Below are 461373 nucleotides of genomic sequence, written 5' to 3'. Positions count from 1 at the left end.
GCGTGATTTGGTGGTGGCAACGCTGATCTCGTGGGTACTGGTGACGCTGGCGACCTGGCTTGCACAACGTTTTTGCGGACCATTGACGCCGCCGCCGGAAGAGAAGGAAGAAATAGCCGAAAGGGAGTCTGGCGGAACCTGAAGGTTGATATTCCGCATTTTGACCATAAATCCATGTAGGGCGCGTTACTTTTTCCATTTCGCGCCCGCCACTAAAATGGTAGCTTATAAGGCTGATTGCAGTGAGTTGAACACGCTTTATACGCTCGAACCACATAACGGGAAGTCATGTGAAATATTTACTCATTTTCTTACTTGTGTTGGCGATTTTTGTCATTTCAGTCACATTGGGCGCGCAAAACGATCAACAGGTAAGTTTTAACTATCTGCTGGCGCAGGGCGAGTACCGGGTGTCGAGCCTGCTGGCGGTGTTATTCGCGGCGGGTTTTATCATCGGCTGGCTTGTATGCGGCCTGTTCTGGCTTAAGGTTCGTGTTTCTCTTGTTCGCGCTGAACGTAAAATTAAACGACTTGAACATCAACTTACGCCTGCGTCTGACATTCCGGCGAGCTCTGGTGTGCCGGTAGTCAAGGAATAATCGAATATGCTGGAGTTGTTGTTTCTGCTTTTGCCTGTCGCCGCAGCCTATGGCTGGTATATGGGCCGCAGAAGCGCGCAACAAACAAAACAGGATGAAGCAAACCGACTCTCCCGTGACTACGTAGCGGGGGTGAACTTCCTGCTGAGCAATCAGCAGGACAAAGCGGTGGATCTGTTCCTCGACATGCTTAAAGAGGATACCGGCACCGTTGAGGCGCATCTCACCCTGGGAAACCTGTTCCGCTCGCGCGGAGAGGTTGACCGTGCCATTCGTATCCACCAGACCCTGATGGAAAGCGCTTCGTTGACCTATGAGCAACGGTTGCTGGCCGTGCAGCAACTTGGGCGGGATTACATGGCCGCGGGGCTTTACGATCGCGCCGAGGATATGTTCTCTCAGCTGGTGGATGAGACGGACTTCCGTATCGGTGCGCTTCAGCAGCTTCTGCAAATCTATCAGGCCACCAGCGACTGGCAAAAAGCGATTGATACCGCCGAACGCCTGGTCAAACTCGGTAAAGACAAACAACGCGTCGAAATTGCCCACTTCTATTGCGAGCTGGCTCTCCAGCAGATGGGTAGCGATGACATGGATAAAGCCATGGCATTGTTAAAGAAAGGCGCTGCGGCCGATCGCAACAGCGCACGCATCTCGATCATGATGGGGCGGGTCTTTATGGCTAACGGTGATTACGCCAAAGCCGTGGAGAGCCTGCTTCGCGTTATCGACCAGGACAAAGAGCTGGTCAGCGAAACGCTGGAAATGCTGCAAACCTGCTATCAGCAGTTAGGTAAGCAGGACGAGTGGGTTGCGTTTCTGCGTCGCTGCGTTGAAGAAAACACCGGCGCCACAGCCGAACTGATGCTGTCAGATGTCGTCGAAGAGCACGAAGGGAGTGATACCGCCCAGGTATACATTACCCGTCAGTTGCAGCGTCATCCTACCATGCGGGTATTCCATAAGCTGATGGATTACCACCTTAATGACGCAGAAGAAGGGCGCGCTAAAGAGAGCCTGATGGTGCTGCGAGACATGGTGGGTGAACAGGTGCGCAGCAAACCGCGCTATCGCTGCCAGAAATGCGGCTTCACCGCCTATTCGCTTTACTGGCATTGCCCTTCCTGCCGGGCGTGGTCCACCATTAAGCCAATCCGAGGTCTGGACGGGCAGTGATTTTTTAAAACGTCGCATTTTAGTTACAACATACTAATGGTTGCAGTGATTTCGTCAGCACCGTGCGGTCTGGGGTTCGGCAGGAAAATCATTCGATTCTGTTCATTTACCCCGAGGGCAGGTAGAATGCACGCCGTTTATCTGTTCCGCGCCGCTGCGCGCCCATAGACGAAAAGGGCTGGTCATGACGTCTGTTACATCCTCCACTTCCCGCGTAGTTACCGATTCTCCCGTAGTTGTCGCTCTGGATTACAATAACCGTGACGCCGCACTGGCCTTTGTTGATGGCATTGATCCCCGCGATTGCCGTCTGAAAGTAGGCAAAGAGATGTTTACGCTGTTCGGCCCGTCAATCGTCCGCGATCTGCACCAGCGTGGCTTCGACGTTTTCCTCGACCTGAAATTCCACGATATTCCAAATACCACTGCGCACGCCGTTGCTGCGGCGGCTGAACTGGGCGTGTGGATGGTTAACGTTCATGCATCCGGCGGGGCACGCATGATGACGGCTGCGCGCGAAGCGCTGGTGCCGTTTGGTAATGACGCTCCGCTTCTGATCGCCGTCACCGTGCTGACCAGTATGGATGAATCCGACCTGCGCGATCTGGGTGTGACGTTGTCACCTGCCGAACACGCGGAGCGTCTGGCGCGCCTCACGCAACAGAGTGGTCTCGATGGCGTGGTCTGTTCGGCTCAGGAGGCGGTTCGCTTCAAAGCTGAGCTAGGCCGCGACTTTAAACTGGTAACGCCGGGCATCCGTCCGGCAGGCACCGAGTCTGGGGATCAGCGACGCATCATGACGCCAGAGCAGGCGCTGAGCGCGGGTGTAGACTATATGGTGATTGGTCGCCCGGTGACGCAATCCGCTCATCCGGCAGAGACCCTGAAAGCGATTAATGCATCACTGAAAAAGGGGGCATAATGCGTGACGCCAACAGTCGTCTGGTCTATTCAACGGATACCGGGCGCATTGAAGAGCCAAAAGAGAAAGCTGAACGTCCAAAAGGCGATAGTATCGTGCGAATTCAGCGCCAGACCAGCGGCAGGAAAGGTAAAGGGGTTTGCCTTGTCACTGGCATTGATCTGGATGATGCAGACCTGGTAAAGCTCGCCGCTGAACTTAAAAAGAAGTGCGGATGCGGTGGGGCAGTAAAAGACGGCATTATTGAGATTCAGGGTGATAAACGGGATTTAATTAAAACGCTGCTGGAAGCCAAAGGAATGAAAGTTAAACTGGCGGGCGGCTAAAATAAATGAGCCACGGACATTGCCGTGGCTCTTTTTTTACGTGCGTAAGTCAGACCTGAAAATACAAAATATATTATTATACCGGTGAGAGCCGTTATGGTGATTATTTGCCCACCTGGTGACCGATAACACCACCTACGGCAGCACCACCTAATGTACCCAGCGTACTACCATCCGTTAATACTGCACCACCAAGCGCACCAGCACCGGCACCAATCGCGGTATTACGGTCACGTTTAGACCAGTTAGAGCAAGCGCTCAGGGACATTGCTACAGTGATTGCCAGAACAGCGGCGGCTAATTTTTTGCTGGTAAATGTCATAATACTTTCTCCTGAATTATCGATTCACGGAAAGGAATGCACTTTAAGTATAGACAATATCCATACTTAAATTCTGTTCCCGTGAAAGCTGGTCGCGCAGGCGTTTCATCATCACGCAGGTGATAGTCACTTCCTGTTATATCGCTAATATTAATTTTACGTGTTTAGAACGGTTTCAACAGGTAAAAACTCTTAAAGGCAGGGTCGGAATACTCTCAGAGAAAGGTTTAAGTGCGCCCATTATTCGGGCGCAGCAGGATAATCAGGCCGTTTTTTTCACAATATCGACAGTCAGGCCGTCTTGTTCTAATTGCTGGCGATATTCATCGCGCAAACGCTCATCCGTAATCACACGGCTGAAGCGTGAAGCCGGACCCATCGTATAAGGGTGTACGGCGCCAAACTTAGAGCTGTCGGTCAGCACTATCGCTTCACACTCTTTGGCGAGCACTGCGTTAACCACGTCTGAACGCATCATGTCGCGACCGGTAAAGCCGGTGTCGGGCTGCCAGCCGTCAATACCAATGAATGCTTTACTGAAGTGAACCTGCTGAACATATTGACGCGTTAATGGCCCCACCATGCTTTCGCTTTTCTTCTGGTAAATGCCGCCCAGCAGTATCACCTCGCACTGAGTTTCCTTCAACAGATGGGCGATATAGCTGCTTACGGTGATGATGGTAACGTCTTTTTGATCGGCGAGCGTGCGCGCCAGAAGAGCGTTACTGCTGCCATTTTCAATAAAGACGGTCTCACCGTTATTCACTAAGGATGCAGCAAACTCCGCCAGCTCCCGCTTGAGCGCATAATTGTTCATCATGCGGGTTTCGACGTCGTCGCTGTCCAGTGGAACGGCATATCCGTGTGCACGCCGCAGGTAGCTCTGTTTTTCCAGCAGATTCAGATCCTGACGAATGGTGACTTCAGAAACGCCGGTGGCTTTAGCGAGATCGACCACGCTTACGCGTCCCTGATCGATCACCATCTGCAAAATGATTTGTTGTCGGGAATTCATAGCATCCATTTAAAAGGCAAGGGCGGAAACGACGTGGCTACACTTCCCACGGGGCTTTAGGTTGAGTGGATTCTGGAGCGTTATCAGCGCCGTTCTCAGCCAGCAGTTCAGACTTGAGGATTTCAAGGTTACGGATAGCAGAGTGATAATCGCCTGCGACAAGAATATCCAGCACAGTATCAATACGCTGTGCCACGGCTTTTGCATCAATGTTAGACATAAGCTCACCCTGAAGCGAAAAGTTAATATTATCAATGATGCAGAAAATTGATTCAAAAGAGAAGGTAAAAAATGCAATAACCAAAGTTCATAAATGAAAGTGATAAATTTAACCCCCGTATGCTGCGGGTTGTAGGGGTGGATTAGTCTAAAACTGCGCGCAACGCGCTTTTTTATAAGAGGAATTCGACTATGACAGTTATCAACCAGACAACCTGCACATTGTTTACTGATGCTGAACGATTCACTCAACTGGCGGCTTATTATGAGGCCGAACGGCGTACGGTGTGGATGATGTTACGTGCCACGCCACGGCCTTGCTTCAATCATGCGCTGATCGAGGAGATCATGAATCTCTCCTGGCTGGTTCGACAGTCCGGATTTGTCGTTGATTTTTGGGTCACCGGATCGCTGGTCCCCGACATCTACAATACCGGCGGTGATTTACAGTTCTTCGTTGAGTGCATCAAAAACAATCGACGCGAAGCGTTACGCGCCTATGCCCGGGCCTGTGTGGACTGCGTTCATGCCGCCTCGCGAGGGTTTGATACCGGTGCTGTCACGCTGGCTATGGTGGAAGGAAGCGCGTTAGGGGGCGGGTTTGAAGCCGCGCTGGCGCATCATTTCATTCTGGCCCAGCGCGATGCCCGATTAGGCTTTCCGGAAATCGCGTTCAATCTGTTCCCGGGCATGGGCGGCTATTCACTGGTGGCGCGTCGTGCCGGAATGAAAATGGCGGAGGCGCTAATCTACAAAGGTGAGACGCATACGGCGGAATGGTATGAGCAGTATGGTCTTGTGGATCTCTTATTCGAGCCGTTACAGAGCTATGTTTCGGTGCGGACGTTTATCGACACGCTACAGCCGAAGCTCAACGGCGTAAGGGCCATGCTGCGTGCGCGTACGCGCGTGCTGCCACTTCCGCGAAGCGAGCTGATGGACATTACTGAGGATTGGGTTGATGCCGCCTTCTGCCTTGAACCGAAGGATATCGCCTACATGGAGCGGCTGGTTATGCTGCAAAATCGCCATCAGGCGACGGGCTTACGCAAAGCCAGCTAACGGACATTTCTGGCCTGATAGCGCTTTAGCCATCGCTCGAATGCGGCAGCGGGCATGGGCTTAGCAAAAAGATAACCCTGCCGTTCGTTGACGCCATTCTTCGTCAGAAAGGCGTCTTCTTTTGCACTTTCCACCCCTTCAGCAATGACCTGCAAATTTAACGCCTGCGCCACGGCGACTATCGCACGCACCAGCGACTGTGAAATGGACTGCTTATGGATGTCCCGCACGAAAGCCTGGTCAAGCTTAATGGCATCGATAGGGAAGCGCGCCAGCTGCGACAGGGAAGAGTACCCCGTACCAAAGTCATCCAGGTGAATTTGCGCTCCCAGGCGGCTAAATTGCTGGATCACTGACAGGGCCAGCTCTTCATTTTCAATGAGACAGCTTTCGGTCAATTCCACGTCAATCGGGCAGTATTCAAAACTCAGGTCTTTCAGCGCCTGCTTCAGGTCGCTGAAGATGGTCTGGTCCGCCAGCTGACGGGCGGAGACGTTGACCGCGACGCGAAGGTTGATCCCCTTGTCGCGCCATTTCGCCACCTGGCGCACCACATCAAGCATAACCCAGCGGCCCAGGGGCACAATCAGCCCTGACTCCTCAGCATAGGAGATAAACTCCATCGGCGGGATCAGGCCACGCTCTGGGGACTGCCAGCGCACCAGCGCCTCCAGACTTCTGACTTCGCCGCGCCAGGTTATTTTGGGCTGGTAGTGGATTAACAGCTGATCGTTATCCAGCGCTTTACGCAGGTTGGTATCCAGCCACAGGTATTCAAATACGCGCTGGTTCATCTCTGGCGAGAAGACGCAGAATTTGCCCCGGCCATTTTCTTTGGCGGTGTACATGGCGGTGTCGGCATTACGAATGACGCTTTCGCGATCGTTACCGTGCTGGGGCGCAAGCGCGATGCCCAGCGAGCAGCCGGTGTAAACCTCTATCAGCCCGATGCGGAAAGGCTGACGAAGTCGGGTCAGTATGCGCGATGCCATGGCTTCCAGCGCGCCCTGCGAGGTATCGGTGGCCAGCACGATAAACTCATCCCCACCCAGGCGCGCCAGGGTTTGTCCTTCGTCCAGGCAGCTCAGGATCGCCAGCGCAACGGCCTGTAGCAGCTGGTCGCCAAACATATGCCCATAGGCATCATTCACTTTTTTAAAGTTATCCAGATCGAGATAAACCACGCCTACCTGGGTGTCACCCCGAGCGGTGATGGCATCAGAGATCAGCTCATGGATGGCGTTTCGGTTAGGCAAACCGGTAATCGTATCCGTATTGGCGAGTACGCGCAGGCGCTCCTGGGCCCGACGCTCTTCGGTTATATCGGTACCTGAACAGATGAGGAAAATTTCATTTTTCCCGCTGCCGCTGTGAACAAATTTATTTCTGAAGAGAAACAGGCGCTGCCCTTTGCGGGTCTTGATCCAGCGTTCAACTTCGTACGAGCTGCCGTTACGAAAAAAACCGGTGATGTTGCGTTTGGAGGCCGCGGCTTCGCTACGGCTCATAAACAGTTTGAACACGTTTTGCCCGATAACTTCCTGTTCCTTCAGGCCCGTATATTCTTCACTTAAACGGTTGAAGCGCTGAATATTCCCGTTCTGGTCGAGGATCACAATCACGGAGTTAGCCTCGGACACTACCTGTTCGGCGAAGGAGAGCCCCTGCGCCAGGTCCCGCGCCACGGAAGGAGTATCGTTCCAGGCTGATGCCGTTCCTGCCCACTCATTTTTGTTAATTTTACGGCCGACAAGATGAACGGGAACGTCCACACCGTACAAGGGCAGGGTCATGGCAATGCTGGAGGTTATCACGGTGAGCTGGCGGATCAGCGCGGCCTGCTCATCATCCAGCGCCACCACCTGAATGATGTCAGCGCTTTCACTGGCAGCAAGATGCAGAGCATTGCTGTCTGCTGTCAGTCGCCACCAGGGGCTATGCGTACCCATGTAACGAAACAGCAAATTCTGCTCCAGATCGTCCATCACGTTTTCTCCCGCGGCTGCTGAGTAGCGCACAAATTATTCATTTGCAGTCGACAATGACGGCTCTCTTTTACTGTAGATAATTCTGGCGAAATGTGGCGATGGGAAACAGAAAAGTGTGAGAAAAAACGATGATTTTGCGGGAGATAATACAGAAGAGAACTCCCGGCCACCCCTTAACGGAACGGCCGGAAGTTTACGCGGTTATCAGGCGACAGGGCGCGCGATAATACTGCGGGTTTCCATGCGCACTTCAGCGATGGTGACATCAATCACGTCAGTGACCTTGTAAACCGTTTCGCCTTTAATTTGCACGGTCCCGTTTTCCTGGCTACAAACCAGTTCGTCGCGAACGGCATGCAGGAACGGGGCAGGAATAAAGGCAACGGCGCCATTATCCACCAGACGAACGCGCATACCGCCGCGGCTGATGTCAATGATTTCAGCCGGGAAACGGGTGTCAGTCCCTGCCTTATCATTCAGGAAGCGCGCGTATAACCAGTCGCCGACATCACGCTCCGCCATACGGTTGAGACGGCGACGTTCTGCCATCTGCAACGTCGTATCATCCTGTGGGCGGGCAACAGATTCCCCTTTGATGATCGCTTTCAGCAGACGATGGTTAACCATATCGCCGTACTTACGGATCGGGGAGGTCCAGGTCGCGTAAGCCTCAAGGCCAAGGCCGAAGTGCGGGCCTGGCTCGGTGCTGATTTCCGCAAAGGACTGGAAGCGGCGAATACGGCTGTCAAGGAACCCTGAAGGCTGCGCGTCCAGCTCGCGGCGCAGTTTGCAGAAACCTTGCAGGGTCAGCACTTCCTCAGGATCGACGTGTACGTCATGGGTTTTCAGCAGGGCAGCCAGCGCTTCGGTGTTCGCCGGATCAAACCCGGTGTGCACGTTGTAAATGCCAAAGCCTAATTTGTCGCGCAGCACGCGGGCGGCACAAATGTTGGCGGATATCATCGCTTCTTCAACGATGCGGTTGGCAATACGGCGCGGCTCAGCGACAATATTCAGCACTTCACCTTTTTCACCCAGCACAAAACGGTAGTCCGGACGATCTTTGAAGACCAGCGCGTGAGTTTGACGCCATTCGCTGCGGCTCAGGCAGACGCGGTGCAGCAGACGAATTTGTGCGGCAATGTTGTCGGACTCAGGTTTCCAGCTACCCGTGTTCTCCAGCCAGTCGGACACGTCGTCATAGGCCAGCTTGGCTTTGGATTCGATGGTGGCGGCGAAGAATTCAATATCTTCTTCAATGGTACCATCAGCCGCAATGGTCATCCGACAGGCCAGCACCGGACGCACTTCATGCGCACGCAGCGAGCAAAGATCGTCGGAGAGTTCACGCGGCAGCATCGGAATGTTAAAGCCCGGCAGGTAGTTGGTGAACGAGCGCACTTTGGCCATCTCGTCCAGCTTGCTGCCTTCGACAATCCATGCGGTAGGGTCGGCAATGGCGACGGTCAGATGCAGTTTGCCATCGGCTGTATCTTCGGCATACAACGCATCGTCCATATCCTCGGTGCTGGCGCTGTCAATGGTGACAAAGTCCAGCGCCGTCAGATCGCGACGTTCCAGACCTTCGTTCTGCATTTCAGTCGCCACGCCCTCAGGCGCTTCTTTTTCGAGGTTGTGGCGCGCCAGCGTCACCCACCATGGGACGAAATGGTCGTCGCCGAAGGTAATGTATTGAGTAAGCTCGGCGTAAAAACCGCGATCGCCTTTTAAAGGATGACGGCGCATCTCAGCAACCGCCCAGTCACCCTCAACAAAATCATGCTCAACGCCACGCGCGGCGCGGCACGGAATAGCATCTTTCAGGAGAGGATGGTCCGGCACGACAGAAAGACGATCGTCTTTTTTATGCACTTTCCCGACAAAGCGGGTCAGGAAAGGTTCGATCAGTGCTTCCGGCTCGGCAGACTCTCGTTCCTTTTCGGTATGAATAACGGCCGAAATGCGGTCGCCATGCATCACTTTCTTCATCTGAGGAGGCGGAATGAAGTAGCTCTTCTGCCCGTCAACTTCAAGAAAGCCAAAGCCCTTTTCCGTGGCTTTTACGACCCCTTCTGCACGCGGCGTCTGGGAATGCAGTTGCTGTTTAAGCTGCGCTAGCAGCGGGTTGTCCTGAAACATAATGTTCTATTTTCGTAGCCATTGAGCGGCTGACAGTTTTACGCGAATCTCACTGCTACAGCAAGCGCTCTTTAGGTAAAGAGTATGGTTATTCCTCTTTACCGAGCGCCACGCGCAGACGGTCCAGCCAGCCATAAAATGCATCTCGCGTAAGCAGGTTGATGGCCTTCTCTGGCGAGAGACCTGACCCGGTCAGGGGCGTTAACTGGGCGGCGCTAAAGCGATCCGGAGAGGCGACAAGCAGCGCACGAGCGGCTGAGAGCATCGAAGAGGCGGGACCTTCACTTCGCGGATGGTTAAGCAGAATTTCGCCCGTCAGATCAAGCAGCATCGGCTCATGGCACAGTACAGGGGTGAGCGCTTCAAGCGCCGGTTCCGCCTGCCAGCGTGAGAGCGCCTCAAGCTGAAGCGCACTGGCATATTTTAGCTCAACCACGGGTAGCGTGGCGGTCCATCTGCTGAAGCTGAGCGGCAGCGTATGGGGCTGAATGTGGTGCCCGGGCAGCCAGCGTACCGGATGGCCAAGCAATGCCTGAAATACCGCGACCACTCGCGCCTGAAAACCGACAAAGCCGATGATCTGGTTGATGAGCACAATGTCATACGTTGTGAGTCCAACCTCATCAAGCTGGTTTTGGGCTTTATCATCGATGACATCGGGTGAGCTGGCTAACTGGCGGGCATACTGGGTAATTTCTGCAAGGCGTCGATTGCTTTCCCGGGAGGAGTCCGGCCCTGGAAGAGGGGCGAGCAGAGCAGCGTAGTGGTTACAGAGCCGCTGAACGCCACACGCCTGGGCAACCGTTAATGCCGTGCTCAGCCTGTCGTAGGCGCTGAGCGTATGCAGACGGTTCACGGGAGTATCAAGTGGGAACAAAAGATGACAGAGGGTTCGGGCAGGCGTAAGCCAACCAGCACAGCTTGCGAGAATGTCATCGGGCAGGGCTAGATCGAGCAAAAAACGGTCGTCGACGTTAGCGGCTTCGGGCACCAGCGGCAGAACGTCCGTCTGCGAATGATTCGACTGGGTTTCATGATACCAGTGGCCTTTGCCGGAAAAACGGCGTTGTTCCATGGGCGTTCCTTGATCTCAAAATGGCGATCAATATCCTGGCGTAAGGCGGATGAGCGGAAAAATATTGTTAGGTGATAACAAATAGCTGAACGGAATAACGAGGGGCGGGGCGGGAGGAAACTCTCTTCCCTGGCGGGAAGAGAGTGACAAGCTTATTTGATTTCCAGCTCGTTCATTGCAGCGATGTTGAAGCCGCCGTCAACGTGAACCACTTCGCCGGAGATGCCCGCGGAAAGGTCAGAGCACAGGAATGCCGCAGAGTTACCCACATCTTCGATGGTAACGGTACGACGAATCGGGGTAACCGCTTCGCAGTGTGCCAGCATTTTACGGAAATCTTTGATACCGGAAGCGGCCAGGGTACGGATTGGACCCGCAGAAATAGCGTTAACACGCACGCCTTCAGGACCCATCGCGTTCGCCATGTAGCGCACGTTGGCTTCCAGAGACGCTTTCGCCAGACCCATAACGTTGTAGTTAGGGATAGCACGTTCTGCGCCGAGGTAGGACAGAGTCAGCAGGGCTGCGCCCGGGTTCAGCATCGCGCGGCAGGATTTTGCCATTGCAACGAAGCTGTAGGAGCTGATGTCGTGGGCGATTTTGAAGCCATCACGGGTAACCGCGTTCACGTAGTCGCCGTCCAGCTGGTCGCCAGGAGCGAAGCCGATGGAGTGAACAAAACCGTCGAATTTCGGCCATGCTTTTGCCAGTTCAGCAAACATGCCATCAATGCTTTCGTCTTGTGCAACGTCACATTCCAGAACAATGCTGGAACCCAGCTGCGCGGCAAATTCTTCAACACGGCCTTTCAGCTTGTCGTTCTGGTAGGTGAACGCCAGCTCAGCGCCTTCGCGATGCATTGCCTGTGCGATGCCGTATGCGATGGACAGTTTGCTGGCAACGCCAGTCACCAGAATGCGCTTACCGGAAAGAAAACCCATAGCTTTAATCCTTATATTCATTGCTTATTTTGCCTTGTAATTCATAGCGTTACAGGCAGTATTTCAAAATCATTCGAAATTAGCTCGAAATTATAGCCCACTCACAGCCCCTTGTGTCACGATATTTCTCGCTCCTGCGCCGTGAATGGGCTCACGGAAGAGGTTGAACTGACTCTTCATCAGGCTGTTTCGTGTGTATCCCAGCAGTATATCACCGCACGCGGGGTTCGCCTCATCCAACCAGCGGGCACCGTGACGCCGCCCTCATGCTGATGTGTCCAGCGCCTTTTGCGCAAAATGATCCGTTTAGCCCTTTAAACGCTTTAAAATTGCGCGAGGGTTGATAACGGCTATGCCATTTTGCGTCTTTATCTGTGTGCGGTAAGAAGGAAGATGAAAAATATTACGTTGGCCGAAAAACTGATCATGCTGTCAGGTGCGGTGCTTTTCGCACTAATGATCGCGGTGAACTCCTTTTGCGTGAATGATAATCCTGGTTTCAGGGTGCCTATGACCACCTATTTGATCGTCATGATTGCGCTGTTCTTTCTGGATACCATTATCTTTATTTTTATCCAGATGCTGTATGCCTCCGACCGAACGCGTTTTTCATTATTCATTCTGAGCCTGGCATTTCTTAGTGGGCTGGTTTATTTTATTGAGACGATCATTGTTATTCAGCTTCCGGAGCATGCTGGTTTTACCCAGGCGGCAAAAACCAACGATACGGCGGTATTCTATTTTTTCCGGCAGCTGAGCTTTATCGTATTACTGGCGCTGGCGGTCCGTGTGGAGAAAATCACGATACGATCTACGCTCAGATTCCGAAATAAGATCAGCATGACGTTAGCATTAATGATGTCACTGGTTATGTTTCCGATGCTGGCCCATTATCTCAGCAGCTACCATCCGGCCTGGACATTAACGATTGCAGCATACGAAGATGAACATCATCATCCTGTCTGGGATATCAGGTACGTAAACGTTCTGATCCTGCTCTGGTCGGTTTTACTTTGTTATATGATTTCAGTGACACGCCTGGCGTCCGGGATCTGGAACAGTATAATTGTGGTCTGCCTTTCCGCCATCGTTTACAATTTTTTCCTCTTACTGCTTGATACCTACAATCTGTCGCTCTGGTATATCAGCCGGGCAGTAGAGGTTCTCAGCAAATTATTTGTGATTTGTACCTTAATGTTCCACGTCTTTAACCTGTTGAAAATTTTCGGCGATCGGGTTGATCGCGATCCGCTTACTCAGATCTACAACCGTAAATATTTTTACGAGGCACTTCCGCGGGTCCGCTCGCTCAGGACAGAAAAGGGGGCCAGCATTATGATGCTGGACATCGACAACTTTAAGTCGATAAACGATAACTGGGGCCATCTTGTGGGGGATCGCGTGATTCTGGCGGTCGTGGATATTATCAAAGACAGCATTCGCGATAACGACATCTTTGCCCGACTGGGAGGCGAGGAGTTTGGTCTTCTGCTGCCGGATACCGACGGTAAGCAGGCTATTGCCGTCGCGGAGCGTATTCGCCAGAACGTTCAACAGCGCACCGGGCCGGGCTACCATTATGCTCTCCCTGAAAAGGTCACATTAAGTATCGGCGTGTGCTCAGCCATTCAGAATAACGTCAACAGCAATGATATTATGCGTGACGTGGACGAGGCGTTATATGAGGCTAAGCACAACGGTAAAAACAGAATCGTTATCAGACAGGCGGAATGCAGCTGAGGTCACAGGATGGGGATGAAAACATCAAAATCGACACGCTCATCGCTGTACGCATTAATTTTCATCAGGTAAATACCGTCACGCAACGTCAGGCGTTTATTTACCATCGCCTTAACGAAGCCAATCTTGTTAAACGCGCTGTAGCTTTCCCAGCTATCGCTAAAGGGCATTCTTGCGTATCTCCCACACACAGCGCAGAATTTTTTATTTTTCACCGTGTCGCTTTGTAAAGCGTACGATATTAATACCTCGACCAGATACGATCGGCTTTTGCCTAACTCGGGTCGGCGGGGCATCAGAATAATTCTATCGATATCATGGCGGTTTTCTGTCAGGAGCTTTTTGATTTTTTGAGTAATATCATGCACCGAGGTATCAAAAAGATGATCGTGCTCGATAATTTCATGTGTATAGACAAACGTTTCATTCAGATAGCAGACCTCTAGCTCAGGCGTTTCCAGTTCGCTTAATAAAAAAGAGGGCTGTAAGATGTCAAAATTCCACCCTCTGGCACATCTGTACTCAGAGGGTGTCAGCCCCATCATTTTTTTAAAGGCTCTGGAAAATCCCTGGCTGCTCTGGTAATGGAATAAATACGCAATATCCGTCACCGGAATCGACGTCATTCTCAGCATAATGGCGGCACGGCTTAACCTCCTTCGGAGAATATACTCACCTAAAGAGAGCCGATACTTCTCTTTAAACCATGTTTCGATGGTTCTTCTGCTGTATCCAATATCTGCAACCAAATCATCAATGTGTAAAATAGTAAAGTTATTTTCTTCTACCCAGGAGAGAATATAGTTACTGATGCTGTCTTTCATTTGTGCGTCAGTGATAGCTTAACGGTAAATCAGTTTGCAGCCTTATGTTAATTCGCGGGCGTAGGGATCCTGGCGATAACCTTAATTTCGAAATCAAAACCCGCAAGCCAGTTAACGCCTATTGCTGTCCAGTTTGGGTAAGGAGCGTGCGGAAATGCCAGTTTTTTCGCCTCCATGATAACGGGGAACTGGTTTTCAGGATCGGTATGAAACGTCGTGACATCAATCAGATCGTCAAAAGTACATCCCGCGGCTGCCAGGGTCGCCCGTAAATTATCGAACGCCAGCTGCACCTGAGCGGGGAAGTCGGGTTCAGGTGTGCCATCGCTGCGGCTGCCAACCTGACCGGAAACAAATAACAGATCGCCAGAGCGGATTGCAGCTGAATAGCCATGCTTTTCATAGAGGGCATGTCGGTTAGCCGGGAAGACGGGATCACGTGAAGGCATGGCTTTTCCTTTTCTGACAGAGGTATTGTTGTGCTTACGCGGTAGAAGTAACATACGCGATGTATGTCAAAAATGTAATTCACATACGCCGCGTATGTCAAATTAAAGTTATCGCTTAATTAAGGAAGTCCCATGGCTACAAAACGTCGCGCTGAAACGGCTCAGGAAAATCGCGAGAAAATGATTCAGGCGGCGCGGAAGGCATTTGCAGAAAAAGGCTATGCCGCAGCGTCAATGGATGAGCTCACGGCAAGCGTGGGGTTAACACGCGGAGCGCTATATCATAATTTCAACGACAAGAAGGGACTACTGGCGGAGGTGGTCGCGCAGATAGACAGCGAAATGGCAGCAAACGCAAAAGCGATGGCCGCCGCCGCCGAAGATGACTGGGAGCGACTGCTGGCTGAGGGCATCGCCTATATCAAAATGGCGCTCGTTCCGGAAGTTCAGCGTATCGTCCTCCTTGACGGCCCGGCTGTTCTGGGCGACCCGGCGCAATGGCCCAGCCAGAACAGCTGCCTTGAGTCGACCCGTCAGACCATCGAAAAAATGATGGAGTGCAACGTAATCAAAAAGATGGATGCCAGAGTCGCAGCCCATCTGCTGAATGGCGCCGCGCTGAATGCGGCTCTGCTGATTGCCGCGAGTGAAGAACCGCAGAAGACCCTCCCGCATGCCATAGAGGTGTTTACTCTGCTGGCAAGCGGGTTACGCAGCGGCTAACGATCTTTACGCCACGCGTCCGCCGTCAACGCTTCACCAAAGTGGCCGGCAATCAGGCGTTTTGTCAGATCGTGGAGCGGGGAGGCCAGCACGTCAGCGGTACTGCCGCGCTCAACAACTTCTCCCTGGTGCATTACCAGCACCTGATCGCTGATGTGCTTCATCATGCCCAGGTGCTGAGTCACGTAGATATACGAGATCCCCTGCTTTTCCTGTAACTCCAGCATCAGGTTAATGAGCTGCGAACGCATCGACATATCCAGCGACGCCAGCGCTTCGTCGGCGATGATGACCTTCGGGCGCAGGATCAGCGCGCGGGCCAGACCGAGACGCTGTTTTTGGCCCGGGGCCAGCATGTGTGGGTAATAGCTGACATGGTCGGGCAGGAGGCCTACCAGACGCAGGGTTTCGACAATCCGTTTGCGACGCGCTTCCGGCTCCAGGTCGGTATTCAACCGCAGCGGGAAATCCAGGATCTGGGAAATACGCTGGCGCGGGTTCAGGGACGTCGACGGATCCTGAAAAATCATCCGGATGCGCTGACTGCGAAAAGAGTAGTCCCCAAATTCCAGAGGATGATCGTCAATCAGTATTTCACCGCCGCTCGGCTCGACCATACCCGCGAGCATTTTTGCCAGGGTCGATTTGCCCGAGCCGTTTTCACCGATAATCGCCAGCGTCTGCTTTTCGCGCAGCGTAAAGCTCAGCGGTTTAACAGCCTCGACGGTCTGACGGTGAAACAGGCCGGTGCGATAGCGAAAGGTCTTACTCAGGTTACGTACTTCCAGTAAGGTTTCGACCATTTCACTCTCTCTCCATGTTCAGCGGGAAATGACAGGCAAACAGATGATTTTTCGGCCCTGTCAGGCGCGGTGTTTCGATGCATTTGCGCTGAGCATACGGGCAACGCGGACCCAGACGGCAGCCAATGGGCAGCGATTCCAGCAGCGGTATCGCGCCAGGCAGTGTATTCAGCCGGCTTTTGTGCGGCATCGCGCTGCCAAAGTCCGGGATCGCCCTGATCAGCGCCTGCGTGTAGGGATGATGCGGCGTCGTCACCAGGTCTTCGCTTGGCGCGGTTTCTACCGTCTGGCCGCAATACATTACATCAATTTTATCCGCCCATTTGCTCAGCATTTGCAGGTCGTGGCTGATCAGCAAAATGGTGGTGTTGTTATTCTGGTTCAGACGCGTGAGCAGGCGGAAAATCTGGGCCAGGGTGGTTGGCTCCATCGCGTTCGTTGGTTCGTCCGCAATCAGCAGACGCGGCTGATTCGCCAGGGCGATGGCAATCATCACTTTCTGGCATTCACCGTCGGTCAGTTCGTAGGGGAAACTGCGCATCGCGTCTTTATGGTCTTTGATCCCGACACGGTGCAACAGCTCAATGGCACGGCGTTTACGCCAGCCGAAACGCTGCCACCAGCGGCCTTTATAGGTCCACCCGGGGATGTTCTGCATCAGCTGTTTCCCGACGCGCTCGGACGGATCGAGACAGGATTGCGGCTCCTGGAAAATCATCGAGACGTTATGGCCCACCAGTTTACGGCGTTCGCGCGGGGAGAGACGCAACAAATCGATGTCGTCGAAGCGCATACGGTCGGCGGTCACCCGCCAGTTGTCCTTCGCCACGCCGCAAATGGCCTTGGCGATCAGACTTTTCCCCGAACCCGATTCGCCCACCAGCCCGCGGATTTCGCCCTCTGCAAGCGTAATACTGATGCGATCCACGGCCTTGACCCAGCCTTCGCCCGTTTTAATTTCTATCGTGAGGTTGCGGATATCGAGTAACGGCATTATTGCACCCCCGCATTGATTGCGCGGCGGATCCCGTCGCCCAGCAGGTTAACGAGCAGCACGCTCACCATGATGGCCGCGCCCGGCAGCATGACCGTCCACGGCGCAACGTAAATCAGCTCCAGCGCATCGCCAAGCATGGCGCCCCATTCCGGGGAGGGGAGCTGCGCGCCAAGGTCCAGGAAGCCCAGCGCTGCGATATCCAGAATCGCCATCGACAGGGCGCGGGTGATCTCCGTCACCAGCCCGGCAGCAATGTTAGGCAGCACGGCAAACCACAAAATATTAAACGTGGTGGCGCCATCCAGGCGGGCGGCAACGACATACTCTTTCTCCAGCTCGTCGTGAACCAGGCTGTAAACCGAGCGCACCATGCGCGGCAGAATGGCCAGCCAGACGGCGAACATCGCATGGGTGAGGTGCGGCCCCGCGAAGGCCACGACGATAATCGCCAGCAGCAGCGAAGGAATAGAGAGCAGGGTATCAAGAATATGGTTAAGCACGGCCGACCGCAGCCCGTGGGTTGAGCCGGCAAAAATGCCCAGCGCCAGGCCGCAGATCGCGGCAGCCAGGGTGACCACGAACGCGCCGCCCACCGTCGGTGCGGTGCCGCTCAGCAAACGACTTAGCACGTCGCGTCCGAGATCGTCAGTCCCCAGGAAGAACGAAACCTCCCCGTAACGCGACCACGACGGCGGTAAAAGCTGATAACCCAGGAACTGCTGATCGATGCCATACGGTGCAAACCACGAACCCAAAACGCACAGCAACACGAGGCCAATGCAGCCGTAAAAGCCGATCATCGCCGTGGTGTCGCCGTAAAAATTACGCCACACGGTGCGTAGCGCACCGGGCGTGCGCTTTTCGCTGTAGACGTTATCGTAAGGCATACCATTCCTTATGCTTCAATGGGTTGGCCATGGCACCCAAAATATCGGAAATAACGTTAACAATAATGACCAGCGAGCCAATCACCATCACGCCGGCGGAGATCGCCGCATAATCCTGCTGGCGAATGGCATTGATCATCCAGCGCCCAAGGCCCGGCCAGCTGAAAACCATCTCGGTGATCATCGCCAGCGTCAGCATGGTTGAGAATTGCAGCCCAAGACGTGGGATTACGGGGGGCAACGCATTGTGCAGCACATGGCGACGTAAAATCGTCAGGCGAGACAGTCCGCGCGTGGCGGCGGCTTTCACATAGTTTTGATCGAAGACGTCGATAGTGCTGATGCGCATCAGGCGGATCACCTCGGTCGTCGGCGCGACGGCCAGCGTAAGCACCGGCAGCACCATGTGGCGCAGCGCACTCACGATCATTTCGTCGCGCCAGACTGAATCAGAAAGCCAGGCGTCAACGATGGCGAAGCCGCTAACCGTTTGCACGTTATACAGCAGGTCAAAACGGCCAGATACCGGCAGCCAGCCTAACGTCAGTGAGAAGAAGAGGGTAAGCAGCAGCGCCAGCCAGAAAACAGGGATGGAAAAGCCAATTAAGGCAAGCGCGCTAATAAATTTATCCTGCCATTTATTACGATAAATTCCCGCCAGCATTCCCACCGGGATCCCCACCATGAGGGCAAAGCCAAAGGCGAGTATACACAGCTCCATGGTGGCCGGGAAAACCACTTTCAGCTGTTCGGAGATGAGCTGTCCGTTGATGCTGGACACGCCAAAATCCCAGTGCAGCAGGCCATTAAACCAGAACAGCCAGGCGTCCCAGAGAGATGAGCCCTGAAGCGGGGCGTGCGGCGTAAAGTAGCTCAGGCTAAAGCCGACAAAGGTCAGGAAGAACAGGGTCACCAGCAGTAACAGTAGCCGACGCAAGGTAAATATAATCATGGTTTCTTCACCTCTTGTTCTTTCTCACGGGTCACGCCCGCGAAGGAGGCGTTACCAAACGGGCTGAGTACCAGCCCTTTAATATCGTAACGGTAGGCCTGGAGGCGCAGGGAAGAGGCAAGCGGCAACACGGGAAGTTCTCTGGCCAGAATATTTTGCGCTTCATCGTAGGCCTCAATGCGTGAGGCAAGCTGTTGAGACGCCAGCGCTTTTTGCAGCACGGCATCAAATTCCCGGTTACACCAGTGGGCGTAGTTGGTCTGGGAGTTGATTGCCGCACAGCTCAGCAGCGGACGGAAGAAGCTGTCCGGGTCGTTACTGTCGGTGGACCAGCCAGCCAGCGTTAAGTCGTGATTCATGTCCATCAGACGCGCCTCCTGGAAACGGCCTTCGACAGGCACGATGATCACCTTAACGCCCACCTGCGCCATATCAGCCTGCAACAGCTCCGCCGTTTTTAGCGGGCTGGGGTTCCACGCCTGAGAGCTGGTGGGCACCCACAGCTGTAGCGTCAGGTTTTCTGCCCCCAGCGCTTTAAGCTGTTCTCGCGCTTTCGCCGGATTATATTCCGTAATCTTCGCCTCGCCGTCATAGGCCCAGGAGGCGCGCGGAAGAATAGAGGCGGCGGTTTCCGCGGTACCGTAGTAAATCGACTGCATCAGACGCTGGTTGTTGATCGCTAACGCCAGCGCATGGCGCACGGCCGGATTATTCAGCGGCGGCTTATCGGTGTTAAACGCCAGATAAGCGATGTTCATGCCCGGGCGCAGGGTCAGGCGCAGGCGTGGGTCGTCGCGCAAAATGGTCAACTGGCTGGCCGCAGGCCAGGCAAGCACATCGCACTCGCCGGTCAGCAGTTTGGAGAGTCGGCCTGTTCCACCTGAACCCAGATCAACAATAACCTGCGGCATCAGCGGCTTGCCGCGCCAGAAACGATCGTGGCGTTGCAGGCGAATGTATTGTCCGGCGCGGTACTCTGCTAACTGGAACGGACCGGTGCCTACAGGCTCACGATCGAGACGTTCCTGACGATCCTTTTTCGTCAGCTGATCCGCGTATTCGGCTGACATGACCGAGGCGTAGTGCGTCGCCAGATGCCAGAGGAAGGAGGCATCCGGGCGATTCAGACGAAACTCAACCGTACGGTTATCCAGTTTGCGAACGCTTTTGACCGAGTCCGCGAATTGCAGACTGTCGAAATAGGGGAAGTTCCCGCCATTAACGTTATGCCACGGATGATTGCGGTTGAATATGCGCTGGAAGGTGAAAACCACGTCATCCGCGTTGAGCTTACGGGTTGGGGTAAACCACGGGGTGTGCTGAAATGCGACATCATCGCGTAGACGAAAGCGGTATGTGGCGCCGTTATCAAGCACTTCCCAACTTTCAGCAAGCTCCGGAACCAGCCGATAGGTATAAGGATCGACGTCGAGCAGGCGATCGTAGAGCTGTGCGGCCAGCGTATCGACAATCAGGCCACTCCCCGCTTTTTGCGGATTAAAAATATCAACTTGACCGCTGACGCAGTAGACGAAACCACTATCACGGATATCAGGAGGCACAGCGCGATCGGGCGCAGCAAAGGCCAGATTGCTGAACAAACCGAGTGCAAACAGGGACGATAAAACCAGGCGCATAGTTTTTAAGGTTTTTAGATTCGATCTGCAAAGTGTATCGCACTTACGCCTGCTTCGTAAAAATGTCTGGGGGTAAGTGCTGATAATGTCAGCGCATTTGATGTTTTTTGAGCAATGCCCTTAACTGATGGTAGGTCAGGCCCAGCAGTTCAGCTGCCCGTTTCTGATTATATTTCGCCTCTTTCAGGCTCTGCTCAAGCAGCTGTTGCTCCTGCTGATGCTGGAACTGGCGTAAATCGAGCGGCAACGCCGGAGCCTGCTGGCGCGTCGCCGGAGCAGGGAGCTGTTTCTCCTCGCGCCGAAAAGGATCGAGAATAATGTTGTCCAGTTCGGTCTCGCTGCTGCCATGCCGGTAAACGGACCGTTCCACCACGTTTTTCAGTTCACGAATATTGCCCGGCCAGTGGTAACCGAGCAGGGTCCCGGTGGCCCGTTCGCTGAAGCCCGGAAAGAGAGGCAGACCCAGTTCCCGGCACATCTGAATGGCAAATTGATCGGCCAGCAGCATGATATCGCTGCGCCGCTCCCGCAGCGGCGGCAGCTGTACAACATCGAAAGCCAGCCTGTCCAGCAGGTCGGCGCGGAATTTGTCCTCAGCCACCATCGCGGGCAGGTCGGCGTTGGTGGCGCACACCAGGCGAACGTTGACCTGGAGTGGCTGACTGCCGCCAACGCGTTCCAGTTCACCGTACTCAATGACGCGCAGCAGCTTTTCCTGCACCAGCATCGGCGCGGTCGCCAGCTCGTCGAGAAAGAGCGTTCCGCCATCGGCGCGCTCAAAGCGTCCGGGATGGCGTTTTTGTGCGCCGGTGAAGGCGCCAGCTTCATGACCAAACAGCTCGGTGTCGAGCAGGTTTTCATTCAGCGCCGCGCAGTTAAGCGAAATAAAAGGGCCGTCCCAGCGGCCAGAAAGAAAGTGCAGGCGGTTAGCGATAAGTTCTTTACCCGTTCCGCGCTCACCGATAATCAGCACCGGTTTATTCAGCGGCGCGAGGCGCGATACCTGTTCAAGCACTTCCAGGAAGCTGTTGGCCTCGCCAAGCAAATTATCTTTATATTCAGCCATGATGAAATTAACCACTCCTTAGTGATATTCACCAGGTGAGAATAGCCGCTGGCTGGATAAATATCAATCACACTCAGTAAAATCAATAAGATAAAAAGTTGGCATGGGATTTGTATTAACTACTCAGCAGGGCATCGCCCGATAACAGAACTATGAGGATTGAATTATGGGTATTTTTTCTCGTTTTGCCGACATCGTGAACGCCAACATCAACTCGCTGCTGGAGAAAGCGGAAGATCCGCAGAAGCTGGTGCGCCTGATGATTCAGGAGATGGAAGACACGCTGGTTGAAGTACGCTCCACCTCCGCCCGCGCGCTGGCAGAGAAAAAGCAGTTAACGCGTCGTATCGAGCAGGCAACTGCCCAGCTTAACGAATGGCAGGAAAAAGCGGAACTGGCGCTGCGTAAAGATAAAGAAGATCTGGCTCGCGCTGCGCTGATTGAGAAGCAGAAGCTGACCGACATGGTTGCCACGCTGGAACACGAAGTGACGCTGGTGGATGATACTCTGGCGCGTATGAAGAAAGAGATTGGTGAGCTTGAAAACAAACTCAGCGAAACCCGGGCGCGTCAACAGGCGCTGGCGCTGCGCCACCAGGCTGCAAGCTCGTCCCGCGACGTGCGTCGCCAGCTGGACAGTGGCAAGCTGGATGAAGCAATGGCGCGTTTCGAATCGTTTGAACGCCGTATCGACCATATGGAAGCGGAAGCCGAAAGCCACAGCATCGGTAAACAGAAAACCCTCGATCAGCAGTTTGCTGACCTGAAGGCCGATGATGAAATTAGCGAGCAACTGGCTGCGCTGAAAGCCAAAATGAAACAAGACAACCAATAATAATTCCTGCGGCACCTGAGCGTGCCGCATCGTAAGACAAGGAGTACACATGAGCGCGCTTTTTCTGGCTATACCCCTGACCATTTTCGTGCTGTTTGTTCTGCCCATCTGGTTATGGCTGCACTACAGCAACCGCTGTTCACGCGGTGAGCTGTCGCAGAGTGAACAACAGCGGCTGGCGCAGCTCTCTGCCGAGGCAAATAAAATGCGCGAACGTATTCAGGCGCTGGAAGCGATCCTGGACGCGGAACACCCGAACTGGAGGGAACGGTAATGGCTGGACTGAATCTGAATAAAAAACTGTGGCGGATCCCACAGCAGGGCATGGTTCGGGGTGTTTGCGCCGGGCTGGCGCACTATCTGGATGTTCCGGTAAAACTGGTGCGTGTGGTCACGGTATTGTCGATTTTCTTCGGCCTGGCCTTTATTACACTGGTGGCATACATCATTCTGTCGTTTGTACTCGATCCTATGCCGGAAGGTGAGCTGGATGCGGAGAACACGCCAACCAGCAGCGATCTCCTGAACGCGGTGGATGAACAGCTGAGCGCAGGGGAGAAGCGATTGCGCGAGATGGAACGTTATGTCACCTCCGATACCTTTACGCTGAGAAGTCGTTTTCGTCAGCTTTAAGAGAGAACTTACATGAAACAAAACTGGCAACAGGCCGGTCAGAAGGTAAAACCCGGCCTGAAAATCGCAGGTAAACTGGTTCTGATGACGGCGTTACGTTATGGCCCGGCCGGTGTGGCGGGTTGGGCGATCAAGTCTGTTGCCCGCAAGCCGGTCAGAATGATGCTGGCGGTCGCTCTGGAGCCGCTGTTACAGAAGCTGGCAAAACGCGTTTCCCGGCGCTACCTGTCACGCTAGTTCCTCCCGCATACGCCCTTTCTCGCCCAGAGAAGGGGCATGACTTTCCCTTCTGCGTTTCTTCTGCTTTTCTGCTTTCTTTGCGGCAGCTCACAATAATGCGTTGCGCTGCGCTGAGATTGCCGCTTTCTGCCCCCGGGTCCGTTGACAGATATTTTACATGGGAGTAGATTGCCAATCCGTGGGACCGCTACCATGGAAAATAATGTGAACGCAAAAATTAAAAAACTTATCAATCATATTTACGGTGAATCATTTTCAGATGCACACCTTAACGTGTTATTAACTAAGCTTGAAAAGGCGGCGGTTAATATTACGGAAAAGCGTAAGTCAGGCTGGGATGAAAAAGACGTTGTGCTGATTACCTATGCCGATCAGTTCTCCGCGAAAGGGGAGAAAGCGTTGCCGGTATTTACCCGTTTCTATAATGAATGGCTTTCTCGCACGTTTTCTCATGTCCATCTGTTACCGTTTTATCCGTGGTCGTCGGATGATGGATTTTCCGTTATTGATTATCACGAAGTTGCACCTGAAACCGGAACCTGGCGAGATGTCGCGGAATTAAAACAGTCTGCCAGCTTAATGTTTGACTTCGTTTGCAACCATATGTCAGCGAAAAGCGAATGGTTTGCTAATTATCTGGCGCAGAAGCCGGGCTACGAAGATTTCTTTATTTCTGTCGATCCCGAAACCGATTTATCGGCGGTGACGCGTCCCCGCGCATTACCGCTGCTGACGCCGTTTACGCTTAATGATGGCAGCGTTCGTCATCTGTGGACCACATTCAGCGATGACCAGATCGATCTCAATTTCGCCTCGCCGCAGGTGCTGATTGCCATGGTTGACGTTCTGCTCCATTACCTTATGGAAGGGGCGCGTTATATCCGTCTGGATGCGGTCGGGTTTATGTGGAAGATCCCGGGAACCACCTGTATTCATCTGGAACAAACCCATTGCCTTATCCAGCTGTTCCGCACCATTACGGACGCCGTGGCGCCTGGAACGGTGATCATCACTGAGACAAATGTTCCCCACAAAGACAATATCTCTTACTTCGGTGATGGTGAAAATGAAGCCCAGATGGTCTATCAGTTTTCCTTACCACCGCTGGTGCTGCACGCCGTTCATCGTCAGGATGTTAAAGCCCTGTGCCGGTGGGCGGGCTCGCTGGCGCTGCCTTCAACTTACACCACCTGGTTTAATTTCCTGGCTTCACATGATGGTATCGGATTGAACCCGTTACGCGGCATCCTTCCGGAATCAGAGATCCTCTCGCTGGTCGAAAAGCTTCAGCAGGAAGGCGCGCTGGTCAACTGGAAAAATAATCCTGACGGAACGCGAAGCCCCTATGAAATTAATGTCACCTATCTTGATGCGTTGAGTTTGCGAGACAGCTCAGATGATGAGCGCATTGCGCGGTTCATCCTGGCGCATGCTGTGTTGTTAAGTTTTCCTGGCGTACCGGCTGTATATATTCAAAGCATTCTTGGTTCGCGTAACGATTATGAAGGTGTCGAACGTCTCGGATATAATCGCGCGATAAACAGGAAGAAATACACCGCAGGTCAGGTTGATCGGGAGCTTAATAATAATAAGAGTATTCGTTATCAAATTTATTCTCGTTTGAGTGAGCTTATTGCTATTCGTCGCGGCGAGCGTGCGTTCCATCCGGATAGTCAGGCTATTTTTGACGCAATCGGTGAACATATTCTTAAAATTGTTCGTGTTGCTGAAAATGGTGAGCGAATGACAGCATTATTTAATTTTAGCAATAAAATGCAGACCGTTTATGGACAAACGCTCTTTGGTAGGGAATTACTCTCAGGACAAGATATTAGCGGTACGGAACTGACCCTCAATCCATGGCAGGTAATGTGGATTAAAGAAAACTAAAAAGGACCCTAAAATGAAAATGCCCAAAATTGTGCTGTTATCAGCACTGGTTTCGTGCGCCCTGTTATCAGGCTGTAAGGACGATAAAGCATCTCAGGTCACCATTGAGTTTATGCACTCGTCGGTAGAACAGGAGCGTCAGGCAGTTATTACGAAACTGATCGAAAAATTCGAGAAAGAAAACCCGACTATTACGGTGAAACAGGTCCCCGTTGAGGAAGATGCCTATAACACCAAGGTCATTACGTTGGCCCGTACCGGCGCGCTGCCGGAAGTGATTGAAGTCAGCCATGACTACGCCAAAGTCATGGATAAAGAGCAACTGCTGGACCGTGACGCGATCGGCAACGCGATTAAAGCCGTCGGTGAAGCTACCTTTTACGACGGTATTTTACGCGTTGTTCGCACCGAAGACGGCAAGGCATGGACGGGGGTGCCGGTTAGCGCGTGGCTGTCCGGCGTCTGGTATCACAAAGACGCGCTCGGGGCAGCGGGAATCGAAGAACCGCACAACTGGGAGCAACTGCTGAAAGCCAGTCAGGCGCTCAACGATCCGGCGAAAAAACATTACGGTATCGCGCTTCCAACCGCAGAAAGCGTCATGACGGAGCAGGCCTTCTCGCAGTTTGCGTTGTCAGGCGGAGCCAACGTCTTTGATGCAAACGGCAACGTGAAAATCGATACCCCTGAAATGTCGAAAGCGCTGGCGTTTTATCGGGCACTGGCCGCGAACACCATGCCAGGCTCAAATGATGTCATGGAGATCAAAGACGCCTTCATGAACGGCTCTGCGCCGATGGCCGTTTACTCCACCTATATCCTGCCCGCGGTCTACAAAGATGGCAATCCGGCCAACCTGGGGTTCGTGGTCCCGACGGAAAAATCATCAGCCGTGTACGGCATGATCACCTCGTTGACGATCACGACCGGCCAGACCGAAGAGGAAACGCAGGCGGCAGAAAAATTTGTGACCTGGATGGAGCAGGCTCAAAACGCGTCTGACTGGGTGATGATGTCCCCTGGTGCGGCGCTGCCGGTAAACAAACTCGTGGTGGGCACTGAAAGCTGGAAAAACAACGACGTGATCAAAGCCTTTGGCCAACTGCCTTACGAGCTGATTGCCCAGTTCCCGAACGTCCAGGTATTTGGCGCCGTAGGCGACAAAAACTTTACCCGCATGGGAGACGTTACCGGCTCCGGCATTATCAGTTCCATGGTGCATAACGTGACGGTGGGACAAAAAGATCTCAATGCGACGTTAAGCAACAGCCAGAAGAAACTGACTGACCTGATAACACAACGATAGGAGCGCTTTGCGAAGGGAATTATGAAGACGTTGTTTTCTGGTCGTTCAGATATGCCTTTCGCCATGCTGCTGTTGGCCCCCAGCCTGATTTTGCTGGGGGGCCTGGTGGCCTGGCCAATGATTTCCAACATTGAAATCAGTTTTTTACGTTTACCGCTGAACCCGCGTATTGATGCGGTGTTTGTCGGCCTGGATAACTACATTCGCATTCTGGGCGATGCTGCGTTCTGGCACTCCCTGTGGATGACGTTCTGGTATACGGCGCTGGTCGTCCTCGGCAGCACCGGGTTGGGACTGGCCGTAGCGATCTTCTTTAACCGTGAATTCCGCATGCGGAAAACGGCACGTTCACTGGTGATCCTGTCCTACGTGACGCCGTCTATTTCACTGGTATTTGCCTGGAAATACATGTTCAACAACGGCTACGGGATTGTGAACTACCTGGGCGTGGATCTGCTGCATCTCTACGATCAGGCGCCGCTGTGGTTCGATAATCCTGGCAGCAGTTTTGTCCTGGTTGTGCTGTTCGCCATCTGGCGTTACTTCCCGTACGCCTTTATCTCGTTCCTCGCGATTTTGCAGACCATTGATAAATCGTTGTACGAAGCGGCAGAGATGGACGGAGCGAATTCCTGGCAGCGTTTTCGTATCGTGACGTTGCCCGCCATCATGCCGGTGCTGGCCACGGTGGTCACGCTGCGAACCATCTGGATGTTCTACATGTTTGCGGATGTGTATCTGCTCACCACCAAGGTCGACATTCTGGGCGTATATCTCTACAAAACCGCCTTTGCGTTCAATGACCTGGGTAAAGCAGCCGCCATTTCCGTTGTGCTGTTTGTGATCATCTTCGCTGTCATTCTGCTGACCAGAAAAAGGGTAAACCTCAATGGCAACAAATAAACGCGTTCTGGGCCGTATCAGTTTTTATCTGGGACTGGCGCTATTTCTGATTATCACGCTGTTTCCGTTTTTTGTGATGTTGATGACGTCGTTCAAAAGCGCGAAAGAGGCGATCTCGCTGCACCCGACCATTCTGCCGCAGGAGTGGACGCTACAGCACTACATCGACATCTTTAACCCGCTGATTTTCCCGTTTGTGGATTACTTCCGTAACAGCATGGTGGTGTCGCTGACCTCCTCGGTCATTGCGGTGTTTCTCGGCACGCTGGGCGCGTATGCGTTATCCAAACTGCGCTTTAAAGGGCGCACTACGATCAATGCGAGCTTCTACACCGTCTATATGTTCTCCGGGATCCTGCTGGTGGTGCCGCTGTTCAAAATCATCACCGCGCTCGGCATTTATGACACCGAACTGGCGCTGATCATCACCATGGTCACGCAGACGTTGCCTACCGCGGTCTTTATGCTGCGCAGCTATTTCGACACCATCCCGGACGAAATCGAAGAAGCCGCGATGATGGACGGCCTGAACCGCCTGCAAATCATCTTCCGCATCACCGTGCCGCTGGCGATCTCGGGTCTGGTGTCGGTCTTTGTCTACTGCTTCATGGTGGCGTGGAATGACTATCTGTTCGCCTCCATTTTCCTGTCCAGCGCCAGCAACTTTACGTTGCCGGTGGGGCTGAACACGCTCTTCAGTACGCCAGATTACATCTGGGGTCGCATGATGGCGGCATCGCTGGTCACGGCACTTCCGGTCGTCATTATGTATGCCCTGTCTGAACGTTTCATTAAAAGTGGTTTGACCGCCGGCGGCGTGAAGGGCTGAGGCGGCCGATTTTAACAAGGAGTCAGTCATGAAAAAATTAGTTGCGACAGCGCCTCGTGTAGCGGCGCTGGTGGAATACGAAGATCGTCCTGTTGCAGCACACGAGGTGAAGATTCGTGCCCGTTATGGCGCCCCGAAACACGGTACTGAAGTCGTGGATTTCCGCGCGGCAAGCCCGTTCATCGATGAAGAGTTCAACGCGGAGTGGCAGATGTTTACCCCGCGTGAAGAAGGTGCAGCGCGCGGCATCGAATTTGGTAAATTCCAGCTGGGGAACATGATCGTCGGCGACATCATCGAATGTGGTGCGGACGTGACGGAATACCAGATCGGCGACAGCGTCTGCTGCTACGGCCCGTTGCAGGAAACGGTCATTGTTAACGCGGTGAACAACTATAAGCTGCGCAAAATGCCGCAGGGCGCATCCTGGAAAAACGCCGTTTGCTACGATCCGGCGCAGTTCGCCATGAGCGGCGTGCGTGATGCTAACGTCCGCGTAGGGGATTTCGTCGTGGTTGTGGGGTTGGGCGCGATTGGTCAGATTGCGATTCAGCTGGCGAAAAAAGCCGGCGCGTCAGTGGTTATTGGTGTCGATCCTATCGAACATCGCTGTGAGATCGCCCGCCGTCACGGTGCAGACCACTGCCTGAACCCAATCGGTACCGATGTCGGTCTGGAAATTAAGAAACTGACCGGCAAGCAGGGCGCGGATGTAATCATCGAAACCAGCGGATTTGCAGATGCGCTGCAATCTGCGCTGCGCGGTCTCGCCTACGGCGGAACGATCTCCTACGTGGCCTTCGCCAAACCGTTTGCGGCGGGCTTCAACCTCGGTCGCGAGGCACACTTCAACAACGCCAAAATTGTCTTCTCCCGCGCATGCAGTGAACCCAACCCGGATTATCCGCGCTGGAGCCGCAAGCGTATTGAAGAGACCTGCTGGGAATTGCTGATGAACGGTTATCTCAATTGTGAAGATCTGATCGACCCGGTCGTCACCTTCACCACCAGCCCGGAAAGCTATATGAAGTATGTCGATCAGCACCCGGAACTCAGTATCAAAATGGGCGTCACTTTTTAAGCTAAGGACAGCAAATCATGAAAATCGCAACACAAAACCAGGCCTTTTTCCCGACAGCTATCATGGAAAAATTCGAATACATCAAAGCGATGGGATTTGATGGCTACGAAATTGATGGCCGGCTGCTGGTGGAAAACCTCGACGAAGTAAAAGCGGCTATCAAAGCCACCGGCCTGCCGGTCACGACGGCCTGTGGCGGATACGATGGCTGGATCGGGGATTTTATCGAAGAACGCCGCCTGAACGGTCTACAGCAGATTGAACGCATTCTTGAAGCGCTGGCAGAAGTGGGCGGCAAGGGGATTATTGTTCCGGCTGCGTGGGGGATGTTTACCTTCCGTCTGCCGCCAATGACTTCGCCACGTAGCCTGGACGGCGATCGCAAAGCGGTCAGCGCTTCCCTGCGCTGGCTGGATGCGGTGGCAGCGCGCACCGGTACTACCGTCTACCTGGAGCCGCTGAACCGCTATCAGGATCATATGATCAACACCCTGGCCGACGCGCGTCGTTATATCGAAGAGAACGGCCTGAAGCACGTGCAGATCATCGGTGATATCTACCACATGAATATTGAAGAAGACTCCCTGACGGAAGCGCTGCATCACAACCGCGACCTGCTGGGTCATGTGCACATTGCTGATAACCACCGCTATCAGCCGGGCAGCGGCAGCCTCGATTTCGCCAGCCTGTTCGATCAGCTGCGTGCCGATAACTATCAGGGTTATGTCGTGTACGAGTGCCGGGTGTGTGCCGACGATCCGGCTCAGGCCTATAAGGACTCTCTCACTTACTTGCGTGAATGCTAAGGATGACGAGCGTGATGAGTGCTTCTACACCTTTGCCTCTGCGCGTCGCCATCATTGGCGCCGGGCAGGTTGCAGACAAAGTGCATGCCTCGTATTACGCCACGCGCAGTGATGTTCAAATGGTGGCTGTCATGGACAGCCGCCTTGAGCAGGCACAGGCGTTTGCGGAACGTTATGCTATTCCATCGGCATGGCAGGACGCTCACGAGATGTTGCAGGAAGTAAAACCGGATGTGGTGAGCGTCTGTTCGCCTAACCGGTTCCATTTTGAACATGTGATGGCGGCTCTCGAAGCAGGCTGTCATGTGATGTGTGAAAAGCCGCCGGCGATGACGCCGCACCAGGCGGATGAGATGCGTCTCGCGGCGCGCAAGGCCGGAAAAGTCCTCGCGTACGATTTTCACCATCGCTTTGCCCTGGATACCCAGCTCCTGCGCGATGCGGTTATGAACGGAACGCTCGGTGAAATTTACTTCACCTCCGCGCAGGCGCTGCGTCGTTGCGGTGTGCCGGGGTGGGGCGTGTTCACCAATAAATCGCTTCAGGGCGGCGGGCCGCTGATCGATATCGGCATTCATATGCTGGATGCCGCGATGTATGTGCTGGGCTTCCCGGCCGTGAAGCGGGTAACCGCGCACAGCTTCCAGAGACTGGGGAACCGGAAACACACCGGCCAGTTTGGCGAATGGGATCCTGCGCAGTTTACCGTGGAAGATGCCCTGTTTGGCACGATTGAGTTCTGCAACGGTGGCATTCTGCGTCTGGACACCTCTTTTGCGCTTAATATCTGCGAGCAGTCGATCATGAACGTCTCTTTCTGCGGTGAGAAGGCGGGTGCAACGCTGTTCCCGGCACACATTTATAACGACGAAGCCGGTGTTTTGCAGACGCTGACCCAGCGTGAAGAAGCTGACGATCGGAGACATCTGCGCAGTATGGACGCGTTTGTTCGCCACGTAATGGGCGAGCCGGTCATGATTGCCGATGCGGAGCAGGGGCTGGTGATCCAGCAATTAGTCGCGGCGTTATATGAAGCCGCGGAAACAGGGGAAAGCGTGACGTTATGCTGAACCAGTCTGTATTAACCGATCCGGGCTTTTGCCCGCATAGCCTGAATAAGTACGCGTCCATTATGGCCTGCGGCAATGGCTACATGGGCATGCGCGCCACGCATGAAGAAGATTACACCCAGCAGACCAGAGGCATGTACCTCGCGGGGCTGTATCATCGCGCGGGACGCAACGAAACCACTGAGCTGATCAATCTGCCGGATGTCACCGGGATTGAAGTTGAGCTGGACGGCATCAATTTCACGCTCCTTTCAGGCGAAATTCTTGAGTGGCAACGCGAGCTGGCCTTTGCTAACGGCGAACTGCATCGTAATGTTGTCTGGCGTTCGCCGGACGGAAAACGCTATCGCCTCGAGAGCCGTCGTTTTGTTTCGCTGGACCAGTTGCCCTTAGTGGCAATGCAGCTCTCGATCACACCGCTTGACGGCGCCGCTCAGGCCGTGCTGAAAACCGGCATAGATGCGACACAAACGAACAGCGGCAGGCAGCATCTGGATGAAATCTCGGTAAGGGTCTTTGACCAGCACTACATGCAGGGTGTGTATGAAACGCAGGACCGGGCGTCTGAAGTTGTTGTTTCGGCGTTTTGTCAGCTCTCTGCTAAGAGCGATAGCTGTTTCACTGCCAAAAATCGTCGCCTCAGCGTTCATCATTCTCTGACTATCTCGCAAGGTGACACTGTCACGCTTGAAAAAATCGTCTGGCTGACGCATCGCTGCGATAAATCGCTCTCGCAGGAGTCTTTCGCCCGCAACGCGCTGGCCGATCTCAAAGTCTGCGCGGCAAGAGGCTACGATACGTTGCTTGAGAGCTCAGCGTACGCCTGGGAAGCGGTCTGGCGTGATGCTCGGGTGGAAGTGACTTGTGCAGAACAGCAGGATCAGCTGGCGCTGGATTACGCCGTCTGGCATCTGACGACAATGACGCCTGCTCATGATGAGCGAAGCAGTATTGCGGCTAAAGGGCTGACGGGTGAGGGGTATAAGGGACACGTCTTCTGGGATACCGAAATTTTCCTGCTGCCGTTCCATCTGTTTACCCGTCCACAGATTGCCCGCAGTCTGCTGCGCTATCGCTGGCTCAATCTTTCGGGCGCGCGTGAAAAAGCACGCCGTAACGGTTGGCCGGGCGCGTTGTTCCCGTGGGAAAGTGCCGCCAGCGGACAGGAAGAGACGCCAGAATTTGCGGCCATTAACATCCGCACCGGGGTTCGCCAGAAGGTCGCCTCCGCACTCGCTGAACACCACATCGTGGCTGATATTGCCTGGGCCGTTGTCGCTTACTGGCAGGCAACACACGACGATGCCTTTATGCGCAATGAGGGCCTGACGCTGCTGATGGAAACCGCTTCGTTCTGGATGGGACGCGCGGCGGAAATTAATGGTCGTCTTGAGATCCATGACGTAATCGGACCGGATGAATACACCGAGCATGTCAACAACAACGCCTACACCAACTATCTGGCCTGGCACAACGTTGCCTGCGCGCGTCAGTTTATGGCGATGTTTGGGCGTGAAGATGCGCGTTTTACGGAGAATGCCGGGAAGTTCCTGGCTCGCCTGTGGCTGCCAGAGGCCGATGCAGACGGTGTGATCCCGCAGGACGATACCTTCATGGCGAAACCTGCCATCGATCTGAGCCGCTATAAAGCCAAAGCGGGTAAGCAAACCATTCTGCTTGATTACTCTCGCGCGGAAGTGAACGAGATGCAGATCCTGAAGCAGGCCGACGTGGTGATGCTTAACTACCTGCTGCCGGAACGGTTTACGCCGCAGCAATGTGCCGCCAATCTGGCGTTCTACGAGCCACGCACGATCCATGATTCATCCCTGAGTAAAGCCATTCACGGCATTGTGCTCGCACGCTGCGGTGACACTGACGGGGCGTATGCCTTCTGGCGCGATGGTATCGCCATTGACCTGGGAGACGACCCGCACAGCAGTGATGATGGTATTCATGCCGCCGCCACCGGTGCGATCTGGTTGGGCGCCATTCAGGGATTTGCTGGCCTGCACATTAGCGAAGGGGAGCTGCATCTTGCGCCGAAGCTGCCTGCTCACTGGCAGAAACTCGCCTTCCCGCTGCGGTGGCGGGACGCAACGATGCACATTACCTGTGAAGATGACCAGTTAACCATTGAAACCACCGCACCTGTCACGTTGACGCTGTGGGGTAAAACGCTGCATGTATCAGGGCGAAAGGTCTGCGCGCGTAAGGACTTTCTTGCATCTGTTAATGGGACCGCTACCACGGAGGGGCGCCATGACGCTTAACGCTGTTGTATTCGATCTGGACGGGGTGATCACCGATACCGCGCATCTTCACTTTCTGGCCTGGCGCGCCGTGGCGGAGGAAATTGGTATCACCTTCGATGAAGTATTTAACGAACAGCTGAAGGGAATAAGCCGTATGGACTCCCTCCAGCGCATTCTGAAACATGGCGGGAAAGAGGGGATGTTCAGTGACGAGCAGCGCCTGGCGCTGGCGACGAAAAAAAACGCGCTTTACGTCCAGTCGCTGGCATCACTGACGCAGGACTCGCTGCTCCCGGGTATTCGCGAGGTGCTGGCGGATATTCGCGCCGCGAAGGTCAAAATTGGCCTGGCATCCGTATCGCTTAATGCTCCTGGGATTTTGCACGCGTTGGGTATTCATCAGGCTTTCGATTTTTGCGCCGATGCGTCGCGCATTTGCCGCTCAAAGCCGGACCCGGAAATCTTCCTTGCGGCCTGTAAAGGACTGAACGTGCGTCCTGAAGAGGCCATTGGTATCGAAGATGCCGCCGCAGGGGTAGATGCGATCAACGCCGCAGGCATGCTGTCGGTCGGGATTGGGCCTGGCCTGAACCATGCGGGATTACAACTTCATTCAACGCAGGAACTGACCTGGGAACGCCTGACGGCGTTCTGGGCATCCCGGGCGTATTGATAAGGAATTAATAATGGCTCAACTGTCTCTGAAACACATTCAGAAAATCTATGATAACCAGGTCCACGTGGTGAAGGATTTCAACCTCGAAATTGAAGACAAAGAATTTATTGTCTTCGTCGGTCCATCGGGCTGTGGGAAATCCACGACGCTGCGAATGATTGCCGGCCTTGAGGAGATCAGCGCGGGTGAACTGATTATTGACGGGGTTTGCATGAATGATGTTCCCGCCAAGTCCCGTGATATCGCGATGGTCTTCCAGAACTATGCGCTCTATCCGCATATGACGGTCTACGACAACATGGCGTTTGGCCTGAAAATGCAAAAAATTGCGCCCTCCGTCATTGAAGAACGCGTTACCTGGGCGGCACAGATCCTGGGCTTGCGCGACTATCTCCAGCGTAAACCTGGCGCGTTGTCCGGCGGTCAGCGCCAGCGCGTGGCGTTAGGCAGGGCGATAGTGCGCGAAGCGGGGGTCTTCCTGATGGATGAGCCTTTATCCAACCTCGATGCCAAACTTCGCGTGCAGATGCGCGCTGAAATCAGCAAGTTGCACCAGAAGCTTAATACCACCATGATTTACGTGACGCACGATCAGACGGAAGCCATGACGATGGCGACACGCATCGTGATTTTAAAGGACGGCATCATTCAGCAGGTGGGCGCGCCGAAGCAGGTATACAACGAGCCGGCGAATATGTTCGTTGCAGGGTTTATTGGCTCACCGGCGATGAACTTCATTCGTGGCGCGATCGACGGCCGCTACTTTGTGACCGAAACGCTGCATCTGGAGATCCCGGAGGACAAGCTGGCCGTGCTTAATGCGCAAGGTTACCAGCGTAAAGCGGTTGTCTTTGGGATCCGTCCGGAAGACATTCTCACCGTACAGCGAAGCGGTGAAAACATCACGGCGAAGATCAGCGTTGCTGAGCTGACCGGGGCTGAATTTATGCTTTATGCCTCCGTGGGTGGGCATGAACTGGTTGTCCGTGCGGGAGCGGCGGATGATTACGTTGCCGGAGAGAATATCGGCATCCAGTTCGATATGAATAAGTGCCATTTCTTCGATGCTGATACTGAAACAGCTATTAGATAAGAAAGGTATTCGCCGGAAATGAAAGTTTCCGGTTTTTTGTGTGTTAATTATAAAGGAATATTTTAATGAGTACTCTACTAAGAAGTGCTGCGCTCGTCCTGTGCGCAGGGGTGAGCTGCGCGCAAGCAACAGAATCAGCCAAACAGTGGGAATTTAATATTGGCGCCATGTATGAAATTGAAAACGTCGAAGGTCAGGCCGACGATAAAGATGGATTATATGAACCCTCCGTGTGGTTTAATGCCACATGGGATGCCTGGACCATTTCGATGGCTATGTATCAGGAAGGGCCGGTCGATTACAGTAGCATGACGCGCGGCACCTATTTCGATCGTCCTGAAGTAGAATTACGCTATCGTTTTATCGGCACCGATGATTTTACGTTCGGCCTGACCGGTGGCTTCCGTAATTATGGCTATCACTTTAAGGATGAGCATGGTGCTAAAGACGGTAGTGCTAATATGCAGCGCTATAAAGTTCAGCCTGACTGGGATATTAAACTAACCGACGACTGGCGTTTTGGCGGCTGGTTTGCCATGTATCAGTTTGCCAACGATCTGGAAAAAACCGGCTATTCTGACAGCCGCGTCGAGACCGAAACCGGTTTTACCTGGACAATTAACGAAACGGTCTCGGCAAAAGTTAATTACTATTTAGAGCGCGGTTTTAATATGGACGGTTCACGTAATAACGGTGAATTCTCCACTCAGGAAATTCGCGCCTATCTGCCGATTTCATTGGGTCAGACGACGCTAACGCCTTATACCCGTCTGGGACTCGATCGCTGGTCAAACTGGGACTGGCAAGACGATCCTGAGCGTGAAGGACATGATTTCAACCGTTTGGGTATGCTGTACGCCTATGATTTTAACAATGGTTTATCCATGACGCTGGAATATGCCTACGAATGGGAAAACCATGACGAAGGGGAAAGTGACCGCTTCCACTATGCCGGTATCGGCGTGAATTACGCGTTTTGATAACACTTCACCAGGGGCGTTTGCCCCTGGTTTTTAGCGTAATGAAGCCGCATCTGAAAAATGCGTTTCAACCAATATCTTATGCGGGGCAGGTTTACCCGCTATGCACCTGAACAACACATCGCAGCTCTCTTCGCCCAGCTTTCTGGTGGGGATATCAAAGCCGCCAGGCGCAGGGGTTAAAATGAGAGATAGCATTGGGTCGCTGTATCCTGCCATTGCGACCTGTTCGGGGATCGTCAGGTTTAGCGCATCCGCGGCACGATAAAGACTCAGCAATTTCATGCTGTCCGTCGCAAAAACCGCATCGGGCGGGTTGTCTGAAGAGAGTAGCTGACAGGCCGCCTGAAGCGCGCTTTCATGGGTATATCCGCCATCAATAACCCAGTCCGGGTTAACTGCAATACCCTGCTTCTCAAGACTCGATTTATAGCCCGCCAGGCGATCGATAGAAACGTGATAATCGAGCGGGGCATGCAGGCAGGCAATTTTAGTGCGACCATGTTTGATAAATGAGTCGGTTAATATGGCGCTGTCGCGGAAATTATCCGTGTCGACAGAATAGATATTCTGGTAATTACCTTCCACTTTACCAATAACGACCACGGGCACGCCATATTCGTCCAGCGTCGCGAAAAAAGACTCGTTCGCCGGCGAGCTTAGCATGATGATCCCCTTGATCATCTTCTGCTTTATTTTACCCACGCATTTTTGCAGATCATCTTCGCTGCTTTTGGACGTTTGTAAAATAACATCAAAACCCTCTTCTTCTGCTTTTGCCGTAATGGCATGCAGTACATCAGAGAAAAACGGATTGCCTGCGGTGGTTTTGGTTGAACGGGTCGAAATAACCATAATGGCGTCGAAGCCAGAAGAGGTGAGTGCGCGGGCAAGTTTATTCGGTTGATAATTTAATTCTTCTATCGCCTTCAACACCTTTTCGCGCGCTTCAGGAGAAATATTCGTTTGTTTATTCAGAACGCGCGACACGGTTGATTTCGAAACGCCAGCAACGCGGGCAATATCATAGATGGTGGGTGACATACACCTTACTCACTCCAGACGGACAGCAATTGCGCCCATCTTACTGGAGAGAAAACGGCAATAGCAATAATTAAGAATTGATAATCAACGATCTGCCCCAATTTACTGTATTCTGAAGTGACTTTTTTCAGGGTTCCAGGCAATGAAGGACGGCGATGAAGCGACTTAAAAACGAATTCAATTCTCTGGTGAACCGTGGCGTTGATCGCCATCTGCGTCTTGCCGTGACGGGGCTGAGCCGCAGCGGTAAGACAGCATTCATTACGGCGATGGTCAATCAGCTGTTGAACCTGCATGCAGGGGCGCGCCTGCCACTGCTTAGCGCAGTGCGCGAGGAGCGGTTGCTTGGGGTGAAACGCGTACCGCAACGTGATTTTGGCATACCCCGTTTCACCTATGATGAAGGTCTGGCGCAGTTATACGGGGAGCCTCCCGCCTGGCCCACCCCGACGCGTGGCGTGAGCGAAATCCGTCTTGCGCTTCGTTTCCGCTCGAATGAATCCCTGATGCGTCACTTCAAAGAAACGTCCACGCTCTATCTCGAAATTGTGGATTACCCGGGAGAATGGCTGCTCGATTTACCGATGCTGGCGCAGGATTACCTGAGCTGGTCCCGACAGATGACCGGTCTGTTGCAGGGGCAGCGGGCAGAGTGGTCGACCAAATGGCGCCAGCTTTGCGAAGGACTGGATCCGCTGGCACCGGCGGATGAAAACCGTCTGGCCGTCATAGCCGAAGCCTGGACGGATTACCTGCATCAGTGCAAGCAGGAGGGGTTGCATTTTATTCAGCCGGGCCGCTTTGTTCTGCCGGGTGATTTAGCCGGTGCTCCCGCGCTACAGTTTTTCCCGTGGCCGGACGTTGACAGCATCGGTGAATCGAAACTGGCGCAGGCGGACAAGACCACCAACACCGGTATGCTCCGCGAGCGATACAATTATTACTGTGAAAAGGTGGTTAAGGGCTTTTATAAAAATCACTTTTTACGCTTTGACCGCCAGATCGTACTGGTGGACTGCCTGCAACCGCTCAACAGCGGGCCGCAGGCGTTCAATGATATGCGGCTGGCGCTGACGCAGCTGATGCAAAGCTTTCATTATGGCCAGCGTACGCTGTTTCGCCGTTTGTTCTCGCCGGTCATCGACAAGCTGCTGTTTGCCGCCACAAAAGCTGACCATGTGACGGTCGATCAGCACGCCAACATGGTATCCCTGCTGCAACAGCTGGTGCAGGATGCCTGGCAGAATGCGGCCTTCGAAGGGATCAGCATGGATTGTCTGGGGCTAGCGTCCGTACAGGCTACGCAGAGTGGGTTGATTGACCTGAATGGCGAGAAAATTCCGGCCCTGCGGGGCAACCGTCTCAGCGACGGTGCGCCGCTCACGGTCTATCCGGGGGAAGTTCCGGCGCGTCTGCCGGGCCAGGCTTTCTGGCAAAGCCAGGGTTTTCAGTTCGAAGCCTTCCGTCCGCAGAGTATGAACGTTGACCAGCCATTGCCGCATATCCGTCTGGATGCCGCGCTGGAGTTTTTAATTGGAGATAAATTGCGATGACGGAACCGTTAAAACCACGCATTGATTTTACCGGCCAGCTTGAGCAGTCCCCGCATGAGGCGTTTAAAACGGCGCAAACCTTCAGCGGCCCGCAGGCCGACAACTTTGCTCCCGTGCTGGCAGACGAGCCGTTGGCTGAAGAGGGGCAAGCGGAAGCGGTGGTTGATGCGGCACTGCGCCCGAAACGCAGCCTGTGGCGCAAGATGGTGACCGCCGGGTTAGCCCTTTTTGGTGCGAGCGTAATCGGCCAGGGCGTGCAGTGGGGCGTCAATGCCTGGCAAACGCAGGACTGGGTGGCGCTGGGGGGATGCGCCGCCGGGGCGTTGATTGTTGGTGCGGGCGTTGGCTCAGTCGTCACCGAGTGGCGTCGCCTCTGGCGTTTGCGTCAGCGTGCCCACGAACGCGATGAAGCGCGGGATCTGCTGCACAGTCACGGCACAGGAAAAGGGCGTGCTTTTTGTGAAAAGCTTGCGGCTCAGGCCGGGATTGATCACTCTCACCCGGCGCTTCAGCGCTGGTATGCGGCGATCCACGAAACCCAGAATGACCAGGAAGTGGTCACGCTCTATGCCCACATTGTTCAGCCGGTGCTGGATGCGCAGGCTCGTCGTGAGATCAGCCGCTCGGCGGCGGAATCTACCCTGATGATCGCCGTCAGTCCGCTGGCGATGGTGGACATGGCCTTTATCGCCTGGCGCAACCTGCGTCTGATCAACCGCATCGCCAGACTGTATGGCATCGAGCTTGGCTATTACAGCCGGCTGCGCCTGTTCAAACTGGTATTGCTGAATATCGCCTTCGCCGGGGCAAGCGAACTGGTACGGGAGGTCGGGATGGACTGGATGTCGCAGGATCTTGCGGCCCGTCTCTCTGCCCGGGCGGCGCAGGGGATTGGTGCCGGTCTGCTGACGGCACGCCTGGGCATCAAAGCGATGGAGGTTTGTCGTCCACTCCCCTGGATCGATGGCGATAAGCCGCGGCTGGGGGATTTCCGTCGCGAATTGATTGGCCAGCTTAAAGAGACGCTCAATAAAAAACCTGCTCAGTGAGGTTTTGTTTACTAATCGTGCGGGCTGTCAATATTTGTTGACAGCCACCTTCCCGAATACCGTGATCTGACATATCATTTTACTGTTATTGGCTTAAACGGTGAATTTCCCATGCGTCTGGAAGTCTTTTGTGAGGACCGTCTCGGTCTGACCCGCGAGTTACTCGATCTTCTTGTTTTACGTAGCATTGATTTACGTGGCATAGAGATCGACCCTGTCGGGCGAATTTACCTCAATTTTGCCGAAATTGAATTTAATACCTTCAGTAGCCTGATGGCGGAAATCCGCCGTATCGCTGGCGTTACGGATGTACGCACCATCCCCTGGATGCCGTCCGAGCGGGAACATCTTGCGCTGAGCGCGCTGCTGGAAGCAATGCCGGAGCCGTTTCTCTCTCTCGATCTGAAAAATAAAGTCGAGCGCGTTAACCAGGCCAGCTGCCAGCTGTTTGCGCAGACTCAGGAAAAACTTATCGGGCACCACGCCACGCAACTGATTACCGGTTTTAATTTCCAGCGCTGGCTGGACAGCAACCCGCAAAATACCCATAGCGAGCATGTCGTTATCAACGGACAGAATTTCCTGATGGAGATCACGCCGGTCTACCTGAAAGGGGAAAATGCCGCGCGGGTGCTCACCGGCGCGGTAATCATGCTGCGCTCCACGGTGCGCATGGGACGCCAGTTACAGAATCTTTCCAGCCAGGACGTCGGCGCATTCAGCCAGATTATTGCGGTGAGCCCGAAGATGCGTCATGTAATCGACCAGGCGCGCAAGCTGGCAAATCTTACGGCGCCGCTGCTGATTACCGGGGATACTGGTACGGGGAAAGATCTGCTGGCGCATGCTGTGCACATGGCCAGCCCGCGTGCGGCAAAACCTTATCTGGCGCTGAACTGCGCGTCTATTCCTGAAGATGCGGTGGAAAGTGAACTGTTCGGGCATGCGCCGGAAGGCAAAAAAGGCTTCTTTGAACAGGCGAACGGCGGCTCGGTGCTGCTGGACGAGATTGGCGAAATGTCGCCACGCATGCAGGCGAAACTGCTGCGTTTTCTCAATGACGGCACGTTCCGCCGTGTGGGGGAAGATCATGAAGTGCACGTGGACGTGCGCGTCATCTGCGCCACCCAGAAAAATCTGGTGGAGCTGGTGCAGAAAGGGGTATTCCGCGAAGATCTCTACTATCGTCTCAACGTTCTGACGCTCAATATTCCGCCGCTGCGCGATTGCCCGCAGGACATCATGCCGTTGACAGAACTGTTCGTGGCCCGTTTTGCCGACGAGCAGGGCGTGCCGCGTCCGAAGCTCTCTGCCGACCTGGGCACCGTGCTGACGCGTTACGGCTGGCCGGGCAATATTCGTCAGCTTAAAAATGCGGTCTATCGCGCATTAACTCAGCTTGAAGGGTATGAACTGCGTCCTCAGGATATTCTGTTGCCGGATTACGATGCCGGGACGGTCTCGGTAGGCGAAGAGGCAATGGAAGGCTCGCTGGATGACATCACCAGCCGTTTCGAGCGTTCGGTGTTAACGCAGCTTTATCGCAGCTATCCGAGCACGCGCAAGCTGGCTAAACGTCTTGGGGTGTCTCATACCGCGATTGCGAATAAGCTGCGCGAGTATGGGTTAAATCAGAAGAAGGGTGACGAATAAATAAAAAAGCCTCTTCGCAGAGGCTTTTTTACGTTTAGGCTTTAAGCGCCTCAAGTGCAGCGGTGTAATCCGGTTCGGTAGTGATTTCGTTAACCAGCTCACTGAAAACAACGTTGTCGTTTTCGTCGATCACCAGCACCGCACGAGCAGCCAGACCTTTCAGCGCGCCTTCGGAAATGGCAACACCGTATTTTTCCAGGAAATCCGGGCTGCGCAGAGTGGAAAGGGTGATGACGTTGCTCAGGCCTTCAGCGCCGCAGAAGCGTGACTGGGCAAACGGCAGGTCAGCAGAAATGCACAGCACTACGGTGTTGTTCATTTCGGTCGCCAGCTGGTTGAATTTACGCACTGATGCAGCGCAAACGCCAGTATCGATGCTTGGGAAAATGTTCAGGACTTTACGTTTGCCAGCAAACTGGCTCAGCGTGACGTCAGACAGATCTTTAGCCACCAGAGTAAAAGGCTGTGCTTTGCTGCCAGACTGTGGGATGGAACCTGCAACAGCAACCGGGTTGCCCTGGAAATGAACGAGTTGTGACATAGATATCTTCCTGTTTACAAATAGTTAACGTCGTGGCTAGTGTATGTCATCCGCAGTTAGCACGGCAAACCAATTTTCTGCCTTTCCGGCCTGCAAGGAGTCAGTGATGAGAAGCGTTAAGGTCTATGAAGAAGCCTGGCCATTGCACACCCCGTTTGTGATCTCGCGTGGCAGCCGTAATGAGGCCTGTGTGGTCGTGGTTGAATGTGAAGAGGACGGCGTAAAAGGCGTCGGGGAATGTACCCCTTATCCTCGCTACGGAGAAAGCCTGGCGTCAGTCATGGCGCAAATTATGACGGTGGTGCCCGAGTTGCAGGCGGGTCTGACGCGCGAGGCTCTTCAGCTTCGGTTGCCGGCCGGCGCGGCACGCAACGCGATTGACTGCGCACTCTGGAGTCTGGAAGCGGCGAAACAACAAAAACCGCTGCCTGCGCTGCTGGACGTTACGCTGCCGCAATCGATCGTCACCGCGCAAACGGTGGTCATCGGTGAACCAGAGCAAATGGCCGCCAGCGCTCAGGCGTTGTATGCCACCGGTGCAACATTATTAAAGGTGAAGCTCGACGATCGTCTGATTAGCGAACGCATGGTCGCCATTCGTGCGGCGGTGCCTGATGCCACTCTTATCGTCGATGCGAACGAATCATGGCATAGCGAAGGGCTGGCAGCCCGTTGTCAGCTGCTTGCCGATCTGGGCGTTGCCATGCTGGAGCAACCCCTCCCGGCAGAAGACGATGCCGCCCTGGCGAATTTTATTCATCCGCTTCCCGTCTGTGCAGATGAAAGCTGTCATACCCGTGAGAGCCTGTCAGCTCTCGAGGGACGCTACGAAATGGTGAACATTAAGCTGGATAAAACAGGTGGATTAACCGAGGCCCTGGCACTGGCACAAGATGCGCAGGCGCAAGGCTTTGCTCTGATGCTGGGCTGCATGTTGTGCACGTCCAGAGCGATCGGCGCTGCGCTCCCGCTGGTGAACAGCGTGCGTTTTGCCGATCTTGACGGCCCAACCTGGCTGGCGGTTGACGTATCACCCGCCCTGAATTTTACCTCCGGTGTACTTCATCTTTAAGGCTGCCAGCGCAGGAGATCTGTCATCGCCCTCAGGTATTTTTCGCTCGCTTCATCCGAGGAGATGGGCGGAAACTCTGCGGTGATACAGTGAAGGCTGAGGTCTGCGCACCAGCTGCCAAACGACCCGGGTGTTTCATAGCCAACGCTGCTCACCAGAGGTAGAGCAAACGCATCCGCCAGCCACTGCCCGAGCGCCGTATTACGAGGATCTTCAATACAGGCGAGGGGATCGTGGAAAGAGACAACCCAGGCCGGGTGGATCTTATGAATAAGCTGGCACAATGCCTGAGTCTCCGGTTCGGAACCGGGTTTGTCTCCCGTGAGCAGGACAACATCTCGCTCCTGCGCCGAACTGTTCCAGCGATACACCGTTTCACCGGCGCGCCAGTTTGCCGCCGGGAAGTTCCTGTTCAGGTCAACGCCGCGTGCATTCGCCCGTAATCCAAGCTGACAACCGTCCGGATTGACGGTCAAAATCACATGATGACGTCGTAAATCGGGGGCCAGCGTACGTAGCGCGCACGAGAGCGTCACGACAGACGAGTTTTCATCGCCATGCGTGCCCGCAATGATTAAGCCGCTATTGCGATCGGCCTCGGGTGCCGGAAACCAGATCAGCGGCGCGCCTAAAAACGAGCGTCCATAATGTTCAGTCCCGGGCGGGAAGGCGCCGCGTTCCGTTCTTGGTCGGGTAGTTGCCATAGTAAACCCTGATCATAAAGTCACTTCTGGCAGTGTTGTGCAAAAGCCGCGCTTAATCAAATAGTTTCCGTGTGTGTGGAAAATTGCCTGACATCAACTTTCCGGAGGAAGCATTTGCATTTCTCCGTTTCGAAACAAATAATTACGCATCTGCCTGTTACCTGACATCATTAAGGGGATCGTATGAAGCATCCTGTTTCGCTTCTTTGTACTGCGCTGTGGCTGTGCGGGCTTTCTTCACTTTCATATGCCGCGGAGGTTCCCGAAGGAACGGTTCTGGCGCAAAAGCAGGAGCTGGTTCGACATATTAAAGATGAGCCCGCTTCGCTCGATCCGGCAAAAGCGGTGGGGTTGCCCGAGATACAGGTGATCCGCGACCTCTATGAAGGGCTGGTAAATCAGAACGAAAAAGGGGAGTTAGTTCCCGGCGTGGCGACGCGCTGGCAGAGCAATGACAACCGCGTCTGGACGTTCACGTTGCGGGATAACGCTAAGTGGTCTGACGGAACCCCGGTGACGGCACAAGATTTTGTCTATAGCTGGCGTCGTCTGGTTGATCCTAAAACAACGTCACCTTTCGCCTGGTTTGCGGCGCTGGCGGGCATTAACAATGCCCAGGCCATTATCGACGGCAAAGCTGCTCCGGATACCCTCGGCGTGACGGCGGTGGATGCTAAAACGTTGCGCGTGCAGCTGGACAAACCGCTGCCCTGGTTCAGCAATCTGACGGCTAACTTCGCGTTTTATCCTGTTCAAAAGGCCAATGTGGAAAGCGGTAAGGAATGGACGCGCCCTGGCGCGCTCATTGGCAACGGTGCGTATGTGCTGAAAGATCGCGTGGTGAATGAAAAACTGGTGGTTGAGCCAAATTCTCGTTACTGGGATAACGGCAGGACGGTGCTTAAAAAAGTCACCTTTGTGCCAATCAACCAGGAGTCCTCAGCGACCAAACGCTATCTGGCGGGCGATATCGATATTACAGAATCGTTTCCGAAAAACATGTACCAGAAGCTGCTTAAAGATATTCCGGGTCAGGTATATACACCGCCACAGCTTGGGACCTATTACTACGCGTTTAACACGCAAAAAGGCCCAACCGCGGATGCCCGCGTACGTCTCGCGCTCAGCATGACTATCGACAGACGTATTATGGCGGAGAAAGTCCTGGGGACCGGTGAGAAACCGGCCTGGCATTTTACTCCCGATGTCACTGCGGGTTTTACGCCGGAAGCCTCGCCATTTGAGCAGATGACGCAGCAGGAGCTGAATGCGCAGGCGAAAACGTTGTTGCAGGCGGCAGGCTATGGCCCTCAGCGGCCGCTAAAATTAACGCTGCTGTACAACACGTCTGAAAACCATCAGAAAATTGCGATTGCCGTCGCATCCATGTGGAAGAAAAATCTGGGTGTTGACGTTAAGTTGCAGAATCAGGAGTGGAAAACCTACATCGACAGCCGCAATACCGGGAATTTTGACGTCATCCGTGCATCGTGGGTAGGGGACTACAATGAGCCGTCGACATTCCTGTCGCTGCTGACCTCCTCCCACAGCGGGAATATCTCACGATTCAACGATCCTGCTTACGATAAGATTATTCATCAGGCGACGCTCGAAACCACTGAAAAAGCGCGTAATGCCGACTACAACATGGCCGAGAAGATCCTCACCGAGAAAGCACCGATTGCCCCTATTTATCAATACACCAATGGCCGTCTCATCAAGCCCTGGGTTAAAGGTTATCCGATAAATAACCCAGAGGATGTTGCATATAGCCGAACAATGTATATTGAAAAGCACTAAAAAAGAGGTCAGGGCGCTACGTGATTAAGGTAAACACCCATTAACCGCATAAGCGCCCGCTCTAAGGGTTGATAGTTTTACAGCCTGGTTATTACCGAATATCCCCTTCATATCAGCCCATCACTTATTGTCATGATGAATATCTTCAGAGAGATTTTTTCTCCCGTTTATCGAAAAATGCGTAGTCATTTATTCGCCATACCGTTCCGCTTGAGGAGCAGCTTCGTCTGCTTTCCATTTTACCTGCCGGGCAACCCCTGTCAGCAGCGCAGCTAAACCAGACCGAACAGCATCTTCAGCAGTTGATTGCCAGCTATGCCCTGCTGAAGCACCAAAAAGAATAATGAGACTGGCGAAAAACACGGAGTTGACATGTCAGCAAGAGAGCGTTTTTTTAAGAAAGTGCAACAGAATATCGGGGACAAACCAATCTATGTTAATACGGCTGAGGCCGAAGTCAGGACGTTTTGTGAGCGGATGGAGGATCTTGCGCAGCAAATCATTACATGGTTTGAAGGTTCTGGTATTGAAATAATTTTATCTAAAAAACATATCACCGATTTAAGTACGGTTGGCTACAGCCTCAGTAGCGGTATATGTCGTTATGCTATTACGACGATCATTTTGCAAAATGGGGATCGCAGCGTCACCATTATGCCAGAACAGGTGATCAGGGGGCCGGAGAAGGGGTGTGTGACGATGAGTATTAATGTCCCCGATAGTCTGTCGGGGGCGAGGATATTCCATTTAAGCATGGCGCCTGATACAGGCTGGTATATTCGTCTCGGGCATCAAAGTGCAAAAGAGAATATTCTCATGAATGAGGACTGCTTTTTCCAGACTATCGACTATCTGGCCTGAACGTAAGCCACTCTAACGGGAGGGGCGCGTATTAACTACGTTAACTTATTAAGCACCACTAAACAACGGCGCCCTACAGTACCCCTCCTTAAATATATAATTACCGTTATGGAAGGGGTATCAGCAACCCAACGACAAGCCAGATATTTAGCGTAAAACATGCTTTTTATCCGCCCTAAGTAAAACTGCGCAAATCAAACTGCAAAACAACAAACCAGCGACGAACGTGAGGACAAATTCGTATGGCAATGCTATAACCCTTAATGCCAACCAAAATATAATGTCCCAGGAAAACGTATGCTAAGAAATATTAGTGTCAGAACGTTCATTGTCTATTTCCTTTTATGTGTATTTTTGGTAAGTGATGGAGTTATAGCGCTATTTTCACGCAATTCTTCGCTTTTTATTGCAGTCATAATTGTACAATTCATCGCCTTATTTTTGCTTTGGGCATACATGACAAAATATCTTGTGACGCCGATCAATACTGTGAAAAAAAGTATTGAAGAAGTGACGTCAGGCAAACTTGGCGTGTCGATACCTGAATTTGGCAACAATTGTGCGGGACGACTGATCCCGGGGATTAATAGTCTCTCCAGCAACATTGCAACGCTGGTCCGTGAGATCCGCGCCTCCTCGCAAACCGCGATGACCCTGTCAGATCAACTCTCTTCACGCAGCGCGCAGCTTTCCGTCAAAACAGAACAGCAGTCAGCTTCGCTGGTGCAAACGGCAGCCAGCATGGAAGAGATGGCTGCAAGTACAAAAAATAATGCCGACAATACCCGTTTAGCCAGCGAGCAGGCGAATATCGCCACGTTGCAGGCGCGTAAAGGCGGGGAGTTAATGGGGCAGGTCGCGAACAATATGCAGTCCATTACCGACTGCGCCCAGCAAATGACAGAGATTATCTCGCTGATTGACGGTATCGCTTTTCAGACCAATATTCTGGCGCTTAACGCCGCCGTTGAAGCGGCAAGAGCGGGCGACCATGGTAAAGGGTTTTCTGTGGTCGCGGGTGAAGTGAGAAGCCTGGCGCATCGTAGCGCCGAAGCGGCAAAAAATATTAAGTCACTGATTGAAGTTACCAGCCATAACGTGACGCAGGGCGTTAACGTGGTCTCTGAAGCCGAAAAAAACATGCATGACATTGTTACCGGTTCGGGCAATGTGAGCAGACTGATGGATGAAATATCCGCCTCAACATCAGAACAAGAAAAAGGTATTTCACAAATTACGCAGGCATTGTCAGAGCTTGAACGCGTAACGCAGAGCAACGTGTCGATGGTTGAGGAACTCAATGGATCGTCAGATGTGCTGCGCAATCAGGTGATTGAGCTCCAGACACGAACACGTAATTTCCGTCTGGAAAATGAGTTCCAGACTGACAATGCGTTAAGAAGCCGCGAATGGGCGGTGAATTCCTGAACGTATTCAGGACGATGCCTCACATAATTATTGCTTAACCCTCGGCGAAAGCTAGACTGACACCGAAAGAGATAAAACGGTGGAGGCGCTGTGGAGAGCATTAAAGGGTCTGAGGTTAACGTACCTGACGCAGTTTTTGCATGGGTGTTTGATGGACGTGGCGGCGCAAGGCCGCTTGAAGATCAGGATCACATCGACAGCGAACATCCATGCTGGCTGCACCTCAACTACACGCACCCGGACAGCGCAGAGTGGCTCGCGTCCACGCCGCTACTGCCCAACAACGTTCGGGATGCGCTGGCGGGAGAAAGTCTCAGACCCCGCGTCAGCCGCATGGGTGAGGGGACGTTAATTACGCTGCGTTGTATAAACGGCAGTACGGATGAGCGTCCGGATCAGCTGGTGGCAATGCGTGTTTATATGGATGAACGGCTGATTGTTTCCACCCGCCAGAGAAAAGTGCTGGCGCTGGATGACGTCATTAACGATCTGAAAGAGGGCACCGGACCTACGGATTGCGGCAGCTGGCTGGTGGATGTATGTGATGCGCTGACCGATCATGCCAGCGAGTTTATAGAAGAACTTCACGATAAAATCATCGATCTGGAAGATAACCTGCTCGATCAGCAAATCCCTCCACGTGGTTTTCTGGCGTTGCTGCGTAAGCAGCTCATCGTGATGCGCCGCTATATGACCCCTCAGCGCGACGTTTATGCGCGGCTGGCCAGCGAACGCATGAGCTGGATGAACGACGATCAGCGCCGCAGAATGCAGGATATCGCTGACCGGCTCGGACGTGGACTGGACGAGATTGACTCATGTATTGCCAGAACGGCAGTCATGGCGGATGAGATAGCCCAGGTGATGCAGGAGTCGTTAGCCAGGAGAACGTACACCATGTCGCTGATGGCGATGGTCTTTTTACCGAGTACCTTCCTGACGGGGTTGTTTGGCGTAAACCTCGGAGGGATCCCCGGCGGTGAATATCACTATGGCTTCACCACGTTTTGCGTCATGTTAGTGGTTTTGATTGGGGGTGTTGCATGGTGGTTGCATCGTAGTAAATGGCTGTAAATTTACGCTTTTCTGAGGCAGAGTCGGCTTCAAAACGACATTTTAATTGAGCGAAGTCAATAAACTCCGACCATGTTCGGTGCAATATTACTCCCGCAGGTGAATGCAACGTCAAGCGATGGGCGTTGCGCTCCATATTGTCTTACTTCCTTTTTTTGAATTACTGCATAGCACAATTGATTCGTACGACGCCGACTTCATAGTCGGCTTTTTTTTTGCCTCCTGTTTATCTGCGTCTACCCTTTAGGGGTCAGCACCCTAATCTGGAGGAAAAGATGAGTATGCTACTTGCCCTGCAACGCCTCAACACCTGGCAGTCCGATCCGGTGCCCACCGATCCGACGCCGATACCCGATCCTGTCCCACGTCCGCAGCCGATGCCGGATCCGCCGCCCGATGAAGAACCGATTAAATTGTCGCATCGTTAGCGCAGATCTGCGAGGATACGCGCCATCTGACTGCAATCATTACCACGAGAGTATATTGTGACCGCTTTTTCCACGCTGAACGTTCTGCTTGAAGCCCAACTGACTAACCTGAATGAGTTGGGCTACCTCACTATGACCCCTGTCCAGGCCGCCGCGCTGCCGGCTATCCTTGAAGGCCGTGACGTGCGCGTGCAGGCGAAAACCGGCAGTGGAAAAACGGCTGCATTTGGGCTAGGCCTGTTACAACACATTGACGCAACCCTGTTTCAGACCCAGTCCCTGATACTCTGCCCGACGCGCGAGCTGGCCGATCAGGTCGCGGGTGAGCTGCGTCGTCTGGCGCGTTTTTTGCCTAACACTAAAATTTTAACGCTCTGCGGCGGGCAACCGTTCGGTGCGCAGCGCGATTCCCTTCAGCACGCGCCGCATATCATTGTGGCAACGCCGGGCCGTCTGCTCGATCACCTGCAAAAAGGCACCGTTTCACTCGATGCACTGCAAACGCTGGTGATGGATGAAGCTGACCGCATGCTGGATATGGGCTTCAGCGATGCGATTGACGAAGTGATCCGCTTTGCGCCAGCCACGCGTCAGACGCTGCTCTTTTCTGCCACCTGGCCCGAGGCGATTGCGGCGATCAGCGGGCGCGTGCAGAAGAACCCGCTGACCATTGAAATCGATGCTGTCGATGCGTTGCCAGCGATTGAGCAGCAGTTCTTCGAGACATCGCAGCACGGCAAGATTCTACTGCTACAAAAATTGCTGAGCCAACACCAGCCAGCGTCCTGCGTGGTGTTCTGTAATACCAAAAAAGATTGTCAGGCGGTGTGCGATGCTCTGAATGATGCCGGACAGAGCGCATTATCGCTGCATGGCGATCTGGAACAGCGCGATCGCGATCAGACGCTGGTGCGTTTCGCTAACGGCAGCGCACGCGTGCTGGTTGCAACGGATGTGGCGGCCCGTGGCCTGGATATTAAATCGCTTGAGCTGGTGGTGAATTTCGAACTGGCATGGGATCCGGAAGTGCATGTCCACCGCATCGGACGTACCGCGCGCGCAGGTAACAGTGGTCTCGCCATCAGCTTCTGCGCACCTGAAGAGGCGCAGCGCGCCAATATTCTTGCGGAAATGCTGCAACTGAAACTCAACTGGGTGAATACCCCTGGTAATATCAGCATCGCTCCGCTGGCGGCGGAAATGGCCACCCTGTGCATCGACGGCGGTAAAAAGGCCAAAATGCGTCCCGGTGACGTTCTGGGGGCGTTAACTGGGGATATCGGTCTCGACGGGGCAGATATTGGCAAGATCACGGTCCATCCTGCGCATGTCTACGTAGCGGTTCGCCAGTCGGTTGCGCATAAGGCCTGGAAACAGTTGCAGGGCGGGAAGATTAAAGGGAAGACCTGCCGCGTTCGACTGCTGAAATAAGCTTAAAACGCGTCTCAGAAACGATATCTGAGACGCTGCCAGGTTACTTGACTTCTACCACGTTCAGGCGCAGTTCATCGAATTGCGCATCCTCTTCCTCTGGCTGCCAGCCAGCAGGCTGCATCGGGATCTCTTCGCGGTCAAACGCCAGATCCCCGCCATTCACCACCTCAGAACCGTGGTTAATCCCTTTGAAATCGAACAGTTCAACGTCGGCGAGGTGCGAAGGCACCACGTTCTGCATGGCGCTGAACATGGTTTCGATGCGGCCCGGATAGCGTTTATCCCAGTCACGCAGCATGTCGCCAATGACCTGACGTTGCAGGTTCGGCTGTGAGCCGCACAGATTGCACGGAATGATAGGGAAGTCTTTGGCCTGGGAGAAACGCTCAATGTCTTTCTCGCGGCAGTAGGCGAGTGGGCGGATCACGATGTGTTTGCCGTCGTCGCTCATCAGCTTCGGTGGCATTCCCTTCATTTTGCCGCCATAGAACATATTCAGAAACAGCGTTTGCAGAATGTCGTCCCGGTGATGACCAAGCGCAATCTTGGTGGCGCCCAGTTCGGTTGCGGTGCGGTACAGAATGCCGCGACGCAAACGTGAGCAGAGCGAGCAGGTCGTTTTGCCCTCTGGGATCTTCTCTTTAACAATGCCGTAGGTATTCTCTTCTACGATTTTGTACTCAACGCCCAGGTTCTCAAGGTACTCCGGCAGGATATGCTCCGGGAAGCCCGGCTGTTTCTGATCGAGGTTAACCGCGACCAGGGAAAAGTTCACCGGTGCGCTTTGCTGTAGATTGCGCAGGATCTCCAGCATGGTGTAGCTGTCTTTACCGCCCGACAGGCAGACCATGATGCGATCGCCTTCTTCAATCATGTTGAAGTCTGCAATGGCTTCGCCCACGTTACGGCGCAGTCGCTTTTGCAGTTTATTCAGGTTGTACTGTTCTTTCTTGTTAATCTCTTGATTTTGTTGCATCTATTCGTTACTCAGATCTCAAATGGGGCACAGGGTGAGGAAAACGATTTCAAAGCGTCAGCTTCGTGTTCATCTCTTCTATCCATGTAGCATAGATTTCATACACCATCTGCGCATGTATGTGCCCCATCTGGTTAGCGATAAAAGACGGGTTTGCGGCTACCGGTAAAAACCAGCATGCGAAAGTGTGTCGTGTATGGTACGGATTGCAGCGCCGAATGCCAGCACGATTTACAAATGAGCTCCACAGGGGAAGTTTGGTTAAGGCTGAAGGGTTGTCTACACTTACAGCTTACGCAGTAAAAACGGAGGTGAAAATGACTGACCGTCCCGTTAATGGTGACCATCCTGATTATAATCCCAGCCCGGATAACCCGGACAAGGATGGAAAAAAACCGAAAGATGATCCTGGCTCAGCGCCTGAATCAGGCGATAAAGATCCAGAGTAATGACCTGCCGCCTTTTCGAAGGCGGTTTTAACACCCATTCGGCCTCTCTATGCGCACCGCTATTCATGTTGTCCTCTTCAACGTTGTCTGATAACCGCTCAGAACCCCTCCTGTTTTGCCTGGCGAACAGCTGAGATAAAGCACGGATCTCATTCCCGCGTACCAGCGCGTTTTACAGTTCTCCTGCTACGCTTTTGAGGGGGACAAGGGAGCGCTTCTATGAAAAATAAAGACGAGCAGACAGGATTAGTTGGGCTGGCGATTGGTGCCGCCGTTATCGGGCTGGTTTCATCCCAGAAGATCATCAACCGTGAAAGTATTGTCGCTGAGCTGGTAAGGCTCGGCAGGCAGAAGGGGGATGGTGTCGAAGATGAGGTCTTTTTAAAAGCGGCTGAGTTAGTGAGAAAAGGAGTATAACGATGGCTGACATTCGTCATGCACAGTGTCATTGTGGGGCGGTGAAATTTACGGTTGAGCTGTCGGACGGCCTGAATACCGCTCGTCGATGTAGCTGCTCGTTTTGCAGGATGCGTGGGGCGGTAGTGGTTTCAGCGCCTTTGACGGGCATTAAGGTGACGCAGGGCGCGGACACGCTCACAGAGTACCGTTTCAACACCGGCACGGCGCGCCATTTCTTCTGTTCGATTTGCGGTATTTACACGTTCCATCAACGACGTTCCAATCCCAATGAATATGGTGTGAATGTCGCCTGTCTGGAAAATGTCACGCCATTCGACTTCCCGGAAGTGGTGGTAATGGATGGAGTTAATCACCCTATGGATGGCGACAGCGGAGTATTTGGCTATCTCTCTTTCCGCAAAGAACAGGCGAAACAGCGATAAAAATTAGCCCGCAGATCGCTGCGGGCTAACGGGATTAGAACTGGTAAACCAGACCTAACGCTACAATGTCATCCGTACCGATGCCATTGTTTTTGTAGAACGAATCATCTTCATCCAGCAGGTTGATTTTATAATCAACATAGGTGGACATGTTTTTGTTGAAATAGTAGGTAGCACCGACGTCAGCGTATTTCACCAGATCTTTATCGTCCTGGCCATTGCCCAGGTCTTTACCTTTGGACTGTAAATAGGAAATAGCCGGACGCAGACCGAAATCGAACTGATATTGTGCGGTGACTTCGAAGTTCTGGGTTTTGTTTGCCACCGCATCTGCATTGTCGCCGTACGGCGTCATATTGCGGGTTTCGGAATACATTGCCGCCAGATAAATGTTGTTGGCATCGTATTTCAGACCTGCGGTCCATGCATCCGCAGTATCGCCGCCCGCAGTAGTGTAATTTACCTGATCGTTGGTACGGTCAGATGAAGTATATGCCGCACCTGCGCTGAAGCCCATGCCGAAATCGTAGGTTGCGGATATACCGTAACCGTCACCATTTTCATGACGTGTATCACGACCGTTGTTGGTCCCTTCATTGGTAGAGCAGAAATTCTCGTCGCAGTTATTACCTTCATTATTACCCTGATACTGCACCGCGAAGTTCAGACCCTGCACCAGACCAAAGAAGTCGGTGTTACGGTAGGTCGCCACGCCGTTTGCACGACCGGTCATAAAGTTATCGGCATAAGTATAAGAGTCGCCACCAAATTCTGGCAGCATATCGGTCCAGCCTTCAACGTCGTACAGGACGCCATAGTTACGGCCGTAATCGAAGGAGCCGTAATCGCCCACCTTCACACCCGCGAAGGCCAGACGCGTCCAGGACTGATTGTCAGAACCTTCGGTGTTGTTTGCCTGAATGTTGTATTCCCATTGTGCGAAGCCGGTCATCATGTCGTTGATTTGGGTTTCACCTTTGAAGCCCAGTCGCATATAGGTTTGATCGCCATCTTTAGACGCGTCGTCAGAGAAATAATGCAGACCATCTACTTTGCCATACAGATCCAGTTTATTGCCGTCTTTATTATAAATTTCAGCTGCGTGAGCGGCGCCAGCCATTAACAAAGCGGGGATCATCAGTGCCAGTACTTTTCTTTGCATTTTGATTATTCCTTTGCAGTTATTTTTTTATTACTTCGTAAACTTTCCGGGCTGGAAAGCTGTCCCATGCTAAATCACTCTGACGGCGGATGAATAAAATATAATTGTTACGGGTTAAGTAAAATCTAAACTAAATGATGCGGTAGAAATAACGATTGATGCCATGAATGAATTATTATAATCAATACAAAATAAAAATTATTAATTACGTGGAAAACAAGGTAACCTCCACGCCGTTATATGCCTTTAAGATTTTTTCATCCATAATTCACGTGAATATTGTTCAGAACATTGAGGCAATTTTCAGCGATCTTCTGGATTCGCCCGGTGCACGTGCATCGGGCTTTTTTTGGCAAAAAAATGCCCGGACAAGCCGGGCATAAAGTTATTCACTGGTCGATTTTTCGGCTTTCCCCGCCAGTTGCGCCAGGAAGTCATAACGCTTCTGTAGATCCGCTGCCGCATCCTTCCATAGCTGCTCTGCCACTTCTGGCTGTTGAGCGTTCAGCCTGCGGAAACGCTGCTCCTGAAGTAAGGTTTCGGCAAGGGCGTCTGACGGCGGACGCGAATCCAGCGCCAGCGGCAATTTCCCTTCATCGGCACGGCGCGGGTCGAAGCGGTACAGTGGCCAGAAGCCGGTTGCGGTGAGCTGACGCATCTGGTCGTGGCTGAGCGCCAGATCGTAGCCATGCTCCTCACACGGACTGTAGGCGATAATCAGCGACGGGCCTGGATACGCTTCCGCTTCCTGAATGGCTTTCACCGTCTGGTTGAGCTGCGCCCCCAGCGAAATCTGCGCGACGTAGACGTGTCCATACATCATCATGCTGACGCCCAAATCTTTACGCGCCTTGCGCTTGCCGTGCTCACCAAATTTCGTGACCGCTCCCAATGGCGTTGCTTTCGAGGCCTGTCCGCCGGTGTTGGAATAGCACTGAGTATCAAGCACCAGAATATTGACGTTTTCGGTCAGGCTCAGGACATGATCAAGACCGCCGAAACCAATATCGTAGGCCCACCCGTCGCCGCCGATCAGCCAGACAGATTTTTCAACCAGCGCGTCAGCATCAGTCAGGAGTTGTTCAGCCCCTTCAACACCCTGAAGCGCGTTGCGCAGTTCAGCAACCTGCGCGCGACGAACGTCAGGTGTGGCCTCCGCATGCAGGGCATCATTCAGTTCTGCCGGGATCTTATCGGCAAAGTGTGCCAGCAGACGCATTACGCGGGCGCGGTGCTGATCGACCGTCAGACGGAATCCCAGACCAAATTCTGCGTTGTCCTCAAAAAGCGAGTTTGCCCACGCCGGGCCGCGACCGTTCGCGTCGGTGGTGTATGGCGTAGACGGCAGGTTACCCCCATAGATTGACGAGCAGCCCGTCGCGTTGGCAATCAGCATTCGGTCACCGTAAAGCTGAGTGAGCAGTTTGATATACGGTGTTTCGCCGCAGCCGGAGCACGCCCCGGAGTACTCGAAGAGCGGGGTGATGAGCTGCGAGGTACGAATGTCAATGCGTTCCAGCTTGTTGCGATCGATTTCAGGCAGGTCGAGGAAGAAATCATAATTCACTTTCTCTTCTTCAACATGTTCAAGACGCGACATCATATTGATGGCTTTGATTGACGGGTCCTGACGATCTTTCGCAGGGCACACCTCGATGCACAGGTTACAGCCGGTACAGTCTTCCGGCGCCACCTGTAGGACATATTTCTGACCACGCATATCGCGGGATTTTACATCCAGCGCGTGCAGACTTTCCGGTGCGCCATCTAACGCTTCTGGCGACACCACTTTGGCGCGAATGGCGGAGTGCGGGCAGGCCGCCACGCAGTGGTTGCACTGGGTGCACAGCTCTTCTTTCCAGATAGGGATCGCTTCGGCAATGTTGCGTTTTTCCCAGCGGGTCGTACCCATCGGCCAGGTTCCGTCAGGCGGAAGCGCAGAGACGGGAAGGGTGTCGCCCAGTCCGGCAAGCATCGCCGCCGTGACGGTTTTGACGAAATCCGGGGCGGCGTCAGACACCACTGGCGGCCGGTTCGGACTGCTGGCATTGACCGGCTGCAACGGCACCGCGAACAGCGATTCGCGGGCCAGCGCCAGCGCCTGCCAGTTGCGCTCAACCAGTTCCTGACCTTTGCTGCTGTAGCTTTTGGCGATTGCACCCTGAAGCTCCATCAGCGCGCTGTCGCCCGGCAGAATATTGGTCAGGTGGAAGAACGCCATCTGCATAACCGTATTGATGCGCGCCGCCAGGCCGCATTCGCGGGCGATCTTCGCGGCGTTAATGACATACAGGCGCGCCTGTTTCTGGTTAAGCACCGCCTGCACTTCCTGGGGCAGGCGTGCCCAGACCTCGTCGGCGCTGTAAGGGGTGTTGATCAGGAAAATACCGCCGGGCTTCAGGCGCTCGGCCATCTGATATTTATCAATGAACTGGAGCTGGTGACAGCCAACAAAATCTGCCTGAGAAATCAGGTATGCCGAACGGATCGGGTGTTCGCTGACGCGCAGGTGGGAGACGGTCAGTCCGCCCGCTTTTTTGGAGTCGTAGACGAAATATCCTTGCGCATACCACGGCGTAGAGTTGCCGATAATTTTGATGTTGTTCTTGGTCGCCGAGACGCTGCCGTCGCTACCCAGACCGTAGAACAGCGCTTCCAGTTTCGCATTCGAGGGCAGGGTGTTTTCCGGCAAGGGCAGAGAAAGGTTAGTCACGTCATCATAAATGCCGACCGTAAAGCGCGGCTTCGGTTTTGCCTCGCGGAGTTCAGCAAATACCGCCAGGACGCACTCCGGTCCGAACTCTTTGGAAGACAATCCATAACGCCCGCCAATGACGCGCGGCAGCGTTTCGCGCTCACCGCGGTTAAACGCCTCAGCCAGAGCGGTCATCACATCCAGATAAAGTGGTTCAGCCTGTGCGCCAGGCTCTTTGGTGCGGTCCAGTACCGCCACTGCACGCGCGCTATCCGGCAGGGCTGCGAGCAGGTGTTTCGCTGAGAAGGGACGGTAGAGGCGAACTTTGAGCACGCCAACTTTTTCACCACGCGTCAATAGCTCATCAACCACCTCTTCACAGGTGCCAATGGCGGAGCCCATCAGGACGATCACGCGCTCGGCCTGCGGATGACCGTAATATTCAAACGGCTTATATTCGCGGCCCGTCGCAGCGGCAAAATCGTCCATCGCCTGTTCAACGTGCTCATAGACCGCGTTGTACCACGGGTTTGTCGCCTCGCGGGACTGGAAATAGGTATCCGGGTTCGCAGAGGTACCCCGGATCACCGGATGTTCCGGATTGAGGGCGCGAGCGCGATGCGCATCGATGTCAGCCTGCGGCAGCAGATTAAGAATGGTGTCGTCCGGCAGCGGAACGATTTTATTGATCTCGTGGGACGTGCGAAAACCATCGAAGAAATGAATAAATGGCACTCGGCTTTTCAGCGTGGCGATATGCGAAATCAGCGCGAAGTCCTGTGCTTCCTGCACGCTGCTGGCGCAGAGCATAGCGCAGCCGGTCTGACGCACGGCCATCACATCTGAGTGGTCGCCAAAAATAGAGAGAGCGTGAGTGGCTACGGTGCGTGCGGCAACGTGCAACACAAACGGCGTTAATTGCCCTGCCAGCTTGTAAAGCGTGGGGATCATCAACAGCAGCCCCTGAGACGACGTGAACGAGGTCGACAGGGCACCGGTCTGCAACGCACCATGCACGGTGGCAATGGCACCGGCTTCGGACTGCATCTCTACAACCCGCGGGACATCGCCCCAGACGTTTTTTATCCCATTACCAGCCCAGGCGTCAGCCTGTTCAGCCATCGTGGAGCTGGGAGTGATGGGGTAGATGGCGATCACTTCGCTGGTACGAAACGCAACAGACGCGACTGCACCATTGCCGTCAATAGTTTGCATAGGACAACACCCTTACATTGCGCAAAAAGAGGGGCCTGAAAAACGACGACAGACCCTGAATATTATCTGTGTATTTTAGCAAAGCTCAGGTTTTACGATTTTCGCTTTTGTGTCCTTGGTATGCGCTGTATCAATGACTCGATGGCTATTCGCGTTAAAAAATTGCGAGAAATTGTTACCAGGGCGCATAAATACGCACATCCGCTCTCGACGATGCGGCGCGTGATGCCTATTATGCATAGGTTTCGCGTTAATTATGGGGAGGAAGGTATGCGTTCAGCATTTTGGGTCGGATGTGTCGCGTTACTGTTGTCGGCATGCAGCAATGAACCTGTACAGCAGGCGACAGCGGCACACGTTACGCCGGGTATGCGAGCGGCGATGTCCAGTTCAGGTCAGGCTAACTGCGCAATGATCGGCGGTTCACTCTCCGTTGCCCGTCAGCTCGACGGCTCCGCCATCGGCATGTGCGCATTGCCAAATGGCAAACGCTGTAGTGAGCAGTCGCTTGCCGTAGGTTCGTGCGGAAGCTACTGAGTTATTCAACTCGCTTAAACATCAATGACTTATTGGCTGTCGCCAGGGTTAACTGGTCTTCGGTCAGGTCTACCTGTGCGCCTGTGCGTAGCATATCAGCGATGGTCTGATCCAGTTCATTTAGCTGCGGCTCGGTGCAGAGTTTCCGCGTCATTGCCAGCGTTTTGACCGTCAACTCTCCTTCGGACAGTTTCCCCTGGCCATTGAAGCCGTTGCACATTGTGCCGGAGACGACAATGTTGTTAATCAGGCTGATATTGGGTTGCGCACTGAAGCGAATTTCAGGCTGCGTTTTCCCGCCTTTAACCGCTTTGCCATCCACATTTTCTAGAACGAAACGATGATTCTCTAGCTGTTCGGTCTGAACGGAGGCTTTACCAGGATTAACGCATCCAGCCAGTGCGAGGCTGATTAAACTTACTGCCGCGAGCTTTTTCATTTTTTTTCTCAAACTATCAATACCGTAAATATTTTTTCAGTGTAACCATACCCTCCTGGGTGTTAATGGGGTTTATCTGAAAGTGCGGGAAGGGACCGGGCGGCGGCGCACCCGGTCAGTGAGTTAGTGCGATTTAAATCCGGCTGCGGCCATCAGCATTTTAAAGAGCATACTTACGCAGGCCAGCGCCAGAACGCTGCCGCCCCAGATGATGGCAAGCCACATCAAACGTTTCCATACAGGTTGTTGCATCAGTGATAACCCTCCCCATGCTGTACTTTTCCGCGAAAAACGTAATAACTCCAGAAGGTGTAGACCAGAATCACGGGAATGATCAACAGTGCACCCACTAACATAAAGCCCTGGCTTTGGACTGGCGCAGCGGCCTGCCACAGGGTAATGTCCGGCGGGATAATATGCGGCCAGATGCTGATCCCAAGCCCGCTAAAGCCAAGAAAAACCAGCCCTAATGTCATAATAAACGGCAGAGTATGGCTCGCAGGATCGTTCAGGCAGCGCCACTGGCACAGACTCAGGATCGCAACCAGCGCAGGAACGGGCAGCAGATAAAACAGATTCGGCAGCGTAAACCAGCGCGCAGCAATAGCTGGTTGGGCGAGAGGGGTCCAGATACTGATTACTGCAATGAATACCAGAAGCAGGAGCAGAAGCACTTTCGATACCTGACGCATCCGCTGTTGCAGGGCATTTTCGCTTTTCATTACCAGCCACGTTGAACCTAGCAGTGCGTAAGCCACTACAAGACCCGCACCGCAGAAAAAATTGAACGCGGTAAACCAGTCAAACGGACCACCGCTGTAAGCGCGACCAGTGACGCTGAACCCATGGATGACCGCGCCGACGGTGATGCCCTGGCTAAAGGTCGCCACAATTGATCCACCAATAAAGGCCTTATCCCAGAACGGGCGGTGCGCCGGAGTGGCCTTGAAGCGAAATTCGAAGGCGACGCCACGAAATATAAGCCCGATCAGCATTATTGTCAGTGGAATGGTTAGCGCGTCGATGATAACCGCATAGGCGAGAGGAAAGGCGCCAAACAGGGCCGCACCGCCAAGCACCAGCCAGGTTTCGTTGCCATCCCAGACGGGAGCCACGCTATTGACCATCACGTCGCGGTCTTCCGCATTCGGCGTTGCCGGAAACAGGATGCCTATCCCCAAATCAAAACCGTCCATCACGATATACATCAACGTGGCGAAAACGATAATCACGAACCAGATAATGGAAAGATCGATACCCATTACGGTTACTCCTTAAATTCAGTGGTGACGGCAGAAAGCGGACGAGCAGGGCGGCCATCGGATTCAGTCGCGAAGGATTCATGGGGCTGCGGCCCTTTTTTAATCAGACGCACCATATAGCTGTAACCCACGCCGAATACCGCGGTATAAACCACGAAGAAGGCCAGCAAACTGACGCTCATCTGCAGATCGCCATGCGCGGAAACCGCATCCTTTGTACGCTGTAGACCATAGACGACCCAGGGCTGGCGGCCGACCTCCGTTGTTACCCATCCGGCGAGGATCGCGATCAGCCCGGACGGCCCCATCAGCAGGGCAAACCACAGGAAGGAACGTGAGGTATAAAGGCGCTGTTTATAACGCAGCCAGATTGCCGTCACGCCCAGGAGCAGCATCAACATTCCCAGGCCGGCCATGATGCGGAAAGACCAGAAGACAATGGTGGCGTTCGGGCGATCTTCTTTTGGGAACTCCTTCAATGCCGGAACCTGTTTATCGAGACTGTGGGTCAGGATCAGGCTGCCGAGAGCGGGAATTTCCAGGCCAAAACGGGTCCGTTCCTGCTCCATATCCGGCCAGCCAAACAGCAGCAGTGGAGTAGGCTCACCCGGCGGATTCTCCCAGTGGCCTTCAATGGCGGCTATTTTCGCTGGCTGGTGTTTTAAGGTGTTAAGCCCGTGCATATCCCCCACCAGCGCCTGGACGGGGGCCACGATCAACGTCATCCACAACGCCATGGAGAACATGGTGCGAATAGCGGGCGTATTGTTTCCGCGCAGCAAATGCCAGGCCGCGGAGGCACCGACAAACAGCGCGCTGCTGAGAAATGCCGCTATCGACATGTGCAGAAGGCGGTAAGGGAAGGAGGGGTTAAACACCACGGCAAACCAGTCCACCGGAACGACCTGACCGTTGATGATTTCATACCCTTGCGGTGTCTGCATCCAGCTGTTTGACGAGAGGATCCAGAACGTAGACATGAGGGTCCCCAGTGCGACCATGCAGGTCGAAAAGAAGTGCAGCCCCGGCCCGACCTTATTCCAGCCAAACAACATTACTCCGAGAAACCCCGCCTCAAGGAAGAACGCGGTAAGCACTTCATAGGTCAACAGGGGGCCGGTAATACTGCCCGCGAACTGGGAAAACCCACTCCAGTTAGTGCCAAACTGATAAGCCATCACCAGGCCAGAGACCACGCCCATCCCAAAGTTGACGGCGAAGATCTTCGACCAGAAATGGTACAGCGAGCGCCAGACGGGATTTTTTGTTTTCAGCCACAGCCCTTCCAGCACGGCGAGATAGCTCGCCAGGCCAATGGTTATCGCCGGAAAAATAATATGAAAGGATACGGTAAAGGCGAACTGTATTCGCGCAAGATGAAACGCATCTAAACCAAACATGCACTGCCTCAATGTTAAACGGTGTACTGTTATGATAGAGAGGCGGCAAATGAGATATCAGAAGCAGAATTTGATAAATTTTCTATAACAGTTGTGGGAAAAGCTGAATTTTATCTGGCTGATATAGTTAACAAGGAAGAATAAAAAATTTCTTTTTATGATTTTTACGCATTAAACAGCTTGCTTTGTCGCCAGCAACATGCGTTAATGGATTTCTGGTTTTGAATCCAAATAAATATCTGACGTAGTTTTATAAAGCAGTTCTCATCACGTTGTGCCTCTCCGCAGCCTCTCTTGGGTCTTTATCTACATTCCGATTAGTTTTGTATCGAACCATTTTTTGCCTGATCGGCTCATGAGTAATTTACGTTTTTACGTTCAAAGGAGAATCCTATGACTTCTTATATCCATTTCCGCTGCCCATGCTGTCATGGCTCGCAGTACCGCACCTCAGCTTTTGATGTGTCTGACAAAAATCCGTTCGGCGCGAAATGCATTTTCTGCAAATCGTCGATGATCACGCTCGACCACCTGGCCGCAGCGCGTTCTGCTCAGAATCACATTACAGAGTACCGCAAGTAATCTGCCGCGTTTCCTATAACAGTTAGCAAAATCTTCTCTTTTTCTCCTGCTGATATACACTGTCAGCAATAAGGAGAATCTGATGAAAAAATACCAGCGTCTGGCGCAACAAATTATCTCGCAGATTGAGCTTGGCGTATGGTTGCCGGGCGATAAGCTGCCTTCTCTGCGAGAGCAGGTGGCAAGCAGCGGCATGAGTTTTATGACCGTGGGCCACGCGTATCAGATGCTGGAAAGTCAGGGGCGCATTGTTGCCAGACCGCAGTCAGGCTATTACGTTGCCGCCCGCCCGATCACACACCAGCCTGCACCGCCCGCGCAGGTGATGCGCGATGAAGTGGTCGACATCAACACCTATATTTTCGACGTGCTACAGGCCAGCCGCGACCCCTCCGTTGTCCCTTTTGCCTCGGCGTTTCCCGATCCGCGCCTTTTCCCGCTTCAGCAACTCAACCGATCGCTGGCTAACGTCAGCAAAACGGCTACCGCCATGAGCGTGATCGAAAACCTGCCGCCGGGTAACGTCGACTTACGTCATGCCATTGCCCGTCGCTACGCTCAGCAGGGAATGAATATCTCCCCGGATGAAATTGTGATCACCGCGGGCGCGCTTGAGGCGCTTAACCTCAGTTTGCAGGCTGTGACTGAACCAGGGGACTGGGTTATCGTTGAAAACCCCTGTTTTTATGGCGCACTCCAGGCGCTTGAACGTCTGAAACTGAAAGCGCTGTCGGTTGCCACTGATGTGCGTGAGGGCATCGATCTCAGTGCCCTTGAGCAGGCGTTAAATGATTATCCGGTGAAAGCCTGCTGGCTGATGACCAACAGTCAGAACCCGCTCGGCTTCACGCTGAGTGCAGAGAAGAAAGCTCAGCTGGTTGCCTTACTCACCCGGCATAACGTCACGCTGATTGAAGACGATGTTTACAGCGAACTCTACTTTGGCCGTGAAAAGCCGCTTCCGGCAAAGGCCTGGGATAAGCAGGATATGACGTTGCACTGCTCCTCATTCTCCAAGTGTCTGGTGGCCGGTTTCCGTATTGGCTGGGTGGCGGCGGGAAAACATGCGCGCCGTATTCAGCAGTTGCAGCTGATGAGTACGTTATCCACCAGCTCTCCCATGCAGCTGGCGCTGGTGGATTACCTGGCGACCAAACGTTACGACGCCCACCTTCGTCGCCTGCGACGCACGCTTGCTGAACGCAAACAGCAGGCCTGGCAATCGCTTTTGCGTCATATGCCTGCCGGCGTCAAAATCCATCATAACGACAGCGGCTACTTTTTATGGCTGGAACTGCCTGAACAGCTGGATGCGGGGCGGTTGAGTGAGAAGGCGTTAACCCATCAAATCAGCATTGCGCCCGGCAAGATGTTTTCCACCTCCAATATCTGGACACCGTTTTTCCGTTTCAATACCTCATGGGGCTGGGGCGAGCGGGAGGAGCAGGCGGTCGTCCAGCTGGCGGGGTTAATCCGCGAAATGATGCTGCACCCAGTCACACCTTGATGAAAATTCCTGAAGCGACATGACGCGCGGTCTACCTTTAGTAAGGGAGCGCGGATTGGTAACGTGACGTTGTCACGTTTCTGCCCGCCAGAACGTGTGCTGACAGCGAAAACAATGTCGATTTCAACAGGACGATGCTATGCAAAATCTATTGCTGATTAATGGTGAACTGGTGACCGGCGAAGGTGAGAAGCAGGCGGTTTATAATCCTGCCACGGGTGAAGTGCTGCTGGAGATTGCTGAAGCGTCGGCAGCACAGGTGGACGCTGCCGTCCAGGCTGCCGATCGCGCGTTCACAGAGTGGGGACAAACGACGCCGAAAACGCGCGCCGAATGTCTGTTGAAACTGGCTGATGTGATAGAAGCCAACGCTGACGCGTTCGCAAAAGTGGAGTTCCTTAACTGCGGGAAACCGCTGCACTGTGTTCAGGGAGATGAGATCCCGGCCGTGGTCGATGTGTTTCGCTTCTTTGCCGGGGCCGCCCGCTGCCTGAACGGGCTGGCTGCCGGAGAATACCTCGAAGGACATACCTCAATGATCCGCCGCGACCCGGTTGGCGTTGTCGCCTCGATTGCGCCCTGGAACTACCCTCTGATGATGGCGGCGTGGAAGCTGGCGCCCGCGCTGGCGGCGGGAAACTGTGTCGTCATCAAGCCGTCTGAAATTACCCCGTTGACGGCGCTGAAGCTGGCGGAACTGGCGAAAGATATCTTCCCGCCAGGCGTGCTGAACGTGCTGTTTGGTCGCGGAAAAACCGTAGGAGATCCGCTGACCGGCCACGAAAAAGTCCGTATGGTTTCTCTCACCGGCTCTATTGCTACCGGAGAACATATTATCGGGCATACCGCATCTTCAGTTAAACGTACCCATATGGAATTGGGCGGAAAAGCCCCGGTCATTGTCTTTGACGATGCAGATTTGGATGCCGTGGTTGAAGGCGTGCGTACGTTTGGTTTCTACAATGCTGGTCAGGATTGTACCGCAGCCTGTCGTATCTATGCCCAGAGGGGGATTTACCCCGCGCTGGTCGAAAAGCTGGGCGCAGCCGTTGCCAGCCTGAAAATGGGCGCGCCGGACGATGCGTCAACCGAGCTGGGACCGCTCAGCTCCGCAGCGCATCTTTCCCGCGTTTGTGCTGCCGTGGACGAAGCCAAAACCCTTGGACATATCCGCGTCGTCACCGGTGGCAGTAAAAGAGAGGGGGCAGGATATTACTTCCAGCCAACGCTGCTGGCCGGGGCGAAGCAGGAAGATGCGATCGTCCAGCGAGAAGTGTTTGGCCCGGTGGTCAGTGTGACAGAATTTGAGGATGAAGCGCAGGTGCTGAACTGGGCCAACGATTCGCAATACGGCCTGGCCTCGTCCGTCTGGACAAAAGACGTCGGACGCGCCCATCGCCTCAGCGCACGGTTGCAGTATGGCTGCACCTGGGTCAATACCCATTTTATGCTGGTGAGCGAAATGCCGCACGGCGGGATGAAGTTATCCGGTTATGGCAAAGATATGTCGGTCTACGGACTTGAGGATTACACGGTAGTCCGGCATGTAATGATCAAACACTAAACCCTCATGCCCGGCGCAGTGCCGGGCGATTCAGCTTACCAGCCACAGACCTCGTGTTCATTTTCCGTATCGTAGGCGCGAACGGTGTTCACCAGATCCTTCACGACATCTGCCGCGACGTCCGGGATCAACAGCTCCATTGGCGCTTCTGTTTCATAATCCACCGACACGCCGTTGCTGTTGTTGGTGACGGTCACGGTATAGGTAGCCTTACCCATTATTTACTCCTTATGCGTGTTGACCACTTTACCGATGCCCGCACCGCTGAGCGTGACGGCAGGATCCGCGAAAAAGTCGATATTAAAATAGGTGTCGTCGGTCAGTAGCTCAATGCGGTGCCATTTTTGGGGTGGGGAGATGCCAAAAGAACCGGCCTCAATGACCACTTCCAGATCGGGTTCGGTGGCGTCGCCATCGGCAAAGCCAAAGTAACGCACTGCACCCTGCATGACGGATAACCGACCGTACACGCCGGCTTTGGTGTTGTGATGGGTAAAAAGCGCTTTTGGGGCGGTCTCTTTATTCCAGAACGGCGTCGAGCGGGTATGAACAAAGTTTTCAGGAATACGTAACATCATAGTTTCCTTCATGTTGGCGGGCGCTTAAAGGGACTTAAGCACCTCAGGTTCAACAAAGAATTCAATATTGAACAGGGTGTCGTCGGTCATCACCTCAATGTGGTGCCATCTCTCTGGCGGGAAAACGCCGAAACGACCCGCTTCAATGACGAGCTCGCTGTCAGGCTCAGGTGTAAATTCATCAGCATAGCCCAGATAACGCACTGCGCCACGCATCACCGACAGGCGAGGGTAAACACCGGGCGCGTGCCCGTATCAAGGTGACGTTTAAAAATGCCGGCGGGGGCCGTTTCTTTGTTCCAGAAAGGCGTGGAACGGGTGTGAATGCAACTCTGCGGAATGCGTAGCATGTTTCCTCCCTTAAAAGCCTGCTGTTATTAAACTGCTTTCTGCGGGGATGAATTTATCAATAAGTGCATTTAATATGCATCTTATCAATAATAACCGTTTTGCTTTACCCGGCGTTGTTACACAAGGTACTCAGTTGTTATTATCCTTATTATTTAAGTGGTTATGATGTAACGAAAAAACTTGATCTGTGTCAACATATGACGCATATTGCGTGCGGTTATTTTTCGGCTCAGGTAAACAGAATGACGTTGTATCAAAAGATGTTGGTGTTCTACGCAATCATGGCCTCCATCTGCGCATTAATCACCTGGTTCCTGTCTAAAGATCGTAAACGTATTCGCCTGTTGAGCGCATTCCTGGTGGGTTCCACCTGGCCGATGAGCTTTCCTGTTGCCCTGTTGATCTCTCTTTTCTGAAGCACGCTTCCAGAATCGGCATCCAGACATAGCATTCCATACATTGAGGCTGTATAAATATACAGTCCGTCATACATGGAGTGCTTATGAACAGTTTCTATTCGCAGCAAGCAGGCTGCACTGTGCGCTGGCAGGATCTTCCCGGTTTCGGTGACCCGGTTGTGTTTATCCACGGGTTGGGCTGTGCATCGTCGTATGAATATCCTCGTATTGTCTGTGATACCCGTTTCGGGGGGCGCAGAGCCATTCTGATCGATCTTCCCGGTAGCGGTTACAGTGACAAACCTGACAACTACCGTTATCGCACGAGCGAACAGGCGCAGGTGGTGGTTGAACTGTTAAACCATCTCGCCCTGGATAGTCTCTGGCTGTATGGTCATAGCATGGGGGGGAGTATCGCGATCGAAACGGCAGCACTGTTAACGTCGCGCGTTAAGGGCCTGATAGTATCTGAACCCAATTTTCATGCGGGTGGCGGGATGTTCAGCCGAGCAATTGCGGCCCAAACGGAACAACATTTTCTGGCTCAGGGCTATGATGACATGCTGCGGGCGGAAACGTCGCCGTGGGCTGGAAGCCTTCAAAGCAATGCCCCCTGGGCCGTCTGGCGCGGCGCAACAAGCCTGGTCGAGGGCGTTAAACCTGACTGGGCACACCTGTTCTTGTCATTGAGCTGCCCGGTAATGTTAGTTTTTGGTGAGCGCTCCCTGCCTGATGACGATTTTATTCGCCTGCAACAAAACGGCGTTGCTGTAAAAATTATCCCTGATGCGGGCCATTCAATGTCCTGGGAAAACCCGTCAGCGTTGGCTCAGGCTTTGTCTGGCTTCATAAACGGCTCATGAAGGGGTAGCCCGCATTGCTGCGGGCTGCAATGATTAAGACAGCAAGGCAGACAAGGCTTTCCGCGCAGCAGGCTGAACGTCATACGGGCACTGATAATCCATGTTTTCAATCGCGCGGGTGTAGAGCGCAACCAGCCAGTCATAAACATAGGCTGTCGCCGCATGGACAGGCTGCTCGCCAAGTCGGGTAAGACGGGGAGAAGCGCTGCTCACAACTGGCGTCACAAAAATTGGCTGACCTTTGCGGATCCGGCTTGCAGGCCGTTCAGAAACGGGCGTCATTTCATAGCCAAGCCAGCTAATGAAATTGCCTGTCGCGGCATGCAGCTGCGCGGCACTGCTTTTATCTTTTTCTGCAATGCGTTGCAGTTGCAGCGGCAGATCCAGCCGGTAGCTGGTAACGATCAGCACATCCGCAATCTGCTGTAATACCTCTGCGTCCAGGCCCAGACGGGCAGCCGCCGCGTCGTTGCGACTCCACTGACGAAGATGGTTAACCCACACGTTATGGGCCAGCCGCGCCTTGTCTTTGGTCTGCAACGCGCCTGGATTTTCCTGCGTCTCTTCCGCAAACAGATCGATAACATCGTTAAACAGGCCGTTGACCTGTTCCTCACGAGGCTGGTGAACGGTCAGCAGCGTCTCAAACGCGTTTAACGGCGGCAGAAGCCCCTCAAGCAGTTCACCATGACGAGCGGCACTGCCTTGCAGCGTTCGGACCATTTTTTCGGCCTGTGCCCGCCCTGCGCCTGGCTCCTGAGTGAGAGGCGCGACATATGGGCGCATCAGCGTCGACACCGACTCTTGTAACAGCCTTTTTAGCGCGCGGAGACGCTTCTGGCGCTGTGCCGGCAGGGTAGCCTGCGACAGCCACTCAATCACCCGCTGCATGCTGTGGGTATCGAGCGCCTGGAGCGTGCCCCAGCGCAGGCCCGGCTGGCCCAGCAATTGCTGCACCGCTTCGTCCAGATTCTGCTTTGTGGTAAACCGCGCATCATGAGGGGTAATGGCCCAGACCAGCCCCGGCAACGCGGATTCTTCAACCGGCTGCGTCTCTTTGACCCAGTTTTGCAGGAGCCTTGCCGTTTTCGCGGTCTGCTGGTGGTGCGCCGTCGCATTGCAGATAACCAGGACATGCGGCTGAATGTGCTGACGATAATGCTCCAGCAACCACAGGCATTTTGCCTGCATCATCAGCGGCGTGTTTTCCTCAGAAATGGCAGGGATATCAATGACGTCAACGTTATCCAGCACGCAGTTCTCAACGGGCAGCACCACTTCGCGGGTCAGAGATGCCAGTACATCGACGGGCAGGCTAATGGCGTTAAGCAGCTCGCCGTTTTTTACCGGATGAAGCAGTGTTTCCTGTGCTTCCGGCAGGGTAAACGCCCCGTGCGTAAGGAAGCCTTCGCAGGGCAGACCAAAGCTGTCCACCAGCAGACTCAACGGCGCCGCAAGCGCGCTGGCATGGCTGGTTTGATGCAGCACCTGGGCGAATTTAAGCCACTGCTGGGTTAACTCCTGCTGCTCACCCCACAGCAGAGACCAGACGCTGGCGCGGGTGCTGAGATCAAGCGACGGAACCAGCAGGGCAAACTGGTGCCACAGGGCATCATCAATATGCTGCTTAGCGCCGGGTACTACGCTTTGCCAGAACCGGGCAATGGTCGCGACTTCCCGCGCCGTCATTCCCGGCACGCTCTGCGGTTGACGCAGCGCCCGCCACTTCTCAAGCCGGGCTTCAATCACCGATTTATCCACCGCGCGGATCTGCGGATCCAGCGTGGTGCGCGCGATAAACAGCTGTACCAGCTCGGCCTCCGTTACCAGGCGCAGGCGTAAGGGAAACGCGTCGTCTGCGACCTCGCGGGACGCTCTGCTGAAACGCACGGCCATGTTGGTCGGTGCATGCCCGGGGTTAATATGCGAGAAGTAATCAAACGTGCGTTGACCCGGCGTAACGTTCAGCCGTTCGTCCCCGCTGCCGCAAAGTGCAGCCAGCAGGTGCGCTTTCGCGGCCTGCGAGTGGCCATATAAGCCGATACTGCCCTGGCTGACAAGGGCGCGATCGAGCGCCTCTTCACGCGCGCTTACTGCGTTAAGGCGGGCAAGCAGGGCGTCGGCTTCGTTATCCAGCATCGGGGCGTGCTGTCGCGTCTCGTTGATCCACCCGATTAAGGCCTGAGTGGTGGCAGTCGTCGCAGTCATTTGAGGTATACGCTCCCGCTGTCGATCCAGTAGTGGCTGCCGCTGTGTCGGCGATCGGCCAGAGTATTCAGTTTAAAGGTCAGGGCATCCGGCGGCACTGGCGTGCCGTCCTGTAGCCAGGCATCACTCAGCTCGAAAGATTCCGGGCCTTCCTGCTTAGTGCCGCCACGCAGCTTCAGGCGCACGTTCAGTACGCCGTCGCCCGCAATGGCTTTCGCCAGCTCGGCTGAGTTGATGCTCAGGGTATAGAGCGGCGTCGCGGGCCAGCGGGCATTGGCCAACTGCCGGAAGCCGAGCGTAACGTTGCCGCGCAGCGGGAAGTGCAGACGGGCGTCCAGTTTCGCGCCGGGTTTATCGAGGTCGATATCGTGATACCAGACGTTCTCGTCCCGCAGGGTATTGATCGTGTTATCCAGCACGCCCAGATAGCGCACCGTAGAGTACGCGCCGATATCCGCTGCTTTAAAGTTAAATCGCGGCAGACGAAGATCCAGCGCCAGGCTACAGAGCATCGCTCCCACCGCAGCGGTGGATTTCGGGTTGCCGATCCGTCCCTGCTGGCTGAACGGATACCATTCATGAACCTGGTATTTATCCAGCCAGACGATGCGGTTGACGGGCACCGGTTGCAGGTGGCGAATCAAGGCCTGAACGCCCGGCAGACAGCCCGGCCGTCCCGTGATAAGCAGGATATCGCAGCTGTAATGAGAGATCGCCTCACATACCGCATGAAGCGGGGCGGCCAGCGTGAACTGACCCGCCAGCATGGCGTCCCGCATCTCCCGGAAGCTGACGTGCAGCGGTACGCTGAACAGATCAAAGTGTTCTGAGCCGGCAGGCAACGCATGGTCGATCGCCTGCTGGAGATAATTCATCACGTTGCGCGTCGGTTTTTGCGCAAGCAGATCGCCAAAGTTGGCATGCAGCCCGGCCAGCGGATCGTCAACATCGCTCGATTCCCACGCCGCCAGGATCGCGTGACCGATCGGCATAAAGAGCTGAAGCGCCGTCTGCTGGCGCAGGACCGCCTGGGTATCTATCCGCCCGGAGTCACCGAACAGGGATGCCATCAGCTGGGAGGCATCGGCTATGCCGGATTTCTGAAGCTGGGTTTGCAGGGCGGGCAGAACGTAGCGCTGGATCACGTCCAGCAGCGTGTCGTCGCCAGCGACCTTGAACCCTTCGCGGAACAGCAGCTGCGGGGTGATTTTGACGTTATTCCCGGAACCATCATCTAACTGATAGTGCGTGATGGCCATATCCGTCGTGCCGCCGCCGATATCAATCGAGGCCACGCGTAGCGCACGCCCCGGCTGGACGCCAGGCTCAGGCGCGCGATCCGGACGGGCGAGGGAGGCGAAAAAGGCCTCGGTCTGGCCACCAAAATGGGAAATGGCTTCGTTATACAGCCACACCAGCTGGCCGCAGCTGGCCTCGTCCCACTCCATCTGGATCTCAGGGACCGGCACCACGCTTTTTTCCTGCTGCTTGCGGCTGGCAAAATCTTCATCCTGCGGGTGCCAGCCCATCGCCTTCCAGACGATGGCGATGGCTTCGAACATGCGGCGACGGAAAATCTCGCGCTCCTGTTTCGGCATTGCCGAAGGCAGGGTGAGGATCAGCGTCCGCAGCTGGCGGGGAGAGGCCGGGAAGCCGAGCCGCAGGCGGGTGGCCACGCTGTTAATCTGGCCAAGCGCCTGAGCCAGCAGCTCGCAGAGCATGTGCGTCATCAGGGTGCTGCGGCTGTACTGCGGAGAGAACACCGGCAGGCGCTCATCCTGCGGCAGCGTAAAGAGCGGTTCCCCGTCGTCGTTCATCAGGTTCATCAGCGGAAACGCAGTTGCCAGCGGTTCGCGCTGGGTTTTGCTGTTCATCTGGCTAAAGCGCCAGTCCTGCACCACCGGCGTCTCGTCCCACAGATAGCGACGCGGGCTGGAGATGCCGCTGTTGCCTTCCGTGCCCAGACGCTGCATCGCCAGCTTACGCGCTTCATCACCCACGCGGACAATCGACGGCCAGACGAACGCATCCTCCCGGCCGCTTTCCACGGAGAAGTGCTGTTTGCCAAAACGCGCTTCAGAAAACTCAAGTCGGCTGGTAAACAGCGGCTCATTCAGGAACTGCGGCTCACTCAGAGATCGTACCTGAAGTTCAGCCGTCTGGCGCAGGCCGTCGTTGGCATCACCATGATCTTCAATAATCACGCCGCAGGTATGGGTGTTGCCTACGTCAAGGATCAAATCGACAGGAATAGCAGGGGTGCTCAGGGTATGGGTGACAAACTTCACTTCCGGCACGGTGAGTTGTTCACCGAGCATGGAGAGCAGGTTGAGCCAGTGCGCCTGATATTCAAAGCTGCGCATGGCCTGATGCAGCTCGCGCTCGGAGCGTTTTTCAACCCCGTCGGCAAACTGCGTGAAGGCTTCGCGCAGCCAGCCGTCAATCCAGGTCTGGTCGAGGAAACTCTCAACCTCACTGTCGCGCCAGGCGAGCGCGAAACGCGTGCCGTTCAGGATATCGTTTTCAACCGGCGACAGGGCAGACGTCGCATGCTCTGCAATCTGGCTGTCGAGCGCGACGGTGACCCGGTGCGTATTGCCAGCTGCGTCGGGCGTGGAAAGCTTTCGTACCTGGACGCGCGCCCAGTTATCCGGGCCTTCAACAAACGTCCGCGGCGGGTTAAAGCGCAGGAAAGGGATCGGCAGCCAGACGCCGTCCAGCACGGTCAGGGAGTCATGCAGTGGAATGGTGCTTTCAGGCTTGACCACTTCCGGCTGCCCGCCATCGGTGGCAGGGAGCGTGTACCGGCCGTTAACCAGGTCAAAATCCAGACGCAGCAGCGGGCCATTTGCTGTTTTACGCACGAAACGCCCGTTGCTGGCGGTGTCCTGCGGAGTCAGGCCAAAATCGAGAAACTGCACGCCGCTGTTAGCAATCAGCGTCACGCTCTGTTTATAGTCGCAAAGATTAACCAGCATAGGATCAGACACCTGCTTTCTTGAACGTCAGAGGAACGACGGTGTTGGCATCGTAACGTGCGGTGCATTCCGCCACATCGCTGGCACCTGCCTTACAGGTCACTTCCGGCATCGGATAGCGTGAACCGTCGGTGCAACGCGCGTTTCCGCGCGTTTTGATCAACAGCTCGCCGTTGCTGTGTAATCCGGAAAAGACGTCTACCCGGCAGACAATGTTGTCGCCATGCACGACCCGTGCGAAACCTTTATTGTTCTGGATCTGGTAGCGCAGCGACGGCGGTTTGCCGGTGAGCGGATCCTGCACATCGAGAAACGCGCGCCAGGTGCCGTTCAGGAAGCGCGTTAACCCCGCTTTGACCTGGTTTGCCTCCATCACCATCGCATCTTTCGGTATCGCGGTAATGACCACCGGTTCGGCTGCCGGGGCAGGCGTTTTCACCTTCGGCTCTACCACTTCGGCCTGGTGCAGCGGGAGTTTCAGTTCAAGCGGCTCAACCGTCTTTATGGGGGCCGGAGCAATGGCGACGGGTACTGGCGCTGGTGTGGCAACAGGCGCTGCGATCGGGGCCTGTTTTGGCCAGAGCAGCGGGGTGGCGATGGCTGCAATAATGACGGCGGCAACCGGCAGCAACCACAGGGGGGAGCGACGTTTTTTCTGTATGGCCGCCGGTGCGGGCTCTGGCGGCGCGGCGTTCATGCGCACCGGCTCTGGCGTATACAGTTCATCGTCGGTGATACGGACTGTAGTCACAGGCGTGATAAGCGGCGCGTCGGCCTGCTCAAAGGTCACCACCGGGGCCGGTTCTGGCTCCGGTTCAGGTTCAGGCTCGTTAATCACCACTGGCTCAGGTTCAGTGACCAACGATTCGCGCAGGCAGTCCAGCACGTCGTCGCGCGCGTTTTCGTTAAGGTTGACGAAACCCCAGAAGCAGAGCACCGGTTTGCCATCCACCAGGAAAACAAAGTTTTCACCGGGAAACTGAAAGGCTTTTGAGAGCAGAGAGCCAAACAGTTGCTGCGCCGTTTTCGGTGACTGAAGGCATTTTTTACTCAGCGACTCCACGCTGGTGAGCGTGTTTTCCAGATAGCGCAGGGCGCGATAACGATCATCTTCATCCGCCGCCTTCCAGCTGGAGACAGTTCCCTCAACCGGGGAGTACCAGTCAACGCGATCGCCGCCGTCGTTGACCTGGGGGATGGCCAGGCAATCAACGATAGCCTGTTGTTTGCGCAACCGAAGCGCTTCGCGGATTTGCAGCGCTGATTCAAAAACGGCCTGTCCGCCGCCGCCAACGGCCTGAAAATCATCCAGATTACCGCTGCGTAAAAGTGTTTTTGCCACGATTTGGTCCTGTAGACTTTTTCACGCCATTACTTTAGCGAATCAGGTAAGCAAGCAAACGGCTGAGGAGACGGCAAAAGGGACGATTTCTTGCGGCATTGATCGTGACGGTTGTGCTTGACGAATAATGGACCTTAAGGCAAATCGGTTTCTGCGGGATGATGCTAAAACCAGCGAAATGTACGGCTTTAGAATAACCTGATAGTGATTCGTTATTTGTCAGGCCAAAACGTCTGTGCTGTTATTACTGTTCACTATAATAAAACCGAAAGGGTAATAACCATGTCTACAGGGAAAACCGTGCTCGCCCTCGCGCTGAGCGCGCTGCTACCGGCAAGCGCCGCATGGGCGGCAAACAAAGACACCATTATCTACTGCTCCGAGGCGTCGCCGGAGTCGTTTAACCCGCAGATCGCCAGCTCTGGGCCCTCATTTGTCGCCAGCTCGCAAACGCTGTATAACCGTCTGATTAACTTCGACCCGGTAAAAAACACGCCGGTGCCTTCTCTGGCCGAGTCGTGGACCATTTCGCCAGACGGCAAAACATACACGTTTACCCTGCGTAAAGGGGTAAAGTTCAACAGCAATAAATACTTCAAACCGACCCGTGATTTTAACGCTGATGACGTTATTTTCTCCGTTATGCGTCAGAAAGACCCTAAGCATCCCTATCACAATGTTTCCCAGGGTAATTACGAGTACTTTAATGACGTGGGCCTCGACAAGCTCATTCAGGATGTGAAAAAGATCGACGATTATCATGTTCAGTTCACGCTGAGTGAACCCAACGCGGCGTTCCTGGCCGACTGGGGAATGGACTTCGCCTCGATCCTCTCTGCCGAGTACGCGGACGCGATGCTGAAAAAGGGTACGCCTGAAAATGTGGATACCTGGCCAATCGGCACCGGCCCGTATGTGCTTCAGCAGTACAAGGTGGATTCGCTGATCCGCTACGTCGCCAATCCGAACTACTGGGAGGGAGAGGTGCCGACCAAACACCTGATCTTCTCAATCACGCCAAATGTTGAGACGCGTCTGGCTAAGCTGCAAACGAACGAGTGTCAGATCATTCCTGCGCCGTCGCCGGTGCAGTTTGAAGCGATCAAGAAAAACAAAGACCTGACCCTGCACTCGGTGGATGCGCTGAACGTGGGGTACCTGGCGTTCAACACGGAGAAAAAACCGTTTGATAACGTGCTGGTGCGCCAGGCTCTGAATTACGCAACGGACAAAAAGGCCATTGTTAACGCGGTCTTTATGGGGTCTGGTACGGTCGCTAAATCGCCGATCCCGCCGAACATGCTCGGCTTTAACAAAGACCTGAAGGATTACGGCTACGATCCGGAAAAAGCGAAAGCGCTGCTGAAGCAGGCGGGTCTGGATAAGGGCGCGGAAGTGACCCTCTGGTCCATGCCGGTTCAGCGTCCGTACAACCCGAACTCGCGACGCATTGCGGAGATGATCCAGGCTGACTGGGCGAAAGTGGGCGTGAAGGCGAAAATCGTCTCATACGAGTGGGGGGAATATCTCTCCGGCATGCGTAAAGGCGAGCATGATTCCGCGCTGTTCGGCTGGATGTCTGATAACGGCGATCCGGACAACTTCGCCGATGTGCTGCTGGGTTGTAACAGCATCAAAACCGGATCTAACGCCGCGCGCTGGTGTGATAAGGGGTATGATGAGCTGGTGCAAAAGGCCAAACTGACCAGCAACCCGGACGAACGTGCGAAGCTGTATGGCCAGGCACAGGAGATTTTCTACCAGCAGGCACCGTGGATTGCGTTAGCTAACGGCAAAACGTTCTACGCGACCCGCAGCAACGTGACCGGGTACAGCGTGAGTCTGATGGGCAGTGACTTCTCGAAAGCGAAGCTGAACTGATCGTATTCTTGCCGGGTGGCGGCTATGCCTTACCCGGCCTACAGTTACCACCCGTAGGCCCGGTAAGCGTAGCGCCACCGGGCATTTGGAAAGGAGTGACAATGTCACATTTAAACGATGTTATCGCCCGCGTCGATGCCGCCATCGAAGAGAGCATAATTACCCACATGAACGAACTGCTGATCGAATTAAGCGACGATGCAGAGCTCAGCCGTGAAGATCGCTATACCCAGCAGCAGCGCCTGCGTACCGCGATTGCGCATCATGGTAAGCAGCATAAAGAAGAGGCGGAGGCGCGCCATGCCCACCTCACGCAGGGTGGGACTATCCTGTAAGGGTTAAAACTGGCGCCGTGCCACCAGCCAGGCGCCGACCACCAGCATCGCTGCGCCGCAGACCGGGCCTACCAGCGCGCGCAGGGGAACGCCGTTGCTCTTGAGGATGTCCATCACCAGGCCGCCAATCAGCTGGCTTGCTACCAGCACGGCAATGGTCGTTGCCGCGCCCACATTCTGATACCCGCTAATACTGGCAAAGACAAAAAATGACCCCAGCAGGCCGGGGATAAGCGTCCACCAGCGCACCGTCGACGCCAGTTCGCTAAACCCCGCCAGGCCATTTTTCACCAGCAAAAGGCTGACAAACAGCACAATCCCCACCAGCGAGTTCAGCAGCATGGCGATAAGAATAGTGGAAGAGGATTGCGTAATGCGCACCATCAGGGTGTTTTGTACCACCAGCCCAATCCCGGCGGCCACCAGAAACGCTAACGTCAACGATTGATTCATGGCAGAGCATCCGGATCGCTGCGCTCATCGAGCTGGAGTTGCATAAAGGTTAAATCCAGCCAGCGACCGAATTTGGTTCCCACCTGCGGCATATTTCCGGTGGTAATAAAGCCCAGGGTTTCATGCAGATGAATCGACGCCTGATTCTGCGCCTCAATACCGGCAACCATCACATGTTTACCAATCTGGCGGGCTTCCTTGATTAATTCCGTCATCAGCAGCCGACCGATGCCTTTGCCCTGATGATCGGGATGAACGTAAACCGAGTGCTCCACCGTATGGCGAAAACCGTCGAACGCTCGCCAGTCGCCAAATGAGGCGTATCCCGTCACAACACCTTCTTCTTCACTGACCAGCACCGGATAACCCAACAGCGTGCGCGCCTCAAACCATGCAATACGGTTATCGGTGTCGACAGTTGTATCGTTCCAGATGGCGGCGGTGTGCAGCACCGCATGGTTATAAATTTCACCGATAGCGGCACAATCTTCTTTGCAGGCATGACGAACGATCATGGTTAACCTCTGGCTGTGTTGTTTACTATAGTAGTACGATTCACTCACAATATTACACAGTTCTTGTGTTGCATCGCTACGACAAAATCCCTATTTTTTTGTCACCAAACTGCCCCGAAAAACCATCCGTACACTATAGTATGACGTCATGAACACAATGACAGACAATATGAATCAACGCATTAGCGCCCGCATACGCCTTGAACGCGAGTCGCGGGGCTGGTCATTAAGCGAACTGGCCGAACGGGCAGGTATTTCACGCGCCATGATCCATAAGATTGAACGGGGGGACAGTAGCCCAACGGCGACGCTACTTGCCCGGTTATCCGGTGCCTTCGGTATTAGCATGTCTACGCTCATTGCGCGCGCGGAAATGCAGGAGGGCAAACTGTTACGTCTGGCGAACCAGCCCGTCTGGCGCGATCCGCAAACCCACTATTTACGTCGTCATGTGTCGCCGCGCAGCGATATGCCTATTGACCTCGTCCAGGTGGAACTGCCCGCGGGCAGCGATGTGCCGATGCCCGCCTCCTCTTATGCGCTGGCGCGACAGCTGATTTGGTTGCAGGCAGGTGAACTGGTCTTTCTGGAGGGGGACACCCGCCATGAAATGAAGGCCGGAGATTGTCTGGAACTCGGGCCGCCGAACGACTGCCGGTTTATTAACGAAACGGATGAATCGTGCCTTTATCTGGTCGTGCGGCTTAATCAGTCCGGCTCATAATGCAAAGGCGATCCGCAGGATAACGTGCCAGACTTGAATGACATTTTCAGCTGTAAGGAGCGATGAATGAGTCAATCAACTACGCAAAACCGACGCTGGGTACTGGCTTCCCGTCCACACGGCGCACCGGTTGCCGAAAATTTCCGCCTGGAAGAGCAGCCGATCCCCACGCCCGCAGAGGGGCAGGTGTTATTACGCACCGTATGGCTCTCGCTTGATCCGTACATGCGTGGCCGTATGAGCGATGCGCCATCCTATTCACCTCCTGTCGAGATTGGCGCGGTGATGGTGGGCGGCACGGTAAGCCGCGTCGAGACCTCCCGCCATCCGGATTATAAAGAGGGCGAGTGGGTTCTGGGCTACAGCGGCTGGCAGGAGTATGAACTTTCCGACGGGAAAGGGCTGGTCAGGCTGGGCGAAAACCCGTCGCACCCTTCATGGGCACTCGGCGTGCTGGGAATGCCGGGCTTCACCGCGTATATGGGGCTGCTTGATATCGGCCAGCCTCAGGCGGGGGAAACGCTTGTCGTGGCGGCAGCCACGGGGCCGGTCGGCGCAACGGTGGGGCAGATCGGTAAAATCAAGGGGTGCCGGGTTATCGGCGTGGCCGGCGGGGAGGAGAAATGCCGCCATGCGGTCGACGTGCTCGGTTTCGACGCCTGTCTGGATCACCATGCGGATGATTTTTCCGAACAGCTGGCGAAAGCCTGCCCGCAGGGCATTGACGTGTATTATGAAAACGTCGGCGGTAAAGTCTTTGACGCCGTACTGCCGCTCCTGAATACCTCCGCGCGCGTACCTGTTTGCGGACTGGTAAGCGGCTACAACGCGACCAACCTGCCGGATGGTCCGGATCGCTTGCCGCTGCTGATGGGGACCATCCTCAAAAAACGCATCCGCATGCAGGGCTTTATCATCGCTCAGGACTATGGTCATCGTATCGACGAGTTCCAGCAGGAAATGGGACGCTGGGTGAAGGAAGGCAAAATTCACTATCGCGAGCAGGTCACCGAAGGGCTGGACGCGGCGCCGGAGGCGCTGATTGGGCTGCTGGAAGGGAAAAACTTCGGCAAGGTCGTGATCCGCGTGGCGGCGGACTAAACAGAGCATCGGTTATGGCGGGCAAAGTCCGCCATAATTATTTGTGAAGATACGATATATTGTCTTTAATTAATCCATAAGCATTGCGCGCCATCGGCCCAGCTGAGCCAGAAGTGGTAAACGTAATATTAATTGAACAATTTTTATTTTAACGCGCGCCCTTCATACCAGGCATGACGATACAGGATATATCAAACCGGCGATGTTTTTTTAAACAGTCGCTGAAAATGGCATTTTGTTTTGGCTACGGGAATTAAACATGCTTGATTTGGAAAACCTGGAAAAAGCACAAAGAATCAGTCTGACGATGCAAGTTGAGAACAGTTTAAAGGGAGCGTTAATTACGGGCTCATTAAAACCTGGGGCTCGACTCATCACGAAAGAGATTGCGGATAAATTAGGCACCAGCATCACACCGGTGCGCGAAGCCCTGCTGCGCCTGGTGTCGGCAGGCGCATTACAGGCCACGCCTGCTCAGGCGTTTTTGGTGCCAGAGGTTACGCTGGAGCGTTATAACGAAATTAACGCCATTCGAAAACAGCTTGAGCCGATGGCCGTTGCGGCGGCGTGTCAGAATATGACCGAGACCAAACTGGATGCATTACGCGCGCTGTCAGATAACTTCAGCACCGCCATGCATCAGGGCGATGTGCAGAAGGCGATCCATGCCAACCGCGTGTTCCGGTTTACGCTTTATCAGTATGCCGAAATGCCGACCCTGAACTCGCTGATTGAGCAGCTCTGGGTACGGATTGGTCCGTGTATCAACTACCTGCACGAAGAGATGAAAGATATCCCTGCAACGACTTACCATTATGCCGATCTGCTTTCTGCGCTTGAGCAAAGGGACGTGACGGCCAGTCGGGAAGCGATCGACCGAGCCATTGATGAAGCTAATATCCTCCTGCAACGGCAATACTACAGTTAAGGATCGCACTGGCGCACTTATTTTTTTATTCGTTTTAAACTTCCCTGAGTATATTCCCGGCGCTTAAGGCTACCGGGAATGATGTTATTTTTTTACCGGCAACGTGCGCTGCCGGAAAATGTTTTACTCAAAGCGATAAGAGACCGACAGGCCCACGCCATAGTTACGGCCAGGGGCGGGTTCGTAATAGCGATTGTAGCCGGCGTTTACAATCTCTGAACCGACGTACTCTTTATCAAACAGGTTATCGACGCGACCAAAGATGTCCATTCCCCATTTGCCGTAATTGAGTTTATACCCGGTATTCAGACCGACCACGGTATAAGAGGGCGCTTTGGCGGTATTGGTGTCGTTTGCCATCACGTCGCTCATGTAGCGGGCATCTGCCCCCGCGTACCAGCCTTCCTCAGGCTCCCAGCCAAACGACGCATACCCCATGTTACGGGCAATCCCCGGCATCCGGTTGCCGCTACAGTCTGCATTGTTACAGACGTTGGTACGGTAGGTCGCATCGAGATAGGTCCACGCCATTTTCAGCTTCCAGTTTTCGGCAAACTGCTGGTCGAGCGCAATTTCCACACCCTGACGACGCGTTTTCCCCGCATTTTTGTAGGTAGTGCGACCATCTTTGTTTTCGTCCACCACGATCTCGTTGTCGGTATCCGTGCGGAACAGCGCCGCCGTCAGGATGCCATTGCCGATGCGGGTTTTGCTGCCAATCTCATAGGTGTTGTTGGTTGACGGTTGCAGATTAATATTGAGGCCGCCTTTGCCATCAGAACGGTAGGAGAGTTCGTTGATGGTCGGGGTCTCAAATCCACGTCCCGCCGCGGCATAAAGGTTCCAGGCGTCGGTCACGGCGTATTTCACCGCACCAGCCGGGAGCCATTTATGGTAGCTGGCGTCACCGCTGTCATCGCCGTTTTGCGGGGTAATGTAATGATCGTTGGAGTCAAACCAGACGGAGCTGTAACGCACGCCCGCCTCAACGGACAGCTTTTGCGTGAGCTGCCACTGGGTTTGCAGGTAGGGATCAAGGTTCCACATCAGGTTACGTTCGTCACGGCGTTTGTTACCCTTCACGCCAAAATCCGGCACGCCGTTGTTCATCACGAAGTTTTCATACCCGCGGCGATTTTCACTCATATTTTCGTAGTTAAGGCCGGTGGTAAACGTTACCGGCACCAGCAGCTCGCCGCGGTGGGTCCAGCGGGTATCAATACCCTGATAATGGCGCTGCATATCAATTACGCCGCCCGAATGCGCTGGATTTTCAGTCTGCGTGGTATCCGGAATGGATTGGTACTGGGTCATTTCACGCTCACCGGCGTACATCATCACGCTGAGGTCGTCCTGTTCGCTCAGCTGACGGTCGTAGCGGATCCCAGCCTGGGTCTGCTTAATGGTTTTACGCGTATTGTACTGATCGCCACGGGGTGACTGGCGCGGGTTGTTCTGCCACTCCTGATAACTCAGTCCGCCCGGATCGTTGGCTTTCATGTCCACGCTGTTAAAAATCAGCGTTAGCTTGCTGACATCATCAATGCGCACGCCCAGTTTCGCGTTGGCGAGGTTTTTCCGTGCGCCGCTGTGGTCACGATAGCCATGTGTGGTGAAACGGGTGGTGGATACCGCATAGTCCACATCCCCCGCCTGAGTCCCGTCGCCCACCGCACCGGTGGCCTTCATGCCGTAACGCCAGGTGCCGTAGCTGCCGTAATAGCTGCTGGCTTCAATTGTGGCTGGCTGTTGTCCGGTCTGGGTGTTGATGTTAATCACGCCGCCGGAGGCATTGCCGTACAGGGCAGAGAATGGGCCGCGCAGCACGTCGACGCTCTCAATGCTGTTGAGGTCAATGTTTGACGTCTGCCCCTGGCCGTCGGGCATGGTTGCCGGAATGCCGTCCACGTACATGCGGATCCCGCGTACGCCGAAGGTCGAACGCGCGCCGAATCCGCGAACGGAAAGTTGCAGATCCTGAGCATAGTTCTGGCGGTTCTGGATTTGCAGGCCTGGTACGCTCCCAAGGGATTCAGAAAGGTTGATGCGCGGTGTGGCATGTCGCATATCCTCGCCGCTCACCACGCTGACTGCGGCCGGGGTGTCCAGTTCGGAGACGGTTTGCGGCGTGGCGCTGACGATCAGGGTCTGTTCTTCCGCGGCCATCGCACTCAGCGGGCCAAAAATGACGGGAACGAAGAGCAGTGGTAGTGATGCCTTACGGGCAGTAATAATTTTCATGGAGTAAACCGGTTAAGAAAAATTCGAACCAAATCAACTGGAACCTGTGTATATATGTTAAATCCTTTGTAAATGTTATGAAAACTATAACCGCACATTTCGTGAATGTAAGGTTTTGAAGGAAAGAAATACTCCACATTCAACTCATTAATGATTACTATTCTCATTAAAATAACGGCAAAGCGATGACTTTGCCCACCGGAAGTGATGTCAGCGGTAAATCTCCTCATTTAAAAAGGAATTGTTATGTCTTTACGTCATCTGTGCTCGCCGCGCCTGCGTGGGTCTCTGCTGTTGGGCTCTTTACTGTTTGCCGGTACGTTCCAGGTTCATGCCGCTGAAGAGATGCTGCGCAAAGCGGTCGGCAAGGGCGCGTATGAAATGGCCGTCAGCCAGCAGGAAAACGCGCTGTGGGTTGCGACGTCACAAAGCCGCAAAACCGATAAGGGCGGCGTGGTCTATCGTCTGGATCCGGTCACGCTGGAAGTGACGCAGGCGATTCATAACGATCTCAAGCCGTTTGGCGCCACGATCGATAACGCCACCCAGACGCTGTGGTTCGGTAACACCGTCAACAGCACCGTGACGGCGATTGACGCCAAAACGAGCGAGGTGAAAGGGCGCCTGGTGCTGGACGATCGCAAGCGTAGCGACACGGTGAAGCCGCTTCAGCCGCGCCAGCTGGTGGCCGATGACACGACCAATACGGTTTACATTACCGGTATCGGCAAGGAGAGCGTGATCTGGGTTGTTGATGGCGCAACGCTGAAGCTGAAGGACACCATCACCAACACCGGCACGTTCAGCACCGGTCTGGCGCTGGATGCGAAGGCAAAACGCCTGTATACCACCAATGCGGACGGCGAGCTGGTGACCATTGATACGGCAACCAACAAAATCCTCAGTCGTAAAAAAGTGCAGGATGACGGAAAAGAGCACTTCTACCTGAACCTGAGCCTGGACACTGCCGGCCAGCGTGCGTTTGTGACGGATTCAAAACAGCCAGAAGTGCTGGTGGTGAATCTGAAAGATGGCAGCGTGATGCAGAAAATCGCCGCGCCAGCATCGCTGGCCGTACTGTTTAACCCGGCGCGTAACGAAGCCTATGTGACGCACCGCGAGGCGGGCAAGGTGAGCGTGATTGACGCCAAAACCTACAAAGTGACCAGGACCTACGATACCCCGGTTTACCCGAACAGCCTGGCGCTGTCTGCGGACGGTAAAACGCTGTACGTAACGGTGAAACAGAAATCAACCCGTCAGCAGGAAGCGACCCAGCCTGACGATGTGATTCGTATCGCGCTGTGATGGTGGAATTGCCCGGTGGCGCTGCGCTTACCGGGCCTACAAAACCATGAGATGTAGGCCGGGTAAGGCGAAGCCGCCACCCGGCTTTTTTATTAACGCGAGGTTTCTTCTACCAGCGGTGCGTCGTGCTTTTCATCGTCGTGATGAAGCGGCGCGGTGCTGTGGATCTCGTGAACGCGCTTACGCACGCCGAACCAGCCAGCAATCAGCAGAACCGCCAGCAGTGGGATCGTCGCGATGGTGTAAGTACCGTTCGGGTAGTCGAAGGCCATCAGCACCAGCACGCTGAACAGGAACAGCAGGGTGAGCCAGGAGGTCACCGGTGCGCCCGGCATCTTGAAGCACACATCAGCCGCTTTGCCTTCTTTGATCGCTTTGCGCAGACGCATCTGGCAGACCACAATAAAGGCCCAGGAGGCGATAATCCCCAGTGCAGCCACGTTCAGAACGATCTCAAATACGCGGGACGGCACCAGATAGTTCAGGAACACGCCAAAGACGTAAACCACCAGCGTGGCCAGAATCCCCGCATAAGGAACCTGCTGCCTGCTCATCTTCGACATAAACTTCGGCGCAGAGCCTCCCATCGACATGGAGCGCAGGATACGGCCCGTCGAATAGAGCCCGGAGTTCAGGCTGGAGAGCGCGGCGGTCAGTACCACGATGTTCATGATGCTGCCCACGTACGGCACGCCCAGCTTAGAGAAGAAGGTTACAAACGGGCTTTGCCCCGCCTGGTATGCATTCCACGGCAGCAGCAGCACCAGCAGCACCACGGAACCCACATAGAACAGACCGATACGCCAGATCACGCTGTTGATGGCTTTTGGCACCATCGTCTGCGGATCTTTACATTCGCCTGCCGCCGTACCGACCAGTTCGATGGAAGCAAAGGCGAACACCACCCCCTGCACCAGCACCAGCGCAGGCAGCAGGCCGTGCGGGAAGAAACCACCGTTATCGGTAATCAGGTGGAAGCCGGTTGCGTTACCGTCCAGTGGTTTACCGGTACCGAGGAATACGGTTCCGACCACCAGGAAGATCACAATGGCCAGCACCTTCACCAGTGCGAACCAGAACTCCATCTCGGCGAACCATTTCACGCCGATCATGTTCATGGTCCCGACAATTGCCAGCGCCCCAAGGGCGAACACCCACTGCGGCACATCGCCAAACGCGCCCCAGTAGTGCATGTACAGCGCAACGGCGGTGATATCGACGATACCGGTCATCGCCCAGTTAACGAAGTACATCCAGCCCGCGACATACGCGGCTTTTTCACCAAGAAACTCGCGGGCGTAAGAGACAAAGCTGCCGCTGGAAGGGCGGTGGAGTACCAGTTCGCCGAGGGCGCGAAGGATGAAGAAAGAGAAGATCCCGCACACCAGATAGACCAGGGCGAGAGCGGGGCCAGCCATTTGCAGACGTGCGCCTGCACCTAAAAACAGACCTGTACCGATAGCGCCGCCGATGGCGATCATCTGCACCTGACGGTTGCCCATCGCCTTGTGATAGCCCTCTTCATGAGAGTTCAACCAGCGACGTTTCGCAGCATGATGATCGGCTGCGCTTTTATTGCTTGTTTTCATTGAGTTACCTGTTTGCCTGTCTGAACCATTAACGTGATAGTCCTGCCTGGCAGATGCCGAAACAAACGATTGCTTCTGCGCAGACACATGCCGCCTTTCCAGTCATTCTGTGTATGGATAAGGCAAAACATGGCGAGGCATCCTACCCGCAATTGTTAAGCGACGCAAAATATAACCGTGTCGAAAGTGATGCTCGTCGAAGGAAATCGTGTGGTCAGAGCAGACGGCGATCACAACGCGCTGAATCGTGACGTTTTTTTAGGCAAAAAGGTCTGCGAATGCTGATTTAATCATCAGGTTTACTTAATAGTTACTTATAGGTAGAGCTTATGAATGCCGCAGGGCTGCAATAAGTAATGCAAACGCGGTAGTGTGCTGGCGGCGGCTCGGATAGTACAGATGGTATCCCGTAAAAGCCGGGCACCAGGCTTCAAGCACACGCACTAACCGGCTCTCAGCAAGGGCGTCCTGAACCGCATCTTCCGGGACGTACGCCAGCCCCAGACCGTTTTCGGCGGCATCGATGCGTTGCGGCAGGCTGTTGAGGATCAGCTGGCCGTCAACCCGCACGCGCAGCTCACGTCCGTCCCGTTCAAATTCCCAGGCATATAATCCGCCGCGTGTGGGCAGGCGCATATTAATGCAGCGGTGCTGATCAAGCTGCTCCGGCGTTTCCGGTACGCCGAAACGTTGCAAATACTCTGCCGACCCGACGACCGCCATGCGCATGTCCGGCGCAATACGAACGGCAATCATATCTTTCGCCACCTGCTCACCCAGACGCACCCCCGCGTCAAAGCGGCCATCGACAATATCAGTCAGCCCATTGTCCACCGTGACTTCAACGTTGATATCAGGATACTGCGCCATAAAGGGTTTAAGCACAGGCCACAGCACCGCAGACATGGCGTGCTCCCCGGCGGTAAGGCGAATATTCCCGGCAGGTCTGTCGCGGGTATCACGCAGCGCGGTGAGTTCCTGCTCGATCTCCAGCAGATGGGGGCTTAAGCGCATGAAGAGTTGCTCGCCGGCCTCGGTAGGGGCCACGCTACGGGTGGTGCGGGTTAACAGACGGACTTCCAGCCTCGTTTCCAGATTGCGCATTGCGTGGCTGAGCGCCGACTGAGATACCCCAAGCTGCGCCGCGGCGCGGGTAAAGCTGCGCTCCCGGGCGACGACCATAAAGGAAAGCAGATCGTTGAAGTTGTCTTTTAACATGGTGGTTTACTCGATTTATGAAATGAATTCATGGTTCCTTTCTGATTATGCACTCTAATGCTCCCCATGGCTTTACGCTACTGTTAACGCAACAGCAAACGAGGAGTTAATCATGAAAATTATCCGTAGCGGTTCGTTACCTTCCGTTCAGGGGCCAGAGGCCTGGTTTACCGGCTGCGTGCGCATTGACGCGCCTTTCCAGGCGACTGAACCGGCAAAAGTCGGCGGCGCGACCGTCACCTTTGAACCCGGCGCACGTACCGCCTGGCATACGCATCCTCTTGGACAAACGCTGATCGTGACGCAGGGGCGCGGCTGGTTACAGGAGTGGGGGAAAGAGGCGGAACCGCTGAATCAGGGTGATATCGCCTGGATCCCACCCGGCGTGAAGCACTGGCACGGCGCAAGCGCGCAGACGGCCATGACCCATATCGCCATCGCAGAAGCTGTCGACGGGAGCCCGGTGGCATGGCTGGAGAAGGTCACCGACGAGCAGTATCCGAACGAGTAGTCTGGCGTTTCGTAAACAAATTATTAACGTTATGATTCGATCCGTTTTCTTCAGCATGTGCAGGCGGAACGGTGAAAATCAATATCATAGGCACCAGCGGAAGTGGGAAAAGCACGTTTGGCAGGCGAATCGCGGAGGCGCTGGCTATCCCTTACATTGAGATGGACAGGCTTTACTGGCGAGCGAACTGGCAGGGAACACCGGATGATGAGTTTCTTGCAACCCTGGAAAAAGCGCTCGCCGCCTCGCCTGACTGGGTCCTGGACGGGAATTACAACCGCACACGCGACGTTAAGTGGCGCGACGTCGATCTGGTGGTGTGGATAGATCGTGGGTTTATCCGCACGCTCTGGCAGGCGGTGACGCGGGCCTCCAGACGCGCCTGGCACAAACAGGAGCTCTGGCCCGGCACGGGGAACCGCGAAAGCTTTCGTCGGTCGTTCCTTAGCAAGGACTCTATTATCATCTGGACGATCAAAACCTGGCGCAGCAACCGCAAACGATATGAGGCGGATATACAAAACCCGCAGTACGCACACATTCGCTTTCTCCGCATTACCCGACGGCAGGATGCGGAAAGACTCATTACATCGCTCAAATCACGCCGATGACAGACTCTCTATTGCCGTTTTCCGGCAATCCAAATGTAAATTAATTGTTTCTCAGAGGTGAAATCCACCTTTAATAATGACGACATGTTAAGTCAAACGAGAACGCAACATGTCATGGCGAATCAGCATTCTGGATAAAAGCCCCGTCGCAGAACACGAAACAGCCGCCGATGCGCTGGCGCGAACCTTAGCACTGGCGCAACAGGCAGAAACGCTGGGTTATCACCGCTTCTGGATTGCCGAACACCACAATACCCCGCAGCTTGCCAGCCCCTCGCCGGAGCTGCTGATTGCCTGGATCCTCGGGCAAACAAAACGTATTCGCGTGGGCTCAGGCGGCGTCATGCTGCAACATTACAGCCCCTATAAAGTCGCCGAAAATTTTAACGTACTGGCCGCCATTGCGCCGGGCCGGGTTGATCTGGGCGTTGGCAAAGCGCCCGGCGGTCTGCCGCTCTCTACCCGCGCCTTGCAGCACGGCCTTAATCCGCAGGAAAAAGGCAGCTTTGCTGAACAACTGACGCAGCTCGATCGCTGGATCCGCCCTGAAAATCAGTCAGCGGAGGAGGACGTTCGCGCCACGCCGCTGCCGCCGGTGCCTGCCCGGGGGTTTCTGCTGGGCGCCAGCACAGAAAGCGCGCTGCTGGCGGCCTCCCTCGACTGGCATTTTGTCTTTGCCGCCCATCTGAACGGTGATCCTGAGCTGCTGCGCGAGGTCGTCACAGCCTGGCGTCAACACAGCGTCCGGGAGGTGATTGTGGCCGTGCAGGCCATTGTTGCCCCAACCCAGGCTGAGGCCGATGCGCTGGCGCAGAAGGTTGAAGTGTGGGGCGTGGAGCTGGCAAACGGACAGCGCGTCACCGTCGCCAGCGAAGAACAGGCCTACGCCTTTGCGCGGCAGGCGGGGAGTGAACCGGTGCGCATCGCGCGTCGGGCGCAGTCTCTGCTGGCCGGAACGGCGGCGTCGGTGCTTGAACAGCTCAACGCGTTGCATCAGCAGTGGGGGATTGACGAATTTATCATCGACACGCCGGTCGCTGATGGCGCAACGCGCGTGCAGTCCCTGCGACTGCTGGCCGAGGCGCGTCTTAACAGGGAGGTTACCGTATGAGCTTTAGCGAACAACTGATTGCCTGGCGCCGTGAGCTGCACCAGAACCCTGAACTCTCTGGTCAGGAGGTCGAAACAACGGCGCGCCTGCGCGAGTGGCTGACGGCAGCCGGGATTGCCCCGCTGCCTTACGATCTCCAGACCGGGCTGGTTGCGGAGATCGGCACGGGCAACGCACTGGTTGCGCTGCGCGCCGATATCGACGCGTTACCCATCGACGAGCGCAGCGGGGTGCCGTTTAGCTCCCGGCGTGCCGGGGTGATGCATGCCTGCGGACACGACATTCACACCAGCGTGATCCTCGGCGCCGCGCTAAAGCTGAAAGAGCGGGAAGCCTCGCTCAACGGTCGCGTGCGGATCCTGTTCCAGCCAGCGGAAGAGAATTTCGGCGGAGCAAAAAGCATGGTGCGGGCCGGGGCGTTACGCGACGTACGCGCGATTTTCGGGATGCATAACGAGCCGTCACTGCCGGTCGGCGAGTTTGCCACGCGCGGCGGCCCGTTCTATGCCAACGTTGATCGCTTCGTTATTCACGTGACCGGCAAAGGCGCGCATGCCGCACGTCCCCATGAAGGCAACGACGCCATCGTGCTGGCAAGTCAGCTGGTAACCGCGCTGCAAAGCGTAGCCAGCCGTAACGTCAACACGCTGGATTCGGTTGTTCTGAGCGTGACGCGCATCGCCGGGGGGAATACCTGGAACGTGCTGCCGGAAAGCGTTGAGCTGGAGGGCACGCTGCGCACGCACCGCACGGAAGTGCAGCAGAACGTGAAAGCGCGCGTCGGTGAAATCGCCGCCGGATTTGCCAGCGCCTTTAGCGCGCAAATCAACATCACCTGGTACGCCGGGCCCACCGCGCTGGTGAACGATGAGCACTGGGCCGGGTTTGCCACCTCGGTCGCGCGCGAAGCGGGATATGAAACCCGGCATGCGGAACTGCACATGGGCGGGGAGGATTTCGCGGTCTATCTGCAAAACATACCCGGCGCATTTGTCAGCATTGGCAGCAACAGTCCGTTTGGGTTACATCACCCGGCATTTAACCCGGACGAAGCATTAATCGAACCCGCTGCCCGCTATTTTGCTCAGCTCGCGGAAAAAGCCCTGCAACACGTTTAATTAATTTGAGGTGAATATGTCTGCACATCGTCAATTGCGGCTGGGGACCATTTTGCATGGTGCATCCGGAAATATGTCTGCCTGGCGCCATCCGGCGGCGGTCGCGGATGCCAGCATTAATTTTGATTTCGTTAAAGAAACGGCTTTAAAAGCAGAAGAGGGCAAGCTCGACTTTATATTTGTGGCCGACGGCCTTTATATTAACGAGAAATCCATTCCGCATTTTTTAAACCGCTTTGAGCCGCTGACAGTGTTGTCCGCGCTGGCGAGTATCACCTCGCGCCTGGGGCTGGTCGGCACGTTATCCACCTCCTACAGCGAGCCTTTCACCGTTGCACGCCAGTTCGCCAGCCTCGATCACCTGAGCAACGGACGCGCGGGCTGGAACGTGGTGACGTCACCGCTGGAAGGGTCAGTCAGGAACTTCTCCCGCGAAAAACACCCGGAGCATGCGCTGCGCTACCGCATTGCCGATGAGTATCTCGACGTGGTGAAGGGGCTGTGGGATTCCTGGGAAGGGGATGCCTTTATCCGCAATAAAGAGAGCGGACAGTTCTTTGATGCGTCGAAACTGCATACTCTTGATCACCACGGTGATTTCTTCCAGGTTTCCGGCCCGCTGAATATTGGCCGCACGCCGCAGGGACGTCCGATTGTCTTTCAGGCTGGTGCGTCCGACGACGGTAAAAAGCTGGCGGCAAAACACGCTGACGCCATCTTTACCCACCATGACACGCGGGAAGAAGCCCAGGCTTTTTACCGCGATGTTAAACAGCAGCTGGAAAGTCACGGCCGCCGCGCAGAGGATTTACATATATTCCAGGGCGTCAGCGTGATTGTTGGAAACGACGCCGATGACGTAGAAAACCAGTATCAAACTACGGCGGCACTGGTCTCCATTAATGATGCGCTGAATTACCTCGGACGTTATTTCGAGCATCACGACTTCAGCCAGTATCCCCTCGACGCGCCGTTCCCGGATATTGGCGATTTGGGCAAAAACAGCTTCCGCAGCACCACCGATGAAATCAAGCGTAACGCCCGTGAGCGCAACTTAACTCTGCGTCAGGTCGCGCTGGAAGCCGCATCGCCGCGCCCGCGTTTTTCCGGCACACCGGAGCAGGTGGCCGATGGTTTACAGGCCTGGTTCGAAGAGAAGGCGGCGGATGGCTTCATCATTCAGGGCGGCACGCCGGACACCTTCCCGCGCTTTGTCGACCAGGTGGTGCCCGTTTTACAGGCGCGCGGCCTGTTCCGCACCGACTATCCCGGCACCACGCTGCGCGAAAGTCTGGGCTTAGACGAGCCCAAAAATCAGTTCACACAACAATAAAAGAGAAAAATGCTATGCAGAAATCATCGCTTATTCTGGCGCTTGCGCTGGCCTTTACCCCTGCCGTCTGGGCAGAGAACGTCAATATTAACGGCACCGGCGTGAGCATTGAGGCCAATAAAACGCCGATCAATACCGCCAAAAACAGCGATGCGATCGCGCAACTGCCGAAAGACTATCGTTTTGCCGTGCCGGGGAAATTTACCGTGGCGGTGGCGGGACTGAATCAACCGCCACTGACGGTCTTTTCCGACGACAACAAAACTCTGCTGGGAAGTGAGGTCGACATTGCGCGTCTGGTGGCGGACAGCCTCGGACTGGAGCTGAACGTGGTGCCCACCTCCTGGGAGGACTGGCCGTTGGGGGTTGCCTCCGGGAAATACGACGCGGCTATCAGCAACATCACAGTCACTAAAGCGCGCAAAGAGAAGTTCGACTTCGCCACCTACCGCAAGGATTCACTTGGCTTCTACGTGAAATCCACCAGTCCGATCAACTCGCTTGTGAAGGCAGAGGATATCGCCGGGCTGCGCATCATCGTGGGTTCCGGCACCAACCAGGAGGCCATCCTGCTGGCATGGAACGAAGAGAACCTCAAAAAAGGGCTTAAACCCTTTACGCCGATCTACACCAAAGACGACGCGGCCCAAACGCTGGCGCTTCAGTCCGGACGCGCGGACGCCTACTTTGGCCCGAACGTGATCGGTGCCTGGAAAGCGGCGCTTAACGGTAAAACCAAACTGGTCGGCAGCGTCGACGGCGGCTGGCCGAAGGCGGCGCATATCGCGGTGACGCTGAAAAAAGGCAGCGGCCTGGTCGAACCGGTTCAAACCGCGCTGAACGGCGCGATCAAGAACGGAGATTACGACAAAGTGCTGAACCGCTGGGGGGAAGGTGTGGAGCGTATCCCCAGTTCCGAAGTTAACCCGGCGGGTCTGGGCGATTAAGGAGGCGCTATGCGCGAACAATTTCGTGACGTTTCGCCGGAAGATGCCGATCTTCAGCCCATTATCGAGGGGCTTTTCGGTGAGTACGCCGCTCGTTACGGCGACTACTTTTCAAAGGATGCGGAAGTCGAGCTGACAGAGTGGTACCTGGCGCCGCAGGGGCTCTTTATTGTCCTGGAGCGCGATGGCGAGATCATCGCCACCGGTGCGTACAAGCCCTTCGACGAACATACCGCAGAGATCAAACGCATCTGGACGAATAAAACGCTGCGCCAGCAGGGGCTGGCCGCGCGCGTGGTACAGGAGCTGGAGCGCCGGGCGGTGGTGGCGGGCTACAGCCACATCTACCTGACCACGGGGTTTCGCCAGCCGGAGGCAGTGCGGCTCTATCTCAGCCAGGGGTACCAGCCGCAGTTCGATCTTAACCGTGATCCGGAAGAGTATAGCCAGCCGCCGTTCGACGGTCGGCTGCGTTTCACCAAGACGCTGATCCGCGAAGCGCTCAGCAAAACCGCATAAGGAGCGACGATGAGCAACGTTGAAACCATAAAAGTGGTCCCGGCACGTTATCCGCTGCGCGCTGCTGGCGCCGTGGTGGCGCTGTTTGTGCTGGCGGTCGTGATCCAGTCCGTGGCCTTTAATCCGCGCTGGGAATGGGCGGTATTTGCCCGCTGGTTCTTCGACCCGGTGATCCTCGAAGGCGTCGGCCAGACGCTGCTGCTGACGTTGATAAGCACCGTACTGAGCGTGGTGATTGGCGGCATGCTGGCGCTGGCGAGGCTCTCGTCATCATGGCTGTTGAGCAGCCTGGCGTGGGGGTACATCTGGCTGTTCCGTTCCCTGCCGCTGATCGTGGTGCTGATTATCCTCTATAACTTCTCCTATCTCTACGACACGCTCTCTCTCGGCGTGCCTTTCACCGGCATTACCTGGGGCAGCTTTGAAACCATCAATGTTCTAGGGCAGTTTTCTACCGCCATCGTGGGGCTGACGCTGGTGCAGAGCGCCTATACTGCGGAGATCATTCGCGGGGGGTTCCTTGGGGTCGACCACGGTCAGTATGAGGCGGCCGCTGCGCTAGGTCTGCCGGCATGGCGTCGCACGGTGCGCATAATTCTCCCGCAGGCGCTGCGCACCATCCTGCCGTCCGGGTTTAACGAAATCATCAGCCTCGCCAAAGGGACGGCGATGGTTTACGTGCTGGCGATGCCGGAACTATTCTACACGATCCAGATGATCTACAACCGCACCCAGGAGGTGATCCCGCTGTTGATGGTGGGGGCCGTCTGGTATCTGGTGATCACCACCGTACTGTCTGCCATCCAGCATGTTATTGAGCGTGTACTCGCCCGCAGCGAGCGCCGCTCCGCCGTAAACCAGAACCGGGCGGCCAGTCGCGCGCGCTCCGTCACCACTTCGCCAGCACAGGAGCCTGTTCATGCAAGCCTCTCCTGAAGGACACATTTCCATTACCGGCGTCAGTAAGTTTTTTGGCCGACATAAAGCGCTCGATAAGGTCACGCTTGAGATCCCGCCGGGCTCCGTGACGGTGATCCTTGGCCCCTCTGGATCGGGAAAATCGACGCTGCTGCGCACCATTAACCATCTGGAGCGCGTAGACGAAGGCTTTATTCAGATTGACGGGGATTACATCGGCTATCGCCGTCAGGGTGACAAACTCTACGAGCTCAAAGAGAAAGAGATCCTCAAACAGCGCGTCAACGTTGGGTACGTGTTTCAGAACTTCAATCTTTTTCCGCATCTCACGGTGCTGGAAAACCTGATTGAAGCACCTATCGCGCATAAAAAATTCAGTAAAAAAGAGGCTGTTGAAAACGCCTACAGCCTTCTGGATGTGGTAGGTCTGCGCGATAAAGCCGATGCATGGTCGCGTCACCTCTCCGGCGGCCAGCAGCAGCGTATCGCCATTGCCCGCGCGCTGGCGCTGCGCCCGCGCGTGATGCTGTTTGATGAACCCACCTCGGCGCTGGATCCAGAACTGGTTGGCGAAGTGCTGGACGTGATTAAAAAGCTCGCCCGTTCCGGCACTACGCTGGTGGTGGTCACCCATGAGATCGGCTTTGCCCGGGAAGTGGCGGACCAGGTGGTATTTATGGTCGACGGTAAAATTGTGGAGCAGGGCAGCAGCGACGACGTGTTAAACCGACCGTCGCATCCGCGAACGCGCCAGTTCCTCTCAAAAGTGCTGTAAGGAGCGCAGATGAAATATGGACTCCTGGCGGGGCTGGTCTTCACGACGGCGAGCTACGCCAGCATTGATTTAAAGGCCAACGAACAGCCGCTGCCGGTGACGGTTGATCAACAGGCAGTGGCGAAAATCCCGGCGAACTATAAATTTGTTGAGCCGGGTACCCTCACGGTGGCGATTTCAGCCCTGAATTCTCCGCCGCTGGCGCTGCTGGCCAGTGATAACCGCACCCGTATTGGCAGCGACCCGGATATCGGCCGGTTGCTGGCGGGCAGTCTGGGGCTGAAGCTGAAGCTGGTGCCAACGGCGTGGGAAGACTGGCCGCTGGGGATCACTTCCGGGCGTTATGACGTGGCGTTGGTGAATATCGCCGTCACCGAGCAACGTAAGGCGAAGTTCGATTTTGCGACCTATCGCGTCGATTCCCTCGCCTTCTCGGTGAAATCCACCAGCAACGTACAGTCGATCACCCGTGCGAAAGATCTGGCCGGTAAAAAGGTGATTGTCGGGTCAGGCACCAATCAGGAGCGTATTCTGCTGGGCTGGAACGAAGAGAATAAAAAGGCCGGGCGTGAGCCTGCGTTGCCGGTTTATCTGACCGACGACGCCTCAGGCAATCTCTATATTCAGTCCGGCAGGGCGGATGTGTTTTTTGGACCGCAGTCCGTTTCTGCCTATAAAGCCGCGTTAACCGGCAAAACCCGCGTCGTGGGATTAGGGCCGAAGAAAGCCTATGTCGCCACCACAACCAAAAAAGGCAATGGGCTGGTGTATGCGTTGCAGGCTGCACTGGACGGTGCGATTAAGCGCGGGGAGTATCAAAAGGTGCTGGCGCGCTGGGGGGAGGCGGGCGAAGCGGTGACGTCTTCAGATGTTAATCCGCCCGGGATAACCTACTAATGGTGCTCTACACTTAGGGTTTTCATCCCTGAGGGGGCAACATGATCAAACTCTATGGCGTACCCGGCTGGGGATCGGCAATCAGTGAAGTGATGCTGACTCTGGCAGACATCCCGTATCAGTTCGTCAACGTGGACGGGTTTGACCAGCCCGGCCCGCAACGCGAATTGCTGTTAAAACTGAACCCGCTGTGCCAGGTGCCGACGCTGGAGCTGGAAAACGGGGCGATCGTGACGGAAACCGCGGCGATCGCCCTGATGGTGCTCGACAGACGTCCCGACCTCGCGCCGCCCGTAGGGCAGGCCGGGCGCCAGCAGTTTCAGCGCCTGCTCATCTGGTTTGTGGCGAACGTCTATCCCACCTTTACGTATGCAGATTACCCGGAACGCTGGGTGCCTGATGCCCCGGAACAGCTGAAGAAAAATTGCATTGAGTACCGAAAATCGCTCTATCTGTGGTTCGACAGCCAGCTCAGCGCCTCGCCGTTTGCGTTTGGCAAACAGCTGACGCTGCTTGACGTCTATATTGCCGTTGCGCGTACCTGGGGGCCACGTCATGAGTGGTTTGCCACTAACACGCCTAATATTACCGCCGTCGCGGATGCCGTCTGCGCGCTGCCGGAACTGCACAAGGTGCTAAAAGCTAACGATATAATCTGATAACGTGGAACGCTCACCTATAAAAGGAGCCCTGCCCATGCCACACGTTGATATCAAATGTTTTCCACGCGATCTGACTGACGAACAAAAAACGGCCCTGGCGGCGGATATCGCCGAAGCGATCGCCCGTCATCTGAACAGCAAAGATCGCTCAATCTCCGTGGCGCTTCAGGAGGTTCAGGAAGCTGACTGGAAGGCGCAGGTCTGGGATACCGAGATCGGCCCGAAACTGGATGAACTGATTAAGAAGCCCGGTTATACGATGTAACATGCCTGCCGGGTGGTGCAATATCACCCGGCGCTCCTCGCTTTTATTCCCTTTCGCAAAAATCGATAATAAAAACCATAACGATTCCGCTACAATTCATCCTTCCGAACAATATTCGTTAAATCAGCAGGTAAGCACTGCAACTGCACCAGATTAAGTACAAATTAGTAAAAGGATAATTTTTCCATGACAAAATTACCTCAGTTTTCACTCGCCTTTATTCATCCTCGTTACTGGCTCAGCTGGGCAGGCATTGCCGCGCTCTGGTGGACGGTTCAGCTTCCGTACCCGCTGCTGTTGAAAACAGGTCACGGGCTTGGGCGTCTGGCTATGCGCCTGCTTCCACGCCGCGTGGAGATCGCCAGACGAAATCTTGAGCTTTGCTTTCCTGATATGAAAGAGGACGAGCGCGAGCGTTTACTTGAGCGTAATTTTGAATCAGTTGGAATGGGCGTCATCGAAACCGGGATAGCGTGGTTCTGGCCAGACTGGCGCGTACGGAAACACTTCAGCGTGACCGGCTACGAACATATGGAACAGGCGCGGGCGCAAGGAAGGGGCGTGGTGCTCATTGGCATGCATTTTCTCACGCTGGAATTAGGCGCACGCATCTTTGGCATGCTCAACGCGGGTATTGGTGTGTATCGTCCCAACAATAATGCGTTGCTCGACTGGCTGCAAACGCGCGGTCGTCTGCGTTCCAATAAAACCATGCTTGACCGCTATGACCTGAAGGGCATGATCCGCGCGCTGAAGCAAAACGAGATCCTGTGGTATGCCCCGGACCACGATTATGGCAAAACGAATAGCGTGTTTGTGCCGTTTTTTGCCGTCCCGGACGCCGCGACAACTGCCGGGAGCTACATGCTGGTGAAAAGTGCCAGACCGGCCGTGATCCCGTTTGTACCGCGCAGAAAAGCAGACGGCACAGGGTATGAGCTGATTATTCTGGAAGATATTAGCGATACCTTGCAGGGAGGCGACAAAGTGTCGGTGGCCACGCAAATGAACAGAGCGATTGAGCGCGCCGTGATGATGGCGCCTGAGCAATATATGTGGCTGCATCGCCGGTTCAAAACCCGCCCTGAAGGCCAGCCGGACCGGTATAAACGCAAAAAACAGATCCCATCTTCTGCAAGAACCTTATCTGCCAGCGATATTTCGGACCGGTCGAGTATCCAGCAGTAGCCCGGCAGGGCGGATGCCGGTGCGCTCCGCCCTTTATAAATCCTGCCGCGCTGGATAGAATTACCGCATCCACATTGACGGGATGCCCAACATGACCGGAAGAGTCGATTATCATCTGGAAAAATACCTCCTCACCGAAGCCGGCGAGCCGGAACGTCTGACGCGCCAGTGGGCCGAGGTGATGCGCGAGTGTCATGACCAGAGATCCGGGGCAGAAGAGCGGCTGCGTCTCGCGCTGCTGAATGTGGATTATGTGACCAGCTTTGAGCTTCCCTTCCGGTTACTTCTTACCCGTGCACCGCAGCTGATTGATAGCATCAGAAATGAGTTTCAGCTCAGTCAAAAAAATGTCCTGTTCAACGGGAAGCGGTTTGGCTGCGTCTACAGCCTTAAACGGGATTTGAACGGCATTCCCGATGAATTTACCTACCACCTGAAGACCCGTATTCAGCGGATCGATGCGTCCGGCGGTTCGGAAGTGCCTTACCGGCAAATCGCTCAGCAGGTGAAAGCCCCCCGCGAGCGCCTCCAGCTGGCGCTGGAACAGGGGCTTGCGGTCACCGCGCTTGACGGGCTTTTCTGGTTTGGCCTCCAGCGCATAGCCGCCGACGTGCAGCGGTTAAGGAAGACCGGGATGAGAATAGTGACGTCCGATACGGAGGTGTTCGACACCCTTACCGGAACAACACGGCGGATTCCGGTTTATCGTCTTGAGGACGCTGCCGCTACTTAGCCTGGAGCAGGATCGCCAGCAGCCCAGGAAAACGGGCGTCCAGATCTTCTCTTCTCAGTGAGATCATATTCTCGCGCCCCTGCGGGCGCTGCCAGATCACACCGCTGTCGCGCAGCACGCGCCAGTGGTGAGTCATAGTGGATTTCACCACCTCTTCCGGGCGCAGTGCGTTACAGCTCAGTTCGCTGCCGTCGGCCAGCCTGCGGATAATCGCTAATCGCAGCGGATTGCCGAGGGCGAACAGCACATTTTCCAACACTATTTGTTCAGGTTCCGGGTGGTTTGGGATCATCGTTTTCCTGCGTCTCGCGTGAGATTGAGCTATATCAACAATAGGTCAACCGTTAAAAAATAGTTCGATAATACTCGTACAATGGGACTATTATAACAAACGAACGAACACGCGACCATCCCGGTCGTCACAAACCAGTCATGAAGACTTAAGGAAATAACATGCCCCGACCCATTCCACTCGAACGTTATCGCAACATCGGTATCTCCGCGCATATCGATGCGGGCAAAACAACCACCACTGAGCGCATCCTGTTTTACACCGGGATGAGCCACAAGATGGGTGAAGTACACGATGGCGCGGCAACCACCGACTGGATGGCGCAGGAGCAGGAGCGCGGGATCACCATTACGTCGGCGGCGGTAAGCTGTTTCTGGCCCGGTATGGACAGAGGCTTTGAACCGCACCGCATCAATATTATCGACACCCCCGGGCACGTGGATTTCACCATTGAGGTGGAACGTTCCATGCGTGTGCTCGACGGTGCGGTGATGGTCTATGACTCCGTCGGTGGCGTGCAGCCGCAGTCGGAGACCGTCTGGCGTCAGGCGAATAAATATCACGTCCCGCGCCTGGCATTCGTCAACAAAATGGACCGCCCGGGTGCGGATTTCTTCCGCGTGGTGCAGATGATGCAGGAGCGGCTGAAAGCCAATCCGGTCCCGATTGTGATCCCCGTGGGGGCAGAAGAACACTTCACCGGCGTGGTGGATCTCATCAAGATGCGCACCATTCTGTGGGATGATGCGACGCAGGGCATGGCGTTTAGCTATGCGCCAGTGCCTGACGATCTGCTGAGCACCGCCCAGGCGTGGCGAGAAAAAATGGTTTCGGCTGCGGCAGAAGCCAGCGATGAGCTTATGGATAAGTACCTTGAGACGGGCGGACTGGATGAAGCGGAAATCATCAAAGGGCTGCGGATCCGGACTATCTCCGGCGAAATACAGCCCATGCTGTGCGGCAGCGCCTTCAAGAACAAGGGCGTGCAGCGCATGCTCGACGCGGTGATTGAATTGATGCCGTCTCCACTGGACGTGCCCGCTATTGATGGGGTAGACGAAGACGGACAGCACGCCGAGCGCCACCCAAGCGATGATGAACCGTTCTCGGCGCTGGCCTTCAAGCTGATGAGCGATCCGTACGTCGGCCAGCTGACCTTTATCCGCGTCTATTCCGGCATACTGCGCAAAGGCGACGCGGTGTACAACCCGGTGAAGGGCAAGAAAGAACGTATCGGGCGCATCGTGCTGATGCATGCCAACGATCGCCATGAGGTGGACGAGCTGCGCGCAGGGGATATCGCAGCCTGTGTCGGGCTGAAAGACGTTACCACCGGTGACACGCTGACCGACCCGAATGCGGTGATCACCCTTGAACGGATGGAGTTCCCGGATCCGGTTATTTCGCTGGCGATTGAGCCGAAAACCAAGGCCGATCAGGAGAAAATGGGGATCGCCCTACAGCGCCTGGCTGCGGAGGATCCGTCGTTCCGCCTGCACACGGACGAAGAGTCCGGTCAGACCATCATCTCCGGGATGGGCGAGTTGCATCTGGAGATCATCGTTGACCGCATGAAGCGTGAGTTTGGCGTTGAGGCGAACATTGGTCGTCCGCAGGTCACCTACCGTGAAACCCTGCGTAAAGCGGTGAAGGATATTGAAGGTAAATTTGTCCGACAGTCCGGCGGGAAAGGGCAGTACGGTCATGTGGTTCTGAGCCTTGAGCCGTTAGCCGCCGGGAGTGGTTTTGTGTTTGAAGATGCCACCAAAGGCGGGGTGGTGCCGCGGGAGTACATCCCGTCGGTGGAAAAAGGCTTGCGAGAAGCCATGAATACGGGAGTGCTGGCGGGCTATCCGGTGGTGGATGTGAAAGCGACCCTGACGTTTGGTTCCTACCATGACGTTGACTCCTCGGAGATGGCCTTCCGCATGGCGGCGATCCTCGGCTTCAAAGAGGGCGCTAGGCGGGCGGATCCGGTTATTCTTGAGCCGGTGATGCACGTTGAGGTGGAAACGCCGGAAGAGTACGCCGGGAACATTATGGGCGATCTCTCCTCCCGTCGCGGCCTGGTGCAGGGAATGGCAGAACAGTACGGCAGCCAGATTATTCGCGCTGACGTCCCGCTGGCTGAGATGTTTGGCTACGCCACCACGCTGCGCTCGATGTCCCAGGGTCGCGCGACGTATACGATGGAATTCCATCATTTTGCGGAAGCTCCGCGGAATGTGGCGGATGAGATTATTGCGAAGCGTGTGAAGAGTTAATTAATTGCACATGGTAGTCATTTGGCTACCATGTGCCTTTATTATTACGACAGGGAGTTTATGCCTGTTACTTAATTAGCGTCGCCGATCGCACTTTCCATTTTCCTTGCTCTTCAACGAGACAATCTGCAATAACATGATCTTGCTTCTTACCAAATGCGACATAGACGTTTGTGCAAACGGCGTCAAAATCAGAATGTAAGACGGTTATCTGATTCCAGTCATCATCCCAGTCCTGCGCTTTGATAAACATATCCGCATCGGGCATATCTTTGTCGTTACTGTCGCCAGAGTACATTTCTTTAATTGCTGCAATGGTCCCTGAGGCTACGTACTCGTTCATAATGTCTGGATTGAGTACGGGTGGTTTGTTCTGATCTAACTGCGCTATATACCATTGATTGAATTTAAGCGCCACTAGCCCCGGTGCATAGGTGGTTTCCGCGCCCGCTAAGGAAGACAGGATGAAAAGTAAAAAGAAGAGTGGCTTCGATGACATAATGTGCCTAATTACCGATGCTTTTTGCTTGAGCATTTTATTTGGAATATAAAATTTCGCCATATCTATCCAGGACATTAATATTTCCTTAACGGGGAATTGCTAACTCAGCAACTCAAGAAATATCCTCCGTTCTACAACGCAGTGGTAAACATAAAATGCCATAGAAATTTTATATAATTCAGATGGGTATAATTAAAAAATCATTCCAGCGCCTTGACCATTTTCCCGCTCGCGACAAACGTACCCGCACCCAGATGATGCAGCGTATTCAGCTTATCCCCGTCAAACTGCCAGCGTCCGGCGACAAATGCGCGTTCATCCGCCGCGGCGGAAACCACTTCGCCAAACAGAGTGTCATATTTCTCGGCCGCAGAGGTTACAGGTAATAACCGGCACTCCATCCACGCCAGACATTTCTCTTCTATAACCGGCAGGCCAAGCTCAGGGCCATAAATAACCGGGATCCCGTAGCAGTTAAATTTATCCTCGTCGCGCCCGCTGACGCTGCCGACCGCCCAGGTCCAGTTGGCTGCCGCCACGCCGGGGATCACAATGCCGAATTTCCCGCTGCGTTCGATCAACTCCCGTGACCACGCGCTTTTGTCTACCACAATCGCGATACGCGGGGGCTCAAATTCCACCGGCATAGACCATGCGGCGGCCATGACGTTGCGACGATCGATGGTCTCATCCCGGCTGGTGATGAGCACGGTTGGACCGTGATTCAGAAGACGGCTGGCATGGCGTAATTCAACAGGGCGAAAGTGGTTCATAGGATCTCCTCATGTACACGATGAGTATGACGAAAAAGCACTTTTGCGCATATGCATAAGGGAAAATAGTTTATAAACAGGGGATATCACATCCTGGAGCAAATCATGTCCCCATTTCTGAGTGCTTATTTCGCCCGCACGGGCTGGCAGCAGCCCGTACAGGTTGATATCGATACCCTGCGGGGGCTGCATTTACACCATAACTGCGCAATCCCTTTCGAAAATATCGATGTTGTTTTGCCGCGTGAAATCCATCTGGACGACGGGTGTCTGGTGGATAAACTGGTCACCGCGCGGCGGGGGGGATATTGCTTTGAGCAAAACGGCCTGTTTGAGCGGGTGTTGCGCGAAGTCGGTTTTACGGTGCGCAGCGTGCTGGGGCGGGTTGTGCTGGCTAATCCGTCGCAGATGCCGCCGCGTACGCACCGGTTGCTGCTGGTTGAGCTGAACGGCGAGCGCTGGATCGCCGATGTGGGATTTGGCGGACAAACGCTGACGGCGCCGATTCGTTTGATCGCCAACGAGGAACAGGAAACCCCGCACGGGAGTTATCGTTTGCTGAGCGAGGGTAACGACTGGGTACTGCAATTCCGCCATCACGAGCACTGGCAGTCAATGTACCACTTCGACCTGGCGACCCAGTACTTCAACGATTACGTGATGGGAAACTTCTGGTCGGCGCACTGGCCGCAGTCCCATTTCCGCCATCACCTGCTGATGTGTCGCCACCTGCCGGACGGGGGCAAGCTGACGCTGACCAATTTTAATTTTACCCACTGGCAGAACGGGCATGTGGAGGAGCAGATCCATTTGCCGGATGCGGAGGCGCTGTATAAGCTGATGCAGGCGCGGTTTGGCCTGGGCGTTGATGACCCGAAGCACGGCTTTACCCTGGCCGAGCTGACGGCCGTGATGGCGGGGTTTGATACGCATCCACAGGCAGGGAAATAGCCCGGTGGCGGCTACGCCTTACCGGGCCTACAGCGGCTTGAAACGTAGGTCGGGTAAGGCGAAGCCGCCACCCGACAAAATCAACGGCGCGATCTCACTACCTGATAGCGACGGGTGAAGTACTCAAACGGCGCGCTCCACACGTGCACCAGACGGGTGAACGGGAAGATAAGGAAGATCGTCATCCCCAGCACCAGATGCACGCGGAAGATCGGTGCGACGCCGCTCAGCATTTCTGACGAGCCTCCCTTAAACGTCACGATCCCCTGCGCCCAGCCGACCAGCTTCATCATTTCGCTTCCGTCAGGATACTGGGCGGAGAAAGGAATGGTCGACAGCCCAAGGATGCACTGAAGCAGCAGGATACTCATGATGATAATATCCGGCGTGGTGGATGTGGCACGCACCCGCTGGTTGAACAAGCGGCGGATCAGCAGCATCGACCCGCCAACCAGCGTCAGCACCCCGCAAATACCCCCCGCAATCATGGCTAACTGCTGTTTAACCGCGATGGGTAAAAACCAGGCGTACATCCAGTGCGGAGTTAACATGCCGAACAAATGCCCGAAGAAGATCCCCAAAATCCCGATATGAAACAGGTTAGAGCCCCAGTTCATACCGCGCTTGCTGAGCATCTGGCTCGACGAGGCGCGCCAGGTGTACTGCCCGTAGTCGTAGCGCAACCAGCTGCCAAGGAAAAACACGGTGGCGCAGATGTACGGATAAATGTCATAGAAAAACACGTTCAGGTAATGTGTCATTTTGGGCCTCCGGCGCTGACGTCCACGTACTGCGGCGCGACGTCCTGGCTAAAGCGTCGTTGATATTGCTGCATCGGCGAGCTGTCGCACGATGTGGCGTTGTCTTCGATAAACTTCACCTGTTCCTCTTCCCACACGGCGTCCAGCGCCTGACGGGTATCATCCCGTTTTTCACCAGACACCTGCTTCGCCACGCTGTCGCTGGAAAGCCGTGTACCGGCCATCGTCAGCAGGGCGTCAAACAGCTGGTAATGTGCCACCTCGCGCTGTTTCAGCCGGCCGCCAATCAGCGCCAGGATCGGCGCGACGTTTTGCAGCCCTTCACGCGCCTCGTCATCGCTGACGATACTGAGATATTCCAGATAGAGCGGCAGATAGTCCGGCAGCTCGCGGCAGTCCAGCTGGAGCCCGGCTTTCTCATACTGGCTCATCAGGTCGACCATCGCCTGACCGCGATCGCGGGACTCGGCGTGAACGTGTTCGAACAGCAGTAGCGAGGTTGCGCGCCCGCGTTCAAACACTTCGCACCATTCGGCCTGCTTATCCAGCAGCGGGGCGCTCAGGTGCTGCTGCGCAAACGGCAGCAGCATGGGCGCGTCCTGTTCCACCAGGGAAAGCGCTTCGTCACGGTTTTCCCACAGCAACTCATCGGGATACTCAATGAGCAGCGCGATGATTTTGAGGATCTGCATTATTCTCCCTCCCCGTGTTCGCGCACTTCGGTGATGTTGATCGCGTCGATGCGGCTGCTGTTGAAGAGGTTGAATTTGGTGTCGGAACCGTGGCAGCCGTCGCCAAAGGTGAAGCCGCAGCCGTTTTTCTCCGGGAAGGCGTCGCGCGCCATTTCGCGGTGGCTGGTCGGGATCACGAAGCGGTCTTCGTAGTTGGCAATCGCCAGGTAGCGATACATCTCTTCTACTTGTTCTTCCGTCAGGCCGACCTCTTCGATGGCGCGGGTGTCGGTCACGCCTTCCACGGTCTGGGAACGCTTGTAGTGGCGCATCGCCATCATGCGCTTCAGGGCGCGCAGCACCGGACCGGTATCGCCCGCGCTGAGCATGTTTGCCAGGTACTGCACCGGAATGCGCAGGCTTTCGACCGCAGGCAGCACGCCGTCGCTCTGCGGCAGACCACCCGCGTCGGCGTAGGACTGAATCGGTGACAGTGGCGGCACATACCAGACCATTGGCAGGGTGCGGTATTCCGGATGCAGCGGCAGGGCAAGCTTCCAGTCCATCGCCATTTTGTAAACCGGGGAACGCTGTGCCGCGTCGATGACGTTCTGCGGAATACCCTGTTTCAGCGCTTCCTCAATCACCGCCGGATCGTTCGGGTTAAGGAACACGTCGCACTGGCGCTCGTACAGATCGGTTTCATGCTCGGTGCTGGCCGCCTCTTCAATGCGGTCCGCGTCATACAGCAGCACGCCAAGGTAGCGGATGCGCCCGACGCAGGTTTCCGAGCAGACGGTCGGCTGGCCGGACTCAATGCGCGGGTAGCAGAAGATGCACTTCTCTGACTTGCCGCTCTTCCAGTTGAAGTAGATTTTCTTGTACGGGCAGCCGCTGATGCACAGACGCCAGCCGCGGCATTTGTCCTGGTCAATCAGCACAATGCCGTCCTCTTCACGCTTGTAAATCGCACCGCTCGGGCAGGTGGCAACGCAACTGGGGTTCAGACAGTGCTCGCACAGGCGCGGCAGGTACATCATGAAGGTGTTTTCAAACTGGCCGTACATCTCCTTCTGGATCTTCTGGAAATTGCGGTCGCGGGCGCGTTTTTCGAACTCGCCGCCCAGCAGCTCTTCCCAGTTGGGCCCCCATTCGATTTTATCCATTCGCTTGCCGTCAATCAGCGAGCGCGGGCGGGCGGTAGGGAGGTGATCGCCCTCTGGCGCGCGGTGCAGATCCTGGTAATCGAAGGTGAAGGGTTCATAGTAATCGTCAATCTGCGGCAGGACGGGGTTAGCGAAAATCTTCGACAGCACGCCCATTTTGCCGCCGAGGCGCGGGGTCAGCTTGCCGTGAATACCGCGGATCCAGCCGCCTTGCCACTCATCCTGATCTTCCCAGTTTTTCGGATAGCCGATACCCGGTTTGGTTTCGACGTTATTAAACCACGCGTACTCCATCCCTTCGCGCCCGGTCCAGACGTTCTTACAGGTGACCGAGCAGGTGTGGCAGCCAATGCATTTATCGAGATTCAGAACCATGCCAACCTGTGAGCGTATTTTCATTTTTTCGCCTCCTGTACCTGATCCCGACCTTCGCCGTCCAGCCAGTTAATGTTTTTCATTTTGCGGATCATGATGAACTCGTCGCGGTTCGAGCCGACGGTGCCGTAATAGTTGAAGCTGTACGCCAGCTGCGCGTAGCCGCCGATCATGTGGGTCGGTTTCGGGCAGACACGGGTGACCGAGTTGTGGATCCCGCCGCGCCGTCCGGTTACTTCTGACCCCGGAATGTTCAGAATGCGCTCCTGAGCGTGGTACATCATGGTCATGCCCGGCGGCACGCGCTGGCTGACCACCGCGCGGGCGGTGAGGGCGCCGTTGGCGTTGAAGGCTTCGATCCAGTCGTTGTCCTCAATGCCCAGCTCGCGCGCGTCGGTTTCGCTGATCCAGACGATTGGCCCCCCGCGCGACAGGGTTTGCATCAGCAGGTTTTCGCTGTAGGTGGAGTGAATGCCCCATTTCTGGTGCGGCGTCAGGAAGTTAAGCGCTTTTTCCGGGAATCCGTTCGGCGGGATTTCGCGCATATGGGTAACGCTGCGGGTGTCAATCGGTGGACGATAGGCCACCAGACTCTCCCCGAAGGCGCGCATCCAGGCATGATCCTGATACAGCTGCTGGCGGCCCGAAATCGTGCGCCACGGGATCAGCTCGTGAACGTTGGTATAGCCTGCGTTATAGGAGACGTGCTCGCTCTCAAGGCCGGACCACGTCGGGCTGGAGATGATTTTACGCGGCTGCGCCTGAATATCGCGGAAGCGGATTTTCTCATCTTCTTTGTTCAGCGCCAGATGAGTGTGATCGCGCCCGGTCAGTTCGCCGAGGGCTTCCCAGGCTTTGACCGCGACCTGACCGTTGGTTTCCGGCGCAAGGGCGAGGATCACCTCTGAAGCGTCAATGGCGGTCTCGATGCGCGGACGACCTTTCGCCGGGCCGTCGAGCTTGACGTAGTTGAGCTTGCCGAGGAAATCGACCTCGTTCTGGGTGTTCCACGATATGCCTTTTCCGCCGTTGCCGAGCTTGTCCAACAGCGGCCCAAGGGCCGTGAAGCGCTCGTAGGTTTCCGGATAGTTGCGCTCGACGACTGCAATGTTTGGCGCGGTTTTGCCGGGGATCAGATCGCACTCGCCTTTGCGCCAGTCCAGAATATCAAAAGGCTGCGACAGCTCCCCCGGGGAGTCATGCTGAAGCGGCTGTAGCACCACGTCAGTTTCGGTGCCGAGATGTCCGACGCACACTTCAGAGAAGACTTTGGCGATGCCCTTGTAAATCTCCCAGTCGCTGCGGGACTCCCACGCCGGGTCAACGGCTGCGGAAAGCGGGTGAATAAACGGATGCATGTCCGAGGTATTCATATCGTCTTTTTCATACCAGGTGGCGGTGGGCAGGACGATATCCGAGAACAGGCAGGTGCTGGACATACGGAAATCGAGCGTCACCAGCAGATCCAGCTTGCCCTCAATGGCGGCGGTTTGCCATTCCACCTCTTCAGGTTTCACGTCGTCCGTTGAGCCTAAATCCTCACCCTGAATACCGCTCTCGGTGCCAAGCAGGTATTTCAGCATGTATTCATGGCCTTTCCCGGACGAGCCAAGCAGGTTAGAACGCCAGACAAACAGGTTGCGCGGGTGGTTCTTACCGTTATCCGGCTGTTCGCAGGCGAAGCGGATATCGCCCGATTTTAACGCCTGCACGGTGTAGTCCTGCGGCGACATCCCGGCGGCGTCCGCCCGGGCCTTAACGTGCAGCGGATTAAGGTTGAGCTGAGGGGCCGACGGCAGCCAGCCCATGCGCTCGGCGCGGACATTGAAATCAATCAGGTGTCCGGTGAATTTAGTCGCGTCTGCAAGGGGAGAAAGCAACTCCTGGGCGGTCAGCTTCTCATAGCGCCACTGGCTGGCGTGGTTGTAGAAGTAGGAGGTGCTGTTCATCTGGCGTGGCGGGCGGTTCCAGTCCAGCGCGAAGGCCAGCGGCAGCCAGCCGGTTTGCGGGCGCAGCTTTTCCTGGCCGACATAGTGCGACCAGCCGCCGCCGCTCTGCCCGACGCAGCCGCAGAAGACCAGCATGTTGATCATCCCGCGGTAGTTCATGTCCATGTGGTACCAGTGGTTCACACCGGCCCCGAGGATGATCATCGAACGACCGTGAGTTTTGTGCGCCGTGTCGGCAAATTCACGGGCGATTTTTTCTATCAGATAAGCGGGGACGCCGGTAATTTGTTCGCCCCAGGCCGGGGTGTAGGCTTTTATCTCGGCGTAGTTTGTCGCCGCGTTACTGTCTTCCAGACCGCGATCGAGGCCGTAGTTTGCCAGCACCAGATCGTACACGCTAACCACGCGTCTCTGGCTGCCGTCGGCCAGCGTCAGGGTTTTACTCGGTACGCGGCGCGTCAGCACCGGCTCCTGCTTCACGCTGCGGAAATGCGGATTCTCGTTGCCCCCGAAGTAAGGGAAGGCCACGTCTGCCACGCTGTCGTGGGTGATGAGCAGGGAAAGCGTCAGCTCGGTTTCCTGTCCCGCAGCCAGCGACTCCAGGTTCCATTTGCCTTTTTCACCCCAGCGGAAGCCGATGGAACCATTCGGCGCCACCAGATTTCCGGCCACGTCAAAGGCGATGGTTTTCCACTCCGGATTATTGGTTTCACCCAGCCCGTCGGCCAGATCCGACGCGCGCAGCATGCGGCCCGGCACCACGCGACCGTCAGCCTGTTCATCCAGCAGGACCAGCATCGGCATGTCGGTGTAGCGGCGGCAATAGTTGAGGAAGTACTCGCTCGGGTTATCGAGGTGGAACTCTTTAAGGATCACATGGCCCATCGCCATGGCAAGGGCGCTGTCGGTACCCTGTTTGGGGGCCAGCCACTGGTCGCTGAGCTTCGCCACCTCCGAGAAGTCCGGCGTAATGGCGACGGTCTTGGTGCCCTTGTAACGCACTTCGGTAAAGAAGTGGGCGTCCGGGGTGCGCGTCTGCGGCACGTTCGACCCCCAGGCAATGATATAGCTGGAGTTGTACCAGTCCGCGGATTCCGGCACGTCGGTCTGTTCGCCCCAGGTCATCGGCGACGCCGGTGGCAGATCGCAGTACCAGTCATAGAAGCTCAGGCAGGTGCCGCCGAGCAGGGAGAGATAGCGCGTACCGGCGGCATAAGAGACCATCGACATGGCCGGGATGGGGGAAAAACCGGCTACCCGATCCGGGCCGTAGTTTTTGATGGTCCAGACGTTGGCGGCAGCAATCAGCTGGTTAAGCTCTTTCCAGTTTGAGCGGATAAAACCGCCTTTTCCGCGCGCTTTCCTGTAGCTCTGCGCTTTCTGCGGATCGTTCTGGATGGCATCCCAGGCCAGCACCGGATCGGTATGCTGCGCCAGCGCCTCGCGCCAGAGTTCGATCAGCCTGCGGCGTACCAGCGGGTACTTGAGACGGTTGGCGCTGTAGAGATACCAGGAGTAGCTTGCGCCACGTGGGCAGCCGCGAGGTTCGTGGTTAGGCAGGTCAGGGCGGGTGCGCGGGTAGTCGGTCTGCTGGGTTTCCCAGGTCACCAGGCCATTTTTGACATAAATCTTCCAGCTACAGGAGCCGGTGCAGTTAACGCCGTGGGTGGATCGCACAATCTTGTCGAACTGCCAGCGCTGACGGTAGCTGTCCTCCCAGTCGCGGTTGGTGTGGTACACCTGCCCGTGCCCATCGGCGAAACTGTCGCCTTTTGTTTTGAAGTAACGGAAGCGGTCCAACAGTTTGCTCATGACATTTCTCCTGCTTCGATAGCATGGCCGGAGGGTGAGACATCACGCTCCGGCGAAGAGGTAGTTATTATTTTTGTGAGGATTTGCGGCCGTACACCAGCCAGGTGACGAGCACGCAGACGATGTAAAACACGAGGAAGACTTTCATGGCGCCCACCGGGGAACCAGTCATCGCCAGGGATGTGCCAAAGGCTTTGGGAATAAAGAACCCGCCTACCGCACCGATGGCAGAGATAAAGCCCAGCGCGGCAGCCGTTTCGGTCACCGCTTCATGCTGTGCCTGTTCGTCGCTCCCACCCTGTTTTTTCACGCGGTCGAGGGTGATTTTGCGAAAGATAATCGCGATCATCTGGAAGGTCGAGCCGCTGCCCAGCCCGGCGGTGAGGAACAGGCCCATAAAGACCAGATAGAAGGCGATAAAACTGCCTGAACCAGAGCCGGGCAGCGTCAGGAAAATCAGGGCGCTAAAGATGGCCATAAAGACGAAGTTGATCAGCGTCACCCGTACGCCGCCCAGCCTGTCCGAGATCATCCCGCCAGCCGAACGCGCCAGGGCGCCGATCAGCGGGCCAAAGAAGGCGAGGTGGAGGATATTTACGTCCGGAAACTGGGTTTTTGACAGCATAGCAAAGCCTGCCGAGAAACCGATAAACGAGCCGAAGGTTGCCAGATAAAGCAGGCTCAGCAGCCAGAGGTGAAAGCGCTTAAGCACCGGAAGCTGGCTGGCAATGGACGCTTTCGAGCTGGCGATGTCGTTCATGCCAAAAAACGCCGCAAGGGTAGCAAGAATCAGCAGCGGCGCCCAGATCCACGCCGCGTTCGCCAGCCACATCGTCGAGCCATCCTCCTGGGGGACGCCGTGAACGCCGAGGAAGGTAAACATCGGCAGAAAAATCACCAGCGGCGCAACCAGCTGCATCACGCTCACGCCCAGGTTACCCAGCCCGCCGTTAATGCCCAGCGCGCTGCCCTGTCTGGCTTTCGGGAAGAAGAAGCTGATGTTTCCCATGCTGGAAGCGAAGTTGGCGCCGGCAAAACCGCACAGCAGTGCGATGATGATAAAGACCCAGTAAGGCGTGGCGGTATTCTGGATGGCGATCCCAAGCCAGACACAGGGTACGACCAGGATAACGGTACTTAACACGGTCCAGTAACGTCCGCCAAATATCGGCACCATAAAAGAGTAGGGGACACGTAATATCGCGCCGGAAAGAGAAGGTAATGCCGTTAGCATAAAAAGCTGATCGGTGCTGAAATTAAATCCGACCTTATTAAGATTTACCGCAATAGCGCTAAACAACATCCATACACAAAACGCGAGAAGCAAACACGCCACGGAAATCCACAGGTTTCTACGTGCGATATGTTTCCCTTTATTCTCCCAAAATTGCGCGTTTTCCGGTTTCCAGTTACTCAACAGATGCTGATTACTCTTCTCGCTTTGATGTGACATATCACCCTCTTGCTTACCCAAATGGAGAGAAAAAAGAAGTGAAAACAGAAAGATACCTTTCGGCAGTTTGTAGAAATTTTTGGATGTTATGGGATACATCTGAAAGGATAGATAAAAAAGCGAATCCCTGAGTTTGGAATGGGAATCAGGGTTCGCTTTATGTGTTACTAATTGTAACTGTTTGCGAAAATTAATACCCCGATGGGAGTATTAAAACAATTCGAGGGAAATAAGCTTATCCAGATGCTTATTAAATGCCGCGTCGTCCATTTCAGGCATATTTAATACGTATATGCCATCCAGGCCACATACCAGACCAATTAAACGCCAGGCGATATTTTCCGGCTGGTCAGCAAGCGTAAAGGCGTTGGCCTCCGCCCCGGCGCGGATAATCGCGACCGTTTCCTGGTGCCACATCTCCATGGTCAAAACGTAGGCGCCTTTGATATCGCTATCCCGGCTGGCGAGAATTTGTGCCTCCCGCCACAGTCGAATGTAGGGCTCGAACCCGCCGTCATCGCTGCCGAGCATGGCATGCAGGCGCTCGCGCCAGCCGGCGTTTTCGCCAACGATTTCAGCATCCAGCAAATCGCGGATTAGCCGGACAAACGCCAGCGACTTAAGCTCGCCCGCCGACGCAAAGTGGTGATGCACCTGCCCGGTGGCGACGCCCGCTTCGGTGGCGATGCGGCGCACGGTCATCGCAGCGAATCCTTCGGTCAGCGCCACGCGCATCGCGGCCTGGAGGATCTCTTCCCGCCGCTCGTCCTTGCTCAGATAACGCATAATTTCTCACTCTCAATGGCAACGAAACGAGTGTAACAAAGAGCTGGACAAGTGTTCAACTTTACGTAGGATCGCATTCTGGACATGTGTCCAGTTTTTAACTGAAAAGGAAATTTATGTTTCGTCAGTGGTTAGCGTTAGTGATTATCGTGCTGGTGTATATCCCGGTGGCGATTGACGCGACGGTGCTGCACGTGGCGGCGCCAACATTGAGCATGACGCTGGGTGCCAGCGGCAACGAATTGCTGTGGATTATTGATATTTACTCGCTGGTGATGGCGGGAATGGTGCTGCCGATGGGCGCGCTGGGCGATCGCATAGGTTTTAAGCGCCTGCTGATGATCGGCAGCGTGCTGTTTGGCCTGTCATCGTTAGCGGCGGCTTTTGCGCCGTCCGCGGGCTGGCTGATTGCCGCCCGCGCGTCGCTGGCGATTGGCGCGGCGATGATCATTCCGGCTACGCTTGCAGGGATCCGCACCCTGTTTATTGACGTGCGGCACCGTAATATCGCCCTCGGCGTCTGGGCTGCCGTTGGGTCGGGCGGCGCGGCGTTTGGCCCGCTGATTGGCGGCATGCTGCTGGAGCACTTTTACTGGGGGTCGGTGTTCCTGATTAACGTGCCGATCGTGCTGATCGTGGTTTCGCTTGCTGCGCGCCTGGTGCCTGCTCAGCAGGGGCGGCCCGAGCAGCCGCTCAATATGAGCCATGCCATTATGCTGATTGTGGCGATTTTACTGCTGGTCTATAGCGCCAAAACCGCCCTGAAAGGGGTGCTGTCGCCGTGGATGGTGGCCTGTACGCTGCTTACCGGAGCGGTAATGCTGTTTATCTTCGTCCGTATCCAGCTACGCGCGCGCGTGCCGATGATCGACATGCGCCTGTTTTGCCATCGCATTATTTTAAGCGGCGTGGTCATGGCGATGACCGCCATGATTGCGCTGGTGGGCTTTGAACTGCTGATGGCGCAGGAGTTGCAGTTCGTGCATGGTTTTACGCCGTTTGAAGCAGGGATATTTATGCTGCCGGTGATGGTGGCGAGCGGATTTAGCGGGCCGATCGCGGGCGTGCTGGTCGGGCGTCTGGGGCTGCGCATTGTCGCGGCCGGAGGCATGGGGCTTAGCGCGGTCAGTTTTATCGGCCTGTCGACGCTCGATTTCAGCACCCAACAGTGGCAGGCGTGGAGCCTGATGGTGCTGTTGGGCTTCAGTGCCGCCAGCGCACTGCTGGCATCGACGTCAGCGATCATGGCTGCCGCGCCGAAAGAGAAAGCGGCCGCCGCAGGCGCGATCGAAACCATGTCCTACGAGCTGGGTGCTGGTCTGGGTATCGCCATTTTCGGTCTGCTGTTAACCCGCAGCTTTTCGGCGTCTATTGTACTGCCGCAGGGGCTGAGCGCGTCGCTGACCGATAAAGCCTCGTCGTCCATCGGTGAAGCGATGAAGGTGGCGCAGGAGCTGACGCCGTCGCTGGCCGAGCCGGTGATGACGGCGGCGAAAACCGCGTTCATCACCTCGCACAGCGTGGCCCTGGGCAGTGCGGGAGGCATGCTGCTGATTCTGGCGGTCGGGATCTGGTTTAGTCTGGCGAAGGTCGGAGGGCAGCAGTAATAAAAAAGGCCAGCCGCGAGGGCTGGCCTTTTGAACTAACAGATCTTAGAACTGGTAGGTCAGACCTACAGCTACGATGTTGTCGGTAGCCACTTTGGCATCTTTGGTGAACTGGCTGTCATCCACGAGGTTGATTTTGTAATCAACATAGGTGGACATGTTTTTGTTGAAGTAGTAGCTCGCGCCAACGTCAACGTATTCAACCAGGTCCTGGTCGCCATAAGAACCGATGTCTTTACCTTTGGATTTCAGGTAAGCGATGGACGGACGCAGACCGAAGTCGAACTGGTACTGAGCCACAACTTCGAAGTTCTGCGCTTTGTTGGCAACGTGACCGTTACCGAACGCCGTCATGTTGCGGGTTTCAGAGTAGGTGGTTGCCAGGTAGATGTTGTTCGCATCGTACTTCAGGCCAGCAGCCCAGACTTCTGCGTTTTCGCCACCGGCGTTCAGGTTGCTTGCAGCACGAACCTGACGGTCGGTACGGTCAGATTTCGCGTAGGTCGCACCCACACCGAAGCCGTCGAATTCATAGGTAGAAGACAGACCCCAGCCGTCACCGTTGGATTCGGTGATATCGTCACGGTCGTTTTTACCCTGGTACTGAGCAGCCACGTTCAGGCCGTCAACCAGACCAAAGAAGTCGGTGTTACGATAGGTTGCAACGCCAGTGGTACGGCCGGTCATGAAGCCGTCAGTCTGCGTCCAGGTATCGCCACCGAACTCTGGCAGAACGTCAGTCCATGCGCCGATGTCATAAGCCACACCGTAGTTACGACCGTAGTCGAAGGAACCGAATTCATCGAATTTCAGACCAGCGTACGCCAGACGGGTTTTGTTGCCGTCGGAACCTTGAGCTTCAGAGCGATTGCCCTTGAACTCATATTCCCACTGACCGTATCCGGTCAGCTGATCGTTGATCTGAGTTTCACCTTTGAAGCCCAGACGAACATACGTTTTGTCGCCGTCGCTACCAGCATCATCAGAAAAATAGTGCAGACCAGTAACTTTGCCGTACAGATCCAGTTTGTTACCGTCTTTGTTAAAAACTTCAGCCGCGTTAACAACGCCAGCTGCCAACATGGAAGTCACTGCCACTGCAACTAATTTAAGTTTCATCTTAAATAATCCTTATAATTTTATTTAGGTATTTCCTAAGCCACCTGAGCGATTTTTAAACGAGGCTTATCGTCAATGGCAGACTATTTTTAAAATTCCGTAGACTGCTTTCAATAATAAGTTTCAAAAAATTAAAGATAATTTCAATTAGTGTGATCCTGATCGGATAAATTGCCCTTAAATCGGCCAATCAGGTTAATATATAGACATAAAGTGATTATTAACCAATCAAGATAATATGGCTGTGAATAGTTGTCGGACGTTTTAGTTTTTTGGTGGGATTAAAAGGGTTTGGCAGGGAATGTCAAAGCATGTGGCAGGATAACCTTTTTTAAAACAGTTGATTATAAATTTCTCGGGAAACCAGAACCTGTTTTTTAAGAGAAATATTCAGAAATAAACTATTGCACTTTGTGCTATATAGCGCGGGAATATTGGCGCTGAATTAATTACCTGCGTTGTCAGTTTATGTCAATTTCCACAACAACTCTGGCTTTCTGACAGCACTCTATACAGAGATTTAATTACTCTCTAATGTTACGAATTATATTCGAGGGTGTGATCACATATTAAAATATTGTTAATATTTTGCCGGGCATATTCGGTACCCGGCAAAAATAAAAATGCTATTTGCGGGTGGCATACCAGCACAGTAACGATCCGGCGCACACCATCAATGCCCCTTGCCAGAATGAGAGTGAAAGCGGAGAACTCAGCAGAATAGCCGCCAGTGCGGCGGAAAGAACTGGCGTGAAATAAGAGACAGCCGCAAGCACCGTGACGTTACCGTGAAGAATACCGATATTCCAGGCGGCGTAGCCAAAGCCAAGCGCAACCCCACACATCAATAGCTTCACCACAACCGGGACGCTGAACACCATTTCGGGCTGATCGCTGACGGCATATTTGACCCACAGGCTCAAGGCGGTCAGCAGGACGAAAAGGGTAATGCCATTTTGCCCTTTGGCATACTTGCTGGTGACGGTGCAGTAGGCGGCCCAGATAAAAGCGCCAGCAAACGCCAGCCCATAACTTAGCGGACTGGAAACGACGTTCTGCATGATGTCATTCAGTTGCAGACCGTTTTCGCCACCTAAAACCCAGCACACACCCAACAGCGAGATGAGAAGCCCAGGGATCACCCACAGGGTGGTTTTTTGCCCGTTGAACAAAATCGCGAACGCAATCGTCAGGCTTGGCCACAGATAATTGACCATACCGACTTCAATCGCCTGTGAGCGCGTCGCGGCATACCCCAGCGACAGGGCCAGGCACATCTCATAGCTGACAAACAGGATGCTGCCCGCAATGAGATAGCGCGTGGAAAAACGCCGAAGATCGGGAAAACCCACCGTCACCAGACACAACAGCCCGCTGACGGTGTAAATCATCGCCGCGCCGCCCACCGGGCCCAGTCCTTCACTGACGCTGCGGATGAGACCCACCATGGTGCTCCACAACAATATGGCCGCCAGGCCTGTCAGCGTTGCTCTTTTTCTGTCCATTACCCTGCCAGTCTTCTAAATATCAAAGGGAAAACTTATAGCATCTATTTGCTACACCTGGCGAATTTTCAAAGAGCCTGTTAACCCGAAAGGATTAGCAAATCATACCGGCAGTGACTATTAAGGGGGCGAAGTCTGACGACCTTGATTTGACGCAAAAAAAACAGGGGCTTTGCTGTTAGTTTGCGGCGCGAAGTCTTATCAGATAACGAGGACAGCAATGGACGTCAGCCGCAGACAATTTTTTAAAATCTGCGCGGGCGGTATGGCCGGAACAACAGCCGCAATGCTGGGATTCGCTCCCAAAATGGCGCTGGCTCAGGCACGCAACTATAAACTGCTGCGCGCGAAAGAGATCCGTAACACCTGCACATACTGCTCCGTGGGTTGTGGGCTATTAATGTATAGCCTGGGTGATGGCGCAAAGAACGCCAAAGAAGCGATTTATCATATTGAAGGGGACCCGGACCATCCGGTGAGCCGCGGGGCGCTTTGCCCGAAAGGGGCGGGGCTGCTGGACTACGTCCACAGTGAAAACCGTCTGCGCTACCCGGAATATCGTGCGCCGGGCTCTGACAAATGGCAGCGTATCTCCTGGGACGACGCTTTCTCCCGAATTGCAAAACTGATGAAAGCGGATCGCGACGCCAACTTTATTGAGAAAAACGAGCAGGGCATCACGGTAAACCGCTGGACCTCCACCGGGATGCTGTGTGCCTCTGCGGCAAGTAATGAGACCGGCATGCTGACGCAAAAATTTGTGCGCTCCCTCGGCATGCTGGCGGTTGATAACCAGGCGCGCGTCTGACACGGACCAACGGTAGCAAGTCTTGCTCCAACATTTGGTCGCGGTGCGATGACCAACCACTGGGTTGATATCAAAAACGCTAACGTCGTGGTGGTAATGGGCGGTAACGCCGCTGAAGCCCATCCGGTGGGATTCCGCTGGGCGATGGAAGCGAAAAACAACAACGATGCGACGCTGATTGTCGTCGATCCACGCTTTACGCGTACGGCATCGGTGGCTGATATCTATGCGCCGATCCGCTCCGGTACGGACATCACGTTCCTGTCCGGCGTGCTGTCGTACCTGATCGAAAATAACAAAATTAACGCGGAATACGTTAAGCATTACACCAATGCCGGCCTGCTAGTAAGGGAAGATTTCGCCTTCGAAGATGGCCTCTTCAGCGGCTATGACGCCGGGAAACGTCAGTACGATAAATCATCCTGGAACTATCAGTTCGACGAAAACGGCTACGCGAAACGCGATGAGACCCTGAGCGATCCGCGCTGCGTGTGGAACTTGCTGAAACAGCACGTTTCCCGCTATACGCCGGACGTGGTGGAAAACATCTGCGGTACGCCGAAAGCGGACTTCCTGAAAGTATGTGAAGTGCTGGCTTCCACCAGTGCCGCCGACAGAACCACTACATTCCTGTACGCGCTGGGCTGGACGCAGCATACCGTGGGCGCGCAGAACATCCGTACCATGGCGATGATCCAGCTGCTGCTCGGCAACATGGGGATGGCCGGTGGCGGCGTGAACGCCCTGCGCGGGCACTCTAACATTCAGGGCTTAACCGACCTCGGCCTGCTGTCGACCAGCCTGCCGGGTTACCTGACCCTGCCGTCCGAGAAGCAGACCGACTGGCAAAGCTGGCTTGACGCCAACACGCCAAAAGCGACGCGTCCGGACCAGGTGAACTACTGGAGTAACTATCCGAAGTTTGCCGTCAGTCTGATGAAATCGTTCTACGGCGACGCGGCGCAGAAAGAGAATGACTGGGGCTTTGAGTGGTTGCCGAAATGGGACCAGGCTTACGATGTCATCAAGTATTTCAACATGATGGATAAGGGCGACGTCACGGGTTACATCTGCCAGGGCTTTAACCCGGTAGCGTCATTCCCGGATAAAAACAAAGTCGTTCGCAGCCTGAGCAAGCTGAAGTACATGGTGGTTATCGATCCGCTGGTCACCGAAACGTCTACGTTCTGGCAGAACCACGGTGAATCAAACGATGTCGATCCGGCAGCGATTCAGACCGAGGTGTTCCGCCTGCCGTCGACCTGCTTTGCGGAAGAGGACGGTTCAATTGCCAACTCTGGCCGCTGGCTACAGTGGCACTGGAAAGGTCAGGATGCGCCGGGCGAAGCGCGTAATGACGGCGAAATTCTGGCCGGGATTTACCATCGTCTGCGCGAGATGTACCGCGCAGAAGGCGGCAAAGGCGCTGAGCCGCTGCTGAAGATGAGCTGGAACTACAAGCAGCCGGATCATCCTGAGTCCGAAGAGGTGGCAAAAGAGAACAACGGCGTGGCGCTGGCCGACCTGTACGATGCCAACGGCAATCTGGTGGCGAAGAAAGGACAGCTGCTCAATAGCTTCGCGCTGTTGCGTGACGACGGTACCACGGCCTCTTCCTGCTGGATCTACACCGGCAGCTGGACGGAGCAGGGTAACCAGATGGCCAATCGCGATAACGCCGATCCGTCAGGCCTGGGCAATACCCTGGGCTGGGCATGGGCGTGGCCGTTGAACCGCCGCGTACTGTACAACCGTGCCTCCGCAGACGTGAACGGTAAGCCGTGGGATCCGAAACGCATGCTGATCGAGTGGAACGGCACGAAGTGGACGGGGAACGATATCCCGGACTTCAACACCGCCGCGCCGGGCAGCAACACCGGGCCGTTTATCATGCAGCCGGAAGGGCTGGGACGTCTGTTTGCTATCGACAAACTGGCGGAAGGGCCGTTCCCGGAACACTACGAGCCGATGGAAACGCCGCTCGGCACTAACCCGCTGCACCCGAATGTGGTCTCCAGTCCGGTGGTACGCATCTATGAAGACGACGTGCTGCGTTTAGGTAAAAAGGACAAGTTCCCTTATGTCGGCACCACCTACCGCCTGACCGAGCATTTCCATACCTGGACCAAGCACGCGCGGCTTAACGCCATCGCGCAGCCGGAACAGTTTGTGGAGATAAGCGAAACGCTGGCGAAGGCGAAAGGCATTGCCAACGGCGATCGCGTGAAGGTCAGCAGCAAGCGCGGCTTTATTCGCGCGGTGGCGGTGGTCACCCGTCGTCTGCAAACGCTGAACGTGCATGGCCAGCAGGTGGAAACCGTCGGTATACCACTGCACTGGGGCTTTGAAGGGGTAGCGCAGAAAGGCTACATCGCCAATACCCTGACGCCAAACGTCGGCGATTCCAACTCGCAAACGCCGGAGTATAAAGCGTTTCTGGTCAACATCGAGAAAGCGTAAGGAGCGATTAAATGGCGATGGAAACACAAGACATTATTAAACGCTCCGCGACCAACCCGATAACGCCCGCGCCTCGTGCGCGGGATTACAAGGCAGAAGTCGCCAAGCTGATCGATGTCTCCTCCTGCGTGGGCTGTAAGGCCTGCCAGGTGGCCTGCTCGGAGTGGAACGATATTCGCGACGAGGTGGGGCACTGCGTTGGTGTCTATGACAATCCTGCTGATCTGAGCGCCAAGTCCTGGACGGTGATGCGCTTTAGCGAAACCGACCAGAATGGCAAGCTGGAGTGGCTGATCCGTAAAGACGGCTGTATGCACTGTGAAGATCCGGGCTGCCTGAAGGCATGCCCGTCTGCCGGGGCAATCATTCAGTACGCCAACGGGATCGTCGACTTCCAGCAGGATAACTGCATCGGCTGCGGTTACTGTATTGCAGGTTGTCCGTTTAATATCCCGCGCCTCAATAAAGAGGATAACCGGGTCTATAAATGCACGCTGTGCGTCGATCGCGTCAGCGTCGGCCAGGAGCCTGCCTGCGTGAAGACCTGTCCTACCGGGGCGATCCACTTCGGTACCAAAAAAGAGATGCTGGAAGTGGCGCAGCAGCGGGTGGATAAGCTCAAAGCGCGCGGCTATGACAAGGCCGGGATTTATAACCCGCAGGGCGTGGGCGGTACGCACGTCATGTATGTTCTGCACCACAATGACCAGCCGGAGCTATATCACAATCTGCCGAAAGATCCGGCGATCGATACCTCGATCAACCTCTGGAAAGGGGCGCTTAAGCCGCTCTCAGCGGCGGGCTTTATCGCCACCTTTGCCGGGCTGATTTATCACTACATCGGTATCGGGCCGAATAAAGAGGTGGATGACGACGAGGAGGAGCATCATGAATAAGTCGAAAATGATAGTGCGCACAAAATTTGTCGATCGCGCCTGTCACTGGACGGTGGTCATCTGCTTCTTCCTGGTGGCGGTATCCGGCATTTCGTTCTTTTTCCCGACGCTACAGTGGCTCACGGAAACCTTCGGGACACCGCAGATGGGGCGCATTCTGCATCCGTTCTTCGGCGTGCTGATTTTCGTGGTGCTGATGTTTATGTTCGTGCGTTTCGTTCATCACAACATCCCTGACAAGCAGGATATTCCCTGGATTAAAGGGATTGTTGAGGTTCTGAAAGGCAACGAGCATAAAGTCGCGAAGGTGGGCAAATACAACGCCGGGCAGAAGATGATGTTCTGGACCATCATGAGCATGATTTTCGTGCTGCTGGTAACCGGAGTGATTATCTGGCGTCCGTATTTTGCCCAATATTTCCCGATCCAGGTGGTGCGCTACGCACTGCTGATCCACGCGACCTCGGCCATTATTCTGATCCACGCCATCCTGATCCATATGTATATGGCCTTCTGGGTGAAAGGATCGATTAAAGGCATGATTGAAGGGAAGGTGAGCCGCCGCTGGGCGCAAAAACACCATCCGCGCTGGTATCGGGACGTCGAGCGTCTTGAAGCGCAAAAAGAGAGTTCGGAAGGGTTGAAGTAAACCTCGCGCCGTCGGCATTGTCCGGCGGCGCTGCACTTGCGCGGCTCTGAGCTACGTATTGGTAATTAACGCATCAATTCCTGCAAGAACACTACTTCTTGCACTGCGCAGATTACATACATAATTCTTATTATTAAGTTTCTTTGTCTCCACGTGTGTGATGTTGGCTGTATTAAGAAAATATGTCTGGAATTCAATGTTCACCAGTGGCGTTGCAGCGTTTGAATGTCCTCTTAAATGATTGTGATAGCTTAACGGTACAATAAGTCTCGTTGATAAGTCGTCATAAAAATCGTGCTGAATAATCATAAAATAGGGCTGGTATTCACGCGTTCTGTCTGATGGGTTGCGATAAACGTCAAACTGAAAACACATCAAAGCCCTCCAAAATAAGGGTCATCCGATAATAGCCCTGCTTTGGCCGTTAATTCATTCATCGCTTTAATAAATCCCTGATCCTGTTGATGCTGTCGCTTGTGCTCTGCTGTTGTAGAGAGTGGGCGAGGCTTTTTCCCCGTAAAAGGCTTTGTTGTAACACATCTTTCTGTGCGGTTCGGTTTCATGTTTTCTCCTTTGTTGGTGCGGTCATTATCAACCGCAGCCAACAAAAAACAATACTGTTTCCCCTGGTAATCTACATTATGCGAGCCGTCTTCCAGTAATATCAAAATCGCTCTGCAATATAGCGGAAGGGATATTTTGTAGGCTTCACTTTGCCGATCTTGCGTTTCGGTAAATCCACCTTGTCTACGTGAATTTCTTTATAGGGGATCTGGGAAAGCAGATGCGAAATAATATTCAGCCGCACCCTTTTTTTATCTTCTGAGCGCGCCACAAACCACGGCGCCCAGGCGGTGTCGGTCGCTTTAAACATCGCGTCGCGGGCGAGGGTATATTCATCCCACAGATTGAAAGATTTAATATCCATTGGAGACAGCTTCCAGATCTTGCGACCATCATTGATGCGATCGCGCAGGCGTCGCTCCTGCTCTTTTGGCGTTACTTCAAGCCAGTATTTCAACAAAATGATCCCGGCATCGACCATCGCTTTTTCCATTACCGGCGTTCCATCAAGAAATTTTTCGGCCTGCTCTTCGGTACAGAAACCCATGACTCTTTCCACGCCCGCGCGGTTGTACCAGCTGCGGTCAAAAATAACGATTTCCCCGGCAGAGGGCAGATGGGGAACGTAACGCTGAAAATAGAGCTGACTTTTCTCTTTATCGGTGGGGGCCGGTAACGCAACAACGCGAAACACCCGAGGGCTGACGCGTTCGGTGATGGCTTTGATAGCGCCGCCTTTACCGGCGCCGTCTCGCCCTTCAAAAACAATACAGACCTTTAACCCTTTGGCGACCACCCATTGCTGGAGCTTAACCAGTTCAACATGGAGGCGGCGAAGCTCTTGCTCGTACGCTTTGGTTTTGAGCGGCGCGTTTTTAACGACATCATCAACAACATGGGTTTTCTTCTTACTGACCATGGTGGGTCTCCCTTTGTATCCGGTCGCGGGATCGAGGCCGTACTAAGAGTGTAATCGGCCTGAATGAATGGATTAATGTGTCAGAAATCTGATTTGAACTGGTTCACCATACAAGTTTAATCAATAATGCACGCTGCATATTTTTTAACAGTGGTCGCGGTATGAAAAAGACAATTTTTTCGTTAGCACTGGGTACCTTTGGCCTGGGGATGGCTGAGTTTGGCATTATGGGCGTGCTGACCGAGCTGGCTCATGATACGGGCATTTCGATTCCCTCCGCCGGAAATATGATTTCGTTTTACGCTTTTGGCGTGGTGATCGGCGCGCCGATTGTGGCGCTGTTCTCCAGCAAATTTTCGCTGAAAACAACGCTGCTGTTTCTGGTGGCGATGTGCGTCGTCGGTAACGCGCTCTTTACCTTCTCTGACTCCTACGTGGGGCTGGCGGCGGGGCGCTTAATCTCTGGTTTCCCGCATGGCGCGATTTTCGGAGTGGGGGCGATAATCCTGTCAAAAATCGCACCGCCGGGTAAAGTGACGGTCGCTGTGGCCGGGATGATTGCCGGGATGACCGTTGCCAACCTGCTTGGCGTGCCGCTCGGGACGTGGCTGGGACATGAATTTAACTGGCGTTACACCTTCTTTTTGATTGCGGTCTTTGACGCGCTGGTGATCCTGTCTGTTCTGCTGTGGGTGCCTGACATTCACGACACGACAACCACCCGGCTGGCAGAACAATTCCACTTCCTGAAGAAACCGGAACCGTGGCTGATTTTTGCCGCTACGATGTTTGGCAATGCCGGGGTGTTTGCCTGGTTTAGCTTCGTGAAGCCGTTTATGGTCAATGTGTCAGGCTTTTCCGAGGGCGTCATGACCGCGATCATGATGCTAATGGGGCTGGGCATGGTGCTGGGAAATGTCTTCAGCGGCAAGCTGTCGTCACGCTTTAGCCCGCTGCGCATTGCTGCCACCACCGACCTGGTGATTGTGGCTTCGCTGCTGGCGTTGTTTGCCTTTGGCGAGCTAAAAACAGCTTCACTGGTAATGGGATTTGTCTGCTGCGCCGGGCTGTTTGCGCTCTCTGCGCCGCTGCAAATTCTGCTGCTGCAAAATGCGAAAGGCGGCGAGATGCTGGGGGCCGCAGGCGGGCAAATGGCGTTTAACCTCGGCAGCGCAATTGGCGCCTATTTCGGTGGATTAATGATTACGCTCGGCTTTAGCTGGAGCTATGTCACGCTGCCGGCCGCGATTTTATCCTTCTCTGCGATGACCTCTCTGCTGATGTATGGTTATTTATGTGCCAAAAAGCGTCAGGCCAACGCAGGTGCGCTGGCCTGATTGCACACTTTGCCCGCTGGTCGCGGGCGCAGAAGGGGACTAAACGAATTTCGCCAGCGGGTCAGCGGCGGCAAAAGCGACCGCTTTGTCTGCTGCTGGTGGGTAAATCAGTTCGTTGGTGATGGCGACTTTGATCTTTTTGCCTTCCTCGCGCACGGATTTAACGCGCTGTTCCCAGCCCTCGGTGTATACCGCGCCCCAGCCACCTAAATCCAGACAGGTGACGTAGTTCACCTGACGGTAAGGGTACGGCTCCAGATTTAACAGGCTGGCCGCCGCGTTGTGTCCGGCGAATTTCCCAAGCTGGATCGCGTGCTGGCAGGTCATCAGCGCCGTGTTGCCCGCATCGTCCGTTTTGGCGTGCGCCATATCACCCGTCGCGTAAACCTCAGGATGCGCAGGAACCTGCAACGTGTCGGTGACGATCAGCCGTCCCTGAGTATCGCGTTCCCCGTCAATTTGCAGGCTGAGGAGGTTAGCTTCTACCCCTGCCGTCCACACTACAGTGGCGCTGGCAATGCGCTCTCCGTTTTTCAGCGTTACGCCGCTGGCATCGATGGCTTCAATTTCACTGTTTAAACGCCATTCAACGCCGAGCACGTTGCTTGCTTCTTCAATTGTGTTACGCAGCGCCTCGCTATAACGCCCGCCGATGGTCGCACCTCTTTCAACTACGATTACTTTAGTCTTTGTATCAGCGCCGAAGCGAGTACGGAGTCGGGCAGGGAGTTCCGTTGCCAGTTCGATGCCGGTAAAGCCGCCGCCACACACGACCACGGTATTACGCTCCGGGGTGGAGGGGCGCGAAACCAGCGAATCAAGATGCTGCTCGAATAATCTGGCGGAGTCGAGTTGGTCGATATCAAAGGCGTATTCAGCCAGACCGGCAACAGGAGGACGTTTAGTCTGGCTACCGGTTGCGAGGATCAGACGTTCCCAGGCGACGTCAGCAATCGCGCCGTTTGAATCGCGATACAAAACGGTTTTAGACGAGGTATCAATACGTTGTGCTTCGCCCGCAATAAAGGCGATACCCAGCTCAGCAAACAGTTCGGTCAGCGGCGCGACCATCGTCGACACGTTCTCTTCATAAAAGCGTGGGCGAACGCGTAGCTCCGCAACAGGGGCCAGCACGGCAATGCTGAGGCTATTGTTACCCGCCAGAGCAGAAAGGCGCGCGGCGCTGACCGCAGCCCACATACCGGAAAACCCACTACCCACAATTAAAATCTGCTTTTTCATACTCGATCCTTTAGTGCGTCAGGCTGTATGTCTGACATAACTGCCACTATACTTGTCGGAGTTAACTGCGACAACTTCTTTCTGAGTTAAAAATCGTTATAATGCAGCGAACAATGACCCGGAGTGAGCCATGGCGTTTTACAGTTCTGGTGTGGAATATGGCATTCATAGCCTGATGTGTATGGTGGATGCAAAAGGCAATGAACGTGAGATGAGCGTCCGGGAGATGGCGGCCTTGCAGGGCGTGCCGTACGACTATCTTGGAAAAATCTTCACCCGTTTATCACGCGCGGGGCTGGTCATCAGCACCGAAGGCAAAGGGGGAGGCTTCCGGCTGGCGCGTCCGGCGGAGCTGATCAGCGTGCTGGACGTGGCGCACGCCATCGACGGCGAGAAGAATATGTTTGAGTGTCGGGAAGTGCGTCAGCGCCTGGCGGTGTTTGATGAAACGCCACCTGCCTGGGTCTGTGACGGCCCGTGTGGGGTGCGCTCGGTCATGGACAGCGCGCAGCAGCGGATGGAAGAGGAGTTAGGGCGCCATACCATCCTGGATCTGGCGCGGAAGATGTATCGAAAAGCGCCGGACACGTTCCAGATCGAGGTTCAGGAATGGATTTCCGATCGCCGTTCGTCCACGTGAAAAGCCGGGCAGGGCAGAGCCGCTACCCGGCCACCGCGGTTAAGAACGTAAATCAATCACCATACGGCCACGGATCTGGCCCTGTTCCATTTCTTTGAAGATGGCGTTGATATCTTCCAGTGGGCGCATTGTAACTTTCGGTTTCACCTTACCTTCAGCCGCAAACTGGAAGGCTTCGAGCAGATCCTGACGGGTACCCACCAGGGAACCCACTACCTGAATCCCATCGAGGACCAGACGTGGAATATCCAGGCTCATCGCTTCCGGCGGCAGGCCAACAGCCACCACGCGGCCACCGGCGCGAACTGCGTCAACGGCAGAGTTGAAGGCCGCTTTCGCTACCGCCGTCACCACCGCCGCATGCGCACCGCCGGTTTTCTCCTGAATCACTTTTGCCGCATCTTCACTGCGGGAGTTCACGGTTAAGTCTGCGCCCATGCTGGCAGCGAGCTTCAGCTGCTCGTCATTCACGTCAATGGCGATAACCTTCGCATTGAAGACATTTTTGGCGTATTGCAGCGCGAGGTTGCCCAGACCGCCCAGGCCGTAGATCGCAATCCACTGGCCGGGTTTGATGTCAGAGACTTTTACCGCTTTGTAGGTGGTGACCCCGGCGCAGGTGATGCTGCTGGCCGCCGCAGAGTCCAGCCCGTCCGGGACTTTAACCGCGTAATCCGCGGTTACGATGCACTCTTCCGCCATGCCGCCGTCAACGGAGTAACCCGCGTTTTTCACGTCACGGCACAACGTTTCGTTGCCGGTATTACAATATTCACAGTGGCCACAGCCTTCGAAGAACCACGCCACGCTTGCACGATCGCCTACTTTTAGCGACGTGACGCCCGGACCAATCTCTTTGACGATACCAATCCCTTCGTGGCCGAGGATCACCCCGGTTTTGTCGCCAAAATCGCCATTCTTAACATGGAGATCGGTATGGCAAACGCCACAGCACTCCATCTTCAGCAGCGCTTCACCATGTTTGAGCGCGCGTAAGGTTTTTTCTGTGACATTAACCTGATGATCCTGAGTGACAACAGCAGCCTTCATGTGTTTCTCCTTTCATGATGAGTATCTGCATAGCAGGTCTGATTACCCATTAAGGATTAATACTTTGGCGCTGTAATGCAAGGCAACCGCAACATAATGTCATTATTTGATGCATTTTCGGATTAAGAAAAGGCTGTACCCCTCATAAATTGGGGTGAAAAACACTGGCCCGGCGACGCCACCGCCGGGCTCAGATTTACAGTTGCGCTTCTATCACCTTAATCTCTTTTCGCCATTGCGCCTGTAATTGCGGTTTTTGGTGTTTTGGCTTACGCGCCAAATCCTCTTCCAGCAGCGTTTCCAGGGCAACCAGGCGTTCGAGCAGATCGTCAGACGCTGAAGAGGGTGCCTTCAATGCGTTATTCGATGCCTCAGGTACAACCGGACCGGTGTCCTCACGCAGACGCTCAAACACAGCCTCCGCATCGTGCCATTCGCTCAGCCTGCCGTCCTCAATCAGCCAGAAGCGGTTACAGCTCTGGCTAATTAACTGACGATCGTGGCTCACCAGCAGCACTCCGCCTTCAAACTGTTGCAGCGTTTCCGCCAGCGCCTCTTTGCCTTCCATGTCCAGGTGGTTGGTCGGTTCATCCAGCATCAGCAGGCTATAACGGGCAAGCGTCAGGCCGACGAACAGCAGGCGCGAACGTTCCCCGCCGCTCAGCGTACTGACTTTTTGCCCGTGACGCGCCCACGGGAACCCGGCACTGATGAGCGCCATTTTACGGGTCTGCGGATCTGGCGCGAAAGGCTCCAGCGCATCAAGCAGCGCCGCATCATCTGGCAACTGGTGCAGCGTCTGGTCGTAGTAGCCGGGTGAGACGCGCGGATGACGCTTAAGCCGCTCGTCCGCGATCTCGTCGCGAAAATGTCGCCAGATAAGCTTCAGCAGCGACGATTTTCCGCAGCCGTTACGACCCACAATCGCCACGCGATCGCCGCTCTTCAGCCGCGCGCTGTCGAGAGTAAACAGGTCTGGCAGACCCGGCGCCGGGGGGACGCCGAGGTGAGTCATTTCCAGCAGGCGGTCGGCCCGAAGCGCGTCCCCGCGCAGGGTTAAGGTCCACGGGCTTCCCGCCGTCAGTTCCGTCTGGGTCTCTTTCAGGCGTTCGACCTGTTTTTCCATCTGCTTAGCCTTACGGGAGAGATCTTCGTTGTCATAGACCTTGCCCCAGTTCGCGAGACGCCGTGCGCTGGCCGTGACGCGGTCGATCTCTTTTTGCTCTGCCTTATGGCGCAACGCATCGCTTTCGTCTTTTGCGTCGAGCGCCAGACGGGCGGCAGTGCAGGGAAGGGCAAAGGCGTGCAGCGTTTTATCGCGCAGGATCCAGCTGCCGTTGGTTACCGCGTCCAGCAGTTGCCTGTCGTGTGAGACCAGCACAAAGCTGCCGGACCAGTTTTGTAGAAACTGCTCCAGCCACAGCAGGGTCGGCAGGTCAAGGTGGTTGCTCGGTTCGTCCAGAAGCAGCAGATCCGGATCGCTTATCAACGCTCGTGCCAGCAGCAACCGCGTATGCTGGCCGCCGCTCAGCGTGGCGGAGGTTAACGCCGTTTCCTGCGTCGTGAAGCCCATTCCGGCCAGCAGCGACTCGGCTTTCCAGCGCAAACTGTCGCGCTCACCGATCGGCAGCTGCGCCAGCACCGCATCCAGCATGGTCAGGGGATCAAGGGTCTCCGGCAGATGTTGTTCCACGCGCGCCAGCAGGCAATGTCCCGCCAGTGAAACGGTTCCGGCAGCAGGGGACTGCGTCCCGTCGAGGATTTTCAGCAGCGTACTTTTTCCGCAGCCGTTATCACCCAGCAGGCCGATGCGATCGCCTTTTTTTAACGTAAAGGAGAGAGAGTCGAAGAGCGTGCCGAAGGCCGTATCAACGCGTAAAGAATGTGCAGTGAGTAAAGTGCTCATTGTTGCTTACCCAGGAGTTACAGGCATGTTTATGCCTCGTCAAACATCGCTGACGATAACTCAGTAAGCCCGAGAGAAGGGATTTCAGGGGTTGGTGTCTTCGCTCAAGCGGAAGTTATCGCAGCACGATACCGATAACGCTTGAGCTGGTGCGATCACCAAATGTATGTGAAACATTGAAAATTTCACAGTACAGCATAATTGGCCTCCTTATATATTCAGTAGGTTAATGGATGAAGGGAGTGTAGCGGGGGAAAATGGGTTTGGCTAGTGGGAGGTGCCGTATATTCCCCTCACCCTAACCCTCTCCCCTTTGGGGAGAGGGCTGGGTGAGGGGCAATGCTTAAATAGAAGTACGACGATAGCTACGGTATTCCGGCATCCAGAAGTTATCGTCAATCGCCTGCTGCAACGCATCGGCAGAGGTTTTCACCGCGACGCCTTGCTGCTGCGCCATTTTGCCTACCGCGAAGGCAATTGCGCGGGACACTTTATGAATGTCTTTCAGCTCCGGCAGTACCAGGCCTTCACCGTTATTCACCAGCGGTGAGTGACCTGCCAGCGTTTCGCTCGCGGACATCAGCATTTCGTCGGTGATGCGTGACGCGCCGGAGGCGATAACCCCCAGACCAATACCCGGGAAGATATAGGAGTTATTGCACTGTGCGATGGGATAGAGTTTGTCCTTCCACAGCACCGGATCAAACGGGCTGCCGGTCGCGACCAGTGCCTTACCTTCTGTCCAGGCGATGATATCCTGCGGCGTTGCCTCCACGCGTGAAGTCGGGTTAGACAGCGGCATCACGATAGGGCGTTCGCAGTGCTTGTGCATCTCGCGAATAATCTCTTCCGTGAAGAGGCCGGTCTGCCCGGATACGCCGATCAGAATGTCCGGCTTCACGTTGCGCACCACGTCAAGAAGCGAGAGCACTTCGTTATCCGTATCCCAGTTTTTCAGGTTTTCACGCTTCTGCACCAGTTTGGTCTGGAACGGGAGCAGGTTTGGCATACCGTCGGTCAGCAGGCCAAAACGGTCCACCATAAAGACGCGGGAGCGAGCCAGCTCTTCGCTTAAGCCTTCGCGCTGGGTCTGGGCAATAATTTGCTCGGCGATGCCGCAGCCCGCGGAGCCTGCACCCAGGAAGACAATTTTCTGATAGCTGAGCTGGCTGCCTGCCGCACGGCTCGCGGCAATCAGCGTCCCCACGGTCACTGCCGCAGTGCCCTGAATGTCATCGTTGAACGAGCAGATCTCATCGCGGTAGCGGTTCAGCAGCGGCATGGCGTTTTTCTGTGCGAAGTCTTCGAACTGCAACAGCACGTCCGGCCAGCGGTGCTTCACGGCCTGGATGAAATCATCAACAAACTGATAGTACTCGTCGTCGGTAATGCGCGGGTGACGCCAGCCCATGTACAGCGGATCGTTCAGCAGTTGCTGGTTGTTGGTCCCCACGTCCAGCACAACCGGCAGGGTGTAGGCCGGGCTGATCCCGCCGCAGGCGGTATACAGCGAGAGCTTACCGATGGGGATCCCCATCCCACCAATGCCCTGGTCGCCAAGGCCCAGAATACGTTCGCCATCGGTTACCACGATCACCTTGATGTTGTGATTAGGCACGTTTTGCAGAATGTCGTCCATGTTGTGACGGTTCTGATAGGAGATGAACACGCCGCGGGAACGACGGTAGATCTCTGAGAAGCGTTCACACGCCGCGCCGACGGTTGGGGTGTAAATGACGGGCATCATCTCTTCGAGATGGTTCTGCACCAGGCGGTAGAAGAGGGTTTCGTTGGTGTCCTGGATATTACGCAGGTAGATGTGCTTATCGATTTCGGTTTTAAAGCCCTGATACTGGATCCAGGCGCGTTCCGCCTGTTCTTCAATGGTTTCAACCACTTCAGGCAGCAGACCCAGCAGGTTAAAGCTGCTGCGCTCTTCCATGCTAAAGGCGCTGCCTTTGTTCAGAAGGGGAAACTCCAGTAAAACCGGACCGGCGTAAGGAATATAAAGGGAACGATGTTTTTTCAGTTTGTTGTCCATGTCACTCACTCTTTTTAAGAAGATCCGTCCCTGACACTGCTGTTTGTCATCTTTCTGGCCTGTGCTACGGGGTGCGGTCGGGCGGTATTATAAAGGAGCTAAATATTAATTACCGCAACACATAAACAAAAACACCACCGGGGTAACCGATGGTGTTGTGGATTTCGTACTGGAACTTACTTGCCTGCCTGACGTTTCCTGCCGGTGGCGTGGGTCACTTGCGTTTCGCTCCCCTCTTCAATAACCACTTTGCGCTGGTTAGAGAGCTTGTAGTTCAGTCCCAGAATGTGGCGTGCCTGACGGTTCGATTTCATATTAACTCCTCAATCCCGTTGATAGTTTTAAGGACAAGTTTGCTCACGCAAACGAAATGTAACCCCTTAGGTTGCAGATCCAGCTTAGCAGGTTTTTACAAAGGTGCATTTTGCCCGCTGACCACATAGTTGATGGTTTGCTGGTAGATGTCACTGAGGATGTCATTGTCTGTGGCTTCCACCCACCTGGTCAGTTCCATCAAAATGTCATCTTCGGTAACAACACCGTGCTCCGCCTGGAGACCCTGCGCAATCGCGTTAACGAGTTCGGGTTGTGCTGCTGTGGTATGTGCCGGGTAATAAGTAAACATGCTGCCTCCGTGTCGTTGTCTGTTTAATGTTACGGCGTGCAAAATCGTAATTCGCATTCAGATTGGCAAATATTTTCGCCGTTGTGGTTCAGATTCGTCCTGGAAATAAAAATATCATCTCCCGTAGCACAGAAATAAAATTCAGGGTTTCCAGCGGCGTAAATTTGTCGTTTTTTCATAAGGCATGGGCGTTGGCCAGGAAATCAATTCTACAATGCTGCCCCAGGGGGTTTGCCCATAGCAGAAAGCATTACCTTCACCTTGCTCATCCGGAAACGTGAGCGGCTTTGGCGCGGTAAACATCTCCCCGCCAGCAGCGGTGAAAGCGGCTATCGCCTTATCAAAATCATCAACATAAACAGCAAAATGCTGGAGGCCAAAGTCGCTGGCGCGGGCGGGCATTCCCTGTTCAGGGCCATGCATTTCGAAAAGTTCTATGCCGGGTCCGTGGGGCATGACGAGCATGCGAATGGCGTGAATTTTTGTGCCGGGAAATAATTTTAAGGTGTGCTGCTGGGCGGGCTGATCAATATTATCGGTTTGCGCATCGACAGAATGATATAAAACCTGAGCGTCGAAAGCGCGTTCAAAAAATAGGGTGGCTTTTTCAATGTCGGGCACCGTAATACCAATATGGTCGATGCCCCTTACTGACGATGGCATAGTTAACTCCTGCTATAAAAAATTTAAATATAGCAGGAGATAATCAGGCTATTACCACTTCATTTCGCCGGTATTCACTTTTGCACTCAGTTCCAGCGAACTGGCTTCCGCCAGATTCGGCCACTGTTTTTTCATTGCGTTGATGACGCCGGTTGACGCTTTATCTGCCGTGAGGGCCTGTTCAAACTGCTGTAGATAGCGACGGGTAAAGTCGATAGCGCCGGTACCTGCTGGCGGTGTCCCCAGGTAGTGGCCCGGAATAACGTGTTCAGGCTTAAGGGCTGCCATGCTATCCAGCGTATGCTGCCACTGTTTGCGGCTTTCCGGCGTTTGGGTATCTGCCGTCCAGACGTGAATGCCCCATGAGACGCCCGTGCCGCCGAGGATGGTTTTTGCGGATGGGATCCAGACATACGCCGCATAGCTCTCAGGCTCTTCAATATTCACTCTTTCACCGTCAATCATAAAGGTGGTTGAGGCAAGCACTTGCGGCACGTAGAGCTGCGTCGGCGCGCCGTCTTTCATCTGTGGCCCCCAGAAGGCGAGCTTCGCGTCTTTTGTGGCCTTGATATGGTCCACCACCTGTTGCGTGGCGACAACTTTGGCATTAGGGAAGGCTTTCACCAGCGGTTGCAGGCCGAAATAGAAATCCGGATCGCCGGAGGTGATCACGATTTTGTTCAGCGTTTTACCGCTGTGGCGAATTTTTTCTACCAGCGCTTCGCCATCTTTCACGCTGAACTGGGCGTCAAACAGTACCGCCTCTTTCGGGCCAGACACCAGGGTGGAAGAAACGGCAAAAATGCCTTTTTCCTGCGGGTTGTACGTATCAACGGTCAACGGCGCGGCAAAGACGGCCGGAGTGAAAAGGGTTGTCAGCAAAGCAAGGCGGGCGATGGTCATGGTCATCTCTCTGTTCTTCAGGAAAGTCTCTATTGTACGGATCTCTTCATTTGCCAGAATTCCTGAAACAGGAGATGCTTAGTTTCATAAATCGAGCAAATGGAGGTCAAAATGGATCGCGTTATTGCCGCCCAGGTGTACAACCGCATCTGTGAGCTGGGGAGTTTAAGCGCGGCGGCGCGGGCGCTGGGGATCTCCCGTCCGATGGTGAGCCGTTATCTGGAGCAGATGGAGAAGTGGGCCGGGGCGCGGCTGGTGAACCGCTCCACCCGCAAGCTGACGCTGACGGCGGCGGGAGAGAAGGTCCTGCAAAAGACGCGTACGCTCTCGCAAATTTCTCAGGAAATTGAAGATCAGTCAGTGAAGGATTTACCCTCAGGCACGCTTCGCGTCGCCTGCGCGCATTTTACCGCGATGCAGATTATCGCTCCGGTGCTGCCCGATCTGTTGCAGCGTTACCCTCAGCTGCGCATTGAGCTGGATGTTAACAACCATCCGGTAAGCCTGGTGGGCGAGCGAATTGACGTGGCGATCCGCATCACCGATAACCCCGAACCGGGCATGATCGCCCGCCGACTGGGAGAGTGTCGGTCCGTACTTTGCGCTTCGCCGCACTACCTTGCCAGCCGGGGTGTTCCAGAGCAGCTGGAGGACTTAGCACGGCACAACTGCCTGCATTACAGCTTTTTTGCCGGTCAGTCGTGGCGTTTTTTGACGCCCGAAGGGGAGCCGATCACGACGGCGGTCAGCGGCAATCTCAGCGCCAGCATCTCGTCACTGCTGATGGAGGCGGCGATAAACCACTGTGGTATTGCCATGCTGCCCGAGCGCGAGGCCGACGCGGCGCTAAGGCAGGGCAGCCTGGTGCCGGTGCTCAGCGCCTTTACGCCAAAACCAATCGGTATTTTTGGTATTTATCAGTCGCGAGACTATCAGCCTGCGGCGCAGCGTGTGTTCCTCGACGCGCTGGCAAACCACCTTGCCACGCGCTCGGACTAATCTGTCTTCCCTGCAAAATGGATTATGCGTCCTATACTTATCCCTTTGTAAGCCAAAAGGAGAGCAAGAATGACGATTCATAAGCACGGTTCAGCACACTGGTCTGGCGACATCAAACGCGGCAAAGGGACGGTCTCAACAGAAAGTGGCGTCCTTAACCAGCAACCTTACGGCTTTAACACCCGCTTCGAGGGCGAAAAAGGGACCAACCCGGAAGAGCTGATTGGCGCAGCGCACGCGGCCTGTTTCTCTATGGCCCTGTCGCTAATGTTGGGCGAAGCGGGTTATACCGCCGACTCCATCGATACCACGGCGGATGTCTCGCTGGATAAAACCGACAGTGGTTTTGCCATCAGCAAAGTGGCGCTGCAAAGCAAGGTGACGGTACCGGGTATCGATCCGCAGCAGTTCGACGGCATTATTCAGAAAGCGAAGGCGGGTTGTCCGGTGTCGCAGCTGTTGAAAGCCGAAATCACGCTGGATTACAAACTGAACTGATATCTGGCCGGGCAAATGCCCGGCTAACCTTTCACCGCCGCAGGGAAGACCTCGGCAAGCCACGCAATAAACACTCTCAGGCGATGTGTTAAATGCCGACTCTGTGGATAGACCACGTGAAAAGGATACGCCTTAGGACGCCAGTCGCTCAGGATCTCTACCAGCGCGCCCGTTTCCAGATGCGCTCTCGCAGCATAGCCAAACGTCTGAATAATCCCTAAACCCGCCAGCGCCGCGGCCAGGTGTGCGTTGCTTTCATTGACTCCAAGATGGTGCGGAACGCTGATCTCCAGCGGTTCATCCCGATCGAGAAACCGAAACGGGAATGCGCGTCCGGTAACGGGGGAAAGGTAGCTAATCAGCTTATGGCCGTTGCGCAGCTCCTGCGGATAGGCAGGGATGCCGTGGGTCTTAAGATAGCCCGGCGTCGCGCAGGCTATCATCCGGGCGTCACCGATATGCCGGGCGATAAGCGAAGAGTCATCCAGCGGGCCGCCGCGGATCACGCAGTCTACGTTTCCACTGATTAAGTCTACCGGACGGTCGGCTACCCCCAGGTTGATGCGCAGGTCCGGGTAGCGCTGAAAAAAATCCGGCAGCAGGGGGATCAACACGTCCCGGGCGGTTGACCCCCCCACGTCGATACGCAAATGGCCTTTAGGCGTGCAGCACGATGCGCGAAAGGCGGTATCAATGTCCTCTATATCAATTAATACCCGCAGCGCTTTCTCGTAGTATTCCATGCCTTCTGCCGTCGTGACCACCCGGCGCGTAGTACGATGCAGCAGCCGTGTTTCCAGGTGCGCTTCAAGTGATTTTACCAGCTTACTCAGCGTAGCTATCGGCATGTTCAGGGAGTCTGCCGCTCGGGTAAAGCTTCCGGATTCAACCACCCGCGTAAAGGCGCGCATTGCCATTAGCTGATCCACACAGATCTCCTCTGATTATTTCCTGCTGTGAAAATTCATTTTCATTTTTGCCCGTTTATCACGAATCCCGCAAGATCTAAAGTCTGCCTGACGCGGGCAAACGCTCCTCTTTTACATCACAACAGAAGGTTATGAGTATGAATACAACGCTTGCAGGAAAAATCGCTCTGGTGACCGGCGGCAGCACCGGTATTGGTCTCGCAACGGCACAGGAGCTGGCGGCGCAGGGAGCGAAGGTCTATATCACCGGACGTCGTCAGGCCGAACTGGATGCTGCGCGGGCAGACATTGGCGCCGCGGCGGTAGCTATCCGCGCGGACGTCTCCAGAATGGCCGATCTGGATGCGGTTTACGCGCAGCTTGCTAAAGAAAAAGGACGGCTCGATATTCTGTTCGCCAACGCCGGGGGCGGCGACATGCTGCCGCTGGGCGCCATCACCGAGGAGCAGTTTGACCGGATTTTTGCCACCAACGTGCGCGGCGTGCTGTTTACCGTCCAGAAAGCGCTGCCGCTGCTCTCCTCTGGTTCATCCATTATCCTCACCGGATCGACGGTTTCAATTAAGGGGACGGCGAATTTTAGCGTCTACAGCGCCAGTAAAGCCGCCGTGCGTAACTTTGCCCGCTCCTGGGCGCTGGACTTACAGGGCCGCGGGATACGCGTCAACGTCGTCAGCCCTGGCCCCGTGAAAACGCCCGGTCTTGGCGATCTGGTTCCCGAAGAACAGCGTCAGGGATTATACGATGCGCTGGCGGCCCAGGTGCCGCTGGGTCGCCTGGGCGCGCCGGGCGAAGTCGGAAAAGCCGTGGCGTTTCTGGCGTCCGATGCCGCCAGCTTTATAAACGCCACGGAGCTGTTTGTCGATGGCGGGATGGCGCAAATCTAGCGGTTACGCCAGCAGCGTACGCTTCGGTCTCCGGCTGCGGGCTGAAGCGGCTGCGGCCGTTCGCATCCTTCAACTGCCAGCGGGCAGCGGTCGCGGAAGTAGCAGCCATCGGGCAGGCGGCGATTACCGGGGAGATCGGTTTTGCGTAATGCCAGATCTTCGTCCAGCGGTTCTCCGGTACGGGGAACGGAGTCAAGCAGCAGCTGCGTATACGGATGCCGTGGCTTGCCCAGCACCTGGTCCGCCGGACCCAGCTCCACGATCTGCCCCAGATACATTACCGCCACCCGGTCGCTCATGTGCCGGACCACCGAGACGTTGTGCGAGATCAGCACGTAGGTCAGATTTCGCTGCTGTTGCAGGGCAACCAGCAAATTGAGGATCTGCGCCTGGACGGAAATATCCAGCGCGCTGGTGGGTTCATCCAGCACGATGATGTCCGGATCCGAAGAGAGCGCCCGGGCAATAGCGATGCGCTGGCGCTGTCCACCCGAAAACGCATGCGGCAGGCGGTCAAGATATTCCGCCCGAATGCCCACCTGCTGCGCCAGCGTCTCAGCCAGCTGACGACGCTCCCGTTCGCTGCGGCGTTGCTGTATCCACACCGGCTCGGTAATGATGCGCCAGACGGGTAAACGCGGGTCGAGGGACGAGAGCGGGTCCTGAAATACCATCTGCATACCGCCTGCCGCATTCGCGCGCTGACAGGCACCGGTACTCGGTTTGAGCATGCCCATCAGCAGCTGCGCCAGCGTGCTCTTTCCACAGCCGGATTCCCCCACAACGCCCAGCGTTTCGCCGCGATGGATCCGGAGATCCATGCCGTTGAGGGCGTGTACCTGCTCCGTCACGCGCCCCAGCCAGTTTTTGCGCGCAGGAAAATTCACATGCACGCTATCCAGTTCCAGCAGTACCTCAGACATGGCGTCTCTCCTGTTGTGGGTACCAGCAGGCAGCCTGCTGGCCTTCTGCGCCCGTGGAAATTAAGCGCGGCGTTTCGCTGCATTTCGCCCCGGCAGCAAAACAGCGTTCGCGAAAGGCACATCCGCACGGGAGGTGGCTGAGGTTAGGCACCGTGCCGGGAATGGCCGGGAGGATCTCGCGCGGTTCACCATTTTCCGGGGCACACCGCAGCAGGCCAATCGAATAGGGGTGCACAGGATGGTGGATCAAGGTCTGCGTGCTGCCGCTTTCGATCACGCTGCCCGCGTACATAACGTACATCCGGTCACAAAGCTGCGATACCACCGCCATATCGTGACTGATAAACAGCACCGACGTCCCGCTGGCGCGCGCTTTGTGTTTCAGCAGACGCAGCACCTGACGCTGAACGGTCACGTCCAGCGCGGTGGTCGGCTCATCGGCAATGATCAGCTCCGGCTCGCAGGAGAAGGCAAGGGCGATCATCACCCGCTGGCGCATGCCGCCGGAAAGCTCAAACGGATAGCGATCCATCACCTGTGCCGCATCCGGGATTTGCATCTCGCCCAGCAGGGCGATCGCCTTCTGCTGCGCGTCGCGGCGGGAAAGCGACTGATGCTGGCGGATCACCTCCACCATCTGCCTGCCAATCCGGCGCGTGGGGTTGAGCGCCGTCATCGGCTCCTGAAAAATCATCGCCACCCTGGCGCCGCGCCACTGACGAAGCTGTTTTTCCGACGCGTTCAGGACATCTTCACCGAGCAGCCTGACCCGTCCATGGTGAATATGGTAACTGCCTTCCGGCAGCAGGCGCATCGCCAGCATCGCGGTAACCGATTTTCCCGAGCCGGATTCGCCCACCACGCCGACAATTTCACCCCGGCCAATCTCCAGCGAGACGTGGTTGAGCGCGTGGACGTCACCGCGAAAAATGGGGAAGCTCAGGTGCAAATCTTCAATTGATAATACGGAATCACTCATGACTGCTTCCCTCCTGATTTGGGATCCAGCAGGTCGCGAAGACCATCGCCAAACAGATTAAACCCAACTGCCGTGATCAGAATTGCCGCCCCCGGAAACGCGCAGTACCACCACTGGTCAAGCACGTAGTTACGCCCCACGGCCACCATCGCGCCCCATTCGGCGGTGGGTTGCTGCGCGCCTAATCCAATAAAGCCCAGCGTGGCGGCCATCAGAATGGCGCTGCCGATATCCAGCGATGCCTGAACGATCAGCGGCGGCAGGGCGTTACGCAGGATATGCCAGCTGATCAGGTGCCAGCGCGATGCGCCAAAGGTGCGGGCGGCCTGTACGTAGGTAAACTGGCGCACCACCAGCGTTTGCCCGCGTGCCAGCCGCACGTAAAACGGAATGCGTACAATCGCAATCGCCAGCATTGCGTTAAACAGGCTTGGGCCGAGCGCGGCGGCTAGCGCCATCGTCAGCACCAGCGAGGGGATGGAGAGCATAATGTCCATGATACGCATAATGATGGCGTCGCCGCGCCCGCCGAGTACGCCGGACAAACAGCCGAGCAGAGAACCGATGCCGCCCGCAATCACCACCACCGCCAGCCCCGCCGTGATGGACTGCTGGCTGCCTACCAGCACGCGACTGAACAGATCCCGGCCTACCTCATCGGTGCCAAACCAGTGCTGGGCTGAAGGCGCCTGCAATCGCGCGGTCAGATCCAGCGCGTTCGGATCGTGCGGGACTATCCACGGCGAGACCACCATCATCAGCAGCATCACGATCATAATCACCCCGCCGATCAGCGTGAGCGGGCTTTTGCGTAACATCCAGAACAGCTTTGCCCAGTTGATGCGCTGTTTGGCGGTGCTGACGGGGACGGGCGTTTCCTGAGTTAACATCATTCGGCACCTCCGCGCCCGATTCGCGGGTCGATCCACAGATACAGCAGATCCACCACCAGATTGACGAAGACATAGGCCAGCGATACCACGACCGCGAAGCCCATGACGGCAGGGAAGTCCAGCGCCTGAATGGAGGTCACCACCCAGGCACCCATTCCCGGCCAGGCAAACACGGTTTCGGTAAGGACTGCCCCATACAGCAGATCGCCCAGCGCCAGCCCGAGCACGGTAATGGAGGGGATCATGGCGTTGGGTAAGGCGTAGCGCAGCACGATGTACCAGCCCGGCAACCCGCTCGCGCGGGCGGTACGAATATAATCCTCGCTCAGTTGCTCCAGCATCGCGGAACGCACCTGACGCGCCACAATACCCAGATGCACAAAGGCCAGGGTCAGGGAGGGTAGAATCAGGTGCTGTAGGGCGTTGAAAAACACCTCGCCGTTGCCTTCCAGCAGGGCGTCCAGCAGATAAAAGCCGGTAACGTGGGCAGGCGGATCGAGCCAGTCGTCCAGCCTGCCGCCGCCGGGCAGAATTTGCAGTTGCCCGTAGAACAGAACGATTACCCCCAGTCCCAGCCAGAAGGCAGGCATCGAGATGCCCGTCATCGCCATCAGTCGCACCAGGTGATCCAGCCAGCGGTTACGGTACACCGCCGATAAAATGCCCAGCGGTACGCCAATCACCAGCGCCAGCAGCAAAGAGCAGAAGGCCAGTTCCAGCGTGGCGGGGAAAAAGGCTTTCAAATCTTCCGCAACGGGGCGACCGGTGCGAATGGAGGTGCCCAGATCGCCGTGCGCCAGCGCCTCTACATAGCGGCCAAACTGAATATAGAGCGGTTGATCCAGCCCCAACTGCTGGCGGATGCCGTGCACGATTTCATCGCTGGCGCGGTCACCGGCCAGCAGGCGGGCCGGATCGCCGGGGATCAGGTGTGAAATAATAAAAGTAATAATACAGACACCGGCCACCACCAGGATTAACCCCCAGCAGCGCTGGCGCACGATGCTCCAGAACGTCATACACTTCCCCCCGGCGTGGGCCGTTACTTACTCATGGTGGCGATGTTAAAGACCTGCTCAAGCATCGGATTAAAGGTGAAGCCTTTGACCTCTTTGTTCATCGCCAGCTGGTAGTTCTTCTGGAACAGATAAACGTAAGCCGCCTCGTCAATCACCACTTTCTGCGCCTGCTGGTAATCTTTGGTGCGTTCCGCCTGATCGGTGGTTTTCAGTGCCGCCTGCAACAATGCATCGACCTCTTTGTTCTCATAGAATGAGCGGTTACCCGGCAGCCCTTTTTTGTCCGATTCGAACCAGTAGTTCATGAACATGTACGGGTCAGCGAAGTCCGGGCTCCAGTTACCAATCGCAATGTCATAATCACCTTTGCCGACGCGGTCGCGCATGGTGGCGTTCGCCAGTTTCTCGAGCTTGACGTTAATCCCCAGCTTGCCCAGGCTCGCCTGCGTGGAGAGGGCGATAGGCTCCCAGTTCGGGTCGTTATCGGAGTAGAGGAACGTCAGGCTGGCCGGTTTATCGTTGACTTTCTCCAGCGCCGCTTTGGCCTTAGCCTCGTCAAAGCTGTACTGCATGGCGTTCGCATCGAAGCCCCACATGCCCTCCGGGATCGGGCCGCGCATCTGCTTGCCGTTCCCGCTGAGAATGCCTTTCACCATCCCCTGATAATCGGTGGCCCAGGAGACCGCGCGGCGCAAATCCACCTGATTCATCGGAGGCTTACTGTTGTTCAGATAGAGGTAGGTCACCCGCAGGGACGGGTATTCCGCCACGGCCACTTTGCCTTCCTGCTTCAGAGCGGCAAGCTGATCCACCGGCAGGGCATCGGCGATATCCAGATCGCCACGGGAAAGTTGCAGGCGACGCGAGGCGCTTTCACCGATAATCTTCACCGAGACGCGCTTGAAGTACGGCTTTTCACCCGGCCAGTGTGGGTTGGGCACCATCACCAGCTGCTGACCTTTCCGCCAGCTTTTCAGCATAAACGGTCCGGAACCCGCGGTGTTTTGCGCCAGGAAACCGCGCGCGTCGTCGGCGGCATTGGCTTTCAGCACCACCGGGTTGACGATCGACGCGCCGTCATTGGCCAGCGTGTAGAGGAACGGGGCGAACGGCTGGCTGAGGGTGAATTTCACCGTATGTTCATCCACCGCGTCCACTTTCAAATCTTTCGGGAACGCTTCGGAAGGTCCCTGATTAATTTTCAGCAGACGTTCAAACGACAGCTTGACCGCTTCGGCGGTCACCGGCGTGCCGTCGGAGAATTTTGCATTATCTGCCAGGGTGAACGTCCACTCTTTCTGGTCGTCAGACGCCTTCCAGCCCGTCGACAGATCGCCTTCCACCTCCGTGGTGCCAGGCTTGTATTTCACCAGACGTTGGTACGAGGGGTAGGTCACCGTCCAGTCGTTGTTATCGATAGTGACCGCCGGATCCAGCGTTTGCGGATCGGCAGCTTTCCCAATCACCAGCATATCTTTTGGCACCGCCGCCAGCGCGAGAGGGGCGCTCAGGGCGAGCGTAGCGGCAATCAGGGTTGTAAGCAGCGTAGTTTTCATGGCCGGGCTCCAGAATTAGAGTGAGTGTGTGGTCGGATAACAGGCGAACTGGTCATCTAACAGCGGGTAGCTGGCGGCGTTCGGCAGTTCGAAATGCCACCACTCGCTGCTGATGCCCACAAAACCGCCGCCGTACATCACGGCGTTCAGGAGCAGACGATTTCGCTGCGCCTCGGGCGGAACGGAAGGGTGCCAGGCATGAGAACGGTCGTGCATTTCGTCAAACCCGGCGCCCATATCCAGCACGTTGTCGTGTTCATCCATCAGCGTGACGTCAATGGCGGTGCCCCGGCTGTGGTTAGAGCCAATTGCGACATCCACCACGTATTCCGGATTGGGGCAGGCATCCCAGAGTTGCGCCTGCGCCTGCTGGGGGCGGTAGGCGTCGTAAACCACCAGCTTCAGACCGGCCAGCGCGGCGATGCTGATCGCTTTCGCCAGCGCGGTGGCGGCATCCGTATGCAGCAGGCACGCGGCGTGCTGGTAGATCGGGCGGCCGGTGATGTTATCGGCGGTCGCGTATTTCAGATCGATATGCAGCGTGGGAAAGGTTTTCGCCACATCAATCAGTTGACTCTCTTCAGGCATAGCTCCGCTCCTTTAGCGTTCAAATTGTCCAAACTCTTGTTGTAGTTGTCGGTTGATTGCCAGACGTTCCGGCAGCGCATCGCCCAGCGCCTCCACAACGCCCGACAGCAGCAGGTTGAAGAGACAGCTCACCGGCGCCAGCGAATCCCAGAAATGGCCGGTATCGGTTTTCACCTGGAGTAAATCAATCGGGTAATCCCGCGCCCACGGGCACCAGATATCGGTGATCAGCGCCATCGCCAGCCCTTTTTCGCTCGCCACGCGGCAGTACTGGCGGGCAATGGCGGAGTAGGCGCGGGTATCCGTCAGCACGATATACGGGTTCGCAAAGCCGGAGTTAAGCGACTCCACCCAGCTACCGGAGAGCCCTTCGGAATAGCTCACCCGCGGGCGCAGGTACTCCAGATGGCTGAAGAACGCATTGGCGATCCCGCGCGTGGACTGGATCCCCAGCACGAAGACGGCGTCGGCATGGGTAAGTTGCTGGACCACCTGCCTGAACGTTTCGCTTTGCGCCAGCTGGTAGACATGGGCAATGGCGTCCACCTCCAGCGACAGGGAGTGCTGAAGGCGATCCGACAGCGGCTGTTGCTGCTTCCAGGAGTCGAGACGCTCGTTAATGCCCCAGGGCTGGTGGGGATTGCGCAGGCTTTTTTTGGCGTCGTCCAGGTTGCGATAGCCCAGCTTGCGCAGAAAGCGTCCGACGGTGATCCCGCTGGTTGCCGTGGCCAGCGCCACGCTCTCTGCCGTTTCAAAGGGGATCTGCCCGACGTGCGCCAGCATCCAGCTTGCCACCCGTTTTTCGCTCGGGGTGAGCTGGCTAAAGGTCGCTTCGATACGGCTCAACACCTCAGGTTTGGTCGTCATACCGCCTCGCTGTTAACTGGCTGTCAAAGGCCGGGTTTCTGTTACCGGATTAACAATGCAGGACGCGTGCCATGTTCACATTGCGGCGAAAACGCGCTGTGCAGCAAAGTTAATGCAATATTTGTTTAACAGATGCTCAACATTTGTGCAGCGTAGTTCACTTTTGGTGCAGTGTCCGGCCTGAGCGGTATCTATTTGGTGAATACGTCAGCCTCTTCACATTTTTTGGTAAGATAAACGCTCTGTGGATAAGGGAGGGAGCCTAACATGGCGAATTTGCCCTGGCGGGTCAGCGTGCGCCTGATGGCTCTCGCAAAAAAAATAGCGATGGTCATCGGGATCATTGTGCTCGTGCTGCTGGCGGTGCGGGTTTATCTTTCGCAGCAGGGGCCGGCCTTGCATCACTGGCACACCTGGCGGGCTGACGAAATGTCCGTGCAGGAGATGGATAACGCGACCTTCGCAGCGTATGTCGCGCGGGAAAACGCCATCTTCACCGCTCTCGACGCTGAGGTGACGGCGAATGTCACACCCGCAGAGCGCACGCCGCTGAACCGTTATTACCGCCAGAGCCTGGTGTGGCCAGGACACTTTTCCCCGGATGCAAACCGGTCGTTCGTGCTGATGCCTGCCGGAAAGCCGCGCGGGGCGGTGGTATTGCTACACGGTCTGACGGATTCGCCCTACAGCGTCAGGCATCTGGCTGTGAATTATCAACAGCACGGCTTTGTGGCCGTAGTGCCTCGTTTGCCCGGACACGGCACGGCGCCGGGCGCGCTGACAGACGTTGACTGGGAGGCTTGGCTGGCCGCATCGCGCCTTGCGGTTCGTGAAGCGACACGCCTGACGGGGAACGATCTCCCCCTGCATCTGGTGGGCTACTCCAACGGCGGGGCGCTGGCGATGAAATACGCCCTCGACGCTCTTGATGCGCCTGAACTGCGTAAACCTCAGCAGATCGTTTTGCTCTCACCGATGATTGGCGTCACGGCGTTTGCGCGCTTTGCCGGATTCGCCGGGTTACCGGCCATGTTACCGGCGTTTGCCAAAGCCGCGTGGCTCAATATTTCGCCGGAATATAATCCTTATAAATACAATTCGTTCCCGGTGAATGCAGCACGTCAGTCCTGGCTGCTTACCCAGGCGCTGCATGAGCAGATAAACCGCGATGTTCATGATCACAAACTGGCGCAGCTTCCGCCGGTATTGGCGTTTCAGTCGGTCATGGATTCAACGGTCAGTACCCGCGCCGTGGTTAGCGGGCTGTTTGACCAGCTTCCGGCAAACGGCAGCGAACTGGTAGTTTTTGATATCAACCAGGCCGGGAGTTTCCGTCCACTGTTCAGGCCATCGTCCTGGACGGCGGTGGCTGACATGCTGCCCAAGGCAAAAAGACGTTACAGCGTCACAATTGTGACCAATGCCAGCCCCGACAGGTTTGATATGGTGGCAAAGACGACGCCAGCGGGTAGCACCCGGGAAACGGTGATGCCGCTGTCGGTCGCGTATCCGCAGGAGGTTTATTCCCTGTCGCATGTTGCTATTCCGTTCCCGCCTGATGACGATCTGTATGGCCGCCATCCTGAGGTGAAAAACCACTACGGTATCAGCCTGGGGACGATAGCCCTGTGGGGAGAAACATCGGTTCTGAGTGTCGGCAAAGATGCGCTGATGCGGGTGACGTCGAATCCGTTCTACGATTATATGCAGACGCGGATCGACAGCCGTATCGGGGAGAATTAAGCCCGACGTGGAATAGATTAGGTCACACCGGGGAACTGTGTTAAACAGTACCGTTCAGGCGTATACCCCATACCGGACCCCGTTTCTGTGCTGACAACTCTTATTTATCGAAGCCAGCTGAGCTTAACCTGCACCTCCGCAGCGTTAAGCGCGCTGGTCGAACAGGCCAGGATCCGTAATACGGAGCAGGGCATCTCAGGCATTCTTCTCTCCCGTGGACGTGACGTTCTGCAAATTCTCGAAGGCACGGAACAGCGCGTCGTCGCGCTTTTTAACACCATCCGTGCGGATGACCGGCATACCGGCGTGGTGGAGCTGATGCGCGATTACGGCCCGCGCAGACGTTTCGAAGACGTGGGAATGCTGCTGTTTGACCTGGACGTTCAGACCCCGAAAGCGGTTCTGGCGTCGGTTCTGCATTACAGCAAGCTGGAAAGCTATCTGACTTCTGAGGATCGGGTCTTCAAATTTATTCAGACCTTTATCACCGGCAAAACCGCTATCCCACCCGCTTCGGACTATGAGCCTGATAAATGGACGCTTTCGCGAGAGCGCGCGCCGTTTGGTAAAGGGTTAGGTCTGCTGGCGGGACAGCCCTGCCAGTTTGCGCTGCAACCCATTGTCGAGCCGTCCGAAGGCAAAATCAGTTCTCTCGAAGCGCTTATACGCGGAAACGACGGCGGCAGCCCGGAGCATTTCTTCCGTAGTCTCGATCGTGAACAGATTTACGAAGTCGACCTGCAAACCAAAGCCTGGACCTTTGCGCTGGCGCAAAAGCTCGGCATCGGCAGCCACAAACTGGCGGTGAACCTGCTGCCAATGTCGCTGGTTAACGTGCCGGGCGCGGTAGAGTTCCTGGTAACGCAGATCAAAAAGCACAATCTACAGCCAGAGCAGGTGATCATTGAAGTCACTGAGAACGAGATGATCTCTGGCTTCAACCAGTTTAACAGCGCCATTAAACAGCTGCGCGCGGAAGGGGTTGGGCTGGCGATAGATGATTTTGGTTCCGGCTATGCTGGTCTTTCACTGCTCACCCGGTTTCAGCCGGATAAGCTCAAAATCGACAGAGAGATCGTCAGCGATATCCACCTGAGCGGGCCCAAGCAGGCGATTGTGAAGTCGATAATCAGCTGCTGCACCGATCTGGAGATTACGCTGGTCGCAGAAGGCATTGAGAAGATAGAAGAGTGGTGCTGGCTTGAATCCGCCGGTATTCGCCGCTTCCAGGGCTTTTTGTTCGCCCGCCCGCAGCTCAATGGCGTGGGTGATATTCACTGGCCCCATCGGGTGGGTTAAGCAATTTTTCCCTCGCCATATTTCCCCGACACCCTGCCTGTGCTTAAATAGCTAAACCGGTTTAACATGATTTAGCTAAGAAGGTGATATGGAGACGATCTGGGTACTTGGCGATGCCGTGGTGGATCTGTTGCCCGACGGAGAGGGCAAACTGCTGCAATGTCCTGGCGGCGCACCGGCCAATGTCGCGGTAGGGGTTGCGCGTCTGGGCGGCAGAAGCGCCTTTATAGGCCGGGTGGGCGACGACCCCTTCGGGCGTTTTATGCAAAAAACGCTTGCGGATGAGCAGGTTAATACAGAATGGCTGCGCCTGGACCCGCAGCATCGCACCTCCACGGTGGTGGTGGATCTCGATAACGACGGTGAACGTTCCTTTACCTTTATGGTTCGCCCGAGCGCTGATTTATTCCTCGACTCTGCCGATCTCCCGCCATTCCGCGCCGGGGAGTGGCTGCACGTCTGCTCTATCGCGCTCAGCGCCGAACCCAGCCGTTCCGCGACGTTTCAGGCGATGTCCGCTATCAGACTGGCGGGGGGATTCGTCAGCTTTGACCCCAATATCCGCGCCGATCTCTGGCACGATGAAGTCGAGCTGCGTCAGTGCCTTGAGCGGGCATTAGCCTGTGCAGATGTGGTGAAAATCTCGGTGGAAGAACTGGCGTTCTTAACCGGAAATGCGCAGGTCCATGAGGGGCTGGCGGCGCTGATGCGCACCTGTCCGGCCAGGCTGGTGCTGGTGACACAGGGAAAAGAGGGCGTCACCGCCTGGCAGAAAGGCGCGTTGACGCACTATCCTGCATCACCCGTGGAATGCATTGATACCACCGGCGCGGGGGATGCTTTCGTCGCCGGGCTGCTGTTCGGTCTGGCTCGTGATGGCCAGGCCCGTCTTTCAGAGGTCATCACGCTGGCGCAGCGCTGTGGGGCGCTGGCGACAACCGCAAAAGGGGCAATGACCGCGCTGCCTTATCATCACGAACTGTAATTCACCTCTCCAGGCCTCCGGTCGGCGGCCTGAATTGTCGCCTCGATCACACTTACTAAAACGGTTTAGCAAAAAACGTTGCCGATCCAAAATTCAACGGTTTAGTATCATCAGCCTAAACCGGTTTAGCAATTTAGCACTTTCACCGATAGTTATTAGGGATGCGACAAAATGTATAAAAAACGCAGACTTGCCGTGATGATAGGCATGCTGGCCGGGAGTACCTCTGTTTTTGCCCAGACGGATATGACACGTATCGAAGCGCGCCTGGCGGCGCTGGAGCAGCGTTTGCAGGAGGCGGAAACCCGCGCGCAGGTTGCTGAAAAGCGCGCAACGGCAGCGGAACAGAAAACACAGCAGCTGGTGGCTGCGCAGCAGGAAGCGCAAACCTCCACACAGGCGGTGGCGCAACGTACCACGGTGCTGGAAGAAAAAGCCGACCGGACAGGCGGTTTTGAATTTCACGGTTACGCCCGTTCCGGCCTGCTGATGAACGACGCGGCCTCCAGCAGCAAAAGCGGCCCTTATCTGACGCCCGCCGGGGAAACGGGCGGGGCCATCGGGCGTCTGGGGAACGAAGCGGATACCTACGTTGAGCTGAATGTTGAGCACAAACAGACGCTGGAGAATGGTGCGACGACGCGCTTTAAGGCGATGCTGGCCGACGGCCAGAAAACCTATAACGACTGGTCGGCAGACAGCAGCGACCTGAACATTCGTCAGGCCTTTGCCGAGCTGGGCAATTTGCCTGACTTTACCGGTGCGCTGAAGGGCAGTACCTTCTGGGCGGGTAAGCGTTTTGACCGCGACAACTTCGACATTCACTGGCTGGATTCCGACGTGGTGTTTCTCGCCGGGACCGGCGGCGGCGTCTACGACGTGAAGTGGAACGATACGCTGCGCAGTAACTTCTCCCTTTATGGCCGTAACTTCGGCAGCGAAGAGGAGATCGACAACAACGTTCAGAACTACATCCTCAGCATGAATCACTTCGCCGGGCCGGTGCAGATGATGGTCAGCGGCTTACGGGCAAAAGATAATGACGACCGTAAGGACAGCAACGGCGATCCGATTAAAACCGACGCGGCCAATAACGGGGTACATGCGCTGGTTGGTCTGCATAACGAGAGCTTCTACGGCCTGCGGGAAGGTTCCGCCAAAACGGCGCTGCTTTACGGCCACGGTCTGGGCGCCGAGGTGAAAAGCATTGGTTCAGACGGCGCGCTGCTGTCAGAAGCCGATACCTGGCGTTTTGCAAGTTACGGTGTCACGCCGCTGGGCGGTGGCTGGCACATTGCGCCCGCCGTGCTGGCGCAAAGCAGTAAGGACCGCTACGTGAAGGGCGACAGCTATGAGTGGGTCACGCTCAATACGCGTCTGATCAAAGAGGTGACCCAGAATTTCGCCCTCGCGTTCGAAGGCAGCTATCAGTACATGGATTTAAGCCCGGAAGGCTACAAGGATCGCAATGCGGTTAACGGTAGCTTCTACAAGCTGACCTTCGCCCCGACGTTAAAGGCGGGCAAAATTGGCGATTTCTTCAGCCGTCCGGAGCTGCGCCTGTTCGCCACCTGGATGGACTGGAGCAGCAAGCTGGATAACTACGCCAGCGATGACGCCTTTGGCAGCAGCGGCTTCAACGCGGGCGGGGAATGGAACTTTGGGGTGCAGATGGAAACCTGGTTTTAACCCTTCACGCTCCCGCATCGCGGGGGCGTTTCGAACACCATAAAAAGAGGTCAGGAAGAGGTATCTATGGATTTTAATCATATTGCGCGCGAGCTTATTCCGCTGCTCGGTGGCAAAGAGAACATTGCCAGCGCGGCACATTGCGCCACGCGCCTTCGTCTGGTGCTGGTCGATGATGCGCTTGCCGACCAGCAGGCTATCGGCAAGGTTGAAGGCGTGAAAGGCTGTTTTCGAAACGCCGGGCAGATGCAGGTGATCTTCGGCACCGGGGTGGTGAATAAGGTTTACGCCGCGTTTATTCAGGCGGCAGGGATTAGCGAGTCCAGTAAATCGGAAGCGGCGGATATTGCGGCCCGCAAGCTGAACCCGTTCCAGCGTATCGCGCGTCTGCTCTCCAACATCTTCGTGCCGATTATCCCGGCGATCGTGGCCTCGGGTCTGCTGATGGGCCTGCTGGGGATGGTTAAAACCTACGGCTGGGTTAATCCGGATAACGCGCTCTATATCATGCTGGATATGTGCAGCTCGGCGGCGTTTATTATTCTGCCGATCCTGATTGGCTTCACCGCCGCGCGGGAGTTTGGCGGCAACCCGTATCTGGGGGCAACGCTCGGCGGCATCCTGACTCATCCGGCGCTGACCAACGCCTGGGGCGTAGCGTCCGGCTTCCACACCATGAACTTCTTCGGTCTTGAAATCGCCATGATTGGCTATCAGGGAACCGTCTTCCCGGTGCTGCTGGCGGTGTGGTTTATGAGCATTGTGGAAAAACAGCTGCGCCGGGCGATCCCGGATGCGTTAGATCTGATCCTGACGCCGTTCCTGACCGTCATTATCTCCGGCTTCATTGCGCTGTTGATTATTGGCCCGGCGGGACGCGCGCTGGGCGACGGGATCTCCTTCATTCTTAGCACCCTGATTGCCCACGCGGGCTGGCTGGCCGGGCTGCTGTTTGGTGGGCTCTATTCGGTGATTGTCATTACCGGCATTCACCACAGCTTCCACGCCATTGAGGCCGGGCTGCTGGGTAATCCGTCGATTGGCGTTAACTTCCTGCTGCCGATCTGGGCGATGGCGAACGTGGCGCAGGGCGGGGCGTGTCTGGCGGTGTGGTTCAAAACCCGCGATGCCAAAATCAAAGCCATTACCTTACCGTCGGCGTTTTCCGCGATGCTGGGCATCACCGAAGCGGCAATTTTTGGCATCAACCTGCGTTTTGTGAAGCCGTTTATCGCGGCGCTGATCGGTGGTGCGGCGGGCGGTGCCTGGGTGGTGTCGGTGCATGTCTACATGACCGCCGTTGGCCTGACGGCGCTTCCCGGCATGGCGATTGTCCAGGCCAGCTCGCTGCTCAACTATATAATCGGCATGGTGATTGCCTTTGGCGTGGCGTTCACCGTCTCTCTGCTGCTGAAATATAAAACGGACTCTGAATAATGACCTTATCTTCCCGCTGGCCTGCCGTGTTGCAGGCCGTTATGCAAGGCCAGCCGCGTGCGCTGGCGGACAGCCACTATCCGCAGTGGCATCCCGCACCGGTGACAGGGCTGATGAACGATCCGAACGGGTTTATCTGGTTTGCCGGGCGCTACCATCTGTTTTATCAGTGGAACCCGCTGGGCTGCGATCATCGCTACAAGTGTTGGGGGCACTGGAGCTCAGCAGATCTGGTGCACTGGCAGCACGAGCCAATGGCGCTGATGCCTGACGAAGAGTATGACCGCAATGGCTGTTACTCCGGCAGCGCCGTGGATAACAACGGCGTGCTGACCCTGTGCTATACCGGCAACGTTAAGTTTGACGATGGCGGCCGCACCGCCTGGCAGTGTCTGGCGGTGCAAAATGACGATGGCACGTTTGCCAAACTGGGACCGGTGTTGCCCCTGCCGGACGGGTACACCGGGCACGTCCGCGATCCGAAAGTATGGTGGCATGACGGGCAGTGGTACATGGTGCTCGGCGCGCAGGATCAGCATAAGCGCGGCAAGGTGCTGCTGTTTACGTCAGCCGATTTGCACACCTGGGCGTCCTGCGGCGAAATCGCCGGTCACGGCGTCAACGGACTCACGGACGCGGGCTATATGTGGGAGTGCCCGGATCTGTTTGTGCTCGATGGCACACACGTCTTGATCTGCTGCCCGCAGGGGCTGGCGCGCGAACCGCATCGCTATCTCAACACCTATCCGGCCGTCTGGATGAGCGGGGCATTTGATTATCAGACGCCTGCATTTGCGCACGGCGAGCTGCATGAGCTTGACGCCGGTTTCGAGTTTTACGCGCCGCAAACCACGGTGGCAGAAGACGGCCGCCGCATCCTCATCGGCTGGATGGGCGTGCCGGACGGCGAAGAGATGCTCCAGCCTACGCGGGCGCACGGCTGGATCCACCAGATGACCTGTCCTCGCGAGCTACGCTACCGCGACGGTAAGCTCTGGCAAACCCCGGTCCGTGAGCTGGAAACGCTGCGCGAGGATGAACATCTCTGGCAGGGACGCGCCAGCGATGCCCCGGTGCTGGCGGGAGCGCGTCTTGAGTTCGAACTGAGCGCATCGAGCGTGAACGTGGATTTTGCCGGCGCGTTGCGGCTGATTGTGGATGATGAGGGGATCCGTCTGGAACGCGCCAGTCTGAAAACCACAGACACGCTGACCCGCTACTGGCAGGGCAATGTTCATCATTTACGCGTGCTGTGCGACTGTTCCAGCGTCGAAATTTTCATCAATCACGGTGAAGGCGTCATGAGCAGCCGCTATTTTCCTGACCACCCGGCCCAGGTACGCTTCGAAGGTGCGTCCGATATCACATTACGCTACTGGTCGCTGCGCAGCTGCATGATAGAATAGAGGTTTTGGCAGCCGGATCTAAGTCGTTGTGAGAAAAACAAAACGCGTCACCATTAAAGATATCGCGGAGCTCGCGGGGGTATCAAAAGCCACCGCCAGCCTGGTTCTGAACGGCCGCAGCAAAGAGCTTCGGGTGGCGGAGGAGACACGCGAGCGTGTGCTGGCGATTGCCAAAGAACATCATTATCAGCCCAGCATTCACGCCCGTTCGCTGCGGGACAACCGCAGCCACACCATTGGTCTGGTGGTGCCGGAAATCACCAACTACGGGTTTGCCGTTTTTTCTCATGAGCTGGAGACCCTCTGCCGCGAGGCGGGTGTTCAGCTGCTGATCTCCTGTAGCGATGAAAATCCGGGCCAGGAGACGGTGGTGGTCAATAACATGGTGGCCCGCCAGGTGGACGGGCTGATTGTCGCCTCCAGCATGCTCAACGACGCGGACTATCAAAAGCTGAGCGAACAGTTGCCCGTTGTGCTCTTTGACCGCCATATGAACGACAGTTCTCTGCCGCTGGTTCTCACCGATTCAATTACCCCAACCGCCACGCTGGTGGCCGACATCGCGCGCCAGCATCCGGATGAGTTCTACTTCCTCGGCGGTCAGCCGCGGCTTTCCCCGACGCGTGACCGTCTTGAAGGGTTTAAGCAGGGGCTGCGTGACGCTGGCGTCGAGTTACGTCCGGAGTGGATCATTCATGGTAATTACCATCCGAGCTCCGGCTACGAAATGTTTGCCGAGCTTTGCGCACGCCTGGGCCGCCCGCCAAAAGCCCTTTTTACCGCCGCCTGCGGTCTGCTGGAAGGGGTGTTGCGCTATATGGGGCAACATAATCTGCTGCAAAGCGATATGCGTCTGGCCAGCTTTGACGATCACTATCTCTATGATTCTCTGACCATTCCTGTCGATACCGTTCGTCAGGATAACCGCCAGCTCGCCTGGCACTGCTTTGATCTGATTGGCAAACTGATTGAAGGGGAAACGCCGGAGCCGATCCAGCGTAAGCTGGATGCCACCCTGCAACGGCGATACAAGGCCGTAGAGTGACAGGGTAACGTCTGAGGGTGACATCAATAACTTTAATTAATTAAAGATTGGATTCAGCCGATAACCAAAGGGAAATTATATCCCTGAGGTGTGTTATGTCGTTGAAAAAATCATCCCTGATTATCCTGTTTTCCCTGCTTTTCTTCTTTGTGGCCAGCACTATCACCAGCGTTGGGCTCATCATTAAAAGTAATACTTCGCTGGATAATGTGAACAAAGAAATTCAGGTGGTTCTGTCCATTATTGATCCCATTAACCACAGCCGAACCCTGCGGGTCAGGGTTATGGAGTATGTGAAAATGGTGGAAGCGGGGGACGCTACCGATCTGTCTGCGAAACTGGCCTCGGTTAAAGAGGCGCTGACCAAAGCCGATAGTGCATTTTCGGCGTTTATGGCCTCGCCGCGTTTGCCGGACGAAGCCCCGCTTGTCACTGCCTACCAGGAGGCGTGGCAAAACTACCGTAACCAGGGACTGGCCCCTCTCATCGCCGCTGCCGCCGCTCACGATGTGTCGCGGTTCAACGCTCTTATTCCCGTGGTGTCTCAACTCGATCGCCAATATGAAATTGTGCTCGATCAGGTTCTCTCCGTTCACCAGAAGTACGCCAAAACGCTGAACGAGGATGCGAGCCATAATTTCGTGTCGGGTCTGGTTATTATCGCCTGCATTGCGGTGCTGTTCGTGGTGGTGATCTTCGCCGTCAGCCTGCTGATGAAACGCGTGGTCTTTGCGCCGGTGAACCTGGCGCGCGAGCACTGTCGCCAGATTGCGGCCGGGAAGCTGGACGTACCGGTACCGATCAAGCGTGATTCCGGGAATGAAATCAATCACCTGATGTCCTCGATGGAGCAGATGCGCCAGGCGCTGCTCTCCACCATTTCTCAGGTGCGCGATGCCAGCCACACTGTGACGCATGCGGCGCAGGAAATTGCCTCCGGCAATATCGACCTGGCCTCCCGTACCGAGCAACAGGCTTCGGCCCTGACCCAGACGGCCGCCAGCATGGAAGAGCTGAGCGCGACGGTGGCGAATAACACCGACAACGTTTTCCAGGCCGGTAAGCTGGTGCAGGATGCCGTGAAAAATGCCCATACCGGTGAAGCGGTAACCCGTGAAGTCATCGAAACGATGAATACTATCGCGTCCAATTCGAAGCGTATTGAGGACATCACCAGCGTCATCAACAGCATTGCTTTCCAGACTAATATTCTGGCGCTAAACGCGGCCGTTGAAGCGGCGCGTGCTGGCACGCAGGGGCGAGGATTTGCCGTGGTAGCAAGTGAAGTGCGCACCCTGGCACAAAAAAGCGCGGTGGCGGCGAAAGATATCGAAAGCCTTATCGCCCAGTCTGTTTCCAGCGTGAAAAACGGTGCACAACTGGTGAATCGTTCGGGAGAGGTGATTGATTCTATTATCAGCTCTGTGAATAAAGTGCATACGCTGATGGAACAGATTTCGGTTGCCTCAGAAGAGCAGAGCCGCGGGATTGGTCAGGTTGGGCAGGCCGTAACGGAGATGGACGGTGTGACCCAGCAGAACGCGGCGCTGGTGCAGCAATCCGCCGCCGCCGCCGCCTCGCTGGAGGAGCAGGCGCAGCAGCTGTCCCAGAGTATCTCGAGCTTTAGTTTGCCTGCTACGGCGTGATGTTCAGAGAGGCTCCTGAGGGAGCCTTTTTAATGTCTCCATGTAGCCGCTGCACAATCTCCTTCAGCCATTACTGTTATCCGTACAAAGCCGCTATCACATAAATTTTATCTTTCCCCGGCAATATTTCTGTTCCTCATCCGTCTACCTCATCAGAGACCATAATCATTCAACATAAACGAGGTACACATGAGAAATTTTGATATGCACGGAAAAGGTCACGGGCGTGGTTTGGGCCGCCATCGTATGGGTAAGGGCATCGTGATTGGCGCAGTCCTGTTCGTGGTGCTTGGCCTGCTGGTCATGTCCCTGTGGAACGCGTTGCTCCCGGCCATCCTGGGGGTTAAAGCCATTGGCTTCTGGCAGGCGCTGGGGATCCTGCTGCTGAGCCGCATTCTTTTCGGTGGGCTGGGTTTCCGTCCGGGCATGTTCGGTGCGCACCGCCGTATGCACGAACAATGGATGAATATGAGCCCCGAACAACGTGAGGCCTTCATTCAGCAGCGTCGGGCGGGATTTGGGCGCCACGGTCATTGCCGGTGGCACGATGGCCGGGATGAAAAGCGAGATGATAACGGTGCGAAAGCGCCGGAAGCCGAGTGAGCAATATGAAAGCCGGTGAGGTGGGGGAATCATTACTGATCTCGGCACTCAATGCCTGCCGCGCGCGGCTAAAAGCCTTCATTCGCGGACGGACTGCGGTTCGTGATGATGTCGATGATATTCTTCAGGAAGTGACCTGGCAGTTGATGAAAGTGGAACAACCGGTCGAGAACGTCGCCGCCTGGCTGTTTCGCGCCGCACGAAATGAGATGATCGACCGGGCGCGAAAAAAGCACGAGGTTTCACTGCCGGGGTACCTGACAGCAGATAACGAGGACTTTCCTGAGCAGGAGATTGCAGAAACGTTATTCGGCGTACCGCAAACGCCGGAGGAAGAGTATCTCAACATGCTGCTATGGGAAGAGTTGGGGCAAGCCCTGTCGGAACTGCCGCCACCTCAGCGCGAGGTGTTTGAAAAAACGGAATTTGAGGGCTACAGCATGAAGGTGCTGGCAGTGGAAACAGGCGACAGTGTGCAGGCGTTATTATCCCGCAAACACAAAGCCGTGCGATTTTTGCGTAGTCGCCTCAAGGATATTTATGAAGCGTTGACAGGGCAATAAACTTCGACCACTCTGAAAAACAATATTTTAGAGGGGTCGTTATGCTTCAACGGTTAGCAAAGAAAAAGGTGCTGTTACTCTCTGCTCTGATGGTTTCAGGGCTGGTCAGGGCAGAGGAGTCGCTTCCGGATGTGGTGAAGCACTTCAGTGAACAGCAGGACATCAAAATCATCAAGAAAATTGACGCCCCCGGCGGCGCGCCAGCGTGGCTGGGGAAATATCAGGACATGGGCGTGACGCTCTTTCTGACCCCTGACGGAAAGCACGTCGTGTCTGGTTATCTTTATGATGAGAAGGGAACCAACCTCAGCGAGGCCTTTTTCCAGAAAGAGATCTACGCCCCGATGGGCCGCGAGATGTGGAAAAAGCTCAATGCGGCGCATCCCCTGAAAGAGGGCGCGGAGAGTGCCCCGCGCAAAGTCTTCGTCTTTGCCGACCCGTTCTGCCCGTACTGCAAGCAGTTCTGGGCTGAAGCACAGCCGTGGGTGAAGGCTGGCAAGGTTCAGCTCAATACGCTGCTGGTTGCATTTCTTAACCCGAACAGCGGGCGTAACGCCTCCGCGATCCTGAATGCGAAAGATCCGGTGTCGGCCTGGAAAACGTACGAGCTGTCCGGCGGGAAAAAGCTGCCGAAACCTGAAGGAGCGGCGTCCCGGGAAACCGTTGAGATCCTGCAAAATCACCAGACGCTCATGGACAGTCTCGGCGCGAATGCCACACCGGCTATCTATTACCTGAATGAGCAAAACGAACTGCAACAGGTCGTGGGTATGCCAGACGCAAAACAGCTTGAGGCGATGTTCGGGCCGAAGCCGTAAAAAGAAAGGCAGAAACAGGACGTTTCTGCCTTTTTTCAGTCAACTACCCCAGCGTCCCCGGAGGTAATTAACTGCCTCCTGCGTCTGAGGCTGGTTAAGATAGTCTTCACGGAACAGGATGGTGCCCTTAACGTCTGGCAGTGAATCGTTGAGGTCGAGCTGTTTTTTCAGCTCCGGTACGCCGCCGTTCACCGTCCAGTCCGGTTCGTTTCTGGAAGGCGCGCCCACTTTGTAGAACGCGATCCCGATATACAGACGGGTGTGGGTCGGTTTCACCACGTCAGCCCACCATTTTGTCAGCACATCGTAACGTGCCGCGTCGCGGGCGAAGGGCCAGTAGATCTGCGGCGCAATGTAATCCAGTAAACCCTGCTGTACCCATTTGCGCGTGTCAGCGTAGGACTCATCATAGGCTGCGGCGCCGCGCGTGTCCGAGCCTGCCGGGTCGAAGGAGCGATTGCGCCAGACCCCCGCCGGGCTAACGCCAAATTCGACATCAGGTTTAGCCTGCTTGATCGCCCTGGAGACCTGTACAATCAACTGCTGCGTATTGTGTCGACGCCAGTCTGCTTTTGACGCAAATCCTTCGCCATAGCGCCTGAAGGTCCAGGCATCATTCAGGGGGGAGCCCGGCGTCTCGGTGTAAAAATAGTCATCGAACTGAACGCCGTCGACAGGGTAGTGATTTACCACTTCCATCACCACCTGGGTTATCCAGTCCCGCACGTCGGGAATGCCCGGGTCGAGAACAAAACGATCCCCCGAGGTGCGGATCCACTCCGGATGCTGGACGTACACGCTGGAAGGATGAAGCGACGAGGTGCGGTTAAGCGCGGCGATGGTCGACGGCTTCGTGTTGGTGGAAACGCGGTACGGGTTAAACCAGGCATGAACCTTCATCCCGCGCTTGTGCGCTTCATCCAGCATAAACTGAAGCGGATCGTAACCGGGATCTTCCCCGATAGTCCCCGTCAGGGTATCTGACCAGGGCAGTATTTTAGAGGCCCACAGCGCCGTACTGTCCGGTTTTACCTGAAAGAAGACGGTGTTGATCCCAAGTTTTTTCAGCTTATCGAGCTTGTCCGTCAGCGCCCGCTGTTGCTGGGCGATACGCTGGTCCGCGCTACGGCCATTCACCGATGACACGGGAGGCCAGTCGAGACGGGAGACGGTCGCCAGCCAGATCCCGCGCATGGGTTCGTTAGTCTGCTGTAGAGGTTTCGCCTGCGGCAGCGGGGTAACGAGTGATTTGGGTGGTTTGGAAGTGCAACTTACCAGTAAAAGCGCGCAGCCAAGCAGCGCGCCAGTCCGTTTTACGTGTCGCATCATTTGCGTGTTAGCTCCTGGGTGTCCGGCTATCCGTCCAGGGATTAAACGCCGGTTCGTCCTGTTCCCCGTTACCGTCATCGTGAAGAGAGTCGAGGTAGAGGGCTTCAACTTCCGCCCGCGCCCATGGGGTGCGGCGCAGGAACTTCAGACTCGATTTAACACTCGGGTCCTTGCGAAAACAGTTGATTTTGATTCGGTTGCCCAGTTCATTCCAGCCATATCGCGCAACCAGCGCGTTAACCTGCATTTCGAGCGTTACGCCATGCAAAGGATCGTTGGAAACATGTGCTGTCATAGGCGTCCGGTAGTCTCATTTTTTATGGGGATGTGATAAACGCTCAAAGGTTACAAGAAAGCAGGGGACGCGGCAATTTCAGCGTGAGGTTCTTCACCCGTGAAGGGTGAAGAAGATTTTCCGGTTAACGCTATTTTTTAAACAGTTCAGGCGCCCACGGCGTCGGGTCTACCTCCATAAAGGGCGCACGCTCAAAGCGGGACTTCAGCGCCCAGGGCACCGTACAGTCGAAAATCGTTTTGCAGGTGATCCCGTTGCCACGAATGGAGGGGCTGTAGTCCGGCGTCTGAGACGGATCGAGCTGGTGTCCGCGGATCCCCGGCAGATGGGTGATGCTGACATCGCCCTGCATACGGGTGGTCATCGCCCACAGGATGTCGTCGCTGTCGAAAATATCCACATCTTCGTCGACGAGAATAATGTTTTTAAGCTCGGAATAGGTGGCTAACGCAATGAGTGCCGCCTGACCCTGACGCCCTTCGTCAGAGGGCTGGCGTTTTTTCACCTGCAATACGCCAAGAAACTTGCCGCCGCCAGCGGTATGCGCATAGACGTTTTGCAGAAAACCGGGGATGGCTTCTTCGACCGCATTACGGATACTGGCCTCCGTTGGCAAACCGGCCAGCGTGGTGTGCTCCTCGCCCGGTCCTACCAGGGTTTGCAGGATCGCCTGATGACGCATCGTGACGGCCTTCACTTTGATTACCGGTAAGGAGGGGTTAGCCTCCCCGCAGTAGCCGGGAAATTCCGGCATCGCGTGCCCGGTGTGGGTATGCTGATCTTCTTCTACACGCACGCCCGGCAGCAGTTCGCCTTCGATGATAATTTCCGCACGCGCTATCGCTTTTTCATTTACGGCCACACCCTGCACCAGCTCGACGGGGGTCTGACGTAACGCGCCGGCGACACCCAGCTCGTTGTAGCCGAAGGGCGTGGTAGGGGCTTCGAAACAGGCGCCAATATAGATAGCGGGATCGAGACCCATATTGATCGTGACCGGCAACGGTTTGCCCGCCTCCTCGGCTTTCTTACGGAATACTTCAATATGGCGGCCCGCGGCAAGAAACATGGAGAGCTCATCGCGCTCCTGCACGCAGAGACGGTGAATAGTGACATCGGTCAGTGAGGCATCTTCCGGATCGCTTGCCAGCACCAGCCCCAGACAGAAGAACGGACCGGCATCTATCGGCGTGTTGGTCGGTGCCGGAAGCAATTTACGCAGATCGAAGTCCGGATCGTCGGCATAAAACACCTGTTCCTGACACGGCGCCTGTGCCGCCGGAACCACAACGGGAGCAATCGGGTTTTTCACGGCCTGGCCGACATGTTTTGCCAGTTCAGAGGGCTCGCAGCCCAACAGGAGCGCCGCCCGCTCGCGGCTGGCGTGCATTCCGACCAGAATACGCGAGTCGGGATATCCCTTAATAGCGTTAAACATCATCGCCGGGCCAATGCGCGTCGGACGTTTTACCGTGCCGCCAGCACCAATATGCCGGTACACACCCGCCAGCTCCGCGTCAGGATCGACCGGATGGCTGGTTTCAAGGTATTGACCTTCATGGCGTTTGAGCAGTTCGATAGCACTTCTGAGATCGTTGATGTGGTTTTTCATATTTCCCTCCTCGGATGAAGGCTTCCATTCTTAACCGGACGAAGAGGGCTATCAATTGCATCATTTATGCTATTTTAATATGAATTTTATTATCAATAATAAAGGCATGGTATGCAGTTTCGACTGATGCGCAATTTCATCGTGGTGGCGGAAGAGCTTCACATGCATCGGGCGGCGGAGCGCCTTAACATGGCGCAGCCAGCGCTGAGCCAGCAGATAAAAACGCTTGAAGATCGTCTTGGGGTCTTGCTCTTTAGCCGGGCGAATCGTCGCCTGACGCTGACGCCAGCCGGTGAGGCATTTCTCAGTAAAGCCAGAGTCGCGATTTTAATGACCGATCAGGCGATTCTGGATGCCAGACAGACGGCCAGAGGGGAACAGGGCGTGCTGAATCTCGGATGTGTTTCAAGTGCGATATTCGACAGTAAGCTACCCGCCGCGCTGCGGCTTTTACATGAGAAATGGCCCGCCATCAGCCTTTCCATGATGACGGGTAACGTGCAAACCCTTTATACCGGCGTGCAAAGCAACCAGCTGGATGTGGCCATTATTCGTGCCCCGTTACCGCTATTGCCTGACGATCTGCAAAGCCGTCCATTTACAACGGAAAAGGCCGTGCTGGCCTTACCTCGTCAACATAGCCTGGCGGGCTCCGCCGCGCTGACGCTTGCGTCGGTGAAAGAGGAGAAGTGGATCGCCCTGCGCGACCCGGAGGGGATGGGGCTGGAGCAATATTTCTATGATGCCTGCCACAGCGCGGGCATACAGCCTGACGTTGTGCAAAATGCCACCGATGTCCCCACAGTGATAAGTCTCGTCTCGGCAGGGTTTGGCATCGCCATGCTGCCGGCTTCAGCGAAGGCGATATGCGTACAAAACGTCGTCTTTGTGGATATTCTTGACCGACTCCGGGAGAGCGAGCTGACGCTGGTTTGCCACCGGATTATTCGCTCTGAGGTCCTGAAAAAATTGATGAGCATCCTCGATCATACCTGACGTCCGGCGGCCTGAAGAAGCTGTTCTCGCAGCCAGCGGTTAGCCGGATCCTGGCTGTTTTTCGGGTGCCAGTACATACCGATGACGATCGGCGGGAGATCCAGCGGCGGCGGAAAAATATCAAGCGTTTGCGTGAACCGTAGCAACATGCGTCTGGGTAGGGTGCAGAGCAAATCGGTACCGGCAACAATCGCAGGCGCCATCGCATAGCTTTGCGTCGACATCACCACGTTACGCTGGTGGCCAAGCCCCGCCAGATGCTGATCGACAAAGCCCGCGAACGGGTTGCCCTCGGATGAAACCACCAGGTGGGAAAGGCTGCAATAGCTTTCCAGATCCATCGGCCCCGTACCGCGCGGATGGCCTTTACGCTGGGCGGTGGCATATTCATCGTCAAACAGCTTGCGTCTGACCCATGCATCGTGCGCCCCCGCGTTAACGCCGACATAAATATCCACATCGCCATTTTCCATCTGCGCTGGCAGCAGCGGGGTTTCCGGGAGCGCAAAACGCAGGCGGATGCCTGGTGCTGCGCTGCTAATCTGATTCTGCAACTCTGCCCCCAGCATCAGCGCCGGGTTCTCGTGCAGGGCAATCACAAAGGTGCGGGTGCTGTTATGCGCGTTGAACGTGGTGGGTTCAAGCATCGCCGATATACCCTGCAAAACCGTCGCGACCTGCGGCCTTAGCGCCTCGGCGCGCGGCGTAGGTAACACCCCACGTCCGTGTGGGGAAGGGATAAACAGCGGCTCATTGAACAGGACGCGCAGGCGCGCAAGGCGGGCAGACATCGCCGGCTGGCTGATGCCCAGCCGCGCGGCCGCATGGGTGATATTCTGATCCCTGAGTAACGCATCCAGCGTCAGGATCAGGTCCATATCCATATCGGAGGAGGGCATCTTATTGTGCGTCATAGCTTGCTGCCGTTGTTCAACAGGGAAGGTTAGCCATTGCCAGAAAAGCAGTCACTGCATTACCTGGCTCCTGCATGCGGCTGATCATGACCAGATTTGCGGTCAGCGCCTGAGCATTCAGGTTGCGGTAAATCAGTCCGGGTATTTGCACCTGTTGCAGGGGGGCGGGAACCAGCGCCAGACCGAGCCCGGCTGCGGCAAATGCCAGAACGCTTAGCGTACTGTTTGAACGATGTGCCACGCAAAAACCATCCCCGAGCTGCTGCGCCAGCAGCACAGTCAGATTTTCATTGGCGTCATGCGCGTCGTACAGGACCAGGGGATGACCGGCGAGCATTTCAACGGAGAGGTGCGGATGGATGGCTAAGGGATGATCGTCACACATTGCGATTATCATCTCCCAGTTTCCGGTTTTCTGCACCCTGATCTGCGGATCGGCTGTCGTACTGTTATCCGGTGTATAACCGACATCAATATGCCCTGCGAGGATCGCAGCTACCTGTTTCTGGGGAGCGATTTCCTGAATGGTGACTTCTGCATCCGGATGGGTTTTACGGAAGCGACGTACATCGGTAATCATTTTGCCACTAAAAATGGCGTTCCCGGCAAAACCGACCCGTACACGCCCTGTTTCTCCCCGTATCGCACGCTGGACTGCCAGACGCGTGTGTTCCATTTGTTCCAGCATCAGTCTGGCTTCGCTGAGAAGAAGCGATCCGGCCTCAGTAAGTTCCACACGACGGCTGGTGCGGATAAACAGCGGACCGCCTAACTCAGTTTCAAGGGCTTTAATCTGCATGCTGAGCGCAGGCTGAACAATATTGAGTCGCTCAGCCGCGCGTCCAAAATGCTCTTCTTCTGCAACAGCCAAAAAATAGCGTAAGTGCCGGAGTTCCATTGCCACCCTGACTCATCATTAAAAATGATTGTTTAGTAAAATATATATATTTGAGTATAAACCGCTTCACGGCCAAACTGAACGCATCAACTCAAACAGGAATCAAACAATGCAAACTCACCAACTGCAAGACCGTCAGGATCTTAACGACCTCATGAATGGCTGGATGCACCGCGACCTGGGCGAATGGGAGCAGCTGCGTAATCTTTTTCATCCGGACGGCACAATCGAAATTACGTGGTTCGAAGGGCTCGCGAGCGATTTTGTCGAGGGTTCCATGCGTATGGGCGCTTCAGATTTGCGCACAAAACATATGATTGGCTCGCCCGTCGTCACTTTTAACGACCGCGGCGACAAAGCGATTCTTGAAACCAATGCGATGATCATCGCTGAAAATATAAAACTTAATATTGGATGCGAATGCCACAATCGTTTCTACGATCTGGCAGAAAAGAGAGAGGGCGTATGGAAGCTGTTCCATCGTCAGAGCATCTACGACATGGGTATTTTCACCTTTCCGCTGGGCCCGGTTGAGATTGATTCAAAAATTGCTGCCAACTATCCGCGGGAATATGCCGCGCTAGCTTATCTGCTGGAACAAAGCGGTTTCCCCCTCAGCCGCGTATTTGCCACGCGTGACAGTGAACTAGAAGCGAATATGAAAGCGAACGCAAAAAAATGGCTGGCTGTCTGACAGGTTGAGCGCAGGGCCGAACAGATTTCGCCGGCTGGTTAATACCCGGCCGCGGGGCCCTGGGCGTGAGATAGCGGTCCCAGGCTGAAATATTTAGCCTGGGACGCAGAGACTCTCTTATTGGGCGTCCCGGTTGGTATAGGTCACCGGAACCCACGCGTAGCCTTCCCGCTCACCTTTCTTCACATACCCGATCCCGGGGAAAGGCAGATGTGGCGCCGCAATCAGATCTTTGTTTTTCACAAACTCAGCGAACGCTGCGTTGCGTACCCGGGCGGCTCCGTCCTGATCCTCATCGTAAGCAATCGTCACGTTGGGCTGTGGGAACTGAACCGCGGCAACGTGAATGATGTCGCCGACAAAGGTAATTTTTTCACCTTTGCTCTCCAGCGTGTAGAACGCGGACCCTGGGGTGTGGCCCGGGTGAACCGTACCACTGATGCCCGGCAGAAGCTGTTCCGTCCCGGAGAAAGTCTTCACTTTTCCGGCGTCAAGATAGGGCTTTAAGGTCTTGCGCGCGACGTCGAAGTAGTTCTGGTCATAGCCGGACTTTTTCTGGTTCTCGTCGTTAAAGAAGAAATCGATATCCGGTTTGCCGACATAGACCTGCGCGCGGGTAAACACGCGCTGACCGTCTTTAACCAGGCCGCCAGCATGATCGGAGTGCGCATGGGTGATCAGGATATCGGTAATATCCTGCGGTTTAATGCCCTGCGTCGCCAGGCTTTCAATCAGCCGCCCGCCTTTGCCGGGGCCAAAGAGCTGACCGGAACCGGTATCCACCAGAATTTTGTGGCCGGGGATGGCGATATAGAACGCGTTAATCGACGCTTCCACCGGATTGGCCTGGAAGTTTTTAGCCAGTAACGCATCGGTATTTTCTGCCGTCGTCCGACGCAGTAAGGCGTGCAGATCCTGCGGCACGCTGCCGTCCGTAAAGGCGGTGACAATCGTATCGCCAACCTGAACGCTGTAGCCGCCAGCCTGCTGTTTCACCACATGCTGTGGAACGCTGGCCAACGCGTGGATCGCGGGAAAGAATAAAACCGAACCGGTCAACAGGGTTGATAACGCAAGTTTTTTCACAGTAAACATGATGGGCTCCTCAATAGTAAGTTCATCATAGTTCAACTGAGATTTTTGAGAACAGCAGGGAAGTGAATGTGACCTATCCATGAAATGGATAGGTCTGAGAGAATGCTTTACAGCACGCCGGTACCGCCGTCAGAGCACCATACTTGTCCGGAGGCGTATGAGCAGGTATCTGAGGCAAAAAGCACATACAGCGGTGCGATTTCAACCGGCTGGCCCGGTCGGCCCAGGGGCGTATCTTCCCCGAACTTTTGAACTTTGGACTGCGGCTGACCGCCGCTGGACTGAAGAGGCGTCCAGTATGGACCTGGCGCGACGGCATTCACCCGAATGCCACGCGGCCCCAGCTGCTGAGCCAGAGACTTGGTAAAGGCCACGTTACAGGCTTTGGTCTGCGCATAGTCCACCAGGATCGCGCTCGGTTTAAACGCCTGAACGGAAGTGGTGTTGATGATCACGGCGCCTTCCTGCAAATGGCGCAGCGCAGCTTTAGTGATCCAGAAGGGGGCATAGACGTTGGTTTTAAACGTCGCGTCGAAATCTGCCGTGGTGAGATCGTCGATCGATTCGCAGTACTGCTGGCGTCCAGCGTTGTTCACCAGGATATCCAGGCCACCCAGTTCCGCGACGGCTTTTTCCACCAGCGTATCGCAGAACGACTCCACGCGAATGTCGCCGGGAATGGCGACCGCTTTACGGCCTTCGGCCCGAATCAGCGCAATGACCGATGCCGCATCGGACTCCTCTTCCGGGAGATAGCCAATAGCCACATCTGCACCTTCACGGGCATAGGCGATCGCTACCGCGCGACCAATTCCGGAATCACCGCCAGTAATCAGCGCTTTTTTTCCTGCCAGTTTTCCTGACCCGATATAACTTGTTTCACCGTGATCCGGTATTGGCTTCATTTCCGATGCCAGCCCGGGGGCCCTTTGCGGTTGTTCAGCAAACGGTGGACGAGGGTAATGCAGCGTGTGATTATTTCCTGTAGACATACCGGCCTCCTTAATAGTGAATTCCAAGATTAGTCGTTAATTAAACGTAAGCGGGCAAAATTGACAAATTCAGACAAATCTATCTTCTGGTAGCGGATATAAAATATTTTCTCAAGCCAGCATGTAATACCAGAAAAGGGCGACCTCATCTTTTTCCGGCAGGGCGTTGTAAAGGTAGCGATCGTAACCGCCGAGAATAAACCCATAGTGACGATAGAACTGACAGGCAGAAACATTAACGTTCTGCGTCTCCAGCCGTAACCCGGGCGCATTGAGGCTTCGCGCCCAGACGTGGGTGGCGGACATCAGCTTGTGCGCCGCGCCCGTACGGCGTTTTGAACGCTCCACGGCAATGTAATCCACCGAAATAAATTTATTCCAGTTGCAGGACGCGGTAATAAAACCGGCGATTTCACCGTCATCCGTTTCGGCGATAAGAAATATTGAATCCGGATTAACGCAATGATTTTCCAGCGTCTGGAGATCAAGTTCATAGGTTTTAAGATAAGGTTCGGTCAGCGCCTCGATATGCAAATCACCATTGAGAAATGGCTCTCTGGCAATCTCATCAACCTTGAAAGAAAAATCACAACATTCAAGGCGGGCGAGGTCTGTACTTAATCCTTTTCGAATATGCATAGTATTCCTTAAGTGGGAGTTATAAATAGATAATAGACGAAGCGGCATCCCCTGCTGGCATAACACTCTGTAGATCCTGGTCTAAGCTTGTATTTCGTTCCGCGTAAAAGGTGGTCATTCGAGGACAATGAATGGAATTCAGAACATGTCGCAGGCACTGGGGTGCTGAGTTTATTTCCGATGACGTTGTACGTTTTCGCGTCTGGGCAGAAGGGCAGAAAGATCTCACATTGCGTTTAACCGATACCGACATTCCCATGGCGGCGGTGGGCGACGGCTGGTTTCAGATTGACGTGCCCGGCGTCAGGCACGGTACGACGTATCAGTTTGTTTTACAGGATGGAATGGCGGTGCCGGACCCGGCCTCGCGCGCGCAGCAGTCTGACGTCAACGGCCCGTCGGTGGTGATCGACCCGCGTCGCAGCCTGCCCACTCAGCGGGAATGGCAAGGACGACCGTGGGAAGAGACGGTGATCTACGAGCTGCATATCGGCACCTTCACCGGGGAAGGAACCTTCAGGGCGGCCATCGGCAAACTGCCTTATCTGGCCGAACTGGGTATTACGCAACTGGAAGTGATGCCCGTGTCCCAGTTCGGGGGCGCGCGCGGATGGGGGTATGACGGCGTGCTGCTGTATGCCCCGCACTCGGCTTATGGCACACCGGATGATTTTCATGCCTTCATCGATGCCGCCCACGCGCTCGGGCTTTCCGTGGTGCTGGATATCGTACTCAACCACTTTGGCCCGGAAGGGAACTACTTGCCGTTGCTCTCACCGGCGTTTTTCCATCAGGATCGTATGACCCCGTGGGGCAACGGTATTGCCTATGAGGTTGAGGCCGTCCGGCAATACATCGCCGAGGCGCCGTTATTCTGGCTCTCGGAGTATCATCTTGACGGTCTGCGCTTCGACGCCATCGACCAGATCCATGACGACGCTGAGACCCATATTCTTCCCGAGATAGCGCAACGGATCCGCGACGCATTTCCGGATCGGCATATCCATCTGACCACCGAAGACAGTCGCAACGTGATTTTCCTGCATCCGCGCGATGAGCATGGTCAGACGCCGCTTTTCACCGCCGAATGGAATGATGATTTTCACAACGCCGCGCATGTCTTCGCGACCGGGGAATCACACGCCTATTATCAGGATTTTGCCTTTGAGCCGGAGAAAAAACTGGCGCGGGCGCTGGCAGAGGGCTTTGTCTACCAGGGGGAAATCTCGCTTCAGACCGGAAAATCGCGCGGGGTAGAGTGTCGCGAGCAACCTCCGCAGTTTTTTGTCGATTTTATTCAGAATCACGACCAGGTCGGCAACCGTGCCCGGGGGGAGAGGCTTATCTCTCTGGCAGGCGCGGATAAAACGCGTGTGCTGTTCGCGGCGCTGCTCCTGTCGCCCCATATTCCGCTGCTGTTTATGGGCGAGGAGTATGGCGAAACGCATCCGTTCCTCTTTTTCACCGACTTCCACGGCGACCTGGCGAAAGCCGTGCGGGAAGGGCGCGCGAAAGAGTTCACCGGCCATGCCGGGCACGATGAAACCGTACCGGACCCCAATGACGTAAATACCTTTATGCGGTCGAAGCTTGACTGGAACAAGGCAGACACGCAGGAAGGCAGGGCGTGGCTGCACGCTACGCGCGAACTGATTGCGCTGCGTCAGCGCTTTATCGTCCCGCTACTGAAACAGCGGGGCGCCGTGGAGGGTAACGTCCTGCAAACGGCGCTCGGCATGGTTGCCGTGAGCTGGCGTTTCCCGTCCGGTACGCTGTCGCTGGCGCTGAATATCGGCAAAAAGCCGCTCGCCTTACCGAACCTGCCCGGAAAAACGATCTTTAGCTGGCCGGAGGCAGTCGATAACCTGCCGCCAAACAGCATTGTTGTTCGCTTAGCTGATGGAGAAGCAGCGCTATGATCCCTTCCTCTACTTACCGAATTCAGTTTCGCAACGGCATGACCTTCGATCGCGTGGTGGACCTGATTCCGTATATGAAAGACCTTGGAATTAGCCATCTTTACGCGTCGCCTGTTTTCACCGCAACCACGGATTCCACCCACGGCTATGACGTGACCGACCCCAACGAAATCGACCCGGCGATTGGCGGGCGGGAAGGGTTTGACCGCATGGCGGCAGCGCTGAAACAGGCGGGGATGGGGCTGATTCTGGATATCGTTCCTAACCATATGTCGACCTCGCTGGAAAACCGCTGGTGGCGCGATGTTATCGAACAAGGCAGGCAGAGCCGCTATGCGGCGTATTTTGATATCGACTGGTCCCGACCGCTGACGTTGCCGTTTCTTGGCGACACCTTTGTAGCCGAGCTAGAGCGGGGGGCTTTCACCTTAAAACGTGACAGTGTCACCAACAGCGCAGCGCTGGTTTACTATGATACCGCCTATCCGCTTAATCCCGGCACGTATGCCGAAGGCAAGAGCATCGCTGAGATCCACGAGGCGCAAAGCTGGCGGCTGATGTCCTGGCGGGAAGCGCCGAAACAGCTTTCATGGCGGCGCTTTTTTGAAATCACCGGGCTGGTCGGCGTGCGGGTAGAGGATGAGGCGGTCTTCGCAGACACGCACCGCCTGATCCTTGAGCTTGTTCACGCCGGGGTTGTCGACGGCCTGCGCATTGACCATGTGGACGGGCTTGCCGATCCGCTGGGCTATTTGCAACGCCTGCGTGCGGCGACCGGACCGGATTGCTACATCACGGTTGAGAAGATCCTCGCAAAAGGGGAACAGCTTCCTCCGGAGTGGCCGGTCTCGGGGACCACGGGCTATGAGTTCATCGCCTCGCTGGCGGAAGTGCTGGTGGACGATACCAACCTCTCGCGACTGGAGACGCTCTACGATGAGACGCTGGGTACGACCGTGGACAGGCAGGCGGAACTTCGCAAAGCCAAAGGGCTGATGACCGATCGTAATTTTGAAGGTGAATTTACCACGCTGCTCAAAATAGCCAGCGAGCTGGCCGGGCATAACGGCGCCGAAGTGGAGCATGAGGATATCCGCCATGCCCTGCGCGAGCTGCTTATCGCGTTTCCGGTGTATCGCACCTACGGCACCGGAGAGGGGCTGACGCCACCGGATGTGGCGCTGCTCAGTCGCGTGGTCGCCAGCGTCGACACCTCTGAACCCGCGCTCAGCCTGATCGTGCGTATTCTTACCGGCGATCTGCCGGAGGAGGACCACGCGCTGGCCTCGCTTTTCCGCACCCGTTTTCAGCAACTGACCGGGCCGCTGATGGCGAAATCGGTAGAGGATACGCTGTTCTTCCGCCATAACCTGGAGCTGGCTCTGAACGAAGTCGGCGCTGACCCGACGCCGCGCGCATTTTCACTTTCCCGTTTTCACCAGGAGATGCGCATTCGTCTTGCCCGCCAGCCCGATGCGCTGCTGGGAACCTCCACCCACGACACCAAACGCGGCGAGGATGCGCGAGCGCGACTATACACGCTGACGGAAGCGCCAGATCTGTGGGGGGAAAACCTGGCGCGCTGGCGGCAGATGAACCAGACGCAGGTCCGATTCCTCAACGACGGCACCGCGCCGAACGCCGCCGACACCTGGATGATCTTCCAGGCGCTGGCGGGCGTCTGGCCAGCCACGCTGTCGCCTGACGATCGAGATGGCCTTAAGTCACTGGAAGAGCGTTTTCTCGGCTTTATTGAGAAAGCCCTGCGCGAGGCCAAGCAGCGTACCGACTGGATCGACAGCAACGAAGGGTACGAGAGCGTGGTGCTGGACTACGTGCGCCATCTGCTCTCCCCGGATAACACCCTGTTCCTGCGTGATTTCAGTGCCGCACTCCAGCCGTTTATTCGGGCTGGGTTAATGAACAGCCTGAGCCAGACGGTGATCAAGCTGACTGCGCCAGGCGTACCGGACATCTACCAGGGCAGCGAAGGGCTTAACTTCAGCCTGGTCGACCCGGATAACCGCCGCGAACCGGATTTCACCGCGCTGGCGGAAAACCTCAGCGTAGCGGATGGAACCATTTTTAACGATGCGCAACGCTGGCGAGACGGCAGCGTGAAGCAGTACGTCACCGCCACGCTGTTACGGCTGCGGCCGCATTACCCCGCGCTTTTCCGCTACGGCGACTGGCTGCCGCTGAAGGTGACCGGCGAGCGGGAGGAGAATCTGATCGTTTATGCCCGCATAAAAGATGACGAGGCGCTGATCGTCGCCGTGCCGCGTCTGGTGTTTGACGTCACCGACAATGCGATGCTGTGGGCCAATACTACGGTGGCCATACCCCAGGAGCTGGCCGGGAAGTACTACCGGGATCTGTTTACCGGTGAGCGTCGCCTTCTGCCAGAGACGCTGGATTTAACGTCTGAAAAGGGATGTTTGTTGGTTCTGCTTACCTGCGAATAATCGAGGAGAACAAAAATGCCAAAGGATACAACGTTTGAAATTCGGGCCGGTCATGGCCAACAGTTGGGCGCAAATTATGACGGAAAAGGAGTGAACTTCGCTCTGTTTTCCGCCCATGCGGAGCGGGTAGAGCTGTGTCTGTTTGATCCTTCGGGAAAAACAGAAATAGCCCGCCTGGAACTGCCGGAATATACCCATGAGGTCTGGCACGGCTATGTGCCGGATCTGAAACCGGGGGCGCTGTATGGTTACCGTGTGTATGGCCCTTACGATCCGGAGAACGGTCACCGCTTCAATCCCAATAAGCTGCTTATTGACCCCTATGCCCGTGAACTGGTGGGTGACATTGAGTGGAACGATGCCCACTTCGGCTATGAGCTGGGACACGATGAGCTGGATCTCAGCTTTGATACGCGAGACAGCGCGCCGTTTACGCCCAAATGTAAGGTCATCGACCCCTATTCCGTCGACTGGCAAGACTCCCGCCGACCCGATATCCCGTGGCCGCATACCGTGGTTTATGAGAGCCACGTAAAAGGCTTTACCCAGCTTAACCCGGCTATTCCGCCTGAACTGCGCGGTACGTTTGAGGGGATGGGGCATAAAGCGTCGGTGGAGTACATCAAAAGCCTCGGGATTACCTCGGTCGAGCTGCTGCCGGTTCACTGGTTCCCTGACGATCAGCACCTGCTCGATCGCGGTCTGAAAAACTTCTGGGGCTATAACTCGCTCGGTTTCTTTGCGCCAGCGTCACGCTATTACGGCCCGGCGGGGATCCAGGGTTTCCGCGACATGGTGCGTGCCTATCATGACGCGGGCATCGAGGTGATCCTCGACGTGGTCTATAACCACACGGCGGAGGGCAACGAGCTGGGGCCAACCCTGTCGTTTAAGGGAATTGATAACTTCTGTTATTACCGCACCATGCCGGATCAGCACCGGTATTACATCAACGACACCGGCACCGGAAACACCGTTAATACTTCACACCCGCGCGTATTGCAGATGGTCATGGACTCCCTGCGTTACTGGGCAGAATCGATGCAGATTGACGGTTTCCGCTTTGACCTCGGGACCATTCTCGGACGTGAGCCGGAGGGGTTCGATCCGCGCGGCGGCTTCTTCGATGCCGTGACCCAGGATCCGGTGCTGTCGAAGCTGAAGCTCATCGGTGAGCCGTGGGATATCGGCCCCGGCGGGTATCAAGTGGGGGGCTTCCCGCCAGGCTGGGGTGAGTGGAACGACAAATACCGCGATACGGTACGTGAATACTGGAAGGGGGATAACGTCTCTAACGATTTTGCCGCCCGTCTGTTAGGGTCCGGTGATTTGTACGATCTGCGCGGGCGTCGTCCGTGGGCCAGCGTCAATTTTATTACCGCGCATGACGGCTTCACGCTGAACGACCTGGTGTCGTACAACGAGAAACATAACGCCGATAACGGGGAAGATAATAACGACGGACATAACGATAACCGGTCGTATAACTACGGTGAAGAGGGGCCGACGGAGAACCCGGATATCATCGCCACCCGCGAGCGGCAAAAGCGCAACTTCCTCACCACGCTCTTCTTCTCCCACGGCACGCCGATGCTGCTGGCAGGCGATGAGTTTGGCCGGACGCAAAAGGGCAATAATAACGGCTATTGTCAGGACAGCGAGATCTCCTGGGTAAACTGGGAAGGACTCACTGAAAACGACGAGAAGCTGCGCGACTTTACCCGTCGGTTGATTGCCCTGCGCGCGACGCAGCCGCTGCTGCGACGTGAAAACTGGCGCGACGGGCTGGAGATCCGCTGGTTTAACGCCGGTGGCGGACCGCAGCAGTCGGAACAATGGGACGAGGGTTCCACCCTTGGTCTTGCCATCAGCCGTCCCGATCTTGAGCAGGAAGAGGGCGTCTGGCACGACGTGCTGATGCTGTTTAACCCGTTTGAAGGCACGGTGCCATTCCAGATCCCCCAGTTTGGCGAAGGGGGTTGGGTGCTGGAGCTTTCGACGGCGGATGAGGCCCCCACAGGGGAAATCATCACGGAATCCGTCGATTATGAACTGGCCGGGCGGAGCATGTCGCTTTTCCGCCGTCCTTAAAGCGAGGCCGCCGCGCGTGCGGCGGTATCATACAGGGAGGAGATCGCGCGGAGTAACTGCGCGGTCTCGCCAATTGATGCTCCCGGAATGCCGCTTTCCGCATGAATGTTGATCAGGCAGGCCTCCCGCACCTCCCGGTACTTCATGCACAGCGCTTTTCCCTCCTCCGTGGTGGAGAAAAAAAGCTCTTTTCCGGCTTTCTCGCTGGTGACATATCCCGCCTTGACCAGCTTTTTCAGCGCATACGTTACCACGTGGGTATCTTCCACGTTCAGCACAAAGCAGATGTCGGCCAGCTTTTTCTTGCGGTTGCGGTGATTCACGTGGTGCAGAAGCGAAACGTCAAAGGCCCCCATATCCGGTTCACCCGCTGCGGTCATGCAGCGCACCATCCATTTGTTAAACGCATTGCTGGTCATGATCAGCGCATATTCCAGCTCTGATAATTCAGCACACCGCTCTGAGACGAGATGACGGGAGGAGACGATTCGCCCGTCCGCAATATCGTCGTGGTTTAACGCCGTCGTCTTTTTGTTTACTGTCATAACGATCCTTCCCCCGAAATGTAAACCCGTCGATAAAATAAGAACATTTTATTGATAAATTGTTTACATGTTTTTGACGTTCAGATATAGCTTTTTATTGCAGGTTCTGTGGAGCCTGACGCAAAACACAACATCGCGCGCCGTAATGCACCGGCTTCGCTCTGCTGCGAAGTATAAAAAATAGCCGTCGGCGCGCAACGCTCACTTTGGATAGGGTAACGTTTATGGACAGTTCTACACTGTTGCCACTTATCGGGATTCCGGTGGTGGTTATTGGTTTTGCACTGCGTTTCAACCCGCTGCTGGTTGTCGTGGTGGCGGGGCTGGCGACGGGCCTGCTGGTTGGCATGGATTTCGGTATGCTGCTGGAAACCTTTGGCGAAAAGTTCGTGAATAGCCGATCGCTTGCCACCTTCATTCTGATCCTGCCGGTGATTGGCCTGCTGGAGTACTACGGGCTGAAAGAGCGCGCCCAGGCCTGGGTCGCGAAGATCGCCAGCGCCACCTCGGCGCGTATCCTGATGCTTTACTTTGTTGCCCGCGAAGGGACGGCTGCGCTGGGCCTGATGTCCCTTGGCGGCCACGCGCAAACGGTGCGTCCGCTGCTGGCGCCGATGGCGGAAGGGGCGGCCCTGAATGAATACGGCGAACTGCCGCAGACTATCCGCGACAAAATCAAAGCCCATGCCGCCGCGTGTGACAATATCGCGGTTTTCTTTGGGGAAGATATCTTTATCGCCTTTGGCGCGGTACTGCTGATTGATGCGTTCCTGAAAGAGAACGGGATCGAGGGGATCGAACCGCTGCATATCGGCCTGTGGGCCATTCCGACCGCTATTGCGGCACTGATCATCCATATGACGCGTCTGCTGCGCCTCGACGCCAGCATTCGTCGCGACGTGATGGCCTGGAAAGCAGAGCAGGGTACGCAGGAGATCGCACCATGATGACCCTCATCACCATTAACCGCGTGTATTACCTGATCGGCTTCGTCGTGATGCTGCTGGTTGTGATGACCCTTCGCGACCGCGCTAACCCGAAACGCTATACCACGGCGCTGTTCTGGTTTCTGTTCGGCGGGATCTTCCTGTTTGGCGATCTGATGGTGCAGGAGCTGGGTAAGTCGCTGGCGTATCGCATTATTGGCGGCGCCGTTATCGTGATTGCGCTGCTGGCCGGTTTCGGGCTGGTCGGGAAGGGGCATTATAAAATGTCCACCGAGGAGGAGCGTGTTGCCTCGTCGAACCGGCTGAAAAACTGGCTGTTTTTACCGGCACTGATGATCCCCGTGGTAACGGTCATCGGGACGCTGTTTCTGAAAGGCGTGTCGATTGGCGGCGTTTATCTGCTCGACCAGAAACAGCTTACGCTGGCGGCGCTCTGCGTAGCCTGCGTGGCGGCTATCCTTACCGGCTGGTGGCTGACAAAAGGTACGCCGCTGCATGCGGTGCGTCAGTCTCGTCGGCTGGTCGATACCATTGGCTGGGCGGTGATCCTGCCGCAGATGCTCGCCATGCTCGGCGGGGTGTTTGTGGTGGCGAATACCGGCGAATCGGTACAAAAGGTGGTCAGCCTGTTTGTGAACCCGGACAGCCGCTTCATGCTGGTGGTCATTTACTGCGTGGGGATGGCGCTGTTTACCATGATCATGGGTAATGCCTTCGCAGCCTTCCCGGTGTTAAGCGCCGGTATCGCTCTGCCATTCCTGATTAACGTCCATCACGGTAACCCGGCGCCGCTGCTGGCTATCGGTATGTACGCAGGCTATTGCGGCACGCTGATGACGCCGATGGCCGCCAACTTCAACATTGTGCCCGCCGCGCTGCTGGAGCTAAAAGACAAATATCAGGTTATCAAGATCCAGATCCCGACCGCGTTAACCCTGCTGGTGGTGAACGTGTTCTTAATGTATTTCCTCGTGTTTCGCTAAGGAGCTGCAATGGAATTAACGCAACATCAGGCTGACGCCTTCGCCAGAATGCCGTTGACCTATTTACGTCAGGAATACCCGAACCACATTATGCATCTGCTCAACGATGACGGCGACGTTTTGCCGCCTCGCGAGCTGCACCCGATCTTTTACGGCTGTTTTGACTGGCACTCTGCGGTGCACGGCTACTGGCTGCTGCTGCGCTGCCTGCGTCTCTGGCCCGAACTGCCGTGCCGGGAAGAGATCATCACTCTGTTCGAAGAACACCTGATCGACGAGAAGGTGGCGAAGGAGCTGGCCTATTTTACCGCGCCGTTCCGCGCGTCGTTTGAGCGGCCTTATGGCTACGGCTGGCTGCTGGCGCTGGCGCAGGAGCTGAAACAGTCGTCACTGCCACAGGCGGAGCGCTGGTACCAGACGCTGCAACCGTTAACGCGGGATATTCGCCAGCGGCTGGTGGATTACCTCAGCAAGCTCACCTATCCCATCCGCGTCGGAACACATTACAACACGGCGTTTGCGCTCGCGCTGGGGCTGGATTATGCCCGGGCGGTGACGGATGACGGGCTTGAACAGGCTATCCTGGACGCGGCGACGCGCTTTTATCATACGGACACGCAATATCCGGCGCATTATGAGCCGGGCGGCGACGAGTATATCTCCGGGGCGCTGACCGAGGCGTTACTGATGAGTAAGGTGGTAGAGAATTTCCCGGCCTGGTTCGATGCGTTTCTGCCTGAAGTGGGTGCCGTTTCAGCGCTGATGAACCCGGCTGAGGTAAGCGACCGCACCGACCCGAAAATCGCACATCTGGACGGGCTTAACCTCAGCCGCGCGTGGTGTATGAAGCACATTGCCCGTGCTCTGCCGGAAAACCACCCGGCGCAACAGGCGTTACAGGATGCCGTTGCGCGCCATCTCTCGGCAAGCGTGGAGCATGTTGTCGGCAGTCACTACAGCGGCGGCCACTGGCTGGCGAGTTTTGCGCTGCTGGCGCTGGAGTAGCGATTAGTTATATTTTTGTGCTCATCCTGTTTCCGCAGGATGAGTGATTTTACGCAACCGGCTCGCGCTGACGACGACCGCTACCGCAGAAGCTGCGGCGGCGACCCACAGCGCAACATGAATTGACCTTTCATCTGCGGCCAGCAGAACGGCCACGGCGGCGGCGCCAAGACATTGCCCGAACGTGCGCATAATGGATAAAACACCGGATGCATAGCTCGCATGCTCACGAATAACGTTGGAAAGCATTTCCCGGTTATTGGGACTCTGAAAGCAGCCAAACCCCACTCCGCACACCAGACTCCGCAGGCAGATATCCCACACTGAAGGGCGGGCGGGTAATGTTGCCAGCAGGATCAAACCGACGACAAAAATCATCAGCCCCAGGGTGGATATCGCCGGGGCTGAAATCGTGTCTGCCCACCGGCCTGCATGCGGTGCAATCAGTACGATCCCTAGCGGCAACGGCGTAAACAGCAGGGCAGACAACACCGGGCTGTAGCCGTATTCGCTCTGAAACAGGAAGGGCAGCGCAATAAAGGTGATCCCCTGGCTGACAAAAGCAATCATCGACGTGAAGGCCGCGAGGGTAAAACGTTCATTTTTAAACATCATCGGCGGCAGTAAGGGGTTATCCGCGCGGCGGATCTGCCAGATAAACGCCATGCCGCTCAGCGCAGCGAGCATTGTCCAGCAAAGGCTACCGGGATGATAGTCCTGGAGGCTGTTCGCCGCCATGATCGTCGACCCCAACAGCAGCGCCGACAATATCGCGCCCGGGGTGTCGAAAGGCGCTTGCTTTCGAACCGCATCCCGCGGCAGCGCTTTGACCGCCAGCAGTAAGGCGAGGGTGCCGGGAACAACGTTTATCGCAAACAGCCATTGCCAGCTCAGGGTGTGAAGGATCGTCCCGCCCAATACCGGGCCGATAGCGGAGCTGGAGGCGATGAGCAGGGCGTGCAACCCCAGAATGCGGCCAAGCAATCGCCCGGGAAATACGGACCGCAGGATTGCGGGGGCAATACTCAGCGTCGCCGCGCCGCCGATCCCCTGAAGCACGCGCATACCGATAAGCACTTCGGGTGTATTCGCCAGCGCGCAACCCAGTGATGTCAGGGTAAAGGTCGTCAGACCTGCCAGAAATACGGGGCGATAACCCAGGCGGGCCGCAAGCGCCGCGAATATCGCCAGCGTCATCGCAGCCGCCAGCAGATACCCGTTGGCGAACCAGACGGCAATACTGGCAGGTACCCGCATCTCCTGAGCCATGGAGGGCAGGGCAATGTTGATCATGGTGCCATCAAACACGCCCATTAAGGTGGTGGTCATAATTGCGGCCATCACCCGTGCGCGCGCCGGGCCAGGCAGTCCTTCGTCGCCGGGTTGACTGGAAAAGAGCGTCATTATGTTGTCCTCTGAGAAGAGTGTATGGATGACAAAACTATAAAGATGGCTTTTACAGGGCGGAAGGCGCACCATTTACACTTTATCGTTGCACGAAACGCCTTATCTGAATGAACAGGAATGAGCGCTATGACCGATCCTGATTTTAATTTACTGATTGCACTCGACATATTGCTGAGCGAAGCGAGTGTCGCAGGTGCAGCACGTCGTCTGAACCTCAGCACCTCGGCCATGAGCCGGACATTAAGCAGGTTACGCGACGTTACAGGCGACCCGATCCTGGTGCGCGCAGGACGTAACATGGTACTAACCCCGTGGGCCGAAGCGACCCGGGATCGCGCCAGACGTGCAGTGCACGAGGCGAGGGCGGTATTGCAGCCCTCAACTGAAACGTTCAGTGCGCAAAGTCTGGCGCGCCTTTTTACCATCAGGGCAAACGATGGTTTTGTGGTGGCGTTTGGGCCTGCGCTTATAGCGGCTGTGGCCGATGCCGCGCCGGACGTCTGTATACGCTTCGCGCCTAAGCCGGAAAAAACGTCGCGCTATCTTCGGGAAGGGCTGGTTGATCTGGAGATTGGCGTCCAGAGCAATATGGGGCCTGAAATACGGCTGCAACGGTTGTTTGAGGATCGGTTTGTGGGCGTCGTGCGTAAGGGACACCCGCTGGCTAAGCAGGCAGAAATAGGCGTGAAGGATTATGTCGCCTGGGGCCATGTGGTAGCGTCACCCGAGGGCGCGTTGCACGGTTCCGTTGACGATGCGCTGGCCGAACTGGGGACAAAACGTAAAATCGCCAGCGTCGTACCGGGATTTCCGACGGCACTGTCCGTGGCGCTGGAATCGGATCTTATCGCCATGATACCCGCGCTCTATTTACTCAATCAGCAGGTAACGGACCAGGTACATCTGTTCGAGCTGCCGTTCAAAAGCCGTCGTATTACGGTATCGCAGATGTGGCACCCAAGAATGGAACGCGACCCTGGTCACCGCTGGCTGAGAGAGCAAATTCTTGCGATATGCGGTGTGGAGAGGTCAGACATAATTTCGGGCTCTGTATAGCGATTGCTATACACACCGCTTATGCTATGCTTGTAAAGCAATTGCTATACAAGAGGTATACCTATGAAATCAGATGTTCAACTCAATCTCAGAGCCAAAGAATCCCAGCGGGCGCTTATCGATGCCGCCGCAGAGATCCTCCATAAATCACGCACGGACTTCATTCTGGAGATGGCCTGTCAGGCAGCCGAGAATGTGATCCTCGATCGACGTGTATTCAATTTTAACGATGAACAGTACGCAGAGTTCATTGACATGCTCGATGCCCCGGTCGCGGACGATCCTGCCATAGAAAAACTGCTGGCAAGGAAACCGCAGTGGGACGTGTAACAGCACCAGAGCCCTTATCCAGCGTCCATCAACTGGCGGAGTTCGTCAGCGGAGAGGCCGTGCTTGACGAATGGCTAAAACAAAGAGGTCTGAAAAACCAGGCGCTCGGCGCAGCCCGAACATTTGTCGTTTGTAAAACGGGCACGAAGCAGGTCGCGGGATTTTACTCGCTGGCTACCGGCAGTGTTAACCATACGCAAGCGACGGGGAATCTGCGGCGTAACATGCCGGATCCCATTCCCGTGATTATACTTGCCCGTCTGGCTGTGGATGTCTCGTTACGCGGAAACGGGTTGGGAGCCGATTTACTCCACGATGCGGTTTTACGCTGTTATCGGGTAGCTGAGAATATCGGGGTGCGAGCGATCATGGTTCATGCACTCACTGAGGAAGCCAAAGCGTTTTATATCCACCATGGTTTCAAAGCATCGCAGACTCAGGAACGGACACTGTTTCTCAGGCTTCCTCAGTAGAGGCAAAGGGAGGAGGTGGGATGCGATGGGCTTATCTGACGAGGGATAGGCTCCATAATATCTTATTTAACATAATATACATTATGCGCACTAAGATTAATTAAGAACAAATCCAGCCGTTTCGGACCCGTCCTTGTTCTGCTCATTCAGCGCATTATGTCCATCGATTCTATGCCCTTAACGTTCATAACTGTCGTTACAGTCTTGCGTGTTCTCCACGGCAGTCACCTGCACATCCTTAAAGCGCAACCCATCCACACCGGAAATTTTCCCGAACTCTGACGCGTCAATCAAAATTCCGTCCAGTGTTAATCCGGTCACAGGACGCTCCGGATACCCCTCAATGAAAAATGCCCGCGAGAAATATTTGTTGTCTGAGCGACGCGCCGTCATATTTTTAATCGTCAGTCCGCTGACCGCAGTAAGACCGGCTTCGCCCTCGACGCCATCAGCCAGCTTGCGCCAGTGTTCAGGTTTATCAGATAAATTGCTCTGGTCGCCATAGCTGTACTGCGGAAACCAGTTCAGCTGGATCAGCACCGGAAAACGCACGTCCATAAGCCGTAAATTTTGGACGGTGATATCACGGATAAACCCGCCCCGGTTGCGGGCCGACTTAATGCGAAACCCGACGCCCGTACCGTTAAACGCGTTATCTTCTATCAGGACGCGTTCAATGCCGCCTGAGGTTTCGCTCCCCAGCGTGATCCCGGACCCCTTATTCAGCGTACATCCGCGGACCACTATATCCCTTGCAGTACGTGCTTTTTGCGCCGCTTCGCGTCCTCGTCCTGATTTTATGCAGATATTGTCGTCATTACAGGAAACAATGCAGCGTTCAACCCGCACCTGTTCACAGGAATCGATATCAATCCCGTCGGTGCTCGGCCCCGCAGAATTGCTGATTTGCACGCCCTCAACCGTGATATGGCGCGAATAACAAAGGTGCATGTTCCAGAATCCGGACTCCCGACTGGTAAAATCACGCAGCAGAATGCTCTGGCTTTCAAAGACCAGAATATTGCGCGGACGCTGACAGTCGTAATCAACCACCCAGCGCAATCCTCTGGCGCTGTAATCGCCGACCATGCCGCTGCGCTCGTCATCGCCCCAGAAGCGTCGCCACCAGATAACACCCTGCCCGTCTATCGTGCCTGTACCGGTAATACTGACGTTTTCACAATCGATGATATTAATAATGCCTGCCGGCCAGCGCATATCAATGCCCGCCACCCGGGTGTTTATCAATGGATAATCAGCCAGATCCTGGCTTCCAACGAGCTGTGCGCCAGCGTCCAGGCGAAGCGAAACACCGCTTTTCAGGAACAGTGCTCCGGTCAGAAAACGGCCTTGCGGAATAACAATGACATCGTTCTGTTGAGCGCTATTTATGGCCTGCTGAATGGCAGACGTTGACAGGCGTTGCGCGGTTGGGTCCGCGCCGCACGTCAGAATGGAGACCGCTTTCATGGCTTGTCCTTAAACAGATGAAAGCCTTAGTCTAGAAATCCGCGTGAAGGATAACCTTTGTCTGTTTGACAGCCACGCGGTCAGGCTGGCAAAAAAGCAGATATTTACTGGCTTGCGATCACCGCAACGCCCTTTTCTTTCAGAGCGCTCACCCAGCGTTCATCCGTTGTGTTTTCAACAACCAGCGTATTCACCAGCGACAGGTCGCCAATCACAAACGCCGAGGCCGTGTTGATCTTTTCCGGGGAGGCCAATACCACCGTTTCCGCCGCTCTGCCGGAAAATGCACGTTTGATGCACGCTTCTTCGTAATCTCCGGTGGTCAGCCCGGCCTCAGGATGGACGCCGGTGACCCCCATGAAGAACAGATCCGCATGAATATTATTGATGCCTTCAATAGCGGCCGCGCCGACCGTGACGATGGAGTGTTTATACAAACGACCACCAATCAGGATCACCTCTATGCATGGATGGTCGACCAGCCCCAAAGCGATACCCGGGCTGTGCGTCACCACGGTTATCCGTAAATCGGGTGGTAAGAACGTAATAAGTTCGGAGGTGGTCGTCCCGCCATCAATGATCACCACCTGCCCCGGTGAAATGAGCTGCGCGCCTCGCCGTGCCACGCGTTTTTTTGCATCCATTTTAACGGACTGACGCTCGGCAAAAGGCGCAATCGCTGACGATGCTGGCAGTGCGCCGCCGTGAACACGCTGCAAACGCCCTTCTGCCGCCAGTTCACGTAAATCCCGGCGGATAGTGTCCTCAGACACCGAGAAAAAGAGGCTGAGCGCAGTAGACTGGACCTGACCTTCCGCCTCCAGTTTTTCCAGAATCAACTGTTTACGCTGGCTTGTGAGCATGAATTATTCCTGTTGTTGCACGATATGCCTTGTATTTGCACGATAGTGCTGTTTATGATGCTTACTCTACGAGAGGAGAGCCAAACGTGCAATCAAAACGTGCAGATATACGCATCATCAACAGCGAAACGTTGTCCGACAACTGGTATAACCTGAAAAAATACACTTTTGACCTCAAGCGCAGCGATGGCGACTGGCAGCGACAAGAGCGTGAAGTGTATGACCGGGGGAATGGCGCGACGATCCTGCTCTATAATCGCGACAGCAAAACCGTCATTCTGACGCGTCAGTTCCGTTTCCCGGTGTTTATAAATGGTCACGAAGAGGATCTCATTGAGGCGGCCGCCGGGTTGCTCGATAACCTTGACCCGGAAAGCCGGATTAAGGCCGAAGCGGAAGAAGAAACCGGGTATAAGGTGACGCGCGTAGAGAAAATTTTTGAGGCCTATATGAGCCCGGGCTCGGTTACCGAGAAACTCTACTTCTATCTGGCGGAATATCACCCGCAGGATCGGACCAGCGCGGGCGGAGGCGTTAAAGCAGAGGGAGAAGATATCGACGTACTGGAAATGACGCTGGACGACGCGCTTCGGGGCATTGAAAATGGGCAGATTGTCGACGGAAAAACCATCATGCTGCTCTATCACCTGGCCCTCAAAGGCATTTTATAATCTCACCATTAGCCAGATACCTGCCCCGGCGCAGGTATTTACCTGTGCTATTCTTGCTGAACACCTCAACATGGAGATGCGAAAATGGCCGACTGGGATCCCTCTCTTTATCTACAGTACAGCGCAGAACGCACACGTCCCGCCGCTGAGTTACTCGCCCGGGTGCCGCTTGCTGACATAACCTCTGGCGTGGATTTGGGCTGCGGGCCAGGCAACAGCACCGCGCTGCTGAAACAGCGCTGGCCTTCTGCGCAGATCGCCGGCGTGGATAACTCCCCGGCCATGCTGGAGGAAGCCCGACAGGCCCTGCCAGACTGCCACTTTGTTGAGGCGGATATCCGGCACTACAAACCTGACCAGCCGCTCAGCCTGATCTACGCCAACGCCTCACTGCAATGGATCCCGGACCATTACCACCTTCTGCCACACCTGGTTTCACTGCTCCAGTTAAACGGCGTGCTGGCGGTGCAAATGCCTGACAACTGGCTTGAGCCGACGCACGCCCTTATGCGTGAAGTTGCCTGGGAACAGGGCTACCCCGATCGTGGCCGCGAGCCATTGCCGGGTATCCATGCCTACTACGATATTCTGACGGAAGCGGGATGCGACGTGGATATCTGGCGCACCACCTACTTCCATCAGATGAGCTCTCATCAGGCGATTATTGACTGGGTCAGCGCGACGGGGTTACGGCCGTGGTTACAGGAACTCAACGAAAGCGAGCAGAAAAACTATCTGAAACGCTACCTTGAGCTGCTGGAAGAGCAGTATCCGCTCCAGGAGAACGGGCAGATACTGCTGGCTTTTCCGCGCCTGTTTATGGTCGCTCAGCGGGTTCCGTAAGCCGGATCAGGAACGCGCTTCCTTGAGCAACTGCTGAATTACGGCCTCCTGCTTGTCGTAGTTCCCCTCGCCAAACGCGGTGTAACGCAGTTGCCCTTTCGCATCGAAATAGTAATGTGCTGGCCAGTACTGATTTCCGAACGCGCTCCAGATTTTGTAGTTATTATCCGTCACTACGCGGTACGGCAACTGCCATTTGTTGACCGCGTTTTTCACCGATGATAACGGCTTTTCCCAGGGGTATTCCGGGGTGTGGACGCCAATCACTACCAGACCTTCAGACTGATATTTCTTCGCCCAGTCACGCACATGCGGAAGCGTATGCTGGCAGTTGATACAGTCCCAGGTCCAGAAATCGATAAGCACAACTTTCCCCCGCAAGGCCTCAGACGTGACAGGGTCACCGTTTACCCAACCCGTTCCGCCGCTTAATGACGGTAGCTGGCTGCTCGGCGTCGCGTTAACGACCGGTTGCAGTTTCACTTGCGTGGAGGTAGGTTGCGCAAGGCTCAACAGGGCATTTTCCAACTGGTCGGCAACACCGTTGGCGCCTTTCAGGGCTGAGGTCATCCCGCTGGCGTTGAACGCAACGGCGGCTAACATCATCACTCCCGCTCCCTGACGCAAACGTGCCATCAATGCGGATTTGGCTCTCAGAGGGGTTATCAGCTTACGGCCCCCCGCGACAAGCAGCCCCAGCATCAACGCGCACCCACTGCCGTAAGCGGCTAACAGCGCTCCGGTTGCGATGGCCGAGTGGCCCGCAATATTAATGCTGAAGATCGCCCCGAGAATCGGTCCGGCACAGGGGGACCACAGCAGCCCAACGGCCAGCCCTGCCAGAAAAGCCGAAATCAGGCCGCGTCGCTGCATGCTGTGGGTGTTGAGAACGTTTCCCGCGCTGATCGCCGGGCGGGCTATGCGCTGAGCGAACTGCGGGAAGATCAGGGCCAGGGCGGCAATGCTCAGTACCAGCAGCGCAATCCAGCGACCGATAACGGTGGCGTCAGCGATCCACTCGCTGGCAACCGTTACTACCATCGCCACCAACATGAACATCACAATCATTCCCGCCAGAAGCGCCAGAATGTGTTTGCGCTGCCCCTGAAAGCCGGCGAACAGCAGAGGAATGACGGGAAGCGTGCACGGACTGAGCAGGCTAATCATGCCGCCTAAAAAAGCGATTATCATAAACATAACGACCTCACGATACGGTTGCTGCGAAGATGCAGTGAGGTCATTTCATCGTACGAATGTGTTCAGGCCGTGTGTGAAAAGCTGGATTTTGTCTGCCTGCGTATCGGCGCGGGGTGCAGATACACAGGCGTACAATTAACCGCGCGGAAGGATCACGCTTACGGCCAGCCCTCCCTCTGCCCGGTTTGCAAGATGCAATTTCCCGTCAAGCTGGGCGGTGAGCTGCGCGGCAATGGCGAGGCCTAACCCGGTGCCGCCCGTTTCCCGGTTGCGCGACGTTTCAACCCGGTAGAACGGCTGTAACACCGCCTCCAGTTCTGCCTCCGGGATGCCAGGGCCGTTATCCATAATGCGGATCGCTACCTGCCTTTCATTTTCATCAATCTCAATTACCGCGCTATCGCCAAACTTCAGCGCATTATCGAGCAGATTGGTCATTACCCTGCGCAATGCCTGGGGACGAGTGACGATCGGCAGACGCGCATTGCGTGCATGAAACTGCACGTTTTTACCAATGTCCTGATAATCACTGGCGATGCTGTTAACCCACGCGTTCAGTTCCAGCTTCAGCGTGGTCTCTTCCAGGGATTCTGATGACCGGGCATAGGCAATCCCTTCCCGTACAAGGCGCGACATATTATCCAGGTCGCTCAGCAGCTTATCGCGGAGTTCGGGCTGATCCGCCATTTCGATCCGCAGCTTCATGCGCGTGATGGGCGTCTGAAGATCGTGAGAAATGGACGCCAGAATCTGCGCGCGTTCACGCAGATACGTCTGTATCCGCGACTGCATCTCATTAAAAGCGTGCGCTGCCTGGCGCACCTCAACCGGACCTTTTTCAGTCATCGGAGAATGGGCCGCAGGATCGAGGGAATCAACCGCGCGCGTGAATTGCAGGAAGGGCCGGACAACCTGGCGCACGGCAACCCAGGAGCAGAGCGCGACAAGTAACAGCTGAAGAACCAGCACCACGGGTAACCAGCTGGCGACAGGCGGCATGCGCGGGATCAGATCGATGGTGAGCGGTGCGCCGTCGCGGAGCGTCAGATGGGCTTGAATATGGGAAATCGGCCCTGGCACCGCCGTAAACTGAAGCGGATATTGGGCTGAAAGCGTCTCTTTCAGGGTGCGAATCGCATCCCGCGAGCGCTTGTCCGTTGGCGCGGCGCCTGCCTCGCCGGGGCCAAGGATATAACGATAATTACCGCGACTGAGCCGTTCCAGCCACTCTGGCCGCTCTTTGGCCGGAAGCCGGTCGAGAATGGCCACGCTGGTCGCCACGTCGTTCTCAAGATTGCCCAGCATAACCGTACGCGCGCTGCGCATTCGCTCAACCATGACCAGCGTCAGGCTGAGCGCGTTAGCCAGCAAGAGCCCAAGCAGCACAATGATCAGCAGCCGGGCCAGTAAGGTGCGGGGCCATAGCGTCATTCATTGGCCTCGACGATGGTCACCGGCATGGTAAAAACGTAGCCTTCGCTGCGAACGGTTTTAATGTAGGCGGGCGTGCGGGCATCTTCATTCAGACGCTGTCGCACGCGGCTCACCAGGAGATCAATCGAACGCTCAAACAGCTCGGCATCACGTCCCTGCGTCAGGTTCAGCAGCTGGTCGCGGGTCAGCACCCGTTGAGGATGATCGAGGAATACGCGCAAAAGGCGATATTCCGCCCCGCTGAGCGCCACAACCATCCCCTCGTTATCAATCAGATGACGCGCCACGGTATCCAGCTGCCATTCCCCGAACACCACCAGGCGCCCTGCCTCGGTCACCTGAAGATTAGGCGGCATAGTACGAAAACGACGCAGGATAGCTTTGATACGCGCCAGCAGTTCGCGGGCCACAAACGGTTTCACCACGTAATCGTCGGCGCCCATCTCCAGCCCCAGGATGCGGTCCGTGTCCTCGTTGCGCGCGGTGAGCATCAGGATCGGCAGATCCTTATGCCTGCTGCTGCGCAGCTGTCGACACAGCGTCAGGCCATCATCGCCGTGCATCATCACGTCCAGCACCACCAGGTCGATATGCTGTTTGTCGAGCACCATGCGCATCTCTTTTCCGTTCGCCGCACCAGAGGCGTGATAGCCGGATTTCACGAGGTAATCGACAATCAGTTCACGAATATCCCTGTCGTCATCGACGACAAGGATGTGATCAATATGCTCCACCGCAGGCTCCTGATTAAGAGGTAACGGATTGAAAATAGCACATATCAGAGCTTATCCGCGTCGACAACTGCTTTAACAAAGTCCTGCGGATCTTCCTGCGGCGGGTTGTGGCCCACCGTTGCGCCGAAAGTACGGTGCTCATATTTTCCGGTAAATTTCCCGGCATAGGCCGCAGGTGCAGGGTGTGGCGCCCCGTTATTACCGCCTTCGATGGTGATGGTCGGCACCGTAATGTTCGGCAGCGTCGCCAGTTTTTGTTCATAGGCGTCATATTTAGGCTCCCCTTTTTCCAGACCCAGACGCCAGCGGTAATTACTGAGCGTGACGGCAACGTGGTCCGGGTTATCGAGGGATTTGGCGCTGGCATTGAAGGTGGCATCGCTGAATTTCCAGTCCGGCGAAGCCTGGGACCAGATCAGCCGGGCAAAATCGTGCGTATTTTTAGCATAGCCTTCCGCACCGCGCGGCGTGGCGAAATAGAACTGATACCACCACTGAACCTCTGCCTTCGGCGGTAATGGTTGTTTCCCAATCGCCTGACTACTGATCAGATAGCCACTCACCGAGACCAGCGATTTCGCCCGTTCCGGCCAGAGCGCCGCAACGATATCCGCGGTACGCGCCCCCCAGTCATAACCGGCAAACACCGCCTGTCTGATATTCAGGGCGTCCATCAGATTAACGATATCTTTCGCCATTGCCGAAGGCTGGCCGTTTCGCGGCGTTTTTTCAGAAATAAAGCGCGTGGTGCCGTACCCGCGCAGGGACGGCACAATGACACGATACCCCTTTGCGGCCAGCGCGGGGGCCACTTCTGCATAACTGTGAATGTCGTACGGCCAGCCATGCAGCAGGATCACCGGTTGCCCCTCTTTTGGCCCGATATCGACATAACCGACGTTAAGATCGCCAGCGTTAATCTGTTTTACCTGGTTGAAGGCCGACGCGTAATCCTTGCCCATCGCTTCCGCCTGACAGGACATCACGGTGCCAAGCGAAACGGTCAGGGCGACTGCTGAGTATGCGAGTTTGTTAAACATGATGTTATCTCCGGGTGAGTTCAGTTGACGGAGATATAACACCATGCGTTTGTATAAAGGATGTGTGCGGATGCGGCTTTATTGCATACCTGTGTATGTATCACAGACGCAGATACAGTGTGATACAAACCCGGTTAAGGGGTGATTCGGTACCGGACGTAATCGTCGGCTTCACCATAGTGGTCATACAGCTTACGCGCCGGATTGTGCATGCGGGTTACCCAGTAGAGTTTTGACCACCCTACCCGCTTACCCTCATCGATCAGGGCGTCGATAAGCGCTTTACCCGCCCCTGCGCCACGTTCGGCAGCGTCAACAAATAGATCTTCCAGATAGGGGTAAGTTTGGATATCGAAAATTATGTACGTTAAGGTTAATTTTTTGCCATCACGTCATTAGTATATTCACAAACAGACTCGCCATTATTGACTGTATGCTGGAGATTCAGCTCCGTTAAGTAGCCGTCTGCCAGATACAAAACCCGGTCTGCAGAGGCTATGGTTTCCGGGCGATGGGCTATCAGCAGAACAGGAAGCCCCAGTTGACGTAAGGTCTGGCTTATCCGGATTTCACTCTCAACATCAAGGTGGCTGGTCGCTTCATCCAGTAACAGGAATCCCGGTTTCTTGTACAACGCCCTTGCCAGCAGAATGCGTTGTTTTTGTCCTCCGGAAAGCCCTCCGCCGGTTTCACCAATCAGCGTCTGATACCCCATCGGCATTGCCATAACATCGCTGTCGATAAGTGCCAGTCTTGCGCACTGGATCATTCGTTCATAATTTCGGTCATCACTGAAAAAAATAATGTTATCTGCTACAGAACCTTTGAAAAGATGGTCATCCTGCAGTACGGTACCGATACGCTGACGAACCTGAAAATAATCCGGATGCGTATGCAATATGCCAAATGCCCTGATCCTGCCCTCATCAGGGATGTGGATCCCAAGGATAAGCTTCACCAGTGTCGTTTTCCCGCATCCGGATTTACCTGTAATGGCAACGACTTCTCCGGGATTGAGTGTCAGCGACACCCCGCCGATTATCGGATTTTCCCCTCCCTTGTGGCTGAAGATGATGTGCTCAAGTACTAGAGGAGCATGAGCATATTCATCCATCTCCCTGCGGGATACAGAAGGAATGTGCGAAGCGTTGTTATGCTCACGAAAAGGCTGTTGCTGAAGGCCTTCTGTCGGGGTCAGTACAATATCAGCCAGTCGTTCGTTGTAAACATCGAGCATACGCCAGGAAAAAAACTTATCAGTCAGGCTACTGATACTGGAAGAAAAACGCGTCTGATAGGATAAATAAGCAACCAGCATGCCGACGGTGAAGGTTCCATTCAATACCTCCCCGGCGCCTTTCCACAAAATGATTGCTGATACCACGCTGCCGGTAAGAGTGTGAGCAATGTCATAGCACATCAGCAGACGGCTCTGACGCAACTGCGTATTTCTGCGGGCAACGTTGAGATTCAGCCAGGCGGCCTCACGATGTGCCGTCACACCGTTAATTCTCAGGCTGAGGATCCCGTTGAGTGTTTCAAGAAAATGCCCGGACTCCTTGGCACCTGCATCCCAGGCATCTTCTGCCGACTGTCGAAGGGACGGATACCACAGTGCCCTCAACACACCATAGAAAATGGCTGCAAGTACGGCGATCAATGTCATTTCAGGACTGTACAGCAGCATCATGCAAAGCGCAGTCACCACGAGCAACACATCCAGAATACCTTCCAGCACTTGCGTAGTCAGCGCCTGCTGGATGGTATCTACCGCCTCAAAACGAGCATTAATACTCCCCTTACTGCGTGCATCAAACCAGGCCAGAGGAAGATGGACCAGATGATGGAAAACCCGTGCTGTCCACTGCATGTTAAAATTGACGGACAGTGTAATACTCGCCCACTGGCGGGCCAGTGACAGCAGCATCTGGGTCAGTGACATCAGCAGAAGCGCAATAATAATGACGGTCAACAAACTCTGGTCGGCAGCCACCAGGACTTCATCAATCACCAGCTGGTTGAGAAGCGGGCTTCCCAGTGTCAGGATTTCGAGTGCCACGGCAAAAACGATAATTCGCGACATTGCCGACAACAGACCCGGTGTTTTACCTGTCAGTTGGCGCAGATGGATTTTTTTCCTTTCATCCCGAGCGGTAAAATCACTGGCTGGCATCAGCTCCAGCGCGACGCCGGTGAAATGTTTTCCAGCATCCTGTAGGGAGAGCGTTACTTTTCCCTTTTCCGGATCATGAATAACCAGCCTGCTTCCGCGAACTTTATGTAGCACAACAAAATGATTCATGTTCCAGTGGAGAATACACGGGAGAGAAAGGGATCTTAGGTCCTCAAGCTCCAGCCGAACTGCCCGGCTGGATAATCCGATACCGGCCGCACATTCAGTCAGTCTCTGCAGGGTCATCCCTTGTGAGCTGATACTGAAACGTTCGCGCAGTGTGGGTAAGTCTGTTTGCAGACCATGCCAGCAGGCCATCATGACCAGGCATGCCAGACCACATTCCGCTGACTCTGTCTGTCGGGTGAGAGGAAGCTGTTTTCTCCCGGTCCATTTAAGTGTATCCATCACAGCTTTCCTTTCAGGCTCCAGAGCGGCTCAGTCAGCCACTCCCACAAATTGCGGGTATCCAGGCTGACATCCCCCTCAAGAACCATGCCGGGGCGCAGGGCTTCCTGTTTCCCATAAGCCAGAATAAAAGTATTTTCAGGTTCAACGATGACGCGGTAATGACCTTCATTCTCCTTCCAGGTCACAGGAGATACGGAGAGTAAATCAGAAGATGTCAGCGTTGTATGGCTTATTTCACGGATAGTCCCGTACTGCACACCAAACTTCTGATAGGGGAAGGCAGAGAACCGCAGGGCAACACGCTGCCCCGCCTGAATAAAGCCAGCATTCTGACTGGTAGCATAGAGTTCTATCTGCAAACGGGCATTGTCGGGAATGAGGGTCATGACAGGTTCAGATGCCCTGACAGACTGTCCCTGTCTGACCAGCACGGCAGCAACGGTTCCGGATACCGGTGAACTCAGCGTGAAATTTTCCTTACCTGCCAGTTCGTCCTGCTGTTGCCTGATCACCTGCAACTGCCTGTCCATTTCAGCCTTCCGGCTTTCACCCTGAACGATGAGATGGTCAAGGTCGTCTTTAGCAGCCTCCATCGCGGTGTGCAGTTGCAGAAGCCCCTGACGCTGATCCTCAACGTTTTGCTGTGACGTTGAAACGTCAATCTGCTTCTGCTGGTATTCGATATCTGATACGTAATGCGTATCAGCAAGTTTCTTATAGCGCTCCATAACAGACACGGCCAGCGCAGCCTGATGCACGGCAAGTGACAGACGCTTTTCTGCACTTTTAACCTGAGGTTTCAGGGAAACTATTCGCTGTTGTATGGCATGCTGCTGCTGACTGTTGTCACGCAATTCCAGGGTCTGTTGAGAAGTCAGCATTGTAAACTGAGTTTGTAGGGAAAGTCTTATAGCAGCGAGTGTACCTGCCCCCTGTTCGTTGAAATGTTCACCGCTGATATGATAAAGAGTCTCACCGGCAATAATGTGTTGACCTTCTGAGGCGGTCAATTTGGTTACGTAGCCAGCATATTGAGGAGTGATTTTTACCAGCCCGGATGAGGGCATAACGATTCCGGAAAGGTGAGCCTTACGTGTATAGCTACCATAAAGAATAAAGAGTATCAGGCACAGAAATATGAATAACGTTGTGAGTGCGCTTACTGATAAACCGAATGACGCAGGTAAAACAATCTCACCATAATCAGAATCTGTTTGATGATTTAAAGCCTCTTCCCTGAAGATATTCATATCCCAAATACTCTTCAAAAATTTAACGACAAAACAAAAGCATTCATGCACGAATGAATTATAATAGGATAAAAAAGCCCTCTGCTTCTTATTCTAACTATTAATAGCAATATTGACACCAAAAAAAGAATAGATTGATCTAAAATGTTATAATACTGTCCATGCATCAGACAAAAAGACAATGAAGTCAATATACATGGGATAATATACTTTTTATTAAAAATTGAGTGGAAAACACCGAAGATACAGCCCCTGTATATAATCTCCTCATAATATGGGACTACGAAGGTGGCTATTATAAATGCTATAAAACTAATATGGGAAGGTCCATAATGATATAAATTATCCCTGTAAAGATAAACATTATACTGAACCAGCAAAATGACAAACAACACAACAATAGAAAATTTTATTGAAGTTAAATCTCTACTTGGGAGTAATTTAAAACCATCCAACTTCCTTAAGTAAAAAATATACAAGAAAAATGCAATTGAAAATTCCGCAATAAACAATAAGAAAAATGACACATCGAGAGTAAGATAGCGGAGGGTTATGGATGGCGATAACGTAATTATTATTGAGATAACAGACGCAATAAAAAGAACAATTACGTTTTTCTTACTATAAATGAATGGATAGACATGCCTAAAGATTATCATGTTCAACCTATTATTAATTCATATTTTATATAAGAATCAACAAATATGGCTATGATATCGTAATCATTTTTTGATATCATGCACTTTAACTTCAGTGAACATTTGTAATGATTCCATTCTGCAACACAACAATTTTTATCGGAGTGTACTTTATTTACTTTTAAACCTATTCATCAAGTTAACGCCCCATCGAGTTACTGCTATTAATACAATCAACGCAATAAGAAACCTTGATATAATCCCTGGCCGTGATACTTCGTCAAACTCAAGAACTTCAGCGTATTTCAAAAGGGTAAATGCGATAATGAAAAAAAATAAGTAAATTAGGAAATTTAAAAATTGTTTCATGCTTAACCCGATACTTGTGATTACATTAACTTTATCAAAAATAATAGCTCATCATGACTACTTCGAATAATCATTAAATATCGAAACACCTAGAATAACATTCAGTTATAATGAGCTTTTAAATTATTATCACACACAACTCAAATTACTTACCAACGGCATTGTCCGGGGCCGTTGTAATTATTACTTTTATCTTTACTACCACGATCTGAAAAACTATCTTTTGTGCACTGACCAGCTATAGCTCCACCAATTACCCCAGCGGTCATACCCACTGGCCCCCCAGGAGAGCCGGCGATTAGACCACCGATGATTCCTGCGCCGCATGAGTCAACGCCCTTGTAAATAGAGCCATTGTTTCCTTTTGAATTACCAGGTTTAGAGCTGGTGTTACGACTACCGGCACCTTCATAATTACCGCTTCCATTGCCGCCACTTACTAATGCTATCTCATTAAGGCTTAATGCTCTTATATTCGACATAAATCATCTCCATTTAATTTAGTTTTGCATTTTGTGCTAAAAAAATATCTTACATTACTTAATGTAAAGAAAGTGTATTTATGTAAGCAAATGTAAATAAGCTATTGAACTTCGTAAACCGTAGCTCCATTTGGGAGCAGTTCAGCTCCTGCATGGGCAGGCCTATAACACGAAATCGACCTGGAGGTACGGTAATGTTCAGGCATCTTTTCTGACGTCCAGCGCGCAATCACTTCTGCGTCGTAACAGATTTTACAGCCATGGCGCATCGCTTCGTTACGGACGTGCCAGAGTGTTTCGGCTTCTTCGGGCCTGGCTTTTCTTGGCATTACATACTCCTTTATGGATAAATCTGAATAACAAAAGCACGACCAACTGGAATGTGATATTGATGAAATATCAGAACCCAAACAAATGATAACGCTCAAATATGGAGATCACCGGATGACGATACCCACGCTTACGACAGAACGCTTATTACTTAAACCCCTTGTTGCCGCCGATGCCGTCCAGATCCAGCAACGCTATCCGCGCTGGGAGATTGTCCGCTATATGGTGGCTTCAGTCCCCTGGCCCTACCCGGAAAACGGTGCAGAAAATTATGTCAACAACGTTGCACTGCCAGATATGGCCAAAGGGATTGCGTGGTTCTGGACGATTCGCCGTCGCGAAGCGCCTGACGAACTGATGGGGTTGATTTGCCTGTATGACGTGGAGGACAACAATCGGGGCTTCTGGCTCGCGCCGGAATTTCAGGGCCAGGGATATATGCGCGAGGCGAGTATTGCGGCCACGGATTACTGGTTCAATACGCTCAATAAATCGGTGTTGCGCGCGCCGAAAGCGGCGGCCAACAGCCGCTCCCGACGTATTTCAGACAGCAGCGGCATGCGGCTTATCAGGACGGAGAAGAAAGCCTACGTCAGCGGCATGCTGGACTCGGAACTGTGGGAAATCACCCGCGACGAGTGGAATGCCCGTCAGGTCAGCTGATAATGCTTATCCGGCATCAGTCTTTCAGGGATGTTCTCTTCATCGTTCATCTGCAACAGATCGCGCTCCATCATGTTGCAGATGGCGTCCAGCGGCAGATCGTTATCTTCCGTCCCAAAAGGATCTTCCAGCTCTTCCGCCAGCGTATCCAGCGAGATAAAAGTGTAGGAAATCAGCGCAGAGACAAAGGGCGTCATGTAATGCAGATCAACTACCAGCGCAAACGGCAGCATGATGCAGAACAGATACACCGTCCGGTGCAGGATCAGCGTATAGGCAAACGGGACTGGCGTATTGGCGATACGCTCACAGCCAGCCAGCACGATGGACATATCATTCAGGCGGTTGTTAAGGCTGTGAAACAGAATGTCTGAAAGGTGCCCGCTACGCCGCCGTACGGCCAGCCACTCCCCCATGATCAGCAGGATACGGTTCGCCGGCGAGTTGGCGTCCATCACTTTGCGTAAATCGTCAGGAGCCAGATAGCGGGACAGCTGATCGGCATTGGTTTCTCTGCGCAGGGTCATACGCAGACAGTTAGCAAACGCGATTTGCAGGCGGACAAACTCTCCAAGATGTTTATCATCCGGCAAGGTGTTTTTTACCTCGCGAAACAGCGAGCGCGCCGCTATCATCAACTGCCCCCAAAGCAGACGCGCCTCAACGTAGCGCGAATAACAGGCGTTATTGCGAAATCCCAGGAAGATGGCGATAGCCACGCCCAGAATGCTGAACGGCGCGACGGTAAACCGGATACCCAGCGAGGTGTACCACGGCAGCATGACAATCACGGCGATGGAAAGCAGGAAGTTAAGCAGCAGTCGGGTATAAATTTTGGGAAGTACCGAACCATGCCAGACAAAAATCAGTTGCAGCCAGTGCTGTTGAGGACGAACAATCATAATCAGCTTCAGAAAAGTAAAGAGCGCGGCTATTAAACGTGATCCCCCTCACGGTTGCAAGCATGTTAATAGTTCATTGCATTTTCTGACCTGTTAAGCCTCAACCGCACGGTGCTGCATGTGCTTTTTAAAAAAAGAACGTATAGTATGTTGTAACTAAACAGGGTCTTTAAAAAACCCGGCCAACGCCGGGCATTATGATTAGCAGAGCGGTTTTACCGCATCGCGCATGCCTTTGCTTAAAATTGCATCCAGATCCAGCGCAACCTGATCTACCAGTCCGTTCACCAGAGTGAGATCCTGTTCCCAGTGCTCGCTCACGCTTAACACTGACGATACCAGTTCACGGGTAGTGACCTGTTTGTCGTGATGTTGCGTCCACAACTGCTGGTAACGTTCAAGCCAGTGCGCATCGTCCTGCACCGGATAGCGCTCACCGTTGCGCTCGGCACGGTAAAATGCAATCAGCGCCGCCAGAGCAAAGGTCAGACGTGCTGGCAGTTTGCCGGTCGCCTTCTGCCCTGCCAGCAGTTGCGGCAGAATGCGGGTGCGGTACTTGGTCATCCCGTTCAGGGCAATCGACAGCAGCTGATGCTTAATGTACGGATTTCGGAAACGCCCCGTTACGGCACTGGCGAAGGAGTGCAGCTCGTCGCGCGGCAGATCCAGGACCGGAATAATCTCCTCATAAATAGCCTTCTCTACGAACGCGCAAATTTCCGCGTCGTTCATGGCTTCCCCTACCGTATCCAGGCCGGCCTGAAAAGCGACCGGAACCAGCGCCGTGTGCGCGCCGTTGAGGATCGCCACCTTACGCTCTTTATACGGTTTGATATCGTCAACAATCAGGACGTTGAGTGGGTATTTATCCAGGCGCAGTTCAGCTGCAAGTGATTTCGGCCCCTGAATAACAAACAGATAGAAATGTTCCGCCGTGTCGAGGAAGCTGTCGTGATAGCCCAGCCCGGCTTCCAGCTCTGCCACCTCATCACGCGGATAGCCGGTAACAATGCGGTCAACCAGCGTCGAACAGAAAGTGTTAGCATCATTCAGCCACGCAATGAATGCCGCCGGCAGCGCCCACTCCTGTGCATAGCGCAGCACCAGTTCACGCAGGGCATCGCCGTTGTAGTCGATGAGTTCGCAAGGAATGATAATCCAGCCTTTATCCGCTGCCCCGTTAAAGTGGGTAAAACGCTCGAACAGCAGACGCGTCAGTTTGGCCGGATAGCTGACAGCTGGCGCATCGTCAAACTTATCCCCCGCGTGATAGCTGATCCCCGCCTCCGTGGTATTGGAGAAGACAAACCGCATGTCCGGGTTATGGGCGAGCTTCAGAAATTCATCGTACTGGCTGTAGACGCTGATTTCACGATTCACGGAACGAATAAGACGCGCATCGCTTACCGCTTCCCCCTGCTCATTCAGACCGCGAATAATCGTGGTATACAGACCATCCTGGGTGCTCAGGGACGGCGGAAAATCGCTCTGGATCGGCCGCACAATCACCACACCGGCATTGAGATTGGTATGCTCGTTTAAGAGGTCGATTTGCCAGTCAACGAACGCGCGCAGGAAGTTACCTTCGCCAAACTGGATGATACGTTCAGGATAGCGCGCACCGGGGAAATCACGACGGTTGAGTGTGTTCACAATGGAGGTCCTTTATGATTAGTCATACAGCCTGATAAGATTGGTGTGATAACTTATCAAAACTTCAGGACCATAACCCCTGTCTGGATCAACTCAGGATGCGATGGTGAAAAATAATCACAGAAATTTATAGAACACCGAGGTCGCCGTCATGTCCCCGTTCGGCATCAGGGCGTAGCGTGGGATCTCCCCCGCCTTTTGCCAGCCTGCTCTCTGGTAAAACGTCTCCGCGCCGCTGCCGGTTGAGGTATCAAGCACCAGTACCGTAAGCGCTTTTTCACGTGCAACCGCCTCCAGGGCTTCCATCAGCGCCATTGCCGCCCCTTTACGGCGCGCTTTCTCATGAACCAGCAGTTTCGCGACATCTGCACGGTGCGGCTGGTTTTCAGGCTGATCGGTGATCAGCTGGACCGTGCCAACCAGCCCCTGCTCCGCATCAAAACAGCCCAGGACGGTACGCTCGTCGCGCCCGACGCTGTCTGCGACGCCGACCCAGAAGGTTTGGGCTTTCCCGGCAGAAAAAGGCAGCATAAAGCTGACGGAGGCGCCGCCGTTGACACAGTTGGCGAGAATATCGTTCAGGGCATCGATGTGGGTGAGGATGTCCTGCCGGGAGAGAGGTTTAATCAGCATGGGAGAGTTCATTGCGCGTCCTTAGGTTGAATCTCTCCACTTTGCTATTAACATTTTTGTAACGCAATAAGTGATGACATAGGATTTCGTTATGTCATTTTTCGACGTGGTGTTGCCGCTTCATGGCGTACATTTGCGCATCCGCGTGTTTTAACCATGCCTGCATATCGTTGCGGTGATGATCGAACTCGCTCAGCCCCCAGGAGAACTGTAACGACCAGGGATGCAGCTGACGCGCGTTATACTTTTCGGTTTGTTCGACGAGGTATTGCATGGCGATCCAGGCGCCAGGCTCATCGGTATCCGCAAACAGCACCGCGAACTCATCGCCCCCGAAACGTACCAGCAGATCGGCCTCGCGGAACGAGGAACGCATCAGGGCGGCCATCGCTTTCAGAGCCTTATCCCCCTCCTGATGCCCGAAGCGATCGTTAATGGTTTTGAAATGGTCCAGATCCAGCCAGCCAAGGGTTAACGGTTCTGCCCGACGCTGCGAAACCGACAGTGCAAACTGCGCAAACTGGTTAAACCCGCGACGGTTAAACAATCCCGTGAGTTCATCGGTCGTGGCCGCGCTAACGACCGCAAATTCATCCTCTGCCAGCGCGCTGAGATCGGCCAGTACGGCGGCATCCGCCGCGGTAAACTCACGCGGTGCGTAATCAATGAGACACAACGATCCCACGCACGCCCCGTCACGTAAACGCAGCGGGTAACCGGCATAAAAGCGCACGCCCGGATCTCCCGCCACCTGCGGATTATCCGCAAAGCGTTCGTCCAGCAGCGTGTCACTCACCACCAGCGGCGCGTCACCCAGGATCGTATGACCACAAAACGAGAGATCGCGAGGCTGGCTGGCGAGTGCCCGGCCGTCGGCAGACTTCACGATCGCGGCGTGGTCATCCACCAGCGTAATCATCGCCAGCGGCACCCTGAAAAAGCGTGTTGCCAGCCGCGTAAGACGATCAAACGCGGGATAATTGTCGATCTCAAGCAGACCGGACTCGCGCAGAGCATTCATGCGCTCCGCTTCATTCACGGGAATTTGAGGTGCCTTCATAACGTCTCCTGACGCTGAGCATTAGTAAAAGCGTAGCTTAAACAGAGACATTGTCAGTTCAGGAGGCACGATTTACCTCTATGACCAGCCAATGATGGATTACGTTGACGATATACTGTTGTTGCTGCGCACTCAGCGGCACGCCCTGCGGGATAGCGTGCCACTTAGCCAGACAGCCCCGACAGCAGGTTGCCGTGGCATGCTGGGCGATAAAAACCGGATGGCCGCGCATTGGCGTCTGCTTACCGTCATTCACCGGGTGTGCAGGCGCCAGCCGCGCGGCGACAAAATCGGCGGCATGCTTATCGATAGTCTCCGCGCCCTTATCCCAGCAGTATTGCCGCTCTTTCGTCCCTAAATGAAATCGTGAACGGAATGTGGAGCGAGCCAGGCGCGCGAACAGAGGATCTAACGTGGACATCAGTATACGGACCGTCCAAGGCGTTTGGTCAGCTGTTCCAGCGCCGCCACGCCCGCCAGTGAATTTCCGGTCTCGTCCAGTTCCGGGCTCCAGACGGCAATCGCCATCTCGTGAGGGACAATCGCCACGACCCCACCGCCAACGCCGGATTTAGCCGGCAGCCCCACGCGCCAGGCAAACTCCCCGGCATTCTGATACATTCCGCTGGTTGCCATTAAGGCGTTGATCTGCCGGGCCTGCATCGGGGAGACAACGTCCTCGCCCAGATGCGGGGCATGGCCCTGATGCGCCAGAAACAGAAAAGTCTGCGCCAGTTCGACACAGTTCATCTTCAGTGCGCAGTAATGAAAATAGTTTTGCAGAACCGTGGCGACATCATTATGAAAGTTGCCGAAGGACTTCATCAGCCAGGCGATGGCGGCGTTACGTGCAGAGTGTTCAAACTCAGAGCGCGCTACCACCGGATCGTAGGCGATGTCCTGCACGCCGGAAAGCTGCCGCACAATCTGGAGCATCCGCTGGCGCGGCGCGCTCAGCCGGCTTTGCAGCATATCGCACACCACCAGCGCCCCGGCGTTAATAAACGGGTTACGCGGCTTACCCTGTTCGATTTCCAGCTGGAGAAGGGAGTTGAACGGCTGACCGGACGGATCTTTGCCTACCCGCTGCCAGATCTCCTGCTCGTCATACTGGCGCATGGCGGCAACGAGGCTAAGCACTTTTGAGATCGACTGAATCGAAAAGCGCTCAAGCGCGTCTCCCGCCTGAAAACGCTGACCGTCGACAGTACAAATGGCGATACCGAGCTTATTACCGCTGATCGAGGCCAGCGCGGGAATGTAATCGGCAACCTTACCCTGCCCCAGTAACGGACGAACCTGCGCCAGAATCTCGTCCAGCATCTCATTATGGATGACCGCAGCCACACTTTGCTCCTTGCCCTCAGGCTAAAACGGGCTGCGAGTATAACAGAGGCTGATACGTCACGTCAGGCAGGGAGACGAAAACGCGAGACGGCCTGCAACAAAAGATCGGACTGTTGATGCAGGCGCTCAGAGGCATTTGACGCTTCGCTAACCAGCACATCTGTCCGACGCGATACCTGATTCAGCGCCTGAAGCTGACGGGTCATCTGATGAATGCTGTCCCCCTGATTCAGGGTGGCCAGCGAAATATCATTCAGCAGGCTGCTCAGATTCGCCACCAGCCCGGTGACCTGTTGCAAATTCTCTTCCAGACGGTTTACCACCTGAGAACCTTCTTCAATGCCCTGTAGCGAGTGGTTAATCAGCGCCTGGATGGTTTGCGTAGAGTGACTGCTTTTTCTGGCCAACAGCCCCACTTCCCGGGCAACCACAGCAAATCCGCGCCCCTGCTCTCCTGCATGGGCGGCTTCAATGGCAGCATTGAGGGCGAGAATGTTGGTCTGAAACGCCACGCTGTCGATCATCGCGACGATCCCGCGCATCTCTGAGGATCGGTCGACGATCGTCTGCATCGAGCCATTCACCGCTGACATCATTTGCTCCCCACCAGCGGCAGCCTGTCGGGCTTCATCCGCGCGCGAGCGGGCGAGTTTTGCATAACCCGTGTTCCCCTCAACGTGGGTTTCGAGATCGGCGATGTGTGCGGTCACCTCCTCCAGCTCTTTGGCCTGTCGCGTAGACTGCTGATAAAGCTTCTGATTCCCCTGCGCAAGCGATCCGATATTTTCAACCATGGAGGTAGTGGCCTCGCTGACCTGGGTCACCAGTTGCTGGAGCCCGCGCTGCATGGCGGTAATACTGCCGCTGAGCTGGCTGATTTCACGGTTAAAGCGCACAACGTCAGGCGGCGTGCCTGACAAATCCCCTGCCGCAAGCTGGTTAATCTGGATAATCAGACGGCGTAGCGGGGATATCACCCACTTCGCCATTCCGAACCAGACGGCTATGGCAATGGCCAGTAGCACCAGCGGCGCAAACAGGAACAGCCGTTGCAGACCTGAGAGTTGTTCCATGAGCGACTGACGCCCCTGTATCGTCTGCTTCTCACTCCGTTGCTGATAGCGTGCGAAATTGTCATTAAAATCGGTCTGAAACGCCTGGGCGGGTACGGCGAAAAAGAGGTCGATGCTGTTGGTTTTCACCAGCCCCTCCGCCTGCTCCCGGATGGCGTCGAAAAACAGCTGATAGCTGTTAACCAACCCCTCGTCTTTCGGCGGATTAAGCGCGAGCCAGGCCTGCCATGCCTGCTGTGACGCCGCCAGGGATTTTTGCGCCTCGTCCATCAGGCTATGCCAGCTCCCTTCCGAGCCGGTCTCCTTGTCCTGCATAAAGTACACGCCGGAGCGGTTGAGCAGATCGCTGGCCGCCAGCAGAGAAATACGGGCCTGATCCAGCCTGCTCTGCTGCTGCCAGGCCAGCTGATTGCGCTGTTCGTTACGCTGGGCTTCATTCAGGGAGGCGGTGAGCAGGAAGGAGGAAGAGAGTTGCAGGGCGGAGAAAAGGCCAATGATACAAAAGATGCCGGTCAGCAGGCCAAACTGACGAGGGATAAAGCGCGGCGCAAGACGACTAAAAATTTGCGTTAGGTTCATAATTTTCTTCTGTAACAATACGTTAGACGCGAGCGAGTCTACGAAACGAAAATGACAGAACCATTACGCAAAAATGACAGGAAACGTGAATTGCCGGGTAGCGGCCTGGCCTTACCCGGCAACAAGACTAGACGCGATCCTTCCACACCGTCTGCACATTACAGAACTCATGCAGGCCGAAATGAGAAAGCTCTCGCCCGAAGCCGCTCTTCTTCACCCCGCCAAACGCGACGCGCGCATCGCTGGCGCTGTAGCCGTTGATAAAGATCCCGCCGCACTCCAGCTCGCGCGCAAAGGTTTCAGCCAGCGCATCGTTCTCGGTAAAGACCGTCGCCGATAAGCCAAAATCGCTGTCGTTAGCCAGCTGCAATGCGTGCGCCGCATCGTTCGCGATGGTAATTGCCGCCACCGGACCAAACAGCTCCTGACGAAAGGCCGTCATCTGTGGGGTGACGCCGCCGAGTACGGTTGGGGCATAATAGTTACCGGTCCCGGACATCTTCTCCCCGCCCAGCAGCAGGGTCGCCCCTTCCGCCAGTGTAGCCTGCACCTGCTGATGCAGTTCATCGCGAAGATCAAATCGCGCCATCGGGCCAATATAGTTATCTTCCTCATCCGGTGCGCCCATCTTCAGCGCCTTGACCGCGTCAACAAAGCGTTGGGTAAAGGCGTCCGCCACGCCCGCTTCCACAATAAAGCGTTTTGCCGCCGCACAAACCTGCCCGGTATTCTGATAACGTCCGGCCACCGCCGCGTTGACGGCCAGATCCAGATCGGCATCGTTCAGAACGATAAACGGATCGGAACCGCCCAGCTCCAGCACGCATTTCTTCAGCGCCGCGCCCGCCTGCGCGCCAATTGCCGCACCAGCCCGAACGCTGCCGGTTACGGTCACCGCCGCGATACGACGATCGTTAATCGCCTGGCTGACGCTGTCATTCGTCGCGTTCACCCAGCCAAAGACCCCCTCCGGGAAACCGGCATCCGCGAATACCTTCCCGATCAGCTCCGCCGAGCCGAGCACATTAGGCGCATGTTTAAGCAGATAGCTGTTCCCTGCCAGCAGGATCGGCACCGCACCGCGCAGCACCTGCCAGAGCGGGAAGTTCCACGGCATCACCGCCAGAACGGGCCCAAGCGGACGGTACTCAATCACCGCATTTTCGACCTGGGTAGATTCCGGGTGCAGCATCGCCGGGCCGTGTTCAGCGTACCAGTCGCAAAGGCTGGCGGACTTAGCCACCTCCGCACGCGCCTGCATAATGGGCTTGCCCATCTCCCGGGAGATAGTCAGCGCCATCTCTTCCGCACGACTACGCAGCACCGCACCCAGATCGCGAAGTTTTTGCGCCCGGTGCGCCACGCTTTCGCGTCGCCACTGACGAAAACCGATATCCGCCTGCGCAATGGCACGCTCAACGTCACCGGACGTTGCCCACGGGTAAGCAGCCAGCGTTTCGCCGGTAGCCGGGTTGACAGAGTGGGCATGGGTAGAAGATGAATAGGTCATGATGTTCTCCACGTAATAACAGTTGATTGATTGTGGTCTACTCTGCTATTTCTTAAAAATGAATAATACTCACCACCTTATTCACGAATCGAGAACGGTATGGACTTAACACAGCTTGAGATGTTTAACGCCGTCGCACTGACCGGCAGCATTACCCAGGCGGCGCAGAAGGTACACCGGGTGCCGTCAAACCTCACCACCCGCATCCGACAGCTAGAAGCGGATCTCGGCGTGGAACTGTTTATTCGCGAGAATCAACGCCTGCGGCTTTCCCCCGCCGGGCACAATTTTTTGCGCTACAGCAAGCAGATCCTGGCGCTGGTTGACGAAGCGCGAATGGTCGTCGCCGGGGATGAACCGCAGGGATTATTCTCGCTCGGCGCGCTGGAAAGTACCGCCGCCGTACGCATTCCGGAAAGTCTGGCGCGGTTTAACCAGCGCTATCCGCGCATTCAGTTTGCGTTGTCCACCGGACCTTCCGGTACGATGATTGACGGCGTGCTTGAGGGGACGCTCAGCGCCGCCTTTGTCGACGGGCCGCTCTCGCACCCGGAACTGGAAGGGATGCCGGTTTACCGGGAAGAGATGATGCTGGTCACCCCTGCGGGTCACGCGGAAGTATCAAAAGCCACGCAGGTGAGCGGCAGCGACGTGTATGCCTTTCGCGCCAACTGTTCTTACCGGCGTCATCTGGAGAGCTGGTTCCATGCCGACCGCGTCACGCCGGGAAGGATCCATGAGATGGAGTCCTATCACGGGATGCTCGCCTGCGTGATTGCCGGGGCAGGCATTGCGCTGATGCCCCGCTCCATGCTGGAGAGCATGCCGGGCCATCATCAGGTGGCGGCGTGGCCGCTGGCGGAAAACTGGCGCTGGCTCACCACCTGGCTGGTGTGGCGACGCGGGGCGATGACCCGCCAGCTTGAGGCGTTTATCGCGCTGCTGAACGAGCGTCAGCCACCAGCGCCCAGTTGTTAATGATGAACGTAGTCCTGGAGTCGAAGGAAAATTTTTCCCTTCATATACAGCGTGGCCTGCCCGCCAATCAGCACGCGGTCGCCTTTCAGCTCGCAGCGCAGATCCCCGCCGCGCAAGGAGACCTGGCGGGCCGACATCTGCGTTTTACCAAGCTTTTCACTCCAGTACGGGATCAGCATGCTGTGAGCTGATCCCGTCACCGGATCTTCCGGCACCCCTTCCCCCGGGCAGAAGAAGCGGCTGACGAAATCATACTCATCCCCCGGCGCCGTAACGCAGACCATTTTCCCCAGCGGGAGCATAGCCGCGATATCCGGCGTCAGCGCTTCCACCTGCCGCTGGCTGTCGAGCACCACCATGTAGTCACGCCCCACACGCACCTCGTCTGCTGCGTTAATGCCCAGCGCGCTGAACAGCACTGCGGGTGGAGTATCAACAACCTCGGTTGACCACGCCGGGAAATTAAGCGTCAGCCAGTCGCCGCTGCGTTGTACCGTCAGATCGCCGACAAAGCGCGTGGTGAAGGTGATTTCCGTATGCGGATAATCCAGGTATTCGAAAATAACGTGAGAAGCCGCGAGGGTTGCGTGGCCGCAGAGGTTTATTTCATCCTGCGTCGTAAACCAGCGCAGTTCAAACCCGTTATCCGTTCGGACAAAGAACGCCGTCTCTGACTGATTATGCTGCTTCGCCATCTTCAGCAGCGTCTCATCCGGCAGCCACGCTTCCAGCGGACACACCGCCGCCGCATTGCCGCCGAACGCCCTGTCGCTGAAGGCATCTACCAGATAAAAATCAATTTCCTGCATCGTTGGTTCCTCTTAGATTTGTTCAGCGCAGAAATACTGTGCCCTTCAGATACAGTGCCGCCTGCCCGCCCATCCGCACGCGGTCGCCCTTGAGTTCGCAGCGTACGTCGCCACCACGGGCAGAAACCTGGCGGGCAAACATCTGTGTTATGCCAAGCCGTTCACTCCAGTACGGGATCAGCATGGTGTGCGCGGAGCCGGTGACAGGATCTTCCGGCACGGCCACGCCTGGCGAGAAGAAACGGCTGACAAAGTCGTATTCCCCCTCGTCCCGGGCAGTGACGGCCACTTTATGCTCGCCCGGCGTCATGGCGGAGAAATCCGGATTAATGGCTTCAACCTGCTCGCGGCTCTCCAGTACCAGCACCCAGGCGCGGCCTTTTCGCGCCTCGACGTAGTGGCTGATACCGAGTGCGGTGAGCATCTCCTGTGGCGGCGTCTGTGCCTGCGTCGGGCAGGCCGGGAAGTCCAGCGTCATCCAGTCACCGTCACGGCTGACGGTCAGGCGACCAGAGGCGGTGTCGAAATGAAGGCGTGAGTCCGGATAATCCAGTTCGTTAAACAGAACATACGCCGCGGCAAGCGTCGCGTGACCACAGAGATTAACCTCGGTGAGCGTGGTGAACCAGCGCAACTCAATCCCCCCTTTGGTACACACAAAAAACGCGGTTTCCGACTGGTTATGCTGTTGTGCCATCCGCAGTAACGTCTCATCCGGCAGCCACGCGTCGAGCGGGCACACCGCCGCCGGGTTGCCGCCAAAGGAGGACGCGCTGAACGCATCTACCAGATAAAAATCAATCTCCTGCATCGTGTTACCGCCTGTTTTTGTTGTGTTGTTCTTTATCTTCAATGAAAACAACCCCGTTCGCTACCGCTGCATGAAGGTAAATTTTGTGATTCACATCACATAACGGTTGAGTTTTCGCCGTTTAAGGCTTTAAGATCGTCTCCTCATCTTTCAGGCAACGAATCCCAGATATCCCTATGACAACACACACGGTTTCCCGCAGGGTCGCGTGGCTACGCGTGGTCACGCTCGCCATCGCAGCGTTTATTTTCAACACCACGGAATTTGTTCCGGTTGGGCTGCTGTCCGATATCGCCGCCAGCTTCCATATGGAAACGGCACAGGTTGGCATTATGTTGACCATCTATGCATGGGTGGTGGCGCTGATGTCGCTGCCGTTTATGCTGCTGACCAGCCAGATGGAACGCCGTAAGCTGCTGATTGGGCTGTTTGTGGTGTTCATTGCCAGCCATGTGCTGTCATTTATGGCATGGAACTTTACCGTGCTGGTCATCAGCCGCGTCGGCATCGCGTTTGCCCATGCCGTTTTCTGGTCGATCACCGCGTCGCTCGCCATTCGTCTGGCCCCGGCGGGAAAACGCGCCCAGGCGCTGAGCCTGATTGCCACCGGAACGGCGCTGGCGATGGTGTTAGGCCTGCCGATCGGACGCATTGTGGGACAATACTTCGGCTGGCGCACCACCTTCTTTGCCATCGGCATGGGGGCGCTGATCACCCTGGTGTGTCTGATCAAATTGCTGCCAAAACTGCCCAGCGAACACTCCGGCTCGCTGAAAAGTCTGCCGCTGCTGATGCGTCGACCGGCGCTGATGAGCATTTATCTGCTGACCGTGATTGTGGTGACCGCCCATTACACGGCCTACAGCTATATTGAGCCGTTTGTTCAGGTTGTGGCGGGCTTTAGCGCTAACTTCGCCACCGTTCTGCTGCTGATCCTGGGCGGCGCGGGGATTATCGGCAGCATCCTGTTCGGGAAGCTGGGCAATCAGCACGCGTCTGCGCTGGTAAGCAGTGCGATTGGTCTGCTGCTGGCATGCCTGCTGTTACTGATGCCTGCGGCAGGCAGCGAGAGTCATCTGGCGATCCTCAGTCTGTTCTGGGGCGTGGCAATCATGATTATTGGTCTGGGAATGCAGGTCAAAGTGCTGGCGCTGGCCCCGGACGCCACGGACGTAGCGATGTCGCTCTTCTCCGGGATTTTTAATCTGGGGATTGGCGCCGGTGCGCTGGTGGGCAATCAGATCAGCCTGCATGTATCAATGTCGGCCATTGGCTATCTCGGGGCGATTCCGGCGCTGATCGCGCTGATCTGGTCGGTGCTTATCTTCCGTAAATGGCCGGTCGCGATGGAAGAACAGACCAGCCACGGTTGACGTTTGTTATGCCGGGTGGCGGCTTCGCCTTACCCGGCCTACGAAGCATTAATATCCGTGTTCTTCATCACCGCCAAGATAACGGAATCTTTCATCTGTCATTTTGGTCTGACAATCATAGATACCGATTCTCGTTGCCAGAGGAGTGGTTGCAGAAGACGCATCGCTTTATATTCATAAGAATTATATCCATTGCGAGTAGGCCGGGTAAGGCGAAGCCGCCACCCGGCAACGTTCTCAATGATACGTCTTAACAATCTCCAGCACGCCGTTAATAATAAACTGCACGCCCATACAGACCAGCAGGAAACCCATCAGACGGGAGATAGCTTCAATCCCCCCCTTGCCCACCCAGCGCATAATCGCCCCGGAGCTGCGCAATGATCCCCAGACGATAATGGCGATAAGCGCAAAAATGATCGGCGGCGCAACGGTGATAACCCAGTGCGGAAATGTCGACCCATCACGCACCGTCGAGGCGGAACTGATGATCATCGCAATCGTCCCCGGCCCCGCCGTGCTCGGCATGGCTAACGGCACAAACGCGATGTTGGCGCTCGGTTCGCTTTCAAGCTCCTCCGATTTGCTTTTGGCTTCCGGGGATTCGTGCGCTTTATGCGCCGGGAACAGCATCCGGAAACCAATAAAGGCCACAATCAGCCCGCCAGCAATACGCAGACCGGGAATCGAAATACCAAAGGTATTCATCACCAGTTGCCCGGCGTAATAAGCCACCATCATTATGGCAAAGACATAGACAGAGGCCATCATCGACTGCTGATTGCGCTCTGCGCTGTTCATGTTCCCCGCCAGCCCCAGAAAAAGCGCCACCGTAGTTAACGGGTTCGCCAGCGGCAGCAACACCACCAGTCCAAGCCCCACTGCTTTAATCAAATCCAACATAATGCACCGCAGTCCTTATCCTTATTCAACATCGCAATTATAGGGGCAAATCCTCGTCCGGAGCCATCCGACAGCGTAACCATAATTGTCTCGCGTAATTCATAACCCCAGATTATCTGTATGATTTAAAAGCGTACAGAATAAGTTCCTGAAGCGTTTTAGCATTTCGTGGCATCGGCCGATTCATTCAGTTGACTTATACTTGCCTGAGCAATAATATCTGCCGTGACTAAACTACTTGCCAGGGCAACCATTGTGAAAAGCACCAGTGACCTCTTTAACGACATAATTCCACTGGGTCGTCTTATTCATATGGTTAACCAGAAAAAAGATCGCCTGCTCAATGACTATCTGTCACCGCTGGATATCACCGCAACACAGTTCAAAGTGCTGTGTTCCATTCGCTGCGAAGTGTGTATCACGCCGGTTGAGCTGAAAAAGGTGCTCTCTGTCGATCTGGGTGCGTTAACCCGCATGCTGGATCGTCTCGTCTGTAAAGGATGGATAGAACGAAGCCCTAACCCGAATGACAAACGTGGCGTACTGGTGAAACTGACCAGCGATGGCGCGGCCATGTGTGAGCAATGTCATCAATTAGTAGGACAAACACTGCACCAGGAACTGACAAAAAACTTATCGGCAGATGAAGTGGCAACGCTTGAGCTCTTACTCAAGAAAATCCTGCCGTAAACAGAAAAAGAGGTATGACGATGTCCAGACGCAATACTGACGCTATCACCATTCATAGCATTTTGGACTGGATCGAAGATAACCTGGAATCTCCACTCTCTCTTGAGAAAGTGTCTGAGCGTTCAGGTTACTCAAAATGGCACCTGCAACGGATGTTTAAAAAAGAGACCGGCCATTCATTAGGACAATATATTCGCAGCCGCAAGCTGACGGAGATTGCCCAAAAACTGAAAGAAAGCAATGAGCCGATCCTCTATCTGGCGGAACGCTACGGATTTGAATCGCAACAGACCCTGACGCGTACGTTCAAGAACTACTTTGACGTGCCGCCTCATAAGTACCGTATTACCAGTATGCCGGGTGAATCCCGTTATCTGTATCCGCTAAAACATTGCAGTTAATCATCGCCTGTTAAGACGTAACCGAGGAAATCATGAAATTTATCGCCTCCGCCGCCCTCACCTTGCTGGTGCTGGTTTCCGGCCAGAGCTTCGCGGAGCAAACCCCCAATGCGGGGCAGCAAAATAATCGTGACACCATGATTATGCCGTCCACGCAAAACCAGTCGCCCTGGGACTTCAATCACATGGGCGCTGGCAGCGACAAATCCGACGAATTAGGCGTGCCGTATTACAACCACGAACTGTAATTCGTTTTTGCCCCGCTAATGCGGGGCTTTTTTCTGCCTTAACCCCGCACCCGCGTTGCCCGACGCACCCGCAAGCCAAAGACGTTGATATACAGCCCGGCCATAATCAGCCCTGCGCCACACAGTTGCAGCGCGCTGAGCGTTTCATCCAGCAACAGTGCGGCGCTGGCAAGCCCGACCACCGGTACCAGCAGCGATAACGGTGCCACACGCCAGGTTTCATAGCGTCCGAGCAGCGATCCCCAGATACCATAGCCAATGATTGAGGCGACTAACGCCAGGTAGATCAGCGACAAAATGGTCGTCAGGTCGATCTCCACCAGGCTTTTCAACATCGCCTGCGGACCATCCAGAATAAACGACGCGGCCATAAACGGCACGATTGGGATCAATGCGCTCCAGACCACCAGCGATAAGACCGGCGGACGCGTCTCGTGCTGCATTATCAGTTTGTTAAAGATATTGCCGCACGCCCAGCTCAGCCCCGCCGCCAGGGTGAGCATAAAGCCTAGCAGCGCGACATGCTGACCGTTGAGGCTGCCTTCAATCAGCACCAGCACGCCAAAGACCGCAAGGCTAATGCCCGCCAGCTGCTTGCCCTGCAAGCGTTCGCCGAAGACAAATGCGCCGAGAATGATGGTAAAGAACGCCTGCACCTGAAGCACCAGCGAAGCCAGGCCCGCAGGCATACCGAATTTGATGGCGCAAAAAAGAAACGCAAACTGACCAAAGCTGATAGTAAGGCCGTAGCCCAGCAGCAGCTTAAGGGGAATTTTCGGGCGGGCAACGAACAGCAGCGCCGGGAAGGCCACCAGCAGGAAGCGCAGCCCCGCCAGCATCAGTGGAGGCATGTTGTGCAACCCCATTTTGATGACCACAAAATTGAGTCCCCACACCACGACAACCAGCAACGCTAACAGCCCGTCTTTCCGCGTCATTTTCCGCCCCTGAATTATTAAAATTTTGTAAACACTTCAAGGTAACAGAAAAAATAGCCCCGCGAGAAGATCATTAATTCTGGTACTGGAGAGAAGCACCTGCGGATAAATTGGGTGCTATACAAGCTGCCGATCCCATGATAATCCTGTAATAACACAACAAAAAAAGCATAAGCATTTGTCGGGCAGGAAAATGAAACCATCAATCAGGCGCTCAACCGCAGCGCTGCTGGCATCGTCATTGTTATTAACAATTGGCCGCGGGGCAACGCTGCCCTTTATGACCATATATCTCACACGCGTGTACGATATGAGCGTGGAGAATATTGGCTATGCCCTTACCGTGGCGTTGACCATCGGCGTGGTGTTTAGCCTGGGGTTTGGCATCCTGGCGGATAAGTTCGACAAAAAACGCTATATGCTGATCGCCATCGTGGCCTTTATCGCCGGGTTTGTGGCGATTCCGCTGGTGAATAACGTGACGCTGGTGGTGCTGTTCTTTGCCCTGATTAACTGCGCCTATTCCGTCTTCTCAACGGTGCTGAAAGCATGGTTTGCCGACGTGCTGACCTCCAGCGAAAAGGCGCGCGTTTTCTCACTCAACTACAGTTTCCTGAACATTGGCTGGACGATCGGGCCGCCGATCGGCACCCTGCTGGTGATGTACAGCCTGCAACTGCCGTTCTGGCTGGCCGCCTTCTGCGCCGCACTGCCGCTCGGGTTTATCCATTTCTTTGTGCAGAAAAGCATAGCCTCAGACAGCCCTGAGGAGAAAATGCCGTGGCAGCCCTCGGTGCTGCTGAAAGACCGGGCGCTGTTCTGGTACACGCTCTCCGGCCTGCTGGCGTCGTATGTGGGTGGATCGTTCGCCACCTGCATTTCCCAGTATGTCCTCGCCGCACATGCGGACAGTGATTTCGCAGAAAAGGTGGTGGCCGTTGTGCTTCCCGTCAACGCGGCGGTGGTCGTCACCCTGCAATACGCGCTTGGACGTAAGATCACCGCCAGCAATATCCGTCCGCTAATGACCGCTGCGACGCTTTTTTTCATCCTCGGGCTGGGCGGGTTTATGCTTTCCGGCGAGAACCTGATTTACTGGGGGATCGCGGCGGCGATTTTCACCCTGGGTGAAATTATTTATGCACCGGGTGAATACATGCTGATCGACAATATCGCCCCGCCGGGCATGAAGGCGAGCTATTTCTCCGCCCAGGCGCTGGGCTGGCTCGGCGCGGCGGCGAACCCGATGATCACCGGGCTCATCCTGACCCATCTGCCGCACTGGTCATTATTTATCATTATGATGGCCGCCATCATTGCGGCCTGGCTGATGATAATGCGCGGGATGCGCGTGAAAAGTGAAGATAGCGTGTCGGGTGGCGCTGCGCTTACCCGACCGACAAAACCCTAATCGTAAGCCGGGTAAGGCGAAGCCGTCACCCGGCAAAACCAACCCCCTAGTGGTGCAACATCTCCTCCACCACCTGCTCTTTGTACATCTCATTCGGGTAGTAGGTCGGCCAGTTATCCATCTCTTTCAGCAGCGCCTCGTGGGAGGTGTTGCCCATAAAGATATGGAAGTGTGAAGAGGCTTTCGGCCCGATGATATGGTCGCTGAACTGCACAAACTTAGGCGCCTGGCTCGCGTTATCCTTGCATTCAAACAGGTAGCGCACGCCTTTTTTCCCCGACGCATAGGTCAGAATTTTGTAGCCGCTGTAGTCGTAGCGGCAGCTGCTCACCGTTTTGCCTCGGTGGAATTCCATCACGTTGTTTTCAATGCCGATGGCGTCCACGTCCGTCGCGTACCCCTTGCGGTAGTAGGCCTTCACCTCGGCAGCGGATTTTTCTCCCTTCTGCGCTTTCTTTTCGAAAACCGGATCCAGCGAACCATCAAGCAGGAACGGATAAACGGACTGCCAGGTCCCGTCCCAGTCAGACAGCTTCCTGTCCCTGACGTCTTTATCCTCAAAGACGCCGTTTGCCGCCTTCTGTTCCGCCTCTGTCATCTGATGACCGTGCGAATGGGCAAAAAGCGAGCCGCTTACCAGCAGCGTTCCCAGAGTCAGCGCAATTTTTGCAAGTTGTGCAGCCACAGCAAAATCCTCATTCCGTTTTATAAGAATGAGGATGTTATATTATAACATTTCAGATCGCAACCAGCCCGCGAACGCCCTCCTGCTCCATGTTCTCCCCGCGCCCCTGCTGGACGATGCTGCCGCGCGACATCACCAGATAGCTGTCGGCCAGCTCTGCCGCAAAATCATAAAACTGCTCCACCAGCAGGATGGCCATATCCCCCCGGTTCGCCAGGCTGCGGATCACCTGCCCAATCTCTTTAATCACCGACGGCTGAATACCTTCCGTGGGTTCATCCAGAATCAGTAACCGTGGACGGCTCGCCAGCGCGCGACCTATCGCCAGCTGCTGCTGCTGACCACCGGAAAGATCGCCTCCGCGTCGGTGCTTCATCTCCTTCAGCACCGGGAAAAGCTGCCAAATCTCCTCCGGTACGCTCCTTGCGTTTCCCGCGGAGAAGCGTGACAGCCCCATCAGCAGGTTTTCTTCTACGGTCAGACGCGGAAAAATCTCCCGCCCCTGCGGAACATAGGCCACGCCGGACTGCACCCGCTGGTGCGGTTTACTGTGAGTGATGCTCTTTCCCTGCCAGACCACCTCCCCGCCTTTCACCGGGATCAGCCCCATCAGGCACCTCAGCAGCGTGGTTTTGCCCACCCCGTTGCGCCCCAGCAGGCAGGTAACTTCCCCGACGACCGCCTCAAAGCTCACCCCGCGCAGAATATGACTTCCGCCGTAGTACTGATTCAGTTCGCTAACCTGTAACATCACCTCTCCTTAACGTCCCAGATAGACGTCAATTACCTGTTCATTGGCCTGTACCTCGCGAAGCGAACCTTCCGCCAGTACCCGCCCCTGATGCAGCACCGTGACGTGGTCGGCGATGGTCTCGACGAAACCCATATCGTGCTCAACCACCATCAGCGAATGCTTGCCTGCCAGGGTGCGGAATAGCTCGGCAGTGTATTCCGTCTCTGCGTCGGTCATACCGGCAGCGGGTTCGTCCAGCAGTAACAGATGCGGGTCCTGCACCAGCAGCATGCCGATCTCCAGAAACTGCTTCTGTCCGTGGGAAAGCAGCCCGGCACGGCGATCGCGCTCGCTGCCAAGCCGCAGCAAAACCAGCATCTCATCAATGCGGTCGCGCTGCTCGCCGCTGAGCGTGGCCCGCAGGCTCGCCCAGACGGACCTGTCGGCTTTCATGGCGATTTCGAGGTTTTCCCCTACGGTCAGCGCTTCAAACACGGTCGGCTTCTGGAACTTACGTCCAATGCCCTGACGGGCGATGGCCGCCGGTTCCAGGGCAGTCAGATCGATGGACTGATCGTAAATAGCTTTCCCGCTTTTTGGCCGGGTTTTGCCGGTAATCACGTCCATCAGCGTGGTTTTACCGGCGCCATTAGGGCCAATGATGCAGCGCAATTCTCCGACGCCGATGTTCAGCGAGAGATCGGTCAACGCCTGAAAACCGTCGAAACTGACGTTAATGGCCTCGAGCTGCAACACCGGATCGGTCTGCTCGCGGTAACGGTCGCCCGGTAGCTGGCGGGTAAAGAGTCCTTCAGAGGGCTGCATTAATTCTCTCCCTTACGAAACAGACCGAACACGCCGCGCGGTAAAAACAGCGTCACGGCGATGAAAATCAGCCCCAGAAACAGCTGCCAGTACTCCGGCATCGCCACGGTGAAAAAGCTCTTCGCACCGTTGACCAGCGCCGCGCCAATCACCGGGCCCACCAGAGTGCCGCGTCCACCCAGCGCTACCCAGATGGCCGCTTCAATCGAGTTGGTCGGCGACATTTCACCCGGGTTGATAATGCCCACCTGCGGAACGTACAGCGCTCCCGCCAGGCCACACAGCACGGCGGAAAGCGTCCAGACCAGCAGCTTGAAACCGCGCGGATCGTAGCCGCAGAACGTGAGACGGTTTTCCGCATCGCGCACCGCCGTTAAAATGCGGCCAAATTTACTCTTCGCCAGCGCGTAGCCTGTGCCCAGGGCCAGAAGCAGCAGCACGACCGTTGCGAGAAACAGCGCGATCCGCGTGGTGGTCGCCGTGACGGAAAACCCGAGCAGCGTGGTAAAGCCGGTAAAGCCGTTATTGCCGCCAAAGCCGGTTTCGTTGCGAAAGAACAGCAGCATGCCCGCGTAGGTCAGCGCCTGGGTCATGATGGAGAAATAGACCCCTTTGATCTTCGAGCGAAAAGCAAACCAGCCGAAGACCAGCGCCAGCAGGCCGGGGATCGTCACAATTAACACCAGAGCCCAGGCAAAATGCTGCGTTCCCCACCAGAACCAGGGCAGCTCGCTCCACGAGAGAAACGACATAAACGCGGGCAGCCCGTCCCCGGCCGCCTGGCGCATCAGGTACATGCCCATCGCATAGCCGCCCAGGGCGAAGAATATGCCGTGCCCCAGTGAGAGCATACCGGCATAGCCCCAGACCAGATCGAGGGCCACGGCGACAACTGCGTAGCAGAGGATCTTGCCGATGAGCGTCAACATCCACGTAGAAACGGCCAGCGGATGCGTTGCGGGCAACAGCGCGAGAAAAGGCAGCACCAGCAGCGCCGCAACCAGCAGACTGCCGAAGATTTGCGTGGAGCGCGGTGCCCTGCGCGCCAGTGTTAAGGTCAATGGCTGGCTCATCAGTCTGTCACCCTCCCTTTAAGTGCGAATAACCCCTGCGGACGTTTCTGGATAAACAGAATGATCGCCACCAGAATCAGGATTTTGCCCAGCACGGCGCCCATCTGCGGTTCAAGAATTTTATTGAAGATCCCCAGACCAAAGGCCGCCGCGACGCTACCGGCCAGCTGGCCGACGCCGCCGAGCACCACCACCAGGAACGAATCAATGATGTATCCCTGGCCCAGCTCCGGTCCCACGTTCCCCAGTTGGGACAATGCCACGCCGCCCAGCCCGGCAATGCCGGACCCGAGGCCAAACGCCAGCATATCTACCCGTCCGGTGGGGACGCCGCAGCAGGCCGCCATGCTGCGGTTTTGCGTCACCGCCCGCACGTTCAGCCCCAGACGCGTTTTATTCAGAATGAGCCAGGTGAAGAACAGCACCATCAGCACAAACCCGAGTACCACAATACGGTTCCACGGCAGCGTCAGGTTGGCGAAAACCTGCACCCCGCCGGACAGCCAGGCCGGGTTTGCGACCTCAAGGTTCTGGGCGCCAAAGGTCATGCGCACCAGCTGGATAAGCATCAGGCTGATCCCCCAGGTGGCGAGCAGGGTTTCCAGCGGGCGGCCATACAGATGGCGGATCACCGTGCGCTCCAGCACCATCCCGATACCTGCCGTCAGGCAAAACGCCACCGGCAGCGCCACCACCGGATAAAGCGCCAGCCACTGAGGCATCCACTGCGCCATCACCTGCTGCACCATCCAGGTGGCATACGCCCCGAGCATCAGCATTTCGCCGTGGGCCATGTTAATCACCCCCAGCAGACCATAGGTGATAGCCAGCCCGAGCGCGGCCAGCAAGAGTACCGACCCCAACGACAGACCCATGAAGGCCTGCCCCAGCAGTTCACCCCACATCAGCCGGTGCTGAATACGCTCCAGGCTCTCAGCGGCGGCGGCACGTACCCGTGCGTCCGGCTCGGTTTGCGCCCGGGTGAATGGCGTCAGCGTGGCCTGCACGTCCGGATCGTCAGACTGTCCCAACAGTTCAACCGCGTTGAGGCGCGTTTCCGCCTGCGGACTCGCCAGCTGAAGATTTGCCAGCGCCAGCCTCAGCGACTGTCGGGTGACGTCATCCGTTTCGCGGTTAGCCCGCTGTTGCAGAAACCCGAGCATATCCGGCTGGGCGTCACGCTGAAGTTGCCGCGCGGCATGACGCCTTTCGGTGACACTGTCACTGACAAGCTGATGCGTCGCCAGCGCCGTGACGGTTAACACGCGCAGCCGGTTGGTCAGCCGCACGGCTTTGGTCGTTCCTTCGGCGCTCTTTGCCGCGCCCAGGGCAACCATTTCGCCGTCGATGCGGGTAAAAGCCTTCTTCTGGCTGTCGGTGTAGAGGTTCTCCTGTTGCAGCGCTTTAAGCAGCGGCAAACGTGCAGGTTCCGGCGTGGCTGCCCAGCGGGTCAGCATGGCGGTCTGCTGGCTGCGGCTAGCGGCAACGAAATCATCGGCATCCGATGCCTGCACCATCCCTGGCAGCAGTCCGGTAAGCCACACAATCGCAATAATTATGCGCATGGCGTTCATGACGTCTCTCCCTGGTGGTGGCTTAGTTGCTGGCGGTTTTCATCGGCTGGTCAGGTTTTTTGTCATTCCCGGCGATAAACGGGCTCCACGGCTGAGCGCGTACCGGCTGTTCGGTTTGCCAGACGACATTGAACTGGCCGTTGCCTTCGATTTCACCAATCATGACGGGCTTATGCAGGTGGTGGTTGGTGGCATCCATGGTCAGCGTAAAGCCGGACGGCGCGTTGAACGACTGGCCCGCCATTGCCGCGCGCACTTTGTCCACGTCGGTTGTCCCCGCTTTTTCAACCGCCTGCGCCCACATATGCAGGCCGACATAGGTCGCTTCCATCGGATCGTTGGTGACGACGGTATCGGCATTCGGCAGCTTATGGGCTTTCGCGTAGGCTTTGTAGGCCGCGACAAAAGTCTGGTTGGTCGGGTTATCGACGGATTCAAAGTAGTTCCACGCCGCCAGGTTACCCACCAGCGGTTTGGTATCAATGCCGCGCAGTTCTTCCTCGCCCACCGAGAACGCCACCACCGGCACGTCCGTGGCTTTCAGCCCCTGGTTCGCCAGCTCTTTATAGAAAGGCACGTTGGAATCACCGTTGATGGTTGAGACCACCGCCGTTTTACCGCCCGCGGAGAATTTCTTGATACTGGCGACGATGGTCTGGTAATCGCTATGACCAAACGGGGTGTAGACCTCTTCAATATCTTTATCTTCCACGCCTTTCGAGTGCAGGAAGGCGCGCAGGATCTTGTTCGTGGTGCGCGGGTAAACGTAGTCCGTTCCCAGCAGGAAGAAGCGTTTCGCGCTGCCGCCGTCCTCGCTCATCAGGTACTCCACCGCCGGGATCGCCTGCTGGTTAGGCGCCGCGCCGGTATAGAAGACGTTTGGTGACATCTCTTCACCTTCGTACTGCACCGGATAGAACAGCAAACCGTTCAGCTCTTCAAAAACCGGCAGAACTGATTTACGCGATACGGAGGTCCAGCAGCCAAACACTACGGCGACCTTATCCTGGCTCAGAAGCTGGCGGGCCTTTTCGGCAAACAGCGGCCAGTTGGAGGCCGGGTCAACCACCACCGGCTCCAGCTTTTTCCCGAGCACGCCGCCTTTGGCGTTAATTTCATCGATGGTCATCAGGGCGACATCTTTCAGGGGCGTTTCTGAAATGGCCATCGTGCCGGAGAGTGAGTGCATGATCCCGACTTTAATAGTCTCTGCGGCCTGGACGCCAAAACTGACCCCCATGGCGACCACGGAGGCGGACAAGGCGAACGCTTTTATAAAGGTACGACGGTGCATATTTTCACTCCTGAAAAAGAAAGCTGTGCGAAGACGTCCGTTACCGCCCGGACGCAGAAAAAGTAACGTCAGTTTCAGGAGAGCAAAAAGGGTGCCAGGTTGCAGAGGCAGGATTTAAACGGGTTCGAAGAGAGGACCTACGGGAAACGACTCAGAATGGTACAGCGCTGCACTGTAATAATGCAGCGCTGTGAACGATGTTACCAGACGTCGCTGGCGATTTGCGTCACCAGGCGAACTTTATCCCACTGCTGGGCTTCGCTCAGGCTGTTACCCTCTTCCGTGGAGGCAAATCCGCACTGTGGGCTGAGGCAAATCTGCTCTTTCGCCACGTAGCGCGCGGCCTCTTCCAGACGCGCTTTCACCCCTTCCGGGTTCTCCAGTTCACCGTGCTTGGTGGTGATTAGCCCCAGAACCACCTGCTGTTTACCCGGGCGCACAAAACGCAGTGGCGCAAAGTCGCCGCTACGGTCGTTGTCGTACTCCAGGAAGAACGCGTCGACGTTCACCGTACCGAACAGCACCTCCGCCACCGGCTCATAGCCGCCTTCGGAAATCCAGGTTGAGCGGAAGTTGCCGCGGCAAACGTGTAGCCCAATGGTCAGATCGTCCGGTTTGCCCTCCAGCGCCTTATTCAGCACCCGGGCATAGGTTCGGGCAAGTTCGTCTGCATCATCACCGCGCTCGCGGATCTGCCGGCGCTGGTCTTCTGAACAAAGGTAGGCCCAGACGGTATCATCCAGTTGCAGATAGCGGCAGCCTGCATCGTAAAAGGCCCGAATGGCATCGCGCCAGGTGGTCGCCAGATCGTCAAAGTAATCTTTCAGATCCGGGTATACCGTGGCATCAATATCCTTGCGGCCACCGCGGAAGTGCAGCACGCTCGGGCTCGGAATGGTCATCTTCGGCTGTGCGTTACCGCTGATGCTTTTGAGGTAGCGGAAATCTTCCAGCATAGGATGATCGCCGAAGCCCAGTTTGCCCGTTACGCGCACGCCATGGGCTTTGGTCTGCACCCCGTTGAACTGAATGCCCTGCTGCGAATCATAACGCTCTACGCCCTGTAGCCCGTCAAAGAAGTCAAAGTGCCACCAGGCGCGGCGGAATTCACCGTCCGTTACCACATGCAGACCGCAGGCGCACTGCTGCTCGACAACATGGCGAATGGCCTCGTCCTCAACAGCGCGAAGCTGACCGGCATCGATCTCACCGCTGGCGAATTGCAGACGGGCCTGTTTAACAGAATCCGGGCGTAAAAAACTGCCGACTACATCGGCGCGGTACGGGGCGTGGTGTCGCTGCATGGAAATCTCCTCTGTCTGTCGGCGTTAATTGCCCACAGTGATAATTCATCTCTTGAATCTTTAGACTTCTGGATGTCTAAACGTCCTGAAAAGATGTCATACCGGCTCGCCGCCGACAAACGAGAAAATTTCATCTGTGTTGAAATAAATTCATGTTCACAGGGCGGGTGATGAAGATCCTGCAAACGCGAACCGCTCATCTTCCCAGCCGGTGATGCCCCCGAGCATAATCTTGACCGGCAGACCCAGACGCGCCAGCTTCAGCGCCGCCCTGTCCGCCCCGTTGCAGTGCGGGCCTGCACAATAGACGACAAACAGCGTGCCCTCTGGCCACGCTTTCATCCGCTCGGCGGTGATCTGGCTCCAGGGTAAATGCAGCGCGCCGGGCAGATGCCGCCGGGCAAAATGTTCAGGCTTCCCGACAACGTGCAGCAGAACAAAGTCCTGCTCACCGCTGGATACCGCGTGATGGACATCGGCGCAGTCCGTCTCGACGCTCAGACGACGCAGAAAATGCCCCACGGCTTCCTGCGGCTCAGCAGCCGGAAATTCAGTAACATAGCTCATGAATCTTCCTCATTTGTGGTGTTTGTGTTAACACTACTCTATCCCTTACTTCAGCCCATGAATGCGTCCGCCTATGCCAGAAAACAGCAAAAAGATGACAAACTTAAGACATTCCTCGCCGCGCGCGGTCGTGCTGGCATATGACGGTTTATGTACCTTTGAGTTTGGCGTGGCGGTAGAAATCTTTGGCTTGCCGCGCCCGGAGATGGGCGATGACTGGTATCAGTTCGCCGTGGCGAGCGTGGATGACGGCGAGCTCCGGGCAACGGGCGGGATCCGTATTCTGGCCGATGGCGATCTGCGTCTGCTGGAGACGGCGGATCTGGTTGTCGTACCCGGCTGGCGAGGGCTGGACGAACCCGTACCCGACGCGCTCTGCCAGGCGCTCCGCGCGGCGCATGCCCGCGGCTGCCAGCTACTCTCAATCTGTTCTGGCGTTTTCGTTCTGGCAGCCTCAGGCCTGCTTGACGGGCGGAAGGCAACCACCCACTGGCGCTACACGCAAGCTCTGAAAGCACGCTATCCCGCTATCACCGTGGTTGAGGATGTGCTGTACCAGGACGAAGGCGATATTCTCACTTCCGCAGGCAGCGCCGCGGGGATTGATCTGTGCCTGCACGTGGTGCGCCGGAATTACGGTATTGAAGCGGCAAACTGCGTGGCGTGTCGGCTGGTGATCCCGCCCCATCGGGACGGCTCGCAAACCCAGCAGCTTAGCCGACCGGTGGCTCAGTTGCGGGAGAGCCAGCGCCTGGGCCAGCTGTTTGATTATCTTCACCAGCATCTGGCCGTTTCCCATACCGTCGAATCGCTGGCCCTGCGGGTGGGTATGAGTCAGCGCACTTTTCTGCGCCGTTTCCAGGACGCAACCGGAACAACGCCCGCGCGCTGGTTATTAACTGCGCGATTGCAGCGGGCAAAAGATTATCTCGAAAACAGTCGACTCAGCATCGACAATATTGCGGAACAAACCGGATTTGGACAAAGCGCCACGCTGCGCCACCATTTCCGGCAGCAATTTGCGCTTTCGCCCGCGCAATATCGCAAACAATTTTTACAGCCGGTACGATAAACGGGCAAAAAAAAACCGCCATAATCTGGCGGTAAATGCTTGCATGGATAGATTTGTATTTTGGTATCTACGCTCCGGTATTCCATACCGGGATGTGGATCACCTGCAATCTACCACTGTGAGCCTCAACGAAGCATAAACGAATCGATTAACCCGCTTTGGTATTAATTTGCAGATAACGCATCAGCCCCTGCTCTGCACTCTGGCGGGCATCATCATTAATCGCTTCGAGATAAAACGCACGAGAGACCCCATACGGCGCCTGCTCGGATGGGTAAACGGCGAACTGGAAGGTTTTGCCCCTCGCCTTATTGGTACAGCCCAGCTCCCAGCGATCTTCACTTACCTGGGTGCTATTACATTCGACACGTCCGTAATCGCTGGTTAAATACGATCCGACACGGCTTTTTGCTGACTGAATATATTCTGGTTCTTCATTTGAATAGATGCTGGCCGCAGCACCCACCGCAACCACTACGCCCAGAAGTGATAGCACGATTATTTTTTTCATTTATTCGATCCAATCCTTAGCCAGAAAAATCTTATTGTAAATGATTTCCCAATAAATCTAGCTTCTCTTTGCATACCAGAAATGGGAGTTTACAACGGCGATATTGCTTTTAAGAATAGTCTTAAGTGAGTTTTATTGCGACCACAATTTTTGACAGTCTATTTTCTCAAATTTAAACAGTCGAATAATTACTCTATGAAATTATCCCTACGATGACCGTAGCGTATTTTCAGGGGATAAAGGATGTTCAGAAAAGAATTTTCGCTACTGCTGGTGATTAGCGCCCTGTTCTCAGGGCAGATTATGGCGGAGCACAAAGGGCATGAATTTGTGTATGTGAAAAACGCCGACCATCAGCTTCGTCATGAAGCTGACAGCGACGAGTTACGCAGCGCGGCTGAGGAGTCTGCGGAGGGGTTGCGCGAGCACCATGCCTGGCAGAAATCGCGCAAACCGGATACCCACTCTGCGGGTTAGCTGCCTTTACGCTTCGGCAGGGTCTTCATCAAATCGTCAGGGCTGACGGAGGCCACAATGCTTCCCGGAGGCGGCATTTTGAAGATGTGATTCTTCATCTTGCCGATAACGTGCATTTCACACGGACGGCAGTCAAACTTCAGCGTCAGCACTTCATCGCCATTCACCAGCTGCATCGGCGTCGCTTTCCAGCTTTTAATATTGCCTTTCGCCTGTTTCGGACAAAGGTTAAAGGCAAACCGCAGGCAGTGTTTGGTGATCATCACCGGCACATCGCCCTTCTCTTCATGCGCTTCATACGCGGCGTCAATCAGCTGCACGCCGTGACGATGGTAAAACGCACGCGCTTTGTGGTTGTAAACGTTCGCGAGGAACGAGAGATGCGTGTCCGGGTAGACCGGCGCAGGCACCGTTTCGGCCTTACGGCTGCCGCGCGGATAGTTTGCCAGCCGTGCTTCATCCAGCATCTCTGCCGTTTCACGGCGGAACTGGTTCAGCAGGCTGTTCGGCACGAACAGCGCGTCCGGCAGATTCACCTCAATATTGCGCGCGTAATAAATGGTCTGCCCCAGCTTCGCCACGCCATCCTTGAGGTTGCTAAGCGCTTTCTCCGCATTGTTCGCCACCTCGAACAGGCCGTCGAGCGTATGCGTCACGCTGATACCGTCTTCGCAGGTCATGGTCAGGATCAGCTGCTCTTCCCAGCCCCCCAGCGCGATATCCACCGCAATGCGGCGCTCGCTGGAGGTCTTGAGTAAGGCCTGCTGCCAGTTGTGATCCAGGTTACGGTTAAGCGCTGCATTAGGACGGGCTTTGTAGAGATCGGCAGGCATTTCGTTCGGCCAGACGCGATAGCGATTTTCGCCGGTTTTCTCCACCGTATTGGCGCGGAAACCCACTACTTCACGTTTGATCATCACGTTGAGACCATCGCCGTTCGCCAGCGGCTCTGTAACCTGAACGTCAAGATGATCTTTCGCCACTTTCAGCACTTCACCCACCGGTAAACCGATAAACTTCGGTGAATCGAACGCGCCAATATCCCCTTTACGGGCATTCACGAAATAGTCCGTGCTGCCGCGGTGGAAGGTCTTGTCCGTCGACGGAATAAAGAAATGCTCTGTACGACCGGCGGACGCGCGCGCCAGGTCACCGCGATCGTCGATGATGGCATCCAGCATCTGACGATAATGGGCGGTGATATTTTTCACGTAGCTCATGTCCTTGTAGCGCCCTTCAATTTTGAAGGAGCGTACACCGGCATCGATCAGCGAGCCGAGGTTGGCCGTCTGATCGTTATCTTTCATCGACAGCAGGTGTTTTTCGAATGCCACCACGCGGCCCTGATCGTCTTTCAGGGTATAAGGCAGACGGCAGGCCTGAGAGCAGTCGCCCCGGTTAGCGCTGCGCCCCGTCTGGGCGTGAGAGATATTACACTGCCCGGAATACGCCACACACAGCGCACCGTGGATAAAGAATTCAATGGTCGCGTCGGTCGCCTGGTGGATATCGCGGATCTGGTTCAGGTTCAGCTCGCGCGCCAGAACAATCTGCGTAAACCCGACGTCCGAAAGAAACTTCGCCTTCTCAACGGTGCGGATATCGCACTGGGTGCTGGCATGCAGCTCAATCGGCGGGATATCCAGTTCCAGAACGCCCATATCCTGAACGATCAGGGCGTCAACGCCGGTCTGGTAGAGATCGGTAATAAGACGCTGCGCGGGCTCAAGCTCATCATCATGAAGAATGGTGTTCAGGGTCACGAACACCTTCGCCCCGAAACGGTGGGCGAACGGGACCAGCTCGGCAATGTCGCGCAGGCTGTTGCTGGCGTTATGACGGGCACCGAAGCCAGGGCCGCCAATGTAGACGGCATCTGCTCCGTGAAGAATGGCTTCACGGGCAATGGCGGCGTCGCGGGCCGGGCTTAGCAGTTCAAGATGATGGGAGTGCAGGCGCATACTTCGTCGTTATCCGTTATGGTCAAAATGGCGGCTATTGTAGTCAGAAGTCTGTGCCAGTGAAACCGTTTTGCGACGCTTTAGCGGGGATAATGGATCAGAGAGTGAAAATGCACCGTCCGGGCGCTGCTGTTGCGGTACGCGTGCGGTTTATCGCCGGCAAAACGCACGCCGGAATCAGCGTATAGCGTGCGCCAGACACCGTCAATCTGCATGTCCAGCTCACCGCTTATCACCACCACGTGCTCGATCACCCCGGCTTCGTGCGGCGTGGACTCACTCAGTGCGCCGGGCGACAGGGTGATGGAGAAATGGTCGAACTTAAGCTGTTCATCCCAGGGGAAAAGCGGTTTCACCACCATCGCCTGCTGCTGCGGATCGAACACCGCCTGCGGTTCGCTTTCTGGAGTGATAAACGCCGAAAAAGGTACGTTCAGCCCGGTGGCGATTTTCCACAAAGTAGAGACCGTCGGGCTGGACTCATTGCGTTCGATTTGCCCAAGCATCGCTTTCGACACGCCCGTCTCTTCCGCCAGTTTCGACAGGCTCCAGCCCCGCGCCTGACGCAGCGCTTTCAGTGTGGTTGCCAGGTGTTGAGTGATATCCATAGTTCCTCCCGTTGCGGCAAAGCATACCACTTGTACGCTATAGCGCACAGTGATACCTTATCACGGACGTTATAACGCACAACGGAGTTTCCATGCGATCGACTGCCTCTCTCTTTCCTGCCGTGCTGGCCGGTTTTGTTGCCGTGCTGGTGGGCTATGCCAGCTCTGCCGCCATTGTCTGGCAGGCGGCTGCGGCGGCTGGCGCCAGTACACAGCAAATCGCCGGATGGATGACCGCGCTGGGGCTCGGGATGGGGATCAGCACGCTGGCATTGTCGTGGTGGTATAAAGCCCCGGTGCTGACCGCCTGGTCGACGCCCGGCGCGGCGCTGCTCGCCACCAGCCTGCATGGCGTGACGCTGGCGGAAACCATCGGGGTATTTATATTCGCGAATGCGCTGATTCTGCTGTGCGGCGTCACCGGCCTGTTTGCCCGGTTGATGAAACTGATCCCGCACTCGCTTGCCGCCGCTATGCTGGCGGGCGTGCTGTTACAGTTTGGCCTGAAGGCATTCAGCAATCTTGAGGGACACATTTTTCTTTGCGGCAGTATGCTGGCCGCCTGGCTGGTGGCCAAAGCCGTAGCGCCCCGGTACGCCATTGTCGCCACGCTGCTGGTGGGCGTGTTCGTGGCATGGGCCGGAGGTGACGTTGTCACGAACAGGATGACGTTATCAGTCATCATGCCGGAATTCATTGCCCCTGCGTTCACCTTCACCAGCCTGCTCAGCATCGGCTTACCCTTCTTCCTGGTGACCATGGCGTCGCAGAATGCGCCCGGCTTCGCCACCATGCAGGCATCGGGCTATCCGCTGGCGGTCTCACCGCTGATCGTTGCCACCGGCGGGCTGGCACTGCTGTTGTCCCCCTTCGGCGTTTATTCTATATGCATCGCCGCCATCACTGCCGCCATCTGCCAGAGCCCGGACGCCCATCCGGATGCCAGTAAACGCTGGCTGGCCGCGGCGGCGGCAGGCGGGTTTTATCTGCTGGCAGGGGTGTTCGGCGGGTCGATTTCCGGTCTGATGGCCGCCCTGCCGCTGAGCGGCATCCAGACGCTGGCCGGGCTGGCCCTGCTCGGCACTATCAGCGGGAGTTTGTATCAGGCACTGAACCATGAAGCAGAACGCGACGCGGCGATCGTTACCTTCCTGATGACCGCCAGCGGCGTCACGCTCCTGGGAATTGGCTCCGCCTTCTGGGGGCTGGTGCTGGGAGGGATCTGTTACGCCGTCTTCTCACGCCTTCGCCGCGCGTAGCTGTGACGGCGTGATGCCGGTCATGCTGCGAAAACGGTTACTGAAATGGCTGGCGGAGTTAAATCCGCAGGCCAGCGCGATGTCGGTGAGCGGCGTGGTCGTGTGCTGTACCAGCGCTTTGGCCTTCTCCATGCGGCGCTGCATAACGTACTGATGCGGCGCCAGCCCCATCGACTGGCGGAACATCCGCGCGAAGTGATACTCACTGAGTGCGGCCTGGCCCGCCAGTTCCGCCAGCGTTAAGGGTTGCGCCAGGTTTTCCTCGATAAAGGCCAGCACGTTGCGCAGCACAAACGGTGATAACCCGCCGGTCACTACCGGCAGCTTCCACTGTACGCTGGAATAGTGCTGGACCAAATGCGTCAGCAATAAGGTCGACGCGGTGCTCAGGGTGAGCTGATTGGCGTTTTGCTGCCAGTCGCAGCCGAGCAAAAACTGGCGATAAAGGGCGGTGATTTTCGGATCGCTGCCGAAGATTTTTTCCTCCAGCGTCAGCGATAGCGGTCGTTTATCCCAGATTTTCTCCCCCACGTCCCGCAGGTGTTCATCGGTGCAGTAGAGGTGCACAAACGACAGGTCGTCACGAATATCCCACGTGGATTCGCTCTCTTCCGGCATCAGACAAAAACGGTCCGGCCCGCCGCCATTTTTCCAGCCACCCGGCGTTTTTTGATAGCTTTCATAGCCATCCGCCACGTACAGGCTAAGGGTGTGATGGTTGCTTTTCACCGTGATCGTGTCGTGCTTGTTGTACCACGCCGCCAGTTGAATGCCAGTATTGAGCGCGACGGTTTCCCGCAGCACTGCATTTTGTTGGCGTAACGTTTCAAAGGTGTCGTAAACGAGAGACATGGCCGTAAACAGGTGATTAATCAGACTGTCAGTCTAAGAAGTGTTGCAGCCTGTTACCAGCCATTGTGCGAGAAAAAAGCGCAAGAATTTGCAAGTCCGGCGCAAGGCGATGAAAGCCGGGCCACCCTTCTTTCGCCACACTGTCGTTTTTCGCGGTATGAGAAGAGAGACACCATGAACGCATTACTCTATGGGCTGGTCGTTGTTATCTGGGGCACGACCTGGATCGCCATTTTTTTACAACAGGGGCCGGTTGCAGCGCCGGTCTCCATTTTCTGGCGCTTCGCCGTGGCCAGCGCCACGATGATGATCGTCCTGGTCGCCCTTCGCCGCCTGCGCAGGCTGGCGCTGCGGGATCATCTCTATTGCATGCTTCAGGGCTGCTGCGTTTTCTGTTTCAACTTCTGGTGCTTTTACACCGCCGCCGCCCATATCAATACCGGCCTTGAGTCGGTGATTTTCTCGATGGCCGTGCTGTATAACGCCATCAACAGCTTTATCTTCTTCGGCCAGCGCCCACCCGCACGCTTCTGGACGGCGGCAGCGCTGGGGCTTATCGGGATCATTACCCTTTTCTGGAACGATCTGCTCGCCAGCGGCTGGAGCGCGTCGTTGCTTACGGGCATCGGGCTTTCCGCCCTCGGCACCTACGGCTTCTCGCTGGGGAATATGATCAGCATGCGTCATCAGCGAAACGGGCTGGAAACTATGACCACCAACGCCTGGGCGATGCTGTACGGCACCGTCGTGATGGGCCTTATCGCGCTCTTCAGGGGCGATAGCTTTATGCCGGAATGGACGGTGAGCTATATGGGGGCGCTGCTCTATCTTGCGCTGTTTGGCTCGGTGATTGCCTTCGGCGCCTACTTTACGCTGGTAGGCCGCATTGGTCCCGGTAAAGCCGCGTACAGCACCCTGCTGTTCCCGCTGGTGGCGCTCTCGATTTCAACGGTGTACGAGGGTTACGTGTGGCATCTCAACGGGATCGTCGGCCTGCTGTTGATACTGGGCGGGAATATGGTGATGTTTACGAAGCCAGAAACCTGGTTCCGCCGCCTGCGGACGGCATAAAAAAACGGCCTGCGAAAATGCAGGCCATTTTTTATTAATTTGCTGTCTGATGAACATCAAACATGGTGGCATCCGTCGCCATATCATCCACAACCTGCTTCAGGGTGCCGAAGCCCATTGGCGTATTCTCGTTCGCCAGCTCTTTCCCTTCACCCTTACGAACAACCTTAATCACTGGTTTGTTCGTGGCCGCATCGATTAACTCACCTTCGAAGAACAGATGCGTATCCATGGTACGATGGCCCGTTGCCATCTGCGTACCCGCAACCAGCAGCGCCACAGGCACCACTTCATAGAACTGCAAACCTTCTTTGTCTGAGCTCACACCCGTGATGGCGCCGCGGAAGATCAGGCTATGTTTGCCCGGCGTCGTCACAATCGGCTTACGCTGGCCAATCGCGGTTTTCAGTTTGGTATTGGTATAATTCAACAGCTCATCAAGCGTTTTTTGCCCAAGCTGAGTGGTCGGTTTTGGCGTCGGATAATAGGTTATCGGCGTCCAGATAATGCTGTCGTAATTCGCCTCATTATAGGACGGGTCAACCCAACGCAGGGTTGGCTTCCCGGTTGCAGATTTCATCTCCTGCAAGCCGGAGTAATCTTTTAAAAAGCCTGAATATTGATCGGGGGCTGCGACTTTTGACGCACAGCCGGAAAGGGCCAACAGACCAGAAAGCACTGCAACTTTAAAAAAAGTGTGAGTACGCATGATGGTATTCCATGTTATCTGCAAGTATGCACTTGAAGTTATAACAAAAAACCGGGCGATGTGTTGTGGCAAAAAATGACGAAGACAGCACAAATAGCGAAAAAACTGCCCGAACGAAACCGGGCAGTGAAAAATTACTCCTTAAGGTCCACTTGCCAGAACAGGTGCTTGCCGAAGGGATCGATTTCATAGCCCGTGACCTCTTTACGGACTGGCTCAAAAATCGTCGAGTGGGCAATCATTACCGCCGGCATTTGATCGTGCATCATCTGCTGCGCCTGCTTGTACAGCGCCACGCGTTTTTCGCGATCGGTTATCGATTTAGCTTCGGCAATCAGGTTATCAAACGACTTATAGCACCATTTGGCCGAGTTCGACCCGCCGTTGGCGGACGTACAGGTAAACAGCGGGCCGAAGAAGTTATCCGGATCGCCCGTCGCCGTTGTCCAGCCCATCAGTGCGGCCTGATGCTCCCCGCCCTTCACGCGCTTCAGGTATTCGCCCCATTCGTAGGTCACGATTTTGGTCTGCACGCCCACTTTCGCCCAGTCCGCCTGGATCATCTCCGCCATACGCTTCGCGTTCGGGTTATACGGCCGCTGCACAGGCATGGCCCACAGATCGATGTTTACGCCGTTGGCAAATCCCGCCTCCTTTAGCAGCGCTTTCGCTTTTTCTGGATCGTAATCGTAGTCTTTCAGCTCGCTGTCGGCACTCCAGACGCCAGGCGGCAGCAGGTTTTTCGCCGCCGTGCCGGTGCCGTGGAACACCGCCTCAATGATGGCGGGTTTGTTAATCGCCATCGCCAGCGCCTGGCGCACTTTTACGTTATCCAGCGGTGGCTTTTGCGTGTTAAACGCCAGGAAACCGGTATTCAGACCGGCCTTGCTCATCAGGTTGATGTCTTTGTTAGCCTTCATACGCGGCAGGTCCGCCGGGTTCGGGAACGGCATCACCTGGCACTCATTCTTCTCGACTTTGGCAAAACGCACCGAGGCGTCCGGCGTGATGGTGAACACCAGACGATCCAGCTTCGATTTTCCCTGCCAGTAGTCAGGGAAAGCGGTGAAGAGGATGCGGGAATCCTTCTGATATTGCGCCAGCTTAAACGGCCCGGTGCCAATCGGCTGCATATCGACCTTTTCTGGCGTGCCCGCTTTCAGCATGGCATCGGCATACTCCGCCGACAGAATGGAGGCAAAGTACCACGCCAGATCAGCGACAAACGGCGCTTCCGGATGCGCCAGGGTGAAGCGCACGGTGCGATCGTCAACTTTATCAATGGCGGTAATCAGGCTGCCGAACTCCAGACTTTCGAAGTTGGAATAACTGCCGTTGGAGACGTTATGGTAGGGATGATTCACATCCTTCTGGCGCATAAACGAAAAAATCACGTCGTCCGCGTTGAAGTCGCGCGTCGGCGTGAACAGCTTATTACTGTGGAATTTCACCCCCTTGCGCAGGTGGAAGGTATAGATCTTGCCATCGTCGCTTACCTCCCAGCTTTCCGCCAGGCTCGGCACCAGTTCGGTAGTGCCCGGTTTGAAATCGACCAGACGGTTATAAACCGGTACGGCGCTGGCGTCCACGCTGGTCCCCGACGTATAGAGCTGAGGATTGAAATTTTCCGGCGATCCTTCGGAGCAATACACCAGCGTTTTTGCCGCGACGGTGGAACTGACCGTCAGCGCAGCAAGCGCCAGCGTTATCATTGTGAATGTGCTTTTCATCATTTATTCCTGTCTTTTTAATTCGACGGCTAATTACTTCTTTTGCCATTTCATAAATAACATTAAAGTGATGGCGCAAACACATGAAAAATAAATACAGAAGGAAACACTATGGGCTCAGAACTCTCCAGACAATTAACCCAACGCTTTTTCCGCTATCTCGCCATCACCAGCCAGAGCGACCCGAAAGTCAAAACCCTGCCCTCCACCCCGGGTCAGCACGACATGGCGCGTGAGCTGGCGAAGGAGCTGGACATGCTGGGGTTAGACGATATTGTGATTGATGAGTTCGCCACCGTTACCGCCGTGAAAAAAGGCAATGTTCCCGGCGCGCCGCGGATTGGTTTTATTACCCATATCGACACCGTCGACGTCGGTTTATCCCCGGATATTCATCCACAAATATTAACGTTTACGGGGGATGATCTCTGCCTGAATAAAGAGAAAGATATTTGGCTGCGCGTAAATGAGCACCCGGAAATTCTGGCTTATCCTGATGAGGAGATTATTTTCAGCGACGGAACCAGCGTATTAGGCGCAGATAATAAAGCGGCCGTCACCGTGGTCATGACGGTGCTGGAAAACCTCACCGCTGAACATAAGCATGGCGATATTGTGGTGGCGTTTGTGCCCGATGAAGAGATTGGCCTGTGTGGCGCGAAAGCGCTGGATTTGAAGCGCTTCGACGTCGATTTTGCCTGGACCATCGACTGCTGCGAGCTGGGGGAGATTGTTTACGAGAACTTTAACGCGGCGGCGGCTGAAATTCGCTTTACCGGCGTCACGGCTCACCCGATGTCCGCCAAAGGGGTGCTGGTCAATCCGCTGCTGATGGCAACGGATTTCATCAGCCATTTCGATCGCCGGCAAACCCCGGAATGCACCGAGGGGCGCGAAGGTTATATCTGGTTTAACGGCATCCAGGCCGGGCAGAACGAAGCGATACTGAAAGCCAATATTCGTGATTTTGACAAAGATGGTTTCGCCGCCCGCAAGCAGCACATTGCCGATGTGGCGGCGCAAATAGCCGCGCAGCATCCCACGGCAAACGTGGAATACCGCATTGAGGATACCTACAGCAATATCAGCAATGCGATTGGCGAAGACCGCCGCGCGATCGACCTGATGTTCGAGGCGATGGAATCGCTTGGCATCACCCCAAAACCGATCCCCATGCGCGGTGGCACGGATGGAGCGGCCCTGTCAGCCAAAGGCCTGCTCACCCCGAACTTCTTCACCGGCGCCCATAACTTCCACTCGAAGTTTGAGTTTTTACCGCTGTCGTCGTTCGAGGCCTCCTGTCGCACGGCCCTGCAACTCTGTCTGCTGGCCGCGCGTTAAGCGGGCTTGCGTGCGAGCATGGTGGCGAAGCGCAGCTTGATACGGTTCCCGTTGGCATCGGTACGGTGGAGTTCCCCTACCTCTTCGTTGTACTTGATCAGCTCCCAGCCTTCGTAGTAGTTGCTCAGTTCACCGGTTTTGAAGGCAAACGGGAAGCCGACTGTGCACGGATAATCCTCCGTATCCATGGCAGCAACGATCAGGTTATAGCCGCCTGGTCTGGTGCAACGCTGCATATTGGCGATAAGACCAGGGATGGTATTCGCTTCGAGGAACATCAACACGACGGTGGAAAGAATAAAGTCGTATTCGCCGTCAAAGGTCAGGTTGTTCAGATCCTTAATCGCCGTTTCCAGATTCGCGATCCCTTCCGCCGCCTTAATGCGCTCGATGTTATCGATGCTCATCGGGTTTTTATCCCACGCCGTCACGTCATAGCCGTTGGCCGCGAGGTAGAGGCTGTTGCGGCCATTTCCGCAACCCAGATCGAGCGTTTTACCGGGCTTAACAATGTCCGCGCTGAGCAGCACCTCTGAGTGCGTGCGGGTCAGCCCATATTTCTCAGTAAAGTAGTTTTCATCGACAGTCATTATTTTTCCTCAGATTGCATAAGCAGTGCCTTATCAGCGCGCACCAGAAGTTTGCCCTGCATCAGCAAGATAAAAGTACGGACCAGCAGCATCGCGATGATGACGTTGGTGAAAATAAACAGGGGAACCGCGAGGGCATGAAAGAACCCTGACGGACTGCTCTGCCCCAGATGTAAACCGGTGGTCGCCAGCGCCGACACCCCGAACGAGAAGCTCCAGAACGACGCGTTGAACGGCTGCGACAGATACCACGGCATCAGACGCAGCATAAACAGGAGTTGCAACAGGCCATAGCCGAAAAGCATTTTGGCGAAGGTGTCCGCTTCGCCGCCGTTGACGCTAAACCAGGCGCTACAGGCCACCAGGGCAGGCGCAAGCTGGATACCGAGCGAGGTACGAAGGGCAGCGGGCAGTTCGCCCGCGCTGCGCAGGCGTTGCAAAATGACCGGCTCCAGGCTCAGCCAGGAAAAGACCCCGGCACCAAGGAACACCAGCCCCGCGTCGTGGAAGCCTAGCGCACCGCAGGCCATCGCGCTGATAAAATTGTTCGCTACCGTCGGCAGATACAGTCCCGGCGTCGTGGCTTCTTCCGGATGCTTGCCGCGCCACAGCCCGGCGCTTTGCCAGGCGGCATACGCAAGCTGGATCACCACGCCCACGCTAAACAACCCCAGCGCCAGCGGGCGATACCACGGCACAAAGCCGATGGCCACCAGCAGCGTTGTGGCAGGAAACAGGCTGACAAAACTGCTCATTACCGGATGCCGCATCTCGGCCAGCACGCTATGTGGAAACCGTACCGCACGGGTAAGAAACGCCACGCTCAGAAGGAACCAGATCGCCACCGCCAGCGCCACCAGGATCTCGCCCGGCCAGCGCGTCACCGGCCAGATGGTGCCGGCGTAACGCCAGGCGAACCCCATGCCTATGGTCCCGAGGACCATACCGAAATACCCGGCGGGCAAGTTAAGAACGCGTTGGTTTTGGTTATGCATTTTTTTTAAAATTTAAAATGTATTTTAAATGCCATTTTAAGGGGTTTCCTGAGCGGACGCCAGCACTTCGAAAAACCAAAACTTTGCTACGTTTATTGAAAGGCTTTTCAGGGATAACACGATGACAAAATATCGGCTTAGCAATGAAACGCGTCTCTGGCGCTGGCAGGACGGCTCAACGCCGTGCACAACGCCTCTCAGACAAATTATTGCCGTGAAGGATTTTAACGATGTGACCAGCGGGACTAAAGGCGGTTGGGTTGAGGATGAACACGCGCTCGCCCAGGATGGGGATTGCTGGGTTTACGATGAAAACAGCGTGGTGTTTGCCGGGGCCAGGATATCCGGTAACGCTCGCCTCACCCAACCCTGCATCGTAAGCCACCGCGCACACGTTGGCGGCAACGGCTGGCTTGACGCGGCAGAGGTGAGTCACGGGGCGGTAATAAGTGACAACGTCACCATTCAGCACTCCACCGTACGCGGGGAATGCCGTATCGCGGGTGACGCGCGGGTGCTGCATAACAGCCTGGTGATTGCAGCCAAAGGGCTGACACCCGACCGTGAGCAGATCCTGCAAATCTATGACAGAGCCACGGTCAGCCAGTCGCGTATTGTGCATCAGGCGCAAATCTACGGCGATGCCATGGTGACCTGGGCCTTTGTTGAGCACCGCGCCGAGGTGTTCGATCGCGCCATTATTGAGGGCAACGCGCTGAATAACGTCTGGGTGTGCGACTGCGCCAAAGTGTACGGCAACGCCCGTCTGCTGGCCGGTCTGGAGGATGATGCCATCCCGACCGTGCGGTACAGTTCACAGGTCGCGGAAAACGCCCTCGTCGAAGGCAACTGCGTCATTAAACACCACGTATTAATAGGCGGCGAGGCGTGGTTACGCGGCGGGCCGATCCTGATTGATGACAAAGTGGTCATTCAGGGGCGGGCGCGTATCAGCGGCGATGTCCTGATTGAGCATCAGGTGGAAATAACGGACGATGCGGTTATCGAGGCGCTGGAGGGTGAAAGCATTCACGTCCGGGGAGCCAAAGTGATCAACGGCGACACGCGGATCACCCGGACGCCGCTGCTGGGGGCGCTATAGCGGGAAGATTCTGGCGTACAGGTTCACGTCATCGTAGCGACCGTTGAGCATTTCCGCTTCCCGCAAACAACCTTCCAGCGTGAAACCGTTGCGCTGCGCCACCCGGTTACTGCTCTGGTTATCCACGCGACACTTGATCACAAAACGGCGGATCTCGCCGCGCTCAACGTAATAGCGCATAAACGCCTGGAGCGCCTGAGAAAGAATACCCTGCCCCTGATGCGCTTCGTCAAGCCAGTAGCCGATATACCCGGCCTTATTCGCAGGCTCGATCGCGTTGAAGGAGAGCACGCCTATCAGCTCGTCATTCATAAAAATCAGGAACATTTTGGCGTAACCGCGCTGGTGCAACATCTGGTTGCTCTGCACGTTGCGGCGCGTGTCCTCTTCGCTGCCGACATGCTGCGCCCAGTCAAAGGCGGTTTGCAGCCAGGTTTTGTTTTTGATTACGAGGTTATGCAGATCGGTGGTATAGCGCTCTTCGACGGCGCGAAGCTCGATTTCCTGGTTAACGGGGATGATTTCTGAAGACATGGTGCCTCTTAATTGCCGGGTGGCGCTAACGCTTACCCGGCCTACAAATGCGTCCAGAGCAGGCCGGATCGCCGCCCGGCACAAACCCATAAGGACTAGCGCATGATCCGGTCGTCAAAGTAGTTACGTTTGTCCGGCGCGGGCGGGAAGTACTGGTACAGCCAGGTCTCGCTGATGGCATCGCCCTGACAGCGCAGGAACAGGCGCATATCCACCGGCTCGGTGGAGTCAGAGGTTGGATACCAGTCAAACAGAATGCGATACCCGTCGAACGGCTCGACGTAGAGGATCTCCACCTGCTTCGCTTCACCGCTGGACAGGGTGATCACCGGCTCAATGCCCTTCGGTGCGGCGGCCTTCAGATCGCCCCCGACGAAATCAATGGCAAAGCGACGGGCCCACACTTTCGGGTAATTTTCACCCGGCGCCCAGCCCTCCGGGAAGCCTCCCATACCGGTACGGGTGGCGTAGACGTTTGCCAGCGGGGAACGCACCGGCGGCTGCGCGCTCCAGTAGAGACGGTATTTGAAGTCCAGCTCATCACCCGCCTGCACCGGTTTCTCTGGCTGCCAGAAGCAGACCACGTTATCGAGCGTCTCGCCGGTTGTCGGGATCTCCATCAGAGCAATGGAACCTTTCCCCCAGTTGTTGCGCGGCTCGACCCACAGGCTTGGTCGCTTGTTATACCAGCCCATGACGTCCTGGTAATGGGAGAAGTCACGGTCAAGCTGCAACAAACCAAAGCCTTTCGGGTTTTTATCCAGGTAGGCGTTAAATTGCAGCTTTTGCGGGTTGTTCAGCGGTCGGCAGATCCACTCCCCGTTACCGCGCCACATCGCCAGGCGGTCTGAATCGTGGATCTGCGGATGAATGGTGTCGCACATGCGGCGTTCGTTGTTACCGCAGCTAAACATGCTGGTCATTGGCGCGATGCCAAGCTGCTTGATGTCTTTGCGCGCATAGAGATGGTTTTCGACGTCCATGATCACCTGGCTCTTCTCACAGTGGATCACAAACTTATAGGCACCGGTAATGCTCGGGCTGTCCAGCAGCGCATAGACGGTAAAGGTGGTATCACCCGGCTTCACGGTTTCAAACCAGAAGGAGGTGAAATCCGGGAACTCTTCCGGGGTGTCAGTAAAGGTATCCACCGCCAGACCACGCGCAGAGAGGCCGTACTGGTAGGTATCATCCACCGCGCGGAAGTAGCTCGCGCCCAGGAACGAAACGATATCGCGTCGCGCCAGCTCCGGCGCTTTAAAGACGCGGAATCCGGCGAAGCCGAGGTCGCTCTGCCCTTCAAGCTGGCGGGTATCCACGCCCGTATCGCCGTAGCTGAACAGCTCAGGCCGGAAGTGGATCTCACGCGCCTGAGAGGTGGTTTGATCCAGCGAGAACATGCGCACGCGGCGGCGGAATCCCATCCCCATATGGAAGAACTGGGCGTCCAGCTGACGGCCTTCAATGTTATTCCACAGCGACTGCTTCTCATCGTAACGGATGGCGTTGTACGCCTGCGGCGTCATGGTGGCCAGCGTTTCCGGCAGTGGACGCGGCGCACCGCCCCACGGGGTTTTCGCCAGATCGTGCGCCATGGATTGCAGAACAGAGAAGTCAAAGCGACGGCTCTGACCGTCGGCAATGTCGGAGTCAGCAGCATATGCCGCCTGGGAAAACAGAGAAGCAAGGCCAGAAGTGCCGCTCAGGGCAGCCATTGCCAGGGAACCTTTGAGAAAACGTCTGCGATTCATGCCTGAGAAAACGTCCTTATGGTCGTGTGAATGAGTTTCGCGCGCAGCGAAATGACGGCAAGAAAGAACGCACAGCCTAAACAAAAACGGTTAAGAATCCAATTGTTGGCGGGTGATTATCTGAACAAACCGAGAAATATTTTCTGTCGACCAGAACGGCCTGAAAAAGGGGTAAAGTTATGTATAAAAGAGTCCCGGCTGGACATCAACAGCCGGGACCAACGAGGCGGTTATTTTACGCTGACATCGATACCCGGGAAGTACTTATCAGCCAGTTTAGCGATCGTGCCATCGGCACGTACTTTATCAATTGCGGCATCAAGCTGCTTTTTGGTGGCCTCATCCCCCTTACGCAGCCCAAAGCCGATCCCACTGCCGAGGATGGTGTCGTCCGACACCGGTTTGCCGATAAAGCCAAACCCTTTACCCTGCGGCTTACTGAGGAAACCTGCCTGCCCGGCCGCTGACATGACCAGCGAGGCATCGATGCGACCATTCAGCAGATCTCCCCAGGCCATATTCTGATCTTTATAAGACACCACGGTGACACCGTGCTTTTCCCAGTGCTCTTTGGCGTAAGTTTCCTGAATTGAACCCTGAAGAACGCCGATGGTTTTGCCCTTCAGCCCTTCGGGGGTAGCCTCTACCGCAGAACCGGCTTTGCCCACCAGCTGGGAGGGAATGCGATAGATGGGCTGGGTGAAATCAATGCTTTTGCGACGCTGTTCGGTGATGTTCATCGCCGAGTTTATGGCGTCGAACTTTTTCGCCACCAGACCGGGGATCAACGCATCAAACGAGGTTTCAACCCAGCTGCACTTCAGCGCGGCGGCTTTACAGATGGCATTTCCCAGCTCTACGTCAAACCCTTCCAGCTCCCCTGACGCATTGCGGCTTTCAAACGGCGGATATTCCGCTTCCAGCCCGTATCGCAACTCGGTAGCGGCAAACGACGAGAATGAACACAACAGTCCCATGCCGACAACTAACGCGCGTAATTTCATCTCAAATTCCTTAACGTGGTGTAACCCGACAAAGGGCCTGGGCACCTGCCCGTAACGTCGCCTCATCTTTCGCAAAAGAGAGACGGATTAACTTATTGTCCGTGCCATCGGCATAAAACGCCGACAGCGGAATGGTGGCAACCCCGTACTCGACAATCAGCCTTTTCACCATCTCGCTGTCGCGCTCGTCGCTAAAGCCGCTGTAATCCGCCAGCAGGAAGAACGAACCGGCACTCGGTAGCAGCCTGAACGGTGAGTCGGCGAGCAAACTTTGCAGCAGATCGCGCTTGCGCTGATAAAACGCCGCCAGCGACAGCCAGGTTTGCGGATCGGTCATGTGTTCGGCAAACGCGTACTGCATCGGCGTATCGGCCGAGAACATTAAAAATTGATGGACTTTACATATCTCATCCATCAGCTCCGCGGGCGCCACACAATAACCCACGCGCCAGCCGGTGACGTGATAGGTTTTTCCGAAAGAAGAAATAATCACGCTGCGCTCCGCCAACTGCGGGTGCGTCGCCATTCCGTGGTGCGGTTCGCCATCAAAAACGACGTGCTCGTACACTTCGTCAGACAAAATGATGATGTCGGTGTGGCGCGTCAGCGCTGCCAGCTGGTCCAGATCGGCGGCTGAAAACACCTGTCCGCTCGGGTTGTGCGGCGTATTGACGATGATCATCCGCGTGCGCGGGGTAATAGCCGCCCGTACTTCATCCCAGTTCACGGCAAAATCCGGTACCGTCAGCTTAATGGCGATCGGCGTCGCCCCTTGCAGACGCACAATCGGCGCATAGCTGTCAAAGGAGGGCTCGAAATAGATCACCTCATCCCCAGGATGAACCAGGCCGCTGATGGCTGAGTAAAGCCCTTCGCTGGCGCTGGCGGTCACCAGTACCTCACTCGCCGGGTCATAGCGCGTGCCATAGAGCGTGGCAATTTTGTCCGCAATGCGCTCCCTGAGCGGTTGCAGCCCGGTCATGGAGGCGTACTGGTTATGCCCTGCCTCCATGGCGCGGGTCACGCCGGTGATAAGTTTTGGGTCGCAGGAAAAATTCGGCGCACCCTGAGAAAGGTTGATGGCGTTATGCCGGGCTGAAAGCTGGCCGATAACGGTAAAAATGGTGGTTCCCACATCGGGCAATTTGGATCGTGTCTGCACCGGCGTTTTCAAAGTCATCCTCTGTCCCTTCTCGTGGTGAATGCATAACTATTCAAACAACAACTTCATTGCCGGGACAATCGAATTGTTGTCATAATAGCCATGACAAAAACGCATAGCTAAGGTGAGATATGTCGCGTCGTTCATTTCCGCTCAATGCCGTAGAGACGTTCATCGTGACCGCGCGTCACCTGAATCTTACCCATGCCGCCAGGGAGCTTTGTCTGACGCAGGGGGCGGTAAGCCGCAAAATCGCCTCGCTGGAAAGCTGGTTCGGCTTCCCGCTGTTCGAGCGCCATGCGCGCGGCCTGCGTCTCTCCTCTCAGGGAAGCGCCCTGCTGCCGGAGCTGCAATCTGCGTTTGAGCACCTGCTGAACGTTGCTGAACAGGCGCGAACGCACCAGACCGTTATTCGTCTGAAAGCGCCTACCTGCGCGATGCGCTGGCTGGTGCCGCGTCTGCTACAGGTGGAGCGCGAACAGCCGGAACTCCAGATTGCGCTGACCACCACCACCGATCATAACGTCAATTTCAAAACCGAATCCTGTGACGCGGCGATTGTGTTTGGGACGCACATGAGCGCCGGCGATCTGCTGTTCGAAGAGGCCTTAACCCCGGTGATGAGCCCGCTACGGGCCGGTTCTGCGCTGGAAACTCTCACCTTCCTTCACCCCACGCGGGACAAAACGGACTGGACGCTGTGGCTGGCGAAACAGCCGGGTCCGCCGCCAGCTATGCTCAAAAATCAACACTTCGAAACCATGGATCTGGCCATTACCGCCGCCATTCAGGGGCTGGGCATCGCCATCGCGGATGAAACGCTGGTGGAGGAGGACGTGCGCGCCGGACGGCTGATGCGGCCTTTTGACACAAGCATAAAGACGGGGGCGAGCTACCGGCTGGTATTACGCGACGCACCCGGCCCGGAAAACGGACTGGATGCGTTTCGCGCCTGTCTGCTCAGTCGAGGCTGACGTGGTGTTTCATCACCCGTTTGAAGAGGCTCATACGGGCACGCATGAAGCGGTTTTCAAGCCGAAAACCTGCATGTTTATTCACACCGATACGTAACAGCACGTCCCGCCCTTTCCGGCAGGCGGGCCAGCGCGTGGGCCCTGCCAGGCTATCGCGTGCCCCCGCATCCCGGGCGAAGCTCACCCAGTAGTCCGCCACCTGAGCGGCGAAGGCCAGATCGAGTTCATTTACATACTGCCGCGAGGGTTCCACCTGTCCAAGGGTATCGAACACGTAGGGCACTTCGTTGCCGTGCCAGGCGCCGTTGATGTACGTCGCGTGCTCCGCTTCGGCCACATAATCAAACCAGTATCGCCAGCACAGGCCGCCCGCCCGCTGCTGCGCCTGCATCACCACGTATCCCATGGTGGTGAAGGCCATGTCGCGGCATACCTGCCTGCCAAGTTCCTCATCGCCCTTCACGCCAGGATAAAGCAGCTTAATCAGCCCCAGGCCAAAGCGCCGCTCGCGGCGAAGCTTCTGGATCTGCCCGGCCAGATCGACCCCGAACACCGACATCACGCTGGCTTCGTCGCTGTTTGACCCAATCATCACCGGTACAGGATGCTGGCGGGCCGCGAAAAAGACGTCGAGCATGGCCTCAGGCAAAACGCAATCCCCCACGATGGGCGCAGGGGCGATATTCAGCGGCGAGGTCAGCGGCCAGAACGCCTCAGGCGGGATCGCGCGAAGCTGTTCCGCGGTGGCATTTTGCAGGCCGAAATGGGCGGCAATCGCTTCGCCTTTATGCATGGCCTGCTCGCGCGGGGTGTCGGGCAGCGTGTACCCGCTTTGCACAATGGCTTTATGGAACAGTCCTCGCGCAAGCGGAGAGGCCATCAGCGACAGCACGCTGCGCGCGCCGGCCGACTCGCCAAATACGGTGATGTTCTCAGGATCGCCGCCGAACGCGGCGATGTTATCGCGCACCCATTCCAGGGCCTGGATCTGATCGAGCAGCGCAAAGTTATGCACCACGCGCTCTTCTTCCCCCTCCAGCGCCGGATGGGCAAAAAAGCCGAGGTGCCCGAGACGGTAATTAATTGTCACCACCACCGCGCCGCGCTTCGCCAGCGCCCTGCCGTTATACGGAGGCAGCCCGCCAGCGCCGAGGGTAAAGCCCCCGCCGTGCAGCCAGACCATCACGGGAAGCGGCGCGGCGCGTGCGATCGGCGACCAGACGTTAAGGTAGAGGCAGTCTTCAGAGAACTGGCCGGGATCGCCGCCGCCCAGCTCCTGACAGCTTTCGCTGCTCTGCCAGCTGGAGGCGGAGAACGCCGTCGCCGGACGCACGCCATCCCAGCGCGCGGGGGGACGCGGGGAGCGCCAGCGCCACTGGCCTACGGGCGGTGCTGCATAGGGAATGCCGCACCACACGTGGGTATCGCCTTCAGTAAAACCAATCAGTGCGCCCTGGCGCGTTTCAACCACAGGGGCGGAGGGATTTTCCATACCAACCTTCTTTTTCCATCACACCCTTGCAGAGTAACGGTTTCAGAGCAAACCGCAACGCTGTTTGCTGCGCGCTTCCGCCTCCTCGTAAAGCGAAAACTCGTCGTACACCGCACAGCCGAGCGCGGCTTCGAAGGCATTGCGGCTGGCATTGCCGTGGCTGCGCGCCTGCGTTTCATTGCCAAGATTCGACTGGAAGATCCCAGCCGCACTGACGGGCAGAAAATCCTCGTAGGTGATGGGCTGTGCCACAACCCAGCCCCGTTCGATCAGCGGCTGCGGATCGTCGCCGGGACGAAACGCGTGTCGATGCGCCTCACCTGTCGGGGTCAGACGGTAGCGGAAATAAGCCAGCCGCTGACGGCGCAGGAACATTTCGCTGTCCGGGAAGGCGCTGAAGATCTCGCGCAGGTGAAGCTGGTGGGTCAGGTTGTCTTTGCCGGTCCCGGCCTGATTTAACAGACTGTCGTACAGCTCGCGCCCTTTCGGCGTAAGGGCCACGCCGCGCTGCTCAATCTCACCGAAACGCGCGGTATGGGTGCCCTTGTGTTCTCCCGCGAAAAGCACCGGCTCCTCCAGCGCCTTAAAGCTGGTCTGGCGCAGGAGGATCGGCACCTCGCGGCGCGGCGGGCCTTCAATCAGAATTTTCGGCTCAATGCCGTACTTCGGCATTAGCTCCTGCACCCGGTCGATATCCAGCGTGCGCGGCGTGAGATGGTTGATATGGCACCCCGGGAAACAGACCACGTCGGCAATCAGGCGATGTTCGTTGCTCAGCGCCAGATAGGTTTCCTGATCGACCGTCGCATGGCGATGCCAGCGGAAGGTTTCCAGGGCTTCCTGCACAAATTCGCGCGCCTGTGCCTCAGTAAAGTGTCCCTGCGCATCATGCAGGTCGATCAGTTCCAGGCAGCGCGGCGTAAAGATGTTGCGCCGGGAGAGGATCTCCGCCGCCCTTTCGCGCAGCGCAACGTTTTCAATCAGCTCCAGGCGCAGCAGCGAGGTAAAAATGCGAAACGGATTACGGCAGAGCGCCGCATCGTCTGTCGGACGAAACGCCGTCGAGTGGACGGGCACGCCCGCCTGGGAGAGATCGTAATAGCTGACCGGGTACATGCCCATAATGGCGAAGATCCGGCGCAGGGTGGAAAGCTCCTGAGCGGTGCCCACGCGGATCGCACCGTGACGTTCAACATTCAGGCGCGCCAGTTCGTCTGCGTTTGCCAGTTGTTCATGTAAAAGTGGGTTATTTTCCAGAACCGCCAGGTTAACGTCCGCCACCAGTTCCAGCAAGGTGCCGTACTGCGGAACTTCCTGCTGGTACATCGCCGACATAGCCTGCGAAAAGTGTTCCCGAATATCATCAGCCGTGATGGTGTTCGCCATGATGTCATGCCTCCAGTGAATACTACCTGGAGTGTAGAGAAGCCCGTTCCTTTCGTTGGGAAGAATTTACGAATTGTGATCCAGGCAGACCAGTGGTCAAAGCGTGGGCATTTTCGAAAAACGGTTGTAACTCAAATAGATCAAATGTTAAAAATATTTTGCTATCAGGTTATCAAATTCAAACATCTTAACTTGTCACCCGCGTCGCTCTGTTTTTAACATCGCCTATGGAAAAAAATGGTCTGTTCAGTCAGCGCATACGCTTGCGCCATTTGCATACTTTTGTGGCCGTCGCTCAACAGGGAACGCTGGGGCGAGCGGCTGAAACCCTTAACCTCAGTCAGCCTGCACTATCCAAAACGCTGAACGAACTGGAACAGCTTACCGGAACCCGCCTGTTCGATCGCGGCCGTCTGGGCGCTCAGCTTACTCTCGTGGGTGAACAGTTCCTGACGCATGCCGTTAAAGTTCTCGATGCCCTCAATACCGCCGGTCAGGCGCTCAACCGTAAAGAGGAGTCGGCCAGCGACATCGTGCGCGTGGGCGCGCTGCCAACGGCGGCGCTGGGTATACTGCCTGCGGCGATCGGCCAGTTCCACCGTCAGCAAAAGCACGCCACGCTTCAGGTCGCGACCATGAATAATACCATGCTGCTGGCGGGCCTGAAGTCAGGCGAGCTGGATCTGGGCATTGGGCGGATGTCCGATCCGGAACTGATGAGCGGCCTGAATTACGAGCTGCTGTTCCTGGAATCGCTGAAGCTGGTCGTGCGTCCGAATCATCCCCTGTTGCAGGACACCGTGACCCTGAGCCGCGTGATGGAGTGGCCGGTGGTAGTCTCACCAAAAGGAACCGTTCCGCGTCAGAATGCGGAGGCGTTGCTGCAAATGCAGGGCTGCACGCTGCCTTCCGGGTGTATTGAAACGCTTTCGGCGTCGCTGTCGCGCCAGCTTACGGTGGATTACGACTACGTGTGGTTTGTGCCGTCCGGCGCGGTGAAGGACGATCTGCGACGCGGTGTGCTTACGGCGCTGCCGGTAACATCGCCCGGCGCGGGAGAACCGATTGGGATCCTGACGCGGGTAGATGCCCCGCTCTCTGAAGGCGCCCAAACGCTGTTAAGCGCCATTCGTAAATCAATGCCTCTCTGACCCTAAACGCAGAACCCGCCGCGAGGGCGGGTCTGTCTTACTCAGAACGTTTCCCAGTTATCACCTGAGACGGCCGCCGCCGGGGTTAAAGGCGCGGGTTTCGCTGCGGTTGCAGCGGCTGTAGTCCGTCCTGCGCGCGCCCCGTTGAGACGAAACGCGCCAACGGCCTCCGTCAGACGTGCGCCCTGCTCTTCCAGCGAGGCCGCCGCCGCAGAAGCTTCTTCCACCAGCGAGGCATTCTGCTGCGTCACCTTGTCCATCTCGGAAATCGCCTGGCTCACCTGAACAATGCCGCGGCTCTGCTCATCGGACGCCGCGGCAATCTCCAGCATAATATCGGTGACGCGTTTAACCGCCTCGACAATCTCATTCATGGTATTGCCCGCCGCAACCACTTCCCCGGAACCCTGATCGATAAGCGACACCGATTCATTAATCAGGCTTTCAATCTCTTTCGCCGCATTCGCGCTGCGGCTTGCCAGGGTGCGGACTTCACTCGCCACGACCGCAAAGCCGCGTCCCTGTTCACCCGCACGCGCCGCCTCGACCGCCGCGTTGAGCGCCAGAATATTGGTCTGGAACGCGATACTGTTAATCACAGCGGTAATTTCAGAGATCTTCTTCGAGCTGGTGGAAATATTACCCATGGTTTTCACCACGCCGGAGACCATCTGCCCCCCGCGGCTGGCCTTACCGGAGGCATCTTCTGCCAGTTTACTCGCATGATGCGCGTTATCGGCGTTCTGTTTCACCGTCGCGGTGAGCTGCTCCATGCTGGCCGCCGTCTGTTCAATCGCCGCCGCCTGCTGCTCGGTACGGGAAGAGAGATCGGTGTTACCCGCGGAGATCTCGCTGGTTCCACGGTAGATCTCCTCCGCCCCTTGCCGCACGGTGCCCACGGTTGTCACCAGCGCGTGCTGCATCGTTTGCAGATCGCGCGTCAGGCGGCCAATTTCGCTGCGTCCGGTCGGTTCGTCCGGCATGGTCAAATCGCCTTTTGCGATATTTTCGATACGCGTAGCGGCTCGCTGGAGCGGGTTTATCACCGTACGGCGCAGCACCACAAAGGTGATCACCGCCAGCGCCAGCGCCAGGCCAAACGCGCCGAACATAAACATCAGCCCCAGCCGGGTGCGGGTGTGAGCCTGTGCCGTCAGCGCGTTGGCGCGTTCGGTGCGGATTTTTATCGCCTTCAGCAGCACCGCGTTATAGGCATCGTCCAGCGGACGCGCGGTCTCATTTTCGTGGTTAATAATGGCTTCAAACATGCCGTTTTTGGCATATTTCAGCATCGGCTGCATACCGGCGATGTAGGCGTCATAGCGGGTTTTCAGATCGCCATCCAGCGCTTCATCAGCCGGGGTACGAACGGTGCGCTTCATATAGGCGGCAAATCCATCCTGCGACTGCCTGATGCGGATCTCAGCCTCAGCGATGTTTTGTTTCATCGCCTCCATCTCCGCGATACGGCTGGCCGCACCCGCGTGGATCATGTTGATACGGGCGGTGCGTAAATGGTTGGAACTGTTTGACAGACCGGTGCGCACCTGGATTTCTGCCGTGACATCCTGCTGATCGTTATCGGCCTGGAGCAGGAAATAGCCTGCCAGACCTGAGCTCAATGCAAACAGGAGAATAATGCCACCGAGAATGGAGGAAAACAGCGGAACCAGCCGGATGTGATGCAAGAAACCCAGCTTAGGCTGCGCCTGCATCGATGTTGTGTTGTCCATGACCGTCGACTCTCTTATAGGTAAGATGCGTAATAACACGCCTGTAAAAGAGTCATCGGCACGCCAGGGAATTAAATTACGTCTAAAAGCGCCGGACAGGTCACACTTTAGAGAAGATCAGGGAAGAAATGCCAGCGGAAAAAACCGCTGGCAGAATAATCAGTTGTCGCCGAAATGGATAACGGTGCGAATGGATTTTCCTTCGTGCATCAGATCGAAGGCTTCGTTGATCTGCTCCAGCGGCAGGCGGTGCGTAATGAACGGATCAAGCTGAATTTTACCGACCATCGCATCTTCAACCATGCCCGGCAGCTGAGTACGGCCTTTCACGCCGCCAAATGCTGACCCGCGCCATACGCGCCCTGTCACCAGCTGGAAGGGACGGGTTTTGATCTCCTGACCCGCGCCGGCCACACCGATAATGATGCTCTCGCCCCAGCCTTTGTGGCAGCACTCCAGCGCTGAGCGCATTACGTTGACGTTGCCGATACATTCGAAGCTAAAGTCCACGCCGCCATCGGTCAGCTCAACGATCACGTCCTGAACCGGTTTGTCGTAGTCTTTCGGGTTGATAAAGTCGGTCGCCCCCATCTCACCTGCGAGCTTAAATTTCTCCGGGTTGGTATCCACAGCAATGATACGCCCAGCTTTCGCCTGTACCGCGCCCTGGATAACCGCCAGACCGATCCCGCCCAGGCCGAACACCGCCACGGTGTCCCCCTCTTTCACTTTCGCCGTGTTATGCACCGCGCCGATACCGGTGGTGACACCGCAGCCGAGCAGACAGACTTTATCCAGCGGGGCCTGCGGATTCACTTTCGCCAGTGAGATCTCGGCGCACACCGTGTATTCGCTGAAGGTGCTGGTACCCATGTAGTGATAAATGGGCTCGCCGTTATAGGAGAAACGGGTGGTGCCGTCCGGCATAAGTCCTTTGCCCTGCGTGGCGCGCACGGCCTGGCAGAGGTTAGTTTTGCCGGATTTGCAGAACTTACACTCGCCGCACTCTGCGGTGTAGAGCGGGATCACATGGTCGCCGGGCTTCAGGCTGGTGACGCCTTCACCCACTTCCACCACCACACCGCCCCCTTCGTGGCCGAGCACCGCCGGGAATACGCCTTCCGGATCGTCACCGGACAGGGTAAACGCATCGGTATGGCAAACGCCGGTGTGGGTAATTTTGATCAGCACTTCGCCTTTCTTCGGCGGAGCAACATCAATTTCAACGATTTTCAGCGGCTGGCCTGGGCCGAACGCGACAGCTGCGCGAGATTTCATGATGTCTTTCCCTTGTTGTGAGGTGTGTGGGTTTATTTTAGATAAGAGCGCAGTAAATGGCCGACTTCCGCCATCCGCACAGCCCGCTGATCCGGGGTGGTCTCCCCCGTCACCAGCTCATCTTTGAGGTGAATTTCGACCATTTCCCCCATCAGACCATTGGCAGCGCCGCGCACGGCGGCAATTTGCTGCAAAATGGCGAGACAGGGATCGCCCGATTCCAGGGCGCGTTCAAGGGCATCAACCTGGCCCCGAATGCGGCGGACGCGGGTCATAATACGTTTTTTATCTTCGGGTGAATGCGGCATACGCCCTCCTGATACTATAGGGGGGTATCCTACCTTTTTTACCAACTCACTGTAAACTTTAACTTTTCCATGGTTATCATTCATTTACCCGATTCGGCAAAAAGACACTATCGGACATAAAGAGCCTTTTTACTGCCCCAAAATTGCCCCCAGGGGTCGTTTTGCCCCCAAATTTGCCCCCATTTTCTATCTGTTTTGCGTAGCTTCTTCCAGTTCCGCTTCACGATGCTTTACGTATTTTTTGTGTGTAGGTATCATCGCTTTCGTTAAAAATCATACTATTCGGTGCGCACCATTTTTATGATTTTTGCCTTCCGTGGCTTATAAGTCCGTTCACCACATCTCCCTTTGGCTGTCTTACATGACGCCAAGAATTAGACGGCAGTCAATGTGATCCTGTATTTTTTATCGCCCACAACAAAGTACAGAGCCCCCTCGCTAGCAATGTAATACATGGTTGGTATAGTTGAGGTTTCAGGTAACGTATCCGTCAGTGCCGCAGCCGGGGGTGGAAAACCTTCATTATAAACAGAGCGTTCAACACCATCTGACGCCTTAAATTTAATACCCTCAGATCCTGCATTATTAAATTCAATTAATAATTTCTCTGCTAACTTGTTCTGTATTAAGTGCGTTTTTTGGTCGTCATACGTCGGAAATATACCACCAACATCCTTGATTTTATCCGCAGCAGTAGAAAAGTAAATACCACCATGCCCGCGGCCTTTATAATCGAGATAATACTTAGCACTACCCCATATGTTTACTCCCGTTAAAAAATCAGGGGGATTGCTTAAAGGGGTATTAAATTGAGTTATAGAACCAGTGAAATAGACATCGCTTTTTATATTTACTCTTTTATTAAAATCAACCGTATAGTCAAATATTGAATACCCTTCAAAATACGTAATTTTTGTAAATTTATTTTCTTTATCTATATATGCTATATTCTCAGCATCAATATAATTTTCTAATTGTTCTGCTACATCTTTAGTCTCCTCCAGAATTTCTTCCATTTCTGCCAAGATTCCTGGCTGCGCCTGATCCACTTTGAAAGCAGTCAAATACTCATTAAGCGTACCGGGCGGGCTATCTGCAAAAATCTGAATATTACCAAGCCATTTTGATCGCCCCTTATTATCAAGTTCGCAAACATTATAAAAGTTGGGCACAAGTGAGACAGTGTAATTTGCTGCCTCATCAGTTGTTAACTGTACTGTTGTTTTAAGTTGCGTTTGAGAAGAGTTATAAAGCGATTCAAACGTAATAGTTTTACCGGGCAGCGGGTTGCCCTCTGGATCCATGTAGGTTCCAGAAATGGTAACTGTAAGTGTCATAACAGCCTCGTAAACATCAATCGAGCGAATGAGTAATAATGAAACATTCACCACTGAAGGAATTTAGCGTAAAATTTCATATTATGATCGTTTTTAGCGATCAATTCGAAGGAATTGATCGTTCTTAACCATTTGAATAGAACTTCTTCTCCCGATACTTTTTACGCTTAATTGTATGGAGGCAAAATAAATGCAGCTCACGGATATAGAAAAGGAATTACTCGCAGGATTTGTAAATAGTAACTGGCAAGATTTTATTGCTTTCGCATCTGAAGCAGTGCCTGAATCAACACTTCACAAGCTTGCCGAAAAGCTCGGGTTAAGCTCTAAATCACCTGAAACAATCAATCAATAATTTGCGGCCAGGCTGGTTTTGGCTCCGCCAGATCTGTCATGTTCAGCAACTTCACAGCGTATGCCTGTAAATTTTTAAGCTCTGCTTTCTGCTCATCGGTTGCCGCTTTCATAGCTGCGGCGGCCAGCAGTGGAAAAGCCCTTTGAGTAATTTTACGCAATAATTCATCACGTCGTTCTGTATTACACTGCAAAACAGCTGCCGAGATATCAACTGACGGATCATCTATCCAGTACATTTCCCCATTATCATCGACAGCTGGCAATTTCCACTGCGGTGCAACGCCCTGATATGACTGCCAGTCAGCTTCGGAAACAGTCACGGCATCTGCTGGCCAGGTTCCCAGTGCATCAAATACTTCTTTATCTTCTTCCCAGTAAAAGCTTCGGGTTGTGTTGCTAAAAAATTTTCTCATAATTAATTACCCGTTAAGACGAATGACCATGTGCCGCTGGCGTTCCTGCTACGCAATGTAAAGGATCCTGAGTTAATAACGGTTGCTGTCCACCATGAGTCGGAATCCTGCCCACCATTCCCCGAAAAAGATCCGCTTATTGCTACAATCTTACTGGGAAAAGCGCGACCGAGAGTTACGGTCACTTCATTATTGTTACTTGCAATCCCTCCGATACCTATTACACGCGCTATTCCGTTTGTGCTTAATGCATACTGATTAGTGCCGATATTATCCATTGTCACACCAACATCCTGGGCTTTAAGCTGAACGGCGCCCGTCTTGCCGTTTACGCTGGTGACAGGTGCGGCGGGAATTGAAACAGTCACATTGCCGTTAGCGTCAGGTTTTGCGCCGTTGACGCTCGCTACTGCTCCCACGTCAGTCGCTTTAAGCTGAACGGCGCCTGTCTTGCCGTTTACGCTGGTGACGGGAGCGCCGGGAATTGAAACAGTCACATTGCCGTTAGCGTCAGGTTTTGCGCCGTTGACGCTCGCTACTGCTCCCACGTCAGTCGCTTTAAGCTGAACGGCGCCTGTCTTGCCGTTTACGCTGGTGACGGGAGCGCCGGGAAGTCCGGCAATAGCAGTAGTAATTTTGCTCTTTATTGCCTCGAGTAATTGTCCGTTATTTTCAGAATCCAGAGTAATACCCTCATCTTCTATAACAGCACAGACTTCTTCCTGAACTGTATCGAAAAATGAGGCATTTAAAGCAGTGGATTGTGTTCCTGTCTGCGGATTGCCATCCGTAAAACCATTTTTACCCGCGCCAAATTTATCTTTTTGCGCTGTCGATGTGTCAATACGATGCATTTTAACTCCTACGGATAACTAAATATAACCACAGTATGTGACGGGCATAATTTATTCATAACGCATTCAGCGACGGTGTTTCCCCACGTTCGAATATGCTCATTACATTTTGAATCACATGTCATAGAGAACACTTTCGTTTCCTCCGTGAAATTAACCTGCCAAACAAAATTAGACATTTCATCGTGAAGCGAATCATTACAATGTGATGTGCACCTGAAATTATCGCCGCCGAAAGTTGTAATTGTTGCGTCCGGATATCCGATATCATCCAGCACTGATAAATAAAAATCTTCTGTAATACCGCCGACAGCATTAACTTTTGAATTTAGCCTCCGCTGCCGTTCTTCCAGCGTATCAGCTCCCGGCACTGAGCAGGAATCGGGCAACCCACTAACAGTTTCCCATCGTTCGAGTAATTCCACGGTCTGTCGGGGGTCACTTTCACGCACCAGGTCATTAGCGCGCTCATGTACCGCTGCGAAGGCTGGTACCAGCCCTGCAAGAAGAGGATCGTTATCACTCCACGCAGGGCCAGGCGGTAAAAGGTTATGTAACTGCTGCTGGTAATTCTGCGTTAACTGGTCTGTGTCCATGTAAAGGCTCCGGCAACGGGCAGCTCAGTGGCCCCAAGCGTAATATCGGCGTCCGGCATGAGACGGGTGTGGCTGTATTCACCCGCCGCGGCACTAATAGCTTCATCGAGACGCGACATTTCAAGCGTCGCCGATGGCTGCCCGTCGCGCTTGAGCCAGGCTTTTACTTCGCTTTGTACTGCTGCGCGGGTATCGGCAGTGTCGGGGTTAACCAGTATCTGGAAATCAACAGTTTTGACTGCTGGGCCAAACACAAAAAGGGCTGAGCCAGCAACCGCCGATTTTGGCGCGATGTAGTCATAAACATTCTGAACTTCCTGCGCAGTTGGAGTCGGATCATTGTCGTCATCCGTTGCGCACAGCACGCCGACTGTCCCCAACCCCGCATAGTTTCGTAATGTCCACGCCCGGGTAATGCCCTGTACGCTTTCAGCCCATACAATATAATCAGGATCAGCACCGGACTGCGGCACGTAGTACCAGTGGTCGATGATTCTGGCACGCCACTGCTCTAAATCTTCCAGATCAGTACCGCCATTGATAGTATCAGCGGCGCCGCGAGAAGGCAGACCGGCGACAGGGCTAACCAGCATCAAGCCTGTGCCGTCGTCTGTATTTCCATCATCCCCCGCCGTTTCGCACATCACTGGCGCACGCATAACACCGCCCGCCGAAGTTGTGGAGGTGGTAACAGTGAATGTCACCTGATCATCACGCTGGATTTCCACACCTTCATCAATCACCAGTCCGTCACTTACCCCATCCCAGCGCACCCAGCCTGCCGCCGCTGCGGGTTGTTTGCGAGGGCATTTTTTCAGATTGCCGTGCCGGTACAGCCAGGCTTCATCTGCCAAATCAGGGAGCAGATTGCGGGCAAGATAATCCAAATAGCCATACAGTGAATTAACAGCAGCAGCCGTTGCGCGGGAATACACTTCAGCATTTGCCCGGCGTAAAACCTCATCTTGCTGGAAGCGGGAAAGAATATCGTTGCGAATCTGAGTAATAAGCTCAGGCAGTGGCGGGCGGTAAAAATCGCTGTCAGCCATAATTTAAAATTCTCCAGTAATCATCGAATCGCATGTTCCATGTAGTCCCATCGCGCTGATAAATCTTGATATCGAGCACAGCGGATTCCTGCCCGATGCGGCGTGAATCAACGTCGATACGCGCGGCCACGCCGTCGTCGAGCATCCACTGAAGCGCTTCGGTCGCGTAATCACGCGCCCGGTTCAGCGTATCGTTTGTGATCTTCTCACGGCCCAGCAGCCAGAGCCGGGAGCCTATCCGATCCCCTGTAACTGTGGGATATGTGTCACCCCACCAGCCCATCGGCGTCGGGGCATTAACATCAGGGTTCGCTCGGCGCCAGGAGAAAAGGGAAATAATCACCGCCCGCGGTATAGGGTTTGTTACCGCAGTCTGATCAGTTAAAACACCATTTAGGAAAAAAATCATATCGGTGTGCCCGTAGTTCCGCCGCTGTCACCAGGATGACGATGCAATGCGCCAGACTTACCAGATGAGAGATGATCTGTAGCTGTACTGGTGCCAGTAGTTTGCTGATTGCCTTGAAGTGTGAGGTTTCCGCGCAGTACTGCATTACCCGCTGCGCCGCCACCGGCATCGCTGACAGTAAGATTACCGTTAAGCCCAATTTGTGGAGCGGAAACACTGACTGTGTATGTCGCTTTGATTGAACAAGCGGCAGTTGTCAGCGCAGTAGATGTTGAGGCATCAAGTGTGAATATTTTTGTTTTTATATCTGCTGCGTTGGCAGCATTCACATTGAATGATTTGGTTTTAATATTCACCGCATCAGCCGCGTTAACGTTGAAAATTTTTGTATTCAGTTCGACGATATTTCCACGCTTAAATGTCAGCGTATCACCTTCGTCGGTGTAAATTGCCACCTCCCCGGCAGTCAGCCCTTTGATACGATAACGCCGGTCGGCAACCATCAGGATCACACCGTGCGAGCGGTCACCGTCAGGGAACAGGGCGAACCCTTCCGCACCGGTCAGCGGCGCGCTTGTGAATCCGTAGGGTTCCAGGTGTTCGACGTTTTCTTTTGGTTCTCCGGGCATCAGTTCAACCTGAAGCATCTGGCATTTTTTTGCCGTATCCAGACCTGTAACGACCGCACGAGCCAGCAGGTTCTGTAATGTGCGCTCGATGCGCGAAAATGCTGATTTCATCAGAAGCTCCCCCCATCATCGTCGGACCGGCGGCGACGGCGGCGGTGGCGCTTCTCTGTTTGCGGTTCAGGCATGTAAGCAGCCAGCGGACCAACGCGCAGGCGCGTGGTTAAACCACCGTTATCGAGTTGCCAGGTAGTTTCTGCCACCACAAGCTCCGCGTTATCGAACCCCATTACCGGATCCCACACGACGACGCGCTGGTTTGGTTGCCAGAGTTGGCCATCGCCCTGGCGCCACCCCACTACCGTATAAGTGGTTTCAAGTGTTAAGCCCTCGCGGTGCGCCTGTTCGTACTGCGCCCGCGCTTTTGCGGTGGCAAGCGTGGCGTTTCCGCACTGTTTAATGATCAAAGGCCTGTAGCGTTTAACAGCGCCATCTTTCACTGTTGTGGTAATTTTGCTGTTCGTTGTCTCGCCATAATCTTCGTCTGAACCGGCCCGCTGGCCAGAAACGGTGTACTCAGAAAAGCGGTCGCTGAAATCACGGGGACTTTCTGCACTGATCACGTTCTGCCCCAGGACAAGTGCGGTATGCGCCTTTTCATTGCCAACGGTGTCCAGTACAAGCGCGCCGTCGGCATTGTCGAACGCAAGCACCTGCTCAAGCCCGAGAAGCCGATTAAGTGCTTCGCTGACGGTCTCGCCATAGTCAATTTGAAAGCTGGTTAACGTGGCGCTCTCCGGCGTGGCGCTGACCACATTCACGCCGAACGGCTGCGCCAGCGTGCTGACGATTTGCGCCAGGCTGCGGTTAGTGAACTGGCCTGGCTGCGTCGGCGCCGAACAGTCGATCAGGTCTTCGGTTTTGCTGCGGCCTGCAATGCTGGCGCTGACACTGTTTGCGTCATAGCGCAGCGGCGTGGAATCAACATACCCCGTTAATACTTTATCGTCGCCGATCAGCACTTCAACAACATCACCATCGATGACCGGCAGCGCCAATGCTGCAAGATTGTTGCTCTGCGGCCACTGCCGTGTAATCTCTACATCAAAGTTGCGGGCTATCCGGTCGATACCTGCTGAAATATTTACGCGCGTCCAGCCTGCAAATTCCTTTCCGTTGACGCGCAGGGTCACATCATGATCATTCATTCAGAAGCCACTCGCAGTGGGTCCGGCGGTACAAAACCGGGGTGAGGAATATTGTTAAGCGCGACAATTTCAGCGCCTCGCCCGGCATCGTCGTACCACGTAGATGCCAGCACAACAGCAGGGGTAACATCGTCCGGCGTGCGGGTGATCATTTTTGCTGACTGCTGAAGGCGCTTCTGGATATCCAGCAAAACAGCCTGCCTCAGATTCTCAAGACGAATAAACGGATCATCACCTGTAACACGGCATGTTTCACGGTCAAAAAGCTGGCTATAAGTTACCCGCTGCCGCGTTAGCTGGTCATAACTGACGGGCATTATCGTCACTTTGCTTACCTGCCCCGGCGTGTCGTTTAACGCCGAATGGCTATTAGCAGCCAGGCGTGGATTGCGCTGGGTCGGAGTCGGTAGCTCAGAGAATTGACGGGTGGACTGTACAACTGCGGTGCTGCGCATCAGCTGCGAAAATGAGTTTGTCGCACGGGTAATTTGCTGCTCTGTTGCGCTTAACGTTGGCCACACGCCCCGCGGCGCCAGTGAAGTAAAAGCGGCAACAGATTTAAGAATATCAACCGCACTAATTGCGCTGTCAGTGTTGTAATAAATCGACTTCCCGGCGGCCCACATTTCCTGGACGCGCTCGATAATTTCAGCGCCTTGCGATGGGGGCGGGAACAGCACGGACAGATCACCCTGCAACAGCCTGGCGGCATCGCTTATGCCGGTGTCCACCACTTCGAAAACCTCGATCACATCATCAAGCATATCGCTTGCATTCTGCATAACACCGTCACTGATCCAGCCCGGTCCGGTCAAATCGAAATCTTCAAGAAATTTATCAGCAAAAGACTGATCAGCCTGGTCTGCCGCTTTTTGAACGTTCTGTTCAGTAGCGCCGCCGGATGTCGGGTAGTTCAACTGTCCAGCTTCAACGAACTGAAGCGAAATTGTGCACATGCCGCCGTTGTCACGACGGTGCTGCACCTTTATTTCACCGTCAACGTTTACACTCCATAGTACGGGTGAATCAGCGTTGCACTGCCGCCCTGCTCAAGCGCAGTAAGCAGGCGATCACGCTGGCTCATGTAGTCGTTGCCAACAAGATAGGCGGAAACGGAGTATCGCCGCGCTTTGCGGCCCATATCTTGCGTAAACGGCACATCGCGCAACGGGTATTCGTGCGTAGTTGCCCGTCGCCCAAACGTGCCTTCATCGCCAGAGACTTTGAACGGCACGCCGCGGAATGATGCTGGCTGTAATTTGAATAACCAGGAACCCATAATTCACCCAACAAAAAACCCGCCGAAGCGGGTGTGTGTTTTTCCAGATAGGAGGCAGGACTATCGCATTAAATATGACGATGAAAATTGTGAATAGCCAACCTCAGATTTCACTTTCACACCCGGCGTATTGGTCTGCCCCTCAGATACGCGCATCCCCGGAGGGGCGCCGTCGAATCTGACGACAAGCTCACCCTGCAACTGCGATTTCGCGCCAGTGAGGATCTGCTGGCCGGTCGGCGCGCTGTAGTTGTACGCCGGGCCGCTACCACGATTAAACGGGCTAGGCGCCTGTTGCCCGGTAGCCACCTGTATGTCGTGCAATAACGCCACTCCCGTCTGCTTGTTTGCAACCTCCTGCTGCACAGCCAACAGACCGAAGCCTGGTGTATTGGCTGGTTTATTGAAGTTGAACGCATCGGCGACGGTCTGCTGTTGTGGCGTAAGCGGTTTTGGCGCCAGCGGTTTGCCGTGTTCCCACGCATCCTTAATAGTGCTCCAGTTCGTCGCGATAAACGTACCCGCCGCCACCAGCGATCCCAGCATCAACCCCAATGGCCCGACAGCAGCCACCAGCATACCGATTGCAGCCATCCCCCCAATCGCAGTAAGCCCAGCAGCAGCCCCAGCAGCAATCTTTATTATTTCGGGGTTTGCTTTCACGAAGTCGGCGACTTCATTGAGCAATGGCATAGCCTGGTTTAGCCCATCACTGACAGCAGGAAGCAGCGCATCACCCGTATTAACGCTGATCCTGTTAATGTTGTTCTGCAATAGTTCGAGCTGGTTCGCCGTTGTGCTGGCCCTGCTCGCATATTCCTTCTGCATCGAGCCAGCATATTGCGCTGAATCGGCCACGCGGTTGAAGTTTGTTTTCAACAAACTGAGGTTGGCCAGCAGCGGCGCGATGGCCCCCACTGATTCTTCGCCGAACAACGATTTAAGCACCGCCACGCGCTTTTCGGGTGCAACCTTGCTCAACTGAGTAAACACGTTTTCAAGCGCGGCTTTACCGTTCTTCTGCAAATCAGACGCCAGCGTTTTCGGGTTAAGGTGCAGAAACTTCATCGACTTTTTCTGGTCTTTCGTCATTTTCTGGCCAGATGCCAGCGTGGTGAAGACCTTTTTGATGGCGGTGGCCGCTACGTCAGATTGAATACCAGCAGATCCGATCGTCGAACCAAGTGCGGCTACATCAGCAGCGGTAAAACCAGCAATCTTCCCAAGCGACCCGACGCGCGTCACGACATCAGTGATATTTGCTGCTGTCGTCGGACCGGTGTTCCCGAGGTAGTTAATCTGATCAGCCAGTTCAGAAACCTGATCCTGCGTGAGCCCGAGCGACACGCGCCATTGTGCCATTTGCTGCCCGGCTTCTTCTGCTGTTTCGTCGAACGCGATCCCCATTTTAACGGCTGTGGTTGCGAACTCTTTCAAATCCCCGGCAGCAAGCCCGGCCTGGCCACCTGCGGCAACGATTTTAGCGATGTCGTTGGCAGCCATCGGCAATTGCGTGGACATTTCAAGAATGTCCTGGCCCATCTGCTTAAACTGCTCCGGACGGTCAAAGTTCACGACTTTGCGCACGTCGGCCATCGAGCTTTCAAACTCCATCGCATCTTTGACGGGTTTTGCCAGCGCAAGCGACCATGCGGTACCGAACGCACCCGCCATAAGTGCTTTTTCTTTGATCCCTTTCCCGGCCTTTTTAACGTTTTTTGAAATGCCATCGAGCACCGGCGAAAGCTTGTCTACGCCGGTGATGATCGCTTTTAACTGAAAGCTGTCAGCCACGATTGCGCGCCTCCGCTATTCTGACCGCGTGCGATTCCATCGCGAAAAATTCCCCCAGTGGTTTACGCATAATATTCACCGGGTCGAGATGCCAGAAAAACGCCAGGTCATACACCCGGCGTTCGAGCTGCTGGATCAGCTTTTCGTCTGGCTCTCCTGTTGTTTCGTCATAAAAAAACGCCACACGGCCCAGCAGAGATTATTAAGGTCGTATGCACTAAGCGTTTTCAGCGACGAAGGCGGAACGCCTGCAAGTTCGGGAATGTATTTGAAGGCGGTCTGCGTGTTGATCGTAAAGTTGCCGTTGCCGTCCAGTGAAACAGGAGTTCCCAGTTTCTGAATTTGTTCAAAAGTGGGATCCTGCAATTCCAGCGTTCTGAGTTCTTCGCCATGGGCTTGAATAGGGGTTGTAAGGTCTACTGGAATCATTGGAAAAATCCTGTTTTACCGTGAAATTCAAGATCGGCTGTGCCTTCCTCGGCGTTGAAACTGGCCTCACCTGACAGCCAGGCTTCGCGCAGCACATACACCATGCCGTTTGCCAGCTCGGCGGTCGCCGTCATCGTGTCAGCGGTGGTGATTTTGTCGATCGGGAAGTTGCCCGGCACTTTAAAGGTGCCTTTGATGTATGGCGCCCGGTAGGTTTCCTTGTAATCCACGGATTTATCGAGGCCGATCACATCATCGCGTGACGTAGTGTTAAGCGGCACCTCAATGCCGCCGGTTAAGGACAGCTGATCGCCGTCCAGTTTGAAATATGTGGTTCCAGCGATGCGAGACATTACGCGGCCTCCTGATACTGTAAGCGGAACTGGTTAACGAGGGCGAAGACACGCAGCTGATTGATGTAATCAGGCGGGAACAGCACATTGACGCGGTTTGGATCGTTCGCGTCACGCTCAACTACCAGATATTTTTTGAACAGGTCGAAATTCTCGACGATCCCGGCCTCTTCCATGATTTGGTACTGTGCACACATTTCAGCCTTAATAACCGTCGGCGTGACAATCGCCTGGCCAGGACCGAAGCGTGTACCGTCGTTCGCCAGTTTGTGACGTCCGTATTTACTTGTGACGCAGGTTTCAAGCGCGCGCAGAACGTAAGCACTGGTGTGCAGCGTTTCGCTGTCGAGATAGCTGTTATCCTTTTCCCCGAATGAGTTTTTCTGATACGTCGTTACAGCGCGCTCAATAAAGGCGTTGCTGCCTTGCGCATAGCTGGTAGCGATCCCGGAGTTAAGCAAGGTGTTGCGCTGCGTTTTCTGGAAGCGTTTCCCCGCAGGTGCTGGCAGGGCGCCATTGAGCTGCCCCGTCTGAGTTGGCCTGGCAGGATCGGCGCGGATGAATACAGCGTTGCGCGCAGTAAAGATAGCGGCCCATTCGTCAGAACATGTCTGGTTTGTCGGCTCGTTACCATCAATGCTGACGTGCTGATCGTTACGTGTGGTACCGAACGATTGCAGGCTGCCGAGATCACCCATTTTCGCGCTGTACACGTGCCCGTAACTCTGGCGGCCCGGCGCCCAGCGCCCCGTTGAATCGTTCATTGCCAGACCAATGGCGTCCAGGCTCGCGCTGTCGTTGAACGGGAACGCGATAAAATCACAGTCTTCATCGCCCAGGGAAGAAATGGCATCTGTAAAATCAGGTGCACCAGCACCGCCAGCCATCGCAGTGATCGTAATAGTTACACCCTGCGGGAGCACCTCACCACCTGCGCTACCGTAATAATTAATGCTGACAGGGATTTCATTACCGAAAAGGCCAATATTTTTTGCTTCCAGCGTAACGGTGTTTAAATTTTGTTCCGACGCTTCGCCAACAACCGGCAGATCATGATTGGCGTTTATTGCCTTAACAATATTGCCACCGATGATGTCGGCCGTATCTGCGGCACTAACGGCGATCTGCACGCGCTTAACCCCGATATAGAGGGAAATAACGCCAGCAGAAATTGCAGCGCCGCCAACCAGAATGGTGCCAGTGGCTTTTGCTCCTGCGGGTTCTGGCACGGCAATCGCCCATAGTTGGCCGCTGGAATCGACATTGCGGTAAGCAGCAGCCATTCGCGCAAGCTGGCTACCAGCGCCCGCCTGCACTTTCAGTTCGCTGACGCTGGAAACAAGTGTCAACTCGTTTAGAGGTATCGTGCTGCCGTTCAGCGCATGCCCAAAAATAACGGTCGGCTGCGTTGCCGTAGCTGTGTTAGCCTGGCTGTTGTCCATTTCTGCATAGAACAACGGCACCAGAATCCCGGATGCCGGGATGGTGTTAAAACTTACGGACATAATAATCTCCGTTATCAGGTGGATTCTTTGGAAGGCAGCGCAATGTCTGCCTGAAATTCAGGGCGACCGTCCAGGCCTTTGCCGGGGTCGATAAGGTCAACATCGATGTGGACGGTTTTTAATTCAGGTAGCGCCGCCAGTTCAATTTCCTGCCACGTATCTTCCGGGCCGATTTCGAACGTGGCCTGAAAATCAAACTTGTAATAGAGGATCGCACGGTTCATATCCAGCAGCACGCCGCCGCGGTATTCAATCCCGAACGTGTATTCAGGCCTCGGCTGCCAGCCCAACAGCGCCCGCCATAATTTTCGACGAACAAGGTGCACAGCGTCGTCGATTGAGTTAAGGCCCAGCTCGTCAAGACGGTTATCCAGCGCCACAACAACAGAAAACCCGTCGGTGCATTCCTGCCAATAATCAGTCTGGCTTTTCTGCTCTCCGGTTTCGTCATGTAGCGGGATCACGTAAGCAGCCGGAAGCGATAATTTCCCCACCTCTGGCAGCGGGCGAAACTCCGCCGCCCCGCTGACGCGCTGGCAAAAATCAGGTACGCGCTCGCGCAGGGCATTAATAATCGTGCTCAGTTCCATTATTAAATCGGCTCCGGTTTTACTGCGCGGCGCAGCGCGTTAAAGAGTGTGCGTTCCGTCCAGTATTTTTTGTCTTTCAGGGCTTCGGTCATGTAGTTGCCGCGGGGCTGGATGCGCCAGCCACTGCCGCCAGACGCGCCTTTGTGATGTGATTTCGTACGCACGGCACCGCGGCGCACGCCATAGAACAGATAGGCGGGATAAAATCCGCTGCTGCCAGGTACATGGTGCAACTGCATTGGTGTCATACCGCGCCCGCGCTTCTGGTTTGGGGCAATTTTCACCATGAAACCGGGGCGGCGCCCGCTGGCGCCCGGCACGTAGTAACCGATGGAGCGCACCGTGGCGCCGGACCAGTAACCAGGATCCTCGCCAGGCTTCGAACCGTGCCGCTGGCTGATACGCTCGCGCGCGCTCTGCTGAATCGTGCGCCCGATTTTGTGGAATGCGTGGCGCACTACCCGGCGGTTGAACACCACTTTTTTCGCGTCTGGAAAATCGACGTGGACGTATGATCCGCCCTGCGGGTTACCGAGTGTTGCCATAGCCATACCCCCCGTAAAATGTGGATTCACCCGGCGGCGGGTCGTCCGGCACTTCTGCGCCGAGCTCTTTCACGCTGATGCGGGTAAAGCGCTTTCCATCATTCAGCGCGCCAGCGCGCACCACGCGATACACAGAGCCGTCGCGTACAACTTCCATGCTGTTCGTAATATCGGTGCGGCGGCGAATAACGATCACATGCGTGATTTTTTCGTCGGTCTGCATCGAGTTCAGATAAGCGCTGTCGGACACCTGCCGTACCCGGCCCCAGCATTCAAACGTTTCGGTGTACACGGGTTCGGTACCGCCCCCTGGCGTGGGCACATCTTGCCGGACCCTGAACTGGAGACGCTCGTTCAACTCTCCGGGCTGCGGCAGCCGGTATGTTGCGTTAACTTCAGTCAACTGGCGTTTCATAGTGGGATATACCTGTATGGATCGACGAGCCAGTTATATGCCAGTGGCGCCTCGCTCTGCTCAAAGTCGTTAACGGCTACGCGGTTTTCGTACCAGTACCCCACCAGCAGGAGCATAGCCTGCTTAATGTCGTCTGGCAGGAGCAGACCATCAGGATCGGTGTCTAGCACCTCCTTTTCGTAGAGATTCCTGTTGATACGGGTTTCAGTGCGGGTTTGCGCAGCAGTACCGAGGGCAGTTAACAGCGCATCGTCTTCTGTAAAATCCATTTCAACGCGGCACTGAGATTTTATTTCTTCAAGTGTCAGCAAAGGCATTTAAGACCCCATGCCCGCCGGGTGACGGGCATAAAAAAACCGCTTTCGCGGCATTTCGTTGAATAATTGCTATTTTGCAGTCGCTGCACCGCCGACGAGCGCTTTGATCGCGGCGACATCTTCAAGTGCGGTATCAAAGCGGTAAAATGCCAGGAATCCAACCTGATCATATTCTGCATAACGCTCAACCAGGCGTTTCAGCGACATATAGCGCACACGACGAATCAGGAATCGGCTAAAGTCTCCACAGAAAATAAATTTATTGCCGCTGCCGATATCAGCGATCGCCTGGTCGATCTCATACGGTACTTGCAGTACGGTGGCAGGCGTACCACCGGCGACAGATGGTAGCCAGAGCGGGCGACCCTGCGAATCCACCATTTCTTCGATCAGTTCAAGCGTGTTGTCGTTGAAAGCAAAGCGGAATTTCAGCCCACGGCGATATGCCGGATCAACAGCATGTTTCAGCTTGTTCATTTCCTGCCAGGTAAACGTATTGGACTTGGCCGCCGCTACGGTTCCCGTAACAGCCGCGTTCAGTCCCTTCGGCTGTACGGGAGAGCCAGAACCAGTGCCCTGCACGATCAAGCGCGATTCAGTGCGCCCGATACGCTCACCAACACGGTTAGCGAGGAACGCCTCCATGTTGATTGCGCTGTCCTGAAGCAGTTCGTTAGAAACGCGGATGATTCTTGATGACAATTTTTTGGCGCCAACGGAAACCGAACCAAAGGAAGTATCAAGTTCAGTTGCTGCGGTATTTTCGCCGATCAGTTCCCCCTCTTCTGCGGTGCCATCACTTGTTGGCCAGTCGATTTCCTGCCCGTTGCTGGTATACATCACCTGGGCAATATTGGCGATCCCGCCATATGCTTTCATCGACTCAATGACCTGGTTCATCATCTGAACCGGTACGGTATAGCCGCCTTTATCGGCCTGACCTTCTCCCATGGCGCGCATTTCACGCATAATCTGCTGTTCTTCGGTGGACAAGTCACCGATGCCGCGACGAATAAAGCTGTCGAATACCGCGGCGCGCTGCACATCCTGAGGGGTGCCTGGGTTATTTTTGTTCAGTTTATTGCGCTGCTCATTTTCGCGGCCACGCACTTCATCATCATCAAGCGCCCGCAGTTCTTCTTCGCGTGCGATCGCTTCATCCAGCTTTTTAAGCTCTGATTTAGCGTTATTCCACTCGGAGCGCTGTTCCTCCGTCCACGTACTTTCGCCGATCTTGTCATGCAGAGCGCGCATATCGGCAGCGATGGTATTGCGTTTCTGCTGCATTTCATGAAGTTTCATAGAGCTATTTCCTTAAAGATTAAACAAATCAAGCTCGCGCTCGCGGGCGGCTTTAGCATTAACGGCCTGTAGCGTTCTGGCGCGCGCCTCTTTCCAATCGGTCAGGGAACGGACGGAAGAATCAGCGGCCTGATAAGCCGGATAGGTTACGGGGCTGACGTCATAGAGCCGCCCCACTTTTGTGATTTCGCGGATGATCACGCCGTCGTCGTCTTCGTACCAGTTATCTCCACCTGGCGCGACGCGGAACGCGAAGGAAGACTGTGTAATATCGCCCCGCTGCATTGGGGCAATAACCAGATCACGGATAGTTGGCGTTTCGGGCGCGATGATGTCGTAATGCAGCCCGCGGTCATCGACCGTCAGCGTCATGGTTGCGGCAGCGGTTCGCCCGAGCACAAAGTTGGCGTCATGGTTAAACAGCCCGCGCACGTCGTCGCCCAGGACTTCATCGAAAGCGCCTGGCCGAATAATTTCGCGGAATCCCCACATTGACTCTGACAGCACATCGAACACCGAGCCATAGCCCACGATATGCGTCACGTTATCGCGCTGCTCGGCGCGAATTTCTCCGCTGTAGCTGCGTAACTCTTTATTCATTTTTTTTATCCGTTTCGTCGTCTTTTTCAGGGTTCAACTGACTGGCGGCGTTAACGCTTATCAGCATTTCGTCGAGACCTTTAACCGGGTTGAGGTGTTCAAGCACGCGCACTTCGTTGCGACTCATCCAGCCGTCGGTTATTGCGTAGTGATAAAACGAAGCGCGCTCTTTTGCGGTACCGCGCAACAGACCGGCCAGATCAAAGCGGGTGTAATAACCCGCGCGCAGCTCTGCGCTGGTAAACAGGCGGCGGTTAAGCTCCTGCTCCCAATTAACAACCCAGGGCATAATCGTGTAGCGCACAAACTGGATCGCTTGTTCGCTGATATTCGAAAAAGTGGCTTTTTCGAGGTCGTTAATCATGTGCGCTGGCACGTTGAAAATGCTGGCGATAAGGGAGCGGTTAAGTTTCATCATGTCGATAATTTGCATATCGACCGGCGAAACCGTCAGGGCTTTGTAATCGAGGTCGGCGGGCAGCAGCATTGTTTTATTTTCAGCCTTGCGCAGTGCTGCCGCGGCTTTCTGCCACATCTCTTTAAGTTTTTTAAAAGCATCAGATGACAGTTCGCCCTTCACCGTCACAATCCCCGCTGGCCGGGCATTCCCCTGGAAAAACGAGTTAACGTAATCCTGTCCGGCCAGGCCCATACCGATTGTCTGCGCGTGCTGCATAACCGGACTGATGCCCATTTTTTCGTTATTGCCCAGGGCGCGGATATGGATCATGTCGTAGGGGCTGACAGCATAACTGCCGTACTCGTTATACACGCCGTAGGTGTAGCGGCCTCCGCGATCAATCAGGCTGGTTTCCCACGGCATGACGGCTTCCAGCGTTTTAAGCTGGCCTTTCCGGTCACGCTTCACCCACGTGTAACCATTGCCCCAGCCCAAAATATGACGCTGTTTCAGCTCGCGCCATTTGTAGCTCGTTTGCCAGAAATTTGGCTCACAGGAAAGCAGATACCAGGCTGGATGATCTGTAGCTGGCATAACCTCTTTGTCGGTTTTGCGCAGCACGTAAAGCGGCATCTGCGCAATGTTGGACGACAACACATAAATACAGGCGTACACCGCTGCCAGTTTCATCGCAGTTTCCGGCGTGACCGTTAAAGTGCGGATCACATCCAGATCGCCTATTTCTGATGTTATCGGGTTCGCGGGGTTTTCCGGGTTGCCATATTCACTTCGAAATAACGCATCAAGAAACACGTTTCCCCCTCGCCGCTGCCAGCAGCGCGCCAGCCAGCAGCAGCCCGCCTGAGAACATTAGCGCGGGTGCCAGACCAAATTGCATGTAAAAGCCAGACGTCAGCAGGCCGAAGCCAGCGAGCCCCAGCACATCCAAAAATAGTGATTTCATAGAGTTAAAAAATCTTCGTCCGGGTCGAGTTGAGAAAGGGCATCAGAAGGTTCAACAATCATGCTGCGGCCAATCGCCATAATCAGGCCGACGGCGCCATCAATCTTGTTTTCGTTACCCTGCTTAATCGGGCGCACAACATCGTCATCGCCAGGGATGTGTTTGCCTATAACGTTGCTGATACACCAGGTTAAAACGGGGTTTCCGTCGTGATGGAAGCGCCCGGCCTCGATAGCGGCTTCAAGCTCTTTCATTGGATCGGACATGTTGCTGTAGTTCTGCGTGATGGTTATCGGGCTTAACCCTTCATCAGCAAGATGATGAGAAAGGTTTGTGGCGCCGTGGGGGTCGATTGGCGATTCATCAACGGCATTTAGGCGGTTCGCCTCTTTTGCCGCTTCGAGAATATCGCGATAGTCGATTTCTGCGCCGTCCGTTACAGTGATAAAACCTGCATCAACCCACTTTTTGTAGCGCTCTGCGGTGCGCTGGTCGCCAGTATCAGCGCTAAAAATCGTGTCGTAGGGCACAAAGAATTTTGGCGCAATGCAGTAATAATGCGTCTTGCCGTCAATTTTACGGGTGAACAACCGGATCATGCAGTTGAGGTCAAGCTTGCGGGCCAGGTCAAAGCCCAGCACGCAGGTATGCCCCTCGAAGCGTTCCAGCGTCAGCGAGCTGTCAGCGCACTTTTGCCAGTTAACCAAGTTGAAAAATGCCTCTTTCGCGGCAACCCATATATTCAGGTGTTTTGTCTTAAACACCCCCACCTTGCGCGGGTTGTTAATCGCAGCGCGCTGCTGGGAAAGCAGGTACTCGCTGAAAACAGAGATCCCCATATTGGGGTTCGCCTTGCGCAGCACCGCCGGGTCCGTCCAGTCGTCGCCGTCGTCAACGGTATAGATAATCCCGAACAGTTCGTCATTAGGCACGATGCCTTCCAGCATTTCGATAACTTCACGACGCTTGTCGTAACACGGCCCCTCGATGTTATACCCGGACGTCGTTATGCCAAAAATCAGCGGCTGGCGGCGGGCGCCCATACCCGTCTGCATAGTCGAATAAAGGGCATCGCTCTGATGTTCGTGATATTCGTCGATCAGGGCACAACTGGGTGAGGCACCGTCGCCCGGGTCGCCAATAAGTGGTTCAAACCGGGCGCCATCCTCCGGGCGGCTCATGCTTTGCGCATGCACCTCAATGCCGAAGGCCTCGCGTAGCGGCTCGGTGCGCTGCGCCATCAGGCGGGCGGGTCTGAAAACCTCCCATGCCTGCTTTTCGGTCGTGGCGCCGGAATATACCTCCGCGCCAAATTCATCGTCAGCAGCGAACATGTAAAGGCCCACCCCCGCAGACATTGCCGATTTACCGTTTTTCCGGGGGATCTCGTTGTAGGCCTCGCGAAAACGGCGGTAACCGGTTTTTTTATGCACCCAGCCAAATACGGCGCAGATAGAAAATAACTGCCACGGCTCCAGCGTGATCGGCATCCGCTTGAATGCCCACTCCCCTTTTGTGTGCGGCAGCAACTGGATAAATTTCGCCACCTTCTCGGCGCGGTCTTTATCAAATTTATACGGGTAATTTTTTTTTGTGGCTTTATCCAAATCGTCGAGGTGACGCTGGCAGGCCAGCACAACATATCTGCAAACCGGTATCTTTCCGCGCACCACGTCGCGGGCATACTGATTTGCGGCGTTGACGTTTGCGTAAGTTTTCCGAGTCATAGGTTTTTAAACGGGTTATCGCTCCCCTGCTTAGGAGTTATCAATCGCTGGCGGCTGGCAGGATCCAGACCCAGCAAACTGCCAAACGTCACCATTTGACGGGCGGCCTCGTTTGCGGCCGTCAGCGCAGGATTTTTCTTCGGACCTGCTTCGGTCTCTACGGTGATGCCGACCCGCATAACTTCAAGCTGTGATTCGTGCCAGTTACGAAACGCCGCGCAGAACGCCACGACGTTATGCAGATCCGTAACGTAAAGCACACGCTGGGCGCACAGCTCATGAATAACGGTTTCCCACATCTGCCGCGCGGTATCGTCGAACCACTCCGGAGGATCGGCGTGGGTGATAGGTGTGAATTTTGGTTCGAGCTTGTTTAAAGCGCGTTTGCCGGGGTTGCCTGCCAGCTCCTTGCGGGCAGTTGGCTTTGGTTTACGGCCTCGCCCTGGCACAGAAGATTTTCCCGACATGTCAAATCCTGAAATTTTTAATTTCGCGGGTGCAAAAAAACGACCAAGCGGGCCGTCTGGCGCGGCGCGGCCTGCAGAGATTCGATCCCCCCCTCCCCCGAGGGCCGACAAATGCGAATCAATCCTATTTAAAATGGCCATTTAGCCGTCCAAATGGACGCGCGCAATGGGAATTGTCACCATGCGTTACTAGCCTTTACGGCGGGGCTTCATCCTCTCTCTCGCCGTTTTGTGGCGGTGGCATGGGGTGCACAGCGACTGCAGGTTATCGAGCATGTCTGTACCGCCGTGGGCCACCGCTATGATGTGATCCACTTCATTGGCTGGTACTGCGCGGCCGTCAGCCAGGCACAGCACACAAAGCCCGCGGTCTCGCTGCAGGGCAGCAGTTCGAAGTTTCTGCCATTTCGTCCCGTAGGGGTTTGGTCCGTTCTTGTTAGCGTTGCGGTACCGTGTCCAGCCTGCGCCCTTGTGCGCTTCACAATAGCCGCTACGGTCGCTTACCAGCGCGCGGCAGCCATGCACGCGGCACGGTGTGGGAGTTCGTGCTGGCATTAAATAACCATCCTTTTAATGATTTTTTGTGTTGGGGCCATTAACACGAGGAGAAATGTCGTGAATATAGAGTGCCTGCTGCACAGTTAGCCCGAAATTTAGGGCATATAGCAATGCGGAGCAATTCGAAATGCTGGGTTTGCGAGAGATGCCAGCCTGCAGAACAGTAGATGTTTTAGCCTGCGATTTTTATACAATGCTTAACGCTGGAGAAGTTTGGTACCTTACGCTCACGCCAGTCTATTGGCTGATTCTGGTTTCATGTTGTTCAGCAAGAAACCGTGCCTGTAGTTTGTCCCAGTTCTTCCTAGCCATTGCCCTTGCCTCATTTTTTACGTCAGAAGGCAATTATCCTGCAGTGTATATATGATTATTTTCCCGAATAGAGGCCATCGGGACACGGGTAAATACATTAGGCTCAGTTGTTTTATGTATGTAAAAAACCGCCCGGAGGCGGTCTAAAGGGGAAGCTTACGTCATGATGAGAAGCTATTTATTTTGCAACTGCTTTAATGATAGCTTTCATGTTCTTAGCACTAACTTTTAATATTTTCTTTTGAACTCTGGACCAAACCCTATTAACAAGCAAGTCACCTGAAAGATTTAAATCATTTGTTAAAATAGAATGTATAGCTTGTTCGCTTGTGAGGCGAACATTTACAACTAAAAAAATATAAACATCGGTATATACATCCCAACCTATCGGCCTAAAGAGTAAATGACCCCCGGTTTCAGAATTCCTATAATTTCCGGCATTTACTCCATTCATAACAACACTAAAAAGTTCAGGACATCCCTCAAAAGTTCTTCTATAGAAAGATGCCACAAAATCATACACCTCCTCATTATCTCTATATCGATAGCGTTCAAGTTCTGATTCTTTAACTCCAAGTTTTAAAGCCACCAATTTCTGAACGTTATCGTAGATATTAACTATGGACGTGATACTTGTTTTATCTCTTACAGGGCCAGTATTGAAAGAAATAACTTCTTCATTAAAAAATTCAAATTCGTCAGACTCAATTAATTTCCTTGTGATACAAGCTGAAATATCATCCTCATCCAAGGCGATAATTGTGTCCTTGCTAACAAGCTTGGCTTTTTTATTTAAAGTAGTAAATAAACGACGTGACTTAATAATTCCGGTTGGTGTATTTCTATGAGCAACAATTATGACATTTATTAATTCATTACTAATATCGTCGCTTTTATCTATAGCGGCTTTTATACCAGCAAGACGGTGTTGACCATCCAGTGCAAAAAGTTTTTCCTCACCAGTGATTGACAAAAAACCAAGGCAATTCTTTGCATACTCTGGGAGATTTATTAACGCAGCTTCTTCGGTATTCGGTTCGAAGCCCCCAACTTCGTGCCAATTGGGATCTCCGTCGTAAACAGCCACCACTAGAGAATTAAAGAATCTATCCTCATCCTGAAGAAGATATTCAGCAATTTCAGCTGGCCGCCCGTTCCCTAATTCCCGCTGAATATTGTCAGATAATTTATTTATTCTGTGTAATTCGTGAGCAAAACCTATTAATTTTGCCGCATCATTGAGACGCATTAAACAGGTATAGGTAGTCCAACTGCCAAGATAACCTCTTAGACAAGGAAGAACTAAACGTTTATTCATGCTAATCTCACCCCTCTCAAATAGCTGCGCATTTCAGCGGTAAAATCACGTTGGCAGCAGGGTGGTGAAAATATATTCGCCAATGTAGATTCTACTTCGCCGGTCGATTCCCCATTAGGAATGGTTGCGTAATAATAATATAAATGGTCAGAGAACAATTGAATCATTTTTTCAATTCTAGGTCTATCCCTGTAACCGGATGGGCGCACATAATCTCTGAAACGAGTAGATATTGTATTATTCGAACCAATATCCCCAGCCTTACCAACATACATTACATATGAATTTTCAGGAAGATTACTATTCTGAAAACTGACCATGAACATATAGACCCCCTGTTCCAGAGGGAAATCATGTGTCGCATGTTCACTATACTTCACTCGCGTCCATGTGAGAGATGGCAACTCATTGGCATATGCAAAAAATGGGGGGCAAAGAGCAAATGGAAAGCTCTCTTTATAAAAAGCTATAAGGGCTTCTCGTTGATAGATTAGTGGAAGTGCAGCGAAAGCATTATCCATTTCATTATTGAGATTGATCATTTTCCATACATATAAAGGGCTTTTAAAAAATGGAAAGTCTCAAAAAAACTCAACAAAGTCAATATGAAAAGTAAGTAATAGCGGTCTATATCAATAAAATATTGAGTTATCCTTTCCATCGAGATGTGATTTCGCGAATGTCGATATGCGTGAACGAGCTGTAGCGCCCGATGCCGTATTTATTCGGGTATTGGCTTTCGAAATAATCAGCGACTACCGACGGGGTAAAACCAGCCACTTTGATATCAGCGGCAATGCCCTGCAGGTGCTGACTGTAGGGTACGCCACCGACTTCTGCATTATGCTTTGCGCAGCGGCAGGCGCAGGCCAACGTAATAGCAGCGCCGAAGTGCTTGCGCGCCGTTTCCAGTACGTCCAGCAGTTCGACGTCTACAGCAGTGAAACCACAACCACATTTGCACGCGAACTCTTTACGATCGAAATGCGGGGAAACGTTACCCATTTTTATTTTCTCCGTTAAAACGATTTTTATGCGAATCCCATGCACCGAGCACAGCCGCGCGGATTCTGTCTGCACCCACGAAACCCACAAGCATGCCGACGATCGGCATCCATTCTTCATGCAACCCGGTTTTGCGCATGACCGCCAAAATACTGAGTGTGATAGCGATAGCGAGAAACGCGGCAAATATCGACGCCGACCACCCGGCACCATCCTTTAACGCTGACCAAAGAGCCGCGAAGAAAGCTGTAATACTACCCCAGGTCGCATAGGGATGGCTCGCAAGCCACGCCAGGGCAGCCGCAAGCCACCCCATGAGGCTGGGTTCTTTTTCAACCATATTTTTGCCTTACCCAGGCGGGTATAAAGATTTTTTATGAATGTATTAACCATTATTTATCAATCTGATAGTGGTTAAATTCGGGTCACGATTAATTACAAAATCCTGTAATTTATCGGCGTAATGTTTCCCTTGTTAACTGTTCAGCTAATAAGGAAATTTTATGTCATGGAAAAAACATCAGGCCGTTTCATATGCTCGCAGCCACGCTCATCATGAAAGCGGGGGTTATTGCGCCCGCGCGGTAGCGGCTGCGATACGCGCTGGCGGATTGCAAATTGAAGGCGCAGACGCTAAAGAATTTTGGCGTTCTCTCGAAAAGGCGGGGTTTAGCAAAGCCTACGGCACACTCATTGAGGGAGATGTCGCTGTGATTGATGCGCTCCCCGGTGAAAACCAGCATGGGCATGCATGCATTTACGACGGCTCCGGCACCTGGTATTCAGATTTCAAACAAAGAACTCTTTACCCTGGTCCGACGTACCGAAAACTTCAGCCAAAAATCACAATTTACAGGCATCCGTAATGAAGAAAATATTACTTTTACTCTGCATGGTGTCGGCTGTTGCTAATGCGAAACCTCCCGGACCTGCTGAGCAGGCGGTGAAGTTCAATAAATGGTATGTAAGCCAGATCGCAAAAGACATCTACCCAATCATTGACGGTCGCGAGATTGATAAATACGTCACAGCATCAACAATGAAAAAACTTCGTCATACTCAGGATCCTGGGTATGGAGAAGAAAGTGACGTATTTTACGATGCTGATTTGTTTTTAAAGGCCCAGGATATTCGTGATGACTGGTCCGTGAATGTCGCCGCTATCGCAGTAGATACCGACCCGGTTTGCGTGAACGTTTACATCGCGTTCGGCAAGAAACAGGAGCATGTTGTCGTTGACTGCATGGTCAAAGAAAACGAGGCGTGGAAAGTGCAATCAGTTACAGCTGCACAGTACACGCGAAATGTTACTGGCGACAAATGATCGACGATATGACAGGGGTACTGATGCAATGCATCTTTGCGAATACCCCTGCCGTATCGCCGGAAAGCAAAAACCCCGCGTCGGCGGGGTTCTCGTTATGTTCAAATTGTTCGCTTATCTTCGCTGCCGTGCGGCGCAGCTCTGCCAAGCATGAATGGATTATCGAACTTTCTGGGTGGAATTCAAGTTTTTCACGTTAGATAGGCACAATTAGCTCATTATGAGTGATTTTTCGCCGACAGATAGACCTTTGCTCTGAATATCTGCAGGCACCACTTCACGCGTTCGCGCGCCATTTCCGGGCTCAGCCACGGGGCAATTCGCTGTAGCTCCCGTGTCAGGTCTGAAATCTTCTTGCGCGTGGTGTAGTAGTCCCGGCCGATAACGTAAACCGGATCGTCACCCGCGAACGCCTGCAGCACGCAGTGCTCCACAAAATCCACGTCGTCATTTTCCAGCGCTGTATCAATGATGCTGACCGGCGGTGCTGGCCAGAGAATAGCGTGCGCCCGGTTCATGGCATGCTGCCCGCGCAATCCCTCCGCCCGCGCCTGACTCAGCGCGGCGGTGAAACGCTCGAGCGCAGCATCAGACCAGCGCCGTCCTTTACTGAAGCGCCAGCATGCCTGCGCGCGGGGTTTTCGTGGTGCCAGACTGCCGCGCATACTGTCGCCCCAGACAGTTAGTAGAGACTTTATCCACGCTGACTGGATGCCGGTGAGCGGCGTAAAGCGGCCCAGGTAACTTTTGCGCGGCGCAGCTGCTGCAGCCTCGAGTGCCGACTGATGGGAGCGGCGTTGGCGTGTCGTGTTCATTCCTGCACTCCCAGTTCTGCGTTTACCTGCGCCAGCAGCTCCGCCTCAGTACCGTATTTCTGTTCCCAGGTCTTCCGCCCGGCGTGGATTGCAACGCCGTGGCCGCCGTGCTGATGATGAAGCGCGCAAAGAGGGATTACGTGATAATTGTCGGCACGAACGGCTAAGCCAGTGCCTTTACCGCAATGATGGATTTCAGCCGGGGTATCTTCATGTCCGATGTTTTTACAAACGATGCATCCCAGCGCAGCAACGCGGGCCAAGTGCTCATTTTCGGCTTTGGTTTTGTATGTGCTTTTTCTGCTCATGCCGCCGCCCTTTCATTCCAATATTCTGGAGTTGCCAAGGCTTCGGCGTTAACAGGTGCGAGATGGTTAGCAGGTGTGTTGGTTGATTCAGTTTGTGCCATGGTTAAGTCCCCTGGCACAGTTCTTACTCAGTCGCGAGTTGTTCAAGCTCGTAGTGATTATTATAAATCACTTACCGGATGGCTAAAAGAGCACGGAGTAAGCCCTGCGTGCTGTCGCGTTTCATCAAGAGCAGTCAATGAGGTAACAAACTCATCTGATCGTAATAAAAATCCGCCGCTAATCCGGCCGCTTTCAAGATAGATCAATACAGGGCCGGTATGCCCAGCTGCGCCGGGTATCACATCGTCAGAAATGTGCATGATATCTCCCGTTGGTAACAATAATACTGTATATAGTCACAGTATATGTACGTTGGAGATATCAGGTTAATTTAAAATTGCTTAGTTTATTAATTAGTAATACTTAAATTATCATTCATATCTATTAAAGCAACTAAATATATATAAAAAACAGATTCTTCAATATGTTATAGATATGTTTCTTTATGAATTAGTGCTTTTTTCAACGCTAAAATGTTTCGAAGATAAAAAACGCTAAAGCGGTTTATGTGTGTGTTAGTGAATGTTAGCTTTAATGAATTTCCAAGAAGTGGATGGTTCCTATCTTGTAGAATGCCTCAGAAATTACATAACCTACCAATTTTCACTCAGCCTACTTTTATTTTTTTGAAGCCCATCAATTTTTTTCTAAGTTTACAGATGGATACTAGGAAAGCACTGCAATTTAAAAAAGAGAGAAGGTCGTGAATAATATATCATACATTCCAATTCTTAAAACTAAACGTGCTGAGTTTTCAGCTTTAGAAAAGTTAGATAAATCTATATCCGGAAAAATAATTCCACTATTGGAAATAGAGCCGGTGCCAATTGATCCTGATACAGAGGTACCAGATAAAAGCTACAACGACATGCTTGTTGATTTTGGCAAGAAAACAGCGAAAGCTTGTGCCGAAATTAATATAATTTACCTTGATGGTCTTCTAATTGAGGAACGCTTCATTGACCCAAGTGATACCTACCCTATAGTAAATGCTATAAATCAGACACGAGCAGCAGGATTGAGAGTAATTCCGGTAACATCTCCAACTCGTAACTCTACGTATCGTAAAGCAATAGATAGTTTAGTTCAAGATGAAGTATGCCTCAGATTGACTACAACAGATTTGGCAAACCCGCAATTGATCACAGCTTATATAAACCATCTTGGCCTACCACTTTCTTCCATAGACATCGTCATTGATCTAAGGGACGATTTAACGGAAGAGAAGTTAAATTCTGGTGATCTATATACACTTGCCATGGGATTGGTAAATAACTTAAACGTTCTCAATGGCTACAGAAGCATAGTATTAGCCGGAGGATCATTCCCTACAGATTTAAGCAATATATCGGTTGGTTTGTATTCACAGCCACGTTTAGAGTGGCTTTTATGGCAAGACCTTCTTGCCGGCAACGAGTTAGCTCGAAAAGTAATTTATAGTGATTACGGAGTCCAACATCCAGATTTTAGTCGTTTATCAACACGTTTCCCTAGCGCTACAGCAAGTGTTCGTTATACAGGTGATAACGATTTTTGGGTTTTCAGAGGAAAGGTTGCCACCCGTTTTGGGTACGAGCAATACGGGAAACATAGCGAGGATATTGTTGCCCACCATGAATACCCAGGCCCAACATTTTGTGCCGGGGATGCTGATATAGAGGCTTACGCGAAAGAATATGCCGCATTTAAATCTTCACCTACAGGATCTTATAAATTTGGTAGTCCTGAAGTTTGGCGCCGGATTGGACAAAATCACCATATAACTAAAGTGGTTGATCAACTCGCCAGTCTTTACGGGCTTTAAGCTTAGCCCTCACAACATGCCGAAGCTCGCCAATTTCAATACAGTTGGCGAGCTTAGACCAAAGAATCCTTTTCGGCTTACTTTTCATCCCATGATGTTCACCAAAATCTTCTAAGACCGAAAGCAGTTCCTCTTTCCAAAGGAGCATACTCAAAGCAAGCTTATCAAGTTGAGGATTCAGTTTGCTGGTCCGAACAGTTCTGAGATGAATGCCTTGTCGAACCCCCTGAGTGACTTCTTTAATGCCCCACCACGCCGGCACAATGCTAAGTGCATCGCTTAAATGGCAATCCGAAACGATGAGAGTCACTTTATCCATAACAGAAGAGTAATGCTCTACCTGGGCGGGTAGTCTTAGGAGGTTGTCACTTTTACTCTTCAATTCGTAACCATGCATTATGCCATTGATGACAGCTATATCAGCTCTGCTGGCACCCAAACTCATAGTAAACTCATCAATTACAAGGGTATCAGGATCTCTATGATGTTCTCTAAGAATTTTAGCATGCACAGCTCTTCTAACGTCTATGTCTCTCATTTTGCTATATGTTCATTTCATTTAAAGCCCAATGATAGACATTTTATAGCACAATTCCATAGAAAGCCATGTGATCCAGCGCTATATATGAAAGCAAACGAAGAGTGGCTATTTTTTAGACACACCTCATTGATAAGGTTCAATTTATATTAAATAGACCAAATACTTTAAACAAACGACAAGACAAAAGTAATATTATCTATTAAACATAATGCTCGCGGGGTTACCACCCCACGCATATTAAAATCAAACTAAATGCCATCACAATACTACATCATCATCAAAATCTTTATCATTCAATGGATACTCCCGTTCTAACTCTTCTTCAAATTTGCAAACGAATTCTAAAATACCTGAAGAAAGGTCATTAAGAAGCTCTTTAGTTATGTGCACTACCACACCATCTGTATTCTTTCCAGCGCGATGAACAATATCGTGGCGAGTCTGAATAGCTTTCATAATTAATGCAGGATTGGGAATTGTTATATTCAACCCAAATTCAATAATCGGTTTAAGTTTATCAAGACGATGCCAAACAACTTTGCTCGTCAAATAGTTTAACATTTCAACGGGAAATGAATCGACATTCAATAGCACATCGAATAATTTATATTTTTTTTCTGAGAAATCATCAATTTTAGAAGCAATTCTATACAGGGTTTGAACGTTTTCACGGGCCCAATATAAAACCACTTCTGATAAATATGCTTCAAAACAAGAAATCATCATCCCATATGCCATTTGATAAGCAAGTTTTTTGGAACCACTGATCTCATCTTGTTGATTCAAAAAAAGTTCTATTTCTTTTAGTGACTCTATAAGATTACTTCTGGCTTCCCACCGACTATTGGTATATACATTAAAATAGTCATCGTAGTCGGTTTCCTGGTTGTGATTAACTGGAGCCCATTCCGAACCATTCTCTCTTTCTAATTCGTATATAACTTCCTGAAGAGTATCTTCTGGTATAATTCCATCAAACCTTTTGAAGATCTCACTTTCCGCATTGTATGGCCCACCATGAATATATTGATGACCTCCCTCTCTTCCATTGTATGGAGTATCATTCGTTGGACTACAAAAACGGTCTGTAAACCACGCCTCGACAGCGTCATGCTGATCCTCTTTAGAAGCAGAGGTTAGCCATGTATCATCAAACTCAACCGGTCCATCCACTCTAAAAGCCATATCAAAAGCTTCATCTGGGAAATTACTTATATTACTGTAATCAATGTATCTATCATTCATGATTATTGTCTAAACCCTTATAAATTTTAGATGTCATTCGGCTTAGCTTCAAGCCGTGTTGCTCTTATTCTTGCATCAAGGTACGCAGGTAAAACTCCATCTTCAGTCCCTATAAGATAGGTTTTTCCATCGAACTCTGATGTATAAGAAACAATATGGTATTCGACTTTTTCATCTAATGCTTGTATCTCGACCTTAACATTACCGTTAAGGTCGGTAGCATGCATTCTGGTTTTTGTAACAATGAACAAGACACCCGAACCGTCATAGTCCTCGGAAACATCATCACCATCACGTCCATGGCCAAACAAAAGGATGTTACATAGTGGCATTCGTTTTTCCTCATAGTGTGCGCTACTTCTGTGTTTTTTCAACCATTTACACCTAGACAGTGGTTTTTTTTGTGTAGTTACCACGTAAAGATGTATTATAAAAATAGGATTTTTCCAATGGATTACAAGAGATGTGGGAAACAATAAAAGAAATCTACCTTTCGGTTAAAAAAACATCAACAGACAGGATTAAGAGTCCTTTCTACGGCGTATTCGTCTTAACCTGGCTTGCGTTCAATTGGCAGCCAGTGGCAGTCTTGATGTTTAGCGAACTGAAGATGGAGAACCGAATAGCTTATATCAATGCAGTTTACCCTTTTAATTTTATTATCCCTCTTGGAATTTCTGCTTGCCTGGCATACATCCTCCCTATTATTAATGAAAAAATCACATATCTTCAATCGAGGCCAATATCAAGAACAGCAATCTTATTGTCTATAAGAGCTAAAAAAGCATTAGTTGCGGATATCAGTTTAGAAAAATACCGAGCTAAACGTGATGTAACTTACGAGCGGCACGTTGCCGGTGCTGAGAAAGAGATTCAAGACATGCGTGAAGAGATTGTTAATTCTAAGGAAAGAGTTGGTGAAATGAATGCTGCATTACTTGAATTAAACCAACAAAATGATGAAATTAACTCATTATTGCAAGACTCCAACATCAGAAATAAAATACTCGCTGATGAAATAGAACGCCACAAAATAGCAGAAACAAGGTTTTTTGGAGAGATTGAAGATTTAAATAAAGAACTTAATCGATTATATTCATTGCTAAAAATGGAGCCCACGCGAGGTGTTGGCTTAGGCATAAGAAAGATCACCACTATAAGTGGTGAAGAAAATTCAGATACGGATGACACCCAATATCGCCCAGGTTCCAATGAAGATAGATAGTTCAATCTGGCCTTATTTATAAATAGGGCCAGATATTACGCACTAACATTATAACCCTTGAAATCCTACGTGGGCCCAACAATGGCCGCAGCGAGGCGGTGAGCCGATTTGGACTTAGGTTTGATTATCCGCCGCGCCTGCGTCTTCCGACAGTCCAGTTGCGTGTACCATTTGCGCGTTAAAAATCATGCCCCGCTCTTTCATTCTGTATTTCCCTCTATGCTTACCAGTGAATTCCATTGTGATTTAAGATCCTCTTTCGCAGATTCCTGGCCGCCAGATGGGAAAGAGAAACCGGAGCGCATTCCTGGACAGCCGTTTTAACAGCGAATTTCTGCAGATCCCCAGTTCATACCTCGGCTGCGAACTTTCATGGCCGGCCTTTGCCCGCAATTCGGACAGAGTGGTAAATCAGTCATGGTTCAGGCCCACCAGCAGGTTCTTGTGGCGGCGCAATTCGCGCATGGCGCCCTGGAGCTTTTGCAGGTTGGCCAGCTTCGCTTTGGTGCGGCGAATTTCGCTCAAGATAAACCGGGATGAAGGGATTACTAAGTCATCCGGGCGCGCTGTGAATGCCGGGATTTCTTCAACAATTTGGGCCGTGCTTTTCTCTTCCAGTGCAGATTCCGCCTGGCTGGCGTTAGCGATCGGGGCTGGGGTTGCCGGTGCTGGCGCATCGTCATTTTTCAAGCTCCAGGTGATGTTTTTCCCATCCACATGGCGTATCACCCGCCCTTCCTTGCCCAAGGCAGCCAGCGAGGCATTTAGAGCCCGGGAGGTTTTACCGAGCAGTTTTGCGATTTTCTCCGCGCTTATCGCTCCCTGCCCCTGCATCGCAGCAAGGACCCGACCAACAAGATCTGACTCCTGCTTTGGCCGTATACGCTTTGGCTTTTGCTTTGCCGCGGTACCGAGGAACCAGCCGCCGTCTGCAAAATCACACAGCCCCTGCTCTTTCTGCTCGCGCAACATGTTCAGGGCTACCACTGGTTCGATTTCAAGACGCGCGGCAACATCACGGTAAGTGGCTTTGCCCATGGCTTTTAGAACGTCTAATACGGTTTCCATCTAAATTTCCTCTCGTTGTTTCTTATCCACGAAACCCTTTGGGGATCGTGCTATCGCATTTGATTTTTCCGAATACGCCGTTGCTGTCGGCCAGGTTCACCGGGCAAAGCCTGAGGACCAGTTCTGGCCATTTGGCGTGCAGTACTTCGGCAGTCTGAATCTTCGGGCACCACCACGGGTCGCGCTGAATACGCTCGACCAGGTTTCGCATCTGCTGGTGATCACAACCCTGCCCCTCCCGCAGCTGGCGGACCTCGTCGGCCCAGCTGGGCCAGTCAGGTTCCTTTGGCAGCGATAGCATGCCGTCGTACTCGGCGGCTTTTTCGTGAAGCTCGACGATGCGGGCAAAAAACCACTGCGCAAATTCCAGATCCTCGGCGGTGCCCCACCGTTTTTTCTCAGCATCGAAGATTTCTGCCTCGGGGTAGATCTCCGAAAAGTTATCCACAGAATTTTTCTCACCAGCCTTTTGAGTGATCTCCTGCGTACTCTCCTGTGTAATCTCTGTGTAATCTCCTGTAGGAAAGTTGGCGGGATCCCAACCAGCTTGTTGGGTGGGTTCCCCCCTTCTTGTTGGCGGGGTTTCCACCATCTTGTTGGGTGCGTTGCCGCCATCATGTTGGCGGGGTTGCCACCGTCTGGTTGGCGGGGTTGCACCCAACTGTGATTCTGCCTGACATGGAGCAAGTAAAAGTGCCTCCAGACGCTCGGCATTAATCCGGTAATGCACAGTCGCTGGCACACCGCGCAGGTCTTCCTGCAGAACGCCCAGGGCAACGAGTCTTTTACGTGCTGTTTCCTGCTCGTCTCGGCTCAGGCCGGTCTCTTTTTTGATGTCTTCCCGCGTCTTGTACAGCCATTCACCGTCCATGCGGTTGTGCCAGTAGACGAGCTGAGACAGCAGCACGGCAGCCGCAGGGCCAGACTTCACCTTTCCCGCCCTGAGCTGCGCAAAGGCGGGCTGGTAAGCGATCGGGCGATCAAGTAGTTGAATCAGCGGGCTCACTTAACCCCCTTCCTGCTATTGCAGGAGGCACACAAGGTCTGCAAGTTTTCATCTTGGTTGCTGCCACCTTTTGAAACCGGTTGGATGTGATCGATGGTTAATGCCTCACTGGTCCCGCAGTGCTTGCAACGAAAACCATCCCGCTGAAATATCTTCAACTTCACTGCGGCTGAAATGCTTTTCCTTGGATTTTTCTGCTTTACAGGTGCGTAGCTGAAACCGCCGTGCCACTCGTTATAGCTATGCACCACCCTGCTCGCGCAACGATCGCAAATATCGACACCGCATGAATCGGCAAGCTTAAAAACTTCATCTTCCTCCAGCAGTTCCTGGCAGCCACAACACTTCACGCTCACGACATCACCTCTGTGAACTTACGATCGAACTCCCGGCGGCTCAGTTCGCTTTCGCCGCTGTAACCTTCGCGCTGATAAACCACGCGATACTGCGAGCAGCGCAAAACTGTCACTATGCGCCCGCGTTCTGCGCGGTATCTCATGCCAGGGATCATGTCCGTTCGCTGTTCCACAGGCGCACCCGGTACCACGTTGACCATTGCGTTTTTCATGCGACTGATTAAGTCGCTGGCAGATATATCCCGGCTTATGCGCATAGTTGCCTCCGGATTAGTGAAACTTCGGTGAATCAGCAGCGGCGTGCTGCATGACTTTCTGAAATAGCGCTTCCACCGCGTCATCATGGGCATCAATAGCCGCGCCCAGCGCGTCCTGGGCAGCCAGCAGCGCGCGGCGCTCGATCGTGTCGTAGATGCTCAGGCGGTGGCGGATGGACCGCGGCAGAACGGCCAGAATGGCAGGCAGCAGCTCGCGGATTTTTGCGCGGCGCTGCGGCGTGCTGCCATCCAGCCAGCGGTGGAAGATGTTCTGCTGGTTGTTCCAGGTGTTGCCAGCCACCAGCGGCAGCGCGGCGCCGCCCTGGCGGGTGTATTCTGCGGTGATTGCCTCCGCGGCATGCGCCTGCCCTACTTCCGCCGCCCAGGCCAGCAGCACGCACTGGATGTGTTCGTGTTTGATTTCCATTAATCAGAGTCCTTCTGGTGGTGGGAGGTATTCTTCTTGCCAGCTCGTTTTGCTTTACGGTGTTGGTCGTAAATGGTTTTGTCGTATGTCAGAACGCCGCCCGATGCTTGTTCAAGGCGGTGAGCACGGGCTTCAGGTACAAGCTCTTTCCACTTGTAAACTGATTGCAGCTCTACACCTGCTGCCCTTGCCAACTTGGTTTTGGTGCCGAAATGATTAAGCGCATCACACGTAAGCATGTGACCTCCATTTTGTTAGGTATGTCTAACAATATCTTGCGCGGGATACCTAAGTCAATAAAATTTAGAATTGTCTAACTATGAAAAATATGAACAGTCTGGGACAGCGAATCCTTGCCAGACGCAAGGAGCTGAAATTAACTCAACGAGAAGCCGCCAAACTCGCAGGCGTAGCGCATGTAACCATTTCGCAATGGGAGCGTGACGAGACGCAGCCGGTAGGTGCAAGATTATTTGCGCTTGCAAAGGCTCTTTCCTGCACCCCAACATGGCTGATGTTTGGTGATGACGATCAGGCTCCAGTTCCAGCAGAAGATATCCAATTAGCGCCGCAATTATCTGACAAGCACAGAGAGTTAATTGATCTCTACGATTCCCTGCCAGAGTCAGAGCAAGAGGCACAGCTCGAGCAATTGCGGGCTCGCGTGAAAAACTTCAATAAGCTCTTCGAAGAATTACTCAAAGCCAGACAGCGCCAATCCAAAAAATAAAGTAACCTAAATTCAGAAGGTTACTTTTATCACGCCATCATTGTTAGGTATACCTAACAAAAAACGCTTGCCTAATCTGTTAGACATATCTAATCTACATCTCATCGACAATCACATGCACAGTGATTACTCAGTAGATGTACCGTTCGGCGGCCCGGCCTTAAGGGCAGAAACAAAAAAAGCGCCCTTCCGGACGCTTCGCTCTTTAAAAATCTGGTTATCCCTGCAACTCAACCAATCCAGCCTACATCCAGTTGGTAATTAGAGGGATTCGTCGGATATGAGACATTACAATTATGGCAAATAGACTGATAAAAATACTGTTTAATATGAGAGTTGTAACAAGGCTCTCCAGTAGGTTGAAGTATAGATACTATTCTTTTTGCATAGCATTTTGGGCAAAGGAGCACTTTTACTTCCGCATCGTTAATGACCTGCTTGTTCGAGTACACAAACGCACCAGATTCAAGCTGGTCAAAAACATAACCTTCCGTCTGAGTTTTAAAGTCTTCTACCTCTGCAATTTTTGCTTTGAGCGTTACGGTTTCTTCCTGATAAGAGCGTGCGAGCTCAATGAGAGACATGCATTCACGCTGCACCGAGGTAAGTTTTGAAACCAAATCACTTACAGCGGCATTTACCTCTGATTCGGTTTTGGCATCGGAAATAACTTTCGCCAGGCTTGCTGTTTCTTTTATCGCGGCCATAGCCGCTGAAAATTCGGCGATCATTTCATTACTCATATTGTTGTTGGGGATATCCAGATTAAACGAATCCTTGTTGTTGGGGAATAGCAGGATCCGCTGAGCCTTATGCGGTTAAAAGAAAGGCGCATTCAAAGCTAAAAAAGTCGCCCGTACCATTTGGCGACCCATGATTTGACTCCGTGAGTGGGCCGCCCGTTTTTTAAAGGAGAATTTAATGGCTATTAAAATTATCCCGGATGGGGATGCAGATCTTGAAGCAGCACTGGCAGCAGCTGAAGCTGCGATCATGGCGGGTACCGCAGGGGTGACCGTTGAACGTCCGGCGCTGATTGTTGCTGAGAAGTCAGCAGACACTACCGGGCCTGACAGCGTTGGTTGTCGTGAATGTGAAGCAATGATATGCACTATGGAGTGCCAGAACGGTCGCCGTGGCCGAAAAATTGCAGAGCTACAGCAACAGTATTCAGAACAGGAACGGGCGCTGGAGAAAACCGCCTCTCAGCTGCGTGAGGTGATCCATGCGGACCATTAATATCGCAGAACTCAACGCCATTCTTGCTGCGTTGAATAATAAAAAAACAATTGCCGAATTTCTTGATGATCAGGAAATGCTGGATGAAGTTGCCGCCGAAAAAACGTTAATTATTGCAGAGGTGTGTAATCGTGACCCCATTATTCGCGCTCGTTTTAACGATCTGCTCCAGCAACATTAATTGCTCTGAAGTTGTGAAAGAGGTTTACGACACCCAGGCGCAATGTGAGCAAGTAATTTATGAAGAACGTTATTTTAATGCTAATTGCTACCCGGTAGAAAAAATTGTTCACGCCGGGGAATTAAGCACCGTTCAAAATTAAAAGCACAGTCATTTTTATTCTTGCCTTAAACGGCAGGGATTGTCACACCCTGAACGCGCCAATGCGCTTATTAACTGGAGACTTAAATATGTTTGGATTCGGTAAGAAAACTCGAAAGGTAATGAATGAAGTTAAGAAAATGGAAAAGCGTGATGACGTTGAAGCAACTGTCTGGGGAGCAATGGCCATTGCTTTTGCGGACGGTGAAGCTGATGCGGCTGAACTGACAACGCTTGAAAAAACGATTGCAGCAAAACCCGCATTCGCTCCCTTCGCTGGAGAGATAAGCACTATGTCTTCTAACGCACGCCAGCAGTTCGAAGCCTCTCGCCGTTCAGCGAAGGCTGAAGCCATGCGCCAGCTTAAAGATGTAGCAGGCACCGATGCGGCTGTTGATGTGCTTTGTCTGTGTCTCGATATCGCTGATAACGGCGGTATCGGGCCGGAAGAAGAAAAAGTGCTGGGTGAAATTGCTCAGGCTCTCGGTCTTAATCTTAATCAGTACCTGTGATGCGAAACATACCGGACGCTTTGCGCATCGCGCTGGTGATACTCCTGGCGTTTATGTCTGTTGTAACTGACTTCACCAGCTACATACTTTCTGTTGTCAGCGATGCTTTTTTTGTGGGTGCGCTTGTGTGGTTGGTCTGGCCCAGGATTAAAAAGCTAAATTAATTGCCGCCCTTCGGGGCGGATTTTTACCAGGCAATTATATGGAAATAGAAACCCGCAACTGTACCGGGTGCGGCAAGCTGTACCCAGAATCTGAACTTATTAGTATGCCGTCTGGCCGTGGCGCTTATCGTCGCGAACATTATTACTGCCCTGCTTGCAAGGAGGCTGTATTTAAAAAAAGATTATTGAAAACAGCGAAAACCAACTTCAGCAAAACACAACGCCCACGGAATACGGGCACTCCATTTAAATGGTAATGAGGTAATTATGTCTGTTGAATTGAAAGTGTTTGGCGGTGCTTATTTCCCAAAAGATAAAGCACTGAAAAAATTCCCTAACCTGAAACCCCTGGCGATTTCTGTCAATGCTTTAAATAAAGGGATTGCCGAAGCTGTAATTTTTGGCAAGCTGGCAGCAGCTTATCCCGAGCATATTGAAGACTATTTTAAGGTTAAAATCTGGGAGCACCGCGAAGACCTGCCGCGCCCTGCCCTTGATGACTTCAGCCCGGATTTCTTCGGCTCGTCTGTAGTATGGAATGTAAACGCCGGTGAACCCGCCGCCACGCAGCCAGAGGAAGATGAAAACCAAAACCAGAGCGATGACCGGCAGGCAGAAGAGATGAAATCTGTACGCCAGCTGGATCAGCACTCCCGCGCCGCGTGTCTGGCCCTGTTCGGTCCCATTGCACATATCACCGCGGCGCAGTATGGCCAGGTAGTCGATCTGCTCAATGATGACGATGGTTGTTTCCAGCGCGAAATGGCTGAAGCATTCACGAAGGAGCCGCGGGTGTTTGCGCTCAGCGCCGAACGCCAGGAAGAGATGTTGGCATGGATCCGCAAGACCATGCTGGTTTCAACTCAGTGGCCAGAGATTAAAAAGCAACTGACTAAATGGCTGGATACGCCCGCAGTTAAACGGGAGCCCGCAGAAGGCGTAAGCAAGACTGAGCCTGACTCCGAAGCACCGCTGGGTGGCGGTAACCCAACAGACCGGAGCCCCGATCTGGTCCACAACCTGGCAACCCTCCGTATAGAAACCGCGCTGGGCATCATTGCTGGTGCCATGGACTTCGATATTTACTCCATCCCAGTAGAAATCATGCGCCGCGCAAAAGAAATGGAGAGTAGCGGAGGGGATCCTCGTTTTTCAGCGTGGTGGTCTAAATTACGCGTCACACCGGGCATCCTGGATTATTCCCGCGCCGCCATCATCGCACTGATTAAGACAGCCAAAGAGGATTTGCACCTGAGGCCCATAGACCTGCGCACGTACATCAACAGCGAGCTGGTCGAGTCTGATCACGCTAACCCAGATCCAAAAACTGTCGCCATTGCATGCGGTACCGCAACCAGAGAGCAAAAAAATGATGAAACCCAACCGCCTGTACCGGGCAAAACTCAATTACCAGCAGTCTGCCCAGGCCGCGCTGCGCAGTTCGACAAAGAACTCGATGATGCATTTGAAAAACGCGCATCAGTGGAGCAGGAGCAGCAAACCCACGATCAGCCACATATCGAGAACCTGGGCGGCGGCGTCTTCTCTGTCGATTCACTTACGGGAGAAAACATCAGCACACCGCCAGCACTGACAGATCGTGAAATTGAAATCGCCCACGCCCTGAACGACCTCATTTCTGGCCGCACGCCGATCATGGGCGATGAAGAAGCTGCTGGCGTGGTAGCGTGCACCGGCCACCTTCCTTCTCATGTCATTCCACTGTTGCTGGACGACATAACCACTACAGAATTCTGCCTGTCGCCGGATTTCACTGACGAGGAGATTCACGACGTCGCCACCACACTGCTGGATGGCTGGTCAGACGATATCAGCGTTCGTCAGAAAATTGCTTTCGATGCGATGGTGGAGTATCGCCGCCCTGAACCGCCAAAAGCCATTGTGCTGGATCCGCCAGTAATCACCGCCAGGCCGAAAAAGTATGTTGAGGCTGATCCTGAGCCTCAGCCACATATGCTGAATTACCGCCAGCAACTCATTCTGGCCGCGATGCAGGGCATGTGCGCCAATCCGTCCTACCGCGCTGACTTCGATGATTTGCCAGCCATGGCAATAGAGCTGGCTGACAGCGTGATCAATCAGGACGGCATCTGATGGATGCGCGCGCAAGAATGGAGCTTGTGATACGAACTCTCCAGCTGCGTGGCCGCGCCGGTGCGCGTGACATTGCGTGCCGGGCGGGCATGACGAACGAAGAGACGATCGGCGCGCTGCTTGAGCTTGAGAGAAGGAAGAAGGTAGATCAGGCCAACGGTTACTGGTGGCTGGCCGTCGAACTGGGAGAGGAGCCGGGGAGAAAACGAAAATGATAGCGTTCTATGCGATCGTCTTATTTATCGCTGTGGTGATTGGTGTTGCGTATTTCATTACACGGTTGCTGAGTTTTCTCATCGATAACTGATTACTGATAATCAACAAACTATCTGCCGCCGCGGTATCGTGGCGGCGTCATGAGGTCAGGCATGGCGCAAATCATTTTTAATAAAGAATGGGTTGTTGAAGCAGAACTGACTGCGCTTACAGGCCTGAGCGAAAGGCAGATAAAAGCTTTACGCAGCGGGCCATGGCTTGAAGGTATTCACTTTAAGAGGCAGGCGATGAACGGCGGGGAAACTAAACGCGGTTTGCTGTGGTACAACTTCCCACGAATTAATCAGTTAATTCAGGAGCTGTAATGTCATTTCCAACTGGCGTTGAACTTCATAACGGCAAAATCCGTATTACCTTCACATATCGCGGCATTCGTTGCCGCGAGGTGCTGAAAGGTTGGATTAACACACCTGCCAACATCAAAAAGGCCGGAAGCCTGCGCGCTCTGATCGTCAGCGAAATCCAGATGGGGGAGTTTGACTATTCCCGGCGGTTCCCTGAGTCGAAAGCCGTTCAGAAATTCACGTCTACCCGCGTGGCGTATACCTGGGGCGATCTCAACGAACTGTGGCTGGCCGCCAAAGAGGAGGACGTTTCAAGGAATACTATGACGCGCCTGCTTGCTCAGCTCAGGACGATTAATCGAATTATCGGGGAAAATACGCTGATTGCGAATATCACTCACAGTGACATGCTGCGGTACAGGAAGGAATTATTGCGGGGAGAGAGCTTTTACGCGGAAGGAAACAAACGAAAAAAAACGGGTCGCAGTGTTAATACAGTTAACGACTATATCTCTGTAGTCTGTCAGATGCTGCGCTTCGCTCACCGCAGCCGGTTCATTACAGATAAGCCATTCGAGCACATCACGAAACTGCACAAAGACAGGAAAAAGCCTGACCCGTTGCAGCGGGATGAATACGCCACCATGATGCTGGCGATAAGTGGACAGGATCGGAATCTTTGGCAGTTCGCGATGAACGCCGGGCCGCGCCACGGCGAGCTTGCTGCTCTCGCTTGGGATGACGTCGATCTTGAATCAGGCAAGGTTCATATCCAGCGCAACCTGACAGCCCAGGGCGATTTTGTCCCACCAAAAACCAAAGCCGGTGACCGGGTGATCACCCTGCTCGCCCCGGCGCTCGATGCGCTACGTGTGCAATTTTCACTGACTGGCCATCTGCCAGAAACGGAGATCGTTCAGCATTTCAGGGAGTACGGCAAAACGGAAATTCAGAAACATCGCTTCGTTTTTCTGCCTGGCCTGAAAACAAAAAATCCGGGTAAATTTTTTTCAACGCAGTCGATATCAGATCGCTGGGATGTATGCGTTGAGAAAGCAGGAATCCGCCGCCGGGCGCCATATCAGTCCCGCCACACGTTTGCATGCTGGTCTCTGGCCGCAGGCGCGAACCCGTCGTTTATCGCCAGCCAGCTGGGGCACGAAGACGCTGAAATGGTGTACCGGGTGTACTCGGCCTGGATCAAGGAGTTCGATGGGCAACAGGTAGAGCTGCTAAACCAGCGTTTAGGTTTTGCCCCCAATACGCCCCCGGAAGGAAAAATCATAAAAATAAACGAATAAAATCAGCAACCTGAAAGCACTACACTTTACTATAGGGGGGTATTGTATCTGTTAATACGATTTTATGTAAACATGAAGTTTAGTGTGGGTTTTAAGCAGAACTGTAGGTAATGTGAAAAATCAGCGTCTGGAGTTAATATTGGTGACTCGCTGATATACCAGAAGTGGGCAATCAGGTGCGTCATGAGCGAAAAGTAGATTGGATAAATCCATGGCAGACATGCACTGTCCCTTTAAAATTAACGTGTTGGTTGTTCTTGTTATTAAGTGTAATGCAAGTGTGGTACAGATGAAGTCATACAACGTCATTCTCCTTTAAAAATCCTACTTTTAAAGACTTGTGCAAGCACACTACCCCCCACTAAAGAATGTAGGTGTCATAAGAATACGAAAAAGAATAGACTAATACATGTTGGATATATTTATCTTTGATAACATTTAGCCTGTAGTAAACAAAATAAGTCGGATACAGCATGTTCGGACAGAAAACATTGCTGAAACTGGTTCGAATCCGGTTTATCTAATAGAATTTCTATACACTTTGATAAATATTACTATCACAATTGGGTTTTACAAATTGAATTCGGATCACAACGCTTCATCATTAAGGAATGACTAAGTATGAAAAGAATTGTTCTCGCCTCTTTGGTTGTAGCTTTTTCGTTATCTGCTAACGCAAATCAATTAAGCATTGATGACCAAATTAATAATGCTTGCGCTAAGGCCTTAAGCGGTGACAAAGAACCTTTGGGTGACTTCCCGCCAGATAGTTATGCTGCAACAGTCAGTCCGAAAGTTAAAGATGCTTACAACGAAGTTTTAAAATCTCGGTCCTCTATTGTAAACGATCAGAGTTTACAGAATGCAACCAGTTGCGCCAACCTTGTTAGAGATAAACTGAAATCAAAAGGTGAGTACACAGAAGAAAAATAATTGCCAGGGTGGAGAAACAGCATTTTTTGTGGAACTGAACGCTTTCTCTATCAGAGTTCGTTCTTAAGAAAATATCGACAAGATAGTTCCGCAGCTGTGTTTTCCACCTCTCGCTGGTCCCTCAATACCCTAACATCCCGTTGCCTGAAGGCACCCTCCGTAATGACAGCGCCCGCCTAAACAGCACAGACGAGGCTGACGATATTTACACTTTCGTCTCGTCGTGACCAACCCTATTTAGCTCAAAATGTTAAAAATCCGCACTTATATGGCACAATGTGAACAGAAATAACATTCTCGTCACCTAACATACTCGCTACAAACAAAATGGTGGTGTTAATGATTGTACTAAAGAGCTTTTTATTCTTCGTTGGCGCAGCAGCCGCTTGCGCACTTATTGTACTGTGTCTTTGGGTTGATATGCGGTTTGTCGGCCATGATATTCCGGAATTATCACTGACCGAAATTATGCAGGAAACGGTATTAGCGACTATTGTCTTTCTCCATTTTCGTCTGGCGAAAATGGACGAATCCATGCGTTACTGTAATATTCTGGTGGGCGGATTTTTCCTGACAATGCTAATTCGTGAACTGGACGCGCTTTTTGATCTCATTTCTCATGGGAGTTGGGTGTGGTTCGCGCTGATTACCGCTCTGCTGGCGTTAATTCGCCCCGTTATGCATTTTCGCGCTACCCTGGAACAGCTGGCAAAATATACCCAATCCCCCTGGTACGGCATTCTGTTGAGCGGCCTGCTGGCTGTACTGGTCTTCTCCCGCCTCTTTGGAATGCAGGTGCTGTGGCACGACATCCTGGAGCATGGCTATATGCGTGTCGTGAAAAACGCCGTGGAGGAAGGTTCGGAATCATTCGGCTATATGCTGTGCCTGGCCGCATCCCTTGGCTATTACGTTACCTTTCACACTCACGCACGGCAGAAACAGTCTCTTCGCGCTGCGTAGAGAAAGATGGCGAGGGAAATATTTATCAACGACATTTTTTGGACGTTATGGTGGTCATGTAAGAAAGACATGTCCTAAAAAGGGGCAATCTGCCGTCGAATTCAGCGAATTCTCGCTCACTGCTGCAATCAGCGTCTATTCTTAGACTACCAACAAAAGGAGGCTGGAATGTCTGATTTCGACACTGATAAAAATGCACAGTACGCTGGCGATAAAGCCAAAAACAAACTTGATGAATTATCCGGCTCTGCGCAGCAGCAGTTTGGTGAATTCGTTGATTCCCCTAAACACCAGGTGAAAGGTGCAGCGAAAAAATATGCTGCCCAGGCCAGTGATGCCGTCTCGGATGTCACTGAAGCCGTCAGAAACAATCCCTTAACGGGCTTAATCGCTGCGGGTGCGGTAGGTATCGTTCTGGGACTTCTGCTGGGACGTAAATAATTTCAGGCCCTTCGGGGCCTTTCCTTTTCCCCTCTTTCCTGCTCTTTCCCCCCCTATTGTTGATAGTTTTCCTGACAAAAACACGATCCATGTGAAAAGTTGTACAATTTTAATGTACAGATTTGATCGAATAGTATAAATTCAATGCCACTGATGTTACAAAATTGTTTGTTAACGGTGGAAAATTATGCGTCGCAACCATGCTCCCTCTACAGCAGAAAGCGCTATCACCTTGTATTTTAACAAGGATAACGTCCCTACACAGCAGGAAACCCTTGGTGCCATCGTCAGTGAGATCATCAAAGAAAATGTACAACTGAGCAGAATGACAATCTGTACAAAGCTGTTGCGCAGAATTGAAGAGTCAACGTCTGACGTTGAGAAAGCGCACTATAACGGTCTGATAGCCCTCTTCTTCGAGCGTTAACCTGAACACTGTTTTTTTAACTTACTAAGTTAGTCATGCTGAGTGAGAATAGAGCTCCTGAATGCGATGACTAACCCCATGCTACAGCCTGCTGCGTGTAGCAGAGTGAGATTGAAGCTATGCATAGAACTAAATTTGAACGACTTAAGGATGACCTTATCGGTGAGGCCGTATTATCCATACTGAAAGAGAACGGACCTATTACCTTTGTGTCTCTTGCTAATCGCCTGCGGGCGATGGCTAACGTTGAATCAAATGATGAACGTAAAAATGCATTGATTGCCGCTGAAGATGAAGTGCGCCAGCGTGTAACCGGCGTCTCGCACGACCGGGGAAGAGTGATGGGCGATTATGAAATTGGGCGCATGCGCTCTCTCTTTACTCACAACACGCTTCTGACCCCAGACAAGAAACACTAATTTTAACCGAAACGGTGACCACCATGAGTAAAGCGATTATGCAGCAGACGTATAATTTTGAAGCCCTGCACGATAAAGAACTGGCGGAACATTTTCTTAATGCTGGAAAGCATCTCAGTGGTGAGGTTGAAGTGTTGGGCTCGGCAATACGCTGTATTATGCTGACCGGTGACAATCTCTCAAATAAAGAGATTATCCTGCAACTGATTCACGCCCTCGAAATTACCGAGGAGCCCGAAGCCTGCGATGTCATTCGAAACACGCTTGAAATTGTTGTCGGTTTTACGCGCGATGATATCTGATAACAGATTATTGCCCTGGTGAGTGACTGTTTTTGCTGGTGGTCGAAGAGTTAAGTCTGTCGTACCACCAGTATAGTGAAGCCATTAACTAAATAGCCGTACCATTCGATCCAGCTCATCTTCTTTAACCGCCCGGGAAAGATAATATCCCTGGAAGCGCTTAACCCCTAATGCGACAAGTTTTTCAAATTTTTCTTCGCTATCGACGCCTTCCGCAACGCATTCCCTTCCCGTCATGTCGCTGTATATCTGTATCGCTTTAATAATGCTATTGTCATTGTCGTTAGCAACAAAGTGCTCAACTATATCACGGTCAAGCTTCAGTCCATCAACATTAATCTGTCGGATGGGTAACATAGCGTAATTTCTGGAAAAGCAATCATCCAGAAACAGCCGGCATCCCTCGGCGCGTAAACGCTGGAGAGTGACAGGAATATTTGGATCCTTTGTTACATCAATGGTTTCAGCTAATTCGAAGACAAGTTTCCCGGCCCACTGCGGCTTCAGTAACATTTCAACGGCTTTTTTCGCCATTCCCGGCAGCGCGTTCCCGGCAGCCAATTGAGGAGGAATATTAACCGAAAAATAATATTTTCCATTGTATCTGTTGATACCTGACACGGCCGCGTGAATGACTAACGCCGTCAGCTTGAGCCAAATTTCGCCATTTTTTATCCCATCCAGAAATTGGCCTGGTTTCAGGACCTGACCGTTTTTATGCCAGCGCAGCAGAATTTCAAAGCCCACTCCTTTTTTATCGCCATCGGTAATAATTTGATAAGCCGCAAAGATTTCCCGCTTATGTAACGCCTGCAATATATTTATTTCTGCTTCCGAAAACCCCTGCGCTTTGTTCTTTACTGCACAGACCTCATCCCTTAAGACACGTGCATCGCTAAACCACACTCTGATAAGATATAATTTACCCAACCCCACTTTACGATGAGTATAAATGGTTTTATCTGACAAACCTAACCTCGCTGACTGCTCTTTTATCGAAATACCTCGATAAAAATTCAGCAATACGGTTAATTCACGTTTTGATAAACCATGCAGGCTTTTCTTACCTTCCTTCTCAGGTCCTTCACGCAATAAACGCGACGAATCGGCATGCACATCAGAAATACTCTCTACACAATTCATTACGTCTGAAATATTCGCCACCCTGATCCTCGACAACGATTTGGTATTATTAACGAGACTTTTCAGCGTGGCATAAAGCCATCTCTCTGGTATTGCACCATACAGGGTCACGCTACAAATAACCGGCAGTGCATTCAGAACCGAGACCAACCGTTTCAGGCTTTCAAGAAAGGCAGTCACGTCGCGACCAAGAAAAACAGAAACTTCAGGTTGTTGATTTTGCATCATTTTTTGCACATCACCTGAGCAAACTTCATCCTCTTCAAAATGGAGCCGCGTGGCGTTTACGCCACGAGACTTCAGAAGCAGGCTATACCCCTCGAAGGTGAAACCGCAGGCTGAAATAACGAATCGTTGCTTGTAGCAAGTACCTTGCATAAAAGGTAAGTTTTGAGACATAACCTGCTCCTGAGAATGTAAATATCATTCCCAAATGTGATTAAAGCCAATATTCTTTGTCGCATTGAATAATTTTACCGCACCCCATTTGGTTAATAAACCGTTATCAATGTTATGCACGGGAACATCTTTGCGTTAATCAACCCACTCATCCATATGCAGCATAAATATTACTTTCTTTTCATATAACGACAGTAAATATGCACTTCACAAGGTATAATGAAAATTCCGAAAAAGAAGACCAGACACTTCATCTTATCGGCCCAGACAAAAAGAGAAAATGCTATGGATAATCACATTTCATCCAGGGCTTTGCTACATCGAAGGGATGTTATTAAAAACAACCCGCGATTTGGTGAAGCTATAACAGAGCACTACAGAATCAATGATGCCATTTATAAAAAACAACCCTTGTTCTATAAAACGATGCTTCAGGAATCACGCTTCAACATAATACTGTCCATGTGTTGTTTTGTTTTTGGTAATCAGGCTGAGTCAGTTTCAGAGATAAAGGCACTGTGTACCCGCTATAATATCGCCAGCCCTAACAGTGTTATCGCGATCATCACCATACTTAAGACCACCGGGCGAATTAAGACCTGGCGCTGTACCGAAGATCGCCGAAAAACAAAAATCGCACCAACGGAAAAAGGACTGGATGAGCTGAAACGCTATATGTCTGGGGCATTTACGCCTGTCAGCATTCTTTATCCGACATTCAACATTAATGTTAACCTTCTGGACAATGACATTTTGAGGCACAACTTTTTCCGGCGCGCCGCAGAGTACCTTTTCCGCGGATTAACATTCAGGAAAGTGCTTCCGGAGGTGGGTTTATTTATTGATAAGGATGGTGGCCGAATGATTATGCTCTATCTCTATTTGCAGGCCATTAAAAACAAAACAGCACACGGTGCCATAATAGCGTATTCAGCCAGCACGCTGGCAAAAGAATTTTTCGTTTCGCGTATTCATGTTAAACGGATTATCAAATCGGCGCAGGAGGCAGGTTATCTTAAAGATCGCGGCGATGGCCGGATGTCAATTTACCCGGCCTTTATCGAGCTGGTCGAAAATTATGCCGGATTATATTTTGCGTATGTCACACATTACATCAACGTGGTACCAAAAGAACGACGCCATGCTGTCAACATGACGCCTACACTCTGATCTGAGGGGCGTTCGGTTTGCTGAACGCCTTTTTTATCGCTCGCGCAGCGCCTCTTTTGCCTTATTCAATGGTTTCAGCAGATAATCAATGACGGATTTACTGCCGGTTTTGATATCAACCGTGGCTATCATGCCCGGGAACACCGGGAATTCCTTGCCCTGCCTGTTGGTCAGATGGTTACTGTCAGTACGAATATAAACGCGATAATAATAAACATCCCGTTTCACCTCGTCCTGAAGGGTATCCGGGGAAATCATCGTCACCTCCCCTTCCAGCCCGCCGTAGATCGAGTAGTCATAGGCGGTGATTTTCACCAGCGCTTTTTGCCCGGGATGGATAAACGCGACATCGCGCGGCGAGATTTTCGCTTCTATCACCATCTGGTCATCAAGCGGTACCAGGCTCATCAGTTTGCCGTTCGGCGGGATCACCCCGCCCACCGTCGTCACGTCAATGTCCTTCACGATGCCACGCACCGGTGCATTAAACGTTAAGCGGGTGAGTGAATCTTCGCGCCCTTTCATGACCGAACGCTGCGCTTCCATTTCTGCGTTCGCTTTCGCCAGTTCTTCGCGGGCGCGAACGTAGTACTGGTTTTTCATCTCGGTGATTTTGCTCTCCAGCTCATTTTTTTGACGTTCAAGGCGTAAGACTTCGACCTTACTGGCTGCCCCCTGCGTCACCAGCGGGCGCGTTAATGCCAGTTCACGCTGCACGAGATCCGCTCCCTGGCGTAAACCCGCCAGCCCTTTTTCCAGGCTTTCGCGACGTGACTGATAAAGCGCCGTTTCCTGTTTGACCAACTCAACGTCGTCATCCAGCTCTGCCGGGAATGTCAGCGCGGTGTCGTTCACCTCAGCATTCAGACGCGCGGCCGTCGCCATCGCAGCGTTTAATCGAGACTCGCTCTCCAGCACGCTGGACTCGGTTTTCGTCCGGTCCAGTTGGGCAAGCTGTTGACCACGCTCGACGATATCGCCTTCGCGCACCATCAGACTGTGGATAATCCCCCCTTCCAGGGACTGGATCACCTGCTCGTGGGAGGACGGGATCACCTTGCCGCTGCCCGTCGTGACCTCATCCAGCTGGAACAGGCTGGCCCAGGTAATAAAGACCACCAGCAGGGCAAACAGCGACCATGCCACCAGCGACGAACGCGGCAGGCGGGGCTCCTTCAGCCGGCTGTTAAAGCGGGAGAAATCATTCATGCCACGCCCTCCGTTTTCAGTTTAACCGTGCGCTGCGGCGCCTGCTGCGGGGCCATTCCGTGCTGGCGTAAAATGGCATCACGAGGGCCATCCATCACCACTTTGCCGTTTTCCAGGACGATGATGCGGTCAACCAGGTCCAGAATCGGCAGACGATGCGTCGCCACCACCAGCGTCCGGCGCTTACCGAGCCACTGGTGCAGATGCTGGATAAACTGCTTCTCGCTGACCTCATCCAGCCAGGCGGTGGGTTCATCCAGCAGCAGAATATTCGGCGAGGTGATCAGCGCGCGCGCCAGCAGCAGCGCCTGACGTTGCCCGCCGGAAAGCCCCGTCCCGCCCTCATTGATGATGGTGTTCAGCCCCATTTTCTGCTTGCGCACAAACTCCAGCGCGCCGCTGTTGACCAGCGCCTGATGGATTTCCTCGTCTGTCGCCAGCGGATTACCCATCAGGATGTTGTCGCGTACGGAGCCGAAGAACAGCCGCGCCTGCTGGCTGAGCAACTGCATGTCGCGGCGCACGTCGGCCGGGTCAAGATGATTGAGAGCAATATCGTCCAGCAAAATGCTGCCCTGCTGCGGCTCCTGCATTCCCGCCAGCAGATGCAGCAAGGTGCTTTTCCCCGAACCATTACGCCCGAGCACCGCCACGCGCTCCCCGGCGTGAATGCGCAGTTTGCTGATATTCAGCACGGTAAGCTTCTCTTCTTCATCGTAATAAAACCCAACGTCGTCCAGCCGATAATCACCGCGCAGATGGGCTTTATGCACTTTTTTGCCGTGCTGGGGATCGTCAATCGGGCGCTGCATCAGGTCATCCAGCCCCTTGCGGGCCACCTTTGCCGACTGCCAGCGGGAGAGCACGCCGGAAATCTGCGACAGGGGCGCAATGGTCCGGGACGCCAGAATCGAGGTCCCCACCAGCGCACCGGTGGTCATGTCGCCGCTGATGACCAGATAACACCCCACCAGCAGCACCACGGCGTAGACGATAGACTGCACCTCCTGGGTCCATGTCAGCAGCAGCCCCGTCAGCCAGCGCTGCTTCATGCCGACGCTCGCGGCAACGTCATTGGTGTTATTCCACTGGTTCTGGAACCTCTGCTCGGCACGCATTAGCTTGATGTCCTCAAGCCCCTGCACCGCTTCCACCAGCGTGGCGTTACGAATCGCCGATTCACGCATCCCTTCGCTGGAGAGTTTTCCCAGCGGGCGCTGCACCAGCAGGCCGGGAATGAGCAGCAGCGGTACGGCCAGCAGCACCACCAGCACCAGCGGGCCGCCAATCATCCACAGAATGAAGACGAACAGCAGGAAGAACGGCAGATCGGAGATAGCGGCAATGGTGGTGGAAGTGATCAGCTCCCGCACCGACTCCAGCTCGCGGATCTGGGCGATAAACGACCCGGTCGATTTCGACCGTGCGCCGTTTTTAATCCTCAGGGCGTGGGCAAACACGCGCTCGGAAATACGCAGGTCGGCGCGTTTCCCTACCACGTCCGAAATATGCACCCGCAGCATGCGCATGATGAATTCAAACACGATGGCGATCATCACACCGCCAAACAGCACCCACAGCGTGGCCTCCGACTGGGACGGCACCACCCTGTCATACACCTGCATGGAAAAGACCATGCCGGAGAGCGCCAGCACGTTGGCGACCAGCGCCACCAGCATTATGTCGCTGTAACGACGCCAGTCTTTCAGCGCCAGCTGCCAGAACCAGTTTTTCTCATAGGGTTTGATGTAATCATCCACGCGCGCATCCGGCGTGGACTCCAGGGGACGCAGCACCATCAGCCCCTTTAACCGCGAACCGAGTTCGTCGCGCGTCAGCGTCGTCTCCAGGCCCCCGTCGCCGCTAAACTGCACGCTGACGTTCCCTTCGTTGTCCATACGATTGATGACCGCAATTTGCCCGCCGGTGAACTCCGCCAGCAGCGGTAAACGCCACGGATCGAGCGCTACGGCTCCCGCCGCCACCCAACGCATCCCCAGCCCAAGCTGGCGCGCCATCTCCTCCAGCACCAGCTGGCGTGGAGACTGGCTTTCATGGTTAATCGTGACCCGAACATGCTCCGCCGAAAAATCCAGCCGATAATATTTCGCGATGATGAGCATGCCCTGCAACCAGGGTTCGTACTGTGGATGTGTCTTCATAATGCTACGTCCTGTTCAGGGCGATGATTTCGCACTGAAATGATACCTTTCCGGGATGATTAGAAATCGAACACTGTCTAAACGAGCCCGCAAAATAATCTTGTGAAATATAGGGTTATGGCTATTCGTGTAAAGAAACGCAAAAGGCCGCGAGGATCGCTCCCCGCGGCGTTGTTTTACGCAATTAACAGTTGATGATTGGCCAACAGCGTCGCCAGATCCGTCTGCACGCCGTTCAGCGTCACCAGCGTGGTGGGCGTGAACTGACCGCCCGTCCCGTCCAGGTCAACCTGGATCTCGGTGTTGCTGCCGTTTTGCACAACGCGGATGTAGTCGGCGATGTTGCCCGCGCTGCTGTCCAGCGTCGCCACGCCGTTCACGTAGCTCGCCGAGCCGGTTCCGGTATAGCCGCTGTCGGAAAGCAGGTCGCGCAGATCGATACGGTCCGTATCCGCCGTCCCTTCCCAGGTGCCGACGGTAAAGCCGTTCACCACATCGCTACCGTTGCCGCCCGTCGCGTCAGACGCGTTGATCAGCTTATAGAGCAACGTATCGTGACCGCCGCTGCCGATGTTGAAGGTGTCGTTCCCGCCCCGGCCTTCGAACTGGTTATCACCGCTGTTGCCGGTGATCACGTCGTCATAGTCGGAGCCGTTAATCCCTTCAATATTCAACAACCGCGTGGTACCGAATCCGGTGTCCTGCGCCGTTGAGAGGCGCAAATCAACGGTTATCCCAGAGGTGGCATTACGATAATCCACCACGTCCATGCCGCCGGTATTGCTCCAGGTGTCGTAGTCGGAATGGGTATTCCAGCCGCCGGAGCCGTTATAGGTATAGGTCCCATCCTCTGCGATAAAGGTGTCGTTATACCCGGTACCGGTAATGGTTCCGCTGTGGCCGCCGGTGGCCGCTTCGGCGGTGAGAACATAACCCTCTTTGCCGTTGCCCGCGTCCAGGCCGGTCCAGGTGACGTTATCCGAGACGCCGTTGGTGATCTTCACGATCTCCGCCGAGTAGGTTTCGTTCGGATCCAGCCCGTAGAAACTCACCAGCGCAGAGGTATCGTTCGAGCCAATGCCGGACTGAGCGTTGATGATCTGCGAGGCCACCAGCACGCCCGCAGCGTTATACAGATTGACCGTATTGCCGTAGTACGCGTTGATGCCTTCGCTATCGACAATGTGCAGATGCATCGCGGTACCGTCAGCGATCTCCGCATTGTTCTGCACCAGCACCACCTTACCGTTCTGCTGAGACACCAGCAGATCCTGCGCACCGTCCCAGTTGTAGTCCACCGCGGCGACGCCGGTGACGTTGGCCAGCCCAGAAGCCAGCTGGCTTGAAGTCCAGGTTGAGCCGTAGCCGTTGTTGGTGAACAGGGTCGCCGTCTGTGAGCTGCCGTAGGTGCTGAGCTTGATGATGTCCATCTGCCCGTCACCGTTCCAGTCTACCGCCACCGACAGATAGCCCGCCGTGGCGTTAGAGGCTTCCACCGCGCTTTTGGTCGTGGAAAGCTGCCCGGTACCGTCGTTGTAGTAAATCACCCCGCCGTTGTTGTTGTAGCTGCTGCCGAGGTACAGATCCATGTAGCCATCGCCGTTAAAGTCCGCCCACGTCATGGAGGCCGCCGTGGTGGTATTCGAGGCGTTGGCCACAAACACGTTGGTCAGGTTCTGGCCAATGGAAAGCGTACCGTTCCCGTTGTTGTTAATCACGGTGAGCGAATACGCCCCGCTGCGGTTGGTGTGCTGCACGATGTCCACGGTACCGTCGTTGTTCAGGTCGACGCCGGAGATTTCACGCCCGGAATCGAACTGGCCGTAGAATCCACCTTCCCCGCCGGTACCGTCCGGCGACAGAACGCCGTTGGTATTCACCAGGTAGGTCAGGGAGTCCATACCGGCATCGCCGTACGCCAGATCAAGATAGCCATCGCCGGTTTTATCGTAGGCAATTACGCCGCCGTACCAGATGGTGGTTCCCATCGCCAGCTGGCTGGCGGTGTAGCTGCTGCCATCGTAGGTCCACATCACCTGCGTAGAGCCCGCGTAGGTGTTCTCCGTCGCAAAGATATCCTGCGTGCCGTTACGGTCAAAGTCAGCTGCCGTCTGGCTCACCACATAGTAGCTACGGGTGTTAGTTAACGTATTCCCGGCATAGGTTGAATCATCGCTGCTGGAATAAGACTGTCCATTAGCAATGATATTCCACAGCCCGCTGCTGTTCATGCCGAGAGTCATGGTTGAGTTGTTGCTGTTCCCCGCAGTGGTCGCCCAGTCGGTATTCACCGAGGTGGTATCGATCACCAGGCTACCGGTTGCCGTACCGGTGGTGTTACCGTTGCCCGCGCTACTCTTCACCTGCGCGGTTACGTCGTAACTCGCCACACTCAGGGCATCGCTGTCCGGGATCTGTAGATACCAGGTATTGTGATCCGGGTCGACGACCACCGCACCGCCGGTCTGGGAGGTGTAGGTTTTCCCGTTCACCGTCACCACCAGATATTCACCGTTCACCAGGTCTGCGGAGACCGTACCGCTGACAATCGGCGTGGTATCCGAGGTGGTCTGGGCAGTAATCGCCGCGGTGGTGGTCGGGATGCTGGTATCGACGTTCAGCACAAAGCCATCCGATTCCGTGTAGTTACCGGCTTTGTCGGTGACGCGCAGAATATAGGTGTGATTCCCGTCGAGCAGGCCGTTGTCCTGATAGGACCAGCTTGCGCTGCCGTTCATCGTGACCTGACCCAGCAAGATCCCGTCCCGGTAAAGCTGCACGATTTCGCCATCTTCCGGAGCGCGGTTAAGCGTACCGTTGATCAGCGGCGAGGTATCGTCCGTCGCGACTGATGCGCCGTACGTGCCTGTACGTTCACCTTCCCCGTCGGTATAGCTGACCACCGTTCCCACCGTGTCAGGCGGCGTGGTATCAACCGTTACCACCTGCGAAGAGGTTGAGCCGACGTTGCCCGCCTGGTCGATGATCCGCACCTGGTAGGTGTAATCCCCGTCCGCCAGATCGCGGGTATCCGTATAGCTCCAGCGCTGGTTAGTGACGGTAGTGTCAATCCAGGTATTACCGCCGTCGAGGCTGATCTGTACGCGCTCGTCGCTGGCCAGCGCGCTGCCCAACGAGCCGTTGATCGTCAGCGAGGTGTCCATGGTGATGAAATCACTCCCGGACTGCCCGGTATCTTCGCTGATGCTGTCAATGGTGATGCCGTACTGCGGCGCCTGGGTATCCACCGTCACGTCCTGCGTGGTGGTGGCCCCAACGTTGCCCGCCTGATCGACAACCCGCACCTGATAGCGGTAGTCGCCGTCGGCCAGGGTGCGGGTGTCGTTATAACTCCACCGGGTGCCGCTTACCGTGGCGTAAACCCAGGTGGTGCCGCCATCCATGCTCACCTGCACATACTCACCCGCCCCGAGTTCGGCCCCGAGCGTCCCGTTGAGCGTGTACGAGGTCGAACTGGTCAGGAAGTCGTTATTGTCGAAGCCGGTATCGACGGTGATGTTATCCACGGTCACCGTAATCGCCGCATCCGGCGCGACCGTATCGACCGTCACCTGCTGATGAGCGCTGGCACCCACGTTGCCTGCCGCATCCACTACGCGAACGTAGTAGTCATAGGTCTGGTTACCCAGCGTGCGGCCGTCCACGTAGTACCAGCTGTTGCCGGTGACGATCACGTTCTGCCAGGTGACCCCGCCGTCGATGCTGATCTGGGCATATTCGCCGTCGGCCAGCGTTGCGCCGAGCGAGCCGTGCAGCGTCAGGGAGGTATCATTGGTGATAAAGTCGCTGCTGCTCAGGCCGGTATCGTCGCTGATGCTGTCGATAGCGATCGTTTTGCTGGCGTCCGGCGCGACGGTATCAACGGTCACCACCTGGCTGGTAGTGGCGCTGATATTCCCCGCGTCGTCAATCACCCGCAGCTGATAGTTGTAATCACCGTCGGTCAGCGTACGGCCATCAACATACGTCCAGCTCAGGCCGCTGACGCTCACGTCAGTCCAGGTTGCGCCACCGTCGAGGCTAATCTGGGCGTGGTCGCCGCTGCCGAGGGCCGCGCTAAGCGTCCCTTTCAGGCTGATCTGGTTGTCGCTGGTAATGAAGTCGCTGTCTGACAGGCCGGTATCCTGCGAGACGGAATCCACGGTAATGGTCGCCGCCGCAGGCTTGGTCAGATCGATCACCACGTCCTGGCTGTCCGTTGCTCCAACGTTGCCCGCATTGTCGATCACGCGCACCTGGTACTGGTACGTACCGTCGGTCAGGGTACGGCCATCGGTGTAGCGCCAGGTGGTGCCGGTGACGGTCAGGTCAATCCAGGTGGTACCGCCGTCAAGGCTGATCTGCGCCTTCTCGTTATTGCCGAGCTGCGCGGTCAGGGAACCATTCACCACCACCTGGCTGTCGTTGGTGATGAAGTCATTCGCGCTGAGGCCGGTATCGTTGTGCAGGGAATCAATGCTGATCCCCATCGACGGTGCGGTGAGATCCACGGTAACGGTATGGTTATCGCTGGCGCTGTTGCCGATGGCGTTGCTCACCTGCGCGTTAATCACGTACGAACCGCCGTCCGCCAGCGCGGTCACGTCTGCGCTGCCGACCGTATAGCTCCAGGTGCCGTCATTTTGAACGGTAGCCGTGTAGGTTTTACCGTTAAGCGTAATGGTCACCGTCTGGCCCGTTGGCGCATCGGTGGTGCCGCTGATAACCAGCGGCGTGCCGTGCTCGGCGGCGTTGACGATATCATCCTGCGCAAAGGTGTTAATGGCGATGGTCGGCACGTCACCGTTCAGCGTCACGTCGTGCGTTGCGCTGCCCGGGTTACCTGCCTTATCGCTCACCGTAGCCGTAATGGTGTAATCCCCGTCGCTCAGTCCGAGGAAGTCGCGTCCCGGTACGAAGACGGACCAGGAGCCATTCGCCGCCACGGTCGCCTGATAGCTGTGGCCGTTGAAGGAGACGGTCACCGTCTGGCCCTGCTCCGCGGTGGTGGTCCCGCTGATGGTCTGTCCCGCCAGCTGCTCGGCGTTGTTGACGATATCGTCATCGGCCACGGTGCTGATGGTCACGGCTGGCGCGACGGTATCGACCGTTAAGGTATGCGTCGTCTGGCCGTTATTACCCGCCTTGTCGTTCACCGACGCGGTGACCGTCAGCGCGCCTTCGCTCAGGTTGGCAAGATCGGCGGCCGGGACGTCGAGCGTCCAGGTGCCGTCGTTTGCCACAAGCGCAGTGTAGGTTTTCCCGCCCAGCGTGACGGTCACCGTCTGGCCTGCTTCCGCGCTGGAAGAGCCGTGTACGGTGAGCGGCTGCTGGGCTTCCGCCGCATTCAGCACATCGTCGCCCGACAACGTGTTCACGCTAATCACCGGCGCGGTGGTGTCCACGCTGATGGTGTGCGTCGCCGAGGCGCTGTTCCCGGCGCTGTCCTGCGCCGAAACAGAAACCTGGTAGCTCGCGCCGTCGGCCAGGGTGCCCACGTCGGCGGCCGGTACGGTGGTTGTCCAGGAGCCATCGCTCTGGATAGTGGCCGTATAGCTCTTACCATTCAGGGTGATAGTGACCTGCGTACCGCTGGCGAACTGCGCGCTGGAGCCGTTGATGACCAGCGACGCCCCCGCTTCTGCCGCATTGATCACGTCATCGCCGCTGAGGGTGTTGACGGTCAGCGCGACCGATGCGGTATTTACCACCACGTCATGGGTCTGGGTGCTGCTGTTGCCCGCGCTGTCGGTGATTGTCGCGCTGAGGGTCACGGTGCCGTCGGTCAGGGCAGAAATGTCGCTGGCAGGAACGCCCACGCTCCATTTGCCACTGGCGTCAACGGTGGTGGTGTACTGGTTCGAACCTATCGTGATGACCAGCTTATCGCCGACGCTGGCGCCGGTTGCGGTGCCGCTGACGACCTGCGCCTGCCCGTGCTCAACGCTGTTGATGACGTCATCGCCCGCCACGACGTTAAAGCTGACGGTCGGCGGCGTGGTATCGAGCGTAATCGCTTTGCCCGCGCTGCCCGGGTTACCCGCGGCGTCACTCACGCTCACCTGCACGGTGTAGCCGTTATCCGCCAGAGTGGACAGATCGGCGGCCGGCACGTTAATGCTCCAGACGCCGCCCTGCTGAACCTGTGCGGTATAGCTGTTTCCACCGAGGTTAACGGTTACCGTCTGACCGACTTCAGCCGTGGTGGTGCCGGAAATGGCCACGCCCGCAGCCGCTTCGCTGCCGTTGATCACGTTGTCGCCGGCTACCGTGTCAATGGTCACGGTTGGCGCCGTGGCATCCACGCTGTACTCCCGGCCCGCAGACGCGCTGTTGCCGTTCACATTGGTCACGCTCACCTGCACGCTGGCGTCGCCGTCTTTCAGACCCGCAAGATCCGAGGAAGGCACGGTGGCCGTCCAGTTGCCGTCGGCATCGACTTTGGCGGTGTAAGACTTGCCGCCAAAGGTGATGGTCACGGTCTGGTTCTCTTCCACATTGGAGGTGCTGCCGGAAAGCACCAGATCCGCACCTTTCTCCGCCGCGTTAATCACGTCGTCGGTGGCGATGGCATCAATGCTGATCGCCACGGCTGCCAGATCGACGGTGACGTCGTGGCCGATAGAGACCGGATTGCCCGCCGCGCTCTGGCCTGCAACGGTCACGGTAACCGTGCCCGCAGCCAGGGCCCCGACGTCTGCTGCCGGGATCGCCGCGCTCCAGGTACCGTCTGCCAGCACGGAGGCCGCATAGGTTTTGCCATTGACGGTCACGGTGAGCGTAGTGCCTGCCGCCAGTCCGTCGCTGGAGCCGGTGACAATCAGGTTCTGCCCATGCTCGATGCTGTTAATCACATCGTCGCCCGCGACGGTATCCACGCGCAGGCCCGGCAGGCTGGCGTCGATAGTGATATCGCGCTCGCCCGTTCCCGTATTGCCATGGTCATTAGTGACGGTTGCTGACACCGTTAAATCGCCATTGCCCAGCGCGGTCAGGACGGATTCCGGCACGTTAACGGACCAGGTCAGATCGCTCTGCACCGTCGCGGTATAGGTGTTGCCGCCGATGTTCACCGTCACGGTGTTACCGATGTCCGCGTTCGCCACCTTACCGGTAATGGTCTGGCCTGCGGCCACTTCCGCCGCGTTGATGACGTTGTCCCCCGCCACGGTGTTGATGGTGACGGTTGGCAGCGCGGTATCGACAAGCAGGTTCGCCGTAGTGCTGATGCTGTTGCCCACGCCGTTGGTGGCCGTCGCGCTCAGGGTGTAGCTGGCTTCACCGAGGCCTGACAGATCCGCAGCCGGAACCGTCAGGCTCCAGGTGCCGTCTGCCGCAGTCGTCGCAGTGTAGTTTTTACCGTTCAGGGTCACGGTGACTACAGTGCCTTCCGCCAGGTTGGCGCTGGTGCCGTTGACGCTCAGATCCTGCCCTTTTTCTACCGCGTTCAGGACGTTGTCATCGCTGATGGCGTTGAAGCTGACCGACGGCAGACCGGTATCGACGGTCACATTATGCGTGCCGCTGCCGGTATTGCCCGCCGCGTCGGTGACTGACGCAGTGACGGTCACGCTGCCGTCGCTGAGGCCTGAAATCACATTCGCCGGAACGCCCACGCTCCAGTTACCCGCCGCATCCAGCACGGTGGTGTACGACTGGCCGCCGATGGTGACGGTGACGGTGTCGCCCGCCGCCGCGCCGGTCGCGGAGCCGCTGATAATTTGCGCCTGATTGTGTTCAGCCACGTTAATCACATCGTCACCTGCAACGGTGTGGATGGTCACCGCAGGTACGGTGACGTCCACCGTCAGGGTGTGGTCAACCGACGCCGGGTTACCCGCCTTGTCGCTGACTGAGGCGGTGACCGTCACGCTGCCGTCGGTTAATCCTGCCAGATCCGCCGCCGGAACGTTCAGCGTCCAGCTGCCGTTCGCGCTGACGGTTGTGGTGTAATCTTTGCCGTTCAGCGATACGGTCAGCGTCTGGCCTGCTTCGGCGGTACTGGTGCCGGAGATTGCCAGGTCTGACTGAGCTTCCGTGGCGTTCAGGATATCGTCGGTGGCAATCGTGTTGATGGTCACGGACGGCGCGGTAGCATCCACGCTGTACTCACGGCCCGCCGAGGCGCTGTTGCCGTTCACGTTGGTGACGCTCACCTGCACGCTGGAGTCGCCATCCTTCAGGCCAGCCAGATCCGCTGACGGCACGGTGTAAGTCCAGTTGCCGCTGTCGTCCACGGTGGTGGTGTAGATCCTGCCGTTCAGACTGATGGTCACGGTCTGCCCGGCTTCCACGTTGGTGGTCACACCGGACAGCACCAGATCCGCGCCCTTCTCCGCCGCGTTAATCACGTCGTCGGTGGCAAGCGCATTGATGCTGATGGCAACGGTAGCCAGATCCACGGTCACGTCGTGGCTGATGGTGATCGGATTACCCGCCGCGCTGTCACCGGTAACGCTGATTTTCACGGTGCCTTCCGGCCACGCGCTCACGTCGGTGGACGGGATCGCCGCGCTCCAGGTGCCGTCTGCCAGTACCGTTGCCGCGTAATCTTTACCGTTGACGGTAACCGTCAGCGCCGTGCCCGCCGTCAGGCCGTCGCTGGAGCCTGAAACAACCAGGTTCTGCGCGTGCTCGATGGTGTTGACCACGTCGTCACCCGCCACGGTATTCACGCGCAGGCCCGGCAGGTTAGCGTCGATAGCGATCTCGCGTTCGCCGGTGCCGGTGTTGCCGTGGCCGTTGGTGACGGTCGCCGTCACGCTCAGGCTGCCGTTGCCGAGTGCGGTCAGCACGTCAGACGGCACGTTGACGGACCAGGACAGATTATTCTGCACCGTTGCGGTGTAGCTGTGGCCGCCGATAGTCACGGTCACGGTGTTGCCCGCTTCGGCATTCGCCACGGTGCCGCTCAGTGTCTGGCCTGCCGCCACTTCCGCCGCGTTGATGACGTTGTCGCCCGCCACGGTGTTGATGGTAACGGTTGGCAGCGCGGTGTCGACAAGCAGGTTCGCAGAACTGCTCACGCTGTTGCCAACGCCGTTGGTGGCCGTCGCGTTCAGGGTGTAACTGGCCTGACCGAGACCGGCCAGATCCGCAGCCGGAACCGTCAGGCTCCAGGTGCCGTCTGCCGCAGTTGTCGCCGTGTAGTTTTTACCGTTCAGGGTCACGGTAACCACGGTGCCTTCCGCCAGGTTGGCGCTGGTGCCGCTGACGCTCAGATCCTGCCCTTTTTCAACGGCGTTCAGGACGTTGTCATCGCTGATGGCGTTGAAGCTGACCGACGGCAGACCGGTATCGACGGTCACATTATGCGTGCCGCTGCCGGTATTGCCCGCCGCGTCGGTGACTGACGCAGTGACGGTCACGCTGCCGTCGCTGAGGCCGGAAATGACGCTGGCCGGAACGCCCACGCTCCAGTTACCCGCCGCATCCAGCACGGTGGTATAAGTCTGGTCGCCGATGGTGACGGTAACGGTATCGCCCGCCGCCGCGCCGGTGGCGGAGCCGCTGATAATCTGCGCCTGATTGTGTTCAGCCACGTTAATCACGTCGTCGCCTGCCACGGTGTGGATGGTCACTGCCGGAACGGTGACGTCCACCGCCAGGGTGTGGTCCACCGACGCCGGGTTACCCGCCTTGTCGCTGACGGCCGCGGTCACGGTGACGCTGCCGTCGGTTAATCCTGCAAGGTCAGCTGCCGGCACGTTCAGCGTCCAGCTGCCGTTCGCGCTGACGGTTGTGGTGTAATCTTTGCCGTTCAGCGATACGGTCACCGTCTGGCCTGCTTCGGCGGTACTGGTGCCGGAGATTGCCAGGTCGGACTGCGCTTCCGTGGCGTTCAGGATATCGTCGGTGGCAATCGTGTTGATGGTCACGGACGGCGCGGTAGCATCCACGCTGTACTCGCGTCCCGCAGACGCGCTGTTGCCGTTCACGTTGGTGACGCTGACCTGCACGCTGGCGTCGCCGTCTTTCAGACCGGTCAGATCCGCAGACGGCACCGTGGCGGTCCATTTACCCTCAGCGTCCACCGTGGCGGTGTAGTTCTTGCCGCCGAAGGTGATGGTGACGATCTGGTTTTCTTCGACGTTCGAGGTGGTGCCGGAGAGCACCAGATCCGCACCCCTCTCGGCGGCGTTGATCACGTCGTCGGAAGCGATGGCGTCAATGCTGATGGCGACGTTTGCCAGATCCACCGTCACATCATGGTTGATAGTCACCGGATTGCCCGCGCTGCTCTGGCCTTCAACGTTCACGGTGACCGTGCCTGCGGCAAGGGCACTCACGTCCGCAGAAGGGATCGCCGCGCTCCAGGTGCCGTCTGCCAGCACGGTAGCCGGATAGGTTTTACCGTTTACGGTGACGGTCAGCGCTGTGCCCGCCGTCAGGCCGTCGCTTGAACCCGTGATAATCAGATTCTGCCCGTGTTCGATGCTGTTAATCACGTCATCGCCCGCTACGGTGTCCACGCGCAGGCCCGGCAGATTCGCGTCGATAGTGATATCGCGCTCGCCGCTGCCGCTGTTGCCCACGCCGTTCGTGACGCTGGCGGTCACGGTCAGATCGCCATTGCCCAGCGCGGCGAGCACAGATTCCGGTACGCTGACGGACCAGGTGAGATTGTCCTGTACCGTTGCGGTGTAGCTGTGGCCGCCAACAGACACAGTCACGGTGTTGCCCGCTTCGGCATTCACCACTGTGCCGCTAATGGTCTGGCCGGTTGCCAGCTCCGCTGCGTTGATCACGTCGTCGCCCGCCACGGTGTTGATGATGACGCCAGGCAGCACGGATTCCACGTTCACGGTGTGCGAGGTGCTGGAGCTGTTGCCGACGCTGTCCGTCGCGGAGGCCGACACGGTGTAAAGCGCTTCACCCAGTTGCCCCACCTCGCTCGCCGGAACGGTTGTGGTCCATTGGCCATTGGTGTCCACCGTGGCGCTGTACGCTTTGCCGTTGAGCATCACGGTGACCACCGCGCCCGCTGCCAGCCCGGAAGCCGTACCTGTGATGGTCAGATCCTGCGTTTTCTCGCTGCTGTTGATCACATCGTCACCGGACACGGTGTCAATGGTCAGCACCGGCGCGGTGAGGTTGACTTCAACCTCGTGCGTTGTGCTGTTGCTGTTTCCGGCTTTATCGGTCAGCGCCGCGGTGATGGTGTAATCCCCGGCGGCCAGGGCACTCACGTCCGCCGCAGGCACGCCCACGCTCCACCTGCCGGAAGTGTCCAGGGTCGCGGTGTAATCTTTGTTATTGATGGTGACGGTCACCACGTCGCCCGCCGCCGCACCGGTCACGGAACCGGTGACAATCAGCGCCTGCGCGTGCTCGGCGCTGTTGATCACGTCGTCGTCGGAAACGGTGTTAATGGTCAGCTGTGGCACCGTGGTATCCACCAGCACATCGCGGTCCGCCGAGGCCGGGTTACCCGCCTTATCCGCGACGGCTGCCGTGATGGTGTAATCGCCGTCGGTAATCGCGCCGATATCCGCAGACGGTACGGTGACGCTCCAGCTGCCGTTCGCCTGTACGGTGGTGGTGTAGTCCACGCCGTTCAGCGTCACGGTCACGGTCTGGCCCGCTTCGGCGTTGGAGACACCGTTAACGACCAGATCCTGCTGCGCTTCGGCCGCGTTGATGATGTTGTTGTCGCTGACGATCTCGATGGACACCGTCGGCGCGGTGGCGTCCACGCTGTATTCGCGGCCCGCCGAGGCGCTGTTGCCGTTCACGTTGGTGACGCTGACCTGCACGCTGGCGTCGCCGTCTTTCAGTCCGCCCAAATCGGCAGACGGTACGGTCGCCGTCCAGTTGCCGCTGGCATCCACCGTCGCAGTGTACAACTTGCCGCCGAAGGTGATGGTAACGGTCTGGTTTTCTTCCACGTTGGTGGTCGAGCCAGACAGCACCAGGTCCGCGCCTTTCTCAGCCGCGTTGATTACGTCGTCAGAGGCAATCGGATTAATGCTGATGGCGACTGCCGCCAGATCCACTTTCACGTCGTGGCTGATGGAAACCGGGTTACCCGCCGCGCTCTGGCCGTCAACGGTCACGGTGATTGTGCCTGCGCTCAGTGCGGCGACATCCGCCGCCGGAATAGCCGCCGTCCAGGTGCCGTCCGCCAGCACGGTTGCCGCGTAGGTTTTGCCGTTGACGGTGACCGTCAGCGCCGATCCGCTCGCCAGCCCGTCGCTGGAGCCGGTGATAATCAGGTTTTGACCATGTTCGATGCTGTTGATCACATCGTCGCCTGCTACGGTATCCACGCGCAGGCCCGGCAGGCTGGCATCAATCGTGATGTCGCGTTCGCCGGTGCCGGTGTTGCCGTGGCCATTGGTCACGCTCGCTGTTACGGTGAGATCGCCGTTACCGATAGCGGTTAAGACGTCAGACGCCACGTTAACCGACCAGCTCAGGTCGTCCTGAACCGTCGCGGTATAGATGTTGCCCCCGACACCGATCGTGACAGTGTCACCGCTCGCCGCGCCGCTCACTTTCCCGCTCAGGGTTTGTCCGGAAGCCACTTCCGCCGCGTTAATCACGTCGTCGGTGGCAACCGCATTAATGGTGACCTGCGGCAGCGCGCTGTCGACCAGCACGCTATGGCTGGTATTCGCGCTATTACCCGCGGTATCGGTCACGCTGGCCGTCACGCTGTAGCTCGCTTCGCCCAGTACCGAGACGTTTGCCGCCGGAACGGTGACGCTCCAGTTACCGCTGGCATCGGTGGTGGCGGCGTAACTGATACCGTTCAGGGTTACGGTGATGCGGGTCCCGTCCGGCTGGTTGCTGGTGCCGGAGATCAACAGGTCCTGGCCTTTTTCGGTCGCGTTGATCACGTCGTCAACCGCCAGGGTATTGATGGCAATCACCGGCGCGGTCAGGGAGACGTCAAACGCGTGCGTCGCGCTGGTGCTGTTGCCCGCTTTATCGGTGAGTGTGGCGGAGATCGTCTGATCGCCGTTAGCCAGCGCGCCCACGTCCGTCGCCGGAACGCCCACGCTCCAGTTGCCGGACGCATCCAGCATCGCGGTGTAGTCTTTGCCGTTCAGGCTCAGGGTAATCACATCGCCCGCCTGCGCGCCCGTCACCTTGCCGGTGACAATCAGCGCCTGGCCGTGCTCGGCAATATTAACAATGCCGTCGCCCGCCACAATGTTGAAGGTAATCTGCGGCACGGTAGTGTCGACCAGCACGGACGCCCCCGCGCTGGCCGGGTTGCCCGCTTTATCGGACACGGTCACCGTGACCGCCGCGCTGCCGTCGGTGATGCCTGCCATATCCGCCGCCGGAACGTCCAGCGTCCAGCTGCCGTTCGCCTGCACCTGGGCGGTGTACTGATTGCCGTTGAAGGTCACGGTGACCGTCTGGCCTGCTTCGGCAGTAGATGTTCCGCTCAGGGTCAGATCCTGCGCCGCCTCTGCCGCATTCAGCATGTTGTCGCCGCTGATGGTGTTGATGGTGACCGCTGGCGCGGCGGTATCGACGCTGAATGCCTGCGAGGAAGAGGCCGCGTTGCCGTTCACGTTGGTGACGCTGACCTGTACGCTGGCGTCGCCGTCCTTCAGGCCGCTCAGATCGGCAGCCGGTACGGTGCAGGTCCAGTCGCCGTTGGCATCGACCGTCGTGGTCCAGGTTTTACCCGCTAAGATAATGGTAACGGTCTGGCCCGCTTCAACGTTCGAGGAGGAGCCGGACAGCACCAGATCCTGGCCTTTTTCTGCCGCGTTAAGCACGTTGTCGTCCGTCACGCTGTTGATGCTTATCGCCACCGGGGCGAGATCGACATCCACAACGGTAACGATATTCACCGGGTTGCCGGAGGTATCCTGCGCGCTGGCGCTGATGGTGAGCGACCCGTCCGCCCACCGGGAGACGTCGGCGGCCGGAACCGCAGCCTGCCAGCTGCCATCCGCCAGTACCGAGGCGGAATAACTCTTGCCGTTGATGGTCACGGTGACGGTGCTACCCGCCGCCAGGTCGGTGCTGGTGCCGGAGATAACCAGGTTCTGCGCGTGTTCAATAACGTTAATGACGTCGTCACCGGCGACGGTATCAATGCGCAGGCCGGGCAGCTGGGCGTCAATGGTGACATCCAGGGAAGACGATCCGGTATTGCCGTGCGCGTTCGTCACGCTGGCCGATACGGTCAGGTCGCCGTTGCCGAGCGCGGTTAACTGACTCTGGGTTAACGGCAGGCTCCAGGTGAGATCGTCCTGTACGGTGGCCGTGTATGTCTGCCCGCCGAGGATAATCGTGACGGTATCGCCCGATGCCGCGTTAGAAACCTTTCCGGTCAGGGTTTGCCCTGCGGCCACTTCCGCCGCGTTGACGATATTGTCGCCCGCGAGGGTGTTGATGGTGACCACCGGCAGCGAGCTGTCCACCAGCACATCGTGCGTGGCAGCGGCGCTGTTGCCCACATTATCGGTGACGCTCGCCGTCACGGTGTAATTGGCTTCACCCAGCGCGCTCACCGCAGAGGCGGGGACGGTAACGCTCCAGTTGCCGCTGGCGTCGATGGTGGCGGTGTAGTTGATACCGTTCAGATTAACGGTGATGGTGGTTCCTTCCGGCTGGTTGCTGGTACCGGAAAGCAGCAGATCTTCGCCCTTCTCTGCCGCATTGATCACGTCATCCGCGGCCAGCGTGTTAATACCGATAACGGGCGTCACAGTATTGACCACCACATCCACTGAACTGCTGCCGGTGTTGCCGGATTGGTCGGTCACGGAGACGTTAATGGTCCAGGTGCCGTCCGTCAGCCCCTGAACGACGGACGCAGGCAGGCCGAGGCTCCAGTTGCCTGCCGCATCCACCACGGTGGTGTAGTCCACGTTATTGATGGTGATGGTGACCAAATCGCCCGCCGCCGCGCCGGTGACGGAGCCGCTCAGGATCTGCGCCTGAGCATGGGCCAGCTGGTTAACGGTGTTGGTGTCGGTGACGAAATCGTTGATGATCACCTGCGGCACGGTGGCATCCACCAGCCCAACGCGGTCCGCGCTGCTGCTGTTGCCCGCCACGTCACTGACGGTGGCCGTCACGGTGACATTGCCATCGGTCAGCGCGCCTACGTCGGCGGCAGGCACGTTCAGCTGCCAGCGACCGTCCGCCTGTACCGTGGTCTGGTAAGATTTACCGTTCAGCGTCACGGTGACCGTCTGGCCCGCTTCAGCGGTTGTGCTGCCGCTGAGCACCAGATCCTGCTGCGCTTCTGCCGCATTAATGATGTTGTCGTCGGTCAGGTTATCAAGCGTAATGGCTGGCGGCTGCGTATCGACGATCACCACGCGTGAGGCGTCTGCGCTGTTGCCGTTGACGTTAGTCACGCTGACGCTCACCTGCGCACGCCCGTCGATCAGCGTTTCCATCGCGCTCGCCGGAACGGTCAGGTGCCAGGAGCCGTCCTGCTGCACCTGTGCAGTAAAGGTTTGATCCGCGAATTTCACCACCACGGTCTGCCCGGCCTCCACGCCCTGCGTCTGACCAGAAAGCGTGACATCCGCACCTTTTTCCGCCGCGTTGAGCATATCGTCAGTGGTTACGGTATCAATGGTGACGGCCACCGCATTCAGGTCAAGCTCGATCGGGTGTTCAGCCGCCACGGTATTGCCCCAGGCATCTTCCGCGCTGACGCTGACGGTCATGCCTCCCGCCGTCCATGCCTGAAGGTCCGCCGCCGGCACGCCAATCTGCCAGTTGCCGCTGGCGTTAACCGTGGTGACGTATTCGACATTATTGATGGTAACGGTGATCTGTGTGCCTTCGGCCAGATGAGTGCTGGAGCCGGTTACGGCCAGATCCTGCTGCTGCTCGATGGCGTTAATCACGTCATCGCCAGAGATCGTGTTCACGCGCAGGCCCGGCAGTTCGGCGTTGATGTTGATATCACGTACGCCGGTGCCGGTATTGCCGTGCGCATTGGTGACAGAGACGCTGAAGGTTAAATCGCCGTCGCCAAACGCCTGGAGGTCGGCCGATGGGATCGTCACGCTCCATTTGAGGTCGCTGCCAACCGTCGCGGTGTAGCTCTTGCCGCCCACGGTGACAGAGACGGTATCGCCCGCCGCCGCGCCGGTGACGCGTCCACTGAGGGTTTGGTCAACCGCCGCTTCGGCGTTATTGACCAGGTTATCCCCGGCAAAGGTGTTGACGATCACCTGCGGCAGCACGGTGTCTACCAGCAGATTCGCCTCGGCGGAGCCGCTGTTACCCACGCTGTCGGTGCCGCTGACGCTGACGGTGTAAAGGGTATTCGCCAGATCCAGCACGTCGGAAACCGGCACCTGAACGGACCAGCGACCGTTCTCAACGGTGGCCTGATAGTTAACGTTGTTCAGCGTCACGGTGACAGCGCTGCCGTTCGGCAGATTACTGGTCCCGCTCAGGCTCAGGGGCTGCATGGCCTCCTGCGCATTCAGGACGTTATCCTGGCTGATGGGGTCAAGCGTAAATTCCGGCGGGTTGCCGCTCAGCGTAATGCCGTGCGTCGCGCTGCCGGTGTTGCCCGCCGCATCGGTCACGGAGACCGAAATGCTGTGGCTACCTTCCCCCAGCGCGCCAATGACGGAGGCAGGCACACCGACGCTCCAGCTGCCGTCCGCCTGGACGGCACCGGTAAAGGTCTTGCCGCCAACGGTCACGGTGACAATGTCGCCCTCCGCCGCGCCGTTCGCCTGGCCGGAAATAATCTGCGCCTGCCCCTGCTCGCTGGTGTTCAGAATGTCGTCGCCCGCGACGGTGTTGATAGTGACCACTGGCGCTGCGGTATCGACCGTGAAATCGGCGGTGGTGGATGACCCGTTACCCGCTTTGTCGCTGACGTTTACCGTCAGGGTGTGCTCGCCGTTAGCCAGCGCCTGTACTTCACTGGCCGGAAGCGTAACGGACCAGCTGCCGTCGCTGCCCACGGTCGCCGTGTGATTTTTGCCGTTCAGCGTGACCGTCACAATCTGGCCCGCTTCCGCATCGGTTTTCCCGGTCAGCGTCAGCGGCTGATTATGTTCAGCCGCGTTGATGATGTTGTCCTGGGCGATCGTGTCGACAGAGATCACTGGCGAGGCGGTATCCACGCCAATCGTCTGGCTGCCGGACACGGTGTTGCCCGCCGCGTCTTTTCCGCTGACGTTGACCGTCCAGGTACCATCGCCCAGCGCCTGTGCGTCGGCAGCAGGGACCTTCACGCTCCATGCGCCGTTTGCCCCCACTTCTGCGGTATAGGTTTTACCGTTGAGCGTGACGGTAAGCGCCGTTCCCTGGGCCAGGTTTTTGCTGGTGCCGGACAGCGTAAAGCCAGCGGCCTGCTCGCTGGCGTTGATCACGTTATCGCCCGCCGTGGTGGCGAGCGTCACGCTGGTATCCGCTGTAGAAACGGTTACGGTAATACTGCCCGCAGAGGTCGATTTACTGCCGTCGATCTGTACGACGGACCAGGTATGTTCCCCGTCCGCCTGGGTCGGGAGTGTTACCGTCCAGGTGCCGTCCTTCGCAACCATGGTGCTGGCGATGGTGCTGCCGTTGCCGTCTTTAACCTGAATGGTCGCGCCCGGCTGCCCGGTACCGCTGAAGGTGGGGGTGTTGTCATCCGTGACCGCTTTTGCACTCAGCACGCCCTGCTTGTCACCCGCGTTGTCCGTCAGCAAAAATGTCGGCGTGGCGCTTTCGACTTCTTTTGTATTATCAATAACCCTGGTTTTGGTTTCACCATCGCCGCCGTGAGCCAGCAGTGCGCCGATCGCACCGCCCCCTAACGCCGCACCGGCAATCCAGCCCCACGGCGCATCGCTTAAGACGCTTCCCTGCTCCAGGAAAGGTTCAATGCTGCTAATGGGTGCAGCCTGTGCGGTTAATTCGGTGGCGGCAACGCCTGATGCTTCCCCGGCATCGGCAAATGAAATATGCGTCAACGCCTGGTTATCGTTAAATACCAGCTCGGAATGATTATGGGTTTCCGTGTCTTCGACAAAATAATTATTGCAGCGGATCACGCTGCCATCTTTCATATAAATGAGGAGGTCATTCCCCTGGCGGACATAACGCACCACGTCCTGAGCAGAACCCTGAATTTCAATCACGCTCGGTGAGGAAATAGAGACCGAGAGATTCCCCTCTCCGGTTAATTTCGTCTTCTCTGCCGTTTTGCGAATGATGACATCAACAACTTTTGCGGTACTCATATTCTTCTCCTTGCAGGTGCGCGTATTCCTGTGGATATGTCCACCAGAGGGATGTAGCTATCCTTGGGAAAAATCACCCATTATTGTCTGACTTATTTCGCGCAGAAAGGCGCGCCTTTTTTTAACTTAAATCAGGTAATTTCGCGGCAGCGTTTTTCTCTATTCCGATAAGCGGCAAGAGATTATCCACCGCAGAGGCGTAATTAATCGCCGCACTCCAGCCATCGTATTCAGCCATTATTTTCGCTGAGGTGGCAGACCAGACATCCTGCTCCACGCTGAGCAGATCGTTAATGCTGCGCTTGCTCAGGGTATATTCATTTTTGTAGACATCGCGGGCGCGCAACGCATTTTCCAGCTGACGCTTCCCGGCTTCCATTCGTCCACGCGCCCCGGTCCAGTCGGCCTGTGCGACGGAGGCTTTTTGCAGGACATCAAAACGGGCCTGATCGACCTGGGACGATGCCATTGCCCTTGCGCCCTCGGCCTGACGGACGCGCGCCGAGACCGCGCCGCCCTGATAAAGCGGTGCGTCAATATTGAGCTGGATCTGATCATCCCAGTACGCGCGATTATCAGACTCATAGCGGGTGCGGCCCCCTTTCAGGCTTAAGGTCGGCCAGTGCTGAGACCTGGCGGTTTCTACGCCGTACTGGGCTGAACGCTCCATGTTCTGCGCGGCCATCACCGTTGGGATCAGTGAATAATCAATCCGATTGAGAGAATCCGGCTCCACGGCCAGACCTCCCGGAACCGGTGAATAGCGTTCAGCCTGTATGCCAGTTAATACCGCCAGCCGTGCGCGGGCGCTGTTCAGAGACGCATTATACTGCTCTACCGTCGCCTGCATCCCGGCGATACGGGTGCGGGTCTGAAGCTCATCAGAGGTGGAGCTTACGCCAGCATCGGCGCGGAGTTTTGCCAGCTGCTCAACGTTTTTAAGCGCCTGCACGTTCTCTTTTGCCGCCTGCAACAGATCGCTGTAGCGTTTTACTTCCACATAGCTGAGGGCCGTTTTTTCCGCGACGGCAGACATCGTGCTCATCAGCTGGTAGCGATAGCTGTCACGCTGAGCTGAAGACTGGCTGATGCTGTTATTGGTCTTGCCAAAATCGTACACCAGCTGCGTCAGGCTCAGGCCCCAGGCTGCGGAATTTCGCAACGAGCCGCTTGAATCGGTGGTCTGGCTGTGACCCGTACTCCCGTTCAGGGCTATTTGTGGCATCCAGCCACTGCGCGCTTCGTCTATTTGTGCCTGGCCGATCCCCAGTTGCGCTGCCTGCTGGCTCACTGAGGGGTCGCGATCGAGAGCGAAAAGAATACTTTCTTTCATCGTCATTGCCGCAACGGGAGATATCCCCGCCTGGCCGTTATTTGCATTAGCCGCAGTCACCACCAGCGAAATTAAGGTCAGGGAGACAGATAATCTGAGCAACCTGTTATTGCATTTCATCTTCATAATATCCCCCGACTCCAGGTGATAGCCAAATAAATACCCAGGAAGAGGTACAAATAATCCTTCAGAAATCCCTCACCTCTTCTCGATTAATTTGGGTAATAGTTCCCCAAGCCCATTTCAATTGAGATGAGAGCCGTTCAATCTCTTTTTTTCTTTTAAGAATTTACTTAAATATTTATTGATTCGCAGCATAACAAAATGTGATATGAGCAACCACACCCGCAATGTTAATGCGGTGTTACAAATAAGAAAAAAGATGGGGTTTCTGGACAAAACGTTATAAAAGGCCTTTCAGATGAAACAAATAAACCCCCTGTAATATAAAGAAAATTCTAAAATGCCCCGGTGTACATTTTTGCGTTAATTTCACCCCGAATCAGACACAAAGATTTTCAAAGAAATGTCAACTTAAGTAATACACCGAATAAAATTGAATTATTTTACTTTAAAAATAGAAACTAATAGATATATGCACTAATTTATAATTACAAATTAGCTAAACATTCTGGTTAGAGCCAATAATCCGGCAGCTTAAGCCAAATTTTCAAGTAAAACATAGCGATAACAACATACCTAAAAGATACATACATGTTTTTGATGACTGATTAATGCGATATCAATAATCACATCATTAAACTGTTTTTGGATAACATCCCGCACCTGTCGCGATTCCCTTTCCTGCAAAATGCTGTAAACTGCGATTTATTGCGACATTTTGCAGGATACTGCCCCATGCATAAAACCGCCAGACAGAAATATGTGCTTGATATCATTACTGAGCAAGGCCAGGCCAGCATTACCGAGCTGGCAGAGCGATTGCAGGTTTCGGCGGACACCATCCGTCGCGATCTGACCGACCTGGAAAAACAGGGACTGGCACAAAAAAACCATGGCGGCGCCATCGCGCTGAATCTCTCGACGATGACCCGAGTAAGCAGGAATAGCTTGCTCCCTGAAATTAAGCAGCGGCTGGGTAAACAGGTTGCGCAATGCGTGCCTGCGGGCTCGACGCTTTTTCTGGACGCCGGAAGCACACTGCTGGCCGTTGCCTCTTTCCTTCAGGGGCCGCTGACCATCATCACCCCTTCTCTTGATATCGCCCAGCAGGTTAGCGATCGGGAAGATATTGACCTGATCCTGCTCGGTGGAAAGTGGGATCAGAAACAACGCCTGTTTGCCGGAAGCGCCACCCTTTCCCTGCTCTCTCGCTACCGGGCGGATATTGCCATCCTTGGCGCATGCGCCATCCATGCCGAACTCGGATTGAGCGCCAGTCAGGAGGCGGATGCCGAAGTGAAGCGTGCCATGCTGGCCGCAAGCCAGGCGCACTGGGTAGTCGCCGACCATCTAAAACTCAACCAGTGCGAACCGTATCTGGTGTCAGGGTTATCCGAGATTCATCAACTGTTTTTAGATCGTCCCTGGGCAGAGCTCGGGGACCATAGCGCCTTGCAGGTTACCGTTGGCGCGCATTAACGTGGAGAAGGTCATGAATAAAGTGAAGACAATGAATATTGCGCTGATCGGGTATGGTTTTGTAGGTAAGACGTTCCATGCCCCGCTGATCCAGTCCGTCGAAGGCCTGAAGCTGGCGGTGGTCTCATCCCGGGATGAAGAGAAAGTGAAACGCGACCTGCCGGACGTCCTCGTTGTCGCCACGCCGGAAGAGGCCATTCAGCACCCGGATATCGACCTGGTGGTTATCGCCTCCCCTAACGCGACCCATGCGCCGCTGGCCACCCTGGCGCTCAATGCCGGCAAGCATGTGGTAGTGGATAAGCCGTTTACGCTGGATATGCAGGAAGCGCGAGATCTGATTGCGCTTGCGCAAGAAAAACAGCGCCTGCTCTCGGTCTTCCATAACCGCCGCTGGGATAGCGATTTTCTCGGCATTAAGCAGGTGATTGAGCAAGGCCGTATCGGTAAGGTGAAACATTTTGAGTCGCATATCGATCGTTTCCGTCCGGAGGTTCGCGTGCGCTGGAGAGAGCAAAACGTGCCCGGCAGCGGCCTGTGGTTCGACTTAGGCCCGCACATGATTGACCAGACGCTACAGCTTTTTGGTCTGCCGCAGTCGGTACAGGGCAACATCGCCACCCTGCGTGACGGCGCGGAGATTAACGACTGGGCGCACGTGGTGCTGAATTATCCGGAACACAAAGTGGTCCTCCATTGCAGCATGCTGGTGGCGGGTGGCGTTGCCCGCTTTACCGTCCACGGCGATAAGGCCAGCGTGGTGAAAGCGCACATCGATCAGCAGGAAGCCCAGCTGCTGGCAGGCGTCGCTCCGGGTAGCGAAAGCTGGGGTGAAGACAGCGACGCTATGGTGCTGTTTAATGCCCAGGGTGAAGCCAGCGCTATCCCTGCGCCAAAAGGCGACCAGCGGCAGTACTATATAAACGTGCGCGATGCCCTGAACGGCAAGATTGACAACCCGGTCCATCCGGTGGAAGCCCTGGCGGTGATGGCGGTGCTGGAAGCGGCGGTAAAATCTTCGGAAACGGGTTCAACTCAGGAACTGGACTTAACGGCGCAGGAGCGCGCGCAACTGCAATAAGCCGCAAAAAAATGCCCTGCGGGTTCGCAGGGCATTATCGGTTACTGACGCTTTTTCGGCATCATGCGCAGCAGCGTGTTGTCCTTCCAGAAGTAGTGATGCATCAGCGCGGCAAAGGCGTGCAAACCAATCACGAAGTACCCCAGATTCGCCAGCGTTACGTGCCACTCCTTTAGGGTATCCACCAGGTCAAAATTCCCCTCCGCCGCATGCGGCATCGTCAGGCCAAACGCAAACCAGTCATTTCCCCGGTTATACATCATCACCATACCGATCAGCGGCAGCGCAATGAACAGCAGGTAGATTACCAGATGCCCGAGATGGGACAGCCCGGTGATCATCGCTTTAGGTTTCGGTTGAATAGGCGGAGCCGGGAATTTGAGGCGGATAAGCAGGCGCGCCACCATCAGCACCAGGATGCTGATCCCGCAGGAAACGTGGATCATATTAATAAGCGGACGATCGGTTCTTGGGAACCACCCTCTGAACTCCATGGCGCAATAGGCCATAATGACTAACAGAAAAACCAGCCAGTGAATGCTGATTTGCAGACCCGTATATTTTGTGCGCATGTTGTTTCCCGATAAAGAATCATTATCGCGCCAACATAACCACCTTTCCTGAAAATGTGAACCCCCTCGCATGGAGGGGGCTCCTGATTACGACTGCAAATAGACCACCTGCGTCTGCAAATACTCATTCAGACCGTGTTTGCCATCCGCCCCGCCGATACCGGATTTACGCCAGCCTGCATGGAAGCCCTGCATCGCTTCAAAGTTTTCACGGTTAATGTAGGTCTCGCCGAACTTAAGCCCCTTAATGGCTTTCATCGCGACGTTCAGGTCCTGCGTATAAACAGACGAGGTTAAACCGTAGTCGCTGTCGTTGGCCCTGTTCAGCGCCTCTTCCAGGGTGTCGAATGCCACCACTGGCAGCACCGGGCCAAAGGTCTCTTCGTGCATGATGGCCATATCCTGACGTACGTCCAGCAGCAGCGTTGGGGGATAAAAATACCCTTTGCCTTCTGCCGCTTTACCGCCAAGGACCACTTTAGCCCCCTCCTGCACCGCGCGCGCCACCTTCTGCTCCAGGCGCTCCAGCGCGGCGGCGTTGATCAGCGGCCCCATGGCAATATCCGTTCGCTCAGCCGGATTGCCAAACTGGACGGCTTTCATTGCCTCGCCCAGACGATTCACAAAGCGGTCGTAGATCCCCTTCTGGACATAGACACGTTCCGCGCAGTTACACACCTGTCCGGTATTGATGACGCGTGAATCCACAATGGCCTTCACGGCCAGCTCGAGGTCGGCATCGTCCATCACGATGGCCGGGGCTTTACCGCCCAGCTCCAGCCCCACTTTGGTGATGTTTTTCGCCGCCGCAGCCATGATCTTTTCACCTGCCCCGACGCTGCCGGTCATGCTGACCATCGCCACTTTCGGGTTCCCGGCCAGCTCCTGTCCGACGGTTTCACCCCGGCCCAGCACCAGGTTAAAGACGCCTTTCGGCAGGCCAATCTCATCGACGATTTTGGCAAACGCAATGGCGTTGTTTGGGGTAAATTCGCTCGGCTTGATAACGATGGTGTTACCGGTGAGCAGCGCGGGAGCGAGCTTACGGGCAATCAGGAAGAAGGGGAAGTTCCACGGCAGAATGCCGGTGGTGACGCCCAGGGCACGCTTAAACACCAGAATATTTTCGCCCGGACGGTCGCTCTGAATGATTTCCCCTTCATAACGGCGCGCCCACTCGGCCATATAGTCGATATAGTCAGCGGTAAAGTTCACTTCCACTTCCGCCAGCTGCTGGATCTTGCCGCCTTCGGCCACAATCAGCGCGCTGATTTCACTGACGCGCTCGCGGATCCCGGCGGAAATTTTGCGTAGCCAGCTGGCGCGCTCAATAGCAGGCAGCGCCTCCCAGCCAGCCTGCGCGCGATCTGCCGCGTCAATGGCCTTGCGGGCGTCCTCGGCGCTGCCGTCGGGGATACGGGAAATGACCTCTTCCGTGGCCGGATTGATCACGTCAATCCATGCATCACCCTGCCAGGCAACAAACTGTCCATCAATATACATAGGATGTTGTACGGGTACTGTCATAACCTGCTCCTGTAATCACACTGTTTTTAACAAGTAAACTTAATGTTAAAAACTATAATTACGGGGCCAATTGCCTACTCTATGAGTCTGTTTTTGTGAGATATCTCATAAAAGAAACGGGTCAGCCCGTTTCCAAAATCACAAATCGGCAACACAGGATGCCCGTTTGCGTAAAAGATGGCGCAAACGGGCAGAGCATCACAGCAGGGAACGGCTCACCAGCGCGTCGGTGAGAATGACGTCGTTTCGCAAGATCTGCCACGCGGCGTCCACGTCGGCAGGGATATCGACATGGGCAATGAAATCACGTCCCGCCGGACCGTAGCCGTTGATGTCGTCCCTGAGTCGCGGAAATTCACCCAGCACCAGCGACAAGTAGCGCTCTACCGGCCATAACCCCTCGACCGGGCCGCTAAACACCAGACCGTCGTCGCTGTTTTGCAGCACGGGCGTCAGGCCGGGATGACTCACCCATGCGGGCGATGCGGCCTCGTCGCGGCAAACGCGGGCAAACGTAGCCATTGTGCGACGCTGCATTGTCGGGTCCTGCACCACCAGCACCCGGGCGGCGTTCAGTCCGGATTGTTTCATCAACGCCCGGCTGAAGCGGGCGTTTTCGCCACAGTTGGTCGACTGATCCTCAACGTGAAGATGCTCGGCCGGAATGTTCCAGAATTCACGGGCGATGTCGGCCAGAATAGCCGCCTCAGCACGTCCGGTGGTGGGTATCCTGTTATAGCGGGGGTGTTTCGCAATCGCGGCGTAGAGGAAGGTCGTCGAGTGACCGATCCCGCCGCTGATGATCAGAGGAACACCCTGTTCAGCCGCGATTTTACAGGCAGCATCAATCGCGGGGATCACCGCATTACCCGCCAGAATCACCAGATCAACGGGCTGGTTGTCCTGATAGTCGTCCTGAGCAAGCCACGCCCCAACGGTATTCACGGCGTCGAGGGTTGTGCCAGGCAGACAGGGAAAAAGTGCCATTGTCATCGTTACCTCCTTACAACATACAGAGCCTTCGATTATCCCCCTTTCTGCGCGTCATGCTATGGCATGAATGCTGAAAAAACGGGCCGGAACGTTCTCAAAAAGCACTCACATTTGATTAACATGAGAAAATCGTATTCACTTGAATTATGATTTGCGTCAGCCTTAGAATCATTAGCCCGCTCACAATTCAACTTTTAGAAAGGTAAACCACGCTATGCGCCTGCCCCAACGCGACCCTTATGCTCCTCGCGAGTGGCAGCCACACGAGAAACCCGCCCTCCTGGGTTCCCCTTCCACCCCGGAGCATCCGACGTCGAAACGAATCGCCTATGGCGTGGTCGGCCTGCTGGTGTGTCTGACCGGGGCGCTGGGTAACGCGGTCGTCACCGCCAATCTGCAAAACCTGCAAGGCACCTTTGGCGCCTGGTCGACTGAAATCGCCTGGTTGCCTGCCGTCTATGTCATGACCAACGTCTCCATCAACCTGCTGCTGGTAAAGTTTCGCCAGCAGTACGGTTTGCGCGCCTTTACGGAAGGCTTCCTGGTGTTGTATGTGCTGGTCACCTTTTTCCACCTGTTTGTGAACGATCTCAGCTCGGCGCTGATGGTACGGGCGGCTCACGGGATGGTCGCCGCCGCGCTCAGCTCGCTCGGCATTTATTACCAGATACAGGCCTGGCCCGCGAAGCACCGACTGAAGGCGCTGACCATCGGCATAACCGGGTCGTCGCTGGCGATCCCGCTGGCGCGGCTGTTCTCCACCGAGCTGTTACAGCTTGATGAGTGGCGCGGGCTGTACTTCTTCGAGCTGGGTCTGGCCCTGATCTCCCTGGCCTGCGTGATGGCGCTCAAGCTGCCGCCGGGCGATCGACGCAAGGTCTTCGAGAAGAAAGATTTCATCACCTTCTTTTTGCTTGCGCCCGGCATGGCGCTGCTGTGCGCGGTTCTGTCGTTAGGGCGTCTGGACTGGTGGTTTGAAGCGCCGTGGATCGGCTGGGCGCTGGCTCTCTCGCTGGTGCTGATTGTCTCCGCGATCGTGTTTGAACATAACCGCAACAACCCGCTGCTCAATACCCGTTGGCTCTCCAGCGGCAGCATCGTACGCCTGGGGCTGATCATGCTGCTGATCCGCATCGTACTGGCGGAGCAGAACACGGGCGTCATCGGCTGGCTGCAATATGTAGGCTTACAGAATGAACAGATGACCCATCTGGCGTGGGCTATTTTCGCCGGGATCGTCTGCGGTATCGTCACCAGCTGTCTGACGATTAAGCCCACTAAACTGGCCTGGCCGATTATCACCTCGCTGGCGCTGATGATCGTTGCCTCGCTGCTGGACAGCCAGTCCAACAACCTGACCCGGCCGGATCAGCTTATATTCAGCCAGTTCCTGCTGGGCTTCGGCAGCGCGTTCTTCCTGGCGCCTGCGATGCTGGCCGCCATTGGCGGGGTGATCGCCGATCCGCGCAATCTGGTCAGCTTTTCCGTGATGTTTGGTATGAGTCAGAACCTTGGGGGCCTGCTGGGGTCCGCCATCCTCGGCACCTTCCAGACCTGGCGCGAGAAGTACCATTCCAGCCTGCTGGCTGACCAGCTCACCACCCTTAACCCGCTGGTGAACGAACGCATTCAGCTTTACACCCAGATGTACAAAAGCCTGATTGGCGACAGTTCCCTGCTGGGAACTCAGGCCATTACCCAGCTCCAGACGGTGACGGCGCTTGAGGCAAACATCCTGGCTTACAACGATACTTATCTCCTGACGGCGAGCATTGCCACTGCCACGCTGGTCTGGATTTTATGGCGCTTGCTACGCCTGCGCATCACCGCCCGTATGGCCCTTAAGAACGCCACTGGCAACAAGTAATGACTATTTTTCAGGAGAAGTTATGAGTCAGCAGGATGCCGCCAAAGAGCAGGCCAACACCCGCAAAAATGTGCGCGTCGTTTCCATTTTCACCGCCGCGGCTATCGGCATTGTCGGGGTACTGGTGATCCTTTATGCCTGGCAGCTGCCCCCGTTTACGCGTCATGCCCAGTTTACCGATAACGCCTACGTGCGCGGCCAGACCACGTTCATCAGTCCCCAGGTAAACGGCTACATTACCGAGGTCCATGTTCAGGATTTCGCGCAGGTTAAAAAAGGCGAGCTGCTGTTGCAGATAGATGACCGCATCTATCGCCAGCGCGTCCATCAGGCCGAGGCGCAGCTGGCAATGAAAATTGCAGCCCTGAATAACAACCTGCAACAGCGCAAAAGCGCGGAAGCGGTGATTGCCAAAAACGAGGCGGCGCTGAAAAACGCCCGTGCCCAAAGTCTGAAAACCCAGGCGGATTTGAAACGCGTGAAAGAGCTGACCGCGGACGGCTCCCTCTCCATTCGCGAGCGCGATTCGGCGCTGGCCAGTGCCGCCCAGGGGAGCGCCGATATCGACCAGGCGAAAGCAACGCTTGAGATGTCGCGTCAGGATTTACAAACGGTCATCGTCAATCGCGGTTCGCTGGAAGCGGACGTTGAGAATGCGAAAGCCGCGCTGGAGCTGGCGCAGATCGATCTGCAAAACACCCGGATTGTCGCGCCGCGTGACGGTCAGCTCGGGCAGATTGCGGTGCGTCTGGGGGCGTACGTCACCGCCGGGACGCACCTTACCACGCTGGTCCCGCCGCAGCACTGGGTGATCGCCAATATCAAAGAGACGCAGCTGGCGAATTTACGCGTCGGACAGCCAGTGAAATTCACCGTCGATGCCTTAAACGATAAAGCCTATCAGGGGCGCGTGGAGAGCATATCCCCGGCCACAGGGGTCGAGTTCAGCGCTATCACGCCGGATAACGCCACGGGCAACTTTGTTAAAATCGCCCAGCGCATCCCGGTACGTATTGAGGTACTCGGTGAGCCGGAGGCGTACCGGCTGCTGCGTCCTGGCATGTCGGTGCAGGTGACCATCGACACGCGGGAGGCGAAACAATGACCCTTCGCCCGATAGCCGGCCTGCTGATAATGGCTTTCCTGGCGGGATGCCAGTCGGTAGACGTTGAGCCCGCCAAATCGTCCCTGCACATACCGGCCCAGTGGCGCGCGACGTCGGGGCCAGCCAGCCCGACAGAGCAGCTCTGGTGGCGAAATTTTCACGACAGCAATCTGAATCGCTATGTGGATCAGGCGCTGAAGAATAACAGCGACGTGCTGATTGCCCGCGAGCGGATTAACGAGTACCAGGCCCGGGTGTACGCCGCCGATGGCAGCCTGTTCCCGTCGCTTGACGCGGGCGTGACCGGGACGCGCGCGCGCTCGCAGTCCGCCGCCACGGGGCTTCCGGTATACGGTACGTTGTACAAAGGCAGCCTGACCGCCAGCTACGACGTGGATATCTGGGGCGTAAACCGCAGCACCTCCCGTGCCGCTGAAGCGTCGCTGGAGGCACAAAAGGCGGCGGCTGCGGCGGCTGATCTTACCGTCGCATCCTCGGTGGCCTCCGGGTACGTCACCCTGCTGTCGCTGGACGAACAGCTTCGCGTTACCCGGTCCACGCTGAAGTCGCGTGAAGAGGCGTTCAACCTCGCCAAGCGACAGTTTGAGACGGGATACAGCTCTCGCCTTGAGCTGATGCAATCGGATTCTGAGCTGCGCGCCACCCGCGCCCAGGTTCCACTGCTTCAGCACCAGATTGCGCAGCAGGAAAATGCGCTTAGCCTGCTGCTGGGCAGCAACCCGGGTGACGTTGCGCGCGGTGAAAGCTTTGATGCCCTGACGCCGCTGAAACTGCCCTCCCAGCTGCCGTCGACGCTACTGAACCGACGCCCGGATATCGTCCAGGCTGAACGTCAGCTGATTGCGGCGGACGCGACGCTGGCGGCATCGCGCGCCAGCCTGCTGCCGTCGATCAACCTCACGGCCACGGGATCGGTGCAGGATCGCACGCTGTCGGGATTGCTGGATAACCCGCTACAGCTCTGGAGCGTGGGCGGCAGTATTCTTGCGCCGCTGCTGAACCGTCAGGCGCTGAATGCGCAGGTAGATATCTCTCAGTCCCAGCGGAATCAGGCGCTGTATAGCTACGAAAAAACCGTGCGTAACGCGTTTGCTGAGGTGAATGACAGCCTTGATGCCATCACCCGCTATCAGGAACAGCTTACCGAGCTGCTGGCACAGCAGACGGTCGCGCAGGAGACGCTGCGGATTGCGCAAAACCGCTACCGCAACGGATACTCTTCTTATCTGGATGAGCTCGATGCGCAGCGCACGCTTTTCTCGGTGCAGACCAGCGTGGTACAGGTGAAAAACAACCTGCTGCTGGCGCAAATTGATTTGTATAAAGCGCTGGGCGGCGGCTGGAGCAGTGCCTGAAGACATGCCCGGTGGCGCTGCGCTTACCGGGCCTACATTTCGCACCCGACGATACCCTCCAGGGAGTCAATCTATGCAACAACAGTGGTGTTCAGTAGATACTTACATGATTTCTTCGCTTATTCCTGAGGATGAGGTTCTCCAGAGCGTGCTTGAAAACAACAAACGCGCCGGTTTGCCCGAGCACGATGTTGCCGCTAATCAGGGGCAACTGCTGGCGCTGTTTGTCCGCATGACACAGGCGCGTCGAATACTGGAAATCGGTACGCTGGGTGCGTATAGCTCAATCTGGATGGCGCGCGCCCTGCCGCCGGATGGAAAGCTGATTACGCTTGAAGCGGACCCGAAACATGCCGCTGTTGCACGCCAGAACATTCACCTTGCGGGACTCAGCGATCGTATCGAATTGATTGAAGGCCCGGCGCTAAAGTCGCTCGAGAATTTCGGTGACGTCCCTCCCTTCGACCTGATCTTTATTGATGCCGATAAGCCTAACAACCCCGGTTACCTGAAGTGGTCGCTGCACTACTCCCGCCCCGGCACGGTCATTATCGGTGACAACGTGGTACGTGACGGCGAGGTGATTAACGGGCAAAGCGACGATGCACGCGTGCAGGGAGTACGGAAGTTTATCGAGATGACTGGAGATAACCCGCGCTTAACCGCCACTGCGCTGCAAACGGTGGGCATTAAGGGATGGGATGGGTTTACGCTGGCGATGGTGAACGGGTGAACAAAAGCCGGGTGGCGGCTACGCCTTACCCGGCCTACATGTTTTACCGTAGGCCCGGTAAGCGCAGCGCCACCGGGCAACGGTTTTAGCCGGAAATCTGCTCCATCGCCTGCAAGATACGCTTATCCGAAATGGGATACGGCGTTCCCAGCTGCTGAGCGAAGAAGCTGACGCGCAGCTCCTCGATCATCCAGCGGATCTCCCGCACGTCGTCGTCATCGCGACGCGCCGGCGGCAGTTTGTTGAGCCACTGCTGCCACGCCTGCTGCACGTTTTCGACTTTCAGCATCTGCGCACGATCGCGATGCGGATCGACCGCCATTTTCTCCAGACGCTTCTCTATCGCCTGCAAATAACGCAGCGTATCGCCCAGACGCTTAAAGCCATTGCCGGTGACAAAGCCGCGATACACCAGCCCCGCCATCTGCGCCTTAACGTCCGACAGCCCCAGGGCCATGGTCATATCCACCCGCCCCTTCAGGCGCTTGTTGATATTGAACACGGCGGTAAGGATCTGCTCGACCTGTTTGGCAATCTCGACCACGGTGTCGTTCAGCTCCGCGCGCACCTTTTCATGAAGCTGAGCAAAGCCCTCTTCCGTCCAGACCGGACCGCCCGCCTTGTGGATCAGCTTATCCACACCGCAGGAGATGCAGTCGTCGATCAGGTCCAGCACCTTACCGTACGGGTTAAAGTAGAGCCCCAGCTTGGCTTTGTTCGGCAGCTTCTCGTGCAGATACTTAATCGGCGACGGGATGTTAAGCAGAAGCAGTCGACGCAGCCCGCGCCACATCATCTGCTGTTGCTCCTGCGGATTGTCAAAGAGCTTAATCGCCACGCTGTCGCGCTCATCCACCAGCGCGGGCCAGGCTTTCACCTTGTAGTTCCCGCGCTTCTGCTCGTAGCTTTCCGGAAGCTGACCAAAGCTCCAGATGTGCAGCCCGCTCTGCTCAATGCCGTCATCGGCCACCGCAGAGAGCGTCTCCTGGACTTTACCTTTCAGCGCCTCTTTCAGCTCCGTCAGAGAACGGCCTTCGAGCAGCTTTTTGTTTTTATCGTCCACCACGCGGAATGTGATTTTCAGGTGATCGGGCACCTGATCCCAGTTCCAGTCGTCGCGGTCGATGGTGGTCCCGGTCATACGGCGGAACTCACGCTCCAGCGCGTCCAGCAGCGGCAGCTCGAGCGGCGTGACGCGGCCTAAAAACGCTTCGGCGTAGTTCGGCGCTGGCACAAAATTACGCCGCACCGGTTTAGGCAGGGATTTGATTAACGCAATGACCAGCTCGCGGCGCAGGCCGGGGATCTGCCACTCAAACCCGCTCTCTTCCACCTGGTTTAACAGCGGCAGCGGAATGTGCACCGTCACACCATCGGCATCCGCGCCCGGCTCAAACTGATAGGTCAGACGCAGCTTGAGGTTGCCCTGATGCCAGAAGTTCGGATAATCGAGCTTGCTGACCGACTCCGCGCCCTCTTTGATCAGCATGCTCTTTTCGAAGTTGAGCAGGTCCGGGGCCTCTTTGCTGGCTTTCTTCCACCAGCTGTCGAAATGGCGCGCCGAGATCACATCGTGACTGATGCGCTGATCGTAAAACTCAAACAGCGTCTCGTCGTCCACCAGAATGTCGCGACGGCGGGACTTGTGCTCAAGCTCTTCCACCTCGGCGCGCAGCTTCAGGTTTTCGCGGAAGAAGGCATGACGCGTCTGCCAGTCGCCTTCCACCAGCGCGTGGCGGATAAACAGCTCGCGACTCAACGCCGGATCGATCTGGCTGTAGTTAACCTTACGCGCGGCCACCACCGGCAGGCCGTAGACGGTGACTTTTTCCGTCGCTATCACCGCGCCCTGCCCGCGCTCCCAGTGCGGCTCGCTGTATGAGCGTTTCAGCAGGTGCTGCGCCACCGGCTCAACCCACTCCGGATCGATACGCGCGGCGATACGCCCCCACAGACGGCTGGTTTCCACCAGCTCGGCGACCATGGTCCACTTCGGCGGCTTCTTAAACAAACCGGAGCCCGGGAAGATGGAGAAACGCGCGTTGCGTGCGCCGGTATATTCCTGCTTATCCGCATCCTTCATCCCGATATGAGACAGCAGGCCAGTCAACAGGGCGATATGAATTTCGCGGTACTCCGCCGGTTCACTGTTCACCGGTATACCCAGCTCTTTCACCACCTGGCGCAGCTGGGTATAGATATCCTGCCACTCGCGTACGCGCAGATAATTGAGGAAATCCACCCGGCACTGACGGCGGAACTGGTTCGAGGAGAGCGCTTTTTGCTGCTCGCCAAGGTAGTTCCACAGGTTCACAAAGGCGAGGAAATCGGACTCTTTATCGTGGAAGCGACGGTGTTTTTCATCCGACGCCTGCTGCTTGTCCATTGGACGCTCGCGCGGATCCTGAATGGAGAGCGCCGAGGTGATGATCATCGCCTCGCGCACGCAGCCGTGTTTTTGCGCCTCCAGCACCATGCGCGCCAGACGCGGGTCGACCGGCAACTGGCTAAGCTGGCGGCCCAATGGCGTTAGCTTGTAGGCCGTCGCCTGTTCGTCGGTGGTGATGGCCCCCAGCTCTTCCAGCAGCCGCACCCCGTCCTGAATATTGCGCTTATCCGGCGCTTCCACAAACGGGAAGGCGGCGATATCGCCCAGCCCCAGCGCGGTCATTTGCAGGATAACGGATGCCAGGTTGGTCCGCAGGATCTCCGGATCGGTAAACTCCGGGCGCGACAGGAAATCGTCTTCCGAATAGAGACGAATACAGATCCCTTCCGACACGCGGCCGCAGCGGCCCTTACGCTGATTAGCCGACGCCTGCGAAACCGGCTCAATCGGCAGGCGCTGAACTTTGGTGCGGTAGCTGTAGCGGCTGATGCGCGCCGTACCCGGGTCGATCACGTATTTAATGCCCGGTACGGTCAGCGAAGTTTCGGCCACGTTGGTCGCCAGCACGATGCGGCGCCCGCTGTGCGGCTGGAACACGCGGTTCTGCTCGCTGTTCGACAGGCGCGCGTACAGCGGCAGGATCTCGGTATGGCGCAGATCGCGCTTGCTGAGCGCATCGGCGGTATCGCGGATCTCGCGCTCGCCGCTCATGAAGATCAGAATGTCGCCAGAACTCTCGTTGCCCAGCTCGTCGACGGCATCAAAGATGGCCTGAAGCTGGTCGCGCTCGGTATCGTCCGCCTCTTCCACAATCGGGCGATAGCGCACTTCCACCGGATATGTGCGTCCTGACACCTCGATAATCGGCGCATTGTTGAAATGTTTTGAGAAGCGCTCCGGGTCGATGGTCGCGGAGGTGATGATGATTTTCAGATCCGGACGCCGGGGCAGCAGCTCTTTCAGGTAGCCGAGCAGGAAGTCGATGTTCAGGCTGCGCTCGTGCGCTTCATCGATGATGATGGTGTCGTACTGCATCAGCAGACGATCCTGCTGGATTTCCGCCAGCAGGATACCGTCGGTCATCAGCTTAACCATGGTGTTATCGCTGACGTGGTCGCTGAATCGCACCTTGTAGCCGATGCAGCCGCCCGGCTCCGTTTGCAGCTCTTCCGCAATACGGTTCGCCACGGTGCGCGCCGCCAGACGACGCGGCTGGGTGTGACCGATCAGCCCTTTCACCCCGCGGCCCAGCTCCATGCAGATTTTCGGCAGCTGAGTGGTTTTACCTGAACCGGTTTCCCCCGCGACGATCACCACCTGGTGGTCGCGTACGGCCTCAAGAATGTCCTGTTTCTTCTGGCTGACGGGCAGATTTTCCGGATAGGTAATCTCCGGACGTGCGGCTTCACGCAGCACAACTTTCCCTGCCGCCTGTTCAATCTCGTTGGCCATCTCCAGGTAAATGGCCTGTTGTGCATCAGGATTTTTAACCTTCTTAACGCCGTGCAGACGGCGCGCAAACCGCTGTTTATCGCGCAGCATCAGCGAATCAAGCTTTTGCATCAGCATCGGGAAGGTCAATTTTTGGTGTTCTGTCATAGCGTTAACGGGCAGTGCACTGCCGGATAAAATCTCTTTTTAATGATTGGTATAGAGTACCACATCAGCGCTTTTCGCGCCTTATTCAAAAAATTCGAACATAGGCTTCGATATATTGCGCTATCCCTGTGGCAGGATTGTGAATAAAGTGTCAACAAGCAACGGGGCAACCCCCTCAATCAAATACAAAACAGGAATTTCCCATGAGCAAAGTATTAGTGTTGAAATCCAGTATTCTGGCAGGGTATTCACAGTCTGGTCAGCTGTCTGACTATTTCGTTGAACAGTGGCGTGAACAGCACAGCGCGGATGAAATCACCGTGCGTGACCTGGCGGCAAACCCAATTCCTGTGCTGGACGGCGAGCTGGTTGGCGCGCTGCGTCCGAGCGATGCGCCTCTTACCCCGCGTCAGCAGGAAGCCCTGGCGCTCTCCGACGAGCTGATTGCTGAGTTGCAGGCGCACGACGTTATCGTGATCAACGCCCCAATGTACAACTTCAACATTCCTACCCAGCTGAAGAACTACTTCGACCTGGTGGCGCGTGCTGGCGTAACCTTCCGTTACACCGAGAACGGCCCGGAAGGTCTGGTGAAAGGCAAGCGTGCGGTTGTACTGACCAGCCGCGGCGGTATTCACAAAGATACCCCTACCGACCTGGTCGCACCGTACCTGACGCTGTTCCTGGGCTTCATCGGCATTACCGACGTGAACTTCGTGTTCGCTGAAGGTATCGCTTACGGCCCGGAAGTGGCCACCAAAGCGCAGACCGACGCGAAAGCCGCTATCGACAGCCTGGTCGCTGCCTAAGTTTTCCCCCTCTCACCGCCCGGTGGGAGGGTTTTTCTTTTCCCCCGTGTTTCGTTATCATCCGCACCCACTCTCCAGCCCGGCGGCCTGATGTCTGTCATTATCGATACGTTTATTGCACCACCCTGTCACGACGACATTGAGATCCTCTGGCAGGACGAGCATCTGCTGCTGATCAATAAACCTTCCGGTCTGCTCAGCCTGTCGGGGAAAAATCCGCAAAACCTCGATTCCGTCCACCACCGTCTTGTTCAAACCTTTCCCGGCTGCACGCTGGTGCATCGTCTTGATTTTGGCACTTCGGGTCTGATGGTCATTGCGCGTAACAAAGCGATCAACGCCGCGCTTTGCCACCAGTTCAGTCAGCGCGCCGTGAACAAGGTTTACACCGCCCTGTTGTGCGGACATGTGGAACAGGACGAAGGGACCGTGGATGCGCCGATTGCCAAAGATCCGGCGCTGTTTCCGCTGATGACGATCTGTGCCCGCACCGGTAAGCCCGCTCGCTCGCGCTATCGGGTGGTGGAACGTATTTACCAGGATACGATAATGCCGCTGACGCGGGTTGAGCTTACCCCGGAGACCGGGCGCACCCACCAGCTGCGCATTCACTGCCAGCAGTTAGGCCACCCTATTCTGGGGTGCGATCTGTATGGTGGTCTGGAATGGCCGGGGGCGGAAGAAACGCCCCGGCTGATGCTGCATGCAAGCGCTCTGAATTTTATTCATCCGCTGAGCGGCGAAACGATAAACGCCCGTCACGCCGCGCCGTTCTGAGCGGGGATTACCACATTAAATCGTCAGGGATTTTGAAGTCTGCGTACGGATCGTCTTCGTCCTGCTCTTCCTGACTCAGGGCGCTGTTTAGCACAATGCTGTCCGCATCGCGCTGGGCAATTTTATCCGCCACTACCGCCGGGATAATCGCGTAATCACAGTCGCCATTCGCGTTAATCACCAGTCGGGCAATCGCCAGACGGCCGTTGATCAGCTGGGTTTGCGTCTGCTTATCGACCTCGATTTTTTTGATAAGGTTGCCGTCGGTAAAGTTAAAGGTAATGTTGCCCTTCGCCACGGTGATGCGGTTCATCTCAATCAGCTGCTTCACCTGCGCCCTGAACTCTTTTGCCAGCACCGCCTGTTTTTGCTGTTCGCTCAGCTGCTTATCACGCTCCAGCTGGGCTTTCTTGTTCTCTTCAACAGCCTCTCTCGCCTCGCGAGCCTGGACGCGGGATTTTTTCGCCGTGCGCTGGACCTTCGCCATCTTTTTACTGCTGACTAAGCCCGCTTTCAGCATCTGCTCTTGTAGGGTGAGTTTTGTCATGTTCGTTTAAACCGGTTGGAAATGTCGGGGGATTATACCTGAATCGCGCAGTTCATGAAGAACCCTCATGTTGCAGTGAAATTAAGTCACTTCCCCTGCGCCAGTGGCTCAGGCATAAATTATGCATTGATAACGTTCCGGCAACATGAACTTAGGATGCATAACCAAATGAGTCAGGCTTTCACATTTACCCTTAAGCGCAGTTGCTTTGATGAAAATTATAACCCGTCAGAAAACACGCGTACCACCACCAACTTCGCCAACCTGGCGCGTGGCGAGAAGCGTCAGGAGAACCTGCGCAATACGCTGGTGATGATCAACAACCGCTTTAACGCGCTGGCGAGCTGGGATAACCCGAAAGCTGACCGCTATGCCGTCGAGCTGGAGATTATTTCAGTCGATATGAATATCGGCGGCGATTTTACTTTCCCGGCCATCGAAATTCTGCAAACGACGATCGTGGATAAAAAAACCCACGAGCGCATCGAAGGCATCGTCGGAAATAACTTCTCATCGTATGTTCGTGACTATGATTTCAGCGTCCTGCTGCTGGAGCATAATAAAGACCGGGCCCGTTTCTCTCTCCCCGAGAATTTTGGCGAGCTGCACGGCAATATCTTTAAAAGCTTCGTGCATTCTGCGGAATATCAGGCGAACTTCAAAAAAGCGCCGGTGATCTGCCTGAGCGTCTCCAGCAAAGACACCTATCGTCGTACCGGTAACCACCACCCGGTGCTGGGCTATGAGTACCAGCCGGACGGCGAGTCGCTAACGGAACAGTACTTCGCGAAGATGGGCCTGAAGGTTCGCTATTTCATGCCGGAAAACAGCGTCGCGCCTTTTGCCTTCTTCTTCACCGGCGATTTACTGCGTGATTACACCAATCTGGAACTGATCGGCACCATCAGCACCATGGAGACGTTCCAGAAGATCTATCGACCAGAAATTTACAATGCCAATTCCGCTGCGGGACAGTGCTATCAGCCCGACCTGAATCAGCAGGATCACTCATTAACCAAAATCGTCTATGACCGTGAAGAGCGCAGCCGGCTGGCCATTGAACAGGGTAAATATACCGAAGAGCGGTTTATCAAACCCTATAAAACCCTTCTTGAGCAGTGGTCTCAACACTTCACGCTTTAATTTAATACGGATAAAAGGTTCTTTTATGAAAACATTGCTCCCGACATCAACGGCTGGCAGCCTGCCGAAACCCACCTGGCTTGCGCAGCCGGAAACGCTCTGGTCGCCGTGGAAACTCCAGGACGAGGAATTACTGGCAGGGAAACAGGATGCGCTGCGTTTGTCTCTGGATGAACAGATTCGCGCCGGGATTGATATCGTCAGCGACGGGGAACAAACCCGCCAGCATTTTGTCACCACCTTTATTGAACATCTCAGCGGCGTGGATTTTGAGAACCGTCAGACGGTGCGCATCCGTAACCGCTACGATGCGAGCGTGCCGACCGTGGTAGACGCGGTGGCGCGACAGAAGCCGGTGTTTGTTGACGACGCTAAATACCTGCGCCAGCTGACTGACAAGCCGATCAAGTGGGCGCTGCCCGGCCCGATGACCATGATCGACACGCTATACGATGCCCACTATAAAAGCCGCGAAAAGCTGGCCTGGGAGTTCGCTAAAATTCTCAATCAGGAGGCCCGCGAGCTGGAAGCGGCCGGCGTCGACATTATTCAGTTCGACGAACCTGCCTTTAACGTCTTTTTCGACGAGGTGAATGACTGGGGTATCGCCGCGCTGGAGCGCGCCATTGAAGGGCTGAAATGCGAAACCGCGGTACATATCTGTTACGGGTACGGCATCAAAGCCAATACGGACTGGAAAAAGACGCTCGGCTCCGAGTGGCGCCAGTATGAAGAGGCATTTCCAAAGTTACAGACCTCGACGATCGATATCATCTCGCTGGAGTGCCACAACTCGCGCGTGCCGATGGATCTGCTGGAGCTTATCCGCGGTAAAAAAGTGATGGTCGGGGCAATTGACGTCGCCACCCAGACCATCGAAACGCCGGAAGAGGTGGCCGATACGCTGCGAAAGGCGTTGCAGTTTGTTGATGCAGACAAGCTCTATCCGTCCACCAACTGCGGTATGGCCCCCCTTTCCCGCCAGGTCGCCAACGGTAAGCTGAAGGCGTTAAGCGCCGGGGCTGACATTATCCGTCGCGAGCTTGCCCGCTAACCTTCAGGTTTGCCAGTACAGTGGCGTACCGAATCGCTCAATATAGTAATCAATCACCGCCCTGACGTTCAGGGGCGGATGACGCGCGTTCGGGTAAATCGCCGCAATCGTCAGTGGCTCCGTATTAATTGAACACTCCATTTCCGGCAGCAGTGCCACCAGCTCACCGCTTTTGAGCCGTTCGCTCACCATCCAGTCCGGGAAAAGCACAACGCCCATGCCGCCCAGCGCCGCAATCAGGAGCGTTTCCGCGTTATTGGAAGTCATCAGCGGTACAATGGGATAGTGAACCCACGCCTCGCCCGGCCGCCGGATCAGCCAGCGGTTAGGCCCGGACGAGCCGCGGTAAACCAGACAGTGGTGACGGCTGAGATCGTCCGGCCCCTCGGGCGCGCCATGTTTTTGCAGATAGTCCGGCGAGGCCGCCAGATGATAGAACTGCTGCCCGAACACCCGGGCGTGAAACGAGGAGTCCGTCAGCGCGCCGATGCGGAAGATAACGTCCGCGGCATCACGGTGCGGATCGATAAAATCGTCGGTGAGGGTCAGTTCAATGGAGAGACGAGGGTAACGCGCCAGAAGCCCCGGCAGGCCCGGCGCGATGTGCCTTTGTCCGAAAAAGACCGGGCCATTGATACGCAGCGTGCCCGACGGCTCGCGGGCGCGTTCATCCAGCTCGCGTCGCGCGTCCTCCATATTCCCGGCCATCGCACGGGCATAGCGCACAAAAAGATGCCCGCTCTCTGTGGGCATAATCGCCCGCGTGTTGCGGTAGAAAAGCTGTTGCCCGAGGGCGTCCTCAAGCTGGTGGATCACGCGTGAGACCTGCGACGCAGAAATCCCTTCCCGCCTCGCCACCACGGAAAAATTCTGCGTTTCATAAACGTCGATGAAGATCAGCAGCGCGCGAATGCTGATATGTCCGGCATCCATCATTAATGCATTTCCTGCAAAGGTGTTTCCTGCATTATGGCATTTTTCTCAATGATGTTCAGACGTAATCTTCTCCGCCTGGAAAAAGGAGAAAAAGCGTTATGCACATTATTTTAATTTTACTGGTGATTGCTGGTGGCATGGGGCTGTCCGTGGAAGCCGGGCTGCTGGGGCCGCTGGGCGCAGAGGTGGGCGACCTGTGGGCGGCGTTCAGCATATTCAGCGTGGGAACGGGGCTGACGTTTCTGCTGATGCTGTTTTTCAGCCCGCGCAACAGTCCCTCATTTTTTGCGCAGCCTTCATGGCACCTGTTGGGCGGCGTGCTCGGCCCGGTTTACGTCATCATTCTCACCATTGCCACGCCTGCGATCGGCATTGCCATGACGATGATCGGCATTCTGGCAGGCCAGGTTTTTAAAAGCCTGATTATTGACCACTATGGCCTGCTGGGTACGCCGCACCGCAGGATCGATACAAAACGCATTATTGCGCTGGGATTTATCATCGCCGCGCTCATTCTCGTGGCGCAGGGGTAACGTTATGACAGTAATTATGATTATTCTGGCGGTGATTGGCGGCGCTACGCTGAGCATTCAGGCTGCCATTAACGGGCAATTAGGCAGCAGCGTGGGGGTATTTAAAAGCGCGTTTCTGACGTTTTCCGTCGGCGCGCTGGTGACCGCCATGCTGATCTTCTTTTTTGAGCCGAAACAGGCGGTCAGCCTGATGGATGTGCCCAAATGGCAGCTTCTGGGGGCCCTGTGCGGCGTGCCCTATATCGTGATTATGGTGCTCGCAGTGCAGCGCATCGGGACCGCCGTTGCCACGGTAGCGGTTATCCTGGGCCAGCTGGCCATGAGCATGCTGATTGATAACTTTGGCTGGCTGAACAATGAAGCCATTCCGTTTTCAGTGAGCCGTTTCGGGGCCGTCGTCTGCCTGAGTATTGCGCTCTTCTTCATCTACTCAAGCAGTAAACCTCAGCCCGAAGAGGATTAACCGCCCTCTTTGCGGGTAAAGAACAGCGTCACCGTGGCGACGGTGACGCCAAATTTCTTCATCTCGGTTTTATTAAACAGACGGGTGCTGTCCTGCAAATACATCCAGTCATCAAAGTGCAGCAGCCAGGTTTTACCGTCCGCCTTCACGTTCATGCTGTAGCGCCAGTTAAGGGCATTGCCCGCCGCCTGGCCTGTCGCGACACCTTCTATGTCACCCGCCGTGCCTTCATAGCGATTCTGCCCTACGCGGCGGATATGCCAGACGCGCTGCTGCTTCTCGCCGTCATCGTAGACAAAATGTTCATTCAGGGTCAGCGTATCGCCGATAACATCCCCGGCGATCTCGACGTGAAAACGACGGATCTGCTTACCGCTGCGATCCTGCACCATCCCCCACGCCTCGGTTTTCCCCTGGAAGTAAGTAAAAATATCAAGCCGTGGCTGCTGCTGACGATACTCTGTCACCTCGGTGCTACATCCGGCCACCAGCATCGTCAGGGCAAGCGCCATTAACAGGAAACGTTTCATTGTGGTCCTCCGATTAACTGCTGACGCAGTTCAGGATACTCGCTCAGCCATGCTTCACTCTGCGGCTCCTGCTGCAAAATGCCCTGCGCCTGCCACTGGTCGCGGGTCGCCTCAACCAGGTCGTCACCATCGATGTCCCGGGCATAGGTGATAATCAGCGCATTATCGCCGTCTAACCCTGTATAGCTGCCGTCGGGCGTCAGAAGCTGAGAGGTATAAACGGTAAATGGCCCCCAGACGCTCGCCGATCAGGTAGGCCACCGGCCCGCCCAGGGTCGCCAGCACCGTCAGCAACCAGCCCGGCAAGGTGGTCGTGCGGGTCAGTTGCGTCCAGACGGTGGCAAACATTAGCCACAGCGCCACCATCCATAGCGGCATCAGGGACGCGCCCGTGAACGCAATCAGCCCCGTCAGCGTCCAGTAGAGATCAAACCCGATGGCCAGCAGAAATACCTGCCCGTAGCGCTTCACACGCGTTCCGCAGTCAGCTGCACCACGCTGATGGTGCGGGCATTAAACCCGGCTTCACAGTAGCCGAGGTAGTACAGCCACATCCGGCGGAAACGGTCATCAAACCCGAGCTTTTCAATCTCCTGCCAGGCGTGAACGAACCGCTGACGCCAGTGCGCCAGCGTGCGGGCGTAGTCCGGTCCCATATCGAAGAGGTTACGCACCACAAAATCGGTATGGCGGGTCATGAGTTCATTCATGGCGGTGATGCTGGGCAAAAAGCCGCCGGGGAAGATGTAGCGCTGAATAAAATCGACGCTTTTGCTGTAGTCGCGATAGCGTTGATCCTGAATGGTGATGGCCTGAATCGCCATCCGCCCGCCTGGACGCAGACGCGCCTGGCAGGTGCGGAAAAATGTTGGCAGGTAGCGTTGACCGACGGCCTCAATCATCTCAACCGACACCAGCTTGTCGTAGACCCCGGTCAGATCGCGGTAGTCGCAGAGCTGCACCTCAACACGATCCTGCAACCCTGCCCGGGCGATGCGCGCGGTGGCCCAGTGGTACTGCTCCTGCGACAGCGTGGTGGTGGTCACCCGGCAGCCGTAATGACGGGCGGCATATTCCGCCATCGCCCCCCAGCCGGTGCCAATCTCCAGCAGATGATCGTTTGCCGTGAGCGCCAGCTGGTCACACAGCCTCGCCATTTTCGCCTGCTGAGCCGCGGTCAGATCCTGCTCGTCCCCGCTAAACAGCGCGCTGGAGTACAGGAGATGTTCATCAAGGAAATGGGCGTAAAAGGCGTTGCCCAGATCGTAATGGGCGGCAATATTTTCCCGCGCCTGCGCGCGGGAGTTGCGCCGCATCCAGTGCCGCAGCCGCTCCACCGGTTTCCCGAGCAGGCGAAACCCTTTTTCCAGCTTTCCGAGGATTTGGCTATTGCGCGCAATCAGCTCCAGCAGCGGCGTCAGGTGGGGCGTCTCCCAGTCGCCATCCATCCACGCTTGTGCCGCGGCGAGGCTGCCCCCGGTTAAAATGCGCCAGTAGACGCCCGGAGCAAGTACCTGCACCTCAGCGTGAAGCGCGGCGGAAGCGTCGCCGAACTGGAACGTCTGCGCGCCTTCACGCAGCGTCAGCGAGCCACCGTGCAGGCCATTCAGCAGGCGGAAGAGCAACCATCGCGCGACGCGGACGTTGCGCGGGATATCGGGTTCAAGCGCAAAGACGGGATTGGTCATGAGCGTTCACTCCTGCTGAGGGGATGGTTATGCAGCGGTACGCGCTTCAGCCACAGCCTGAGCGCCTGCCAGTAAATGGCGAAAACGGTTTTGAGGGTCATCAACGGGATCCGCGCCAGCAGCGAACGCAGCGCCGTGCGCGTCAGCGGGACCCGGCGCAGCGTCAGGGTGGCATCAAACACCTTCGTCTCCTGATGGTTTTCGATATGCATGCGCAGCGTGCTGTCCGGGCTGTTGAAGCGCCAGTGGTAGATCATATCCATCGGATTAAAGGGCGAGACGTGAAACGCTTTCTCCGTCGGCGGGGCGTCCCGCCCCGCTACCGCGTAGTAATGTCGTTCATTCCACGGCGTGTTACGGACTTCGGCGAGAACCCAGCGCAGGGTGTCTTCCCCGTCATAGCAGTAGTAAAAATTGACCGGGTTGAAATGAAAACCGAAATAGCGCAGCTGAGTCAGAAGCATGACCCGCCCCGCCGGACGTTCGCCGGTCAGATTTTCCAGACGCTCAAGGACACGCGCTTTGAGCGGCGTGCCCAGCGGGTAATCCGCATCATAAAATGCCGCGGGCGCAACGCGGTTACGACGCACGCCGACAGAGGGCAGCGCGTCCAGCTCATCCAGATCGAGCCAGGCCATAAACACGCTGTAGGTAAAGTGGTGCGCTTTCGGCGCAAGCCGACGATGGCGCAATGTACCGTGGTAAAGGCAGCTGTTCATCTTAGTTGCCCTCCCCGGTCGCGATAGCGTTGACCACGTCCAGCGCACTGCGTACGCCATCTTCGTGGAAGCCGTTGTACCAGTACGCGCCGCAGAACCAGCTCCGCTGGCGACCGTTTATTTCGCCGCGCCGGGCCTGTGCTTGCCAGCTTTGCGGGTTAAAAAGCGGATGCTCATAGACAAAGCGGCGCAGCACAAACCGTTCCTCCACCGGCGTTTCCGGGTTGAGGGTGAGGCAAAACAGCGGGCTACCCGGCGGCAGTCCCTGCAAGATATTCATGTTGTAGGTGACGCAGGCGCTGGCCTGATCCTGCTCGCTGAGGCGGTAGTTCCAGCTCGCCCACGCGCGTTCGCGCACCGGCAGCCAGCGCGGATCGCGGTGAAGCACCACCTCGTTACGCTGCCAGCCGATATCCCCCAGCACCTCGCGTTCAGCCTGCGTTGGGCTGGCGAGCATCGCCAGCGCCTGAGCGGAGTGGCAGGCGAAGATCACCTGATCAAAAGTGTCTGTTACGCCCTCACGCGCAATATCAACCCCACGATCGTGGCGAATAACCTGCTGCACCGGCGCGTTAAGGTGCAGCGTCAGGCGATCGCCGAGCGTATCCAGCATCGCGCGGATATACTCCCTGGAGCCGCCTGGCACCACGTACCACTGCGGACGATGGGTAATGTCCAGCAGACCGTGGTTTTCAAAAAAGCGTAAAAAGAGCGGCAGCGGAAAGCGTTTCATCTCCTGTAGCGACGACGACCAGATAGCCGCCCCCATTGGCAGGATGTAGTGGCGCGCAAAAAAGGGCGTAAAACGGTGCTGGCGCAGGAACGTTTCCAGCGTGGCGGAACCATCGACTTCGCCCCGAAGCGTCTGTTTCGCCAGCCGGTTAAAGCGCACGATCTCCTTCAGCAGCGTCCAGAAAGCCGGGTTGAGCAGATTACGTCGCTGGGCGAACAGCGACGTCAGCGTGTGCCCGTTGTACTCCAGCCCGCTCTGCGGGTTGTGCACCGAAAAGCTCATCTGCGTTTTTTGCCCGCAGATGCCCAGTTCGCTGAGCAACCCCATGAAGCGCGGATAGGTGCGGTCGTTGTAGACGATAAAACCGGTATCGATGGCGAAGCTGCCCTGCGGCGTGTCGACATCCACCGTTGCGGTATGGCCGCCCGGCGTGGCCTGCGCCTCAAACAGCGTAACCTGATGATGTCCGGCGAGCCGCCAGGCACAGGTTAACCCGGCGATGCCGCTGCCGATAATTGCGATTTTCATGGTCGCACCATCCTGCGCAGCAGTGCGCGCTGAAGTACATCGGGCAGGCCGGAAAGCAGGCGCAGCGCCAGGCTGAACCCGGCGGGAAACGCGATGTGATCCTTCCCTTTTGCCAGACCGCGACGAATGGCGTGGACGGCGTCCCCCACGCTGACCCGGCCCGGCATCGGGAAATCGTTTTTGCGGGTCAGCGGCGTGTCGACAAAACCGGGTGAAACGACCGTGACGGCAATCCCTTTCGGTTCCCAGTCGAGGCGCAGCGTATCGGCGAACCAGGTTAACGCCGCCTTGGAGGCGCCATACGCTTCGGCTCGCGGGAAGTGAAGCCAGTGCGCCATCGAACTGACCAGCACCACGCGGTTGCCGGATACCAGCTGCGGCTGCAACGCCGCAAGGCAGTTTACCGGCCCGATGAAATTGGTGGTCATGACCCGCGCCACCCGCCCGGCATCCACCTCGCCGCGGTCGAGATACTCGCAGGTTCCGGCGCAGAGAATCACCGTGTCGGCAGTACAGTCCGCCAGCGCCTGGCGACAGGCGTCCCTGTCTGTCATATCGAACAGGCGCACCGTAATGTTGGAGCTGTACTGATGGACGGCTGCCAGACGTTGCGCATCGCGCCCGCAGGCAATCACCCGGTAACCATCGTCGGCAAAAGATTTCGCCAGCCCCGCCCCGATGCCCGAGCTTGCGCCGGTGATCAGAACCGTTTTCATGATTTCACTCTTCGCTTCACGCCGCGCACGGCCCAGCCGAGTATCGGGAGATGTTCGTAAATCATCTCTCCGGCATCGTAGTAATCCCGCTGGCGAACAATGCGATCGTCGCGCATGTCTACCACGGAGCAGCCCGGCAGCTGGCGCATTGCCCCCCCGGCGATACGCGGGTGCGACCAGTGCATCATCCAGGTGACCACAAAGCGATCGCCCTGCTGCAACGGTGCATCGACGGTAAAGCGACAGTGCTGGACGTTAGCCAGCAGATGGGTGAAATAGCGTTGAATCGCGAACACCCCGCTGTGTTCGCCAAAGGGATCGATAAGCGTGGCATCGGCGCGATAAATCCCCGCCAGCGCCGAAGGTGGCTGGGTATCCAGCGTGGCGTAGTAATCAACGAACCGACTGATGACGGACGGCAACGTGCTCATGGGTCACATCCTGGGTGTAAACAACGTAGCGGAATCGCATAATTTAAACTTACACAATTAACTTTATTTGTCCAAGTTTGCGCAGATATATTTTTTATTCTTATTATTTTTCAGTTACATGGAATATCACCACGCACAACCATTTTGTGAAAAATATGAATTTCGCCGCCAGGCTGCCGTTTTTTTAGGGATAACCTTAAGGCAAAGGTGCCATTTATCTTCCAGACTTATCCTTTTAATTCATAAGGATGTCACGCGATGAAACATTTACTGATGACGCTCTTTTCCAGCCCGGAATCCTTGTTGCAGGTCATGAGTCACCAGGAAATTATCGAAGCCGTAGAGGATGGCGACCGCATCATCATCGATCAGGATGGAAACGCCTCGGTTAACTACAAAAGCCACGAAGTACGGCAGGACTTTCTGCGCCATGTCAACGCGCTGAAGAGGGCCTGAAATGGGAACGGCAATATTCATGGTATTGATGGTATGCGGGTACTGGTACACCAGCCGCGACCTCTCAACACGGTTTAAAATCAAGCGATCCTTTGGCTGGGACGTCTATTTTCTTGTTGCGCTGTATGGCTGTATTTTTGTTCTTCAGGGGGTGATCGCCACCGGCCTGCTGTGGCTGCTGTTGTTCGCCCTCTCCGCCGCCGATAACACGTTCCATTTCACGTCAGCAAAATATGCCGACTGGCAAATTGATTTTATGAACTGGAGCTTCCTGGGGATTCAGGCCCCGGTGGTGGTGATGCTGACCTTCGCGATCCTGTTTTGTCTCTACCGCTCGAACTGGGCCGGAAGCGCGCGGCTGGACGGCGATGGCCGGAAAAAATTGTACAAGCGGCTGGCGCAGTCGAGCGGGATTGAACAACTGCTCTATCAGTGCATGGAGGAAGGTGAACTGGCGCACGTCACGCTGAAATCGCGGCGGATCTATATTGGCATGATCCATACCGCCACGCTGGAGTATGAAAAAACGGCCAATATCGTGCTTATTCCGATGCTGAGCGGCTACCGTGACGGGAAGAACATGCAGCTCTGTATCGAACATAACTACAGCAAATGGTATGCCGAGCATGACATTACGCTCGATTCGGAGCCCAAAAGCGCCATGGATTTTCGCAAAGTGATCATGCTGGATCAGATCGAGAGTATTTCGCTGTTCGATCCGGCAAGCGCCAGCGCGCTGGCGATGCGTGAATGAAAAAAATAGCGCCTTATCGTAATAAGGCGCCAGGATTAACCAGGATGAACGCTAAACTTATGGCGTGACAATATTGAACCAGAAGTCAAATGTGTCCATGTAGCTCAGCATCTCTTCCAGCTTCGCTCCGTCTCCGCTCACCTTGACGTCACCCTTGTCCATCGCCTGCTTGAGCGTCTCTTTCTTAAGGATGATGTCATTCAGCGTGGTGCGGTCCAGGGTGATGGTTGCGTCGGCATCCTTCGCCTGCGCGTTGGCGGTATGGTTCAGCACGCCGTTTTCCAGCTCCAGCTTGTATTTGCCGCCATCCTTACCGAGATCGATGTTAAAGACCGCTTTCGCGTTACCGGCCCGCACCCCGTTGATGTGCACGCCCAGGTAGTCGAAGAACATTTCCGGGGTCATCGCCCGCACGGTATCCGGGCTGGCGGTGTTCGGCGTCGGCAGCTTCTTCACGCCATTACGCAGTTCCTGCGCGCCGGTCAGGTAGAAGTTACGCCAGGTGCCCGCTTCCGCCTGGTAACCTAACTGCTCCAGCGCGTCGGCTTCCAGATTACGTGCCGCAGCGTTCTGCGGATCGGCGAAGACGATTTTGCTGGTCACCTGCGCCACCCAGCGGTAGTTGCCCTGCTGATAGTCAGCTTTGGCTTTCTGCATGATGGCATCGGCCCCTCCCATGTATTCCACAAACTTCTTCGCAGCCTGTTCAGGCGGCAGTTCGTCGAGGGTAGCCGGGTTGCCGTCGAACCATCCGAGATAAAACACGTAGGTGGCTTTGACGTCGTGGCTGACGGAACCGTAATAGCCGCGGCTCGCCCACTGTTTTTCCAGCGATTCCGGCAGTGTAAATTCAGCGGCGATCTCGTCGCGGGTCAGCCCCTTGTTTGCCATACGCAGGGTCTGGTCGTTGATGTAGCGATACATATCGCGCTGGCCTTTCATCAGCTTGACGATATTCTCGTTGCCCCAGGTCGGCCAGTGGTGCTGCGCAATAATCACTTCCGCGTCCGCGCCCCAGCGCTCAATGGCGGCGTTGATGTACTTAGACCAGGCCAGCGGATCGCGGATTTTCGCGCCGCGCAGGGAGTAGGTGTTGTGCAGGGTATGGGTCACGTCCTCTGCGGCTTCGATCATTTTCTTCTCTTTGACATACCACAGCATTTCGGACGGGGCTTCTGAGCCCGGCGCCATCATAAAGTCGTAGGTCAGCCCGTCAATCACTTCCTGCTGGCCGGTATGGGTAATGTAGTTGGTCGGCGGGATCAGGGTCACCGTACCCGCAGAGGTGGTGGTGCCAAGACCCGCCCCCACCTGGCCTTTTGCATCCGGCTTCAGCAGGTTGCCGTACATATAGCTCGCACGGCGGCTCATCGCATTCCCGGCCATAATGTTTTCGGAAACCGCTTCTTTCATAAAGCCTTCCGGGGCGTAGATCTTCACTTTGCCGGACTTCACGTCGGCTTCGTCAACCACACCGCGCAGGCCGCCGTAGTGGTCGACGTGACTGTGGGTGATCACCACAGCGACGACCGGTTTCTTGCCGCGGTTTGCATAGTAGAGATCCAGCGCTTCTTTCGCCGGTTCAGCGCTTAACAGCGGGTCGATAACGGTGATGCCCTTCTCGCCTTCAATGATGGTCATGTTGGAGAGATCGAGATTGCGGATCTGATACACGCCGTCGGTGACCTTAAACAGCCCGCCAATGTTGATCAGCTGTGACTGACGCCACAGGCTCGGGTTTACCGTATCCGGGGCTTTTTCACCCTCTTTCACGAAATCATATTTCGCCGGGTTCCAGATAACGTTCCCCTGCTCGCCTTTAATCATGTTTTGTGGCAGCGGGGCGATAAAACCTTTATGGGCGTTCTCAAAGTCGGTTTTATCGGCAAACGGTAATTTGTTATACAGGGCGTTATTTGCCTGCCGGGTTGTGGCAGTGGCATCCTGCGGCTGCACTTCCGCAAACGCGGAAAGCGACAGCGACGTCAACACACCGGCCAGCGCCAGATGTTTAGCAATTAGGGTTAATTTCATTGAATGGCCTCGTAGATTAATTGCGCCGCCTGGATATTTACTGTTGGCGGATAATTTTAATGCGAACTCATTGACGACCATTCTAATCAGAATACTTTCTCATCATAGTCCCATATGGGACTGGTTATTTATCGGTTCGTAATCCGGGGGCTATTGCTGCTATACTCGCTACCACGGCAGACGTTGCGGGGAGAGGCTTAGCGTGAATTTTCAGGATATCCATACCTATTATCAGCAACTCAATATTGGGCAATTCTTTCCGCACATGCTTTGTAAAGGCGAGGCCTTAACCGTTGCCGCAAATAAAAAATTCACCGTCGAGCCTGGCTATATCTATTTTTGCACTGAAGGGTCGCTGACAATATTAATGCCTGATGATGGCCTAAATATTGGCAATACTATCGAGTATATGCCGATAGGGTTAATGGAAAGGTATTGTCCACTGGCGAAGTATGAATATCGCAGCAGTGCGAAGGTGAAGCTGGTGAGAATAGCCTGGGCCGACTTCGACCAGCTATTTTTCGAGGGCGGGTCTGAGCGCATGCAGGCGCTGGCCACCATACTGACCTACATGTCCATTTTCACCATCGACCTGCACAATGAACGCAGGCAGGTCACCAGCTACCAGACCATAAAACCGATGCTGTACCGCTATCTCTATCGGCAGGAGACCCACACGGGAGAGAATGAGGGCCTGGCGCTGTTTATCATTAAGCGCACTAACCTGTCACGCACGCATGTCTTTCGCGTGCTGGCAGATCTCAAAGCCGGGGGCTATATCACCATGAAGCGCGGAAAGCTGGTGTCGATTGACCGGCCCCTGCCGGAAGCGTATTAAGTTCATCTTCACGCCTTGATCAACGTGCGCGAACGAACGGCCTTATTTATCCCGGCCAGCCGACTTGGGCCGTAAATTCTCATCGAAGACCAGCCGTTTGCGTCCGGGCTCTTCTTCCCGCAGCGGCTCCACCTGATGCAGCGTCTGCTTACAGCGATCCACCAGTACCTGATACTCCCGCGTGCCCTGCTTTTTCCACTCTATTTCCTGCGCGCTTAACTCACGAATCGCTTTCGCCGGACTGCCAAGAATTAAGTGATTCGCAGGCATCTCCGCTTTGGCCTTCACAAACGCCGCCGCCCCGACGATGCTGTTTTCGCCGATCGTCGCGCCGTCCATCACGACCGCATTCATCCCCACCAGCGCATTACGGCGGATAATGCAGCCGTGCAGGATCGCGCTGTGGCCGATATGCCCGTCCTCTTCCACCACCGTGTCCTGCTCCGGAAAACCGTGCATCACGCAGTTATCCTGGATGTTCGCGCCGTCTTTCACCACGATCCGGCCAAAATCACCGCGCAGGCTGGCGTTAGGGCCCACGTAAACACCTTTTCCGAGGATCACGTCGCCAATCAGCACCGCGGTCGGGTGAACATAGCTCTCTTCAGGCACGACCGGCGTCAGACCATCAATTTGATAAACAGGCATACCCTCTCCTTATGTGATATTCAGACCACCAAAACGCTGGTGATAAAGCGTGCCGGGAGCGGGCAGCTCGCCCACGGAGGTTTCCCCCTTCTCACTGACAAACGCCAGGGCTCCCGCCGCCACGCGCTGGTAGATGTTAATGCACAGCTGTCGCGCACTCTGGCCCGCCCAGTGCGCAGGAAGTAACTCCTCCGGCAACAGCGGATCTTTCAGCACCACGCGACGATAAAAATGAATGAGTAACAGCTGGATCTGGAAGCAGCGTTCCGGGGTCAAATCCTCAGGCGGCGCCTCTTTCAGCAGCGGCAGCAGCGGACGGAACGAGTTGATAAACGTTTCGTACATCGCGTTTTGCTCGGTCAGCTGCCAGCACTCTTCCACGCGGGATCGTAGCGCCGCGCGTGACAAGGCCAGCGGCGAATGGGCTTCAAAGAAAATGACGTTTTCCGCCACGCCCGCGTCATGCAGCAGAGACTGCACGTCCGCCAGGTTCTGCGACGGCGAGGCCATCAGGCTCGGCGCCAGCGTGCCGAACCCTTGCCAGATGAGCTGTTTTTTCACGTCCGCGAGCGTGGTTTTATCCAGCCCCTCGGAAAGCAGCAGCAGCCATTTACCATCCCACGCCGGCAGTTCCGCACGGTAGATTTTATTTTCCGCGCGGCGGGTCAAACGCAGCCCCTTGTCGCTGAGACGGTAAAAGCTGCGTCGGCCAATGCGGGACACGTCCAGCCAGCCCTCTTTGTTGAGGCGAAACAGCGCGGTGCGCACAAAGCGCTCCCCGAAACCCATCCCTTCCAGCAGAGCCGCCAGGCTGCCGAGCCAGATCTCTCCGCCGCGATGGGAAAGCGCATCGCCATACAGCGAGGAGATAAGCGACGTTCCGCTGACGGGAACAGAGCTGACTGCGTGCTGGATAAAGGCATCAAGTTTATTCATGTGATTCATTCTGTTGTTATTTTTTTCCTGGATGAATCATAGCATACGAATCTGGGGTGTATCCTCTCCCTAACCCTCTCCCAAAGGGAGAGGGAACTTAATACACCCTCTCCCTTTGGGAGAGGGCTGGGGTGAGGGAAATTCAACCGTTGGCTGCCACTTTACGCAAATCAAACACCCGGCAGGCTTTACCCTCGGAGCGCGGTATACTGCCGCAGTTCACGATCATCACGTCGGTCGAGATCCCCACCATCGATTTAATCCGATGACGCAGCTGATGGCAGACCTGACAGCGCTGTTCATGGGTCAGCGTTAAGCTGCTCTGTTTCAGCTCGACCTTCACCGAAAGTGAATCAAGATGCCCGCGGCGGTTCACCTCCAGCTGATAGTGCGGCGAAAGGTGTTCGAACTTAACGATCTCCTCTTCCAGCTGTGACGGGAAGACGTTAACCCCGCGAATGATGAGCATGTCGTCGCTGCGCCCGCTGATGCGATCCATCCGACGCATGGTGCGTGCGGTGCCCGGCAGCAGGCGCGTCAGGTCGCGGGTGCGGTAGCGGATCACCGGCAGCGCCTCTTTGGTCAGCGTGGTGAACAGCAGTTCGCCCTGCTCGCCGTCGGCCAGCGGCGTGCCGTCATTCGGGTTGACGATCTCCGGGAAGAAGTGATCTTCCCAGATGGTCGGGCCGTCGGCGGTTTCAAGACACTCCATCGCCACGCCCGGCCCCATCACTTCGGAGAGACCATAGATATCCAGCGCGGTAATGCCCAGCCGTTTTTCAATTTCGCGGCGCATCGCCTGCGTCCACGGCTCGGCGCCAAACACGCCGACGCGCAGGGAACAGGCGCTGGCATCGCCGCCCATCTGACGCTCCAGCTCTTCAATCAGGTTCAGGCAGTAAGACGGCGTCACCATGATCATATCCGGCTGGAAATCGCGGATCAGCTGCGCCTGCTTCTCCGTCTGGCCGCCGGACATCGGGATCACCGTCGCTCCCAGACGCTCGGCACCGTAGTGCGCCCCCAGCCCGCCGGTGAAGAGCCCGTAACCGTAGGCGACGTGAATTTTATCCTTCGCGCTGCCCCCGGCGGCGCGCAGGGAACGGGCGACGATATTGGCCCAGTTGTCGATATCATTCTGGGTATACCCCACCACGGTCGGCTTTCCGGTGGTGCCCGACGAGGCATGGATGCGTACCACCTGTTCCATTGGCACCGCAAAGGTATCAAACGGGTAGTTGTCGCGCAGATCCTGCTTGGTGGTGCACGGGAATTTTTGCAGGTCCGCCAGCTCGGTGAAGTCGTCAGGGTGAACGCCCGCGGCATCAAACTTGCGTTTGTACATCGGAACGTTGTTGTAGGCGTGGTGCAGCGTCCACTTCAGGCGCGCGGTCTGCAACGCCTGCAATTCATCAATGGACGCGGTTTCGATCGGATCAAGCTTTGTTGTATTTATCATCGCAGGGTACTCACATTATTGTTCGCTCAAACACGCTCAAGGATCATGGCAATGCCCTGACCCACACCGATGCACATCGTACACAGCGCGTAGCGACCGCCGCGTCGGTGCAATTCATTGCTTGCGGCCAGCGCCAGTCTGGCACCGCTCATTCCCAGCGGATGACCTAGCGCGATCGCCCCGCCGTTCGGGTTGACATGCTCCGCGTCATCCGGCAAGCCCAGCTGACGCAGCACACCCAGCGCCTGTGCGGCGAAGGCTTCATTAAGCTCAATGACGTCCATATCGGTGATACTGAGTCCGGCACGCTCCAGCACCTTGCGGGTGGCGGGCACCGGGCCTAATCCCATCAGGCGCGGCTCGACGCCCGCTGTCGCCATGGCCACAATGCGGGTGCGCGGGGTTAACCCCTGGGCAAGCGCCATCGGCTCGCTGGCGATAATCAGCGCCGCCGCCCCGTCGTTGACGCCAGAGGCGTTCCCCGCCGTCACCACACCGTTCTTACGGAACGGGGCTTTCAGCGCGGCAAGCTGTTCCAGGGTGGTTTCGGCGCGCGGATGCTCGTCCACGCTCACTTCCGTTACCGCACCTTTTTTGCCCGCCACCTGTACCGGGATAATCTCCTGCGCCAGAACGCCATTCTGCTGCGCCCGCGCGGTGCGCTGCTGGCTGCGCAGGGCAAATGCGTCCTGATCGGCACGGCTTATATTTAACAATTCCGCTACATTCTCTGCCGTTTCCGGCATGCTGTCAGTTCCGTATTGCTGATGCATGAGCGGATTCACAAATCGCCAGCCGATGGTGGTGTCGAAGATCTCCGCCTGACGCTGAAACGCCGCCGTGGCTTTGCCCATCACGAACGGCGCACGGGACATGGATTCGACGCCACCGGCGATCAGCAGATCGCCATCCCCGGCCCTGATGGCGCGCGCCGCAAAGCCAATGGCATCCAGACCGGAGCCGCACAGGCGGTTAATGGTGGTGCCGGATACCGTCTGCGGCAGCCCGGCCAGCAGCGCCGACATGCGCGCCACGTTGCGGTTATCCTCTCCGGCCTGGTTCGCGCAGCCGAAGATCACGTCATCTATGCGCTCCAGATCGAGCTGCGGGTAACGCGCCAGCAGCGCACGCAGCGGCACGGCCCCTAAGTCATCGGCGCGCACGCTGGATAATCCTCCGCCGTAGCGACCAACCGGGGTACGCACCCCCTCACAAATAAATGCGTCACGCATCAGACTTCTCCTGTCACACTGCCGCCGGTGCGGTGCGATTTCCCGCGAAAAAGCGCGACGGTTTTCTGGTGTTGGTTCTGAATTTCAATGTCGTAGACGCCGGTCAGTTTGCCCTGATGCTTCACCCGCGCGGTGGCGGTGAGCTTATCTCCGGCAAAGCCCGGACGCAGAAAATCGATGGCGCAGCCTGAGGCCACCGCCGCCAGCCCCTGACTGTTGCAGGCGTAGGCAAAGGCGGTATCGGCCAGCGAGAACAGCTGTCCGCCGTGGCAGGTTTTATGCCCGTTGAGCATCTGCGGGGTGATGGTCATGGTCACCACCGCGTAGCCCTCGCCCATGTCGATAATGTCCATCCCCATCGCCTGCGCGCAGGCGTCCCGTTCATACATCGCGCGGGCGTTATGCCAGGCGTTATGACTCATAGCTACTCTCCAGAAGCGCACGCTGGCGCAGCAGTGAACAGGGGCGATAGCGTTCCTCGCCGTAGTGACGTTGCAGATTCTCCAGCAGCGTTAACAGACGCTGCCAGCCAAGGCGCTCGCCCCAGGCGATGGGCCCGCAGGGATAGTTGACCCCTAAGCGCATGGCGGTATCGATGTCTTGCTCGCTGGCGACCCCTTTTTGCAGGGCGTCCAGCGCTTCGTTGGCAATCATCGCTACCGTGCGCCAGACCAGCAGGCCGGGGTAATCGGCAATCTGTACCACCCGTTTCTCCTGATGCTGCAACCAGTAAATGGCTTTCTGCGTGGCGGCGTGCGGGTTGCCCGGTGCGGCGGCTATCACGGCCACATCCCGCTCGATGCGGTCGACCACCACCACCGGGCAGCCGTGGCGCAGCGCCAGCGACTGCGCGGTTTCACCCTGCGTTTCGATCAGCAACAGATCGTCAATTTCCGTGACACCGTCACTTCTTCGCTGTACGCGCATCGGGCTGAAGCTGTCGCTGACCGGGGCGAGCCAGCTGACGGCGGGTTTCTCCTCCAGCCAGCGGTAAACGCCCTGCCCGCTTTTCTTACCCAGACGCCCCGCCAGCACCAGCTCCTGCTGCACCAGCGACGGCAGAAAACGACGCTCCTGCCAGAAGGCGTTAAACACGGAGCAGGTCACGGCAAAGTTGACGTCCTGACCAATCATGTCCGTCAGCTCAAGCGGCCCCATCGGGAAGCCTCCGCCGTCTCGCAGGGCGGCGTCGATCACCTCGGGCGTTGCCACCTGCTCTTCCAGCGCGCGCCAGGCTTCCGAGTAGAACGGGCGCGCCACGCGGTTGACGATAAACCCCGGCGTGGACTGGCAGCGTACCGGCTGCTTTCCCCAGCTCAACGCCAGCTCGCACAGTGCATCGGCCACTTCGGGAGAGGTCGCCAGCCCGCTGACCACTTCCACCAGCTTCATCACCGGGGCAGGATTGAAGAAGTGCAGCCCGGCGACGCGTTCAGGGTGGTTTATCTCCGCTGCAATCGCGGTAACGGAAATGGACGAGGTATTGCTGGCAAGCAGCGTCTGCGGCGGGCAGATCTCTGCCAGCTGGGTAAACAGCGCTTTTTTTACCTCAAGCCGCTCGGCGGCCGCCTCGATCACCAGATCGGCTTTCGCCAGAGCACTGATAGTCGTCACCGGCGTCAGGCGGGCGAGGATCTGTTCCCCGGCGCCGGCAGAGAGTTTTCCGCGCGCAACGCGAGAGGAGAGCCGCTGACGAATGCCGTCGATGGCGCGGGAAATCGCCGCTGCATCAATGTCGTACACCAGAACCGGATGACCGTGGCTGGCTGCCACTTCGGCAATCCCGGCGCCCATGGTGCCGCTGCCAATGACGGCGACCGTATGGATATTCACCATCTTATTTCCCCGTAAAGTTCGGCGCGCGTTTTGCCAGGAACGCGCTGACGCCTTCCCGGTAGTCGTCGCTGCGTCCGGCCAGACGTTGATAGTCGCGCTCCAGATCAAGCTGGGCGTCGAGGGTATTGGTTTCGGCGGCGTTAATCGCCTGCTTGATCAAGCCCAGGCCAAAGGTCGGCTGCGAGGCAAAATGCAGCGCCATCTGCTGTGCGGTGGCGGAGAGCTGCTCGTCGTCCACCACCTGCCAGATCATTCCCCAGGCCTGTGCCTGCTCGGCGCTGAGCTTATCGCCCAGCAATGCCAGCCCCATGGCGCGGGCGCGTCCGGCCACGCGCGGCAGCAGCCAGGTGCCGCCGCAGTCCGGGACGAGGCCGAGCTTGCTGAAGGCCATCACAAAACTGGCGGAGCGCGCCGCAATCACCATGTCGCAGCCGAGGGCCAGCGTCGCCCCCGCGCCCGCCGCCACGCCGTTAACCGCGCAAATCACCGGCTTCGGCAGTTTTGCCAGGCGGCGCACCAGCGGGTTGTAAAAAGTCTCAACGGACATGCCCAGATCCGGCGCGGGGCCGTTCGGGTCCACGTTACGGTCGTTAAGATCCTGCCCGGCGCAGAAACCGCGTCCTGCCCCGGTGATCAGCAGGCAGCGGATGGCGTCATCGCGCTCGGCCTGCTTAAGGCATTCGGAAAGCTGCTGGTGCATGACGTCGTTAAAGCTGTTCAGGCGCTCCGGGCGGTTCAGCGTAATGGTCATTACGCCCTGCTCAACATGGCTCAGAATAGATTCCACAATTAGCGTCCTTTAAAGTCTGGGGTGCGTTTTTGTAAAAAGGCGTTGATACCTTCCCGGCGATCGTCGGTGGCCGCGAGCAGCGCAAACAGCTGACGCTCCTGCGCCAGCCCGGCCTGAAGCGGGACTTCCTGCGACTGGCGAAGCGCCTGCTTCGCCGCCTGTAGCGCCAGCGGCGAGTGGCGCGCCATCAGCGCCGCCTGCTTCAGGGCGTACTCCAGCGTCAGCGAGGCCGGGTAGACGTCGCTGACCAGCCCGGCGCTGTGCGCCTGAACCGCCGTGATGCTTTCGCCCGTCAGCACCATTTTGCTGGCCAGCGATTTACCCACGCTGCGGATCAGCCGCTGGGTGCCGCCTGCGCCCGGCATGATCCCGAGGGTGATTTCCGGCAGACCAAAACGGGCGTTATCGCCGGCAATCACGACATCGCAGAGCAGCGCCAGCTCACAGCCTGCCCCCAGCGCGAAGCCGTTTACGGCGGCAATCAGCGGTTTGGTGAAGGCGTTGATCCGCGCCCACAGCTGCGGGCGGATATCGTTCAGGGTGGCGGGCAGGTCTTTCTCCGCCATTTCGTTGAGATCGGCCCCGGCGGCAAAGCAGCGTTCGTTGCCGTACACCACGCAGACGGCGATCTCAGCATCCGCGGCGGCGGCCTCAAGCTGCTCCGCGATTTGCAGGAGCAGCGCATTGTTGAGCGCGTTGCGCGCCGCCGGACGGTTAAGCGTCAGCTGCAACACGCGACCGTGACGGGTGACAATCAGTTCACTCATGCCATCCCCTTCGCATCAAAATCGACGATAACATCGGCGGTTAACGGCAGCGCCTGACAGCTCAGCACATAGCCTGCGGCCAGCTCGTCCGGCTCCAGGCTGTAGTTGGTCGCCATATCGACTTTTCCGCGCAGCACTTTGCATTTGCAGGTGGCGCATACGCCGCCCTTGCAGGCGTAAGGCAGATCCGCCCCCTGACGCAGGGCCGCGTCAAGAATGCTCTCGTCGTCCGCAGTCAGGGTGATCTCCCTGTCGCGCCCGTCCTGACGGACGGTGACCTTCTGCCCGTCGGCCTGCACGCTGGCTGTCCGTTTAACGGCGGTACCCGGCGTGTTAAAGCGCTCAAGATGGATCGCTTTTTCCGGCATACCCAGCGCTTGCAGCGCCGCTTCGGCCTCATCCATCATCGCCGATGGGCCGCAGATGAAGGCTTCATCGTACTGACGGAAATTCACCAGCGTTTTTGCCAGCGCCTGGAGCTTTTCCCCGTCAATGCGGCCATGGAGCAGATCGCTGTCGAGCGTCTCCTGGCTGAAGATGGCGATCAGCTGCAAACGCTGCGGGTATTTATCTTTCAGGTCCGCCAGCGCCCGGCGGAACATCATGCTCTGGCTGCTGCGGTTGCCGTAAATCAGGGTGAAGTGGCTGTGGGCTTCAGTGGCCAGCGTAGCGGACATAATCGCCAGCATTGGGGTGATCCCGGACCCGGCGGCAATCGCCAGATAGTGGCCTTCGCGTTCGGCCTGCGGCTGATAGCCAAACTGCCCCTGGGGCACCATCACCTCCAGCGCCATGCCCGGTTTGATCTCGTCCCGGGCATAGCGGGAAAAACGTCCGCCCTCGATGGCTTTGACCGCCACGCTGATCTCACCGCACGCGGTGCTCCGGCAGATGGAGTAGCAGCGGCGCAATTCATCCCCGCCAGGACTGGCTTTCAGGGTCAGATGCTGACCGGGACGGAAGCGGTACGCCTCCTGTAACGCCTGCGGCACCGCGAAGGTAATGGTCACCGCGTCGCGGGTTTCGGGTTCTACTTTTGCCACTGTTAATGAATGAAACGTTGTCATGGCAGCCTCAAATACATTTGAAATAGTCGAAGGGCTCACGGCAGGTATTGCAGCGATAGAGCGCTTTGCAGGCCGTAGAACCAAATTCACTGATAAGCGAGGTATCGGTGCTCGCACAGCGCGGGCAGCTCACCTCAGCGGGAACGTGGGCATGGCAGCTATGGCCGACAGGCGGGCTGATGCCATATTCACGCAGGCGCCTGCGGGCATCGTCGGTCATCCAGTCGGTGGTCCAGGCGGGCTCCAGTTGCAGCACAATATGTACCGGGCTAAAGCCGTTTCCGGTCAGGGTTTCGCGGATCGCCCCCAGCAGATGCTCCGTTGCCGGACAGCCCGAATAGGTTGGCGTGAAGCCGATGACCCAGCCTTCCCCCTGCGCCTTCACGTTGCGCACCATGCCTAAGTCGGTGATGGTCAGCACCGGCACTTCCGGGTCGGGGATCTGGCTTAACAGCGCCCAAATCTGCGGGATTTGTGCAGGCGCGATGTCGACGAGGCGTTGCATGGCGTCCTCCTTTACCACTGCTGGCCGGGGTAAACGCGCTGGAGATACTGCATCTCTGCCAGCATCGGCCCGAGGTGTTCGGTATGTAGCCCCTTCTTGCCGCCCGTGCGATACGCCACTTCTTCGGGCACGCGGAGGGTGGCTTCCGCCAGGCCAGCAAACACTTCGCGCTCCCACGGGTCCCGCAGGTCGCGCGGATCAACCGCCACGCCGTCATCAATTAGCGCCAGTTCGACGTCGTCGGCGTCGAACAGTTCAGCCGTAAAGCGCCACAGGCTATCCACCGCCTGCTGCATTTTTTGTGCGGAGGTTTCTGTTCCGTCCCCCAGCCGCACCAGCCAGCCGCGGCTAAAGCGCAGGTGGTAGCGTGCCTCCTTAATGGCTTTTGCCGCGATGGCGGCAAGCTGACTGTCGCTGCTATGGATCAGCCGCTCGTAGAGCGCCACGTTCCACGCATCCATCAGATACTGACGGGCAATGGTGTCAGCGAAGCTGCCGTTTGGTTGTTCCACCAGCAGCAGATTGCGGAACTGACGCTCATCGCGGCCATAGGCCAGGGTGTCTTCATCGCCCTTACCCTCCCGTTCAGCGGCGTAGGTCAGGAAATTACGCGCCTGCCCGAGCAGATCAAGGCCGATATTGGCGAGCGCCAGGTCAATTTCCAGCTCCGGCGCGTGGCCGCACCAGGCGCCCAGACGCTGTGAGAGCACCAGACCGTTGTCGCCCAGACGCAGGGCATAAGCAGATACGTTGTTCATCCCCAACCTCACATATGCTCGATGCCATCAGGGATGGTGTAAAACGTCGGATGGCGGTAGACCTTGCTTTCCGCCGGATCGAAAAACTCCCCGCTCTCTTCCGGCTGGGAAGCGACGATTTCACTCGCCTTCACCACCCAGATGGAACAGCCTTCGCTGCGGCGGGTATAGGCATCGCGCGCGTTTTCCAGCGCCATGCGGTCGTCGGCAGCGTGAAGGCTGCCCACATGCCGGTGCGACAGCCCCTGCTTCGAACGGACAAAAACTTCGTATAACGGCCAGTAAACATTGCTCATGGTTGATTCCTCTTATGCGGCCTGGCGGGCGCGTTGTTTTGCCGCGTGGGCCAGAGCGGCTTCACGCACCCATGCGCCGTCGTCCCAGGCTTTACGTTTTGCGGCAAGACGTTCGTGGTTGCAGATCCCGCGCCCGTTGATCACCTCGTCAAATTCCTGCCAGTCGATTTCGCCGAAGCGGTAGTGGCCGCTCTCTTCATCGAAACGCAGGTCGGGGTCCGGCACGGTCATACCGAGCATCTCCACCTGAGGCACCGTGTTGTCCACGAAGCGCTGGCGAAGCTCATCGTTGCCAAAGCGTTTGATCTTCCAGGCCAGGCTGCGGGCGCTGTTTGGGGAGTTGTCGTCGTTGGGTCCGAACATCATCAGCGCGGGCCACCAGAAACGGTTGATGGCGTCCTGCAACATCTGCCGCTGGGCTTCGCTGCCCTGCGCCAGCGCCATGCAGGCCTCAAAACCCTGACGCTGATGGAAGCTCTCTTCTTTACAGATTTTCACCATCGCCCGGGCATACGGGCCGTAAGAGGTACGGCACAGCGCCACCTGGTTCACAATGGCCGCCCCGTCCACCAGCCAGCCAATGACCCCGATATCGGCCCAGCTCAGGGTCGGATAGTTGAAGATGGAGGAGTATTTCATCTTGCCGTCGAGCATCTTTTGATAAATGTCCTCCCGGGCGCAGCCCAGCGTTTCCGCCGCGCTGTAGAGGTACAGACCGTGTCCGGCTTCATCCTGCACCTTCGCCAGCAGAATGGCTTTCCGGCGCAGCGTCGGCGCGCGGGTGATCCAGTTTCCTTCCGGCAGCATGCCGACAATCTCAGAGTGGGCGTGCTGTCCAATCTGGCGGATCAGCGTCTTGCGGTAGGCATCCGGCATCCAGTCCTGCGGCTCGATGGCCGTCTCCTGTGCGATGCGTTGCTCAAAGCGTTGTTCTTGCGTCACATAACCACCTTTGTGATTCGTTAAATCACCACAAATAGCAAAATGGTGAATCATTTGGTTTCTTAAAAGTTACACAAAGGTTAAATATAACCCCAAGAAGCGTTTGTTTATTTTGTGACGACGCTCGCAAGCCTTTTAATGAAAGGCCGATGACGCAAGGCTTTTGGGTGGTCAGATTAAGCAATACAGATCACAGCGTTAACAATTCATTAAAACTCAGCTTGATTTTTATGATTCGCGGTCAAACTATTTATAGTGAAATCATGAAACATCTGGAGAGAAGAAATGCAGCAGTTAGCCAGCTTCTTGTCCGGCACCTGGCAATCAGGCCGGGGCCGCGAGCGCACCATCACCCACGCCATCAGCGGGGAAACGCTATTTGAAGTCACCAGCGAAGGGCTGGATATGGCGGCCGCGCGCCGTTACGCCATTGAACACGGCGGAGAAGCGCTCCGAGCAATGAGCTTTATCGAGCGCGCCGCCATGCTGAAGGCGGTGGCCAAACATCTGCTGAGCCAGAAGGATCGCTTTTATGCCCTGTCAGCTCAGACCGGCGCGACGAAGGCCGACAGCTGGGTGGATATTGAAGGCGGTATCGGCACCCTCTTCACCTACGCAAGCCTCGGCAGCCGTGAGCTGCCGGACGATACCCTGTGGCCGGAGGATGAACTGATCCCGCTGTCGAAGGAAGGCGGTTTTGCGGCACGTCACGTGTTAACGTCGAAATCCGGCGTGGCGGTGCATATCAACGCGTTCAACTTCCCGTGCTGGGGGATGCTGGAAAAGCTCGCGCCCACCTGGCTTGCCGGGATGCCCGCCATCATCAAGCCCGCCACCGCCACCGCGCAGGTGACTCAGGCGATGGTGAAAGCGATCGTCGAGAGCGGACTGGTGCCCGACGGCGCCATCAGCCTGATCTGCGGTGGCGCGGGCGATCTGCTGAACCAGCTCGACAGCCAGGACGTGGTGACGTTTACCGGATCGGCCAGCACCGGGCAGAGTCTGCGCGTCCACCCGAATATCGTCGCGCATTCCATTCCGTTTACCATGGAAGCAGATTCTCTCAACTGCTGCGTGCTGGGTGAGGACGTGACGCCGGAACACCCGGAGTTTGCACTGTTTATTCGCGAAGTGGTGCGCGAGATGACTGCCAAAGCCGGGCAAAAATGTACCGCCATCCGCCGCATCATCGTGCCGGAAGCGCAGGTTGAAGCCGTCAGCCAGGCGCTGATTGCGCGGCTGGAGAAAGTGGTCGTCGGCGATCCGGCCCAGGAAGGGGTGAAGATGGGGGCTCTCGTCAACAGTGAGCAACGTGCTGACGTGCAGGAAAAAGTCGACCATCTGCTTGCCGCGGGCTGCCAGATCCGTCTGGGTGGTAAAGCCGATTTGCAGGCGGCTGGCGCATTCTTCCCGCCCACCCTGCTGTTCTGCCCGCAGCCGGACGAAACCCCGGCCGTCCACGCCATCGAAGCCTTTGGCCCCGTCGCAACCCTGATGCCCTGCCGTAACACCGAACACGCCATGCAGCTGGCGCGGGCGGGTGGCGGCAGCCTGGCGGGAACGCTGGTTACGGCAGATACCCGCGTGGCGCGGCAGTTTATTGCCGGTGCCGCGCGCGCCCACGGACGCATTCAGATCCTCAACCAGGAATCCTCGAAAGAATCCACCGGCCACGGTTCACCGCTGCCGCAGCTGGTGCACGGTGGTCCGGGACGTGCGGGCGGCGGCGAAGAGCTGGGCGGCCTGCGCGCGGTGAAGCACTATCTTCAGCGCACGGCCATTCAGGGCAGCCCGTCCATGCTCGCCGCGATCGGTAAACAGTGGGTCCGTGGCGCGGAGGTGCAGGAAGATCGCGTTCATCCGTTCCGTAAATACTTCGAGGAGTTACAGCCGGGCGACAGCCTGCTGACCCCGCGTCGTACCCTGACGGAAGCGGATATCGTGAATTTTGCCTGCCTGAGCGGAGATCATTTCTACGCTCATATGGACAAAATTGGCGCGGCGGAGTCGATTTTTGGTGAGCGCGTGGTACACGGTTATTTCCTGATTTCCGCCGCGGCGGGGCTGTTTGTCGATGCCGGGGTTGGGCCGGTTATTGCCAACTACGGCATGGAAAACCTGCGCTTTATCGAGCCGGTCAAGCCGGGCGATACCATTCAGGTGCGCCTGACCTGTAAACGTAAAACGCTGAAGAAACAGCGCACTGCCGAGGAAAAACCCACCGGCGTGGTGGAATGGGCGGTGGAGATCTTCAACCAGCACCAGCAGGCCGTGGCGCTCTACTCCATCCTGACGCTGGTGGCGCGCCAGCAGGGTGACTTCTGACGCACCTCTTTCTTGCCGGGTGTCGCTCCGCTTACCCGGCCTACAACTACCTGACCGGGGTGTGATGCACCCCCGCTCTTTTTTTAACCTGGCAAGACTGACAAACAACCTGGCAGATGCAGGCAAACGCTTTTCGTGCGCGCCTGTCAGGATAAGGCTGACACAACACAATAAACACAACAAGATGAGGTCTGCGATGGGAAGCAATTCTTCTTTTTCTGCCCGTAGAACGGCACTGGCCATGGCCGTTGCGCTCTGTTGCGCCTGGCAATCCCCTGTTTACGCTCACGGCAGCGAGGCGCATATGGTCCCGATGGACAAAACGCTTCAGGCGTTTGGCGCGGACGTGCAGTGGGATGATTACGCCCAGATGTTCACCATCGTCAAAGACGGTGCCTTTGTGAAGGTCAAACCCGGCGCAAACACCGCCATCGTTAACGGCAAACCGCTGACGCTCCAGGTGCCCGTGGTGATGAAGAACAATAAGGCGTTTATCCCGGAGACCTTTATCAACGATGTCTTTCAGTCCGGTCTTGATCAGACATTCCAGGTTGAAAAAAGCCCCCACCCGTTAAACGCGCTGACGGCTGATGAAATCAACCAGGCCGTAGCCATTGTGAAAGCCTCTGCGGATTTTAAACCCAATACCCGCTTTACCCAGATTGCGCTGGCGGAGCCAGAAAAGGCCAAAGTCTGGGACTTTGTGCTTAACGGCACGGCGGTGGATGCGCCCCGCCAGGCCAATATCATCATGCTTGATGGTAAACACATCATCGAAAGCCGGGTGGATCTGAAGGAGAAAAAGATCCTCCGCTGGGAGCCGATCAAAGACGCGCACGGCATGGTGCTGCTGGATGACTTCAATACCGTGCAGCAGATCATCAATGAAAGCCCGGAGTTTGCCGCCGTGCTGAAAAAGCGCGGCATTACCGACCCGAAGAAAGTGATCACCACTCCGCTTACCGTCGGCTTTTTTGACGGCAAGGATGGGCTGAAACAGGAAGACCGCCTGCTGAAAGTGATCAGCTATCTCGACGTGGGCGACGGTAACTACTGGGCGCACCCGATCGAAAACCTGGTTGCGGTGGTGGATCTCGAGCAGAAGAAAATCCAGAAGATTGAGGAAGGCCCGGTCGTGCCGGTTCCGCTCACGCCGCGCCCTTATGATGGCCGCGACCGCGTTGAAACGGTGAAAAAACCGCTGGAAATTATCGAGCCGGAAGGCAAGAACTACACCATCACCGGGGATAGGGTGCACTGGCAGAACTGGGATTTTCATCTGAGCCTGGACTCACGCGTCGGCCCGATAATCTCCACCGTGACCTATAACGACAACGGCAAAAAGCGACAGGTGATGTATCAGGGATCGCTCGGCGGCATGATTGTGCCGTACGGCGACCCGGATATCGGCTGGTACTTTAAAGCCTATCTGGACTCCGGCGATTACGGCATGGGTACCCTGACCTCCCCGCTGGTGCGCGGCAAGGATGTTCCGTCTAACGCCGTGATGCTCAACGAAACCATCCCGGATTACACCGGCGCGCCAATGGAGATCCCCAGGGCGATCGCCATTTTCGAGCGTTACGCCGGGCCGGAATATAAGCATCAGGAATTAGGTAAACCCAACGTCAGCACCGAACGCCGCGAGCTGGTGGTGCGCTGGGTCAGCACCGTGGGTAACTACGATTACATCTTCGACTGGGTATTCCACGAAAACGGCACTATCGGCATTGATGCAGGGGCTACGGGCATTGAAGCGGTGAAAGGCGTGCAGACGAAAACCATGCATGATGCCACCGCGAAGGATGACACCCGATACGGAACGCTGATCGACCATAATATTGTCGGTACCACCCACCAGCACATCTACAACTTCCGTCTGGATATGGACGTGGACGGCATCAACAATAAGCTGGTGGCCATGGATCCGGACGTCAAACCGAACACCGCTGGCGGACCGCGCACCAGCACCATGCAGGTTAATCAGTATGATATTGATACCGAACAGCAGGCGGCGCAGAAGTTTGACCCGGGCACCATCCGCCTGCTGAGCAATACCAGCAAAGAGAACCGCATGGGCAACCCGGTCTCGTATCAGATCATCCCTTACGCGGGCGGCACACACCCGGTAGCGTCCGGCGCGAAGTTTGCCCCGGACGAGTGGATTTATCACCGCCTGAGCTTTATGGATAAACAGCTGTGGGTGACGCGTTACCATCCCGACGAGATGTACCCGGAGGGAAAATACCCGAACCGTTCCACGCACGATACCGGCCTCGGCCAGTACAGCAAAGATAACGAATCGCTGAACGACCAGGATAACGTCATCTGGATGACCACCGGCACCACCCATGTCGCCCGCGCCGAGGAGTGGCCGATAATGCCGACGGAATGGGTGCACACGTTACTCAAGCCGTGGAATTTCTTTGACGAGACGCCAACGCTCGGCAAGAAAAAAGAGCAGAAATAACCCACCGACCGGGCGTAATGCCCGGTTTTTCATCCGCTTACTTGCTGAATTACTCTCCCCGATTATAGTTATTGTTACCTCGCTTAATCCTTTTGCATTTCTTGACACACTTTCACCAGGATTCGGAGTCTCCACAAACAACGTCACAGTTTACTGAGAGGTTTTAGGATGAGAATCAATGAGATCGTCAGGAGTCTCGCGCTGGCGGGATGTTTTATTTCTGCCAGTTCCGCCTGGGCCGCAGAAGCACCTAAGGATGCCACCGCAGCAACGCAACAGGCCAACAACGCACTCTTCAACCAGCTTCCTTTCTCCGATAACACCGATTTTACCAACGCCCACAAAGGGTTTATTGCCCCGCTGCCTCAGGACATTATCAAAGGTGAGCAAGGCAACACCGTCTGGGATCCGCAGCAGTACGCTTTTATCAAAGAAGGCGATAAGGCGCCCGACTCGGTTAACCCGAGCTTATGGCGTCAGTCCCAGCTGATTAACATCAGCGGTCTGTTTGAAGTGACCGAAGGCGTCTACCAGATCCGTAACCTCGACCTGTCAAACATGACCATTATTGAAGGTAAAGAAGGCATTACCGTGGTCGACCCGCTGGTGTCGGCGGAAACGGCCAAAGTCGGGATGGATCTTTACTATAAAAATCGCGGTAATAAGCCTGTGGTCGCCGTTATTTACACCCACAGCCACGTTGACCACTATGGCGGCGTGCGCGGCGTGGTGGATGAAGCAGATGTGAAGTCCGGTAAGGTGAAAATCTACGCGCCCGCCGGATTTATGGAGGCCGCCGTCGCGGAGAATATCATGGCGGGTAACGTCATGAGCCGCCGCGCCAGCTATATGTACGGCAACCTGCTGAAGCCGGATGCGAAGGGCCAGGTCGGCGCGGGTCTCGGCACCACCACCTCCGCCGGGACGGTGACCCTGATCGCCCCGACCAATATCATCGAGAAAGATGGTCAGAAAGAGGTGATCGACGGCCTGACCTATGATTTTATGCTCGCGCCGGGATCGGAAGCGCCTTCTGAGATGCTCTGGTATATCGAAGAGAAAAAGCTGATCGAGTCAGCGGAAGATGTCACCCATACCCTGCACAACACCTACTCCCTGCGCGGCGCGAAAATTCGTGAGCCGTTGCCATGGTCGAAATACATCAACCAGGCGATTGTACGCTGGGGTGATAAAGCCGAAATCATTATGGCGCAGCACCACTGGCCGACATGGGGCAACGACAACGTGGTTAACCTGCTGAAAAGCCAGCGCGACCTGTATCGCTACATCAACGACCAGACCCTGCGCATGGCGAACGAAGGGCTGACCCGTGACGAGATTGCCGCCAACTTCAAACTGCCAAACTCCCTGGCCAATACCTGGGCAAACCGTGGCTATTACGGTTCTGTCAGCCATGACGTTAAAGCGACCTACGTGCTCTATTTAGGCTGGTTTGACGGCAACCCGGCGACCCTGGACGAACTGCCGCCTGAAGAAGCCGCGAAGAAATTTGTGGACTACATGGGCGGTGCGGATGCCATCCTGAGCAAAGCGAAAACCGACTTTGACCAGGGGAACTACCGCTGGGTGGCTCAGGTGGTCAGCAAAGTGGTCTTTGCCGATCCAAATAATCAGGCCGCGCGAAACCTGGAAGCGGATGCGCTGGAGCAGCTGGGTTATCAGGCTGAATCAGGCCCGTGGCGTAACTTCTACCTGACCGGCGCCCAGGAGCTGCGTAACGGCGTGGTGAAAGGACCGACCCCGAACACCGCCAGCCCGGATACCGTGCGCGCGATGACGCCAGAAATGTTCTTTGACTATCTGGCGGTGCACATTAACGGTGAAAAAGCGGCGGATGCAAAATCGGTGTTTAACATCGACCTCGGCAGCGACGGCGGTAAATACAAGCTGGAGCTGGAAAATGGCGTGCTGAACCACACGGCGAACGCCGAAGCGAAAGACGCTGACGCGACCGTGACCCTCAACCGCGATACGCTGAATAAAATCATCCTGAAAGAAGTGACGCTTAAACAGGCGCAGGATAACGGCGATATCAAAGTGACCGGCGATGCCGCAAAACTTGATGCCATGCTCGGTTACATGGATAAATTTGAATTCTGGTTTAACATTGTGACCCCGTAAAGGCAGCACTCGCGGGCGGACGTTCCGCCCGCTCAAGGAAAATTCTCTTCAATGGAAAAAAGACATCCAGCCACACCCGAACCCGCGATATGGCCTACCCGTAAATCAATGGTTGTTCACGGGCTGGCCGTGAACCTGCCGTGGCTCGCCTTTGTGAATGCCAGCTTTGCCCTTATGGTCCTGCTGCGCAATTCGCTGTTCGGCCATATCGATGCCCTCCTGCACATCAGCCCCCCTCTGCGGCAGATGATTGACGCCTCCATGCTGGGCGTGGTGATCCTTTCCGTAGCGCTGGTGATCATGGCCTGGCGCCACATCCGCGGCGTCAGCGCCGTTTTGTTTATGTGCAGCCTGCTGTGGTCGATAAGTTGTTACTGGTTTATCAACGTGTTACAGCTTCCTCATCCCTGGCCTATATTCGTTACCCTGCTGATGGCCGGTATGACCGCGCTCTATTTTCACCCGGTTGCACTGCTCTGCTTCACCGTTCCGCTATGGGTAAGCCTGCCCGTTGCCAGCATGCTGCTGAGTCAGGAAATTAATTATCGCTTTGCCGGGCTGTGGGTGGTGTTCACGTTCATTCTCGTGTGCGGGCGCTATATCCTGTTGAGCTGGTTTGAAGAGGCGTGGCGTCGCAACCAGCAGAATCAGCGTTTAATTTCACGGCTGGATGCGCTGGCCCATCAGGATCCGCTGACGAAAACGGCCAACCGCCGGGCGATGGAGCTGGTGCTGGAAAATGCCGTAGAGCAAAGCAAACGCTTCGCGGTGCTGATGCTGGATGTCGATTACTTCAAACTGTATAACGACACCTACGGTCACCAGGCCGGAGATGCGTGTCTCGCGCGGGTGGCAGAGGTGCTGAACACCTCGGTGCGCACGCCAGAGGATGTGGTTTCGCGCTACGGTGGCGAGGAGTTTGTGGTGATCCTCTTTGACTGCGAAGAAAGCGTTGCTGAGAAAGTCGCCGCGCGGATCCAGGCTGGCCTGCGCAACGCAGCCATTCCGCACAGCGCGTCGAAGGTTAGTGAATGTGTGACGGCGAGTATGGGCATTGCAGGCTATACCGCAGGGCTGGCCGGCCCGGAAATCATCGCCCGCGCCGATGCGGCGCTGTACAGGGCAAAGGAGGCCGGGCGGGATCGGTGGTCGCTGTAAGTTACGCCGGGTGGCGCTGCGCTTACCCGGCCTACAAAACCAACCTTTTTCCTCGATCCCGTAGGCCGGGTAAGGCGTAGCCGCCACCCGGCGTTTTTTTTAATACCGCACACACACCGACTTGGTTTCACACCAGCCGTCCAGCCAGTCGGGGCGGAAATCATCGCCCGCGCCGATGCGGCGCTGTACAGGGCGAAGGAGGCCGGGCGGAATCGGTGGTCGCTGTAAGTTACGCCGGGTGGCGCTGCGCTTACCCGGCCTACAAAACCAACCTTTTTCCTCCATCCCGTAGGCCGGGTAAGGCGTAGCCGCCACCCGGCGTTTTTTTAATACCGCACACACACCGACTTGGTTTCACACCAGCCGTCCAGCCAGTCGGGGCCGAAATCGCGCCCGGTGCCGGACTGCTTCATGCCGCCGAACGGCAGGTTGGCGTCTATCAGCGTGTGGCTGTTCACCCACACTGTTCCGGCCTGTAACCTGTCGGTATACGCCAGCGCTTTACTGATGTTCTGCGTCCAGACGCTGGCCGTTAAGCCATATTCAGTGTCGTTCGCCAGCTGAAGCGCCTCTTCCCCATCGGCCACACGAACCAGGTTCACCACCGGCCCGAAGACCTCTTCACGCGTCAGTCGCAGATGATTATCCGGGTTGACCACCAGCGTTGGCGAAACGTAATAGCCTTTGCCGTCTGGCCCCCGGTTCCCGGCGATCAGCTCCGCATTGTGCGCCTTCGCCTCATCCAGGAACGCCTGAACCTTATCGCAGTGGGCGCGCGACACCAGCGGGTTGATAAACGCCTCCGGCGACATGCCCGGCCCGACGCTGAGGGATTTCACGGCCTGTTCAAACCCGCTGACCAGCGTGTCGAACAGCGGAGCCTCAATATAAATGCGCGAGCTGGCCGCGCAGACCTGCCCCTGGTTCAGGAAGCTGCCGGTCATCAGCCCTTCAATCACCCACGCCGGGTCGGCATCTTTCAGCACGATGGCCGGGTTTTTGCCGCCCAGCTCCAGCGTCACGCCCGTTAGCGTGTCCGCCGCCGCGCGGGCAATCTGCTTGCCCGTCGCCGTCGAACCGGTAAAGCTCACTTTGGCAATGCGCGGGTGCGAGGTCAGCGCCGCGCCACAGACGGCGCCACTGCCGGTCACCACGTTGAACACACCCTCCGGGATCCCCGCCTCGCTCGCCAGTTCCGCCACCCGTAACAGGGTGAGCGGCGTGGTTTCCGACGGTTTGATCACGATGGAGCAACCTGCCGCCAGCGCGGGCATCACTTTCCACATGCCAATCATCAGCGGGAAGTTCCACGGCACAATCCCCGCCACGACTCCCACCGGCTCTTTACGCGTCCACGCCTGATAACGCGCGCCCTGCGGCAGTGGAATCGAGAGATCGAGAGTTTTACCGGCAATTTTGGTGGTCAGCCCTGCCGTGTAGCGCATCCAGTTCAGGGTGCAGCCCACCTCGAAGGCGCGGGAAATGTTAATCGATTTCCCCTGCTCCAGGGTTTCGAGCTGTGCCAGCTCTTCGCCATGCTGTTCCACCAGATCCGCAAACCGCAGCAGGATGCGTTCCCGCTCTGCCGGCAGCCGTCCGGCCCAGCTTCGGGCGACAAAGGCGCGCCAGCCAGACATCACCGCACGATCGACATCATCGACGCTGGCATCGGCGGTGGTGGCGATAACCTCTCCGGTCGCCGGGTTGTAGACGTTCAGACGCTTTTCGCTATCGGATGCCGCCTGACGCCCTTCGATCCACAGGCCGTGCTGGCGATCTAAAAACTGCTGCACGCCCGGCAGGATGGCGACGTGTGATTCGGACATAGGATACTCCTTCGTTATGCTTCGCAGGGTGTGTATGCAGTCTAAGAGGGGATTCGCATTCCTGCTTTTGTCTGTGTGACATTCGCTTTGCCAGCTGTGACAGGGTCCGCAAATCGTGATAATTCCCGCTTATATCGCTGTAACCGTTGAGTGTTCTTTCCTATAGTCAGCCTCGTAGCCCTGACAAAATGCAACATAAATGCAACAATGCGAAAACAGTGACGGTGCAGCGAGAACATCAATGGCGTGTGCAAGCGAACAGGACATTTTTCAGCAGTGGCTGGCGCAAATTAACCAGGTTTGTGGGCGCTTTGCGGCACGTCCGTTAGAGGGGGCGTTTCTCGGCGAGCTGGAAACCAGCTACACCCAAAGTCTGAAGCTGAGCACGGTGACCGCCGCAGGCGTTAACCTGTTTCGCACCCGTCAGGAGATCAAAAACGGCAACGACGCCTGGTTCTACACCGTGTTTCAGCTGGAAGGCAGCGCCGGAATCGAACAGGACGACCAGCGCGCGATGCTGAAAGCCGGGGATATCACGCTGATTGACGCCTCCCGCCCGTGCTCCATTTACTGGCAGGAGCGTTCCCGCCAGATTTCGCTCCTGCTCCCGCGACAAATCATTGAGCAACACGCGCGTTTTCAGGAAGTGAGGTGCGCGCTGCCCCTCTCCCGCAATCTGCCTACCGTACAGCTGAGCTACCGACTGCTACAGGAGAGCATGGGCAATGCCGATCTCAGCGCCAGTGAAAGCGAAGCGGCGCTTGAGGCGATGGTGTGTCTGCTGCGTCCGGCCTTCCAGCAGCGTGACGAGGTGCTGCCGCGCAAGGAGCGTCAGTTCCGCCACGTTCTGTCCCTGATTGATGATCATATTCAGTCGGAGGCGTTAAGACCGGAGTGGATAGCTTCAGAGAGCGGCATGTCCGTGCGTAGCTTGTACCGCATGTTTGCCGGGAAAGGGCTGGTGGTAGCGCAGTATATTAAGAACCGTCGCCTCGATTTATGCGCTCAGGCGCTGCGTTCCATAAGCGATGACGAAAAGCTGGCGGGGATTGGCTACAGCTGGGGTTTCACCGACCATAGCCATTTTTCCACCGCCTTTAAGCAGCGTTTCGGGGTTTCGCCGGGCGAATACCGCAGGCGTTATCGCTAGCTATTTTTTCAGCCACTTGCCGTTAATTCCCTTCACGTACTCACCCGGCTGCGCGCGGGCCACCAGCTTTTGTCCCGCCATTTTCGCCACCTCGTCGACGGGTAAATTATTACTGTCAGCCAGCTGCTGGTAACTTTCCGTGCGTGCGGCGTTGATACGGTTCACCAGCGCCAGGGTTTCAGCGTCGTGCTGAACGGGCGCAAGATAGCCGCTCAGGGTTTCCCCTACGCGCCCCTGGGCACGCGCATCGTTGAGCGTAAGCGTGGCGGCGTGAACGTTCATCCCCAGCGCCAGTAACATCAGAGCAAATCGTTTCATGACATCCTCAGAACAGATCGCTGCGGGATTTCAGCAGGGCTTCAACGTCTTTATCCACCTTGATATGGATTTCATGCTCGATTTTCACGTTCATGTTGATGGTGATCGGCTCTTTGGGCGCCGCCACTTCAATGCGCGGCGTGCAGCCTGACAGCAGCGCGACGACGGCCACGGTGAGTACACCAGCCCTCTTTTTCATTGTTGTTCCTCACTTTCCTTGCCTGTCGAACCGCGGAGAAGGGGTATCGCCGCATGTTGCTCAAACCATGTTTGCAGATTGTCCCCAAAGCGCAGGCTGCGCCAGAGGGTAAAAATGTTCTCTTCATGGGTGTAATTCAGGTTTACGAAACTGCTTTTGCTTTCGACGCGGCTGGTGCCTTTAATGGCCGCCTGCATGGTTAACACACCCAGATTATCCACATTGAGTTTTGTCCACGACTGCGAAATTTCCATATAGCGGAGCCAGTTGATCGCCGCCCCGGCAACCATGTTGTCTTTCACAATGGCATCCGCCGTGTCCTGGTCGATGCGCAGCGTCATCGGCCCCGGGTTGGTCAGCCAGCCATCTTTAATGATCCATTTTTCATTGTCCAGCCAGAACGGCAGCGCGCCGCTCACCGGGCCGGACATGGCAAACTGCTTCGGATTCACCGCGCTTATCAGTTCGCTGGAGGAAATATTATCCACGCGCAGTAAAGCCGGATCGTGCTGCGGCATTCTCAACTGCTGCATGGTGATTTTCCCGCCGAGCGCTTCCACCTTCACGTTGGTGAGCAGGAGCGGGTTCGCTTCGGTCCAGGGATAATCGCCCTGGAGATCCGCGGTGATATTTCGGGCTGTGACCAGGTTTTTCACCTCGTCGATTCGTAACGTTACCGGCCCGCGCGTGCCCAGCGACCAGGTACCCTGGCTTAAGCGGAACGGAAGAACAAAATCCACGCCGTTGATCTCGTTATCCGGCATCCACGCGCTGCCCGCTTTCAGCACCCCGTGCCCCCCGGCCTCAAACCCCTGATCGGGCGCCGCAGAGAAAGCCACCTGCGCGTACATTTCGCCGCCGCGCAGGGTCATTTTCCAGTCTGGCGGGATCAGCGGCTGAAACACCGTAAGAGACTGTTTTGGCCACCAGGCCTGACCGCGAAGGCGTTCGCCGTCCCAGCGTCCATTCACCTGGACCGGGCCGATGTCGTCCGCATGCAGGTTCCCTTTAAACTGGAACACCGTCGGGTCTGTCCCGTCAACGCTGAAGGTCAAAACGGACGGCGGCAGCACGCTTCCGCCTGAAAAGCTTGTTTGCCCGGCGTTAAGCGCGAGCGCGCCGCTAAAGGTGGGGTTATCCGGGTCCCGCGACCAGCGCACCGGGTGATCCAGCACCAGGCGCGGCTTGCTGACCAGCATCGTACCGTACTGCAATTTGTCGAACCCCGTGGAAAGATCGGTCAGTTCGATAACGTTGTCGCGCCACTCCCCGGTTCCCCGGACATCCCAGCGCGCGTTCATTGGCGTGAAATTCCCTTTACCCCAGTAGCGCCACTGCCACAAACCGTTGTCCGGTAAAAAGTCGTTAGCCTGGCCGTCCAGATGCAGCTCAAAATCGCCCATCTCGTTTTCATGCGCCCGCAGAATGGCTTGCAGGCGGCCGTCCACGCCCTTCTGCGTGAGCTTCACGCCCGCCAGCGGCCAGCGGATCTCATCGATATCCAGCGAGTCGATGATGCGCCCGCGCGAGCGCAATAAAGCGCCGGGTTCAAACGTAAGCTGCGGATCGTAAAGGCTGCCGGTCAGCATCGCCGGGAGCCTGGCATACAGGATCAGATCGTTTTGCTTGGCTTCCCCGCTCAGGTGCAGCGGCATAGCGCTGTTATCCATACTGAGCGAGCCGGGACCGATATTCAGCACCGCGTTGCCCTTCCCCGCATCCCCCTGGGTCAGCACGTTGAACCGCCCCGTGAAGGTGGCTTTCTCCAGCCCCTGCTGCCAGTTATCCACTTTCAGCCCGACGCGTCCGCTCATTGGCACGTCGGAGGCTAACCAGTTCCAGCGTCCGTCGCTGATGGTCAACTGCTGAGCGGTGATCTGCCACGGTAAATCGAGCAGCGGATCGGGGTTGTCCCGCGCCATGACCACCAGCTGGCCCTGATTGTCCTCCCAGTCCAGATCGGCATCGACCAGCGAGGATAACTGTGGCACGTTAAAGGTCGCGACCGTATGCCCTTTCACCGGCACGCCGTCCGGCACCAGCGGCAGGGTAAATTCACCGACCAGCTTCACGGGCTGCGGCTGATCCGGCAGTTGCACATCGAACTGGCTGATGGAGAGGGTCTGGCCGCGCAACTGCCCCTTAATGCTCACCTGCTTGCCGTTATAGGTGATGTCCTGGCGGGCTGGCGTCAGTGAGGCATGCAGCTCACCCTCCCACTGCTGCCAGGGAGAAAGGGTAAAGCGATGGATGGTCAGCCAGGTGTTGGGCAGGATGGCCTGCCACTGCGCCAGCGTTTTCGGCGCCACCGTAGATGGCGCCGATTGCGGTAATTTGCTCAGGCAGACAGAGTTAAGTTCAAGTGCGCCAATATCCAGATCCCAGCGGCTGGGGTGTGACAGAGTCACGTTTTCCACGCGGGCAATTTCACACTCTTCTACCAGATAGCGGAGATCGGGGATGATCAGGGCGTGGCGCGTGAGCCGTGGGCTTTTTTCAAACGCGATGCGCGTTCCAACGGGGAGCCAGATCCCGGCGAGCGTGGGTACCCACTGGGCGAGCGTCATCAGCAGCGTCAGCGGCACAAGAAATAGCAGCAGTAATAGCGCGATTGCGGCTTTGTATTTACCCTTCATGGGCAGTTAATATCCTGATTTTGCGAAAAAAATAAGCCGTTCTTGCCGCTCATTGTCGCATGTTTAGCCAGTCAGTTGAAGGTAATGCCATTTTTAAGAGTAGATGCTCTACAATAATTCATAGAACTTATTGATTTCAATGAATTTTGAAAAATTGTAAGATAATTTTAAACATGCTAACGTGGTTCCAAAATCACTGGAGAAAGTCTTATGAAACTCGCGGTATATAGCACAAAGCAGTACGACAAAAAGTATCTGCAACATGTTAACGAGACGTACGGTTTCGATCTTGAATTTTTCGACTTTCTGCTAACTGAAAAGACGGCTAAAACCGCCCACGGCTGCGAAGGCGTGTGTATCTTCGTTAACGACGACTGTAGCCGACCGGTACTGGAAGAGTTAAAAAAACAGGGCGTGAAATACATTGCCCTGCGCTGCGCGGGCTTTAACAACGTCGATCTCGATGCCGCCAAAGAGCTGGGTCTGAAGGTCGTTCGCGTCCCGGCCTATTCTCCGGAAGCCGTGGCAGAACATGCGGTCGGGATGATGATGTCGCTCAACCGTCGTATTCACCGTGCCTATCAGCGAACCCGTGATGCTAACTTCTCTCTGGAAGGGCTGACCGGCTTTACCATGTACGGTAAAACCGCAGGCGTGATCGGTACCGGCAAAATTGGCGTGGCCGCCCTTCGCATCCTGAAAGGATTTGGCATGCGCCTGCTGGCGTTTGATCCGTACCCAAGCGCCGCTGCGCTGGAGCTGGGCGTGGAGTATGTCGATTTGAAAACGCTCTTCTCGCAGTCTGACGTTATCTCCCTGCACTGTCCGCTGACTCCGGAGAACTATCATCTGCTTAACCAGTCGGCGTTCGACCAGATGAAAGACGGCGTGATGATCATCAATACCAGCCGCGGCGGGCTGATCGACTCTCAGGCGGCTATCGAAGCGTTGAAAACGCAAAAAATCGGCGCGTTGGGTATGGATGTGTATGAGAACGAACGCGATCTGTTCTTTGAGGATAAATCTAATGACGTGATCCAGGACGACGTGTTCCGTCGCCTGTCTGCCTGTCACAACGTGTTGTTCACAGGGCACCAGGCGTTCCTGACCGCCGAAGCGCTGATCAGCATTTCGGAAACCACGCTGGGGAATTTGCGTCAACTCGAAAAGGGCGAAGCGTGCCCGAACGCGATAGTGTAAGCCTGGTAAGCCGGGTGGCGGCTACGCCCTGCCCGGCCTGTGGATTGCGTTAATTGTACGCCCGGTAAGCGCAGCGTCACCGGGCTTTTTGGGCTTCAATCCTGCCACGCGCAGGATAGTCCTGGCTGACGTTTGCCGCTCTGCTTTATCCAGTGTCCCGAAACAGGTAATAATTTTGATTAAATAAGTTTGATTTTTACCTCATATCCCTCGAGGCCTGTCATGGCTTCACGAGCGATAAACTCAATTTCAGACACTTCCTGCCCTGTTTTTTTACGTAACTCTGAAATTTTTTTGGTTATAAGCGCTGAAATTTCTTCTTCTGCCTTTTGCGTCAGTGCGTCAACGTTCATGTTTACCTCTTGCAACCGTTTACTGTTTCCATTCTCCAGCAGGCGACAGCTAACGATTAACTGCCTTTCACCATAACTGTATGTAAAGAGTAGACTATCTGTGTAACGTATGCTGCCGTCACATTTAAATATGCATTTAGATTGCATTATTTAAACAAGGTGTTATTGTCCCAAAGCCTTAGAGCACAAAAAAGACAAATATAAGAAAAGCTTTGACTCACACTCGCCCCGCATCAGGGGCATTTTTTTGGCTGTCTGTAAGCAAAAACCCGCCATTAGCGGGTTTTTGTGTTATTCGAGAAAATTATTTAAAGACTTCTGCGACGGCCTGGAAGTTAGGGCCATGCTCGCGGGCAGCGATGATGACGTAGTATTTCCCGCCCTTCTCGTCTGCCAGTTTTGAGAGTTTTTGATGAAGATCTGAAGGTGAAGAAATTTGTCCACCTGAAGCCCCTACAGATACATTACCAAGGTATTCAAGCTTGAAGTGGTGCGCTTCATCCTTGGAAATCATATCTGCCGCAGATGCGCCGAAGCTTGCTACTGTTAAAGCCAATACAATCCCTAATAGTGCTTTTTTCATATCATTCCTCCTGTTGATGGATCTATATATTTAACATTAGCAGCAAATATGTAAATGATCCGTATCAATATTGTAGAAGGATTGAGCATCACGACCAGCCATCACTGACCTGAACAGCGGGTGCAGCAGGTTCATCTACTATACTGACCTGTGCAGTCGTCATTTATCTGCCGGTTGCGCCTGAAGCAATTGAAACTTACCTGTACCATGACCATCAGGAGAACAATATGCACACGAGTAAAACCCTGAAAAGGCTGCTAGCCGTATCAGCAGTTGCAGCAATGTTCAGCACCGTTGGCGTACAAGCCCAGACAACCAGCGCCGCGCAAACTCAAACTGCGGGCCAGGATCAACCGGACGCCAGACTCAGCTCCGGCGACGAGAAAGCATTGAAGGACATGGCGCAGGCCAATATCAACGAAGTTGCCGCCGCCAGGCTCGCCCTGGACAAGGCCCAAACCAGTGAAGTGAAAACATTCGCCCAGAAAATGGTCGACGATCACGGCGCCGCGCTGACCAAAGTCAAGACCGTTGCCCAGAAAAAGGGCGTGGAGCTGCCGACCGAACCAGACGCCGCGCATAAAGCCCTGAACTCAAGGCTGGAAAACCAGCGCGGTGACGCTTTTGACAAAATGTATATGGAATATGCTGGCGTGAAGGACCACGAGAAGGTGCTGTCGAAGCTTAAGAGCGACGCCAGTAAAATCGACGATCCGGATGTGAAGGCTCTGGCCAACGAGCACACTCCGGTCGTTGAGCAGCATCTGAAGTCCGCCGAGCAGATGTCAACGCGTGCTGGCGCATCAGCCGATAAATAACGCGTCGGTAAAACGACTACTGCAAAATAAAGTGGGGCCCGCAGGCCCCACGCTTATTTCCCCTTCCTGCTGAATTATTCCGGCAAGGCGTAGACCACCACCTGATCGCCCACCTGATCCTTCAGGATCGTATTCCCGCCTGCCACGAAGGCCACATACTGGCGACCTTTATATTCATAGACGGACGGGTTCGCTACCGCCGGAGCTTCGGCCTGATCGGACCACAGCTCTTCACCGCTCTCTACCGAGTAGGCACGCACTTTGGCATCCATTGAAGCACCGATGAAGATCACGCCGCCCGCCGTCACTGCCGGACCACCAATGGTAGGCGAACCCCAGCTTTCCGGCATGAAGAAGCCATACTGCTGGGAGGCGCCAACCGGACGACGCCATTTCACATCGCCCGTGTGCATGTCCAGCGCCACGATTTCACCAAACGGCGGTTGCCAGCACGGCATGCCCAGCCAGTTGCTCGCCACCAGCAGACGCATACCGTACGGGGCGCCTTCCTGTGGGGCAAAGCCGCTTTCGTTGCCGGAGTCTTTGTCTGCGTTATCGTAATCCTCACGGCTGTACAGCTTCACGTACTGGACGATATGCGAGGTGTTGACGATGGCGATCTGTTTTTGCGGATCGAACGCCACCCCGCCCCACTGGACGCCGCCGGCGCTATCGGGATAGGTGAGCGTGCCTTCGCCTTTGGTGGTCGGCGGGGTATACATTCCTTCATAGGTCAGGTTATCCCACAGGCGGGAGCACTGGCCGCCACCGACGATATCCGCCAGCTTCCAGATTTCCGGTTTTTTCGACTGGTCGAGCAGCGGCGCGGGTTTGGTCGGGAATGGCTGCGTGGGCGAGAGAACTTCGCCCTGGACCGACCCATCACCCTGCGAAACCGGACGTTCTTCGATTGGCCATACGTCCTCCCCCGTCAGGCGGTTAACCACAAACAGGAAACCCTGCTTGGTGGCCTGCACCAGCGCCGGGATCTGCTTGCCGTCTACGGTGATGTCCATCAGCGTCGGGGCGGAGTTGATATCGTAATCCCAGACGTCGTGGTGTACCCACTGACGGGACCAGACCACTTTACCGGTGTTGATGTCCAGGGCGGTGGTCGAGGTGCCAAGCGGAATAGCGTCCACGCGGTTGCCGCCCCAATAGTTGGGAGACGGCGATGAGACCGGGAGATAGACCAGCCCGTTAGCCTCATCGGCGGACATGTGCGTCCAGACGTTGGCGGTACCGGTACGCTTGCGAATCTCTGCGGGGATCGCCTCAAAGGTCCATTCAAGCTTACCGGTCTGGGCGTTGACTGAAAATACGGTGCCCGGAGGGGCTTCGGCATAGGCCCAGTCCTTCCCGGCCCAGCCCACCAGCAGATGGTTGCCGACAACGGTTGGCGGTTGCAGGACAGAGAGCGGATACTTCGCGTTAACGGTGTTCCACTGGTTCAGATCCAGCACGCCGTTGTTCGCAAAGCCGCTGCACGGTTTGCCTGAATCGGCGTCCAGCGCAAAGAGCTTGCCGTCAACGGTGCCCATATAGACCATCTTCTGGCATGCCTCACCTGTCACCGGATTTTTGGCCTGCCAGTAGGAAACGCCGCGGTTTTTCAGCACCGGCTGGGTCAGCGCCTTGCGCGACGATTTGGTGTCATAGTGCCATTTCTCTTTACCCGTCCCCGGATCCAGCGCAATCAGGCGATCGAATGGCGTGCCGATGTAGAGCGTATCGTTGGCGAAAATGGGCGTTGCGGACCAGACGGTAGCTGGCGTATCGCCTTTACCGTCCGAGACGTCGCCGGTATGGAACTCCCAGACTTTCGTTAATTTCCCGACGTTATCCGCCGTAATTTGGGTCAGGGGACTGTATTTCTGCGCGTTAAGCTGGCCGTGGAAGCTGTCCCAGGTGGCGGTGCCGGGCACCAGCGGCGTCGCTGGCTGGCTGGCCGAGGCGACTCTCTTTCCATCACCGCTGCCGGTTGAGGCATCGTCGGTGGTTTTTGTGGTTCCGGGCGCCTGCTGATCGGCCGCATCAATGTTCAGTGATTCCTGTGTCCCCTGCGAGGCTTCAGCGGCCTTATCCTGCGCCTGTAGCGCGAGCGGAGCGACCAGCAGCGCCAGCGCCGTCATGCTGACTTTTATGAAGGGATAATGCTTATCGTTGTGCACGGGCGGCTCCTCAGCTTCTGACGGGATGGTTGTAACGAGCGGAATGGCTGCTCAGCATAATCAGACCAATCAGGCCGACCACCATGGCTGCAGTTATGATGTACTGGTGCAGCAGCGCGGCGGCGAAAGCAATACCCGCCAACACCACCAGGGTGACAATAATCAGAAAAACGCGCGCCCCGCGACGCGATGCCGCACGTAACATAAAGGTCAGGATCGCCAGCACTACGCTGGCAAAGACCACGCCCAGTGCGCCAATGGTGCCAGTGACGCCGGTAAGCGGCGTCCACCAGGCGTATAGCGCTACCGCGAAGGCTATTATCGCGGTCAGCAGCAGCAAAATGCTGCCGACCCGCGAGGATTGAGAATGCAACATACCAGGAAACCCCCTCTAAAATGCAAAATTGACCATTATTAAGGCGTTTTCGTGAATATATACCCCAGCTGCCCGCCGCTATTAAGAGAACGCGACGTGTGGAGCGGCGGCATATTTCACTAAACGTAACTGAGTATAGAAGAGGATTTTCTTATGGGGCGTTTAATAGCAGGCATACGACATCCTGAGCCCCTTCGCCACCATAAAGAGAGCGTTATGTTACAAGACGGTTCGAAAGCTACGAGCGGGTTACACGATTGTCTACATTCTGTTTTTTAATTTCAGGCATAACGGGATAATTTCACGCCCAATAAAATAATTAAATAAGCCCCCCTTCAATATGATGGCGCCTTATGGTACTTAATAAAACAGGGTGTTTATTCTTTAATTAACAGACGTGCAGGCAGGGAAAGTCAGTCGTTATTTGTTCGTTAATTTAACAAATCCCTTTCTTAATTAACCGCCTGTTAAAGCATCGTCAAAGAATAACGATAGTTATTGCAGGCATACACATAAGGTTTTCGGTATGCAACATCAAACCCCTCCCACCCGTGACGTAATGGCGCAGCGACGACTACAGACAGATAAAAACTAAATAAGTCGTCGTCCCTCTAACAACGCGGTAAAATATGATGAATAAAGCCACAACTCTCTCAGCTAATATTACAACACGCTCTAACTGGCACTGGCACTGGCACTGGCACTGGCACTGGCACTGGCAGGATAATATCTGGACGCTGGGCCTTTATGGTACAGCCGTCGGAGCGGGAACACTGTTCCTTCCCGTGGAAATCGGCACCCGTGGTCCGGTTATTTTTCTGGTTATGCTCCTGCTGGGGCTGCCGTTATCCCTGATCCCCCATTTACTCCTTTGTCGTGTATATATGCGTGAAGAGAAGACTGAAAACGGCACGTTGCCGATCTTCGGCTCCTTCTTCAGCGGAAGGGGTGAAAAGCTGATCACCCTGTTCTATTGTGTGACCTTCTTCCCGGTAACCCTGGTTTACGGGGTGGCGCTGATTAATGCGCTGAGTAATTTACTGGTGGAGCATCTGCATATTACCGCCCTCAGCCGTGGGCCATTGTCGTTTATCGTGGTTGCTGCGCTGTATGTGGTGCTTAGCAAGGGCCGGGACAGAGTCGTGGCCATTATGAGCGCACTGGCGCTGCCGTTCGCGGCATCTGTACTGCTGATCGCCGTATCACTTATCCCGGGATGGCATCTGTCTAACCTGACCGATACGGCCGCTGAAATGAACGCCACGCCGCTGCCGGTAACGCTGAAAAATATCTGGCTGACGCTGCCGCTTATTACCTTCTCGTTTTGCTGTGCGCCTATGGTCTCCCCGCTGAGCTCTTACTACCGGGAGAGGAAAGCGGAGGGTGAGAAAAAGGCACTGTTCGTGATCCGTATCGCCTACTTAGCTATCTTCGCCAGTATCCTCTTTTTCGTGCTGAGCTGCGTGCTGGGGATCCCCCATGACAACTTTGTGCGAGCGAAGGCGGAAAACCTGAATGTGCTGTCGGTGATGAAGGGAAACGGTGATTTCAGCCTGATTTACCACATTGCCCCGCTCATCGCTATCATCGGTATGACGAAATCCTTCCTCGGCGTAGGTCTGTCGGTCGCACAAACGTTTGGTCAGCTGGCTGCCAGCGTATCCGGCAAAAAGGCCAACGCCAGCAAGCGGCTGGCCTCTCTGGCGCTGTTCCTGCTGACCTATGGCATTGTTTATGCCAATCCGGATGTGCTCAGCCTGATTGAAATGTTCTGCGGACCACTGATCGCGGTGATCCTGTTCCTTATCCCGGCGTACCTCATATACACCCGCCCCTCGCTGGCAGAGCTTCGCGGCGTGACGGTGTTTTTGGTTGTTCTGGGCGGGCTGGCAACGCTGTCTGCATTGCTCTGGACAATGCTTTAGTCTGAACGCCGTTTGACTGTACCCATATACAGTAGTATTTTACGTTCAGGCTGAATCACATGCGTAATATCCATAAGGTAAACAATCATGTTTGTGGAACTGGTTTATGACAAGCGAAACGTACAGGGGCTGGAAGGAGCCAGGGAAATCATTCTGGCCGAACTGACAAAACGCGTGCACCGGATTTTTCCTGATGCCAGCGTGACGGTTAAGCCAATGCAAGCGAACGGCCTGAACAGCGACGCCAGCAAAAGCGACCGTGAAAAGCTCAACCGCATGCTTGAGGAGATGTTCGAAGAGTCGGACATGTGGTTAATACAAGAGTAACCGGGCGCAAAGCCCGGTTCTGGCTTCGGGAGACAAAGAGCATACAACGTTAACTTTGCGTAATTTCTTCCGCTATCGCGACGTACCGATTTACGCCTCCATGGTTCCCCCAGCATAATCCCACCGATCCGATTGTAAGACATATCCAGCGCGCGCCACATTTTCTTCCTGCCCTGTACTTTCAGTCTGACTGACTGGAGGTTTCTGTGTGTGGCCTTTTATGAAGAATCCGGTTTGGGGTTATTCGAGGTAGCCCGCTGAAATGGAAACGTGAGCAAGCTCATCCGCTATGAACGAGGAACGGACGATCTAAGGGGTGTTCATTTCCTGGCCATTCGTTTGCCAAGAGCAAAGCAGACCATTGGCAGGGGAAGCGTCACTACCAGCAGCATCCATAGCAAAGTATATACTGTGTCCACCCCGTCATTTTGCAGATTGGTATACAGCTTTACCGGTATACCCTGCGGGAAATAAGCAAAGATCATCACGATCCCGAACTCGCCTACCGCGCGAACCCAGGCGAGTGTTACGGCAGAAGCCAGACCAGGCAATGCCAGGGGTAATGTAAGAAAACGAAAGCGGTTCCAGGGAGAAGCTCCCAACGTTTGTCCCGCTTCAAGAATATTTTTGGGAACAGTGGCAAACGCCGAACGCGACACCACGATAAAATAAGGCAAAGCGCCGTAAACCTGAGCCAGCACAAACGCCGCCGGATTATTTACCAGCGTAGCTCCCAACAGTGAAAGCCAGCGGCCAATCACGCCATAAGGCCCGAAAGCCGAAACCAGCAAAATCCCCATTGCCAGCGGTGGCGTCAGCAGAGGGATCATCACCAGCAGTTCACCGATCAATCGTTTTCGACCCGTGGCTTGTGACAGCCACAATGCCACCGGCATGCCGATAAGAATGATAATTCCGAGTGCCAGCACACCCAGTCCCATAGAGACGGCAATGGCGCTGTCGTCGCGCCAGGCCAGCTTCAGATGATGCCAGGGCGTGACGCTAATCAGCGTGATAAAGGGGATACTTAACAGCAGGATAGCGGGCAGAGATAACCACCCCGCGACCCAGCCCGGTTTTCTTAGCGGGCGTATAAGCTGTCTCCTTTAGGTTCGGCGTAGCCAAACGCTTTGAACAATTTCTGCCCCTCGGCGCTTTGCATGAACGATACGAACTTTTGTCCCTGTTCTACACCATTCGGCGCGTTTTTCAGCACCGCCGCATAGAACACCATTGGTTGAGTGTGCAGAATTTGATCCTGGCCTTTGCTGTCTTTAATGGTAAAACTGACGGTGTCATACCACTGTTTCGTCATCGCCGGGTTGCTGAGGTTTATTTCATCCGGCAGCGCGACATACGGCAAATGCGCTGAGCGAACTTCACTCTCGTATCCCGCTGCTGCATCCACCTGACCGCTTTCCAGACGCGCCAGCAGCCCTCCTTCCTGATGAGTCTGCTGTGGGTTTTGCAGCGAGCCTAAAATTTTATCGGTGATGCCCGGCATGTTGTAATACTTTTCCGCCAGCATCAGGCTAAACACAATATTCTGGCCTTTTGGGTCGACATAAGGATCGGTGCGGCCAAATAAGACATCTTTCTGCGTCAGCAGAGTCAGCCACGAGCCGTCTTTCTTTCTGTTGGCCTGTTCAAACTGCGCTGCATATTTACCCTCAGGACTGTAAGCGACCACCATGCTGGTACTGGCGACAGGGACCGCCTCATCTATCAGCCCGGCGTCTTTGAGAATTTGCATCGGTCCCGGGGTGATGGAGACAAACACATCGGCCTCAATTTTGTGGCTTGCCAGCAGGCGTGCCATCCCGTATGCACCCTGGCCCTGCCCCTGATAGCCGTCGTTATTTGCTCTGGAAAAAGCCGGACCTAACCCCTGGTCCATTACTTTGCCCATGGAACCGGCATAAGTCACCCTGATATCCTTTGCCAGCGCCATGGATGGCATTTGCAGCAGCGCAACCGCCACCAGCGCAACCTGCATTCGTTTCCTGGCCATAAACACCCTCTCGTTATATATTCTTTTATATATCGAATTTTCCAGAAAAATCACCGCAATGACAACCTCCTCAAGCGCGCCGTTGATGCAAGGTTGAATAAAAGGAAATCGGTCTGGGTGGTGCATGGTCGACTTAGTCAGATGTTGTCATCCAAATGTGGGCAATTGTTCATGAAACATGCTGCGTAAACTCCTCGTGGCTTTGCGTAGAAGAATCTTGAACTCATTGTCATCAATGTCTTTTGCACAGTTGTAGCCCAACTCGCTATATAGTTAAATATATAGCGATTAAATAACTTCTGAGGGTTGTATGAATTTGTATATGTTTTATGTCGGCGGAAATGCCGGTAAATCCAATATTGAAGTCCACGACATCCAGTTTGTGGCGGCACGTAAGCCCAATGATGCCTGGCCTGCACTGCGTGAAGCATGGTTTGGTGATAGTGATAAAATTCATATAGACGGCTATAGCCGTATCACGTGGGCCGACGGATACTCTGTCACGCTTTCCCCGGAGCCGCCCCAGTCTACGAAGAGATTATTTTTCGTCAATGCGGGTGGTTACAGGCCGGATACGCTTGCAGAACTGCACGAATATGATCTGTTCGTCGCCGAAAATGCCCGGCAGGCTAAGGAGAAAGCATTACTAACGCTACTTTGCGGTGTCGATCAACAACATAAGGATAATTTAAAAGAGGTTGATGATTGCCTGTTGCTTGAAAAGGTTGGAGGGTTGTTTATTCATCTGACACCCTGCGATACAGGGCATCGCGATCTTCCAGAGTGGCAGGGATATTTACCGATAGGCGCATGAAACTGCAAAAAGAGACGCATTGCTTCAGGATGAAACAGGTCCCCTTTTAGTATTGCTCAGGATGCCCCTCGAGTCTGAGGGCGTCCTGTTCATTGAATATTTACGCTTTTGCGTCTGGCTGTTTTATTGCATATCCAACATACGTCTTCTTTAACTGGCCCAATGTTTCCGGCACCAGGCTCGTCACCCGTTCAAACCGGCACATTATTCGTTACCAGGATGGCAATGGCATGGCGGCCATCGCCGTGTCGTTGCCGCTGGTGGGGCCGAAGCGCATTTCGGAACAGGTGATGGCCAGGATAGCGATAAGCTGATTAGATCAGAATGTGTAACTCATGCTTACCGAGACGCTACGCGGTTCGCCATAGACGGCAGAGTCATCGAGGTAGGAGTAGTATTCGCGGTCGAACAGGTTACGAACGTTTGCCTGCACCGCCAGCTGTTTCGTCAGCTGATACTGCGCGAACAAGTCGACGAGCGGATAGCTGCCCTGATAGAGGCGCTGCGTCTCGCCGTCCGGACCGGTGACATCTTTGTACACCTGATTCTGCCAGTTCACGCCGCCGCCTACGGTCAGATCCGGAAGCGTCGGGACGCGGTAACGGCTGAACAGCTTAAGCTGCGTCTGCGGCGCAAAGCTGTTGAAGCGGCCATCTGAATCACGGGCAACATAGCGGGTCGCACTGAAGGTAAGCTGTAGATTGTCGGTAACGGCACCGTTCACCTCAAATTCCGCGCCTTTGCTCACTGCGCCTTTGGTTGCGCGATAAGCTTGTTCGCTGGATCCATTAACGAATACCCCGCTGATTTCCTCCCCCGCGTTCTCCTGTTCTATGCGGAATACGGCAACGTTGGTGGTCAGTCGACCGTCCATCCAGTCTGCCTTCAGGCCGGTTTCATAATTTTTACCGGTGACGGGAGAGAGCCATGCACCCTCTTTCGTGCGTTTGGTTTGCGGGGCAAAAATTGAGGTATAGCTGGCGTAAGCGGAAAGGCTGTCGTTGATGTCATACACCAGCCCGCCGTAAGGGGTGGTGTTGTATTTACGCATATCGCCGCTGCTGCCATCTGAGCTGTACTGGGTATAACGTGCGCCAACGATTAGCGACAACGGATCCGCCAGCGACAGGCGTGCCGCCGTATACGCCGATTTTTGCCGCACGATATCATCCGCATTTTGATACCAGTCGCCCCACTCCGGCTCGGCCACGCTGCCGTCCCAGCTGTTGTTGAAGATGCCAATCTGAGCACTGTCCATTGGCCCGTCTTTGCTGAAGGTAGCATTGTGCTGTCGGCTATAGTTGGCTCCGGCCATCAGCTGATGTTGACGCCCGAGAAGTTCAAAAGGCCCGCTGGCGTAGGCATCAAAGGCGTCCAGAGTGCGCTTGCCGCGATCCTTACTACCCCAGCCTGATGCGCCTTCTCCGGTGGTGGCGTCCGGATTGCCCATCACATAAAGCAGGGTATCATTGAACGTTTGCTCGCCGTGGGTTCCATTGAAACGCACCGACCAGCCGTTATCCCAGTTGTGGGTGAGGTTAGCAAAAACTTTACGCGACTCAACGGAGTATCCCGTCCAGTCTGCCGAGGTATTGACGTTGCGATCGTAATGGGTACGGCTGCCGTTACTGTACAGGCTGGGTAATCCGCCCCAGGTCGGGTTGGCTGTGTTTGTTTGCTGATAGTCCCAGCCCAGCGAGGCCGTCGTGTGTTCCGTTACATCGCCTGCAATGACGCCATAGAGAAATTTCTTGCGCTTGCCATATCTGTCGAGCCAGCTGTCCTGATCCTGATAACCTGCCACGACGCGCCCACGCAGGCTGCCGTCGGAATTGAGGGGCGCGGAGATGTCGCCCACATAACGCTGTTTGTTCCAGCTTCCGTAACTTGCGCTGACGTTGCCCCTGAAGGTTTTACTGTCGGCACGTTTACGCACCATGTTCACCGTTGCTCCCGGATCGCCAGCGCCGGTCATCAGGCCGTTTGCGCCACGCACAATCTCTATACGATCATAAATGGCAGTATCTTCCTGCGCATCGCCAAAGTTCCACGCGTCGCCCATTGATGTGGGGATCTCATCGTAGGCAAAATTGGTGATTTCAAAGCCGCGGGAAAAGTAGCTGGAACGCTCGCTATCAACCTGCTGCGACGAAACGCCGGTGGCATTGGTAAGTACCTGGTCAATGGTTTGCAGGTCTTGATCCTGCATACGCTGGCGCGTGACGACGCTGACTGACTGGGGGATATCGCGCGGGGTCAGCAGCATTTTGGTGCCTGAACGCGTGGTTTTTACCGCATAATCCTGCTGCGAGTCGGCGCTCCCGTTCCCGTCACCGTAGACAACCATCTCTTGTTCTTGCGTATTTTCATCCGCCTGTGCCGGGTGCATGACGGCGGACATTGCCAGCGCAAGCAGTGAAAGTGAGAAGGAAGCAGGAATTAACCCTGCGGGCGCTTTCGCGCGATTAGCCCTGCCTTTAAAAATCATCATGTTACCTGTCTGTTGTTGTCGTTATGTGCAAATCATCCATCCAAATAAGAATGGAAATGATAATTATTTGCTTTATTATGCACAGGTAATTTTGTAAGTTAAATGTAAATAAATGTATATTTATCAAAATCAGCGCGGCTCGCGCATGACAGGAACAAAAAATGAACACATTCCATTGGCTAAAAGGAAAGACATGGGGCTTAAGCATTCTTACCGCGGCGTTAACCCTGAGCGCAACGGCGTCAGCAGCCCTCCCGGGTTCGGCTGAGCTCAAGCAGCGCGAACTCGCTGACGGTCTGTATGAGATGGTTTACTCCCCAACGGCAAACGCGTTGTACGTTGCGAGCGCACAGAGTTTCAAAAACGTCAATGGCGGGGTGCTCTTTAAACTGGATCCCACAACGCTTGCCACGCAAGGTGAAACCCACACCGACCTGAAAAACTTCGGCATGGCAGCGGACGATAATGGCAAGGTCTACTACACCACCAACACCCTTGATGGCGGGGTATCGAAAGTGGACGTGCAAAGCGGCAAGGTGCTACAGCGCCTGATGTTTGAAGGCAAAGACAAGGATGGCGACCCGGTTGGTGCGCGTGAAATCCTCTTCCACAAGGGACAACTGTTTATCGGCGGCGTTGCCGACCCTGGGTTTATCTCCGTGGTTGATGCCAACACCATGACGCTAAAAGCCCGAATCGAAAATGCCGGGAAATGGGTGACGGGGATTATTTATTCGCCGCTGACAGACCGCCTTTATGCCGCCAATGGCGGCGGTGAAATTCTGGTGATTAACCCGGAGACGTATAAAATCGAACAGCGCTGGACGCCGGGAGATAAAAAAGCGTATTTGTTCCTGAATATGGCAGAAGATCCGGCCACCGGGCGCCTGTTCGTGACTGATGATTCAAAAGCCAAAACCACACTGGTATTTGATGAGCGCAGCGGGAAAGTTATCAAGCGTCTTAAAGGCGATGCGCTGGGAATTAAGTTTAACGCTGAGCGCAACGAAATTTTCATCACTCAGCGCGAATCCAGGAAGGTGTTGCAGCTTGACGCCGGGAGCTATGCTGTGAAAAACAGCTGGACGTTCACCAGCCATCCCAACAGTCTTCTGGTAACACCGGACGGTAAAACGTTATACGTAACCGTGAAGCAGGACTTCAATGACGACAACACGACGAAAGGCCCGGATAGTGTGGTTCGTATTTCATTAAATTAAACAATATACAGCCATCCTGTGAGGGATGGCTGACTTATAAACGTGGACGCTGAAGCAGTATCTTTAGTCCGGCCAACGGATAAAGCCGAGTTAAAGCGCCAGATGTTCTAAAGTCGCGGGGATCCTTACTGGGTAAAAGTAAAGGTGTAGCTACGTGAAGCTGACCCCTATCCTCCTGCAAATTTCGCAGAATTAAGGATTCATTTTGGGAAAGAAAAAACCGGGCCTCGCGCCCGGTTCTGTTCCCACACTAAAAAAGCCTTACGCACTCAATCCGCGATTCTCCAGCATCGGTTCGATCTTCGGATCGTGCCCGCGCCAGTTCCGGTAAAGTTCAGCTAAATCAGTGCTGTTGCCGCGGGACAAAATCGCCTCGCGGAATTTCTGTCCGTTCACGCGCGTCAAACCGCCCTGCTCGACAAACCACTGGTAGCCATCGTCCGCCAGCATCTGCGTCCAGAGATAGGCGTAATAGCCCGCCGCGTAGCCGCCGCCGAAGATGTGGGCGAAATAGCTGCTGCGATAGCGCGGCGGTACGGCTGGAAGATCCAACCCCTCTTTTTTCAACGCGGCGGCTTCAAAGGCTTCCACGTCTTCAACGGGCTCCTGAATGCCGTGCCAGTTCATATCCAGCAGCGCGGCGCTCAATAGCTCCGTCATGTCATAACCCTTATTAAACTGGGTCGCATTGAGCATTTTTTCCCGCAGCGCATCCGGCATCGGTTCGCCTGTTTGATAGTGACGAGCAAAGTGCGCAAACACCTGGGGATGGCTGGCCCAGTGTTCATTGATTTGCGAAGGAAATTCAACGAAATCACGTGGCGTGTTGGTGCCTGAAAGCGTGGCATAGCGCTGGCTGGCAAACAGGCCATGCAGGGTATGGCCAAACTCGTGGAACAGGGTAATCACATCATCCCAGGAGATTAGCGCGGTCTGCCCGTTCGCCGGTTTTTGATAGTTGCAGACGTTATAAATCACCGGACGCGCGGCAAACTCATAAGACTGCTCAACAAAATTCCCCATCCACGCGCCGCCCGCTTTGGAATCACGCGCGAAAAAGTCGCCGTAGAACAGCGCCATGCCTTCACCCGTGTGGTCGAAAATCTCCCACACGCGAACATCCGGGTGGTAAACCGGAATATCGAAACGCTCGACAAAGCGGATACCGAACAGCTGCGTGGCGGTCCAGAATACGCCATCTTCCAGCACGGTATTGAGCGCGAAATAGGGTTTGATCTGCGACTCATCCAGCGCGTATTTCGCTGAGCGCACGCGTTCGGCATAAAACGCCCAGTCCCAGGCCTGTACCGTAAAACCACCCTGCTCGTCGTCGATGACCTTCTGAATATCCGCCTGCTCCAGCGCGGCCCTGCCGCGTGCCGCAGGAACTATCCCGCGCATGAATTCGAGCGCGGCTTCAGGCGTTTTCGCCATCTGATCGGCAATGCTCCAGCTCGCATAGTTGTCAAAGCCGAGCAGCTGCGCCTGTCTTGCCCGTAACCCGGTAAGCCGATGGATCAGCTCGCGCGTATCGTTTTCGTCGCCTTTCTGAGTGCGTTCCCAGCCCGCGCTGAACAACTTTTTACGGGTCTCGCGCAACGACAGCGCCGCCAGCGCGGGCTGTTGCGTGGTATTCAAAAGCGGGATCAGCCAGCGATCCGTCAGCCCTTTTTCTGCGGCAGCGTGAGCCGCGGCAGCCACCTCCTCCGCACTGAGCCCGTCAAGCTGGTGAACATCGTCCACCACCAGCCCTCCCGCCTTGTTCGCCGCCAGCAGGCGCTGGTTGAACTGGCTGGTCAGGGTGGCGGCTTCGGTATTCAGGGCTTTCAGCTCGGCTTTTTCATCGGCATTCAGACGCGCGCCAGCAAGAACAAAGTGCTGATACATCTCCTCCGTCAGTCGTCGGGATTCGGCATCCAGCGCCTCGCGATCCTGCCAGACGGCTTCCACGCGGGCGAAAAGCGTATCGTTTAGCCAGATATCGTTCGCCAGCCCGGCCAGTTCGGTGGAGAACTGCTCGTCCAGTGCCTGAAGATCATCGTTGGTGTGTGCGGACGTCATGGCGAAGAACACGCTGCTCACGCGCGACAGCATGGCCCCGCTCTTTTCCAGCGCCAGCACGGTATTGTCGAAGTCCGGCGCGGCGCGCTGCGCGATAATCGCGTCAATGTCTGCACGCTTCAGGCGCATTGCTTCATCAAATGCCGGACGATAATGGCTGTCGTTAATCGCATCAAAACGTGGCGCCTGATAAGGCAACAGGCTAATTTCAAAAAAAGGATTGTTGACCGACATCGTTTACTCCTGAGCACGGTATTTCTCCCCAGAGTAGGCCAGCCTGCGCCGGCCTGCAATGGCGTCATACAAATGTTGCCTTAACGACGTGCCGGAGAGCGTGCTATGTTAGTACAACACAAAAAGCGTTGAGGAACAGTGAGATGATTATTTTAGTTACCGGGGCGACAGCGGGTTTTGGTGAAAGCATCACGCGTCGCTTCGTCGCCAACGGACACAAAGTGATTGCAACAGGGCGTCGTCAGGAGCGTTTGCAGGAGCTAAAAGACGAGCTGGGTGACAGCATTCTGACCGCACAGCTGGACGTGCGCAACCGCGCCGCCATTGAAGAGATGATTGCCAACCTGCCTGCCGAATGGCGTGAAATTGACGTGCTGGTCAATAACGCCGGCCTGGCGCTGGGCATGGAGCCTGCCCACAAAGCCAGCGTGGAAGACTGGGAAAACATGATTGACACCAACAACAAAGGGCTGGTGTACATGACCCGCGCCGTGCTGCCGGGCATGGTTGAACGTAACCGTGGCCATATCATTAACATCGGTTCCACCGCCGGAAGCTGGCCTTACGCGGGCGGCAACGTCTATGGCGCGACCAAAGCCTTTGTCCGCCAGTTCAGCCTGAACCTGCGCACCGACCTGCACGGAACCGCGATCCGCGTGACCGATGTTGAACCGGGTCTGGTAGGCGGAACTGAATTCTCCAACGTGCGTTTCAAAGGCGACGACGCGAAAGCGGATAAAACCTATGAAAACGCGAATGCGCTGACGCCGGAAGATATCACCGAAACCGTCTGGTGGGTCGCGAATCTGCCGAAGCATGTCAACATCAATACGGTTGAGATGATGCCCGTCAGCCAGTCCTATGCCGGACTCAGCGTGCATCGCGGTTAATTTACCCCACCCGGCCTGCGGGCCGGGTATGTGATGGCAGGGAAAAGAATGGTAGTATGTTCAGGTTAACTCTCTGAGAAATCACAACCCATGGCCGCTGAATCGCAACTTAATCCTACCCAGCCCGTTAATCAGCAAATATATCGCATCTTACGCCGTGATATTGTCCGCTGCCTGATCCCACCGGGAACGCCACTCTCAGAAAAAGAGGTTTCGGTACGTTTTGACGTTTCCCGTCAGCCCGTACGTGAGGCGTTTATTAAGCTCGCAGAAAACGGCCTTATTCAGATCCGCCCTCAGCGCGGCAGCTACGTAAATAAAATTTCGCTTTCGCAGGTACGGAATGGCTGTTTTGTTCGCCAGGCCATCGAGTGCGCCGTGGTGCGTCGCGCCGCGTCGCTCATCAACGATAACCAGTGCTACCTGCTGGAGCAAAACCTGCATCAGCAACGAATCGCCATCGACCGCAAACAGTTAAACGACTTTTTCCAGCTGGACGACGAGTTCCACCAGAAACTGGCGCAGATCGCCGAGTGCCAGCTCGCGTGGGATACCGTCGAAAACATCAAAGCTACCATCGACCGCGTGCGCTACATGAGCCTCGACCATGTTTCTCCGCCAGAGATGTTGCTGCGCCAGCATCATGATATTTTCAGCGCGCTGGAAAAACGCGACGTGGAAGCCGTAGATAAAGCGATGACGCTTCACCTTCAGGAAATTAGTGAGTCAGTTCAGTTAATTCGCCAGGAAAACCGCGAGTGGTTCAGCGAAGAATAAAACTTCGCCGCCCCCTTTCGGTTGCGGCGAAGTAATTAGCGGACCACTAATACCGGAATAGTGGCGTAGCGCAGGATAGTTTCAGCATTCGAACCCAGCAGATGGGTTGTAATGCTCGGATTTTTTGATCCGATAACAATGACATCATATTTCCCCTCTTTGCTGAGCTTGATGATTTCATCGCGTACGTTGCCGAAGCGAACTTCACAGTCAATATTGTCCGGGGACATATCAAAGAGCCGTTTCAGCGCCTTCATCTTCTTATCAGACTCGGCGGTCATATACTCTTCGAACTTCTTAATATCGGCATTGAACCCCCGCAGTAACGAACGGCTGCTGTTAGGGAGAATGTTGACCAGGGTGATCGTCGCGCCTTCCGCCTTCGCGAGGTTGACCGCGTGGCGTACCGCTTTATCGCTCAAATCCATTTCAAACACATCAACAGGCATCAAAATTTTCTTATACATAAGCCTGACTCCTTTTCCGATGAAGGGTTATTTTCTGCCTCCAGAATGACATTGTGGATATAAACAAAGCCTAAACACTTGCACCCGGAAACTATCAATTAAGGAAAATAACTGTCCGCTTTGTAAAGTGGTGTCCTGAACTGTCAACGCCTGCATGAAATAAGAAAAAAGTGTGAGCTTGATCAAAAGCAAATAATTTCGTTAAAGAGAGGCGTATTAATAGTGCCCCGTGAACGGCAGCCGTTGAATTAGCGCCGTAACGGATAAGTACGAGAGGAGAAAATACCATGATGACATACGACCGTAACCGAAATGCAATCACCACTGGCAGCCGAGTCATGATTAGCGGCACAGGCCAGTTCGGCGTGATTAAAGCGATCCACAGCGACGGCCTTAATGCCGAGCAGGTGCGCCGTGGTAAAACGGTTGAAGTCGAAGGATGCGAAGGTAAGTTCGAACCGATTGAGCTGATTCGCCTGGGGATGCACTAAGCTGCGCCCCGACATGCCGCCGCGGACGGCGGCATGTCATCGCGTTAAAGCCGGGAGGCGTACTCAGCAACCGTGGCCTTCGCGCCTTTTTGCAGCAACGTTTGATAGGCCTGCATGACCGCAGCCACAAACACCGCGTCCTTCGGCAGCTCGTTACCGAAAATAGCCTCAATGCCCAACAGCGCGCTAACGCGGCTTTCGCCTTCAGCGCTACCGTTTACCGCCGCCTGAATCACCGCCAGCTGCGGATCGCTCACCTCAATAGCGTTACCCTGCTCATCCACACCGCCGACATAACGCATCCAGCCCGCAACACCGAGGGCCAGCAGCGGGAAGGGTTTCTGGTGGACAAGGTGCCAGCGCACGGAATCGAGCATCCGCTGCGGCAATTTCTGGCTACCGTCCATGGCGATTTGCCAGGTGCGGTGACGCAGGGCCGGATTGCTGTAACGTGCGATCAGCTGGTCGGCATAGTGAGCTAAATCCACCCCCTTCACTTTCAGCGTCGGCGCCTGCTCTTTCAGCATCAGCGCATGCGCGGCTGCGCGATAATGTTCATCTTCCATGCAGTCGTTAATGTGCTGATAACCGGCCAGGTAGCCGAGATAGGCCAGGAACGAGTGGCTGCCGTTAAGCATACGCAGCTTCATCTCTTCAAACGGAATGACATCAGAAACCAGTTCCGCACCGGCCTTTTCCCACTGTGGACGTCCGGCGACGAAATTATCTTCAACCACCCACTGGCGGAACGGCTCGCAGGCGACACCTGCCGGATCGCGTACGCCGGTCAGCTGTTCAATTTTATCCAGCGTTTCAGCCGTGACGGCGGGCACAATACGGTCCACCATGGTTGACGGGAAGGTGACGTTCGCTTCAATCCAGTCGGCCAGTTCGCCGTCAACAGCGCGCGCGTAGGCGCAGGTGACATTGCGCATCACGTGGCCGTTTTCCGGCATGTTATCGCATGACATCACGCTGAATGCTGGCAGCCCCGCCGCCTTACGCCGCGCCAGCGCTTCAACCACTACGCCTGGCGCAGATTTCGGCTGATGGGGGTTTTGCAGGTCGGCAACGATTAACGGATGATCGAACATCAGTTGTCCGGTTGCCGGGGAGTGGCAATACCCTTTCTCGGTGATGGTCAGGGAAACAATGGCGACCTGCGGATCGCACAGCGCCGCCAGCACGGTTTCAAGGCCGTCGACCTGCGCATGCAGCGCATTTTTGACGACGCCGACCACGCGCGCCGTCCACGCATCGGCAGACATCTCTGCTACGGTATAAAGATTATCCTGTGCCTTCAGATCGGCGATCTGCTGTTCGCCGCCAATCAGGTTAACTTCGCAGTAACCCCAGTCGCTGCCCTGTTCTGCGGCGAGTATATCGGTGTACACCGCCTGGTGCGCACGGTGAAACGCGCCAAACCCTAAATGAACAATGCGTGCCTTGAGGCTGTCGCGATCGTACTGAGGACGCGTTGCCTTCGCCTGTAATAAACGGTTTTCCATGATTGAGACTCGTTAATTATGAACGCTGAGATCCGCAGCCGCTCTGGTGACAGTGCGGCTGCGCCGGTTGACTAAACCAACTAGAATGGCAGTGTCATTACTTTATCCTGCCGATCACAATACTGGTTATGCTGCCATGAACATTGATTTACATTAACTTTCGGCCAAGTGGTGTGATATAAAAATTAAGTTGTGTGACATCTTGCAAAAGATATAAACCAGATCATACAGGGGTGCGCACCGTCTGCTCGCCGGACCGGACCGTCGGCTCACGCCACAACCTGTCGTAGGAATAGCCTGTTAAATCTTCCACGACCCGGCGAGCTTCGGCGGATACGCGTTGGGGAGAGCCGTTGGCTTTCAGGCGATCCAGCTCATCCACAAAGATTTTGTGCGTACGCTTGTTCAGGTTAAATGTCAGAGCCTGCCACAGGGCCAGGATAAGCAAGGCAGCAGTGCCGATGAACATCAGCATTGCGATGGTGTGGATGGCTTCGGTTGGCTGCGTCTGGCTCCCTTTTACAAATCCGCCGCTTTGTAACAGGAGACCCACAATAAAGGTGGCAATAGCGACCGTGGTTTTTCGGGAGAATGTCATTACCGCGGCAAACAGTCCCTCACGACGCTGACGGCTGACCATTTCATCGATATCTGGAATGAACGGGAACACGTTCCACGGTGTAAACTCAAGGACGCAGCGCCCCACCTGATACACCCCGGCCAGAATGACCAGCGTCGCGACGGTATTCAGCGCAGGGATCTGGTACACGGCAAAGAAGCCCCCCAAACAGAGCAACATCAGTGAATAGGCAAATACATATAGCTTTGATGGCCCATATCTGATGATCCCTATACCCGCAATTAACGTGACGGGCAGCCCCACAATACTCATCGACAGCAGCGTGCCTGCCAGTGAGGAAGAGACATTCAGACAGTACACGCAGAAAAATACAAATACCGTGTTGTAGACATCTTTGCCGGTAAACGACAGCAGATAGATGGCGAGATGTTTCCTGAAGGCCCGGATTTTCAGGGTGGAACCATACTCCTTAAAAAGTCGTCCAAAGGCAGCCAGCTTCTCCCCTGCTGTTTGTGGGCGTGTGTTTTTTTCCAGCCCGGAGAGCATTTCCGGCGTCAACTCGCGTTCCCAGGTCACTTTCCACGAGATGAATACACATACCATAAACAGTACAGCAAAAATAACGCCGTTTATGAGGTAGGCATGGGCGCTGTTTTCCCCGAAATAGCCTATCAGTAATCCGGGAATAAATGTCGCCAGAAACGTCCCGGACGCTGAAAGAAACATGCGACAGGTAGAGAGTTTGGTCCGCTGGTTAAAGTCTTTTGTCATTTCTGACGGTAACGTTTCCCACGGGATCAGTACCATTGCAGCAATAATTTCAAATGCTAGATAGACGGCGAGATAAAAACCGTATGTCATGCCATCAAGCCACAGCAATGCATAGACCAGCATCAACGGTGCACCGATCAGCAAAAAGAAACGTCGGCGACCAAATTTTTTACCAAAATAGTTTTTGTAAAAATGGTCAGTGAAACTTCCCATAAACAAACTAACGATAGCATCGACAATGCGCGCTATAGCAACAATAGACGCCGCTTCAACCGGTGACAACCCAACAAATGTCGTATAGAAGAATAATAACCAGGCACCGATAACGGTAAAGGCACCGCCGCCCATAATATCCGTTAGTCCGTAGCCGATACTAACCGGAATAGTAATTTTTTTTGCAGTACGAGACATGTTCCATCCCAACTCAGTGAGTAGAATTTAGAATCTGAAATAGTTTTCAGCATTATCATGGCAAATATTTTTAACCATCTTCGTTAGGATGGCGTTATTATCCGGAACTTCACCACGCTCCACCCAGCCACCAATGATATTGCACAAAATACGTCGGAAATAATCGTGGCGAGTATACGAAACCAGACTACGGGAATCGGTTAACATACCGACAAAATTCATTAATAGCCCCTGATCCGCAAGGCTATGTAGCTGGTTTTCCATTCCGCGTTGAGTGTCGTTAAACCACCATCCGGAGCCAAACTGTATCGGCGATTTAACGCCCAATTCCGCAGTCTGAAAATTAGCGATAGTCGTCGCGACAATATCGTTATAGCTGGCGTTGAGGTTATATAGAATGGTTTTGGGCAAAGCTTCAGCCTGCGCCATTGCATCCAGGAGTTGGTTGAGATTGGCCGCAAGATTCGACTGATCGGTCAGCGAGTCAAAACCAGTATTACTACCCAAAGAACGGTACATGCGGGAATTATTATTGCGAATCGCACCGAAGTGTATCTGCATTGCCCAGTTATGCTGCCTGTAATTATGCGCCAGCATAATAAAAATGGCACTGTCAAGAATCGCATTATTACGGGCGTCCAGATTTTCACCCCGGCGCTTTCGGGCAAACACGGATTCAACCTGTCTTTCATCTGCTGACTGAAAATGGATCTCCACGGGTCCGTGATCGGAAATTCGGCACCCCATTTCGTGGAACCAGGCAATACGCTGGCTCATTCCCTTAACAAAATCGCTGAATGTCTGGATTTTAGATCCTGTCGTCTCACCTAATCGATCGATAAAGTCGGCAAACTGTTCCGCGTTTTGCGCAAAAACATCGTCCGGACGAAAGGTCGGTAATACCTTAACGTTGAACGTCGCGTCATCACGCAATAATTGATGGTAGCGTAAATCATCAAGCGGAGCATCTGTCGTGCAAATAACTTCTACCCTGGAGTGTTTAATGAGTTCCCTCGGCGTAAAATCAGGCTGCTGCAATAGCAGATTACAGTGCTCCATTATTTCACGCCAGTTATGCCTGCCCAGCGGTTCGTCACAGTTAAAATAGTGGTGAAGTTCTAAATGAGTCCAGTGATAGAGCGGATTTCCATAGCTCGCTTCGACCGTTTCAGCCCATGCCGCAAATTTATCCTCCGCCGGGGCATCGCCCGTAATGTATTTTTCGTCAATACCGTTGGCGCGCATGGCGCGCCATTTATAATGATCGCCAGCCAGCCAGAGTTCGGTAATATTATCGAGATTTTTATTCTCGAAGATATCTTTCGCGTCCAGGTGACAGTGATAATCAATAATTGGCAGCGCTTTCGCGACGTTTCGATAAAGTTCAACACCTCTCGCATTGCCAATCATAAAGTTATCGTTAATAAAACTCATGACAGGGCTCCATATTTCCGCTGCTTCGCTGCGGTATCGCTCTGGCGCAGGGGTTCAGCTGCATCTTCCACCAGGCTCAAATCGCGGTCGCGCACTTCTGGCATCAGCAAAGCGGAGACCAGCCCAATCAGCGAGTACGCCACCAGCATCGCCACAATCGGCCACCAGGACCCGGTCATATTGCAGAAGATCCCCGCCAGCACCGGACCAAAGCCTACCGCCACGAGACCGCCCGCCTCTTTGGAGATCGCCATGCGGGTAAAGCGGTTTCGCGAACCAAACATCTCCGCCATGGTGATGTTTTCCAGCGCAAACAGCCCGAGCACCGCAAAGTTATGAATAACGATGATAGAGAGCATAATCACGCCCGGCGCGTAACTCTTATCGACGATAATCGACAGCATCGGGTAAGCCAGAATAATGGCTGAAATGTTAAGGATGATATATGGCAGACGGCGCCCCACTTTATCGGACAGCCAGCCCAGCAGCGGGATGGAGACGAAGCCAAGAATCGAGCTGATCATCAGCGCATCGGTTGGGATCGCCTTATCAAATAACAGCGTCTGTACCAAGTACCCGGCAAGGAAGGTCTGGATAAGCCCAGAGTTACCGGCCTGACCAAAGCGCAGCCCCGTCGCCAGCCAGAACGATTTGCTCTTAAACATCGCGCCGACCGAGGTATCCTGCGCAGCAACCGGCGCAACGGCTTCGGCATCGTTTACCTTCTCAAACACCGGGCTCTCTTTAAGGTTCATACGCAGCCAGATGGCGAAGATCATCACCACCACGCTGGCGAGGAACGGCACGCGCCAGCCCCAGGCAATAAGTTCTTCACGATCGAGGGCAAAGAACATCACGGCCCAGATCGCCGTGGCGCTCAGCGTCCCGCAGTTGGTGCCCATGGCCACCAGCGAGGAGATGATGCCGCGTTTACCCTTCGGGGCGTATTCGGCCAGCATGGTGCCTGCGCCGGAGATTTCAGCCCCCGCGCCCAGCCCCTGAATAATACGCAGCGTCACCAGCAGCACCGGTGCGAAAATCCCGATCTGCGCGTAGGTTGGCAGGACGCCGATTAAGGTGGTGCAGATCCCCATCATGGTGATGGTGATAAACAGCACTTTTTTACGGCCAATTCTGTCGCCCATTCTGCCGAAGATAAATGCCCCGACAATACGCGCGATGTAGCCTGCGCCGTAGGTGCCCATCGCCAGGATCAGCGCCATGGCCGCGGACTGCTCAGGGAAGAAAATTTCATGAAACACCAGCGCGGCGCCAAGGGAGTAGAGCTGGAAATCCATAAACTCCAGGGCGGTGCCCAGCCAGCCAGATACGGCGGCTTTCACCAGATCTGACGTACTTCTTTGAGGTTGTGCTTGAGTCATAATGGCTATCTCTGCAAGGTAAGATGCGTACCACTGAGAGCCTGTCTTCGCAGGCTCTTAACCGCGTGAATTATTATTGGTCGAACGTGAGCAAGACTTTGCAGCACTGCCGCTGGTCTTTTTCAAACAGTTCGATGGCGTCTGTAACGTGGTGATAGTCAAATGTATGGGTGACCAGTTTTTCAGGGTCGATCAGCCCTTTTTCCAGCCAGTCAATGACCACCGGGAATTTGTTGGCATTCAGGCGCGAAGAGAAGATCGACAGCTCTTTGCCGGTGATCCCCTGCTGCACAATCTGGCTCGGGTCGCTGGAGAAGCCCATCAGCACGATGCGCGCCGCCGGAGACGCCAGCGTAATCGCTTCCTGTAAAATGGACGGATGACAGGCAGCATCGATGATTAACGTCGGCTTGATGCCTTTTTCATCCAGCGCGGCCTGTAAAGAATGCTCGCCGTTGTTGAAGACCCAGTCTGCGCCGCTGCGTTGCGCCATCTCCAGCCGCTCATCAATGCGATCCACCACGATGACCTGCTTCACCTTGTAAACGCCCTTCAGCGCCTGCACGGTGACCAGCCCCATCGGGCCTGCGCCGTAAATCAGCGCCACATCCTGTTCGGTGGGTTTCGCCTGCCCCGTCACGTTGGCGGCAATGGTGAATGGCTCAACCATCACCGCGTGGTGGTCAGGGATCGCATCCGGAATGCGCCAGGCATTTTTCGCCGGCACCACGGCGTATTCGCTGAAGCCGCCGTCACGGTGGACGCCCAGCACCACCAGCGAAGTACAAACGTTCGGTTTTCCAACGGAACACGGGTAGCAGTGCCCGCAGCTGATCACCGGATCAACCGAAACGCGCTGGCCCAGTCGGGTGCCCTCCACGCCTTCGCCAACCGCGTCTATTTCGCCAAAGAACTCGTGACCGATTACCCGCGGGTATTTCGCAAACGGGTTATGCCCGCGATAGATATGGCTGTCTGAACCGCAAATACCGGCGAGCTTAATTTTGACGCGGACGTCGCCTGCGCCCGGCAACGGGAGAGGACGCTCTTCAATCACCAGCACATCCGGCTGTTGGATCACTACGCTTTTCATCATTCGCTCCTCGTTTACCAGTTCCAGAGGGTGCCGTCTTCCAGACGAGCCACCGGCAGATAAGCCGGATCGTACGGGTATTTCGCCGCCAGCTTCTCATCAAACTCAATGCCCAGCCCTGGCTTGTCGCCCGGGTGCATATAGCCGTTATCGAAGCGCCAGCTGTGCGGGAACACTTCCAGCATCTGCTCCGAATACCCCATATACTCTTGCACGCCAAAGTTCGGTACCCACAGGTCAAAATGCAGCGCCGCGGCGTGGCAAATCGGCGACAGATCCGACGGGCCGTGTGAGCCGGTACGCACCTGATAAAGTGAGGCAAAGTCCGCAATGCGACGCATCCCGGTGATGCCGCCCGCATGGGTTATGGTGGCGCGGATATAGTCAATGAGCTGCTCTTCAATCAGCTGCTTGCAGTCCCAGATGCTGTTGAACACTTCCCCCACCGCAATTGGCGTGACGGTGTGCTGGCGGATCAGGCGGAAACACTCCTGGTTTTCAGCGGGAGTCGGATCTTCCATCCAGAACAGACGGTACTCTTCAATGCTTTTGCCGAATCGCGCCGCTTCGATGGGCGTCAGACGGTGGTGCATGTCGTGAAGGAGATGTTCATTGAAGCCGAACTGACTGCGCACTGCGTCGAACAGTTTCGGCGTGAAGTCGAGGTATTTTTCAGTGGACCATAGCTGCTCTTCCGGCCAGGCGCCCTTGGTCGCTGGCTCATACGCCAGCCCTTTTCCTTTTGCCATGCCGTAGGTGGTTTTCATTCCCGGCACGCCGCACTGCACGCGAATTGCCTTGAAGCCCATCTCTTTATGACGGGCATAATCTTCCAGCACGTCGTCAATGGTGTGCCCGGTGGTGTGACAATAAACCATCACCCCTTCCCGGGAGGCTCCGCCCAGAAGCTGATAGAGCGGCATGTTCGCGGCTTTCGCCTTAATGTCCCACAGCGCCATATCCACGGCAGAAATCGCTGACATGGTGACCGGACCACGACGCCAGTAAGCGCCTTTATAGAAGAACTGCCAGATATCTTCGATGCGGTGCGCATCGCGGCCAATCAACTGAGGGCACAGGTGATCTTTCAGGTAGGAGGCAACGGAAAGTTCACGTCCGTTCAGCGTGGCATCACCCAGGCCGACAATGCCCTCATCGGTGGTGATTTTAAGGGTGACAAAGTTACGCCCCGGGCAGGTGACAAATACTTCAGCCCCGACAATCTTCATAATCCATTTCCTTACATCGCTCGTTGTGATGCAGGAAATTTACGCAACTACACTACTACCATACAAGTATAATGATCGTAAAATCAGCGGGCGATCACACTATAAGGACGCTTATGCGCGTCCCCAACCGGCCACGATGATCAACATGCCGCACAGGGCAATCAGCGCGCCTGCCCAGTCATACAGGCTTAGCCTGACGCCATCGACAACGCGCAGCCACAGCAGCGCGGTACAGACGTACACTCCGCCGTAGGCCGCATATACCCTCCCGCTGGCGGCCGGATGCAGGGTGAGCAGCCAGACAAAAAGGGCCAGGGACACACCCGCCGGGATCAGCAGCAGCGCGGAAGCGCCCCGCTTTAGCCAGAGCCACGGCAAAAAGCATCCGATGATTTCGCACAGCGCGGTCGCGAAAAAAAGCAGCGTCGTTTTGAACATTTTTCTCGTTTCGTGAGGATTGATTTAGACATCATACGCGATAATGTTCACATCGTTCCCATACCTGCCGCGCGGGTATGACACCCTTTCGGATTGGTGTAGAATCCAACGGGGTAATCCGATTGTCTGCACCCGTTTAAAGGAAACGCTATGACTACATTAAGCAAACGCCTTTGTCTGACAGCCGTACTGGCGCTGTCATCGTTCGCCTTCGCCGCAACGGCATCAGCCGAAACCAGCAAACTCATCATTGAGTCTGGTGACAGCGCGCAAAGCCGTCAGAACGCCGCCATGGACAAAGAACAATGGAATGACACCCGCAGCCTGCGTCAGAAAGTGAATAAGCGCGTGGAAAAAGAGTGGGATAAAGAAGACGTCGCGTTTGATGCCCGCGACAAATGCCAGCAAAGTGCCAACGTCAACGCCTATTGGGAGCCTAACACCCTGCGCTGTCTGGATCGTCGCACTGGCCGCACGGTAGCACCGTAATGTCGACGCCGTGTGACGTTAAGCTCCGTCCGCTGGAGCGCGAAGATTTACGCTTTGTTCACCAGCTCGACAACAATGCCAGCGTGATGCGCTACTGGTTTGAAGAGCCTTATGAGGCGTTTGTCGAACTGTCCGATCTCTACGACAAGCATATCCACGATCAGAGTGAACGCCGGTTTGTGGTGGAGTGCGAAGGTGAGAAAGCCGGGCTGGTTGAACTGGTTGAGATCAACCACGTTCACCGTCGGGCGGAATTTCAGATCATTATTTCACCGGAGCACCAGGGGAAAGGTCTTGCGTCCCGGGCGGCAAAGCTGGCGATGGATTACGGGTTTAACGTCCTGAATCTCTACAAGCTTTACCTTATCGTCGACAAAGAGAACGAAAAAGCGATTCATATCTACCGTAAGCTGGGCTTTATGGTGGAAGGTGAACTGATCCATGAGTTCTTTATTAACGGCGAATACCGTAACACCATCCGCATGTGCATTTTCCAGCATCAGCATCTGGCCGGGCATAAGTCCTCCTCCGCCAGCCTGCTTAAACCCACCGCGCAGTAACCTGCGCGGTTTTATTCTCAATAATATTCAATGCTGTTTTTGATGGTGTACTTGTGCTCAACGGCAGGTTTGACGCTGTCATCGGTGATCACCAGCTCACAGCTCACCGGGTTATTATGGCGATCGTAATCACAGCTCTGCTTTACATTGCCCATCGGTTTATCGTTCAACAGGCTTACCGCCGTATAATCCATGCGCTTGCGCAGATCTTTCGACGGCACCGACTTGACCGATAAACGCTTGTCGCCGGAAACCGTAGTTTTACCCAGCGGGTAGCCGTCGGCGTCATACTGGTACTTCACTTCCATCTCTTTGCTGTGCGCGGCAACCACAAACCCGTTATCGTCGGTGTCCCACGTCAGGCCGGCAGACGGCAGTTCCGCCAGCTGACATTTTCCCTGCAACTTTACCTTCTGCTGCTGGGTTTCCGCATCGACGTAGTAGTTAGCATCCAGCACCAGCGCAACGCCCGTATTAGCGTCGAGATCGTGCAGTTCAAGCGTATCGAAACACCCTTCCGTTGACATCGTGCCGGTCACACGTTTAGAGACTTCACCCTTATCGTTGAACAGCGTCTGGGTAAAATCCTTCACCGGCCCGCGCAGAGGATCAAAGTCAAACTCGTTCGAAAAACTCGCCATCTCCGGCGTAAATGACAGCGGCGCGGTGTTGTTGTCGCATCCCACCAGTACCGTTGCCAGTAGCGTTATCGCTGCGTATTTATTCACATCATTTACCAAAAGAATGAAAGGATTGTGGCACTCATAGTAGCAAATAGTATGGTAGCGATGTTGAATTGGTTCGAATACTGGTAAAATGTATGAATTTGGCCCAGCTATTAAGTCTTTAAGGAACGCTAAAAGGATGAGAACTTTTATAGTCAATCTCAAACACTCGCTCGAACGTCGTGCGAAAATGGAATGTCAATTGTCCGAATTGAACATTGCATACGAGTTTATTGAAGCAGTAGATGGTCGAAAAATGACTGAAACTGAACTAAGAAATGTCACACGGGAGACAAATTATGCTTTTCTCCCGGGAGAAGTGGGTTGTGCATTAAGCCATCAAAAAATATACAAAAGAATAATAGATGAAAATATCGACGCCGCTCTTATCCTTGAGGATGATGTTGTACTAAACAGCGATCTGCGTGAGATACTTAATAGCGTTACGCTCAGCAAAACAAAACCTGAGATACTTCTTCTGAGTCGAGTCAATAAATATTACAAAAAACCGTTCAAACACATTTTCGGCTCATATAATATACATAAGACTCAGCATGCCACGACTACTCATGCATACATTATCAATCAAAAAGCTGCTAGAAGCCTTCTGGATAACCTTTATCCTGTATGGATGGTTGCCGATAAATGGAGTTTATTCGAAGACCTATCACTGGCTAAAATTCACTCTATAGTACCTTATCCAGTACGCCTTTCCGAAGAAGCCAATGTTTCAACAATTAATGAATCAAAAGGTGATGCCATGCTGGATGCCAAAAAGAAAAAAATTTGGAATTTACTTATGCGGGAAAGGCCGTTAGCTGCAAAGCTTCGCCACCGTTATCGAAGAGCCATAACTCCTTTATTGAATCAAATAATCGATCAGGGCAAAGGGTAATCTAACATTCTTCAACATGATTACGGCTCCAGGACAATTCAGAAAGACAGGTCCAAAAACAAAAGCTTACCCTAACCCTGCTATGCTTACAGTCTACACAGTGAAAAGGAGCTACAGATGAAACGGTTACCCTGGATTACCGCCCTGCTGTTAATGAGTGCTTCACCCGCTCTTCTTGCGGCCCCGGACTCCTGCGAGCGCGTGAAAAGCGACATTCAGCAGAAGATTATCAACAACGGCGTACCGGAGTCTGGCTTTACCCTGAACATCGTCCCGAACGATCAGGCCGATCAGCCGGATGCGCAGGTCGTTGGGCATTGTGCCAACGATACTTTCAAAATTTTGTACACCCGCACCAGTAGCGGCAACTACCCGGTGAGCGGCGCAGGTACGCAAGAGAATGCGCCCGCTGAGCCGCAATGATTTTCCCACTCAATTCCCCTGATTTGACGAGGATTAATATTTAATACCTCTAAATAAGTAACACTCCCCCCATCATTAGCCCGGTTGTAGTCACGGGTGAAAATAATTATTAACAATGATGGGGTGAGTTATGTCCGAAGTTGAACATCACGGCGGTATAAGCCGTCGAACTCTGGTTAAATCTACTGCCATAGGATCCCTTGCGCTTGCCGCCGGTGGGATCGCATTACCTTTTGGTCTGAAAAGCGCCGCCGCCGCTGTGCAGTCCGCTATTCAGCCCGCAGAAGACAAAGTTGTCTGGGGCGCCTGCTCGGTAAACTGCGGTAGCCGCTGCGCGCTACGTCTGCACGTTCGCGATGACGAAGTCTACTGGGTTGAAACGGATAATACCGGCGAGGATATTTACGGCAACCATCAGGTTCGCGCCTGCCTGCGAGGCCGTTCAATTCGCCGTCGCATTAATCACCCAGACCGTCTGAACTATCCGATGAAACGCGTGGGCAAACGCGGAGAAGGCAAGTTTGAGCGTATCACCTGGGAAGAAGCGCTGGACACCATCGCCGCGAGCCTGAAAAGCGTGGTCGAAAAATACGGCAACAAAGCGGTCTACATTAACTACTCCTCCGGAATTGTAGGCGGCAACATCACCCGCTCCTCCCCTTATGCCTCGCTGGTCGCGCGCCTGATGAACTGCTACGGCGGCTTCCTCAGCCACTACGGCACCTACAGCACCGCGCAGATCGCCTGCGCAATGCCCTACACCTACGGCAGCAACGACGGCAACAGCACATCGGATATCGAAAACACCAAACTGGTCGTGATGTTCGGCAATAATCCGGCGGAAACGCGCATGAGCGGCGGCGGGATCACTTACTACCTTGAGCAGGCGCGCGAACGGTCAAACGCGCGGATGATCGTTATCGATCCGCGTTATACCGACACTGCCGCAGGGCGTGAAGACGAGTGGGTCCCGATTCGTCCGGGCACCGATGCCGCGCTGGTGGCAGGTATTGCGTGGGTGCTGATTAATGAAAATCTGGTCGATCAACCTTTCCTCGATAAATACTGCGTGGGTTATGACGAAAAAACCCTGCCGGAAGGCGCACCGGCTAATGGTCATTACAAAGCCTATATTCTCGGCCAGGGTGATGACAAAACCGCGAAAACCCCTGAGTGGGCGTCTCGCATAACGGGCATCCCTGCCGATCGCATCATTAAGCTGGCCCGTGAAATCGGTTCGGCGAAACCGGCCTACATTTGCCAGGGCTGGGGCCCACAGCGTCAGGCTAACGGGGAGCAAACGTCCCGCGCCATCGCCATGCTGCCGATCCTGACCGGCAACGTCGGCATTAACGGCGGCAACAGCGGCGCGCGCGAATTGACCTACACCATCACCATCGAACGCATGCCGCTGCCGGAAAATCCGGTGAAAACGCAAATCTCCTGCTTCAGCTGGACGGATGCCATTGCCCGTGGACCGGAGATGACCGCCCTGCGCGACGGCGTACGCGGCAAAGATAAGCTCGATGTGCCGATCAAGTTCATCTGGAACTACGCGGGTAATACCATCATCAACCAGCACTCCGATATCAACAAAACTCACGACATTTTGCAGGATGAGAGCAAGTGCGAAACGATCGTCGTCATCGACAACTTTATGACCTCGTCCGCGAAGTATGCCGATATTGTTCTGCCGGACCTGATGACCGTCGAGCAGGAAGATATCATCCCCAACGATTACGCCGGCAACATGGGATACCTGATTTTTCTCCAGCCGGTTACCGCCCCGAAGTTCGAGCGCAAGCCCATCTACTGGATCATGAGTGAAGTGGCGAAACGCCTCGGACCGGATATCCATCAGAAATTCACTGAAGGCCGTACGCAGGAGCAGTGGCTGCGCTACCTGTACGCCAAAATGGTCGCCAAAGATCCGCTGCTGCCGTCCTACGACGCGCTGAAAAAAATGGGTATTTATAAGCGCAAAGATCCTAACGGACATTTCGTGGCCTATAAAAAATTCCGTGACGATCCGGATGCCAATCCGCTGAAAACCCCGTCGGGCAAAATCGAGATCTACTCCAGCAAGCTGGCGGATATTGCGGCAACCTGGGAACTGCAAAAAGACGAGACCATCACCCCGCTGCCGGTCTATACCTCAACCTTTGAAGGCTGGGACGCGCCCGAGCGCAGCAAGTTCCCGCTGCAACTGTTCGGTTTCCACTTTAAAGCCCGTACCCACTCCAGCTACGGCAACGTGGATGTGCTCCAGGCCGCCTGTCGCCAGGAGGTGTGGCTTAACCCTGTGGATGCGGAGCAACGTGGAATCAAAAACGGGGATATGGTGCGCGTCTTCAACGACCGCGGCGAAGTGCGTATTGCCGCGAAAGTCACCCCGCGCATCATGCCCGGCGTAAGCGCGATGGGCCAGGGCGCCTGGCATGACGCCAACATGAATGGCGATCGTGTCGATCACGGCTCCTGCATCAATACCCTGACCACGCACCGCCCGTCACCGCTGGCGAAGGGCAACCCGCAGCACACGAACCTGGTGCAGATCGAGAAGGCATAAGGATTAACCGATGACTACCCAGTATGGATTTTTTATTGATTCCAGCCGCTGCACCGGGTGTAAAACCTGCGAGCTGGCCTGCAAGGATTACAAAGACCTGACCCCGGACGTCAGCTTCCGGCGTATTTATGAATATGCGGGCGGCGACTGGCAGGAGGACAACGGCGTCTGGCATCAGAATGTCTTCGCCTATTACCTGTCGATTGCCTGCAACCACTGCGAAGATCCGGCCTGCACCAAGGTCTGCCCGAGCGGGGCAATGCACAAGCGCGACGACGGATTTGTGGTGGTGGACGAGGATGTCTGCATCGGCTGTCGCTACTGCCACATGGCCTGCCCGTACGGCGCGCCGCAGTACAATGCCGCCAAAGGCCACATGACCAAGTGCGACGGCTGCCACAGCCGCGTGGCGGACGACAAAAAGCCCATCTGCGTCGAGTCCTGCCCGCTGCGCGCGCTGGACTTTGGCCCGATTGAAGAGCTGCGCAAAAAACACGGTCAGCTTGCTGCCGTCGCGCCGCTGCCGTCTGCGCACTTCACGAAGCCGAGTATTGTGATTAAACCTAACGCCAACAGCCGTCCGACGGGTGACACCACCGGCTACCTGGCAAACCCGAAGGAGGTGTGAGATGGGAAGTGGATGGCATGAATGGCCGCTGGTGATCTTCACCGTTTTCGGGCAGTGCGTGGCCGGCGCGTTAATCGTGATGGGCTTCGTCTGGCTTAAGGAAAATGATGACAAGGCCAGCATGCGCATCGTGCGCAGCCTGTTTTTTCTCTGGCTGGTAATGGGTATTGGGTTTATGGCCTCGGTACTGCATCTTGGCTCCCCGCTGCGTGCCTTCAACTCGCTTAACCGCGTGGGCGCGTCAGCGCTGAGTAATGAGATCGCGGCGGGTTCGATCTTCTTTGCCGTGGGCGGTTTCTGGTGGCTGGTGTCGGTTATCGGTAAAATGCCCCCAGCTTTGGGCAAAATCTGGCTGGTTGTCAGCCAGATCCTGGGCATCGTTTTTGTCTGGGCGATGACCCGGGTCTATCAGATTGAGACTGTCCCGACCTGGTATACGGGTTACACCACGCTGAGCTTCTTCCTGACGATGATTCTGGCTGGTCCTCTGCTGGCCGCGCTGCTGCTGCGCGTTGCAAACGTGACATTCAAAGGTACTCTTGCTGCGTCAGTCAGCGTACTGGCACTTATCGTCTGCGTGGCGGTCGTCGTGTTGCAAAGCAATACGCTGGGGACAATACAGAGTTCCATCCAGCAGGCTAACGCCCTGCTTCCGGATTATGGTTCGCTTCAGGTATGGCGCATCGCGTTGCTGGCAGCGGGTTTAGGCTGCTGGATCTGCCCGCTGATTCGTCGTCAGGAGCCAAAAACGCTCGGCCTGTTTGCAGGTGTCGTGTTGGTGGCGCTGGGTGAACTTATTGGCCGTGGGCTATTTTATGGTCTGCATATGACCGTAGGGTTAGCAATTGCAGGTTAACACAGGTGCGCGGGGCTACCCGCGCGCAAGTAAGGAAAGTTGTAATGAATGACGTCTCACACCGCGAATCGTTCGCGTTCAGCGCCCGGGTACTGGGCGCGCTGTTTTATTTCGCTCCAGACAGCGAGCAGACCGCGCCGCTGGTGAGTGCCCTGACCGCAGGTGACTGGGTTCAGGACTGGCCGCTGGTGGAGGAAAATCTGCTGCCTGTCGCCAGTATGTTTAAGACCCCGTCGGATGAAGCGTTGAAAGACGCCTGGCAGCGTCTGTTTATTGGCCCGTATGCCCTGCCCGCCCCCACGTGGGGCTCGGTCTGGCTTGATCGTGAGTCCGTGCTGTTTGGCGATTCGACCCTCGCGTTGCGTCAGTGGATGCGTGAAAACCATATCGCCTTTGAGATGCAGCAGAATGAGCCCGAAGATCATTTCGGAACGTTGCTGATGCTGGCGGCATGGCTTGCCGAGAACGGTCGCGAAACAGAACGCGACCAGCTTCTTGCCTGGCATCTGCTGCCATGGAGCACGCGTTTCCTTAGCGTATTCGTTGAAAACGCGGCCCATCCGTTCTACACCGCGCTGGGTAAACTTGCCCAGCTGACGCTGGCGGAATGGCAGTCCACTTTGCTGATCCCGATTGTCGAAAAAACGCTGTACCGATAACAGCACCTGGCTTGTCCACCCGTTGTGCAGGCCAGGCTCGCACATTTTTGCTGCAACACAACGTCACAACTGCTATACTGTATATAATTACAGTATACGGGGGTGCACAATGGCTGTTGAAACAAAATTTGTTGTCGTAAGAAAAGGTGAAGAAAAAATGACATTTGCCAGTAAGAAAGAGGCTGACGCTCACGACAAGCTGCTCGATATGGCAGAAGCGTTTACCGACTGGCTGTTGCAAAGCGGAATGCAGATGGATGAAACGCAGGCGGAGAACCTTGGTCTTTATCTCGCCGAGCAGAAAGAGTCCGTGCAGCATATCCTGCGTACCAGCAAGCTTCCCGAGCTCAATGCTGAAACGGATAAAACAGCATCAGATGCGGACAGCAGCAAAAAAATCCGGGCCGTCAAAGCCGCCTGATCGTCAGAACGTCTCATCACCTGTCCTGCCGCCGCGGGCCGGAAACGGCTCGCGGCTTTATTAAGGTCGGCTGAACCTTATATTCATCAACCGTAACCCTGAAAATACGTCCTGTTATCTTGATTTGTCCGCCTCAACGTTTACGCTGATATTCAGCCTTTTTGCTTCCATGGTTATCATTGTTTTGGCCAGGTCCTTATCGCCCCCGTGCACTTTATCTATCAGATCCTGTACAAGGGTCATCATCAGGAAGTTTTTATTTGCAGGATAGAAATCTGTCGTAGTGATCCCGTTATCCTTCAGGCGCTGATGCGCCACCGTCTCTGTATCTGCGATTATTTCAGCTACTTTCTCATGCATGATCTCGATCTGCTCGAAAACAATGCGGTTAATCATTTCAATCTGTTCTGGCGTAAAATTCGGTTCCATTATTTCCCCTCGTCAGGCGTATGTTAAAAACACGTGAATCACACGTTGAGCGCCTCTGAATGGTGCGGTAAATTATCACACAACTCTTGTAACTCGTTGATCAGCCTGGCCACATGGAAACCGTCACAGACAGAATGATGGACCTGAACGGCGAAAGGCAACAAGACCTTTCCATCCTGGTTATAGTATTTTCCAAACGTGAACATGGGCGCAAAAAAATTCCGCATGTTAGCGACGTTGACGTTAAAACTGCTAAAACTGACCCACGGAATATCCGATATGAAGAATATATTCTCCCGGGACTCTTCTTTAGGCCAGTAAGCAAGGATATTGCCATAGCGGGCAACATCTTCTGCATAAACGCGCTGAAAATGGTGAATATTTCCATCGTAATGACTCCATAACGATGAAAATGTCTCCGTTTCTTTATGGAAAAGGGTATAGCTTGGATGAACCTCATTCCATATTACAAGCTCATCATCCTTCATGGCCATACGGAATTCCGGATGCCGGTTTACGACGTCAGAAATAAGGGAAATAATCGCAGGATAAAATTTCCAGCCAACCTCTTTGATATGCTTTAGCAGCACGGTAATGTCCAGCTGAACCGTTTGGTTAAATGTAGATTGAGCAAAGCCCTGAAATACTTCAAAGTGTTCCTTTCTTGCCCAACGTGATAAGTCAACTACCGTATATTCTGGCATTATTTTTGTCATTTCAGAGCCTTAGTTGAGCTGCGCTATATAAAATAGTAGCGTATCACAAACGTAGGGGCTGTATAGACCGTAGCGAAGAGGCACCCTAAATTTTCAGCGTATCAATCACCGCTCTCAGCGCCGGGGATACGTTGCGGTGTGGATAATAGAGGTACAGTCCGTCCATCCGCAGGCTGTAGCGCTGTAAGACGCGTATAAGCGTGCCACGCTCCAGATCGTCAGCCACCAGCTCAACCGGGACATAGGCCAGCCCGAGTCCCAGCCGGGCCGCTTCGGCCTCCATGTAGCTGTCGGAAAAGGCCCATTGTCCCTCCGGGCGGTGAGTAACATGCTTCCCGTCCTGAACAAGCTCCCATTGATAGTGGTTACCGTCGGCAAACTGGTAGGCAATGCAGGGATGAGCATCCAGATCGGCGGGCGTCTGCGGGAAACCATAGCGCCGAAAATGCGCCGGAGCGGCAACCACAGCCATCTCCATATCGGGCGTGATGCGCACGGCAATCATTCCTTGTCCCACCTCCGGCCCAAGCCGGACGCCCGCGTCGAATCGCTCGGCAATGATATCCACGAACCGGCTCTCATTCATCAATTCCAGACGGATATCCGGGTAACGCTGTTTGAAGATAGCGAGCTTTGGCAGCAGGCATTTTTCGATGGCGTGCTGGCTGGCATTAATGCGCACCGTGCCGGATGGCGTCTGGCGGTAATGCGCCAGTCTGGTCAGCCCGGTATCGAGCGCATCAAAGGCTGAACCAGCGGTCTGGTAAAGTTGCTCCCCGGCGTGGGTCAGCGACAGTTTGCGCGTTGTACGCACCAGAAGCCGAACGCCCAGCCGCTCTTCCAGCTCGCGAACCGATCGACTGATCCCGGATTGTGCCAGCCCGAGCCGTTGCGCGGCTGCCGTGAAGCTTCCCTCCCGCACCACCTGGATAAACAGATACAGCTCATTGTAGTTTTCCCGCTTCGCCATCATGCCTCATCAATTCATAACAATATGATATTAATCCTAGCAGCCTTTGGCCTCTAATCAGCACTATTTCTGCTAACTATAATGACCGCATTACAACACACGGTACCTCTTATGCAAACATTCACCCAAAAACTGTCCGTTGCGCTGCTGCTATGCGCATCATTAAGTGGAGTGACAACAATGAGTTATGCAGAAACACGAAATCCTGCCGCCCCCGTTTCGATGGTGACAACCTGGGATAAGACCTTCGCCGAGAGCAATAAAGTCGACCACCGCAAGGTGACGTTCGAGAACCGATACGGGATCACCCTGGTCGGCGATCTGTACATTCCCAGGAACAGCGGCGACCAGAAGCTGGCGGCGATTGCCGTCAGTGGACCGTTCGGTGCGGTAAAAGAACAATCCAGTGGTCTTTACGCCCAGACTCTGGCTGAACAGGGGTTCGTGACCCTGGCCTTCGACCCATCCTACACGGGTGAAAGCGGCGGCCAGCCGCGTAACGTTGCCTCCCCTGACATCAACACCGAAGACTTTAGCGCCGCAGTGGATTTCCTCGGATTACAGAAAGAAGTCGACCGTAACCGTATCGGCATTCTCGGGATCTGCGGCTGGGGTGGTATGGCGCTGAACGCGGCATCCATGGATACCCGCGTGAAGGCGGTCGCCACCAGCGTAATGTACGATATGAGCCGCGCGATGGGTCACGGCGTGGGCGACGGGAAAGATCGTTATTCAGCGGCCGATCGCCGGGCCGTGTTGCAGTATCTGAACGCGCAACGCTGGAAAGATGCTGAAAGCGGCACCTTCGCCCATGGCGGCCACGATATTTATGTCGATGAAAACGGTAAGGTAACGGCGGCCGGGCGTATTCTGCCGGAAGCATTGCCCGCCGATCCGCATCCGGTACTGAAAGAGTTCTATGATTACTACCGTATGCCGCGCGGCTTCCATGCCCGTTCCGTAAACTCCACCGGCGCATGGACCGCGACCATGCCGTTGTCCTTTATGAATATGCCGCTGCTGAGCTATGCCGGGGAGATCACCATCCCAACGCTGATTGTGACCGGTGAAAACGCGCACTCACGTTATTTTGCGGAAGATGCGTTTAAAGCTGTCGGCAGCAAACAGAAAGAACTGGTGATTGTTCCCGGTGCGAATCACGTTGATCTCTACGATAACGTCGCAGGGAAAATCCCGTTCGCGCAGTTCGGGCAGTTTTTCAAAACCAGTCTGGATTAATTCTCTTAGCCCCCGGCAATCAGGGGGCTTATCTTCTCTTCGCCGTGAATTACACCTATGTCCACACTGAATCAAACCTCATCCCGTGATGCTGAGCGTGCACACTGGGGCGGTATTTTTGCCATGACCCTGTGCGTTTTTGTCCTCATTGCCTCGGAATTTATGCCCGTCAGTCTGCTCACGCCCCTCGCCAGAGATTTAGGGGTGACAGAGGGGACGGCTGGCCAGGGGATCGCCCTCTCTGGTGCGCTGGCTGTCCTGACCAGCCTTTTTCTTTCCCGGCTTGCCGGGAATATGAATCGCAAACATCTTCTTTCAGGCATGACCGTCCTGATGGCGCTGTCAGGGATCATTATCGCCTTCGCCCCAAACGCTTTGATGTATATGGCAGGCCGGGCGCTGATCGGCATCGCCATCGGCGGTTTCTGGTCGATGTCTGCTGCCACCGCCATTCGGCTGGTGCCTCAGCATCAGGTCTCTCGTGCGCTGGCGATTTTTAACGGCGGCAACGCGCTGGCGACGGTGGTCGCCGCCCCGCTGGGCAGTTATCTCGGCTCGACCATTGGCTGGCGCGGCGCGTTTCTATGCCTGGTCCCCGTGGCGATTGTGGCGTTCATCTGGCAATATTTTAGCCTGCCCAACATGGGCAGGAACCAGCGGCCGTCGCCACGTAAAAGCGTATTTCGCCTGCTCCACCAGCCTGCGGTTTCGGTGGGTCTGATGGCGTGCGGCCTGTTCTTCATGGGACAGTTTGCGTTATTTACCTATGTGCGCCCCGTCCTCGAAACCGTCACCCACGTCAGTCCTTCCGGCTTATCGCTGATCCTGCTCACTATCGGTATCGCAGGTTTCATCGGCACGCTGATCGTCGCGCTGGTCCTGAATGCCGCGTTTTACCTCACCTTAATGGCCATACCGCTGCTTATGGCGCTGATTGCAGGGGTATTAATGCTCACCGGGGACAGCCTGTGGATCGTGGCCCTGCTGTTAGGTTTCTGGGGAATGCTGGCAACTGCGGCCCCCACCGGCTGGTGGACGTGGATAGCCCGTACGTTACCGGAAGATGCCGAGGCTGGCGGCGGGCTAATGGTCGCGGTGATCCAACTCTCCATTGCGCTTGGCTCAACGGCGGGTGGCGTGGTGTTTGATACCTTTGGCTGGCAGAGCACATTCGCTTTAAGCAGCATATTACTCCTGAGTGCAGGGGGGCTGACTTTTACGACGTCGCGCCATCGGAAATAAGGCATTATATTAACAGGGTTGTTTTATTTAATTACAAAACCTCGCTCACCTCCCGTAGAAATAATAATTAAGCAATATCCTGGTCAGCCAGCGACATCGCTTTGTTAGCTTGAACATTCAGGCAAAGCTCAAACCGGAGGTATTCTTTGCTGATTAAATTAAAGAAAGAACGAACGCATCAGGAGGATCGTCGTCTTGCCCTCTGGCTGGCGACCTCCGCGGGACTGCTGAATGCCATTGCGCTGGGCGCGTTCGGTTTTTTTCCCTCGCATATGACGGGCAATACCTCGCAGCTATCCAGCGAAGTTTCCTCCACCGATCTCAGCGATATTCTTTTCTTTGGTGCCATTATTCTTTCGTTTGTCTCAGGTGCCATCGCTGCGCGGATTATTGTTATCTGGGGGATTATCCATAACGTCAGGCTGGTATTCAGCCAGGTTCTGTTTGTTGAAGGGCTATTACTGGCCGGGGTATCCCTGTACGAAATGTATTTTCACTCCTTCGCCACGAATCAGGAGATTATTATTTTCCTGTGCGGGTTGATGGGAATTCATAATTCTACCTCTACTCAACTATCCGGCGGTCGGGTGAGATCCACGCACATCACCGGCACGCTGACCGATGCGGGCATTTCGCTGGCCTCCGTTATGGTCGCCATGCTGCGCCGGGATTACTCCAAAGATACGGCCGCGCAAAAGAGTCAGCTCAAAACCCATTTAACTACCCTTTTCTCCTTTATCAGCGGCGGGATCGCGGGGCTGATCCTGTTCAGAGAGTTTGGATTCCACGCGATGCTGGCGCTGGGCCTGTTGCTGGTAATCGTCGCAGCCTTCTCTATCGTCCGCATTTCGTGGCGCGTACGCAAGGTGCGCGCCGCGCTCAGTCGACAGGTATAATCAGCACGCCTTATGTGACGTTGTCACATAAGGCGTGCTTCTTTAAGACTATTCTGCCTGCCCACTGACAGCCCTTATGCCATAAGGCTTCACTCAGGTTGTCACTAATTTCATAGGGTTACTGATTTACCCCCTTCGCTGGAACCCTTCCGTTTCGCTTGCTATAGGTGAAGTACCCCTGCCGAAACATGGCATAACAACAGGCAACCGGTGGTTGCTATAACGCATGCGCACAGGGAGACACACCGCAATGCACCCATTACTTAAACGTTCGCTGCTTTTTGTCGGCGCGATTATCGTGGTTCTCGCTCTCCTCACCTGGGGAATAGGACTGGAAACGATTAAGGCGCGCCAGGTTGACCTGATTTACCTCGGGCAACAGCACCTGATTCTGGTCTTTTCATCAATGTTCTTTGCCCTGCTGGTGGGCATTCCAAGCGGTATTCTGCTGAGCCGTCCGGCCGCGCGTGGTATCGCCGAATATGTGATGCAAATCTTTAACGTGGGCAACACCCTGCCGCCGCTGGCCGTTCTGGCGTTGGCGATGGTGGTGATTGGCATCGGTGATAAACCGGCCATTATCGCCCTCTTTCTGGCCTCTCTGCTGCCGATTGTGCGTAACACCTATGCCGGGCTGTGCTCTGTTCCCGCGTCGTTGCTGGAAGCGGCAAACGGTATCGGCATGACCAAATGGCAGCGCCTGCGTCAGGTTGAGATCCCTAACGCGTGGCCGGTGATGCTTTCTGGTATTCGCATTGCCACTGCGATTAACGTCGGTACCGCACCGCTGGCATTCCTGATTGGCGCCAGCAGCTACGGCGAGCTGATTTTCCCTGGGATCTATCTGAATGATTTTCCGACGCTGATCCTGGGCGCGGCGGCCACCGCCCTGTTCGCCCTGATTCTGGATACGCTGCTGGCGGCACTGGGCCGATTACTGAGCCCGCATCTCGCGCGATAATTATAACAAGGAGCTTCTATGAGACTGTTTTCCGGGCTGACGGCGCTATGCGCCGCCGCGCTCTTCACCAGCCAGGCGCTCGCCGCGCCGCTGATCCTGGCAACCAAGAGCTTTACCGAGCAGCACATTCTCTCGGCCATGACCGTGCAGTATCTGCAAAAGAAAGGGTTTCAGGTACAACCTCAGACCAATATTGCAACGGTGATTTCCCGTAACGCGATGATCAACAAGCAGATTGATATGACCTGGGAGTATACCGGCACCTCGTTGATCATCTTCAACCACATCAACAAACGCATGTCGCCGCAGGAATCGTACGAGACGGTGAAACGCCTCGATGCGAAGCACGGTCTGGTGTGGCTTAAACCTGCCGATATGAACAATACCTATGCCTTTGCCATGCAGCGCAAGCGCGCCGAGGCTGAACATATCAATACCATGTCTGAGATGGTGGCAAAGATTGAGCAGATCCGTAAAACCGATCCGGATAACAACTGGCTGCTGGGCCTTGACCTGGAATTTGCCGGGCGCAGCGACGGGATGAAACCGTTGCAGGCGGCCTACAACATGGAGCTGGACCGCCCGCAGATCCGCCAGATGGATCCGGGCCTGGTCTATAACGCGGTGCGCGACGGGTTTGTCGATGCGGGGCTGATTTACACCACCGACGGGCGCGTAAAGGGCTTCGATCTTAAAGTGCTGGAAGACGATAAAGGCTTCTTCCCGAGTTACGCCGTGACGCCAGTTGTTCGGAAAGACACGCTGGAGGCTAATCCGGGGCTTGAGGAGGCGCTGAACACCCTCTCAGCCCAGCTCAATAACGACGTTATCACCGAACTGAATAAGAAGGTGGATATCGACCATCAGTCACCGCAGCAGGTCGCCCGTGATTTCCTGCGTAGCAAACAGTTGCTGTAGGAGGCGCTATGGAGACGATTCACTATATTCTCGACAACTGGGACTATCTCTTAACCCTGACGCTGCAACACCTGTGGCTGGTGGCGCTCGCCGTGGGCCTGGCGATTATTATTGGCGTGCCGCTGGGCATTTTAATTGTCCGCCATAAATGGCTGGCAACGCCGGTGCTGGGGATTGCCACCATTGTGCTCACCATCCCGTCAATTGCGCTTTTCGGCCTGATGATCCCGCTCTTTTCGCTGATCGGTCAGGGCATTGGCGCCCTGCCCGCGATTACGGCGGTGTTCCTCTATTCGCTGCTGCCGATTGTGCGTAACACCCACACGGCACTCGACAGCCTGCCGCCGGGCCTGCGTGAAGCGGGACGCGGCATCGGCATGACCTTCTGGCAGCGTCTGCGCTGGGTGGAAATCCCGATGGCGTTGCCGGTGATTTTTGGCGGCATCCGCACCGCCGTGGTGATGAACATCGGCGTCATGGCGATTGCCGCCGTGATCGGCGCGGGCGGGCTGGGCCTGCTGCTGCTTAACGGTATTGGCGGGAGTGATATTCGTATGTTGATTGCGGGCGCGCTGATGATTTGTCTTTTAGCGATTGTGCTCGACTGGTTGCTGCACCGTTTGCAGGTGGTACTGACTCCGAAGGGGATTCGATAATGATAAAACTGGAAAACCTCACCAAACAATTTTCACAGAAACACGGCCAGACGTTTAAGGCCGTCGACAACGTCAACCTGAACGTGCCTGAAGGGGAAATGTGCGTGCTGCTCGGCCCGTCCGGCTGCGGGAAAACCACTACCCTGAAGATGATCAACCGTCTCATTACCCCAAGCAGCGGGACGATCCTGATTAACGGCGAAGACACCAGCGGAATGGACACCGTGACCCTGCGCCGCAACATTGGCTACGTGATCCAGCAGATTGGCCTGTTCCCGAACATGACCATCGAAGAGAACATTACCGTCGTGCCGCGCATGCTGGGCTGGGATAAAGCGCGCTGTAAATCCCGTGCCGAGGAGCTGATGGATATGGTGGCAATGGATCCGCATAAATTCCTTCATCGCTATCCGCGCGAAATGTCCGGCGGTCAGCAGCAGCGTATCGGCGTCATCCGCGCGCTGGCAGCGGATCCTCCGGTCCTGCTGATGGATGAACCGTTCGGCGCGGTCGACCCGATTAACCGTGAGGTGATCCAGAACCAGTTCCTGGAGATGCAGCGCAAGCTGAAAAAGACCGTGATGCTGGTGAGCCACGATATTGACGAAGCGCTGAAGCTGGGCGACCGTATTGCCGTCTTCCGTCAGGGTCGTATCGTGCAGTGCGCCAGCCCGGACGAGCTGTTGGCGAAACCCGCGAATGAGTTTGTCGGCTCGTTTGTTGGTCAGGACCGGACGTTGAAACGCCTGCTGCTGGTATCGGCGGGCGACGTCACCGACCAGCAGCCGACCATTACGGTACGCGAATCGACGCCGCTGCCGGAGGCCTTCGCCACCATGGATGACAACGATATTCGCGCCATTACCGTGGTTGATGAGCACGGCAAACCGCTCGGCTTTGTGAAGCGCCGCGAAGCGCGTAACGCCAGCGGCAGCTGCGGGGATATTCTGCATCCGTTCCGCATGACCGGTAAGGCCGAGGATAACCTGCGCGTGGTGCTTTCTCGCCTGTATGAGAGCAACACCAGCTGGATGCCGATTGTGGACGAGGACGGACGCTATAACGGCGAGATATCCCAGGATTATATTGCGGAGTATTTGAGTTCAGGGCGTACGCGCCGGGCATTAAATATTCATAGCGAGAGTTAAGCATTCAGGCCGGGTACTGCCCGGCCTTTTCCGCACGCATACCTTTTGCTAACCTCCCGATTTCCCGCCACAATATTGTATCGTCCCCGTTAAATCACGACTCCATGCAACGTCTTCACGCTTACCCCGACATCCGCGCGATGTTTCGCCGTCTCCTGATTGCTACCGTCACCGGCGTGCTGGCGGCGCTGGCCGTTGCGGTGTTCCGCCACAGCATGTATCTGCTGGAGTGGCTATTTCTCAGCAACGAAAGCGGAAGTCTGGTGAACGCCGCGGCCGCGTTATCGCCCTGGCGGCGGGCGCTGACGCCTGCGCTGGGTGGTCTGGCCGCGGGAGTGCTACTGTGGGGATGGCAGCGCATGACGGCACAACGTCCCCACGCCCCCACCGATTATATGGAAGCGCTTGAGACCGGTGACGGCCAGTTTGATTATGGCGCCAGCCTGGTGAAATCCCTCGCGTCGTTGCTGGTGGTCGCCAGCGGCAGCGCCATCGGCCGTGAAGGCGCCATGATCCTGCTCGCCGCCCTCGCCGCCTCCTTTTTTGCACAACGTTGTACGCCGAAATCCGAATGGAAACTGTGGATCGCCTGCGGTGCCGCCGCCGGGATGGCCAGCGCCTATCATGCGCCGCTGGCGGGCAGCCTGTTTATCGCAGAGATCCTGTTTGGCACGCTAATGCTGGCCTCCCTCGGCCCGGTGGTGATTGCCGCTGTGGTGGCCCTGCTGACCACGCGCCTGTTAAGTCCCGGCGCGAATACGCTATATGATGTCCATCTCAGCGAGATGCTTACGGCGGTGGATTATTTCCTGATCGTTGGCGTGGGTCTGCTGGCTGGCGTTTGCGGCCCGCTGCTGATGTGGCTGATGGCGGCCAGCCACAGGCTGTTTCTGCGTCTCAAACTCTCACCGCCGTGGCAGCTGGGGCTGGGTGGCCTGATCGTCGGGCTGCTGTCGCTGCTGACGCCGAAGGTATGGGGGAATGGCTATAGCGTGGTTCAGGCGTTTTTGCAGTCCCCGCCGCTGCTGTCGGTGATAGCTGGCGTCTTTATTTGCAAGCTGCTGGCGGTGCTGGCAAGCAGCGGGTCCGGCGCGCCGGGAGGCGTGTTCACGCCAACCTTGTTCGTCGGTATGGCAACGGGAATGCTGTTTGCGCAGATCTTTGCGCTGTGGTTTCCTGGCTCTGAGACGGCGATCCTGCTTGGGCTGGCGGGTATGGCGACGCTGCTCGCCGCCACAACGCATGCGCCAATCATGTCGGCCTTGATGGTCTGTGAGATGACCGGGCAGTATTTTTTACTTCCCGGTTTGCTGGTTGCCTGTGTTGTGGCGTCGGTATTGTCGAGAACGCTACGCCACGACTCGATCTACGGCCAGCATACCGCCGAAAGCCGAGAGATCGATATAGTGCGCTAATTCGCGCTGCTCGGCGCGGGGCAGATAAGGCAGTTCGCCCACCAGCGGGCCAGGCAGCTTTTTGCTCAGCACGTCGATGATTTCAGCGTAGTGCGCAAGGCCCGGGTTAATACGGTTCGCCACCCAACCAATCAGCGGCAGGCCGTCATTAGCGATAGCCTGCGCCGTCAGCAAGGCATGGTTGATGCACCCTTCCTGAATGCCCACGACCATAATCACCGGCAACTGCTCCTGCACCACCCATTCGGAAAGGGGACGTAAATCGTTCATCAGGCTGCGCCAGCCGCCGGTCCCTTCAACGACAACGTGGTCAACCTTTTCACTCAGATTTGCCAGTCCATCAGAAAGCAGGCTGTAGTTGATCAGCCCACTGTGAGCGACGCTGCTTTCCTCTTCGCTTAAGGCGATAGGATTGACGGCATCATAAGGCAGTTCCAGAGACGAGACGCTTTGCAGAACCAGGGCATCCTTATTGCGCAGCCCTTCTGGCGTCTCTTTACTGCCTTTTGCAACCGGCTTGTATCCTGCAACGCGTTTACCGCTTGCCGCCAGGGCCTGGAGTAACGCGCGGGATACGACTGTCTTCCCGACAGACGTATCCGTACCAGTAATAAAGAAACGCTTAAGCATGACTCATTCCACCTCTTGGGTATGCTTCAAAAAATATAAACCAGGTAAATAATTCAGTGGGGAAAGTCTACGGGAAGCGTGCGCTACCCGGCTTGAGATAGCGCAATTTTTCGTACATCTCTGGAAAAGAGTTAGCCCTGAAGCAAACGAATCAGTAACGAGCCGTTGTACATCGCATCTTTTACCAGCGCGGCGCCAGCCATCGTACCCTGGTTGGAAAATTGCGTACTTTCGACCACGATGTTTTTACTGTACGCGGGAAGCGCCTGCTGATTGATGCAGGCGGAAATCGCCGGAAAGAGGATATCCGCCGCCTGGCTGAGCGGGGAGCCGATCAGTATTTTTTGCGGGTTAAACAGGTTCACCATAATGGCCAGAATGCGCCCGACATTATTGCCCACGCCGGTAATGATATCCTTTGCCAACAGATCGCCCTGCCTTGCCGCAGCGCACAGTGCCTCAACGCTCAACGGCTGACCGTGCAGCGTGGAGCTCATCGACTGGCTGAGCCGCACCTGCGCCAGCTCCAGCACGCTTTCGACGCTGGCAATCGTCTCCAGACAGCCATGGTTACCGCAGTAGCAGCGTTTCCCATACGGATCGACCTGCGTATGGCCGATCTCCACCAGGCTACTGCTGCCAGCATGCAACAGACGCCCGTCGGTGATCACACCTGCGCCAACGTTATGATCAATCACCACCTGAATCACGTCGCGCGCGCCCCGGGAAGCGCCAAATAACGCCTCCGCCATCGTCCAGGCGCTGATATCATGCTGAATGTAGACCGGCACACCGGTGTGGTTTTCCAGCACGTCGCCCAGCGGCATCTCTTTGACGTTTTCATAAAACGGCATGCGGTGCACAATGCCATTTTCGGTATCAATAATTCCCGGCAGGGTGATCGCAATCGCCGTTAAACGTTCAAGACGCTGCTGGTGACGAATAAAGAACTGGTCGATGTGGGTCAGAATGGCTTCGAGAAGTGGTTGCTCTGCATCCAGCGGGAGTTCCAGCCGGTCTTCCACCACCAGCTTGCTGCTGAGGTCGCGCAGCGCGAGGAAGATTTCCCCGCGGCTAATCCGCAGCGACAGGTAGTGCCAGGCTTCCGTTTCCACTACCAGCCCTACCGCCGGACGACCACGGCTGCCCGGCTCCTGAATTTCTGTCTCCTGAACCAGATGGGCTTCCAGCATTTCGCGGACAATCTTGGTAATACTGGCGGGTGCCAGTTGTGCCAGGCGCGAAAGATCGATACGCGAAACCGGACCAAGCTGATCAATCAGGCGATAAACGGCGCCCGCGTTGGTCTGCTTGATCTGATCGATATGCCCTGGCTGACTATCAGCAACCACCTCGTACTCCCTTATTTTCGAGCTTCGAAATAAACTGAGGGCTATGGTGAAGCACTTCAATGGCTGACGTCAAATTTTTACTTAGCCATGTGATTTACTGCACATTTTCGCCCACTTTTCCCTATAAATAACGCCCGTGAGAAGCGGTAATTAATTGTTCTTTGAAACGCTGTGCCGCATGGCTCTGTTCATGATGTTTAGACCACACCAGCCACATCTCTGAGACTGCATCCTGCTCGGCTATCTTCACCCAGCGCATTTCCGCCAGTTGTACTCGTTTAAACGAGGCCGGGAGAATCGACACGCCAAGCCCTGCGGCAACGAGACCAATGATCGTCATGGCTTCCCCCACCTCCTGCGCGATAGTCGGGACAAGACCATATCGCCGCATCAGACCAAGAATATCGTCATACAACCCGGTACCTACCTGTGGGTCAAAAAAGACAAACGGCTCCTTCGCCAGTTCAGCCAGCGAGACGCTGTGCTGCGCGGCGAGCGGATGATCCCGGGGGATCATCGCCATCAGCGGTTCGCGGAGGATCACCTGCCACGCCAGGGTGTCAGGCAACTGCGTGTTACGCATCAGCCCCAGGTCGAGCGATCCTTCGTTAAGCGGCGCTATCTGCTCCCGGGTATTTATTTCGCGCGTCTGAATATGCACATCCGGAAAATTACGGCGAAACGAGGATAGCGTTTGTGAAACAGCGCTGATAAAGGGGGCCGATGAGGTAAACCCGATGCGCAGCTCCCCCGTCTCCCCAAGATAAAGCCGTTCCGCTCTGGCGGCGGCGTCCTCCACCATGCTCAGGATCTGTCGGCTATCGGCGAGAAACTGTTTTCCCGCCGCCGTCAGGCTCACGCTGCGGTTGGTTCGCGCCAGCAGACGCGCCCCGACCTGCTGCTCCAGGATCTGGATCTGCTGGCTTAGCGGTGGCTGAGAGATATTCAGCCTTGCCGCCGCACGACCAAAATGCAGCTCTTCGGCAACGGCGACAAAATAGCGTAGGTGGCGCAGCTCGATATTCATATTTATAAAGTATCATTTGAGATTATTAATATATTAGACAGAATATTTACATTTTCCTACCCTAATCTTGTGGTCATACCCGTCACCAGAAACCACGGGGATGTTTAAGCAAGGAATATGTGTGAGCCGTACAACGACCGTTGATATCGCGCCGGCCAGCGACATTGATGATTTACCCGCAGCACCGCAGCCGGTTCAGTTTATTAAACGTGGTACCCCCCAGTTTATGCGCGTCACGCTGGCGCTCTTCTCAGCGGGTCTCGCCACTTTCGCCCTGCTCTACTGCGTTCAGCCGATCCTGCCGGTCCTGTCGCATGAATTTGGCGTGTCGCCAGCCAGCAGCAGTATTTCGCTCTCCATTTCAACCGGGATGCTGGCGATCGGTCTGCTGTTCACCGGGCCACTTTCGGATGCCATCGGACGTAAGCAGGTCATGGTAACGGCGTTAATGCTGGCCTCCGTGTGTACCTTGCTGTCCACCATGATGACCAGCTGGCACGGCATTCTGGTCATGCGCGCGCTGATTGGGTTATCCCTCAGCGGCGTGGCGGCGGTCGGGATGACCTATCTCAGCGAGGAGATCCACCCGAGCTTCGTGGCCTTCTCCATGGGGCTGTACATTAGCGGGAACTCTATCGGCGGGATGAGCGGACGCCTGCTCAGCGGTGTGTTTACTGATTTCTTTAACTGGCGCATTGCACTGGCCGTTATCGGCTGCTTCGCCCTCGCTTCGGCGCTGATGTTCTGGAAAATCCTGCCGGAATCGCGCCATTTCCGCCCGACCTCCCTGCGTCCGAAAACGTTATTTATCAACTTTCGTCTGCACTGGCGCGATCAAGGGCTGCCCCGTTTGTTCCTGACCGGTTTCCTGCTGATGGGCTCGTTCGTGACGCTGTTTAATTACATCGGCTATCGTCTGATGCTTTCACCGTGGCATCTTAGTCAGGCATTGGTGGGTTTGCTCTCTGTGGCATATCTCACCGGGACATGGAGTTCGCCAAAAGCGGGCGCCATGACCGCGCGCTTCGGTCGTGGTCCGGTGATGCTGGTTTCCACCGCCGTGATGCTGTTCGGACTGCTGATGACGCTTTTCTCTTCCCTGTGGCTGATTTTTGCCGGAATGCTGCTCTTCTCTGCGGGATTCTTTGCCGCGCATTCCGTTGCCAGCAGCTGGATTGGCCCACGCGCGCGCCGCGCCAAAGGTCAGGCTTCGTCACTGTATCTGTTCAGTTACTATCTCGGTTCCAGCATAGCCGGTACGCTCGGCGGGGTGTTCTGGCATAACTACGGCTGGAACGGCGTGGGCGGATTTATCGCGCTGATGTTGTGCGCGGCACTGCTGGTGGGCGCGAGCCTGCATAAACGACTGCATTAACATTCAGCCCTCTTCGTGTTTAAATCGAGCCGATGCTAATTTTTGTCATCGGCTGATTCAGACACGAGGACTTCATGAAAAACAATAACTATCAACAACTCACCCGCACCTTCCAGCGCCTCTCCCGCTTCTCGCACCTCTCCTCCATCGCCAGCTGGGACATGTTCACCATGATGCCGCCAGGCGGCAGCGCCGCGCGCGGTGAAGCGCTGGCGGAGATGAGCGTCCTGCAACATCAGATCCTGACCGATAAAAAAGTGGGTGAATGGCTGGCGGCGGCGGCAGACGAAGATCTGAATGACGTTGAGCAAGCCAACCTGCGTGAAATGACACGCCACTACCAGCAGGCCACTTTACTGCCGGAATCGCTGGTGGAGGCCAAATCGCTGGCGGGCAGCAGGTGTGAACACGCGTGGCGCACTCAGCGTCCGGCCAACGACTGGCAGGGCTTTTCAGCCAACCTGAAAGAGGTGGTGAAACTCAGTCGTGAAGAGGCCCGCCTGCGCGCTGAGGCTAAAGGCTGCACGCCTTACGACGCGCTGCTGGATATCTTTGAACCCGACATGACCAGCGCTCGCCTGGATGTGCTGTTCGGCGATCTGAAGTCCTGGCTGCCGGAGCTGCTGGCAAAGGTTGTGGAAAAACAGGCTCAACGATCGTTCGTTCCGCCACAGGGTCCCTTCCCGACCGCCACGCAGCGCGAGCTGGGCCTGGAAGCGATGAAAATGCTTGGCTTCGATTTTAACGGCGGTCGTCTGGACGTTAGCGCCCACCCGTTCTGCGGCGGCGTGCCGGAAGATGTGCGTATCACCACGCGTTACGATGAAGATGAACTGCTCAGCGCGCTTTTCGGCGTGATCCACGAAACCGGACATGCCCGCTACGAGCAAAACCTTCCGCGAGCGTGGGCCGGCCAGCCCGTTGCGCTGGCGCGCTCTACGGCGATCCATGAATCCCAGAGCTTGTTCTTTGAAATGCAGCTGGGCCGCAGCGACGCTTTCCTGAAGCATCTGCTTCCGGCGGTTCATGCCCGTTTCGGTAGCCAGGCGGCATTCAGCGAAGAGAATTTTATTGCCTGGAACCAGCGCGTGAAGCCGGGCTACATCCGCGTTGATGCGGATGAAGTGAGCTATCCGGCGCATGTGGTGCTGCGCTATGAGATCGAGCGCGCGCTAATCAATGGCGAAATTGAAGTCGATGATATTCCCGCGTTATGGGATGAGAAAATGCAGGCGTGGCTTGGGTTATCCACCAAAGATAACTACCGCAACGGCTGTATGCAGGATATCCACTGGACCGACGGCGGTTTTGGCTACTTCCCGTCTTACACGCTGGGGGCAATGTATGCGGCACAGCTGTTCCATGCCGCCAAAACTGCGCTGCCCGGGTTGCAGGCATCCATTGCCGGGGGCGATTTCTCGGCGCTGTTTGACTGGCTGCGTCAGAATATCTGGCAGCACGGCAGCCGTTTCAGCACGTCGCAGCTCATCACCCAGGCCACGGGTGAAGATCTGAATATCCGCTACTTCCGCGAACACCTGACGTCCCGCTACCTGTAACCGAACGCGCCGGGGGTCCACCCTGGCGTTGTACATATGGTTACACGCCGATACCAATCACTCACGGAAACCCCGAATTTACAGGGATATAGTTATTTCAACGGCCCCGCAGTGGGGTTAAATGAGAAACCAAATTCGAGGGTATGAAAATGAAAAAAGTATTAGCTCTGGTTGTTGCCGCTGCTATGGGTCTGTCTTCCGCTGCATTCGCGGCTGAAACTACCGCCACCGCAGCGCCTGCGGCATCCACCGCTGCTCCGGCCAAAACGGTTCACCATAAAAAACATCACAAAGCGGCTAAACCAGCGGCAGAACAGAAAGCGCAGGCCGCGAAAAAGCACCATAAAAAAGCGGCAAAACCTGCGGTAGAGCAGAAAGCCCAGGCGGCTAAAAAGCATCACAAAAAAGCAGCAAAACACGAAGCGGCTAAACCTGCTGCACAGCCAGCAGCGTAAGAGTACAAGCTTAACCGTGCCCTTCGGGGCACGTTGGTAAACCGGCGCTGAACGGGTTTGCGGTCAGCGCCGTTTTTTTATCCGGAGGGCGTATGCTGCGGCGCTATCGGTTTGAGTTCATTCTTATCCTGCTAATTTTATGCGCGCTCATCGCCAGCCACTTTTATCTTTCCTGAATGTAGCACGCTGATTTTACTCCCACTTTCTCGCCGTCGCGTCTATAGTATTTTCATAGGGTTCACTTTTAATAATCATAATTACCCCCACCAGAGTGTGATATGCGTAAATCTGTTGTGTTGTTACTGGGAACGTTTAGCCTTTTTGCTGGCTTTTCACATGCGGATGATGGCGACGATGACGCCATTAGCGCCAAAGAGGTAAAGACGCTGTTTTTTGGTCATGACGATCGTACGCGTGTCACCGATCCTACCGAATCGCCCTGGGATGCCATCGGGCAACTGGAAACCGCCAGCGGCAATTTATGTACCGCGACCCTCATTACGCCACGCCTTGCGCTGACGGCGGGTCATTGCCTGTTAATGCCGCCTGAAGGCAAACCGGATAAAGCAATCGCCCTGCGCTTTGTGTCGCAAAAAGGAATATGGCGCTACGAAATTCACGGTATTGAGGGGCGGGTGGATCCGTCGCTTGGCAAACGCCTTAAACCGGATGGCGATGGCTGGATTGTGCCGCCCGGGGCGGCCTCCTGGGATTTCGGGCTGATCGTTTTACGTTATCCGCCGTCCGGGATCACCCCGCTGCCGCTCTTTGATGGCGATAAGGCCGCGCTCACCGCCGCCCTGAAAGCCGCCGATCGAAAAGTGACGCAATCAGGTTATCCTGTTGATCACCTCGATTCGCTGTACACCCATACGGACTGCGTGGTGACGGGTTGGGCGCAAAACAGCGTACTGTCGCATCAGTGCGATACGCTACCGGGTGATAGCGGATCGCCCCTGATGTTAAAAACCGATAACGGCTGGCAGCTGATTGGCGTTCAGAGTTCTGCGCCAGCGGCGAAAGACCGCTGGCGCGCCGATAACCGGGCGTTGTCGGTGACCGGTTTTCGCGACCGGCTGGAAGCCCTGGCGCAGCAGTAGGTCACTCAGGCCAGTTTAATCATGATCATGCCGGCGAGCAGTAATACCAGCCCTATCCAGCCTTTATTGTTTAAACGCTGCCCGAACATAATCCAGCCTGCCGCCAGGGTGGCGGCAATACCGAAGCCCCCCCACAGCGCATAGGCCACGGACAGATCGATGCCTTTCACCGCCTGCGACAGGGCGCTAAACGCCCCCAGAACCGCGGCAATCGATAACAGGCCGTAGGCTTTGCGACGAAAACCGTCGGAGAACTTCAGAAAGACGTTGGCAATAATTTCCAGAACGATGGCGAAAGCCAGCCAGGCCGCGTGGATCCATTCAAACTGCTGCATGGGTCTGCTCCTTCTGCTGTTTTGCCGGTTTGCGTGTACCCGATTTAATCAGCACGATACCTGCGACCAGGGTCGTCAGCCCGGCAATTTTCATTGTCGTCAGGGTTTCATCAAATAACATGACGCTAAACAGCGTAATCAATAAAATACCAATACCTTCCCACAATGCGTATGCCACGCCCAGCGCGATTTTTTTAACCGCAAAAGAGAGGAAAATATAGGAAAGCGTAATCATGACCAGCATCAAAATAAAACCGGTGCTGCCCTCACTCACGCTTGCCCATTTCATCGACAAGGTGCCGGTAATTTCAGCGACGATCGCCAGAGCTAATAAAATCCAGTAAAACATGTTTTTTCTCCTGCTTGAGAATATAATCCATCGAGGCTCGCTGCGGACAGCAAACCAAAAAATTGGGAATTAAATCAGTTAGCTAAGCGCATAGCGCCAGCTCAGGCAGAAGACGTGACTATAGCGCGGAACGCCAGTGTTGCTCACCAGAAAGCAGGCAGAGGGAGGTAGAAAACAGAGCAGAGTTGTTTGAAAAATACGTCCTGAACAAATTGTCCATAAAATTACAATTATCCGCGGTGTTGCTTCTCGTCTTTGCGGATGAAAATTGTCCTCGGTAGTTGAACACGCCTGATTTGTATCATAAGCCAGGAATTTACTCAAAGCCTTTTCATTTCTTTACCCAGTCTGTTTGATTTTGGTTAGTTTTTTTAATCCGCTTTCCCCTCTATTATAAATAAAAAACTGTTCAGGAACGTCCATGGCCAAACCTATTATCACCCTCAACGGGCTTAAGATCGTCATCATGCTGGGCATGCTGGTGATCATTCTGACCGGTGTTCGTTTTGCGGCCGATATCATCGTGCCTTTTATCCTGGCGCTTTTTATCGCGGTGATCCTCAATCCGCTGGTGCAGCGAATGGTGCGGCTGCGCATCCCGCGTGTGCTGGCGATAAGCCTGCTTATCAGTATTATTATCGTTGCGATGGTGCTGTTAGTCGCCTATCTGGGAACCTCCCTGAACGAGCTGGCGCGGACGCTACCGACATACCGCTCTTCCCTGGCGACCCCGCTGCTGCAAATTGAACCCTGGCTGCAACGCGCGGGTATCGAAGTCTCGGTTGAGGAACTGCTTAAATACATCGATCCGAATGCCGCCATGACGATTGTCACCAGCCTGCTGGCACAACTCTCCAACGCCATGACCTCGATTTTCCTGCTGTTCCTGACGGTTGTGTTTATGCTGCTGGAAGTTCCACAGCTGCCTGCAAAGCTCCAGCACATCATGGTGCGTCCGGTAGAGGGAATGGGCGCCATTCAGCGCGCGCTCGACAGCGTTTCACGCTATCTGGTGCTGAAAACGGCCATCAGCCTGGTGACGGGATTAGTGGTCTGGGGGATGCTCGCCGCGCTGGATGTGCGTTTTGCCTTTGTCTGGGGGCTGCTGGCCTTTGCGCTCAACTATATTCCTAACATCGGCTCCGTGCTGGCGGCGATCCCCCCTATCCTTCAGGTGCTGGTTTTCAGCGGTTTGTATGATGCCCTGATTCTGCTGGCAGGCTATCTGGTGATTAACCTTGTCTTCGGGAACATTCTCGAACCACGAATAATGGGACGCGGGCTGGGGCTTTCAACCCTTGTTGTGTTCCTGTCCCTGATTTTCTGGGGCTGGCTGCTCGGGCCTGTCGGCATGCTGCTCTCCGTTCCGCTGACAATTATTGTCAAAATTGGCCTGGAGCAGACCGCCGGTGGACAAAGTATCGCTGTACTGCTGAGCGACATGAGCCATAAGGCCGATTAATTGTCCATCGACAGCATAGGCTTACCCGTTCTTCCCGCTTCGCGATAGTTGCCCACTGCCCGCTGCCATTCCGACAGCGGGTAGAGGGTGACATCGCTGCACTGGCTGGCGCGCAGTTTAGGCCAGATGCGCCGAAACTCCGCCTGCCACGCCTCAGCGCTCAGCGCGTCCAGATAGTTACGAATGTGAAACCACGCCACGCGCGGCAACGGCCGCTGCTGCCGGAAGGTCTGCCCGGAGAGTAGCCCGTAGCAGACAAAGGTGCCGGTTTCGGGCATCACGCTCAGGATCGTCTCCGCCAGACTGCCGCCCGTGGCGTCGTACACCACCTCCGCTTGCGCGGCGGCAGCGTTGACGGCGGCCGTATCATGTTGCGCAATCGGGACGATCCCCATTTCAGCCAGACGTTGAGCGTGCACGGGCGAACGATGGATCCCGTAAACCGCCTCCGCACCCGCCTGGCGTGCCCATTGCCCGAGCAGAACGGCGCAGTCAGAACCGGCAGCGGTGAGCAGCACCGTTTTCCCGACCGGAGGATAGCGGTCCAGCATCATCTGTGCGGCAAGCGGGTTGATATACGCCCGCGCGGCAAGTAGCGAGTCGACGTCGTCCGGGACGGGAACCGCATACGCCGCCGGGCAGTCGACATAGCGCTGCCAGGTTCCCTGCCCCCGTAACGGCAGGACCCGCTTGCCCAGCAGCGCCGGATAAGCGGCGGGCGTTTCGGTCACTATTCCGACCCCTTCATAACCGGCTATCGCAGGCAGCGGCGTGCGATGGCGATATGCTCCGGTGATGGGGATGAGATCGGAGGCGTTCACCGGGGAAAAAAGCATGCGCACACGTATCTCTCCCGGCTGTCGCGGCGACAATGGTGTGGTTTCCGCTTGCAGTACCGATTCAGGCTCACCAAACCGGCGATACCAGAGAGCCAGATTAAGCATTGCGATCGCGCCATCCCATTTCCGGTGCGACATGTTTCAGGATGGACTCGATCACATGTGCGTTGTATTCCACGCCCAGCTGATTCGGCACGGTAAGTAACAGCGTATCCGCTTCCGCGATCGCTTCATCCTTTTTCAACTGTTCAATCAGCTTGTCTGGCTCTGCGGCATAGCTGCGTCCGAAAATGGCCCGCGTTTTCTCATCCAGATAGCCCACGCTGTCGCTCTCATTGCGGCTTGAGCCGAAATACATCCGGTCGCGATCGTCCATCAGGGCAAAAATACTGCGGCTGACCGAAACGCGTGGCTGACGGGTATGCCCTGCCTCAGCCCAGGCCTGTCGGTAGGCACGGATCTGTTTTGCCTGCTGAATATGGAACGGCTCGCCGGTTTCATCATCTTTCAGCGTTGAGCTTTGCAGGTTCATCCCCAGTGTTGCCGCCCATACTGCCGTTGCATTAGAGCCAGCCCCCCACCAGATACGATCGCGTAAGCCTTCTGAATGCGGCTCCAGACGCAACAATCCCGGCGGGTTTGGGAACATCGGCTGTGGGTTAGGCTTTGCAAACCCTTCACCGCGTAATACGTCAAGCAGTACCTCAGTGTGGCGGCGCGCCATATCAGATTCGTTTTCCCCTTCCTGCGGCACGTAACCAAAATAACGCCAGCCATCAATCACTTGCTCCGGCGAACCCCGGCTGATACCAAGCTGTAATCGCCCGCCGGAGATGAGATCTGCCGCGCCAGCATCTTCCGCCATATACAGCGGATTTTCATACCGCATGTCGATCACGCCCGTCCCGATTTCAATGCGTTTGGTTTTCGCGCCTATTGCAGCCAGCAAGGGGAATGGCGAACTGAGCTGGCGGGCAAAGTGATGCACACGGAAATAAGCCCCGTCCGCGCCCAGCTCTTCGGCGGCGACCGCCAGATCGATGGACTGTAGCAGCGTGTCAGCCGCGGTTCGCGTGCCGGACTGGGGTGACGGCGTCCAGTGACCAAACGACAAAAATCCGATCTTTTTCATAGTGGAGTATCCTGATAAAGCATTGCGTTATCCCTACTCTACGCATTAACGGATGAGAATAAATGGTGATTATTTAACGGAATGCTTCAAATAAACTGACAGAAATACGCAAATCGCACGCTGCCTTCCCGCAGAGGAGGCATTCTCCTGACATCTCATAATGGGATATAGTGTGAATTATTCTCTTTTTAACAGGTAACATCCGCAATGGCTCTGATCCCCAAAAACTACGCACGGCTGGAAAGCGGCTACCGTGAAAAAGCGCTAAAAATCTACCCCTGGGTTTGTGGACGCTGCTCGCGTGAGTTTGTTTATTCAAATCTTCGTGAACTCACGGTTCACCATATCGACCACGATCACACCAATAACCCGGAAGATGGCAGTAACTGGGAGCTGTTGTGCCTGTTTTGTCACGATCACGAACACTCAAAGTACACCGAAGCGGATCAGTATGGCACCACCGTTGTCGCGGGTGAGGATGCGCAAAAAGACGTGGGTGTCGCCACGTTTAACCCCTTTGCCGATCTCAAGGCGATGATGAACAAGAAGAAGTAATATCGACGGCTTCACTGCCCATACCTGTCGTATGGGCACTTATATTCCTTAAACATTTCATTAAATACCCTTTCCGCCAGATTTGCCTCGCCGCCATTCTGAACATAACCCTCTCCCTCCTGCACCCGTACGACGTCACTCCTCGTTCCCCCTTGATCTTTGCTATCAACATACAATACTGTATATAAATACAGTCTTAATTAACGGTGATCATAATGCAGTTTTTCACCCCTCCTGGCGATACCAGAGCGAGCTGACCATGTTTGCACTGTGTGATGTGAACGCTTTCTATGCTTCCTGTGAAACGGTTTTTCGCCCGGACCTGAAGGGACGACCGGTGGTCGTGTTGTCCAATAACGATGGGTGCGTCATCTCTCGCTCCGCTGAAGCCAAACCCTTTGTGAAAATGGGTGAACCGTACTTCAAACAGAAAGATCTCTTCAGGCATCATGGCGTGGTTTGTTTCAGCAGTAATTATGAACTTTACGCGGATATGTCCAACCGGGTAATGAACACGCTTGAAGAGATGTCGCCTCGTAGCGAAATATACTCAATTGATGAGATCTTTTGCGATCTTACCGGCGTGCGTAATTGTCGCGATCTTTCCGACTTTGGGCATGAAATGAGAGCGACCGTACTGCAACGCACCCATCTGACCGTCGGAGTGGGCATCGCACCCACAAAGACGCTGGCGAAACTGGCAAATCACGCGGCGAAACGCTGGCAGCGCCAGACGGGAGGCGTTGTTGATTTATCCAATGTGGATCGTCAGAGAAAGCTGATGGCGGCGCTACCCGTCGAAGACGTTTGGGGTGTAGGACGTCGCATAGCGAAGAAGCTTGAGATGATGGGGATTAAGACCGTCCTGCAACTGGCAGACACCGATATCCGGTTCATAAGAAAACATTTCAATGTCGTGCTGGAGAGAACGGTGCGTGAATTACGGGGGGAACCGTGTCTTGAACTGGAAGAGTTTGCCCCGGTAAAGCAAGAAATCGTCTGTTCGCGCTCGTTTGGCGAACGCCTCACCGAATATGACGATGTACGCCAGGCCATCTGTAGTTATGCCGCCCGGGCAGCAGAAAAACTTCGCAATGAGCATCAGCATTGCCGCTTTATCTCCGTATTTGTTAAAACCTCGCCCTTCGCGCTTAACGAGCCATATTATGGCAATAGCGCGTCGGTAAAACTGCTCACCCCAACCCAGGATAGCCGGGATATTATCGGCGCATCAGTTCGTTGTCTGGATGCGGTCTGGAAGAACGGCCATCGGTACCAGAAAGCCGGAGTGATGCTGGGAGATTTTTATAGCCAGGGCGTCGCGCAACTTAATCTGTTTGACGACAACGCACCCAGGAAAAACAGCCAAAAGTTAATGGATGTATTAGACCATCTGAATGCTGAAAATGGCCGTGGCACGCTTTACTTCGCGGGACAGGGTATTCAGCAGCCGTGGCAGATGAAACGGGAAATGCTTTCACCCCGCTACACCACCCGCTTTGAGGATCTCCTCACTGTTAAGTGATATTAACAATTGCTGCTAAGTTGTAATTTTCCCCTTGCCGGACCGGACAAATCGGTTATCGTGCCAGGCAACTTTCGCAGCAATAAAAGACAGTGGGATGCGCTATGGCGATTTTTGATGGTCACAATGACCTGTTGCTTAATTTATGGCTTCACCATCGCCAGGATCCGGTAACGGCCTTCTTCTCCGGCATTGAGAACGGACACCTCGATTATCCGCGCATGCAGCAAGGCGGATTTTCCGGCGGGCTGTTCGCGCTGTTCGTGCCGCCGCAGGAGTATATCGCCCGCATGGCGCCACAATACGCCAGCGAGCCGTGGCAGCCGGTCGACATTCTCTGGCAGCAGCTGACGATCCTTAAGCAGCTTGTCGCCCACTCCGATGGCCGGGCGCGATTGTGCCTGAGCGCGGCGGATATCGAACGCTGCCGTCAGGATAAAGTGCTGGCGATGGTGGCGCATATTGAGGGCGCGGGCGGTTTTGACGGCGAGGGAGACGATCTACAGGCTTTCTATGCCGCCGGGGTGCGCAGCATTGGGCCTTTCTGGAACATTGCTAACCGTTTCGGCACCGGCGTTAACGGGGCGTTTCCCGGCAGCCCGGACAGCGGCCCAGGGCTTACCGCTGAGGGTATCGCCCTCATTAAGCACGCTAACGTCCTGAACATGCTGATTGATGTTTCGCATATGAATGAAAAAGCGTTCTGGGATACCGCTCGTCATTCCTCTTCACCACTGGTCGCCACCCATTCCAACGCCCATACGCTGTGCCCGCAACCGCGCAATCTGACCGATCGGCAGCTACTGGCTATCCGCGACAGCGGCGGCGTGGCAGGCGTCAATTTCGGCAACGCGTTTTTGCGCGCCGACGGTAAACGCGATAGCGATACCCCGCTGAGCACAATCGTTCGTCATATCGACTATCTTATTAACATCATGGGTGACGATCATGTCGCGCTGGGCTCCGATTTTGACGGCATTACGTTGCCTGATGACTTACACGATGTGAGTGGTTTACCGCGGCTAATCAGCGCATTGCGTGACAGCGGCTATGATCAATTTGTGCTGAATAAGCTGCTGTGGGGCAACTGGCAAAAGGTATTGCAAAATGTTTGGCAACAATAGGTTACGTTGTAAACATTAAGTTAATTCCTTACATCTTTCGGGTTGAGCTTTGCCCTCCTGTGACGCATTATTTGATGACCATCACAAAACTGGCACAAACAATGGCGTTAGTGCTGCATTTTTAAAGAGGAAAAAACGATGTGGAAGAAACCTGCTTTTATTGATTTACGTCTTGGCCTGGAAGTGACCCTGTACATTTCCAACCGCTAATCGCTCTGCCCGCCATCCGTGCGGGCATTTTTGTTTGACTACCTGGCCCATCTTCATGTTTATAAAAGTCCTCGGTTCCGCCGCTGGCGGTGGTTTCCCCCAGTGGAACTGTAACTGCGCCAACTGTCAGGGTTTGCGCGACGGTACCCTTCAGGCGACCCCTCGCACCCAGTCGTCGATCATCGTCAGCGATAACGGCAAAGAGTGGGTGCTGTGTAACGCCTCCCCCGATATCAGCCAGCAGATTGCCCATACGCCAGAACTGAATAAGAAAGAGGTTCTGCGCGGCACGCATATTGGCGGCGTTATTCTCACCGATAGCCAGATTGACCACACCACCGGGCTGCTCAGCCTGCGCGAGGGCTGCCCGCATCAGGTATGGTGTACGCCGGAGGTGCATGAAGATCTTTCCAGCGGATTCCCGATTTTTACCATGCTCCGGCACTGGAACGGCGGCCTGATTCATCACCCGATCGCGCCGCTCACCGCCTTTAGCGTGGAAGCCTGCCCTGATTTGCAGTTTACCGCTGTCCCCATCGCCAGTAACGCACCGCCCTATTCGCCGTGGCGCGACCGCCCGCTGCCGGGGCATAACGTGGCGCTGTTTATCGAAAACCGCCGCAACGGTCAGACGCTGTTCTACGCACCGGGTCTCGGTGAACCCGATGACACCATCCTGCCGTGGCTTAAAAAAGCGGACTGTCTGCTGATTGACGGTACCGTCTGGCAGGACGATGAACTCCAGGCCACCGGCGTCGGGCGCAATACCGGCCGCGACATGGGCCATCTGGCGCTCGGCGATGAACACGGCATGATGGCGCTGCTGGCCTCGCTGCCGGCAAAGCGCAAGATTCTGATCCACATTAATAACACCAACCCGATCCTTAACGAGCAGTCGCCGCAGCGTCACGCCCTTGCGCAGCAGGGAATAGAAGTGAGCTGGGACGGGATGAACATCACGCTTCAGGACTAACTATGCACATTCGCGAAACGCTCTCACCGCAAGAGTTTGAGCACGCCCTCCGGGCGAAAGGCGCCTACTATCATATTCACCATCCGTACCATATCGCGATGCATAACGGCGAGGCCAGCCGCGAGCAGATCCAGGGCTGGGTGGCGAACCGGTTTTACTACCAGACGACGATCCCGCTGAAAGACGCGGCAATTATGGCGAACTGCCCGGATCCGCACACGCGTCGCAAATGGGTGCAGCGGATCCTCGATCACGACGGCAGCAACGGTCATGACGGCGGTATCGAAGCCTGGCTACAGCTGGGCGAAGCCGTGGGGCTCAGCCGCGAGGACTTAATCAGCGAACGCCACGTGTTGCCCGGCGTCCGTTTCGCCGTCGACGCTTACGTTAACTTCGCCCGCCGCGCCAACTGGCAGGAGGCGGCATGCAGCTCGCTCACCGAACTGTTCGCCCCGCAAATCCATCAGTCGCGTCTCGACAGCTGGCCACAGCACTACCCATGGATCAAAGAGGAAGGCTATTTTTATTTCCGCAGCCGCCTCAGCCAGGCCAGCCGCGACGTTGAACACGGTCTGGAGCTGGCGAAGCGTTACTGCGATAGCGCGGAAAAGCAGAATCGGATGCTGGAGATCCTTCAGTTCAAACTCGATATCCTGTGGTCGATGCTCGACGCGATGACCATGGCCTACGCGCTACAGCGTCCGCCTTATCACACGGTCACCGACAAAGCGGCCTGGCACACAACCCGACTGGTATAAGCATGCAAAAAAACTCCATCGTCGCCTTTCGTCGCGGCTATCGCCTGCAATGGGAAGCCGCTCAGGACAGCCATGTCATCCTCTATCCGGAAGGCATGGCTAAACTCAATGAGACCGCGGCCGCGATCCTCGAACTGGTCGATGGCCAACGCGACGCGGCGGCCATCATTGCCATACTCAACGAACGGTTCCCGGAAGCCGGCGGCGTGGATGACGACGTCGTAGAATTCCTGCAAATCGCTTATCAACAGAAGTGGATTATTTTCCGTGAGCCAGAATAAACCCGCCGTCAATCCACCGCTGTGGCTGCTGGCGGAGCTGACCTATCGCTGTCCGCTACAGTGTCCTTACTGCTCTAACCCGCTGGACTTCGCCCGGCAGGATCAGGAGCTGACCACCGAACAGTGGATTGAGGTTTTCCGCCAGGCGCGGGCGATGGGCAGCGTGCAGATAGGTTTTTCCGGCGGCGAACCGTTGACGCGTAAAGATCTGCCGGAGCTGATCCGCGCCGCCCGCGATCTCGGTTTTTATACCAACCTGATCACCTCGGGAATTGGCCTGACGGAAAGCAAACTCGACGCGTTCAGCGAGGCCGGTCTGGACCATATCCAGATTAGCTTCCAGGCCAGCGATGAAGTGCTCAACGCTGCGCTGGCGGGGAATAAAAAAGCCTTCCAGCAGAAGCTGGCCATGGCCAGAGCGGTCAAAGCCCGTGATTACCCGATGGTGCTGAATTTCGTCCTGCACCGGCATAATATCGATCAGATCGATAAAATCATCGAGCTGTGCATCGAACTGGACGCCGACGACGTCGAACTTGCCACCTGCCAGTTCTACGGTTGGGCGTTCCTTAACCGTCAGGGGCTTCTGCCGACGCGGGAACAGATTGCCCGCGCGGAACGCGTGGTTGCCGAATATCGGCAAAAAATGGCCGCCAGCGGCAATCTGACCAACCTGCTGTTCGTCACCCCCGATTATTACGAAGAGCGACCAAAAGGCTGTATGGGCGGCTGGGGGTCGATTTTTCTCAGCGTGACCCCGGAAGGCACGGCGCTGCCCTGCCACAGCGCGCGCCAGCTGCCGGTGGATTTCCCGTCGGTGCTTGAGCAGAGCCTGGAATCCATCTGGTATGACTCTTTCGGCTTCAACCGCTATCGCGGGTTTGACTGGATGCCAGAGCCGTGCCGCTCCTGCGATGAAAAGGAGAAGGACTTCGGCGGCTGCCGCTGCCAGGCCTTTATGCTCACAGGGAATGCGGATAACGCCGATCCGGTGTGCAGCAAATCGCCGCATCATCATAAAATCCTCGAGGCGCGCCGCGAAGCAACCTGTAGTGATATGAAGATCGGTCAGCTTCAGTTCCGCAACCGTACCCGTTCTCAGCTTATCTATAAAACCCGGGAACTGTAACGATAATGACCACCCGCATCGTGGAACTGGCAGGCGGTTTGCGCGCAACGCTGGTGCATCAGCCGCAGGCGACACGCGCGGCGGCGCTGGCGCGCGTGAGTGCCGGAAGCCATCACGAACCACCGCGCTTCGCCGGTCTTGCGCATTTGCTTGAGCACCTGCTGTTCCGCGGTAGCCAGCGCTATCAGGGCGATGATCGACTCATGGCCTGGGTCCAGCGCCAGGGCGGCAGCGTCAATGCCACCACGCTGGCTCGCCACAGCGCTTTTTTCTTCGACGTTGCCGCCGATAACCTGTCCTACGGCGTCGCGCGGCTGCGGGATATGTTGCAGGCGCCGCTGCTTTCACCGCATGACATACAGCGCGAAGTGGCTGTCATTGATGCGGAAAACCGGCTCATCCAGCAACATGATTCCGCCAGGCGCGAAACGGCGGCGCGCCACGCGATGGAAGAACCTGCGGTTTTTCACCGTTTTCAGGTGGGTAGCAAGGAGTCTCTCGGGCAGGACCCGGGATCGCTGCAAGCCGCGTTGCGCGACTTTCATCGTCGCTATTATGTAGCCGGGCACCTGCAATTGTGGCTGCAAGGGCCGCAAACGCTGGATGTCCTGGCCGAGCTTGCCCATACGTTTGCGTCAGGTTTTGCGTCAGGAGGCATGCCTGAAACCGCTCCCCCGTTGCGTCTTAGCGCTGAAGCAGATTATCAGCTGGCGGTGACGGAGCGACCCGCACTGTGGCGTTGTCCGTTAATCCGAAAAAGTGACAACGTCACTTTATTTCGGGAGTTTTTACTGGACGACGCCCCCGGAAGCCTGATTGCCGGGCTACGGGCGCGCGGGCTGGCAGAAGAGGTAGCCCTGAACTGGCTTTATCAGGATGACGATTACGGCTGGCTGGCGCTAACGGTTGATAGCGAACGGCCCGAAGACATTGACCCGCATATTACCCACTGGCTACGGGCGCTACAGCAAACGACGGATGAGCAGCAGCGGCATTATTATCGGCTGGCACAGCAGCGTTTCAGCGCCCTGCCGACGCTGGAGCAGCTGCGCCAGCGGGCATTTGGTTTTGCGCCCGGCGCGGCGCCCGTAGGTTTTTCCGCCTTCTGTGCTGACTTACTGGCGGCGCCAGTCTCGTATCTGGCCTGCAAAAAAATGGAAACCGCTGAAATTATTGCCAGCCAGGGTTTTACCCTGCCGCTTAGCCATTGGCGTCGCCAGCCGGTTGCAGATGATAGCCCCATCGCGTTTTCCTTCTACCCGCAGACTGCCAGGTATGCTGCGCCAGCCCCGACGTCAGAAGCCGCTCCACTGCTGCATTTGTCGGCGCAGACACAACCGCCGACGCTGATCCTGCGCAGGCCTTTTTATTCGCGCGTGGACAGGTCTCAGGGGGTGGCGATGGGCAAACAGTTACGCCCTCTTCTTGCTGAACTGCGCCATATCGACGGCAGCGGCGAGTGGCAAACGGTTGACGGTAGCTGGCAGCTCACCCTGCGGCTTCCTGACGCCATGGTGACGGCGGAACCCATCATCGGGGCGATAATCGATCGCCTCTCCCACCCCGCACCTGCTATTACGCCAGCGCCAGAAGGCATTGCCATCCGTGAGCTGCTTCAGCAATTGCCTGAACGTCTGGCATCGGACCCGCCACGGGACGGCTGGCTGGCGGCGTTAGTTGGCGGCAGCGCCGGACACGCGCACGGGTTAGCCCGGCAGCTTGGCCTGCTCCGGGTGCCGGTTAACGCTAAGCCGTTGCCGTTAAGCGGTTGTCCCGGCGGGATCGAACACATCCCGCACGCCAGCGCGGATTCGGCGCTGCTGGTGTTTATTCCCCTGCCGCCGGGCGCGTCGCTCGCCGCGCTGCGGCTGCTGGCGTTATGCTGCGAACCGCAATTTTTCCAGCGCCTGCGCGTGGAACAGCAGATTGGCTACGTGGTCAGCTGTCGTTATCAGCGTATTGCCGATCGCGATGGCCTGTTGCTGGCGTTACAGTCGCCTGACCGTTCTCCCGTGAACCTGTTGGGTTGCTGCAAACGATTTTTGCGTGAGCTGACGCCGTGCGATGAGGCAGCGTTCAGCATGTTGCGACAGCAGCTGGCGACGCAGATCCGCTCACCGATGGATGCCAGCGCCACGGCAGTGGCCGCCCTGCGCCAGCGCTATGGTTTGCCGGTGTTAACGCCGCAGGCTATTGATGCCCTGCAACCTGACGAGATAGTCGCGCTATGGCGCGAGATGACTCGCCGTCGCCGACGCTGGCGGGTGCTTTTCACGGGCTGACCGGAACCGGCGCTTTCTTCCTGTGCGTAGTTTTTAGTCAAAAAAAAGCCCCGTACTACGACGGGGCCGGGCTGCTTATTTCGCTGTTATTTATCCAGCGCGTAGGCAATCACGTAGTCACCACGATCCGGCGACTGGCGTGCACCGCCGGCAGAGATCAGAATGTACTGTTTGCCGGTTTTCGGTGATACATAGCTGACAGGTCCGCCCTGGCTACCCACCGGGAGACGCGCTTTCCACACTTCTTCCCCCGTGGAGGAATCAAAGGCGCGCAGGTAGTAATCCTGGGTTCCCGCAATGAAGACCAGACCGCCCTGCGTGGCCAGCGTACCGCCCAGCGTCGGCATACCGACAGGCATTGGCATGCGCATTTTTATCCCAAACGGACCGGTATCCTGAACGGTACCGACCGGCACCTGCCAGACGATTTTCTGCGTTTTCAGGTCAATTGCGGAGAGGGAGCCAAACGGTGGTTTCTGGCACGGAATGCCCAGCGGTGACATGAAACGGTTTTTGTTGACCGAATACGGCGTTCCTTTCATCGGAACGGCGCCCATCCCGGCGTTCACGGCTTCACCGCCCGTGTTTGCCACCGCGCTCTGCGGATCTTGTTTAATCAGCTGGACCCACAGACCCAGACGCATGTCGTTGACGAAGATGTACTGGTTGTTCGGATCGGTGGACAAGCTGCCCCAGTTCATTCCCCCCAGCGAGCCCGGGAAGCTCAGGGAAATATCGGTTCCCGGCATCGTGTACAGACCGTCATAACGCATTGATTTGAAGCTGATACGGCAGGCCAGCTGGTCAAACGGCGTCGCCCCCCACATATCCGATTCTTTCAGGGTTTCCGCGCCAATCTGCGGCATTCCCACAGAGCGCGGCTGCGTTGCCGGGTACTGTTCACGTGGAATATCCGCTGGTTTTACCGGAACCTCTTTCACTTCAGTGAGCGGTTTACCCGTCAGGCGATCAAGAACGTAAATTTGCCCCGCTTTGGTGCCCACCACCACCGCGGGCTTGTTGCCCTCTTTCGTCGGGAAATCAACCAGGCTCGGCTGCATCGGGATATCGAAATCCCAGAGGTCGTTATGAACGGTCTGGTATACCCACTTCTCTTTCCCGGTAGTCGCATCCAGCGCGAGGATTGAGGTGGCGTATTTGTGATCTTCCGGAATACGGTCAGCGCCCCACAGGTCGACAGAGGAACTTCCCATCGGGATAAACACGGTATTCATCGACGCATCCCAGGACATAGGGGCCCAGGAGTTTGCAGAGCTACGTTTGTAGTGTTCACCCGGCTTCAGAACATAGTTCGGATCCGGATTACGCGGGTCGAACGCCCAGCGCAGCTGGCCGGTGATCACGTCATAACCACGTATAACGCCTCCCGGCATATCGGTGCTGACGTTATCCGCAACGCGGCCGCCAACGACAACCGTCGTACCCGCCAGCGTCGGGGCCGACGTCAGCACGTAGGTGGGATCTGACGCGTCGCCCATCCCTTCATGCAGGTTAACGCTGCCGTTAGTACCGAAGTCCGGGCAGAACTTGCCGTTATCGGCGTCTAACGCGATCAGCTTACCGTCGATGGTGTTCATCAGGATACGACGCTGGCATGCAGCGCCCGGTGCCACCTGCGCTGGCAGAACCGGCGTGGAGCCGGCTACCGTTGGCTGCGCCAGCGGTTTGGTGGCATCAAAGTACGCCAGACCACGGCAGCGCATCCAGATTGCAGACCTGGCGTTGATTTCCGCTTTCCAGATCTCTTTCCCGCTATCGGCATCCACGGCGATCACGTTGTTATGCGGCGTACAGAGGAAGACACGATCGCCAACCTGTAGCGGCGTTTGCTGATCTTCTGCGCCATTGCCGTCCGGACTTTCCGGTACGTCACCGGTATGGTAGGTCCAGACCGGTTTCAGGTTTTTCACGTTGTCACGGGTTATCTGGTCCAGCGCCACAAAGCGACTACCGCCAGCCGTATTACCGTAGTGATCCCAGTTCTGCTGTTTCGCATCATCTTTTACCGGCACCAGCGGGCGTTTTTCACCGCTAAACGGCACGGTCGGATGGGGTTGAAACATCTGAACAAAGGTGACGCCCATGGCGACAATAAGGACCGCGCAGACCCCCAGGGCCCCTTTTACGCAGGACGGTTTTCCTTCACGTTTACGCAATGCAGGCCAGGTGGCGGCTGCCAGCACCATCAGCCCGGCGGGTACCATTAAACGGGAAACCAGCGGCCAGAAGTCGAGCCCGGCATCGAAAAATGCCCAAATCAGGGTACCAAGAAACACCAGGGCAAACAGCCCCACGGCAGAGGACTTGCGGCGGAAGAACTGAATCGCAGAGAGCAGAGTGATAACCCCGGCGATGAGAAAATACCAACTCCCCCCCAGGGAAACCAGTTTAAAACCGCCGATGGCAAAAAAGAGCCCCGTTACAAGAAGTATCACACCCACCAGCAGGCACCACGGGCCTAACCAGCCGGATGGGCGGGGATTATTGTCTGACATAAAAATGAATCTCCTGATTACTTTATAACAGCAGGGTTTTATTGACTGCCACGATGCTAAAACCCTGCATAACATCGATTGTTCGTGTGCGAATCATAAGTTAAAATTATAATGTAGACAAAATGTATTCTGTCGGAAGAAAAGAAAACTCACTAAAGTGCAGGAACATAACAAAATAAAAAAATGGGATATCACTCTGTAATTCGCCAATACCAGAATATTTGACCAGTCAGTTCCGGCTTATGCGATGAATATCAGGTTTGCTGACAAGACAGCCCGGATAACGTAAGATTTTTGCATGATGAGAATTAACTTATTGCCTATTAATTAAGCTTCACAAACACGATCAGCTCGCGGATTTCACGATATACGTCACTACACCAAAGATATCGAGCGTATCGTCGCTGCCGACAATAATCGGTGAATAGGCGCTATTCATGGGGTTGAGTTGAATATTGGGACGCAACTGGAGGCGCTTCACGGTAAATTCGCCCTCTACCGCCGCAATCACGATATCGCCATGCTCAGGCTTGCGGGAACTGTCCACCACCAGCAAATCACCGTTATTAATCCCCCCTTCTATCATCGAGTCACCGGCGGCTTTGACAAAGTAAGTGGAGCTGGGATGGGCGACTAATAACTCGTTTAAATCGATACGCCGCTCTACATAATCCGCTGCCGGGCTGGGGAAGCCGCACTGTACTAAGTCGCTGAAAAGTGGAATAGCAACGATTTCACGCAACTCTGCGGGTCTGAAAAAGATCATGATAAATACCTCCATACTGTTTTTATATACAGTAGTTTTAACTGAGGTATCGATCAAGCCATGTCAGCGTAAGCGGCTGGCTACGCCTTAACCGCTTCGCTTATAACCCCCTATAGCAATGAAGATTATTTGCTTTGTAAATTTTTACGTATGAGCAAGCTTAACGCGTCATAAAACATCACTATCAAATCACTTACTAATGACTTCTAAATACACAAATGACAAATCAGCATCACTGCATAATCACTATCCGTTGACTTTCTATTTAGACTGGCGCATATTTTACAGCACAAATTAACAAGACAATTTTTGGAGGACGTTTTCTATGCCCGCCCGTGATTATCCCGATAAGCGTGTTGCTCGCGGTGTCGCAAAGGAGGCCGAACTCAGGATGTTAAGCGCGCGCATCGATCCTGCGCTGATGGAGTACATCCGCATTACTGCGTATGAAACACGGAAAAGTAAGCAAGAAATCGTGGCGGAAGCATTAGCGCTTCACCGCCAAAAAAGTCAGATTGGATCATAAACAGCAAAAGCCCGAAAAATCCTCCGGGCTTTTGCTGCCATCGGGATTACCCCACCAGCGAATTTAACGTCTCCAGCGCCTCAGGCGGCAATACCAGATCGGCTGCCGCCAGGTTTTCACGCAGATGCGCCACCGACGAGGTTCCCGGGATCAAGAGGATATTTGGCGAGCGTTGCAGCAGCCATGCCAGCGCCACCTGCATCGGCGTCGCGCCCAGTGAATCCGCCACCGCCTGTAGTCCGGAAGATTGCAGTGGCGTGAAACCTCCCAGCGGGAAGAACGGCACCCAGGCAATCCCCTGCTGCGCCAGCGAATCGACCAGCGCATCGTCACCGCGATTCACAACGTTGTACATGTTCTGTACACACACCACGGAAACCATCTTCTGCGCTTCAGCGACCTGCGAAGCGGTGACGTTGCTCAGCCCAATATGGCGAACCAGCCCCTGCTGTTGCAGCTCCGCAAGGGTGCTCAGCGGCGCGGCAATCGAGCCTTCCGCCGGTCCGTGGGTGCTAAACATGATCCGCAGGTTAACCACGTCCAGCACATCCCGCTTCAGGTTACGCAGGTTGTCATGCACCGCCTGCGTCAGCTCCTGCGCGGAAAACGCCGGCAGCCAGGAGGCATCCTCGCCGCGTCGGGCTCCGATCTTGGTCACAATCGTAAGGTCGTCCCGGTACGGATGAAGCGCCTCGCAGATAAGCTGGTTGGTCACATGAGGTCCGTAAAAATCGCTGGTATCAATGTGATTCACACCCGACGCCACCGCTTCACGCAGCACCGCCAGCGCCGCATTTTTGTCTTTTGGCGGACCAAAAACGCCAGGCCCGGCAAGCTGCATCGCGCCATAGCCAAATCGTTTAACCGTACGCGTTCCGAGCGTGAACGTTCCGCTTTTATCTATGCTGCTCATGCTGACCTTCCTCATAAAAAATGATCCGGATTTACAACAGGTTCCGCAACGAAACCATTAGTTAAGCAATAGTAAAATTAAAGTTTAAATTCGCTACGACGATAGTATTGATGTAACCCTGCCTCTTCTCTTACGGATGACCGCCATGCTGAAAAATCTGCACGTGATTACCGGTATTATCTTTGCCCTCACCATATTCTGTCTGCTGCAAGTTGTCACGGGAGGGTTGTTCTACTCTGCCGTTAACAACGATCGTCACAACTTTCAGAACTCCGGGTTACTCAATGCCCAACAGGAGAGCCTGAGCGACAGCGTGAACACGCTGGTGAAAACGCGCGTTACCGTCACCCGCGTGGCGATCCGCTACCTGAAAAACCAGCGCGATCCGGCCTCTCTCGCAGCAATCAACACGCTGTTGGGCACCGCGAACGGTTCGCTGACCAAAGCCGAAGACTATTACAAAAACTGGCAGGCGATTTCGCAGGTGAAGGGCCAGAATGCCGCGCTCACCGAAGAGATGCAGAAAGCCTGGAAGCAAATGCACGAGGTGATGCGCTTGTCCATTGAGTATCTGCGCGCCGATAACTATCAGGCCTATGGCGACCTGGACGCCCAGCAGGCGCAGGATGAGATGGAGGCGGTCTATACCCGCTGGCGCGCTGAAAACAACGTGCTGCTGAAAGCCGCCGCCGAAGAGAATCAGAGCAGCTTTACCCAGATGCAGTGGACGCTGGCGGCGATCTTCCTGACTGTGATCGCCGTGCTGGTGGTGATCTGGCAGGGTTTACAGCACCTGCTCCTGAAACCGCTCAACGCCATCATGAACCATATTCGCACCATCGCGAGCGGCGATCTGACGCAAAATGTCGCGATTACCGGGCGCAACGAGATGGGCCAGCTGGCTGCTGGTCTGCACGAGATGCAGCAGTCGCTGGTGAGCACCGTCAGCGCCGTGCGCGGCAGCACAGATTCTATCTACACGGGCGCAGGAGAAATTGCCGCCGGGAGTAACGACCTTTCCGCGCGAACCGAGCAGCAGGCAGCCTCGCTGGAAGAGACCGCCGCCAGTATGGAAGAGCTGACTGCCACGGTGAAACAGAACTCGGATAACGCCCGTCAGGCGACGCTGCTGGCGAAGAATGCGTCTGAAACCGCCGCTCGCGGCGGTCAGGTGGTGGATAACGTGGTGCGTACCATGAATGACATTGCCGACAGTTCTCAGCAAATTGCGCATATCACCGGCGTTATCGATAGCATTGCCTTCCAGACCAACATTCTGGCGCTCAACGCGGCGGTTGAAGCCGCCCGTGCCGGGGAACAAGGTCGCGGCTTTGCGGTCGTGGCAGGTGAAGTACGGACGCTGGCCAGCCGCAGCGCGCAGGCGGCAAAAGAGATCAAAGGGCTTATCGAGAACTCTGTCAGCCGGGTGAATACCGGCTCGGAACAGGTGAGCGAGGCGGGTGCGACCATGAAAGAGATCGTCGCGGCCGTGACGCGCGTGACCGATATTATGGCTGAGATTTCCTCGGCGTCTGACGAGCAGAGCCGCGGTATAGAGCAGGTCAGCCTGGCGGTCTCGCAGATGGACAGCGTCACGCAGCAAAACGCCGCGCTGGTACAGGAGTCGGCAACGGCGGCGGCAGCGCTGGAAGATCAGTCTGAACAGCTGCGTCAGGCCGTGGCGGCATTCCGGCTGAACGCTCAGGCATCGCTGGCGGCTCGCCCTAAAAACGTGAAAACGCCCGTACTGCTGCGCCCGTCAGCGGCAGGCGCGAATACAGCTGACGCGAACTGGGAAACCTTCTGAGTGACAGGCGGGCATCTCGCCCGCCTTCCTGATTAGCGACTGCGCTTGGCGTGGCGCTCCCAGTTATCTCGCTTCGCATCCTCTGACTTACGCAACGAGACATAGCATGCTCCGCTGCCACCGTGATACGGCTGCGCTTCGCAAAAGGCCTGTACTTCGTCGAACTCGGTCAGCCAGCGCGCAAGATAGCTGCGCACCACGTTAGGATGCGACTGCTGTTCACGCCCTTTACCATGCACGATGATCAGGTTGCGTAGCCCGTCACGTCCGGCCTGGCGAATAAAGGAATAGACCAGCTGGCGGCATTGCTCCGCAGGCTGGCGTAACAGCGTTAAGCTGGCCTGACGGGAATATTTGCCGGAACGCAGCTTATCAAATACCCCCTGCTGTACCCCTTCGCGCTGGAACATCAGCGGCTCGTCAAGGGGCAACAGTTCCAGAAACCCCAGCGTCAGAAAGTTATCGAGCTGCTCAGTATCTATTTCCTGACGCGCCCGCGTGTTGCGGCTCTGCTGCCAGTGAATATCCGCGCAGCGTTTGAGCGGCTGGACATCCTCCATGGCGTCAAGAAAAAGTGATTTGTCGTCAGGGTTCATGGAAATCCTCCGGCTACATCTGAGTGATGTACTATACCTGCGCCCGTTGCGGGTCTCAATCATCCAGGCACGGGTTCAAATAATGGCTTAAGGAACAGATAATCGCAGACGCAATAAATTTAATCTAACCTTAACTTAAATTTCAGCCGTAATTAATTAAATAATTTACGTTAAAAAATCGTGAAATCAATCACTCAACGTCCTTCTCTTTTAAGAAAAAGCTGTTATAACTTAATAAACCTGCCCAATGGATAATGCATGTAGGATCCGCGAAAGGACGCACGACTGTGTGTACTGTGGAGTCTGTCTGATGTCGGGCAGACTCTATTTTTTTATTGTTGTTATTTTGATTAAATTAATTTCCTGGCTTCCCTTCGAAACTGCGTGATTAATGATTCGGCAAGCGGTGTCTGGCGAGAATCACGACGCTGAATTAAATAATATGCTGCTTTAGGCAGGGTTTCGACAACCGGCAGCATTATCAGACGGTGCGCCAGAAGCGGATCGCAGCCCAGCTCCTGCGGTAAAATGCTGATGAAATCGCTTTGTGCGACGAGGCTAATACAGGAGGAAAAGGTCTCACAGACAACGCCAATTCGCGGTATTTGAGAGCGATGGTTAAAAGTATCCTGCAACTGCTTATAATAACTTCCCCGGGGCGTAGGCATCGTCCAGTTATATTGCAGAAGCTCATTAATTGAGGTCGCCCCTGTCGCCGGATGCCCTGCCCGACAAAATACAGCAAAAGGCTTTTCGAACAGCTTTTCAAACGTAAATTCGTGATCGTATGGCCCCTGATAATAGGTATTGATGGTAAAGTCCAGCTCACCCTGACGTAATTCATTAATCATCGACACCAGCTGGCCTTCCATAATCCGGACGTTGACCTGAGGATGCTGCGCATGAAAACGCGTAATGACGGCCGGCATCAGGCTGCGTGAAATGCTGGCTCCCATCCCAATATTGATCTGCCCGGCAAGCTCGCCCTGTCGCTGGCGGATGTCATCCTGCGCTGCACGCAGCTCTTCCAGAATCAAATTAGCGCGGTGATAAAACCCTTCCCCGCACTCGGTCAGCGCGACGCCTTTACTCCGGCGCACAAATAGCTGGGCCGCCATACCCTCCTCCAGCTCTTTAATGGATTTGGTCAGCGCGGGCTGCGAAAGATTAAGCGTCCGGCTGGCGCCGCGAATGCTGCCCTGACGCGCCACTTCGACAAACGCCCTGATTTGATGAAATTTAATCTGAAATGACATAACGAGACCGATAACCGTTGTTTATCAGAGTAAAGAAACTGTCATCTACTTTAATGGAAACGGATGTGCGAGGGTAATTCCTGAACGGTTAAAACTGTGAAAAAACGATTAGTGATAAGTAAAAACTATCACAGCGTGAAGCAGTTCACATATTTTAATGATGACAGGAAAAGATATGAACGCACTGGCGCAGTACATTCAGACATTAGCTCCACAACTGAGCGCATGGCGTCGCGATTTCCACCATTTTGCGGAATCCGGCTGGGTAGAGTTTCGAACAGCTGCGAAAGTCGCGGAGATCCTCGACTCGCTGGGCTACGAACTGGCGATGGGGCGCGACGTGGTCGATGCCGAAAGCCGTATGGGACTGCCCGATGATGCCACCCTTTCGCGAGAGTTTGCCCGCGCCCGGGCGCAGGGTGCGCCGGAGAAATGGCTGGCGCCGTTTGAGGGCGGATTTACCGGCATTGTGGCGACCCTGAATACCGGACGTCCGGGCCCAACGCTGGCGTTTCGGGTAGACATGGATGCACTTGATTTAAGCGAAGCGCTTGACGAAAGTCATCGCCCCTTCCGCGACGGTTTTGCCTCCTGCAATGCGGGAATGATGCATGCTTGCGCGCACGACGGCCACACCACCATTGGTCTGGGGCTGGCGCAGGTGCTTAAGCAGAATGAAGCGCAGCTCAACGGCATCATCAAACTGATCTTCCAGCCTGCTGAAGAGGGTACGCGCGGCGCGCGGGCTATGGTCGCCGCAGGCGCGCTGGACGGCGTGGACTACTTTACCGCCATTCATATCGGGACCGGCGTTCCGGAAGGGACGGTGATCTGCGGCAGCGATAACTTCATGGCGACCACCAAATTTGACGTGCGCTTTACCGGGGTCGCCGCACACGCTGGCGGTAAACCAGAAGAGGGCCGTAACGCCCTGCTCGCGGCTGCCCAGGCCGCCATCGCGCTGCATGGCATCGCACCACACAGCGAAGGCGCGTCCCGGGTTAACGTCGGGGTCATGCAGGCGGGCAGCGGACGCAACGTGGTTCCGGCTGATGCGTTGCTTAAGGTTGAAACCCGCGGCGAAAGCGAGGCTATTAATCAGTATGTCTTTGAGCGCGCACAGGCGGTAATTACCGGCGCGGCGGCGCTCTACGGCGTAACAGCCGGGGTAAACCTGATGGGGGCGGCGACCTCCAGCGCCCCTTCCCCGGCCTGGGTCGATTATCTGCGCGAACAGGCAAGCCAGGTGCCCGGCGTGACTCATGCCATTGATAAGGTCAAAGCGCCTGCGGGCTCCGAAGATGCCACGCTAATGATGGCCCGCGTACAGCAGAACGGCGGCATGGCCTCGTATATGGTCTTCGGCACCGAGCTGAGCGCCGGACATCACAACGAAAAATTCGATTTTGATGAGCAGGTGATGAACGTTGCCATCGAAACGCTGGCGCGAACTGCGCTTAATTTCCCGTGGACGCGAGGTGTGTAATGCAGGAGAACTACGCTTTTATCGCCGATGCCATCGACACGCGATGTCAGACGTTAACCGATATTGCCGACGACATCTGGGATCATCCCGAAACGCGCTTCGAAGAGTTCTGGTCCGCCGAACGGCTCGCCAGCGCGCTGGAAGCAGAGGGCTTTACCCTGACGCGGGAAGCCGGAGGCATTCCCAATGCCTTTATTGCCAGCTACGGCAGCGGCAAACCCGTTATCGCCCTTCTGGGCGAATACGATGCCCTGGCCGGGCTAAGCCAGCAGGCGCACTGCGCGACGGCGCAATCCGCCACCCCGGGGGCGAACGGCCACGGCTGCGGGCATAACCTGTTAGGCACTGCTGCCTTCGCCGGGGCGGTGGCGGTGAAAAGCTGGCTGGAACAACACGGCGGCAGCGGAACGGTACGATTTTACGGCTGCCCCGGCGAGGAAGGCGGCTCCGGTAAAACCTTTATGGTACGTGAAGGTCTGTTTGACGACGTAGACGCTGCCGTGACATGGCACCCGGAGGCCTTTGCCGGGATGTTTAACGTCAGCACGCTGGCCAATATTCAGGCCGCCTGGCGGTTTAAGGGGATCGCCGCTCATGCCGCAAACTCCCCACATCTGGGGCGCAGCGCGCTGGATGCCGTGACGCTGATGACCACCGGTACAAACTTCCTCAACGAACACATCATTGAAAAAGCGCGCGTTCATTACGCCATCACCGATACCGGCGGGATTTCGCCCAACGTGGTACAGGCCCAGGCCGAGGTGCTGTACCTGATCCGCGCCCCGGAGATGGCCGATGCGCAGCAGATCTACGCGCGCATCGAGAAAATCGCCCAGGGTGCGGCGATGATGACCGAAACCACCGTCGAGTGCCGCTTTGATAAAGCCTGCTCCAGCTATCTGCCGAACCGTACGCTCGAAGCGGCGATGTACCGCGCATTGCAGCATTATGGCACGCCGGCCTGGACGGAAGAGGAACGCGAATTTGCCCGTGAAATCCGCGCCACGCTCACGGCAAACGACCTGCAAAACAGCCTGAAAAACATTGCCGCAACGGGGGCCGAAGAGGGAAAAGCGTTTGCCCGACGCCATCAGGAGACGCTGCTGGTGGATGAAGTTGCCCCTTACGCCATCACCGATAACGTGCTGGCAGGCTCCACCGATGTGGGGGATGTCAGCTGGAAGATGCCTGTCGCACAGTGCTTTAGCCCCTGTTTTACCGTCGGCACCCCACTGCATACCTGGCAATTAGTGGCGCAGGGGCGTACCTCAATTGCCCATAAAGGCATGTTGCTGGCCGGAAAAGTGATGGGCGCGACCGCGCTGCATCTGCTTCAGGATGCCGACCTGTTGCGAAAATGCCGGGAAGAGTTCGAACAACACACAACAGAAAAACCGTACGAGTGTCCGATCCCGCAGGGCGTGACACCGTCACCTTTAAAATAAAAAAACACAACACAACAACACAACAACAGTCCCGAGGAACGCCCATGAGTATGTCTTCCATACCTTCGCATTCCCCATCCGGTAAGCTCTATGGCTGGGTTGAAAGGATCGGCAATAAAGTGCCGCACCCTTTCCTGCTTTTTATCTATTTAATTGTCATCCTGATGGTCGCGACGGCCGTGCTGTCCGCCTTTGATGTGAGCGTGCGCAGCCCGGCCGACGGCAGCATGGTGGCAGTGAAAAACCTGCTCAGCGTTGAAGGGTTGCACTGGTTTTTGCCGAACGTGATTAAAAACTTCAGCGGTTTTGCGCCGCTGGGCGCCATCCTGGCGCTGGTGTTAGGCGCGGGACTGGCCGAACGCGTGGGTCTGCTGCCCGCGCTGATGGTGAAAATGGCCTCGCACGTCAGCGCGCGTTATGCCAGCTATATGGTGCTGTTTATTGCCTTCTTCAGCCATATCTCGTCCGACGCGGCGCTGGTGATCATGCCGCCGATGGGGGCGCTGATTTTCCTCGCCGTTGGCCGTCATCCTGTTGCGGGTCTGCTGTCGGCGATTGCGGGCGTCGGCTGTGGGTTTACCGCTAACCTGCTTATCGTGACCACCGATGTGCTGCTCTCCGGCATCAGTACGGAGGCAGCCAGCACCATCGATGCGACTATGCACGTCAGCGTGATCGACAACTGGTACTTTATGGCCAGTTCGGTGATTGTCCTGACGATTGTCGGGGGGCTGATTACCGATAAGATCATTGAGCCGCGCCTGGGTAAATGGGAAGGCCGGAGCGATGAAAAGCTGGAGACGCTGAGCAAAGAGCAGCAGTTCGGCCTGCGCGTAGCCGGGATCGTCTCGCTGGCGTTCATTGCGGTGGTGGCGCTGATGGTGGTGCCGGAAAATGGCGTGCTGCGCGATCCGATCAAACACACCGTACTGCCCTCGCCGTTTATTCAGGGCATTGTGCCGCTGATAATTCTCTTCTTCTTCGTCGTTTCGCTCGCGTTCGGCATCGCCACCGGCAAAATCCGCCGTCAGGGAGATCTGCCGCACCTGATGATCGAGCCGATGAAGGAGATGGCGGGTTTTATCGTGATGGTGTTCCCGCTGGCGCAGTTTGTCGCCATGTTTAACTGGAGCAACATGGGCAAGTTTATGGCCGTGAGCCTGACGGACGCGCTGGAGGCGGCGGGGTTGAGCGGTGTTCCGGCGTTTGTCGGCCTGGCGCTGCTGTCGTCCCTGCTGTGCATGTTTATTGCCAGCGGGTCGGCCATCTGGTCGATTCTGGCGCCCATCTTTGTCCCCATGTTTATGATGCTCGGCTTCCATCCTGCGTTCGCCCAGATCCTGTTCCGTGTCGCCGATTCCTCGGTGATCCCGCTGGCGCCCGTGTCACCCTTCGTTCCGCTGTTTTTAGGCTTCCTGCAACGCTACAGACCGGAGGCTAAGCTGGGTACCTACTATTCGCTGGTTCTGCCCTATCCGCTTATCTTCTTAGGGGTATGGCTGGTGATGCTGGTGGCGTGGTATCTTGTCGGCCTGCCGATTGGACCGGGTGTTTACCCGAGGCTGAACTAAGGAGTACTGATGCTGAGATTACTCGAAGATAAGATTGCGACGCCGCTGGGGCCGCTGTGGGTTATCGCGGATGAAGCGTTCAATCTGCGCGCGGTTGAATGGGAAGAGCACAGCGACCGGATGGTTGAGCTGCTCAACATCCATTATCGCGCCGAGGGTTACGAGCGTATTACTGCCCGTAATCCTGGCGGGCTGAGCGATAAACTGACGGCCTACTTCGAGGGCGATCTCAGCATTATTAATACCCTGCCAACCGCCACGGCGGGCACCCCTTTCCAGCGCGAGGTGTGGCAGGCGCTGCGTAATATTCCCTGCGGGCAGGTGATGCACTACGGTCAGCTGGCAGAACAGCTTGGCCGTGCCGGCGCGGCGCGCGCGGTCGGTGCGGCAAATGGCTCTAACCCCGTCAGCATTGTGGTGCCTTGCCATCGCGTGATCGGGCGCAACGGCACCCTCACCGGCTATGCCGGGGGCGTACAGCGCAAAGAGTGGCTGCTGCGTCACGAAGGGTATTTTCTGCTGTAATTCCCAGGCTTTTTGTGCTTAATTTTCTTCCTGTTAGGTTCATAATCCTTAATCATTCTGTGGAATTTCAAGGAGATGGCAACACGCTGCCGTCTCTTGTCTTTATTGGGGGTTTGCCAGACTTACGTCCTTACCAAAAAGATGTTAAAATTGACCAATATCAATTAAGGCTTGAGCAAACCTATGATCCCGGAAAAGCGAATTATACGACGCATTCAGTCTGGCGGTTGTGCTATCCATTGCCAGGATTGCAGCATCAGCCAGCTCTGTATCCCGTTTACTCTGAATGAGCACGAACTCGATCAGCTTGACAATATCATCGAGCGCAAAAAGCCTATTCAGAAAGGGCAGACGCTGTTTAAGGCGGGAGACGAACTGAAATCGCTCTATGCTATCCGTTCTGGCACCATCAAAAGCTACACCATTACCGAACAGGGCGACGAGCAGATCACCGGCTTCCATCTGGCAGGCGATTTAGTCGGCTTTGACTCCATCGGCAGTGGCCATCACCCGAGCTTTGCTCAGGCGCTGGAAACCTCTATGGTCTGCGAAATTCCGTTTGAGACGCTGGACGATCTGTCCGGTAAGATGCCGAACCTGCGTCAGCAGATGATGCGTCTGATGAGCGGTGAGATTAAAGGCGATCAGGATATGATCCTGCTGCTTTCCAAAAAGAATGCCGAAGAGCGTCTGGCCGCCTTTATCTATAACCTCTCCCGCCGTTTCGCGGAGCGTGGCTTCTCCCCGCGTGAATTCCGTCTGACCATGACGCGCGGTGATATTGGCAACTATCTGGGCCTGACCGTGGAAACCATCAGCCGTCTGCTGGGTCGCTTCCAGAAGAGCGGAATGCTGGCGGTTAAAGGTAAGTACATCACCATCGAAAACGGTGAAGCGCTGGCCATTCTGGCGGGTCACTCACGTAACGTGGCATAACTCTCCCGGATATCTTATGCCAGGTCGATAAATTTTCATGATTATTGATCTGGCAAAAACTTCCCCCCTGTTTCATTCAAGATATATAGGTTACTCTTTTACTTACAGACTGTGGTGACAGTAGTAAGGAGACCTGTATGGCAAAGTATCAAAACATGCTGGTGGCTATCGATCCTAATCAGGACGATCAGCCGGCATTACGACGTGCTGTGTATTTACATCAACGGATTGGTGGCAAAATTAAAGCCTTTTTGCCGATTTATGACTTCTCATACGAGATGACCACCCTTCTGTCGCCTGACGAGCGCACCGCTATGCGTCAGGGAGTGATCAGCCAGCGTACCGCGTGGATCCGCGAGCAGGCGAAATATTACCTGGAAGCGGGCGTACCGATTGATATCAAAGTGGTCTGGCACAACCGACCTTTCGAAGCCATTATTCAGGAAGTGGTGGCCGGTGGGCATGACCTGCTGCTGAAAATGGCGCACCAGCATGACAAACTGGAATCTGTGATTTTCACTCCAACCGACTGGCACCTGCTGCGCAAATGCCCTTGCCCGGTATGGATGGTGAAAGATCAGCCATGGCCTGAGGGCGGGAAAGCCGTCGTGGCGGTGAATCTGGCCAGCGAAGAGGATTATCACAATTCGCTGAACGAGAAGCTGGTGAAGGAAACCATCCAGCTTGCCGACCAGGTTAACCACACCGAAGTCCATCTGGTGGGCGCCTATCCGGTTACGCCAATCAATATCGCCATCGAGCTGCCTGAATTTGACCCGAGCGTGTATAACGACGCGATTCGCGGTCAGCATCTGCTGGCCATGAAAGCGCTGCGCCAGAAATTCAGTATCGATGAGAATATGACGCACGTAGAAAAAGGGTTACCGGAAGAGGTTATTCCGGATCTGGCGGAACATTTGCAGGCCGGGATTGTGGTGCTGGGCACCATTGGCCGGACCGGTATCTCTGCCGCGTTCCTGGGAAATACCGCCGAGCAGGTGATTGACCACCTGCGCTGCGACCTTCTGGTCATCAAACCGGATCAGTATCAAACGCCGGTTGAACTGGACGATGAGGAAGACGATTGACCCCAAAATGAAAGCCCGCCGGTAACGGCGGGCTTTTTTATTACGCTTCGCTCAACCGCTGCGTCGGTGCCTCGTCGCCGGCATTCATCCAGGGCGCGTGCAGAACCATGCTCGGCAGCGCCAGCTTGATCTCCTGCTGGTTCAGCCCCTCCAGAATACGGATATTGATCTCCTGCTGAATATCCATGTACTTGTTGTAGTCCGCCGTATTAACGATATGGACCACCTCGAAGGTCAGGCGATCGCGATCGAAGCCCAGGAAATGGGCGCGGTCAAACTTCGTTTCCCCGACGTCGGTAATGATCTGTTTGACCATATCACCCACTGAACGCAGTTTGTCCGGCGCCGTGTCGCTGGCAACCCCGAAGGTAAAGACGATCCGGCGCGTTTGCATCCGTTTGTAGTTATGCAGCGTCTGTTGCAGCAGAATGGCGTTCCCGCAGACAATCTGCTCCCCGCTCAGGCTGCGGATACGGGTGGTTTTCAGGCCAATGTGCTCTACCGTCCCGGCGACATCGTTAAACACCACAAAATCGCCAATTTCGAACGGCTTATCAAAACCGATGGAAAGCGATGCAAACACGTCGCTCAGGATCGTTTGCACCGCGAGGGCGATTGCAATACCCCCTACCCCAAGGCTGGCAACCAGAGCAGTGATGTTGACGCCCGCGTTAGCAAGAATAGACAGCAGCATCACTGACCAGACTATGGCACGGAGGATAAGCCCCGTGATCACCAGCGTCACCGGGTTTTTATGGCTTCCCGGCGCCAGCATGACGTGACGAAGCCACGACACCACCCCCTGATCCATCCACAGCGCCACCTGGATAGCGAAGACCAGGAACCAGGCGTGGCTCACGGTACCAAAGAGATGATCCGGTAAGTCGACGAAACGCAGGCTGAATAACAGCGCCACGACAAAAAGCAGGAAGCGGCTGGTGCGGTTAAGCATATCCGTCAGGATAAAACGCATCCGGTTGGTGGTGGGGTGCTTGTCGCCCCAGGTAGTGATCCCTTTCTTAACGAAGGCGATCAGACGCGTCAGCAGCCAGTACACCAGCAGAGTCACAAAAACCACCGTGGCGACGCCGATCCAGAAAGATGGCGTCATCATCAGCTCGATGATGTCGAAGCGGGACAAAAATCGCATTACACCTCCTCGTATTACACAAAGGGTAAAGTATAGACAGAGGAGAAAAGCTGGCCGCAGAAATAAGAAAACCGCCCCGGGGGGCGGTTTGTCAGGATGAAGCGCAATTACAGCGCTTTCAGGATCGCATCCACGCTGGCCTTGGCGTCGCCAAACAGCATGTGGGTGTTATCTTTAAAGAACAGCGGGTTCTGCACGCCAGCATAGCCGGTGTTCATAGAGCGTTTGAAGACAATGACGTTCTGCGCCTTCCACACTTCGAGAACAGGCATACCCGCAATCGGACTACGCGGGTCGTCCTGCGCCGCCGGGTTAACGGTGTCGTTGGCGCCAATCACCAACACGGTGTCGGTGTCGGCGAAATCATCGTTGATCTCGTCCATTTCCAGCACAATGTCGTAAGGCACCTTCGCTTCCGCCAGCAGCACGTTCATGTGGCCTGGCAGACGCCCCGCCACCGGGTGAATACCAAAGCGAACCTTGATGCCGCGCGCGCGGAGTTTCTCGGTGATTTCCGCCACCGGATACTGCGCCTGCGCCACCGCCATGCCATAGCCTGGGGTGATGATGACGGAATGCGAGTTTTTCAGCATCTCTGCGGTGTCTTCCGCGCTGATTTCACGGTGTTCACCCACTTCCTCATCAGAACTGGTTGATGAGCCGTCAGAACCGAAGCCACCCGCGATGACGCTGATAAACGAACGGTTCATCGCCTTACACATGATGTAAGACAGGATCGCACCGGAAGAACCGACCAGCGCACCGGTGACAATCAGCAGGTCGTTGCTCAGCATAAAGCCTGCCGCCGCCGCCGCCCAACCGGAGTAGGAGTTCAGCATGGAAACCACCACCGGCATATCTGCTCCGCCGATAGACGCCACCAGATGCCAGCCGAAGGCCAGCGCGATGATGGTCATCACCAGTAACGCCAGCACCTGCAAGCCTACGCTTTCGGTACGCACGAAGACCACCAGCAGCACAAAGGAAACGACCAGCGCCGCCAGGTTCAGCTTGTGGCGGTTAGGCAGCATCAGCGGTTTGGAAGAGATCTTCCCGCGCAGCTTGCCGAACGCCACAATCGACCCGGTGAAGGTCACCGCACCGATGAAGATGCCGAGGAACACTTCGGTCAGGTGGATGTTCACCAGAATCGGCTCCAGGCCCGGTTCGTGGTACAGGTAGCTGTTGAAGCCCACCAGCACCGCCGCCAGACCCACGAAGCTGTGCAGAATGGCAACCAGCTCCGGCATCTCGGTCATTTCAACGCGTTTCGCCAGACGAATACCAATCGCGCCGCCGATGATCATCGCCACCAGGATCCACGCCACGTTGCCGGTGTCCGGCCCAAAGATGGTGGCAATCAGCGCAATCGCCATCCCGGCGATACCAAAGTTATTTCCCTGCTGAGACGTTTCGTGTTTGGAAAGCCCCGCCAGACTGAAAATAAACAGGATTGCAGCAACAATGTATGCGGCTGTAACTAATCCTCCAGACATATGCTACCCCTTAGCCTTTACGAAACATTTTCAGCATGCGCTGAGTCACGGTGAAACCACCGAAAATATTGATACTGGCGATCAGCACCGCAATGAAGCTCAGGAAGCTGATCCAGCCGCCATGACCAATTTGCAGCAATGCCCCGACCACGATAATCCCGGAGATGGCATTGGTGACCGACATCAGCGGGGTATGCAGCGCATGAGAAACGTTCCACACGACGTAGTAACCCACCACGCAGGAGAGCGCGAAGACGGTGAAGTGGCCAAGGAACTCTTTTGGCGCGACATCCGCCAGCCAGCCAAACAGGATAATAACCAGCGCCATGATGGCGTATTTGCGCCACGGCGACGCAGGTTTTGCTGGCTCCGCGGGCTCTGGCGCCGCTTTCGGCGCAGCCTGAGGTTGAGCGGAAACCTGAATCGGCGGTGCAGGCCAGGTGATTTCCCCTTCACGCACCACGGTAACGCCACGCACCACCACATCATCAAAATCAACGGTAATGTTGCCGTCTTTCTCTTTGCAGAGCAGCTTCAGCAGGTTAACGAGGTTCGTGCCGTACAGCTGAGAGGACTGGGTTGGCAGACGCCCTGGCAGGTCGGTATAACCGATCACCTTCACGCCGTTCGCGGTCGTCGTGACCTGGTTTGGCACGGTATACTCACAGTTACCGCCGTTTTGCGCCGCCAGATCGACAATAACGCTGCCCGGCTGCATGGAATCCACCATCTCACGGGTGATCAGCTTCGGCGCCGGTTTACCCGGAATAAGCGCGGTGGTGACAATGATGTCCACCTCTTTTGCCTGCGCCGCAAAGAGCGCCATTTCCGCCTTAATAAAGGCTTCAGACATGACCTTCGCGTAACCATCACCGCTGCCCGCTTCTTCCTTGAAGTCCAGCTCAAGGAATTCGGCGCCCATACTCTGCACCTGCTCCTTCACTTCCGGCCGGGTATCAAACGCGCGAACAATAGCGCCCAGGCTGTTTGCGGCCCCGATAGCGGCAAGACCTGCCACACCGGCACCAATCACCATCACCTTCGCGGGTGGTACTTTACCTGCCGCCGTAATCTGACCGGTAAAGAAGCGACCAAACTCATGCGCAGCTTCGACAATGGCGCGATAGCCGGCAATGTTCGCCATGGAGCTCAGCGCATCCAGAGACTGCGCGCGCGATATACGCGGCACGGAGTCCATCGCCATCACGGTGACACCGCGTGCTGCCAGCTTCTCCATCAGCTCCGGGTTTTGGGCTGGCCAGACAAAGCTCACAAGCGTCGTGCCCGCGTTCAGCAGTTCAATTTCACTCTCTTCCGGTGCGTTGACCTTCAGAATGATGGGTGATTGCCAGACTTCAGCACCGTCCACTACGTCCGCGCCAGCCTGAGTAAAGGCCTCGTCATCGAAACTCGCCAGTTTGCCCGCGCCGCTTTCAATCGCGACGGTAAAACCCAGTTTAAGCAGTTGCTCCACCGTTTTTGGTGTTGCCGCTACGCGGGTTTCATTGGCTAACCGTTCTTTTGGTACCCCAATACGCATAGTTTTCCCTTCCATCGGTTTTTGATGATGGTTTGTCGATAATTGCCCACGGTTTGTATCAATTTTCACCATCGAGATATCGACGGAGAATGATTAACCCCGGAAAATAAAACAGTAACAAACTTTCTATAACCTACTGAAAATAGCGCCCGTGATCTACCGCCAGAAAACACTATTTCTTACTTTATCTGTGAAAAATAAGCGATCGGGGTCACTGACAGAGATATTTACCTTAAATTCGCCTTCAGGACCGATAAATCGCGCAAGCGAAGCGGTAAAAACATGATATAGCGCCATAAAAGAACAACTCATTAACATTAAATTAACTTGTAAAAGTCATATGCTTAATCAGTTTTGCTTGTGAAATGCCTGTTTTTTCCACATATCACAAAATGTTATCGAATCAGGTCCTTTGGTGAGCACAGGCTGTGAAAAATGCCGCAGACAGCGATGGGTGTTAAATGCCATAATCGGGACCGTCTCAAATTAACAACAACACCAGTACATGGTTTGCGCAAGGCGAAGGATTATTTTTATGAAGCTTAAGAACACACTCCTGGCGTCCGCACTTCTTTCCGCGACCGCCCTGTCTGCGAATGCCGCGACAGAGTTGACGCCGGAGCAAGCGGCAGCGTTAAAACCTTTTGACCATACGGTCATTGTGGGTCGCTATAACTCTATTGGCGATGCCGTCGCCGCCGCATCAAAAGCCGCCGATAAAAACGGCGCTGCCTCTTTTTACGTTGTTGACCAGTCCGATCAGGGCAACAGCGGCAACCAGCGCGTGACGATTGCGCTGTACAAAGAGAATGCCCCAAAAGCAGATGAACAGAAAAACCGCGTGATTAACGGCATTGTTGAACTGCCGAAAGATCAGGCTGTTCAGCTGGAACCGTATGACACCGTGACCGTTCAGGGCTTCTACCGCAGCCAGCCTGAAGTTAACGATGCCATCACCAAAGCCGCGAGAGAAAAAGGCGCTTACGCGTTCTATATCGTGCGTCAGGTTGATGCCAACCAGGGCGGAAACCAGCGCATCACCGCCTTCATCTATAAGCAAGATGCGAAAAAACGCGTAGTACAAAGCCCGGATGCCATTCCAGCGGATTCAGATGCGGGACGTGCCGCGTTAGCGAAAGGCGGTGAAGAAGCGAAGAAAGTGGAAATTCCGGGCGTTGCAACCTCGGCGGCACCAAGCGCTGAAGTGGGTCGTTTCTTTGAAACCCAATCCACCAAAGGCGGTCGTTATACCGTTACGTTACCAGACGGCACGAAAATTGAAGAGCTGAACAAAGCCACTGCCGCGCAGATGGTGCCGTTCGACAGCATCAAGTTTACGGGCAACTATGGCAACATGACGGAAATCTCCTATCAGGTGGCGAAGCGTGCTGCGAAGAAAGGCGCGAAGTATTACCACATCACCCGCCAGTGGCAGGAACGTGGTAACAACCTGACCATCAGCGCCGATCTGTACAAGTAACAAAACGGTTTCATAAAGGCGGCGCAGTGCCGCCTTTTTTGTTACTTTTTTTCTGATTTCTGCCACACGTCATTGCATGCACCCTTCACACTCCGTAAAATCCCGCGCCTTAGCGTGATCCACCATTTTTATGCGCCTTAGCGAAATAATTATTCTGGATTTGGACTTTTCATAACAGGAAGCCAATGGAAAAGAAACTTGGCCTGAGTGCTTTAACTGCACTTGTATTGAGCTCAATGCTGGGCGCGGGCGTATTCAGTTTGCCGCAGAACATGGCGGCCGTCGCCAGCCCGGCCGCATTACTGATTGGCTGGGGCATTACCGGTGTCGGGATTTTGCTGCTGGCGTTCGCCATGCTGCTGCTGACCCGTATCCGACCGGATCTGGACGGCGGAATATTCACTTACGCCCGGGAAGGTTTCGGCGAGCTGATCGGCTTCTGCTCCGCCTGGGGTTACTGGCTGTGCGCGGTGATCGCCAACGTCTCCTATCTGGTTATCGTCTTCTCGGCGCTCAGCTTCTTTACCGACACGCCCGAACTGCGCCTGTTTGGCGACGGCAATACCTGGCAGTCCATCGTCGGCGCCTCGGTCCTGCTGTGGATAGTTCACTGGCTGATTTTGCGTGGCGTCCAGACCGCAGCCAGCATTAACCTGGTGGCGACGCTGGCCAAGCTGGTGCCGCTTGGCCTGTTCGTCGTGCTGGCCTTCCTCGCCTTCCGTCTCGATGTCTTTACGCTCGATTTCAGCGGCATTGCGCTGGGCGTCCCCGTCTGGGAACAGGTGAAAAATACCATGCTGATCACCCTGTGGGTGTTCATCGGCGTTGAAGGTGCCGTCGTGGTCTCTGCCCGCGCGCGTAACAAGCGCGATGTGGGACGCGCCACGCTGCTGGCCGTACTGGCGGCGCTGGGCGTTTATCTGCTGGTGACGCTGCTGTCGCTCGGCGTGGTAGCTCGCCCTGAACTTGCGGAAATGCGTAACCCGTCCATGGCCGGGCTGATGGTGAAAATGTTGGGTCCCTGGGGGGACGTGATTATCGCGGCGGGTCTGATTGTTTCCGTTTGCGGCGCCTATCTGAGCTGGACCATTATGGCAGCGGAAGTCCCGTTCCTGGCCGCCACGCACAAAGCGTTCCCGCGCCTGTTTGCCCGTCAGAACAAAAACAGTGCGCCATCGGCCTCTCTGTGGCTCACCAACATCAGCGTGCAGGTCTGTCTGGTGCTGATCTGGCTCACAGGATCGGACTATAACACGCTGCTGACCATCGCCTCCGAGATGATTCTGGTACCCTATTTCTTAGTGGGCGCATATCTGTTAAAAATTGCGACCCGCCCGGCACACTATGCGGTAGGCGTCGGCGCCTGTATTTACGGTCTATGGTTGTTGTATGCTTCCGGACCGATGCATCTGCTGCTGTCCGTGGTGCTCTACGCGCCGGGCCTGCTGGTGTTTATTTACGCTCGCCGTACACATCAGCTTGATAATGCCCTTAAGCGCCGCGAAATGGCATTGATAGGTTTGCTGTTAGTCGCTGCCGTACCGGCAACGTGGATGTTAATGGGATAGCGCCGCCTGTCCCATTGTTGAACTGAAAAGGAGATTACGATGGGACACACGCAGCAACGCCCAATATTGATCACTGGCGCAGGCCGTCGCAT

General features: G+C 55.3%; 437 protein-coding genes and 6 pseudogenes (2 of these 443 only partly in view). 204 read left to right on the top strand and 239 right to left on the bottom strand.

The features are described 5' to 3' along the window. From pgpB to yciH, 5 genes are all read left to right on the top strand, one after another. Window positions 1-142, top strand: the 3' end of a protein-coding gene (pgpB, locus tag FZF21_RS11875) for a phosphatidylglycerophosphatase B (RefSeq protein ID WP_003856815.1). The gene continues 626 nt to the left of window position 1, outside the view; the window shows 142 of its 768 coding nt (coding positions 627-768); the start codon falls outside the window, past its left edge; the stop codon is at window positions 140-142. A gap of 148 nt (window positions 143-290) precedes the next feature. Next, on the top strand, window positions 291-599 hold the full coding sequence (locus tag FZF21_RS11870) for a LapA family protein (RefSeq protein ID WP_063151437.1): 309 nt from the start codon (window positions 291-293) through the stop codon (window positions 597-599). Between the two features lie 6 nt (window positions 600-605). After that, window positions 606-1775, top strand: coding sequence for a lipopolysaccharide assembly protein LapB (gene lapB, locus FZF21_RS11865; RefSeq protein WP_003856819.1), 1170 nt, complete (start codon window positions 606-608; stop codon window positions 1773-1775). 184 nt (window positions 1776-1959) lie between these two features. After that, window positions 1960-2697 carry an orotidine-5'-phosphate decarboxylase gene (gene pyrF / locus FZF21_RS11860; protein ID WP_023303835.1) on the top strand — a complete coding sequence of 246 codons (738 nt, stop codon included), beginning with the start codon at window positions 1960-1962 and terminating at the stop codon, window positions 2695-2697. After that, the gene (gene yciH, locus FZF21_RS11855) at window positions 2697-3023 is read left to right on the top strand and encodes a stress response translation initiation inhibitor YciH (protein WP_063945902.1); all 327 of its coding nucleotides are present in this window, start codon (window positions 2697-2699) and stop codon (window positions 3021-3023) included. Before pyrF ends, yciH begins: the two co-directional genes overlap by 1 nt. A gap of 103 nt (window positions 3024-3126) precedes the next feature. On the opposite strand, the gene osmB is transcribed toward yciH, so the two are convergent. The 3 genes from osmB to FZF21_RS11840 form a co-directional block, all read right to left on the bottom strand. Continuing rightward, entirely contained in the window at window positions 3127-3345 is a 219-nt protein-coding gene (gene osmB / locus FZF21_RS11850; protein ID WP_017384212.1) for an osmotically-inducible lipoprotein OsmB, read from the bottom strand. A gap of 262 nt (window positions 3346-3607) precedes the next feature. Further along, complete coding sequence (locus tag FZF21_RS11845; RefSeq protein WP_017384211.1) at window positions 3608-4360, bottom strand: DNA-binding transcriptional regulator YciT; 753 nt, start codon at window positions 4358-4360, stop codon at window positions 3608-3610. Window positions 4361-4397: 37 nt separating this feature from the next. Next, window positions 4398-4580: a hypothetical protein gene (locus tag FZF21_RS11840; protein WP_023303834.1), complete on the bottom strand. Its 183-nt coding sequence runs from the start codon at window positions 4578-4580 to the stop codon at window positions 4398-4400. A gap of 191 nt (window positions 4581-4771) precedes the next feature. Between FZF21_RS11840 and FZF21_RS11835 the strand changes: the two genes are divergently transcribed. Next, on the top strand, window positions 4772-5641 hold the full coding sequence (locus tag FZF21_RS11835; protein ID WP_017384209.1) for a crotonase/enoyl-CoA hydratase family protein: 870 nt from the start codon (window positions 4772-4774) through the stop codon (window positions 5639-5641). Here the strand turns inward: FZF21_RS11835 and pdeR are convergent. The 4 genes from pdeR to fabI all read right to left on the bottom strand — a co-directional run bounded on the left by pdeR (window position 5638) and on the right by fabI (window position 11784). After that, window positions 5638-7629, bottom strand: a complete 1992-nt coding sequence (gene pdeR / locus FZF21_RS11830; RefSeq protein ID WP_032103394.1) for a cyclic di-GMP phosphodiesterase — start codon at window positions 7627-7629, stop codon at window positions 5638-5640. The genes FZF21_RS11835 and pdeR overlap by 4 nt on opposite strands. 204 nt (window positions 7630-7833) lie before the next feature. Further along, a complete protein-coding gene (locus FZF21_RS11825; RefSeq protein ID WP_023303832.1) occupies window positions 7834-9768 on the bottom strand; it encodes an exoribonuclease II in 1935 nt (644 codons plus the stop codon). An 88-nt stretch (window positions 9769-9856) separates the two neighbouring features. Further along, entirely contained in the window at window positions 9857-10843 is a 987-nt protein-coding gene (locus FZF21_RS11820) for an oxidoreductase (RefSeq protein WP_045335014.1), read from the bottom strand. Between the two features lie 152 nt (window positions 10844-10995). Then, window positions 10996-11784 (bottom strand): enoyl-ACP reductase FabI, encoded by a 789-nt coding sequence (gene fabI / locus FZF21_RS11815; protein WP_003856831.1) that lies wholly within the window; start codon window positions 11782-11784, stop codon window positions 10996-10998. A gap of 510 nt (window positions 11785-12294) precedes the next feature. Here fabI and FZF21_RS11810 point away from each other — a divergent pair. Further along, the gene (locus FZF21_RS11810; RefSeq protein WP_244323617.1) at window positions 12295-13524 is read left to right on the top strand and encodes a GGDEF domain-containing protein; all 1230 of its coding nucleotides are present in this window, start codon (window positions 12295-12297) and stop codon (window positions 13522-13524) included. 2 nt (window positions 13525-13526) lie between these two features. Here the strand turns inward: FZF21_RS11810 and FZF21_RS11805 are convergent, their stop codons facing one another. Together FZF21_RS11805 and FZF21_RS11800 are read right to left on the bottom strand one after the other, a co-directional pair. Next, window positions 13527-14348, bottom strand: coding sequence for a helix-turn-helix transcriptional regulator (locus FZF21_RS11805; protein WP_149121309.1), 822 nt, complete (start codon window positions 14346-14348; stop codon window positions 13527-13529). Window positions 14349-14395: 47 nt separating this feature from the next. Continuing rightward, on the bottom strand, window positions 14396-14797 hold the full coding sequence (locus FZF21_RS11800; RefSeq protein WP_063945899.1) for a RidA family protein: 402 nt from the start codon (window positions 14795-14797) through the stop codon (window positions 14396-14398). A 132-nt stretch (window positions 14798-14929) separates the two neighbouring features. Between FZF21_RS11800 and FZF21_RS11795 the strand changes: the two genes are divergently transcribed. Next, window positions 14930-15520, top strand: a complete 591-nt coding sequence (locus FZF21_RS11795) for a TetR/AcrR family transcriptional regulator (RefSeq protein WP_063945898.1) — start codon at window positions 14930-14932, stop codon at window positions 15518-15520. Here the strand turns inward: FZF21_RS11795 and sapF are convergent. From sapF to pspF, 6 genes are all read right to left on the bottom strand, one after another. Further along, window positions 15517-16323, bottom strand: a complete 807-nt coding sequence (gene sapF / locus FZF21_RS11790; RefSeq protein WP_003856838.1) for a putrescine export ABC transporter ATP-binding protein SapF — start codon at window positions 16321-16323, stop codon at window positions 15517-15519. The two genes, FZF21_RS11795 and sapF, sit on opposite strands and share 4 nt — an antisense overlap. A gap of 1 nt (window position 16324) precedes the next feature. After that, the gene (gene sapD, locus FZF21_RS11785) at window positions 16325-17317 is read right to left on the bottom strand and encodes a putrescine export ABC transporter ATP-binding protein SapD (RefSeq protein ID WP_149121310.1); all 993 of its coding nucleotides are present in this window, start codon (window positions 17315-17317) and stop codon (window positions 16325-16327) included. Next, a complete protein-coding gene (sapC, locus tag FZF21_RS11780) occupies window positions 17317-18207 on the bottom strand; it encodes a putrescine export ABC transporter permease SapC (protein ID WP_149121311.1) in 891 nt (296 codons plus the stop codon). Before sapC ends, sapD begins: the two co-directional genes overlap by 1 nt. Beyond that, window positions 18194-19159 carry a putrescine export ABC transporter permease SapB gene (sapB, locus tag FZF21_RS11775; protein WP_017383081.1) on the bottom strand — a complete coding sequence of 322 codons (966 nt, stop codon included), beginning with the start codon at window positions 19157-19159 and terminating at the stop codon, window positions 18194-18196. Before sapB ends, sapC begins: the two co-directional genes overlap by 14 nt. Beyond that, a complete protein-coding gene (sapA, locus tag FZF21_RS11770; protein ID WP_017383082.1) occupies window positions 19156-20796 on the bottom strand; it encodes an ABC transporter substrate-binding protein SapA in 1641 nt (546 codons plus the stop codon). Before sapA ends, sapB begins: the two co-directional genes overlap by 4 nt. Window positions 20797-20884: 88 nt before the next feature. Beyond that, window positions 20885-21877 carry a phage shock protein operon transcriptional activator gene (gene pspF, locus FZF21_RS11765; protein WP_165602362.1) on the bottom strand — a complete coding sequence of 331 codons (993 nt, stop codon included), beginning with the start codon at window positions 21875-21877 and terminating at the stop codon, window positions 20885-20887. Window positions 21878-22028: 151 nt separating this feature from the next. On the opposite strand from pspF, the gene pspA reads away from it, so the two are divergent. From pspA to FZF21_RS11690, 15 genes are all read left to right on the top strand, one after another. Continuing rightward, window positions 22029-22697: a phage shock protein PspA gene (pspA, locus tag FZF21_RS11760; protein ID WP_015570399.1), complete on the top strand. Its 669-nt coding sequence runs from the start codon at window positions 22029-22031 to the stop codon at window positions 22695-22697. A gap of 49 nt (window positions 22698-22746) precedes the next feature. Beyond that, window positions 22747-22971, top strand: a complete 225-nt coding sequence (gene pspB, locus FZF21_RS11755) for an envelope stress response membrane protein PspB (protein ID WP_047735473.1) — start codon at window positions 22747-22749, stop codon at window positions 22969-22971. Next, complete coding sequence (pspC, locus tag FZF21_RS11750; RefSeq protein ID WP_006810819.1) at window positions 22971-23330, top strand: envelope stress response membrane protein PspC; 360 nt, start codon at window positions 22971-22973, stop codon at window positions 23328-23330. Before pspB ends, pspC begins: the two co-directional genes overlap by 1 nt. A 12-nt stretch (window positions 23331-23342) precedes the next feature. Continuing rightward, complete coding sequence (gene pspD, locus FZF21_RS11745) at window positions 23343-23567, top strand: phage shock protein PspD (RefSeq protein ID WP_003856857.1); 225 nt, start codon at window positions 23343-23345, stop codon at window positions 23565-23567. 195 nt (window positions 23568-23762) lie between these two features. Further along, window positions 23763-25460, top strand: coding sequence for a sugar phosphorylase (locus FZF21_RS11740; protein ID WP_062937816.1), 1698 nt, complete (start codon window positions 23763-23765; stop codon window positions 25458-25460). A gap of 13 nt (window positions 25461-25473) precedes the next feature. After that, the gene (locus tag FZF21_RS11735; protein WP_149121312.1) at window positions 25474-26766 is read left to right on the top strand and encodes an ABC transporter substrate-binding protein; all 1293 of its coding nucleotides are present in this window, start codon (window positions 25474-25476) and stop codon (window positions 26764-26766) included. Window positions 26767-26787: 21 nt separating this feature from the next. Next, a complete protein-coding gene (locus FZF21_RS11730; protein ID WP_063859205.1) occupies window positions 26788-27669 on the top strand; it encodes a sugar ABC transporter permease in 882 nt (293 codons plus the stop codon). Then, window positions 27656-28498 carry a carbohydrate ABC transporter permease gene (locus tag FZF21_RS11725; protein WP_149121313.1) on the top strand — a complete coding sequence of 281 codons (843 nt, stop codon included), beginning with the start codon at window positions 27656-27658 and terminating at the stop codon, window positions 28496-28498. Before FZF21_RS11730 ends, FZF21_RS11725 begins: the two co-directional genes overlap by 14 nt. 28 nt (window positions 28499-28526) lie before the next feature. Continuing rightward, window positions 28527-29579 carry a zinc-binding alcohol dehydrogenase gene (locus FZF21_RS11720; RefSeq protein ID WP_015570403.1) on the top strand — a complete coding sequence of 351 codons (1053 nt, stop codon included), beginning with the start codon at window positions 28527-28529 and terminating at the stop codon, window positions 29577-29579. Window positions 29580-29596: 17 nt separating this feature from the next. Next, a complete protein-coding gene (locus tag FZF21_RS11715; protein WP_063945896.1) occupies window positions 29597-30385 on the top strand; it encodes a sugar phosphate isomerase/epimerase family protein in 789 nt (262 codons plus the stop codon). Window positions 30386-30396: 11 nt separating this feature from the next. After that, a complete protein-coding gene (locus FZF21_RS11710) occupies window positions 30397-31455 on the top strand; it encodes a Gfo/Idh/MocA family oxidoreductase (RefSeq protein WP_026080594.1) in 1059 nt (352 codons plus the stop codon). Next, window positions 31449-33728, top strand: coding sequence for a glycoside hydrolase family 65 protein (locus FZF21_RS11705; RefSeq protein WP_063945895.1), 2280 nt, complete (start codon window positions 31449-31451; stop codon window positions 33726-33728). Before FZF21_RS11710 ends, FZF21_RS11705 begins: the two co-directional genes overlap by 7 nt. Then, window positions 33718-34383: a beta-phosphoglucomutase gene (pgmB, locus tag FZF21_RS11700; protein ID WP_062932957.1), complete on the top strand. Its 666-nt coding sequence runs from the start codon at window positions 33718-33720 to the stop codon at window positions 34381-34383. The genes FZF21_RS11705 and pgmB overlap by 11 nt, the downstream gene beginning before the upstream one ends. A 13-nt stretch (window positions 34384-34396) precedes the next feature. After that, complete coding sequence (locus FZF21_RS11695; protein WP_047738653.1) at window positions 34397-35479, top strand: ABC transporter ATP-binding protein; 1083 nt, start codon at window positions 34397-34399, stop codon at window positions 35477-35479. A 65-nt stretch (window positions 35480-35544) separates the two neighbouring features. After that, the gene (locus FZF21_RS11690) at window positions 35545-36459 is read left to right on the top strand and encodes an OmpG family monomeric porin (protein ID WP_063945894.1); all 915 of its coding nucleotides are present in this window, start codon (window positions 35545-35547) and stop codon (window positions 36457-36459) included. A gap of 33 nt (window positions 36460-36492) precedes the next feature. Here FZF21_RS11690 and FZF21_RS11685 read toward each other — a convergent pair whose 3' ends face one another. Beyond that, window positions 36493-37503 (bottom strand): LacI family DNA-binding transcriptional regulator, encoded by a 1011-nt coding sequence (locus FZF21_RS11685; RefSeq protein WP_017693340.1) that lies wholly within the window; start codon window positions 37501-37503, stop codon window positions 36493-36495. A gap of 155 nt (window positions 37504-37658) precedes the next feature. Here FZF21_RS11685 and FZF21_RS11680 point away from each other — a divergent pair, with 155 nt between their 5' ends. From FZF21_RS11680 to tyrR, 3 genes are all read left to right on the top strand, one after another. Further along, a complete protein-coding gene (locus tag FZF21_RS11680; RefSeq protein WP_047738648.1) occupies window positions 37659-39056 on the top strand; it encodes a YcjX family protein in 1398 nt (465 codons plus the stop codon). After that, window positions 39053-40105, top strand: coding sequence for a YcjF family protein (locus tag FZF21_RS11675; RefSeq protein WP_047738645.1), 1053 nt, complete (start codon window positions 39053-39055; stop codon window positions 40103-40105). The genes FZF21_RS11680 and FZF21_RS11675 overlap by 4 nt, the downstream gene beginning before the upstream one ends. Window positions 40106-40216: 111 nt before the next feature. Further along, entirely contained in the window at window positions 40217-41758 is a 1542-nt protein-coding gene (tyrR, locus tag FZF21_RS11670; protein WP_003856887.1) for a transcriptional regulator TyrR, read from the top strand. A gap of 34 nt (window positions 41759-41792) precedes the next feature. On the opposite strand, the gene tpx is transcribed toward tyrR, so the two are convergent. Next, a complete protein-coding gene (gene tpx, locus FZF21_RS11665) occupies window positions 41793-42299 on the bottom strand; it encodes a thiol peroxidase (protein WP_015570410.1) in 507 nt (168 codons plus the stop codon). Window positions 42300-42405: 106 nt separating this feature from the next. Between tpx and ycjG the strand changes: the two genes are divergently transcribed. Continuing rightward, window positions 42406-43371 carry an L-Ala-D/L-Glu epimerase gene (gene ycjG / locus FZF21_RS11660; protein ID WP_032619607.1) on the top strand — a complete coding sequence of 322 codons (966 nt, stop codon included), beginning with the start codon at window positions 42406-42408 and terminating at the stop codon, window positions 43369-43371. Here the strand turns inward: ycjG and mpaA are convergent. Continuing rightward, the gene (gene mpaA, locus FZF21_RS11655) at window positions 43368-44075 is read right to left on the bottom strand and encodes a murein tripeptide amidase MpaA (RefSeq protein ID WP_039270648.1); all 708 of its coding nucleotides are present in this window, start codon (window positions 44073-44075) and stop codon (window positions 43368-43370) included. The genes ycjG and mpaA overlap by 4 nt on opposite strands. 183 nt (window positions 44076-44258) lie before the next feature. On the opposite strand from mpaA, the gene FZF21_RS11650 reads away from it, so the two are divergent. The 7 genes and pseudogenes from FZF21_RS11650 to dbpA all read left to right on the top strand — a co-directional run bounded on the left by FZF21_RS11650 (window position 44259) and on the right by dbpA (window position 51097). Further along, on the top strand, window positions 44259-45875 hold the full coding sequence (locus FZF21_RS11650; protein ID WP_047738642.1) for a peptide ABC transporter substrate-binding protein: 1617 nt from the start codon (window positions 44259-44261) through the stop codon (window positions 45873-45875). A 200-nt stretch (window positions 45876-46075) separates the two neighbouring features. After that, window positions 46076-46219: pseudogene (locus FZF21_RS22315) on the top strand (VasL domain-containing protein); the annotation flags it as partial. Between the two features lie 28 nt (window positions 46220-46247). Further along, a complete protein-coding gene (locus tag FZF21_RS11640) occupies window positions 46248-46736 on the top strand; it encodes a hypothetical protein (RefSeq protein ID WP_047738639.1) in 489 nt (162 codons plus the stop codon). A gap of 297 nt (window positions 46737-47033) precedes the next feature. After that, entirely contained in the window at window positions 47034-48164 is a 1131-nt protein-coding gene (locus FZF21_RS11635; RefSeq protein WP_080276444.1) for a methyl-accepting chemotaxis protein, read from the top strand. 90 nt (window positions 48165-48254) lie between these two features. Next, window positions 48255-49238: a zinc transporter ZntB gene (zntB, locus tag FZF21_RS11630; protein ID WP_006810774.1), complete on the top strand. Its 984-nt coding sequence runs from the start codon at window positions 48255-48257 to the stop codon at window positions 49236-49238. A gap of 275 nt (window positions 49239-49513) precedes the next feature. After that, window positions 49514-49666 (top strand): hypothetical protein, encoded by a 153-nt coding sequence (locus tag FZF21_RS11625; protein WP_015570430.1) that lies wholly within the window; start codon window positions 49514-49516, stop codon window positions 49664-49666. 57 nt (window positions 49667-49723) lie between these two features. Further along, on the top strand, window positions 49724-51097 hold the full coding sequence (gene dbpA / locus FZF21_RS11620; RefSeq protein WP_149121314.1) for an ATP-dependent RNA helicase DbpA: 1374 nt from the start codon (window positions 49724-49726) through the stop codon (window positions 51095-51097). Between the two features lie 43 nt (window positions 51098-51140). On the opposite strand, the gene ttcA is transcribed toward dbpA, so the two are convergent. Then, window positions 51141-52076, bottom strand: coding sequence for a tRNA 2-thiocytidine(32) synthetase TtcA (gene ttcA, locus FZF21_RS11615; protein WP_149121315.1), 936 nt, complete (start codon window positions 52074-52076; stop codon window positions 51141-51143). Between the two features lie 49 nt (window positions 52077-52125). Continuing rightward, window positions 52126-52323, bottom strand: a pseudogene (locus tag FZF21_RS11610) (tyrosine-type recombinase/integrase); the annotation flags it as partial. A gap of 70 nt (window positions 52324-52393) precedes the next feature. Between FZF21_RS11610 and FZF21_RS22285 the strand changes: the two are divergent. The 3 genes from FZF21_RS22285 (at window position 52394) to FZF21_RS11600 (ending at window position 53367) form a co-directional block, all read left to right on the top strand. Next, window positions 52394-52525: a hypothetical protein gene (locus FZF21_RS22285; protein ID WP_017693355.1), complete on the top strand. Its 132-nt coding sequence runs from the start codon at window positions 52394-52396 to the stop codon at window positions 52523-52525. 219 nt (window positions 52526-52744) lie between these two features. Next, window positions 52745-52942 (top strand): hypothetical protein, encoded by a 198-nt coding sequence (locus tag FZF21_RS11605; protein WP_000790642.1) that lies wholly within the window; start codon window positions 52745-52747, stop codon window positions 52940-52942. 2 nt (window positions 52943-52944) lie between these two features. Beyond that, window positions 52945-53367 (top strand): GFA family protein, encoded by a 423-nt coding sequence (locus tag FZF21_RS11600; RefSeq protein WP_032669728.1) that lies wholly within the window; start codon window positions 52945-52947, stop codon window positions 53365-53367. Between the two features lie 34 nt (window positions 53368-53401). Here FZF21_RS11600 and FZF21_RS11595 read toward each other — a convergent pair whose 3' ends face one another. Together FZF21_RS11595 and nifJ are read right to left on the bottom strand one after the other, a co-directional pair. Then, entirely contained in the window at window positions 53402-54529 is a 1128-nt protein-coding gene (locus FZF21_RS11595; RefSeq protein ID WP_017382260.1) for a porin OmpS2, read from the bottom strand. A 385-nt stretch (window positions 54530-54914) separates the two neighbouring features. Next, window positions 54915-58439 carry a pyruvate:ferredoxin (flavodoxin) oxidoreductase gene (gene nifJ, locus FZF21_RS11590; protein ID WP_149121316.1) on the bottom strand — a complete coding sequence of 1175 codons (3525 nt, stop codon included), beginning with the start codon at window positions 58437-58439 and terminating at the stop codon, window positions 54915-54917. Between the two features lie 270 nt (window positions 58440-58709). On the opposite strand from nifJ, the gene FZF21_RS11585 reads away from it, so the two are divergent. Then, window positions 58710-58976 (top strand): DUF333 domain-containing protein, encoded by a 267-nt coding sequence (locus FZF21_RS11585; RefSeq protein WP_047738868.1) that lies wholly within the window; start codon window positions 58710-58712, stop codon window positions 58974-58976. A 1-nt stretch (window position 58977) separates the two neighbouring features. On the opposite strand, the gene hslJ is transcribed toward FZF21_RS11585, so the two are convergent. The 4 genes from hslJ to FZF21_RS11565 all read right to left on the bottom strand — a co-directional run bounded on the left by hslJ (window position 58978) and on the right by FZF21_RS11565 (window position 62077). Continuing rightward, window positions 58978-59415 carry a heat shock protein HslJ gene (hslJ, locus tag FZF21_RS11580; protein ID WP_045329918.1) on the bottom strand — a complete coding sequence of 146 codons (438 nt, stop codon included), beginning with the start codon at window positions 59413-59415 and terminating at the stop codon, window positions 58978-58980. Window positions 59416-59538: 123 nt separating this feature from the next. Then, window positions 59539-59667, bottom strand: a complete 129-nt coding sequence (locus FZF21_RS11575; protein ID WP_017693358.1) for a DUF2474 domain-containing protein — start codon at window positions 59665-59667, stop codon at window positions 59539-59541. After that, on the bottom strand, window positions 59667-60677 hold the full coding sequence (gene cydB / locus FZF21_RS11570) for a cytochrome d ubiquinol oxidase subunit II (RefSeq protein ID WP_023303802.1): 1011 nt from the start codon (window positions 60675-60677) through the stop codon (window positions 59667-59669). Before cydB ends, FZF21_RS11575 begins: the two co-directional genes overlap by 1 nt. A 5-nt stretch (window positions 60678-60682) precedes the next feature. Beyond that, window positions 60683-62077, bottom strand: a complete 1395-nt coding sequence (locus tag FZF21_RS11565; protein ID WP_047738632.1) for a cytochrome ubiquinol oxidase subunit I — start codon at window positions 62075-62077, stop codon at window positions 60683-60685. A 393-nt stretch (window positions 62078-62470) separates the two neighbouring features. On the opposite strand from FZF21_RS11565, the gene FZF21_RS11560 reads away from it, so the two are divergent. The 3 genes from FZF21_RS11560 to patD all read left to right on the top strand — a co-directional run bounded on the left by FZF21_RS11560 (window position 62471) and on the right by patD (window position 65730). Beyond that, on the top strand, window positions 62471-62659 hold the full coding sequence (locus FZF21_RS11560) for a hypothetical protein (protein ID WP_017693360.1): 189 nt from the start codon (window positions 62471-62473) through the stop codon (window positions 62657-62659). 82 nt (window positions 62660-62741) lie between these two features. Then, entirely contained in the window at window positions 62742-64166 is a 1425-nt protein-coding gene (locus FZF21_RS11555) for a PLP-dependent aminotransferase family protein (RefSeq protein WP_015570440.1), read from the top strand. A 139-nt stretch (window positions 64167-64305) separates the two neighbouring features. Continuing rightward, window positions 64306-65730 carry an aminobutyraldehyde dehydrogenase gene (gene patD / locus FZF21_RS11550; protein WP_149121317.1) on the top strand — a complete coding sequence of 475 codons (1425 nt, stop codon included), beginning with the start codon at window positions 64306-64308 and terminating at the stop codon, window positions 65728-65730. A gap of 35 nt (window positions 65731-65765) precedes the next feature. On the opposite strand, the gene FZF21_RS11545 is transcribed toward patD, so the two are convergent. The 3 genes and pseudogenes from FZF21_RS11545 to FZF21_RS11535 form a co-directional block, all read right to left on the bottom strand. Next, window positions 65766-65948: a DUF1869 domain-containing protein gene (locus FZF21_RS11545; protein WP_003856955.1), complete on the bottom strand. Its 183-nt coding sequence runs from the start codon at window positions 65946-65948 to the stop codon at window positions 65766-65768. Between the two features lie 3 nt (window positions 65949-65951). Continuing rightward, on the bottom strand, window positions 65952-66305 hold the full coding sequence (locus FZF21_RS11540) for a DUF1971 domain-containing protein (RefSeq protein WP_003856958.1): 354 nt from the start codon (window positions 66303-66305) through the stop codon (window positions 65952-65954). A 27-nt stretch (window positions 66306-66332) separates the two neighbouring features. Next, window positions 66333-66658, bottom strand: a pseudogene (locus tag FZF21_RS11535) (DUF1971 domain-containing protein). A gap of 243 nt (window positions 66659-66901) precedes the next feature. Here FZF21_RS11535 and FZF21_RS11530 point away from each other — a divergent pair. Both FZF21_RS11530 and FZF21_RS11525 read left to right on the top strand, forming a co-directional pair. Continuing rightward, window positions 66902-67075, top strand: a complete 174-nt coding sequence (locus tag FZF21_RS11530; RefSeq protein WP_003856960.1) for a GhoT/OrtT family toxin — start codon at window positions 66902-66904, stop codon at window positions 67073-67075. 86 nt (window positions 67076-67161) lie between these two features. Further along, the gene (locus FZF21_RS11525; RefSeq protein WP_017382270.1) at window positions 67162-67920 is read left to right on the top strand and encodes an alpha/beta hydrolase; all 759 of its coding nucleotides are present in this window, start codon (window positions 67162-67164) and stop codon (window positions 67918-67920) included. A 33-nt stretch (window positions 67921-67953) separates the two neighbouring features. On the opposite strand, the gene FZF21_RS11520 is transcribed toward FZF21_RS11525, so the two are convergent. Genes FZF21_RS11520 through FZF21_RS11510 form a run of 3 tightly spaced genes read right to left on the bottom strand, consistent with a single transcriptional unit; the run spans window position 67954 to window position 74448 of the window. Further along, on the bottom strand, window positions 67954-70128 hold the full coding sequence (locus FZF21_RS11520) for a virulence factor SrfC family protein (protein ID WP_149121318.1): 2175 nt from the start codon (window positions 70126-70128) through the stop codon (window positions 67954-67956). Next, window positions 70125-73106 (bottom strand): virulence factor SrfB, encoded by a 2982-nt coding sequence (locus FZF21_RS11515; protein ID WP_040117696.1) that lies wholly within the window; start codon window positions 73104-73106, stop codon window positions 70125-70127. The genes FZF21_RS11520 and FZF21_RS11515 overlap by 4 nt, the downstream gene beginning before the upstream one ends. A 4-nt stretch (window positions 73107-73110) precedes the next feature. Continuing rightward, window positions 73111-74448 carry an SrfA family protein gene (locus FZF21_RS11510; RefSeq protein ID WP_045142586.1) on the bottom strand — a complete coding sequence of 446 codons (1338 nt, stop codon included), beginning with the start codon at window positions 74446-74448 and terminating at the stop codon, window positions 73111-73113. A gap of 282 nt (window positions 74449-74730) precedes the next feature. Here FZF21_RS11510 and FZF21_RS11505 point away from each other — a divergent pair, with 282 nt between their 5' ends. Continuing rightward, window positions 74731-76329: an ABC transporter substrate-binding protein gene (locus tag FZF21_RS11505; protein ID WP_017382274.1), complete on the top strand. Its 1599-nt coding sequence runs from the start codon at window positions 74731-74733 to the stop codon at window positions 76327-76329. Window positions 76330-76430: 101 nt separating this feature from the next. Beyond that, window positions 76431-76664: a YdcY family protein gene (locus tag FZF21_RS11500; RefSeq protein WP_017382275.1), complete on the top strand. Its 234-nt coding sequence runs from the start codon at window positions 76431-76433 to the stop codon at window positions 76662-76664. A gap of 3 nt (window positions 76665-76667) precedes the next feature. Here FZF21_RS11500 and FZF21_RS11495 read toward each other — a convergent pair whose 3' ends face one another. Together FZF21_RS11495 and FZF21_RS11490 are read right to left on the bottom strand one after the other, a co-directional pair. After that, a complete protein-coding gene (locus tag FZF21_RS11495; protein WP_017382276.1) occupies window positions 76668-77117 on the bottom strand; it encodes a DMT family transporter in 450 nt (149 codons plus the stop codon). After that, on the bottom strand, window positions 77114-77632 hold the full coding sequence (locus tag FZF21_RS11490) for a GNAT family N-acetyltransferase (protein ID WP_003856975.1): 519 nt from the start codon (window positions 77630-77632) through the stop codon (window positions 77114-77116). The genes FZF21_RS11495 and FZF21_RS11490 overlap by 4 nt, the downstream gene beginning before the upstream one ends. 148 nt (window positions 77633-77780) lie before the next feature. Here FZF21_RS11490 and FZF21_RS11485 point away from each other — a divergent pair, with 148 nt between their 5' ends. The 3 genes from FZF21_RS11485 to FZF21_RS11475 all read left to right on the top strand — a co-directional run bounded on the left by FZF21_RS11485 (window position 77781) and on the right by FZF21_RS11475 (window position 80385). Beyond that, window positions 77781-78356: a helix-turn-helix domain-containing protein gene (locus tag FZF21_RS11485; protein ID WP_017382277.1), complete on the top strand. Its 576-nt coding sequence runs from the start codon at window positions 77781-77783 to the stop codon at window positions 78354-78356. Between the two features lie 66 nt (window positions 78357-78422). After that, the gene (locus tag FZF21_RS11480) at window positions 78423-79457 is read left to right on the top strand and encodes an NADP-dependent oxidoreductase (RefSeq protein ID WP_032103593.1); all 1035 of its coding nucleotides are present in this window, start codon (window positions 78423-78425) and stop codon (window positions 79455-79457) included. Window positions 79458-79716: 259 nt separating this feature from the next. Further along, on the top strand, window positions 79717-80385 hold the full coding sequence (locus FZF21_RS11475) for a GntR family transcriptional regulator (RefSeq protein ID WP_003856981.1): 669 nt from the start codon (window positions 79717-79719) through the stop codon (window positions 80383-80385). 123 nt (window positions 80386-80508) lie between these two features. Here the strand turns inward: FZF21_RS11475 and pqqU are convergent, their stop codons facing one another. Then, the gene (pqqU, locus tag FZF21_RS11470) at window positions 80509-82626 is read right to left on the bottom strand and encodes a TonB-dependent receptor PqqU (RefSeq protein WP_047738625.1); all 2118 of its coding nucleotides are present in this window, start codon (window positions 82624-82626) and stop codon (window positions 80509-80511) included. A 246-nt stretch (window positions 82627-82872) separates the two neighbouring features. Here pqqU and FZF21_RS11465 point away from each other — a divergent pair, with 246 nt between their 5' ends. Continuing rightward, window positions 82873-83934, top strand: coding sequence for a YncE family protein (locus tag FZF21_RS11465; RefSeq protein ID WP_023303790.1), 1062 nt, complete (start codon window positions 82873-82875; stop codon window positions 83932-83934). Between the two features lie 92 nt (window positions 83935-84026). On the opposite strand, the gene ansP is transcribed toward FZF21_RS11465, so the two are convergent. Next, complete coding sequence (ansP, locus tag FZF21_RS11460) at window positions 84027-85523, bottom strand: L-asparagine permease (protein WP_015570454.1); 1497 nt, start codon at window positions 85521-85523, stop codon at window positions 84027-84029. Window positions 85524-85850: 327 nt separating this feature from the next. Continuing rightward, window positions 85851-86741 (bottom strand): LysR family transcriptional regulator, encoded by an 891-nt coding sequence (locus FZF21_RS11455; protein WP_015570455.1) that lies wholly within the window; start codon window positions 86739-86741, stop codon window positions 85851-85853. A gap of 112 nt (window positions 86742-86853) precedes the next feature. On the opposite strand from FZF21_RS11455, the gene FZF21_RS11450 reads away from it, so the two are divergent. The 13 genes and pseudogenes from FZF21_RS11450 (at window position 86854) to FZF21_RS11385 (ending at window position 98329) form a co-directional block, all read left to right on the top strand. Continuing rightward, window positions 86854-87252 carry a cupin domain-containing protein gene (locus tag FZF21_RS11450; RefSeq protein WP_015570456.1) on the top strand — a complete coding sequence of 133 codons (399 nt, stop codon included), beginning with the start codon at window positions 86854-86856 and terminating at the stop codon, window positions 87250-87252. Window positions 87253-87323: 71 nt separating this feature from the next. Next, on the top strand, window positions 87324-87863 hold the full coding sequence (locus FZF21_RS11445) for a shikimate kinase (RefSeq protein WP_023303788.1): 540 nt from the start codon (window positions 87324-87326) through the stop codon (window positions 87861-87863). Window positions 87864-87972: 109 nt separating this feature from the next. Beyond that, a complete protein-coding gene (locus FZF21_RS11440) occupies window positions 87973-88974 on the top strand; it encodes an LLM class flavin-dependent oxidoreductase (protein ID WP_032653686.1) in 1002 nt (333 codons plus the stop codon). Beyond that, window positions 88971-90092: an amidohydrolase gene (locus tag FZF21_RS11435; protein WP_017382285.1), complete on the top strand. Its 1122-nt coding sequence runs from the start codon at window positions 88971-88973 to the stop codon at window positions 90090-90092. The genes FZF21_RS11440 and FZF21_RS11435 overlap by 4 nt, the downstream gene beginning before the upstream one ends. A 16-nt stretch (window positions 90093-90108) precedes the next feature. Next, window positions 90109-92372 (top strand): annotated as a pseudogene (locus tag FZF21_RS22200) (NtaA/DmoA family FMN-dependent monooxygenase). Between the two features lie 9 nt (window positions 92373-92381). After that, window positions 92382-92891 (top strand): GNAT family N-acetyltransferase, encoded by a 510-nt coding sequence (locus tag FZF21_RS11420; RefSeq protein WP_045334933.1) that lies wholly within the window; start codon window positions 92382-92384, stop codon window positions 92889-92891. A 9-nt stretch (window positions 92892-92900) separates the two neighbouring features. Beyond that, window positions 92901-93827 (top strand): amino acid ABC transporter permease, encoded by a 927-nt coding sequence (locus FZF21_RS11415; RefSeq protein WP_017382287.1) that lies wholly within the window; start codon window positions 92901-92903, stop codon window positions 93825-93827. Next, window positions 93811-94584: an amino acid ABC transporter ATP-binding protein gene (locus tag FZF21_RS11410; protein ID WP_017382288.1), complete on the top strand. Its 774-nt coding sequence runs from the start codon at window positions 93811-93813 to the stop codon at window positions 94582-94584. The genes FZF21_RS11415 and FZF21_RS11410 overlap by 17 nt, the downstream gene beginning before the upstream one ends. 9 nt (window positions 94585-94593) lie before the next feature. After that, window positions 94594-95481, top strand: a complete 888-nt coding sequence (locus tag FZF21_RS11405) for a transporter substrate-binding domain-containing protein (protein WP_063945889.1) — start codon at window positions 94594-94596, stop codon at window positions 95479-95481. A 41-nt stretch (window positions 95482-95522) separates the two neighbouring features. After that, window positions 95523-96140, top strand: coding sequence for a glutathione S-transferase family protein (locus FZF21_RS11400; RefSeq protein WP_063863948.1), 618 nt, complete (start codon window positions 95523-95525; stop codon window positions 96138-96140). 37 nt (window positions 96141-96177) lie between these two features. Continuing rightward, the gene (gene pptA / locus FZF21_RS11395) at window positions 96178-96408 is read left to right on the top strand and encodes a tautomerase PptA (protein WP_045615504.1); all 231 of its coding nucleotides are present in this window, start codon (window positions 96178-96180) and stop codon (window positions 96406-96408) included. 186 nt (window positions 96409-96594) lie between these two features. Then, window positions 96595-97596, top strand: coding sequence for a Kdo(2)-lipid IV(A) acyltransferase (locus FZF21_RS11390; RefSeq protein WP_149121320.1), 1002 nt, complete (start codon window positions 96595-96597; stop codon window positions 97594-97596). Window positions 97597-97687: 91 nt separating this feature from the next. Continuing rightward, a complete protein-coding gene (locus FZF21_RS11385; RefSeq protein WP_045615508.1) occupies window positions 97688-98329 on the top strand; it encodes a DNA-binding protein in 642 nt (213 codons plus the stop codon). On the opposite strand, the gene FZF21_RS11380 is transcribed toward FZF21_RS11385, so the two are convergent. Beyond that, a complete protein-coding gene (locus FZF21_RS11380) occupies window positions 98322-98621 on the bottom strand; it encodes a helix-turn-helix domain-containing protein (RefSeq protein WP_000612740.1) in 300 nt (99 codons plus the stop codon). The genes FZF21_RS11385 and FZF21_RS11380 overlap by 8 nt on opposite strands. A 161-nt stretch (window positions 98622-98782) precedes the next feature. Between FZF21_RS11380 and fusA the strand changes: the two genes are divergently transcribed. Then, window positions 98783-100885: an elongation factor G gene (gene fusA, locus FZF21_RS11375; RefSeq protein ID WP_063945887.1), complete on the top strand. Its 2103-nt coding sequence runs from the start codon at window positions 98783-98785 to the stop codon at window positions 100883-100885. Between the two features lie 67 nt (window positions 100886-100952). Here the strand turns inward: fusA and FZF21_RS11370 are convergent, their stop codons facing one another. Both FZF21_RS11370 and FZF21_RS11365 read right to left on the bottom strand, forming a co-directional pair. Continuing rightward, window positions 100953-101384, bottom strand: a complete 432-nt coding sequence (locus FZF21_RS11370) for a DUF3828 domain-containing protein (protein WP_032620331.1) — start codon at window positions 101382-101384, stop codon at window positions 100953-100955. Between the two features lie 203 nt (window positions 101385-101587). Beyond that, a complete protein-coding gene (locus FZF21_RS11365) occupies window positions 101588-102160 on the bottom strand; it encodes a flavin reductase family protein (RefSeq protein ID WP_039270701.1) in 573 nt (190 codons plus the stop codon). Window positions 102161-102265: 105 nt separating this feature from the next. Between FZF21_RS11365 and nhoA the strand changes: the two genes are divergently transcribed. Next, window positions 102266-103111 (top strand): N-hydroxyarylamine O-acetyltransferase, encoded by an 846-nt coding sequence (gene nhoA, locus FZF21_RS11360; protein WP_015570465.1) that lies wholly within the window; start codon window positions 102266-102268, stop codon window positions 103109-103111. An 80-nt stretch (window positions 103112-103191) separates the two neighbouring features. Here the strand turns inward: nhoA and narI are convergent, their stop codons facing one another. From narI to FZF21_RS11330, 6 genes are all read right to left on the bottom strand, one after another. Beyond that, window positions 103192-103872 (bottom strand): respiratory nitrate reductase subunit gamma, encoded by a 681-nt coding sequence (gene narI / locus FZF21_RS11355; protein WP_047365083.1) that lies wholly within the window; start codon window positions 103870-103872, stop codon window positions 103192-103194. Further along, a complete protein-coding gene (narW, locus tag FZF21_RS11350; protein ID WP_032102973.1) occupies window positions 103869-104564 on the bottom strand; it encodes a nitrate reductase molybdenum cofactor assembly chaperone in 696 nt (231 codons plus the stop codon). The genes narI and narW overlap by 4 nt, the downstream gene beginning before the upstream one ends. Next, a complete protein-coding gene (narH, locus tag FZF21_RS11345; protein ID WP_015570469.1) occupies window positions 104564-106108 on the bottom strand; it encodes a nitrate reductase subunit beta in 1545 nt (514 codons plus the stop codon). Before narH ends, narW begins: the two co-directional genes overlap by 1 nt. Then, window positions 106105-109845, bottom strand: a complete 3741-nt coding sequence (locus FZF21_RS11340; RefSeq protein ID WP_032634382.1) for a nitrate reductase subunit alpha — start codon at window positions 109843-109845, stop codon at window positions 106105-106107. Before FZF21_RS11340 ends, narH begins: the two co-directional genes overlap by 4 nt. 67 nt (window positions 109846-109912) lie before the next feature. After that, a complete protein-coding gene (locus FZF21_RS11335; protein ID WP_032620334.1) occupies window positions 109913-111298 on the bottom strand; it encodes a NarK family nitrate/nitrite MFS transporter in 1386 nt (461 codons plus the stop codon). A gap of 210 nt (window positions 111299-111508) precedes the next feature. Next, the gene (locus tag FZF21_RS11330; protein ID WP_015570471.1) at window positions 111509-112084 is read right to left on the bottom strand and encodes a TetR family transcriptional regulator; all 576 of its coding nucleotides are present in this window, start codon (window positions 112082-112084) and stop codon (window positions 111509-111511) included. Between the two features lie 116 nt (window positions 112085-112200). Between FZF21_RS11330 and FZF21_RS11325 the strand changes: the two genes are divergently transcribed. Then, complete coding sequence (locus FZF21_RS11325; protein ID WP_063945886.1) at window positions 112201-113691, top strand: MFS transporter; 1491 nt, start codon at window positions 112201-112203, stop codon at window positions 113689-113691. Between the two features lie 45 nt (window positions 113692-113736). Here FZF21_RS11325 and FZF21_RS11320 read toward each other — a convergent pair whose 3' ends face one another. Continuing rightward, window positions 113737-114810 carry a porin OmpD gene (locus FZF21_RS11320; RefSeq protein WP_017382300.1) on the bottom strand — a complete coding sequence of 358 codons (1074 nt, stop codon included), beginning with the start codon at window positions 114808-114810 and terminating at the stop codon, window positions 113737-113739. Window positions 114811-115436: 626 nt separating this feature from the next. Beyond that, window positions 115437-116315: an aromatic amino acid DMT transporter YddG gene (gene yddG / locus FZF21_RS11315; protein WP_032102980.1), complete on the bottom strand. Its 879-nt coding sequence runs from the start codon at window positions 116313-116315 to the stop codon at window positions 115437-115439. A gap of 220 nt (window positions 116316-116535) precedes the next feature. Between yddG and fdnG the strand changes: the two genes are divergently transcribed. From fdnG to fdnI, 3 genes are read left to right on the top strand one after another with little or no spacing between them, the layout of a single operon-like run. After that, complete coding sequence (gene fdnG, locus FZF21_RS11310) at window positions 116536-119583, top strand: formate dehydrogenase-N subunit alpha (protein WP_149121321.1); 3048 nt, start codon at window positions 116536-116538, stop codon at window positions 119581-119583. A gap of 11 nt (window positions 119584-119594) precedes the next feature. Beyond that, complete coding sequence (gene fdxH, locus FZF21_RS11305; protein WP_003857048.1) at window positions 119595-120479, top strand: formate dehydrogenase subunit beta; 885 nt, start codon at window positions 119595-119597, stop codon at window positions 120477-120479. Further along, window positions 120472-121128 carry a formate dehydrogenase-N subunit gamma gene (gene fdnI, locus FZF21_RS11300; protein WP_032102982.1) on the top strand — a complete coding sequence of 219 codons (657 nt, stop codon included), beginning with the start codon at window positions 120472-120474 and terminating at the stop codon, window positions 121126-121128. The genes fdxH and fdnI overlap by 8 nt, the downstream gene beginning before the upstream one ends. 51 nt (window positions 121129-121179) lie before the next feature. Here the strand turns inward: fdnI and FZF21_RS11295 are convergent, their stop codons facing one another. From FZF21_RS11295 to ppk2, 3 genes are all read right to left on the bottom strand, one after another. Further along, window positions 121180-121437, bottom strand: a complete 258-nt coding sequence (locus FZF21_RS11295; protein WP_229233219.1) for a CcdB family protein — start codon at window positions 121435-121437, stop codon at window positions 121180-121182. A gap of 65 nt (window positions 121438-121502) precedes the next feature. Continuing rightward, complete coding sequence (locus FZF21_RS11290) at window positions 121503-121691, bottom strand: hypothetical protein (protein ID WP_017382306.1); 189 nt, start codon at window positions 121689-121691, stop codon at window positions 121503-121505. Between the two features lie 101 nt (window positions 121692-121792). Then, a complete protein-coding gene (ppk2, locus tag FZF21_RS11285) occupies window positions 121793-122611 on the bottom strand; it encodes a polyphosphate kinase 2 (protein WP_045339967.1) in 819 nt (272 codons plus the stop codon). Between the two features lie 161 nt (window positions 122612-122772). On the opposite strand from ppk2, the gene araJ reads away from it, so the two are divergent. After that, a complete protein-coding gene (araJ, locus tag FZF21_RS11280; protein ID WP_017693387.1) occupies window positions 122773-123948 on the top strand; it encodes an MFS transporter AraJ in 1176 nt (391 codons plus the stop codon). A gap of 39 nt (window positions 123949-123987) precedes the next feature. Here araJ and FZF21_RS11275 read toward each other — a convergent pair whose 3' ends face one another. After that, window positions 123988-125190 (bottom strand): FAD-dependent oxidoreductase, encoded by a 1203-nt coding sequence (locus FZF21_RS11275; protein ID WP_032102985.1) that lies wholly within the window; start codon window positions 125188-125190, stop codon window positions 123988-123990. A gap of 130 nt (window positions 125191-125320) precedes the next feature. Here FZF21_RS11275 and FZF21_RS11270 point away from each other — a divergent pair, with 130 nt between their 5' ends. Beyond that, window positions 125321-125830 (top strand): Rrf2 family transcriptional regulator, encoded by a 510-nt coding sequence (locus tag FZF21_RS11270; protein WP_015570482.1) that lies wholly within the window; start codon window positions 125321-125323, stop codon window positions 125828-125830. Between the two features lie 39 nt (window positions 125831-125869). On the opposite strand, the gene adhP is transcribed toward FZF21_RS11270, so the two are convergent. The 7 genes from adhP to FZF21_RS11235 form a co-directional block, all read right to left on the bottom strand. Next, a complete protein-coding gene (gene adhP / locus FZF21_RS11265; RefSeq protein ID WP_006810706.1) occupies window positions 125870-126880 on the bottom strand; it encodes an alcohol dehydrogenase AdhP in 1011 nt (336 codons plus the stop codon). A gap of 196 nt (window positions 126881-127076) precedes the next feature. Then, a complete protein-coding gene (locus tag FZF21_RS11260; RefSeq protein WP_047738598.1) occupies window positions 127077-128786 on the bottom strand; it encodes an ABC-F family ATP-binding cassette domain-containing protein in 1710 nt (569 codons plus the stop codon). A 343-nt stretch (window positions 128787-129129) separates the two neighbouring features. Next, the gene (locus tag FZF21_RS11255; RefSeq protein WP_006810704.1) at window positions 129130-130827 is read right to left on the bottom strand and encodes an NAD-dependent malic enzyme; all 1698 of its coding nucleotides are present in this window, start codon (window positions 130825-130827) and stop codon (window positions 129130-129132) included. A 176-nt stretch (window positions 130828-131003) separates the two neighbouring features. Then, complete coding sequence (gene sra, locus FZF21_RS11250; RefSeq protein WP_000841561.1) at window positions 131004-131141, bottom strand: stationary-phase-induced ribosome-associated protein; 138 nt, start codon at window positions 131139-131141, stop codon at window positions 131004-131006. A gap of 95 nt (window positions 131142-131236) precedes the next feature. After that, on the bottom strand, window positions 131237-131452 hold the full coding sequence (gene bdm, locus FZF21_RS11245) for a biofilm-dependent modulation protein (RefSeq protein ID WP_015570485.1): 216 nt from the start codon (window positions 131450-131452) through the stop codon (window positions 131237-131239). 141 nt (window positions 131453-131593) lie between these two features. Beyond that, window positions 131594-132115 carry a VOC family protein gene (locus FZF21_RS11240; RefSeq protein ID WP_017693390.1) on the bottom strand — a complete coding sequence of 174 codons (522 nt, stop codon included), beginning with the start codon at window positions 132113-132115 and terminating at the stop codon, window positions 131594-131596. Between the two features lie 51 nt (window positions 132116-132166). Beyond that, complete coding sequence (locus FZF21_RS11235) at window positions 132167-133018, bottom strand: Vmh family MBL fold metallo-hydrolase (protein ID WP_047738865.1); 852 nt, start codon at window positions 133016-133018, stop codon at window positions 132167-132169. Window positions 133019-133129: 111 nt separating this feature from the next. Here FZF21_RS11235 and FZF21_RS11230 point away from each other — a divergent pair, with 111 nt between their 5' ends. Together FZF21_RS11230 and FZF21_RS11225 are read left to right on the top strand one after the other, a co-directional pair. Beyond that, window positions 133130-134017, top strand: a complete 888-nt coding sequence (locus tag FZF21_RS11230) for a LysR family transcriptional regulator (protein ID WP_023303768.1) — start codon at window positions 133130-133132, stop codon at window positions 134015-134017. Between the two features lie 69 nt (window positions 134018-134086). After that, complete coding sequence (locus tag FZF21_RS11225; protein WP_003857069.1) at window positions 134087-134515, top strand: OsmC family protein; 429 nt, start codon at window positions 134087-134089, stop codon at window positions 134513-134515. A gap of 23 nt (window positions 134516-134538) precedes the next feature. Here the strand turns inward: FZF21_RS11225 and FZF21_RS11220 are convergent, their stop codons facing one another. Beyond that, on the bottom strand, window positions 134539-135444 hold the full coding sequence (locus FZF21_RS11220) for a LysR family transcriptional regulator (protein ID WP_032653645.1): 906 nt from the start codon (window positions 135442-135444) through the stop codon (window positions 134539-134541). Between the two features lie 137 nt (window positions 135445-135581). On the opposite strand from FZF21_RS11220, the gene FZF21_RS11215 reads away from it, so the two are divergent. After that, entirely contained in the window at window positions 135582-136331 is a 750-nt protein-coding gene (locus FZF21_RS11215) for an SDR family oxidoreductase (protein ID WP_149121322.1), read from the top strand. On the opposite strand, the gene FZF21_RS11210 is transcribed toward FZF21_RS11215, so the two are convergent. Genes FZF21_RS11210 through FZF21_RS11180 form a run of 7 tightly spaced genes read right to left on the bottom strand, consistent with a single transcriptional unit; the run spans window position 136328 to window position 143156 of the window. Next, window positions 136328-137254 carry an ABC transporter ATP-binding protein gene (locus tag FZF21_RS11210; RefSeq protein WP_045345153.1) on the bottom strand — a complete coding sequence of 309 codons (927 nt, stop codon included), beginning with the start codon at window positions 137252-137254 and terminating at the stop codon, window positions 136328-136330. The two genes, FZF21_RS11215 and FZF21_RS11210, sit on opposite strands and share 4 nt — an antisense overlap. After that, the gene (locus FZF21_RS11205; protein ID WP_047738594.1) at window positions 137247-138233 is read right to left on the bottom strand and encodes an ABC transporter ATP-binding protein; all 987 of its coding nucleotides are present in this window, start codon (window positions 138231-138233) and stop codon (window positions 137247-137249) included. The genes FZF21_RS11210 and FZF21_RS11205 overlap by 8 nt, the downstream gene beginning before the upstream one ends. Beyond that, on the bottom strand, window positions 138230-139126 hold the full coding sequence (gene ddpC, locus FZF21_RS11200; protein WP_006810694.1) for a D,D-dipeptide ABC transporter permease: 897 nt from the start codon (window positions 139124-139126) through the stop codon (window positions 138230-138232). Before ddpC ends, FZF21_RS11205 begins: the two co-directional genes overlap by 4 nt. Further along, a complete protein-coding gene (locus tag FZF21_RS11195) occupies window positions 139123-140145 on the bottom strand; it encodes an ABC transporter permease (protein WP_149121323.1) in 1023 nt (340 codons plus the stop codon). The genes ddpC and FZF21_RS11195 overlap by 4 nt, the downstream gene beginning before the upstream one ends. 23 nt (window positions 140146-140168) lie before the next feature. After that, the gene (locus FZF21_RS11190; RefSeq protein ID WP_032648367.1) at window positions 140169-141701 is read right to left on the bottom strand and encodes an ABC transporter substrate-binding protein; all 1533 of its coding nucleotides are present in this window, start codon (window positions 141699-141701) and stop codon (window positions 140169-140171) included. Window positions 141702-141716: 15 nt separating this feature from the next. Then, on the bottom strand, window positions 141717-142289 hold the full coding sequence (gene ddpX / locus FZF21_RS11185) for a D-alanyl-D-alanine dipeptidase (RefSeq protein ID WP_032648365.1): 573 nt from the start codon (window positions 142287-142289) through the stop codon (window positions 141717-141719). A gap of 12 nt (window positions 142290-142301) precedes the next feature. Next, window positions 142302-143156, bottom strand: coding sequence for a MurR/RpiR family transcriptional regulator (locus FZF21_RS11180; RefSeq protein WP_047719541.1), 855 nt, complete (start codon window positions 143154-143156; stop codon window positions 142302-142304). A gap of 267 nt (window positions 143157-143423) precedes the next feature. On the opposite strand from FZF21_RS11180, the gene FZF21_RS11175 reads away from it, so the two are divergent. The 11 genes from FZF21_RS11175 to dsbG all read left to right on the top strand — a co-directional run bounded on the left by FZF21_RS11175 (window position 143424) and on the right by dsbG (window position 156390). Continuing rightward, entirely contained in the window at window positions 143424-144899 is a 1476-nt protein-coding gene (locus FZF21_RS11175) for an alpha/beta hydrolase (protein WP_063945881.1), read from the top strand. An 87-nt stretch (window positions 144900-144986) separates the two neighbouring features. Further along, window positions 144987-146198, top strand: coding sequence for a diguanylate phosphodiesterase (locus tag FZF21_RS11170; protein WP_017693396.1), 1212 nt, complete (start codon window positions 144987-144989; stop codon window positions 146196-146198). Between the two features lie 88 nt (window positions 146199-146286). Next, entirely contained in the window at window positions 146287-147183 is an 897-nt protein-coding gene (locus tag FZF21_RS11165; RefSeq protein ID WP_032648360.1) for an aminoimidazole riboside kinase, read from the top strand. Window positions 147184-147354: 171 nt separating this feature from the next. Further along, window positions 147355-148872: a carbohydrate porin gene (locus tag FZF21_RS11160; RefSeq protein WP_023303760.1), complete on the top strand. Its 1518-nt coding sequence runs from the start codon at window positions 147355-147357 to the stop codon at window positions 148870-148872. Between the two features lie 66 nt (window positions 148873-148938). Continuing rightward, window positions 148939-150309 (top strand): sucrose-specific PTS transporter subunit IIBC, encoded by a 1371-nt coding sequence (locus FZF21_RS11155; RefSeq protein ID WP_003857085.1) that lies wholly within the window; start codon window positions 148939-148941, stop codon window positions 150307-150309. Further along, window positions 150309-151715, top strand: coding sequence for a sucrose-6-phosphate hydrolase (locus FZF21_RS11150; protein ID WP_047738591.1), 1407 nt, complete (start codon window positions 150309-150311; stop codon window positions 151713-151715). The genes FZF21_RS11155 and FZF21_RS11150 overlap by 1 nt, the downstream gene beginning before the upstream one ends. Window positions 151716-151743: 28 nt before the next feature. After that, complete coding sequence (locus tag FZF21_RS11145; protein WP_017693400.1) at window positions 151744-152760, top strand: LacI family DNA-binding transcriptional regulator; 1017 nt, start codon at window positions 151744-151746, stop codon at window positions 152758-152760. Between the two features lie 95 nt (window positions 152761-152855). Beyond that, entirely contained in the window at window positions 152856-154406 is a 1551-nt protein-coding gene (locus FZF21_RS11140; RefSeq protein ID WP_023296647.1) for a methyl-accepting chemotaxis protein, read from the top strand. Window positions 154407-154595: 189 nt separating this feature from the next. Continuing rightward, on the top strand, window positions 154596-155009 hold the full coding sequence (locus tag FZF21_RS11135) for a hypothetical protein (protein WP_015570500.1): 414 nt from the start codon (window positions 154596-154598) through the stop codon (window positions 155007-155009). Beyond that, complete coding sequence (locus tag FZF21_RS11130; RefSeq protein WP_063945880.1) at window positions 155006-155572, top strand: RNA polymerase sigma factor; 567 nt, start codon at window positions 155006-155008, stop codon at window positions 155570-155572. Before FZF21_RS11135 ends, FZF21_RS11130 begins: the two co-directional genes overlap by 4 nt. Window positions 155573-155613: 41 nt before the next feature. Next, complete coding sequence (dsbG, locus tag FZF21_RS11125) at window positions 155614-156390, top strand: thiol:disulfide interchange protein DsbG (protein ID WP_063157749.1); 777 nt, start codon at window positions 155614-155616, stop codon at window positions 156388-156390. A 39-nt stretch (window positions 156391-156429) separates the two neighbouring features. Here the strand turns inward: dsbG and FZF21_RS11120 are convergent, their stop codons facing one another. From FZF21_RS11120 to FZF21_RS11110, 3 genes are all read right to left on the bottom strand, one after another. After that, on the bottom strand, window positions 156430-157719 hold the full coding sequence (locus tag FZF21_RS11120; RefSeq protein WP_063945879.1) for a glycoside hydrolase family 10 protein: 1290 nt from the start codon (window positions 157717-157719) through the stop codon (window positions 156430-156432). Window positions 157720-157726: 7 nt separating this feature from the next. Then, entirely contained in the window at window positions 157727-158014 is a 288-nt protein-coding gene (locus tag FZF21_RS11115) for a VF530 family protein (protein ID WP_003857097.1), read from the bottom strand. Window positions 158015-158144: 130 nt separating this feature from the next. Continuing rightward, the gene (locus FZF21_RS11110) at window positions 158145-159626 is read right to left on the bottom strand and encodes a UbiD family decarboxylase (protein WP_045334891.1); all 1482 of its coding nucleotides are present in this window, start codon (window positions 159624-159626) and stop codon (window positions 158145-158147) included. Window positions 159627-159737: 111 nt separating this feature from the next. On the opposite strand from FZF21_RS11110, the gene FZF21_RS11105 reads away from it, so the two are divergent. After that, window positions 159738-160622, top strand: a complete 885-nt coding sequence (locus tag FZF21_RS11105) for a LysR substrate-binding domain-containing protein (RefSeq protein WP_017382331.1) — start codon at window positions 159738-159740, stop codon at window positions 160620-160622. Here FZF21_RS11105 and FZF21_RS11100 read toward each other — a convergent pair. After that, complete coding sequence (locus tag FZF21_RS11100; protein ID WP_047738587.1) at window positions 160613-161536, bottom strand: LysR family transcriptional regulator; 924 nt, start codon at window positions 161534-161536, stop codon at window positions 160613-160615. The two genes, FZF21_RS11105 and FZF21_RS11100, sit on opposite strands and share 10 nt — an antisense overlap. Window positions 161537-161552: 16 nt before the next feature. Next, window positions 161553-162434, bottom strand: a complete 882-nt coding sequence (locus FZF21_RS11095) for a LysR substrate-binding domain-containing protein (RefSeq protein WP_017693407.1) — start codon at window positions 162432-162434, stop codon at window positions 161553-161555. A 109-nt stretch (window positions 162435-162543) separates the two neighbouring features. Here FZF21_RS11095 and FZF21_RS11090 point away from each other — a divergent pair, with 109 nt between their 5' ends. Then, window positions 162544-163128, top strand: a complete 585-nt coding sequence (locus FZF21_RS11090; protein WP_047365052.1) for a nuclear transport factor 2 family protein — start codon at window positions 162544-162546, stop codon at window positions 163126-163128. Between the two features lie 117 nt (window positions 163129-163245). Here FZF21_RS11090 and FZF21_RS11085 read toward each other — a convergent pair whose 3' ends face one another. From FZF21_RS11085 to FZF21_RS11075, 3 genes are all read right to left on the bottom strand, one after another. Then, window positions 163246-164223: an MBL fold metallo-hydrolase gene (locus tag FZF21_RS11085; RefSeq protein ID WP_045338515.1), complete on the bottom strand. Its 978-nt coding sequence runs from the start codon at window positions 164221-164223 to the stop codon at window positions 163246-163248. A 107-nt stretch (window positions 164224-164330) separates the two neighbouring features. Next, window positions 164331-165215 (bottom strand): SDR family oxidoreductase, encoded by an 885-nt coding sequence (locus tag FZF21_RS11080; protein WP_017382335.1) that lies wholly within the window; start codon window positions 165213-165215, stop codon window positions 164331-164333. Window positions 165216-165326: 111 nt separating this feature from the next. Continuing rightward, complete coding sequence (locus FZF21_RS11075; RefSeq protein ID WP_032653615.1) at window positions 165327-165854, bottom strand: GNAT family N-acetyltransferase; 528 nt, start codon at window positions 165852-165854, stop codon at window positions 165327-165329. A 131-nt stretch (window positions 165855-165985) separates the two neighbouring features. Here FZF21_RS11075 and treZ point away from each other — a divergent pair, with 131 nt between their 5' ends. Genes treZ through glgX form a run of 3 tightly spaced genes read left to right on the top strand, consistent with a single transcriptional unit; the run spans window position 165986 to window position 172329 of the window. Then, window positions 165986-167773, top strand: coding sequence for a malto-oligosyltrehalose trehalohydrolase (gene treZ, locus FZF21_RS11070; RefSeq protein ID WP_063945878.1), 1788 nt, complete (start codon window positions 165986-165988; stop codon window positions 167771-167773). Further along, window positions 167770-170238, top strand: coding sequence for a malto-oligosyltrehalose synthase (treY, locus tag FZF21_RS11065; protein WP_149121324.1), 2469 nt, complete (start codon window positions 167770-167772; stop codon window positions 170236-170238). The genes treZ and treY overlap by 4 nt, the downstream gene beginning before the upstream one ends. A 15-nt stretch (window positions 170239-170253) precedes the next feature. Further along, window positions 170254-172329, top strand: coding sequence for a glycogen debranching protein GlgX (gene glgX / locus FZF21_RS11060; RefSeq protein WP_063945876.1), 2076 nt, complete (start codon window positions 170254-170256; stop codon window positions 172327-172329). Here glgX and FZF21_RS11055 read toward each other — a convergent pair. Beyond that, window positions 172326-172874 carry a winged helix DNA-binding protein gene (locus tag FZF21_RS11055; protein WP_017382340.1) on the bottom strand — a complete coding sequence of 183 codons (549 nt, stop codon included), beginning with the start codon at window positions 172872-172874 and terminating at the stop codon, window positions 172326-172328. The genes glgX and FZF21_RS11055 overlap by 4 nt on opposite strands. Window positions 172875-173098: 224 nt before the next feature. Here FZF21_RS11055 and FZF21_RS11050 point away from each other — a divergent pair, with 224 nt between their 5' ends. Genes FZF21_RS11050 through FZF21_RS11040 form a run of 3 tightly spaced genes read left to right on the top strand, consistent with a single transcriptional unit; the run spans window position 173099 to window position 175809 of the window. Continuing rightward, window positions 173099-173821, top strand: a complete 723-nt coding sequence (locus FZF21_RS11050) for a DUF969 domain-containing protein (RefSeq protein WP_003857121.1) — start codon at window positions 173099-173101, stop codon at window positions 173819-173821. Further along, the gene (locus FZF21_RS11045) at window positions 173818-174804 is read left to right on the top strand and encodes a DUF979 domain-containing protein (RefSeq protein ID WP_017382341.1); all 987 of its coding nucleotides are present in this window, start codon (window positions 173818-173820) and stop codon (window positions 174802-174804) included. The genes FZF21_RS11050 and FZF21_RS11045 overlap by 4 nt, the downstream gene beginning before the upstream one ends. A gap of 9 nt (window positions 174805-174813) precedes the next feature. After that, window positions 174814-175809: a DUF2891 domain-containing protein gene (locus tag FZF21_RS11040; RefSeq protein ID WP_017382342.1), complete on the top strand. Its 996-nt coding sequence runs from the start codon at window positions 174814-174816 to the stop codon at window positions 175807-175809. A gap of 21 nt (window positions 175810-175830) precedes the next feature. Here FZF21_RS11040 and FZF21_RS11035 read toward each other — a convergent pair whose 3' ends face one another. Beyond that, the gene (locus FZF21_RS11035; RefSeq protein ID WP_149121325.1) at window positions 175831-177213 is read right to left on the bottom strand and encodes an MFS transporter; all 1383 of its coding nucleotides are present in this window, start codon (window positions 177211-177213) and stop codon (window positions 175831-175833) included. A gap of 129 nt (window positions 177214-177342) precedes the next feature. Here FZF21_RS11035 and FZF21_RS11030 point away from each other — a divergent pair, with 129 nt between their 5' ends. From FZF21_RS11030 to FZF21_RS11020, 3 genes are all read left to right on the top strand, one after another. Continuing rightward, complete coding sequence (locus FZF21_RS11030) at window positions 177343-178272, top strand: LysR family transcriptional regulator (protein WP_047726560.1); 930 nt, start codon at window positions 177343-177345, stop codon at window positions 178270-178272. A 63-nt stretch (window positions 178273-178335) separates the two neighbouring features. Next, window positions 178336-178602: a DUF1778 domain-containing protein gene (locus FZF21_RS11025; RefSeq protein ID WP_003857131.1), complete on the top strand. Its 267-nt coding sequence runs from the start codon at window positions 178336-178338 to the stop codon at window positions 178600-178602. Next, the gene (locus FZF21_RS11020) at window positions 178590-179075 is read left to right on the top strand and encodes a GNAT family N-acetyltransferase (RefSeq protein ID WP_003857133.1); all 486 of its coding nucleotides are present in this window, start codon (window positions 178590-178592) and stop codon (window positions 179073-179075) included. Before FZF21_RS11025 ends, FZF21_RS11020 begins: the two co-directional genes overlap by 13 nt. Window positions 179076-179252: 177 nt before the next feature. On the opposite strand, the gene FZF21_RS11015 is transcribed toward FZF21_RS11020, so the two are convergent. Both FZF21_RS11015 and FZF21_RS11010 read right to left on the bottom strand, forming a co-directional pair. Beyond that, a complete protein-coding gene (locus tag FZF21_RS11015) occupies window positions 179253-180545 on the bottom strand; it encodes a glycosyl hydrolase family 28 protein (protein ID WP_045349604.1) in 1293 nt (430 codons plus the stop codon). A gap of 104 nt (window positions 180546-180649) precedes the next feature. After that, complete coding sequence (locus FZF21_RS11010) at window positions 180650-181408, bottom strand: DeoR/GlpR family DNA-binding transcription regulator (RefSeq protein ID WP_015570520.1); 759 nt, start codon at window positions 181406-181408, stop codon at window positions 180650-180652. Window positions 181409-181494: 86 nt separating this feature from the next. Here FZF21_RS11010 and FZF21_RS11005 point away from each other — a divergent pair, with 86 nt between their 5' ends. Further along, a complete protein-coding gene (locus FZF21_RS11005) occupies window positions 181495-182079 on the top strand; it encodes an NUDIX domain-containing protein (protein ID WP_149121326.1) in 585 nt (194 codons plus the stop codon). Between the two features lie 84 nt (window positions 182080-182163). Further along, window positions 182164-182922, top strand: coding sequence for a trans-aconitate 2-methyltransferase (gene tam / locus FZF21_RS11000; protein WP_023296628.1), 759 nt, complete (start codon window positions 182164-182166; stop codon window positions 182920-182922). A gap of 6 nt (window positions 182923-182928) precedes the next feature. On the opposite strand, the gene FZF21_RS10995 is transcribed toward tam, so the two are convergent. From FZF21_RS10995 to FZF21_RS10955, 9 genes and pseudogenes are all read right to left on the bottom strand, one after another. Continuing rightward, window positions 182929-184119, bottom strand: coding sequence for a cytochrome c biogenesis protein/redoxin (locus FZF21_RS10995; RefSeq protein WP_063945871.1), 1191 nt, complete (start codon window positions 184117-184119; stop codon window positions 182929-182931). Between the two features lie 135 nt (window positions 184120-184254). Then, the gene (locus FZF21_RS10990; protein ID WP_063945870.1) at window positions 184255-185550 is read right to left on the bottom strand and encodes an ATP-binding protein; all 1296 of its coding nucleotides are present in this window, start codon (window positions 185548-185550) and stop codon (window positions 184255-184257) included. Then, entirely contained in the window at window positions 185547-186287 is a 741-nt protein-coding gene (locus FZF21_RS10985; protein WP_149121327.1) for a response regulator, read from the bottom strand. Before FZF21_RS10985 ends, FZF21_RS10990 begins: the two co-directional genes overlap by 4 nt. A 44-nt stretch (window positions 186288-186331) precedes the next feature. Then, on the bottom strand, window positions 186332-187327 hold the full coding sequence (locus FZF21_RS10980) for an alpha/beta hydrolase (RefSeq protein WP_063945868.1): 996 nt from the start codon (window positions 187325-187327) through the stop codon (window positions 186332-186334). Between the two features lie 134 nt (window positions 187328-187461). Further along, a pseudogene (locus tag FZF21_RS10975) lies at window positions 187462-187662 on the bottom strand (GNAT family N-acetyltransferase); the annotation flags it as partial. Between the two features lie 38 nt (window positions 187663-187700). Next, window positions 187701-189908 (bottom strand): peptidase domain-containing ABC transporter, encoded by a 2208-nt coding sequence (locus tag FZF21_RS10970; protein ID WP_017382355.1) that lies wholly within the window; start codon window positions 189906-189908, stop codon window positions 187701-187703. After that, window positions 189908-191161, bottom strand: coding sequence for an HlyD family efflux transporter periplasmic adaptor subunit (locus FZF21_RS10965; RefSeq protein ID WP_047726556.1), 1254 nt, complete (start codon window positions 191159-191161; stop codon window positions 189908-189910). The genes FZF21_RS10970 and FZF21_RS10965 overlap by 1 nt, the downstream gene beginning before the upstream one ends. Before the next feature lie 14 nt (window positions 191162-191175). Next, window positions 191176-191820 carry a type II CAAX endopeptidase family protein gene (locus tag FZF21_RS10960; protein WP_149121328.1) on the bottom strand — a complete coding sequence of 215 codons (645 nt, stop codon included), beginning with the start codon at window positions 191818-191820 and terminating at the stop codon, window positions 191176-191178. A 497-nt stretch (window positions 191821-192317) separates the two neighbouring features. Then, window positions 192318-192650 (bottom strand): hypothetical protein, encoded by a 333-nt coding sequence (locus FZF21_RS10955; protein ID WP_071524110.1) that lies wholly within the window; start codon window positions 192648-192650, stop codon window positions 192318-192320. Between the two features lie 444 nt (window positions 192651-193094). Between FZF21_RS10955 and FZF21_RS10950 the strand changes: the two genes are divergently transcribed. Next, window positions 193095-193643 carry a GNAT family N-acetyltransferase gene (locus FZF21_RS10950; RefSeq protein ID WP_040117644.1) on the top strand — a complete coding sequence of 183 codons (549 nt, stop codon included), beginning with the start codon at window positions 193095-193097 and terminating at the stop codon, window positions 193641-193643. Here the strand turns inward: FZF21_RS10950 and FZF21_RS10945 are convergent. From FZF21_RS10945 to sad, 8 genes are all read right to left on the bottom strand, one after another. After that, on the bottom strand, window positions 193631-194545 hold the full coding sequence (locus tag FZF21_RS10945) for a bestrophin family protein (RefSeq protein ID WP_003857155.1): 915 nt from the start codon (window positions 194543-194545) through the stop codon (window positions 193631-193633). The two genes, FZF21_RS10950 and FZF21_RS10945, sit on opposite strands and share 13 nt — an antisense overlap. A gap of 201 nt (window positions 194546-194746) precedes the next feature. Continuing rightward, on the bottom strand, window positions 194747-196198 hold the full coding sequence (locus FZF21_RS10940; protein ID WP_040117643.1) for a tagaturonate reductase: 1452 nt from the start codon (window positions 196196-196198) through the stop codon (window positions 194747-194749). Between the two features lie 117 nt (window positions 196199-196315). Further along, the gene (locus FZF21_RS10935; RefSeq protein WP_149121329.1) at window positions 196316-196843 is read right to left on the bottom strand and encodes a GNAT family N-acetyltransferase; all 528 of its coding nucleotides are present in this window, start codon (window positions 196841-196843) and stop codon (window positions 196316-196318) included. Between the two features lie 82 nt (window positions 196844-196925). Further along, window positions 196926-197891 (bottom strand): sensor domain-containing diguanylate cyclase, encoded by a 966-nt coding sequence (locus FZF21_RS10930; RefSeq protein WP_063945865.1) that lies wholly within the window; start codon window positions 197889-197891, stop codon window positions 196926-196928. A 58-nt stretch (window positions 197892-197949) separates the two neighbouring features. Next, the gene (locus FZF21_RS10925) at window positions 197950-198312 is read right to left on the bottom strand and encodes a DUF4186 domain-containing protein (RefSeq protein ID WP_003857163.1); all 363 of its coding nucleotides are present in this window, start codon (window positions 198310-198312) and stop codon (window positions 197950-197952) included. After that, window positions 198312-199238, bottom strand: coding sequence for a glutaminase B (gene glsB, locus FZF21_RS10920; protein WP_003857165.1), 927 nt, complete (start codon window positions 199236-199238; stop codon window positions 198312-198314). The genes FZF21_RS10925 and glsB overlap by 1 nt, the downstream gene beginning before the upstream one ends. A gap of 62 nt (window positions 199239-199300) precedes the next feature. Then, window positions 199301-200890, bottom strand: coding sequence for a methyl-accepting chemotaxis protein (locus FZF21_RS10915; RefSeq protein ID WP_045357786.1), 1590 nt, complete (start codon window positions 200888-200890; stop codon window positions 199301-199303). A gap of 127 nt (window positions 200891-201017) precedes the next feature. After that, window positions 201018-202400, bottom strand: coding sequence for a succinate-semialdehyde dehydrogenase (sad, locus tag FZF21_RS10910; RefSeq protein ID WP_149121330.1), 1383 nt, complete (start codon window positions 202398-202400; stop codon window positions 201018-201020). Window positions 202401-202499: 99 nt separating this feature from the next. Between sad and FZF21_RS10905 the strand changes: the two genes are divergently transcribed. Beyond that, window positions 202500-203378, top strand: coding sequence for a LysR family transcriptional regulator (locus FZF21_RS10905; protein ID WP_017382364.1), 879 nt, complete (start codon window positions 202500-202502; stop codon window positions 203376-203378). Here the strand turns inward: FZF21_RS10905 and FZF21_RS10900 are convergent. Together FZF21_RS10900 and FZF21_RS10895 are read right to left on the bottom strand one after the other, a co-directional pair. Beyond that, on the bottom strand, window positions 203375-204187 hold the full coding sequence (locus FZF21_RS10900) for a PhzF family phenazine biosynthesis protein (RefSeq protein WP_032619672.1): 813 nt from the start codon (window positions 204185-204187) through the stop codon (window positions 203375-203377). The two genes, FZF21_RS10905 and FZF21_RS10900, sit on opposite strands and share 4 nt — an antisense overlap. A gap of 22 nt (window positions 204188-204209) precedes the next feature. After that, window positions 204210-204998: a PhzF family phenazine biosynthesis protein gene (locus FZF21_RS10895; protein ID WP_063945864.1), complete on the bottom strand. Its 789-nt coding sequence runs from the start codon at window positions 204996-204998 to the stop codon at window positions 204210-204212. Between the two features lie 176 nt (window positions 204999-205174). Between FZF21_RS10895 and FZF21_RS10890 the strand changes: the two genes are divergently transcribed. After that, window positions 205175-206371 (top strand): sugar transporter, encoded by a 1197-nt coding sequence (locus FZF21_RS10890; protein WP_003857178.1) that lies wholly within the window; start codon window positions 205175-205177, stop codon window positions 206369-206371. Between the two features lie 237 nt (window positions 206372-206608). Here FZF21_RS10890 and FZF21_RS10885 read toward each other — a convergent pair whose 3' ends face one another. Next, window positions 206609-207274 carry a MarC family NAAT transporter gene (locus FZF21_RS10885; RefSeq protein ID WP_003857180.1) on the bottom strand — a complete coding sequence of 222 codons (666 nt, stop codon included), beginning with the start codon at window positions 207272-207274 and terminating at the stop codon, window positions 206609-206611. 255 nt (window positions 207275-207529) lie between these two features. Between FZF21_RS10885 and marR the strand changes: the two genes are divergently transcribed. From marR to marB, 3 genes are read left to right on the top strand one after another with little or no spacing between them, the layout of a single operon-like run. Continuing rightward, window positions 207530-207964 (top strand): multiple antibiotic resistance transcriptional regulator MarR, encoded by a 435-nt coding sequence (gene marR / locus FZF21_RS10880; RefSeq protein WP_017383983.1) that lies wholly within the window; start codon window positions 207530-207532, stop codon window positions 207962-207964. A 20-nt stretch (window positions 207965-207984) separates the two neighbouring features. Then, on the top strand, window positions 207985-208365 hold the full coding sequence (marA, locus tag FZF21_RS10875; RefSeq protein ID WP_001303241.1) for an MDR efflux pump AcrAB transcriptional activator MarA: 381 nt from the start codon (window positions 207985-207987) through the stop codon (window positions 208363-208365). 32 nt (window positions 208366-208397) lie between these two features. After that, complete coding sequence (marB, locus tag FZF21_RS10870) at window positions 208398-208613, top strand: multiple antibiotic resistance protein MarB (RefSeq protein ID WP_149121331.1); 216 nt, start codon at window positions 208398-208400, stop codon at window positions 208611-208613. A 38-nt stretch (window positions 208614-208651) separates the two neighbouring features. Here marB and eamA read toward each other — a convergent pair whose 3' ends face one another. Beyond that, window positions 208652-209551, bottom strand: a complete 900-nt coding sequence (eamA, locus tag FZF21_RS10865) for an O-acetylserine/cysteine exporter (RefSeq protein WP_017693436.1) — start codon at window positions 209549-209551, stop codon at window positions 208652-208654. A gap of 193 nt (window positions 209552-209744) precedes the next feature. Here eamA and ydeE point away from each other — a divergent pair, with 193 nt between their 5' ends. Then, window positions 209745-210962 carry an efflux MFS transporter YdeE gene (gene ydeE, locus FZF21_RS10860; protein WP_149121332.1) on the top strand — a complete coding sequence of 406 codons (1218 nt, stop codon included), beginning with the start codon at window positions 209745-209747 and terminating at the stop codon, window positions 210960-210962. Window positions 210963-211008: 46 nt separating this feature from the next. Here ydeE and zinT read toward each other — a convergent pair whose 3' ends face one another. The 8 genes from zinT to FZF21_RS10820 all read right to left on the bottom strand — a co-directional run bounded on the left by zinT (window position 211009) and on the right by FZF21_RS10820 (window position 219017). Beyond that, entirely contained in the window at window positions 211009-211647 is a 639-nt protein-coding gene (zinT, locus tag FZF21_RS10855) for a metal-binding protein ZinT (protein ID WP_017693437.1), read from the bottom strand. 52 nt (window positions 211648-211699) lie between these two features. Further along, complete coding sequence (urtE, locus tag FZF21_RS10850; RefSeq protein WP_032103021.1) at window positions 211700-212398, bottom strand: urea ABC transporter ATP-binding subunit UrtE; 699 nt, start codon at window positions 212396-212398, stop codon at window positions 211700-211702. Window positions 212399-212407: 9 nt separating this feature from the next. Continuing rightward, on the bottom strand, window positions 212408-213205 hold the full coding sequence (gene urtD / locus FZF21_RS10845) for an urea ABC transporter ATP-binding protein UrtD (RefSeq protein WP_015570541.1): 798 nt from the start codon (window positions 213203-213205) through the stop codon (window positions 212408-212410). Further along, window positions 213205-214278, bottom strand: coding sequence for an urea ABC transporter permease subunit UrtC (urtC, locus tag FZF21_RS10840; RefSeq protein WP_015570542.1), 1074 nt, complete (start codon window positions 214276-214278; stop codon window positions 213205-213207). The genes urtD and urtC overlap by 1 nt, the downstream gene beginning before the upstream one ends. Further along, the gene (gene urtB / locus FZF21_RS10835) at window positions 214278-215852 is read right to left on the bottom strand and encodes an urea ABC transporter permease subunit UrtB (RefSeq protein WP_058686391.1); all 1575 of its coding nucleotides are present in this window, start codon (window positions 215850-215852) and stop codon (window positions 214278-214280) included. Before urtB ends, urtC begins: the two co-directional genes overlap by 1 nt. A gap of 22 nt (window positions 215853-215874) precedes the next feature. Beyond that, window positions 215875-217146 carry an urea ABC transporter substrate-binding protein gene (gene urtA / locus FZF21_RS10830; protein WP_015570544.1) on the bottom strand — a complete coding sequence of 424 codons (1272 nt, stop codon included), beginning with the start codon at window positions 217144-217146 and terminating at the stop codon, window positions 215875-215877. A gap of 200 nt (window positions 217147-217346) precedes the next feature. After that, the gene (locus FZF21_RS10825) at window positions 217347-218450 is read right to left on the bottom strand and encodes a cobalamin-independent methionine synthase II family protein (RefSeq protein ID WP_015570545.1); all 1104 of its coding nucleotides are present in this window, start codon (window positions 218448-218450) and stop codon (window positions 217347-217349) included. A gap of 156 nt (window positions 218451-218606) precedes the next feature. Continuing rightward, on the bottom strand, window positions 218607-219017 hold the full coding sequence (locus FZF21_RS10820; protein ID WP_017383989.1) for a rhodanese-like domain-containing protein: 411 nt from the start codon (window positions 219015-219017) through the stop codon (window positions 218607-218609). Between the two features lie 73 nt (window positions 219018-219090). Here FZF21_RS10820 and ftrA point away from each other — a divergent pair, with 73 nt between their 5' ends. Beyond that, window positions 219091-220089: a transcriptional regulator FtrA gene (ftrA, locus tag FZF21_RS10815; protein ID WP_063945862.1), complete on the top strand. Its 999-nt coding sequence runs from the start codon at window positions 219091-219093 to the stop codon at window positions 220087-220089. Between the two features lie 148 nt (window positions 220090-220237). Here the strand turns inward: ftrA and FZF21_RS10810 are convergent, their stop codons facing one another. Continuing rightward, entirely contained in the window at window positions 220238-220600 is a 363-nt protein-coding gene (locus FZF21_RS10810) for a hypothetical protein (RefSeq protein ID WP_015570547.1), read from the bottom strand. Between the two features lie 243 nt (window positions 220601-220843). Here FZF21_RS10810 and FZF21_RS10805 point away from each other — a divergent pair, with 243 nt between their 5' ends. Beyond that, window positions 220844-221077: a DUF2554 family protein gene (locus FZF21_RS10805; RefSeq protein WP_015570548.1), complete on the top strand. Its 234-nt coding sequence runs from the start codon at window positions 220844-220846 to the stop codon at window positions 221075-221077. Here FZF21_RS10805 and FZF21_RS10800 read toward each other — a convergent pair. Both FZF21_RS10800 and FZF21_RS10795 read right to left on the bottom strand, forming a co-directional pair. Beyond that, the gene (locus tag FZF21_RS10800; protein WP_149121333.1) at window positions 221074-223038 is read right to left on the bottom strand and encodes a U32 family peptidase; all 1965 of its coding nucleotides are present in this window, start codon (window positions 223036-223038) and stop codon (window positions 221074-221076) included. The genes FZF21_RS10805 and FZF21_RS10800 overlap by 4 nt on opposite strands. Window positions 223039-223118: 80 nt before the next feature. Beyond that, window positions 223119-223646 carry an XRE family transcriptional regulator gene (locus FZF21_RS10795; RefSeq protein WP_015570550.1) on the bottom strand — a complete coding sequence of 176 codons (528 nt, stop codon included), beginning with the start codon at window positions 223644-223646 and terminating at the stop codon, window positions 223119-223121. 92 nt (window positions 223647-223738) lie between these two features. Here FZF21_RS10795 and FZF21_RS10790 point away from each other — a divergent pair, with 92 nt between their 5' ends. Next, entirely contained in the window at window positions 223739-224905 is a 1167-nt protein-coding gene (locus tag FZF21_RS10790) for a benzoate/H(+) symporter BenE family transporter (protein WP_063945859.1), read from the top strand. On the opposite strand, the gene FZF21_RS10785 is transcribed toward FZF21_RS10790, so the two are convergent. Beyond that, window positions 224885-225757 carry an AraC family transcriptional regulator gene (locus tag FZF21_RS10785; protein ID WP_006810606.1) on the bottom strand — a complete coding sequence of 291 codons (873 nt, stop codon included), beginning with the start codon at window positions 225755-225757 and terminating at the stop codon, window positions 224885-224887. The two genes, FZF21_RS10790 and FZF21_RS10785, sit on opposite strands and share 21 nt — an antisense overlap. Window positions 225758-225931: 174 nt before the next feature. Here FZF21_RS10785 and FZF21_RS10780 point away from each other — a divergent pair, with 174 nt between their 5' ends. Beyond that, a complete protein-coding gene (locus FZF21_RS10780; protein ID WP_023303719.1) occupies window positions 225932-226828 on the top strand; it encodes an EamA family transporter in 897 nt (298 codons plus the stop codon). Between the two features lie 34 nt (window positions 226829-226862). Here the strand turns inward: FZF21_RS10780 and FZF21_RS10775 are convergent, their stop codons facing one another. Together FZF21_RS10775 and FZF21_RS10770 are read right to left on the bottom strand one after the other, a co-directional pair. Continuing rightward, the gene (locus FZF21_RS10775; protein WP_003857221.1) at window positions 226863-227537 is read right to left on the bottom strand and encodes a DUF3313 domain-containing protein; all 675 of its coding nucleotides are present in this window, start codon (window positions 227535-227537) and stop codon (window positions 226863-226865) included. 134 nt (window positions 227538-227671) lie between these two features. After that, complete coding sequence (locus FZF21_RS10770; RefSeq protein WP_023303717.1) at window positions 227672-229267, bottom strand: ABC transporter substrate-binding protein; 1596 nt, start codon at window positions 229265-229267, stop codon at window positions 227672-227674. A gap of 111 nt (window positions 229268-229378) precedes the next feature. Here FZF21_RS10770 and pepT point away from each other — a divergent pair, with 111 nt between their 5' ends. Beyond that, window positions 229379-230608 carry a peptidase T gene (gene pepT, locus FZF21_RS10765; protein ID WP_063945858.1) on the top strand — a complete coding sequence of 410 codons (1230 nt, stop codon included), beginning with the start codon at window positions 229379-229381 and terminating at the stop codon, window positions 230606-230608. Here the strand turns inward: pepT and tehB are convergent. Further along, a complete protein-coding gene (tehB, locus tag FZF21_RS10760) occupies window positions 230605-231198 on the bottom strand; it encodes a tellurite resistance methyltransferase TehB (protein WP_015570555.1) in 594 nt (197 codons plus the stop codon). The two genes, pepT and tehB, sit on opposite strands and share 4 nt — an antisense overlap. Further along, complete coding sequence (gene tehA / locus FZF21_RS10755) at window positions 231198-232193, bottom strand: dicarboxylate transporter/tellurite-resistance protein TehA (RefSeq protein ID WP_017383998.1); 996 nt, start codon at window positions 232191-232193, stop codon at window positions 231198-231200. Before tehA ends, tehB begins: the two co-directional genes overlap by 1 nt. Before the next feature lie 121 nt (window positions 232194-232314). On the opposite strand from tehA, the gene ydcK reads away from it, so the two are divergent. Next, on the top strand, window positions 232315-233295 hold the full coding sequence (gene ydcK / locus FZF21_RS10750) for a YdcK family protein (protein WP_032619694.1): 981 nt from the start codon (window positions 232315-232317) through the stop codon (window positions 233293-233295). Here the strand turns inward: ydcK and rimL are convergent. The 4 genes from rimL to FZF21_RS10730 all read right to left on the bottom strand — a co-directional run bounded on the left by rimL (window position 233290) and on the right by FZF21_RS10730 (window position 237764). Next, entirely contained in the window at window positions 233290-233829 is a 540-nt protein-coding gene (rimL, locus tag FZF21_RS10745; RefSeq protein WP_017384000.1) for a 50S ribosomal protein L7/L12-serine acetyltransferase, read from the bottom strand. The genes ydcK and rimL overlap by 6 nt on opposite strands. Window positions 233830-233924: 95 nt before the next feature. Then, window positions 233925-235580, bottom strand: a complete 1656-nt coding sequence (locus FZF21_RS10740) for a glucan biosynthesis protein (RefSeq protein ID WP_063413316.1) — start codon at window positions 235578-235580, stop codon at window positions 233925-233927. A 230-nt stretch (window positions 235581-235810) separates the two neighbouring features. Continuing rightward, window positions 235811-236584, bottom strand: coding sequence for an ABC transporter substrate-binding protein (locus tag FZF21_RS10735; RefSeq protein ID WP_003857237.1), 774 nt, complete (start codon window positions 236582-236584; stop codon window positions 235811-235813). Between the two features lie 10 nt (window positions 236585-236594). Next, entirely contained in the window at window positions 236595-237764 is a 1170-nt protein-coding gene (locus tag FZF21_RS10730; protein ID WP_045345229.1) for a pyridoxal phosphate-dependent aminotransferase, read from the bottom strand. A 113-nt stretch (window positions 237765-237877) separates the two neighbouring features. Here FZF21_RS10730 and FZF21_RS10725 point away from each other — a divergent pair, with 113 nt between their 5' ends. Further along, a complete protein-coding gene (locus tag FZF21_RS10725) occupies window positions 237878-238720 on the top strand; it encodes a LysR family transcriptional regulator (protein WP_017384003.1) in 843 nt (280 codons plus the stop codon). Here FZF21_RS10725 and FZF21_RS10720 read toward each other — a convergent pair. Together FZF21_RS10720 and FZF21_RS10715 are read right to left on the bottom strand one after the other, a co-directional pair. Continuing rightward, the gene (locus FZF21_RS10720) at window positions 238707-240212 is read right to left on the bottom strand and encodes a carboxylesterase/lipase family protein (RefSeq protein ID WP_045349590.1); all 1506 of its coding nucleotides are present in this window, start codon (window positions 240210-240212) and stop codon (window positions 238707-238709) included. The genes FZF21_RS10725 and FZF21_RS10720 overlap by 14 nt on opposite strands. A 42-nt stretch (window positions 240213-240254) precedes the next feature. Further along, window positions 240255-241598 carry a VOC family protein gene (locus FZF21_RS10715; RefSeq protein WP_017384005.1) on the bottom strand — a complete coding sequence of 448 codons (1344 nt, stop codon included), beginning with the start codon at window positions 241596-241598 and terminating at the stop codon, window positions 240255-240257. Window positions 241599-241825: 227 nt separating this feature from the next. On the opposite strand from FZF21_RS10715, the gene FZF21_RS10710 reads away from it, so the two are divergent. Then, window positions 241826-242749: a LysR substrate-binding domain-containing protein gene (locus FZF21_RS10710; RefSeq protein WP_015570563.1), complete on the top strand. Its 924-nt coding sequence runs from the start codon at window positions 241826-241828 to the stop codon at window positions 242747-242749. A 41-nt stretch (window positions 242750-242790) separates the two neighbouring features. Here FZF21_RS10710 and FZF21_RS10705 read toward each other — a convergent pair whose 3' ends face one another. From FZF21_RS10705 to FZF21_RS10690, 4 genes are all read right to left on the bottom strand, one after another. Beyond that, on the bottom strand, window positions 242791-244482 hold the full coding sequence (locus tag FZF21_RS10705) for a methyl-accepting chemotaxis protein (RefSeq protein ID WP_045338266.1): 1692 nt from the start codon (window positions 244480-244482) through the stop codon (window positions 242791-242793). A gap of 159 nt (window positions 244483-244641) precedes the next feature. After that, complete coding sequence (locus FZF21_RS10700) at window positions 244642-245760, bottom strand: S-(hydroxymethyl)glutathione dehydrogenase/class III alcohol dehydrogenase (protein ID WP_017693450.1); 1119 nt, start codon at window positions 245758-245760, stop codon at window positions 244642-244644. Window positions 245761-245792: 32 nt separating this feature from the next. Next, a complete protein-coding gene (locus tag FZF21_RS10695; protein ID WP_032104106.1) occupies window positions 245793-246068 on the bottom strand; it encodes a metal/formaldehyde-sensitive transcriptional repressor in 276 nt (91 codons plus the stop codon). 374 nt (window positions 246069-246442) lie between these two features. Beyond that, window positions 246443-247405, bottom strand: a complete 963-nt coding sequence (locus tag FZF21_RS10690) for a prophage tail fiber N-terminal domain-containing protein (RefSeq protein ID WP_149121334.1) — start codon at window positions 247403-247405, stop codon at window positions 246443-246445. A gap of 190 nt (window positions 247406-247595) precedes the next feature. Here FZF21_RS10690 and FZF21_RS10685 point away from each other — a divergent pair, with 190 nt between their 5' ends. Next, on the top strand, window positions 247596-247760 hold the full coding sequence (locus FZF21_RS10685; protein WP_153677157.1) for a hypothetical protein: 165 nt from the start codon (window positions 247596-247598) through the stop codon (window positions 247758-247760). On the opposite strand, the gene FZF21_RS10680 is transcribed toward FZF21_RS10685, so the two are convergent. The 28 genes from FZF21_RS10680 to FZF21_RS10545 form a co-directional block, all read right to left on the bottom strand. Next, entirely contained in the window at window positions 247750-248175 is a 426-nt protein-coding gene (locus tag FZF21_RS10680) for a tail fiber assembly protein (RefSeq protein ID WP_149121335.1), read from the bottom strand. The two genes, FZF21_RS10685 and FZF21_RS10680, sit on opposite strands and share 11 nt — an antisense overlap. A 2-nt stretch (window positions 248176-248177) precedes the next feature. Further along, entirely contained in the window at window positions 248178-249029 is an 852-nt protein-coding gene (locus tag FZF21_RS10675; RefSeq protein WP_149121336.1) for a hypothetical protein, read from the bottom strand. A gap of 8 nt (window positions 249030-249037) precedes the next feature. After that, window positions 249038-249625, bottom strand: a complete 588-nt coding sequence (locus FZF21_RS10670; protein WP_149121337.1) for a putative phage tail protein — start codon at window positions 249623-249625, stop codon at window positions 249038-249040. Continuing rightward, window positions 249607-250674 (bottom strand): baseplate J/gp47 family protein, encoded by a 1068-nt coding sequence (locus FZF21_RS10665; protein ID WP_149121338.1) that lies wholly within the window; start codon window positions 250672-250674, stop codon window positions 249607-249609. The genes FZF21_RS10670 and FZF21_RS10665 overlap by 19 nt, the downstream gene beginning before the upstream one ends. After that, complete coding sequence (locus FZF21_RS10660) at window positions 250667-251083, bottom strand: phage GP46 family protein (RefSeq protein WP_149121339.1); 417 nt, start codon at window positions 251081-251083, stop codon at window positions 250667-250669. Before FZF21_RS10660 ends, FZF21_RS10665 begins: the two co-directional genes overlap by 8 nt. Continuing rightward, entirely contained in the window at window positions 251080-251823 is a 744-nt protein-coding gene (locus FZF21_RS10655; RefSeq protein ID WP_149121340.1) for a phage baseplate assembly protein V, read from the bottom strand. The genes FZF21_RS10660 and FZF21_RS10655 overlap by 4 nt, the downstream gene beginning before the upstream one ends. Then, window positions 251823-252917: a phage baseplate assembly protein gene (locus FZF21_RS10650; RefSeq protein ID WP_149121341.1), complete on the bottom strand. Its 1095-nt coding sequence runs from the start codon at window positions 252915-252917 to the stop codon at window positions 251823-251825. Before FZF21_RS10650 ends, FZF21_RS10655 begins: the two co-directional genes overlap by 1 nt. Beyond that, complete coding sequence (locus FZF21_RS10645; RefSeq protein ID WP_149121342.1) at window positions 252914-253900, bottom strand: DNA circularization protein; 987 nt, start codon at window positions 253898-253900, stop codon at window positions 252914-252916. The genes FZF21_RS10650 and FZF21_RS10645 overlap by 4 nt, the downstream gene beginning before the upstream one ends. 20 nt (window positions 253901-253920) lie before the next feature. After that, a complete protein-coding gene (locus FZF21_RS10640) occupies window positions 253921-254196 on the bottom strand; it encodes a DNA circularization N-terminal domain-containing protein (RefSeq protein ID WP_149121343.1) in 276 nt (91 codons plus the stop codon). Window positions 254197-254256: 60 nt separating this feature from the next. Then, window positions 254257-255990, bottom strand: coding sequence for a phage tail tape measure protein (locus FZF21_RS10635; RefSeq protein ID WP_149121344.1), 1734 nt, complete (start codon window positions 255988-255990; stop codon window positions 254257-254259). 135 nt (window positions 255991-256125) lie between these two features. Continuing rightward, the gene (locus FZF21_RS10630; RefSeq protein WP_149121346.1) at window positions 256126-256419 is read right to left on the bottom strand and encodes a phage tail assembly protein; all 294 of its coding nucleotides are present in this window, start codon (window positions 256417-256419) and stop codon (window positions 256126-256128) included. Then, window positions 256416-256772 carry a phage tail tube protein gene (locus FZF21_RS10625; RefSeq protein WP_149121347.1) on the bottom strand — a complete coding sequence of 119 codons (357 nt, stop codon included), beginning with the start codon at window positions 256770-256772 and terminating at the stop codon, window positions 256416-256418. Before FZF21_RS10625 ends, FZF21_RS10630 begins: the two co-directional genes overlap by 4 nt. Next, window positions 256772-258277 carry a phage tail sheath subtilisin-like domain-containing protein gene (locus tag FZF21_RS10620; protein WP_149121348.1) on the bottom strand — a complete coding sequence of 502 codons (1506 nt, stop codon included), beginning with the start codon at window positions 258275-258277 and terminating at the stop codon, window positions 256772-256774. Before FZF21_RS10620 ends, FZF21_RS10625 begins: the two co-directional genes overlap by 1 nt. A 14-nt stretch (window positions 258278-258291) precedes the next feature. After that, window positions 258292-258867: a hypothetical protein gene (locus FZF21_RS10615; protein ID WP_149121349.1), complete on the bottom strand. Its 576-nt coding sequence runs from the start codon at window positions 258865-258867 to the stop codon at window positions 258292-258294. Window positions 258868-258869: 2 nt separating this feature from the next. Further along, complete coding sequence (locus tag FZF21_RS10610) at window positions 258870-259412, bottom strand: hypothetical protein (protein WP_149121350.1); 543 nt, start codon at window positions 259410-259412, stop codon at window positions 258870-258872. Next, a complete protein-coding gene (locus tag FZF21_RS10605) occupies window positions 259396-259827 on the bottom strand; it encodes a phage head closure protein (protein WP_149121351.1) in 432 nt (143 codons plus the stop codon). The genes FZF21_RS10610 and FZF21_RS10605 overlap by 17 nt, the downstream gene beginning before the upstream one ends. Then, window positions 259824-260096, bottom strand: a complete 273-nt coding sequence (locus tag FZF21_RS10600; RefSeq protein ID WP_244323628.1) for a head-tail connector protein — start codon at window positions 260094-260096, stop codon at window positions 259824-259826. The genes FZF21_RS10605 and FZF21_RS10600 overlap by 4 nt, the downstream gene beginning before the upstream one ends. A 117-nt stretch (window positions 260097-260213) precedes the next feature. Continuing rightward, window positions 260214-261446, bottom strand: a complete 1233-nt coding sequence (locus FZF21_RS10595) for a phage major capsid protein (RefSeq protein WP_149121353.1) — start codon at window positions 261444-261446, stop codon at window positions 260214-260216. Window positions 261447-261458: 12 nt separating this feature from the next. After that, window positions 261459-262046, bottom strand: coding sequence for an HK97 family phage prohead protease (locus tag FZF21_RS10590; protein ID WP_149121354.1), 588 nt, complete (start codon window positions 262044-262046; stop codon window positions 261459-261461). Beyond that, window positions 262039-263259 carry a phage portal protein gene (locus FZF21_RS10585; protein WP_149121355.1) on the bottom strand — a complete coding sequence of 407 codons (1221 nt, stop codon included), beginning with the start codon at window positions 263257-263259 and terminating at the stop codon, window positions 262039-262041. Before FZF21_RS10585 ends, FZF21_RS10590 begins: the two co-directional genes overlap by 8 nt. After that, entirely contained in the window at window positions 263249-263410 is a 162-nt protein-coding gene (locus FZF21_RS10580; protein ID WP_165590720.1) for a hypothetical protein, read from the bottom strand. The genes FZF21_RS10585 and FZF21_RS10580 overlap by 11 nt, the downstream gene beginning before the upstream one ends. Beyond that, complete coding sequence (locus FZF21_RS10575) at window positions 263407-265137, bottom strand: terminase large subunit (protein WP_149121356.1); 1731 nt, start codon at window positions 265135-265137, stop codon at window positions 263407-263409. The genes FZF21_RS10580 and FZF21_RS10575 overlap by 4 nt, the downstream gene beginning before the upstream one ends. After that, window positions 265134-265604: a phage terminase small subunit P27 family gene (locus FZF21_RS10570; protein ID WP_058657231.1), complete on the bottom strand. Its 471-nt coding sequence runs from the start codon at window positions 265602-265604 to the stop codon at window positions 265134-265136. Before FZF21_RS10570 ends, FZF21_RS10575 begins: the two co-directional genes overlap by 4 nt. A gap of 189 nt (window positions 265605-265793) precedes the next feature. Then, window positions 265794-266159, bottom strand: a complete 366-nt coding sequence (locus tag FZF21_RS10565; protein ID WP_149121357.1) for an HNH endonuclease signature motif containing protein — start codon at window positions 266157-266159, stop codon at window positions 265794-265796. Between the two features lie 493 nt (window positions 266160-266652). Further along, window positions 266653-267792 (bottom strand): DNA sulfur modification protein DndB, encoded by a 1140-nt coding sequence (locus FZF21_RS10560; RefSeq protein WP_149121358.1) that lies wholly within the window; start codon window positions 267790-267792, stop codon window positions 266653-266655. Then, window positions 267789-268334 (bottom strand): hypothetical protein, encoded by a 546-nt coding sequence (locus FZF21_RS10555; RefSeq protein ID WP_149121359.1) that lies wholly within the window; start codon window positions 268332-268334, stop codon window positions 267789-267791. Before FZF21_RS10555 ends, FZF21_RS10560 begins: the two co-directional genes overlap by 4 nt. 106 nt (window positions 268335-268440) lie before the next feature. Beyond that, on the bottom strand, window positions 268441-268797 hold the full coding sequence (locus FZF21_RS10550) for a D-Ala-D-Ala carboxypeptidase family metallohydrolase (RefSeq protein ID WP_149121360.1): 357 nt from the start codon (window positions 268795-268797) through the stop codon (window positions 268441-268443). Beyond that, complete coding sequence (locus tag FZF21_RS10545) at window positions 268790-269137, bottom strand: phage holin family protein (protein WP_149121361.1); 348 nt, start codon at window positions 269135-269137, stop codon at window positions 268790-268792. The genes FZF21_RS10550 and FZF21_RS10545 overlap by 8 nt, the downstream gene beginning before the upstream one ends. 163 nt (window positions 269138-269300) lie before the next feature. Here FZF21_RS10545 and FZF21_RS10540 point away from each other — a divergent pair, with 163 nt between their 5' ends. Both FZF21_RS10540 and FZF21_RS10535 read left to right on the top strand, forming a co-directional pair. Continuing rightward, window positions 269301-269663: a CHAP domain-containing protein gene (locus FZF21_RS10540; RefSeq protein WP_149121362.1), complete on the top strand. Its 363-nt coding sequence runs from the start codon at window positions 269301-269303 to the stop codon at window positions 269661-269663. Continuing rightward, window positions 269663-270121, top strand: a complete 459-nt coding sequence (locus tag FZF21_RS10535; RefSeq protein WP_149121363.1) for a DUF3828 domain-containing protein — start codon at window positions 269663-269665, stop codon at window positions 270119-270121. Before FZF21_RS10540 ends, FZF21_RS10535 begins: the two co-directional genes overlap by 1 nt. 218 nt (window positions 270122-270339) lie before the next feature. Here the strand turns inward: FZF21_RS10535 and FZF21_RS10530 are convergent, their stop codons facing one another. The 3 genes from FZF21_RS10530 to FZF21_RS10520 all read right to left on the bottom strand — a co-directional run bounded on the left by FZF21_RS10530 (window position 270340) and on the right by FZF21_RS10520 (window position 271606). Continuing rightward, on the bottom strand, window positions 270340-270936 hold the full coding sequence (locus FZF21_RS10530; protein WP_149121364.1) for a hypothetical protein: 597 nt from the start codon (window positions 270934-270936) through the stop codon (window positions 270340-270342). Beyond that, a complete protein-coding gene (locus tag FZF21_RS10525) occupies window positions 270933-271244 on the bottom strand; it encodes a Ref family recombination enhancement nuclease (protein ID WP_149121365.1) in 312 nt (103 codons plus the stop codon). Before FZF21_RS10525 ends, FZF21_RS10530 begins: the two co-directional genes overlap by 4 nt. 161 nt (window positions 271245-271405) lie before the next feature. After that, on the bottom strand, window positions 271406-271606 hold the full coding sequence (locus FZF21_RS10520) for a hypothetical protein (protein WP_072202087.1): 201 nt from the start codon (window positions 271604-271606) through the stop codon (window positions 271406-271408). A gap of 443 nt (window positions 271607-272049) precedes the next feature. On the opposite strand from FZF21_RS10520, the gene FZF21_RS10515 reads away from it, so the two are divergent. Then, entirely contained in the window at window positions 272050-273150 is a 1101-nt protein-coding gene (locus tag FZF21_RS10515; protein ID WP_072202088.1) for a beta family protein, read from the top strand. Here the strand turns inward: FZF21_RS10515 and FZF21_RS10510 are convergent. The 3 genes from FZF21_RS10510 to FZF21_RS10500 form a co-directional block, all read right to left on the bottom strand. Next, the gene (locus FZF21_RS10510) at window positions 273110-273688 is read right to left on the bottom strand and encodes a sce7726 family protein (protein ID WP_058657218.1); all 579 of its coding nucleotides are present in this window, start codon (window positions 273686-273688) and stop codon (window positions 273110-273112) included. The genes FZF21_RS10515 and FZF21_RS10510 overlap by 41 nt on opposite strands. Before the next feature lie 261 nt (window positions 273689-273949). Then, the gene (locus FZF21_RS10505; protein ID WP_115469782.1) at window positions 273950-274936 is read right to left on the bottom strand and encodes a HEPN domain-containing protein; all 987 of its coding nucleotides are present in this window, start codon (window positions 274934-274936) and stop codon (window positions 273950-273952) included. 26 nt (window positions 274937-274962) lie between these two features. After that, window positions 274963-275268 (bottom strand): hypothetical protein, encoded by a 306-nt coding sequence (locus tag FZF21_RS10500; protein ID WP_058657213.1) that lies wholly within the window; start codon window positions 275266-275268, stop codon window positions 274963-274965. 131 nt (window positions 275269-275399) lie between these two features. On the opposite strand from FZF21_RS10500, the gene FZF21_RS10495 reads away from it, so the two are divergent. Then, window positions 275400-276161 (top strand): hypothetical protein, encoded by a 762-nt coding sequence (locus tag FZF21_RS10495; protein ID WP_058657211.1) that lies wholly within the window; start codon window positions 275400-275402, stop codon window positions 276159-276161. Window positions 276162-276572: 411 nt separating this feature from the next. Here FZF21_RS10495 and FZF21_RS10490 read toward each other — a convergent pair whose 3' ends face one another. From FZF21_RS10490 to FZF21_RS10465, 6 genes are read right to left on the bottom strand one after another with little or no spacing between them, the layout of a single operon-like run. Further along, window positions 276573-277229, bottom strand: a complete 657-nt coding sequence (locus FZF21_RS10490) for a DUF1627 domain-containing protein (protein ID WP_058657210.1) — start codon at window positions 277227-277229, stop codon at window positions 276573-276575. A gap of 22 nt (window positions 277230-277251) precedes the next feature. Then, window positions 277252-278235 (bottom strand): primosomal protein I, encoded by a 984-nt coding sequence (locus tag FZF21_RS10485; protein WP_149121366.1) that lies wholly within the window; start codon window positions 278233-278235, stop codon window positions 277252-277254. Then, window positions 278232-278591: an HNH endonuclease gene (locus FZF21_RS22135; RefSeq protein WP_202209901.1), complete on the bottom strand. Its 360-nt coding sequence runs from the start codon at window positions 278589-278591 to the stop codon at window positions 278232-278234. The genes FZF21_RS10485 and FZF21_RS22135 overlap by 4 nt, the downstream gene beginning before the upstream one ends. Then, window positions 278588-278803, bottom strand: coding sequence for a DUF4222 domain-containing protein (locus FZF21_RS10475; RefSeq protein ID WP_235423276.1), 216 nt, complete (start codon window positions 278801-278803; stop codon window positions 278588-278590). The genes FZF21_RS22135 and FZF21_RS10475 overlap by 4 nt, the downstream gene beginning before the upstream one ends. Window positions 278804-278861: 58 nt before the next feature. Further along, window positions 278862-279275, bottom strand: a complete 414-nt coding sequence (locus FZF21_RS10470; protein WP_058657207.1) for a toxin YdaT family protein — start codon at window positions 279273-279275, stop codon at window positions 278862-278864. Then, a complete protein-coding gene (locus tag FZF21_RS10465; RefSeq protein WP_058657205.1) occupies window positions 279275-279514 on the bottom strand; it encodes a Cro/CI family transcriptional regulator in 240 nt (79 codons plus the stop codon). Before FZF21_RS10465 ends, FZF21_RS10470 begins: the two co-directional genes overlap by 1 nt. 80 nt (window positions 279515-279594) lie before the next feature. Between FZF21_RS10465 and FZF21_RS10460 the strand changes: the two genes are divergently transcribed. Next, window positions 279595-280005, top strand: coding sequence for a helix-turn-helix domain-containing protein (locus FZF21_RS10460; protein ID WP_058657203.1), 411 nt, complete (start codon window positions 279595-279597; stop codon window positions 280003-280005). Window positions 280006-280235: 230 nt separating this feature from the next. Here the strand turns inward: FZF21_RS10460 and FZF21_RS10455 are convergent, their stop codons facing one another. Next, window positions 280236-280736, bottom strand: coding sequence for a hypothetical protein (locus FZF21_RS10455; RefSeq protein ID WP_058657253.1), 501 nt, complete (start codon window positions 280734-280736; stop codon window positions 280236-280238). A gap of 190 nt (window positions 280737-280926) precedes the next feature. Here FZF21_RS10455 and FZF21_RS10450 point away from each other — a divergent pair, with 190 nt between their 5' ends. From FZF21_RS10450 to FZF21_RS10380, 13 genes are all read left to right on the top strand, one after another. After that, on the top strand, window positions 280927-281244 hold the full coding sequence (locus FZF21_RS10450) for a hypothetical protein (protein WP_149121367.1): 318 nt from the start codon (window positions 280927-280929) through the stop codon (window positions 281242-281244). Then, the gene (locus FZF21_RS10445) at window positions 281231-281425 is read left to right on the top strand and encodes a hypothetical protein (protein ID WP_058657198.1); all 195 of its coding nucleotides are present in this window, start codon (window positions 281231-281233) and stop codon (window positions 281423-281425) included. The genes FZF21_RS10450 and FZF21_RS10445 overlap by 14 nt, the downstream gene beginning before the upstream one ends. 230 nt (window positions 281426-281655) lie before the next feature. Then, window positions 281656-282078: a tellurite resistance TerB family protein gene (locus FZF21_RS10435; RefSeq protein ID WP_149121369.1), complete on the top strand. Its 423-nt coding sequence runs from the start codon at window positions 281656-281658 to the stop codon at window positions 282076-282078. A gap of 431 nt (window positions 282079-282509) precedes the next feature. Beyond that, on the top strand, window positions 282510-284357 hold the full coding sequence (locus FZF21_RS10425; protein ID WP_149121371.1) for an exodeoxyribonuclease VIII: 1848 nt from the start codon (window positions 282510-282512) through the stop codon (window positions 284355-284357). A 26-nt stretch (window positions 284358-284383) separates the two neighbouring features. After that, window positions 284384-284572, top strand: a complete 189-nt coding sequence (locus FZF21_RS10420) for a hypothetical protein (RefSeq protein WP_149121372.1) — start codon at window positions 284384-284386, stop codon at window positions 284570-284572. Window positions 284573-284725: 153 nt separating this feature from the next. After that, on the top strand, window positions 284726-284938 hold the full coding sequence (gene xisR, locus FZF21_RS10415) for an excisionase family protein (RefSeq protein ID WP_149121373.1): 213 nt from the start codon (window positions 284726-284728) through the stop codon (window positions 284936-284938). Beyond that, the gene (locus FZF21_RS10410) at window positions 284938-286218 is read left to right on the top strand and encodes a site-specific integrase (RefSeq protein WP_149121374.1); all 1281 of its coding nucleotides are present in this window, start codon (window positions 284938-284940) and stop codon (window positions 286216-286218) included. The genes xisR and FZF21_RS10410 overlap by 1 nt, the downstream gene beginning before the upstream one ends. A 621-nt stretch (window positions 286219-286839) precedes the next feature. Further along, entirely contained in the window at window positions 286840-287151 is a 312-nt protein-coding gene (locus FZF21_RS10405; RefSeq protein WP_023303710.1) for a hypothetical protein, read from the top strand. 339 nt (window positions 287152-287490) lie between these two features. Further along, window positions 287491-288114 carry a hypothetical protein gene (locus FZF21_RS10400; protein WP_017384009.1) on the top strand — a complete coding sequence of 208 codons (624 nt, stop codon included), beginning with the start codon at window positions 287491-287493 and terminating at the stop codon, window positions 288112-288114. A gap of 168 nt (window positions 288115-288282) precedes the next feature. Then, on the top strand, window positions 288283-288555 hold the full coding sequence (locus FZF21_RS10395) for a CsbD family protein (RefSeq protein ID WP_003857263.1): 273 nt from the start codon (window positions 288283-288285) through the stop codon (window positions 288553-288555). Window positions 288556-288742: 187 nt separating this feature from the next. Then, entirely contained in the window at window positions 288743-288982 is a 240-nt protein-coding gene (gene ycgZ, locus FZF21_RS10390) for a regulatory protein YcgZ (RefSeq protein WP_003857265.1), read from the top strand. Between the two features lie 119 nt (window positions 288983-289101). Then, complete coding sequence (locus FZF21_RS10385) at window positions 289102-289401, top strand: hypothetical protein (RefSeq protein ID WP_017693452.1); 300 nt, start codon at window positions 289102-289104, stop codon at window positions 289399-289401. 23 nt (window positions 289402-289424) lie between these two features. Next, entirely contained in the window at window positions 289425-289703 is a 279-nt protein-coding gene (locus FZF21_RS10380; protein ID WP_017384011.1) for a biofilm development regulator YmgB/AriR family protein, read from the top strand. Between the two features lie 84 nt (window positions 289704-289787). On the opposite strand, the gene FZF21_RS10375 is transcribed toward FZF21_RS10380, so the two are convergent. Continuing rightward, window positions 289788-291245: an EAL domain-containing protein gene (locus tag FZF21_RS10375; RefSeq protein WP_045349589.1), complete on the bottom strand. Its 1458-nt coding sequence runs from the start codon at window positions 291243-291245 to the stop codon at window positions 289788-289790. A 285-nt stretch (window positions 291246-291530) separates the two neighbouring features. On the opposite strand from FZF21_RS10375, the gene FZF21_RS10370 reads away from it, so the two are divergent. After that, entirely contained in the window at window positions 291531-292415 is an 885-nt protein-coding gene (locus FZF21_RS10370; protein WP_045349682.1) for a hypothetical protein, read from the top strand. 33 nt (window positions 292416-292448) lie between these two features. On the opposite strand, the gene FZF21_RS10365 is transcribed toward FZF21_RS10370, so the two are convergent. The 4 genes from FZF21_RS10365 to FZF21_RS10350 form a co-directional block, all read right to left on the bottom strand. Further along, window positions 292449-293624: an HlyD family type I secretion periplasmic adaptor subunit gene (locus FZF21_RS10365; RefSeq protein WP_032619700.1), complete on the bottom strand. Its 1176-nt coding sequence runs from the start codon at window positions 293622-293624 to the stop codon at window positions 292449-292451. Continuing rightward, window positions 293621-295786, bottom strand: coding sequence for a type I secretion system permease/ATPase (locus tag FZF21_RS10360; protein ID WP_040117621.1), 2166 nt, complete (start codon window positions 295784-295786; stop codon window positions 293621-293623). The genes FZF21_RS10365 and FZF21_RS10360 overlap by 4 nt, the downstream gene beginning before the upstream one ends. A gap of 176 nt (window positions 295787-295962) precedes the next feature. Then, a complete protein-coding gene (locus tag FZF21_RS10355; RefSeq protein WP_149121375.1) occupies window positions 295963-313968 on the bottom strand; it encodes an Ig-like domain-containing protein in 18006 nt (6001 codons plus the stop codon). Window positions 313969-314089: 121 nt separating this feature from the next. Beyond that, complete coding sequence (locus FZF21_RS10350; protein WP_023303703.1) at window positions 314090-315427, bottom strand: TolC family outer membrane protein; 1338 nt, start codon at window positions 315425-315427, stop codon at window positions 314090-314092. Between the two features lie 732 nt (window positions 315428-316159). Between FZF21_RS10350 and FZF21_RS10345 the strand changes: the two genes are divergently transcribed. Both FZF21_RS10345 and FZF21_RS10340 read left to right on the top strand, forming a co-directional pair. Beyond that, window positions 316160-316903 (top strand): DeoR/GlpR family DNA-binding transcription regulator, encoded by a 744-nt coding sequence (locus FZF21_RS10345; RefSeq protein ID WP_015570569.1) that lies wholly within the window; start codon window positions 316160-316162, stop codon window positions 316901-316903. A 13-nt stretch (window positions 316904-316916) separates the two neighbouring features. Further along, window positions 316917-317984 (top strand): oxidoreductase, encoded by a 1068-nt coding sequence (locus tag FZF21_RS10340; protein ID WP_023303701.1) that lies wholly within the window; start codon window positions 316917-316919, stop codon window positions 317982-317984. Between the two features lie 41 nt (window positions 317985-318025). Here FZF21_RS10340 and cybB read toward each other — a convergent pair whose 3' ends face one another. The 3 genes from cybB to FZF21_RS10325 all read right to left on the bottom strand — a co-directional run bounded on the left by cybB (window position 318026) and on the right by FZF21_RS10325 (window position 321076). Continuing rightward, a complete protein-coding gene (cybB, locus tag FZF21_RS10335) occupies window positions 318026-318556 on the bottom strand; it encodes a cytochrome b561 (RefSeq protein ID WP_015570570.1) in 531 nt (176 codons plus the stop codon). Between the two features lie 87 nt (window positions 318557-318643). Next, window positions 318644-320083 carry an aldehyde dehydrogenase gene (gene aldA / locus FZF21_RS10330; protein WP_047738531.1) on the bottom strand — a complete coding sequence of 480 codons (1440 nt, stop codon included), beginning with the start codon at window positions 320081-320083 and terminating at the stop codon, window positions 318644-318646. Between the two features lie 198 nt (window positions 320084-320281). Then, window positions 320282-321076: a YdcF family protein gene (locus tag FZF21_RS10325; RefSeq protein WP_017384495.1), complete on the bottom strand. Its 795-nt coding sequence runs from the start codon at window positions 321074-321076 to the stop codon at window positions 320282-320284. 220 nt (window positions 321077-321296) lie between these two features. On the opposite strand from FZF21_RS10325, the gene FZF21_RS10320 reads away from it, so the two are divergent. The 4 genes from FZF21_RS10320 (at window position 321297) to FZF21_RS10305 (ending at window position 326157) form a co-directional block, all read left to right on the top strand. Next, window positions 321297-322943: an MFS transporter gene (locus tag FZF21_RS10320; protein ID WP_086523986.1), complete on the top strand. Its 1647-nt coding sequence runs from the start codon at window positions 321297-321299 to the stop codon at window positions 322941-322943. Window positions 322944-322965: 22 nt separating this feature from the next. Next, window positions 322966-324048 (top strand): HlyD family secretion protein, encoded by a 1083-nt coding sequence (locus FZF21_RS10315; protein WP_017693458.1) that lies wholly within the window; start codon window positions 322966-322968, stop codon window positions 324046-324048. Then, the gene (locus tag FZF21_RS10310) at window positions 324045-325424 is read left to right on the top strand and encodes an efflux transporter outer membrane subunit (protein ID WP_023303697.1); all 1380 of its coding nucleotides are present in this window, start codon (window positions 324045-324047) and stop codon (window positions 325422-325424) included. Before FZF21_RS10315 ends, FZF21_RS10310 begins: the two co-directional genes overlap by 4 nt. 73 nt (window positions 325425-325497) lie before the next feature. Then, complete coding sequence (locus FZF21_RS10305) at window positions 325498-326157, top strand: O-methyltransferase (protein WP_149121376.1); 660 nt, start codon at window positions 325498-325500, stop codon at window positions 326155-326157. An 85-nt stretch (window positions 326158-326242) separates the two neighbouring features. Here FZF21_RS10305 and hrpA read toward each other — a convergent pair whose 3' ends face one another. Further along, complete coding sequence (gene hrpA / locus FZF21_RS10300) at window positions 326243-330145, bottom strand: ATP-dependent RNA helicase HrpA (RefSeq protein WP_149121377.1); 3903 nt, start codon at window positions 330143-330145, stop codon at window positions 326243-326245. Window positions 330146-330348: 203 nt separating this feature from the next. Here hrpA and azoR point away from each other — a divergent pair, with 203 nt between their 5' ends. Next, window positions 330349-330954, top strand: a complete 606-nt coding sequence (azoR, locus tag FZF21_RS10295) for an FMN-dependent NADH-azoreductase (RefSeq protein ID WP_015570577.1) — start codon at window positions 330349-330351, stop codon at window positions 330952-330954. A 90-nt stretch (window positions 330955-331044) separates the two neighbouring features. Continuing rightward, the gene (locus FZF21_RS10290; protein ID WP_017384499.1) at window positions 331045-331731 is read left to right on the top strand and encodes an RluA family pseudouridine synthase; all 687 of its coding nucleotides are present in this window, start codon (window positions 331045-331047) and stop codon (window positions 331729-331731) included. 7 nt (window positions 331732-331738) lie between these two features. On the opposite strand, the gene FZF21_RS10285 is transcribed toward FZF21_RS10290, so the two are convergent. Further along, window positions 331739-332278 carry a DUF2058 domain-containing protein gene (locus tag FZF21_RS10285; RefSeq protein ID WP_017384500.1) on the bottom strand — a complete coding sequence of 180 codons (540 nt, stop codon included), beginning with the start codon at window positions 332276-332278 and terminating at the stop codon, window positions 331739-331741. 168 nt (window positions 332279-332446) lie between these two features. On the opposite strand from FZF21_RS10285, the gene FZF21_RS10280 reads away from it, so the two are divergent. Together FZF21_RS10280 and FZF21_RS10275 are read left to right on the top strand one after the other, a co-directional pair. After that, complete coding sequence (locus FZF21_RS10280; protein ID WP_023296571.1) at window positions 332447-333421, top strand: DUF1852 domain-containing protein; 975 nt, start codon at window positions 332447-332449, stop codon at window positions 333419-333421. A gap of 25 nt (window positions 333422-333446) precedes the next feature. Next, a complete protein-coding gene (locus FZF21_RS10275; RefSeq protein ID WP_045906719.1) occupies window positions 333447-334475 on the top strand; it encodes a methionine synthase in 1029 nt (342 codons plus the stop codon). A 3-nt stretch (window positions 334476-334478) separates the two neighbouring features. On the opposite strand, the gene FZF21_RS10270 is transcribed toward FZF21_RS10275, so the two are convergent. Then, complete coding sequence (locus tag FZF21_RS10270) at window positions 334479-335411, bottom strand: LysR family transcriptional regulator (protein ID WP_015570582.1); 933 nt, start codon at window positions 335409-335411, stop codon at window positions 334479-334481. A gap of 98 nt (window positions 335412-335509) precedes the next feature. Between FZF21_RS10270 and FZF21_RS10265 the strand changes: the two genes are divergently transcribed. Both FZF21_RS10265 and FZF21_RS10260 read left to right on the top strand, forming a co-directional pair. Then, window positions 335510-335944: a DMT family transporter gene (locus tag FZF21_RS10265; RefSeq protein ID WP_003857304.1), complete on the top strand. Its 435-nt coding sequence runs from the start codon at window positions 335510-335512 to the stop codon at window positions 335942-335944. 4 nt (window positions 335945-335948) lie between these two features. Then, window positions 335949-336407: a DMT family transporter gene (locus FZF21_RS10260; RefSeq protein WP_023296569.1), complete on the top strand. Its 459-nt coding sequence runs from the start codon at window positions 335949-335951 to the stop codon at window positions 336405-336407. On the opposite strand, the gene FZF21_RS10255 is transcribed toward FZF21_RS10260, so the two are convergent. The 8 genes and pseudogenes from FZF21_RS10255 to FZF21_RS10220 all read right to left on the bottom strand — a co-directional run bounded on the left by FZF21_RS10255 (window position 336404) and on the right by FZF21_RS10220 (window position 341752). Then, window positions 336404-336937 carry a DUF3833 domain-containing protein gene (locus FZF21_RS10255; protein WP_032653483.1) on the bottom strand — a complete coding sequence of 178 codons (534 nt, stop codon included), beginning with the start codon at window positions 336935-336937 and terminating at the stop codon, window positions 336404-336406. The two genes, FZF21_RS10260 and FZF21_RS10255, sit on opposite strands and share 4 nt — an antisense overlap. A 44-nt stretch (window positions 336938-336981) precedes the next feature. After that, window positions 336982-337173: pseudogene (locus FZF21_RS22310) on the bottom strand (hypothetical protein); the annotation flags it as partial. Then, entirely contained in the window at window positions 337100-337408 is a 309-nt protein-coding gene (locus FZF21_RS10245; RefSeq protein WP_017693466.1) for a DUF2878 family protein, read from the bottom strand. The gene FZF21_RS10245 and the pseudogene FZF21_RS22310, both read right to left, overlap by 74 nt. Further along, window positions 337405-338625 carry a cyclopropane-fatty-acyl-phospholipid synthase family protein gene (locus FZF21_RS10240; protein ID WP_023296567.1) on the bottom strand — a complete coding sequence of 407 codons (1221 nt, stop codon included), beginning with the start codon at window positions 338623-338625 and terminating at the stop codon, window positions 337405-337407. Before FZF21_RS10240 ends, FZF21_RS10245 begins: the two co-directional genes overlap by 4 nt. Beyond that, entirely contained in the window at window positions 338622-339344 is a 723-nt protein-coding gene (locus FZF21_RS10235; protein ID WP_023296566.1) for a DUF1365 domain-containing protein, read from the bottom strand. Before FZF21_RS10235 ends, FZF21_RS10240 begins: the two co-directional genes overlap by 4 nt. Before the next feature lies 1 nt (window position 339345). Then, window positions 339346-340605, bottom strand: a complete 1260-nt coding sequence (locus tag FZF21_RS10230; protein WP_149121378.1) for an FAD-dependent oxidoreductase — start codon at window positions 340603-340605, stop codon at window positions 339346-339348. After that, complete coding sequence (locus tag FZF21_RS10225; protein WP_103269909.1) at window positions 340602-341321, bottom strand: SDR family NAD(P)-dependent oxidoreductase; 720 nt, start codon at window positions 341319-341321, stop codon at window positions 340602-340604. Before FZF21_RS10225 ends, FZF21_RS10230 begins: the two co-directional genes overlap by 4 nt. Beyond that, entirely contained in the window at window positions 341318-341752 is a 435-nt protein-coding gene (locus tag FZF21_RS10220) for a nuclear transport factor 2 family protein (RefSeq protein WP_017384507.1), read from the bottom strand. Before FZF21_RS10220 ends, FZF21_RS10225 begins: the two co-directional genes overlap by 4 nt. Window positions 341753-342010: 258 nt before the next feature. On the opposite strand from FZF21_RS10220, the gene FZF21_RS10215 reads away from it, so the two are divergent. Further along, on the top strand, window positions 342011-342208 hold the full coding sequence (locus tag FZF21_RS10215; RefSeq protein WP_003857318.1) for a hypothetical protein: 198 nt from the start codon (window positions 342011-342013) through the stop codon (window positions 342206-342208). 1 nt (window position 342209) lies between these two features. Further along, the gene (locus FZF21_RS10210) at window positions 342210-342962 is read left to right on the top strand and encodes a hypothetical protein (RefSeq protein WP_017384508.1); all 753 of its coding nucleotides are present in this window, start codon (window positions 342210-342212) and stop codon (window positions 342960-342962) included. Between the two features lie 57 nt (window positions 342963-343019). Here the strand turns inward: FZF21_RS10210 and FZF21_RS10205 are convergent, their stop codons facing one another. Further along, window positions 343020-344996 carry an alkyl sulfatase dimerization domain-containing protein gene (locus FZF21_RS10205; protein ID WP_017693471.1) on the bottom strand — a complete coding sequence of 659 codons (1977 nt, stop codon included), beginning with the start codon at window positions 344994-344996 and terminating at the stop codon, window positions 343020-343022. 202 nt (window positions 344997-345198) lie between these two features. Here FZF21_RS10205 and FZF21_RS10200 point away from each other — a divergent pair, with 202 nt between their 5' ends. Continuing rightward, complete coding sequence (locus FZF21_RS10200; protein ID WP_023296565.1) at window positions 345199-345834, top strand: helix-turn-helix domain-containing protein; 636 nt, start codon at window positions 345199-345201, stop codon at window positions 345832-345834. Between the two features lie 42 nt (window positions 345835-345876). On the opposite strand, the gene paaY is transcribed toward FZF21_RS10200, so the two are convergent. From paaY to paaA, 13 genes are all read right to left on the bottom strand, one after another. After that, window positions 345877-346482, bottom strand: a complete 606-nt coding sequence (gene paaY, locus FZF21_RS10195) for a phenylacetic acid degradation protein PaaY (RefSeq protein ID WP_006810541.1) — start codon at window positions 346480-346482, stop codon at window positions 345877-345879. A 9-nt stretch (window positions 346483-346491) separates the two neighbouring features. Further along, window positions 346492-347427, bottom strand: coding sequence for a phenylacetic acid degradation operon negative regulatory protein PaaX (gene paaX / locus FZF21_RS10190; RefSeq protein WP_032103751.1), 936 nt, complete (start codon window positions 347425-347427; stop codon window positions 346492-346494). A gap of 133 nt (window positions 347428-347560) precedes the next feature. After that, window positions 347561-348877 (bottom strand): phenylacetate--CoA ligase PaaK, encoded by a 1317-nt coding sequence (paaK, locus tag FZF21_RS10185; RefSeq protein ID WP_017693475.1) that lies wholly within the window; start codon window positions 348875-348877, stop codon window positions 347561-347563. 26 nt (window positions 348878-348903) lie between these two features. Continuing rightward, entirely contained in the window at window positions 348904-350109 is a 1206-nt protein-coding gene (gene pcaF / locus FZF21_RS10180) for a 3-oxoadipyl-CoA thiolase (RefSeq protein ID WP_023296563.1), read from the bottom strand. Continuing rightward, a complete protein-coding gene (gene paaI / locus FZF21_RS10175) occupies window positions 350109-350531 on the bottom strand; it encodes a hydroxyphenylacetyl-CoA thioesterase PaaI (RefSeq protein ID WP_045327934.1) in 423 nt (140 codons plus the stop codon). Before paaI ends, pcaF begins: the two co-directional genes overlap by 1 nt. Then, entirely contained in the window at window positions 350521-351945 is a 1425-nt protein-coding gene (gene paaH, locus FZF21_RS10170; protein WP_149121379.1) for a 3-hydroxyacyl-CoA dehydrogenase PaaH, read from the bottom strand. Before paaH ends, paaI begins: the two co-directional genes overlap by 11 nt. A 1-nt stretch (window position 351946) precedes the next feature. Beyond that, window positions 351947-352735, bottom strand: a complete 789-nt coding sequence (gene paaG / locus FZF21_RS10165; RefSeq protein ID WP_026080707.1) for a 2-(1,2-epoxy-1,2-dihydrophenyl)acetyl-CoA isomerase PaaG — start codon at window positions 352733-352735, stop codon at window positions 351947-351949. Then, window positions 352735-353502, bottom strand: coding sequence for a 2,3-dehydroadipyl-CoA hydratase PaaF (gene paaF, locus FZF21_RS10160; RefSeq protein ID WP_045141540.1), 768 nt, complete (start codon window positions 353500-353502; stop codon window positions 352735-352737). The genes paaG and paaF overlap by 1 nt, the downstream gene beginning before the upstream one ends. Then, window positions 353499-354569 (bottom strand): 1,2-phenylacetyl-CoA epoxidase subunit PaaE, encoded by a 1071-nt coding sequence (paaE, locus tag FZF21_RS10155; RefSeq protein WP_033486769.1) that lies wholly within the window; start codon window positions 354567-354569, stop codon window positions 353499-353501. The genes paaF and paaE overlap by 4 nt, the downstream gene beginning before the upstream one ends. Before the next feature lie 7 nt (window positions 354570-354576). Continuing rightward, complete coding sequence (paaD, locus tag FZF21_RS10150) at window positions 354577-355074, bottom strand: 1,2-phenylacetyl-CoA epoxidase subunit PaaD (protein WP_023296559.1); 498 nt, start codon at window positions 355072-355074, stop codon at window positions 354577-354579. 11 nt (window positions 355075-355085) lie between these two features. Next, entirely contained in the window at window positions 355086-355832 is a 747-nt protein-coding gene (gene paaC, locus FZF21_RS10145) for a 1,2-phenylacetyl-CoA epoxidase subunit PaaC (RefSeq protein ID WP_015570597.1), read from the bottom strand. 8 nt (window positions 355833-355840) lie between these two features. Next, entirely contained in the window at window positions 355841-356128 is a 288-nt protein-coding gene (gene paaB / locus FZF21_RS10140) for a 1,2-phenylacetyl-CoA epoxidase subunit PaaB (protein ID WP_003857353.1), read from the bottom strand. A gap of 12 nt (window positions 356129-356140) precedes the next feature. After that, on the bottom strand, window positions 356141-357070 hold the full coding sequence (gene paaA, locus FZF21_RS10135) for a 1,2-phenylacetyl-CoA epoxidase subunit PaaA (protein WP_040118298.1): 930 nt from the start codon (window positions 357068-357070) through the stop codon (window positions 356141-356143). Window positions 357071-357355: 285 nt separating this feature from the next. On the opposite strand from paaA, the gene paaZ reads away from it, so the two are divergent. The 4 genes from paaZ (at window position 357356) to FZF21_RS10115 (ending at window position 365165) form a co-directional block, all read left to right on the top strand. Continuing rightward, window positions 357356-359395: a phenylacetic acid degradation bifunctional protein PaaZ gene (gene paaZ, locus FZF21_RS10130; protein ID WP_047738515.1), complete on the top strand. Its 2040-nt coding sequence runs from the start codon at window positions 357356-357358 to the stop codon at window positions 359393-359395. A 196-nt stretch (window positions 359396-359591) separates the two neighbouring features. Then, window positions 359592-361865: a primary-amine oxidase gene (tynA, locus tag FZF21_RS10125; RefSeq protein WP_045334809.1), complete on the top strand. Its 2274-nt coding sequence runs from the start codon at window positions 359592-359594 to the stop codon at window positions 361863-361865. 168 nt (window positions 361866-362033) lie between these two features. Further along, window positions 362034-364007 carry an alkyl sulfatase dimerization domain-containing protein gene (locus tag FZF21_RS10120; RefSeq protein WP_023296555.1) on the top strand — a complete coding sequence of 658 codons (1974 nt, stop codon included), beginning with the start codon at window positions 362034-362036 and terminating at the stop codon, window positions 364005-364007. A gap of 51 nt (window positions 364008-364058) precedes the next feature. Continuing rightward, on the top strand, window positions 364059-365165 hold the full coding sequence (locus tag FZF21_RS10115) for a GGDEF domain-containing protein (RefSeq protein WP_149121380.1): 1107 nt from the start codon (window positions 364059-364061) through the stop codon (window positions 365163-365165). 326 nt (window positions 365166-365491) lie between these two features. On the opposite strand, the gene FZF21_RS10110 is transcribed toward FZF21_RS10115, so the two are convergent. Further along, entirely contained in the window at window positions 365492-366991 is a 1500-nt protein-coding gene (locus FZF21_RS10110; RefSeq protein WP_032104042.1) for an aldehyde dehydrogenase family protein, read from the bottom strand. A 241-nt stretch (window positions 366992-367232) separates the two neighbouring features. Between FZF21_RS10110 and feaR the strand changes: the two genes are divergently transcribed. Next, complete coding sequence (gene feaR / locus FZF21_RS10105; protein ID WP_023296551.1) at window positions 367233-368141, top strand: transcriptional regulator FeaR; 909 nt, start codon at window positions 367233-367235, stop codon at window positions 368139-368141. Here the strand turns inward: feaR and FZF21_RS10100 are convergent, their stop codons facing one another. The 3 genes from FZF21_RS10100 to FZF21_RS10090 are packed head-to-tail and all read right to left on the bottom strand — an operon-like array spanning window position 368142 to window position 371294. Next, on the bottom strand, window positions 368142-368459 hold the full coding sequence (locus tag FZF21_RS10100) for a YdbL family protein (RefSeq protein ID WP_023296550.1): 318 nt from the start codon (window positions 368457-368459) through the stop codon (window positions 368142-368144). Window positions 368460-368466: 7 nt separating this feature from the next. Then, entirely contained in the window at window positions 368467-368658 is a 192-nt protein-coding gene (locus FZF21_RS10095) for a YnbE family lipoprotein (protein WP_003857369.1), read from the bottom strand. Next, on the bottom strand, window positions 368655-371294 hold the full coding sequence (locus tag FZF21_RS10090) for a YdbH family protein (RefSeq protein WP_047736559.1): 2640 nt from the start codon (window positions 371292-371294) through the stop codon (window positions 368655-368657). The genes FZF21_RS10095 and FZF21_RS10090 overlap by 4 nt, the downstream gene beginning before the upstream one ends. A gap of 210 nt (window positions 371295-371504) precedes the next feature. On the opposite strand from FZF21_RS10090, the gene FZF21_RS10085 reads away from it, so the two are divergent. Then, window positions 371505-372494 carry a 2-hydroxyacid dehydrogenase gene (locus tag FZF21_RS10085; RefSeq protein WP_149121381.1) on the top strand — a complete coding sequence of 330 codons (990 nt, stop codon included), beginning with the start codon at window positions 371505-371507 and terminating at the stop codon, window positions 372492-372494. Between the two features lie 179 nt (window positions 372495-372673). Here the strand turns inward: FZF21_RS10085 and FZF21_RS10080 are convergent, their stop codons facing one another. Continuing rightward, window positions 372674-372847 carry an addiction module toxin, GnsA/GnsB family gene (locus tag FZF21_RS10080; protein ID WP_006808842.1) on the bottom strand — a complete coding sequence of 58 codons (174 nt, stop codon included), beginning with the start codon at window positions 372845-372847 and terminating at the stop codon, window positions 372674-372676. Window positions 372848-373151: 304 nt separating this feature from the next. After that, window positions 373152-373430 (bottom strand): DUF1471 domain-containing protein, encoded by a 279-nt coding sequence (locus FZF21_RS10075; RefSeq protein ID WP_047736561.1) that lies wholly within the window; start codon window positions 373428-373430, stop codon window positions 373152-373154. 227 nt (window positions 373431-373657) lie between these two features. Here FZF21_RS10075 and FZF21_RS10070 point away from each other — a divergent pair, with 227 nt between their 5' ends. Next, window positions 373658-374248, top strand: a complete 591-nt coding sequence (locus FZF21_RS10070) for a DUF4142 domain-containing protein (protein ID WP_023296548.1) — start codon at window positions 373658-373660, stop codon at window positions 374246-374248. Window positions 374249-374322: 74 nt separating this feature from the next. Here the strand turns inward: FZF21_RS10070 and FZF21_RS10065 are convergent, their stop codons facing one another. Together FZF21_RS10065 and FZF21_RS10060 are read right to left on the bottom strand one after the other, a co-directional pair. Continuing rightward, window positions 374323-376419: a pyrroloquinoline quinone-dependent dehydrogenase gene (locus tag FZF21_RS10065; RefSeq protein WP_149121382.1), complete on the bottom strand. Its 2097-nt coding sequence runs from the start codon at window positions 376417-376419 to the stop codon at window positions 374323-374325. 10 nt (window positions 376420-376429) lie between these two features. After that, window positions 376430-376795, bottom strand: a complete 366-nt coding sequence (locus FZF21_RS10060; RefSeq protein WP_047736564.1) for a hypothetical protein — start codon at window positions 376793-376795, stop codon at window positions 376430-376432. Window positions 376796-377427: 632 nt separating this feature from the next. On the opposite strand from FZF21_RS10060, the gene FZF21_RS10055 reads away from it, so the two are divergent. Both FZF21_RS10055 and FZF21_RS10050 read left to right on the top strand, forming a co-directional pair. Next, entirely contained in the window at window positions 377428-378720 is a 1293-nt protein-coding gene (locus FZF21_RS10055) for an amino acid permease (RefSeq protein ID WP_149121400.1), read from the top strand. A gap of 87 nt (window positions 378721-378807) precedes the next feature. Beyond that, on the top strand, window positions 378808-379047 hold the full coding sequence (locus FZF21_RS10050) for a DinI family protein (protein ID WP_003857390.1): 240 nt from the start codon (window positions 378808-378810) through the stop codon (window positions 379045-379047). 320 nt (window positions 379048-379367) lie between these two features. Here FZF21_RS10050 and FZF21_RS10045 read toward each other — a convergent pair whose 3' ends face one another. Both FZF21_RS10045 and FZF21_RS10040 read right to left on the bottom strand, forming a co-directional pair. Beyond that, a complete protein-coding gene (locus FZF21_RS10045; RefSeq protein ID WP_047717582.1) occupies window positions 379368-380141 on the bottom strand; it encodes an ABC transporter permease subunit in 774 nt (257 codons plus the stop codon). After that, a complete protein-coding gene (locus FZF21_RS10040; protein WP_032671103.1) occupies window positions 380129-381043 on the bottom strand; it encodes an extracellular solute-binding protein in 915 nt (304 codons plus the stop codon). The genes FZF21_RS10045 and FZF21_RS10040 overlap by 13 nt, the downstream gene beginning before the upstream one ends. A gap of 325 nt (window positions 381044-381368) precedes the next feature. Between FZF21_RS10040 and FZF21_RS10035 the strand changes: the two genes are divergently transcribed. Together FZF21_RS10035 and FZF21_RS10030 are read left to right on the top strand one after the other, a co-directional pair. After that, complete coding sequence (locus FZF21_RS10035; RefSeq protein WP_023296544.1) at window positions 381369-381872, top strand: DUF1543 domain-containing protein; 504 nt, start codon at window positions 381369-381371, stop codon at window positions 381870-381872. Window positions 381873-381964: 92 nt separating this feature from the next. Further along, window positions 381965-382186 carry a hypothetical protein gene (locus FZF21_RS10030; RefSeq protein WP_053337473.1) on the top strand — a complete coding sequence of 74 codons (222 nt, stop codon included), beginning with the start codon at window positions 381965-381967 and terminating at the stop codon, window positions 382184-382186. Window positions 382187-382191: 5 nt separating this feature from the next. Here FZF21_RS10030 and fhuE read toward each other — a convergent pair whose 3' ends face one another. Next, the gene (gene fhuE, locus FZF21_RS10025) at window positions 382192-384360 is read right to left on the bottom strand and encodes a ferric-rhodotorulic acid/ferric-coprogen receptor FhuE (RefSeq protein WP_047736566.1); all 2169 of its coding nucleotides are present in this window, start codon (window positions 384358-384360) and stop codon (window positions 382192-382194) included. A 164-nt stretch (window positions 384361-384524) separates the two neighbouring features. On the opposite strand from fhuE, the gene FZF21_RS10020 reads away from it, so the two are divergent. Beyond that, on the top strand, window positions 384525-385583 hold the full coding sequence (locus FZF21_RS10020; RefSeq protein ID WP_040117596.1) for a periplasmic protein: 1059 nt from the start codon (window positions 384525-384527) through the stop codon (window positions 385581-385583). A gap of 261 nt (window positions 385584-385844) precedes the next feature. Here FZF21_RS10020 and dcp read toward each other — a convergent pair whose 3' ends face one another. Then, complete coding sequence (gene dcp / locus FZF21_RS10015) at window positions 385845-387878, bottom strand: peptidyl-dipeptidase Dcp (RefSeq protein ID WP_047736569.1); 2034 nt, start codon at window positions 387876-387878, stop codon at window positions 385845-385847. Between the two features lie 143 nt (window positions 387879-388021). On the opposite strand from dcp, the gene ydfG reads away from it, so the two are divergent. Next, window positions 388022-388768, top strand: a complete 747-nt coding sequence (ydfG, locus tag FZF21_RS10010) for a bifunctional NADP-dependent 3-hydroxy acid dehydrogenase/3-hydroxypropionate dehydrogenase YdfG (protein ID WP_040117594.1) — start codon at window positions 388022-388024, stop codon at window positions 388766-388768. Window positions 388769-388858: 90 nt separating this feature from the next. After that, complete coding sequence (locus FZF21_RS10005; RefSeq protein WP_003857403.1) at window positions 388859-389545, top strand: GntR family transcriptional regulator; 687 nt, start codon at window positions 388859-388861, stop codon at window positions 389543-389545. Between the two features lie 35 nt (window positions 389546-389580). Here FZF21_RS10005 and FZF21_RS10000 read toward each other — a convergent pair whose 3' ends face one another. Beyond that, window positions 389581-390012, bottom strand: a complete 432-nt coding sequence (locus tag FZF21_RS10000; RefSeq protein WP_015570611.1) for a universal stress protein — start codon at window positions 390010-390012, stop codon at window positions 389581-389583. A 287-nt stretch (window positions 390013-390299) separates the two neighbouring features. On the opposite strand from FZF21_RS10000, the gene ydfZ reads away from it, so the two are divergent. After that, entirely contained in the window at window positions 390300-390503 is a 204-nt protein-coding gene (gene ydfZ, locus FZF21_RS09995) for a putative selenium delivery protein YdfZ (RefSeq protein ID WP_003857405.1), read from the top strand. A gap of 44 nt (window positions 390504-390547) precedes the next feature. Here the strand turns inward: ydfZ and FZF21_RS09990 are convergent, their stop codons facing one another. The 7 genes from FZF21_RS09990 to FZF21_RS09960 all read right to left on the bottom strand — a co-directional run bounded on the left by FZF21_RS09990 (window position 390548) and on the right by FZF21_RS09960 (window position 399349). Next, on the bottom strand, window positions 390548-392011 hold the full coding sequence (locus tag FZF21_RS09990) for a mannitol dehydrogenase family protein (protein WP_015570612.1): 1464 nt from the start codon (window positions 392009-392011) through the stop codon (window positions 390548-390550). Between the two features lie 223 nt (window positions 392012-392234). Then, window positions 392235-393773, bottom strand: a complete 1539-nt coding sequence (locus tag FZF21_RS09985) for an MFS transporter (RefSeq protein WP_015570613.1) — start codon at window positions 393771-393773, stop codon at window positions 392235-392237. 27 nt (window positions 393774-393800) lie between these two features. Next, entirely contained in the window at window positions 393801-395207 is a 1407-nt protein-coding gene (gene uxaC, locus FZF21_RS09980) for a glucuronate isomerase (protein WP_040117593.1), read from the bottom strand. Further along, entirely contained in the window at window positions 395204-396589 is a 1386-nt protein-coding gene (locus FZF21_RS09975; protein WP_017694076.1) for an MFS transporter, read from the bottom strand. The genes uxaC and FZF21_RS09975 overlap by 4 nt, the downstream gene beginning before the upstream one ends. A 73-nt stretch (window positions 396590-396662) precedes the next feature. Then, a complete protein-coding gene (locus FZF21_RS09970) occupies window positions 396663-397682 on the bottom strand; it encodes a Zn-dependent oxidoreductase (protein WP_023296536.1) in 1020 nt (339 codons plus the stop codon). A gap of 14 nt (window positions 397683-397696) precedes the next feature. Next, window positions 397697-398911 carry a D-mannonate dehydratase ManD gene (manD, locus tag FZF21_RS09965; RefSeq protein WP_017384541.1) on the bottom strand — a complete coding sequence of 405 codons (1215 nt, stop codon included), beginning with the start codon at window positions 398909-398911 and terminating at the stop codon, window positions 397697-397699. 111 nt (window positions 398912-399022) lie between these two features. Continuing rightward, on the bottom strand, window positions 399023-399349 hold the full coding sequence (locus FZF21_RS09960) for a YnfA family protein (protein WP_003857412.1): 327 nt from the start codon (window positions 399347-399349) through the stop codon (window positions 399023-399025). Between the two features lie 150 nt (window positions 399350-399499). Between FZF21_RS09960 and FZF21_RS09955 the strand changes: the two genes are divergently transcribed. Next, a complete protein-coding gene (locus tag FZF21_RS09955; protein WP_006808856.1) occupies window positions 399500-399838 on the top strand; it encodes a DUF1283 family protein in 339 nt (112 codons plus the stop codon). Next, a complete protein-coding gene (gene speG, locus FZF21_RS09950; RefSeq protein ID WP_003857416.1) occupies window positions 399838-400398 on the top strand; it encodes a spermidine N1-acetyltransferase in 561 nt (186 codons plus the stop codon). Before FZF21_RS09955 ends, speG begins: the two co-directional genes overlap by 1 nt. Window positions 400399-400415: 17 nt before the next feature. Here speG and FZF21_RS09945 read toward each other — a convergent pair whose 3' ends face one another. Next, the gene (locus tag FZF21_RS09945; protein WP_017384542.1) at window positions 400416-401126 is read right to left on the bottom strand and encodes a YnfC family lipoprotein; all 711 of its coding nucleotides are present in this window, start codon (window positions 401124-401126) and stop codon (window positions 400416-400418) included. Window positions 401127-401325: 199 nt separating this feature from the next. Here FZF21_RS09945 and FZF21_RS09940 point away from each other — a divergent pair, with 199 nt between their 5' ends. From FZF21_RS09940 to FZF21_RS09910, 7 genes are all read left to right on the top strand, one after another. Beyond that, window positions 401326-402018: a glycosyltransferase family 25 protein gene (locus tag FZF21_RS09940; RefSeq protein WP_229654967.1), complete on the top strand. Its 693-nt coding sequence runs from the start codon at window positions 401326-401328 to the stop codon at window positions 402016-402018. A gap of 117 nt (window positions 402019-402135) precedes the next feature. After that, window positions 402136-402441, top strand: coding sequence for a DUF1161 domain-containing protein (locus FZF21_RS09935; protein WP_003857424.1), 306 nt, complete (start codon window positions 402136-402138; stop codon window positions 402439-402441). Between the two features lie 130 nt (window positions 402442-402571). Continuing rightward, the gene (gene ynfE / locus FZF21_RS09930; RefSeq protein WP_149121383.1) at window positions 402572-405010 is read left to right on the top strand and encodes a selenate/tellurate reductase subunit YnfE; all 2439 of its coding nucleotides are present in this window, start codon (window positions 402572-402574) and stop codon (window positions 405008-405010) included. Window positions 405011-405020: 10 nt separating this feature from the next. Next, complete coding sequence (locus FZF21_RS09925; protein ID WP_149121384.1) at window positions 405021-405638, top strand: DMSO/selenate family reductase complex B subunit; 618 nt, start codon at window positions 405021-405023, stop codon at window positions 405636-405638. Between the two features lies 1 nt (window position 405639). Continuing rightward, window positions 405640-406494: a dimethyl sulfoxide reductase anchor subunit family protein gene (locus FZF21_RS09920; protein WP_047737543.1), complete on the top strand. Its 855-nt coding sequence runs from the start codon at window positions 405640-405642 to the stop codon at window positions 406492-406494. Between the two features lie 44 nt (window positions 406495-406538). Next, window positions 406539-407153 carry a Tat proofreading chaperone DmsD gene (gene dmsD / locus FZF21_RS09915; RefSeq protein ID WP_149120963.1) on the top strand — a complete coding sequence of 205 codons (615 nt, stop codon included), beginning with the start codon at window positions 406539-406541 and terminating at the stop codon, window positions 407151-407153. A gap of 109 nt (window positions 407154-407262) precedes the next feature. Beyond that, on the top strand, window positions 407263-407574 hold the full coding sequence (locus FZF21_RS09910; protein WP_017384548.1) for a YebG family protein: 312 nt from the start codon (window positions 407263-407265) through the stop codon (window positions 407572-407574). A 114-nt stretch (window positions 407575-407688) separates the two neighbouring features. Here the strand turns inward: FZF21_RS09910 and FZF21_RS09905 are convergent, their stop codons facing one another. The 3 genes from FZF21_RS09905 to FZF21_RS09895 form a co-directional block, all read right to left on the bottom strand. Next, window positions 407689-408003 carry a hypothetical protein gene (locus tag FZF21_RS09905; RefSeq protein WP_017694081.1) on the bottom strand — a complete coding sequence of 105 codons (315 nt, stop codon included), beginning with the start codon at window positions 408001-408003 and terminating at the stop codon, window positions 407689-407691. A 38-nt stretch (window positions 408004-408041) separates the two neighbouring features. Further along, entirely contained in the window at window positions 408042-408719 is a 678-nt protein-coding gene (catA, locus tag FZF21_RS09900) for a type A chloramphenicol O-acetyltransferase (RefSeq protein ID WP_015570622.1), read from the bottom strand. A gap of 85 nt (window positions 408720-408804) precedes the next feature. Further along, window positions 408805-409689, bottom strand: coding sequence for a LysR family transcriptional regulator (locus tag FZF21_RS09895; protein ID WP_017384550.1), 885 nt, complete (start codon window positions 409687-409689; stop codon window positions 408805-408807). Window positions 409690-409800: 111 nt separating this feature from the next. On the opposite strand from FZF21_RS09895, the gene FZF21_RS09890 reads away from it, so the two are divergent. The 8 genes from FZF21_RS09890 to clcB all read left to right on the top strand — a co-directional run bounded on the left by FZF21_RS09890 (window position 409801) and on the right by clcB (window position 418164). Beyond that, the gene (locus FZF21_RS09890; protein ID WP_032648188.1) at window positions 409801-410928 is read left to right on the top strand and encodes an alpha/beta hydrolase; all 1128 of its coding nucleotides are present in this window, start codon (window positions 409801-409803) and stop codon (window positions 410926-410928) included. Window positions 410929-410985: 57 nt separating this feature from the next. Then, window positions 410986-412170, top strand: a complete 1185-nt coding sequence (locus FZF21_RS09885; RefSeq protein WP_032648186.1) for an MFS transporter — start codon at window positions 410986-410988, stop codon at window positions 412168-412170. A 146-nt stretch (window positions 412171-412316) separates the two neighbouring features. Then, window positions 412317-413066, top strand: coding sequence for a YoaK family protein (locus FZF21_RS09880; protein ID WP_017384553.1), 750 nt, complete (start codon window positions 412317-412319; stop codon window positions 413064-413066). 250 nt (window positions 413067-413316) lie between these two features. Continuing rightward, the gene (gene osmY, locus FZF21_RS09875) at window positions 413317-414027 is read left to right on the top strand and encodes an osmoprotectant ABC transporter permease OsmY (RefSeq protein WP_003857442.1); all 711 of its coding nucleotides are present in this window, start codon (window positions 413317-413319) and stop codon (window positions 414025-414027) included. An 18-nt stretch (window positions 414028-414045) separates the two neighbouring features. Beyond that, window positions 414046-414945: an osmoprotectant ABC transporter substrate-binding protein OsmX gene (osmX, locus tag FZF21_RS09870; RefSeq protein ID WP_017694085.1), complete on the top strand. Its 900-nt coding sequence runs from the start codon at window positions 414046-414048 to the stop codon at window positions 414943-414945. An 8-nt stretch (window positions 414946-414953) separates the two neighbouring features. Beyond that, entirely contained in the window at window positions 414954-415601 is a 648-nt protein-coding gene (osmW, locus tag FZF21_RS09865; protein WP_006808875.1) for an osmoprotectant ABC transporter permease OsmW, read from the top strand. Then, entirely contained in the window at window positions 415601-416749 is a 1149-nt protein-coding gene (gene osmV, locus FZF21_RS09860) for an osmoprotectant ABC transporter ATP-binding protein OsmV (protein WP_003857446.1), read from the top strand. The genes osmW and osmV overlap by 1 nt, the downstream gene beginning before the upstream one ends. A 104-nt stretch (window positions 416750-416853) precedes the next feature. Further along, window positions 416854-418164, top strand: a complete 1311-nt coding sequence (clcB, locus tag FZF21_RS09855; protein ID WP_047737551.1) for a voltage-gated ClC-type chloride channel ClcB — start codon at window positions 416854-416856, stop codon at window positions 418162-418164. Here clcB and bioD read toward each other — a convergent pair. The 3 genes from bioD to FZF21_RS09840 form a co-directional block, all read right to left on the bottom strand. Then, entirely contained in the window at window positions 418099-418794 is a 696-nt protein-coding gene (gene bioD, locus FZF21_RS09850; RefSeq protein WP_015570628.1) for a dethiobiotin synthase, read from the bottom strand. The genes clcB and bioD overlap by 66 nt on opposite strands. A gap of 131 nt (window positions 418795-418925) precedes the next feature. Further along, a complete protein-coding gene (gene mlc / locus FZF21_RS09845; RefSeq protein ID WP_047737554.1) occupies window positions 418926-420146 on the bottom strand; it encodes a sugar metabolism global transcriptional regulator Mlc in 1221 nt (406 codons plus the stop codon). A 121-nt stretch (window positions 420147-420267) separates the two neighbouring features. Then, on the bottom strand, window positions 420268-421173 hold the full coding sequence (locus FZF21_RS09840; RefSeq protein ID WP_047737556.1) for a LysR family transcriptional regulator: 906 nt from the start codon (window positions 421171-421173) through the stop codon (window positions 420268-420270). A 121-nt stretch (window positions 421174-421294) separates the two neighbouring features. On the opposite strand from FZF21_RS09840, the gene FZF21_RS09835 reads away from it, so the two are divergent. From FZF21_RS09835 to FZF21_RS09815, 4 genes are all read left to right on the top strand, one after another. Then, on the top strand, window positions 421295-422548 hold the full coding sequence (locus FZF21_RS09835) for an MFS transporter (protein WP_017384556.1): 1254 nt from the start codon (window positions 421295-421297) through the stop codon (window positions 422546-422548). Window positions 422549-422622: 74 nt separating this feature from the next. Further along, on the top strand, window positions 422623-424107 hold the full coding sequence (locus tag FZF21_RS09830; protein ID WP_015570631.1) for a carboxypeptidase M32: 1485 nt from the start codon (window positions 422623-422625) through the stop codon (window positions 424105-424107). A gap of 149 nt (window positions 424108-424256) precedes the next feature. After that, window positions 424257-424562 (top strand): acid resistance repetitive basic protein Asr, encoded by a 306-nt coding sequence (gene asr, locus FZF21_RS09825; protein WP_003857459.1) that lies wholly within the window; start codon window positions 424257-424259, stop codon window positions 424560-424562. Window positions 424563-424840: 278 nt separating this feature from the next. Next, window positions 424841-425662, top strand: a complete 822-nt coding sequence (locus tag FZF21_RS09815; protein WP_003857461.1) for a serine protease — start codon at window positions 424841-424843, stop codon at window positions 425660-425662. 5 nt (window positions 425663-425667) lie between these two features. On the opposite strand, the gene mdtI is transcribed toward FZF21_RS09815, so the two are convergent. Together mdtI and mdtJ are read right to left on the bottom strand one after the other, a co-directional pair. Next, a complete protein-coding gene (gene mdtI / locus FZF21_RS09810) occupies window positions 425668-425997 on the bottom strand; it encodes a multidrug/spermidine efflux SMR transporter subunit MdtI (protein WP_003857463.1) in 330 nt (109 codons plus the stop codon). Beyond that, complete coding sequence (gene mdtJ, locus FZF21_RS09805) at window positions 425984-426346, bottom strand: multidrug/spermidine efflux SMR transporter subunit MdtJ (RefSeq protein ID WP_017384557.1); 363 nt, start codon at window positions 426344-426346, stop codon at window positions 425984-425986. The genes mdtI and mdtJ overlap by 14 nt, the downstream gene beginning before the upstream one ends. Before the next feature lie 421 nt (window positions 426347-426767). On the opposite strand from mdtJ, the gene FZF21_RS09800 reads away from it, so the two are divergent. Then, a complete protein-coding gene (locus tag FZF21_RS09800) occupies window positions 426768-427808 on the top strand; it encodes an AI-2E family transporter (protein WP_003857467.1) in 1041 nt (346 codons plus the stop codon). Here FZF21_RS09800 and FZF21_RS09795 read toward each other — a convergent pair. Then, entirely contained in the window at window positions 427805-428752 is a 948-nt protein-coding gene (locus FZF21_RS09795) for a zinc-dependent alcohol dehydrogenase family protein (RefSeq protein ID WP_039270868.1), read from the bottom strand. The two genes, FZF21_RS09800 and FZF21_RS09795, sit on opposite strands and share 4 nt — an antisense overlap. Beyond that, window positions 428745-429779 (bottom strand): LLM class flavin-dependent oxidoreductase, encoded by a 1035-nt coding sequence (locus tag FZF21_RS09790; protein WP_017384559.1) that lies wholly within the window; start codon window positions 429777-429779, stop codon window positions 428745-428747. Before FZF21_RS09790 ends, FZF21_RS09795 begins: the two co-directional genes overlap by 8 nt. A 207-nt stretch (window positions 429780-429986) precedes the next feature. Here FZF21_RS09790 and yajD point away from each other — a divergent pair, with 207 nt between their 5' ends. The 9 genes from yajD to pqqF all read left to right on the top strand — a co-directional run bounded on the left by yajD (window position 429987) and on the right by pqqF (window position 438616). After that, window positions 429987-430334 (top strand): HNH nuclease YajD, encoded by a 348-nt coding sequence (yajD, locus tag FZF21_RS09785; RefSeq protein ID WP_006808895.1) that lies wholly within the window; start codon window positions 429987-429989, stop codon window positions 430332-430334. 259 nt (window positions 430335-430593) lie between these two features. Then, window positions 430594-431859 (top strand): Y-family DNA polymerase, encoded by a 1266-nt coding sequence (locus FZF21_RS09780; protein WP_017384561.1) that lies wholly within the window; start codon window positions 430594-430596, stop codon window positions 431857-431859. A gap of 104 nt (window positions 431860-431963) precedes the next feature. Then, a complete protein-coding gene (locus tag FZF21_RS09775; protein ID WP_032671088.1) occupies window positions 431964-432983 on the top strand; it encodes a dipeptidase in 1020 nt (339 codons plus the stop codon). Window positions 432984-433121: 138 nt separating this feature from the next. Beyond that, a complete protein-coding gene (gene pqqA / locus FZF21_RS09770) occupies window positions 433122-433193 on the top strand; it encodes a pyrroloquinoline quinone precursor peptide PqqA (RefSeq protein WP_002905689.1) in 72 nt (23 codons plus the stop codon). Between the two features lie 55 nt (window positions 433194-433248). Next, window positions 433249-434166 carry a pyrroloquinoline quinone biosynthesis protein PqqB gene (pqqB, locus tag FZF21_RS09765; protein WP_032671087.1) on the top strand — a complete coding sequence of 306 codons (918 nt, stop codon included), beginning with the start codon at window positions 433249-433251 and terminating at the stop codon, window positions 434164-434166. A gap of 2 nt (window positions 434167-434168) precedes the next feature. Continuing rightward, window positions 434169-434924, top strand: coding sequence for a pyrroloquinoline-quinone synthase PqqC (gene pqqC / locus FZF21_RS09760; RefSeq protein ID WP_003857506.1), 756 nt, complete (start codon window positions 434169-434171; stop codon window positions 434922-434924). Window positions 434925-434926: 2 nt separating this feature from the next. Beyond that, window positions 434927-435205 (top strand): pyrroloquinoline quinone biosynthesis peptide chaperone PqqD, encoded by a 279-nt coding sequence (gene pqqD / locus FZF21_RS09755; RefSeq protein WP_003857508.1) that lies wholly within the window; start codon window positions 434927-434929, stop codon window positions 435203-435205. Next, window positions 435192-436334, top strand: a complete 1143-nt coding sequence (pqqE, locus tag FZF21_RS09750) for a pyrroloquinoline quinone biosynthesis protein PqqE (RefSeq protein WP_058700318.1) — start codon at window positions 435192-435194, stop codon at window positions 436332-436334. The genes pqqD and pqqE overlap by 14 nt, the downstream gene beginning before the upstream one ends. A 5-nt stretch (window positions 436335-436339) precedes the next feature. Continuing rightward, window positions 436340-438616 (top strand): pyrroloquinoline quinone biosynthesis protein PqqF, encoded by a 2277-nt coding sequence (gene pqqF / locus FZF21_RS09745; RefSeq protein ID WP_058700319.1) that lies wholly within the window; start codon window positions 436340-436342, stop codon window positions 438614-438616. 86 nt (window positions 438617-438702) lie between these two features. On the opposite strand, the gene FZF21_RS09740 is transcribed toward pqqF, so the two are convergent. Both FZF21_RS09740 and FZF21_RS09735 read right to left on the bottom strand, forming a co-directional pair. Continuing rightward, the gene (locus tag FZF21_RS09740) at window positions 438703-441132 is read right to left on the bottom strand and encodes a glucose/quinate/shikimate family membrane-bound PQQ-dependent dehydrogenase (RefSeq protein WP_033487076.1); all 2430 of its coding nucleotides are present in this window, start codon (window positions 441130-441132) and stop codon (window positions 438703-438705) included. A gap of 346 nt (window positions 441133-441478) precedes the next feature. After that, the gene (locus tag FZF21_RS09735) at window positions 441479-441898 is read right to left on the bottom strand and encodes a translesion error-prone DNA polymerase V autoproteolytic subunit (protein ID WP_003857514.1); all 420 of its coding nucleotides are present in this window, start codon (window positions 441896-441898) and stop codon (window positions 441479-441481) included. Between the two features lie 325 nt (window positions 441899-442223). Between FZF21_RS09735 and FZF21_RS09730 the strand changes: the two genes are divergently transcribed. After that, window positions 442224-442424, top strand: a complete 201-nt coding sequence (locus FZF21_RS09730) for a hypothetical protein (protein ID WP_032670025.1) — start codon at window positions 442224-442226, stop codon at window positions 442422-442424. Window positions 442425-442470: 46 nt separating this feature from the next. Here FZF21_RS09730 and FZF21_RS09725 read toward each other — a convergent pair whose 3' ends face one another. Then, window positions 442471-443337, bottom strand: a complete 867-nt coding sequence (locus FZF21_RS09725) for an aldo/keto reductase family oxidoreductase (protein WP_023296516.1) — start codon at window positions 443335-443337, stop codon at window positions 442471-442473. A 145-nt stretch (window positions 443338-443482) separates the two neighbouring features. On the opposite strand from FZF21_RS09725, the gene FZF21_RS09720 reads away from it, so the two are divergent. Beyond that, window positions 443483-445144 (top strand): methyl-accepting chemotaxis protein, encoded by a 1662-nt coding sequence (locus tag FZF21_RS09720; protein ID WP_017384568.1) that lies wholly within the window; start codon window positions 443483-443485, stop codon window positions 445142-445144. 32 nt (window positions 445145-445176) lie between these two features. Here the strand turns inward: FZF21_RS09720 and smrA are convergent, their stop codons facing one another. Together smrA and FZF21_RS09710 are read right to left on the bottom strand one after the other, a co-directional pair. Beyond that, a complete protein-coding gene (smrA, locus tag FZF21_RS09715) occupies window positions 445177-445740 on the bottom strand; it encodes a DNA endonuclease SmrA (protein ID WP_032653382.1) in 564 nt (187 codons plus the stop codon). Between the two features lie 350 nt (window positions 445741-446090). After that, window positions 446091-446996: a LysR family transcriptional regulator gene (locus tag FZF21_RS09710; RefSeq protein WP_003857524.1), complete on the bottom strand. Its 906-nt coding sequence runs from the start codon at window positions 446994-446996 to the stop codon at window positions 446091-446093. 175 nt (window positions 446997-447171) lie between these two features. On the opposite strand from FZF21_RS09710, the gene FZF21_RS09705 reads away from it, so the two are divergent. The 6 genes from FZF21_RS09705 (at window position 447172) to uspE (ending at window position 454047) form a co-directional block, all read left to right on the top strand. Continuing rightward, window positions 447172-448482 (top strand): M20 family metallo-hydrolase, encoded by a 1311-nt coding sequence (locus tag FZF21_RS09705; RefSeq protein WP_045339709.1) that lies wholly within the window; start codon window positions 447172-447174, stop codon window positions 448480-448482. Then, window positions 448482-449927, top strand: a complete 1446-nt coding sequence (locus FZF21_RS09700; protein ID WP_149120964.1) for a M20 family metallopeptidase — start codon at window positions 448482-448484, stop codon at window positions 449925-449927. Before FZF21_RS09705 ends, FZF21_RS09700 begins: the two co-directional genes overlap by 1 nt. A gap of 44 nt (window positions 449928-449971) precedes the next feature. After that, on the top strand, window positions 449972-451498 hold the full coding sequence (gene abgT, locus FZF21_RS09695; RefSeq protein ID WP_017694100.1) for a p-aminobenzoyl-glutamate transporter: 1527 nt from the start codon (window positions 449972-449974) through the stop codon (window positions 451496-451498). A 9-nt stretch (window positions 451499-451507) separates the two neighbouring features. After that, complete coding sequence (gene ogt, locus FZF21_RS09690; protein ID WP_015570643.1) at window positions 451508-452023, top strand: methylated-DNA--[protein]-cysteine S-methyltransferase; 516 nt, start codon at window positions 451508-451510, stop codon at window positions 452021-452023. 183 nt (window positions 452024-452206) lie between these two features. Then, window positions 452207-452959, top strand: coding sequence for a fumarate/nitrate reduction transcriptional regulator Fnr (gene fnr / locus FZF21_RS09685; protein WP_149120965.1), 753 nt, complete (start codon window positions 452207-452209; stop codon window positions 452957-452959). A 137-nt stretch (window positions 452960-453096) separates the two neighbouring features. After that, window positions 453097-454047: a universal stress protein UspE gene (uspE, locus tag FZF21_RS09680; protein WP_006808916.1), complete on the top strand. Its 951-nt coding sequence runs from the start codon at window positions 453097-453099 to the stop codon at window positions 454045-454047. A gap of 40 nt (window positions 454048-454087) precedes the next feature. Here uspE and FZF21_RS09675 read toward each other — a convergent pair whose 3' ends face one another. The 3 genes from FZF21_RS09675 to pntA form a co-directional block, all read right to left on the bottom strand. Continuing rightward, window positions 454088-455197, bottom strand: coding sequence for a mechanosensitive ion channel family protein (locus FZF21_RS09675; RefSeq protein WP_017694101.1), 1110 nt, complete (start codon window positions 455195-455197; stop codon window positions 454088-454090). Window positions 455198-455304: 107 nt separating this feature from the next. Next, on the bottom strand, window positions 455305-456693 hold the full coding sequence (pntB, locus tag FZF21_RS09670) for a Re/Si-specific NAD(P)(+) transhydrogenase subunit beta (RefSeq protein WP_149120966.1): 1389 nt from the start codon (window positions 456691-456693) through the stop codon (window positions 455305-455307). A 10-nt stretch (window positions 456694-456703) separates the two neighbouring features. Continuing rightward, window positions 456704-458233 carry a Re/Si-specific NAD(P)(+) transhydrogenase subunit alpha gene (gene pntA / locus FZF21_RS09665; RefSeq protein WP_017384575.1) on the bottom strand — a complete coding sequence of 510 codons (1530 nt, stop codon included), beginning with the start codon at window positions 458231-458233 and terminating at the stop codon, window positions 456704-456706. A gap of 535 nt (window positions 458234-458768) precedes the next feature. On the opposite strand from pntA, the gene ydgH reads away from it, so the two are divergent. From ydgH to folM, 3 genes are all read left to right on the top strand, one after another. Further along, window positions 458769-459713 carry a DUF1471 family protein YdgH gene (gene ydgH / locus FZF21_RS09660; RefSeq protein ID WP_000769339.1) on the top strand — a complete coding sequence of 315 codons (945 nt, stop codon included), beginning with the start codon at window positions 458769-458771 and terminating at the stop codon, window positions 459711-459713. Between the two features lie 185 nt (window positions 459714-459898). Then, window positions 459899-461281 (top strand): amino acid permease, encoded by a 1383-nt coding sequence (locus FZF21_RS09655; RefSeq protein WP_003857548.1) that lies wholly within the window; start codon window positions 459899-459901, stop codon window positions 461279-461281. A 39-nt stretch (window positions 461282-461320) separates the two neighbouring features. Continuing rightward, window positions 461321-461373: the start of a dihydromonapterin reductase gene (folM, locus tag FZF21_RS09650; protein WP_003857550.1), read on the top strand. 670 nt of this gene lie beyond the right edge of the window; 53 of the gene's 723 nt are visible here — the first part of the coding sequence; its start codon is at window positions 461321-461323; its stop codon lies beyond the right edge, outside the window.

It is taken from the genome of Enterobacter sp. LU1, assembly GCF_008271405.2.
Classification (GTDB): Bacteria; Pseudomonadota; Gammaproteobacteria; order Enterobacterales; family Enterobacteriaceae; genus Enterobacter; species Enterobacter hormaechei_C.
The sequence above is the reverse complement of the archived record's forward strand: the minus strand, read 5'-3'. Positions and strand labels throughout refer to the sequence as shown.

Bases quoted from the DNA above. Each gene is read 5' to 3' on its own strand.
- lapB (WP_003856819.1), top strand. From the start codon at position 606: ATGCTGGAGTTGTTGTTTCTGCTTTTGCCTGTCGCCGCAGCCTATGGC.
- pyrF (WP_023303835.1), top strand. From the start codon at position 1,960: ATGACGTCTGTTACATCCTCCACTTCCCGCGTAGTTACCGATTCTCCC.
- yciH (WP_063945902.1), top strand. From the start codon at position 2,697: ATGCGTGACGCCAACAGTCGTCTGGTCTATTCAACGGATACCGGGCGC.
- osmB (WP_017384212.1), bottom strand. From the start codon at position 3,345: ATGACATTTACCAGCAAAAAATTAGCCGCCGCTGTTCTGGCAATCACT.
- FZF21_RS11845 (WP_017384211.1), bottom strand. From the start codon at position 4,360: ATGAATTCCCGACAACAAATCATTTTGCAGATGGTGATCGATCAGGGA.
- FZF21_RS11840 (WP_023303834.1), bottom strand. From the start codon at position 4,580: ATGTCTAACATTGATGCAAAAGCCGTGGCACAGCGTATTGATACTGTG.
- FZF21_RS11835 (WP_017384209.1), top strand. From the start codon at position 4,772: ATGACAGTTATCAACCAGACAACCTGCACATTGTTTACTGATGCTGAA.
- FZF21_RS11825 (WP_023303832.1), bottom strand. From the start codon at position 9,768: ATGTTTCAGGACAACCCGCTGCTAGCGCAGCTTAAACAGCAACTGCAT.
- FZF21_RS11820 (WP_045335014.1), bottom strand. From the start codon at position 10,843: ATGGAACAACGCCGTTTTTCCGGCAAAGGCCACTGGTATCATGAAACC.
- fabI (WP_003856831.1), bottom strand. From the start codon at position 11,784: ATGGGTTTTCTTTCCGGTAAGCGCATTCTGGTGACTGGCGTTGCCAGC.
- FZF21_RS11810 (WP_244323617.1), top strand. From the start codon at position 12,295: ATGACCACCTATTTGATCGTCATGATTGCGCTGTTCTTTCTGGATACC.
- FZF21_RS11805 (WP_149121309.1), bottom strand. From the start codon at position 14,348: ATGAAAGACAGCATCAGTAACTATATTCTCTCCTGGGTAGAAGAAAAT.
- FZF21_RS11800 (WP_063945899.1), bottom strand. From the start codon at position 14,797: ATGCCTTCACGTGATCCCGTCTTCCCGGCTAACCGACATGCCCTCTAT.
- FZF21_RS11795 (WP_063945898.1), top strand. From the start codon at position 14,930: ATGGCTACAAAACGTCGCGCTGAAACGGCTCAGGAAAATCGCGAGAAA.
- sapF (WP_003856838.1), bottom strand. From the start codon at position 16,323: ATGGTCGAAACCTTACTGGAAGTACGTAACCTGAGTAAGACCTTTCGC.
- sapD (WP_149121310.1), bottom strand. From the start codon at position 17,317: ATGCCGTTACTCGATATCCGCAACCTCACGATAGAAATTAAAACGGGC.
- sapC (WP_149121311.1), bottom strand. From the start codon at position 18,207: ATGCCTTACGATAACGTCTACAGCGAAAAGCGCACGCCCGGTGCGCTA.
- sapB (WP_017383081.1), bottom strand. From the start codon at position 19,159: ATGATTATATTTACCTTGCGTCGGCTACTGTTACTGCTGGTGACCCTG.
- sapA (WP_017383082.1), bottom strand. From the start codon at position 20,796: ATGCGCCTGGTTTTATCGTCCCTGTTTGCACTCGGTTTGTTCAGCAAT.
- pspA (WP_015570399.1), top strand. From the start codon at position 22,029: ATGGGTATTTTTTCTCGTTTTGCCGACATCGTGAACGCCAACATCAAC.
- pspB (WP_047735473.1), top strand. From the start codon at position 22,747: ATGAGCGCGCTTTTTCTGGCTATACCCCTGACCATTTTCGTGCTGTTT.
- pspC (WP_006810819.1), top strand. From the start codon at position 22,971: ATGGCTGGACTGAATCTGAATAAAAAACTGTGGCGGATCCCACAGCAG.
- pspD (WP_003856857.1), top strand. From the start codon at position 23,343: ATGAAACAAAACTGGCAACAGGCCGGTCAGAAGGTAAAACCCGGCCTG.
- FZF21_RS11740 (WP_062937816.1), top strand. From the start codon at position 23,763: ATGGAAAATAATGTGAACGCAAAAATTAAAAAACTTATCAATCATATT.
- FZF21_RS11735 (WP_149121312.1), top strand. From the start codon at position 25,474: ATGAAAATGCCCAAAATTGTGCTGTTATCAGCACTGGTTTCGTGCGCC.
- FZF21_RS11730 (WP_063859205.1), top strand. From the start codon at position 26,788: ATGAAGACGTTGTTTTCTGGTCGTTCAGATATGCCTTTCGCCATGCTG.
- FZF21_RS11725 (WP_149121313.1), top strand. From the start codon at position 27,656: ATGGCAACAAATAAACGCGTTCTGGGCCGTATCAGTTTTTATCTGGGA.
- FZF21_RS11720 (WP_015570403.1), top strand. From the start codon at position 28,527: ATGAAAAAATTAGTTGCGACAGCGCCTCGTGTAGCGGCGCTGGTGGAA.
- FZF21_RS11715 (WP_063945896.1), top strand. From the start codon at position 29,597: ATGAAAATCGCAACACAAAACCAGGCCTTTTTCCCGACAGCTATCATG.
- FZF21_RS11705 (WP_063945895.1), top strand. From the start codon at position 31,449: ATGCTGAACCAGTCTGTATTAACCGATCCGGGCTTTTGCCCGCATAGC.
- pgmB (WP_062932957.1), top strand. From the start codon at position 33,718: ATGACGCTTAACGCTGTTGTATTCGATCTGGACGGGGTGATCACCGAT.
- FZF21_RS11695 (WP_047738653.1), top strand. From the start codon at position 34,397: ATGGCTCAACTGTCTCTGAAACACATTCAGAAAATCTATGATAACCAG.
- FZF21_RS11690 (WP_063945894.1), top strand. From the start codon at position 35,545: ATGAGTACTCTACTAAGAAGTGCTGCGCTCGTCCTGTGCGCAGGGGTG.
- FZF21_RS11685 (WP_017693340.1), bottom strand. From the start codon at position 37,503: ATGTCACCCACCATCTATGATATTGCCCGCGTTGCTGGCGTTTCGAAA.
- FZF21_RS11680 (WP_047738648.1), top strand. From the start codon at position 37,659: ATGAAGCGACTTAAAAACGAATTCAATTCTCTGGTGAACCGTGGCGTT.
- FZF21_RS11675 (WP_047738645.1), top strand. From the start codon at position 39,053: ATGACGGAACCGTTAAAACCACGCATTGATTTTACCGGCCAGCTTGAG.
- tyrR (WP_003856887.1), top strand. From the start codon at position 40,217: ATGCGTCTGGAAGTCTTTTGTGAGGACCGTCTCGGTCTGACCCGCGAG.
- tpx (WP_015570410.1), bottom strand. From the start codon at position 42,299: ATGTCACAACTCGTTCATTTCCAGGGCAACCCGGTTGCTGTTGCAGGT.
- ycjG (WP_032619607.1), top strand. From the start codon at position 42,406: ATGAGAAGCGTTAAGGTCTATGAAGAAGCCTGGCCATTGCACACCCCG.
- mpaA (WP_039270648.1), bottom strand. From the start codon at position 44,075: ATGGCAACTACCCGACCAAGAACGGAACGCGGCGCCTTCCCGCCCGGG.
- FZF21_RS11650 (WP_047738642.1), top strand. From the start codon at position 44,259: ATGAAGCATCCTGTTTCGCTTCTTTGTACTGCGCTGTGGCTGTGCGGG.
- FZF21_RS11640 (WP_047738639.1), top strand. From the start codon at position 46,248: ATGTCAGCAAGAGAGCGTTTTTTTAAGAAAGTGCAACAGAATATCGGG.
- FZF21_RS11635 (WP_080276444.1), top strand. From the start codon at position 47,034: ATGCTAAGAAATATTAGTGTCAGAACGTTCATTGTCTATTTCCTTTTA.
- FZF21_RS11625 (WP_015570430.1), top strand. From the start codon at position 49,514: ATGAGTATGCTACTTGCCCTGCAACGCCTCAACACCTGGCAGTCCGAT.
- ttcA (WP_149121315.1), bottom strand. From the start codon at position 52,076: ATGCAACAAAATCAAGAGATTAACAAGAAAGAACAGTACAACCTGAAT.
- FZF21_RS22285 (WP_017693355.1), top strand. From the start codon at position 52,394: ATGACTGACCGTCCCGTTAATGGTGACCATCCTGATTATAATCCCAGC.
- FZF21_RS11605 (WP_000790642.1), top strand. From the start codon at position 52,745: ATGAAAAATAAAGACGAGCAGACAGGATTAGTTGGGCTGGCGATTGGT.
- FZF21_RS11600 (WP_032669728.1), top strand. From the start codon at position 52,945: ATGGCTGACATTCGTCATGCACAGTGTCATTGTGGGGCGGTGAAATTT.
- FZF21_RS11595 (WP_017382260.1), bottom strand. From the start codon at position 54,529: ATGCAAAGAAAAGTACTGGCACTGATGATCCCCGCTTTGTTAATGGCT.
- nifJ (WP_149121316.1), bottom strand. From the start codon at position 58,439: ATGCAAACTATTGACGGCAATGGTGCAGTCGCGTCTGTTGCGTTTCGT.
- FZF21_RS11585 (WP_047738868.1), top strand. From the start codon at position 58,710: ATGCGTTCAGCATTTTGGGTCGGATGTGTCGCGTTACTGTTGTCGGCA.
- hslJ (WP_045329918.1), bottom strand. From the start codon at position 59,415: ATGAAAAAGCTCGCGGCAGTAAGTTTAATCAGCCTCGCACTGGCTGGA.
- FZF21_RS11575 (WP_017693358.1), bottom strand. From the start codon at position 59,667: ATGCAACAACCTGTATGGAAACGTTTGATGTGGCTTGCCATCATCTGG.
- cydB (WP_023303802.1), bottom strand. From the start codon at position 60,677: ATGGGTATCGATCTTTCCATTATCTGGTTCGTGATTATCGTTTTCGCC.
- FZF21_RS11565 (WP_047738632.1), bottom strand. From the start codon at position 62,077: ATGTTTGGTTTAGATGCGTTTCATCTTGCGCGAATACAGTTCGCCTTT.
- FZF21_RS11560 (WP_017693360.1), top strand. From the start codon at position 62,471: ATGACTTCTTATATCCATTTCCGCTGCCCATGCTGTCATGGCTCGCAG.
- FZF21_RS11555 (WP_015570440.1), top strand. From the start codon at position 62,742: ATGAAAAAATACCAGCGTCTGGCGCAACAAATTATCTCGCAGATTGAG.
- patD (WP_149121317.1), top strand. From the start codon at position 64,306: ATGCAAAATCTATTGCTGATTAATGGTGAACTGGTGACCGGCGAAGGT.
- FZF21_RS11545 (WP_003856955.1), bottom strand. From the start codon at position 65,948: ATGGGTAAGGCTACCTATACCGTGACCGTCACCAACAACAGCAACGGC.
- FZF21_RS11540 (WP_003856958.1), bottom strand. From the start codon at position 66,305: ATGTTACGTATTCCTGAAAACTTTGTTCATACCCGCTCGACGCCGTTC.
- FZF21_RS11530 (WP_003856960.1), top strand. From the start codon at position 66,902: ATGACGTTGTATCAAAAGATGTTGGTGTTCTACGCAATCATGGCCTCC.
- FZF21_RS11525 (WP_017382270.1), top strand. From the start codon at position 67,162: ATGAACAGTTTCTATTCGCAGCAAGCAGGCTGCACTGTGCGCTGGCAG.
- FZF21_RS11520 (WP_149121318.1), bottom strand. From the start codon at position 70,128: ATGACTGCGACGACTGCCACCACTCAGGCCTTAATCGGGTGGATCAAC.
- FZF21_RS11515 (WP_040117696.1), bottom strand. From the start codon at position 73,106: ATGCTGGTTAATCTTTGCGACTATAAACAGAGCGTGACGCTGATTGCT.
- FZF21_RS11505 (WP_017382274.1), top strand. From the start codon at position 74,731: ATGTCTACAGGGAAAACCGTGCTCGCCCTCGCGCTGAGCGCGCTGCTA.
- FZF21_RS11500 (WP_017382275.1), top strand. From the start codon at position 76,431: ATGTCACATTTAAACGATGTTATCGCCCGCGTCGATGCCGCCATCGAA.
- FZF21_RS11495 (WP_017382276.1), bottom strand. From the start codon at position 77,117: ATGAATCAATCGTTGACGTTAGCGTTTCTGGTGGCCGCCGGGATTGGG.
- FZF21_RS11490 (WP_003856975.1), bottom strand. From the start codon at position 77,632: ATGATCGTTCGTCATGCCTGCAAAGAAGATTGTGCCGCTATCGGTGAA.
- FZF21_RS11485 (WP_017382277.1), top strand. From the start codon at position 77,781: ATGAACACAATGACAGACAATATGAATCAACGCATTAGCGCCCGCATA.
- FZF21_RS11480 (WP_032103593.1), top strand. From the start codon at position 78,423: ATGAGTCAATCAACTACGCAAAACCGACGCTGGGTACTGGCTTCCCGT.
- FZF21_RS11475 (WP_003856981.1), top strand. From the start codon at position 79,717: ATGCTTGATTTGGAAAACCTGGAAAAAGCACAAAGAATCAGTCTGACG.
- pqqU (WP_047738625.1), bottom strand. From the start codon at position 82,626: ATGAAAATTATTACTGCCCGTAAGGCATCACTACCACTGCTCTTCGTT.
- FZF21_RS11465 (WP_023303790.1), top strand. From the start codon at position 82,873: ATGTCTTTACGTCATCTGTGCTCGCCGCGCCTGCGTGGGTCTCTGCTG.
- ansP (WP_015570454.1), bottom strand. From the start codon at position 85,523: ATGAAAACAAGCAATAAAAGCGCAGCCGATCATCATGCTGCGAAACGT.
- FZF21_RS11455 (WP_015570455.1), bottom strand. From the start codon at position 86,741: ATGTTAAAAGACAACTTCAACGATCTGCTTTCCTTTATGGTCGTCGCC.
- FZF21_RS11450 (WP_015570456.1), top strand. From the start codon at position 86,854: ATGAAAATTATCCGTAGCGGTTCGTTACCTTCCGTTCAGGGGCCAGAG.
- FZF21_RS11440 (WP_032653686.1), top strand. From the start codon at position 87,973: ATGTCATGGCGAATCAGCATTCTGGATAAAAGCCCCGTCGCAGAACAC.
- FZF21_RS11435 (WP_017382285.1), top strand. From the start codon at position 88,971: ATGAGCTTTAGCGAACAACTGATTGCCTGGCGCCGTGAGCTGCACCAG.
- FZF21_RS11420 (WP_045334933.1), top strand. From the start codon at position 92,382: ATGCGCGAACAATTTCGTGACGTTTCGCCGGAAGATGCCGATCTTCAG.
- FZF21_RS11415 (WP_017382287.1), top strand. From the start codon at position 92,901: ATGAGCAACGTTGAAACCATAAAAGTGGTCCCGGCACGTTATCCGCTG.
- FZF21_RS11410 (WP_017382288.1), top strand. From the start codon at position 93,811: ATGCAAGCCTCTCCTGAAGGACACATTTCCATTACCGGCGTCAGTAAG.
- FZF21_RS11405 (WP_063945889.1), top strand. From the start codon at position 94,594: ATGAAATATGGACTCCTGGCGGGGCTGGTCTTCACGACGGCGAGCTAC.
- FZF21_RS11400 (WP_063863948.1), top strand. From the start codon at position 95,523: ATGATCAAACTCTATGGCGTACCCGGCTGGGGATCGGCAATCAGTGAA.
- pptA (WP_045615504.1), top strand. From the start codon at position 96,178: ATGCCACACGTTGATATCAAATGTTTTCCACGCGATCTGACTGACGAA.
- FZF21_RS11390 (WP_149121320.1), top strand. From the start codon at position 96,595: ATGACAAAATTACCTCAGTTTTCACTCGCCTTTATTCATCCTCGTTAC.
- FZF21_RS11385 (WP_045615508.1), top strand. From the start codon at position 97,688: ATGACCGGAAGAGTCGATTATCATCTGGAAAAATACCTCCTCACCGAA.
- FZF21_RS11380 (WP_000612740.1), bottom strand. From the start codon at position 98,621: ATGATCCCAAACCACCCGGAACCTGAACAAATAGTGTTGGAAAATGTG.
- fusA (WP_063945887.1), top strand. From the start codon at position 98,783: ATGCCCCGACCCATTCCACTCGAACGTTATCGCAACATCGGTATCTCC.
- FZF21_RS11370 (WP_032620331.1), bottom strand. From the start codon at position 101,384: ATGTCATCGAAGCCACTCTTCTTTTTACTTTTCATCCTGTCTTCCTTA.
- FZF21_RS11365 (WP_039270701.1), bottom strand. From the start codon at position 102,160: ATGAACCACTTTCGCCCTGTTGAATTACGCCATGCCAGCCGTCTTCTG.
- nhoA (WP_015570465.1), top strand. From the start codon at position 102,266: ATGTCCCCATTTCTGAGTGCTTATTTCGCCCGCACGGGCTGGCAGCAG.
- narI (WP_047365083.1), bottom strand. From the start codon at position 103,872: ATGACACATTACCTGAACGTGTTTTTCTATGACATTTATCCGTACATC.
- narW (WP_032102973.1), bottom strand. From the start codon at position 104,564: ATGCAGATCCTCAAAATCATCGCGCTGCTCATTGAGTATCCCGATGAG.
- narH (WP_015570469.1), bottom strand. From the start codon at position 106,108: ATGAAAATACGCTCACAGGTTGGCATGGTTCTGAATCTCGATAAATGC.
- FZF21_RS11340 (WP_032634382.1), bottom strand. From the start codon at position 109,845: ATGAGCAAACTGTTGGACCGCTTCCGTTACTTCAAAACAAAAGGCGAC.
- FZF21_RS11335 (WP_032620334.1), bottom strand. From the start codon at position 111,298: ATGTCACATCAAAGCGAGAAGAGTAATCAGCATCTGTTGAGTAACTGG.
- FZF21_RS11330 (WP_015570471.1), bottom strand. From the start codon at position 112,084: ATGCGTTATCTGAGCAAGGACGAGCGGCGGGAAGAGATCCTCCAGGCC.
- FZF21_RS11325 (WP_063945886.1), top strand. From the start codon at position 112,201: ATGTTTCGTCAGTGGTTAGCGTTAGTGATTATCGTGCTGGTGTATATC.
- FZF21_RS11320 (WP_017382300.1), bottom strand. From the start codon at position 114,810: ATGAAACTTAAATTAGTTGCAGTGGCAGTGACTTCCATGTTGGCAGCT.
- yddG (WP_032102980.1), bottom strand. From the start codon at position 116,315: ATGGACAGAAAAAGAGCAACGCTGACAGGCCTGGCGGCCATATTGTTG.
- fdxH (WP_003857048.1), top strand. From the start codon at position 119,595: ATGGCGATGGAAACACAAGACATTATTAAACGCTCCGCGACCAACCCG.
- fdnI (WP_032102982.1), top strand. From the start codon at position 120,472: ATGAATAAGTCGAAAATGATAGTGCGCACAAAATTTGTCGATCGCGCC.
- FZF21_RS11295 (WP_229233219.1), bottom strand. From the start codon at position 121,437: ATGATTATTCAGCACGATTTTTATGACGACTTATCAACGAGACTTATT.
- FZF21_RS11290 (WP_017382306.1), bottom strand. From the start codon at position 121,691: ATGAAACCGAACCGCACAGAAAGATGTGTTACAACAAAGCCTTTTACG.
- ppk2 (WP_045339967.1), bottom strand. From the start codon at position 122,611: ATGGTCAGTAAGAAGAAAACCCATGTTGTTGATGATGTCGTTAAAAAC.
- araJ (WP_017693387.1), top strand. From the start codon at position 122,773: ATGAAAAAGACAATTTTTTCGTTAGCACTGGGTACCTTTGGCCTGGGG.
- FZF21_RS11275 (WP_032102985.1), bottom strand. From the start codon at position 125,190: ATGAAAAAGCAGATTTTAATTGTGGGTAGTGGGTTTTCCGGTATGTGG.
- FZF21_RS11270 (WP_015570482.1), top strand. From the start codon at position 125,321: ATGGCGTTTTACAGTTCTGGTGTGGAATATGGCATTCATAGCCTGATG.
- adhP (WP_006810706.1), bottom strand. From the start codon at position 126,880: ATGAAGGCTGCTGTTGTCACTCAGGATCATCAGGTTAATGTCACAGAA.
- FZF21_RS11260 (WP_047738598.1), bottom strand. From the start codon at position 128,786: ATGAGCACTTTACTCACTGCACATTCTTTACGCGTTGATACGGCCTTC.
- FZF21_RS11255 (WP_006810704.1), bottom strand. From the start codon at position 130,827: ATGGACAACAAACTGAAAAAACATCGTTCCCTTTATATTCCTTACGCC.
- sra (WP_000841561.1), bottom strand. From the start codon at position 131,141: ATGAAATCGAACCGTCAGGCACGCCACATTCTGGGACTGAACTACAAG.
- bdm (WP_015570485.1), bottom strand. From the start codon at position 131,452: ATGTTTACTTATTACCCGGCACATACCACAGCAGCACAACCCGAACTC.
- FZF21_RS11240 (WP_017693390.1), bottom strand. From the start codon at position 132,115: ATGCCATCGTCAGTAAGGGGCATCGACCATATTGGTATTACGGTGCCC.
- FZF21_RS11235 (WP_047738865.1), bottom strand. From the start codon at position 133,018: ATGACCATCGCCCGCCTTGCTTTGCTGACAACCCTTTTCACTCCGGCC.
- FZF21_RS11230 (WP_023303768.1), top strand. From the start codon at position 133,130: ATGGATCGCGTTATTGCCGCCCAGGTGTACAACCGCATCTGTGAGCTG.
- FZF21_RS11225 (WP_003857069.1), top strand. From the start codon at position 134,087: ATGACGATTCATAAGCACGGTTCAGCACACTGGTCTGGCGACATCAAA.
- FZF21_RS11215 (WP_149121322.1), top strand. From the start codon at position 135,582: ATGAATACAACGCTTGCAGGAAAAATCGCTCTGGTGACCGGCGGCAGC.
- FZF21_RS11210 (WP_045345153.1), bottom strand. From the start codon at position 137,254: ATGTCTGAGGTACTGCTGGAACTGGATAGCGTGCATGTGAATTTTCCT.
- FZF21_RS11205 (WP_047738594.1), bottom strand. From the start codon at position 138,233: ATGAGTGATTCCGTATTATCAATTGAAGATTTGCACCTGAGCTTCCCC.
- ddpC (WP_006810694.1), bottom strand. From the start codon at position 139,126: ATGATGTTAACTCAGGAAACGCCCGTCCCCGTCAGCACCGCCAAACAG.
- FZF21_RS11195 (WP_149121323.1), bottom strand. From the start codon at position 140,145: ATGACGTTCTGGAGCATCGTGCGCCAGCGCTGCTGGGGGTTAATCCTG.
- FZF21_RS11190 (WP_032648367.1), bottom strand. From the start codon at position 141,701: ATGAAAACTACGCTGCTTACAACCCTGATTGCCGCTACGCTCGCCCTG.
- ddpX (WP_032648365.1), bottom strand. From the start codon at position 142,289: ATGCCTGAAGAGAGTCAACTGATTGATGTGGCGAAAACCTTTCCCACG.
- FZF21_RS11180 (WP_047719541.1), bottom strand. From the start codon at position 143,156: ATGACGACCAAACCTGAGGTGTTGAGCCGTATCGAAGCGACCTTTAGC.
- FZF21_RS11175 (WP_063945881.1), top strand. From the start codon at position 143,424: ATGGCGAATTTGCCCTGGCGGGTCAGCGTGCGCCTGATGGCTCTCGCA.
- FZF21_RS11165 (WP_032648360.1), top strand. From the start codon at position 146,287: ATGGAGACGATCTGGGTACTTGGCGATGCCGTGGTGGATCTGTTGCCC.
- FZF21_RS11160 (WP_023303760.1), top strand. From the start codon at position 147,355: ATGTATAAAAAACGCAGACTTGCCGTGATGATAGGCATGCTGGCCGGG.
- FZF21_RS11155 (WP_003857085.1), top strand. From the start codon at position 148,939: ATGGATTTTAATCATATTGCGCGCGAGCTTATTCCGCTGCTCGGTGGC.
- FZF21_RS11150 (WP_047738591.1), top strand. From the start codon at position 150,309: ATGACCTTATCTTCCCGCTGGCCTGCCGTGTTGCAGGCCGTTATGCAA.
- FZF21_RS11140 (WP_023296647.1), top strand. From the start codon at position 152,856: ATGTCGTTGAAAAAATCATCCCTGATTATCCTGTTTTCCCTGCTTTTC.
- FZF21_RS11135 (WP_015570500.1), top strand. From the start codon at position 154,596: ATGAGAAATTTTGATATGCACGGAAAAGGTCACGGGCGTGGTTTGGGC.
- dsbG (WP_063157749.1), top strand. From the start codon at position 155,614: ATGCTTCAACGGTTAGCAAAGAAAAAGGTGCTGTTACTCTCTGCTCTG.
- FZF21_RS11120 (WP_063945879.1), bottom strand. From the start codon at position 157,719: ATGATGCGACACGTAAAACGGACTGGCGCGCTGCTTGGCTGCGCGCTT.
- FZF21_RS11115 (WP_003857097.1), bottom strand. From the start codon at position 158,014: ATGACAGCACATGTTTCCAACGATCCTTTGCATGGCGTAACGCTCGAA.
- FZF21_RS11110 (WP_045334891.1), bottom strand. From the start codon at position 159,626: ATGAAAAACCACATCAACGATCTCAGAAGTGCTATCGAACTGCTCAAA.
- FZF21_RS11105 (WP_017382331.1), top strand. From the start codon at position 159,738: ATGCAGTTTCGACTGATGCGCAATTTCATCGTGGTGGCGGAAGAGCTT.
- FZF21_RS11100 (WP_047738587.1), bottom strand. From the start codon at position 161,536: ATGACGCACAATAAGATGCCCTCCTCCGATATGGATATGGACCTGATC.
- FZF21_RS11095 (WP_017693407.1), bottom strand. From the start codon at position 162,434: ATGGAACTCCGGCACTTACGCTATTTTTTGGCTGTTGCAGAAGAAGAG.
- FZF21_RS11090 (WP_047365052.1), top strand. From the start codon at position 162,544: ATGCAAACTCACCAACTGCAAGACCGTCAGGATCTTAACGACCTCATG.
- FZF21_RS11085 (WP_045338515.1), bottom strand. From the start codon at position 164,223: ATGTTTACTGTGAAAAAACTTGCGTTATCAACCCTGTTGACCGGTTCG.
- FZF21_RS11080 (WP_017382335.1), bottom strand. From the start codon at position 165,215: ATGTCTACAGGAAATAATCACACGCTGCATTACCCTCGTCCACCGTTT.
- FZF21_RS11075 (WP_032653615.1), bottom strand. From the start codon at position 165,854: ATGCATATTCGAAAAGGATTAAGTACAGACCTCGCCCGCCTTGAATGT.
- treZ (WP_063945878.1), top strand. From the start codon at position 165,986: ATGGAATTCAGAACATGTCGCAGGCACTGGGGTGCTGAGTTTATTTCC.
- treY (WP_149121324.1), top strand. From the start codon at position 167,770: ATGATCCCTTCCTCTACTTACCGAATTCAGTTTCGCAACGGCATGACC.
- glgX (WP_063945876.1), top strand. From the start codon at position 170,254: ATGCCAAAGGATACAACGTTTGAAATTCGGGCCGGTCATGGCCAACAG.
- FZF21_RS11055 (WP_017382340.1), bottom strand. From the start codon at position 172,874: ATGACAGTAAACAAAAAGACGACGGCGTTAAACCACGACGATATTGCG.
- FZF21_RS11050 (WP_003857121.1), top strand. From the start codon at position 173,099: ATGGACAGTTCTACACTGTTGCCACTTATCGGGATTCCGGTGGTGGTT.
- FZF21_RS11045 (WP_017382341.1), top strand. From the start codon at position 173,818: ATGATGACCCTCATCACCATTAACCGCGTGTATTACCTGATCGGCTTC.
- FZF21_RS11040 (WP_017382342.1), top strand. From the start codon at position 174,814: ATGGAATTAACGCAACATCAGGCTGACGCCTTCGCCAGAATGCCGTTG.
- FZF21_RS11035 (WP_149121325.1), bottom strand. From the start codon at position 177,213: ATGACGCTCTTTTCCAGTCAACCCGGCGACGAAGGACTGCCTGGCCCG.
- FZF21_RS11030 (WP_047726560.1), top strand. From the start codon at position 177,343: ATGACCGATCCTGATTTTAATTTACTGATTGCACTCGACATATTGCTG.
- FZF21_RS11025 (WP_003857131.1), top strand. From the start codon at position 178,336: ATGAAATCAGATGTTCAACTCAATCTCAGAGCCAAAGAATCCCAGCGG.
- FZF21_RS11015 (WP_045349604.1), bottom strand. From the start codon at position 180,545: ATGAAAGCGGTCTCCATTCTGACGTGCGGCGCGGACCCAACCGCGCAA.
- FZF21_RS11010 (WP_015570520.1), bottom strand. From the start codon at position 181,408: ATGCTCACAAGCCAGCGTAAACAGTTGATTCTGGAAAAACTGGAGGCG.
- tam (WP_023296628.1), top strand. From the start codon at position 182,164: ATGGCCGACTGGGATCCCTCTCTTTATCTACAGTACAGCGCAGAACGC.
- FZF21_RS10995 (WP_063945871.1), bottom strand. From the start codon at position 184,119: ATGTTTATGATAATCGCTTTTTTAGGCGGCATGATTAGCCTGCTCAGT.
- FZF21_RS10990 (WP_063945870.1), bottom strand. From the start codon at position 185,550: ATGACGCTATGGCCCCGCACCTTACTGGCCCGGCTGCTGATCATTGTG.
- FZF21_RS10980 (WP_063945868.1), bottom strand. From the start codon at position 187,327: ATGTTTAACAAACTCGCATACTCAGCAGTCGCCCTGACCGTTTCGCTT.
- FZF21_RS10970 (WP_017382355.1), bottom strand. From the start codon at position 189,908: ATGGATACACTTAAATGGACCGGGAGAAAACAGCTTCCTCTCACCCGA.
- FZF21_RS10965 (WP_047726556.1), bottom strand. From the start codon at position 191,161: ATGAATATCTTCAGGGAAGAGGCTTTAAATCATCAAACAGATTCTGAT.
- FZF21_RS10960 (WP_149121328.1), bottom strand. From the start codon at position 191,820: ATGATAATCTTTAGGCATGTCTATCCATTCATTTATAGTAAGAAAAAC.
- FZF21_RS10955 (WP_071524110.1), bottom strand. From the start codon at position 192,650: ATGTCGAATATAAGAGCATTAAGCCTTAATGAGATAGCATTAGTAAGT.
- FZF21_RS10950 (WP_040117644.1), top strand. From the start codon at position 193,095: ATGACGATACCCACGCTTACGACAGAACGCTTATTACTTAAACCCCTT.
- FZF21_RS10945 (WP_003857155.1), bottom strand. From the start codon at position 194,545: ATGATTGTTCGTCCTCAACAGCACTGGCTGCAACTGATTTTTGTCTGG.
- FZF21_RS10935 (WP_149121329.1), bottom strand. From the start codon at position 196,843: ATGAACTCTCCCATGCTGATTAAACCTCTCTCCCGGCAGGACATCCTC.
- FZF21_RS10930 (WP_063945865.1), bottom strand. From the start codon at position 197,891: ATGAAGGCACCTCAAATTCCCGTGAATGAAGCGGAGCGCATGAATGCT.
- FZF21_RS10925 (WP_003857163.1), bottom strand. From the start codon at position 198,312: ATGTCCACGTTAGATCCTCTGTTCGCGCGCCTGGCTCGCTCCACATTC.
- FZF21_RS10915 (WP_045357786.1), bottom strand. From the start codon at position 200,890: ATGAACCTAACGCAAATTTTTAGTCGTCTTGCGCCGCGCTTTATCCCT.
- sad (WP_149121330.1), bottom strand. From the start codon at position 202,400: ATGACCTATTCATCTTCTACCCATGCCCACTCTGTCAACCCGGCTACC.
- FZF21_RS10905 (WP_017382364.1), top strand. From the start codon at position 202,500: ATGGACTTAACACAGCTTGAGATGTTTAACGCCGTCGCACTGACCGGC.
- FZF21_RS10900 (WP_032619672.1), bottom strand. From the start codon at position 204,187: ATGCAGGAAATTGATTTTTATCTGGTAGATGCCTTCAGCGACAGGGCG.
- FZF21_RS10895 (WP_063945864.1), bottom strand. From the start codon at position 204,998: ATGCAGGAGATTGATTTTTATCTGGTAGATGCGTTCAGCGCGTCCTCC.
- FZF21_RS10890 (WP_003857178.1), top strand. From the start codon at position 205,175: ATGACAACACACACGGTTTCCCGCAGGGTCGCGTGGCTACGCGTGGTC.
- FZF21_RS10885 (WP_003857180.1), bottom strand. From the start codon at position 207,274: ATGTTGGATTTGATTAAAGCAGTGGGGCTTGGACTGGTGGTGTTGCTG.
- marA (WP_001303241.1), top strand. From the start codon at position 207,985: ATGTCCAGACGCAATACTGACGCTATCACCATTCATAGCATTTTGGAC.
- marB (WP_149121331.1), top strand. From the start codon at position 208,398: ATGAAATTTATCGCCTCCGCCGCCCTCACCTTGCTGGTGCTGGTTTCC.
- eamA (WP_017693436.1), bottom strand. From the start codon at position 209,551: ATGACGCGGAAAGACGGGCTGTTAGCGTTGCTGGTTGTCGTGGTGTGG.
- ydeE (WP_149121332.1), top strand. From the start codon at position 209,745: ATGAAACCATCAATCAGGCGCTCAACCGCAGCGCTGCTGGCATCGTCA.
- urtE (WP_032103021.1), bottom strand. From the start codon at position 212,398: ATGTTACAGGTTAGCGAACTGAATCAGTACTACGGCGGAAGTCATATT.
- urtD (WP_015570541.1), bottom strand. From the start codon at position 213,205: ATGCAGCCCTCTGAAGGACTCTTTACCCGCCAGCTACCGGGCGACCGT.
- urtC (WP_015570542.1), bottom strand. From the start codon at position 214,278: ATGAGCCAGCCATTGACCTTAACACTGGCGCGCAGGGCACCGCGCTCC.
- urtB (WP_058686391.1), bottom strand. From the start codon at position 215,852: ATGAACGCCATGCGCATAATTATTGCGATTGTGTGGCTTACCGGACTG.
- urtA (WP_015570544.1), bottom strand. From the start codon at position 217,146: ATGCACCGTCGTACCTTTATAAAAGCGTTCGCCTTGTCCGCCTCCGTG.
- FZF21_RS10825 (WP_015570545.1), bottom strand. From the start codon at position 218,450: ATGCAGCGACACCACGCCCCGTACCGCGCCGATGTAGTCGGCAGTTTT.
- FZF21_RS10820 (WP_017383989.1), bottom strand. From the start codon at position 219,017: ATGAGCTATGTTACTGAATTTCCGGCTGCTGAGCCGCAGGAAGCCGTG.
- ftrA (WP_063945862.1), top strand. From the start codon at position 219,091: ATGCCAGAAAACAGCAAAAAGATGACAAACTTAAGACATTCCTCGCCG.
- FZF21_RS10810 (WP_015570547.1), bottom strand. From the start codon at position 220,600: ATGAAAAAAATAATCGTGCTATCACTTCTGGGCGTAGTGGTTGCGGTG.
- FZF21_RS10805 (WP_015570548.1), top strand. From the start codon at position 220,844: ATGTTCAGAAAAGAATTTTCGCTACTGCTGGTGATTAGCGCCCTGTTC.
- FZF21_RS10800 (WP_149121333.1), bottom strand. From the start codon at position 223,038: ATGCGCCTGCACTCCCATCATCTTGAACTGCTAAGCCCGGCCCGCGAC.
- FZF21_RS10795 (WP_015570550.1), bottom strand. From the start codon at position 223,646: ATGGATATCACTCAACACCTGGCAACCACACTGAAAGCGCTGCGTCAG.
- FZF21_RS10790 (WP_063945859.1), top strand. From the start codon at position 223,739: ATGCGATCGACTGCCTCTCTCTTTCCTGCCGTGCTGGCCGGTTTTGTT.
- FZF21_RS10785 (WP_006810606.1), bottom strand. From the start codon at position 225,757: ATGTCTCTCGTTTACGACACCTTTGAAACGTTACGCCAACAAAATGCA.
- FZF21_RS10780 (WP_023303719.1), top strand. From the start codon at position 225,932: ATGAACGCATTACTCTATGGGCTGGTCGTTGTTATCTGGGGCACGACC.
- FZF21_RS10775 (WP_003857221.1), bottom strand. From the start codon at position 227,537: ATGCGTACTCACACTTTTTTTAAAGTTGCAGTGCTTTCTGGTCTGTTG.
- FZF21_RS10770 (WP_023303717.1), bottom strand. From the start codon at position 229,267: ATGAAAAGCACATTCACAATGATAACGCTGGCGCTTGCTGCGCTGACG.
- pepT (WP_063945858.1), top strand. From the start codon at position 229,379: ATGGGCTCAGAACTCTCCAGACAATTAACCCAACGCTTTTTCCGCTAT.
- tehB (WP_015570555.1), bottom strand. From the start codon at position 231,198: ATGACTGTCGATGAAAACTACTTTACTGAGAAATATGGGCTGACCCGC.
- tehA (WP_017383998.1), bottom strand. From the start codon at position 232,193: ATGCATAACCAAAACCAACGCGTTCTTAACTTGCCCGCCGGGTATTTC.
- ydcK (WP_032619694.1), top strand. From the start codon at position 232,315: ATGACAAAATATCGGCTTAGCAATGAAACGCGTCTCTGGCGCTGGCAG.
- rimL (WP_017384000.1), bottom strand. From the start codon at position 233,829: ATGTCTTCAGAAATCATCCCCGTTAACCAGGAAATCGAGCTTCGCGCC.
- FZF21_RS10740 (WP_063413316.1), bottom strand. From the start codon at position 235,580: ATGAATCGCAGACGTTTTCTCAAAGGTTCCCTGGCAATGGCTGCCCTG.
- FZF21_RS10735 (WP_003857237.1), bottom strand. From the start codon at position 236,584: ATGAAATTACGCGCGTTAGTTGTCGGCATGGGACTGTTGTGTTCATTC.
- FZF21_RS10730 (WP_045345229.1), bottom strand. From the start codon at position 237,764: ATGACTTTGAAAACGCCGGTGCAGACACGATCCAAATTGCCCGATGTG.
- FZF21_RS10725 (WP_017384003.1), top strand. From the start codon at position 237,878: ATGTCGCGTCGTTCATTTCCGCTCAATGCCGTAGAGACGTTCATCGTG.
- FZF21_RS10720 (WP_045349590.1), bottom strand. From the start codon at position 240,212: ATGGAAAATCCCTCCGCCCCTGTGGTTGAAACGCGCCAGGGCGCACTG.
- FZF21_RS10715 (WP_017384005.1), bottom strand. From the start codon at position 241,598: ATGGCGAACACCATCACGGCTGATGATATTCGGGAACACTTTTCGCAG.
- FZF21_RS10710 (WP_015570563.1), top strand. From the start codon at position 241,826: ATGGAAAAAAATGGTCTGTTCAGTCAGCGCATACGCTTGCGCCATTTG.
- FZF21_RS10705 (WP_045338266.1), bottom strand. From the start codon at position 244,482: ATGGACAACACAACATCGATGCAGGCGCAGCCTAAGCTGGGTTTCTTG.
- FZF21_RS10700 (WP_017693450.1), bottom strand. From the start codon at position 245,760: ATGAAATCTCGCGCAGCTGTCGCGTTCGGCCCAGGCCAGCCGCTGAAA.
- FZF21_RS10695 (WP_032104106.1), bottom strand. From the start codon at position 246,068: ATGCCGCATTCACCCGAAGATAAAAAACGTATTATGACCCGCGTCCGC.
- FZF21_RS10690 (WP_149121334.1), bottom strand. From the start codon at position 247,405: ATGACACTTACAGTTACCATTTCTGGAACCTACATGGATCCAGAGGGC.
- FZF21_RS10685 (WP_153677157.1), top strand. From the start codon at position 247,596: ATGCAGCTCACGGATATAGAAAAGGAATTACTCGCAGGATTTGTAAAT.
- FZF21_RS10680 (WP_149121335.1), bottom strand. From the start codon at position 248,175: ATGAGAAAATTTTTTAGCAACACAACCCGAAGCTTTTACTGGGAAGAA.
- FZF21_RS10675 (WP_149121336.1), bottom strand. From the start codon at position 249,029: ATGCATCGTATTGACACATCGACAGCGCAAAAAGATAAATTTGGCGCG.
- FZF21_RS10670 (WP_149121337.1), bottom strand. From the start codon at position 249,625: ATGGACACAGACCAGTTAACGCAGAATTACCAGCAGCAGTTACATAAC.
- FZF21_RS10665 (WP_149121338.1), bottom strand. From the start codon at position 250,674: ATGGCTGACAGCGATTTTTACCGCCCGCCACTGCCTGAGCTTATTACT.
- FZF21_RS10660 (WP_149121339.1), bottom strand. From the start codon at position 251,083: ATGATTTTTTTCCTAAATGGTGTTTTAACTGATCAGACTGCGGTAACA.
- FZF21_RS10655 (WP_149121340.1), bottom strand. From the start codon at position 251,823: ATGAAATCAGCATTTTCGCGCATCGAGCGCACATTACAGAACCTGCTG.
- FZF21_RS10650 (WP_149121341.1), bottom strand. From the start codon at position 252,917: ATGAATGATCATGATGTGACCCTGCGCGTCAACGGAAAGGAATTTGCA.
- FZF21_RS10640 (WP_149121343.1), bottom strand. From the start codon at position 254,196: ATGGGTTCCTGGTTATTCAAATTACAGCCAGCATCATTCCGCGGCGTG.
- FZF21_RS10630 (WP_149121346.1), bottom strand. From the start codon at position 256,419: ATGATTCCAGTAGACCTTACAACCCCTATTCAAGCCCATGGCGAAGAA.
- FZF21_RS10625 (WP_149121347.1), bottom strand. From the start codon at position 256,772: ATGTCTCGCATCGCTGGAACCACATATTTCAAACTGGACGGCGATCAG.
- FZF21_RS10620 (WP_149121348.1), bottom strand. From the start codon at position 258,277: ATGTCCGTAAGTTTTAACACCATCCCGGCATCCGGGATTCTGGTGCCG.
- FZF21_RS10615 (WP_149121349.1), bottom strand. From the start codon at position 258,867: ATGGAACTGAGCACGATTATTAATGCCCTGCGCGAGCGCGTACCTGAT.
- FZF21_RS10610 (WP_149121350.1), bottom strand. From the start codon at position 259,412: ATGGCAACACTCGGTAACCCGCAGGGCGGATCATACGTCCACGTCGAT.
- FZF21_RS10605 (WP_149121351.1), bottom strand. From the start codon at position 259,827: ATGAAACGCCAGTTGACTGAAGTTAACGCAACATACCGGCTGCCGCAG.
- FZF21_RS10600 (WP_244323628.1), bottom strand. From the start codon at position 260,096: ATGGATTTTACAGAAGACGATGCGCTGTTAACTGCCCTCGGTACTGCT.
- FZF21_RS10595 (WP_149121353.1), bottom strand. From the start codon at position 261,446: ATGAAACTTCATGAAATGCAGCAGAAACGCAATACCATCGCTGCCGAT.
- FZF21_RS10590 (WP_149121354.1), bottom strand. From the start codon at position 262,046: ATGAATAAAGAGTTACGCAGCTACAGCGGAGAAATTCGCGCCGAGCAG.
- FZF21_RS10580 (WP_165590720.1), bottom strand. From the start codon at position 263,410: ATGAAATCACTATTTTTGGATGTGCTGGGGCTCGCTGGCTTCGGCCTG.
- FZF21_RS10575 (WP_149121356.1), bottom strand. From the start codon at position 265,137: ATGACTCGGAAAACTTACGCAAACGTCAACGCCGCAAATCAGTATGCC.
- FZF21_RS10570 (WP_058657231.1), bottom strand. From the start codon at position 265,604: ATGTCGGGAAAATCTTCTGTGCCAGGGCGAGGCCGTAAACCAAAGCCA.
- FZF21_RS10565 (WP_149121357.1), bottom strand. From the start codon at position 266,159: ATGCCAGCACGAACTCCCACACCGTGCCGCGTGCATGGCTGCCGCGCG.
- FZF21_RS10560 (WP_149121358.1), bottom strand. From the start codon at position 267,792: ATGAATAAACGTTTAGTTCTTCCTTGTCTAAGAGGTTATCTTGGCAGT.
- FZF21_RS10555 (WP_149121359.1), bottom strand. From the start codon at position 268,334: ATGATCAATCTCAATAATGAAATGGATAATGCTTTCGCTGCACTTCCA.
- FZF21_RS10550 (WP_149121360.1), bottom strand. From the start codon at position 268,797: ATGGGTAACGTTTCCCCGCATTTCGATCGTAAAGAGTTCGCGTGCAAA.
- FZF21_RS10545 (WP_149121361.1), bottom strand. From the start codon at position 269,137: ATGGTTGAAAAAGAACCCAGCCTCATGGGGTGGCTTGCGGCTGCCCTG.
- FZF21_RS10540 (WP_149121362.1), top strand. From the start codon at position 269,301: ATGTCATGGAAAAAACATCAGGCCGTTTCATATGCTCGCAGCCACGCT.
- FZF21_RS10535 (WP_149121363.1), top strand. From the start codon at position 269,663: ATGAAGAAAATATTACTTTTACTCTGCATGGTGTCGGCTGTTGCTAAT.
- FZF21_RS10530 (WP_149121364.1), bottom strand. From the start codon at position 270,936: ATGAACACGACACGCCAACGCCGCTCCCATCAGTCGGCACTCGAGGCT.
- FZF21_RS10525 (WP_149121365.1), bottom strand. From the start codon at position 271,244: ATGAGCAGAAAAAGCACATACAAAACCAAAGCCGAAAATGAGCACTTG.
- FZF21_RS10520 (WP_072202087.1), bottom strand. From the start codon at position 271,606: ATGCACATTTCTGACGATGTGATACCCGGCGCAGCTGGGCATACCGGC.
- FZF21_RS10510 (WP_058657218.1), bottom strand. From the start codon at position 273,688: ATGAGAGACATAGACGTTAGAAGAGCTGTGCATGCTAAAATTCTTAGA.
- FZF21_RS10505 (WP_115469782.1), bottom strand. From the start codon at position 274,936: ATGAATGATAGATACATTGATTACAGTAATATAAGTAATTTCCCAGAT.
- FZF21_RS10500 (WP_058657213.1), bottom strand. From the start codon at position 275,268: ATGCCACTATGTAACATCCTTTTGTTTGGCCATGGACGTGATGGTGAT.
- FZF21_RS10495 (WP_058657211.1), top strand. From the start codon at position 275,400: ATGTGGGAAACAATAAAAGAAATCTACCTTTCGGTTAAAAAAACATCA.
- FZF21_RS10490 (WP_058657210.1), bottom strand. From the start codon at position 277,229: ATGGAAACCGTATTAGACGTTCTAAAAGCCATGGGCAAAGCCACTTAC.
- FZF21_RS10475 (WP_235423276.1), bottom strand. From the start codon at position 278,803: ATGAAAAACGCAATGGTCAACGTGGTACCGGGTGCGCCTGTGGAACAG.
- FZF21_RS10470 (WP_058657207.1), bottom strand. From the start codon at position 279,275: ATGGAAATCAAACACGAACACATCCAGTGCGTGCTGCTGGCCTGGGCG.
- FZF21_RS10465 (WP_058657205.1), bottom strand. From the start codon at position 279,514: ATGCTTACGTGTGATGCGCTTAATCATTTCGGCACCAAAACCAAGTTG.
- FZF21_RS10460 (WP_058657203.1), top strand. From the start codon at position 279,595: ATGAAAAATATGAACAGTCTGGGACAGCGAATCCTTGCCAGACGCAAG.
- FZF21_RS10455 (WP_058657253.1), bottom strand. From the start codon at position 280,736: ATGATCGCCGAATTTTCAGCGGCTATGGCCGCGATAAAAGAAACAGCA.
- FZF21_RS10450 (WP_149121367.1), top strand. From the start codon at position 280,927: ATGGCTATTAAAATTATCCCGGATGGGGATGCAGATCTTGAAGCAGCA.
- FZF21_RS10445 (WP_058657198.1), top strand. From the start codon at position 281,231: ATGCGGACCATTAATATCGCAGAACTCAACGCCATTCTTGCTGCGTTG.
- FZF21_RS10435 (WP_149121369.1), top strand. From the start codon at position 281,656: ATGTTTGGATTCGGTAAGAAAACTCGAAAGGTAATGAATGAAGTTAAG.
- FZF21_RS10425 (WP_149121371.1), top strand. From the start codon at position 282,510: ATGTCTGTTGAATTGAAAGTGTTTGGCGGTGCTTATTTCCCAAAAGAT.
- xisR (WP_149121373.1), top strand. From the start codon at position 284,726: ATGGCGCAAATCATTTTTAATAAAGAATGGGTTGTTGAAGCAGAACTG.
- FZF21_RS10410 (WP_149121374.1), top strand. From the start codon at position 284,938: ATGTCATTTCCAACTGGCGTTGAACTTCATAACGGCAAAATCCGTATT.
- FZF21_RS10405 (WP_023303710.1), top strand. From the start codon at position 286,840: ATGAAAAGAATTGTTCTCGCCTCTTTGGTTGTAGCTTTTTCGTTATCT.
- FZF21_RS10400 (WP_017384009.1), top strand. From the start codon at position 287,491: ATGATTGTACTAAAGAGCTTTTTATTCTTCGTTGGCGCAGCAGCCGCT.
- FZF21_RS10395 (WP_003857263.1), top strand. From the start codon at position 288,283: ATGTCTGATTTCGACACTGATAAAAATGCACAGTACGCTGGCGATAAA.
- ycgZ (WP_003857265.1), top strand. From the start codon at position 288,743: ATGCGTCGCAACCATGCTCCCTCTACAGCAGAAAGCGCTATCACCTTG.
- FZF21_RS10385 (WP_017693452.1), top strand. From the start codon at position 289,102: ATGCATAGAACTAAATTTGAACGACTTAAGGATGACCTTATCGGTGAG.
- FZF21_RS10380 (WP_017384011.1), top strand. From the start codon at position 289,425: ATGAGTAAAGCGATTATGCAGCAGACGTATAATTTTGAAGCCCTGCAC.
- FZF21_RS10375 (WP_045349589.1), bottom strand. From the start codon at position 291,245: ATGTCTCAAAACTTACCTTTTATGCAAGGTACTTGCTACAAGCAACGA.
- FZF21_RS10370 (WP_045349682.1), top strand. From the start codon at position 291,531: ATGGATAATCACATTTCATCCAGGGCTTTGCTACATCGAAGGGATGTT.
- FZF21_RS10365 (WP_032619700.1), bottom strand. From the start codon at position 293,624: ATGAATGATTTCTCCCGCTTTAACAGCCGGCTGAAGGAGCCCCGCCTG.
- FZF21_RS10360 (WP_040117621.1), bottom strand. From the start codon at position 295,786: ATGAAGACACATCCACAGTACGAACCCTGGTTGCAGGGCATGCTCATC.
- FZF21_RS10355 (WP_149121375.1), bottom strand. From the start codon at position 313,968: ATGAGTACCGCAAAAGTTGTTGATGTCATCATTCGCAAAACGGCAGAG.
- FZF21_RS10350 (WP_023303703.1), bottom strand. From the start codon at position 315,427: ATGAAGATGAAATGCAATAACAGGTTGCTCAGATTATCTGTCTCCCTG.
- FZF21_RS10345 (WP_015570569.1), top strand. From the start codon at position 316,160: ATGCATAAAACCGCCAGACAGAAATATGTGCTTGATATCATTACTGAG.
- FZF21_RS10340 (WP_023303701.1), top strand. From the start codon at position 316,917: ATGAATAAAGTGAAGACAATGAATATTGCGCTGATCGGGTATGGTTTT.
- cybB (WP_015570570.1), bottom strand. From the start codon at position 318,556: ATGCGCACAAAATATACGGGTCTGCAAATCAGCATTCACTGGCTGGTT.
- aldA (WP_047738531.1), bottom strand. From the start codon at position 320,083: ATGACAGTACCCGTACAACATCCTATGTATATTGATGGACAGTTTGTT.
- FZF21_RS10325 (WP_017384495.1), bottom strand. From the start codon at position 321,076: ATGACAATGGCACTTTTTCCCTGTCTGCCTGGCACAACCCTCGACGCC.
- FZF21_RS10315 (WP_017693458.1), top strand. From the start codon at position 322,966: ATGAGTCAGCAGGATGCCGCCAAAGAGCAGGCCAACACCCGCAAAAAT.
- FZF21_RS10310 (WP_023303697.1), top strand. From the start codon at position 324,045: ATGACCCTTCGCCCGATAGCCGGCCTGCTGATAATGGCTTTCCTGGCG.
- FZF21_RS10305 (WP_149121376.1), top strand. From the start codon at position 325,498: ATGCAACAACAGTGGTGTTCAGTAGATACTTACATGATTTCTTCGCTT.
- hrpA (WP_149121377.1), bottom strand. From the start codon at position 330,145: ATGACAGAACACCAAAAATTGACCTTCCCGATGCTGATGCAAAAGCTT.
- azoR (WP_015570577.1), top strand. From the start codon at position 330,349: ATGAGCAAAGTATTAGTGTTGAAATCCAGTATTCTGGCAGGGTATTCA.
- FZF21_RS10290 (WP_017384499.1), top strand. From the start codon at position 331,045: ATGTCTGTCATTATCGATACGTTTATTGCACCACCCTGTCACGACGAC.
- FZF21_RS10285 (WP_017384500.1), bottom strand. From the start codon at position 332,278: ATGACAAAACTCACCCTACAAGAGCAGATGCTGAAAGCGGGCTTAGTC.
- FZF21_RS10280 (WP_023296571.1), top strand. From the start codon at position 332,447: ATGAGTCAGGCTTTCACATTTACCCTTAAGCGCAGTTGCTTTGATGAA.
- FZF21_RS10275 (WP_045906719.1), top strand. From the start codon at position 333,447: ATGAAAACATTGCTCCCGACATCAACGGCTGGCAGCCTGCCGAAACCC.
- FZF21_RS10270 (WP_015570582.1), bottom strand. From the start codon at position 335,411: ATGATGGATGCCGGACATATCAGCATTCGCGCGCTGCTGATCTTCATC.
- FZF21_RS10265 (WP_003857304.1), top strand. From the start codon at position 335,510: ATGCACATTATTTTAATTTTACTGGTGATTGCTGGTGGCATGGGGCTG.
- FZF21_RS10260 (WP_023296569.1), top strand. From the start codon at position 335,949: ATGACAGTAATTATGATTATTCTGGCGGTGATTGGCGGCGCTACGCTG.
- FZF21_RS10255 (WP_032653483.1), bottom strand. From the start codon at position 336,937: ATGAAACGTTTCCTGTTAATGGCGCTTGCCCTGACGATGCTGGTGGCC.
- FZF21_RS10240 (WP_023296567.1), bottom strand. From the start codon at position 338,625: ATGACCAATCCCGTCTTTGCGCTTGAACCCGATATCCCGCGCAACGTC.
- FZF21_RS10235 (WP_023296566.1), bottom strand. From the start codon at position 339,344: ATGAACAGCTGCCTTTACCACGGTACATTGCGCCATCGTCGGCTTGCG.
- FZF21_RS10230 (WP_149121378.1), bottom strand. From the start codon at position 340,605: ATGAAAATCGCAATTATCGGCAGCGGCATCGCCGGGTTAACCTGTGCC.
- FZF21_RS10225 (WP_103269909.1), bottom strand. From the start codon at position 341,321: ATGAAAACGGTTCTGATCACCGGCGCAAGCTCGGGCATCGGGGCGGGG.
- FZF21_RS10220 (WP_017384507.1), bottom strand. From the start codon at position 341,752: ATGAGCACGTTGCCGTCCGTCATCAGTCGGTTCGTTGATTACTACGCC.
- FZF21_RS10215 (WP_003857318.1), top strand. From the start codon at position 342,011: ATGAAACATTTACTGATGACGCTCTTTTCCAGCCCGGAATCCTTGTTG.
- FZF21_RS10210 (WP_017384508.1), top strand. From the start codon at position 342,210: ATGGGAACGGCAATATTCATGGTATTGATGGTATGCGGGTACTGGTAC.
- FZF21_RS10205 (WP_017693471.1), bottom strand. From the start codon at position 344,996: ATGAAATTAACCCTAATTGCTAAACATCTGGCGCTGGCCGGTGTGTTG.
- paaY (WP_006810541.1), bottom strand. From the start codon at position 346,482: ATGCCTGTTTATCAAATTGATGGTCTGACGCCGGTCGTGCCTGAAGAG.
- paaX (WP_032103751.1), bottom strand. From the start codon at position 347,427: ATGAATCACATGAATAAACTTGATGCCTTTATCCAGCACGCAGTCAGC.
- paaK (WP_017693475.1), bottom strand. From the start codon at position 348,877: ATGATAAATACAACAAAGCTTGATCCGATCGAAACCGCGTCCATTGAT.
- pcaF (WP_023296563.1), bottom strand. From the start codon at position 350,109: ATGCGTGACGCATTTATTTGTGAGGGGGTGCGTACCCCGGTTGGTCGC.
- paaI (WP_045327934.1), bottom strand. From the start codon at position 350,531: ATGAGTCATAACGCCTGGCATAACGCCCGCGCGATGTATGAACGGGAC.
- paaH (WP_149121379.1), bottom strand. From the start codon at position 351,945: ATGGTGAATATCCATACGGTCGCCGTCATTGGCAGCGGCACCATGGGC.
- paaF (WP_045141540.1), bottom strand. From the start codon at position 353,502: ATGAGTGAACTGATTGTCACCCGTCACGGTCGCGTGTTGCAGCTGACG.
- paaE (WP_033486769.1), bottom strand. From the start codon at position 354,569: ATGACAACGTTTCATTCATTAACAGTGGCAAAAGTAGAACCCGAAACC.
- paaD (WP_023296559.1), bottom strand. From the start codon at position 355,074: ATGCAACGCCTCGTCGACATCGCGCCTGCACAAATCCCGCAGATTTGG.
- paaC (WP_015570597.1), bottom strand. From the start codon at position 355,832: ATGAACAACGTATCTGCTTATGCCCTGCGTCTGGGCGACAACGGTCTG.
- paaB (WP_003857353.1), bottom strand. From the start codon at position 356,128: ATGAGCAATGTTTACTGGCCGTTATACGAAGTTTTTGTCCGTTCGAAG.
- paaZ (WP_047738515.1), top strand. From the start codon at position 357,356: ATGCAGCAGTTAGCCAGCTTCTTGTCCGGCACCTGGCAATCAGGCCGG.
- tynA (WP_045334809.1), top strand. From the start codon at position 359,592: ATGGGAAGCAATTCTTCTTTTTCTGCCCGTAGAACGGCACTGGCCATG.
- FZF21_RS10120 (WP_023296555.1), top strand. From the start codon at position 362,034: ATGAGAATCAATGAGATCGTCAGGAGTCTCGCGCTGGCGGGATGTTTT.
- FZF21_RS10115 (WP_149121380.1), top strand. From the start codon at position 364,059: ATGGAAAAAAGACATCCAGCCACACCCGAACCCGCGATATGGCCTACC.
- FZF21_RS10110 (WP_032104042.1), bottom strand. From the start codon at position 366,991: ATGTCCGAATCACACGTCGCCATCCTGCCGGGCGTGCAGCAGTTTTTA.
- feaR (WP_023296551.1), top strand. From the start codon at position 367,233: ATGGCGTGTGCAAGCGAACAGGACATTTTTCAGCAGTGGCTGGCGCAA.
- FZF21_RS10100 (WP_023296550.1), bottom strand. From the start codon at position 368,459: ATGAAACGATTTGCTCTGATGTTACTGGCGCTGGGGATGAACGTTCAC.
- FZF21_RS10095 (WP_003857369.1), bottom strand. From the start codon at position 368,658: ATGAAAAAGAGGGCTGGTGTACTCACCGTGGCCGTCGTCGCGCTGCTG.
- FZF21_RS10090 (WP_047736559.1), bottom strand. From the start codon at position 371,294: ATGAAGGGTAAATACAAAGCCGCAATCGCGCTATTACTGCTGCTATTT.
- FZF21_RS10085 (WP_149121381.1), top strand. From the start codon at position 371,505: ATGAAACTCGCGGTATATAGCACAAAGCAGTACGACAAAAAGTATCTG.
- FZF21_RS10080 (WP_006808842.1), bottom strand. From the start codon at position 372,847: ATGAACGTTGACGCACTGACGCAAAAGGCAGAAGAAGAAATTTCAGCG.
- FZF21_RS10075 (WP_047736561.1), bottom strand. From the start codon at position 373,430: ATGAAAAAAGCACTATTAGGGATTGTATTGGCTTTAACAGTAGCAAGC.
- FZF21_RS10070 (WP_023296548.1), top strand. From the start codon at position 373,658: ATGCACACGAGTAAAACCCTGAAAAGGCTGCTAGCCGTATCAGCAGTT.
- FZF21_RS10060 (WP_047736564.1), bottom strand. From the start codon at position 376,795: ATGTTGCATTCTCAATCCTCGCGGGTCGGCAGCATTTTGCTGCTGCTG.
- FZF21_RS10055 (WP_149121400.1), top strand. From the start codon at position 377,428: ATGAATAAAGCCACAACTCTCTCAGCTAATATTACAACACGCTCTAAC.
- FZF21_RS10050 (WP_003857390.1), top strand. From the start codon at position 378,808: ATGTTTGTGGAACTGGTTTATGACAAGCGAAACGTACAGGGGCTGGAA.
- FZF21_RS10040 (WP_032671103.1), bottom strand. From the start codon at position 381,043: ATGCAGGTTGCGCTGGTGGCGGTTGCGCTGCTGCAAATGCCATCCATG.
- FZF21_RS10035 (WP_023296544.1), top strand. From the start codon at position 381,369: ATGAATTTGTATATGTTTTATGTCGGCGGAAATGCCGGTAAATCCAAT.
- fhuE (WP_047736566.1), bottom strand. From the start codon at position 384,360: ATGATTTTTAAAGGCAGGGCTAATCGCGCGAAAGCGCCCGCAGGGTTA.
- FZF21_RS10020 (WP_040117596.1), top strand. From the start codon at position 384,525: ATGAACACATTCCATTGGCTAAAAGGAAAGACATGGGGCTTAAGCATT.
- dcp (WP_047736569.1), bottom strand. From the start codon at position 387,878: ATGTCGGTCAACAATCCTTTTTTTGAAATTAGCCTGTTGCCTTATCAG.
- ydfG (WP_040117594.1), top strand. From the start codon at position 388,022: ATGATTATTTTAGTTACCGGGGCGACAGCGGGTTTTGGTGAAAGCATC.
- FZF21_RS10005 (WP_003857403.1), top strand. From the start codon at position 388,859: ATGGCCGCTGAATCGCAACTTAATCCTACCCAGCCCGTTAATCAGCAA.
- FZF21_RS10000 (WP_015570611.1), bottom strand. From the start codon at position 390,012: ATGTATAAGAAAATTTTGATGCCTGTTGATGTGTTTGAAATGGATTTG.
- ydfZ (WP_003857405.1), top strand. From the start codon at position 390,300: ATGATGACATACGACCGTAACCGAAATGCAATCACCACTGGCAGCCGA.
- FZF21_RS09990 (WP_015570612.1), bottom strand. From the start codon at position 392,011: ATGGAAAACCGTTTATTACAGGCGAAGGCAACGCGTCCTCAGTACGAT.
- FZF21_RS09985 (WP_015570613.1), bottom strand. From the start codon at position 393,773: ATGTCTCGTACTGCAAAAAAAATTACTATTCCGGTTAGTATCGGCTAC.
- uxaC (WP_040117593.1), bottom strand. From the start codon at position 395,207: ATGAGTTTTATTAACGATAACTTTATGATTGGCAATGCGAGAGGTGTT.
- FZF21_RS09975 (WP_017694076.1), bottom strand. From the start codon at position 396,589: ATGACTCAAGCACAACCTCAAAGAAGTACGTCAGATCTGGTGAAAGCC.
- FZF21_RS09970 (WP_023296536.1), bottom strand. From the start codon at position 397,682: ATGAAAAGCGTAGTGATCCAACAGCCGGATGTGCTGGTGATTGAAGAG.
- manD (WP_017384541.1), bottom strand. From the start codon at position 398,911: ATGAAGATTGTCGGGGCTGAAGTATTTGTCACCTGCCCGGGGCGTAAC.
- FZF21_RS09960 (WP_003857412.1), bottom strand. From the start codon at position 399,349: ATGTTCAAAACGACGCTGCTTTTTTTCGCGACCGCGCTGTGCGAAATC.
- FZF21_RS09955 (WP_006808856.1), top strand. From the start codon at position 399,500: ATGACTACATTAAGCAAACGCCTTTGTCTGACAGCCGTACTGGCGCTG.
- speG (WP_003857416.1), top strand. From the start codon at position 399,838: ATGTCGACGCCGTGTGACGTTAAGCTCCGTCCGCTGGAGCGCGAAGAT.
- FZF21_RS09935 (WP_003857424.1), top strand. From the start codon at position 402,136: ATGAAACGGTTACCCTGGATTACCGCCCTGCTGTTAATGAGTGCTTCA.
- ynfE (WP_149121383.1), top strand. From the start codon at position 402,572: ATGTCCGAAGTTGAACATCACGGCGGTATAAGCCGTCGAACTCTGGTT.
- FZF21_RS09925 (WP_149121384.1), top strand. From the start codon at position 405,021: ATGACTACCCAGTATGGATTTTTTATTGATTCCAGCCGCTGCACCGGG.
- FZF21_RS09920 (WP_047737543.1), top strand. From the start codon at position 405,640: ATGGGAAGTGGATGGCATGAATGGCCGCTGGTGATCTTCACCGTTTTC.
- dmsD (WP_149120963.1), top strand. From the start codon at position 406,539: ATGAATGACGTCTCACACCGCGAATCGTTCGCGTTCAGCGCCCGGGTA.
- FZF21_RS09910 (WP_017384548.1), top strand. From the start codon at position 407,263: ATGGCTGTTGAAACAAAATTTGTTGTCGTAAGAAAAGGTGAAGAAAAA.
- FZF21_RS09905 (WP_017694081.1), bottom strand. From the start codon at position 408,003: ATGGAACCGAATTTTACGCCAGAACAGATTGAAATGATTAACCGCATT.
- catA (WP_015570622.1), bottom strand. From the start codon at position 408,719: ATGACAAAAATAATGCCAGAATATACGGTAGTTGACTTATCACGTTGG.
- FZF21_RS09895 (WP_017384550.1), bottom strand. From the start codon at position 409,689: ATGGCGAAGCGGGAAAACTACAATGAGCTGTATCTGTTTATCCAGGTG.
- FZF21_RS09890 (WP_032648188.1), top strand. From the start codon at position 409,801: ATGCAAACATTCACCCAAAAACTGTCCGTTGCGCTGCTGCTATGCGCA.
- FZF21_RS09885 (WP_032648186.1), top strand. From the start codon at position 410,986: ATGTCCACACTGAATCAAACCTCATCCCGTGATGCTGAGCGTGCACAC.
- osmY (WP_003857442.1), top strand. From the start codon at position 413,317: ATGCACCCATTACTTAAACGTTCGCTGCTTTTTGTCGGCGCGATTATC.
- osmX (WP_017694085.1), top strand. From the start codon at position 414,046: ATGAGACTGTTTTCCGGGCTGACGGCGCTATGCGCCGCCGCGCTCTTC.
- osmW (WP_006808875.1), top strand. From the start codon at position 414,954: ATGGAGACGATTCACTATATTCTCGACAACTGGGACTATCTCTTAACC.
- osmV (WP_003857446.1), top strand. From the start codon at position 415,601: ATGATAAAACTGGAAAACCTCACCAAACAATTTTCACAGAAACACGGC.
- clcB (WP_047737551.1), top strand. From the start codon at position 416,854: ATGCAACGTCTTCACGCTTACCCCGACATCCGCGCGATGTTTCGCCGT.
- bioD (WP_015570628.1), bottom strand. From the start codon at position 418,794: ATGCTTAAGCGTTTCTTTATTACTGGTACGGATACGTCTGTCGGGAAG.
- FZF21_RS09840 (WP_047737556.1), bottom strand. From the start codon at position 421,173: ATGAATATCGAGCTGCGCCACCTACGCTATTTTGTCGCCGTTGCCGAA.
- FZF21_RS09830 (WP_015570631.1), top strand. From the start codon at position 422,623: ATGAAAAACAATAACTATCAACAACTCACCCGCACCTTCCAGCGCCTC.
- asr (WP_003857459.1), top strand. From the start codon at position 424,257: ATGAAAAAAGTATTAGCTCTGGTTGTTGCCGCTGCTATGGGTCTGTCT.
- FZF21_RS09815 (WP_003857461.1), top strand. From the start codon at position 424,841: ATGCGTAAATCTGTTGTGTTGTTACTGGGAACGTTTAGCCTTTTTGCT.
- mdtI (WP_003857463.1), bottom strand. From the start codon at position 425,997: ATGCAGCAGTTTGAATGGATCCACGCGGCCTGGCTGGCTTTCGCCATC.
- mdtJ (WP_017384557.1), bottom strand. From the start codon at position 426,346: ATGTTTTACTGGATTTTATTAGCTCTGGCGATCGTCGCTGAAATTACC.
- FZF21_RS09800 (WP_003857467.1), top strand. From the start codon at position 426,768: ATGGCCAAACCTATTATCACCCTCAACGGGCTTAAGATCGTCATCATG.
- FZF21_RS09795 (WP_039270868.1), bottom strand. From the start codon at position 428,752: ATGCTTAATCTGGCTCTCTGGTATCGCCGGTTTGGTGAGCCTGAATCG.
- FZF21_RS09790 (WP_017384559.1), bottom strand. From the start codon at position 429,779: ATGAAAAAGATCGGATTTTTGTCGTTTGGTCACTGGACGCCGTCACCC.
- yajD (WP_006808895.1), top strand. From the start codon at position 429,987: ATGGCTCTGATCCCCAAAAACTACGCACGGCTGGAAAGCGGCTACCGT.
- FZF21_RS09780 (WP_017384561.1), top strand. From the start codon at position 430,594: ATGTTTGCACTGTGTGATGTGAACGCTTTCTATGCTTCCTGTGAAACG.
- FZF21_RS09775 (WP_032671088.1), top strand. From the start codon at position 431,964: ATGGCGATTTTTGATGGTCACAATGACCTGTTGCTTAATTTATGGCTT.
- pqqB (WP_032671087.1), top strand. From the start codon at position 433,249: ATGTTTATAAAAGTCCTCGGTTCCGCCGCTGGCGGTGGTTTCCCCCAG.
- pqqC (WP_003857506.1), top strand. From the start codon at position 434,169: ATGCACATTCGCGAAACGCTCTCACCGCAAGAGTTTGAGCACGCCCTC.
- pqqD (WP_003857508.1), top strand. From the start codon at position 434,927: ATGCAAAAAAACTCCATCGTCGCCTTTCGTCGCGGCTATCGCCTGCAA.
- pqqF (WP_058700319.1), top strand. From the start codon at position 436,340: ATGACCACCCGCATCGTGGAACTGGCAGGCGGTTTGCGCGCAACGCTG.
- FZF21_RS09740 (WP_033487076.1), bottom strand. From the start codon at position 441,132: ATGTCAGACAATAATCCCCGCCCATCCGGCTGGTTAGGCCCGTGGTGC.
- FZF21_RS09735 (WP_003857514.1), bottom strand. From the start codon at position 441,898: ATGATCTTTTTCAGACCCGCAGAGTTGCGTGAAATCGTTGCTATTCCA.
- FZF21_RS09730 (WP_032670025.1), top strand. From the start codon at position 442,224: ATGCCCGCCCGTGATTATCCCGATAAGCGTGTTGCTCGCGGTGTCGCA.
- FZF21_RS09725 (WP_023296516.1), bottom strand. From the start codon at position 443,337: ATGAGCAGCATAGATAAAAGCGGAACGTTCACGCTCGGAACGCGTACG.
- FZF21_RS09720 (WP_017384568.1), top strand. From the start codon at position 443,483: ATGCTGAAAAATCTGCACGTGATTACCGGTATTATCTTTGCCCTCACC.
- smrA (WP_032653382.1), bottom strand. From the start codon at position 445,740: ATGAACCCTGACGACAAATCACTTTTTCTTGACGCCATGGAGGATGTC.
- FZF21_RS09710 (WP_003857524.1), bottom strand. From the start codon at position 446,996: ATGTCATTTCAGATTAAATTTCATCAAATCAGGGCGTTTGTCGAAGTG.
- FZF21_RS09705 (WP_045339709.1), top strand. From the start codon at position 447,172: ATGAACGCACTGGCGCAGTACATTCAGACATTAGCTCCACAACTGAGC.
- FZF21_RS09700 (WP_149120964.1), top strand. From the start codon at position 448,482: ATGCAGGAGAACTACGCTTTTATCGCCGATGCCATCGACACGCGATGT.
- abgT (WP_017694100.1), top strand. From the start codon at position 449,972: ATGAGTATGTCTTCCATACCTTCGCATTCCCCATCCGGTAAGCTCTAT.
- ogt (WP_015570643.1), top strand. From the start codon at position 451,508: ATGCTGAGATTACTCGAAGATAAGATTGCGACGCCGCTGGGGCCGCTG.
- fnr (WP_149120965.1), top strand. From the start codon at position 452,207: ATGATCCCGGAAAAGCGAATTATACGACGCATTCAGTCTGGCGGTTGT.
- uspE (WP_006808916.1), top strand. From the start codon at position 453,097: ATGGCAAAGTATCAAAACATGCTGGTGGCTATCGATCCTAATCAGGAC.
- FZF21_RS09675 (WP_017694101.1), bottom strand. From the start codon at position 455,197: ATGCGATTTTTGTCCCGCTTCGACATCATCGAGCTGATGATGACGCCA.
- pntB (WP_149120966.1), bottom strand. From the start codon at position 456,693: ATGTCTGGAGGATTAGTTACAGCCGCATACATTGTTGCTGCAATCCTG.
- pntA (WP_017384575.1), bottom strand. From the start codon at position 458,233: ATGCGTATTGGGGTACCAAAAGAACGGTTAGCCAATGAAACCCGCGTA.
- ydgH (WP_000769339.1), top strand. From the start codon at position 458,769: ATGAAGCTTAAGAACACACTCCTGGCGTCCGCACTTCTTTCCGCGACC.
- FZF21_RS09655 (WP_003857548.1), top strand. From the start codon at position 459,899: ATGGAAAAGAAACTTGGCCTGAGTGCTTTAACTGCACTTGTATTGAGC.